At 56.6% G+C, this 461,373-nt stretch carries 416 protein-coding genes and 12 tRNA genes (2 of these 428 only partly in view); 201 read left to right on the plus strand and 227 right to left on the minus strand.

Going from position 1 to position 461,373, the window contains the following annotated elements; translation table 11 throughout:
* The 3 genes from GQF00_RS01375 to GQF00_RS01385 form a co-directional block, all read right to left on the minus strand.
* Positions 1-28, minus strand: partial view of a hypothetical protein gene (locus tag GQF00_RS01375; protein ID WP_161317318.1) — the start only. 1,202 nt of this gene lie to the left of the window's left edge; only the first 28 of its 1,230 coding nucleotides appear in the window; the start codon lies at positions 26-28; its stop codon lies off the left edge, out of view.
* 433 nt (positions 29-461) lie between these two features.
* Positions 462-3,134, minus strand: coding sequence for an RND family transporter (locus tag GQF00_RS01380; protein WP_161317320.1), 2,673 nt, complete (start codon positions 3,132-3,134; stop codon positions 462-464).
* Positions 3,135-3,166: 32 nt separating this feature from the next.
* Positions 3,167-3,601 (minus strand): SRPBCC family protein, encoded by a 435-nt coding sequence (locus GQF00_RS01385; protein ID WP_161317322.1) that lies wholly within the window; start codon positions 3,599-3,601, stop codon positions 3,167-3,169.
* A 150-nt stretch (positions 3,602-3,751) separates the two neighbouring features.
* On the opposite strand from GQF00_RS01385, the gene GQF00_RS01390 reads away from it, so the two are divergent.
* Positions 3,752-4,777, plus strand: a complete 1,026-nt coding sequence (locus GQF00_RS01390) for an AraC family transcriptional regulator (RefSeq protein WP_161317324.1) — start codon at positions 3,752-3,754, stop codon at positions 4,775-4,777.
* Between the two features lie 342 nt (positions 4,778-5,119).
* Complete coding sequence (locus tag GQF00_RS01395) at positions 5,120-6,184, plus strand: transporter (RefSeq protein WP_161317326.1); 1,065 nt, start codon at positions 5,120-5,122, stop codon at positions 6,182-6,184.
* A 236-nt stretch (positions 6,185-6,420) separates the two neighbouring features.
* On the opposite strand, the gene GQF00_RS01400 is transcribed toward GQF00_RS01395, so the two are convergent.
* From GQF00_RS01400 to GQF00_RS01425, 6 genes are all read right to left on the minus strand, one after another.
* Positions 6,421-6,496: transfer RNA gene (locus tag GQF00_RS01400), tRNA-Thr, on the minus strand.
* Between the two features lie 59 nt (positions 6,497-6,555).
* Positions 6,556-8,067 (minus strand): 4-hydroxyphenylacetate 3-hydroxylase family protein, encoded by a 1,512-nt coding sequence (locus GQF00_RS01405; RefSeq protein ID WP_161317328.1) that lies wholly within the window; start codon positions 8,065-8,067, stop codon positions 6,556-6,558.
* Positions 8,068-8,385: 318 nt separating this feature from the next.
* Positions 8,386-8,811 carry a peptide-methionine (R)-S-oxide reductase MsrB gene (msrB, locus tag GQF00_RS01410; RefSeq protein WP_161317330.1) on the minus strand — a complete coding sequence of 142 codons (426 nt, stop codon included), beginning with the start codon at positions 8,809-8,811 and terminating at the stop codon, positions 8,386-8,388.
* Positions 8,808-9,434, minus strand: a complete 627-nt coding sequence (gene msrA / locus GQF00_RS01415; RefSeq protein WP_161317332.1) for a peptide-methionine (S)-S-oxide reductase MsrA — start codon at positions 9,432-9,434, stop codon at positions 8,808-8,810. The genes msrB and msrA overlap by 4 nt, the downstream gene beginning before the upstream one ends.
* A 50-nt stretch (positions 9,435-9,484) precedes the next feature.
* On the minus strand, positions 9,485-10,627 hold the full coding sequence (locus GQF00_RS01420; RefSeq protein WP_161317334.1) for a CaiB/BaiF CoA-transferase family protein: 1,143 nt from the start codon (positions 10,625-10,627) through the stop codon (positions 9,485-9,487).
* Between the two features lie 78 nt (positions 10,628-10,705).
* Positions 10,706-11,311, minus strand: a complete 606-nt coding sequence (locus GQF00_RS01425; protein ID WP_161317336.1) for a hypothetical protein — start codon at positions 11,309-11,311, stop codon at positions 10,706-10,708.
* Positions 11,312-11,692: 381 nt separating this feature from the next.
* Between GQF00_RS01425 and GQF00_RS01430 the strand changes: the two genes are divergently transcribed.
* The 4 genes from GQF00_RS01430 (at position 11,693) to GQF00_RS01445 (ending at position 17,168) form a co-directional block, all read left to right on the plus strand.
* Complete coding sequence (locus tag GQF00_RS01430; RefSeq protein ID WP_161317339.1) at positions 11,693-12,787, plus strand: OmpA family protein; 1,095 nt, start codon at positions 11,693-11,695, stop codon at positions 12,785-12,787.
* Between the two features lie 11 nt (positions 12,788-12,798).
* Entirely contained in the window at positions 12,799-14,235 is a 1,437-nt protein-coding gene (locus GQF00_RS01435) for a thrombospondin type 3 repeat-containing protein (protein WP_161317341.1), read from the plus strand.
* A 448-nt stretch (positions 14,236-14,683) separates the two neighbouring features.
* Positions 14,684-16,789: a transporter substrate-binding domain-containing protein gene (locus tag GQF00_RS01440; RefSeq protein WP_161317343.1), complete on the plus strand. Its 2,106-nt coding sequence runs from the start codon at positions 14,684-14,686 to the stop codon at positions 16,787-16,789.
* 91 nt (positions 16,790-16,880) lie between these two features.
* Positions 16,881-17,168: a hypothetical protein gene (locus tag GQF00_RS01445; protein WP_161317345.1), complete on the plus strand. Its 288-nt coding sequence runs from the start codon at positions 16,881-16,883 to the stop codon at positions 17,166-17,168.
* Positions 17,169-17,232: 64 nt separating this feature from the next.
* Here GQF00_RS01445 and GQF00_RS01450 read toward each other — a convergent pair whose 3' ends face one another.
* Complete coding sequence (locus GQF00_RS01450) at positions 17,233-18,159, minus strand: alpha/beta fold hydrolase (protein ID WP_161317347.1); 927 nt, start codon at positions 18,157-18,159, stop codon at positions 17,233-17,235.
* A 65-nt stretch (positions 18,160-18,224) separates the two neighbouring features.
* Here GQF00_RS01450 and GQF00_RS01455 point away from each other — a divergent pair, with 65 nt between their 5' ends.
* The 9 genes from GQF00_RS01455 (at position 18,225) to GQF00_RS01495 (ending at position 29,859) form a co-directional block, all read left to right on the plus strand.
* On the plus strand, positions 18,225-18,863 hold the full coding sequence (locus GQF00_RS01455) for a hypothetical protein (protein WP_161317349.1): 639 nt from the start codon (positions 18,225-18,227) through the stop codon (positions 18,861-18,863).
* Positions 18,864-18,950: 87 nt separating this feature from the next.
* Complete coding sequence (locus GQF00_RS01460; RefSeq protein WP_161317351.1) at positions 18,951-20,750, plus strand: M61 family metallopeptidase; 1,800 nt, start codon at positions 18,951-18,953, stop codon at positions 20,748-20,750.
* 114 nt (positions 20,751-20,864) lie between these two features.
* A complete protein-coding gene (gene hrpA, locus GQF00_RS01465) occupies positions 20,865-24,749 on the plus strand; it encodes an ATP-dependent RNA helicase HrpA (protein ID WP_202560316.1) in 3,885 nt (1,294 codons plus the stop codon).
* Positions 24,750-24,874: 125 nt separating this feature from the next.
* Positions 24,875-26,005 (plus strand): beta-ketoacyl-ACP synthase III, encoded by a 1,131-nt coding sequence (locus GQF00_RS01470; RefSeq protein WP_161317353.1) that lies wholly within the window; start codon positions 24,875-24,877, stop codon positions 26,003-26,005.
* A gap of 262 nt (positions 26,006-26,267) precedes the next feature.
* Entirely contained in the window at positions 26,268-26,561 is a 294-nt protein-coding gene (locus GQF00_RS01475; RefSeq protein ID WP_161317355.1) for a hypothetical protein, read from the plus strand.
* A 12-nt stretch (positions 26,562-26,573) separates the two neighbouring features.
* On the plus strand, positions 26,574-27,416 hold the full coding sequence (locus GQF00_RS01480) for a DUF692 domain-containing protein (RefSeq protein WP_161317357.1): 843 nt from the start codon (positions 26,574-26,576) through the stop codon (positions 27,414-27,416).
* Complete coding sequence (locus GQF00_RS01485; protein ID WP_161317359.1) at positions 27,413-28,180, plus strand: DUF2063 domain-containing protein; 768 nt, start codon at positions 27,413-27,415, stop codon at positions 28,178-28,180. The genes GQF00_RS01480 and GQF00_RS01485 overlap by 4 nt, the downstream gene beginning before the upstream one ends.
* A 145-nt stretch (positions 28,181-28,325) precedes the next feature.
* Positions 28,326-28,979: a DoxX family protein gene (locus GQF00_RS01490; RefSeq protein ID WP_161317361.1), complete on the plus strand. Its 654-nt coding sequence runs from the start codon at positions 28,326-28,328 to the stop codon at positions 28,977-28,979.
* A 64-nt stretch (positions 28,980-29,043) separates the two neighbouring features.
* Positions 29,044-29,859, plus strand: coding sequence for a VacJ family lipoprotein (locus GQF00_RS01495; protein ID WP_161317363.1), 816 nt, complete (start codon positions 29,044-29,046; stop codon positions 29,857-29,859).
* A gap of 146 nt (positions 29,860-30,005) precedes the next feature.
* On the opposite strand, the gene GQF00_RS01500 is transcribed toward GQF00_RS01495, so the two are convergent.
* The 3 genes from GQF00_RS01500 to dusA all read right to left on the minus strand — a co-directional run bounded on the left by GQF00_RS01500 (position 30,006) and on the right by dusA (position 32,600).
* Positions 30,006-30,446, minus strand: coding sequence for a TerB family tellurite resistance protein (locus GQF00_RS01500; RefSeq protein WP_161317365.1), 441 nt, complete (start codon positions 30,444-30,446; stop codon positions 30,006-30,008).
* 9 nt (positions 30,447-30,455) lie between these two features.
* Positions 30,456-31,415: a transaldolase gene (locus GQF00_RS01505; RefSeq protein WP_161317367.1), complete on the minus strand. Its 960-nt coding sequence runs from the start codon at positions 31,413-31,415 to the stop codon at positions 30,456-30,458.
* 192 nt (positions 31,416-31,607) lie between these two features.
* Positions 31,608-32,600 (minus strand): tRNA dihydrouridine(20/20a) synthase DusA, encoded by a 993-nt coding sequence (dusA, locus tag GQF00_RS01510; RefSeq protein ID WP_161317369.1) that lies wholly within the window; start codon positions 32,598-32,600, stop codon positions 31,608-31,610.
* 167 nt (positions 32,601-32,767) lie between these two features.
* On the opposite strand from dusA, the gene GQF00_RS01515 reads away from it, so the two are divergent.
* A complete protein-coding gene (locus tag GQF00_RS01515; RefSeq protein WP_161317370.1) occupies positions 32,768-34,249 on the plus strand; it encodes a SulP family inorganic anion transporter in 1,482 nt (493 codons plus the stop codon).
* Between the two features lie 16 nt (positions 34,250-34,265).
* The gene (locus tag GQF00_RS01520; protein ID WP_161317372.1) at positions 34,266-35,105 is read left to right on the plus strand and encodes a universal stress protein; all 840 of its coding nucleotides are present in this window, start codon (positions 34,266-34,268) and stop codon (positions 35,103-35,105) included.
* Between the two features lie 50 nt (positions 35,106-35,155).
* On the opposite strand, the gene GQF00_RS01525 is transcribed toward GQF00_RS01520, so the two are convergent.
* Positions 35,156-35,704: a DUF4399 domain-containing protein gene (locus GQF00_RS01525; RefSeq protein WP_161317374.1), complete on the minus strand. Its 549-nt coding sequence runs from the start codon at positions 35,702-35,704 to the stop codon at positions 35,156-35,158.
* Between the two features lie 170 nt (positions 35,705-35,874).
* Between GQF00_RS01525 and gltX the strand changes: the two genes are divergently transcribed.
* The 3 genes from gltX to GQF00_RS01540 all read left to right on the plus strand — a co-directional run bounded on the left by gltX (position 35,875) and on the right by GQF00_RS01540 (position 37,795).
* A complete protein-coding gene (gene gltX / locus GQF00_RS01530) occupies positions 35,875-37,362 on the plus strand; it encodes a glutamate--tRNA ligase (protein WP_161317376.1) in 1,488 nt (495 codons plus the stop codon).
* Positions 37,363-37,638: 276 nt separating this feature from the next.
* A tRNA-Ala gene (locus tag GQF00_RS01535) sits at positions 37,639-37,714 on the plus strand.
* A 5-nt stretch (positions 37,715-37,719) separates the two neighbouring features.
* Positions 37,720-37,795: transfer RNA gene (locus tag GQF00_RS01540), tRNA-Glu, on the plus strand.
* Positions 37,796-38,018: 223 nt separating this feature from the next.
* Here GQF00_RS01540 and GQF00_RS16650 read toward each other — a convergent pair.
* The 7 genes from GQF00_RS16650 to gltA form a co-directional block, all read right to left on the minus strand.
* On the minus strand, positions 38,019-38,309 hold the full coding sequence (locus tag GQF00_RS16650) for an HAD hydrolase-like protein (RefSeq protein ID WP_370519442.1): 291 nt from the start codon (positions 38,307-38,309) through the stop codon (positions 38,019-38,021).
* A 334-nt stretch (positions 38,310-38,643) separates the two neighbouring features.
* Positions 38,644-38,793, minus strand: a complete 150-nt coding sequence (locus tag GQF00_RS16655; RefSeq protein WP_237440345.1) for a hypothetical protein — start codon at positions 38,791-38,793, stop codon at positions 38,644-38,646.
* 43 nt (positions 38,794-38,836) lie between these two features.
* Positions 38,837-39,541 (minus strand): RES family NAD+ phosphorylase, encoded by a 705-nt coding sequence (locus tag GQF00_RS01550; RefSeq protein ID WP_161317378.1) that lies wholly within the window; start codon positions 39,539-39,541, stop codon positions 38,837-38,839.
* Complete coding sequence (locus tag GQF00_RS01555) at positions 39,532-39,939, minus strand: MbcA/ParS/Xre antitoxin family protein (protein WP_161317380.1); 408 nt, start codon at positions 39,937-39,939, stop codon at positions 39,532-39,534. The genes GQF00_RS01550 and GQF00_RS01555 overlap by 10 nt, the downstream gene beginning before the upstream one ends.
* A gap of 277 nt (positions 39,940-40,216) precedes the next feature.
* Positions 40,217-41,098: an NAD(P)-dependent oxidoreductase gene (locus GQF00_RS01560; protein ID WP_161317381.1), complete on the minus strand. Its 882-nt coding sequence runs from the start codon at positions 41,096-41,098 to the stop codon at positions 40,217-40,219.
* Positions 41,095-42,180: an SMP-30/gluconolactonase/LRE family protein gene (locus GQF00_RS01565; protein ID WP_161317384.1), complete on the minus strand. Its 1,086-nt coding sequence runs from the start codon at positions 42,178-42,180 to the stop codon at positions 41,095-41,097. Before GQF00_RS01565 ends, GQF00_RS01560 begins: the two co-directional genes overlap by 4 nt.
* 237 nt (positions 42,181-42,417) lie before the next feature.
* Positions 42,418-43,701, minus strand: a complete 1,284-nt coding sequence (gltA, locus tag GQF00_RS01570) for a citrate synthase (RefSeq protein WP_161317386.1) — start codon at positions 43,699-43,701, stop codon at positions 42,418-42,420.
* A gap of 468 nt (positions 43,702-44,169) precedes the next feature.
* Here gltA and sdhC point away from each other — a divergent pair, with 468 nt between their 5' ends.
* The 9 genes from sdhC (at position 44,170) to sucD (ending at position 55,511) form a co-directional block, all read left to right on the plus strand.
* The gene (gene sdhC / locus GQF00_RS01575; protein ID WP_035229153.1) at positions 44,170-44,544 is read left to right on the plus strand and encodes a succinate dehydrogenase, cytochrome b556 subunit; all 375 of its coding nucleotides are present in this window, start codon (positions 44,170-44,172) and stop codon (positions 44,542-44,544) included.
* Positions 44,538-44,909, plus strand: coding sequence for a succinate dehydrogenase, hydrophobic membrane anchor protein (sdhD, locus tag GQF00_RS01580; protein ID WP_161317388.1), 372 nt, complete (start codon positions 44,538-44,540; stop codon positions 44,907-44,909). Before sdhC ends, sdhD begins: the two co-directional genes overlap by 7 nt.
* Before the next feature lie 3 nt (positions 44,910-44,912).
* Positions 44,913-46,688 (plus strand): succinate dehydrogenase flavoprotein subunit, encoded by a 1,776-nt coding sequence (gene sdhA / locus GQF00_RS01585; protein WP_161317389.1) that lies wholly within the window; start codon positions 44,913-44,915, stop codon positions 46,686-46,688.
* Between the two features lie 14 nt (positions 46,689-46,702).
* Positions 46,703-47,419 carry a succinate dehydrogenase iron-sulfur subunit gene (locus GQF00_RS01590; protein WP_161317391.1) on the plus strand — a complete coding sequence of 239 codons (717 nt, stop codon included), beginning with the start codon at positions 46,703-46,705 and terminating at the stop codon, positions 47,417-47,419.
* 385 nt (positions 47,420-47,804) lie between these two features.
* The gene (locus tag GQF00_RS01595) at positions 47,805-50,639 is read left to right on the plus strand and encodes a 2-oxoglutarate dehydrogenase E1 component (protein WP_161317393.1); all 2,835 of its coding nucleotides are present in this window, start codon (positions 47,805-47,807) and stop codon (positions 50,637-50,639) included.
* Positions 50,640-50,652: 13 nt separating this feature from the next.
* Positions 50,653-51,885 carry a 2-oxoglutarate dehydrogenase complex dihydrolipoyllysine-residue succinyltransferase gene (gene odhB, locus GQF00_RS01600; protein WP_161317395.1) on the plus strand — a complete coding sequence of 411 codons (1,233 nt, stop codon included), beginning with the start codon at positions 50,653-50,655 and terminating at the stop codon, positions 51,883-51,885.
* Positions 51,886-51,958: 73 nt separating this feature from the next.
* Positions 51,959-53,401, plus strand: a complete 1,443-nt coding sequence (lpdA, locus tag GQF00_RS01605; RefSeq protein WP_161317397.1) for a dihydrolipoyl dehydrogenase — start codon at positions 51,959-51,961, stop codon at positions 53,399-53,401.
* Between the two features lie 68 nt (positions 53,402-53,469).
* Positions 53,470-54,639: an ADP-forming succinate--CoA ligase subunit beta gene (gene sucC, locus GQF00_RS01610; RefSeq protein ID WP_161317398.1), complete on the plus strand. Its 1,170-nt coding sequence runs from the start codon at positions 53,470-53,472 to the stop codon at positions 54,637-54,639.
* On the plus strand, positions 54,636-55,511 hold the full coding sequence (gene sucD / locus GQF00_RS01615; protein WP_035229130.1) for a succinate--CoA ligase subunit alpha: 876 nt from the start codon (positions 54,636-54,638) through the stop codon (positions 55,509-55,511). The genes sucC and sucD overlap by 4 nt, the downstream gene beginning before the upstream one ends.
* Before the next feature lie 179 nt (positions 55,512-55,690).
* On the opposite strand, the gene GQF00_RS01620 is transcribed toward sucD, so the two are convergent.
* Complete coding sequence (locus tag GQF00_RS01620) at positions 55,691-55,927, minus strand: PA3496 family putative envelope integrity protein (protein WP_161317400.1); 237 nt, start codon at positions 55,925-55,927, stop codon at positions 55,691-55,693.
* A gap of 481 nt (positions 55,928-56,408) precedes the next feature.
* Between GQF00_RS01620 and GQF00_RS01625 the strand changes: the two genes are divergently transcribed.
* The 5 genes from GQF00_RS01625 (at position 56,409) to sixA (ending at position 62,558) form a co-directional block, all read left to right on the plus strand.
* On the plus strand, positions 56,409-58,028 hold the full coding sequence (locus GQF00_RS01625; protein WP_161317402.1) for a hypothetical protein: 1,620 nt from the start codon (positions 56,409-56,411) through the stop codon (positions 58,026-58,028).
* The gene (locus tag GQF00_RS01630; protein WP_161317404.1) at positions 58,025-58,924 is read left to right on the plus strand and encodes a TIGR01777 family oxidoreductase; all 900 of its coding nucleotides are present in this window, start codon (positions 58,025-58,027) and stop codon (positions 58,922-58,924) included. The genes GQF00_RS01625 and GQF00_RS01630 overlap by 4 nt, the downstream gene beginning before the upstream one ends.
* A gap of 87 nt (positions 58,925-59,011) precedes the next feature.
* Positions 59,012-60,874, plus strand: a complete 1,863-nt coding sequence (gene htpG, locus GQF00_RS01635; RefSeq protein WP_161317406.1) for a molecular chaperone HtpG — start codon at positions 59,012-59,014, stop codon at positions 60,872-60,874.
* A gap of 182 nt (positions 60,875-61,056) precedes the next feature.
* The gene (locus tag GQF00_RS01640; RefSeq protein WP_161317408.1) at positions 61,057-62,085 is read left to right on the plus strand and encodes an NAD(P)H-dependent glycerol-3-phosphate dehydrogenase; all 1,029 of its coding nucleotides are present in this window, start codon (positions 61,057-61,059) and stop codon (positions 62,083-62,085) included.
* On the plus strand, positions 62,082-62,558 hold the full coding sequence (gene sixA / locus GQF00_RS01645) for a phosphohistidine phosphatase SixA (protein WP_161317410.1): 477 nt from the start codon (positions 62,082-62,084) through the stop codon (positions 62,556-62,558). Before GQF00_RS01640 ends, sixA begins: the two co-directional genes overlap by 4 nt.
* A gap of 511 nt (positions 62,559-63,069) precedes the next feature.
* Here the strand turns inward: sixA and GQF00_RS01650 are convergent.
* From GQF00_RS01650 to xthA, 4 genes are all read right to left on the minus strand, one after another.
* Positions 63,070-64,290 carry a serine/threonine-protein kinase gene (locus tag GQF00_RS01650; RefSeq protein ID WP_202560317.1) on the minus strand — a complete coding sequence of 407 codons (1,221 nt, stop codon included), beginning with the start codon at positions 64,288-64,290 and terminating at the stop codon, positions 63,070-63,072.
* Between the two features lie 46 nt (positions 64,291-64,336).
* Complete coding sequence (locus GQF00_RS01655) at positions 64,337-64,831, minus strand: two-component system response regulator (RefSeq protein WP_161317412.1); 495 nt, start codon at positions 64,829-64,831, stop codon at positions 64,337-64,339.
* A 67-nt stretch (positions 64,832-64,898) separates the two neighbouring features.
* On the minus strand, positions 64,899-65,930 hold the full coding sequence (locus GQF00_RS01660) for an ion transporter (protein ID WP_161317414.1): 1,032 nt from the start codon (positions 65,928-65,930) through the stop codon (positions 64,899-64,901).
* On the minus strand, positions 65,927-66,742 hold the full coding sequence (xthA, locus tag GQF00_RS01665) for an exodeoxyribonuclease III (RefSeq protein WP_161317416.1): 816 nt from the start codon (positions 66,740-66,742) through the stop codon (positions 65,927-65,929). The genes GQF00_RS01660 and xthA overlap by 4 nt, the downstream gene beginning before the upstream one ends.
* 141 nt (positions 66,743-66,883) lie before the next feature.
* On the opposite strand from xthA, the gene GQF00_RS01670 reads away from it, so the two are divergent.
* The 6 genes from GQF00_RS01670 to GQF00_RS01695 all read left to right on the plus strand — a co-directional run bounded on the left by GQF00_RS01670 (position 66,884) and on the right by GQF00_RS01695 (position 72,003).
* Positions 66,884-67,696, plus strand: coding sequence for an alpha/beta fold hydrolase (locus tag GQF00_RS01670; RefSeq protein ID WP_161317418.1), 813 nt, complete (start codon positions 66,884-66,886; stop codon positions 67,694-67,696).
* Positions 67,696-68,547: an alpha/beta fold hydrolase gene (locus GQF00_RS01675; RefSeq protein ID WP_161317420.1), complete on the plus strand. Its 852-nt coding sequence runs from the start codon at positions 67,696-67,698 to the stop codon at positions 68,545-68,547. Before GQF00_RS01670 ends, GQF00_RS01675 begins: the two co-directional genes overlap by 1 nt.
* Positions 68,548-68,649: 102 nt before the next feature.
* Entirely contained in the window at positions 68,650-69,111 is a 462-nt protein-coding gene (locus tag GQF00_RS01680) for a MaoC family dehydratase (protein ID WP_161317422.1), read from the plus strand.
* 354 nt (positions 69,112-69,465) lie between these two features.
* Positions 69,466-70,419, plus strand: a complete 954-nt coding sequence (locus tag GQF00_RS01685; protein ID WP_161317424.1) for an alpha/beta hydrolase — start codon at positions 69,466-69,468, stop codon at positions 70,417-70,419.
* Positions 70,412-71,497: a diguanylate cyclase domain-containing protein gene (locus tag GQF00_RS01690; RefSeq protein ID WP_161317426.1), complete on the plus strand. Its 1,086-nt coding sequence runs from the start codon at positions 70,412-70,414 to the stop codon at positions 71,495-71,497. The genes GQF00_RS01685 and GQF00_RS01690 overlap by 8 nt, the downstream gene beginning before the upstream one ends.
* Positions 71,494-72,003, plus strand: a complete 510-nt coding sequence (locus tag GQF00_RS01695) for a DUF2505 domain-containing protein (RefSeq protein ID WP_161317428.1) — start codon at positions 71,494-71,496, stop codon at positions 72,001-72,003. Before GQF00_RS01690 ends, GQF00_RS01695 begins: the two co-directional genes overlap by 4 nt.
* 6 nt (positions 72,004-72,009) lie before the next feature.
* Here the strand turns inward: GQF00_RS01695 and GQF00_RS01700 are convergent, their stop codons facing one another.
* Positions 72,010-72,810 carry an SDR family NAD(P)-dependent oxidoreductase gene (locus GQF00_RS01700; RefSeq protein ID WP_161317430.1) on the minus strand — a complete coding sequence of 267 codons (801 nt, stop codon included), beginning with the start codon at positions 72,808-72,810 and terminating at the stop codon, positions 72,010-72,012.
* Positions 72,811-72,835: 25 nt separating this feature from the next.
* Between GQF00_RS01700 and GQF00_RS01705 the strand changes: the two genes are divergently transcribed.
* Positions 72,836-73,123: a hypothetical protein gene (locus GQF00_RS01705; protein ID WP_237440346.1), complete on the plus strand. Its 288-nt coding sequence runs from the start codon at positions 72,836-72,838 to the stop codon at positions 73,121-73,123.
* On the opposite strand, the gene GQF00_RS01710 is transcribed toward GQF00_RS01705, so the two are convergent.
* The 5 genes from GQF00_RS01710 to GQF00_RS01730 all read right to left on the minus strand — a co-directional run bounded on the left by GQF00_RS01710 (position 73,108) and on the right by GQF00_RS01730 (position 77,538).
* Positions 73,108-74,430, minus strand: coding sequence for a dicarboxylate/amino acid:cation symporter (locus GQF00_RS01710; RefSeq protein WP_161317432.1), 1,323 nt, complete (start codon positions 74,428-74,430; stop codon positions 73,108-73,110). The two genes, GQF00_RS01705 and GQF00_RS01710, sit on opposite strands and share 16 nt — an antisense overlap.
* 181 nt (positions 74,431-74,611) lie before the next feature.
* Positions 74,612-75,229: a hypothetical protein gene (locus tag GQF00_RS01715; RefSeq protein ID WP_161317434.1), complete on the minus strand. Its 618-nt coding sequence runs from the start codon at positions 75,227-75,229 to the stop codon at positions 74,612-74,614.
* Positions 75,226-76,521 carry an ammonium transporter gene (locus tag GQF00_RS01720; RefSeq protein ID WP_161317435.1) on the minus strand — a complete coding sequence of 432 codons (1,296 nt, stop codon included), beginning with the start codon at positions 76,519-76,521 and terminating at the stop codon, positions 75,226-75,228. Before GQF00_RS01720 ends, GQF00_RS01715 begins: the two co-directional genes overlap by 4 nt.
* A 154-nt stretch (positions 76,522-76,675) precedes the next feature.
* Positions 76,676-77,158 carry an EVE domain-containing protein gene (locus GQF00_RS01725; RefSeq protein ID WP_161317436.1) on the minus strand — a complete coding sequence of 161 codons (483 nt, stop codon included), beginning with the start codon at positions 77,156-77,158 and terminating at the stop codon, positions 76,676-76,678.
* The gene (locus GQF00_RS01730; RefSeq protein ID WP_161317437.1) at positions 77,155-77,538 is read right to left on the minus strand and encodes a hypothetical protein; all 384 of its coding nucleotides are present in this window, start codon (positions 77,536-77,538) and stop codon (positions 77,155-77,157) included. The genes GQF00_RS01725 and GQF00_RS01730 overlap by 4 nt, the downstream gene beginning before the upstream one ends.
* 81 nt (positions 77,539-77,619) lie before the next feature.
* Between GQF00_RS01730 and prmB the strand changes: the two genes are divergently transcribed.
* From prmB to GQF00_RS01745, 3 genes are read left to right on the plus strand one after another with little or no spacing between them, the layout of a single operon-like run.
* Positions 77,620-78,546, plus strand: a complete 927-nt coding sequence (prmB, locus tag GQF00_RS01735; RefSeq protein ID WP_161317438.1) for a 50S ribosomal protein L3 N(5)-glutamine methyltransferase — start codon at positions 77,620-77,622, stop codon at positions 78,544-78,546.
* A gap of 45 nt (positions 78,547-78,591) precedes the next feature.
* On the plus strand, positions 78,592-79,689 hold the full coding sequence (aroC, locus tag GQF00_RS01740) for a chorismate synthase (protein WP_161317439.1): 1,098 nt from the start codon (positions 78,592-78,594) through the stop codon (positions 79,687-79,689).
* Complete coding sequence (locus GQF00_RS01745; RefSeq protein WP_161317440.1) at positions 79,686-80,891, plus strand: MFS transporter; 1,206 nt, start codon at positions 79,686-79,688, stop codon at positions 80,889-80,891. Before aroC ends, GQF00_RS01745 begins: the two co-directional genes overlap by 4 nt.
* On the opposite strand, the gene GQF00_RS01750 is transcribed toward GQF00_RS01745, so the two are convergent.
* Positions 80,882-81,751 carry a LysR family transcriptional regulator gene (locus tag GQF00_RS01750; protein ID WP_161317441.1) on the minus strand — a complete coding sequence of 290 codons (870 nt, stop codon included), beginning with the start codon at positions 81,749-81,751 and terminating at the stop codon, positions 80,882-80,884. The genes GQF00_RS01745 and GQF00_RS01750 overlap by 10 nt on opposite strands.
* Positions 81,752-81,922: 171 nt before the next feature.
* Here GQF00_RS01750 and leuC point away from each other — a divergent pair, with 171 nt between their 5' ends.
* From leuC to GQF00_RS01855, 21 genes are all read left to right on the plus strand, one after another.
* On the plus strand, positions 81,923-83,341 hold the full coding sequence (gene leuC / locus GQF00_RS01755; RefSeq protein ID WP_161317442.1) for a 3-isopropylmalate dehydratase large subunit: 1,419 nt from the start codon (positions 81,923-81,925) through the stop codon (positions 83,339-83,341).
* A 21-nt stretch (positions 83,342-83,362) separates the two neighbouring features.
* Positions 83,363-84,001, plus strand: a complete 639-nt coding sequence (leuD, locus tag GQF00_RS01760; protein ID WP_161317443.1) for a 3-isopropylmalate dehydratase small subunit — start codon at positions 83,363-83,365, stop codon at positions 83,999-84,001.
* A 43-nt stretch (positions 84,002-84,044) separates the two neighbouring features.
* On the plus strand, positions 84,045-84,485 hold the full coding sequence (locus GQF00_RS01765; RefSeq protein ID WP_161317444.1) for a hypothetical protein: 441 nt from the start codon (positions 84,045-84,047) through the stop codon (positions 84,483-84,485).
* A 35-nt stretch (positions 84,486-84,520) separates the two neighbouring features.
* Entirely contained in the window at positions 84,521-85,597 is a 1,077-nt protein-coding gene (gene leuB, locus GQF00_RS01770; RefSeq protein WP_161317445.1) for a 3-isopropylmalate dehydrogenase, read from the plus strand.
* Between the two features lie 71 nt (positions 85,598-85,668).
* Positions 85,669-86,781 carry an aspartate-semialdehyde dehydrogenase gene (gene asd / locus GQF00_RS01775; protein ID WP_161317446.1) on the plus strand — a complete coding sequence of 371 codons (1,113 nt, stop codon included), beginning with the start codon at positions 85,669-85,671 and terminating at the stop codon, positions 86,779-86,781.
* A 152-nt stretch (positions 86,782-86,933) separates the two neighbouring features.
* Positions 86,934-87,947, plus strand: a complete 1,014-nt coding sequence (locus GQF00_RS01780; protein ID WP_161317447.1) for an aspartate-semialdehyde dehydrogenase — start codon at positions 86,934-86,936, stop codon at positions 87,945-87,947.
* A gap of 164 nt (positions 87,948-88,111) precedes the next feature.
* Positions 88,112-91,327, plus strand: coding sequence for a FimV/HubP family polar landmark protein (locus GQF00_RS01785; protein WP_202560318.1), 3,216 nt, complete (start codon positions 88,112-88,114; stop codon positions 91,325-91,327).
* Positions 91,328-91,541: 214 nt separating this feature from the next.
* A complete protein-coding gene (truA, locus tag GQF00_RS01790) occupies positions 91,542-92,357 on the plus strand; it encodes a tRNA pseudouridine(38-40) synthase TruA (RefSeq protein WP_161317448.1) in 816 nt (271 codons plus the stop codon).
* Between the two features lie 174 nt (positions 92,358-92,531).
* Positions 92,532-93,206 (plus strand): phosphoribosylanthranilate isomerase, encoded by a 675-nt coding sequence (locus GQF00_RS01795; RefSeq protein WP_161317449.1) that lies wholly within the window; start codon positions 92,532-92,534, stop codon positions 93,204-93,206.
* A complete protein-coding gene (trpB, locus tag GQF00_RS01800) occupies positions 93,199-94,410 on the plus strand; it encodes a tryptophan synthase subunit beta (protein WP_161317450.1) in 1,212 nt (403 codons plus the stop codon). The genes GQF00_RS01795 and trpB overlap by 8 nt, the downstream gene beginning before the upstream one ends.
* A 13-nt stretch (positions 94,411-94,423) precedes the next feature.
* Positions 94,424-95,227, plus strand: coding sequence for a tryptophan synthase subunit alpha (trpA, locus tag GQF00_RS01805; RefSeq protein ID WP_161317451.1), 804 nt, complete (start codon positions 94,424-94,426; stop codon positions 95,225-95,227).
* A gap of 10 nt (positions 95,228-95,237) precedes the next feature.
* Positions 95,238-96,122, plus strand: coding sequence for an acetyl-CoA carboxylase, carboxyltransferase subunit beta (gene accD / locus GQF00_RS01810; protein ID WP_161317452.1), 885 nt, complete (start codon positions 95,238-95,240; stop codon positions 96,120-96,122).
* Complete coding sequence (locus tag GQF00_RS01815; RefSeq protein WP_161317453.1) at positions 96,109-97,359, plus strand: folylpolyglutamate synthase/dihydrofolate synthase family protein; 1,251 nt, start codon at positions 96,109-96,111, stop codon at positions 97,357-97,359. Before accD ends, GQF00_RS01815 begins: the two co-directional genes overlap by 14 nt.
* Positions 97,352-97,945 carry an SPOR domain-containing protein gene (locus tag GQF00_RS01820; RefSeq protein ID WP_370519444.1) on the plus strand — a complete coding sequence of 198 codons (594 nt, stop codon included), beginning with the start codon at positions 97,352-97,354 and terminating at the stop codon, positions 97,943-97,945. Before GQF00_RS01815 ends, GQF00_RS01820 begins: the two co-directional genes overlap by 8 nt.
* A 137-nt stretch (positions 97,946-98,082) precedes the next feature.
* Positions 98,083-98,577, plus strand: coding sequence for a CvpA family protein (locus GQF00_RS01825; RefSeq protein ID WP_161317454.1), 495 nt, complete (start codon positions 98,083-98,085; stop codon positions 98,575-98,577).
* Between the two features lie 11 nt (positions 98,578-98,588).
* On the plus strand, positions 98,589-100,112 hold the full coding sequence (gene purF / locus GQF00_RS01830; protein ID WP_161317455.1) for an amidophosphoribosyltransferase: 1,524 nt from the start codon (positions 98,589-98,591) through the stop codon (positions 100,110-100,112).
* Between the two features lie 54 nt (positions 100,113-100,166).
* The gene (locus tag GQF00_RS01835; protein WP_161317456.1) at positions 100,167-101,378 is read left to right on the plus strand and encodes an O-succinylhomoserine sulfhydrylase; all 1,212 of its coding nucleotides are present in this window, start codon (positions 100,167-100,169) and stop codon (positions 101,376-101,378) included.
* Between the two features lie 61 nt (positions 101,379-101,439).
* Positions 101,440-102,351: a MoxR family ATPase gene (locus GQF00_RS01840; protein ID WP_161317457.1), complete on the plus strand. Its 912-nt coding sequence runs from the start codon at positions 101,440-101,442 to the stop codon at positions 102,349-102,351.
* Between the two features lie 3 nt (positions 102,352-102,354).
* Positions 102,355-103,314 carry a DUF58 domain-containing protein gene (locus GQF00_RS01845; protein ID WP_161317458.1) on the plus strand — a complete coding sequence of 320 codons (960 nt, stop codon included), beginning with the start codon at positions 102,355-102,357 and terminating at the stop codon, positions 103,312-103,314.
* Entirely contained in the window at positions 103,314-105,350 is a 2,037-nt protein-coding gene (locus GQF00_RS01850) for a DUF3488 and transglutaminase-like domain-containing protein (RefSeq protein WP_237440347.1), read from the plus strand. The genes GQF00_RS01845 and GQF00_RS01850 overlap by 1 nt, the downstream gene beginning before the upstream one ends.
* A 54-nt stretch (positions 105,351-105,404) precedes the next feature.
* Positions 105,405-106,139 carry a TenA family transcriptional regulator gene (locus GQF00_RS01855; protein WP_161317459.1) on the plus strand — a complete coding sequence of 245 codons (735 nt, stop codon included), beginning with the start codon at positions 105,405-105,407 and terminating at the stop codon, positions 106,137-106,139.
* 83 nt (positions 106,140-106,222) lie between these two features.
* Here the strand turns inward: GQF00_RS01855 and GQF00_RS01860 are convergent, their stop codons facing one another.
* Positions 106,223-106,789 carry a hypothetical protein gene (locus GQF00_RS01860; RefSeq protein WP_161317460.1) on the minus strand — a complete coding sequence of 189 codons (567 nt, stop codon included), beginning with the start codon at positions 106,787-106,789 and terminating at the stop codon, positions 106,223-106,225.
* Between the two features lie 134 nt (positions 106,790-106,923).
* Here GQF00_RS01860 and hrpB point away from each other — a divergent pair, with 134 nt between their 5' ends.
* Positions 106,924-109,365: an ATP-dependent helicase HrpB gene (hrpB, locus tag GQF00_RS01865; RefSeq protein ID WP_161317461.1), complete on the plus strand. Its 2,442-nt coding sequence runs from the start codon at positions 106,924-106,926 to the stop codon at positions 109,363-109,365.
* Between the two features lie 323 nt (positions 109,366-109,688).
* Here hrpB and GQF00_RS01870 read toward each other — a convergent pair whose 3' ends face one another.
* The 9 genes from GQF00_RS01870 to GQF00_RS01910 all read right to left on the minus strand — a co-directional run bounded on the left by GQF00_RS01870 (position 109,689) and on the right by GQF00_RS01910 (position 119,008).
* Positions 109,689-110,663 carry a TonB family protein gene (locus GQF00_RS01870; RefSeq protein WP_161317462.1) on the minus strand — a complete coding sequence of 325 codons (975 nt, stop codon included), beginning with the start codon at positions 110,661-110,663 and terminating at the stop codon, positions 109,689-109,691.
* On the minus strand, positions 110,660-111,160 hold the full coding sequence (locus GQF00_RS01875) for a biopolymer transporter ExbD (protein WP_161317463.1): 501 nt from the start codon (positions 111,158-111,160) through the stop codon (positions 110,660-110,662). Before GQF00_RS01875 ends, GQF00_RS01870 begins: the two co-directional genes overlap by 4 nt.
* Entirely contained in the window at positions 111,157-111,687 is a 531-nt protein-coding gene (locus GQF00_RS01880; protein WP_161317464.1) for a biopolymer transporter ExbD, read from the minus strand. The genes GQF00_RS01875 and GQF00_RS01880 overlap by 4 nt, the downstream gene beginning before the upstream one ends.
* A gap of 41 nt (positions 111,688-111,728) precedes the next feature.
* Positions 111,729-112,424, minus strand: a complete 696-nt coding sequence (locus GQF00_RS01885) for a MotA/TolQ/ExbB proton channel family protein (RefSeq protein ID WP_161317465.1) — start codon at positions 112,422-112,424, stop codon at positions 111,729-111,731.
* Positions 112,425-112,590: 166 nt separating this feature from the next.
* Positions 112,591-112,887 (minus strand): hypothetical protein, encoded by a 297-nt coding sequence (locus GQF00_RS01890; RefSeq protein ID WP_161317466.1) that lies wholly within the window; start codon positions 112,885-112,887, stop codon positions 112,591-112,593.
* A complete protein-coding gene (locus GQF00_RS01895) occupies positions 112,887-113,651 on the minus strand; it encodes a tetratricopeptide repeat protein (protein WP_161317467.1) in 765 nt (254 codons plus the stop codon). The genes GQF00_RS01890 and GQF00_RS01895 overlap by 1 nt, the downstream gene beginning before the upstream one ends.
* Positions 113,632-116,580 (minus strand): tetratricopeptide repeat protein, encoded by a 2,949-nt coding sequence (locus GQF00_RS01900; protein ID WP_161317468.1) that lies wholly within the window; start codon positions 116,578-116,580, stop codon positions 113,632-113,634. The genes GQF00_RS01895 and GQF00_RS01900 overlap by 20 nt, the downstream gene beginning before the upstream one ends.
* Positions 116,577-118,493: a lipopolysaccharide assembly protein LapB gene (locus tag GQF00_RS01905; RefSeq protein ID WP_202560319.1), complete on the minus strand. Its 1,917-nt coding sequence runs from the start codon at positions 118,491-118,493 to the stop codon at positions 116,577-116,579. The genes GQF00_RS01900 and GQF00_RS01905 overlap by 4 nt, the downstream gene beginning before the upstream one ends.
* On the minus strand, positions 118,490-119,008 hold the full coding sequence (locus GQF00_RS01910; RefSeq protein ID WP_237440348.1) for a hypothetical protein: 519 nt from the start codon (positions 119,006-119,008) through the stop codon (positions 118,490-118,492). Before GQF00_RS01910 ends, GQF00_RS01905 begins: the two co-directional genes overlap by 4 nt.
* A 171-nt stretch (positions 119,009-119,179) precedes the next feature.
* Between GQF00_RS01910 and GQF00_RS01915 the strand changes: the two genes are divergently transcribed.
* Together GQF00_RS01915 and GQF00_RS01920 are read left to right on the plus strand one after the other, a co-directional pair.
* Positions 119,180-120,034 carry a fructosamine kinase family protein gene (locus GQF00_RS01915; protein WP_237440349.1) on the plus strand — a complete coding sequence of 285 codons (855 nt, stop codon included), beginning with the start codon at positions 119,180-119,182 and terminating at the stop codon, positions 120,032-120,034.
* 18 nt (positions 120,035-120,052) lie between these two features.
* A complete protein-coding gene (locus GQF00_RS01920; protein ID WP_161317469.1) occupies positions 120,053-121,168 on the plus strand; it encodes a 4-phosphoerythronate dehydrogenase in 1,116 nt (371 codons plus the stop codon).
* On the opposite strand, the gene GQF00_RS01925 is transcribed toward GQF00_RS01920, so the two are convergent.
* Positions 121,143-121,325 (minus strand): PA1571 family protein, encoded by a 183-nt coding sequence (locus GQF00_RS01925; protein ID WP_161317470.1) that lies wholly within the window; start codon positions 121,323-121,325, stop codon positions 121,143-121,145. The genes GQF00_RS01920 and GQF00_RS01925 overlap by 26 nt on opposite strands.
* A 93-nt stretch (positions 121,326-121,418) precedes the next feature.
* Here GQF00_RS01925 and GQF00_RS01930 point away from each other — a divergent pair, with 93 nt between their 5' ends.
* The gene (locus tag GQF00_RS01930) at positions 121,419-122,564 is read left to right on the plus strand and encodes an ATP-NAD kinase family protein (protein WP_161317471.1); all 1,146 of its coding nucleotides are present in this window, start codon (positions 121,419-121,421) and stop codon (positions 122,562-122,564) included.
* A gap of 179 nt (positions 122,565-122,743) precedes the next feature.
* Here the strand turns inward: GQF00_RS01930 and htpX are convergent, their stop codons facing one another.
* Positions 122,744-123,637 carry a protease HtpX gene (gene htpX, locus GQF00_RS01935; protein WP_161317472.1) on the minus strand — a complete coding sequence of 298 codons (894 nt, stop codon included), beginning with the start codon at positions 123,635-123,637 and terminating at the stop codon, positions 122,744-122,746.
* Positions 123,638-123,748: 111 nt separating this feature from the next.
* On the opposite strand from htpX, the gene GQF00_RS01940 reads away from it, so the two are divergent.
* Positions 123,749-124,681 (plus strand): class I SAM-dependent methyltransferase, encoded by a 933-nt coding sequence (locus tag GQF00_RS01940; protein ID WP_161317473.1) that lies wholly within the window; start codon positions 123,749-123,751, stop codon positions 124,679-124,681.
* Between the two features lie 145 nt (positions 124,682-124,826).
* Here the strand turns inward: GQF00_RS01940 and GQF00_RS01945 are convergent, their stop codons facing one another.
* Positions 124,827-125,336: a hypothetical protein gene (locus tag GQF00_RS01945; protein ID WP_161317474.1), complete on the minus strand. Its 510-nt coding sequence runs from the start codon at positions 125,334-125,336 to the stop codon at positions 124,827-124,829.
* A 128-nt stretch (positions 125,337-125,464) separates the two neighbouring features.
* On the minus strand, positions 125,465-126,694 hold the full coding sequence (locus GQF00_RS01950; RefSeq protein ID WP_161317475.1) for a pyridoxal phosphate-dependent aminotransferase: 1,230 nt from the start codon (positions 126,692-126,694) through the stop codon (positions 125,465-125,467).
* Positions 126,695-126,849: 155 nt separating this feature from the next.
* Between GQF00_RS01950 and GQF00_RS01955 the strand changes: the two genes are divergently transcribed.
* The 5 genes from GQF00_RS01955 to djlA all read left to right on the plus strand — a co-directional run bounded on the left by GQF00_RS01955 (position 126,850) and on the right by djlA (position 132,260).
* Positions 126,850-127,518 carry a DNA-3-methyladenine glycosylase I gene (locus GQF00_RS01955; RefSeq protein ID WP_161317476.1) on the plus strand — a complete coding sequence of 223 codons (669 nt, stop codon included), beginning with the start codon at positions 126,850-126,852 and terminating at the stop codon, positions 127,516-127,518.
* Between the two features lie 101 nt (positions 127,519-127,619).
* Positions 127,620-129,536 carry a cytochrome c/FTR1 family iron permease gene (locus GQF00_RS01960; RefSeq protein ID WP_161317477.1) on the plus strand — a complete coding sequence of 639 codons (1,917 nt, stop codon included), beginning with the start codon at positions 127,620-127,622 and terminating at the stop codon, positions 129,534-129,536.
* A gap of 151 nt (positions 129,537-129,687) precedes the next feature.
* Complete coding sequence (locus tag GQF00_RS01965; protein ID WP_161317478.1) at positions 129,688-130,617, plus strand: NAD(P)-dependent oxidoreductase; 930 nt, start codon at positions 129,688-129,690, stop codon at positions 130,615-130,617.
* Entirely contained in the window at positions 130,617-131,396 is a 780-nt protein-coding gene (hyi, locus tag GQF00_RS01970) for a hydroxypyruvate isomerase (protein ID WP_161317479.1), read from the plus strand. The genes GQF00_RS01965 and hyi overlap by 1 nt, the downstream gene beginning before the upstream one ends.
* A gap of 21 nt (positions 131,397-131,417) precedes the next feature.
* Positions 131,418-132,260 (plus strand): co-chaperone DjlA, encoded by an 843-nt coding sequence (gene djlA, locus GQF00_RS01975; protein WP_237440350.1) that lies wholly within the window; start codon positions 131,418-131,420, stop codon positions 132,258-132,260.
* A gap of 93 nt (positions 132,261-132,353) precedes the next feature.
* On the opposite strand, the gene GQF00_RS01980 is transcribed toward djlA, so the two are convergent.
* Positions 132,354-133,298, minus strand: coding sequence for an oxygenase MpaB family protein (locus GQF00_RS01980; protein WP_161317481.1), 945 nt, complete (start codon positions 133,296-133,298; stop codon positions 132,354-132,356).
* A gap of 264 nt (positions 133,299-133,562) precedes the next feature.
* On the opposite strand from GQF00_RS01980, the gene GQF00_RS01985 reads away from it, so the two are divergent.
* Complete coding sequence (locus GQF00_RS01985; protein ID WP_161317482.1) at positions 133,563-133,805, plus strand: YdcH family protein; 243 nt, start codon at positions 133,563-133,565, stop codon at positions 133,803-133,805.
* 82 nt (positions 133,806-133,887) lie between these two features.
* On the opposite strand, the gene GQF00_RS01990 is transcribed toward GQF00_RS01985, so the two are convergent.
* The 7 genes from GQF00_RS01990 to GQF00_RS02020 form a co-directional block, all read right to left on the minus strand.
* Complete coding sequence (locus GQF00_RS01990; RefSeq protein ID WP_202560320.1) at positions 133,888-135,150, minus strand: hypothetical protein; 1,263 nt, start codon at positions 135,148-135,150, stop codon at positions 133,888-133,890.
* Positions 135,151-135,230: 80 nt separating this feature from the next.
* On the minus strand, positions 135,231-137,171 hold the full coding sequence (locus tag GQF00_RS01995; protein WP_161317483.1) for an acetoacetate--CoA ligase: 1,941 nt from the start codon (positions 137,169-137,171) through the stop codon (positions 135,231-135,233).
* 70 nt (positions 137,172-137,241) lie between these two features.
* On the minus strand, positions 137,242-139,197 hold the full coding sequence (locus GQF00_RS02000; protein WP_161317484.1) for a biotin carboxylase N-terminal domain-containing protein: 1,956 nt from the start codon (positions 139,195-139,197) through the stop codon (positions 137,242-137,244).
* 96 nt (positions 139,198-139,293) lie between these two features.
* Complete coding sequence (locus GQF00_RS02005; protein WP_161317485.1) at positions 139,294-140,067, minus strand: enoyl-CoA hydratase/isomerase family protein; 774 nt, start codon at positions 140,065-140,067, stop codon at positions 139,294-139,296.
* 56 nt (positions 140,068-140,123) lie between these two features.
* Positions 140,124-141,731 carry a carboxyl transferase domain-containing protein gene (locus GQF00_RS02010; RefSeq protein WP_161317486.1) on the minus strand — a complete coding sequence of 536 codons (1,608 nt, stop codon included), beginning with the start codon at positions 141,729-141,731 and terminating at the stop codon, positions 140,124-140,126.
* A 74-nt stretch (positions 141,732-141,805) separates the two neighbouring features.
* Positions 141,806-142,969, minus strand: a complete 1,164-nt coding sequence (locus tag GQF00_RS02015; protein WP_161317487.1) for an isovaleryl-CoA dehydrogenase — start codon at positions 142,967-142,969, stop codon at positions 141,806-141,808.
* Between the two features lie 2 nt (positions 142,970-142,971).
* Positions 142,972-143,358: a MerR family DNA-binding transcriptional regulator gene (locus GQF00_RS02020; RefSeq protein ID WP_161317488.1), complete on the minus strand. Its 387-nt coding sequence runs from the start codon at positions 143,356-143,358 to the stop codon at positions 142,972-142,974.
* Between the two features lie 182 nt (positions 143,359-143,540).
* On the opposite strand from GQF00_RS02020, the gene GQF00_RS02025 reads away from it, so the two are divergent.
* From GQF00_RS02025 to rraA, 4 genes are read left to right on the plus strand one after another with little or no spacing between them, the layout of a single operon-like run.
* Positions 143,541-145,850, plus strand: coding sequence for an RND family transporter (locus tag GQF00_RS02025; RefSeq protein ID WP_161317489.1), 2,310 nt, complete (start codon positions 143,541-143,543; stop codon positions 145,848-145,850).
* A gap of 53 nt (positions 145,851-145,903) precedes the next feature.
* Positions 145,904-148,114, plus strand: coding sequence for a response regulator (locus GQF00_RS02030; protein ID WP_370519447.1), 2,211 nt, complete (start codon positions 145,904-145,906; stop codon positions 148,112-148,114).
* Positions 148,111-148,806 carry an NAD(P)H-binding protein gene (locus GQF00_RS02035; RefSeq protein ID WP_161317490.1) on the plus strand — a complete coding sequence of 232 codons (696 nt, stop codon included), beginning with the start codon at positions 148,111-148,113 and terminating at the stop codon, positions 148,804-148,806. Before GQF00_RS02030 ends, GQF00_RS02035 begins: the two co-directional genes overlap by 4 nt.
* 39 nt (positions 148,807-148,845) lie before the next feature.
* Positions 148,846-149,328, plus strand: a complete 483-nt coding sequence (rraA, locus tag GQF00_RS02040) for a ribonuclease E activity regulator RraA (RefSeq protein ID WP_161317491.1) — start codon at positions 148,846-148,848, stop codon at positions 149,326-149,328.
* Positions 149,329-149,351: 23 nt separating this feature from the next.
* On the opposite strand, the gene GQF00_RS02045 is transcribed toward rraA, so the two are convergent.
* The gene (locus tag GQF00_RS02045) at positions 149,352-149,567 is read right to left on the minus strand and encodes a DUF6316 family protein (RefSeq protein WP_161317492.1); all 216 of its coding nucleotides are present in this window, start codon (positions 149,565-149,567) and stop codon (positions 149,352-149,354) included.
* A gap of 240 nt (positions 149,568-149,807) precedes the next feature.
* Between GQF00_RS02045 and GQF00_RS02050 the strand changes: the two genes are divergently transcribed.
* Positions 149,808-150,215, plus strand: a complete 408-nt coding sequence (locus GQF00_RS02050; RefSeq protein ID WP_161317493.1) for a CBS domain-containing protein — start codon at positions 149,808-149,810, stop codon at positions 150,213-150,215.
* Positions 150,216-150,252: 37 nt separating this feature from the next.
* Complete coding sequence (locus GQF00_RS02055) at positions 150,253-150,843, plus strand: DUF805 domain-containing protein (RefSeq protein ID WP_161317494.1); 591 nt, start codon at positions 150,253-150,255, stop codon at positions 150,841-150,843.
* Between the two features lie 101 nt (positions 150,844-150,944).
* On the opposite strand, the gene GQF00_RS02060 is transcribed toward GQF00_RS02055, so the two are convergent.
* The gene (locus tag GQF00_RS02060) at positions 150,945-151,925 is read right to left on the minus strand and encodes a malate dehydrogenase (RefSeq protein ID WP_161317495.1); all 981 of its coding nucleotides are present in this window, start codon (positions 151,923-151,925) and stop codon (positions 150,945-150,947) included.
* A gap of 138 nt (positions 151,926-152,063) precedes the next feature.
* On the opposite strand from GQF00_RS02060, the gene GQF00_RS02065 reads away from it, so the two are divergent.
* Positions 152,064-153,146: a geranylgeranyl reductase family protein gene (locus tag GQF00_RS02065; RefSeq protein WP_161317496.1), complete on the plus strand. Its 1,083-nt coding sequence runs from the start codon at positions 152,064-152,066 to the stop codon at positions 153,144-153,146.
* A gap of 9 nt (positions 153,147-153,155) precedes the next feature.
* Here GQF00_RS02065 and GQF00_RS02070 read toward each other — a convergent pair whose 3' ends face one another.
* On the minus strand, positions 153,156-154,205 hold the full coding sequence (locus GQF00_RS02070) for an AraC family transcriptional regulator (RefSeq protein WP_161317497.1): 1,050 nt from the start codon (positions 154,203-154,205) through the stop codon (positions 153,156-153,158).
* Between the two features lie 134 nt (positions 154,206-154,339).
* Positions 154,340-154,699: a phasin family protein gene (locus tag GQF00_RS02075; protein WP_161317498.1), complete on the minus strand. Its 360-nt coding sequence runs from the start codon at positions 154,697-154,699 to the stop codon at positions 154,340-154,342.
* A 169-nt stretch (positions 154,700-154,868) separates the two neighbouring features.
* On the opposite strand from GQF00_RS02075, the gene GQF00_RS02080 reads away from it, so the two are divergent.
* The 6 genes from GQF00_RS02080 to modC all read left to right on the plus strand — a co-directional run bounded on the left by GQF00_RS02080 (position 154,869) and on the right by modC (position 160,294).
* Positions 154,869-156,398 (plus strand): carboxylesterase/lipase family protein, encoded by a 1,530-nt coding sequence (locus GQF00_RS02080; RefSeq protein WP_161317499.1) that lies wholly within the window; start codon positions 154,869-154,871, stop codon positions 156,396-156,398.
* Positions 156,399-156,493: 95 nt separating this feature from the next.
* Positions 156,494-156,826, plus strand: a complete 333-nt coding sequence (locus tag GQF00_RS02085) for a BolA family transcriptional regulator (RefSeq protein ID WP_161317500.1) — start codon at positions 156,494-156,496, stop codon at positions 156,824-156,826.
* Positions 156,823-157,779: a rhodanese-related sulfurtransferase gene (locus GQF00_RS02090; protein ID WP_161317501.1), complete on the plus strand. Its 957-nt coding sequence runs from the start codon at positions 156,823-156,825 to the stop codon at positions 157,777-157,779. Before GQF00_RS02085 ends, GQF00_RS02090 begins: the two co-directional genes overlap by 4 nt.
* Before the next feature lie 67 nt (positions 157,780-157,846).
* On the plus strand, positions 157,847-158,572 hold the full coding sequence (gene modA, locus GQF00_RS02095; protein ID WP_161317502.1) for a molybdate ABC transporter substrate-binding protein: 726 nt from the start codon (positions 157,847-157,849) through the stop codon (positions 158,570-158,572).
* Complete coding sequence (gene modB / locus GQF00_RS02100; protein WP_161317503.1) at positions 158,562-159,245, plus strand: molybdate ABC transporter permease subunit; 684 nt, start codon at positions 158,562-158,564, stop codon at positions 159,243-159,245. The genes modA and modB overlap by 11 nt, the downstream gene beginning before the upstream one ends.
* Positions 159,242-160,294, plus strand: a complete 1,053-nt coding sequence (gene modC / locus GQF00_RS02105) for a molybdenum ABC transporter ATP-binding protein (RefSeq protein WP_161317504.1) — start codon at positions 159,242-159,244, stop codon at positions 160,292-160,294. Before modB ends, modC begins: the two co-directional genes overlap by 4 nt.
* A gap of 96 nt (positions 160,295-160,390) precedes the next feature.
* Here modC and GQF00_RS02110 read toward each other — a convergent pair whose 3' ends face one another.
* Together GQF00_RS02110 and GQF00_RS02115 are read right to left on the minus strand one after the other, a co-directional pair.
* A complete protein-coding gene (locus GQF00_RS02110; protein WP_161317505.1) occupies positions 160,391-161,500 on the minus strand; it encodes a prolipoprotein diacylglyceryl transferase family protein in 1,110 nt (369 codons plus the stop codon).
* Between the two features lie 120 nt (positions 161,501-161,620).
* Positions 161,621-161,878: a hypothetical protein gene (locus tag GQF00_RS02115; RefSeq protein ID WP_161317506.1), complete on the minus strand. Its 258-nt coding sequence runs from the start codon at positions 161,876-161,878 to the stop codon at positions 161,621-161,623.
* A gap of 166 nt (positions 161,879-162,044) precedes the next feature.
* Here GQF00_RS02115 and GQF00_RS02120 point away from each other — a divergent pair, with 166 nt between their 5' ends.
* Positions 162,045-163,616 carry a GMC oxidoreductase gene (locus tag GQF00_RS02120; RefSeq protein WP_161317507.1) on the plus strand — a complete coding sequence of 524 codons (1,572 nt, stop codon included), beginning with the start codon at positions 162,045-162,047 and terminating at the stop codon, positions 163,614-163,616.
* Positions 163,617-163,681: 65 nt separating this feature from the next.
* Positions 163,682-164,284, plus strand: coding sequence for a hypothetical protein (locus GQF00_RS02125; protein ID WP_161317508.1), 603 nt, complete (start codon positions 163,682-163,684; stop codon positions 164,282-164,284).
* Between the two features lie 58 nt (positions 164,285-164,342).
* Here the strand turns inward: GQF00_RS02125 and GQF00_RS02130 are convergent, their stop codons facing one another.
* Both GQF00_RS02130 and GQF00_RS02135 read right to left on the minus strand, forming a co-directional pair.
* Complete coding sequence (locus GQF00_RS02130; protein WP_161317509.1) at positions 164,343-164,885, minus strand: YecA family protein; 543 nt, start codon at positions 164,883-164,885, stop codon at positions 164,343-164,345.
* Positions 164,886-164,951: 66 nt separating this feature from the next.
* On the minus strand, positions 164,952-166,037 hold the full coding sequence (locus GQF00_RS02135; protein WP_370519448.1) for a GGDEF domain-containing protein: 1,086 nt from the start codon (positions 166,035-166,037) through the stop codon (positions 164,952-164,954).
* Between the two features lie 213 nt (positions 166,038-166,250).
* On the opposite strand from GQF00_RS02135, the gene GQF00_RS02140 reads away from it, so the two are divergent.
* The 5 genes from GQF00_RS02140 to GQF00_RS02160 all read left to right on the plus strand — a co-directional run bounded on the left by GQF00_RS02140 (position 166,251) and on the right by GQF00_RS02160 (position 172,891).
* Positions 166,251-167,345: an acyl-CoA dehydrogenase family protein gene (locus tag GQF00_RS02140; RefSeq protein WP_161317510.1), complete on the plus strand. Its 1,095-nt coding sequence runs from the start codon at positions 166,251-166,253 to the stop codon at positions 167,343-167,345.
* A 15-nt stretch (positions 167,346-167,360) separates the two neighbouring features.
* A complete protein-coding gene (locus GQF00_RS02145; protein WP_161317511.1) occupies positions 167,361-168,557 on the plus strand; it encodes an acyl-CoA dehydrogenase family protein in 1,197 nt (398 codons plus the stop codon).
* A 270-nt stretch (positions 168,558-168,827) separates the two neighbouring features.
* Positions 168,828-169,625, plus strand: coding sequence for an SDR family oxidoreductase (locus GQF00_RS02150; RefSeq protein ID WP_161317512.1), 798 nt, complete (start codon positions 168,828-168,830; stop codon positions 169,623-169,625).
* Entirely contained in the window at positions 169,625-170,482 is an 858-nt protein-coding gene (gene ttcA, locus GQF00_RS02155; protein ID WP_161317513.1) for a tRNA 2-thiocytidine(32) synthetase TtcA, read from the plus strand. The genes GQF00_RS02150 and ttcA overlap by 1 nt, the downstream gene beginning before the upstream one ends.
* Before the next feature lie 246 nt (positions 170,483-170,728).
* Entirely contained in the window at positions 170,729-172,891 is a 2,163-nt protein-coding gene (locus GQF00_RS02160; protein ID WP_161317514.1) for a malate synthase G, read from the plus strand.
* Between the two features lie 147 nt (positions 172,892-173,038).
* Here GQF00_RS02160 and GQF00_RS02165 read toward each other — a convergent pair whose 3' ends face one another.
* Positions 173,039-173,785, minus strand: coding sequence for a type II and III secretion system protein (locus GQF00_RS02165; RefSeq protein WP_161317515.1), 747 nt, complete (start codon positions 173,783-173,785; stop codon positions 173,039-173,041).
* Positions 173,786-174,103: 318 nt separating this feature from the next.
* Here GQF00_RS02165 and GQF00_RS02170 point away from each other — a divergent pair, with 318 nt between their 5' ends.
* Positions 174,104-174,772 (plus strand): tRNA (guanosine(46)-N(7))-methyltransferase TrmB, encoded by a 669-nt coding sequence (locus GQF00_RS02170; RefSeq protein ID WP_161317516.1) that lies wholly within the window; start codon positions 174,104-174,106, stop codon positions 174,770-174,772.
* Positions 174,773-175,091: 319 nt separating this feature from the next.
* Here GQF00_RS02170 and GQF00_RS02175 read toward each other — a convergent pair whose 3' ends face one another.
* The 7 genes from GQF00_RS02175 to GQF00_RS02205 all read right to left on the minus strand — a co-directional run bounded on the left by GQF00_RS02175 (position 175,092) and on the right by GQF00_RS02205 (position 181,171).
* Positions 175,092-175,589, minus strand: a complete 498-nt coding sequence (locus tag GQF00_RS02175) for a hypothetical protein (RefSeq protein WP_161317517.1) — start codon at positions 175,587-175,589, stop codon at positions 175,092-175,094.
* 5 nt (positions 175,590-175,594) lie between these two features.
* Complete coding sequence (locus GQF00_RS02180; protein ID WP_237440351.1) at positions 175,595-176,068, minus strand: GNAT family N-acetyltransferase; 474 nt, start codon at positions 176,066-176,068, stop codon at positions 175,595-175,597.
* Positions 176,031-177,158, minus strand: a complete 1,128-nt coding sequence (locus tag GQF00_RS02185; RefSeq protein WP_161317518.1) for a cupin domain-containing protein — start codon at positions 177,156-177,158, stop codon at positions 176,031-176,033. The genes GQF00_RS02180 and GQF00_RS02185 overlap by 38 nt, the downstream gene beginning before the upstream one ends.
* Before the next feature lie 50 nt (positions 177,159-177,208).
* The gene (purB, locus tag GQF00_RS02190) at positions 177,209-178,579 is read right to left on the minus strand and encodes an adenylosuccinate lyase (protein ID WP_161317519.1); all 1,371 of its coding nucleotides are present in this window, start codon (positions 178,577-178,579) and stop codon (positions 177,209-177,211) included.
* Positions 178,580-178,939: 360 nt separating this feature from the next.
* Entirely contained in the window at positions 178,940-179,572 is a 633-nt protein-coding gene (gene hflD / locus GQF00_RS02195; RefSeq protein ID WP_161317520.1) for a high frequency lysogenization protein HflD, read from the minus strand.
* A 19-nt stretch (positions 179,573-179,591) separates the two neighbouring features.
* Positions 179,592-180,686: a tRNA 2-thiouridine(34) synthase MnmA gene (gene mnmA, locus GQF00_RS02200; protein WP_161317521.1), complete on the minus strand. Its 1,095-nt coding sequence runs from the start codon at positions 180,684-180,686 to the stop codon at positions 179,592-179,594.
* A gap of 17 nt (positions 180,687-180,703) precedes the next feature.
* A complete protein-coding gene (locus GQF00_RS02205; protein WP_161317522.1) occupies positions 180,704-181,171 on the minus strand; it encodes an NUDIX hydrolase in 468 nt (155 codons plus the stop codon).
* 111 nt (positions 181,172-181,282) lie between these two features.
* Between GQF00_RS02205 and moaC the strand changes: the two genes are divergently transcribed.
* From moaC to GQF00_RS02220, 3 genes are read left to right on the plus strand one after another with little or no spacing between them, the layout of a single operon-like run.
* Complete coding sequence (gene moaC / locus GQF00_RS02210; protein WP_161317523.1) at positions 181,283-181,780, plus strand: cyclic pyranopterin monophosphate synthase MoaC; 498 nt, start codon at positions 181,283-181,285, stop codon at positions 181,778-181,780.
* A 12-nt stretch (positions 181,781-181,792) separates the two neighbouring features.
* Entirely contained in the window at positions 181,793-182,047 is a 255-nt protein-coding gene (gene moaD, locus GQF00_RS02215) for a molybdopterin converting factor subunit 1 (RefSeq protein ID WP_161317524.1), read from the plus strand.
* Positions 182,044-182,517 (plus strand): molybdenum cofactor biosynthesis protein MoaE, encoded by a 474-nt coding sequence (locus GQF00_RS02220; RefSeq protein WP_161317525.1) that lies wholly within the window; start codon positions 182,044-182,046, stop codon positions 182,515-182,517. Before moaD ends, GQF00_RS02220 begins: the two co-directional genes overlap by 4 nt.
* On the opposite strand, the gene GQF00_RS02225 is transcribed toward GQF00_RS02220, so the two are convergent.
* Entirely contained in the window at positions 182,420-183,043 is a 624-nt protein-coding gene (locus GQF00_RS02225; protein ID WP_161317526.1) for a pseudouridine synthase, read from the minus strand. The two genes, GQF00_RS02220 and GQF00_RS02225, sit on opposite strands and share 98 nt — an antisense overlap.
* A gap of 216 nt (positions 183,044-183,259) precedes the next feature.
* Here GQF00_RS02225 and GQF00_RS02230 point away from each other — a divergent pair, with 216 nt between their 5' ends.
* Positions 183,260-185,482 (plus strand): NADP-dependent isocitrate dehydrogenase, encoded by a 2,223-nt coding sequence (locus GQF00_RS02230; RefSeq protein ID WP_161317527.1) that lies wholly within the window; start codon positions 183,260-183,262, stop codon positions 185,480-185,482.
* Positions 185,483-185,697: 215 nt separating this feature from the next.
* A complete protein-coding gene (icd, locus tag GQF00_RS02235; RefSeq protein ID WP_161317528.1) occupies positions 185,698-186,960 on the plus strand; it encodes an NADP-dependent isocitrate dehydrogenase in 1,263 nt (420 codons plus the stop codon).
* 42 nt (positions 186,961-187,002) lie between these two features.
* On the opposite strand, the gene GQF00_RS02240 is transcribed toward icd, so the two are convergent.
* Positions 187,003-187,275 carry a cold-shock protein gene (locus GQF00_RS02240; protein WP_161317529.1) on the minus strand — a complete coding sequence of 91 codons (273 nt, stop codon included), beginning with the start codon at positions 187,273-187,275 and terminating at the stop codon, positions 187,003-187,005.
* 332 nt (positions 187,276-187,607) lie between these two features.
* On the opposite strand from GQF00_RS02240, the gene clpS reads away from it, so the two are divergent.
* Positions 187,608-187,964: an ATP-dependent Clp protease adapter ClpS gene (clpS, locus tag GQF00_RS02245; RefSeq protein ID WP_370519461.1), complete on the plus strand. Its 357-nt coding sequence runs from the start codon at positions 187,608-187,610 to the stop codon at positions 187,962-187,964.
* 27 nt (positions 187,965-187,991) lie between these two features.
* Positions 187,992-190,259: an ATP-dependent Clp protease ATP-binding subunit ClpA gene (gene clpA, locus GQF00_RS02250; RefSeq protein WP_161317531.1), complete on the plus strand. Its 2,268-nt coding sequence runs from the start codon at positions 187,992-187,994 to the stop codon at positions 190,257-190,259.
* 100 nt (positions 190,260-190,359) lie between these two features.
* Here clpA and infA read toward each other — a convergent pair whose 3' ends face one another.
* From infA to trxB, 4 genes are all read right to left on the minus strand, one after another.
* Positions 190,360-190,578 (minus strand): translation initiation factor IF-1, encoded by a 219-nt coding sequence (gene infA, locus GQF00_RS02255; RefSeq protein WP_022984063.1) that lies wholly within the window; start codon positions 190,576-190,578, stop codon positions 190,360-190,362.
* Between the two features lie 99 nt (positions 190,579-190,677).
* On the minus strand, positions 190,678-191,397 hold the full coding sequence (locus tag GQF00_RS02260) for an arginyltransferase (protein WP_161317532.1): 720 nt from the start codon (positions 191,395-191,397) through the stop codon (positions 190,678-190,680).
* A 53-nt stretch (positions 191,398-191,450) separates the two neighbouring features.
* The gene (gene aat, locus GQF00_RS02265; RefSeq protein ID WP_161317533.1) at positions 191,451-192,182 is read right to left on the minus strand and encodes a leucyl/phenylalanyl-tRNA--protein transferase; all 732 of its coding nucleotides are present in this window, start codon (positions 192,180-192,182) and stop codon (positions 191,451-191,453) included.
* 25 nt (positions 192,183-192,207) lie between these two features.
* On the minus strand, positions 192,208-193,155 hold the full coding sequence (trxB, locus tag GQF00_RS02270) for a thioredoxin-disulfide reductase (RefSeq protein ID WP_161317534.1): 948 nt from the start codon (positions 193,153-193,155) through the stop codon (positions 192,208-192,210).
* A 307-nt stretch (positions 193,156-193,462) separates the two neighbouring features.
* On the opposite strand from trxB, the gene GQF00_RS02275 reads away from it, so the two are divergent.
* From GQF00_RS02275 to cysG, 6 genes are all read left to right on the plus strand, one after another.
* Entirely contained in the window at positions 193,463-195,778 is a 2,316-nt protein-coding gene (locus GQF00_RS02275; RefSeq protein ID WP_161317535.1) for a DNA translocase FtsK 4TM domain-containing protein, read from the plus strand.
* A 34-nt stretch (positions 195,779-195,812) separates the two neighbouring features.
* Positions 195,813-196,421 carry an outer membrane lipoprotein chaperone LolA gene (gene lolA / locus GQF00_RS02280; RefSeq protein ID WP_161317536.1) on the plus strand — a complete coding sequence of 203 codons (609 nt, stop codon included), beginning with the start codon at positions 195,813-195,815 and terminating at the stop codon, positions 196,419-196,421.
* Entirely contained in the window at positions 196,421-197,755 is a 1,335-nt protein-coding gene (locus GQF00_RS02285; RefSeq protein WP_161317537.1) for a replication-associated recombination protein A, read from the plus strand. The genes lolA and GQF00_RS02285 overlap by 1 nt, the downstream gene beginning before the upstream one ends.
* Positions 197,748-198,140, plus strand: a complete 393-nt coding sequence (locus GQF00_RS02290; RefSeq protein ID WP_161317538.1) for a CrcB family protein — start codon at positions 197,748-197,750, stop codon at positions 198,138-198,140. The genes GQF00_RS02285 and GQF00_RS02290 overlap by 8 nt, the downstream gene beginning before the upstream one ends.
* A gap of 180 nt (positions 198,141-198,320) precedes the next feature.
* Entirely contained in the window at positions 198,321-199,613 is a 1,293-nt protein-coding gene (serS, locus tag GQF00_RS02295) for a serine--tRNA ligase (RefSeq protein ID WP_161317539.1), read from the plus strand.
* A 120-nt stretch (positions 199,614-199,733) separates the two neighbouring features.
* Entirely contained in the window at positions 199,734-201,128 is a 1,395-nt protein-coding gene (gene cysG / locus GQF00_RS02300; RefSeq protein ID WP_161317540.1) for a siroheme synthase CysG, read from the plus strand.
* A gap of 264 nt (positions 201,129-201,392) precedes the next feature.
* On the opposite strand, the gene GQF00_RS02305 is transcribed toward cysG, so the two are convergent.
* The 5 genes from GQF00_RS02305 to GQF00_RS02325 all read right to left on the minus strand — a co-directional run bounded on the left by GQF00_RS02305 (position 201,393) and on the right by GQF00_RS02325 (position 204,057).
* On the minus strand, positions 201,393-202,382 hold the full coding sequence (locus tag GQF00_RS02305) for a glycosyl transferase family protein (RefSeq protein WP_161317541.1): 990 nt from the start codon (positions 202,380-202,382) through the stop codon (positions 201,393-201,395).
* Positions 202,383-202,451: 69 nt separating this feature from the next.
* A complete protein-coding gene (locus GQF00_RS02310; RefSeq protein ID WP_161317542.1) occupies positions 202,452-202,706 on the minus strand; it encodes a hypothetical protein in 255 nt (84 codons plus the stop codon).
* A 1-nt stretch (position 202,707) separates the two neighbouring features.
* On the minus strand, positions 202,708-203,010 hold the full coding sequence (locus GQF00_RS02315) for a hypothetical protein (protein WP_161317543.1): 303 nt from the start codon (positions 203,008-203,010) through the stop codon (positions 202,708-202,710).
* Positions 203,003-203,374 carry a DsrE/DsrF/TusD sulfur relay family protein gene (locus GQF00_RS02320; protein ID WP_161317544.1) on the minus strand — a complete coding sequence of 124 codons (372 nt, stop codon included), beginning with the start codon at positions 203,372-203,374 and terminating at the stop codon, positions 203,003-203,005. Before GQF00_RS02320 ends, GQF00_RS02315 begins: the two co-directional genes overlap by 8 nt.
* Complete coding sequence (locus GQF00_RS02325) at positions 203,374-204,057, minus strand: Bax inhibitor-1/YccA family protein (protein ID WP_161317545.1); 684 nt, start codon at positions 204,055-204,057, stop codon at positions 203,374-203,376. The genes GQF00_RS02320 and GQF00_RS02325 overlap by 1 nt, the downstream gene beginning before the upstream one ends.
* 209 nt (positions 204,058-204,266) lie before the next feature.
* Here GQF00_RS02325 and GQF00_RS02330 point away from each other — a divergent pair, with 209 nt between their 5' ends.
* Positions 204,267-204,935, plus strand: coding sequence for a hypothetical protein (locus GQF00_RS02330; protein WP_161317546.1), 669 nt, complete (start codon positions 204,267-204,269; stop codon positions 204,933-204,935).
* A gap of 97 nt (positions 204,936-205,032) precedes the next feature.
* Positions 205,033-205,120, plus strand: a tRNA-Ser gene (locus GQF00_RS02335).
* A gap of 162 nt (positions 205,121-205,282) precedes the next feature.
* On the opposite strand, the gene GQF00_RS02340 is transcribed toward GQF00_RS02335, so the two are convergent.
* Genes GQF00_RS02340 through GQF00_RS02350 form a run of 3 tightly spaced genes read right to left on the minus strand, consistent with a single transcriptional unit; the run spans position 205,283 to position 208,283 of the window.
* Positions 205,283-206,341 carry an ArsA family ATPase gene (locus GQF00_RS02340; protein WP_161317547.1) on the minus strand — a complete coding sequence of 353 codons (1,059 nt, stop codon included), beginning with the start codon at positions 206,339-206,341 and terminating at the stop codon, positions 205,283-205,285.
* On the minus strand, positions 206,341-206,610 hold the full coding sequence (locus GQF00_RS02345; protein WP_161317548.1) for a cory-CC-star protein: 270 nt from the start codon (positions 206,608-206,610) through the stop codon (positions 206,341-206,343). The genes GQF00_RS02340 and GQF00_RS02345 overlap by 1 nt, the downstream gene beginning before the upstream one ends.
* Positions 206,607-208,283 carry a carbon starvation protein A gene (locus GQF00_RS02350; RefSeq protein ID WP_161317549.1) on the minus strand — a complete coding sequence of 559 codons (1,677 nt, stop codon included), beginning with the start codon at positions 208,281-208,283 and terminating at the stop codon, positions 206,607-206,609. The genes GQF00_RS02345 and GQF00_RS02350 overlap by 4 nt, the downstream gene beginning before the upstream one ends.
* 221 nt (positions 208,284-208,504) lie before the next feature.
* On the opposite strand from GQF00_RS02350, the gene uvrY reads away from it, so the two are divergent.
* The 21 genes from uvrY (at position 208,505) to GQF00_RS02455 (ending at position 227,981) form a co-directional block, all read left to right on the plus strand.
* The gene (gene uvrY, locus GQF00_RS02355) at positions 208,505-209,161 is read left to right on the plus strand and encodes a UvrY/SirA/GacA family response regulator transcription factor (protein WP_161317550.1); all 657 of its coding nucleotides are present in this window, start codon (positions 208,505-208,507) and stop codon (positions 209,159-209,161) included.
* 72 nt (positions 209,162-209,233) lie between these two features.
* Positions 209,234-211,057, plus strand: a complete 1,824-nt coding sequence (gene uvrC, locus GQF00_RS02360; RefSeq protein WP_161317551.1) for an excinuclease ABC subunit UvrC — start codon at positions 209,234-209,236, stop codon at positions 211,055-211,057.
* A gap of 104 nt (positions 211,058-211,161) precedes the next feature.
* Entirely contained in the window at positions 211,162-211,767 is a 606-nt protein-coding gene (gene pgsA / locus GQF00_RS02365) for a CDP-diacylglycerol--glycerol-3-phosphate 3-phosphatidyltransferase (RefSeq protein ID WP_161317552.1), read from the plus strand.
* Between the two features lie 103 nt (positions 211,768-211,870).
* A tRNA-Gly gene (locus GQF00_RS02370) sits at positions 211,871-211,946 on the plus strand.
* A gap of 53 nt (positions 211,947-211,999) precedes the next feature.
* Positions 212,000-212,073: transfer RNA gene (locus tag GQF00_RS02375), tRNA-Cys, on the plus strand.
* Between the two features lie 22 nt (positions 212,074-212,095).
* A tRNA-Leu gene (locus GQF00_RS02380) sits at positions 212,096-212,181 on the plus strand.
* Between the two features lie 184 nt (positions 212,182-212,365).
* Entirely contained in the window at positions 212,366-216,037 is a 3,672-nt protein-coding gene (locus GQF00_RS02385; protein WP_161317553.1) for a response regulator, read from the plus strand.
* Between the two features lie 16 nt (positions 216,038-216,053).
* Positions 216,054-216,914: a protein-glutamate O-methyltransferase CheR gene (locus GQF00_RS02390; protein WP_161317554.1), complete on the plus strand. Its 861-nt coding sequence runs from the start codon at positions 216,054-216,056 to the stop codon at positions 216,912-216,914.
* Positions 216,915-216,934: 20 nt separating this feature from the next.
* On the plus strand, positions 216,935-217,414 hold the full coding sequence (locus tag GQF00_RS02395; RefSeq protein WP_161317555.1) for a two-component system response regulator: 480 nt from the start codon (positions 216,935-216,937) through the stop codon (positions 217,412-217,414).
* A 35-nt stretch (positions 217,415-217,449) separates the two neighbouring features.
* Positions 217,450-217,995, plus strand: a complete 546-nt coding sequence (locus GQF00_RS02400) for a chemotaxis protein CheB (protein ID WP_161317556.1) — start codon at positions 217,450-217,452, stop codon at positions 217,993-217,995.
* 8 nt (positions 217,996-218,003) lie between these two features.
* Complete coding sequence (locus tag GQF00_RS02405) at positions 218,004-219,140, plus strand: response regulator (RefSeq protein WP_161317557.1); 1,137 nt, start codon at positions 218,004-218,006, stop codon at positions 219,138-219,140.
* Positions 219,141-219,142: 2 nt separating this feature from the next.
* Positions 219,143-220,645, plus strand: coding sequence for a type II secretion system ATPase GspE (gene gspE / locus GQF00_RS02410; protein ID WP_161317558.1), 1,503 nt, complete (start codon positions 219,143-219,145; stop codon positions 220,643-220,645).
* A gap of 13 nt (positions 220,646-220,658) precedes the next feature.
* On the plus strand, positions 220,659-221,879 hold the full coding sequence (gene gspF / locus GQF00_RS02415; RefSeq protein ID WP_161317559.1) for a type II secretion system inner membrane protein GspF: 1,221 nt from the start codon (positions 220,659-220,661) through the stop codon (positions 221,877-221,879).
* Between the two features lie 3 nt (positions 221,880-221,882).
* Positions 221,883-222,317, plus strand: coding sequence for a type II secretion system major pseudopilin GspG (gene gspG / locus GQF00_RS02420; RefSeq protein WP_202560322.1), 435 nt, complete (start codon positions 221,883-221,885; stop codon positions 222,315-222,317).
* Between the two features lie 2 nt (positions 222,318-222,319).
* Positions 222,320-222,979 carry a prepilin-type N-terminal cleavage/methylation domain-containing protein gene (locus tag GQF00_RS02425; RefSeq protein WP_161317560.1) on the plus strand — a complete coding sequence of 220 codons (660 nt, stop codon included), beginning with the start codon at positions 222,320-222,322 and terminating at the stop codon, positions 222,977-222,979.
* Positions 222,979-223,362, plus strand: a complete 384-nt coding sequence (gene gspI / locus GQF00_RS02430) for a type II secretion system minor pseudopilin GspI (protein WP_161317561.1) — start codon at positions 222,979-222,981, stop codon at positions 223,360-223,362. Before GQF00_RS02425 ends, gspI begins: the two co-directional genes overlap by 1 nt.
* Positions 223,359-223,994, plus strand: coding sequence for a type II secretion system minor pseudopilin GspJ (gene gspJ, locus GQF00_RS02435; protein WP_161317562.1), 636 nt, complete (start codon positions 223,359-223,361; stop codon positions 223,992-223,994). Before gspI ends, gspJ begins: the two co-directional genes overlap by 4 nt.
* The gene (gspK, locus tag GQF00_RS02440) at positions 223,985-225,025 is read left to right on the plus strand and encodes a type II secretion system minor pseudopilin GspK (RefSeq protein ID WP_370519451.1); all 1,041 of its coding nucleotides are present in this window, start codon (positions 223,985-223,987) and stop codon (positions 225,023-225,025) included. The genes gspJ and gspK overlap by 10 nt, the downstream gene beginning before the upstream one ends.
* A gap of 42 nt (positions 225,026-225,067) precedes the next feature.
* Positions 225,068-226,210 carry a type II secretion system protein GspL gene (gspL, locus tag GQF00_RS02445; RefSeq protein WP_161317563.1) on the plus strand — a complete coding sequence of 381 codons (1,143 nt, stop codon included), beginning with the start codon at positions 225,068-225,070 and terminating at the stop codon, positions 226,208-226,210.
* Positions 226,207-226,716 carry a type II secretion system protein GspM gene (gene gspM, locus GQF00_RS02450; RefSeq protein WP_161317564.1) on the plus strand — a complete coding sequence of 170 codons (510 nt, stop codon included), beginning with the start codon at positions 226,207-226,209 and terminating at the stop codon, positions 226,714-226,716. The genes gspL and gspM overlap by 4 nt, the downstream gene beginning before the upstream one ends.
* Positions 226,716-227,981 carry a hypothetical protein gene (locus GQF00_RS02455; protein ID WP_237440352.1) on the plus strand — a complete coding sequence of 422 codons (1,266 nt, stop codon included), beginning with the start codon at positions 226,716-226,718 and terminating at the stop codon, positions 227,979-227,981. Before gspM ends, GQF00_RS02455 begins: the two co-directional genes overlap by 1 nt.
* Before the next feature lie 58 nt (positions 227,982-228,039).
* On the opposite strand, the gene GQF00_RS02460 is transcribed toward GQF00_RS02455, so the two are convergent.
* Positions 228,040-229,800, minus strand: a complete 1,761-nt coding sequence (locus tag GQF00_RS02460; protein ID WP_237440353.1) for an alpha/beta hydrolase — start codon at positions 229,798-229,800, stop codon at positions 228,040-228,042.
* 47 nt (positions 229,801-229,847) lie between these two features.
* Here GQF00_RS02460 and GQF00_RS02465 point away from each other — a divergent pair, with 47 nt between their 5' ends.
* From GQF00_RS02465 to GQF00_RS02475, 3 genes are all read left to right on the plus strand, one after another.
* Positions 229,848-230,600 carry a DUF1461 domain-containing protein gene (locus GQF00_RS02465; protein WP_161317566.1) on the plus strand — a complete coding sequence of 251 codons (753 nt, stop codon included), beginning with the start codon at positions 229,848-229,850 and terminating at the stop codon, positions 230,598-230,600.
* Positions 230,597-232,597: a PEP-utilizing enzyme gene (locus GQF00_RS02470; protein ID WP_161317567.1), complete on the plus strand. Its 2,001-nt coding sequence runs from the start codon at positions 230,597-230,599 to the stop codon at positions 232,595-232,597. The genes GQF00_RS02465 and GQF00_RS02470 overlap by 4 nt, the downstream gene beginning before the upstream one ends.
* Positions 232,598-232,661: 64 nt before the next feature.
* On the plus strand, positions 232,662-233,477 hold the full coding sequence (locus GQF00_RS02475; RefSeq protein WP_161317568.1) for a DUF2189 domain-containing protein: 816 nt from the start codon (positions 232,662-232,664) through the stop codon (positions 233,475-233,477).
* Between the two features lie 103 nt (positions 233,478-233,580).
* Here the strand turns inward: GQF00_RS02475 and metH are convergent, their stop codons facing one another.
* Positions 233,581-237,282: a methionine synthase gene (metH, locus tag GQF00_RS02480; protein WP_161317569.1), complete on the minus strand. Its 3,702-nt coding sequence runs from the start codon at positions 237,280-237,282 to the stop codon at positions 233,581-233,583.
* A 291-nt stretch (positions 237,283-237,573) separates the two neighbouring features.
* Between metH and GQF00_RS02485 the strand changes: the two genes are divergently transcribed.
* Together GQF00_RS02485 and GQF00_RS02490 are read left to right on the plus strand one after the other, a co-directional pair.
* Entirely contained in the window at positions 237,574-238,392 is an 819-nt protein-coding gene (locus GQF00_RS02485) for a mechanosensitive ion channel domain-containing protein (protein ID WP_161317570.1), read from the plus strand.
* Between the two features lie 10 nt (positions 238,393-238,402).
* Complete coding sequence (locus GQF00_RS02490) at positions 238,403-239,176, plus strand: YdiY family protein (RefSeq protein WP_161317571.1); 774 nt, start codon at positions 238,403-238,405, stop codon at positions 239,174-239,176.
* 305 nt (positions 239,177-239,481) lie between these two features.
* Here GQF00_RS02490 and GQF00_RS02495 read toward each other — a convergent pair whose 3' ends face one another.
* The 4 genes from GQF00_RS02495 to GQF00_RS02510 all read right to left on the minus strand — a co-directional run bounded on the left by GQF00_RS02495 (position 239,482) and on the right by GQF00_RS02510 (position 244,131).
* The gene (locus GQF00_RS02495; RefSeq protein ID WP_161317572.1) at positions 239,482-240,864 is read right to left on the minus strand and encodes an NAD(P)(+) transhydrogenase (Re/Si-specific) subunit beta; all 1,383 of its coding nucleotides are present in this window, start codon (positions 240,862-240,864) and stop codon (positions 239,482-239,484) included.
* A gap of 3 nt (positions 240,865-240,867) precedes the next feature.
* A complete protein-coding gene (locus GQF00_RS02500) occupies positions 240,868-241,143 on the minus strand; it encodes an NAD(P) transhydrogenase subunit alpha (protein ID WP_035231055.1) in 276 nt (91 codons plus the stop codon).
* Positions 241,143-242,357: a Re/Si-specific NAD(P)(+) transhydrogenase subunit alpha gene (locus GQF00_RS02505; protein WP_161317573.1), complete on the minus strand. Its 1,215-nt coding sequence runs from the start codon at positions 242,355-242,357 to the stop codon at positions 241,143-241,145. Before GQF00_RS02505 ends, GQF00_RS02500 begins: the two co-directional genes overlap by 1 nt.
* Positions 242,358-242,703: 346 nt before the next feature.
* Positions 242,704-244,131, minus strand: coding sequence for an AarF/ABC1/UbiB kinase family protein (locus GQF00_RS02510; RefSeq protein ID WP_161317574.1), 1,428 nt, complete (start codon positions 244,129-244,131; stop codon positions 242,704-242,706).
* 125 nt (positions 244,132-244,256) lie between these two features.
* Here GQF00_RS02510 and GQF00_RS02515 point away from each other — a divergent pair, with 125 nt between their 5' ends.
* Complete coding sequence (locus GQF00_RS02515; RefSeq protein ID WP_161317575.1) at positions 244,257-245,027, plus strand: alpha/beta fold hydrolase; 771 nt, start codon at positions 244,257-244,259, stop codon at positions 245,025-245,027.
* Between the two features lie 81 nt (positions 245,028-245,108).
* Positions 245,109-246,251: an oxygenase MpaB family protein gene (locus tag GQF00_RS02520; protein ID WP_161317576.1), complete on the plus strand. Its 1,143-nt coding sequence runs from the start codon at positions 245,109-245,111 to the stop codon at positions 246,249-246,251.
* 112 nt (positions 246,252-246,363) lie between these two features.
* Here GQF00_RS02520 and GQF00_RS02525 read toward each other — a convergent pair whose 3' ends face one another.
* Positions 246,364-248,469 carry a carboxy terminal-processing peptidase gene (locus tag GQF00_RS02525; protein ID WP_161317577.1) on the minus strand — a complete coding sequence of 702 codons (2,106 nt, stop codon included), beginning with the start codon at positions 248,467-248,469 and terminating at the stop codon, positions 246,364-246,366.
* Between the two features lie 173 nt (positions 248,470-248,642).
* Between GQF00_RS02525 and GQF00_RS02530 the strand changes: the two genes are divergently transcribed.
* The gene (locus GQF00_RS02530) at positions 248,643-249,866 is read left to right on the plus strand and encodes a nucleoside recognition domain-containing protein (protein WP_161317578.1); all 1,224 of its coding nucleotides are present in this window, start codon (positions 248,643-248,645) and stop codon (positions 249,864-249,866) included.
* Here GQF00_RS02530 and GQF00_RS02535 read toward each other — a convergent pair.
* Positions 249,844-250,413 (minus strand): alpha-ketoglutarate-dependent dioxygenase AlkB, encoded by a 570-nt coding sequence (locus GQF00_RS02535; protein WP_237440354.1) that lies wholly within the window; start codon positions 250,411-250,413, stop codon positions 249,844-249,846. The genes GQF00_RS02530 and GQF00_RS02535 overlap by 23 nt on opposite strands.
* Positions 250,414-250,531: 118 nt before the next feature.
* Between GQF00_RS02535 and corA the strand changes: the two genes are divergently transcribed.
* Complete coding sequence (gene corA, locus GQF00_RS02540; RefSeq protein WP_161317580.1) at positions 250,532-251,488, plus strand: magnesium/cobalt transporter CorA; 957 nt, start codon at positions 250,532-250,534, stop codon at positions 251,486-251,488.
* Positions 251,489-251,645: 157 nt separating this feature from the next.
* Here corA and GQF00_RS02545 read toward each other — a convergent pair whose 3' ends face one another.
* Both GQF00_RS02545 and GQF00_RS02550 read right to left on the minus strand, forming a co-directional pair.
* On the minus strand, positions 251,646-252,482 hold the full coding sequence (locus GQF00_RS02545) for an MBL fold metallo-hydrolase (RefSeq protein WP_161317581.1): 837 nt from the start codon (positions 252,480-252,482) through the stop codon (positions 251,646-251,648).
* Between the two features lie 67 nt (positions 252,483-252,549).
* A complete protein-coding gene (locus GQF00_RS02550; protein WP_161317582.1) occupies positions 252,550-253,032 on the minus strand; it encodes a hypothetical protein in 483 nt (160 codons plus the stop codon).
* A 227-nt stretch (positions 253,033-253,259) separates the two neighbouring features.
* Between GQF00_RS02550 and yaaA the strand changes: the two genes are divergently transcribed.
* Positions 253,260-254,033 (plus strand): peroxide stress protein YaaA, encoded by a 774-nt coding sequence (gene yaaA, locus GQF00_RS02555; RefSeq protein WP_161317583.1) that lies wholly within the window; start codon positions 253,260-253,262, stop codon positions 254,031-254,033.
* A 195-nt stretch (positions 254,034-254,228) separates the two neighbouring features.
* Here the strand turns inward: yaaA and GQF00_RS02560 are convergent, their stop codons facing one another.
* The 14 genes from GQF00_RS02560 to GQF00_RS02625 form a co-directional block, all read right to left on the minus strand.
* Positions 254,229-254,531 (minus strand): hypothetical protein, encoded by a 303-nt coding sequence (locus tag GQF00_RS02560; protein WP_161317584.1) that lies wholly within the window; start codon positions 254,529-254,531, stop codon positions 254,229-254,231.
* A gap of 14 nt (positions 254,532-254,545) precedes the next feature.
* Positions 254,546-255,463, minus strand: a complete 918-nt coding sequence (locus GQF00_RS02565; RefSeq protein WP_161317585.1) for a universal stress protein — start codon at positions 255,461-255,463, stop codon at positions 254,546-254,548.
* A complete protein-coding gene (gene fnr / locus GQF00_RS02570; protein WP_370519452.1) occupies positions 255,460-256,173 on the minus strand; it encodes a fumarate/nitrate reduction transcriptional regulator Fnr in 714 nt (237 codons plus the stop codon). The genes GQF00_RS02565 and fnr overlap by 4 nt, the downstream gene beginning before the upstream one ends.
* Before the next feature lie 63 nt (positions 256,174-256,236).
* Positions 256,237-257,610 carry an oxygen-independent coproporphyrinogen III oxidase gene (gene hemN, locus GQF00_RS02575; RefSeq protein WP_161317587.1) on the minus strand — a complete coding sequence of 458 codons (1,374 nt, stop codon included), beginning with the start codon at positions 257,608-257,610 and terminating at the stop codon, positions 256,237-256,239.
* Between the two features lie 64 nt (positions 257,611-257,674).
* Positions 257,675-258,460 carry a sulfite exporter TauE/SafE family protein gene (locus tag GQF00_RS02580; RefSeq protein WP_161317588.1) on the minus strand — a complete coding sequence of 262 codons (786 nt, stop codon included), beginning with the start codon at positions 258,458-258,460 and terminating at the stop codon, positions 257,675-257,677.
* Positions 258,450-258,650 carry a cbb3-type cytochrome oxidase assembly protein CcoS gene (ccoS, locus tag GQF00_RS02585; protein WP_161317589.1) on the minus strand — a complete coding sequence of 67 codons (201 nt, stop codon included), beginning with the start codon at positions 258,648-258,650 and terminating at the stop codon, positions 258,450-258,452. The genes GQF00_RS02580 and ccoS overlap by 11 nt, the downstream gene beginning before the upstream one ends.
* Positions 258,629-261,004, minus strand: a complete 2,376-nt coding sequence (locus GQF00_RS02590) for a heavy metal translocating P-type ATPase (RefSeq protein WP_161317590.1) — start codon at positions 261,002-261,004, stop codon at positions 258,629-258,631. The genes ccoS and GQF00_RS02590 overlap by 22 nt, the downstream gene beginning before the upstream one ends.
* Positions 261,001-261,519: a FixH family protein gene (locus GQF00_RS02595; RefSeq protein ID WP_161317591.1), complete on the minus strand. Its 519-nt coding sequence runs from the start codon at positions 261,517-261,519 to the stop codon at positions 261,001-261,003. Before GQF00_RS02595 ends, GQF00_RS02590 begins: the two co-directional genes overlap by 4 nt.
* Positions 261,488-262,897, minus strand: a complete 1,410-nt coding sequence (ccoG, locus tag GQF00_RS02600) for a cytochrome c oxidase accessory protein CcoG (RefSeq protein ID WP_161317592.1) — start codon at positions 262,895-262,897, stop codon at positions 261,488-261,490. The genes GQF00_RS02595 and ccoG overlap by 32 nt, the downstream gene beginning before the upstream one ends.
* 102 nt (positions 262,898-262,999) lie before the next feature.
* Positions 263,000-263,911: a cytochrome-c oxidase, cbb3-type subunit III gene (gene ccoP, locus GQF00_RS02605; RefSeq protein ID WP_161317593.1), complete on the minus strand. Its 912-nt coding sequence runs from the start codon at positions 263,909-263,911 to the stop codon at positions 263,000-263,002.
* A complete protein-coding gene (locus tag GQF00_RS02610) occupies positions 263,908-264,060 on the minus strand; it encodes a cbb3-type cytochrome c oxidase subunit 3 (RefSeq protein ID WP_161317594.1) in 153 nt (50 codons plus the stop codon). The genes ccoP and GQF00_RS02610 overlap by 4 nt, the downstream gene beginning before the upstream one ends.
* Positions 264,057-264,692, minus strand: coding sequence for a cytochrome-c oxidase, cbb3-type subunit II (gene ccoO, locus GQF00_RS02615; RefSeq protein ID WP_161317595.1), 636 nt, complete (start codon positions 264,690-264,692; stop codon positions 264,057-264,059). The genes GQF00_RS02610 and ccoO overlap by 4 nt, the downstream gene beginning before the upstream one ends.
* Positions 264,693-264,702: 10 nt before the next feature.
* Entirely contained in the window at positions 264,703-266,133 is a 1,431-nt protein-coding gene (gene ccoN / locus GQF00_RS02620; RefSeq protein WP_161317596.1) for a cytochrome-c oxidase, cbb3-type subunit I, read from the minus strand.
* Between the two features lie 251 nt (positions 266,134-266,384).
* Entirely contained in the window at positions 266,385-266,732 is a 348-nt protein-coding gene (locus GQF00_RS02625) for a DUF3147 family protein (protein WP_161317597.1), read from the minus strand.
* Positions 266,733-267,021: 289 nt separating this feature from the next.
* Here GQF00_RS02625 and GQF00_RS02630 point away from each other — a divergent pair, with 289 nt between their 5' ends.
* Positions 267,022-267,450, plus strand: a complete 429-nt coding sequence (locus GQF00_RS02630; RefSeq protein ID WP_161317598.1) for a thioesterase family protein — start codon at positions 267,022-267,024, stop codon at positions 267,448-267,450.
* A gap of 42 nt (positions 267,451-267,492) precedes the next feature.
* Here GQF00_RS02630 and GQF00_RS02635 read toward each other — a convergent pair whose 3' ends face one another.
* Positions 267,493-267,795 (minus strand): hypothetical protein, encoded by a 303-nt coding sequence (locus GQF00_RS02635; protein ID WP_161317599.1) that lies wholly within the window; start codon positions 267,793-267,795, stop codon positions 267,493-267,495.
* Positions 267,796-267,959: 164 nt separating this feature from the next.
* Positions 267,960-268,397, minus strand: a complete 438-nt coding sequence (locus GQF00_RS02640; protein ID WP_161317600.1) for a helix-turn-helix domain-containing protein — start codon at positions 268,395-268,397, stop codon at positions 267,960-267,962.
* Positions 268,398-268,468: 71 nt separating this feature from the next.
* On the opposite strand from GQF00_RS02640, the gene GQF00_RS02645 reads away from it, so the two are divergent.
* Entirely contained in the window at positions 268,469-269,086 is a 618-nt protein-coding gene (locus GQF00_RS02645; protein WP_161317601.1) for a cation transporter, read from the plus strand.
* Between the two features lie 59 nt (positions 269,087-269,145).
* On the opposite strand, the gene GQF00_RS02650 is transcribed toward GQF00_RS02645, so the two are convergent.
* Positions 269,146-270,342 carry a hypothetical protein gene (locus tag GQF00_RS02650; protein ID WP_161317602.1) on the minus strand — a complete coding sequence of 399 codons (1,197 nt, stop codon included), beginning with the start codon at positions 270,340-270,342 and terminating at the stop codon, positions 269,146-269,148.
* A gap of 440 nt (positions 270,343-270,782) precedes the next feature.
* Here GQF00_RS02650 and GQF00_RS02655 point away from each other — a divergent pair, with 440 nt between their 5' ends.
* Positions 270,783-271,493 (plus strand): hypothetical protein, encoded by a 711-nt coding sequence (locus GQF00_RS02655; protein ID WP_161317603.1) that lies wholly within the window; start codon positions 270,783-270,785, stop codon positions 271,491-271,493.
* A 106-nt stretch (positions 271,494-271,599) separates the two neighbouring features.
* On the opposite strand, the gene GQF00_RS02660 is transcribed toward GQF00_RS02655, so the two are convergent.
* On the minus strand, positions 271,600-272,778 hold the full coding sequence (locus GQF00_RS02660; RefSeq protein WP_161317604.1) for a VWA domain-containing protein: 1,179 nt from the start codon (positions 272,776-272,778) through the stop codon (positions 271,600-271,602).
* A gap of 6 nt (positions 272,779-272,784) precedes the next feature.
* Entirely contained in the window at positions 272,785-273,627 is an 843-nt protein-coding gene (locus tag GQF00_RS02665) for a MoxR family ATPase (RefSeq protein ID WP_161317605.1), read from the minus strand.
* A gap of 128 nt (positions 273,628-273,755) precedes the next feature.
* On the opposite strand from GQF00_RS02665, the gene GQF00_RS02670 reads away from it, so the two are divergent.
* Positions 273,756-274,472 carry a 16S rRNA (uracil(1498)-N(3))-methyltransferase gene (locus GQF00_RS02670; RefSeq protein ID WP_161317606.1) on the plus strand — a complete coding sequence of 239 codons (717 nt, stop codon included), beginning with the start codon at positions 273,756-273,758 and terminating at the stop codon, positions 274,470-274,472.
* A gap of 347 nt (positions 274,473-274,819) precedes the next feature.
* Here GQF00_RS02670 and rluB read toward each other — a convergent pair whose 3' ends face one another.
* The 6 genes from rluB to GQF00_RS02700 form a co-directional block, all read right to left on the minus strand.
* On the minus strand, positions 274,820-275,665 hold the full coding sequence (gene rluB / locus GQF00_RS02675; RefSeq protein ID WP_161317607.1) for a 23S rRNA pseudouridine(2605) synthase RluB: 846 nt from the start codon (positions 275,663-275,665) through the stop codon (positions 274,820-274,822).
* Positions 275,658-276,617 (minus strand): SMC-Scp complex subunit ScpB, encoded by a 960-nt coding sequence (gene scpB, locus GQF00_RS02680; RefSeq protein ID WP_161317608.1) that lies wholly within the window; start codon positions 276,615-276,617, stop codon positions 275,658-275,660. Before scpB ends, rluB begins: the two co-directional genes overlap by 8 nt.
* Before the next feature lie 2 nt (positions 276,618-276,619).
* Positions 276,620-277,546: a ScpA family protein gene (locus GQF00_RS02685; protein ID WP_161317609.1), complete on the minus strand. Its 927-nt coding sequence runs from the start codon at positions 277,544-277,546 to the stop codon at positions 276,620-276,622.
* 14 nt (positions 277,547-277,560) lie between these two features.
* Positions 277,561-278,775 (minus strand): tryptophan--tRNA ligase, encoded by a 1,215-nt coding sequence (locus GQF00_RS02690; RefSeq protein ID WP_161317610.1) that lies wholly within the window; start codon positions 278,773-278,775, stop codon positions 277,561-277,563.
* Between the two features lie 141 nt (positions 278,776-278,916).
* A complete protein-coding gene (locus tag GQF00_RS02695) occupies positions 278,917-279,540 on the minus strand; it encodes an L-threonylcarbamoyladenylate synthase (RefSeq protein ID WP_161317611.1) in 624 nt (207 codons plus the stop codon).
* A gap of 77 nt (positions 279,541-279,617) precedes the next feature.
* Positions 279,618-280,463 (minus strand): PHP domain-containing protein, encoded by an 846-nt coding sequence (locus GQF00_RS02700; protein ID WP_161317612.1) that lies wholly within the window; start codon positions 280,461-280,463, stop codon positions 279,618-279,620.
* 126 nt (positions 280,464-280,589) lie between these two features.
* Between GQF00_RS02700 and GQF00_RS02705 the strand changes: the two genes are divergently transcribed.
* The 3 genes from GQF00_RS02705 (at position 280,590) to GQF00_RS02715 (ending at position 282,419) form a co-directional block, all read left to right on the plus strand.
* Positions 280,590-281,315 (plus strand): VC0807 family protein, encoded by a 726-nt coding sequence (locus tag GQF00_RS02705; RefSeq protein WP_161317613.1) that lies wholly within the window; start codon positions 280,590-280,592, stop codon positions 281,313-281,315.
* Positions 281,316-281,337: 22 nt separating this feature from the next.
* The gene (locus tag GQF00_RS02710; protein ID WP_161317614.1) at positions 281,338-281,637 is read left to right on the plus strand and encodes a YciI family protein; all 300 of its coding nucleotides are present in this window, start codon (positions 281,338-281,340) and stop codon (positions 281,635-281,637) included.
* A 119-nt stretch (positions 281,638-281,756) separates the two neighbouring features.
* Positions 281,757-282,419, plus strand: a complete 663-nt coding sequence (locus GQF00_RS02715; RefSeq protein WP_161317615.1) for a TIGR04211 family SH3 domain-containing protein — start codon at positions 281,757-281,759, stop codon at positions 282,417-282,419.
* Between the two features lie 16 nt (positions 282,420-282,435).
* On the opposite strand, the gene GQF00_RS02720 is transcribed toward GQF00_RS02715, so the two are convergent.
* Entirely contained in the window at positions 282,436-283,461 is a 1,026-nt protein-coding gene (locus tag GQF00_RS02720; protein ID WP_202560324.1) for a hypothetical protein, read from the minus strand.
* 120 nt (positions 283,462-283,581) lie between these two features.
* Here GQF00_RS02720 and GQF00_RS02725 point away from each other — a divergent pair, with 120 nt between their 5' ends.
* The 3 genes from GQF00_RS02725 to GQF00_RS02735 are packed head-to-tail and all read left to right on the plus strand — an operon-like array spanning position 283,582 to position 287,570.
* Positions 283,582-284,475 (plus strand): acyltransferase, encoded by an 894-nt coding sequence (locus GQF00_RS02725; RefSeq protein ID WP_161317616.1) that lies wholly within the window; start codon positions 283,582-283,584, stop codon positions 284,473-284,475.
* A 58-nt stretch (positions 284,476-284,533) separates the two neighbouring features.
* A complete protein-coding gene (locus tag GQF00_RS02730) occupies positions 284,534-287,098 on the plus strand; it encodes a DUF349 domain-containing protein (RefSeq protein WP_161317617.1) in 2,565 nt (854 codons plus the stop codon).
* Entirely contained in the window at positions 287,091-287,570 is a 480-nt protein-coding gene (locus GQF00_RS02735; protein WP_161317618.1) for a DUF4442 domain-containing protein, read from the plus strand. The genes GQF00_RS02730 and GQF00_RS02735 overlap by 8 nt, the downstream gene beginning before the upstream one ends.
* A 7-nt stretch (positions 287,571-287,577) precedes the next feature.
* Here GQF00_RS02735 and GQF00_RS02740 read toward each other — a convergent pair whose 3' ends face one another.
* Complete coding sequence (locus GQF00_RS02740) at positions 287,578-288,192, minus strand: DUF924 family protein (RefSeq protein ID WP_161317619.1); 615 nt, start codon at positions 288,190-288,192, stop codon at positions 287,578-287,580.
* Positions 288,185-288,868, minus strand: a complete 684-nt coding sequence (locus tag GQF00_RS02745; RefSeq protein ID WP_237440355.1) for an arylesterase — start codon at positions 288,866-288,868, stop codon at positions 288,185-288,187. Before GQF00_RS02745 ends, GQF00_RS02740 begins: the two co-directional genes overlap by 8 nt.
* Between GQF00_RS02745 and GQF00_RS02750 the strand changes: the two genes are divergently transcribed.
* Both GQF00_RS02750 and GQF00_RS02755 read left to right on the plus strand, forming a co-directional pair.
* Entirely contained in the window at positions 288,867-289,544 is a 678-nt protein-coding gene (locus GQF00_RS02750; RefSeq protein ID WP_161317620.1) for an ABC transporter ATP-binding protein, read from the plus strand. The genes GQF00_RS02745 and GQF00_RS02750 overlap by 2 nt on opposite strands.
* Positions 289,537-291,936 (plus strand): FtsX-like permease family protein, encoded by a 2,400-nt coding sequence (locus tag GQF00_RS02755; protein ID WP_161317621.1) that lies wholly within the window; start codon positions 289,537-289,539, stop codon positions 291,934-291,936. The genes GQF00_RS02750 and GQF00_RS02755 overlap by 8 nt, the downstream gene beginning before the upstream one ends.
* Positions 291,937-291,938: 2 nt before the next feature.
* Here the strand turns inward: GQF00_RS02755 and GQF00_RS02760 are convergent, their stop codons facing one another.
* Positions 291,939-293,126 carry a multidrug effflux MFS transporter gene (locus tag GQF00_RS02760; protein ID WP_161317622.1) on the minus strand — a complete coding sequence of 396 codons (1,188 nt, stop codon included), beginning with the start codon at positions 293,124-293,126 and terminating at the stop codon, positions 291,939-291,941.
* A 311-nt stretch (positions 293,127-293,437) separates the two neighbouring features.
* Here GQF00_RS02760 and GQF00_RS02765 point away from each other — a divergent pair, with 311 nt between their 5' ends.
* Positions 293,438-295,333, plus strand: a complete 1,896-nt coding sequence (locus tag GQF00_RS02765) for a sodium:proton antiporter (RefSeq protein WP_161317623.1) — start codon at positions 293,438-293,440, stop codon at positions 295,331-295,333.
* Positions 295,334-295,373: 40 nt separating this feature from the next.
* Here the strand turns inward: GQF00_RS02765 and GQF00_RS02770 are convergent, their stop codons facing one another.
* The 6 genes from GQF00_RS02770 to GQF00_RS02795 all read right to left on the minus strand — a co-directional run bounded on the left by GQF00_RS02770 (position 295,374) and on the right by GQF00_RS02795 (position 302,513).
* The gene (locus GQF00_RS02770; RefSeq protein ID WP_161317624.1) at positions 295,374-295,793 is read right to left on the minus strand and encodes a MerR family transcriptional regulator; all 420 of its coding nucleotides are present in this window, start codon (positions 295,791-295,793) and stop codon (positions 295,374-295,376) included.
* A 3-nt stretch (positions 295,794-295,796) separates the two neighbouring features.
* Positions 295,797-296,804, minus strand: coding sequence for a hypothetical protein (locus GQF00_RS02775; protein ID WP_161317625.1), 1,008 nt, complete (start codon positions 296,802-296,804; stop codon positions 295,797-295,799).
* An 89-nt stretch (positions 296,805-296,893) separates the two neighbouring features.
* Entirely contained in the window at positions 296,894-298,453 is a 1,560-nt protein-coding gene (locus GQF00_RS02780; RefSeq protein ID WP_161317626.1) for an FGGY-family carbohydrate kinase, read from the minus strand.
* Positions 298,453-299,955: a glycerol-3-phosphate dehydrogenase/oxidase gene (locus GQF00_RS02785; protein ID WP_161317627.1), complete on the minus strand. Its 1,503-nt coding sequence runs from the start codon at positions 299,953-299,955 to the stop codon at positions 298,453-298,455. The genes GQF00_RS02780 and GQF00_RS02785 overlap by 1 nt, the downstream gene beginning before the upstream one ends.
* Positions 299,956-299,984: 29 nt before the next feature.
* Complete coding sequence (locus GQF00_RS02790; protein WP_161317628.1) at positions 299,985-301,583, minus strand: FAD-binding oxidoreductase; 1,599 nt, start codon at positions 301,581-301,583, stop codon at positions 299,985-299,987.
* 105 nt (positions 301,584-301,688) lie between these two features.
* Entirely contained in the window at positions 301,689-302,513 is an 825-nt protein-coding gene (locus GQF00_RS02795) for a lysophospholipid acyltransferase family protein (RefSeq protein WP_370519453.1), read from the minus strand.
* Between the two features lie 138 nt (positions 302,514-302,651).
* Between GQF00_RS02795 and GQF00_RS02800 the strand changes: the two genes are divergently transcribed.
* Positions 302,652-303,317: an OmpA family protein gene (locus GQF00_RS02800; protein WP_161317629.1), complete on the plus strand. Its 666-nt coding sequence runs from the start codon at positions 302,652-302,654 to the stop codon at positions 303,315-303,317.
* A 238-nt stretch (positions 303,318-303,555) separates the two neighbouring features.
* Positions 303,556-304,617 carry a bifunctional DNA-binding transcriptional regulator/O6-methylguanine-DNA methyltransferase Ada gene (gene ada, locus GQF00_RS02805; RefSeq protein ID WP_161317630.1) on the plus strand — a complete coding sequence of 354 codons (1,062 nt, stop codon included), beginning with the start codon at positions 303,556-303,558 and terminating at the stop codon, positions 304,615-304,617.
* Here the strand turns inward: ada and GQF00_RS02810 are convergent.
* Entirely contained in the window at positions 304,614-305,849 is a 1,236-nt protein-coding gene (locus tag GQF00_RS02810; protein WP_161317631.1) for an MFS transporter, read from the minus strand. The genes ada and GQF00_RS02810 overlap by 4 nt on opposite strands.
* Before the next feature lie 17 nt (positions 305,850-305,866).
* Between GQF00_RS02810 and GQF00_RS02815 the strand changes: the two genes are divergently transcribed.
* Positions 305,867-306,679, plus strand: a complete 813-nt coding sequence (locus GQF00_RS02815; RefSeq protein WP_370519454.1) for a patatin-like phospholipase family protein — start codon at positions 305,867-305,869, stop codon at positions 306,677-306,679.
* Between the two features lie 14 nt (positions 306,680-306,693).
* Here GQF00_RS02815 and GQF00_RS02820 read toward each other — a convergent pair whose 3' ends face one another.
* The 3 genes from GQF00_RS02820 to GQF00_RS02830 all read right to left on the minus strand — a co-directional run bounded on the left by GQF00_RS02820 (position 306,694) and on the right by GQF00_RS02830 (position 309,026).
* Entirely contained in the window at positions 306,694-307,797 is a 1,104-nt protein-coding gene (locus tag GQF00_RS02820) for a ferritin-like domain-containing protein (protein WP_161317632.1), read from the minus strand.
* A gap of 312 nt (positions 307,798-308,109) precedes the next feature.
* A complete protein-coding gene (locus GQF00_RS02825; RefSeq protein ID WP_161317633.1) occupies positions 308,110-308,559 on the minus strand; it encodes a PaaI family thioesterase in 450 nt (149 codons plus the stop codon).
* Complete coding sequence (locus GQF00_RS02830) at positions 308,556-309,026, minus strand: PaaI family thioesterase (RefSeq protein ID WP_287962646.1); 471 nt, start codon at positions 309,024-309,026, stop codon at positions 308,556-308,558. Before GQF00_RS02830 ends, GQF00_RS02825 begins: the two co-directional genes overlap by 4 nt.
* 208 nt (positions 309,027-309,234) lie before the next feature.
* On the opposite strand from GQF00_RS02830, the gene GQF00_RS02835 reads away from it, so the two are divergent.
* The gene (locus tag GQF00_RS02835; protein ID WP_161317634.1) at positions 309,235-310,359 is read left to right on the plus strand and encodes an alpha/beta fold hydrolase; all 1,125 of its coding nucleotides are present in this window, start codon (positions 309,235-309,237) and stop codon (positions 310,357-310,359) included.
* Between the two features lie 288 nt (positions 310,360-310,647).
* Here the strand turns inward: GQF00_RS02835 and GQF00_RS02840 are convergent, their stop codons facing one another.
* The 5 genes from GQF00_RS02840 to GQF00_RS02860 form a co-directional block, all read right to left on the minus strand.
* Positions 310,648-311,409, minus strand: a complete 762-nt coding sequence (locus tag GQF00_RS02840; protein ID WP_370519455.1) for a hypothetical protein — start codon at positions 311,407-311,409, stop codon at positions 310,648-310,650.
* A gap of 79 nt (positions 311,410-311,488) precedes the next feature.
* Positions 311,489-312,283 carry a hypothetical protein gene (locus tag GQF00_RS02845; RefSeq protein WP_161317635.1) on the minus strand — a complete coding sequence of 265 codons (795 nt, stop codon included), beginning with the start codon at positions 312,281-312,283 and terminating at the stop codon, positions 311,489-311,491.
* A gap of 141 nt (positions 312,284-312,424) precedes the next feature.
* On the minus strand, positions 312,425-313,000 hold the full coding sequence (locus tag GQF00_RS02850; protein WP_161317636.1) for a DUF805 domain-containing protein: 576 nt from the start codon (positions 312,998-313,000) through the stop codon (positions 312,425-312,427).
* Positions 312,990-313,418 carry a YkvA family protein gene (locus GQF00_RS02855; protein ID WP_161317637.1) on the minus strand — a complete coding sequence of 143 codons (429 nt, stop codon included), beginning with the start codon at positions 313,416-313,418 and terminating at the stop codon, positions 312,990-312,992. The genes GQF00_RS02850 and GQF00_RS02855 overlap by 11 nt, the downstream gene beginning before the upstream one ends.
* Positions 313,381-314,160 carry a ParA family protein gene (locus tag GQF00_RS02860; protein ID WP_161317638.1) on the minus strand — a complete coding sequence of 260 codons (780 nt, stop codon included), beginning with the start codon at positions 314,158-314,160 and terminating at the stop codon, positions 313,381-313,383. The genes GQF00_RS02855 and GQF00_RS02860 overlap by 38 nt, the downstream gene beginning before the upstream one ends.
* Before the next feature lie 391 nt (positions 314,161-314,551).
* On the opposite strand from GQF00_RS02860, the gene GQF00_RS02865 reads away from it, so the two are divergent.
* Positions 314,552-315,895 carry a cytochrome P450 gene (locus tag GQF00_RS02865; RefSeq protein WP_161317639.1) on the plus strand — a complete coding sequence of 448 codons (1,344 nt, stop codon included), beginning with the start codon at positions 314,552-314,554 and terminating at the stop codon, positions 315,893-315,895.
* Between the two features lie 195 nt (positions 315,896-316,090).
* Here GQF00_RS02865 and gorA read toward each other — a convergent pair whose 3' ends face one another.
* Together gorA and GQF00_RS02875 are read right to left on the minus strand one after the other, a co-directional pair.
* Positions 316,091-317,467, minus strand: a complete 1,377-nt coding sequence (gene gorA, locus GQF00_RS02870; protein WP_161317640.1) for a glutathione-disulfide reductase — start codon at positions 317,465-317,467, stop codon at positions 316,091-316,093.
* A gap of 85 nt (positions 317,468-317,552) precedes the next feature.
* On the minus strand, positions 317,553-319,121 hold the full coding sequence (locus GQF00_RS02875; RefSeq protein WP_161317641.1) for an FMN-binding glutamate synthase family protein: 1,569 nt from the start codon (positions 319,119-319,121) through the stop codon (positions 317,553-317,555).
* A gap of 242 nt (positions 319,122-319,363) precedes the next feature.
* On the opposite strand from GQF00_RS02875, the gene GQF00_RS02880 reads away from it, so the two are divergent.
* Positions 319,364-320,002: a transglycosylase SLT domain-containing protein gene (locus GQF00_RS02880; RefSeq protein ID WP_161317642.1), complete on the plus strand. Its 639-nt coding sequence runs from the start codon at positions 319,364-319,366 to the stop codon at positions 320,000-320,002.
* Between the two features lie 99 nt (positions 320,003-320,101).
* Here the strand turns inward: GQF00_RS02880 and GQF00_RS02885 are convergent, their stop codons facing one another.
* Both GQF00_RS02885 and ppsA read right to left on the minus strand, forming a co-directional pair.
* Complete coding sequence (locus tag GQF00_RS02885; protein ID WP_161317643.1) at positions 320,102-320,398, minus strand: Rieske 2Fe-2S domain-containing protein; 297 nt, start codon at positions 320,396-320,398, stop codon at positions 320,102-320,104.
* 188 nt (positions 320,399-320,586) lie between these two features.
* Positions 320,587-322,959 carry a phosphoenolpyruvate synthase gene (gene ppsA, locus GQF00_RS02890; RefSeq protein ID WP_161317644.1) on the minus strand — a complete coding sequence of 791 codons (2,373 nt, stop codon included), beginning with the start codon at positions 322,957-322,959 and terminating at the stop codon, positions 320,587-320,589.
* Positions 322,960-323,496: 537 nt separating this feature from the next.
* On the opposite strand from ppsA, the gene GQF00_RS02895 reads away from it, so the two are divergent.
* Positions 323,497-324,315, plus strand: a complete 819-nt coding sequence (locus GQF00_RS02895; protein ID WP_161317645.1) for a pyruvate, water dikinase regulatory protein — start codon at positions 323,497-323,499, stop codon at positions 324,313-324,315.
* Positions 324,316-324,507: 192 nt separating this feature from the next.
* Here the strand turns inward: GQF00_RS02895 and GQF00_RS02900 are convergent, their stop codons facing one another.
* From GQF00_RS02900 to GQF00_RS02975, 16 genes are all read right to left on the minus strand, one after another.
* A complete protein-coding gene (locus GQF00_RS02900) occupies positions 324,508-326,643 on the minus strand; it encodes a hypothetical protein (RefSeq protein ID WP_161317646.1) in 2,136 nt (711 codons plus the stop codon).
* 10 nt (positions 326,644-326,653) lie between these two features.
* Complete coding sequence (locus GQF00_RS02905) at positions 326,654-327,787, minus strand: hypothetical protein (RefSeq protein ID WP_161317647.1); 1,134 nt, start codon at positions 327,785-327,787, stop codon at positions 326,654-326,656.
* A complete protein-coding gene (locus GQF00_RS02910; RefSeq protein WP_161317648.1) occupies positions 327,787-329,100 on the minus strand; it encodes a hypothetical protein in 1,314 nt (437 codons plus the stop codon). Before GQF00_RS02910 ends, GQF00_RS02905 begins: the two co-directional genes overlap by 1 nt.
* Positions 329,084-329,932, minus strand: a complete 849-nt coding sequence (locus tag GQF00_RS02915) for a DUF6160 family protein (protein ID WP_161317649.1) — start codon at positions 329,930-329,932, stop codon at positions 329,084-329,086. The genes GQF00_RS02910 and GQF00_RS02915 overlap by 17 nt, the downstream gene beginning before the upstream one ends.
* 624 nt (positions 329,933-330,556) lie before the next feature.
* On the minus strand, positions 330,557-331,735 hold the full coding sequence (prpF, locus tag GQF00_RS02920) for a 2-methylaconitate cis-trans isomerase PrpF (RefSeq protein WP_161317650.1): 1,179 nt from the start codon (positions 331,733-331,735) through the stop codon (positions 330,557-330,559).
* 704 nt (positions 331,736-332,439) lie between these two features.
* Positions 332,440-335,043, minus strand: a complete 2,604-nt coding sequence (acnD, locus tag GQF00_RS02925) for a Fe/S-dependent 2-methylisocitrate dehydratase AcnD (protein WP_161317651.1) — start codon at positions 335,041-335,043, stop codon at positions 332,440-332,442.
* A gap of 145 nt (positions 335,044-335,188) precedes the next feature.
* Positions 335,189-336,334 (minus strand): 2-methylcitrate synthase, encoded by a 1,146-nt coding sequence (prpC, locus tag GQF00_RS02930; RefSeq protein ID WP_161317652.1) that lies wholly within the window; start codon positions 336,332-336,334, stop codon positions 335,189-335,191.
* A 241-nt stretch (positions 336,335-336,575) separates the two neighbouring features.
* Positions 336,576-337,466 carry a methylisocitrate lyase gene (prpB, locus tag GQF00_RS02935; RefSeq protein WP_161317653.1) on the minus strand — a complete coding sequence of 297 codons (891 nt, stop codon included), beginning with the start codon at positions 337,464-337,466 and terminating at the stop codon, positions 336,576-336,578.
* A gap of 9 nt (positions 337,467-337,475) precedes the next feature.
* On the minus strand, positions 337,476-338,174 hold the full coding sequence (locus GQF00_RS02940) for a GntR family transcriptional regulator (RefSeq protein WP_161317654.1): 699 nt from the start codon (positions 338,172-338,174) through the stop codon (positions 337,476-337,478).
* 228 nt (positions 338,175-338,402) lie between these two features.
* Positions 338,403-340,346, minus strand: a complete 1,944-nt coding sequence (locus GQF00_RS02945) for a hypothetical protein (RefSeq protein WP_161317655.1) — start codon at positions 340,344-340,346, stop codon at positions 338,403-338,405.
* A gap of 30 nt (positions 340,347-340,376) precedes the next feature.
* On the minus strand, positions 340,377-341,228 hold the full coding sequence (locus GQF00_RS02950) for a hypothetical protein (protein ID WP_161317656.1): 852 nt from the start codon (positions 341,226-341,228) through the stop codon (positions 340,377-340,379).
* Positions 341,228-342,895, minus strand: coding sequence for an OmpP1/FadL family transporter (locus GQF00_RS02955; RefSeq protein ID WP_237440357.1), 1,668 nt, complete (start codon positions 342,893-342,895; stop codon positions 341,228-341,230). The genes GQF00_RS02950 and GQF00_RS02955 overlap by 1 nt, the downstream gene beginning before the upstream one ends.
* Positions 342,896-342,924: 29 nt before the next feature.
* The gene (locus tag GQF00_RS02960) at positions 342,925-343,938 is read right to left on the minus strand and encodes a transporter (protein WP_161317657.1); all 1,014 of its coding nucleotides are present in this window, start codon (positions 343,936-343,938) and stop codon (positions 342,925-342,927) included.
* 44 nt (positions 343,939-343,982) lie between these two features.
* Entirely contained in the window at positions 343,983-344,795 is an 813-nt protein-coding gene (locus tag GQF00_RS02965) for a C39 family peptidase (RefSeq protein ID WP_161317658.1), read from the minus strand.
* 227 nt (positions 344,796-345,022) lie between these two features.
* A complete protein-coding gene (locus GQF00_RS02970; RefSeq protein WP_161317659.1) occupies positions 345,023-346,612 on the minus strand; it encodes a sulfotransferase in 1,590 nt (529 codons plus the stop codon).
* Between the two features lie 74 nt (positions 346,613-346,686).
* Positions 346,687-347,517 (minus strand): DUF6160 family protein, encoded by an 831-nt coding sequence (locus GQF00_RS02975; protein ID WP_161317660.1) that lies wholly within the window; start codon positions 347,515-347,517, stop codon positions 346,687-346,689.
* Between the two features lie 310 nt (positions 347,518-347,827).
* Between GQF00_RS02975 and GQF00_RS02980 the strand changes: the two genes are divergently transcribed.
* Positions 347,828-348,937: an anthranilate synthase component I family protein gene (locus tag GQF00_RS02980; RefSeq protein ID WP_161317661.1), complete on the plus strand. Its 1,110-nt coding sequence runs from the start codon at positions 347,828-347,830 to the stop codon at positions 348,935-348,937.
* 116 nt (positions 348,938-349,053) lie between these two features.
* Here the strand turns inward: GQF00_RS02980 and thrH are convergent, their stop codons facing one another.
* The 3 genes from thrH to GQF00_RS02995 form a co-directional block, all read right to left on the minus strand.
* Entirely contained in the window at positions 349,054-349,671 is a 618-nt protein-coding gene (gene thrH, locus GQF00_RS02985; RefSeq protein WP_161317662.1) for a bifunctional phosphoserine phosphatase/homoserine phosphotransferase ThrH, read from the minus strand.
* Positions 349,672-349,966: 295 nt separating this feature from the next.
* A complete protein-coding gene (gene cysB, locus GQF00_RS02990) occupies positions 349,967-350,941 on the minus strand; it encodes an HTH-type transcriptional regulator CysB (protein WP_161317663.1) in 975 nt (324 codons plus the stop codon).
* Positions 350,942-351,034: 93 nt separating this feature from the next.
* Positions 351,035-351,949, minus strand: coding sequence for a 5'-nucleotidase (locus GQF00_RS02995; protein ID WP_161317664.1), 915 nt, complete (start codon positions 351,947-351,949; stop codon positions 351,035-351,037).
* Between the two features lie 213 nt (positions 351,950-352,162).
* Between GQF00_RS02995 and GQF00_RS03000 the strand changes: the two genes are divergently transcribed.
* On the plus strand, positions 352,163-352,786 hold the full coding sequence (locus GQF00_RS03000) for a S46 family peptidase (protein ID WP_161317665.1): 624 nt from the start codon (positions 352,163-352,165) through the stop codon (positions 352,784-352,786).
* A gap of 110 nt (positions 352,787-352,896) precedes the next feature.
* Here the strand turns inward: GQF00_RS03000 and GQF00_RS03005 are convergent, their stop codons facing one another.
* Entirely contained in the window at positions 352,897-353,283 is a 387-nt protein-coding gene (locus GQF00_RS03005; protein WP_237440358.1) for a PilZ domain-containing protein, read from the minus strand.
* Between the two features lie 221 nt (positions 353,284-353,504).
* On the opposite strand from GQF00_RS03005, the gene GQF00_RS03010 reads away from it, so the two are divergent.
* On the plus strand, positions 353,505-354,296 hold the full coding sequence (locus GQF00_RS03010) for a DUF3108 domain-containing protein (RefSeq protein WP_370519456.1): 792 nt from the start codon (positions 353,505-353,507) through the stop codon (positions 354,294-354,296).
* Here the strand turns inward: GQF00_RS03010 and GQF00_RS03015 are convergent.
* Positions 354,230-354,703, minus strand: a complete 474-nt coding sequence (locus GQF00_RS03015; protein WP_161317666.1) for a DUF2489 domain-containing protein — start codon at positions 354,701-354,703, stop codon at positions 354,230-354,232. The genes GQF00_RS03010 and GQF00_RS03015 overlap by 67 nt on opposite strands.
* A 106-nt stretch (positions 354,704-354,809) precedes the next feature.
* Between GQF00_RS03015 and GQF00_RS03020 the strand changes: the two genes are divergently transcribed.
* The 5 genes from GQF00_RS03020 to mtnC all read left to right on the plus strand — a co-directional run bounded on the left by GQF00_RS03020 (position 354,810) and on the right by mtnC (position 358,255).
* Positions 354,810-355,265 carry a hypothetical protein gene (locus GQF00_RS03020; protein WP_161317667.1) on the plus strand — a complete coding sequence of 152 codons (456 nt, stop codon included), beginning with the start codon at positions 354,810-354,812 and terminating at the stop codon, positions 355,263-355,265.
* Positions 355,255-356,286, plus strand: coding sequence for an S-methyl-5-thioribose-1-phosphate isomerase (gene mtnA, locus GQF00_RS03025; RefSeq protein WP_161317668.1), 1,032 nt, complete (start codon positions 355,255-355,257; stop codon positions 356,284-356,286). Before GQF00_RS03020 ends, mtnA begins: the two co-directional genes overlap by 11 nt.
* Before the next feature lie 13 nt (positions 356,287-356,299).
* On the plus strand, positions 356,300-356,935 hold the full coding sequence (locus GQF00_RS03030; protein ID WP_161317669.1) for a methylthioribulose 1-phosphate dehydratase: 636 nt from the start codon (positions 356,300-356,302) through the stop codon (positions 356,933-356,935).
* Positions 356,936-356,939: 4 nt separating this feature from the next.
* The gene (locus GQF00_RS03035; protein ID WP_161317670.1) at positions 356,940-357,482 is read left to right on the plus strand and encodes an acireductone dioxygenase; all 543 of its coding nucleotides are present in this window, start codon (positions 356,940-356,942) and stop codon (positions 357,480-357,482) included.
* A 92-nt stretch (positions 357,483-357,574) separates the two neighbouring features.
* Entirely contained in the window at positions 357,575-358,255 is a 681-nt protein-coding gene (gene mtnC / locus GQF00_RS03040; RefSeq protein ID WP_161317671.1) for an acireductone synthase, read from the plus strand.
* 138 nt (positions 358,256-358,393) lie between these two features.
* Here the strand turns inward: mtnC and GQF00_RS03045 are convergent, their stop codons facing one another.
* Positions 358,394-359,509: a class I SAM-dependent methyltransferase gene (locus GQF00_RS03045; protein WP_161317672.1), complete on the minus strand. Its 1,116-nt coding sequence runs from the start codon at positions 359,507-359,509 to the stop codon at positions 358,394-358,396.
* A gap of 149 nt (positions 359,510-359,658) precedes the next feature.
* Here GQF00_RS03045 and GQF00_RS03050 point away from each other — a divergent pair.
* A tRNA-Pro gene (locus GQF00_RS03050) sits at positions 359,659-359,735 on the plus strand.
* A 91-nt stretch (positions 359,736-359,826) separates the two neighbouring features.
* On the opposite strand, the gene GQF00_RS03055 is transcribed toward GQF00_RS03050, so the two are convergent.
* Positions 359,827-360,453, minus strand: a complete 627-nt coding sequence (locus GQF00_RS03055; protein WP_161317673.1) for a YbhB/YbcL family Raf kinase inhibitor-like protein — start codon at positions 360,451-360,453, stop codon at positions 359,827-359,829.
* Positions 360,454-360,515: 62 nt separating this feature from the next.
* Positions 360,516-361,028: an RNA 2',3'-cyclic phosphodiesterase gene (gene thpR / locus GQF00_RS16800; protein ID WP_161317674.1), complete on the minus strand. Its 513-nt coding sequence runs from the start codon at positions 361,026-361,028 to the stop codon at positions 360,516-360,518.
* Between the two features lie 130 nt (positions 361,029-361,158).
* Here thpR and rimO point away from each other — a divergent pair, with 130 nt between their 5' ends.
* The 3 genes from rimO to GQF00_RS03075 all read left to right on the plus strand — a co-directional run bounded on the left by rimO (position 361,159) and on the right by GQF00_RS03075 (position 364,388).
* On the plus strand, positions 361,159-362,484 hold the full coding sequence (gene rimO, locus GQF00_RS03065; RefSeq protein WP_161317675.1) for a 30S ribosomal protein S12 methylthiotransferase RimO: 1,326 nt from the start codon (positions 361,159-361,161) through the stop codon (positions 362,482-362,484).
* A gap of 3 nt (positions 362,485-362,487) precedes the next feature.
* On the plus strand, positions 362,488-363,339 hold the full coding sequence (locus tag GQF00_RS03070) for a DMT family transporter (protein ID WP_161317676.1): 852 nt from the start codon (positions 362,488-362,490) through the stop codon (positions 363,337-363,339).
* Between the two features lie 74 nt (positions 363,340-363,413).
* On the plus strand, positions 363,414-364,388 hold the full coding sequence (locus GQF00_RS03075) for an alpha/beta fold hydrolase (protein WP_237440359.1): 975 nt from the start codon (positions 363,414-363,416) through the stop codon (positions 364,386-364,388).
* Here GQF00_RS03075 and GQF00_RS03080 read toward each other — a convergent pair.
* A complete protein-coding gene (locus tag GQF00_RS03080) occupies positions 364,385-365,647 on the minus strand; it encodes an AarF/ABC1/UbiB kinase family protein (RefSeq protein WP_161317677.1) in 1,263 nt (420 codons plus the stop codon). The two genes, GQF00_RS03075 and GQF00_RS03080, sit on opposite strands and share 4 nt — an antisense overlap.
* A gap of 125 nt (positions 365,648-365,772) precedes the next feature.
* Between GQF00_RS03080 and GQF00_RS03085 the strand changes: the two genes are divergently transcribed.
* The 3 genes from GQF00_RS03085 to GQF00_RS03095 are packed head-to-tail and all read left to right on the plus strand — an operon-like array spanning position 365,773 to position 369,511.
* The gene (locus GQF00_RS03085; protein ID WP_161317678.1) at positions 365,773-366,414 is read left to right on the plus strand and encodes a methyltransferase; all 642 of its coding nucleotides are present in this window, start codon (positions 365,773-365,775) and stop codon (positions 366,412-366,414) included.
* A 51-nt stretch (positions 366,415-366,465) separates the two neighbouring features.
* Entirely contained in the window at positions 366,466-368,835 is a 2,370-nt protein-coding gene (gene lon, locus GQF00_RS03090; protein ID WP_161317679.1) for an endopeptidase La, read from the plus strand.
* Entirely contained in the window at positions 368,810-369,511 is a 702-nt protein-coding gene (locus GQF00_RS03095) for an RluA family pseudouridine synthase (protein WP_161317680.1), read from the plus strand. Before lon (GQF00_RS03090) ends, GQF00_RS03095 begins: the two co-directional genes overlap by 26 nt.
* A 226-nt stretch (positions 369,512-369,737) precedes the next feature.
* Here the strand turns inward: GQF00_RS03095 and GQF00_RS03100 are convergent, their stop codons facing one another.
* On the minus strand, positions 369,738-370,061 hold the full coding sequence (locus GQF00_RS03100; RefSeq protein ID WP_161317681.1) for an SET domain-containing protein: 324 nt from the start codon (positions 370,059-370,061) through the stop codon (positions 369,738-369,740).
* A 103-nt stretch (positions 370,062-370,164) separates the two neighbouring features.
* On the opposite strand from GQF00_RS03100, the gene GQF00_RS03105 reads away from it, so the two are divergent.
* Entirely contained in the window at positions 370,165-371,817 is a 1,653-nt protein-coding gene (locus GQF00_RS03105; protein ID WP_237440390.1) for an AarF/ABC1/UbiB kinase family protein, read from the plus strand.
* Between the two features lie 4 nt (positions 371,818-371,821).
* Entirely contained in the window at positions 371,822-372,610 is a 789-nt protein-coding gene (locus tag GQF00_RS03110; RefSeq protein ID WP_161317682.1) for a M48 family metallopeptidase, read from the plus strand.
* Between the two features lie 110 nt (positions 372,611-372,720).
* Here the strand turns inward: GQF00_RS03110 and nfuA are convergent, their stop codons facing one another.
* A complete protein-coding gene (nfuA, locus tag GQF00_RS03115; protein ID WP_161317683.1) occupies positions 372,721-373,314 on the minus strand; it encodes a Fe-S biogenesis protein NfuA in 594 nt (197 codons plus the stop codon).
* A gap of 198 nt (positions 373,315-373,512) precedes the next feature.
* Here nfuA and GQF00_RS03120 point away from each other — a divergent pair, with 198 nt between their 5' ends.
* The 3 genes from GQF00_RS03120 to GQF00_RS03130 all read left to right on the plus strand — a co-directional run bounded on the left by GQF00_RS03120 (position 373,513) and on the right by GQF00_RS03130 (position 376,022).
* Entirely contained in the window at positions 373,513-373,740 is a 228-nt protein-coding gene (locus GQF00_RS03120) for a DUF2970 domain-containing protein (protein ID WP_161317684.1), read from the plus strand.
* 151 nt (positions 373,741-373,891) lie between these two features.
* On the plus strand, positions 373,892-375,541 hold the full coding sequence (locus GQF00_RS03125; protein ID WP_161317685.1) for a nitrite/sulfite reductase: 1,650 nt from the start codon (positions 373,892-373,894) through the stop codon (positions 375,539-375,541).
* Complete coding sequence (locus tag GQF00_RS03130) at positions 375,534-376,022, plus strand: DUF934 domain-containing protein (protein ID WP_161317686.1); 489 nt, start codon at positions 375,534-375,536, stop codon at positions 376,020-376,022. The genes GQF00_RS03125 and GQF00_RS03130 overlap by 8 nt, the downstream gene beginning before the upstream one ends.
* A gap of 31 nt (positions 376,023-376,053) precedes the next feature.
* Here the strand turns inward: GQF00_RS03130 and GQF00_RS03135 are convergent, their stop codons facing one another.
* The 6 genes from GQF00_RS03135 to GQF00_RS03160 form a co-directional block, all read right to left on the minus strand.
* Positions 376,054-377,010: a zinc transporter ZntB gene (locus tag GQF00_RS03135; RefSeq protein ID WP_161317687.1), complete on the minus strand. Its 957-nt coding sequence runs from the start codon at positions 377,008-377,010 to the stop codon at positions 376,054-376,056.
* Positions 377,011-377,296: 286 nt separating this feature from the next.
* Positions 377,297-378,286, minus strand: a complete 990-nt coding sequence (locus GQF00_RS03140) for a YhdH/YhfP family quinone oxidoreductase (protein WP_161317688.1) — start codon at positions 378,284-378,286, stop codon at positions 377,297-377,299.
* Between the two features lie 26 nt (positions 378,287-378,312).
* The gene (gene sohB / locus GQF00_RS03145) at positions 378,313-379,365 is read right to left on the minus strand and encodes a protease SohB (RefSeq protein ID WP_370519457.1); all 1,053 of its coding nucleotides are present in this window, start codon (positions 379,363-379,365) and stop codon (positions 378,313-378,315) included.
* Positions 379,366-379,489: 124 nt separating this feature from the next.
* On the minus strand, positions 379,490-380,137 hold the full coding sequence (locus GQF00_RS03150; RefSeq protein WP_161317689.1) for a hypothetical protein: 648 nt from the start codon (positions 380,135-380,137) through the stop codon (positions 379,490-379,492).
* Positions 380,134-380,946, minus strand: coding sequence for an NAD(+) diphosphatase (gene nudC / locus GQF00_RS03155; RefSeq protein WP_161317690.1), 813 nt, complete (start codon positions 380,944-380,946; stop codon positions 380,134-380,136). The genes GQF00_RS03150 and nudC overlap by 4 nt, the downstream gene beginning before the upstream one ends.
* A complete protein-coding gene (locus GQF00_RS03160) occupies positions 380,946-382,625 on the minus strand; it encodes a hypothetical protein (RefSeq protein ID WP_161317691.1) in 1,680 nt (559 codons plus the stop codon). The genes nudC and GQF00_RS03160 overlap by 1 nt, the downstream gene beginning before the upstream one ends.
* Positions 382,626-383,023: 398 nt before the next feature.
* Here GQF00_RS03160 and nhaB point away from each other — a divergent pair, with 398 nt between their 5' ends.
* Complete coding sequence (gene nhaB / locus GQF00_RS03165; protein ID WP_161317692.1) at positions 383,024-384,613, plus strand: sodium/proton antiporter NhaB; 1,590 nt, start codon at positions 383,024-383,026, stop codon at positions 384,611-384,613.
* Positions 384,614-384,927: 314 nt separating this feature from the next.
* Here nhaB and dnaQ read toward each other — a convergent pair whose 3' ends face one another.
* Genes dnaQ through GQF00_RS03180 form a run of 3 tightly spaced genes read right to left on the minus strand, consistent with a single transcriptional unit; the run spans position 384,928 to position 386,904 of the window.
* Positions 384,928-385,662, minus strand: coding sequence for a DNA polymerase III subunit epsilon (gene dnaQ, locus GQF00_RS03170; protein ID WP_161317693.1), 735 nt, complete (start codon positions 385,660-385,662; stop codon positions 384,928-384,930).
* The gene (rnhA, locus tag GQF00_RS03175; protein WP_255461728.1) at positions 385,662-386,123 is read right to left on the minus strand and encodes a ribonuclease HI; all 462 of its coding nucleotides are present in this window, start codon (positions 386,121-386,123) and stop codon (positions 385,662-385,664) included. Before rnhA ends, dnaQ begins: the two co-directional genes overlap by 1 nt.
* 4 nt (positions 386,124-386,127) lie before the next feature.
* Positions 386,128-386,904 (minus strand): class I SAM-dependent methyltransferase, encoded by a 777-nt coding sequence (locus GQF00_RS03180; protein WP_161317953.1) that lies wholly within the window; start codon positions 386,902-386,904, stop codon positions 386,128-386,130.
* Positions 386,905-386,954: 50 nt separating this feature from the next.
* Here GQF00_RS03180 and gloB point away from each other — a divergent pair, with 50 nt between their 5' ends.
* The 8 genes from gloB (at position 386,955) to GQF00_RS03220 (ending at position 397,743) form a co-directional block, all read left to right on the plus strand.
* Positions 386,955-387,728, plus strand: a complete 774-nt coding sequence (gene gloB / locus GQF00_RS03185; RefSeq protein WP_161317695.1) for a hydroxyacylglutathione hydrolase — start codon at positions 386,955-386,957, stop codon at positions 387,726-387,728.
* Between the two features lie 69 nt (positions 387,729-387,797).
* Entirely contained in the window at positions 387,798-389,405 is a 1,608-nt protein-coding gene (locus GQF00_RS03190) for a LysM peptidoglycan-binding domain-containing protein (protein WP_161317696.1), read from the plus strand.
* Complete coding sequence (locus tag GQF00_RS03195; RefSeq protein ID WP_237440360.1) at positions 389,383-391,233, plus strand: extracellular solute-binding protein; 1,851 nt, start codon at positions 389,383-389,385, stop codon at positions 391,231-391,233. Before GQF00_RS03190 ends, GQF00_RS03195 begins: the two co-directional genes overlap by 23 nt.
* Before the next feature lie 12 nt (positions 391,234-391,245).
* Positions 391,246-393,078: an extracellular solute-binding protein gene (locus GQF00_RS03200; protein WP_161317697.1), complete on the plus strand. Its 1,833-nt coding sequence runs from the start codon at positions 391,246-391,248 to the stop codon at positions 393,076-393,078.
* The gene (locus GQF00_RS03205) at positions 393,075-394,151 is read left to right on the plus strand and encodes a microcin C ABC transporter permease YejB (RefSeq protein ID WP_161317698.1); all 1,077 of its coding nucleotides are present in this window, start codon (positions 393,075-393,077) and stop codon (positions 394,149-394,151) included. Before GQF00_RS03200 ends, GQF00_RS03205 begins: the two co-directional genes overlap by 4 nt.
* Entirely contained in the window at positions 394,151-395,215 is a 1,065-nt protein-coding gene (locus GQF00_RS03210; RefSeq protein WP_202560325.1) for an ABC transporter permease, read from the plus strand. Before GQF00_RS03205 ends, GQF00_RS03210 begins: the two co-directional genes overlap by 1 nt.
* On the plus strand, positions 395,212-396,786 hold the full coding sequence (locus tag GQF00_RS03215) for an ABC transporter ATP-binding protein (protein WP_161317699.1): 1,575 nt from the start codon (positions 395,212-395,214) through the stop codon (positions 396,784-396,786). Before GQF00_RS03210 ends, GQF00_RS03215 begins: the two co-directional genes overlap by 4 nt.
* A gap of 156 nt (positions 396,787-396,942) precedes the next feature.
* Entirely contained in the window at positions 396,943-397,743 is an 801-nt protein-coding gene (locus GQF00_RS03220; protein WP_161317700.1) for an enoyl-ACP reductase, read from the plus strand.
* Between the two features lie 273 nt (positions 397,744-398,016).
* On the opposite strand, the gene GQF00_RS03225 is transcribed toward GQF00_RS03220, so the two are convergent.
* The 10 genes from GQF00_RS03225 to GQF00_RS03270 form a co-directional block, all read right to left on the minus strand.
* Positions 398,017-399,951: a SurA N-terminal domain-containing protein gene (locus GQF00_RS03225; RefSeq protein ID WP_161317701.1), complete on the minus strand. Its 1,935-nt coding sequence runs from the start codon at positions 399,949-399,951 to the stop codon at positions 398,017-398,019.
* 114 nt (positions 399,952-400,065) lie between these two features.
* A tRNA-Asp gene (locus GQF00_RS03230) sits at positions 400,066-400,142 on the minus strand.
* Between the two features lie 10 nt (positions 400,143-400,152).
* Complete coding sequence (locus tag GQF00_RS03235) at positions 400,153-400,425, minus strand: HU family DNA-binding protein (RefSeq protein WP_022986573.1); 273 nt, start codon at positions 400,423-400,425, stop codon at positions 400,153-400,155.
* 185 nt (positions 400,426-400,610) lie between these two features.
* A complete protein-coding gene (lon, locus tag GQF00_RS03240) occupies positions 400,611-403,007 on the minus strand; it encodes an endopeptidase La (protein WP_161317702.1) in 2,397 nt (798 codons plus the stop codon).
* A 30-nt stretch (positions 403,008-403,037) separates the two neighbouring features.
* Positions 403,038-404,318, minus strand: coding sequence for an ATP-dependent Clp protease ATP-binding subunit ClpX (gene clpX, locus GQF00_RS03245; RefSeq protein ID WP_161317703.1), 1,281 nt, complete (start codon positions 404,316-404,318; stop codon positions 403,038-403,040).
* A 130-nt stretch (positions 404,319-404,448) separates the two neighbouring features.
* Entirely contained in the window at positions 404,449-405,105 is a 657-nt protein-coding gene (gene clpP / locus GQF00_RS03250; RefSeq protein ID WP_304503104.1) for an ATP-dependent Clp endopeptidase proteolytic subunit ClpP, read from the minus strand.
* Between the two features lie 508 nt (positions 405,106-405,613).
* Entirely contained in the window at positions 405,614-406,927 is a 1,314-nt protein-coding gene (gene tig, locus GQF00_RS03255; protein WP_161317704.1) for a trigger factor, read from the minus strand.
* 195 nt (positions 406,928-407,122) lie between these two features.
* Positions 407,123-407,198, minus strand: a tRNA-His gene (locus GQF00_RS03260).
* 23 nt (positions 407,199-407,221) lie between these two features.
* A tRNA-Arg gene (locus tag GQF00_RS03265) sits at positions 407,222-407,298 on the minus strand.
* 26 nt (positions 407,299-407,324) lie between these two features.
* A tRNA-Pro gene (locus GQF00_RS03270) sits at positions 407,325-407,401 on the minus strand.
* A gap of 224 nt (positions 407,402-407,625) precedes the next feature.
* Here GQF00_RS03270 and folD point away from each other — a divergent pair.
* Positions 407,626-408,471 carry a bifunctional methylenetetrahydrofolate dehydrogenase/methenyltetrahydrofolate cyclohydrolase FolD gene (gene folD, locus GQF00_RS03275; RefSeq protein WP_161317705.1) on the plus strand — a complete coding sequence of 282 codons (846 nt, stop codon included), beginning with the start codon at positions 407,626-407,628 and terminating at the stop codon, positions 408,469-408,471.
* Positions 408,472-408,751: 280 nt separating this feature from the next.
* Here folD and GQF00_RS03280 read toward each other — a convergent pair whose 3' ends face one another.
* On the minus strand, positions 408,752-410,434 hold the full coding sequence (locus GQF00_RS03280) for a glutamine--tRNA ligase/YqeY domain fusion protein (RefSeq protein WP_161317706.1): 1,683 nt from the start codon (positions 410,432-410,434) through the stop codon (positions 408,752-408,754).
* A gap of 132 nt (positions 410,435-410,566) precedes the next feature.
* Here GQF00_RS03280 and GQF00_RS03285 point away from each other — a divergent pair, with 132 nt between their 5' ends.
* The 3 genes from GQF00_RS03285 to GQF00_RS03295 are packed head-to-tail and all read left to right on the plus strand — an operon-like array spanning position 410,567 to position 412,394.
* Positions 410,567-411,064: a peptidylprolyl isomerase gene (locus tag GQF00_RS03285; protein ID WP_161317707.1), complete on the plus strand. Its 498-nt coding sequence runs from the start codon at positions 410,567-410,569 to the stop codon at positions 411,062-411,064.
* A 5-nt stretch (positions 411,065-411,069) separates the two neighbouring features.
* Positions 411,070-411,657: a peptidylprolyl isomerase gene (locus GQF00_RS03290; RefSeq protein WP_161317708.1), complete on the plus strand. Its 588-nt coding sequence runs from the start codon at positions 411,070-411,072 to the stop codon at positions 411,655-411,657.
* A 5-nt stretch (positions 411,658-411,662) separates the two neighbouring features.
* On the plus strand, positions 411,663-412,394 hold the full coding sequence (locus GQF00_RS03295; RefSeq protein ID WP_161317709.1) for a UDP-2,3-diacylglucosamine diphosphatase: 732 nt from the start codon (positions 411,663-411,665) through the stop codon (positions 412,392-412,394).
* Between the two features lie 130 nt (positions 412,395-412,524).
* Here the strand turns inward: GQF00_RS03295 and GQF00_RS03300 are convergent, their stop codons facing one another.
* The gene (locus GQF00_RS03300) at positions 412,525-413,154 is read right to left on the minus strand and encodes a tRNA-(ms[2]io[6]A)-hydroxylase (RefSeq protein WP_161317710.1); all 630 of its coding nucleotides are present in this window, start codon (positions 413,152-413,154) and stop codon (positions 412,525-412,527) included.
* A gap of 133 nt (positions 413,155-413,287) precedes the next feature.
* Between GQF00_RS03300 and GQF00_RS03305 the strand changes: the two genes are divergently transcribed.
* Together GQF00_RS03305 and acnB are read left to right on the plus strand one after the other, a co-directional pair.
* Positions 413,288-414,196 (plus strand): lysophospholipid acyltransferase family protein, encoded by a 909-nt coding sequence (locus tag GQF00_RS03305; protein WP_161317711.1) that lies wholly within the window; start codon positions 413,288-413,290, stop codon positions 414,194-414,196.
* Between the two features lie 180 nt (positions 414,197-414,376).
* Positions 414,377-416,977: a bifunctional aconitate hydratase 2/2-methylisocitrate dehydratase gene (gene acnB, locus GQF00_RS03310; RefSeq protein ID WP_161317712.1), complete on the plus strand. Its 2,601-nt coding sequence runs from the start codon at positions 414,377-414,379 to the stop codon at positions 416,975-416,977.
* A 220-nt stretch (positions 416,978-417,197) separates the two neighbouring features.
* Here the strand turns inward: acnB and GQF00_RS03315 are convergent, their stop codons facing one another.
* The 36 genes from GQF00_RS03315 to rpsB all read right to left on the minus strand — a co-directional run bounded on the left by GQF00_RS03315 (position 417,198) and on the right by rpsB (position 456,663).
* Entirely contained in the window at positions 417,198-417,632 is a 435-nt protein-coding gene (locus GQF00_RS03315; protein ID WP_161317713.1) for a thioesterase family protein, read from the minus strand.
* Positions 417,632-418,789 (minus strand): iron-containing alcohol dehydrogenase, encoded by a 1,158-nt coding sequence (locus tag GQF00_RS03320; RefSeq protein WP_161317714.1) that lies wholly within the window; start codon positions 418,787-418,789, stop codon positions 417,632-417,634. The genes GQF00_RS03315 and GQF00_RS03320 overlap by 1 nt, the downstream gene beginning before the upstream one ends.
* 313 nt (positions 418,790-419,102) lie before the next feature.
* On the minus strand, positions 419,103-420,701 hold the full coding sequence (locus GQF00_RS03325; RefSeq protein WP_161317715.1) for an FAD-dependent oxidoreductase: 1,599 nt from the start codon (positions 420,699-420,701) through the stop codon (positions 419,103-419,105).
* An 11-nt stretch (positions 420,702-420,712) separates the two neighbouring features.
* Positions 420,713-421,309 carry a gluconate 2-dehydrogenase subunit 3 family protein gene (locus GQF00_RS03330; protein WP_161317716.1) on the minus strand — a complete coding sequence of 199 codons (597 nt, stop codon included), beginning with the start codon at positions 421,307-421,309 and terminating at the stop codon, positions 420,713-420,715.
* 186 nt (positions 421,310-421,495) lie between these two features.
* Entirely contained in the window at positions 421,496-423,034 is a 1,539-nt protein-coding gene (locus GQF00_RS03335; protein WP_161317717.1) for an FAD-dependent oxidoreductase, read from the minus strand.
* Complete coding sequence (locus tag GQF00_RS03340; protein ID WP_161317718.1) at positions 423,031-423,666, minus strand: hypothetical protein; 636 nt, start codon at positions 423,664-423,666, stop codon at positions 423,031-423,033. The genes GQF00_RS03335 and GQF00_RS03340 overlap by 4 nt, the downstream gene beginning before the upstream one ends.
* 129 nt (positions 423,667-423,795) lie before the next feature.
* The gene (locus GQF00_RS03345) at positions 423,796-424,710 is read right to left on the minus strand and encodes a cation diffusion facilitator family transporter (RefSeq protein WP_161317719.1); all 915 of its coding nucleotides are present in this window, start codon (positions 424,708-424,710) and stop codon (positions 423,796-423,798) included.
* A 21-nt stretch (positions 424,711-424,731) separates the two neighbouring features.
* A complete protein-coding gene (locus GQF00_RS03350) occupies positions 424,732-425,514 on the minus strand; it encodes a peptidoglycan DD-metalloendopeptidase family protein (RefSeq protein WP_202560326.1) in 783 nt (260 codons plus the stop codon).
* Positions 425,515-425,582: 68 nt separating this feature from the next.
* Entirely contained in the window at positions 425,583-426,500 is a 918-nt protein-coding gene (locus tag GQF00_RS03355) for a DUF368 domain-containing protein (RefSeq protein ID WP_161317720.1), read from the minus strand.
* A gap of 217 nt (positions 426,501-426,717) precedes the next feature.
* Positions 426,718-427,380, minus strand: coding sequence for a protein-L-isoaspartate(D-aspartate) O-methyltransferase (locus tag GQF00_RS03360; protein ID WP_161317721.1), 663 nt, complete (start codon positions 427,378-427,380; stop codon positions 426,718-426,720).
* Positions 427,381-427,395: 15 nt separating this feature from the next.
* Positions 427,396-428,439 (minus strand): tRNA pseudouridine(13) synthase TruD, encoded by a 1,044-nt coding sequence (truD, locus tag GQF00_RS03365; RefSeq protein WP_237440362.1) that lies wholly within the window; start codon positions 428,437-428,439, stop codon positions 427,396-427,398.
* Positions 428,436-428,918: a 2-C-methyl-D-erythritol 2,4-cyclodiphosphate synthase gene (gene ispF, locus GQF00_RS03370; RefSeq protein WP_161317722.1), complete on the minus strand. Its 483-nt coding sequence runs from the start codon at positions 428,916-428,918 to the stop codon at positions 428,436-428,438. Before ispF ends, truD begins: the two co-directional genes overlap by 4 nt.
* Positions 428,915-429,625: a 2-C-methyl-D-erythritol 4-phosphate cytidylyltransferase gene (gene ispD / locus GQF00_RS03375; protein WP_161317723.1), complete on the minus strand. Its 711-nt coding sequence runs from the start codon at positions 429,623-429,625 to the stop codon at positions 428,915-428,917. The genes ispF and ispD overlap by 4 nt, the downstream gene beginning before the upstream one ends.
* Entirely contained in the window at positions 429,622-429,981 is a 360-nt protein-coding gene (locus GQF00_RS03380; protein WP_161317724.1) for a septum formation initiator family protein, read from the minus strand. Before GQF00_RS03380 ends, ispD begins: the two co-directional genes overlap by 4 nt.
* A 6-nt stretch (positions 429,982-429,987) precedes the next feature.
* Positions 429,988-431,280, minus strand: coding sequence for a phosphopyruvate hydratase (eno, locus tag GQF00_RS03385; RefSeq protein WP_161317725.1), 1,293 nt, complete (start codon positions 431,278-431,280; stop codon positions 429,988-429,990).
* A gap of 20 nt (positions 431,281-431,300) precedes the next feature.
* Complete coding sequence (gene kdsA / locus GQF00_RS03390; RefSeq protein WP_161317726.1) at positions 431,301-432,149, minus strand: 3-deoxy-8-phosphooctulonate synthase; 849 nt, start codon at positions 432,147-432,149, stop codon at positions 431,301-431,303.
* A 24-nt stretch (positions 432,150-432,173) separates the two neighbouring features.
* Complete coding sequence (locus tag GQF00_RS03395; RefSeq protein ID WP_161317727.1) at positions 432,174-433,802, minus strand: CTP synthase; 1,629 nt, start codon at positions 433,800-433,802, stop codon at positions 432,174-432,176.
* A gap of 343 nt (positions 433,803-434,145) precedes the next feature.
* Positions 434,146-436,056: an ATP-dependent DNA helicase RecQ gene (locus GQF00_RS03400; RefSeq protein ID WP_161317728.1), complete on the minus strand. Its 1,911-nt coding sequence runs from the start codon at positions 436,054-436,056 to the stop codon at positions 434,146-434,148.
* A 184-nt stretch (positions 436,057-436,240) separates the two neighbouring features.
* Positions 436,241-437,533 (minus strand): tRNA lysidine(34) synthetase TilS, encoded by a 1,293-nt coding sequence (gene tilS, locus GQF00_RS03405; protein WP_161317729.1) that lies wholly within the window; start codon positions 437,531-437,533, stop codon positions 436,241-436,243.
* A gap of 2 nt (positions 437,534-437,535) precedes the next feature.
* Positions 437,536-438,507 carry an acetyl-CoA carboxylase carboxyltransferase subunit alpha gene (locus GQF00_RS03410; protein ID WP_161317730.1) on the minus strand — a complete coding sequence of 324 codons (972 nt, stop codon included), beginning with the start codon at positions 438,505-438,507 and terminating at the stop codon, positions 437,536-437,538.
* A gap of 220 nt (positions 438,508-438,727) precedes the next feature.
* Entirely contained in the window at positions 438,728-442,246 is a 3,519-nt protein-coding gene (gene dnaE, locus GQF00_RS03415) for a DNA polymerase III subunit alpha (RefSeq protein WP_161317731.1), read from the minus strand.
* Positions 442,243-442,887, minus strand: coding sequence for a ribonuclease HII (rnhB, locus tag GQF00_RS03420; protein WP_202560327.1), 645 nt, complete (start codon positions 442,885-442,887; stop codon positions 442,243-442,245). The genes dnaE and rnhB overlap by 4 nt, the downstream gene beginning before the upstream one ends.
* A 1-nt stretch (position 442,888) precedes the next feature.
* A complete protein-coding gene (lpxB, locus tag GQF00_RS03425; RefSeq protein ID WP_161317732.1) occupies positions 442,889-444,040 on the minus strand; it encodes a lipid-A-disaccharide synthase in 1,152 nt (383 codons plus the stop codon).
* Between the two features lies 1 nt (position 444,041).
* Complete coding sequence (lpxA, locus tag GQF00_RS03430; RefSeq protein ID WP_161317733.1) at positions 444,042-444,809, minus strand: acyl-ACP--UDP-N-acetylglucosamine O-acyltransferase; 768 nt, start codon at positions 444,807-444,809, stop codon at positions 444,042-444,044.
* A gap of 90 nt (positions 444,810-444,899) precedes the next feature.
* The gene (fabZ, locus tag GQF00_RS03435; protein WP_202560328.1) at positions 444,900-445,337 is read right to left on the minus strand and encodes a 3-hydroxyacyl-ACP dehydratase FabZ; all 438 of its coding nucleotides are present in this window, start codon (positions 445,335-445,337) and stop codon (positions 444,900-444,902) included.
* 38 nt (positions 445,338-445,375) lie between these two features.
* A complete protein-coding gene (gene lpxD, locus GQF00_RS03440) occupies positions 445,376-446,386 on the minus strand; it encodes a UDP-3-O-(3-hydroxymyristoyl)glucosamine N-acyltransferase (RefSeq protein WP_161317734.1) in 1,011 nt (336 codons plus the stop codon).
* Positions 446,386-446,886, minus strand: a complete 501-nt coding sequence (locus GQF00_RS03445) for an OmpH family outer membrane protein (RefSeq protein ID WP_161317735.1) — start codon at positions 446,884-446,886, stop codon at positions 446,386-446,388. Before GQF00_RS03445 ends, lpxD begins: the two co-directional genes overlap by 1 nt.
* A gap of 10 nt (positions 446,887-446,896) precedes the next feature.
* Positions 446,897-449,260, minus strand: coding sequence for an outer membrane protein assembly factor BamA (bamA, locus tag GQF00_RS03450; protein WP_161317736.1), 2,364 nt, complete (start codon positions 449,258-449,260; stop codon positions 446,897-446,899).
* Positions 449,257-450,564, minus strand: a complete 1,308-nt coding sequence (gene rseP, locus GQF00_RS03455) for an RIP metalloprotease RseP (protein ID WP_161317737.1) — start codon at positions 450,562-450,564, stop codon at positions 449,257-449,259. Before rseP ends, bamA begins: the two co-directional genes overlap by 4 nt.
* Positions 450,558-451,730 (minus strand): 1-deoxy-D-xylulose-5-phosphate reductoisomerase, encoded by a 1,173-nt coding sequence (ispC, locus tag GQF00_RS03460; RefSeq protein WP_161317738.1) that lies wholly within the window; start codon positions 451,728-451,730, stop codon positions 450,558-450,560. The genes rseP and ispC overlap by 7 nt, the downstream gene beginning before the upstream one ends.
* Positions 451,727-452,551, minus strand: coding sequence for a phosphatidate cytidylyltransferase (locus GQF00_RS03465; protein WP_161317739.1), 825 nt, complete (start codon positions 452,549-452,551; stop codon positions 451,727-451,729). The genes ispC and GQF00_RS03465 overlap by 4 nt, the downstream gene beginning before the upstream one ends.
* A gap of 2 nt (positions 452,552-452,553) precedes the next feature.
* Complete coding sequence (gene uppS, locus GQF00_RS03470; protein ID WP_161317740.1) at positions 452,554-453,333, minus strand: polyprenyl diphosphate synthase; 780 nt, start codon at positions 453,331-453,333, stop codon at positions 452,554-452,556.
* Between the two features lie 73 nt (positions 453,334-453,406).
* Positions 453,407-453,964, minus strand: a complete 558-nt coding sequence (gene frr / locus GQF00_RS03475) for a ribosome recycling factor (protein WP_161317741.1) — start codon at positions 453,962-453,964, stop codon at positions 453,407-453,409.
* A 30-nt stretch (positions 453,965-453,994) separates the two neighbouring features.
* Entirely contained in the window at positions 453,995-454,732 is a 738-nt protein-coding gene (gene pyrH / locus GQF00_RS03480; RefSeq protein WP_202560329.1) for a UMP kinase, read from the minus strand.
* Positions 454,733-454,964: 232 nt separating this feature from the next.
* Entirely contained in the window at positions 454,965-455,843 is an 879-nt protein-coding gene (gene tsf / locus GQF00_RS03485; RefSeq protein WP_161317743.1) for a translation elongation factor Ts, read from the minus strand.
* Between the two features lie 61 nt (positions 455,844-455,904).
* Positions 455,905-456,663: a 30S ribosomal protein S2 gene (gene rpsB, locus GQF00_RS03490; RefSeq protein WP_161317744.1), complete on the minus strand. Its 759-nt coding sequence runs from the start codon at positions 456,661-456,663 to the stop codon at positions 455,905-455,907.
* 296 nt (positions 456,664-456,959) lie between these two features.
* Between rpsB and map the strand changes: the two genes are divergently transcribed.
* From map to dapC, 3 genes are all read left to right on the plus strand, one after another.
* Entirely contained in the window at positions 456,960-457,736 is a 777-nt protein-coding gene (gene map / locus GQF00_RS03495) for a type I methionyl aminopeptidase (RefSeq protein WP_161317745.1), read from the plus strand.
* A gap of 80 nt (positions 457,737-457,816) precedes the next feature.
* Positions 457,817-460,489 carry a [protein-PII] uridylyltransferase gene (locus GQF00_RS03500; protein ID WP_161317746.1) on the plus strand — a complete coding sequence of 891 codons (2,673 nt, stop codon included), beginning with the start codon at positions 457,817-457,819 and terminating at the stop codon, positions 460,487-460,489.
* A gap of 3 nt (positions 460,490-460,492) precedes the next feature.
* A protein-coding gene (gene dapC, locus GQF00_RS03505; RefSeq protein ID WP_161317747.1) for a succinyldiaminopimelate transaminase crosses the window boundary here: on the plus strand, positions 460,493-461,373 show its 5' portion. 301 nt of this gene lie beyond the right edge of the window; only the first 881 of its 1,182 coding nucleotides appear in the window; its start codon is at positions 460,493-460,495; its stop codon lies off the right edge, out of view.

Below are 461,373 nucleotides of genomic sequence, written 5' to 3' on the forward strand. Positions count from 1 at the left end.
CGACTCTGGTGGTAGCAGAGCAAGTCATGGTGTTTGTTCCCCTTCCCTTGTGGTGCACGGGCCCCCAGCCCGTTTGTGCTTGGTAGCATTGTGCCATGAAATTTCAGGAAATGGCGTTGTGTAAGCGTTTAAGCATTAAGGCAGTTATAAGGCGGTGCGTGTCGGCGCGGCGTGAGAGGGGGGGGGCATCAAGCGGCAAGGCGCGGGGTGGGCTTGAGACGTGGGCCTGGTGCCCGCGGCGTTGCTTTTGCGATGGATGGATTCGCGGTGGGAGCTTGCCTGCAAGCGATGTGTGCTTGAACAGGATCGCCTGCAGGACAGGGTGTAGGGCGGAAATCGGCGTGTACCGATCTCCGCCGTCAGGCGGTTGAGTATGTGGCGGAGTTGCCCTGAGGCATTTCTGCCCTAAAGTGGTTCGGCGGTTCGCCCCTCGAGAGGGGCTCCTACAGGTGTTGTCTGGTTTAGCCGGCTTTCAGCTTGGGTTTGACGGTGATCAGCAGGGCTGGCAGCAGGGTGAGGTTGCTGAGCAGGGCGACCAGCATGGCCAGGCCGGTGAGCAGGCCGAAGTAGACCGTGGGGTTGAAGCTGGACAGGGCCAGGATGGAGAAGCCGGCGATGATGGTGAGCGAGGTGTAGTACATCGCTTTACCAATGGAGCCATGGCAGCGCTTCATGGTGGCCACGTAGTCGTTGTCGTTGGGCAGCTCTTCATGGAAGCGGTGGATGTAGTGGATGGTGTCATCCACGGCGATACCGATGCTGATGGCGGTGATGGTAATGGTCATCAGGTCCAGCGGCAGGCCAATCCAGCCCATCAGGCCCAGCACCAGCGCCGCAGACACCAGGCTGGGCACCATGCTGATCAGCGCCACTGGCAGGCTGCGGAACAGGATCAGCAACATGACCAGGATGGCGGCAAACACATAGCCCAGGGTCTTGATCTGGGAATCGAACAGGCTCTGCAGCATGTTGTTGTAGAGCACCATGGCGCCGGTCAGGTGCACCTGTCCCGGTTCCAGGCCGAAGTTGTTCTGCAGGTCATGGCGGATCTTGGCGAGCAGGTCATTGCGGTTCAGGTTCTTGTCAGAATCAATCACCCGGACGCTGATGCGGATCTGGTTGCCATCATCGGACAGATAGGGAGTGACCAGCTGCTTTTGCAGGTCCTGGGGAATGAACTTGGCCAGTAGCATGAGCTGGACATAGGACAGCGGCCCGTTGTTCAGTTTTTCTGCCACTTCATAGGTGGTGGCCAGGGATAACACCTTGCCGGTTTCCGGCAGGCTTTCCACGTAGTTCTGAATTTCCACCAGCTTGGCCAGCCGTGCCGGGGTAAACCAGTAGGCGTCCTTGAGATCGAGGCCCTGATTGGCGGGTTCTGCAAACGGGTCTTCGCTGGTGCCGCCTGCCGCAAATGGATCATCCACGGGCGCATCGGCGGCGAACGGGTCGCTGTCGGCAAAGGGGTCTTCGTCAGCGAATGGGTCGGTGGTGCTGTCATCTGCAAAGGGGTCACCACCGTCAGAGGCAAACGGGTCTCCCGGCGCTTCAGTGAGACTCTCGCCATCCCAGCCTTCGCCGGTGGCGTCATTCTGTACCGCAGACCTGGGTTCTGCTTTGGGGGCGTCGATGACGATATCCAGCGGGGTGGTGCCTCCCAGCTTGCGGTCAATCTGCACCATGCCCTTGTAGATTTCCGTCTCTTCCTGAAAGTAGTCGATGAAACGGTTTTCCACGGTCAACTTGCCGATGCCCCACAGGGAGCCACCGACCACCACTAACGCTACCAGTAACAGAGTAGGGCGGTGGCGTTCGGTGAAGCCCGCAAAGGCGAGGGTAAGCTGGCGGCTGATGTCCTTGCCTTGGCGAGGTTTTCCCGGGGACAGGGGCGAAAGCAGGGCCGGAAATACCAGGAAACAGACAATGAGCGCGACGCCAAGGCCGATGGTCATCATCCAGCCAAAGTCGATTACCGGGCGGATGCCGCTGATGACCAGGGAAGAGAAGCCCACCATGGTGGTGAGAATCATGTAGATGCTGGGGCGCATCATATGTGCGGCGGTTTCGCGGATCAGCCAGCTCTGGGTGGCATCGGGAAATTGCTCGTGCAGTTCCCGGAAGCGCACCGTGAGGTGGATGGTGATGGACATGGTGATGATCAGCAGCAGTGAAATGTAGTTGCTACTGATTACAGAAACTTTCCAGTTCATCAGCCCCAGAATGCCGGTGACCATCAGGACGGTAACCGCACAGCAGGCCAGCGGCACGATCACCCAGCGAGGGCGGCGGAAGATGATGAAAAGGGCGAGGATCAGGAAGATCAGAACGCCGACGCCGAAAACTTTCAGGTCCGAGCGGATGAAGCTGACCACATCGGTGGTGATCATGGGGACACCGCCCAGGAACAGATCGGCCCGGTCGCGGTACTGGTCCATGATGTCGCGCACCTGCTGGATTTCACCGGCGGTGCGCGCCTGAAGCTTGCTGTTGTATTCACTGAAACTGCGGCTGGCTTCTTCCAGTGCCAGTTCACCGCCGGCGTCCAGTTCACCATTACGTTGCTGGTCGCGCAGGTCGTTGCGGCGGTGGAGCAGCTCAAAATACTTTTCGTCGCGCTCGAAACTCACCAGCAGGGCGGTGGTGCCGCCGTCGTCGCTGACCAGCAGATCTTCATAGAGCGGATTAACGTCAGTGAATTCGTCTTTGGCCAGGTTCAGGTCCACATCCTCGTCGGTGAGGGTGCGGTAATTGTTGGCCAGGTCGCTGAATTCCACCTTGGGACTGAAGAGCAGTGGCACGTCGAGCATGCTGTAAACGGATTTCACCCGGCTTACGTCTTTCAGGTCCTGCTGCAGACCTTGCAGATGCTCCAGTGAATCGCGCTGGAACAGGGGGGCGTCAGTGGGGGAGTAGGTGATGACAAGAAAATCGCTGCCGCCATACTGCCTGGAGACCTTGCGGTAGTATTCCAGATCCTTGTCGTTTTCCAGCACCAGGGAATCGGTGGAGGCATCAATCTGGAAATGACGGGCTTGCCAGCCCGCGAAACCACACAATAGTGCCAGCAGTACCAGCCAGAAAACGGGGTGCGCCAGCACCGCCCGGCAGTAGGCGTTAAACAGCCGATGTGTCATCAATCAATCCGTTGTTGTTTTCGGGAAACCCTTCAGAACATGGCTGCGTATTCTGCACCAAAGCGGGTGTTGAAGCGGCTAATCACCTTACCGACGGTCCATCCCACCAGTGGGGTCATGACGCCTTCGGTCCATTCTTCCTGATGTACGCGGCAGTTGCCATCGTCATCATCCATAAAGGTGAAGCGGTGAAAAATGCGTCCCACCGGGGTGTTCAGGCCCCAGGTAATGCGCTCGTTCTCTTTATATTCATAAACACGCACTACAACGGGCGCCGGCGGCAGGCCGGGCATGTCAACCACGAACAACAGGAAAGCGCCTGGGCGCCAGTCGCCATTCAGCATACGGGCATGACGAACGACTGAGGACCAGTTCTGCCAGTTGCTGGCTTCTGAAAGCAGTTTGAAGGCCTGTTTGCGGGGGGCCAGGGTGTCGACCACCTCATCGGACAGATAGCGTTTGAACATGGTGAATCCTGTTGTTGAGTCTAGGGTTGGCGTCATCACGGAATGCCATAGCTTACCGGTGCAGCAGGCGGCATAACAGGCCAATCAGCACAAGCCGGTTGACCGTTGCGGCCGCATTTCCTAGCTTGAATGCTCCTGCGAGGATTTCCTATGACAACAACACTGCTTCCCGCTTCCATTTTGCCCGGCCTGCTGGAAGTGTCGCTGCGAAGCGCCATGGATATCCCGGCCCTGTTTGAGCGCCTGGGTATTGATGTGGAGATAGTCGGGCGCAGTGACCGTTTTATCAGCCTGAAGCAACTGGATGAGCTGCTGTATTCGGCGTTTATGGAAAGTGATGATCCGCTGTTCGGGCTGCGTATCGGGGCGGATAATCACTACGGCAACCTGGATTTGCTGGGCAACCTGATGGCCACCACTGAAACATTGGAGGCGGGATTGGCCATGCTGTTCCAGTACAAGGACCTGCTGGTGCCGTATCTGGATTTTCAGTTGACGCGGCAGGGGGATACGGCGCAGTTGTCGGTGGAAACTGGTGCCGGGGGACTGCGTTTCACAGGAACCCGCATTCACAATGATCTGGTGGTGAGCACCATGGTGGCCATTGGCCGTTCGCTGCTGGCGGGTGACTTGCCGCTGGCGGAGGTCATGTTTCTGCACCCGGAGCCGGGTGGTGATGATCTGGACCGATACCGTGAATTTTTCCAATGCCCGTTGATCTTCTCGGCCAGGGCCAATGCCATCGTATTTCCGCAATCGCTACTGGCCACACCGTTACCGCGGGCCTTTCCGAAATACAATGAGCGGCTAAAGCGCTCTGCAGACCAGGTGCTTTCAGGTTTATCCCGGGCTGCCGGGGTCTCCGGCCAGGTGTTGCTGCGGATGCAGGGTATGCTCGGGCACATCGATATCACCATCGATTCGGTGGCAGAATCTCTGGCCATGAGTCCGCGTACCTTGCAGCGCAGACTCCAGGAGGAGGGTACCCGGTTCGCAATCCTGCGGGATCAGGTGAAACATCGCGCCGCCTGTCAGGCGCTGCAGGCCTGGAATTGCGATATGGGGGCCCTGGCCCAGCAATTGGGTTTCTCGGACACGGCCAATTTCTATCATGCTTTCAAGCGCTGGCAGGGCTGCGCCCCTGGTGAATACCGCCGCCGCAACCGCGCAGGCTAGCCAGTTAATCAAAGGCGTTATTTACCACCGAGAGCACAGAGCGCACAGAGATAAAACCCATAATTGCCTCAGTGGCCCCTGTGATCTCTGTGGTAGTCAAGATTTCGTGGTTTGGGTCTCAAGTGGGAGTCTGCCTGCAGACGAAGGGTTGGGGTATTCGCGTGCAGGCACGCTCCCACAGCGGGTATGGGGTGTGGGGTTTCCGGTTTCTTCCTCAGTGAACTCGGTGAGCTCTGTGGTAAACCGACTCCTGTTTTGGGGTGAGGTGCGGCATTTTGCCACATTGGATTTTCCCGCCTGGCCGGTAGGCTTGCTGACCAAGAGTCACAACCGGATTCAATCATGTCCCAACGTCTTCTTTCTGTTGCTATTTCTGCCGCCATTGCAGCCTTTCCCGTCGTTTCTCAAGCCCATTATGAAGGCGGCCGTGTTGACAGCCATGCCCCGATCTCTGTGATGGGTGATCATACCCATGGCAAGGGAGAATGGATGTTGTCTTACCGGTACATGGGCATGGGCATGAGTGGTGCCAAATCCGGTAGTGAGTCTCTGAGCACCAACGAAGCCTTCGCCGAGATCCCCGGTATGGGCATGATGGCCATGAAGGCATTGCCCTATGAGATGACCATGGAGATGCACATGCTGGGCGGCATGTATGCACCTACCGATAACCTTACCTTGTTGGCAATGTTGCCTTATAGCACCAAAGAGATGACCACCCGAACCCGCATGACCATGATGATGAACACCATGGAGGGCGAGTTCGACACGGAAACGTCGGGTATTGGTGATGCGAGTCTCGGCGGGCTGTACAAGTTTTTCGATCGTGACGGTTATCGGCTACACCTGAACCTGGTGTTGGGTCTTCCCACCGGGTCTATTGATGAAGAAGACTATATCCCCATGCAGATGAAGGAGGTGCAGCTGCCTTATCCCATGCAGCTGGGCTCCGGCAGCTACGAGGCGCGCCCGGGGATTACCCTGAACAAGCAGTACGCCAGCTGGAGCTGGGGTGCGCAGGCCAGTGCCAAAATTGCACTGGATGAGAACGATCAGGGCTACAAGCTCGGGTCGCGCAAGTATCTGACGGCCTGGGCGGCCAAGCCGCTGGCGCCATGGGCATCAGTGTCACTGGCCGCTTACAAGAGCTGGTGGTCTGATATTCATGGCGAAGCTGAAGACCTGACCATCTCTCCCATGATGAATCCGGCGGCTGACCCGGAAGCCAAGGGCGGTCAGCGCCTGGACATCGGCGTGGGCCTTAATCTGCTGGGCAAGAACGGCGCATTGAAAGGGCACCGTCTGGCCATGGAGTACAAGGCGCCGGTGCAGGAATCCCTGCACGGTATCCAGATGGAAACCGACTACACCTTTACGGTGGGGTGGCAGAAGGCCTTCGGCGGGTAATGTAGTGCGGGATTGGTGTGGCGGGCGGCAGAAGTCTGACGCTAGCTCACCAGCGCCGGTGCTTGATGTGGGAGCGTGCCTGCACGCGATGGCTCCTCGCTACTGACAACGCGATTCGCGTGCTGGCACGCTGCCACAGCTCTCAGCCAACACACTGGGTGTAGTACCGCTAATTGCGCTCAATCCCCACAAAAAAAGCCGCACCCTTTGGGCGCGGCTTTTTTGGGTATCTTGAATGGTGCCGGAACGCGGAATCGAACCGCGGACCTACTGATTACGAATCAGTTGCTCTACCGACTGAGCTATCCCGGCATGCCCCTGAACTGGGCGGGCGCTAGTTTAGCAGGACGCCCGGTTCAGGCAAGCAGGAATCAGCCTTCTTGCTTGATGCCTGCCAGCTTGCGGGCGTGCCACTTCTTCTTCTCCACCTCCATGCCACGGAGAATCTGGATCCGTTGAGCCTGGGGGCTGCCGGCGCCGTGCATGGACTCGGTGAGGTAACCCACGGCGTTGCGGCCCAGGGTCATGTTTTCGATGAGCCGCAGGATGCGCATGCGGTCTTCGGTGGGGATGTCTTCCCGACCTTTCAGGAAGCGGCGAATGATGTCGCCGGCTTCTTCGTTATCCAGATCCTGCTCGCTGGGCATGGTGACCATGATGCCGCCGGCCAGGTCCTGTGCGAGCCGGGAGATCTCGTAGGGGAAGCGGGTGACGTTATGCTTGCAGACGTTGGCCAGCATGGTGTCGTTCATGTAAATACCGCTGGGCATTTTCTTCGCCTCGTGGGAGCTGGCGATGCCTGAGGAATAGATGGTCTCGTTCAGGTGAGTCATTTCCACCAGCTTGTCGCGGATGTGGCTGACTTTTTCCAGCCCGTTGTATTCCGCGATGGAGGCCGCAGCACCCACCATCACATCGCCAAGGCCGGTTTTGCACACGTAGCTGGCGCGGTGGTAGGCGGTGAACCGGGTGACCAGCTCCTGGGCGAATTCGTATTCCCCGTCCATGAACACATGCTCGTTGGGAATGAAGACATCGTCGAAGTAGACCAGCACTTCTTGGCCGCCGTACTGGGCGTTGCCTTGGTCAATGTCGCCGCCTTCCATGGCACGGGTATCACAGCTCTGGCGGCCGTAAATGTAGGTGATGCCTTCGGCGTCGCCGGGAATCATGCCGACCACGGCGTAGTCCTTGTCCGCTTCCCCCAGGTTCATGGTGGGCAGCACGCAGATCCAGTGCTGGTTCCAGCCGCCGGTCATGTGGGCCTTCACGCCTTTCACGTAGATGCCCTTGTCGGTGCGACGGGTGACACGCATGAACATGTCCGGGTCGGCTTGCTCGGATGGGCGCTTGCTGCGGTCACCTTTCGGGTCGGTCATGCCGGCGGCAATCAGGATGTTCTTGCGCTGGGCTTCCTTGAGGAACTCCAGGTAGCGCTTGTGGTACTGGGTGCCATGCTTTTCATCGATTTCATACGTGACGGAGTGCAGCACGCTGATGGTGTCCAGGCCGGTGCAACGCTGGAAACAGGTACCGGTGATCTGGCCCATGCGGCGCTGCATTTTGTTCTTCATCACCAGATCGCCGGGAGATTCCACGATGTGCAGGAAGCGGTTGACCTGCTGCTCGATCAGCGGGGACCAGGCTGTGGCCAGTTCCGGATCTTCAATGGCCAGATCATAGCTGGCGCGCAGGGCATTGATGCTGGGCTTGATGATGGGATGATCCGCCGGTTCATCAATCAGTTCACCAAACAGGAACAGACGCGTACCGCGGTTGCGCAGGCTGGCCAGATAGTCCTCACCGGTCTTGATGACGGGGATACGGTCCCAGCGGGCCTGGGCGGATTCTTCGCGGGACGGGGCAGGGGTCGCGGCGTTCATGGTGCCTCCTGTTATGCCTGTAATTAGGGCCAATGGACGAGACCGTGGCCATATCGGGTGACTTGGGAGTCTGATTTCGATGGTATACAGGATGTTACGGGAGGCAATGACAGATTCGGTCGCTGTGCTCTGCGGTCAAGTCAGGGAGGCGGCAGGGACGGAGGGAAGTGCGATGCAAGGCATCAGATCCGCATTTCAACGAAGCCGCTGTAGGAGTACCTCTTGAGGTGCGAACCTGCACCTTGGCAAAGGGATATTCTGAGAGCCGGCTAACACCGGGTTCGTACCTCGAGAGGGGCTCCTGCAAAGGGGAAATGGCTACGACTTGAACGTCATGGAGGCGGAGTTGAGACAGTAGCGCAGGCCCGTGGGGGCAGGGCCATCGGGGAAGACATGACCCAGGTGGCCGTCGCAACGGGCGCAGCGGATTTCCGTGCGGATCATGCCATGGCTGGTATCACGGATTTCATGGATGTGCGCCTCGTCGAAGGGGGCATAAAAGCTGGGCCAGCCCGTGCCGGATTCGAACTTGCTGTCCGAGCTAAACAGGGGCAGGTCGCACAGCTTGCAGTGATAGACACCGTCCTGCTTGTTGTCCAGCAGGCCGCCACAGAAGGGCGGTTCTGTGCCCTGGTTGAGCAGGATGCGGCGCTCCTCCTCGGTGAGATTGGCGGCGTTTTGCTGTTTCTCGCTATCGGTTAGCGGGGTCAGGTCATACCCGCTGGCGGATTTGGCCTGGCTCATCCGGCGTCTCCTTTAAGTTTGTCTGGGAAGGCATGGATCAGTTTTTCCACTTTGGGTTGCGCCACCATACGGACATAGCCCTGCTGTGGATTGCGGCGGGCAAAATCCTGGTGGTAATCCTCCCCGGGGTAGAATTTTTCCAGCGGCTCCAGGGTCGTGACGATAGGAGCGGTAAAGGCGCCTGCCGCGTCCAGTTGCTGGATGTAGGCCTGCGCCACGGTTTTTTCTTCGTCGTCCTGGTAGAAAATGGCGGAGCGATACTGGGTGCCCTGATCGTTGCCCTGACGGTCTTTCTGGGTGGGATCGTGAGCCACGGAAAAGAATACCTTCAGCAATTCGCCATAACTGATCCGGTTGCTGTCGTATTCAATATCCACTACTTCCGCATGGCCGGTAACGCCCGTGCAGACAGCCTCGTAGTTGGCCTGGGCGGCATGCCCGCCAGCGTACCCGGATGTGACCGACAGTACCCCTTCCAGGTTCAGATAGACCGCTTCCACACACCAGAAGCAGCCGCCGGCCAGTACCGCATGGCGGGTGCCTGCTGCGGGAAGGTCCGTGGCGGCATCCGGGAAACGTTCCGGGTGGATGGCAAGGGTTGTACCGGGAATGACCGGGTTCATACAGTGCTCCTCAGGGCATGCCCCGGCACTGCCGGGGCGACCAGTGGAGATCAGTCCTGTTTGACCGCGCCACTGGCGATGAGTTTGTCTATCTCTGCGTCGTCCAGGCCTGCATTGCGCAGAACGTCAAGGCTGTCAGCCCCGGCAGTCGTTGCTGCCCTTACCTCACCGGCGGCGCTGCGAGAGAAGCGCGGAGTGGGGGCGGGTTGGACGCTGCCATTCACGTTCACAAAGGAACCGCGAGCTACGTTATGTGGGTGTGAAGGTGCTTCTTCAAGGCTTAGCACTGGTGCAAAACAGACATCGGTGCCTTCCATGAGTTCACACCACTCATCCCGGGTCTTCTGTTTGATGACGGCGGCCAGTTTTTGTTTCATCTCCGGCCATTTGGGCGGGTTCATCTGGTGGCCAAATTCCTCGGCGGGCAGTTCTGCAATGCGACAAAGTTGGGCATAAAACTGCGGCTCGATGCTGCCAATGGAGACGTATTTGCTGTCAGCGGTTTCATACACTTCGTAGAAGTGGGCGCCGGAATCGAGCATGTGGGTGCCGCGCTGATCGGTAAACAATCCCTGGGACTTGAGGCCATAGAACATGGCCATGAGGGCCGCGGAGCCTTCCACCATGGAGGTGTCGACCACCTGACCTTCACCGGAGCGCTGGGCTTCCAGGGCGGCACAGACCAGGCCGAAGGCCAGCATCATGCCGCCACCGCCGAAATCGCCTACCAGGTTTAATGGGATGGCGGGTTTTTCACCGGCGCGACCCATGGCGTGCAGGGCGCCGGACAGGGAGATGTAGTTCATGTCGTGGCCGGCAGCCTGGGCCAGGGGTCCGGTCTGACCCCAGCCGGTCATGCGCCCGTAGACCAGTTTTGGGTTACGGGCCATGCATTGCTCTGGGCCAATGCCAAGACGCTCGGTGACGCCGGGACGGAAGCCTTCAAAAATGCCATCGGCGGTTTCGCAGAGCTTGAGGACGGTCTCGATCCCTTCCGGTTTTTTTAGATCCAGTGCCAGGTTCTGGCGATTGCGAAACAGCACACTATGGCCAATGGCGGAATGCGGATTACCGCCGGGGCGGTCAACGCGAATCACAGTGGCACCCATATCAGCGAGCATCATGCCGCAGAAGGGGCCGGGGCCAATGCCGGCCAGCTCAATGAAAGTCAGTCCGTGGAGTGGGCCTGTCATAGAGATTTTTCCGTTGTCTGGTGTCTGATCTGATACCGGCAACGGCTGCCTTTCCCGGTTTGGGCAAGCAATGCTGCGTTACAGGTATCCCTGTTCTCGAAGTGTTTTGCGCAGGGCCTGGCACTGACTCTTGGCGATCATCGCCATATTGTTGGCTTCGTGGGTCATCGCGACCCCTGTCCAGATCGGGCTGCCTTGTGCGTTTATCAGTTCGGCACCGTGCTGGCGAAGCGCTTCCGGGATATCGGCCTTTTTCAGATCACCGCCAATGCCCACCTCCCAGGTGGGTGGCGGGCTGCCCGGGGGCTGATTCATGGCATTGAGCTGGTTCACCGGCTGGGGTGGCTCAGTAGCATCAATCAACAAGTGGGTCAGTTCCACGACCAGAATCCGGTCCACGCCGGCTTCCTGCGCCCAGCGGAGAATGCGTTGTTTTCCGCCTTCGTACCATAACGGTAATTCCTGATGACTGAGCAAAACGGTCAACGAATCACTTGAAAATATATCCCTGCAGGTCAGTTCCCAGGTTTCTCTCACACTGCCTTCCGGTGTGTGGGCTACCAGCAACAGCTTGTTCTGGCTGGGAAAATCGTCCTCGCTGGTGTAGCGGGTGGTGATTTCCGTGGTGCTGGCACAGCCGGCCAGCAGCAGGGCAGGTAATAGTGCCGCGAGCAGGGAGCGCATGGGCAAATCTCCAGTATATGTTATGGCAACAGTGTACCAGCGCGGCATTGCCATCACAGCAAATACAGGAGATGGATTATCCGATGACTGTGAGCAATTAGGGGCCTGCCGGTGGTTGGGAACCCTATCTGTAGGTGTATCTTCGATGGAAGGTTGCTAAGAAGTAAGTCTTTCCAAGAGCCAGGAAGGTATTGGTATGACGGAAGCAGGATGCATTAAGGCTGTGAAAATAACAGAACTTCACAGTGGACTTACTAAAATGTGAATTTTGAACTGCGTCACAACATTTTAGTAACGCAAATCCACCGTAACTCAATTTTTTTTCATCCTGCCTCCTATTCTAATGATTGCACTGTTCATTCATACCCAAGGGGGGTAGTCATGAAAGGAAACACACGTATCAGCGCATTGGCAGCCGGTGTCATGCTGGCAACCAACGCCATGGCAGCTGATGACAATGCCGAACCAACCCGCCAATACCTGGCGCCCATGATGCATTACCTGATTCTTGATGAAGATCGGGATCTTTCTCGCAACGGTCTTGGTGGTGGCCTTATTTATGGCCGTCAGCTTTCTGATCGTGTTTGGTGGGAAACAGAAGGTGCCGGTTACGGGCTGGATTCCGGTGTGGAAGGTGCATCAGATTATTATCAGTATGCGGTAAGTACCGGTTTGGCCTACGCCTTTGGCGACCGGGAAGGGTTTACGCCGTTTGTTCTCGCTCAAATAGGTGGCATCTACAACGATGTGGTTCCTGATGACGATGACACCTTCGATCTTCACGCGAATGTTGGTCTGGGGGTGGTTACCGGCCCTATTTTCGACAACGGGCTAAAGCTTCGTTTCGAAGGTCGTTACATGTACGACGACTTTGATGGGATATCTGGCACACCCTCCGACGGCGATGGCGGTTTCAATGATATTCGCTTGTCTTTCGGTCTGGAAATTCCCCTGGGTGTCACACGCACCGTGGAAGTGGAAAAGATCGTCTACGAGACCCGCGAAGTCGAAAAAGTGGTGGAGAAGGTGGTTGCGGAAGCCGACAGCGATGGCGACGGCATCCCTGACAGCCGTGACAAGTGCCCTAATACCCTTGCCGGTGGCAAGGTAGATGGGGATGGCTGTCTGCTCAAAAACCAGACCATTTCCTTCAACAATATTGGTTTTGAACTGAACTCCGCCAAGATTACCGCCTCTTCCCGTCCGACCCTGGACAAGCTGGCTGAGTCTCTGCAATCCCAGACCGACTTCAACGTGGAAATTGCCGGTCATACAGACAGTACTGGTTCCGCCGAGTACAACGAAACCCTGTCTGACAAGCGCGCCAACTCCGTTCGCGAATACCTGATCAATAAAGGTGTTGCAGAAGACCGTCTGACGTCCCGTGGATACGGTGAAGTGGATCCGGTAGCCAGCAATGAAACCGCATCCGGTCGCGCAATGAACCGTCGCGTTGAATTCCGCGTTAGCGAATAAGGAAACTGATCATGAATAGTTCGATGAAGACACTCTTCGCCATCCTTCTGGCCGCAACGCTGGGGCTGGGACTGGCGGGCTGTGAAGCCGATGGTGATGGTACGAGTGGTAATGGCAATGGTACGCCAAGCACCCGTAATGCCGACCAGGACAATGATGGGATCCCGGATACCGTGGATAACTGCCCGGCAAATGCCAATGCCATGCAGGAAGATCAGGATGGCGATGGCATCGGTGATGTGTGTGACGATGACCGTGACGGTGATGGCGAAGACAATCCCACCGACAACTGTCCTCTGGTAGCCAACCCCAACCAGGAAGATACTGACGGTGATGGCATCGGCGACGCCTGCGACATGAACAATGACCAGGACAACGACGGCATCGATGATGGTGTGGATAACTGCCCGACTATCTTCAACCCGGAGCAGGGTGACGTGGATGGCGATGGTATTGGTGATGTCTGTGATGACGACGCCGATGGTGATGGCGTTGACAACAACAACGATAACTGTGTTTTCACACCCAATAATGATCAGGCAGATACCGATACCGACGGCATTGGTGATGCGTGTGAAGACGACCGTGATGGTGACACCATTCTGGATCCGAACGACAACTGTCTGAACCTGCCCAATACGGACCAGGCCGACCAGGATCTGGACGGTATCGGTGATGTGTGTGATGACGACCGAGACGGCGATGGTGTGCCAAATGACACGGACAACTGTCCCCTGACTGCCAATGCGGATCAGCAAGACAGTGACGGCGATGGTATTGGTGACGTATGTGACGGTGGCGGCGGTGATCCCACTGACACTGATGGTGACGGCGTGCCGGATGGAAATGATAACTGTCCGCTCATTCCGAACGCAGATCAGGCTGATGGCGATGGTGATGGTAAAGGGGATGTGTGTGATGACGATGGCTTCACTTGCTCTGCCACTTCCACTTACCAGTCTATCGGTAACACGGATTACACCCCATTGAGTGGACCTCTGGGGCTGTGCCTGGCCTGTAATGTTACCGATGATTCGAACATTCTGGATGGCTCCAATGCGACCTTTGCGACCATGAATCTGGGTGTGGCTCTGCTCTATGGTGGTGCCGCGGTAGCAGTGGAAGCGAATGACCCCGCGAACGATTTCAGTGCAGATGTTGTTGGCTTTGTGGTGAGCGATCCGACGTCAGCGTTGCTGAACCTGGAGCTGCTGGGTAACTTCATTACCGTGCGTTACTTTGACGATGGTATCGAGGTAGAAAGCGCTACTGTCAGCGGTGGTTTGCTGGATCTGGATCTGTTGGGTCTGGGCGCCAACTCTGATCAGCGTTTCATCGCAGCACCGGATCCGGGTGTGGCCTTCGACTCCATCCAGCTGGAGTACGCCGGTCTGTTGAATGCAAACAAGACGTTCCGTGTACATGAAGTGTGTGCCGGTACGCCCTGATTCCTGATCAGTGGTAGCGAAAAGGGGCCTTCGGGCCCCTTTTTTTGTTCATCGCGGATTGGCGGGAAGATGCTGCTACCGTGGCTTTCCCGCAGGAGCGTCGCTTGCGGCGCGATTGCCAACTTATCTAAAGACAGAATGATCACACATGACACAGAGAGCACTGAGGGGGGAAGTCATTTTCTCTGTGAACTTCGTGTTCTCTGTGGTGAATAAGCTTTTGATCATGGTGTCGAATCGGGCATTGCTGCTAATCCGCCATGAATCCTTTTCAAGCCCGAACCGGTAAGCCCCACGATCCCGGTGCCTGATTGCCTTGCTCTGTGAAAGAGAAGGAGAGGGAGATTGAAGCAGATACAAGCGGCGGTTACTTTCGTCGGATTTGAGTATACAGGGGGGATGTGGGTACCTTAGGCTCAAGCGTTGAGGCATAAGACTGGGGAATGTTATGCGATCCAAAGCGTCTGTCTGGCTGATGTTCTGTCTGGCCATGATGGTGGGCTGTGACTCCAACAGCGGTAGTTCAGCGCCGGAGGTAGGCGAGGTTGTCAGTACGTTTGAAAACTATCAGGAAACGGGGGATCTGTCTGACTTGCGTCAGCGAGGATTCATCCGTCTGCTGGCCCCCCGATTTGATGAACCTTCCGGATTGCCGCGTGATGGCATACCCAGTATTGATTATCAGTCACAGGCGGAAGCCTTTGTCCGTTCGTTGGATCTGGAGCCGCGCTGGGTCTATGCCGATGATTTTGGTGAGCTTGATGAGCTGCTCAACGCCGGTAGCGCGGATATTATTGTCACCAACTATTCGGTAACCGCCGCCCGAAGAAAGACGCTGTCTTTTTCCACGCCGGTGAACTCGGTGCAGGAGAAACTGGTGTTGCCTGCTGCGTTGGCAGGTACCCCGGTGTCGGACATGGAAAAGCTGGTTATTTCCGTGCCGGAAGGAACTGCCTACCAGGAAACTGCAGAAAAACTGTCGCGTCGCCATGAGAACGTGAGTGTTGAAATACTGCATGAAGATCTTTCTGACGAGGAACTGGTACAAGCCGTGGTTGGTGGTGAGCTGGAGGCTACCATCATTGACAGTAACATGTTGAATGTCTTGCTGGATTCCGGTGATGCGGACAGTCCGGTTGTGGCCGGCCCCGTGGTTAACCGCAAGCGCCGTATCGCTTGGGCAGTACGCAAGAACAGTACCGAACTGCTGGACAAGATCAATCAGTACATTACCAGCGAGCGGGTGATTACCTCAGTGGATGCCCCCGAGTTGAGAGACTGGGCGACGATCAAGGAAAGCGGGGTGTTGCGGGTGATTACCTCCAACAATCCAGCCAGCTATTTCATGTGGCGGGGCGAGTTGATGGGCTTCGATTACGATCTCATTCGGCACTTTGCCAAGCAGCATCACCTTCGTGTCAGTGTGAGGGTGGAGGATTCTCCGACCGCTATGTTCGATGCCCTGCAGAGAGGGGAGGGGGATGTGATTGCGGCGTCCATGACGCGCACCGAAGAGCGGGAAAAGCAGGGTTGGATGTTTAGCAAACGTTACCTCGAGATTAACGAGCAGTTAATCGGTCGTGCCGATGAAGCCGCTTTTACCAGTCTTGATGATTTGGCCGGCCGTTCTGTCGCGGTGGGACCGGACAGCGCGTTTCTGGAGACGCTTAAGGATCTCAAGCGTGGCGGGCTTGAATTCGACATCATACCGGTGGATGGAGTGACCACTGAGCAGTTGATCGATGCGGTGGCGAACGGGATTTATGATCTGACCATGGCCGACAGTCATTTGGCTGCCATGGAATCCACCTATCGCGATGATATTGCCGTGCTGTACCAGTATGAGCCGGCACAGGAAATTGCCTGGGGACTGCGGCCGGAACAGGACAAGCTTAAGCAGCAGCTGGATAACTATATTTCCCGCCAGTATCGAGGCCTGTTCTATAACGTGACCTTCAACCGCTACTTTAAGGAAAAGAAAACCATCGCCAACCACGTGGAATATCGTGTGACTCCTGGCAAGGCGATTTCGCCGTTTGATGGCCTGGTGAAGGATGAATCTCTGAAATACGGACTCGACTGGCGTCTGATTACCTCACAGATGTACCAGGAAAGCCGCTTTAACCCCAAGGCGCGTTCTTTTGCGGGGGCCCAGGGGTTGCTGCAAGTCATGCCCCGAACCGGGCGCCAGTTTGGTTACAGTAATTTGACCAACCCCCAAAATGGTGTCGAGGCCGGGCTCGCCTACATGGACTGGCTGGAGCAGCGTTTTCCCGCGCGGCTAGATTTGGCCGAAAAACTGTATTTCACTTTAGCAGCCTACAACGCCGGGCATGGTCACGTGGAAGACGCCCGGCGCCTGGCTCAACGTATCGGCAAGGACCCGGACAAGTGGTTTGGCAACGTTGAGGAAGCGATGCTGCTGCTATCCAGGCCCCAGTATGCGCGCCAGGCACGCTACGGCTACGTACGTGGCTCCGAACCGGTGAAGTACGTGCGTGAAATCAAGAATCGCTATCTCGGCTATGTCGAAGCCTTGGGAGAAAGCTCATAATTGGCAAAACGGGTTTTTACATTTGCCCTCTGGAAAACTTGCCTTAAGCCCCAAGGACTGGGGGTACCCATTCAATGAAAGGAGTTATTTCATGGACAGACAGACTTTTATCGACAAGTTGAAAGGCAAGCTGGATGAACTGGATAGCGAATTCAACCAGATGCAGGTCAAGGCCGAACAGGCCAGTGAAAATGTCCGCCACCAATGGGAAAGTCGCAAGCTGGAGCTGAAGGAAAAACGCGCGGAACTACAGGGAAAGCTTGATGAACTGCGCAACGACAGCAGTACCCGCTGGGAAGAAGTGAAGGACAGCGCGGAAAAGACCTGGGACAGCACTAAAGCGGGTCTCAAGGATATTCGCGACAGCCTGTTCAAATAATCACGATGCCGGCATGGTGATGCATCCCAGTGCATTGCCGTGCCGGCAATCTTCCTCACCAGGGTCAGGAGCCCAGTTGGCGCAGCCAGCGGGAAATCGTGTCCTGAACCTCGTCCCGACATTTATCATTGAGAATTTCGTGACGTCCCTCCGGCCAGAAGTGGGCTTCCACCGGCTGTTCCATGGCATGCAAGACGCTTTCCAATGCCATCATTCCCTTACCCATGCTGCTCATGGGGTCTGACTCACCACCTAACAGAAGTACCGGCAGGGTTTCCGGTAGATCGGAAAGCTGGGCCACGCTGTGAACCTGACGCAGTCCTTGAATCAGTTGCAGCCAGGTTTCTGTGGTGCAATCGAAACCGCACAGGTCATCATCGATATATTGCTGCACTTGACCGGGATCTGCGCTGAGCCAGTCAAACTCGGTTTTCGGTTCAGGCACCTGTTTTGCCCAGGCGCCAAACGTCATCTTGTGCAATAAACCACTGGTGCCGCGTTTGCCGTTTTTCATGCGCACCATGCGAATGGGGAACTGCATCATGCGGTAATAGACGCCAGGGTGGTAATCGCTGCCACACAGAATCAGCCCGGCCAGGCTGTCCCCGGCCAGCTGAGCTGTTCCCAGTGCGATGAAAGAGCCCATGCTGTGGCCGCCCAGCACACAGGGCTGGTTCGGATGGCGCGACTGTGCCAGGGCAAGTACTGCCCTGGCATCATTAATGACGCGTTGCCAGCCGTCTGCATCGGCGAAATGCCCTTTGGGGGCCTGCTCGCTGATGCTCAGGCCGTGTCCGCGGTGATCAGGACAATAAAGATGCCAGCCCTGAGCATTAAGGTGCTCGGCGAGGGCCCCATAACGCCCACCGTGTTCTGCCATGCCATGCAGCCAGACCAGCACCCCACGGCTATCCTGTTCAGCGGCGGGCCAGTAGTGGATACCGATCTGGTGTCCGTCGTCGGTGGTGTGATGGAGGCGTTCTTCAGTCATAATGGTCTCCCGACTGGGTCGCATCTTGCGGCCGCCGAAGCAAGCTGTGTTCAAGAGGATGGACAATGATAGCAAGAATAAAACTTATCCTGACGACGTTGGCCTCACTGTTGATGTTGAGCGCCTGTGCCACCAGTCACAATACGGATGTTACCAGCTCTTCAAGGGTAAAGGGCCATGCGCCTGGAGATCATGTCAACAAGGTAATGGTGATCGCACTGGTTGATGATAAGGATATTCGTAATGCGCTGGAAAGCCGTGTAGTCAGTGCCTTGCAGGAACGGGAGGTGGAAGCCTCTCCCTCACTGCCGGTGCTGGGGGAAAACTACGGTGAGGGCAAGGCACGTAGTGAAATGGCGGCGGATATTGCCAGCCGCGGCTATGAGTCTGCACTTGTCATTACCCTGGTGGATGTAAAGGAAGAGATGCATTACACCCAGGGCGGTATGAACTATGCGCCGGACATTCCCGTCCAGGGCGCCATGGGACAGACCTTTTACGTACGTCAAAGCTCTGTCTATGAACCGGGCTATTTCAGTAACGACAAGAAATACTTCCTGGAGTCGAACCTGTACCGTCTGCAGCCTGAGGCGCTACTATGGTCGGCCAAGTCCACGACCGTAAACCCGGCGGATGTAGAAGCCGGTACAGCCGGTGTGGCGGAAGCCGTGGTCGCCCGCATGGCCAAGGATGACATGATCTGATTATCGGTCAGTGTTGATCCGCGGGGGCTGAGGCCCCCGTTTTTGATTTTGTCCTTTTCGTTGAAACTGCCTTTCAGGAGTCCCTCCATGATCGAATACCGGATTCGCCCGCTGCGCCCTGAAGCGCATTTGTTTGAAGTCAGTCTCACCGTGGCGAACCCGACTCCGGAAGGGCAGGCTTTCTCTCTACCGGCCTGGATTCCCGGCAGCTACATGATTCGTGATTTTGCCCGGCATCTGGTGCACATCGAGGCGGACAGCCATGGCCAGACTCTGCCGATTGCGAAGATCGACAAACAGACCTGGCAGGTACCGCCCTGTGAAGGGCCGGTGCATATTCAGTATCAGGTCTACGCCTGGGATCTGTCGGTACGTGGCGCCCATCTGGATACCACCCACGGTTATTTCAACGGCACCTGTGTATTTCTTGCGCCGATGGGGCATGAAGATCTCCCTTGCGAAGTGGAAGTCGAAGCGCCGGATGGACGGCGTTTTGAGGATTGGCGCGTGGCCACCGGCCTGCAGCGCCTGTCTGGTTCTGATCTTGCCTTTGGCCGTTTTCGTGCCGATAACTACGATGCCCTGATAGATCATCCTGTCGAGATGGGACCGTTCGATTATGCTCAGTTTGAAGCCTGCGGCGTGCCGCACTGGGTAATCCTGTCAGGGCGTCATCACACCGACATGGCGCGGCTGTGCCGGGACCTGAAGCCCATCTGTGAGCATCACATCCGCATGTTTGGCCAGCCTGCACCCATGGACCGGTATATGTTCATGACCCTGGTGACGGGGAATGGTTACGGTGGTCTGGAGCATCGAAACTCCACCAGTCTGATGTGCGCTCGTGATGACCTGCCCAAGCGGACGGACGACCCGCTAAAAGTACGCGATGGCTATCGTAATTACCTTGGGCTTTGCAGCCACGAGTACTTCCATACCTGGAACGTGAAACGCATAAAGCCCGCAGCGTTCACCCCCTTTGACCTGTCGCAGGAAGTTCACACGGAATTGTTGTGGGCCTTCGAGGGGATAACCAGTTACTACGATGACCTGTCCCTGGCGCGCACCGGGTTGATTTCGTCGCAGAGCTATCTGGAGCTGCTGGGACAGACCCTGACCCGGGTTTACCGCGGGCAGGGGCGCCACAAGCAGACGGTCACCGAATCCAGCTTCGATGCCTGGACCCGTTTTTACAAGCAGGATGAAAACGCCCCCAACGCGATCGTCAGCTATTACACCAAAGGTTCTCTGGTGGCGCTGGCGCTAGACCTCACCCTTCGCAATGTCACTGACGAGAAGCAATCGCTGGATGATCTGATGCGTCTGCTCTGGGAACGGTACGGGCAGACCGGTGAAGGGGTGCCAGAGCAGGGAATCCAGCCATTGGCCGAAGAGGTGGCGGGCTGTGATCTGTCAGCATTTTTTGAGCAGGCTTTGTACAGTACTGAAGACTTGCCGCTGGACGAACTGCTGGCTGAACGTGGCGTTGAGCTTAACTGGCGCAGTGCTGCCGGCCATGCCGATAACGGTGGCAAGCCCGGAAAAGAGGGCATTCCCCACCTCGGTGTGCGTGTCACGGCGGATCCGCTGGGCGCAAAGATTGCGGTAGCCTTCGAGCAGGGAGCGGCCATGTCTGCGGGCCTGTCCGCTGGAGATGTCATTATTGCTGTAGACAGCCTGCAGGCGACCGCTGCAAATCTGGATAATCTTCTGGCCAGTTTTCTCCCTGGCGAGACCGTGGAGCTTCATGCGTTCCGCCGCGATGAACTGATGACCTTCAAGGTGAAGGTAGGGCCGGGCGAGCCCAGCACCGCCTACCTGACCATCGCCAAGGGTGGGCTTACAGAGAAGGGCAAGGCGTGGCTGCACGCAAAAAGCAATGAATAATTAACAGTAATAATTAATAACTAAAACCCTGGGCGCGGGCAGGGTGTCGGAAATTCTGCCCGCGCTTGTCGTGCGTTATTCACTATTGATTATTCATTATTAATTGTCATTTCAATGTCTCTAAAACCGCTCTACAACGATCTTAAAACCGTTCGCCATGCCGACCGCTTTTGTCTCAAGAAACGCGTTGATGGCCTGGCGCGACTTCCTGCGGATGAGCGTAATGACAAGGCGGTGCAGAAAGTCATCTCGGCAATTGCGGATTCTATTGCCAATCGGCAACAGCGTCTTGCGTCGGTGCCCGTACTGGAATGGCCGGATCTGCCGGTGGTGGCCAGTCGGGAGGAGATCAAGACGGCAATACGTGACCACCAGGTGGTGGTGATCGCCGGGGAAACCGGTTCTGGCAAGACCACCCAGCTGCCCAAAATCTGTTTGGAACTGGGGCGCGGTATTGAGGGCACCATTGGCCATACCCAGCCCCGTCGTCTGGCGGCGCGGGCGGTGGCCAGCCGCGTGGCAGAGGAGCTGCACAGCCCTTTGGGAAGCACCGTGGGCTTCAAGGTGCGTTTTTCCGAGCAGGTGAGCGAGACCAGTCTGATCAAGGTGCTCACTGATGGCATGCTGCTTAACGAAATTCAGCAGGACCGTTTCCTCAATCAGTACGACACGCTAATCATCGATGAGGCTCACGAGCGAAGTCTCAACATTGATTTTCTGCTCGGGTATCTCAAGCAGCTTCTACCACGGCGTCCTGATCTCAAGGTGATTATTACCTCGGCAACCATCGACCATGAGCGATTTGCCGAGCACTTCAACGGCGCGCCAGTGTTGGAGGTATCAGGGCGGACTTATCCGGTTGAAATCCGCTACCGTCCCGCGGCGGAAGGCCAAGAATTGTCGCGTCAGATCGAAGAGGTGCTACGCGAAATTCAGCGTGATGAACGTCAGCAGGGGCAGCCTGTTGCACGGGATGTGCTGGTATTCCTTGCCGGCGAACGAGACATTCGTGATGTTCATCACCATCTCAAGCACTGTGATTTCAAGGATACCGAAATCCTGCCGCTTTATGCCCGCCTGAGTCAGGCTGAACAACACCGCATTTTTTCTTCACACCGTGGCCGCCGTGTCGTGTTGAGTACCAATGTGGCTGAGACCTCGCTGACTGTGCCGGGCATTCGTTATGTGATTGATGCGGGCACGGCACGCATCAGCCGCTATAGCGTGCATTCCAAGGTGCAACGCTTGCCGGTGGAAGCTGTCAGTCAGGCCAGTGCCAATCAGCGTGCAGGCCGAAGTGGGCGGATCATGCCGGGCATCTGTTTTCGCCTCTATGATGAAGATGATTTCATCAACCGCCCCGCGTTTACCGACCCGGAGATACAACGGACCAACCTGGCGGCAGTGATCCTGCAGATGTCTGATCTGCGGCTTGGCAGAGTGGAAGAGTTTCCCTTTATCGAGCCACCGGACGGCCGGCTAATTCGTGATGGTTATCGGCTGCTGGATGAACTGGGTGCATTGACACAGACCCAGACCCTCACCCAGCTCGGCAGACAGCTGGCGCGCTTCCCGCTGGACCCGACTCTGGGACGCATGTTGGTGGCTGCTGCGGAAGGGAATGTGCTGCATGAAACCCTGATTGTGGTTTCTGCGCTTGCGGCACAGGATCCTCGTGAGCGTCCCCATGACAAGCAGCAGCAGGCGGACCAGGCACACCAGCCCTTTACCGACAAGCAGTCAGATTTCCTGTTTTTTGTGAAGTTGTGGCACTGGGCAGAGCAACAGCGCGAGGCGCTTAGCCGAAACCAGTATGAAAAACTGCTGAAGAAAACCTTCCTTTCACCCACCCGCATGCGGGAATGGCGCGACACCCATCGTCAGCTGTTACTGCTAAGCAAGGAGCAGGGCTGGAGCATCAATAAACCGGCCTCCAGGGAGGATGATGTGGAGGCTGGACAGTACACGGTCTTGCATCAGTGTCTATTGACCGGCTTGGTCACCAATGTCATGCAGCGCACCGAAGAGGGTGAGTGGCTGTCCACCCGTAACCGCAAGCCGTTGGTGTGGCCGGGATCGAGCCTTTCCAAGACCAAGGCGCGTTGGCTGATGGCTGCTGAGCAGGTGGAAACCAGTCGCCTGTTTGCACGTACGGTGGCGAAAGTCGAACCGGAATGGGTGGAGGCAGCCGCAGCTCACCTGATCAAACGCCAGTATTTTGAGCCGCATTGGTCCAGGAAGCGCGGTTGCGCCATGGCGAAAGAGCAGGTGAATCTATTTGGATTGATTCTGGCCAGCGGCCGACGGGTCAACTACGGCCCCATCAACCCTGTGGAATCCCGCGAATTGATGATCCGAGAAGGCCTGGTGATGGGGCAGCTTACCCGCGAGCCGCCGTTTGTTAAGGCCAACAGGGAACTGTATCAGTCCCTGGAAGCCATGGAGCACAAGTTACGCCGCCGGGACATTCTGGTGGATGAAGAGGCAAGGGTCGCCTTTTACGATCAGCGACTGCCGGAGCATTTGAACACCGTGGCCAGCCTGATGAGCTGGTACAACAAGAAAGCGGGCAAGGCAGAGCAGAAAGCCCTGCTCATGGACAAGGATTTTCTGTTATCACGAAGCCCCGAACTGGCCGGTGGACAATTCCCTGATACCCTGCGGCTTGGCGACCTGACGCTGCCACTGGAATACAGTTTCGATCCAACGGGGGATCGTGACGGCGTGTCTCTGCTGGTGCCGTTGAGCGTGCTCAATCAGGTGCATGAGGCCCATCTCGAGTGGCTGGTGCCAGGGTTGCTGAAAGAAAAGCTGGAAGCCCTGATTCGAGCCTTGCCCAAGGCTCGACGTCGTCACTTTGTGCCCGTGCCGGATTATGTTGCGGCATTGCTGGATACCTTGTCACCGGATCAGCCTTTACTGGCGGCGATGACCCGTGAATTGCAACGCATGACCGGGGTGCGGATTGAACGGGAGGAGTGGCAGGATGGTGCTTTGCCGGATCATTTACGCATGAATATCCGGGTGGTGGACCGTCTGGACGGCAAGCCGAAAGTGCTGGCTCAGGCCCGAAGTCTGGCCGAGGTTAAGGATTGCCTTGCCGGTGTGCAGGCAGAGGTACAGGAGCCTGCAGAACCGCCACCGACAGTGGAAGGCCAGGAGTGGGTATTTGGCGCTCTGCCGCACACTGACGAGCAGGATATTGGCGGTATGCGACTGCGCCGCTATCCCGCGCTGCAAGATAATGGCGACCGGGCAACCCTGGTTTTCCGGGATGAGGCGCAGGATGCGGAATGGCTTCATCGTTGGGGCACCGCCCGGTTACTGGCCTTCAAACTGTCTGTTCAGCTCAAGGAACTGCGCAAACAGGCCTCGCAGATGGCCGGGTTCCAGAAACTCAAGAGCGAGAAAGGGGCCATGGCCCGCAACGCGCTGGATTACGCGCTGCTGCGTCTGCTGGCTGAGCATTTTCGTCTGGGTGAGCCGGTGAGGGATCCGCAGTCATTCAAGGCACGTCTGGATGCTCATCGGGGTGACTTTGTGCCCTGGGCCAGCACGCAACTGAAACAGATCGCCGACTGGTTCAATCACTACCGGCAATTGATGGGCAAGCTGGAAAAGAACTTCCCGTTAGCCTGGGCGCACACTCACAGGGACCTCAAAGAGCAGCTTTCTGTTCTTTTTTGTGAAGATTTCCTGCTTCAGGTGCCCTGGGAATGGCTACAGGAGTATCCACGCTATCTGTCAGCCATTGAGCACCGGCTTGACAAGATTGGTGGCCAGATTGGCAAGGACCGGGCTCTCACGGCGGAGCTGGAGGCCTTTGCCAGGCAGTACACGACCCGGGCTTCCGGGTTGCCGCTATGGCAACAGCCTGCGCCTTTACAGGCCTATTTCTGGATGTTGCAGGAGTACCGTGTGAGCCTGTTTGCGCAGCAGTTGGGTACCCGGGTGCCAGTGTCAGCAAAACGGCTAAACAAGCAATGGGAGCTATGTTGACCAGATCGGTCAGGCAAAAGGCGGACACCCCCTTTGCGCCAGTGGCCCTGAATCCGGATAATCGCTCCATTGACCCTTTTTCTGGGAAGACGCTGTCTTCCTGATTCGAGTGCGAGGACTCGCTTGTGACCTATTCTGTTGTTATCTCCGGCACCGGGCTGTGGAATCCGGAGCAGACTATTACCAATGATGAGCTGGTGGCCTCCTTTAACGAGTATGTCGAGCGCTTTAATGCTGAACATGCAGACGCCATCGCTGCTGGGGAGGTTGCAGCCCTGGATGCTTCCAATTCCGCTTTCATCGAGAAGGCTTCCGGCATCAAGCAACGCTTTGTGATCAACAAGAGCGGAGTGCTGGACCCTGACCGTCTGGCGCCCAGTATTCCCGAACGTGGGGACGACGATGTGTCCATTCAGGCGGAAATTGCCGTCAATGCCGCCAAACAGGCGCTGGAAAACGCTAATCTGACCGCCAATGATCTGGATGCCGTACTTGTGGCCTGTTCTAACATGCAGCGCCCTTATCCCGCCATGGCGGTGGAAGTTCAGGCGGCTCTGGGTATGGAGCATGGCTGGGGTTACGACATGAACGTGGCCTGTTCCAGTGCGACTTTTGGCATTCAGGCGGGCGTTGATGCCATCCGCAACGGTAGTGCACGCCGCGTACTGATGGTGAACCCGGAGATCTGCTCTGCGCACCTGGCCTGGCAGGACCGTGATTGCCACTTTATCTTCGGTGACGTGGCCACTGCAGTTATTCTTGAGCGCAAGGACGATGCCACTTCTGACAATCAGTGGGAAGTGCTCGGCACTCGCTTGCAGACCAAATTCTCCAGCAATATCCGCAACAACTTCGGTTTCCTTAACCGCTGTGACGAAAGCGGGATCGGAGCCCGTGACAAGCTGTTTCGTCAGGAAGGTCGCAAGGTGTTCAAGGAAGTCTGCCCAATGGTGGCCGAACAGATTTCCTCGCATCTGGCGGACACTGAAATCCCTGTAGAGGCGCTTAGCCGCATGTGGCTGCACCAGGCCAACCTGAGCATGAACGAGCTGATTTCCAAGCGGGTATTGGGTCGTCAGGCGACCCGTGAAGAAGCGCCGGTGATTCTGGATGATTACGCCAACACCAGTTCAGCGGGCTCGATTATCGCGTTTCACAAGTACAATGCCGATCTGCCGGCAGGCAGCAACGGTGTGATCTGCTCCTTTGGAGCAGGTTACTCCATTGGTAGCGTTATCGTTAGCCGGATCAAGTAAGAACGCTGTGCCTGACGCCGGACAGATCGTCGGGCGTCGGGCGAATTTTGCGCTCTGCCGGAGGCTTGATGCCAGGAGCCAGTAGCGACCACCTCTCCAACGCTCAACGTCATTTTCTCTTTTTTCGTAACGTTTACCTCACACCTGCATCTCTATATTGTCTATATCAGGTACTTCGTAATAAACGCGGTAACCTGTGCCGTTTTTGCCCATGTGGCGGGCGGTCTGGACACCCAAATAATGACGTATGGAGACTTACAACATGGCTAAGCTGACTAAACTGAATCCCCTGGCCGCGACCGTAGGCGCTGCAGTTGTTGCTTCCGCTCTGGCTGCCCCGGTAGCTAGCGCCGCAGAAAACCCCTTCGCAGCCGCCGACCTGCAGGCTGGCTACCAGCTGGCCGCCCACGCTGAAGGCAAGTGTGGTGAAGGCAAATGCGGCGACAAGAAAGCCGAGGGCAAGTGTGGCGAAGAGAAAGGTGCCGAAGGCAAGTGCGGTGAAGACAAGAAAGGCGAAGGGAAATGTGGTGAAGGCAAGTGCGGCGGTGATGCATAAGGCTGCGCTGAAATGAACCATAAGACACCAGTGTCCGGTGTGGGCCTGGGTCTTCGGCGGGCCCTGATGGGCCCGCTTTCCCGCACCGAATCCCCACCTATCGATTTCATGGAAGTGGCTCCGGAAAACTGGATTCCCATGGGCGGACGCCTGGGTAAGGAATTCAGGAAATTCACGGAGCGGTTTCCGTTTGTGAGCCATGGGCTAAGCCTTTCCCTGGGCGGCCCGGAGCCTTTGGACTTCGAGTTACTGGCGTCCATCAAGGCTTTTCTGAGTGAGCACAATATTCGTCGTTACACCGAGCATCTCAGCTACTGTAGCGACCATGGTCACCTCTATGACCTGATGCCGATCCCCTTTACAGAAGACGCTGTCCATTATGTGGCGGACCGGGTTCGCCAGGTTCAGGATTTTCTCGAACAGCCCATTGGCATTGAGCATGTAAGCTATTATGCCGCTCCCGGCGCAGAAATGTCCGAGATCGACTTTGTTAACGCGGTGGTCAAGGAAGCGGATTGCGAGTTGTTGCTGGACGTGAACAATGCTTACGTGAACAGCATTAATCATGGCTATGATCCCTATGAATTCATCAGCGCGCTACCCGGCGAGCGAATCTGCTATGTCCATATCGCTGGCCATTTTGATGAGGCTGAAGATCTCAAGGTCGATACCCATGGCAGTGCGGTAATCGATCCTGTCTGGGATCTGCTACAACATGCTTATCAGGAGTTTGGTGAATTGCCTACCTTGCTGGAGCGTGACTTCAATTTTCCCGGTGAAGATGAACTGTTTGGAGAGCTTCGCCAGATTGCCGCTTACCAGCAAAAATATCAGTCTCGGGTAAAGTTGGGATGAGTGACGCAAACTTTCAGGTGCTGCAGCGCGAGTTTGCCAGTCACCTGCGTAATCCTGATACCCGTTCTTCCCCCGAAGGCATTGAAGAGCGGCGCCTGGAAATCTATCGCAGCCTTTTCTTCAACAACGTTAATGGTTTCATCCAGCAGGGCTTCCCGGTTCTGTATTCTATTCTCTCTGCTGAACGTTGGGGCAGGTTGGTCAGAGCCTTTTACGAACACCACACTTGCACGACTCCCTACTTTCTGGAAATCCCCCAGGAATTTATCTCGTTTCTCGCCAGTGGCAAGGGCAGCGAAGAAGGTGATCCTCCTTTTCTGCTCGAACTGGCTCACTATGAGTGGATGGAGCTGGTGCTGGATGCCTCCACGCAAACACTTCCTGAAACCGGGTTTCACCCTGAGGGAGATTTACTGCGCGCCATTCCGCAGCTTAGCCCTCTGCATGCAGTGCTGGCTTATCACTATCCGGTGCAGCAAATTTGTCGTGACTTCCAGCCCGCCGAACCATTGCCTCAACCGGTATGGTTGTTGGTGTATCGCAATCGCAATGATGAAGTGAGATTCATGGAGATCAATGCGCCCACTGCGCGCTTGCTTCAACTGATTGAGGAATATCCGGAGCTGACCGGACGAGAAGTGGTGGGGCTATTAGCCCAGGAAATTAAGTTTGATGTTGATCAGCTGGCAGAATTTTCTCGTGGCATTCTGCAACAAATGCGCGAGCGCGACATCCTTATAGGAACAACACTGAAAAGCTGTTGATTTCATGGCACCCGAGGCAGGGATAAAACAGTTTCGGGTTCCGGGGAGTGGGTTTTAAAAGGCAAAACGGGCATAGCGTTTCGCAACGTGCGCCGGGTAACCTGAATCCCGCCTCCTGCCATATCTTTTCCAAGGAGAATCGTGCATGCCTGCCCTGTTACATAAAGTCCACCACACCCTTAACACCACCCGCCTGGTGGATTTTCTGGCCCCGCTGGCGCTGAGGCTGTTTCTTGCGCCAGTGATGATTAGTGCTGGCTACAACAAGGCGATGAGTTTCGAGAGTACAGTGGCCTGGTTTGGCAACCCGGATTGGGGGTTGGGGTTGCCTGCTCCTGCGCTGTTGGCTTTTGTGGCCACTGCCACCGAGCTGGTGGGTGGGTTTCTGTTGTTGATTGGTCTGTTTACCCGTTACATCAGCATCCCGTTGATGTTCACCATGCTGGTGGCCATGGCGACGGTGCATTGGGATAACGGCTGGTTTGCCGTCGCACCGGGTAACCCAGAGACCAGCATGGCGGCCCCACTGGCCAAGGTGGGCTTCCCGGGAGCCATGGCAAGTCTGGAGAACAGTGAACAAGTGGGTGAGCGCATCCAGCGGGCTCGCGGGATTCTCAAGGAACATGGCCATTATGGCTGGCTTACGGAAAAGGGGAGTTTTGTTGTCCTCAATAATGGCATCGAATTCGCCATGACGTACTTCATTATGCTGCTGGTGTTGTTCTTCCAGGGGGGAGGGCGGTATCTAAGCCTTGACTATTGGGTGGCGCGCAAGCTGCTGCTGACTCAAACAGTGTAAAAGCCGTTGGAGTTGCGTAAGCTGCCAGCGTTGGGTGTTACGCAGCTGTTGTGGCCCCGATATAATGAGCCGTTTTGGACTTGCCGGTTTAGCCGGGGTGACTGTGCGCTACCTGATACTGACATTATTGCTGAGCTTGCCAATGATCTCCTTGGCGGAAGAGGAAGATTGGGGTGAGGCCACTACGGCGTTTGATGCGCCGTCAGGCGGGGATCAGTACGCTGACCCCTGGCAAGACTTCAACCGCAAGATGTTTGCCTTCAACGAGTTCATGGATAAATACGGGCTCAAGCCTGTTGCCAAGGGCTATCGCAAGGCAACGCCGCAGTGGATGGATGACACCATCACGCGCTTCTACGAGAACCTGAGGGACTTCCGTAGTGGACTGAACAGCGTGCTGCAATGGCGATGGAACCACGTTGGTCAGAACTGGGGCCGCTTTGCCGTGAACAGCACCCTGGGTATCGGTGGACTGTTTGATGTGGCCACCAAGGTGAATCTTCGCAAACACAATACGGATCTTGGGCTAACGTTTGCACGTTGGGGGGTCCCGGAAGGCCCTTATCTGGTGTTGCCATTCTTCGGGCCTTCCACCGGACGGGATGCTGCCGCCATCCTGCCTGAAGATTACATGCGACTGCGTCACTACATTCAGCACGACCTGACCCGCCATAGTTTCACTGCTGTCTACGTGGTGGATTTACGGGCCGATCTACTCGATCTGGAGCGCAATATCGTCGGGGATCGCTATACCTTCCTTCGCAATGCCTACCTGCAACGCCGCCGTTTTGAGACTGGCGACATGCCGTCCCTGCGCTTCCCGGATATCGAGTCCAGAGACAGTGAGTTGGAGCAGGAGTATGAGGACGAGGGGTGGTGAGGCAATTGATAATTGATAGCTGCGCGAACGATCTTACTATCAATATAAAACGCAAGAGACCGCGATCAAACCTGAATCGCGGCCTCTTGCGTTGATGATAACCGACAATCTATTCCGCGCCGTTATCAATTATCCATTCTCAATTATCAATTAAATTCAGTTGCCTTCATCTTCGCCCGAATATAGTCCCCATGTGACACATACAGCAGGTCGCTGACGCGGCGGATCATGTGTTCTTCATGGACGTCCACGGTGCCGTCGGCGGCGGCCATGGCCCACATGTCCTCGATCAGGGCAACCCGGGTTTCCGGGCCCCAGTGTTCGCGTAGAGGGGCGGTGAATTCGAACAGGTCCGTTGCCTGATCGAGCCGGTTCTGGAGCTCGCCCAGAATATCCTGCATCTCTGCAGGATCCAGATGCCAACGTGCCTGTACGGTCTCGATCAGATGGCGAGATTCTGCTTCGTCCACCTCGCCATCGGTTCTTGCGACCTCAAGCAGTAATGCCGCGGCAGCACGGTGAAGATCGTGCTGCGAGGTTGCCGGTGTGTGATCGTCAGTTCCGAAGAGTTGAGTCAGCCAGCGCAAATCCAATCCTTATTTGAGAAGTTCTTCCAGTGCCTGCTGATCCTTGGCAAAACGTCGAATACCGTCAGCCAGAAGATCGCAGGCCATGGGGTCGTCATTCATCTGCCAGCGAAAGCTGGCTTCGGTGACTGGGTGCCAGGCATCGTCTGGTGTCACGAGTTCCGGATCCAGTCTGCGGGTAAGACTACCATCCCGGCCGGCAAGTTCCTCAAGCAGGGCAGGGCTGATGGTGAGCTTGTCGCAACCCGCCAGAGCTTCAATCTGGTCTGCGTTACGGAAGCTGGCGCCCATGACCACGGTATCGAGCCCGCGGGACTTGAAGGTGTTGAAGATCTCACGCACAGATTGTACGCCCGGGTCGTCATCGGGGTGGTTGATTTCCATGCCATTATTGCGGTGCCAGTCATGAATTCTGCCCACAAAAGGCGAAATCAGTGTGGCGCCCGCTTCAGCGGCTGCCAGCGCCTGAACCTGGTTGAATACCAGTGTGACGTTACAGCGGGTGCCTTCTTCTTCCAGAATCTGGGCTGCCTTGATGCCTTCCCAGGTGGCGGCGATCTTGATCAGGATCCGGGAGGGATCCACCTCCAGCTCCCGGTAGATGCTGATCAGGCGGCGCGCCTTCTCTACGGTGGCGCGGGTATCAAAGGATAATCGCGCATCTACCTCGGTGGAGACCAGGCCTGGCACCCGATCCAGAATCGCTTGCCCGGCCAGACAGGCACTGGTGTCAGTGAGCCAGTCGATTTTACCGGCATGTCCCAGTGCGGCGGTGAGATCGACAGCCTGATCGAGTAATTCCCGGTATTGCTCGTTGCGGGCAGCTGCCAGTAGCAGCGAGGGGTTGGTGGTGGCATCCTCTGGCGCCACTGCCGCAATCATGTCGAGATCGCCGGTATCGGCAACCAGGGAAGTCCATTGGGCAAGCTGTTCGCGTTTATTCACGGTTTCCGTTCCTTGTGTTGTCATGGCGGGGAGAGTACATCCGCCATATGACAGGATTCTTGCTTGGTGCCTGGTGGCGAGTAACGAGAAGCGAGTTTCGAAAACCAACTATCTTTTGTCTTTCGAAACGCGTTACTCGCGACCCGCAGCACGCTGACTTGTGCTGCACTCATCAGGCTAGCAAGGTTAGTGCCGAAAGGATTGTGTTCCTACAGGCTAAGGGAGTTGCGCCAAAGCGTCCATTAGCACTTGCGGGGTTGTGTCAGGCTTGTGCATGTTTTCGCTCAGGTGACGGCGGAACTTGCGTGCACCTGGCTCGCCCTGAAACAGGTTGAGGATGTGCCTGAGGGAGTGTTTGGGGGCATGCCCCAGGGCAAAACGGCGCTCCACATAGGGCAGGAACTGTTCTGCAATCTCTCGCCGGCTGGCGACCGGACGGGGGTCTCCAAACACGATGCGGTCTGCCTCGGCCAGGAAGTAGGGGTTCTGATACGCCTCACGGCCAATCATGACGCCATCCACTTCGCCCATATGTTCATGCACTTCCTGCAATGTCTTCACACCACCGTTGAGAATGATTTCGAGGTGCGGGAAGGCTTGCTTGATGGCATAGGCACGTTGGTAGATTAGCGGTGGGATTTCGCGGTTTTCCTTGGGTGAAAGGCCGGACAGGATGGCTTTGCGGGCATGGATAGTCAGACTGCTGCAACCCGCCTTTTCCACCTGCTCCACAAAACGGTACAGAAAGTCGTAATCATCCTGGTCATCAATGCCGATGCGGGTTTTCACGGTCACAGGTACAGAGACGGCAGCCTGCATGGCACTAACACACTCCGCCACCTGTTCCGGTTCGGCCATGAGAATGGCGCCGATTTTGCCCTGCTGGACCCGGTCAGACGGGCAGCCCACATTCAGGTTGATCTCGTCGTAGCCATATTGCTCGCTGATGCGGGATGCTTCCGCCAGCTGCAAAGGGTCACAACCTCCCAACTGCAGGGCCACCGGATGTTCTTCATCATTGAAGGACAGAAAACGGTCACGGTCGCCGTGGATAATGGCCTGGGCCACCACCATTTCGGTATAGAGCAGGGTGTGTCGGGTAATCAGTCGCGCCAGAAAACGGTAGTCCCGGGTGGTCCAGTCCATCATCGGCGCCACGCTTAAGCGACGATCAAGGGGCTGCGGAGTGGTTGTCCAGGCGTCTCTCATGCTTCTCAGGGGTCCTGTTGCAGGGGCGCGCATTGTCGCATGTTGTGGCCTGAGGGCGTAGTCCTGACGACCGGCTGCCTGTTGCCAGCAGGGCCGATCTGCTAGACTCCGCGCCTTTTCCGCCCATGCAAACCGGGCGTATCGCATCATTTCAGGGTAGTGAATTCATGCTTCGTTCTATTCAGCAGGAATGGTTCAGCAATCTCCGTGGTGATCTGCTGGCAGGTACCGTTGTCGCTCTGGCGCTGATCCCGGAGGCCATTGCGTTCTCCATCATCGCGGGGGTGGATCCCAAGGTAGGGCTGTACGCCTCATTCTGTATTGCCGCCGTGACAGCCTTTTTCGGCGGACGCCCAGGTATGATCTCTGCGGCTACTGGCGCCATGGCTCTGGTGATGGTGACCCTGGTCAAGGACCATGGTCTCCAGTACCTGCTGGCCGCCACCGTCCTGACCGGGGGACTTCAGGTGATCGCCGGCTTCCTGAAACTGGGCAGCCTGATGCGGTTTGTGTCTCGCTCGGTGGTGACCGGGTTTGTAAATGCCCTGGCGATTCTGATTTTCATGGCCCAGCTGCCGGAACTTGAAGGTGTGACCTGGCATGTGTATGCCATGGTGGCCGCTGGGCTGGGCATTATTTATCTGCTGCCGCTACTCACCACGATGGTGCCGTCGCCGTTGGTCTGTATTGTGGTGATAACCGGTGTGGCCATGTATCTGGGGATTGATGTACCCACCGTGGGTGACAAGGGCGAACTGCCGGACAGCCTGCCGATCTTTCTGTTGCCGGATATTCCCCTGAATCTGGAAACGCTCAAGATTATCCTGCCATATTCTCTGGCACTGGCCGTGGTAGGTTTGCTGGAATCCATGATGACCGCCACCATCGTTGATGACCTCACTGATACCGAAAGCGACAAGAACCGTGAGTGCAAAGGGCAGGGCGTTGCCAATATTGCGTCCGGTTTTCTGGGTGGTATGGCCGGCTGTGCCATGATTGGCCAGTCCGTGATCAACGTGAAATCCGGTGGTCGCAAGCGCCTGTCCACACTATTCGCTGGCTGTTTCCTGCTGGTGCTGGTGGTGTTTCTGGGCAAGTGGGTATCTCAGATCCCCATGGCGGCACTGGTCGCGGTCATGGTGATGGTGTCCATCGGCACGTTCAGCTGGGAGTCCATCACCAACATGGCGAAACATCCGCCGAGCAGCAGCGTGGTGATGCTGGCCACCGTGATTGCCACGGTTGCCACCCATAACCTGGCCATCGGGGTGGGGATCGGGGTGGTTCTCAGTGCCTTGTTCTATGCCAACAAGGTGGGCCGTATTTTCTACGTGAGGGTTACCGAGAGCGAACAGGATGGTCACCGGGTGTATGAAGTGGTGGGTCAGGTGTTCTTTACTTCCGCCGAACAATTCGTGGCATCCTTTGACTTCAAGGAAGCCATCGAAAAGGTCACCATTGATCTGCATCGCGCCCATTTCTGGGATATCACCGCCATTGGTGCGCTGGACAAGGTAGTGATCAAGTTCCGTCGTGAAGGCACAGAGGTGGATATCATTGGCCTGAACGAAGCCAGTGCAACCCTGGTGGATAAATTCGGTGTGCACAACAAGCCCGCCGAAGTCGAAAAATTAATGGGTGGCCATTGAGCCAGGGAGAGTGACGATGAGTAACGTAATCGCGTGTATTGATGGCTCTGCAGCCACTGCGTCCATCTGTGACTACGCGGCGTGGTCGGCCCAGCGCCTCGATGCGCCTCTGACCCTGCTTCACGTGCTGGATCATTCTCGTTACCCGGTGGCCGCGGATTTTAGTGGCAGTCTGTCTCTTGGAGGCCGCGAGCACCTGATGCAGGAGCTGGCCGATCTGGATGCCCAGCGTAATCGTGTGGCACTGGAACAGGGCAAGCTGATGCTTGAAGCCGCCCGTGAGCGGGTTGTCGCGGATGGTATTCATGAGCCGAAAGAGCGCCAGCGCCATGGGGATCTGGTGGATACACTCACTGGCCTTGAAGATGAGATGCGCCTGTTGGTGATCGGCAAGCAGGGTGAGGAGCATGAAGGGGTCGGTGCCCAGCTGGGGGATAACGTAGAGCGGGTAATTCGTGCAGTGCATCGCCCGATTCTGGTGGCGGCGGGTGAGTTCCGTGAGCCGAAAACCATTCTACTGGCCTATGACGGCAGTGAGAGCACTCGCAAGGGAGTGAGCATGCTGGCCGATAGCCCGTTATTCAAAGGTCTGGATTGTCATATGGTGACGGTGGGCAGTCGTGAGGTGGATTTGGCCTGGGCGGCAGATAAGCTTGAGGCTGCAGGGCATCAAGTCCAGACGGCTGTACTGGACGGTGACGTGGAGCCGGCCCTGCACGAATACCAGCAATCACAAAATGTTGATCTGGTGGTGATGGGAGCCTATGGGCATTCCCGAATCCGGGAATTTTTTGTGGGCAGCACCACCAACAAGATGATCCGCGAGGCCAAGGTGCCACACTTGTTGTTACGTTGAGCGGTTGAGAATGCAAAAGGGCCTCGATGAGGCCCTTTTTTTGGTGTCCGTTATTCCACAGTGATAGTGATGGTCTCGGACATGACTGCCGGATCATGGGGGATGTGGCGGTAATCTCCCAGCAGTAGCTGCAGGGTATGCTCGCCGGGTTCCAGTTCCAGAGTAGTGGAAGTCTGGCCCTTGCCGAAGTGCACCACATGGTCGTTGGCGGGCAACGGCATGCCCATGTCCGGTGCTTCAGACAGATCGATCAACAGATGGTGATGGCCGCTGTTTTCCTGTTCGGTGCCCGCCGGGATCACCTCCATGCCTTCCAGGCCGAATTCCACTGTCACCGGGCTGGTTACGCTGTCGCCGTTGGCGGGAGTCACGAAAAAGACCTTGGCACCCTCCGGCGCAGCGGAACGGGGGATCTGTGGTGCTGTCTCTTCGGTCTCAGCGGTTTCCATGGCCGCCATGTCATGGCTGGCTTCTTCAGCGACCGGTGCGGTTTGTCCGGTTTCACTGGCCATGGGCTCTTTTTCGTCAGAACAGGCCTGCAAAAGGGTGCTGCTGGCTACCAGAGCCACGAGCAGAGAGCGTTGGAAGGAGATGCGCATGCTTGTTTCCTTTGCTTGGTTATTGCCGATAATGCGCGACTGCAAATAGGGCAGCCGCAACGTAATAATCCTGAAACAGGCCAACAATAGCAGAATCGGACGGGCTGGCGTCTACATGGCGCACGTTTTGACAGGTATAATCCGCGCCAGTTTGCACATATGGAGTCAGCATGACTGTTCGCACCCGCGTTGCCCCGTCCCCCACTGGTGATCCCCATGTAGGTACCGCCTACATAGCCTTGTTCAATCGCTGCTTTGCGCACCAGCACGGTGGCCAGTTCATTCTGCGCATCGAAGATACCGATCAGACCCGTTCGACCAATGAGTCCGAGCAGATGATTCTCGATTCTCTCAAGTGGTTGGGGTTGACCTGGGACGAAGGCCCGGACGTGGGTGGTCCCCATGGTCCTTACCGCCAGAGCGAACGCAAGCACATGTACCGTGAGTATGCTGAAGCACTGATCGAGAAGGGACATGCCTTCAAGTGCTACCGCACCAGCGAAGAACTGGATGTGCTGCGTACTGAGCTGAAAGAGAAGGGCGAGAATCGTGCGCTCAAGCCGCAGGATCTGGAGCTGCCGGCTGATGAGCAGGCTCGTCGCGAGTCTGAGAATGCCCCTTACGTAATTCGCATGCGGGTGCCGTTTGATGGGCGCTGTGAGATTGACGACATGCTGCGGGGTACTGTTGAACTGGATTGGGCGCTGGTGGATGCGCAGATCCTGCTCAAGTCTGACGGCATGCCCACTTATCATCTGGCCAACATCGTGGACGATCACCTGATGGAGATTACCCATGTGATCCGGGGTGAGGAATGGCTTAATTCGGCGCCCAAGCACAAGCTGCTATATGAATATTTCGGTTGGGATATGCCCGCGCTGTGCCACATGCCACTGCTTCGCAACCCGGACAAATCCAAGCTCAGCAAGCGCAAGAACCCCACCAGTATCCTGTTCTATCAGCGCATGGGCTACATGGCTGAAGCTCTGGTGAATTATCTGGGGCGCATGGGTTGGTCCATGCCGGATGAAAGCGAGAAGTTTACCCTCGAGCAGATGCAGGCCGCCTTCGATATTCAGCGGGTATCTCTCGGTGGGCCGGTGTTTGATGTGGAAAAGTTGAGCTGGCTCAACGGCCAGTGGCTGCGCGACCAGACCGATGAGCAGTTCCTGGATTCCCTGCTCAACTGGGCCTACAACCGTGACTATGCAATGAAGATTATTCCTCATTTGCGCCAGCGGGTTGAGACCCTGTCTGAAGTGGCGGACAAGGCGGCTTTCTGCTTCAACGGCATGCCGGCGATCACACCGGCCAGTTTCGAGCACAAGCAGTATGGTACGGACGACATGGTCGTCTGGTTGCAATATTTACTGTGGACCTATGAAGCACGTAGTGACTGGAATCGTGATGGCCTGTTTGTCGATGCCAAGGCCATTGCCGATGCGCTGGAAGTGAAGATCAAGGACTTCCTGCTGCCGGTATTCATTGCCATTGCCGGCACCAGCGCCAGCTTCTCGGTGGTCGATGCCATGGAAATCATTGGCTCCGATGTTAGTCGCGCCCGTATCCGCCATGCCATCGAGGTATTGGGTGGGGTGTCCAAGAAGCAGATGAAGAAGCTGGAGAAGGCGTACCGGGATATAGCGGCGAGCTTCTAGCTACTAGCTGCGAGAAAAAACGTAAATCAGCTGGCAGGCTTGTGCTTGGAAACGAGCCGAGCATAATCCTGCAAGCTCGAAGCTCGAAGCTCGAAGCTCGAAGCTCGAAGCTCGAAGCTCGAAGCTGATTTTCGCCCAGTTTTTCAGCAACTTGCTCAGGATGTAGTCAAATGGACTTCATTCTGCAAAAAACCTCTGGCTGGTGCTTGACAGCTTGGGGGTGGCCGGTAGAATACGCCGCACCTACCGGGACGGAACACTGTCTCACTGGTATCTGGGGCTATAGCTCAGCTGGGAGAGCGCAACACTGGCAGTGTTGAGGTCAGCGGTTCGATCCCGCTTAGCTCCACCAAATACGTCCCCTTCGTCTAGTGGCCCAGGACACCGCCCTTTCACGGCGGTAACAGGGGTTCGACTCCCCTAGGGGACGCCATATAAAGAAGCCTCACTCGAAAGAGTGGGGCTTTTTTATTGCCTGTGTGGCGGCAATTCCCATCATTCCTTGCCGTAGGAGCGTCGCTGGCGGCGCGATCCGACCCCTGGAAGCAGAGGGCACAGCGTTCGCTGATATAAAAACCGGTTTTCTCTGTGCCTCTGTGTGCTCGGTGGTGGAAATGCGTTGATCCCGGTTCTGTATCGCGCCGCCAGCGACGCTCCTACGGTAGGTGGGTGGTAATGCGTCTTGCCACGGCGAGGATGTCGCTTTCCAGCCAATGCTCGCCGGATATTCTGTCTTCATCTCCCTCCCGGTATTTTCCCGTTTTCACCAGGCAGGCCTGCATGCCGCTGTTCAAGGCGCCTTCCACGTCGCCGTGGACGTCGTCACCGACCATCAGGGTCGCCTCGGCCCCTGTACCCAGATTGTCCAGCACCTGTGCAAAGAAGGCCCTTGAGGGTTTGCCGGTGATGATGGCGGTCTGGCTACTGGCATATTCCAGTGCCCGCACAAAGGGGCTGCGTCCAGGTGCAGTCCGTCATCCAGTTGATAGTAGCGGTTATCACCGATGGCGATTAGCGGTGCGCCTTCCTGTAACAAACGGAAAGCAGCGTCCAGATGCCGATAGTCGAATTTCTTGCCTGCATCGCCGATCAAGACGGCATTGGGGGGCTGCCGGTCAGGTCGTCAAACTCTTGCTTCAGGTTGGGGTGGATCAGGCAGTAAGGGGTCAGCGCATGGGCTGACAGGTAATCGTGGGCTGCCTGCGGAGCGGTGAACAGTTCGTCAGCCTTGATGGCAAGTTCAAGGCTTTCCAGATCCCTGAGGATCTGCGCGCGGCTGCGCTACGAGGTGTTGGTGGCAAAGCGCAAGGGGAGGGCTGTGGCGCGCAGCAGGTTCAATGCCTCCCGTGCACCGGGCAGGGCTTGTGGCCCCTGGTAGAGAACGCCAGCCAGATCCAGGCAAATGGCGCTGAGTGGCTGCAACGCGATCATTCTGGCCTCCTTGAATGCTTCCGGAATAGGCCGTTTGCGCGGATCAGCTCAACCCTTGGATGGTGAGCGTGTGGGCGATCTTCTCGCCATCCCAGATGTACTCGTAATGCCGGGTGGGGATGACCGAGGTGATGACTGCCGGCGTGAGGAGGGCATAGCAATACTGCCCGGCAGCCCGCACGGATTCGTAATGCAGCCCGGTGTGCTGCTCTGTCTTGAGGTGGCTGCCCAGCTCGCGGGCAGGGCCGTAGTCGCTGGCGGCATGCCAACGAGGATGGTCGCTGGCCGGGGTGATATCCAGCAGGGTGCCGCTGAAATGGGTTTTCAGGCCGCACATGACAATGCGATCGTATTTGAGGCCTTCCACATTCTGGAAGTATCGCTCTTGATGATAGCGGGTTTCGGCGATGGCCGTGTTGATGTGGTCGGCGCAGTAGTACACCCCGAAGCTGCCATCCGAGAAGCGAGAGCCGGCCGGGTTGACGTGAACAAAGGGGCCAAGGGCGTAATTGCAGCCGGGGATGCCCCAGGGACGCTGATCCTCGGGCACCCGGTTTAGCTGGCCTGTCCGTTGCAGCAGACGGGGATTGGTGAGGGCCTGCACGGCAAACAGGGCATCAAAGTCGGCCTGATCCGCCACATCGTCAAAGATGTGTATTGGGGGGTGCTTGCTGTTGACCAGGCGATAAGCGGCCTGGTCTTGGAACCGCTTGCGCGACAGGGCGTCGATGGTGGCCTCTATCCCCATTGTCCGCCTCGCAGGGTGTCCAGCTGGCGGTGTACTTCATAGAGCGCCGCAACTGTACCTCCGGCCATGACGTCCATGGGGCTGGCGCCGTTGAAGAACGCATTGTGGTTGGCCATGCGCACAAAGCCATAGACGTTTTCCCGGTTGCCGAACAGGGTACGCAGTGCCTGGTGGATATTAAGCAGGTAACTCAGCCTTTCCAGCAGGTCCTGGCTAATTCGTGCGCTGTCTGGCTGAGCCTGGTACTTGTGCAGGGTGGAGCGGCCCACGCCGAGAAGCGCCATCTTTTCCTTTTCGCTACATTCCCAGTGGGAGAGCAGGTTAAGTACAGCACGAAGCGCAGCATGACGAGCGTTATCGTCCAATGGCGCGGCTTGTGGCTGGTGGGCGGTTTTCATGGAGCCTCCCGGATTGATTGGCGTCTAATTATGGGCTTTATTGATAAAAATGTCTATTTAGGGATTCTGTGTCGGGTTTTAGATAGCGTTTACTGTAATGAGGTTTGTGCACAAAAAAGTGGCGCTGAGCGGATTGAAGGTGGGGTCAAGCGGGCTATGCGCCCAGGTATGGCGCACTTTGGTAGAAATCGGGTGACGCGATGCAAAAGGGAAAGCACAAGATCGGTTAATGATGAAGCCGGGTACTCATGTTTTGACGCTCGCTGCTTACCGGGTATCAGTCTTGTTTGCTTTTGAGTCGGCGGAGCAGGGAAGAGGTATCCCAGCGACCACCGTCCATGGCCTGGATGTCACGATAGAAGTCGTTCACCAGGGCGGTGACGGGCAGAGGGGTGCCATTCCTGCCGGCTTCATCCAGGCAGATATCCAGATCCTTGCGCATCCAGTCCACAGCGAAGCCATGGTCGAACTGATCTGCCAGCATGGTCTTGTGCCGGTGGATCATCTGCCAGGAAGATGCCGCGCCCTGACTGATGGTTTCGAACACCTTCGCCGCGTCCAGCCCGGCGTTTTCGGCAAAGGCCACCCCTTCGGCCAGAGCCTCTACCAGGCCTGCCACGCAGATTTGATTGACCATCTTGGTGAGCTGACCACTGCCGGCGGGACCCAGCAGGTTGGTGGCCTTGGCGTAATGACTGATGACGGGCAGAGCTCGCTCGTAGGTGGCTGGCTCTCCGCCGCACATGATAGACAGCTGCCCATTCTCTGCACCTTGCTGCCCCCCTGACACGGGGGCATCCATGAAGTGGGCCTGGCGCTGATGGCAGGCTTGATCCAGCTCCCGGGCCATGGCCGCACTGGCGGTGGTGTGATCGACCAGAATCGCGCCTGTCGGCAGGGTTTGCATGATGCCGTTCGGGCCCAGGGTGACTTCCCGCAGGTCCTCATCATTACCCACGCAGACAAACACCAGGTCCGCGCTCTTTGCCGCTGCGGCGGGGGTGTCTGCCAGAGAGCCGGGGTAGGTCTGTTGCCAGTGCTCGGCGCGCTCACGGGTACGGTTATAGACCGTCATGGCGATGCCGGCGTTGGCCAGGTGTCCGGCCATGGGATAGCCCATGGTGCCGAGGCCGATAAAAGCGGCGTTTAGCGTTTTCATTGTGGTTTGCCCTGATCGTTTTCTGGCAGCGTAAAAGCGGCAAAGGTGGGGGCGGTGAGGCTGCCCAGATAGAGCGTGTTGCCGAACTGTTCAATGCTGGTAATGGGGGCGAAGGCACCCTTGCCAGCGTCCTGGAGGTTGTGGGTGACTTCTCCCTGCTCGTTGAGGCCGAGCACAAAGCCATGATGTGCAGGCTGCGGTTGCAGAAACTGGGGCAGGCGGAAGGCTACCTTGCGCAGCAGTGGCTTGTCGGACATGTTGTCGAGCATGGCATTACGGGGGCTGAAAAGGGCCACCCAGAAGGTGCCGTCACCGTTGGCGCTGATGCCGTCAGGGATACCGGGCAGGTTCTCGAAAAAGATATCGTGAGTACCGGCTTTGTCACCTTTTAGCCAGTAGCGAACAATGCTGTAGTTCCCGGTTTCGGTGACCAGCACAAAGTCCTCGTTTTCTGACAGGGCCACCCCGTTGGCAAACTGCAGTCCATCAAGCAGCACTTCGGTACTGCCGGTGGCTGGATCGTATTTCAGGAAACGGCCATGGCCGCCATGCTCCAGTACGTCATCGCGGGCCTTCATGGCCGGGCCAAACTTGCTGGAAGCATCGGTGAAATAAGCGATGCCCTTGCTGTCTACGTCCACGTCGTCGGTGAAGGCGAACGGAATACCTTCTGCTTCAAGGCTGAGGGTCGTAACGGCGCCGCTCTCGGCAATGCTGAGCAGGCCCTTGTAGCCATCGGCGACGATCAGGTTGCCGAGCGGATCGAAGTCCAGTCCCAGCGGGCGCCCCCCGGTGTTGGCGATCAGGTCCGGGTTTTTGCCATTGGCATCAAAGCGCACGATGCGTCCGTCCTCGTAGCCCACATAAAGTTTGCCTTGTCCGTCAACGGCCACATCTTCCGGACCGATGCCTTCTCCCTCGCCGATACGGCTGACGCTGGCAAGTTTGTCATTCACTGCATAGTCGCCTTCCAGGGCGGGTGCTTCGGGAGCGTCCCAGGCAACGGGCTCGATAGGTACCGGCCAGAAAAGCAGGTAAGCGACAATGCTGGCGAAAACCAGCAGGGCGAGGATTTTTTTCATGGCGTATTGAATCCTTTGCAAGCGAAAGAGCGATGCTTGCATGGAGGGGCTGTGATGGCAAACCCTGGCGGGCTGAAGGGTTTCTGATATTCGAAACTCGCTTCTCGTAACTCGAAACTCATCCCTTGCTACGGCTCGGATCCGCACTTCCCGAGGTGTCCCTGCAGTGGGCAGGTACGTTATATCGGGCACAAAAAAACCGCCCGAAGGCGGTTTTTTGAGGCGATCTCAAAACGCTTACTTGCGCTCGTTGACCGGCACGAAGGAGCGCTCGGCTTCGCCGGTGTACAGCTGGCGCGGACGGCCAATCTTGTACGGGTTGGAGATCATTTCGTTCCAGTGTGCAATCCAGCCCACAGTACGGGACAGGGCGAAGATTACAGTGAACATGGAAGTCGGGATTCCAATGGCTTTCAGGATGATGCCTGAGTAGAAGTCCACGTTCGGGAACAGCTTCTTCTCTTTGAAGTAGGGGTCGCTCAGGGCGATCTCTTCCAGCTTCATGGCCAGTTCCAGCTGCGGGTCGTTGACACCCAGTTCAGCCAGTACTTCGTGGCAGGACTCGCGCATTACAGTCGCACGCGGATCGTAGTTCTTGTAGACACGGTGACCGAAGCCCATCAGCTTGAACGGATCATTCTTGTCCTTGGCCTTGGCGATGTAGGCATCGATGTTGTCCAGGGAGCCGATCTCGTCGAGCATATTGAGTACGGCTTCGTTGGCGCCGCCATGAGCCGGGCCCCACAGGGCAGAGATGCCGGCAGCAATACAGGCGAACGGGTTGGCACCGGAGGAGCCAGCCAGACGCACGGTAGAGGTAGAGGCATTCTGCTCGTGATCAGCGTGCAGGATGAAGATGCGATCCATGGCCTTGGCCAGGGTCGGGCTGATCTTGGATTCTTCACAGGGGTTGCCAAACATCATGTGCAGGAAGTTTTCTGCGTAACCCAGGTCGTTGCGTGGGTACATGAAGGGCTGGCCCAGAGCGTACTTGTAGCACATGGCCGCGATGGTGGGCATCTTGGCGATCAGGCGGTAGGCGGTGATTTCGCGGTGCTGCGGGTTATTGATGTCCAGGGAGTCGTGATAGAAGGCGGACAGAGCGCCAACTACACCACACATGATGGCCATCGGGTGAGCATCGCGACGGAAGCCATTGAAGAAGTTGCGGATCTGCTCGTGAACCATGGTGTGGTTCTTCACAGTATTGACGAACTCTTCTTTCTGCTCGGCAGTCGGCAGTTCGCCGTAGAGCAGGGTATAGCATACTTCCAGATAATCGGATTTGCCTGCCAGCTCCTCGATGGAGTAGCCCCGATGCAGCAGCTTGCCCACTTCACCGTCGATGAAGGTGATTTTGGATTCGCAGGAAGCGGTGGAGGTAAAGCCTGGGTCAAAAGTGAAGACACCGTTGGCTACCAGTTTGGACACGTCGATAACGTCGCGGCCCAGGGTCGGGGTGTAGATAGGAAGGTCTAGATCCTTGCCCTCTACATTCAGAGTGGCTTTCTTCTCGGTCATGGGAATCTCTCCATTGGCGGACAGGGAACATTCCTGCGAAGTCGCGATGCAAACTCCATCAAGGCAAGGAAGGTCCTCCAAAGCGCGGTGGAAGGTAAAGTTTTGACACACCTTTGTCAACGCGAAGGCGGGAACTGACGAGTCAGACTTTTGTAGGGTAAACAGCGTGTTACACTATTGCGCCAGCTTGGTGCGCATTAAATGCTGACGCTCCTTTCATGTGCAGCATTATAAAACAAGGCGTTAGGCAAACGGTTGCGGACATAAATGGTGCGCACCGTTTGTTTTGCGCAAGTTGCGGCGATATACTGCCGCCCGTCAGCGCGCCTGGTGGCGTTCTGACTGGAAGGGCCCACCCCGGCCCGGCAGCTTGTTGAGATCAGAGTCAGCTTTTTGATCTCAGCTACGCTACCAAGTTCCCGACAACCGCCCCGGCTTTTGATGGGGCCCGGCTATAAGTAGGCTACCGTGAACGACAAGCGACCCGTTAACCTCGATCTGAGCACGATCAAGTTCCCGGTCACGGCTATAGCATCCATTACCCACCGTGTAACCGGCGTTGCCATTTTCCTGGCGCTGCCGATTCTGCTGTGGATGCTGGATCGCTCCCTGGCGTCTCCCGAGAGCTTTGCGGACCTGAAAGAACTGATGACCTCCCCGCTGGTGAAGCTAGTGGTATGGGCCATTCTGGCTGTATTGCTGTATCACCTGGTGGCGGGAATTCGCCACCTTATTATGGATACCGGCGTTGGTGAAACCCTGGAAGGCGGCCGTCGTGGCGCCAAACTGGTCTTCATCATCTCTGCGGTACTGATTCTGCTGGTAGGAGGCTGGATATGGTAACCCCTGTAACGAGTCTGGGCCGTAACGGTCTGTACGACTGGCTCATTCAGCGCGTATCCGCTGTCATCATTGGCGTATACCTGATCGGTATGCTTGGCTATTTGATGGTCTCTGGCGATCTGGACTACGGCAGCTGGAAATCCTTCATGGGTTCTATCTGCATGCAGATTGCCAACACGCTGCTGGTAATCGCTGTTGCCGCACATACCTGGGTGGGTCTGTGGGGCGTAACCACTGACTACCTGACCAGCCTGACCTTTGGTAAAGCTGCTACCGGTGTCCGCCTGATTGCCCAGGTGGCTATTGCACTGGCTCTGGTGGTGTACCTGTTGTGGGGTCTGGTTCTGATCTGGGGAGGGGCGTAATCCATGTCCATTCGCACTATTACATTTGACGCTATCGTCGTAGGTGGTGGTGGTGCCGGTATGCGCGCCTCACTGCAGATGGCCCAGTCCGGCTTCAAGACTGCGCTGATTTCCAAAGTCTTCCCGACCCGTTCGCATACGGTGTCCGCCCAGGGCGGTATCACCTGTGCGATCGCGTCTGCCGATCCCAACGATGATTGGCGCTGGCACATGTACGATACCGTCAAGGGCTCCGATTACATCGGTGACCAGGACGCTATCGAGTACATGTGTAACGTCGGCCCGGAAGCGGTGTTCGAGCTGGACCACATGGGTCTGCCGTTCTCCCGTACCGAAGAAGGCCGTATTTATCAGCGTCCGTTCGGTGGCCAGTCCAAGAACTTCGGTGAAGGTGGCCAGGCGGCCCGTACCTGCGCCGCGGCTGACCGTACCGGCCACGCGCTGCTGCACACTCTTTACCAGCAGAACCTGAAAAACGGCACCCAGTTCTACAATGAGTGGTATGCCTCCGAGCTGGTGAAAGACGACGAAGGTAATGTCTGTGGTGTTATCGCCATCGACATCGAGTCGGGCGAGACCGTGTTCTTCAAAGCCAAGGCAACGGTATTTGCCACTGGTGGTTCCGGCCGTATCTACGCCTCCACCACCAATGCCCTGATCAACACTGGTGATGGCGTGGGCATGGCCCTGCGTGCTGGTCTGCCGGTGCAGGACATCGAAATGTGGCAGTTCCACCCGACTGGCATCGCTGGTGCCGGTGTACTGGTAACCGAAGGTTGCCGGGGCGAGGGCGGTTACCTGATCAACAAGGACGGCGAGCGCTTCATGGAGCGTTACGCGCCTAACGCCAAGGATCTGGCGTCCCGTGACGTTGTTGCCCGTTCCATGATGATGGAAATCCTGGATGGCCGTGGCGCCGGTCCGGATGGGGATCACGTGTTCCTGAAGCTGGATCACCTGGGCGAAGAGGTGCTGCACAGCCGTCTGCCGGGTATCTGTGAGCTGGCGATTACCTTCGCGCAGACCGATCCGGTGAAAGAGCCGATCCCGGTTGTTCCTACCTGTCACTACATGATGGGTGGTATCCCAACCAACGTTCATGGTCAGGCGATCAAGCTGTCAGGCGGTCACGAAGGTGAAGACCAGTTCGTTAACGGTCTCTTCGCGGTGGGTGAAGTAGCCTGTGTATCTGTGCATGGTGCGAACCGTCTGGGCGGTAACTCGCTGCTGGATCTGGTGGTCTTTGGTCGTGCAGCCGGTCTGTTCATCGAAGATCAGCTCCGTCAGGGCATGACCCAGTACGAGCCGACCGACGCCAACATCGAAGAAGCCATGGCGCGTTTGAACCGCTGGGAATCTTCTACCGGTGGCGAATCCGTTCCTGCCCTGCGCAAGGAACTGCAGAGTGTGATGCAGAACCACTTCGGTGTATTCCGCAAGGGTGACCTGATGGCGGAAGGTGTAGCCAAGCTGGCTGACCTGCGCAAGCGTATCGCCAACGCTCACCTGGAAGACAAGAGCAAGCCGTTCAACACCGCGCGTATTGAGGCGCTGGAGCTGGACAACCTGCTGGAAGTGGCGGAAGCAACAGCGATTGCTGCAGAAGGTCGTACCGAGAGTCGTGGTGCCCATTCCCGTTACGACTACCCTGATCGTGACGATGAGAACTGGCTGTGCCACTCCATCTTCGACCCGAAAGCCAAAAAGCTGGGCAAGCGTGACGTGAACTTCAAGCCGAAGACAGTCGACACCTTCCAGCCCAAGGCTCGGACCTACTAACGGAGAGTAATACGATGAAAGTTAGTATCTATCGCTACAATCCGGAAACGGACCGCGAGCCGAGCATGAAGGAGTATGAGGTCGATACCCAAGGTAAAGACCTCATGGTGCTGGACATCCTGGCTCTGGTGAAAGAGCAGGATCAGTCCATGGCCTACCGTCGCTCCTGCCGTGAGGGCGTATGTGGCTCTGACGGCATGAACATGAACGGCAAGAACGGACTGGCCTGTATCACTCCGCTGTCCCAGGTGGCGCCGGGTGTACTGGAAGGCAAGAAGCCACTGATCCTGCGCCCGCTGCCGGGTCTGCCGGTCATTCGTGACCTGGTGGTGGACATGGGTATGTTCTACAACCAGTACGAGAAGGTACAGCCGTACCTGCAGAACAACACGCCGGCTCCGGCCATCGAGCGTCTGCAGTCTCCGGAAGAGCGTGCCAAGATCGACGGTCTGTACGAATGTATCCTGTGTGCTTGCTGCTCTACCAGCTGCCCGAGCTTCTGGTGGAACCCGGACAAGTTCCTGGGGCCGGCGGCGCTGTTGCAGAGTTACCGCTTCCTGGCGGATAGCCGCGATAACGCCACTGAAGAACGTCTGTCCAAGCTGGACGACCCCTTCAGCCTGTTCCGCTGCCACGGCATCATGAACTGTGTCAGCGTTTGCCCCAAGGGTTTGAATCCTACCCGGGCAATCGGTCATATCCGTTCCATGCTGTTGGAACGGGGCATCTGACCCATCAGAAAAGGCGGCCAATTGGCCGCCTTTTTTGTTTGTAAATGACAGCGATTTGCCCCTTTTATTCTGTCTATTCGACGTTTTGCCAATTGTGGTCAGTCTGAAACAGGCGGATAACGTGATTTGTGATTTTGGCGTCTAACAAAACCGAAATAAAAGGGCTACACTAGACGCCGTTCGAGGTAATCCCTCGGATTGAGACAGCGCTTTTGTCAGCACCCTCACCGGGGTTATCGGCACTTGCTGTTCTCACGGGCGGAGCAGGGCTTACAAGGCGTTGCTCCTGACAATCAGAAGCGTACGGGAACAGGGTCATCACCCCTGTGGTCGCAGTTCACCACCACAGTTGTGTGACGAATTCCCGCCGAAGGAACGAGCTAAAATGCAAGACAGTTCCATGCAGCGTCAATGGCAGTCCTCACACATTGGAGGAGCCAATGCTGCCTATGTCGACGAACTGTACGAATCCTATCTGACCGATCCCAATTCCGTGCCGGAAGACTGGCGCGTTTATTTCGAAAAACTCCCCAGCGTTGATGCCGCCGTCGAATCTGACGTTCCCCATGCGGCTGTTCGTGAATACTTCCTGCTTCAGGCCAAGAATCGCTCCCGCGTACAGAAGTTTGGTGCCAGTGCTGTCAGCACTGAGCATGAGCGTCGTCAGGTACGTGTACTGCATCTTATTGCGGCCTACCGTAACCGGGGTCACCAGGTGGCCAGGCTGGATCCGCTGGGTTTGATGGAGCGCGAAGCCGTTCCGGATCTTGAGTTGTCGCATCATGGGTTGAGTCCGGCAGATCTGGATACCGTCTTTCAGACCGGTAACCTCTTTATTGGCAAGCCGGAAGCCCCCCTCCGTGAAATCGTAGACTGTCTGCAGAGGACGTATTGTTCCAGCGTTGGTGCTGAGTACATGCACATCGTCAACACCGCTGAAAAGCGCTGGCTGCAACAACGAATGGAAGGTGTGCGCAGTCATCCCGAGTATGGCAACGACATCAAGACCCATATCCTTGAGCGTCTTTCTGCTGCAGAAGGGCTGGAGAAGTATCTGGGCAGCAAGTATCCGGGTACCAAGCGTTTCGGCCTGGAAGGTGGTGAGTCACTGATTCCGCTGATGGACGAAATGATCCAGCGGGTCGGCAGTTACGGTGCCAAGGAAATGGTCATTGGCATGGCTCACCGTGGCCGACTCAATGTGCTGGTGAACACCCTGGGCAAGAGCCCGAAGGACCTGTTTGAAGAATTCGATGGCAAGAGCTTCATCGAATCCGGCTCCGGTGATGTGAAGTACCATCAGGGCTTCTCTTCCAATGTGCTCACCTCCGGTGGTGAAGTGCATCTGGCCATGGCCTTTAACCCTTCCCACCTTGAGATCGTATCCCCGGTAGTTGAGGGTTCAGTGCGAGCCCGTCAGGACCGCCGTGATGACGCGGCTGGTGAGCAGGTGGTTCCCATCCTGATTCATGGTGATGCAGCCTTTGCCGGGCAGGGCGTGGTCATGGAGACATTCCAGATGTCCCAGACGCGCGGTTTCTACACCGGCGGTACCCTGCACGTGATCATCAACAACCAGGTGGGCTTTACCACGTCCCGCCGGGAAGATGCCCGTTCCACTGAATACTGTACTGACGTGGCGAAGATGGTGCAGGCACCCATCTTCCACGTGAATGCGGATGATCCGGAAGCCGTTTACTTCGTGACGCAGTTGGCGGTGGATTACCGCATGCAGTTCAAGAAAGATGTGGTTATCGATCTGATCTGCTATCGCCGACTGGGCCACAACGAGGCAGATGAGCCTTCTGGTACCCAGCCGCTGATGTACAAGAAGATCAAGAGTCATCCTACTACTCGTACCCTGTATGCAGAGCGTCTGATCAATGAAGGCGTGGTCAGTGAACAGGAGGCACAGAAGACCGCCGATAATTACCGCGACATGCTCGATGCCGGTAATCATGTGGTCAAATCTCTGGTTCGCGAGCCCAACAAGGCGTTGTTCGTGGACTGGTCTCCCTACCTTGGCCACAAGGTGGAAGATGACTGGGATACGGGCTATGCGCTGAAGAAGATCCAGTCTCTGGCAACCACCATGGAGAACCTTCCGGAAGGGTTCGTGGCCCAGCGGCAGGTCAAGAAGATCCTGGAAGACCGTCACAAGATGACGGCAGGTGCCATGCCTCTTAACTGGGGCTACGGGGAAACCCTGGCCTACGCCACGCTGCTGGATCAGGGTTTCAATGTGCGCCTGACCGGCCAGGATTGTGGTCGGGGTACATTCTCCCACCGCCATGCCGTGCTGCATAACCAGAAGGACGGCGGGCAACATGTTCCTCTGCAACATCTCCATGAGGAGCAGCCCCGTTTCGATCTTTACGATTCCCTGCTGTCTGAAGAGGCCGTGCTGGGCTTCGAATACGGGTATGCCACTACCACGCCCAAATCGCTGGTGATCTGGGAAGCCCAGTTTGGTGATTTTGCCAACGGGGCCCAGGTGGTGATCGACCAGTTTATCTCCTCCGGTGAATCCAAGTGGGGGCGTCTGTGCGGTCTGACCATGCTGCTGCCCCATGGCTATGAGGGGCAGGGTCCGGAACACTCATCCGCGCGTCTTGAGCGTTTCCTGCAGCTGTGTGCCGAACACAACATGCAGGTCTGTGTGCCCAGCACGCCGGCCCAGATTTTCCATCTGCTGCGCCGCCAGGCCATTCGGCCGCTGCGTAAGCCGCTGGTGATCATGAGTCCGAAGAGCCTGCTGCGTCACAAGAAAGCGATTTCATCACTGGAAGACCTGGCCACCGGCAAGTTCGAAACGGTACTGGATGATCCAGCCGTGCAGGACGCCAAAAAGGTGGATCGGGTAGTGATGTGTTCCGGCAAGGTCTACTACGACCTGCTGGAGCAGCGGGACGCTGATGAACGGAGCGATATTGCCCTGGTGCGTATCGAGCAGTTGTACCCGTTCCCGGAACAGCGTCTGGCGGAAGTCTTGTCCGGTTACCCGAATCTGAAACATCTGGTGTGGTGTCAGGAAGAGCCCATGAACCAGGGGGCCTGGTACTGCTCCCAGCACCACATGTACCGGGTGGCCTATCAGATTGGCGCCGCGCAGGTCCATTACGCAGGCCGTGAAATGGCTGCCGCTCCGGCTGCCGGTTCCATGGGTCTTCATATCGAACAACAGCAGCGTCTGGTTCAGGACGCCTTCGAGATCAAGTAAATAAGGATTAGTCATGGCGACTGACATCAAAGCCCCGCAGTTTCCCGAATCCGTAGCCGATGGCACCGTAGCCACCTGGCACAAACAGGAAGGTGAAGCGGTAAAGCGTGACGAACTGCTGGTAGATATCGAAACCGACAAAGTGGTCCTGGAAGTTGTGGCTCCAGCCGATGGTGTGATCAGCAAGATTCTTGCTGGCGAAGGTGACACCGTCGAAAGTCAGCAGGTACTGGCCAATTTTGAAGCCGGCGCCTCCGGTTCCGCACCGGAGCCGGCAACGACTGCCAGCGCAGAGCCAGCCAGCGAGCCGGCGGCGACTGGAGCAGAAAGCGCGGATGACAGCGCTTCTGATCAGGCCGGCCCGGCGGCCCGCAAACTGATGAGTGAGCATGGCATGGCCGCAAGCCAGGTGACCGGTACCGGTAAAGGGGGACGTATCACCAAGCAGGACGTTGAGCAGGCCATTAGCAACAAGGCTGAACAGCGTGCCAACCAGCCGGCACCGCAGCAGCCTGCAACGGTGGATGTACCTGCCACCCCCGGTGAGAGAGAAGAGCGTCGGGTTCCGATGACCCGTCTGCGCAAGCGTATTGCCGAGCGGTTGGTTTCTGCCCAGCAGGACGCGGCCATGTTGACGACCTTCAATGAAGTCAACATGAAACCGATCATGGAGATGCGCAAGAACTACCAGCCAGAGTTTGAAAAGGCTCATGGCGTACGTCTTGGCTTCATGGGTTTCTTCACCCGTGCCTGTGTGGAAGCGCTGAAGCGTTTCCCGGCGGTGAATGCATCCATCGACGGTGACGATATTGTTTACCACGGTTACTACGATGTGGGCGTGGCGGTTTCCACCGACCGTGGGCTGGTAGTACCGGTGATCCGTGACGCCGACCAGAAAGGGCTGGCTGAAGTGGAATCCCAGATCATCGATTTTGGTCAGAAGGCCCAGAAGGGCAAGCTGTCCATCGAAGAGATGACCGGGGGTACCTTCACCATTTCCAATGGCGGTGTGTTTGGCTCCCTGATTTCCACGCCGATCCTCAACCCGCCGCAAACGGCCATTCTGGGTATGCACAAGATCCAGGAGCGCCCCATGGCCGTGGATGGCAAGGTGGAAATCCTGCCGATGATGTATCTGGCGCTGTCCTATGATCACCGTCTGATCGATGGCAAGGAAGCGGTTCAGTTCCTCGTCGCGGTGAAGAACTTCATCGAAGATCCTGCGCGTCTGTTGCTGGATATCTGATAGGAAAGCCTACACGCATCACGCTTCACGCCACTTGCAGTTGGCGTGGAGCTGTTTCCCGAGAGGAAAGAACATGTCTGATAAATATGACGTCATTATCATCGGTGGTGGGCCTGGCGGATACGTGGCAGCCATCCGCTGTGCGCAGTTGGGCCTCAACACCGCCTGTATTGAAAAGCGTATCAACAAGCAGGACGAGCCCGCCCTGGGTGGTACCTGTCTGAACGTGGGCTGTATTCCTTCCAAGGCGCTGCTCGATTCATCCTGGAAGTTCCACGAGACCGAAGGCGCAATGGCTGCTCATGGCATCAAGATCAAGGGTGCAGACCTGGATCTGGACACCATGCTCGAGCGTAAGGACACCATCGTTAAAAACCTGACGGGGGGCATTGCCCAGCTGTTCAAGGCCAACAAGGTGACCTGGCTGCAGGGCAGCGGTCAGCTGAAGGCGGGCAAGCAGGTAGAATTCCAGCCGCTGGACGGCGGTGATGCCCAGACCCTTCAGGCAGAAAACGTGATTCTGGCAGCCGGTTCTGTGCCGGTGGATATTCCGGTGGCCCCGGTTGACCAGAACCTGATTGTGGATTCCACCGGTGCCCTTGAATTCAACAAGGTGCCCAAGCGTCTTGGTGTAATTGGTGCGGGTGTCATCGGCCTGGAGCTGGGCAGTGTCTGGAACCGACTTGGCAGTGAAGTGGTTGTGCTGGAAGCTGTGGACTCTTTCTTGCCCATGCTCGACAAACAGATTGCCAAGGATACTCACAAGCAGCTTGAAAAGCAGGGGCTTGATATTCGTCTGGGTGCCCGTGTTACCGGCTCCGAGACCACCAAGACCAAGGTCAAGGTGACTTACAGTGATAGTGAAGGCGAGCATACTGAGAGCTTCGACAAGTTGATTGTTGCCGTGGGACGTCGCCCATACACGGAAGGTCTGCTGAGCGCAGATGCGGGTGTCAGTCTGGATGAGCGCAATTTCATCTATGTGGACAGCCAGTGCCGCACCGATGTTCCTGGCGTCTACGCCATTGGTGATCTGGTGCGTGGTCCTGCTCTGGCACACAAGGCCATTGAGGAAGGTGTCATGGTGGCCGAAGTGATCATGGAAGAGTCGACCCAGGTCAACTACGACACGATCCCGGGTGTGATCTATACCCATCCGGAAGTGGCCTGGGTGGGCAAGACAGAAGAGGAAGTGAAGGAGACTGGCGACGCCTACAAGACGGGCGTGGTTCCCTTCGCGGCTAATGGTCGTGCCATGGCGTCCGGTGAAACCGGTGGCATGGTGAAGTTTGTGGCGGACGAGAAAACCGATCGCATTCTGGGCATGCATATCGTCGGCCCGCAGGCCTCCGAACTTATCCAGCAGGGCGTGATCGCCATGGAGTTCGGTGCGACGGCGGAAGATTTGCAGTTGATGGTGTTCGGTCACCCGAGCCTGTCAGAAACCGTGCATGAGGCTGCATTGGCTGTGGATTACAAAGCCATCCATGTGGCCCAGCGTCGCCGCAAGAAGTAACGACGTAGCACGGTGGCAAAAAGGGCGCCCAAAAGGCGCCGAATCATTCAACAGATGGAAGTATTGGCATGAATCTCCATGAGTATCAGTCAAAACAGCTCTTTGCTGATTATGGCCTGCCAGTCTCTACCGGTTTCGCTTGCGACACTCCAGAAGAGGTTGCAGCCAAAACCAAAGAGATCGGCGGCGACAAGTGGGTAGTGAAAGCTCAGGTGCACGCTGGCGGCCGTGGTAAGGCGGGTGGCGTGAAGCTGGTGAACAACGCTGAAGAAGCCGCTGCGTTTGCCGAGCAGTGGCTGGGCAAGAACCTGGTCACTTTCCAGACCGATGAGAAAGGTCAGCCGGTTACCAAGATTCTGGTTGAGACCTGCACCGATATCGCCAAGGAACTGTACCTGAGTGCGGTACTGGACCGTGCCAGCCGTCGTGTCGTTTTCATGGCCTCCACCGAAGGTGGTATGGACATTGAGACCGTGGCTGAAGAAACCCCGGAAAAGATCCTTCGTGCGGAAATCGATCCGCTGGTAGGCGCACAGCCTTATCAGGCCCGTGAGATCGCTTTCAAACTGGGTCTGGAAGGCAAGCAGGTAAACCAGTTTGCCAAAATCTTTGTGGGTCTGGCGCAGTTGTTCATCGACAAGGATCTTGCCCTGATCGAAGTGAACCCGCTGGTGATCACTGAAGAAGGCAACCTGCATTGTCTGGATGCCAAGATCAATGTGGATGGTTCTGCTCTGTATCGTCACCCGGACATCAAGGCGCTGGAAGATCCCTCGCAGGAAGATGCCCGTGAGCGTCGCGCAGCGGAATGGGAACTGAATTACGTCGCTCTGGATGGCAACATCGGCTGCATGGTGAATGGTGCCGGTCTGGCCATGGGTACCATGGATCTGGTGCAGTTGAAGGGCGGCGCCCCGGCCAACTTCCTGGACGTGGGCGGTGGTGCAACCAAAGAGCGTGTTACCGAAGCCTTCAAGATCATCCTGTCTGATGACAAGGTGAAAGGGGTTCTGGTTAACATCTTCGGCGGCATCGTTCGCTGTGACCTGATCGCTGACGGCATCATCGGTGCCGTGGAAGAGGTGGGTGTGACTGTTCCGGTTGTGGTTCGACTGGAGGGTAACAATGCCGAACTGGGTGCCAAGAAGCTTGCCGAGAGCGGTATGAACATCATCGCCGCACAAAGTTTTGAAGACGCTGCCGAGCAGGTAGTGAAAGCTGTTGGAGGTGCCGCATGAGCGTACTGATCGACAAGAACACCAAGGTGATCTGCCAGGGTTTCACTGGTAGCCAGGGCACTTTCCACTCCGAGCAAGCTATCGAGTATGGGACCCAGATGGTGGGCGGGGTTACTCCGGGCAAGGGTGGCCAGACTCACCTGGGGCTGCCGGTCTTCAATACCGTGGCGGAAGCCGTTGCCGAAACCGGTGCCACTGCCAGCGTGATCTACGTGCCGGCGGCGTTCTGCAAGGATTCCATCCTGGAAGCCGCTGATGCGGGCATCGAGCTGATCGTCTGCATCACCGAAGGCATTCCTGCTCTGGACATGCTTTACGTCAAGGAATACATCACTCGCAAGGGCGGTGTGCGTCTGATCGGTCCGAATTGCCCTGGAGTGATTACCCCCGGGCAGTGCAAGATCGGCATCATGCCCGGTCACATTCACCAGCCTGGCAAGGTGGGTATCGTGTCACGCTCCGGTACCCTGACCTATGAAGCGGTAAACCAGACCACCAAGCTGGGCTTCGGTCAGTCTACCTGTATCGGTATCGGTGGAGACCCGATTCCTGGCATGACCTTTATCGATGCGTTGGAACTGTTCCAGAACGATCCGCAGACCGAAGCTATCATCATGGTGGGTGAGATCGGCGGTACCGCGGAAGATGAGGCGGCTGCTTATATCAAGGCAAACGTGACCAAACCGGTGGTCAGCTACATTGCTGGCGTAACTGCGCCTCCTGGCAAGCGCATGGGCCATGCTGGTGCCATCATTGCCGGCGGCAAGGGTACTGCAGACGAGAAGTTTGCGGCTCTGGAAGCGGCGGGTGTGAAGACTACCCGTAACCCGGCCGGCATCGGCCAGGCGCTGAAAGAGCTCACTGGCTGGTAACAGGCAGTGAGTTGAAAAATAAAAAGGCCGGCTTTAAAGCCGGCCTTTTTATTGGGCGCCAAACAGCGATGAAAACGGCGATTGCGGCCACGGCCTGCGTTGCATCAGGGTCCAGTCTGGCTGCATGCCTGTGTCGCGGGACATGGTCACAACGCCGGTGACGTCGATGTTAAGCCGCCTCAGTGAAGGACATCGTCGTCCAGCTCAAAAAACTCGTATTCGTTGAGTTCCTTGCGCAGACGGCGTTCCTCCAGACGATCTTCGATGCGATGACGCATGTCCATGTTGAAAGAACGGCTGCGGGCGTTGCCAGCTTCCTGTTCATCTTCTTCCATGTCTTCGTCGAGGATATCGAAATCTTCGTTCATCAGCAGATCTTCCGAATCAAGGTCTTGCTCATTACGACGGTTACTCATGGTGGCCTCCTGTGTGACCTCCTCAAACAACCTGTGTTCGGTTGCCGAAGCCTTGCGGATCCGGCACGCCAGTCAGACCTGTTGTCACTCCCATGAAGAGTATTTCCTCGGGGCAGTGCTTGGCGCGAGGCCCCTTTAACAAGCCCCATGGGAGTGACAACAGATCACTACGCCTATATATCGCCTGATTTTCGTTCGTACAAGGTTTTTTTTTCAAGCCAGGGACCGGCGGTTGTATGGGGGTGAATGGTTGGTCATTGGGAAGGGTTTTCGGGCTAGAGGATCCGGGCCAATGGTGACAATTGTGTGAAGCAGATCATGCTGCCCCCTGATTCAGAAAAATCAGTCACTTAAGTGCTGGAATGCCAGACCCGGGCTTTGTAAAGTGAGCCGGTAGAGGTTCGGCTCGCCATGGTGAGCCCTGAATCACGGCCAGCCGGTAGCCTTGGAGGCGCCGCAAGCAAGCGGAGAGAATAAAAAGATGGCTGAACTGCTGATCATCATTGGAATAAGCACAATCATCGTGACCACGCTGGGTCTCATGAACGAGGCTGGTCACCGTGGCCATAGTGCACTCTTTTTCATCATTCCTCTGGCCAGCCTTGGCCAGGTACAACAGGGTTGGGAGTATTATCGCTGGTGGGCGTTGGCTCGGGTGGCCGGTGTACTTTGTGCTGCATTGGGTGTTGCTCTCTTTGTGATGGCACATTCTCTCTCCACGCCGCCGTCCGGGATTCTGAGTGGGCAAAGTGGTCAGGTGCAACGCGGTGAACAAATGGCGACAACCACCACCTTTGTGAGTTCTGAAGAAGCGGCTCTTGCGGTGGTTGCAGGGCAGGGCAAGGCGCTCTCCGGTCGCATTCATGGCCGTAAATTTCACTATCAGCGGGTTGCCCTGATTGATGGCGTGCTGACTGCCAGCCAGGGTGACGGCTTTCTTCCTGATCTTGAGGTTCGTGTATTGATTGGCTGGAAGCCTGAGGATATTACCGAGCGCAAGAATCTACTTGTTACCCCCTCCGAGGCGAATCCGCCTGTGGTACATCTATCGTGGAAACCGGAAAACAGGGACTACCCGGAAACACAGATTTTCAGAGGGGGGTATCGCATGGAACTGGCGCTGGCTCCTCTTGATGACGGCCAACTTTCCGGCTCACTGGTTCTGGTTGTTCCCGACAGTTTCAAGAGCTATTTGAGCGGAGATTTTACAGCCTATACAAACCACCTGCGTTATCGTAACGATTCTGTGGATCTGCATTTCGACCATGAAGATACACTGGCCTACGTGGCCCGGCAGTATCTTCTGACCCAATTTCCGGAAGGCGCTCTGGAGTCTGTCACTCCGCGGCAGGTGGTGTTGCGCCGTTCAGATTCCAGCGGCCAGGTGACGGCGCAAGTATTGCTGACAAATGGCGCGGAAGAAGAACGCTCCGTTCGTCTTGAAAAAAGTGATGTGGGCTGGTCGGTTGAACCCGGTTCCATGGCAACTCGGGTAATTCGCGAACCAGAGCAAGGCGGCATGGTTGTCGCCCCGGAACAACAGCAGCAGATGGATGCAGCAGCCGAGTTGGAGCCAATCACTGTGAGCTTTCCTGAGCTGGTGGGTTTTGTGGATCGGTCTGTGGTGCTGGAAATGACCAGTGGCAGGAAAATTGACGGCATCTTGAGGAAAGTGTCGGTAAAACGATTGTGGATCGAGATCAATGTGGGCAGTGGGGTTGTTGAGCGCAGCTTCCCGGAAGAAGAGCTTCAGTCTCTGGTGCTGGCTAATGGTCAGAAAGTGATGGTACAGCACGGTCAAAGCGACGAGGCCCAGATCGATAGTCAGGAACAGATATCACAGCCAGGGCCCGACAGTGTCCAGGACGTCCCTGAGGCTAAGGTTACTTTCTCGGGAGGCACCGTGAATCCACGGAGTGAGGAATACCGATCCCTGATTGGGCAGTCTGTTACGGTGATTGTCGAAGAGGGAGCTGCACGCACCGGGGTGTTGCAGGCAGTGGAAACAAACCACATTACCCTCAGCGTTCCAGTGGGGTCAGGAAATATGGAATATTTCTACGACCTGAACAGTATTCAAAGTATTGAGGCGTCGCGTTGAAAATTCTTGTCACGGGTGGAACCGGCTTTATTGGCCAACATCTTTGCCGCCGTTTGGCGGCCCATGGTCATGAACTAATTGTGCTCAGCCGGCGTCCGCGCCGCAAAGCCAGATTGCTACCGGAAGATGCCCGTGTCATCGATACACTGGATGTCCTCACAAATGAGGAACATATTGATGGCATCGTGAATCTGGCTGGAGAAAGCCTGTTTGCCGGTCGTTGGACCGACCGCCGCAAGAAAGCATTGTTTGAGTCCCGCGTTGGTGTCACTCAGGCCCTTATCAGCCTGGTGGCGCGACTTGAACGCAAGCCCGCTGTACTGGTTTCTGGCTCCGCTGTGGGCTTTTACGGTGATGCAGAGAATGCGGAACTGACCGAGGATAGCCCGGCGCGCAAACGGGACTTTGGTTATTTGCTTTGTGATGCCTGGGAGCAGGCGGCCCGCCCGGTCTCCCGTCAGGGCGTTCGACTTTGCCTGATTCGCACCGGTATTGTGTTGGGGCGTGACGGAGGCATGTTGGCCAAACTATGGCCGCTCTATCGAGCGGGGCTTGGGGCCATGGTGGGAGAGGGCAACCAGTGGCTCAGCTGGATTCACATTGATGACATGGTTGCGATCCTGGTACGGGCATTGGAAACCCCCGGTATTGAAGGCGTATTCAATGCCACTGCGCCGGCACCGGTATCTCAGCGTGAATTTCATCATGCCCTGGCCCGACAGGCCAGACGTCCCGCTTTTCTCAAGATCCCCTCTGTTGCCTTGAAGCTGGGGCTCGGGGAAATGTCCGACATGCTGCTGGGCGGTCAGCGCGTTTATCCGCGGCGCCTGGAGCAGCAGGGCTTTGTTTTCCGTTATCCTGATCTGGAAACGGCGTTATCCCACCTCGGATCCTGATTCTCGCTTTATTGGAAAGGATAGATATACATTCTGGAGCCTTGAAAAGCCGGAAATGACCCCAATTTTGTAGCGCAGCAATGATTGATGCAGGAGCATGTTGTGTCTACAGAAAAACAAACTCATGGTTTTCAGGCAGAGGTGTCCCGCCTGCTGCACCTGATGATTCACTCCCTCTATAGTAATCGGGAAATCTTCCTTCGTGAGCTGATCTCCAACGCTTCAGACGCCTGTGACAAGCTGCGCTTCTCATCGCTGGACAATCCGGCGTTGCTGGAAGCGGCGGGAGAGCTGGGGATTACAATCCAGCTGGACAACGAATCCGGCACACTTTCCATTACGGATAACGGCATTGGCATGGACGAGACCGAGGTGATTGACAACCTTGGTACCATTGCCCGTTCTGGCACTGAAAAGTTTCTGGCGTCGCTGAGCGGTGATCAGAAAAAGGATTCCCAGCTCATCGGGCAATTTGGTGTGGGTTTCTACTCGGCCTTCATTGTTGCAGACAAGGTGGCGGTAGAAAGCCGCAAGGCAGGAACCGAGGCTGCGGCAGGTGTGCGCTGGGAAAGTGACGGTCAAGGTGAGTTCACCGTGGAGACTGTAGCGCGTGATCAGCCTGGCACGTCAGTGATCCTGCATCTGCGCGACGATGCCAAAGAGTTCCTTGATCCCTTCAAGCTGCGACAGGTGGTGAATCAGTACTCGGATCATGTGGCGTTCCCCATTCGCCTGATTGTGCCGGCGGACGGCGATGAAGCCGCTACGGAGGAGACACTCAATTCTGCCACTGCGTTGTGGCAACGCCCGCGCTCGGAAGTGAGTGATGAGGAATACCAGAACTTCTATAAGCACATCAGTCATGATTTCCAGGATGCGCTGACCTGGAGCCACAACAAGGTAGAGGGCAAGCTGGAGTACACCAGCCTGCTATACGTTCCTGCTCGTGCGCCTTTTGACATCTATCACCGTGATGCCAGCCGAGGCCTTAAACTGTACGTTCAGCGCGTTTTCATCATGGATGAGGCCGAGCAATTCCTGCCGCAGTATCTGCGCTTTATCAAAGGCGTCGTCGACGCGCCGAATCTGCCTCTCAACGTCAGTCGTGAGTTGTTACAGGATTATGGTCCGGTGAAGAAAATCCGGGCCGCCCTGACCAAGCGCGTTCTGCAGATGTTGAAGAAACTGGGCAACGACGACGAGCAGTACCTCTCTTTTTGGTCCCAGTTCGGACAGGTTCTCAAAGAAGGTATCGGCGAAGATCCGGATAACCGTGAAACCATTGCCGGGCTATTGCGTTTTGCCAGTAGTGTTCAGGATGAAGACCTGGCCAGCCTGGACGAATACCTGGACAGGAAACCCGCGGAACAGGACAAGATCTATTACCTGCTTGCCGATACCGCCTCTGCTGCCCGCCAGAGTCCCCATCTGGAGGTGTTCCGCAAGAAAGGCATTGAGGTGCTGCTGCTCAGCGACCCGGTTGATGAGTGGATGATCAGCTATCTGGACAGCTATAAAGACGTAAAACTGGTCAACGCAGCCCGCGGTGAGTTGGATCTTGATGAGCTGAATGACACCGACCAGGACAGCCCGCTGGTGGCGCGCCTGAAAAGCAGTCTGGCAGCTGAAGTTGAAACTGTTCGCGCGACCCAGCGTCTGGTGGATTCTCCAAGCTGCCTGGTGCTGGCCAAGGATGAGCTCGGGCCGCAGATGCGGCGCATGCTGGAGGCGGCTGGCCAGCCGGTACCGGAGAACAAGCCGGTCCTGGAAGTGAACCTGGACCATGACCTGCTCAAGGCACTGGACAGCGTGGAGGAGGGTGACAAGTTTAACGATCTTGCCGCTTTGCTTCTGGATCAGGCCATGCTGGCTGAAGGTCAGCTGCCCAAGGATCCGGCCGCTACTGCACGACGCATGCATCAGATGCTTGTAAATGCAGTGAATAATTAACACTTTATAGTGAATCGCTGCGCGAATCAGAATTATCTCTGAGACGCAATTAGAGGCCGCGCCCGGTCCCGGGTGCGGCCTCATTCGTTATTCGAAAGCAAGAAATACACGATGCCGTTAACTGTTCACTATTCACTGTTAACTGCTTTATGATGCCCGAAAGCAGTAAACAAGGCGTTCATATGACGCAGAAGAAATATCAGGCCGCCATCCTTGGTGGTGGCAGTTTCGGGACCGCCATGGCCAGCATTCTCGCTGCCAACGGTCATGGGGTTAACCTGTGGGTGCGCGATCCGGAAACCGCCGCAGCGATCAATCTTGATCGTGAAAACAGCCGATACCTGCCGGGTAAGGAATTACCGGAAGGCGTTAATGCCACCGACAGCCTTGAGGATGCGCTGGCCCAGGCGTCCATGGTGTTTGTTGCGATACCCAGCAAGGCTTTCGCAGAGGTGCTGGAACAGGCCCGCCAGTGGGTCCCTGAAGGAACGCTTGTGATCAGCTGCACCAAGGGGATTTATGCAGACGGCTTTTTGCTGATGAGCGAATTGCTGCATCAATATTGGCCTCATACCCGTATTGGGGTGCTCAGTGGCCCAAATCTGGCCAAGGAAATCGTCGAGCAGAAGTTTACCGGTACCGTGGTCGCCAGCGCAGACAACGAGCTCTGTCAGACGGTGCAGACGGCGCTTAGCTGTGACTATTTTCGTGTTTATGACAACCCGGATATCTATGGCGTTGAGCTGGGCGGGGCACTCAAGAACATCTACGCGGTAGCGTCTGGAATGGCCGCAGCGATTGGTGTCGGAGAGAACAGTCGCAGTTTCCTGATTACCCGAGCCCTCGCCGAGATGAGCCGCTTTGCGGTGGAGCTGGGTGCCAACCCCATGACGTTCCTTGGTCTGTCCGGAGTCGGTGACTTGATTGCGACCTGTACCTCTAATTTGTCACGCAACTATCAGGTTGGGTTTCAGCTGGGACAGGGCAAGTCACTTGAGGCGGCGGTGGAAGCCTTGGGGCAGACCGCTGAGGGCATCAACACCATTAAGCTGGTAGCGGACAAGGCGGCAGAGCTGAATGTCTACATGCCTTTGGCTACGGCCTTGTATCAGGTGGTTTACCACCAGCAGCCACTGGAAATCGTGATTCAGCAGCTCATGAGTGGCGAGTACAAGCACGATGTGGAATTCCAGCTCGGGGTCAGCGGATGAGGCTGTTTATCAGTCGACATGGCGAAGCGGTGGGGATGGCCCCCACTGATGCGCTTCGCCCACTGACTGAACATGGACGCACAGCGTTGCGCCAACATTGGCAGCAGCTCAAGGAAAGCGGTATCAGCCTTTCGGAGCTGATTGTCAGCCCTTACGTGAGAGCCCAGCAGACGGCAGACTGTATTGCCCAGGTGTACGGTGACCTGAGACGGGTGGATTGTGACGAGCTGGTGCCGGAAGCGTCACCGCAGGCGTTACTGAACTGGCTATTGGAAAACCCGGTCAGAGATAACGCTGTGTTGGTGAGTCACATGCCGTTGGTGGCTCAACTCACTGGGCTATGGACCGGTAGCCGTGAACGGATTGGTTTTGCGGTTGGCACTGTGGCCTGTCTGGACGTGGATGTGGCGGCTGCGGCAGGGGCTCGTTTACTGTGGTTATGCAGCCCCGGCGAGAGCCTAACAGGGCGTTAGAGTGGCCAGTCAGGATACGCTCTGCCGCTAATCGGCCAAAATCTACCCTCTGGAAACGGAATCGTACCGTTCGCCGTTTGCCGCTGGGCAGAGTCAGAGTGCTGTCGTATCTTGAATTCGATGGCGCTAGAACGCATGGCAGACTCCTGACAGCGCTATCAGCTCCCTGAGGGGGGGATGCGATGTCTCCTTGCATCGTGATTCAGGCAGATTTAAAGCACTAACCTCGGTTAGTGCTTTTTTTATGGGTGATTTACTGCCGTAACAGGCTGGGTGAAGTGGGAGTTGCGAGAATCAAAAGAAAATGAAGGCCGTCAGGGCATTTCCGGCCAGGTGTTTTCTGCTGCAGGAGCTCTCGGATATGCCTGCAAGGGATTCGGCGACATAGATAATACTGACTTACAGATTTCGGACAGCACGAAAGCCTTGGCTTTGATCGAGGGCTCTGATTATGAGCCTCGAAATGCGAAACTCGCGATTGAATCCCGAACCTTGCAACTCGAAACTGCTATCAAGCGTCTTCCTTGCCTGCCTTCTCCGGCTCCAGAACAAATTTCTCGATGGGTTCACCGTCGGCAGCGACCAGGTTGACGGAGACAGGGATACGCGACAGGAATTCGAGCCCGTCGCTGCGGCGCAGGTCGCGCAGGTATTCCTTCACCCGACCGCTGATCCATGGGTGCAATGTCGCCTTGATGGTGACTGCCTTGCAGCGTGCTCCCCGCTGGGTATGCCAGTCCAGCAGGGCGGAGCGCAGCACCGGAAAATGAGCCTGAAACTGCTCGAAATCATCTGCCACCAGATAAACATCATACTGGTACAGTTTGCCGCGCCAGCTCAGCCCCAGAGGAGTTTCCTTGAGGCGCAGACGTGGTGCCAGTGGGCTGTTGTTGCCTTGCTGGTGCGGGCGGTAGCTAGAGCGCTCTTTCTGATAGTGTTGCGGGCTTTCCAGAGAGTCCAGCATGACGATGACGGCATTACCATTTTCCGGGCGGTCCGCGGGATTTTTGGCAAGCAGGGCACGCAGCAGAGGCTGATAATGTCGCAGGCGAACCGGGAGCAGGGGAATGGGCTCGCGGATATGTGCTTGCGCCATGGCGACCATGTCCTTGCCCTGAAAAGGCGGGGTGCCGGTGAGCATTTCGTAGAACACGCAGCCCAGAGCATATAGATCCGATTGCGGGGTAAGTGGCTGGGCGCGGTGCTGTTCCGGACTCATGTACTTGGGCGTGCCCATCTGTCGGCTTTTACTGAGCGTGGAATCGTTGAGCATGCTGGAGGCGATACCAAAGTCCATCAGCAGCGCTGAGCCATCGGCGCGGAACAGGATATTGTCCGGTTTTACGTCGCGGTGGATGAAGTGATGCTCTCCAGCATAGTGCAGGGCGCTAGCCAGCTGGCGAAGGACGGTTTCAGCATCAGCCTCTGTCATCTCATTTCGGATACGCTCTTTGAGGCTGCCGCCAGTGACGTATTCCATGCTGAGATAGTGGTAGCCTTCATGCTCGCCCACGTCATAGACAGGCACAATATGAGGGTGATTGAGGCTGGCAACGGTTCGGGCTTCACGCATGAATTGTTCGGCGAAGCGAGGTTCCATGGACAGGGACGGGCTGAGAATCTTGATCGCCACCGGGCGTTCGAAGGAATTCTGGGTAGCCAGGAACACATGGGCCATGCCGCCTTTGCCAAGGCGTTCGGTGATTCGGTAACCGGGGAGTCTCAATGCCATTTTAGATGTATGCGCCGTCCTGACTATCAACGCATTTGTACAGGGTTCATTCTTTCCCGTACAGCGCTTTCATTTCCGCTTCGGACCGACGTGCCTGAGCGACCTTGGCTTCCAGGCGTTTCTTCTGGCGATCGAGCCCCAGGAAGAAGTTGACCTTGCTTTGCAGCAGCATGGGGTCAATGGGCTTGAACAGGTAATCCACCGCACCAGTGCGGTAGCCTTCCTGCACAAAGCGGGTTTCCTTGGAAATGGCGGTAACGAAGATAATCGGCACATTCTCGGTGCGTTTGTTGGATCGCATCAACTTGGCGACTTCGAAACCATCCATTTCCGGCATCTGCACGTCCAGCAGCACCAGTGCATAGTCATGCTTTAGCAGCTTGCCGAGCGCGGCATTGCCGCTGGTGACACTGTCCAGCTCGCAGTCCAGATCTTCCAGTACCACCTCAAGCGCAACGAGATTCTGTGGTGTATCGTCCACCATCAGGACACGGGACGGGGGCAGTGTCGGTTCGGCGTTGAGTTGTTCGCTGGGTGACATCGTTGTTATCCGGTCATGAGATTATGGTTGTCTGCTAAACTGTTGGAACTATGGTTCCTCAATAATATCAATATTTGTTCTCAAGGTCTTGAGCCTGTTCAGCCAATTTCCACTGTTGAACAGACACTTGTTGCTTGATCTGCTCCAGGATGTCGAGAAGGGTATCGCGAAGCAGGTCGTCCAGCCGTTCGCCATCGCCACGGGCGGCATCCAGTACATCGTGCAGGAGCTGTTCCAGCTGCGGGCGGTTAGCGGATGACGACAGGTCATCCACCAGCTGATCGACGAAAGCGCTGCCGGTTTCTCGCACCGCGTCACCGAGCAGCGCAATCGCTCTGGGGCCGGCAACGGGAATGGCCGCAAGGCGCTTGCCTGCCTGGGTGCGGGTAATGGCCTCGTCGGTGAGGTGGGCAAAGTAGCCCGCCAGCTCGTCACGATATTCGCTGTGTGTCTTGCGGGTGGCAGCAGCAATACGCTCTGCCACGAAATGCACCAGACTGGCCTGGCGGGGCACCAGCACTTGATTTTCGATGCGGTGCAGCAACGGACTGCCACCATCCACCTCACGCTGGGCGCCATTCAGGACATTGATGACAACCCGGTCGGAGACTTCCTCGACAAGGATGTTGTAGTACTTGATCAGGGTCTGGCCCAGCCAGGTCTGGGACAAGTCAATAATCCCCATGCGCTGCAGGCGGAACAGCAAATTCACGACTCTGAGTATGCGCAACCAGCGGAAGCTGCCCACCGGGATACAACCGAGCAGGTCATACCAGTGCGCGAAGGGGTAGAAAAACCAGCGATGATAGGTGCCGCGAGCAATGGCGACGATCCAGCGGATGGTGAATTCGGTGAGATAAACCGCCACAAAGCAGAGATCATAGAACAGAAAATCTGCGTGGATGGTGTCACGGTAGAAGCTGTGGAACGCCGGTGTGTGGGTTGCCAGAAGATTCTCGACGAGCGACACCTGGAAAAGCCAGTCGAACAGGATCAGACCCAGGTTGGCAATCACCAGGGTGATCATGAACAGGTCGATCAGGAAACCCAGGGAGTCCAGGTTCGGCTTGAGTTTTTCCGGGTGCAGCTTGATTTTCATGGCTTGAATCGGGCCCAAACCGGGCAGTGGTCAGAGGGCTTTTCCATACCCCGGAGCTCGTAATCCACACCGGTCTGGTCCAGTTTTTCCATCAACGGCGCTGTCGCTAGCAGGGTGTCGATGCGCAGTCCACGGCGTGGCTCACGCTCAAACCCCTTGGAGCGGTAGTCGAACCAGGAAAAGATGTCATCGGTGTCCGGGTTCTGATGGCGGAAGGTGTCGGTCAGGCCCCAGCTCACCAGGCGCTCCCACCATTCCCGTTCCTCCGGAAGGAAACTGGTCTTGCCTTCTCGCAACCATCGCTTGCGGTTGGCGTCGCCAATGCCGATGTCCAGATCTGTCGAGGAAATATTGAAATCGCCCATTACAACCACCTGCTGGTCGGGCTGGAGGGATTGCTCGAGATAATCCTGAAGGTCTTCGTAGAACTTCTTTTTTGCAGGGAACTTGGTCGGATGCTCACGGTTCTCGCCCTGGGGGAAATACCCGTTCAGCACGGTGGTGGTGGAGCCATCCGCATTGCGCAGGGTGCCGATGATCATGCGACGCTGGGCTTCTTCTCCATCGTTGGGGAAGCCGTATTGCACATCCTCCAGCGGCTCGCGGGTGATAAGGGCGACCCCGTAGTGCCCTTTCTGGCCGTGGTAGTAGGGGTGGTAACCCATGTCTCGCACTGCCTGCTCCGGGAACTCCGGGTCATGGACCTTGGTTTCCTGCAGACCGATCAGTGCCGGCTGATACTTGTCGATGACGGCCTGCAGTTGGTGCAGACGCGCACGAATTCCATTGATGTTGAAAGAAATCAGGGTCATAGGGCCTCCTTGGTGCCAGCATTGTACACGAACCGATGTCCTTGGCAGGCCCGGATCTGGCGTTATCAGACATGGATAGAGGGGAATGGACTTGGCTATGATGTGTCTTTTTGCACGTCTTAAGCCTGTCCGGGAGAGGTCATGTCTGCAGTACCCCGTGAAAAACCGTTTCTAGCCTTTGCTCATGCCAATGGCATTCCGGGTCATAGCTATGACACCTTTCTTGCTCCGCTGGCGGAGCGCTACCAATTGTTTGTCATTGATCGGGTTGGGCATGATCCGGATTATCCTGTTGATGCCCAGTGGCACAGCCTTAGTCTCGAACTGGAAGCCAAGCTTGCCCCCTTGCCCAAGCCGATTGTCGGCATGGGGCATTCACTGGGTTCCGTGTTGATGTACCTGGTGGCTCAGCGTCACCCTGAGTGGTTTTCGGCCCTGCTGATGCTGGATCCGCCGATGATGAATGGCTGGCAGGGAATGATGATCAATGTGGCCAAGCTGGCCGGGCAGATCGACAGGGTTACCCCTGCGGGCAAGAGCCGTGGCCGACTGGATTTCTGGGCAGATTGGGAGGCGGTGGAAAGCTATTTCGGCTCCCGGGGATTGTTCCGCGCCTTCGATCCTCGCTGCCTAAAGGACTATCTGAAGGCCGGGCTGGAGCCCTGGGAAGAGGGCTGGCGTCTGCGCTTCCGTCCCGAGACAGAAGTGGCGATTTTCAGGGAAACACCCACGGCGGCGACCCGGCTTCCACGGCTGAAAGTGCCGGCCGCAGTCGTAACCGGCAAACGGTCTCCGTCTCCCTTTCTGCACAGTGCCCGCCGAATCGCCCGGCGTCATCACATGATTCACCGTATCGCCGAAGGCAGTCATATGTATCCGCTGGAAAAGCCGGAAGCAACACTGGCACTCTGTAATGAACTGCTGGAACTGCTGCTTCGTAAGGAGGCCCCCTGATGAAGGCGAAGGAGCTTAAGTTTCAGGTTTACGGGCAGCAGCTGTCTGCTTTGCAGTGGGACGGTGACGGTGAGCCGGTGCTGGCACTGCATGGTTGGCTGGACAATGCCGCTTCCTATGCGCCATTAGCCAACCACCTGGGGCGCCCCATGGTGGCGCTGGACTTCTCCGGGCATGGTCATTCTGATCATCGACCCGGTGAAGTCGCAACTCATCTGGTTGATCACGTCCGCGATGTTCTGGCGGTGGCCGATCAACTTGGTTGGGAGCGTTTTACCCTGATGGGGCATTCCATGGGCGCCGGCATTGCCTGCCTGTTTGCTGCGGCCTGTCCGGACCGGGTGTCGAGACTGGTGCTGATTGAAGGGTTGGGCCCCCCCACCACAAAACCTGAAGACGTTGCCACTACGCTTCGCAAGGCCATGGATGACATGGCCGCCCTGTCAGGCAAGAAAAAACCTGTCTATTCGGAGATTGCTGATGCAGTGGAGGCCAGAACACGGGGCTTCGGGGGGCTAAGTCACGAGGCCTCTGCCTTGTTGGTTGAGCGGGGGCTGATTCCGGTTGAAGGGGGCTGGACCTGGCGTGCTGACAGTCGCCTGCGCTTGACCTCTTCGTTACGGCTGACTGAAGAGCAGGTGGAGGGGTTTGTTCGTGCGATAAAGGCTCCGGTATGTCTGGTCATGGGAGAGCAGGGCATGGGAGGCAACGGCATGTTCAGCCACCGCCTGGAATGGCTGGGTGATTCAGAGGTGGTGCGTCTTCCGGGTCGCCATCATCTCCATATGGAAGAACCGCAACGGGTTGCACAGGTTATCAACCAGTTTCTGGCCAAACATTCCTCTCGGTGACCAAAAGCACCAGCGCTGCAACCTCAGAAGTGCAAAGTGTCATGGTGTCAGGTCGCCTGTCGTCGCTAAGCTGATTCAAACAGAATTCAAGGAGCTTCAAAGATGAAAGTGGTAGAGGCGGCATCACTGGCCGAGTACGTTGGCAAGGAACTGGGTGCATCTGAATGGTTCGAGATTAATCAGGACCGGATCAATGCATTCGCCGATGCCACCCTGGATCACCAGTTTATTCATGTGGATCCGGAACAGGCGAAAAGCACACCGTTTGGCTCCACCATTGCCCACGGGTATCTGACCCTGTCGCTGTTGCCCTATCTACAGAGCACTATTGATGGCTTTCTGATGCCCAAGGGCATGAAGATGGCCATGAATTATGGTTTTGACAAGCTCCGTTTCATGGCTCCGGTCAAAGTTGGCAAGCGGGTCCGCGCGGTCGCAACCTTGATGGACGCAACTGAAAAACGTGAAGGTCAGTGGCTGTTGAAGTTTGCCTTTAATGTGGAAATTGAAGGTGAAGACAAGCCGGCCCTCGCAGCAGAATGGTTGCTGATGTATTTCGTCTGATCAGAGGCAAACCCCTCCTGGGCAGGTCTGCTTTTTTTGCATGGCAGACCTGCTTTTTTTACCGTGCTAGCCTGCATGCCACATGCGGCCCGTGAGTTTTCCGGCAGCCGCCGCTGGTACGTCCTCTTTTTAAGCTTCCGCTAGACGCTGCCGGCCTTAATTCCGGCAATTCCCCAAAGATCAAGTTTTAGCAATTCGTTAATTTCCATGCCCAACAGACTGATTTAAAAGCAGTTAATGGCTCATTATGCCGGGTTTTCAGGCTGGTAAATGTTTCGTAATGGTCGTAATGTAAGCCTAATGTCTTAGGCAGGCAGATTCAGAATTAGCCGGCCCGTTAACCAGGGATAGATCATGTGGCACCGAACCCGACAATGGCTGCGCCGTGTAGTCGACAATCGCTCTGCGATTCGCCGTGACTTGCGTCTTGGGCTGTACCACGTTGCGGATCTGCCGCGCCTGCTGCTCCCGCTTGGCAATGAGCCGGGGGCGCGATCTGAATTGTCCCTGTCGTCCTACTCCAGCACCAGCGATGCTTTTGTCTCGTTACTCCAATTGATCGTTCCGGCTACCCGTGAGTCCATCAGTCAGGGCTCGTTGGTCTGCCACCCGCCACGGGTGTCAGAACCTTCTGAAAATACCCGTTGGTTCTTTATTAACGGTATGGGGACTGCACCGCCGGTGGCGCTGCTCAATGCCAGTGAAATTGCCCGGCATTTCCAGCGCCCAGTTACCCTGATTCACACCCCCACCTGGGGCATTGTGCGTGACGTGGCGGAATCCATCACTGCGCGCACGCTGCGCAAGGATGGCAAGCTGTCGCGCCCTGCGCTCAATGTGATTATTGACGCGTTGGAGAAACAGGATCAGGTGGTGCTGATCTGCCACTCCCAGGGCACCATTGTGGCAAGCTACATCGTGCGTAAACTGCTGCGAAATCCATCCGTGCGTCACCTGGTCAGAAAGCTTGAGATTTATTGCATCGGCGGAGTGGCTGACAGTCTGGAGATTGATCCTCAGCTGACTCTGGCTGCAGGGCATCCGGTGCCATATGTCGAGCATTTCGCCAACGGTCGCGATTACCTGGCCGAAGTGGGGATTCTCGCACATCTGGATAGCACGGCGGGCACGGTGTATTGCCTGGCGGAACACTCTGGACATTTACTTAATCAACACTACCTGCCGGCTATCGTGCGGGGTGACTTCTGTCAGCGAAGTTCGCGTCTTTACGGCTATGCGAGAGGGCGCCAACCCGGTCTGAAAGGAGCAATGTCCGTGGCCATTAAACAGATGGGGAAACATGGATAAGCAGATAAAACCTCTACTGCTTTTTGTCGATGATTCCAGAGTCATGCGACTGGCAGCGGAAAAGATGCTGGGCAAGGAGTTTCGAGTCGAGGTGGCGGAACATGGCGTCGAGGCCTGGGCCATGATCGGCAATAATCCGGATTACAGCGTGGTCTTTTCCGATTTGGCGATGCCGGAAATGGATGGTTATGCCCTGTTGGGGAAGATTCGCAACAGCCCGGATGAGGGTGTGGCAAGAATGCCAGTGATCATTGTTACTGGCGCCGAAAATGATGAGGAGGCGCGAAACCGGGCATTGGCATCAGGGGCCACTGATTTTATCAGCAAACCCTTCAACTCAACGGATTTGCTGGCCCGGGCCCGGGCCCATGCCAATTATCAGCAAGAACGCAAGGCGCTTGCCCGACAGGCCATGGTTGATCCGTTGACCGCGTTGGGTAACCACCGCTATCTGACCCACCGGCTTGGTCAGGAGCTCGCCTTGTCTGCCCGGCAGAAGAGTGCCCTGTCAGTGGTACAACTGGAAATTTACCAATTCAATCAGTTTTTCATACAGCTTGGTAAACGGCGAGCGGATATGGTGTTACTGAAGCTGGCGCAGTTGCTCCAGGGAGTTGTTCGCAAGGAGGATTCGCTGGCGCGCAGCAAAGTGGACCAGTTTACTGTGTTGCTGCCGTCTGCGGACATTGAGGGCGCACGCCGCTTTGTCGAGCGCACTTTGAAGGTATGCGAGAAGCTGGCATTTCACCACCGCGGCAAACTGCAGAGGCTACCTGTCAATGTGGTGCTGCACAGCCCGGATGCCGACAGCAAAACCAGTCCGGAGGCTTTGCAGAAGATACTGGACGGTTATATGCAACGGGCCAGGGCCGGTGGGGCGGGCACCGTTGTCGGGGATGACGACGAGGTGGCTGCGGCCGAAAAACAGGTGCCAGTCATGGGGGTCGAGCAGGCTCTTGGGCTGATTCAGGCAGGCAAACAACGGGTTGTCGTGAACGCGCTACCGGATTTAAAGCGCCAGCTGATGCCGCTCTTGAAATTGATGCAGCAGGCGTCCTCTGGCCGGGAGATAGTATGAAAGTGAAGGTCGATCGGGAATATCCGATCAACGTGGAAAAGCTCTACCAAATCATGACCAGCAAGGCGTTCTTCGAACAACGCTTTGAGTGGGGCAGGGTAACGGATTACCGCTTTGAGGGATTCGAGGAGACTGCAAAAGGGCTGTTACTGAAAATCTTTCAGCCAGTGAAATTCCGGTCCGACAAGATTCCCGGCTTTGCCAGGCGATTCCTTCCTGAGCAGGCCGAGCTGATGACAGAGTTTCTTTGGACGCCGCTGTCTGAGGGTGCCGGTTATCAAGCAGAATATCGATTCCAGCTCGGGAATGTTCCGGTGAGTGTCGCGGGTAGCATGATGTTGAGTCGAGACGGCGATGCCCATTCACTTCAGATCACCGAAGTCGAGGTGTCGTCTTCCGTGCCGATTGTAGGGAAGAAATTGGTGGGGTTGTTGGCCGACAAGGTGGATGACGCCTTGGCCGGGGATTACCGCCAAACACTGCGTTACCTGGAAGAATGCTGCTAAACCGGGTTACCGTGGTCTATAGCGCTTGCCCAGTTGCTTGAGCGCATCTTCCCAGCGGCGGCGGAACCAGCGTTTTTGCCGCCATTGGGTACGAATTTCTGGTGTGGCGATCTGCAGGCTGCGATCACAATCGATCGCGTTGTAGATTGCTGACGACACTTCATCCAGGCTGGCCGCAGTCTGGTTGGCAAGTCGCCGAAATCGCGTCGCGCTCAGTGGATCGCTGGCGTCGATATCATCAGCGCACTCAGCGAGAAGTGGAATCGCCACTGCAGAAACGCTTATGCCGCTTTCGTGCATTTCGGCATACAGGCTGTTGCTCAGTGCCTTTATGGCGGCGCCCATGGCACTTTGACATGCCGTCAGGGGGGAAGGCAGCAGGGCATATTCAATTATCACGTTGAGGATTCTGCCAGTCTGCTGGTGGCGCAGGGCTGTGAGGCTGCTCTGGCAGAGATGCACCGTGTCCATCAGCTGTGAATGAATTTGCTGTTGCCACTGGCCTGCGGAAGTTGCCTCAAAGGGGCCCACGCTGATATGACGCGGCAGATTGATCACCACATCCAGTTGCTGCCAGCGCCGCATTATCCGGTCCACGTTTCGGCGGTGATCCTGACCTTCTCCCTCACGGGTTTCCAGAAACATGGCTTCCCTACCTGCGGCATGCATCTGTGAACACAGCTGGTTCCCTCTTGCGCTGTCATTCCCAGTGATGGCCACCCGGTATTTTTCAACAGCAAGGCGAGCCACGGCCTCCCCAAGCGGGGTGTCTCCATGGTTTAGCAACAGGACGGGGGCGTGTTTCAAAGCGACTCCAGAATCCGGCCAGGGGATGACAAAAATATTAAGTGAACATGTGTTGACATTAGATATTTGCAAGTTAACATGTGTTCACAACCTAAAGAAAGGAGTCATTCCAATGGTGTCATACAAGCAGATTTTCAAAGATATTGTTGCGCTGATCGCGGCAGTGCTCTGTGCCATTGTTCTGGTTGCAGGCCTTTCCCAGAACAATGAAACGCTGTTCGCCGCACTGCTGGCCTTTGCCTTGATGGTGCCTGTAATCGGCAGCAGTGCAGTTAGCCTCAAAAACGACCTCAGCGATCAGTTCAGCGCTTGATGGTGTTCACGGGCAGCGTTAGCTGCCCGTGCTTCCATCTCATTCACCGGCAAGGAAAGCACTTGTTCTTCCCCTTCGCTGCGTGCCAGTAATACCGTCACCACACTATCTCCCCAAATGTTCACTGCGGTGCGGCACATGTCCAGAATCCGGTCTGTTACCAGAATCAGGCCAATGGCTTCCGCCGGCAGGCCGATGGCAGCCAGAATGACGGTAATTGCCACCAGTGAAGCAGCGGGAATGCTGGCCACGCCAATGGATGTCAGCAGGGCGGTGATTACAATCATGAACTGCATGCCAAATGACAGATCCATGCCGTAGGCCTGGGCAATGAAGATGGCGGCGACGCATTCATACAGGGCGGTACCGTCCATGTTGACCGTGGCACCCAGCGGCAAGACGAAACTGCTGGTTTTTCGGGAAACCCCGGCCCGGTCCTGAACGCACTCCATGGACAAGGGCAGGGTGGCAGCGGAACTGGCAGAAGAAAAGGCGGTTAGCAGCGCCGGCATCATGGCCTGGATATGCCGTAGCGGGGAGCGTTTGGCCAGCAGTAAAATCAGCGCGGGCATGAATACAAAGGCATGGGCGAACAGCGCGAGGACCACCGTCAGGAAGAACCAGGCAAGGGGCTCAATGGCATCCATGCCAGTGCGTGTTACTGTGGCAGCGATCAAGGCAAACACGCCGATGGGGGTGAAGCGGATGATCAGCATGGTGATGCTGATCATGACCTGGTAGATGCCATCAATCATCTGTCTTACGGTTTCGCCGCCGGTGCTTTTCTCGACTCTCAGATAGAAACCGAAGAGCAGGGCGAACACGATAAGCCCCAGCATCTGGCCGTTGGCCGCGGCGGCAATCAGATTGGCAGGCAGCATCTGATGCAGAATCTGGGTGAAGTCCCCGGCGCCCCGACCTTCGATTTTCGCAAGTACGTTGTCTGTCTCAGCCGACAGGCCGAGCAGGCCCCGGGCGGGTTCGCCATCGATAATGCCTGGTGTCAGCATGTTCACCAGTATCAGGCCAATGAGAATGGCCACCAGCGAGGTGGTCATGTAAAGAAACACGGTTTTAAGGCCCATGCGGCCCAGATTGTCGCCGCCACCGACGCCGACCATGCCGGAGATGATGGCGGTAACTATCAACGGAACAACCAGCATTTTCAGGGCATTGATGAAGAGGCTGCCAACCAGGTCATAGCCTGATAGCACGGATACCCCAAAGAGCGTGCTGGTCTCACCGGTAATGGCGCCAAGCCCGGCGCCGGCCAGCATGGCAATAAAAATCTGGTGGTGTAGCTTCATGGAAACCCCTGTCCCTGGTTTTATTGTTGAGGACACTTTGCGTTTAGCTGTCAGCGGAGCGGCTTAAAACGGCCAGAAGTGGATGCTGACCGTGGCGCCGTGAAATGCCTCAGCGATATCGCAACAGGTTACCTTATCTGCGTAACAGGAGCAGGGGCTGTTTTGGATTTTAGTGCGTGTATCACATCAGCTTTTTCAGGGAAGCTTCCAGTCCCCGTTGACTTCGTGCCCTGGTATAGGCCGATTTCAGGTGGGTGTCTGCTTCCACGGGGCCCAGCCGCTCACACATGAGTACATACGCATTGTTGAGCTGCTGGCGCAGCGCCTCAAGAGGAAGGCCTCCCAGGGTGCGGCCCGGTGATTGCAGCCAGTGTTCCACTGTCAGGCGTATTTCAGGGGTGATACTGCGCCCGCGCAGCATGCCGATCATGTCCAGCCGAAGCTGTGATGCAACTGAAGCTGGGAGCTCCTCCCACAAAAGCTCCAGAAGCATCTGGAAGGCCGCAGTGTAGGGGTGGTTTTGCTGGCTTTCGCCGCTGCTCACAGCAATTGGGTCGCTGGCCAGCTCTTGTTCCGACATGGACATGGCCTGCACAAGGCTCATGTGGATGTGGTGGCGCCTTTCGCCCAGATCAAACAGTTTGCACAGATCGCTGACGTAACCCTGCAGTGAGTAGCGGGGCCGTTCCGAGTAGTGTTGTTGCCAGTGGCTGATGGCCTCCATCAGCACCGCCTCGTTCATATACGGTGTCAGTCCGGTAACAATAGCCCGACGGCGCCGCTGCAGTTCCTGAGTCATCGACGTCCCTCCGCCTGGCTGGTCATTTCGGCGTCATACAGGCTGTTCTGGGGAAATTCAGGGTAGCCAGTTTCGTCATGTTCGCTGAGATCAAGGCCTCGCTGCTCATGGAGGGCGGGTGCTCGCAAGCCTGTGATGGCTGCAACAGCCAGATACATGATCAGGGCAGCAAAGAATGCCCAGCAGAATGCCACCACGATACCAAGGAGTTGCACGGTGATACGCTCAGGATTGAACAGATCTCCGTCATAGAACATGCCCGCAGCCAGGGTTCCCCAGGCGCCAGCAAAGGCATGGACCGGCACAGCGCCAACCACGTCGTCGAGTCGTAGCGACAGCAGCAAACGGGCACCGGCCGCAGCCAGTGCGCCGGCAACCAGGCCGGTGAGAATCGCAAAAGCCGGTGTCATGACCGCACAGCCCGCTGTGACCGCAACCAGCCCGGCGAGGCTACCGTTAACGGTCTCGGTGAGCAGCACAGGGCGACGAGTGCCCAGGCGCAGCAGTGTACTACCTACCGCACCTGCGGCAGCCGCCAACTGGGTGTTCAGGTTCACCTTGGCGATGTCGACGCTGGCGGCAAGGGTGGATCCTCCGTTGAAGCCAAACCAGCCAAACCAGAGGATGAAGCCTCCCAGGGCCACATAGGACAGGTTGTGCCCCGGAATACTGCGGGCCTGACCCTGTTTGTCGAAGCGGCCCAGGCGTGGCCCTACCACCATGATTCCTGCCAGCGCGCACCAGCCGCCGATGCTGTGGACTACGGTGGAGCCAGCAAAATCAATGAATCCCAGTTGTGCAAGCCAGCCGTTACTGTTCCAGGCCCAGCTGCCGAAAAGCGGATAGATCACCCCGGTGATAACGATGGCGCCGCACAGATACCCTGCGTAGCGGGTTCGCTCCGCCATGGCGCCCGAAGCGATGGTGGCGGCGGTGGCCGCGAACATGATCTGGAACATGATCATGGCCCAGGTGCTGTGATCGGCCTGGCTGAGCGCGAAATGATCCTCACCAAACCAGCCTGAGGGGTTGGTGCCGAACATCAGTCCGAAGCCAATAGCCCAGAACACCAGAGTGCCAACGCAGAGGTCCATGTAGTTCTTCATGACCACATTGAGGGCATTCTTGGCGCGGCTCAGGCCGCTCTCCAGCAAGGCGAAGCCAGCCTGCATGAAGAACACCAGCGCAGCGGCGATGGCGATCCAGACGGTGTCGGTAGCAGTGAGGGTATCTGCGTGAGCAAAGCCGGGCAGAGCGAGCAATAGAAGGGTGTGTCTGCATTGCAGTTTCATGGACTGAACCCAATTCGTATGAAAGAGACGAGACGGGCTACTGCAACGGCTATGCCAACAACAAAAAGCCGGCTTTTGTGGGGCGGGTTAGTTCTTTCTTACTAGCCTTTTGACTCTTATTGGTGCGCAATCCTGTTTTGGTGCGCAATGTGCACTATGCAGAAACATCCATAGGCTGGCACAGGGTCTGGATCAGCTGATACTGGCGATCGGTCACTCTTTGTACGGAAAGCCGGGGTCTGACGATCAGCTCCATGTCGGCAAACTTGGCATCCTGCTTTAGCCGTTTCAGGGTGACGGGATTGGGATAATGGCGGATAAAGCGCACATCAATCTGAAACCACCGAGGGGTTTCCCGGCTACTGCGGGCATCATAGGCCGGATGCTCGGGAAGAAACTGGGTCGGGTCGGGGTAGGCGGCCCGGGTGACAAGGGCTTCGCCCACGATGGCAGGTGTGGCACAGCTGGAATGATAAATCAGCACCCGGTCACCTTCCTGGATATCGTCACGTAGCCGGTTCCGGGCCTGGTAATTGCGAACGCCATCCCAGCCGGCAGTCTGATCCGCAGCATTTTCCAGGTGCTGGATGCTGAAGGCGTCGGGTTCGGTTTTGAGCAACCAGATGGCGTGTGTCAAGAATGCTCCGGAGTGTGATTTTTCGTCAGGAGCTGGCGAGCCTGCTGGATGCTGGAGCAAATGTAAACCGGGAAACCAGGCTGGTTCATCTTGAGCATGATGTTGGCAAAAGTGCGGTTGAGCAGATTCTCCAGGACCAGCACCTTGGCTTCTGTTATGGCCGCGAAATCTTCTCCGCAGGCATAACGTGATGCGCCGAAATCCAGGCCACCAATGCGGCCAACATAAATCGCTAGCTGTTTGCGGTGCTGTTGCTGGGTGAAGATGGCGTGGCGCTGGCGATAAATGGATAATTCCTGCGCCATGTCCACTACGGTGCCATCATTGATGTCGACAATGGTGAAGATGTCTTCCTGATAAACCTTGATTGCCGCGCTCATGAGGCTCTCTGGAACGTGTAGGACAGGCTTTTATACAGCATTTTGTGCTAACCTTCAGCGCCTGTTGACGGGAGAGTGGCCTTGATCACATTGGCAATCAAGAATGAAGCGGTGACGTCGTTGAAAACAGTGCGCGATTGTCTGCGTTTCGGCGAATCCCGCCTGCGCAGTGGCGGTGTATTTTTTGGCCACGGCAGCGATGACCCCTGGGACGAAGCGTTGGCGTTGTTGATGCACGTGCTGGTGCTGCCGGTGAACAGTGATCCGCGGATTCTCGATGCCCGGCTTTTGCCCAGCGAAATCTCAGCCTATGTGGACTTGCTTATGCGGCGTATCAACGACCGTATGCCGGTACCATACCTGACGGGCGAGGCCTGGTTCTGTGGCTTGCCCTTTACGGTGGATGAGCGGGTGCTGATCCCCCGTTCTCCTCTGGCTGAACTGATCGAGCAATCCTTCACCCCCTGGGTAGACCCGAATCAGGTGCATGCGGTGCTGGATCTGTGTACCGGGAGTGGCTGTATCGCCATTGCCTGCGCTTACGCCTTTGAGCATGCTCGCGTTGATGGCAGTGACATCAGCGACGATGCGCTGGCGGTGTTTGCTGCGAATATTGCCCGTCACGGGGTTGAGGACCAGGTGCAGGCGTTGAAGTCTGATGGGCTGGCGACAGTGAATGGCCCCTATGACCTGATTGTCTCCAATCCCCCCTATGTGGACGCCATGGATATGGCGTCCCTGCCGGATGAATATCGTCATGAGCCAGAGTTGGCTCTGGCCTCCGGGGATGATGGCCTGGATTTTACCCGTCAGTTGCTTCGTGATGCCCCGGATCAGCTCACTGAGCAGGGTGTATTGATTGTGGAAGTGGGTAACAGCATGGAGGCCATGATGCAGGAATGGCCTGAAGTGCCGTTCTTCTGGTTTGAATTCGAGCGTGGTGGGCATGGTGTATTCATGCTTACCCGCCAACAGCTGCTAGAATACCGCAGCGTGTTTGACGTCTGAGAATAGTCGAGTAGATCCGGTTAGTCTGACCGGTTGAGGAGTCGCATGTCCGGCAACAGTTTTGGTGAGCGTTTTCGTATCACTACCTTTGGTGAAAGTCATGGTCTGGCCCTGGGAGCCATCGTCGACGGTTGCCCCCCCGGTCTGGAGATCAGCGAGGAAGATCTGCAGGTGGAACTGGATCGCCGCAAGCCCGGCACCAGCAAGTACACCACCCAGCGCCGCGAACCGGATCAGGTAAAGATCCTGTCCGGGGTGTTTGAGGGCAAGACCACAGGCACCTCCATTGGCTTGCTGATCGAGAACACCGACCAGAAGTCCAAGGATTATTCCAACATTGCCGGAACCTTCCGTCCGGGGCATGCGGACTACACTTATACCCAGAAATACGGCTTTCGCGACTATCGCGGCGGTGGCCGTTCTTCTGCACGAGAAACGGCCATGCGTGTGGCCGCCGGTGCCATTGCCCGCAAGTTTCTGGAAAGCCGTCTGGGCATTCGCATCTACGGTGGCTGTACCCAGATCGGTAATGTGCGTGCTGAACAGTTCGACTGGTCGGTGGTGAACAATAATCCGTTCTTTTTCCCGGATGAGGCGAAAGTGCCTGATCTGGAAACGCTGATTAATGCCCTGCGCAAGGACGGCTCGTCCATTGGTGCCCGGGTAGAAGTCTTCGCCGACGGCGTGCCGCCCGGCTGGGGTGAACCGGTGTTTGACCGTATTGATGCAGATCTGGCCAAGGCCATGATGTCCATTAATGCGGTCAAGGGCGTGGAAGTGGGTGATGGTTTTGATGTGGTTAACCAGCGTGGTGAGCAGCACCGCGATGAGATGACTCCGCAAGGCTTCCTCAGCAATCATTCCGGTGGTGTGCTGGGCGGCATCAGCTCAGGCCAGCCTATTCGCGTGGCCATGGCGCTCAAGCCCACATCCAGCATTTTGATTCCGGGCAAGAGCATCAATCTTCAGGGGGAGGCCTCCGAGGTAGTGACCAAGGGCCGTCATGATCCCTGTGTCGGTGTGCGTGCAACCCCCATCGCTGAAGCCATGCTGGCCCTGGTGCTGATGGATCATTATCTGCGCCACCGCGGTCAGAATGCTGATGTGGACGTTCCCTTTCCGCCGATTCCGGGGCAGGCATGACCGAGCGCCCTCTCACTGAGAGGGCGTCGCCATTGCCTTACTACTGGCGACTCTCCGGGTTTTACTTCTTCTACTTCGGGCTGCTGGGCACTCTGGTGCCGTATTGGTCCCTGTATCTGAAAGATCTGGGCTTCAGTGCGGCCGGTATCGGCGCGCTGATGGCCATCCCCCAGCTGACCAAGGTGGGTGCCCCCAATCTGTGGGGCTGGCTGGCAGACCGTAGCGGGCAGCGCCTGCGCATCATCCGTGCCGGTAATCTGTTGGCGGCACTGGCGTTTCTGCCGGTGTTCTGGATCGATACCTTCTGGAACATGGCATTCCTGCTGATCGCGTTCAGTTTTTTCTGGAACGCGGTGCTGGCCCAGTTTGAAGTGCTGACGCTGCAGTCACTTGGTGATCAGGCCCACCGTTACAGTCATGTCAGGCTGTGGGGGTCCGTTGGTTTTATCGTTTCTGTGCTGGCGTTGGGCGAAGTGCTGGATCGCATGGGAACCGGGTTATTGCCCTGGGTGCTCAGTGGTCTGCTGTGGTTGCTATGGTTGGGCACACTCACGTTACCGGCGGGTTCCCCGCACCAGCCGAAAGAGCCGGGTTCACATCAATCACTGTGGGTTGTGCTCGCCCGCCGCGAGGTGGCCCTGTTTCTGGTCGCCTCCTTCCTGATGCAGATGTCGCATGGGCCTTATTACACCTTCTTCAGCATTCATCTGGAGAGCCTGGGGTTCAGCAAATTCATCACTGGCGTCCTGTGGGCATTGGGTGTGCTGGCTGAGGTGGGCTTGTTTGTGATCATGCACCGTCTGATGCGGCGCTTTTCCATACCGTGGATTCTCACGGGCAGCCTGCTGCTGGCTGCGTTACGCTGGCTTATCATTGGGCTGTGTGATGATTCCATGCTCTGGCTCGTGGTGGCCCAGTGCCTTCATGCGGCCACCTTTGGCAGCTTTCATGCTGCCAGTATCGCCTGGGTCCACCGCCAGTTCGGCGATGCCATGGCGGGGCAGGGGCAGGCGCTGTATTCCAGTCTTGGTTTTGGTGCGGGTTGGGCGGCCGGCGCAGGCCTTTCCGGGCTGCTCTGGCCGGTTTGGGGTGTGTCTCTGTTTCTGGCAGCGTCTCTGGTCTCTCTGGCCGCTGCAGGCTTGCTGTTATTGGGTGGCGTCACCAGAGAGCGGCGGGGTGAGCGCCGCCGGGATCATGCCTGATGCAGTGCGCGCAAGAATGCCTGGGCCGCATTGGACTGACTACGTGCCGGGTGGGTGACCACGCCAAGTTGCCGTTCGGGAAGAGGGGCGTCCACCGCTAATTCAACAACACCGCTGTCGACCATGGTGGCGGGCAGTACACTCCAGCCCAGGCCGATGGAAACCATCATGTGGATGGTTTCCAGATAGTTGGTGGACATGGCGATATCCAGCTTCAGGTTGTGCTCGTCAAACAGCCGTTCAACGATGCCGCGGGTGAAGGTGACCGGGGAGGGCAGGATGGCGCTGTGTCCCGTCAGGGCTTCCAGGGTCAGGTTGTTCTGTTTGGCCAGTGGGTGCTCAGGCGCGCACATGAAAACCAGCGGGTCCTGCCAGATCACCTGGCTATGCAGCCGCTCATCCGGTTGGGGGGGCAGAGTTACCACGCCCATTTCCAGCTCGCCGTGCAGCACGCCCTCCCAGGCCTCTTCTGAATCAATGAAGTGAATATCCAGAGTGACCTTCGGGTAATCCCTTGAGAATTGACGCAGTACCGGGGGAAGGCGGTGAAGACCGATATGGTGGCTGGTGCCAATGCGCAGCTTGCCGGACACCTCGCCGGAAAGGTCATGGATCGCTCTGGCCATGTCTTCCACATCCATCAATACCTGGCGAGCGCGGGGCAGAAGTGCACGGCCGGCTTCGGTGAGCTTGATCTGGCGGCCAACCCGGTCAAACAGGCGCGCTTCCAGCTGCTGTTCAAGCATGGCGATGCGTTTGCTGATGGCGGGTTGAGTGATATACAGGCGCTCAGCTGCCGCGGAAAAGGAGCCGGTTTCGGCAACGGCCATGAAAGCGGTGAGGGTCGGTGTATCTATCATTCCCTGTGATCCTGATTGGTCTCTGGCGGGGATAATAATTGGTTATCTTAAAAATGAAAAATATGAATTGGATTTATTAATGGCCGAACCCTACATTATTCACCAGTGATAGACCAGTGCATTTTATGGTCTCAGCCAGCAGTGGCCGTTTTCAGGCCCAGGGAGAAAGTGATGGCCGGCAAAACGCTTTATGACAAGTTGTGGAATGCCCACCTCGTAACCGAGCGTGAGGATGGTTCCGCTCTGATTTATATCGATCGTCAGATCATTCACGAAGTGACGTCGCCCCAGGCGTTTGAAGGCCTGCGACTGGCTGGTCGCCAGCCTTGGCGTACCAGCGCCAGTGTGGCCACGATCGACCATAACGTGCCGACCACGCCATTCAAGTCCGCGTCTGAAATTCAGGACGAGACTTCCCGTATTCAGGTGCAGACGCTGCAGGACAATACCCGTGAATTCGGTATCACTGAGTTTGGAATCGGTGATGTGCGTCAGGGGATTGTGCACGTGATGGCTCCGGAACAAGGTGCTGTTGTGCCGGGGATGACCGTCGTGTGTGGCGACTCCCACACCTCCACCAATGGTGCGCTGGCTTGTCTGGCCCACGGCATTGGAACCAGTGAGGTGGAACATGTGCTGGCTACCCAGACCCTGGTTGCCAAGAAGATGAATAACATGCGTGTCAGCGTCGAAGGTGAGCTGGGCCCGGGTGTGACGGCCAAGGATGTGGTGTTGCACATCATTGGTGTGATCGGCACTGCTGGTGGCACGGGGTATGCCCTGGAATTTGCTGGCTCGGCCATTCGCAGCCTGTCCATGGAAGGCCGCATGACGGTCTGCAACATGTCCATCGAGGCAGGCGCCCGTGCCGGCATGGTGGCCGTGGACGATGTGACCATCGATTACGTCAAGGGTCGCCCGTTTGCGCCCAAGGGCGCTGATTGGGACAAGGCTGTCGAGTACTGGCGTGGTCTGGTGTCGGATGAGGATGCTGTTTTTGATGAGGATATCACCATTGATGCGGCGGATATTCGTCCGCAGGTGTCCTGGGGGACCAGCCCGGAAATGGTGATTTCAGTGGATGCCAATCTGCCGGATCCGGCTGCAGAGAGCGATGAAGTGAAGCGCTCTGGCATGCAGCGTGCCTATGAATACATGGGGCTCACGCCGGGTATGCCGGTTACTGACATCAAGGTTGATCGCGTTTTTATCGGCTCCTGCACCAATTCCCGTATTGAGGATTTGCGTGCCGCGGCTGAAGTAGCCAAAGGCCGACGCAAGGCAGATTCCGTGAAGCAGGTGCTGGTCGTGCCTGGCTCAGGGCTGGTCAAGCAGCAGGCTGAAAAGGAAGGGCTGGACAAGATCTTTGTCGAGGCGGGGTTTGAGTGGCGAGAACCGGGTTGCTCCATGTGTCTGGCCATGAATCCGGATCGTCTCGAGCCTGGCGAGCATTGCGCCTCTACGTCCAACCGTAATTTTGAAGGGCGCCAGGGTAACGGGGGCCGAACCCATCTGGTCAGCCCGGCCATGGCGGCGGCCGCGGCGGTGGCAGGACACTTTGTCGATATCCGCGAACTGCAACCGGCCTGAGGCCGCAGCGAGGTAAGCATCATGGAAAAGTTTGTACGTCTTGATGGTCTGGTTGCGCCGCTGGACCGCGCCAATGTGGACACCGACCAGATCATTCCCAAGCAGTTTCTGAAATCCATCAAACGCACCGGTTTCGGGCCGAACCTGTTTGATGAATGGCGTTATCTGGATGAAGGTTATCCTGGCCAGGACAACAGCAAGCGCCCGCTGAACGAAGGCTTTGTGTTGAATCAGTCTCGCTTTCAGGGAGCCAGCATTCTGTTGACCCGGCGCAATTTTGGTTGCGGATCAAGCCGTGAACATGCGCCCTGGGCGCTGATGGATTTTGGCTTTCGTGCCATCCTCGCGCCGAGCTTTGCGGACATCTTCTACAATAACTGCTTCAAAAATGGGCTGTTGCCCATTGTGTTGTCGGAAGATAACGTGGAAGCCCTGTTCAAGGCGGTTGAAGCCAAGGAAGGGTACCGAATCACTATTGATCTTGAGAATCAGCAGGTCATCCCGGAAACGGGCGATCCGCTGACATTCGAGATTGATGAGTTTCGAAAGCACTGTCTGCTGAATGGTTTGGACGAAGTCGGTCTTACCTTGAATGAAGCAGATACGATTCGTGCCTATGAGCAACGCCGTGCTGAACAGGAGCCCTGGATCTTCCAGTAAGGAAGGCCGGGAATATTAAAAGAAGAACACTCAAGGAGGCGTTATGTTGAGGATTTTGTCGTTGTGTTCGGTGCTGGCTCTGGCTGGCTGTGCATCCACCGGGATGTACGATGCCCCCGGTGGTGATGGTCTGGCCACACTCAGTATTGATAACCAGCTGTCTGCACCTGCAGATGATGCGACAGACTCAGGCTGGCAGATGCCAACGAGCAGTGACGCGAAAGCATCCCTGTTCAAGGTGGATGGCGAGCGTATTTCCGAACAGGCTGGTGCAGAATCTGTGCAGCTTGAGCCTGGCAAGCATTCCATCGAAGTGTTTGCAGACCAGGGTGGGATTCTCCGTTTCGGAAAATTTCGCTACAGCTTTGTGGAAAATGGCACCTATCAGGTCCGCATCACGGCTGCCGGGGGCAAAGACGATTATACCCTGGAGCTGATTGAAGCGGGTGCGCCGGATACGGTTCTGAAAACCAAGAACTTTTAAGCCCTTGGGGCAAGTAGTAGAACAGGAAGCAGTCAATGAGCAAGGTACTGGTGTTGCCCGGTGATGGTATCGGCCCTGAAATCGTGAACGAAGCGGTCAAGGTGCTGAACGTTGCCAAAGAGAAGTTTGGCCTCGAGGTAGAGCTGGATGAGGCCCTGGTGGGCGGCGCAGCGGTGGATGCGGAAGGTGATCCGCTGCCAGAGAGTACCCTTGAGAAGGCACGTGCGGCCGATGCCATTTTGTTTGGTTCCATCGGTGGGCCCAAGTGGGATGCCATTGAACGGGACAAGCGTCCCGAGCGCGGCCTTCTGCGACTGCGTTCTTCCCTGGGCCTGTTTGCCAACTTGCGTCCAGCCATCCTGTTCCCGCAGCTGGCTGATGCTTCCAGCCTCAAGCCTGAAGTGGTCTCCGGGCTGGATATCCTGATTGTTCGTGAGTTGACCGGCGGTATTTATTTCGGTCAGCCACGCGGCATCAAGGAAGAAAATGGTGAGCGGGTAGGCTTTAACACCTACGTGTATTCCGAATCGGAAATGCGCCGCATCGCCAAGGTGGCGTTCGAGTTGGCCATGAAGCGTGACAAGCGCGTGCTGTCCGTGGACAAGGCCAATGTGCTGGAAGTGACCGAGCTGTGGAAAGAAGTGGTCACTGAAGAAGCGAAAAATTACCCGGAAATCGAGTTGTCCCATATGTATGTGGACAACGCGGCCATGCAACTTGTGCGTGCGCCGAAACAGTTTGATGTGATTGTCACCGGCAACCTGTTTGGTGACATTCTCTCTGATGAAGCCGCCATGCTCACCGGCTCCATTGGAATGTTGCCCTCTGCGTCTCTGGATGAGAACCGCAAGGGTCTGTACGAGCCCTGTCATGGCTCTGCACCGGATATTGCCGGGCAGGGCATTGCCAATCCTTTGGCCACGATCATGTCGTTGGCCATGCTGATGCGTTACAGCCTGGAGCGTGGTGACGTGGCGGATGCCATTGAAGCTGCAGTGGAATCCGTGCTGGACAAGGGGTTGCGTACAGCGGATATCTACACGCAAGGCACTCGCAAAGTGGGCACCGAAGAAATGGGCAGCGCCGTCGCCGAGGCTCTGGCAGGCGCCTGAGACCGCTGGCCGGTTATACCCGTTTATTCACTGATATAGAAAGGGCAATCCTTTCAGGAGACAAGTTTCCAATGAAGAAAGTCGGTTTTGTCGGCTGGCGTGGCATGGTGGGCTCCGTACTGATGGAGCGCATGACTGCCGAAAATGATTTTGCAGATATCGAACCGGTCTTTTTCTCGACCTCTCAGGTCGGTCAGGCTGGCCCGGATGTGGGCAAGGATATCCCTGCTCTGGGCGATGCCAAGAACATCGATGAGCTGAAAGCGCTCGACGTGATCGTGACCTGTCAGGGGGGCGATTACACCAATGAAGTCTATCCGAAGCTGCGCGAAAGTGGCTGGGATGGCTACTGGATTGATGCCGCTTCCGCGCTGCGTATGGCTGAAAACAGCGTCATTGTTCTGGATCCGGTTAACCGTCAGGTGATCGATCAGGCGCTGGATAGTGGCGTAAAGGACTACGTTGGCGGCAACTGTACCGTCAGCCTGATGCTGATGGCACTGGGCGGCTTGTTCAATGAAGGGCTGGTGGAATGGGCTAGTTCCCAGACGTACCAGGCAGCCTCCGGGGCCGGTGCCCAGAACATGCGTGAGTTGATTGCGCAGATGGGCAAGATTCATGGCGATGTGGCTGACAGGCTGGCTGATCCTGCCAGTGCTATTCTGGATATTGACCGTCAGGTGGCTGCCACCATGCGCAGCAGCGATTTGCCGACGGCCAATTTCAGTCATTCACTGGCTGGCTCCCTGCTACCCTGGATCGACAAGGAAATGGAGAACGGCCAGAGCAAGGAAGAGTGGAAGGCGCAGGCTGAAACCAACAAAATTCTGGGTCGTTCTGCTGATCCCATTGCCCTGGATGGTACCTGCGTGCGTATCGGTGCAATGCGTTGTCACGCTCAAGCGCTGACGGTGAAGCTGACCAAAGACGTGCCCATGGACGAGGTGAATGACATCATTGCCCGCTCCAATGATTGGGTAAAAGTGGTGCCCAACAACAAGGAAGACACCCTGCGTGATCTCACCCCTACGGCGGTGACGGGGACCCTGGGCGTTCCAGTTGGCCGTCTTCGCAAGCTAAACATGGGCAATGAGTTTCTCAATGCCTTCACGGTGGGTGATCAGCTGCTGTGGGGTGCGGCCGAACCGCTGCGTCGCATGCTCCGTATTCTGCTGGAGCGTTAACGCCGCAGGCAGAGATTATTTTAAAGCCGCGTAACGCGGGCATGGCCTCAGGATCAGACTGGCCTTGCCCGCGTTTGTGTTTCTGTTAATGCAATAATGTGTTTATTCAGGACGGGCCCGACTTCGTCCTATCGCTCATCAAGAGGTAAGCCATGCGTACGATCAATCTGGCCGTTGTCGGTGCCACTGGGCTGGTTGGAGAGGCGATCATCAAGCTGCTCGCAGACCGAAAGGTCCCGGTAGGTGAGCTCCACGTTCTGGCTTCTGAAAACGGGGCTGGTAGTCGTATTGGCTTTGCCGGCCGTTCCCTGACCGTGGCTGACGCGGCACAGTTCGATTTTTCCCAGGTGGAAGTGGCAATTTTTGCGGCAGGGGCGCCAACCAGTCAGGCGCTGGCCCCGGTGGCCGCGGAGGCGGGGGCGCTGGTGGTGGATCTGTCGCCTGCTTACCGGTATGACGAAGCGGTGCCGTTGATTGTGGCCGACGTGAATGACGAGCTGCTGGCGCAAGCCCGGGAGACCAATATGGTGGCTTGTGCAGATGCCGGCACGGTTCAGCTGCTGCGTGTGCTCAAGCCGATCAACGATCTGGCGCCGGTTCAGGAGGTTGTCGTTACCCAGCTTCAGGCGGCATCGGCAACCGGACGTAGCGGGGTGGATCAGCTGGCCCAACAAAGTGTGCGCTTGCTGAACGGTATGACACCCAGCGAGGACGCCAAGGCACAGATTGCCTTCAATGCCCTGCCGGTGAGTGGCCAGGTGCAGGAAAACGGTTACTCCAGTGAAGAGCTGAAGCTGGTGCTGGAGTCACGCAGGGTGCTGGCTGGTCAGCCGCTATCGGTGCAGGTGACAACCGTGCGGGTGCCTGTTTTCTACGGTCACGGACAGAGCGTCTCCATTCGCGCAGTCCAGCCGCTGTCGGCGGGGCAGGTCATGACGGTCTGGGACGGTCTGGATGATCTGGTGGTTCAGGAAAATGACGACCCGCAGGCCATGTCTCCTGTAGCAATGGTGGAGGGAGATCCGCAGGTACGGGTGTCACGAATCCGTGAAGATATGGAAGGAACGGGCGCGATAAGCTATTTTAGCGTCGCTGACAATGTCCGCTGGGGAGCCGCCCTGAACGCGGTGAAGATAGTTGAGAAGTTGCTAAAAGACTATCTGTAATGGATACTTACTGACATTATGTGACGCGGTTTCTAGGTTTTGCTTCCAACCAGGGGCAGAATGAGGGAATAGTGTCATGAAACTGCTTGCCGCCTGGGGCTAGTCCGGAAGCGCCCGGAGGAAGGGGCAGAGCGCGGGAAACATAATAAATAAAGGGTTCGACCATGCTGCGAAAACTTGGGTTTGGCTTTACCGCACTGGCGATGATGACGCCGGCAATGGCGGTGGCGCTTGGGGTTGGCGAATATGAACTTGACTCCTACCTGAACCAACCTCTGGAAATGGAAGTTTCCCTGCACGAAGTGGGAGACCTGACTGCCGAGGAGATCCTGGTCAATCTGGCTCCGCAGTCAGAATTCGATGCTGCTGGGGTTGAGCGCAGTTACTTCCTGAATCGCCTGGAGTTTTCAGTCGAACTCACCGGAAAAGACTCCGCGATTTTGCATGTGACCACGGACCAGCCGGTTCGCGAGCCTTACCTGAACTTCCTGGTTGAATTCCTGTGGCCCACTGGCCGCTTGATGCGTGAATATACGGTGTTGCTGGACCCGCCCAGTTTCTCCGATAGCGCAACCACCTCGGTCCCTGCCATCACCCGAGCCCCGACCCCGGTAACCACGGCAGCGCCTGCTTCCAGTCCGGAACCTGCACCGGCTCCCGCTCCGGTAACGACTCAAGCAGCGACTGAACCTGAAGATTACGCTGCGCCTGCCGCGACCACTTCAACAGCAAGCAGTGGTGCCCGTGATACCTATACCGTCAAGGCTTCCGACACCATGTGGCGCGTGGCCCTGAATACCCGTCCTGCTGACAGTGTTTCTGTGCAGCAGATGCTGGTTGCCATTCAGGAAATGAATCCGGACGCCTTCATCGACAATAACGTCAACCTTGTTCGTGAAGGTACCGTCCTGCGCATTCCCAACGAGCAGGAGGTACGTTCTGTTTCCACTCGTAACGCGCTGGTAGAAGTGGCTGATCAGAACCGCAAGTGGCGTGACATGCTTGAAGAGCGGGGCATCAGGCCTGCCGAGCAGCAGCGCGCCCAGTTGGACGGATCCCGTGAAGTCGCTGATAGCGGTGATGACAATCAGGGACCGGCCTCCGGTCAGGTTAAGCTGGTTGCTCCTGAATCCACAGACAGCGTTGCCGACGGCGACAGCACCGGTTCCGCGGAGCAGGGTTCAGCCAACACGGCAGTGCTGGAAAACGAGCTGGCTATCCGTGACGAGAATCTTGATCGTCTGGATCGCGAGAATGCTGAACTGAAATCCCGCCTTGAGGATCTGGAATCCCAGAACCAGACCAGCGAACAGCTGCTCGAGCTGCGCAACGACCAGATCGCCCAGCTGCAGGATGAATTGCGCAAGCTGCGTGAAGCTCAGGGCGTGGAAGCGCCTGCGGATGATCCTCTGACAGCACCGGTTGAAGACGTTGCAGACGCTGATGTCATAGCTGACGGTGCCGCAGCTGGAGCGGAAGAAAATACCGAAATGGCTGGCAAGGACGCGGATTCCTCTGATCTGGCGACAGAGAATGTGCAGGCCGCCGATGAGAATGCCGATATTGAAGCGGTAGAACCGGGTGCTGAAGAAGGTATCGTTGATGGTGCTGATGCCGGCATCGAGGAAGTGGCAGAAAGTGGTGAAGGGCAGGCTGGAGATAACGAGTCTGAAGCCTCAGCTACTGTTGCCCAGGCGCCGGAAGTGGTGAAGCCCGAGCCCGCACCAGCCCAGCCGGCAACCCAGGCCCAGGCTGGCATCGTCGAGCTGCTCATGGAAAACCTGCTCTACATCGCCCTGGGCGCGTTGGCCATTCTCCTGCTGATTTTCCTGGTTCTGCGTCGAAAGAAAGACGATGACGATTCTGTCGATGAGACCGCACTGTTTAATGAATTTGAAGATGAAAATCAGGATGATTTCGGTCTTCATCTGGATGAAGACATGGGCGCAGCCGCTGCCGATCAGACCGATGGCGGTGATGACGAAGCGCATGCCCCGCAGGACAGCAACCTTGACCCAATGGAAGATGTGGAAGTCTATGTTGCCTATGGCCGTTATCCTCAAGCGGTGGATTTCTTGCGCAACGAGATCAACAAGCACCCGGAACGCGACGACCTGAAGGTGCGTTTGCTGGAGCTGCTTAAGGAAACCAATGATGATGCCGGTTTCAATCAGCAGGTAACTGCATTTGCGGGTGTATCCGCCACAGTCGATCAGGCAATTGAACGCCTCGGCGGTGATGCGGCTGTCGCCGCCGGTTCCGATGACGATGAGTTGTCCCTGGATGACCTGGAAATGGGGCTGTCTTCTGATATTGATGAGACCAGCATCCCGACCATGGAGGCTGATGAGCCTGAGCCTGAGCCTGAGCCTGAGCCTGAGCCCGCTGGCCGCGGTAATGTGGCTGACGAGCTGGACGATTTCGATTTCGAACTGGATGGTGCTGATGAACTCAGTGGCGATGAGACCCTGATCCTCGATGAGGACAGTGATGACAGCAGCGAAGCGAATGCTCTGGATCTGGATGGGGAATCCTCTACCGCCGACGATGAGATGTCTGCTGCAGATCGTCAGTCGCTGGGTGCTTCGTCAGTAGTCAATCTTGATGATGTGAGCAGTGCCACCCTGGAAGACGGTGATGCCAGCTATGGTGATCTGGACTTGAGCGACATGAGTTCCGAGTTTACCGAGATTGGTGAAGATTCTGCGGCGTCATCTTCCGACGATGATCTGGATCTGTCTCTGGATGACCTGGACCTGGATGGCGATAGCGCTAGTGTCGAAACAGAGGCTTCTGCCAGCGAAGATGACACCCTGAGTGATCTGGATTTTGAGCTGGACGAGGCCGAGAAATCTCTTGATTCCACCTCAGAAGAAGATTCTCTGGAAGACATCACCGCGTTCGGTCTTGATGCGGAAGAGGGCGCCAAGGCAGATACGGCATCCGATGATGCCTCTCTGGAAGACCTGGTGTCTGATGAGAATCTGGATCTGGATTCTGACTTCGATAGTGAATCTGTCAGCACAGATACCGCAGACGGCGATGATGACACTCTGGATCTGGACTCGTTGATGGAAGAGGGCAGCGAGCCTGATTCCGATGCGAACCTGGACCTTGAGAAGCCGTCTGACTCGGCACCGGCTCCAAAGGAAGAGTTCGCAGCATCAGCTTCGACGGCTGAGGATGATCTGCTTGCGGATGAAGATGATTTTGATTTCCTGGGAGAGACCGACGAGAACGCCACCAAACTCGATCTGGCCAAGGCTTACATCGATATGGGTGATTCCGAAGGCGCCAAGGACATCCTCAACGAAGTGATTTCCGAGGGGAGTGATGAGCAGCAAGCTGAAGCTCGTGAGCTGATGGGCCAGGTTGGATAAAACAATCTGCTCTGACCCAAAAGGGGCGGCATCTTCGGATGCCGCCCCTTTTTTTGGTTCATCGCTATCGTGTCGTAAGGCGTTGTTCTGTCTTCCTGCAGCTCATTAATCCCCGTTACACTTTCGTTTTTGGTTTGGCAAGGCTACATTGCGCGGCTAAATGACAGTGTCATGGCCGCAGAACAGGGCGGCGGGCCGCGTTGACGAGGTGTAAATGGCAAGAATTGCGCTGGGAGTCGAGTACGATGGCACGGATTTTCGTGGCTGGCAGACTCAGCAGGATGGGGTGCGCACTGTGCAGGAGTGTCTGGAGAAGGCGCTTTCAAAAGTGGCCAATCACCCTGTTGCGGTAGTCTGTGCGGGACGAACTGATGCAGGTGTGCATGGCACCGGCCAGGTCGTTCATTTTGATTCTGATGCACCGAGAGCAATGAAAAGCTGGATCATGGGCGGCAATACCAATCTGCCCTACGACATTACCATTCGCTGGGCGACACCTGTCAGCGATGAGTTTCATGCCCGCTTTTCCGCCATCAGCCGTCGTTACCGGTATGTGATCTATAATCATTCCCGACCGCCCGCGCTTTACCGGAATCAAGTGACCTGGAATCACCGTCCGTTGAATATTGAGGCCATGCGCTCTGCTGCTTCCCTGCTGGAAGGCAGTCATGACTTCACCTCCTACCGCAGTGTTCATTGTCAGGCTAAGTCGCCAGAGAAGACGTTGCACAGCCTGAAGCTGTACGAACACGGCAAGGTCATCGTCATTGAGGCTCACGCTAACGCCTTCTTGATGCACATGGTGCGTAATATGGCAGGTGTACTGATGAGTGTGGGCGCCGGCAAGCATCCGCCGCAATGGGCTGCTGAGGTACTTGAGGCAAAGGATCGACGGGTCGCTGCGGCCACGGCACATCCCTACGGCCTTTATCTTGTCGAAATCGAATATCCTGAGGCGTTTTCGCTGCCGAAAGAACCGCTGGGTCCGCTTTGGCTCCCTGACCGTATGGGCGGGGCTTTTGCACCATAAGCCACCCGTTAGGGGCCTGGATTTGCTATAATATGGCGCGGCTTGCGGATGAGCATTGCTGCTGGATACCTCCCTGGATCGGACCTCATTGCCGTTCTGTTGCGTAACAGCAGTAGTCAGTGTCATTTGCAGTGTCGTTTGGAAAGCATTATTTCGTCAGTTGCAGAGGCAAGGATGAATCGTCAGCAAACCCTGATGACCTCACCACGGGTCAAGATATGCGGTATTACCCGGGTTGAGGATGCTCTGGCAGCGGCTCGCGCGGGCGCTGACGCCATTGGTCTGGTGTTTTATTCACGCAGCCCTCGCTTTGTTAGCCGCAAAGTGGCAGCCGAAATCTGCGCGAGTCTGCCCCCATTCGTGACCACAGTGGGGTTGTTCGTCAACACTGACCGTGCAGCGCTTGCTGAGATTCTGAATTCGGTGCCGCTGGATTTGCTGCAGTTCCATGGCGATGAGAGCCCCGAGCAGTGTGAAGGCCATGGCCGGCCCTGGATCAAGGCTGTTCGCATGAAAAGTGATGTGGACCTGCATCACTGCGCCAGGCAGTATCATCGCGCTGCGGGGTTGCTGGTAGACAGCTATGTGCCAGGCGTGCCTGGTGGTACTGGAGAGACTTTTAACTGGGACCGGTTGCCCAATGACCTGTCCCTGCCGTTGGTGCTGGCCGGAGGCCTGCATCCTGGCAATGTGGCTGAAGCCGTGACACAGGTTCGGCCCTGGGCGGTGGATGTGAGTGGCGGTGTTGAGCTGGACACAGTTCAGGGTCGCCAGGGAGGGGTCAAGGACGCCTCCAAAATCCGCGCCTTTATCAATAGTGTCAAAAAACGAGGAGTAGCTGGTGTCTGAACGCCCTGATTTTTCTGCTTTTCCTGACGCACGTGGCCACTTTGGTCCTTACGGTGGCTGTTTTGTGTCCGAGACCCTGATGGGGGCCCTGGACGAACTGAAGGCCATGTATGAGCGTCTCAAGGATGATCCGCAGTTCCGTGCGGATTTCGACTATGATCTGGCCCATTATGTGGGTCGGCCGTCTCCGCTCTATCTGGCGGAGCGATGGTCCAGGCAGCTCGGCGGTGCCAACATCTGGCTCAAACGTGAAGATCTTAACCACACTGGTGCCCACAAGGTGAATAACACCATTGGCCAGGCGTTGCTGGCCAAGCACATGGGCAAGCCCCGTGTGATTGCGGAAACCGGGGCCGGTCAGCACGGGGTTGCCACCGCTACCGTGGCCGCTCGCCTTGGTCTCAAGTGCCAGGTGTACATGGGTGCAGAGGATGTGGAGCGCCAGAAGCTCAATGTGTACCGCATGAAATTGCTGGGTGCCGAGGTGATCCCGGTGACATCCGGTTCCAGGACACTCAAGGACGCCATGAACGAAGCCATGCGCGACTGGGTGACGAGTGTGGACGATACTTTCTACATTATTGGTACCGTGGCCGGCCCGCACCCTTATCCGCAGCTGGTTCGTGATTTCCAGTGCATTATCGGCCGCGAAGCCCGCGAGCAAAGTCTCAAGCAAGCCGGGCAGCTGCCAGACGCGCTGGTGGCCTGTGTGGGTGGGGGCTCAAACGCCATCGGTCTGTTCCATCCGTTCCTGAACGATGAGTCCGTGGCCATGTATGGCGTGGAAGCAGCGGGGGATGGCATTGAGACCGGCCGTCATGCGGCCCCCCTATCCGCCGGTCGTCCTGGCGTGCTGCACGGCAACCGTACCTATCTGATGGAAGATGATAACGGCCAGATCATTGAGACCCATTCTGTATCCGCAGGCCTGGATTACCCGGGTGTAGGCCCGGAACACGCATGGCTGAAGGATGTTGGCCGGGTTCAGTATGTGGCGGCCAACGACAATGAATCTCTGGCGGCTTTCCGTGAACTGACCCAGGTGGAAGGTATCATGCCGGCACTTGAGTCTTCTCATGCACTGGCTTATGCCCGCAAGCTGGCCCAGACCATGAGCCCGGAGCAGAACATTGTGGTGAACCTGTCCGGTCGTGGGGACAAGGATATTCTGACCGTCGCCGCTATTGACGGTATCGAGTTTTAAGGAGTTATCGTTAATGCGTCGTATCGAACGTTGTTTTGAGCGTCTGGCTGGTCAGAATCGCAAGGCCCTGATTCCTTTCGTCACCGCAGGAGATCCTCAGAAAGAGGTTACCGTGCCCTTGATGCATGCCATGGTGGAAGCCGGGGCAGACATCATTGAACTGGGCGTGCCCTTTTCTGATCCCATGGCCGATGGCCCGGTGATTCAGTTAGCCTGTGAGCGCTCTTTGGCCCATGGCACGTCCACCCTTGATGTGCTGGCCATGGTGAAGTCCTTCCGGGAATCCAACAGCGATACCCCGGTAGTGCTGATGGGCTACCTCAACCCGGTTGAAGTCATGGGTTACGAGGCCTTTGCCAGGGCTGCTGCTGAGGCGGGGGTTGATGGTGTCCTGCTGGTGGATCTGCCGCCGGAAGAGGCCCTGGAAGTGAAGCCAATCATGGATGAGCATGCGCTTGACCTGATTTTCCTGGTGGCGCCAACCACCTCTGATGCCCGTATCAAGCTGATTGGCGAGGCGGGTTCCGGCTATCTGTACTACGTGTCGCTCAAGGGTGTAACCGGCTCGGCATCCCTGAATGTTGAGGAAGTGGCGGGGCGCGTTGAAACAATTCGCAATCTTGCCAAATTGCCCATTGGCGTTGGCTTTGGTATCAAAGACGCTGAATCTGCACAGGCGGTCAGTCGGGTGGCAGATGGCGTCGTGGTTGGGAGCGCCCTGGTGAATCAGGTCGACAAGCACCAGAACGAACCGGCAGCCATCAATCAGGCCATCAGCGACATTCTGTCCGCCATGCGCACCGCCATGGACACGTAAGGACCTTTGCATGAGCAGCAGCAACTGGCTGGAGAAAATCCTACCCGCCGTAAGGCGCCCTCAGGAAACCCGCAAGACCAATATTCCTGAGGGGCTGTGGCGAAAGTGCCCACGTTGCGACGGGGTCATGTACAAGCCCGAGCTGGACCGCAATCTGGATGTGTGCCCGAAGTGTGATCATCACATGCGCATTGGTGCCCGCAAGCGCCTCAAGATGTTCCTGGATGAAGGCTCACTGGCTGAGATTGGCAGCAATCTGGCACCGGTAGATCGCCTCAAGTTCAAGGATTCCAAAAAGTACAAGGACCGTCTGGTAGCGGCCCAGAAGGCCACCGAAGAAAACGATGCCCTGATTGCCATGAAGGGAACCCTCAAGGGTGAGGCGGTGGTTGCCGTGGCCTTTGAATTCAACTTCATGGGCGGCTCCATGGGCTCCGTGGTAGGTGAGCGTTTTGTGCGGGCGGTGAATGTCTGTCTGGAGCGTAAGCTGCCGTTGGTCTGCTTTGCGGCCAGTGGTGGTGCGCGCATGCAGGAAGCCCTTTTCTCCCTGATGCAGATGGCCAAGACGTCTGCGGCTTTGGAGAAAATGCGCCAGGCAGGCCTGCCGTTTATCTCCGTGCTCACCGATCCGGTCTACGGTGGCGTATCTGCGTCACTGGCCATGCTGGGCGATATCAACGTGGCAGAGCCGAATGCCCTGATCGGTTTTGCCGGTCCGCGGGTGATTGAGCAAACCGTTCGTCAGAAGCTGCCGGAGGGCTTTCAGCGCAGCGAATTCCTGTTGGATCATGGCGCCATTGATATGATTGTCAGCCGTCATGATATGCGTGATACGCTGCACCGCGTGCTTGCCAACATGCTGGCCTGGCCACTGGAAGTGAATGAGCCCGACTGACCATGCGGCAGCACTTGCCGCCTGGCTTACCCGCATAGAAGCCATGCATCCGGCCGAGATCGAACTGGGTCTTGACCGGCTGCGCCGTGTCGCTGACCGCCTTGGGGTGAGTACCTTGTCGGCACCTGTGATTACGGTTGCCGGCACTAACGGTAAAGGATCAACACTGCGTTTGATGGCAGACCTGGCCCGTCATGCAGGGCGCCGGGTGGCGCTTTACACCTCTCCCCATCTGCTCCGCTTCAATGAGCGCATCATGCTACCAGATGGGCTGGCCACGGATGCCCAGCTTTGTCAGGCGTTTGAGCAGGTGGAGCTTGCCCGTGGCCAGATCCCCCTTACATATTTCGAGTTCACCACCCTGGCCGGGTTGTGGCTATTTGCCGGCAGTGATGCGGATCTGGTGCTACTTGAAGTAGGTCTGGGAGGGCGGCTGGATGCGGTGAATGTGGTCGACCCGGATGTGGCAGTGGTGACTTCGGTGGGGCTGGATCATCAGGACTGGCTGGGAGATACCCGTGAAGCTATCTGTGCCGAGAAATGCGGCATTGGGCGCAGGGGCAGGGCGCTTGTCTTCGGAGAGCAGAACTGGCCGGATAATCTTGAATCCCTGGTTGCAACGCTTGGTGCCTTGCCTGTTTTTGCCGGCAGGGATTTCTCCGTTGCGCCAGGGAAGAACATGCATTTGAGGGAGTCTGCCGAGCTACGCTGTCCTGAAAGGGTGATCCTCGGAGCGGACAATCTCGCCACGGCCTGCCAGGCGCTGATCCTGGCTGATGTGCCGTTGACGCAACCTGCCATCGATGGGGCTGCAACTCTGTCCCTGATGGGGCGTTGTCAGCATCAGCGGCTGCAAGAGCGTGATTGCTGGTTTGATGTGGGCCATAACCTGGCAGCAGTGTCGAGATTTCGGAGTTTGTTGCCGGCCTGCAGCGGCCAGCGTCATCTGGTTTTCGGGATGATGGCAGACAAGCCAATTGAGCAAGTGGCCGCGCAATTTGCTGCCGACGATGCCTGCTGGTACCTGTGTGCCCCGGATATGCCAAGAGCCGCAACAGTCAGCCAGCTGGCTGATGCATTGCCAGCTGGTGCCAGGCATTGCGTGTTCGACTCTGTCTCCGGGGCCCTTTCCTGTGCGCTGTCCGCTGCCAATCCCGGCGATCAGGTGGTAGTCTTCGGGTCGTTCTATACGGTTGCAGAAGCCTGGTTGGCTGCGGAGGAAGGGCAGAGTGAATAAACAGACACGACAGCGCCTGATCGGTGCCGTGTTGCTGCTGGTACTGGCGGCAGTATTGTCGCCGCTGGTCTTTCGCACGCCGGCACAGATCCGGACAGCGCTGGACATGGAAATTCCTCCCGCTCCGGACTACCAGGCCGTGACGGTAGAGCCGGTTGTGTCCGGGGAGGTCGAGCAGGCGGCGGCGGAGCGTATCGAGAGTGACCGTGAAGCGGTGGCCAGCGCTGCAACTCAACCCGATAATCCCGCTCCCGACCCCTCTGCTAACCAGGAGAAGCCGGTGCTGGAAACACTGACAACTCCGCCACCGCCCGCAATTAGCGCTAACGACGATCCCGTGCTGGCTGGCTTTATCGTCCAGGTGGCAAGCTTCAGCAAGCCTGACAGTGCGCAGACGCTGGTGACTCGGCTCAAGGATGCTGGCTTTCGTGCGTATACCGAGACTGACGCACAGGGCTCCAAGGTGCTGCATCGGGTGATGGTGGGCCCTGAAATTCGCAAGGAAGATGCCGAGCGGACCCGTGAGCGGCTCGCGAACGATTCCCGTTTCAAACTGGATGGGCTGGTGCGTATCTACGCCCCCTGAACAGCGTGTTTCGGCATGCATAGCCGGGCAGCCTCTGGTAAACTTCGCCGTCTGAATTCAGACAGCCTCGTTGTGATCGTGCACAGAGGCTGTTGCAACCCACTCAAGCGCATATTGCCCGCAAGAGCACGTTTTTGATGAATCTGGCTGACGGCATCATTCTGGTCGTAATCGCAATCTCTGCACTTCTGAGTGTGCGCCGGGGCTTCACCCGAGAAGCCTTTTCATTGCTCACCTGGGTAGCGGCCTTTATCATCGCGCGCCTGTTCACTCCGGCGTTTGAATTACTCCTTGAAGACCAGATCAGTACTCCCAGCCTGCGTTTTGCGGTTGCCTTTGGCTCCCTGTTTGCCTTGACCCTGGTGGTGGGCGCGTTAATCAACCATTTATTGGGTGAACTGATCCGCGTCACCGGGCTGAGTAGTACCGATCGTCTGCTGGGTATGGTGTTTGGCGCTCTGCGCGGTATTTTGCTTATGGTAGTGCTGGTGGCTCTAGGCCGTCAGTTATTTGCTGCTGACAAGTGGTGGCAGGAATCCATTCTGGTTCCTCATCTTGTGATGATGGAAACCTGGACCCGGGAAATGGGTGAGAGTTTGCTCGCCCTCGTAATGAATGTAAGCGGCAGCTAGAGGAAAGAACCATGTGCGGCATTGTGGGCATTGTCGGCCATAGCTATGTGAATCAGGGCATCTACGATGCGCTGACTGTTCTGCAGCATCGCGGGCAGGACGCCGCGGGTATCGTTACCTGCGATGGAGACCGACTGTATCTGCGCAAGGATAACGGTATGGTTCGCGATGTGTTCCGAACCCGCCATATGCGCCGCCTGGTAGGGAACATGGGCATCGGCCATGTGCGCTATCCCACCGCCGGTAGCTCAAGTTCTGCTGAAGCACAGCCTTTTTACGTGAATTCTCCATACGGGATTACCCTTGCCCACAACGGTAACCTGACCAACGCAGAAGAACTGGCGGAGCACATCTTCCGTGCTGACCTGCGCCATATCAATACCACCTCCGATTCGGAAGTGTTGTTGAATGTGTTCGCGCATGAATTGCAGAACCGCGGCAAATTACAGCCAGAGCCTGACGATATTTTTGATGCCGTGGCAGCCGTGCACAAGCGTGTTGAAGGTGCCTATGCAGTGGTGGCCATGATTACTGGCTACGGCATTCTGGCCTTCCGCGACCCGCATGGCATTCGCCCGGTATGTTTTGGTCGCAAGGATACGCCTCAGGGACCCGAGTATATGGTGTCTTCGGAATCGGTGGCGCTGTCCTCACTGGGCTTCCATCTGGTTCGAGACCTTGCCCCCGGCGAAGCGATCTACATCACTGCTGAGGGTGAGATGCACACGCGTCAGTGTGCAGAGAATCCGAGCCTTCATCCGTGCATTTTCGAACAGGTCTACCTGGCACGCCCTGATTCAATCATCGATGGGATTTCTGTTTACAAGGCGCGCCTGCGTATGGGCGAGAAGCTTGCCGAAAAGGTGGAGCGCGAATGGCCGGATCACGACATTGATGTCGTCATTCCGATCCCGGATACCAGCCGCACCTCTGCCTTGCAGATGGCCAATCATCTGGGAGTGAAATTTCGTGAAGGCTTTATCAAGAACCGTTATATCGGTCGTACCTTCATCATGCCCGGGCAGCAGCAGCGCAAGAAGTCGGTTCGCCAGAAGTTGAATCCGATTGAGCTCGAGTTCCAGGGCAAGAATGTGTTGCTGGTGGATGATTCCATTGTGCGGGGCACCACCTGTAACGAAATCATCCAGATGGCCCGCGAAGCGGGAGCCCGCAAGGTGTACTTTGCTTCAGCTGCCCCTGCTGTGAAGTTTCCCAATGTCTACGGCATCGATATGCCTGCCGCCCGGGAGCTGATCGCCCATGACCGCACCACAGAGGAAATCTGTGAGTTGATTGGTGCTGACAAGCTGATTTACCAGGATCTTACCGATCTGGTGGATACCTGTCGGGAAGGCAATCCGGATGTGGAGTCTTTCGACTGTTCCGTGTTCAATGGGGAATATCTGGCAGGCAATATCACGCTGGATTACCTGGCTGAGCTGGAAGCACGCCGCAATGATGATGCAAAGGGGTCTTCAGAGAAGAAACAGGCCCTGGCGGATAACGAGATTATCGATCTGCACAACACCAATTAATAGATGCTCAAGGTATCTCTAAATAGCGGAATCCCTTTGAGGTGAGACGAGAGAATGAAGGATCTGGATCCGAACGAGTTTGATGTGGAAACCCTTGCCATCCGTACTTCGCAGCTGCGTACGGATGAGATGGCGCACTCGGATCCGATTTTTCTGACGTCCAGTTTCGTCTATGAAAGTGCTGCCCAGGCAGCGGCCCGGTTCAGTGGTGAAGAGCCGGGCAATATTTATTCCCGGTTTACCAATCCCACCGTTCGGGCTTTTGAAGAACGGCTTGCCGCTCTTGAAGGTGGCGAAGCCTGCGTGGCGTTTGCGTCCGGCATGGCGGCGATCAGCGGCACGTTTTTCTCGCTGCTGGAGCCGGGTGATCATGTGGTCAGCTCTCGCAGTGTCTTTGGAACCACCAATGTGATTTTTGACCGGTACCTTAAGAAATTTGGTATCGAAACCACAATGGTCGATCTCAAGGACCTGTCTGACTGGGAAAAGGCAATTCGTCCGGAAACCAGAATCCTGTTCCTGGAAACACCGTCCAATCCCTTGTCCGAGATTGGTGACATTGCCGCGTTGGCGAAGCTGGCCCATGACAATGGGGCGCTGCTGGTTGTTGATAACTGTTTCTGTACTCCGGCCTTGCAAAAGCCGCTGGATATGGGGGCAGACATCATTATTCATAGTGCTACCAAATATCTTGACGGGCAGGGGCGCTGTCTGGGCGGGGCGGTCGTTGGCCCCAAACCCAAGATGGATGATGTGCTTGGCTTTGTGCGTTCGGCGGGTGCTTGCATGAGTCCGTTTAACGCCTGGGTTTTTCTCAAGGGTCTGGAGACGCTAAGCCTGCGTATGGAGGCACAAAGTGCTCGTACCCTTGAATTGGCGCAATGGCTTGAGTCCCAGCCGGGTGTGGTCAAGGTGCACTACGCGGGCTTACCCTCGCACCCGCAGCACCAGCTTGCTGGTCGGCAGCAGTCTGCCTATGGCGCGGTCATGTCCATAGAAGTGGAAGATGCAGCCGGTAATCGTGATCGGCAAGCCGCATGGCGCTTCATTGATGCCACAAGAATGATTTCCATTACTGCCAATCTGGGTGATGTGAAGACCACGGTAACGCATCCGGCGTCTACGACTCATGGTCGTGTGGCGGAAGAAGAGAAGCGACGCGCCGGGGTAACGGAAAACCTGATTCGTCTGGCTGTGGGACTGGAATCCGTTAAAGACCTGAAAGCGGATCTTGAGCGTGGACTGAAGGCCCTGGCAAGCGCCTGACAAACTCTTCAACAGCCAGCTTATCGCTCTGCAAATAACAAGAACCGGATAAAGGGAACGCATGCAGGCATTGACGAAAGCCCTTGGCGAAGTCGCGAAGGTAGTACTCGGTAAAGAAGATCAACTGAAACTGGCGTTGACCTGCCTGATGGCAAACGGCCATCTGCTGATAGAGGACTTGCCGGGCATGGGGAAAACCACCCTTGCCCATGCGCTTGCGAGGGTGTTCCAACTGGAATACCGCCGGGTTCAGTTCACCAGTGACATGCTGCCGGCGGATATTCTTGGTGTATCCGTATTCAACCCCAATACCCAGGATTTTACCCTGCGCGAAGGGCCGGTATTTACCCAGCTGTTGCTTGCCGATGAAATCAACCGTGCGACGCCAAAAACCCAGGGTGCCTTACTGGAAGCCATGGAAGAGCGACAAGTCACACTGGATGGCGTAACGCGACCACTACCCAGACCCTTTTTTGTGGTGGCTACCCAGAACCCGTCTGATCAAGCAGGGACTTTCGTGTTGCCCGAGTCCCAGCTCGATCGTTTCCTGATGCGTATTTCATTGGGTTACCCTGCGCCGGAAGTAGAATTGGCGCTGCTCGCCGGCGGGGATCTGCGCGAACAGGCCAGAAGCCTGAAGCCGGTGATCAGTAGTGATGGGCTGGTAAAACTTAGTGGTATGGTTGATAAGGTTCGTGCCAGCCATGAGTTACTTGATTACGTGCAGCGCCTGATGGATGCCACTCGCACGGACGACCGGTTTGTGGCAGGCCTGTCGCCCCGTGCCGGATTGGGGCTGCTGAAAGCCGCAAGGGCCTGGGCGCTTATCAGTGGTCGCGATTACGCCGTTCCGGAAGATATTCAGGCTGTCTGGGCTGCGGTGGCAGAGCATCGACTGAGCGCCCGTCAGGGAGGCAGCGTCTCGGCCATGACTCAGTCGTTGCTTCAATCCGTTCCGGTGGTACGGCGTTAGCCGATGCGCCTGCCGGCCCCCATCCAGAACTATTATCAGCGCTGGCTAAGTCGTCGTCTGCCTCGTTCGCCGTTGGTCATACTTAACCAGCGTCGTATTTTTATCTTCCCTACAGGATATGGTTTTTTCTATTTGGGTGTTGCCAGTTTGCTATTCGTTGGTGGCATCAATTATGAAAATAATCTGGTTCTGTCACTGAGCTTCCTGCTTGCCAGCCTGTTTCTGGTGGCAATTCTGCATACCTACCAAAATCTCTCCGGGCTGGGCCTGCGTAATGGTGGTAGTGAATCAGGTTATGCGGCTGAAAGTGGTTCCCTGGGCGTCACCCTGTTCAGTGAACGCAGGGATCATTACTGCATCTGGCTCAAGTGGGAAGGCCAGGCCGCGCAACAGATCAGTGTGCCCGCTGGAACAGAAAGCGCTCTCTGGTTGAATCTGGCGTTGCCGCGACGAGGGCGTGTCGTGGCGCCGCGCATGAAGGTGGAAAGTGTATTCCCGCTTGGCCTCCTGCGGACCTGGTCCTATGTCAGTCTGGAGCATTACTGTCTCGCCTGGCCAACCCCCCAGGCCTCTCAGGAATGTCCTGCGGATGGTGGGGATGAGACTGTTCAGGTGGTGTCAAGTGGCAAGGCCGGAAATGAGGAATTTCGAGGGCTGCGCAGTTATGTGGCGGGCGATTCGCTGCGTCGTATCGACTGGAAGGGCTATGCCCGGGGTACCGGTCTGAATACCAAGTTGTTTGAGGACCCCGCAGGTGGCCGATTGTGGCTCAACTGGGATGCGCTTGAAGGGGTTGGTACCGAGCAACGTCTTTCGATTCTGTGCTACTGGGTGCTGGTGTTGGACCAACAGCAGCAACCTTATGGTTTGAAATTGCCGGGTCTGACGCTGGCGCCCGATACGGGGGATAATCACCGGCTTCGAGCCCTTGACGCCTTGGCGGCATATCCGGAGTTTGGCTGATGCGTGTCTATCAGGTCCCGACGCACACCCGGCTATGGCTGGTAATCACCATTATCGCCTGCTCGCTCCCTCAATTGCTACGTGGTCACCTGTGGCAGGCTGGCCTGGTGGTGCTGGTAATGGTGATTCGTTCACTCGCGGATCGGCAACGGATTCAGCTACCGGGCAAGGCTATCCGTGGCCTGCTGATGGTCGGGGTTGTTGGTATCACCTGGATTACATTTGGCAGGATCTACGGACCTGAGGCGGGTGTGGCGTTGCTGGTCAGCCTGTTTTCGCTCAAGTATCTCGAAGTGGTACGCCAGCGCGATGCCTATGTGGTGATCGTATTGGGATACTTCGTCTGTGCCACCGCGTTGCTGTTTGAACGGGGCCCGGGCATGTTTGCCTATGTCTTGCTGTGCATGTTGCTGTTGACTACCTGCCTGATCGGTATCAATCACAGTGATACGGGGGCAAGGCCAATGGGGCACGTTCGCAGGGCAGTGGCGATGTCCTTGCAGGCGGTGCCTGTGATGCTGGTCCTGTTTGTGCTTGTGCCCCGGGTCGCGCCCTTATGGAATATGAAGATCGATTCAGGGCAAGCGCGGACCGGGATGTCAGATAGCATGTCTCCCGGGGAAATCAGTGAGCTGTCCCAGTCTTCCGAGTTGGCGTTCCGAGTCGCCTTTGATGGCGCTATCCCGGAAAAGGGAGAGCGCTATTGGCGAGGGCTCACGCTCAGCCATTTTGATGGTCGTACCTGGCAGCAGGCCATCCCTCGGGGCGTGGACAAACAAGCTTACCTGTTCCAAAAAGGCGGGCCTGAACCTGAATGGCACAAGAGCCTGATGGCCCAGGATCGCGGGTCTGGGTATCGTTATCAGGTCATTATGGAGCCAACCCAGAGAACCTGGCTTTTTGCAATGAAAGTGCCGGTCCTCGAGCAGGGCGAAGCCGGCCTGGCCAGAGACATGCGTCTGGTGGCAAGCCGCCCGATTTCAGAAAGTGTCGGTTATACCGTTACCAGCTATCCGAATCTTTCGTCTGCCATTGGCTTAGAGCGTTCAGATAGGGCGCTGATGTTGTCTTTGCCAGAAGACCAGAATGTGGGCAGGCGAGCACGGGGCTTGGCGCAGCAGTGGCAACTGGATAGCAGCACCGACGCTGATGTGGTCAAACAGGCGCTACGCCACTTCCGTGAGAAGCCCTTTTATTACACCCTGAAACCGCCACCTTTGCCGGTGGATCCCATTGATGAATTTCTCTTCGTGACCCGGCGAGGGTTTTGTGAACACTACGCATCCAGCTTCACTTTCATGATGCGTGCCGCCGGTATTCCGGCACGGGTGGTGGTGGGCTATCAGGGAGGGGAACCCAACGAACTCGGCTCCCATTTGCTGGTGCGCCAGTACGATGCACATGCCTGGAGTGAGGTCTGGCTGGAGGGGAAAGGCTGGGTGAGGGTGGATCCCACGGGTGCTGTTGCGCCAGAACGCATTGAAGATGGTTTGCGTGCTGCACTATCAGGAAATGGAGAAGACTCGAATGTCCTTGAGGGGTTGAGGAGTTTTGCCAGCTCTGGATTGCTGGGCAAGCTCCAGCAGTGGACGGACTACGTGGATTTTCAATGGCAGACCTGGGTGCTGGGCTATAACAGCCAGTCGCAAATGCAGCTTCTTCGTCAGTTGCTTGGCTCCACCAGTCCGTTAAGTATTGCGCTGGCACTTTTTGGAGCCATTACTCTGTTGCTTGGGCTCTATATGCTGGTTTTGCTGAGGCAGGATCGGGGGTACCGCCAAACCCCCATGGAGCGTGAATTTTGGCGCCTTCATCAGCGGGTGGCTGAGCGACAGGGGGCCCCATTGGATCCGGGGCTGACACCTCAACAGCTTGCCAATACGATCGCGGCTCGCTGGCCCGGTGCGGCAAAACCGGCCCGTGAATGGGCCCTCCAGTACCAGCAGGCACTCTACAATCCGGCGGTTTTAGCAGATAAACGGCGGATTCGTCATTTACGGCGCCTGCGAAATCGCTTATACAAATTATTGGGCTAGTGCGCCGATGCGGCGTGCTGGTGGGTTAACTCATCGTTGTTATGGAGAACAACTATGCGCGCCGCTAATTACAAGAAAGCGCTGGAAATTACTGAGCATTCGCCTTGGGCACAGCAGTTCTGGGATGAGTTGGTACCAATAAAGGACAAGGTTGTTCATCATCCGTTGTTTGAGGAAATGGGCAGTGGGTCGCTGAGCCTGCCACGTTTTCGTTCCGCACTGCTAAATTTCTATCCGTTGGTGGAAAACTTCCCTAAATACATGGGGTTAAACCTTGCCAAGACGCGTCCTGGTCGTTTGCCCGGGCATGAAGAAGCCAAGAACTGGCTAATTGGTAATATCAAGATTGAGCAGCGACACGCCTATTGGTATCAGGACTGGGCCATGGGATTTGGGCTCACCCTGCGCGAGCTGGAATTTGTAGACCCTCCCGCAGCCATGGATGCGGTAAATCATTACCTTTGGAGTATGGGTAGGGAGTCCAGCCTGGAAGAGGGCATAGCGGCCACGAACCTGGCCATTGAATGGGCCACCGGCGAGTGGAGCCAGAGTGTGGTCAAAGGGATGAAGGCCTACGAGGAGCAGGGCGTCGCCACCATCAATCGTCACTCAATGGCCTGGCTGAGGGCTCATGCATCCTATGATGACGACCATCCCCATGAGGCCATGGAGCTGGTTAAGCTGATTTGTGTGGATGAAGGGGGTCGAGAACGTGCATTTAAGGCTGCCACCAAGGGGTTGGAGTACTATCTCCACGCCTTGGATTATTGTTATCAGAGTGCGCAATAACACGACCAGTTGATTTTTTTCGTTCAGACATGTGAGGTTGACTTCATGGCAGTCGGACAGGGTTTTTGGCCGGCTGCCATGTCTTACATGTAGACCTTTAATTTGTCGCGTATCACTTTTTGGATCGCCTTGATCTCCATGGCAGAGCGATCCTCAAGTTTCGAAGGCTGGATTCGATGCAGGTGCAAGCAGGGAAAATCCTTGCGGAAGGCACGTAAATCCCCTTTGGTGATAACCGGCAGGAAGGGTACGGTCTCCGTTTCCTTTTTCATCAACGCCCAGAGGCCGACCTTGAGCGGCACGGGTTTCACTACGCGCTTGCCAGATTTCAACAGTCTCAGGGTCAGGAACAACCCTTCCTTGCCAAACAAGTCACCTGGCACGATATACATACCACTGGCATGGACGCTGTCTTCAGTAATACCGTTGAAAGTGTCGTGGTAGGCATAAGGGTTGGGCAAGATGATCAGTGAGCGATCTTCACTTTCCGGCAGTGAAATTTCGTAATTGGTATAGAGTTGTTCCACCGGGGCGCTGTACACACACAACGTATCCTGAAACTGTTTGATAAAATTGACCGCTCGCTGGTGGTTGTCAAACTCATTCAGTTTCCAGATGAGATGTTCAGGTATCCCCAAGTCGTTCATCATATCGGATGGATGGCCTAGTTATATATTATTAGTAATAGCAACAATATAGCATAGCCTGCCATCTTCAACAGTCCATTTGGGACGTCTTCGTTTTTGCTGATCACCATCACATCGGATATGAGAACAAACCTGTCATGACACAAAAATTTCCGGTCGATACGGTGATAAGTACACTGTTTACCGCACTTGAAGAGCACGGTGGTGCCATTCTTGAAGCGCCAACAGGTGCCGGCAAATCGACGCGGGTTCCACTTCGATTACTGGAAACGGAATGGGTGCAAAAGGGCCGTATTCTGATGCTGGAACCACGCCGTGTTGCTGCTCGATCTGTTGCCAGCTTCATGGCCTCACAGTTGCAGGAAAAGCCCGGAAAGACAATTGGCTATCGGACCAGAACGGATACGCGGGTGAGTGACGGCACGCGTATCGAAGTGGTTACTGAAGGGGTGCTCACCAGGATGTTGCTGGCTGATCCGGAACTGAATGGAGTCAGCTTGGTCATCTTCGACGAATTTCATGAGCGTTCACTACATGGTGATCTCGGTCTGGCCTTGCTTTCTGAAACCCGTAATGTATTCCGTAACGATCTTGGCTTGTTGGTGATGTCTGCAACCCTGGATTGTGGGCCATTAGAGGAACGGCTGGGTTTGCCATTGGTAAAAAGCGAAGGTCGAAGCTTTCCGGTGACGATTAGTCATTTGGCGGTCCCTGCCAACCAGTTGTGGGAGCAGCATGTTGTCCGCCAGATTCTTGGTGTGACGTCAGAGGCGGTGGTGACGTTGGTTTTTTTGCCCGGTCAGGCTGCGATACGGAAGATAGCCGAGGCATTGGCTGGCCAGCGGCTTACTGCAGAGGTTGTGGAGTTGCACGGCGGCCTGTCGCTGGACAGGCAACAACAGGTTCTATCCCGTGCCAGTCAGGGAGATGCGCTGGTTATCCTCGCAACCAATGTGGCTGAAACCAGCCTGACCATCGAAAATGTCACGCATGTTATCGACAGCGGCCTGGCCAGGGAGCCCGTCTATGATGCAAGCAGGCATCGTAGTCGACTGGTAACCCGAAGAATCAGTGAAGCCAGTGCCAGGCAGCGCGCGGGTCGGGCAGGGCGAATTGGCCCCGGTGTGTGTATTCGCTGCTGGTCTGAAGAAGAGGTCATGTCTCGACACGCCACGCCGGAAATCCAGCGAGTCGGGCTTGACCAGTTAGTGCTGGATCTGGCGCGCTGGGGCTGTCTGAATCCGTCTCAAATGCAGTGGCTTGATGCTCCTCCTGCAACGGCATGGCAATCCGCCGTCACAAGACTGAAGCTAATGGGGGCGCTTGATCAACATGGTGCCATCACGAGTAGGGGGCATTCGATTGCCAGGTTTGGGCTTGAGCCATCGTTGGCGATGTTGGTGTTGTCAGGACAAAAAGCAGGTCTCGCTAAAACGGCTGCGCGTATTGCCGCACTTCTGAATGAGCGCGATATCCTGCTAGGGCAGGGAGCCGATTTACGCAGCCGGTTGCAGGCTCTTGAGCAGCAACCAGGCCGGTTTGGCCGTGTGCTTGAGGAAGCCTCAAGGATACTTCCTGGTGCAGGGGAGCATTCCGAAGACTGGCGTAACGAGCTGGATCACCTTCTGGCAAGTGCCATGCCGATGCAATTGGCCCGACGGAGAGGGAGTGAGGGGCGTCGTTATCAAATGGCCGATGGGCCTGGGGTGGAATTGCCTGCCGGGGACTCACTGGTTGGGGAGCAATGGTTGCTGGTTCTCGATACTGATGGCCAACCTCGTGATGCGCGCATTCGCCTTGCTATGCCGGTCAGGCCTGAAACCATTTCGCGCCTTGAGCCAACACTGTCACGCTCCCATGATTGTGTGGGCTGGGATACGGAACGAAAGCGCGTGATGGGGCGTAGGAAGGTCTGTCTGGGGGAAATCGAACTTCATAGTCACCCACTCCAAGTATTGAATCCTGATCAGGTTGCGGTCGCCCTGTTGGATGGAGTGAGGCAGAGCGGGCCAGAACTATTGCCCTGGACGCCAAGGCTGCGTCAGTGGCAGGCCAGAGTTTGCAAGATGGCGTCACTGGACACAGCCTGGCCCTGCGTAAGTAATGAAGACCTGCTGTTGACTCTAGAGCAATGGCTGCTGCCTTATCTGGCAGGTATGCGAACCATGACGGATTTGATGTCGCTACCACTTGGATCAGCTTTGGCTGGTTTGCTGAATGATGAGCAGCAACAATCTCTGGACCAGCTATTGCCAGAAGCCATCACGATTCCTACCGGGCGCCAGGTGACCCTCGATTACACCGGTGAGCATGTAGTCCTTGCGGTGAAGTTGCAGGAGTTGTTCGGTATGAAATCCCTTCCTGAACTTGCTGGCGGGCGTTTGCAGATTACCGCGCACCTGCTTACTCCGGCAGGACGGCCGGCGGCGATTACCGCCAACCTGGAGCGATTCTGGACCGAGAATTATCAGGCCGTTCGTAAAGACTTGCGGGGACGCTATCCAAAGCATCCCTGGCCGGAGGACCCTTTGAGTGCGCAGGCTACAGCGTGGACAAAAAAGCGGACAGGGCAGGGCTGAGCATTGAATTTCAAGACTGAGAAAATTCAATAGAACTTACAGGTTTTCGGAGTTTCTACAAAGCATCTGCAGGAGCCTGCTTGCAGATGATCCGAGGCAAAGCAGGGAAATGGCTCGATTAAGGCATTTCCAGTTGTAGTGGTCCGAACCGTGGCCAGTACAGGATCAAGCAAAGGGTGATCAGGCCTATCCGGTTAGACCGATGTTACAGGAACAAGCCCTCGCCTTCAGACTTCCGACCTTTGCACGACACTCATTTAAAGACAATGAAGAAACAAAAAAACGCCCCGAAGGGCGTTTTTTGTTTCTTTTCGAAGGATGGGTTAGTTCGGGAAGAAGTTCAGTTTGTAGTCGCCTTTCCAGGTTTCCACATTCATGGCACCGAAGTTCATCCCCTTGGCGATTAAAAGAATCCGCCGTTCCAGCTTGGGGTCACCCAGCTGGCTGGACTTGATCTTGGCGTCAGTTACTTCACCGCCAGGGGCAATTACCAGCGAAAGGACCACGGTGCCTTGCAGGGCAGGGTTGCTGCGTAGTGCCCGCTGGTACTGACTATTGAACTTGCCAGCATAACGGTCAAACACCCGACGCAGTTGTTCCTGGGTGCGTCGGCTCTTGCCATCGCTGCCCTTGCGGGTGGTACTGGCCACCTGACCGGATTCGACGATTTTGCTGTCCACCTTGCCGGTTCCGACGGTACCCGAAGACAGGGTTCCGCCACCACCGCCACCACTGGATGCCTTGGTGACGGCAACGCCGCCGGATCCTGAACTGGCGCGTTTGCCAATCAGATCACGTTCAGCTTTGGCCTCGCTGCTGCCACCGGTGCGCAGTTCATTGCCTGAACTGACCAGAGGGCCGATGTCGTCAAGGCCGGCGAGCGAGTCGCCCAGATCTTCCTCAAGCTTGGCCCGGGCTGTTTCCCGCGCTTCTTCCCGCTGCTCCGGAGTCGGGTCGGGGCGTGGCTCCGGCTTGGGTTCCGGTTTCGGTTCCTCTGGTTTGGGCTCTTCCTTTTCAGGCTCCTCTTTCTCCTCTTCCGGTTCAGGTTCCGGCTCAGGAGGTGGGGGCTCTTTCTTTTTCTCAAGCACCATCTGCGCCAGACGGTCAGGAATTTTCTGCTGCTCGCGACGATCCGGCTTTTCGATGGTAACGGATTCGACCAGTATCATTAGCGCAAGGGAGAGAATCAGAAGAATGATGACAACGCCGTACAGACGGCGGTCTTCCCCCTCTTGCTTGTCCCACGGCAGAGAGCCGTCGATGAGGATGCGCAGTTTGTTATTGTTGTTCTGCGTCATTCACTGTCCTCCTCTGCCACTTTAAGCACAGCGAAGGCCACCTTGGTGTATGGGGTTTCCATACAGCTACGCATCAGTTTCTTGATAACCACATAGGGCACGTCCCGGTCAGCGAGAATCATAATTTCCCGCTCGCCTTCGGGGCTCACTGCCAGTGCCTGGGCGGCGCGGAATTGCAGTTCGTCGATGAGGGCCTGGACGGTTCGCTCTTCTTGTTGGCGAACGGCCTCAGTACCGGCGATTCGTTGCCCTTCCACAATGATGTCACTGGGACTAACTTGTATAGTGAGAACTTCGCTGGGCAACTCCTGGGCAATGGATTCAGGCAATTGAATGTCCTTGTTATCCGGGAGTTTGGCCGCGTTGTTGTTATTCACCAACAGAAAGATCAGCAGGATAGTGAAGATATCCATCAACGATGTCAGGTTCAGGGCTGCCACCGTCTTGTGCTTGCTGTGATGGCGCGCCATTCGGCGGGCGCGAGACGACTTCTTCACGCGTCACCTCCTGTGTCGGCGGCCTTGTCAGCGGGTGCTGAGCCAATGTTGATGTTGGGGAACAGCTCTTTCTTGATGGTCTGGCCGTTTACTTTTGTATCGTAAAGACGCACCACATCCATGGTCTTGATCATGACCCGGTAGGGGGTTTCATCTTCACAAAGCAGGGTAACCGCTGTCTCAGCGGGGAACTTCTGTTTCAGTTCAACCAAAAAATCATGAAGCGCGGCACTGTCATGCTCTTCGCCCTTGTTCTCCACAATTTTCAGTACGGCACTGGTATTGCGATCCACCACTTCATAGCGGTTTTCATAGATCAACACTTCCAGTACCAGCTTTTCTTTTTTATCGTCTTCCGAGGGCACACTGCTGTCGCTAATTGCAGGCAGGTTCAGCTGCAGGATGGATACCTGAGCAAACACTGCATTGATCAGCAGAAAAGGAATCAGCACTACCATCAAGTTAAGAAAGGCAGTGATGTTCAGTTCCACCTCGGTGTCGCGCGAACTTCGTCTGCGAAATCGCATACCAGATCCTTACACCAGGTTGGCGAAAACAAGAAATCGGCTTATTGGCCGTCGTTCTTGCGCTCTTGCTGGGCAGAAACCTGGCGGAATACATTGACGAATTTCACCGAGGCCATTTCCATGCTGTCGACCATCTTGCCGGTCATGGAGTTGATGAATGCAAAAGCCAGCAGCATTGGGATTGCGGCAATCAGACCAAAGGCCGTGGTGTTCATGGCAACGGAAATGGAGGCAGAGAGCAGGTCTGCTTTCTGTGCGGGGTCGGCACTGGCTACGGCGGTAAAGGCGCTGATCAGGCCCAGAATGGTGCCAAGAAGGCCGAGCAGGGTGGCGATATTGGCAAAGGTGGCGATGTAGGGAGTGCGAGTCTCCAGGCGAGGGATGATCTCCATCAGACCTTCTTCCATGGCCAGCTCGATATCGTCATGGCGCTTTGCAGTTTTGGCGCGTTCCAGGCCGTAACCAATAACTTTAGCCATGCCAGTGTTGCTGGTGCTGACCACATCCAGTGCCTGACGGAACTGGCCTTTGGCAATCAGGGGATAGACATCTTTCCAGGTCTTCTGGTTACGAGCCTTGGTTGTCTGCAGGTAAATGATACGTTCCAGTGACAGAGCCAGACCCAGGGCCAGAACAATCAGAATGGGATACATGAAAAAGCCGCCATCCTGAATAAACGAGATAGCGGTATCGACGATGCCTGCATTCTGTGCGGCAGCGGTGGCAGTGGTGGGCATGGACTTCTCCTGCGGTGTTCCTGGTTTGTGTTGTTTTGTGTGGCTGACGGCAATAGGTTTGAGTTGCTATTGCTGTGGCCTTCCCCAAAAGGTCATTTTTTATCAGAAAATAAGGCGATACGCATCTAATGAAGTGCCGGGCTGGCGAACCAGTCCGGCAGCTTCCTCAGTCGAGGAACAATCCTTCATCCTCGGGTTTACTGGTGAGTAACTGATGGTACTCGATTTCCCGCATCAGGACTTCCTGATCCAGAGGCTCAAGCACACGGTTGAGGAGTGATGAAGTGGGATCCTTCTTCTCCAGTTTCACCTCACGGTCTTTCCAGGGGACCACGTTAAGGACGGTGGGAGCTTCCTGGGTACCAATGACATTGGTGGCAGCAGTATCTTCATTGCCATCAGCGCCATGAGCGGCAGAGGCAAGGGAAACGATTAGACTTACGGTAATGAGATTGGCGCGCATTAGTTAACACCTCCTGTGTCTTCCCCTGCACCATTTCCGGCGACAGGTTGCCGGGGGGCATCGGGGACGCGGTTTTCGAGGTCAGCTATCCAGTTGGCAACATTGGTATCCGCCTGCTTCTGCAGGTTCTGGTAGGCCCGGAAGTGTGCAAGGGCCAGTGGCAGATCCTGAAGGTAAAGTTCGCCAAGTACCGCCAGGTTGAAGTGGGCCCGGGCATACTTCGGATCAAGAGTCAGGGCCTCTTCATAATGGCTACGAGACTCATCAAACTTGCCTTGCTCCCGTAACGCCAGGCCAAGACCATTGTGAGCATAAGGATTGGCGTCATTGATGGCCAGGCATGCTCGAAATGCCTGCTCGGCCTCAGGATACTTTTTCTGCTCCATACGGATCAGGCCCACGTTCAGTTGGGGGCCTGAAAGTTGTGGATATCGCTCGGCGAGTGACTGAAACATGACAAGTGCCTGCTGGCTGTTACCTGCCATACGAGTCTGCAAGGCACGGGCGTATTCGGCCATGGCCTGTTGGGCTATTTTTTCGACTTCAGGCGCATGGGGAACGGGGGGGATGTGGATGGCATCGCTGTCTGCAGCGGCGCCACCTTCCTTTTGCCCCTCGTACCTGCTGGTATGACCTTCAGCTTCCCCTTCTAGCCCACCCCCGGTTTGCGTTGCACAGCCTGACATGACCAGCGTAAGGGTCACAGACACCGCTATCAGCGGTGGGCGCAGGGTTCGTGATAAATCAGTAAATAATGTCCACATGGCTCTCAACCTGTTCAAACTTCGCGTAGCGGCCAGGAATCAGTTCTGCCAGAGCCCCAAAACTCTTTTTTACCCACTGATCATAGATGTCATCTGTGACCAGGTTGGCATTGGCAATAAGAATGTCGATAGCCTGATCTTCATAGGGGAGGGCCTTGTCCTCCAGCAGCATGGTGTATTCTTCAAGCTCCAGCTCATCCAGCCCTGGGGGGCGTTCCGACGCAATCAGGTCCTTGGCCAAGACCCGATACATTTCGCCAATCTTGTAGTTGGCGGCAGTGGCAAATTCCGCCACGCCGATATCTGCCACTGCCTGATAATCCGCAAGCGCGGCTTTCATCACAGTGGTTTTTTCCGCCAGTGATGTTTTCAGCGGTTGGCCAAGCTTGATGCTGTTGAAGGTCTTAAAGTTGGGCTCTGCAAGCGTAAAGCTGGCGTAGGCTGCCAGCCAGGCAACGCGGTCGTTGGCAGCGCTTCCGGCTTGACGATAACTGTTGACCAGTTGCTTGAGCCAATAGGTTTCACGGGCGTTGTCACCGGTCTTGCGGTTCAACTCTACAAGACGGAACTGGGCTTCAGAGCGAAAATCATAGGGTTGCGGCCATTCCTGCAAATACTGCTCATAGAGTGCAATGGAGGCAGCAGGCTGTTCTGCACGATCCTGCATCTTAGCTGCTTTCCATAACGCCTGACGAGACAGTTCGTCATCCTCACCCTTGTAGTTGGCTGCGATGATGGCCAGCTCTCCTGCGGCAGCGGTGTAGTTGCCCTGGTTTTCATAGGCGACTGCCAGTTTGTCGGGAATGGTTTCGGTGAGCGGATCATCCGGGTAGCGATTGCGGAACGCTTCCAGTACCGGGATGGCGTCCGCACCGCGGCCATGATTAATGTACAACGTGGCGGCATCAAATTCGGCATTCTTGCGCACGGCTGCTTCCGGTACAGTCTGGCCAACACGAAGGAACGTGGCGGCGGCGAGCTCGATATTGCCGGAGGCCTGGGCCGCTTCCGCCTGGCGATAGATGCTGATGGCCAGTTTCTCTCGATACTCGGCGCGCTCGGTGGCGGGCATTTGCAGAGCCAGTAGTTTGCCATAGGCAAATTCAGCGACGGGGTAATTGGCCAGATCAAATTCCCCATTGGCAATGGTGGCCCAGCCATAACGCAAGAGATCGTTGGGTGGTGGCGGTTGTCGATTCACCAGAATGCCAGCGGTCTTGACTGCTCCCGGGATGTCACCCAGCGCCAGCTGATCTTCGGCTGTGTTTCTGAGCACATTGGGGACTTCAGGATGTGACGGGAAGGTCTGGCCAAATTTCTGAGAGCTGGCAATCTTTTTCGTCCGCCATTGCTCGCTTTGATCTTCTGCCAGAGCACTATTGCCAAGTACCTTCTGATAGGCGACGAGAGCAGAGTAGGCGGCAGTAGAGGCTTCCGGGTACTCAGGGTAGCTATAGGCGGTACGTTCAAATTCGGTTACAGCTGCTGGGTATTGTTGTGCAGCAAACAGTACATCTGCGTAGCGGTGGTTGACGTCGCCCTGGTTTTCGCTGGCGGGCGGCGTATCAAGGTATTGTTTGTACCAGTTGGCAGGTGCCTGGAAGTCACTGGGCTTGCCGGATTTCTGTGCCAGAACATGGTGGTATTCTGCCAGATCCAGGATGTGGCCCTTTAACAAATCGACGTATTGTTCGCGAATGTCAGGGTGCTGCTGCCAGTAGTTGCTGGCTATACCGTAATGCTGAACGAACTTTTCCTTGGCCGGTAAGACCAGAGTAGGAAACCCGCCTTTCTGGTAGGAGTCGATCTGCAGGCTGGAAAATTCTGGCGCCAGCTCAGAATCGGGATACACAGTGACGAACATGTCGAAGGTTTCCGCGGCATCACGGAACCTCTCCTGGCCCAGGTAGACTTGCCCAAGGGTGCGGTAGATATCCGGTTCGTAGTCTCGCTGGCCATTGCGGGCAAACCACTTGCGTACTGATTCGGCACCATCCTGATTGGTGAAAGCCAGACCCGCTACCCTTTGAGTATCGTTGAACAGCTTGTTTTCCATGCTGGTGTCGTTATCCAGCTCGGGGTGCCCGTTCAGGGTGTCCAGCAAGGTGAAAAAACTGCCCAGAGCGGGGGTGTAATCGCCCAGCTTATAGTGGCTCCAGCCCTGCTTATACAGTGCCTGGTTGTAGAATTCGTTGCCTTTGCCACGGCGGATGACATCCGCATAGGCCTGTTCGGCATATTCGTAATCGCCATCAGAGAAAAGCATTTCGCCACGACGGAACTGGGCTTCAAGTGCCCATTCACTGTTGGGGTATTGCTCTACCAGTGAATCCAGGCTTTGCCGGGCAAGGTCCAGTTCGCCATCCATGGCGTAAGCCTTGGAGAGGAGGTAGTAGGCTTCAGCCCGCTCGTTGGGATCACTGGTGTTATTGAGCAGTTCCTGGTACAGGGAGATGGCTGTGGAGTAGTCCACGTTTGCATCTGCGATGGTCGGCGCCATGTTCCCTGCCTGATCCAGCAAGGCGAGTTTGCGCTGTGTATCAGTGGTGGTATTCACCTGTTCCATGGTGTTTTCGTACACCATTTGATCGACCTCACGTTCGAGACGTTCATTGTCTTCCTGCATCTCGGCCATGTCCTGCTCAGTGGCAGACGACAAGGCGAGATCAGCCATGCGACGGAGGGTTTTGGCTCGACGTTCAGGATCATCAAACAGTTCCGCCGCTTGACGATAGCTGGCCAGAGCATCCTTGGTGGTGGCGTTATCGAGTTGCTGCTCTTCGATAACAATATCTGTGCCTTCAAGATCTGCCAGGGTAGTGCCGCCGAATTGGGCCTGTTGATCCAGGGTGCCGCCGCTTGGGGCACTGGCACAGCCGCTGATCGCAATAACGGCAGCGGCAAGGCTGTGCAGGCGAAAACGGTTCACGATCCAGTCCTCTGTTTAGTGTCGCTGGAGACAGAAGTGTCCTGAAGCCGGGCTACGGCCAGGTGTGCTTCTGCCAGCTGGTCAGCCAGTTTTTTCTGGTTGGCACGCAAAAGGGCGAGTGCGTCTGCCTGCATGCTTTGTTCGAGCGCTGCCAGAGTCTCTTCAGACATGCGCTTGATATCGGCAATGCGGGATCGCTGCTGAGCCAGTCGCTGGCCAAGGTCGTCTCGCGTGCGCAATGTGGCATCACGGATTTGCATGCTGACAGCGGCCACGCGCTCAGCCAGTATACGGCTTTCCTCTTCAAGTTCTGTTGCAGCCTGAATCTGTTTCTCGCGTTGTTCAATCGACTGGTGGGCAATATCCCAAAGTAACAGTCCGCGGACTCGACGCAGACGCAGGGCATTATCATGGGTTGAGTCTGGCAGGCGGCCAAACTGGTGGGCCATGGCATCGACTTTTTTCCACATGATGGCTTGTTCGGCGTTAGCCACATCGCCAGGGCTGCTCATGTCCACATAATTGGGGATGGCGGTGCTCAGCTTGTCACTGGCCAGCATCACCTGTTCCTGTTTTTTCTGGTGCTGACTGATCTGCTTGCGGACACTGGGCAGGTTGCGGCTCAGGGTCTGTTGCTGAATCTGGTATGTCTCTTCCAGAGCCGGCAAGGCGCGTTCCCAGTGCTCAATCATGGTTTTAATCTGGTGAATCTGACGATAGTGCTGAAAGCGTTGCGCAAAGGCATTGCTGGAAAACAGCTTGTACAGGTACGAAAGCTCGCCACCCTGAGCCAAATCTTCGCTGTTGGCAGGCAGGAAGCCGACTTCGTTTACGTCGTCAGGGAGAAGGTTTTCGGCCCAGCCGGGTTCCCCGATATTCTCAATGGCCCGTTGCAGATCCTTGAGAGCCTCACGGTATTGGCTGGCGGCATATTTGTAGCCGGCAAGCGCCTGAGGCATGCCGCCAAGCTCTTCATAGGCACGAGGAGCCAGCATCAAGGCTTCCTGAACAGAAGGATGACTGCTGTTGCGGCTGACGGCTTCCAGCCAGAGGGGCAGGGCGCGCTTTACGGCGCCGGCACGGTAGTTGGTCAGGCCCAGTGCCAGCAGGGCATCTTCGGAGAAGGGGCCGTCGCTGCGAACCTGGCGCAAGGATAATTGTGCGCCTTCAAGCTGATCGCTGCGTAATTGGGTAAGCCCCGCTGCCAGCGCAGCCCGGTCACGCAATGCCAGCGCCTGGTCATTGGTTGCAGAGAGGTTAAGCAGCGAATTGAGTAATTCCAGTCCTTCTTTCTCGTGGCCACCTCGAATCAGCGCAACACCCATATTATAGGTGGCATAACGACCTTCATTCGTCTCAATGGCTACGCCGTTGAGGTAATCCAGTGCGCCGGTGAAATCCCCTTCAGCCATTAAAATGTTGGCAAGCATCAATTTGCGACGCGCTTCATCTTCTGGTTCCAGTCCTTCGACTTTTTTGTCGTCAAGGATCATTGCTGCTTCAGCCAGATTCCCTTCCCGGTAGTGAAGAGCGGCCTTGTGAAGCCAGGTTTGAGCACGGGTATGGCTGAGAATATCTTTCTTGAGAAGACGATTGAAGATGGTTTCAGCGCTTTCAGGGAGGCCGTAGGTGACGTAAAGGTCCCCCAGCAACAATTCTGCGTAGTCCGTCTCTTCATCGAACAGGGCAAGTTGCTGGTTGACCAGAAGCTGATTGATGGCGTCAAAAGTGGCATGGCGGTAAAAGTCGAACATGACTTCACCGAAAGCCAGATAGCGGTGTTGCTCCATGGTCAGTGGAGTCGGCCCGGTATCGATTTCGTCAAAAAATTCGACTTTGGCTGCCTGGGCCGTTGCAAAAGATGCGGAAATACACGCCGCAAGCAGCCACTTTTTCAGTGGGGGCTGCTTCATTGCTGATTCCATTCACGGAATTCAAACTTGTGCTGCTGATTGTTAAGGTCGTCCACCACCTGCAGTTCAACCATTTTCTTGCCGGCACCCTTGGTAAAGGTATAGCTGGTGGTTTTCTGGTAATCCTTGCCCTGGGGATCATAGCCGGTGATGGTGGCTTCCATCTGGTGACGGCCGCTGGTCAAGTTGCCGGTATAGAGTCGCTGGATGCCGCCTTTGGTCAGCGCCTCAAATTCCTGATCGGTATAGAAATGGTAGCCCACGTGCTCACCATCGATGGTGAGGTTGATATCGACCAGGCGAATTGGGGTGCCCACGTCTACAGAGACAAAAATACTGGTTTGAGGCGTGGCGTAAAGCAGCTCACGCTCAAGCAGGGTCAGGTCGCGGTTCAGATTCAGGGCCTGGTTCTTGAGCTGGCGAATCTGTTCAGAAAGACCATCATCGCTGGCGGCACTAACCGGCGAGTACAGGGCCAGAAACAGAGCGCTGCACAGGGAGAAGAATACTTTCATGGGCTTGCGATCGCTTATTTTGTTGTTATTGGCCGGGCATCCGGCAGTAGCACTAGTTGTAATTCAGAAGAACGGCTTAAATCAAGGCCGAAACGCCGTCAAAATTGACCCGGAGGGCAATTTTACAAGCCTCGGGTGTCAATTATTCGCATAGGCTGAGAGTCGCAGAGCATGAAGATACCCCAGTTGCTTACAAAAGTGCTAACCGATATTGGCGAGCCAGGTCCCTATCGTTTCGTGATGGGGCGAGGCGGTGATACGGCAGTTTCTGTAAAGGTTGTAGCTAAAAGACGCGATTTGTTTGCTAAAATCCATGAAAATGCAAGTTTGCTGATGTGCGAGCAGGCTGCGTTGACTGCGCTTTCATCATTTGTGAAGACCCCGCGGGTTGTAAGTTGCAGTGAAATTGACGGCTGCGGGGTACTGATCATGGAATATCTGCAAATACATCCCCCGCTAACCGACCCGGATTGGCATGCCCTGGGGCGGGCGCTGGCTGGTTTGCATGGCCAGAGCGAATGCGAAGGGCCCTTTGGGTTCGACATGGATAATTACATCGGCGGTTCGCTACAGCGTAATGAACACCTGTCCTCATGGCGGGATTTCTTTGTCCAGCGGCGGCTGGGGCCGCAGCTTGAGCTTGCCTGGGGGTTGCCAGAGTCAGCGAGGCGTCATGTGGAGCGTGTGATAGCGAGGATCAACGTCTGGTTACCCGCAGATCCTCCCGCGGCCTTGTTGCATGGTGATCTGTGGAGCGGGAATCTTGGCCTGCAGGGCGGCGAGCCCGTCTTTTATGATCCCGCCTGTTATTATGGCGACCCTCAGGCAGATCTGGCGATGATGTCGCTATTTGGAAGCGTCCCGGATAGCTTCTATCTCGCTTACCAGGGGCATTTGCCTGATGCAGAGCAGCAGAACACCTGGCGCGTGTACCATCTGTATCATCTGCTAAATCACTTCAATTTGTTCGGTTCAGCCTATGCCTCTTCGGTGGAAAGGGTGGCCAGACAGCTTTTGCTTCTCTGAAGCAGGATGTTTGCTGACATGAAAATCATCGCTGATGCCAATATGCCCGGTCTTGAGGTTTTTGCCCGACACGGGGAAGTGGTCACTGTAGAGGGGAGGCATATCAACCAGGACACGGTAGCCGAGGCTGATGCGCTGCTGGTGCGTTCGGTGACCAGGGTCAATGCTTCGCTGTTGGCAAAAAGTCCGGTGCGCTTTATCGGGTCTGCCACCATCGGCACGGATCATGTGGATCGCCAGTGGTTGGTGGACACTGGTCGTGTTTTTGCCCATGCACCGGGATGTAACGCCCGTGCGGTAGCTGAATATGTGCTTCAGGCCCTGTTGTGGGTTTGTCAGCAACAGGGCAAAAGTGCTGCCTCGCTCTCGGCAGGCGTGGTGGGTATGGGCAATGTGGGGCGCAGAGTGGCACGGTGGCTGTCAGCGCTGGGATTAACAGTACGCGCCTGTGACCCGCCACTGGCGGAGCTGGGCGAAGATGTGGGGTACACGCTTGAGTCAATCTCGGATGTATTGAGCTGTGATGTTGTGACTCTGCATGTACCGCTATCCGATACTGGCCGTTATCCCACCCGCCACTTGCTGGACCAGGAAAGGCTTGTTGCCATGGGAGCTGAGAAAATTCTTATCAACACCTGCCGTGGGCCGGTGGTGGATAATGTGGCTCTGGAGCAGTTGCTGGCTGAAGGGAGTGGTCCTGCCACGGTGTTGGATGTCTGGGAAAATGAACCTCACGTTCCTGCTTCTTTGTTGGACAGGGTGGTATTGGGCAGCCCTCATATTGCTGGCTACAGCCTTCAGGGCAAAGAGAATGGAACCGCCATGGTGTACGAAGCCTTTTGTCGGTGGTTGGGCGCCACTCCGCAGGTCTCCGACAATCCGGGAACCTTGCCAGTTTTAGAGCAGAATGTGGCATCGGAAGCGGACTTGCTGGCGTTGCTTCAGCAGGCTTACCCGTTGCCGGAGGATCATCGTCGCCTGAGGGCAAGCCTGGCGGCTACCGATCCTGCAGCGGCTTTTGATTTACTAAGGAAAGAGTACCCTTTGCGTCAGGAGCTGCATCGCTGGAACTGGCAGGGCAGTGCCAGCGAGCCGTATCAGAAGATACTTAGCGCGCTGTTTGAGCGGGCTTAGGCTGACAATGGGCGGGCAGCGGGTAGTGCCAGTTTTTCGCCAGACTCTCACAGGCCTGCTGGATCATGGCCTCGGTGATAGGCACTTCCCGGCCTTGTTCATCAATCACAGCGGCACCGTTGAAGTTGCTCTGGGGCTTTTGGCTATTCATGTTCATGGCTGGTGGGCCTCCAGTGGTTCACACTATCGATAATTGCCTGACGGCGAGGTCGTCAGCAACGCTATTTTTGTTTCTGGATATGACCCTTTTATGAAAGATCGGCAAACCCTTGTTATTGGCGTACTGGTGAACCCTTATGCAGGTATAGGTGGCAGGGTGGCGCTCAAGGGAAGTGATGGTGATGCTACCCGTGACGAGGCGTTACGCCGGGGGGCAACGCCTCAGGCACCGGCACGGATGACTCGTGCGCTGGCCTCTCTGGCTCAGCGGGACAATGTATCGTTGCTGACCTGGGCTGGGGAAATGGGAGAGCAGAGCTGCCGGGATGCCGGTTTACCGTGTCAGGTGATTGGCACATCCCCCGTGCCCAGTGGCCCGGACGATACTCGTGCTGCAGCGAGACGCCTGAAGGAAGCCGGTGCTGAGCTGCTATTGTTTGCCGGTGGTGATGGTACTGCACGGGATCTGGTGGATGCTGTGGGGCTTACCCTGCCGGTACTTGGGGTGCCTGCTGGCTGCAAAATGCATTCTGCGGTGTACGCGGTGAACCCGGAAGCCGCGGCGAGTCTGCTGAGTGAACTGGCCAGCGGAAACCTGGTGGCGTTACAGCAGGCAGAGGTGCGCGATATTGACGAAGACGCATTCCGCCAGGGGGTGGTCCGTGCTCGCCATTATGGCGAATTGCAAGTGCCGGCAGAGGCCCGCTACCTGCAGCAAGTAAAGTGCGGTGGCCGTGAAGTCGAGGACCTGGTGGTGACTGAGGCTGCGGCCTGGGTGGCGGATAATATGGAAGATGACACCTGGTACCTGATGGGCTCCGGCTCAACGGTTGCCGTGGTTATGGAACAGCTGGGCCTGCCGAACACACTGCTGGGGGTGGACGCGGTATTCAACCAACAGGTGGTGGCCTCGGACCTTGGCGCGGAGGCACTGCTCGATTTGATTGGCGACCAGGCGGCCAAAGCAGTGATTACGGTCATTGGCGGTCAGGGACATTTGTTTGGTCGCGGCAATCAGCAGTTTAGTCCTGATCTGATTCGCCGTCTTGGCAAGGACAATATTCAGATACTCGCCACCCGCAGCAAGCTTAATACTCTTGAAGGGCGCCCTCTGTTGGTGGATACCGGCGATGCTTCCCTTGATGCATCCCTGTGCGGCCTGTGGCCGGTGACAAGCGGGTATGAAGACCAGGTTTTGTATCGGGTGGGTATCGATGCGGACCTGAATGAAAAGTGAGTTAAGGCGTTGTTCAGAGGACCCCCAACACGATGCATATGAAGTCGGGGGCTGAAATGAATCAGGCTGTGCCCATGCCTGGGCACGGCCTGATTAGGCGCCTGTTGGTGAGGCAAGGCCGGAGTCACTGAGACAGGGTGTTCTTCAGTAGCCTCTGGCCCATTGTGGAATAAAGCCGTTTAACGACCCTGTTGCAGCGCCCGGATGCGGTCATCCAGCGGTGGGTGAGAGGCAAACATGGCTTTCAGACCCTGCTTGAAACCGGAGTTGATGCCAAAAGCGACCAGGGTGTCAGGCATCTGGTTGGGCACCTCATATTCTGATTTCAGCCGTTGCAGAGCGGCAATCATGCTGTTGCGGTCCGCAAGCGTGGCGCCGGCTTCATCGGCACGATATTCACGAAACCGTGAGAACCACATGACGATGGCACTGGCCGCGATTCCGAACACTATTTCAGCAATGAACACCACGATGTAGTAACCGAACCCTAGACCACCGGAGCCATCACCGCGCCGCATGAGACTGTCCACCACTGAACCCACTACACGGGCAGCAAAAATCACGAAGGTATTTACCACCCCCTGGATCAGGCTGAGGGTAACCATGTCGCCATTGGCCACGTGGCCTATTTCATGGGCCAGTACGGCACGAGCTTCTTCAGGGCGAAAACGGCTCAGCAGCCCCTGAGAGACGGCCACCAGAGCATCGTTTCGATTCCAGCCTGTAGCGAAGGCGTTGGACTGTTGTGCCGGGAAAATACCTACCTCGGGCATCTTGATACCAGCTTTCTCAGACAGTTCGCGCACAGTCTCCAGCAACCAGCGTTCTGCCTGGCTGGTCGGCTGCTCAATGATCTTCACCCGTGCTGACCACTTGGCCATGGGTTTGGAGATGAACAGGGAAATCAATGAGCCGGCGAAACCGAATACCGCGCTGAAAATCAGCAGATTGGTCAGGTTCAAGCCGCTTCCGCTGGCGGCGAAATAGCTGTTTACCCCGAGCAGACTGAGGGTGATGCTGGCCACCACAATCACGGCCAGGTTGGTGAGCAGATAAAGCGCGATGCGCATCATCGTGGGGTTTCTCCGTTATCCAGATTGGAAATCAAGTCATTGGGGCGGGGCGCGAATTCTCAAGGTATGCGATACTCTGCATCCCCCGTTAATCCTGACTTCTTGATCCCTATGCCCGCTTCCCGACTTTCAGACCTGCTGTCTCCATATCTGGTTCCCGTGGCGACATCCAAAATTCGTTATTTTCATGGCCGGGGGAAAACTGTGCCGGAACTGGAGTGGCTGACAGTCGATTGTTTTCAGCCGATTCTGGTTGCGACGATTTTTCGCGCCCAATCAGACGACACCCTGAGCGCGCTGAAGGATTGCCTCAAGGACGCTTTGTCGCCTCTGCAATGTACCGCTCTGATGATCCAGCACCGTTACGATGGTATGGCGGACAATGAGTTGGCATGGGGTGAATTGCCGGAACAGCCCGTGGCCACAGAACATGGCATGCACTACAAGCTGGATTTCCAGCGTGGGCAAAATCTCGGTTTCTTTGCTGATATGGCGCAAGGGCGAGAATGGATTCGTGAACGCAGTGAAGGCAAGAAAGTGCTCAATCTGTTCAGTTTCACCTGCAGTTTCTCGGTGGCTGCACTGGCAGGCGGGGCAGAGTCTGTCGTCAATATCGATCTCTCTGATGCTGCATTGACCCTGGGCAAACAGAACCATGCGCTCAATGGCTTCCAGCAAGCAAAGGTGCATTACCTTCCGCATAATATTTTTCGTAGCTGGAAGAAACTCCATAGTCTGGGGCGCTACGACATTATTGTTATCGATCCGCCCAGTGCCCAGAAGGGCAGTTTCATGGTCGAGAAGGATTATCCCAAGATACTGCGCAAGCTACACAAATTGCTGGCGCCGGAAGCCGAGATCCTGGCGTGCGTCAACGCGCCCTGGCTGGATTATGGCTGGCTGGAGCAATGTGTAGCGGACAATCTTCCCGGCGCTGAACCGATCTCACGCCTGCCGGGTGCGGAAGGTTTTGACGAAGCAGGGGAGCCGGCCCTGAAGACAATCCACTACCGTTATATCCGCCCGCCGGAACTGGATAGCTGAGGGGGGACTTCAGGCGCGTTGCCGATAGAGGGTTAAGTGCCGGCAACAAGCGTATTTGCAGTAAAGGGACTTTGGCGTTCGTTGGCAAACCGGCAGGGTTTCATTGGATCCCGGGTCTGCGATGCTGCGACTGACGAAGTGGGGTTTACAGCCATTCCTTATCAGATGCCGGGCTGGCTGGCGTGATGAGGTCGTCGAATTCATCGGCGGGTACCGGCTGCGGTTGGCGGGACAGCAGGTAGCGTACCACCGCGGTGGTACGCACAGAATCCTGGGCGCGGATCGCCTGTATGAACTGTTCGGCCAGGGTGGCCTTTTCGTGCTGAACGGTGGCTGGAAGTTGCGGATCAGGACTGTCAACACGCAGCTCACTCAGTGCAGTGAGTAGCACGAACGCCTTGTTGGTGAGCACCGCCTGCTCCAGTCCTTCGTGAAAGATGGTGGCCTCATAACGGATGAATCCCTCATCGGCCAGCCAGATCATCGCCCCGAGACAGGCCATATGCCGACTGCTATGCAGTCCCACATCGTCCACTTCCGTGGGCCCGATAACATCTTCCACATACAGGGCTCCGGGACTGGGAAAGCGCATGTAGGCCTGCATCAGGATGCGGGCTACGTCATGGCTGAAATCATCAATGTGGAGATGGGACATAAGGGGCTCTTGGCGACTATCTGAGAAATATCCAATCGCTGCCGAGTGACGAGTTTCGCGTTGCGAAATTCAAAGGTTTATCAAATCCTGGTTCTTCGAAACTCGCTTCTCGAAACTCGAAACTGGCATTATTTTTTTCGTACCCGATCCAGATAGCGGGCGATGCGTCCGATGGAATCTTCCAGATCATCGACACGCGGGAGGAACACCACACGGAAGTGATCCGGATCCGGCCAGTTGAAAGCCGTACCCTGGACGATCAGCACTTTCTCTTCGCGTAGAAGATCCAGTGCGAAGGCCTCATCGTCTTCAAACGGGAATACCTTCGGGTCCAGTTTAGGGAACAGGTAAAGCGCTGACTTGGGTTTAACACAACTGACTCCGGGGATGGAGTCGAGCATTTCCCAGGCCAGATCCCGCTGTCGCCCCAATCGACCGGTAGGCAGTACCAGATCATTGATGCTCTGGTAGCCGCCCAGAGCCGTCTGGATGGCATGCTGGCTGGGAACATTGGCGCACAGGCGCATGCTGGCAAGCATATCCAGGCCTTCAATATAGCTTTCGGCACGATGCTTGGCGCCGGAGATAACCATCCAGCCCGCCCGGAATCCGGCTGCCCGGTAATTCTTTGACAGGCCGTTGAAGGTGATGAAGAGGAGGTCGTCGGCCATGGACGCGATGGAAGTGTGCTCTTCACCGTCGTAGAGGATCTTGTCGTAAATCTCATCGGCGAAAACGATGAGATTGTTTTCCCGGGCAATCTGCAGCAACTCCCGGAGCATGGCCGGTTCATAGTTGGCCCCGGTGGGATTGTTGGGGTTGATGATCACCAGCGCCTTGGTGTTCTTGTTGACCTTGGCGCGGATGTCCTCCAGAGAGGGCTGCCAATCCTGCTTTTCGTCACACAGATAATGCACGGGTGTTCCGCCAGACAGGCGCACGGAGGCCGTCCACAGGGGATAGTCAGGGGCGGGCAGCAGCACTTCATCGCCGGGGTTCAAAAGGGCCTGCATGGCCATCACAATCAGTTCAGAGACACCGTTGCCAATAATCACATCATCCACGGTGACGCCTTCAATTCCCTTTGTCTGGGTATACTGCATCACGGCCTTGCGTGCCGGGAACAGACCCTTGGAGTGACAGTAACCGGTGGACTCTGGCAGATTGGCTATCACGTCCTGAAGCAGCTCTTCGGGTGCATCAAAACCAAACGGCGCCGGGTTGCCGATGTTCAGCTTGATGACCCGGTGGCCTTCGTCTTCCAGACGATGTGCTTCACGCAGCACCGGGCCACGAATGTCGTAGCAGACACCCTTGAGTTTGTCAGACTTGTTGACGTGGTATTGATCGCTGCTCATGCGCTTCCCGTAGTTGATGCCAATGTTGATGCAAGTAGGCCAAACAGCGATTCTACAACGCTGCTAAAATAGTGTATATCCGGCCAGCGGTTTTCATTGGTACAGGAAATGGCTGTGTCAGGTTCCCCTTTGGGCCGGTGACGATGGAGTAGAGCATGAGCCCCTTTTCGGATCTGTTGGCCCTTGCGGTAAACCGCAAGGGCAGTCTTGATGTGGTGAAAAGCCAGCTGCCCGATATCGCCACCGCCAGGGCCCTGCGCTCCCGTGATGATGCGTGGTATCTCTCGGTGATGACCCGGCGGATATTCCGGGCGGGCCTGAAGCATTCCCTGGTGGACAAGAAATGGCCGGCTTTTGAGGACGCTTTTTTCGGGTTTGATCCAGAAAAGCTGGTACTGATGCCGGACAGTATGCTGGATGAACGGATGCAGGATACTCGCTTGATCAGACATTGGGGCAAGATGAAGGCCATTCGTCATAATGCCCAGTTCGTAATGGATCTGGCGGCAGAGTACGGCAGTGTGGGGGAGTGGCTGTCGGGCTGGCCCGCTGACGATACGGTGGGGATGTGGACGCTACTGAAGAAGCGTGGCAAGCAGTTGGGGGGCAATTCCGGTGCCGCTTTCCTGCGGATGACCGGCCGGGATACCTGGTATCCCACCAATGATGTGGTGGCGGCGCTGAAAGCCCAGAACATCATCGATAAGCCCCCCTCCAGCCAGCGTGATCAGCTTGCTGCCCAGCAGGCATTCAATGCCTGGCAGCAGGAGAGCGGTTGGCCGCAGGCACATATCAGCAAGGTCCTGGCGTTCACAGTAGGTTGACTCCTGTCAGACAAGATGTCCCTGACCAAGTGATTAGGCTTGCCGGTTACCATTGCATAAATGATAATGAGTCGCCTTTCCATAAATGAATGAGATTCAAGATGCCATTTTCCCGGCTTACAGGGCGCCTTTTTTCCGTCCTTTTTGTGTTTGTCAGCCTTTCCCAGCCAGCAGTGGCCAACGATCAGACCGCACTGGTACAGCTTGTCGAGTACGTGGGCGCGGATTACATCAATGCGGTGGTCGACGGCAGTGTTGTCAGCCCGGCGGAATATGCAGAGATGGCCGAGTTCTCCGCGTTGCTTGCTGATGGGGTAAGCAACCTGCCGGAGGCAGAAGGCAAGTCGACACTACAGTCTCAGGCTAACGATCTTCAGCAGGCTGTCTCGCAAAAAGCCAGTGAAACACAAATCAAAGCACTGACACAGTCTATCCGTGCGACCCTGGTCGAAGTCTACGGGATTCCTGTTGCGCCCAGGCAAGCCCCGGATCTTCATCAGGCGCAGAGCCTGTATCAGGCCAAATGTGCGGCTTGTCATGGCCTAAACGGCGAGGGTGATGGCCCGGCGGCTGCCACCATGGAGCCCGCACCAACAGATTTTACCGAGGTCTCGCGCTACAACGGGCGTTCGTTGTTGGGTCTCTACACCACTGTCACCCAGGGCGTAGATGGCACGGGTATGGCCGCGTATAAGGGTAGCCTCAGTGATGAGCAGCGCTGGGCGTTGGCCTTTTATGTGGGCGCCAGAGCCGTAGAGGCCAGGGTGGCAGAGCAAGGCAAGCTGGCCTTTGAGACGGTGCCAGGCATGAAGGCCGGGCTGACACTCGATACGCTAGTGGCACAGGCGCCAGAAGATGTGCTGGATGCCAAAGGGCCACAGGCCTATGCCGCGCTGGGCTATCTGCGCGCTAACCCCGGGGCCCTGTTCAGCAAGAACCGTTTCATTGCATTGAGCCATGAAAAACTGTCTGAAGCGGATCAGGCCTATGCACGAGGAGACAGGTCTGCGGCCAAGGCAGCGGCGCTGTCAGCTTACCTGGACGGCTTTGAAATGATCGAACAGCAGCTCGCCGCTGTGGATGGCGAGTTAATGCGTCATGCAGAATCCCGCTTTATGGCGGTGCGTGAAGCGATTGATCGACAACGGGACGCGGAGCAAGTGTCTGCACGGATCAGCGAAGCCAATGACGCCCTGGAGCGCGCTGCCACAGCGCTGTCAGGTGATGGTCTCAGTCCCGCAGCGACCTTGTCGGCAAGTTTCTTTATCCTGTTTCGTGAAGGCCTTGAGGCATTGTTGGTCGTTGCTGCCTTGCTGACGTTTACCCGCAAGGCCAAGGCCGTTCGGGCAACCCGTCATATTCATCTTGGCTGGATTGCTGCTCTGGTTGCAGGTGGCTTGACCTGGTATCTGGCCAACACCCTGATTCATTTCAGCGGGGCCTCCCGTGAAATGACAGAAGGGGTTGCTGGCGTAGTAGCCGCGCTGATTTTGTTTTACGTGGGATTCTGGATGCACAGTAACAGCAACAGCCAAAAGTGGCTGGGTTACATTCGTGACCAGGTCGATAACGCATTAGGCAATGGCACAGTTTGGGTTCTGACCTTTGTTTCCTTTATTTCCGTCTATCGCGAAATATTTGAAACCATCCTGTTTTACCAGGCGCTGTGGAGTCAGGTTTCGGTACAGACTCAACCGTTCCTTTTCTATGGCATTGCTGCAGCCATCGCGGCGCTTGCGGTGGTATGCGTGCTGTTTTTCCGTATTGGCATGAAGCTGCCGCTGAGCCTGTTCTTCCGGGTTACCAGTATTGTGTTACTGATCCTGTCGGTGATCCTGCTCGGCAAGGGGATTGCCGCGCTGCAGGAAGCGGGTGTCATTAGTGCATTCTATCTGGCCGTCCCTACCGTGGACTGGTTGGGTGTCTATCCCACCATTCAGGGAGTGGTTTCCCAGGTGGTCGCTGTGGCGCTGGGTGCATTCCTGTGGATTCGCGGTAACTCGCAGAAGGCGGCCTGATAAGGGCGCCGTGATGCTGTTAATAACCGGCAATCAGTAATACCCTTTAAAGGGTTACGGAGAGGCACGTTATCGTGCCTCTCTGTGTATTGGCTGGGCATTCACATCGATTACCCCGGCATTTTTCCCCGTTCAGCAAGGCGATTCCTGAATGTCAGATCCCTCCTCATTGCCCCCGTCACTGTCAGTAAGTTTTCTGGGTATTGGCCTGATGGGGGCGCCTATGGTTACCCGTCTGTTGGCTGCGGGACTGGCTGTGACAGTGTGGAACCGCAGCGTCAGTAAAACCGTCCCGTTTGCTGATCAGGCCCGGGTGGCAGCAAGTCCTGCCGATGCAGTAAAGGGCGCGGATGTGGTTATCTCCATGCTTGAAAACGGAGGCGCGGTGGATGCGGTGCTTTACCAGAGTGGTGCGATTGAGCAATTGCAGGAAGCCGCTCTGGTCATCGACATGAGTTCCATTGAACCGGCAACCGCCCGCCGTCACGCAGGGCGTGTGGCCGCACTTGGTGGCCTTTATCTGGATGCACCGGTATCCGGTGGTACCCGTGGCGCAGAAGAGGGCAGCCTTTCCATCATGGCCGGAGGCGAAGACCATGCCTTTATGCGGGCAGCGCCCATTTTCGCTGTCATGGGCAAGGCTACCCACATTGGCCCTGTGGGTACCGGTCAATTGGCCAAATTGGCAAACCAGGCCATTGTCGGGATCACCATCGGGGCAGTATCGGAAGCCCTTCTACTGGCAGCCAAAGGTGGCGCACGACCGGAAAAGGTCCGCGAAGCGCTACTGGGCGGGTTCGCGGGTAGCAAGATTCTGGAACAGCATGGTGAGCGTATGCTGGAGCGGAACTTCGAGCCCGGCGCGCCAGCGCGCATTCAGCTCAAGGATCTGCGCATGATCCTGGACGAAGCTCGTGCTGAAGGGCTCAGTTTGCCCCTGAGCCAGCGTGTGTTTGAGGAGTATCGTGCACTATTGGCCAGTGGAAATGGGGAAGTGGACCACAGTGGCCTTTTGCTGGAACTGGAGCGTCTGAATGGCGTCCGACTGGATACTGCTTCTCTTCCCAACAAGGATCCCTGATGCCTCGATTTGCTGCCAATCTGACCCTGTTGTTTCATGAGCAGCCGTTTCTCGATCGTTTCGCGGCGGCAGCCAAGGCCGGGTTCAAGGGGGTGGAGTACCTGTTTCCCTACCCCTGGACCGCAGACGAACTGGCTGCAAGGCTGAAGCAATTTGAGCTTGAGCAGGTACTCTTCAATCTGCCACCGGGTGACTGGGAAGCCGGGGAGAGGGGCATTGCGTGCCTGCCGGATCGGGTGGAGGAGTTTCGAGAAGGTGTTTTCGAGGCACTTGAATATGCTCGGGCGCTTGCCTGCCCACGCATCAATTGTCTGGCAGGATTGAAGCCTGAAAGTCTGCCGGCAGATATCGCCTTCGACACTCTGGTGGACAACCTGCGTTTTGCGGCAGACATTCTTGCCGCAGAAGGCATCATACTCACCGTGGAGGCGATCAATTCCAGGGTGGATATGCCCGGTTTTTTCCTGGACAGCTCGGCCCTGGCCATGAGCGTGATCAAGGCAGCCGGCCGTGAAAACCTGTTTCTGCAGTACGATCTCTACCATATGCAGATCATGGAAGGAGATCTGTGCCGTTCCCTTTCAAGATTATGTCCCCATATAGGACACATCCAGTTTGCCGATAATCCCGGTCGCCATGAACCGGGGACGGGCGAGATTCATTTTGATCACGTGTTTCGTCATATCGACAGCCTGGAGTATGACGGCTGGGTCAGTGCGGAATATCGACCGCGAACCGATACAGCCTCGAGTCTTGGCTGGTTTCAGCCGGCTATTTAAATCAGTTTACGTAACGGGTTCATGATGCAATTCAATTGGGGTGGCAAGATCATTCTCGGCCTGCTTGGCATGCTGGTAGGCGGGCCGATCGGTTTGTGTATTGGGGTTTTTATCGGACATCTGCTCGATAAGGGCACTGAGCGGGTTCAAAGCTTCAATCCGTTCAGACCCTATGGGCCCGGCGAGCAGGAAACGGTGCAGAAGGCACTGTTTGATACGGTTTTTTCAGTGATGGGGCATCTGGCGAAAGCGGATGGCCGAGTCAGTGAAGACGAAATTGCCCAGGCCAAGGCGGTCATGGACCGCATGCAGCTCAATGATGAGCAGCGCCAACAGGCGATCGCCCTGTTCAACAAGGGCAAGTCAGCTGATTTTCCGCTTGAAGCCACCATCAGCGGGTTCGCCGCAGCGGTCCGTCACCGTAAGCAGCTGATTCTGGTATTGCTGGAAATTCTGCTGCAGATTGCCCTTGCTGATGGAACCCTGCACCCGGAAGAGGAAGCGGTTTTGCTGAAGGTTGCCGAAGGACTTGGTGTCCCGCCCCAGCAATTTCGACAGATCCTCAATATGCTGCTGGCCCAGGCCCAGTTTGGCGGCGGTCAGGGGGCAGGACAGGGCGGCCACCAGCGGGCAGCGGGTAGCTCAAGACCGTCTTTGAGCCAGGCTTACCAGGTTCTGGGTGTTAACGATTCAGCCTCCAACGCGGAGATCAAGAAAGCTTATCGCAAGTTGATGAGCGAGCATCACCCGGACAAGTTGGCCTCTCGAGGTGTGCCGGAAGAAATGATCCGCCTTGCTACTGAAAAGACGGCAGAGATAAGCAAGGCTTACGAAATGATAAAGGAGCACCGCGGCTTCCGTTGAGCTGCCGACGAGAAGTTGCGAGAAACCAACACCCGGAATAAGGCCTTGTTCCCGGGAGATTGAAACCCGCAACTCATGTCTGCAACTGCCTCGCTAGATTGACATTTCCGGGTGTCTGTCAGCCTTGGGCATGGACCAACCGCTGCTGACCAGCTCACTCTCACCACTCCACCAGCGATTCAACAACCGTGTTGCCAGTCCCGCACGTGCGCGCCCCATCAGCCTTTGTCGAGCTTCGTGGTAGACGGGTTGGTAACGCAGAGTCTCCGGCAAGCGACGGGTTATATCCATCAGGCGACGTATCTGGCGCTGGTAGCGGCGGTGGTTTGCCAGATCTGCAGGCTGCAGATCGAATGCGTCCACCATGGCATCCGGAACGGTAAAGCTGGCTATGGATTCATAGCTGCCAAACGGCAGGCGGTCCGGGAACCCCTGCTGGCGTATCAGCCCATGGCCTAATCTGCGACGTGCCTCAGTGATCGAGGCGGGCTTCTGCAATTGTTGCTGCCACCAGCTGCGGTAAGCGTGCCAATGCCGGGGGAGTTTTTTTTCTGGAATTCCCAACGCCCTTGCAAGCAGCATGGTCTCCTCGAAAAGGCGCTCCTCCAGTGCGGATGACAGTGGCCCGATGATGGTCTGGTAAATTTCCAGGCATGAATCCATCCAGGCACTGATCACATACAGTAGGGCGTCACTTTCTCGAACATCCAGCAGCGTTTTGCGTCGCTGCGAGAAATCAGCCAGCGCCATCAACGCCTGCTCGTGATTGCCGAACAGCACTTTCATCAGGAATCGCTGGGTGTGCTGGAGACGCTGCACTGCACTATGTTGATCAGGAATAAGCTGGGATAACCGGCTGTTGGCCAAGGTGAGCATCACAATGCGTCCCTGGGCCAGCACCGTGATGTTTTCGCGCAGTACTTGCCAGCTGACGGATCCCGGACCGAATAACCCGGCATCGGGGTGGTCGCAGTGCTCACTGACTTGATGAATGCCGGCTTCAATTTCTTGCCGGCTGATCAGGTGCGGTATTGCCATCGTACACGCCTCCCTGAGAAGGGTTGATTGCACTGGCATGGGAGCTGCCAGGTTGGTAGTGCACTACCACCAGACGGTCGGTGACTACGTAGCCATGGACTTCTTATCTTACGGCGAAGAAGGTTTGAATCTAATCGGAATTTGTGGTGATTTAGTTAGGCTAGGAAGTCTCTGAGTAACCTCGAGGGATTGCCAGCATTTCTTGTCAGTGGTCGCGTGTCGATGGCCGCTGGTAACCGGAGCATGGAGAAAGGAGCCAGCAACATGTTGGGCGAAAATCACAGCATTCACCATGAATTTCCCGACCTGCACGAGAAGATCGACAACCTTACCCGGGAAGATCCGGTGTTCCGCGAACAGGTCATGCAGCATGACAAGCTCGACAAGCAGATCCGGGGCCTGGAAATGCGCGAAAGCCCGATAGGTGATGAACAGATGGAGGCCATGAAGCATCAGCGGCTACAGTTGAAAGACCATATCTATCAGCGTCTTAGTCGGGCAGATTGAGGCTATTTATGAGTTGAGACGAGCAGGGATAAAGTTAACAAGCAGGGGCCTCGCAGGAGGCCCTTTGCGTGCCTGGTAAAAGTTATCTGACCGTCAGTGTGGCGTGGCTGGGGGATAGGATGGCCTCGGCATATTGGCTAGGCCCGAGACCATGACTGTCCTTGCTATAATACATTCGGGCAATGAAATAAAATTCCTGGCCGAACGGCAGGTCGGTGAGCGAGAACCCCACGTTGGGTAGCTGGCCGGCGAACCGTTCCGGCTCATTGACCTGACTGGCATCATCCTGATAGAGCAGTCGTACGGGCGTAGTGAATCCTTTTACGAAAGCCAGTTGGGCGAGCATGTCAAAACCACGTCCAGTACCAAACCAGATCCAGTTGTCGCCCTTGAGTGGCATCTCGAGCATCTCTTTTTCCGCCTTGGATAACTTGCCGTCGGTGACCCCCACCTTGTTACCTGTCCAGCTGGTAACCAGTTTGCTGTTGTAAAGTCCGTTGCCATCCAGGGAGATATCCAGGGCAGGGCGTTTCAAAATCGTATCGGCGATACCCGGCAGGGTAAATCGGCTGTGGATTTCGACCTGCTGAGGCATGAGCAGAAAGTAATTATCAATCCGTAACACCGGTACGCGAGCCACTTTCACCGAGGTTGACGCATAGATCATTGCGGTAAGCGGTCCGCTGATGACCTCTTTCACTTTGGGGTCAAGATTGTCGTTGTTCAGGGTGATGCGGTTGTTTTCGCCGAAGACCCCGGCACTGAGACGAAGCTTCAGGGTGTCGAGAATCGTCTGTCGTTGACCGTTTTCCCCTTCGAAACCACGGAAATAGAAATCGTTCCATTTGAATAAATTGTCATCCGCCATGGTGAGGGCGAAATCTGTGCTCTTGATGGTCAGAGTGTCCGGATCAAACTGCACATAGCGTTCTGTGCTCTGCAGGTAGGCGTTCTTGACTAAATAAAACAGGCGGGTTTCACCGCCCTGTTGAACAGCCAGTTCAGCGGCAATCTTTTCAGATGTTGTGCCACTCATTGCAGGACCGCCGTCCTCAAAACGAAGTAACAGGCGATCAGAAGCATCGATGCGATCGGGGTCACCGGCGAGAGTGGTACTGCCGTCCTCCTTGAAGAAGGGGAAGCCCTCCTCTGACCACTGCACCCATTGGTGAGGTACGGGCTGGAGCTTGCCTTCTTTCACGGCAAAAAAGGAGTAAAGGCCGCTCTGCTTACCCTGCAGGCTTTTAAAGTCGTCACCGGTGAGGGTGATGATCTGGGCCTGCAGGGTGAAAGGAAGAGCCAGCAAAAAGAAAAGCACCGAAAGTCGGTAATAATTATTCTTCATGTGTTCCATGTCACAAAACTGCTGTTTGAACACATGATGCGCCTTTCTCCGTGATCGTCAATGACTGTGTGACCACGGGTTTACGCCTGAAGCTCACTCCTGTCTGCGAAATACTGGAGGGCATCCGGGTTAGCGAGGGCGTTGCGGTTACTCACGGTGCGCCCGTGAATTACTTCCCTTACCGCCAGCTCGACAATCTTGCCACTCACGGTACGGGGGATTTCCGGCACACTGGCGATGACCGCCGGCACATGCCTTGGGCTGGCTCCCTGGCGGATGGCACTACGGATTCTCGCTTGTAGCTGATCGGTCAGGGCTTCACCCTCTGCCAGCACCACGAACAGCACAACCCGAACGTCACCTTGCCATTCTTGACCGACCACGATCGCTTCGCGAATTTCAGACAGGGTTTCCACCTGACGATAAATTTCGGCGGTGCCAATGCGGACGCCGCCAGGGTTCAGCACCGCATCGGAACGGCCATGGATAATGAGCCCGTCATGATGCTGGTGAGGCACTTGCTCTGCATAGTCGCCGTGTGCCCAGATGCCGTCGAAACGGGCAAAGTAGGCCTTGTGGAAGCGGCTGCCGTCGGGATCATTCCAGAAATGCACCGGGCATGAAGGGAACGGCTGGCGACAGACCAGTTCGCCCTTGCTGTCAGCAAGCGAGTTACCCTGATCATCAAAGACGGCCACATCCATCCCCAGGCCGGGACACTGCAGCTCTCCACGGTAGACAGGGAGCAGCGGGTTGCCCAGTGCAAAACAGGAGATGATATCGGTGCCACCGGAAATGGAACTGACCAGCAGATCTGGCTTTACCTGCTGGTAGAGAAAGTCATAGCTCTCGTGGAGCAGGGGGGAGCCGGTGGAGAAAAGCGTCCGAAGGCTGGTCAGGTCATGACTTTCCATGGGCACAAGGCCTGATTTTTCCACGGCCTGAATAAACTTGGCGCTGGTGCCGAAGTGGGTGATCTTCTCGGCGTCGATCAGGTCGAACAGTCTTGCTGTGCTCGGATAGCCCGGATTGCCGTCATAAAGTACCAGGGTGGCGCCGGTGTGCAGGCCGCAGATCAGCCAGTTCCACATCATCCAGCCACAGGTGGTGAAATAGAACAGGGTGTCATTCCTGCCCACATCGCCATGAAGCTGTAATTCCTTTGTCTGCTGCAACAAGGTGCCGCCAGCGCCATGAACAATGCACTTGGGTTGCCCCGTGGTCCCGGAGGAATAGAGAATGAACAGGGGATGGTTAAATGGCAGGTGCGCAAAATCCGGTGCTGGTGCTGCGGCATCCAGCCAGGCTTGCCAGACAAGCGCTTTCTGTACCCGGCTGCTGCTACCCTTGCCGGGCACAATGATCAGCAGATCGGGGTTCAGGGCGCCGTGCAATTCAGAGATACGCGACTCCAGGTCAATCCACTTGCCATTGTAGTGGTAGCCGTCGCAGGCGATCAGGACCCGAGGTTCAATCTGACCGAAACGATCCAGAACACCGGAGACTCCGAAATCCGGTGAACAGGACGACCACACGGCACCAATCCAGGCTGCGCCCAGTGCGGCGACAACGGTCTCGATGCGGTTAGGCATAAAGCCTGCCACCCGGTCGCCAGGCTGAATGCCTGCTGCTTTGAGCTGCGCAGCGACCTGACCGGCTGCGATTCGCAACTCCCGGTAGCTGAGCACTTGACGGTGGCCATCTTCCAGCACGCTGATCAGGGCGGGATGGTTGTCGTTGCGTTGCAGAAGGTTTTCCGCGTAATTGAGTTTGCCATCGGGAAACCAGCGCGTGTCCTGAAATTGACTGGCGGTTACCCGTACACGATTCCCGGGTTTGCCGACTACTCCACACTCGTCCCAGACCTGGCGCCAGAACGCCTCGGATTCATCCACCGACCAGCGATGTAGTTCGCGGTAATCCTCCAGTGGCAAGCTGCTGCTCTGTCTGGCCTTCTGCCAGAATCGGGCAAGCTGGCAGTGCTGCTGCGATTTACCCGGTTGCCAAAGTGGTTCGGACATGGTGTTCTCCAAGCGTTCTGTTCCGGCGCTACGCGTCCGGCAATGAAAAAGGATGTCAGGCCGGGCGCTATCAAGCGTCTGCCGTTGCCTCGAATTCCACCAGCAGCGTACCTTCACTGACGCTGTCGCCAGCGGCCACATGGAAGTCGTGAACCGTACCGATTTCAGTGGCTCTCAGCGTGTGCTCCATCTTCATGGCTTCCAGTGTAATCACCGCATCACCGGCGGCAACGGTTGAGCCAGGCTCTACATGCAGGGCCACAATAGTGCCGCTCATGGGGGCAACAAAGCCGCCTTGTGCCCCTTGCTGGGCGCTGTCTCGGCTGGGGTTGCGGGCAATACAGTGAGCCTGGCCGTCGACGAACAGCAGCAGGCTGTCTGCATCGATGATATGGAAGCGACCCTGCAAGCCGTGGTGACCCCAATGTAGGCTAAAGCTTGCTTCATCAAGGGTGCAGATCAATGAATGGCTCTGTTCCCCGACACTGACTCGACCGTCCTCTTCACGCACTGAAAGACACTGGTCATCCACTTGGAGCAAGCTCATTTGAAAGTGCTGGCCTGCTGCGCGCCAGCCTGCAAGCCTCTGCCACGGGCTGCTATCAGCGGGATTCCTCGTGGCCAGAATCCGGCTGGCGGCGATGGCCAGCAAAGCGGGATCCGTTTTCGAGGGCTCCATGAGCTGAGGGCGGTGCTCAAGCAGACGGGTATCCAGCTCGGCCTGTTCAAAAGCGTCATCCGCCAGCACCCTAAGCAGGAAGGGGGCGTTATGATGAATACCGTTGAGCTCCAGGCTCTGCAGCGCACGTATCAGCTTCTGGCGTGCCGCATCACGGTCATCGCCGAAGCAGATCAGCTTGGCGATCATGGGATCGTAATACTCTTCAACCCTGTCACCGGATTCGTATCCGGCGTCGACACGGGCCAGTTCGTGGGGCCAACGCAGATGCTCCAATAGCCCGGAGGAGGGCAGGAAGCCCTGTTCCGGGTTTTCAGCATAAAGACGAACTTCCATGGCGTGGCCGCAGCGTTGGATCTGGTCCTGGGACTTGGGGAGTTGCTTGTCCGCAGCAACGGCCAATTGCCAGGCCACCAGATCTTCACCGGTGATCATCTCAGTGACCGGGTGCTCCACTTGCAGGCGAGTGTTCATCTCCATGAAAAAGAATTCGCCTGTGGCTGGCGCATAAAGAAACTCGACGGTGCCCGCACCGCGATAATCAATGGCTTTGGCTGCCTGTACTGCTGCTTCACCAAAAGCGTTACGGGTGGCTTCGTCCAGCCCCGGTGCCGGTGCCTCTTCGATGATCTTCTGGTGACGGCGTTGTACGGAGCAGTCCCGTTCGAACAGGTGTACGGCATTGCCGTGATTGTCGGCAAACACCTGCACCTCCACATGCCGAGCGGTGGGCAGGTAGCGCTCCAGCAAGACCCTGTCATCGCCAAATGCATTGCGTGCTTCACGCCGGGCGGCGGCCAGTGATTCAGCGAATTCGTTGGCGGTGTTAACCACCCGCATGCCTTTACCGCCACCGCCGGCCACGGCCTTGATTAACAGGGGGAAGCCAACGTTGGCGCTTGCCTGGGTAAGGGCGTCATCAGTGGCGCCATCTTCGTCGAAGCCAGGCAATACGGGGACCTGGCTTGCAGCCATCAGCTGGCGGGCAGCGGCCTTGTCTCCCATGACCTCAATGGCACGTGCATTGGGGCCGACGAAGATGATGCCGGCTTTGTCACAGGCGGCGGCCAGCTCGGTGTTTTCAGACAGGAAGCCATAACCGGGGTGAATGGCGTCCGCGCCGGTTTCACGGGCTGCGTTGATGATCTTGTCGATAACCAGATAGCTTTCACGCGCGGGCGCGGGACCCAGGCATACCGCCTGATCTGCTTCACGGACGTGGGGCAGGCTGGCATCAACTTCTGAATAGACGGCTACGGTGGCGATGCCTTGCTCGCGGCAGGTGCGCATGATGCGACGGGCAATTTCCCCGCGGTTGGCGATCAGCAGTTTTTTTATCGTTGCCATTTGTAGAGCCTTTATTGTTGGCAGTGTCCTGCAGGAACGTTGCTCGGTGTACAGCTCAAGCGCCGCTACTACAGGCCCAGTAGATTAAGAGCAGGATCAGATCCAGCCGGGTTTGCGTTTTTCCAGGAAGGCGCCAAGCCCCTCCTGGCCTTCATCACCGGTGCGCAGGCGGGCAATCAGATTGGCGGTGTGATCGAGCATGGCCTGATCGATGGGGCCATGGCTGACTCGCGCAATCAGGTCACGTGCCTCAATTTGCGCACGGGGGGCAGCGCTCAGTAGTGCATCCACCAATGCGTCTACGGTGGTGTCCAGCTCACTCTCCGGGACCACTTCCTGAGCAATGCCCAGTGACAGGGCACGGTCGGCGGGGATAACCTCTGCGGTCATGAAATAGCGGTTAGCCTGGCGGGCTCCCATGGCCCGGACCACATAAGGGCTGATCACTGCCGGCACGATACCCAGCTTCACCTCGCTAAGGCAGAATCGGGCATTCTCGGCGGCTACCGCCATGTCAGCGGCACAGATCAGGCCGAGCGCGCCACCGAAGGCGGCACCCTGAACACGGGCAATGACAGGTTTCGGACATTGATCGATGGCCTGCATCAGGCCGGCCAGCCGCAGGGCATCGTCACGGTTCTGTTGGGGATCCAGTTTGCCCATGGCGCGCATCCAGTTGAGATCTGCTCCGGCCGAAAAGTGTTTACCTGCCGCCTGGAGCACCACCACACGAACAGCGTCATCATTACCGGCGCTTTTAAACGCCTTGGTCAAAGAGGCAATAATGCTGTCATCAAACGCATTTCTTTTGTCCGGATTATCCAGCGTAATGCGGGCAACCCGGCCTTCGATTTTTGTGCTAACGCTCATGGTTGGCTCCGGGGGTTTAGCGTGTTGCGTAAAGCGTGCTGCATGGTGCGCCCCCATTACATCCTGAAGACGCCATAGCGTGTGTCTTCGATGGGAGCATTCAGGCTCGCAGAAATAGCCAGACCCAGTACATCGCGGGTGTCTGCGGGGTCGATTACGCCGTCATCCCAAAGCCGTGCGCTGGCATAGTAAGGTTGAGCCATTTGCTCATAGCGTTCGGTCATGTCGGCCTGGAAGGCTGCGGCTTCTTCATCGCTCCATTGTTCGCCCTTTTTCTTCAGGGATGCCTGTTTCACCTGGGTCAGCACGCTGGCCGCCTGCTCGCCACCCATGACAGAGATGCGCGCATTGGGCCACATGAACATGAAGCGCGGATCGTAGGCACGGCCACACATGCCATAGTTGCCGGCACCAAAGCTGCCACCGGTGATGACGGTGAATTTGGGCACGGTGGCACAGGCCACCGCGTTGACCATTTTGGCGCCATGCTTGGCGATGCCTTCGGATTCGTACTTCTTGCCCACCATGAAGCCGGTGATGTTCTGCAGGAACAGTAGAGGGATCTTGCGCTGGTTGCACAGCTCGATGAAGTGCGCCCCTTTCTGGGCAGATTCAGAATACAGCACGCCATCGTTGGCCAGAATTCCCACGGGGTAGCCATGGATATGGGCAAAACCACACACCAGGGTGGTGCCATAACGGGCCTTGAATTCATCCAGTTCGGAGCCATCCACGATGCGGGCAATCAGCTCTCTGGCTGGCATGGGCTGTCGGGTGGTGGTGGGGATTACTCCATAAAGTTCATCCGTGGAGTAGGCCGGCGGGCGCACCACCTTGCGCTTCACCTGATCGGGTTTGTGCCAGTTCAGGTGGGCAATGGTACGCCGGGCCAGTTCCAGAGCATGGGGCTCATCTTCAGCCAGGTGATCCGCCACGCCGGATTGTTCGCAATGCAAATTCGCGCCGCCCAGTTCTTCGGCGGAGACCACTTCACCGGTGGCGGCTTTTACCAACGGCGGGCCTGCCAGGAAGATGGTGGCCTGTTCCTTCACCATGATCACTTCATCCGCCATGGCCGGCACATAGGCGCCACCGGCTGTGCATGAACCCAGCACCACGCTGATCTGTGGGATGCCTCGGGCAGACATGTTGGCCATGTTGAAGAAGATACGACCAAAGTGTTCCCGGTCGGGGAATACCTCATCCTGACGGGGCAGGTTGGCGCCGCCGGAATCCACCAGGTAGACGCAGGGCAAGCGGTTCTCTGCGGCAATAGCCTGTGCGCGTAGATGTTTTTTCACCGTAAGCGGGTAGTAGCTGCCGCCCTTTACGGTGGGATCGTTGGCGACGATCATGCATTCCACTCCCTGGATGTGTCCGATTCCACCGACACAACCCGCGGCGGGCACGTCTTCACCGTATACCCCGTCTGCGGCCAGCGCGGAGATCTCAAGGAAGGGCGACCCAGGGTCCAGCAGCAGGTTGATGCGCTCTCGCACCGGCAACTTGCCACGTTCACGCAAGCGCTGCTCGGCGGCTTCGCCACCGCCGTGGGCGATGTGGTCGAGTTTTTCCTGTAGTTGCTGCCTGAGAGACAAATTGTGTTCCCGGTTGGCCAGGTATTCCGGGCTGGCGGCATTGATCTGACTGTTAATCTTGGGCATGGCATTTTCTCGCTGGGCGCCAGACGCTTAGCGCCTGATGCCCGTGGTTTTCGTCGGGCGTGTTGCTTCAGGCATCAAGCGGTTTCGTTGAACAGCTCGCGGCCGATGAGCATGCGACGGATTTCGCTGGTACCGGCACCGATTTCATAAAGCTTGGCATCACGCAACAGACGACCGGTGGGGTATTCATTGATGTAGCCGTTGCCGCCCAGTGTCTGGATGGCTTCCAGCGCCATCTGTGTGGCATTTTCCGCGCAATAGAGAATCACACCGGCGGCATCCTTGCGGTTGGTTTCTCCACGATCACAGGCTCTCGCTACGTTGTAGAGGTAACTACGGCTGGCATTAAGGGTCACATACATGTCCGCCAGCTTGCCCTGCATCAGCTGGAATTCACCAATGGCCTGGCCGAATTGCTTGCGCTCGTGAACGTAGGGCACTACCACGTCCATGCAGGCCTGCATGATCCCGGTGGCACCACCGGACAGAACGGTGCGTTCGTAATCCAGGCCGCTCATCAGCACCTTTACGCCCTGGTTTTCCTTGCCGAGAATGTTTTCGGCGGGGACCCGGCAATCTTCAAACACCAGTTCGCAGGTGTTGGAACCGCGCATACCCAGCTTGTCGAGCTTCTGGGCGCGTGAGAAACCCGGGTAATCGCGCTCGACGATGAACGCGGTGATCCCTTTGGGGCCTGCGCTGGTGTCGGTTTTGGCATAGATCACATAGGTATGGGCATCAGGGCCATTGGTGATCCACATCTTGTTGCCGTTCAGAACGTAGTGATCGCCTTTCATGTCGGCACGCAGTCCCATGCTCACCACATCGGAACCCGCTCCAGGCTCGCTCATGGCAAGGGCTCCGATCTGGTCGCCACTGACCAGTCCGGGCAGATATTTCGCCTTTTGCTCTTCGTTGCCATTGAGGTAAATCTGGTTAACGCACAGGTTGGAATGGGCACCGTAAGAGAGACCAATAGACGCGGAGGCGCGGGAGATTTCTTCCATGACGATGGTGTGCGCCAGGTAACCCATGTCCGCACCGCCATATTCTTCGCTGACGGTCACACCCAACACGCCCAGATCACCCAGTTTCTTCCACATATCCAGTGGGAACTGGTTGCTTTGGTCCACCTCGGCAGCGATGGGTGCGATTTCCTTCTGGGCAAACTGGCGCACACTGTCACGCAGGGCAACCAGGGTTTCATCCAGATCAAAATTGAAGCTGCTGTTGAACATGGTTATTTCTCCAGGTCGTTCATCGCATCCACGCAACGCTGCTCGGCGTCGTCCAGTTCAAGCTGCATGGCGTGGATGTCACGTAATTGTTGTTCGAGTTGCTCGCGGCGCTGCTGGATCTTGCTTTGCAGGGCGAGAAGCTGGTGTCGGTTATCGCTCTGGGGCTGATACATACCGATCAGTTCCTTCGACTCTGCCAGTGAAAAGCCCAGTCGTTTGCCGCGCAGTATCAGCTTGAGCATTACCCGGTCCGCAGGGGAGTAGACCCGGGTCTGGCCTCGTCGTGCCGGAGAGACCAGGCCCTGATCCTCGTAAAAACGGATAGTTCGGGTGGTCACGTCGAATTCCCGTGCCAGCTCACCGATGCTGTAGGTCTGTTTTTTGGTCATGGCGGAAGAATAGGGGAAGTTTACGTTAACGTAAAGTATGAGAGGGCGTGAGTTAATGTCTGCTTTTGGCCTTATTGGTCCGTGACACGGTGTTTACCCCTGAATAGACTTCACCCAGTAATTTGCCTTGTTTGCGTATGCAAATGAGTGTGCCATGGCGGGATCGAGGACAAGGGGAAGACATGAAAGACGCTTGGAGTCGCTGGGTGGTTGACCACCCGGTGTGGGTGTTGCTGGGGTGTGTTGTACTGACTATCGGGCTGGCCGGTGGGCTCAGCAAGTTTCAGAACAACAATGATCCGCGCATTTTCTTTACTGAAGACAACCCGGATTTCAAACGCTTTGTCTCCCTGGAAGACAGTTTCACTGCCAATGAGGTAGTGCTGTTTGTGGTACATCCCAAGGATGATGACCTTTTCACTGTCGAAACCCTTGGCGCCATTGAGTCGCTCACCGAGGATGCCTGGCTGCTGCCTCATGCCACCCGGGTGGATTCGCTTGCCAACTTCCAGCACACGGAAGTGGAGGGCGACGAGCTGTATGTGGCCCCGCTGGTGGAGTATGCCGATACGTTGTCCGACGATGAGTTGGCACGCATCCGTGATATCGCCCTGAGTGAACCCTCCCTGGAAGGTCGTCTGGTGTCTACCCAAGGCCACGTAGCCGGGATTGCCGCCACCGTGACCATGGGAGAGGGCAAGGCCGAAGCGCCGGAAATTACCGCCGCAGCCCGAGAGATGGCTCTGGAGTACAACAAGCGTTACCCCGATATCGATTTCATGGTCACCGGCACGGTGATTTTTAGTCAGGCCTCGGCGGAAGCCACGGAACAGTCCATGTCCAGTACCTTGCCGCTGGCGTTTGTGATCATGCTGCTATGTCTTTGGCTGATATTGCGCAGCGTCATGTTCGTGGTGGTAACGGTCTTTATTATTAATTTCTCCATCGCCTCAGCCATGGGGATCGCCATGTGGCTAGGCATTGAGTTCTCGCCGATTGTGGGCATGGCTCCAGCCATGGTTCTCACCCTGGCCGTGGCGGATTCTGTCCATATTCTTTCCAGCTATCGCCATGAGCGCCTGGAAGGTAAAGACAAAGCAGCCAGCATCATTGAGAGTTTGCGAATCAATCTGCAGCCGGTATGGCTCACGAGCCTGACCACGGCCATCGGTTTTGCCATTCTCAACTTTTCCGAGTCCCAGCCATTCCGCGCCCTGGGCAATGTGGTGCTGATTGGTGTGTTGCTGGCGTTCTTCTTCTCTGTGGTGCTGCTACCTGCACTGGTGATGCTGTTGCCGCACAAGATCGAGCCGGGAAAACAGCGCGATTTTTCACCGTTGATGGGACGCCTGGCTGCCCACATCACACGCCGTTACCGCGCCTGGTTGATGGGCATGTCAGTGGTGGTGGTGGTGCTGATGGGATGTATCGGACTGAACCAGATCAACGATGTATTCAATGAATACTTTGATGAAACCTTCGAGGTGCGCCGGGTGAATGATTTCGCCATGGCGGAATTGACCGGCATGCATCGCATCGATTACGCCATCCCGGCGGCGGACTCCGGCGGCACCATGGAGCCTGAATTCCTGCGCAATCTGGATAATCTGGTCAACTGGCTGGAACAGCAGGAGCATGTGGTTTACGCCACCTCCTATACCAATGTGATAAAGCGTCTGAACCGGGATATGCATGGCGGTGATCCGGCCTATTACCGAATCCCGGATTCCCGTGAGCTGATTTCCCAGTACACCCTGCTGTATGAACTGTCGCTTCCACAGGGGCTTGGCCTTGAGGATCAGCTGGATATCGACAAGTCGCAGGCACGACTGGTGGTGATGCTGGAAAATATCGGTTCAAGACCGGTGCTGGATTTCAACCAGCGGGTTGAAGACTGGATGGGCGAAAACTGGCCGGATTATATGCAGACCAAGGGAACGGGGATGGATGTGCTGTTCGGTCATGTGACCATGCGCAACATCCAGAGCATGCTGTCCGGCGCGCTGATCGCGCTGATCAGTGTCTCGGTACTGTTGATTCTGGCATTGCGTTCGTTCCGCTACGGCATGCTTTCACTGATTCCCAATCTTCTGCCAGCCGGTATGGCGTTTGGCCTGTGGGGGCTGATCAATGGCGAGATTGGGCTGGCCGTGTCCGTGGTGGCCTGTATGACGCTGGGTATTGTCGTGGATGACACGGTGCACTTCCTGAGCAAGTATGTGCGTGCGAAACGTGAACTGGGCCTCAATACTGAAAAGGCAGTAGGCTATGCCTTCCGTACAGTGGGCGTGGCTCTGGTGGCTACCTCGGTGGTGCTGGTTGCCAACTTTGCGGTGATTGGCACCAGCCATTTCTACCCCAATGCCAGCATGGGCCTGCTTTCTGCCATCACTATCGCCATGGCGCTGGTTGTGGACTTTTTCTTCTTTGTCCCATTACTGGTCGCCCTTGATCGCAGGCGCAAGGGCTCGCAGGCTAGCCAGCCCGGGTAAGCAGTGCTAACGTAGCGCCACACGGCTATAACAGGTTCTACGGAACAGACACTGTGACGTATAAGAAAGATCGCAAAGTTTTACGCAAGGTCGATTATGGGGCCGCCAAGAATTCCCTGATGGGAGTCCTGGCGGCCTTGCTGGTTTATGCGCTGGTGTTTGCCTGGGGGCAGGTGTACCAGAGCTATGAGCTTGAGGCGCTGGTGGGTGGCGGTGCGGTGCTGGCTGTCACCGCCTACCGGTTGTGGCTCTTTGCCCGTTTCGATGCCCTCTATGGTGCTGGCCCGGCCCGATGGAGAAAACTTTTTGGCCTCGGCCTGGCCTTGCATGCCTTGCTGTGGGGCGTCATTCCTGCTTGGCTGGCATGGCGTGTAGGCACCGGGTTCAACTTTTTTGCCATTCTTCTCTATAACGTGGGTGTGACCACGGCGCTGGGCTCCTCATGGATGGCTGGTCTGCGCGTCCGCCAGGCCTATATCGTACTCATGTTCCTGCCGAGTCTGCTGGTGCTGTTTACCACCGGCGCATTGCATGACTGGGTAATCGCCATCCTGATAGGCAGTTATGCCTTTTATCTTTTCCGCTTGTACCGCGGCCAGTACGAAACCTTCTGGCATGCCATGACCCGGGAGCGTCGCAGCAAGGCAGAATTTGGCCAGCCGCCGCCCCGTACCAATACTGAAATTCAGCTTAGTCTGGTTTATCGCCTTGCCCACGAGTTGCGTACGCCCATGAATTCCCTGATGGGGATGATGTCGTTGCTGGAAGACACCCGTCTCAACGACGAGCAAAAAGATTACATGCAAGTTGCCGGGCGTAGCGGCAAGCTGCTGCTTACGCTGATTGATGATGTGCTAGATTATTCCCGGATCCTTTCTGGCCGGGTGACACTCAATACCGAATTCTTTGATTTTCGCAGTGCTATCGAGCAGGCCCTGGAAGCTTTTGGGCCGATGGCGCAGGCCAACGGCCTTGAGCTGACCTGCGTGATTGACCGCATGCTGCCAAAACGCATTCGCGGCGATCGCGAACGGCTCATGCAGATTCTCAACAACCTGTTCAGCAATGCCATCAAGTTCAGTGACAGTGGAGAGATCCGCTTGGATGTGGATTTCACGGTGGAAGCCGAAGGCACAGGGGTGCTGCGGGTTCGTGTGAGTGATCAGGGGTCTGGCATGGATCCTGAAACTGTCCGCCACCTGTTCCTGGATCGGTTTATCGAAGAGGGTCAGGATGCCTATAGCAGCCACCATACCGGTTTCGGTTTGCTGGTCTGCAAAGGGTTGGTGGAAGCCATGGGCGGGCACATCAACGCGGAGAGCGTCCCCGGGGAAGGCTCGACCTTCTGGTTCACTGTCCCTGTGCAGATGCAGCCCGACATGCGAGAGGCCCAAACCCTGATTCGTGCACTGGATGGTGCCCAGGCCGTGGTGGTAGGTGCAGCAGCGGGAACGGTAGCCTGTTTGCAGGAAGAGCTTGAAGCCCTGGATTGTCAGTGTTCCTCCGCAGAAGGCTATGACCATGCGCTACAGGCATTGCGCGCAGGGCATCGTGAGCAAACCGATTTCGATCTGCTATTCGTTGACACCTGTTCCAGGCCAGAGCTGGCTCTGAATCTGTGCCGTAATGTGATGGAAGATCCTTCGCTGCGGCCGGTACGACTGGTGTTGATGGCCACCATTGAAGAACGTGCGCTCCCGGCCATTCAGAAAATGGTAGATCAGCATGACCTGGTGGTATTGGTTCGTCCGGCTCACCGTTCGAGTATCCGGCACGCGCTTTCCCGTCTCCTCGGTCTGCAGCGCCAGGTGCCGGTGGGTGATGCCCCCATGCAAACCCCGGAAGAGCGTCAGCGGCGTAAACAATTCCGGGTCATGCTGGTGGAGGACAATGAAGTTAACCAGCTGGTGACCCGCGGCATGATGAGCAAACTGGGTTATCAGGTTAAGACTGTCAGCAATGGCGAAACGGCCTTGGCCCTGCTTGAGCAGGAGGGCTTTGATCTGGTGCTGATGGATTGCATGATGCCGGAAATGGATGGCTTTGAAGCCACCCGTCAGTTACGTGAACTGGAAAAGACCCGCGGCGAAGATCGCACACCGGTGGTGGCAATAACTGCCAATACCGCGGAAGGGGTTCAGGCACGCTGTCTTGCGGCCGGGATGGATGACTTTCTCGCCAAGCCGGTACACCTTGATGCACTTGAAACGGTATTACGACGCTGGTTGCCGAGTCAGCCTGCCGATAACGAGGAAGAAGAATGACAAGAAAGGCCTTGGTGCTGGGAGCAACCGGGTTGGTTGGCAAACATTGCCTGACGCAGCTGCTGGACAGTGAGGAATACGAGCGAGTCACTGTACTGTCGCGCCGGGAGAGTGCCCTGAAGCATGCCAAACTGGATTGGCAGGTTGTGGATCTGGAAAAACTGGAAGGCTGTCAGACGCAGTTTCAGGTAGACGACGTTTTTTGCTGTCTTGGCTCCACCATGAAGAAGGCAGGTTCGCGCCAGGCATTCCGCCATGTGGATCACGATCTTGTCGTTCTGGCAGGGCAGGTGGCGGAGCGGGCAGGGGTGCAGCGTTTCCTTGTGGTGTCCGCCATTAATGCCAATGCCCGTTCTCCGTTCTTTTATTCAAGGGTGAAAGGCCAGATGGAGCGAGAACTGGACCGCCTGGACATTCCTCTACTGGTGTTGGTGCAACCATCCTTGTTGCGCGGTGACCGTGAAGACAAGCGCCCGGCAGAAGACTGGGGAAACCTGCTCAATCGCATTGTCGAGCCGCTTACTCGCTGGACCGATGCACACTGGTTGCCAGTCGATGGCAGCAAGGTGGCAGAAGGCATGGTTGGCATGGCGCTGGAAGGACCGGACTCCGGCCGCTACAAGCTGCGCTATCGAGATTTTCTGGTGTACGCAGGAAAGCTCCGTGACAGACAGGCAAAGTCCGGACAGTAGCTTCATGAAATCGCGAACAGAAGAGACCGAGGAGTAGATATGTCTTTTGTGACCTGTGACCTGTGTGATGACAATGCGGATATCGTATCCGTGGTAACCGGTTATAACTGGTACAGTTTTGGAGGCCGCAGCGCTTTTGGCGGCGAAATCGTCACAGTGAAGTGCTTTGAAGACAACAGCCGCGTGAAAGAGCATCTGGGCACGGATGGCAAAGGCAAGGTGCTGGTTGTTGATGGCGGTGGCAGCCTGCGAAACGCCCTCATCGGTGACATGATTGCAGAGAATGCAGTCAAAAATGGCTGGGAAGGCGTGATCATTTTTGGTGCCTGTCGGGATGTTGATGCCCTGGCAAAACTGGATATCGGCGTCGTTACCCTGGGTTGCGTTCCGATCAAATCCGTCCGTCGCGATGAGGGGCAGCTGAATATCGATATCGAATTTGGTGGCGTTACCTTCAGGCCCGGTGAGTACGTCTACGCGGATAACAATGGCATCATCACTGCGCCCAAAGCGCTGGTGTAACCCTGCACCGGGAAGAGCGGCAATCAGTCAGCCACTCTTCCCGGCTTGAGTCCATACTGCGCCATGGCCTGCATGTCCCGCAGGTACATCATCAAACCCGTTTCGGCTTCCGTACGGCTGTTAAAGGGCCCTTCTACAGTGTTTTCGCGGGTTGAAAAGTACCAGTTAGCCCCTTCACTGAAAAACCTGTCGCTGCGAAACCAGGTCCTCGTTGTCTGATCATCATCTCTGCAATCCATGCATCCCACCCTGTACCAAGTGCTACTGTTATTATTAATATCAACAAATTAGCACTTCAGCTTTTTGGTTTTCCACGGCCGTTGGTCAGAAGCACACTTTTGGACAAGTCGCGAAATGGCACAAAAAGCTTGGGTTCTGGTTGGCAAAAGTTCCCTATATCACTGGTTTAGCAGGCGTTTTCTGTTATAAAGGCACAAAGGAAGAACGGGGTAGCAACCCTTTATCGGCAAGGAAACGTCATGCTCAAATCCATGTTGGTGGCCGACTATATGAGTCGCCGCGTCATTACCCTCACGCCAGAACAGTCCGTCCACGACGCCATTCTCGTACTGCTGGAGAACAAGATCTCCGGGGCGCCTGTGGTGGATGCGACGGGTACCCTGACTGGAATGTTCTCCGAGTCCGACTGTCTCAAGGGGGCGCTGGAAGCCAGTTATCATGGCACTGAAATTGGCCCTGTACGTGAGTACATGACTCAGGATCTGCAAACTGTCAGTGGACAGACCTCGATTCTTGATGCCGCAGAGATTTTTCTCGCCGATCATCGCCGCCGCCTGCCCGTGGTTGATGATGGCAAGCTGGTTGGCCAAATCAGTCGCCGCGACCTGTTGCGAGCCATGGACGATTTCAGCCGCAATCCTTCCTAATAACCAAAAATTCAATAACTGTCCTTAAGGGGGACCTATGAATCAGCCTTACCAGGCTCCATCATCCAATGTGGCCGTTGCCGCAGAAGACGCTGTTTATCAACCAAAAATGTTCTCAGCCTCCGGACGCATTGGTCGCATGCGTTATTTCGTCTATGGCGCGGTAATGTCCATTGCCTTTTATGCTGTTATGGCCGTTGCGGTTGGTATCATTGCGGCGGTTTCCGGTGGGCTTGAGCAGGCCCAGCAAGGGGCTGGCATGGTGGTGCTTGGTTTTCTTTACTTCGCCATGATAATTGCTGTGCTTGTGTTTGCCGTGATTTTCATGGTCCGACGCCTCAATGACTTTAACGCTTCTGGGTGGTTGTCGCTGCTTCTGTTGGTGCCACTGGCGAACCTGGTAATGATGCTGCTTCTGTTGTTCAAGAAGGGCACAGCCGGTGGCAATGACTACGGGCCAGCGCCCACAGAGAATAGCGGGCGGGTAAAAGCGGTGTTCTGGGTGGCCCTGATTCTCTGGTTGGTGGTCTTCGTCGGCGGTATTATCGCGGCGGTATCCATTCCGGCGTACCAGGATTACATGCAGCGCGCGGATGCGGCGCAACAGATGGAATTTTCCGACTATTAAGCAAGCTGTCAGTGGCGCCGCAAGGCGTCACAGGTATCATCTGTGTGATACAGACACAAAAAAGGGGCTCCGAGGAGCCCCTTTTTTGTCACCGGGATGCCTTACGGCAGCAGGTGGGAAACAGCGTCACGCTCTTCCGCCAGTTCCTGCTCGGTAGCCTGCATGCGAGCACGGGAGAAGTCGTTGACTTCCAGGCCCTGAACGATAGTCCAGTCGCCGTCCTTGCAGGTGCAGGGGTAAGAGTAGATCAGGCCTTCCTGGATGCCGTAGGAACCATCGCTGTAGATGCCCATGGAAACCCAGTCGCCTTCTTCGGTGCCCAGTGCCCAGGAGCGCATGTGGTCCACAGCAGCGTTGGCAGCAGAAGCAGCGGAGGATGCACCGCGTGCCTTGATGATGGCGGCGCCACGTTGCTGGACTTCCGGGATGTAGGTGCCTTCGTACCAGTCCTGCTCAACCTGATCCACAGCAACCTTGCCGTCCACTTCGCAGTGGTGCAGGTCGGGGTACTGGGTGGAGGAGTGGTTGCCCCAGATGGTCATCTTCTTGATGTCGTTGACAGTTTTGCCCAGCTTGGTGGCCAGTTGCGCCATGCCACGGTTGTGGTCAAGACGGGTCATGGCAGTAAACTGACGCGGGTTGATATCCGGCGCGTTGCGCTGGGCAATCAGGGCGTTGGTGTTGGCCGGGTTGCCGACTACCAGTACCTTGATGTCCTTGCTGGCATTGTCGTTAATGGCCTTGCCTTGTACAGAGAAGATTGCCGCGTTGGCTTCGAGCAGATCTTTACGCTCCATGCCCGGACCACGCGGACGAGCACCAACCAGCAGCGCGTAATCAGCGTCCTTGAAGGCCACGTTGGCATCGTCGGTGCCAGAGATACCGGCAACCAGCGGGAATGCACAGTCTTCCAGCTCCATGATGACGCCTTTCAGGGCTTCCAGAGCGGGGGTGATTTCGAGCAGCTGAAGAATAACAGGCTGATCTTTGCCGAGCATATCGCCGGAAGCGATGCGGAACAGCAGGGAATAGCTGATTTGGCCAGCGGCGCCGGTGACGGCTACGCGTACGGGTGCTTTCATGAACAATCTCCTAGCTTGAATTCGGGAGAGGTGGCAGAACGATGAACCTCTGAACCATGCTGTGCATGGGTCAGAGGTCCGAACGGCGCGCATTATAAAGGAGCTGGCGACTAATCGCACGAACTCCTAAGGAGGAATATGAATACCTGGGACGTGATAGTGATCGGGGCGGGCCAGGCGGGCAGTGCGGCGGCTTGGGATCTGGCCGCCGGGGGCAAGCGTGTTTTGGTTCTTTCGCGGGCTGCAGGAGCGGGCAAACCCTGTGCCGGTGGTGTCACCATGAAGACCCTGAACCGCTATCGCTTCTCCATTGCTCCGCTGGTGCGGGAAACCGTGGATGCCTTGCATGTAAGCCGCTTCCCGCGCCAGGAGTCGGTGCTCAAGGCGCCGAATCCTTTCTGTGTGATGACCGAGCGCAGCGAGCTGGACCAGTATTGCCTGGCACAAGCGCAGGAACAGGGAGCCGTGTTCAAGCTTGTCCGCGGGATTGAGTCCGTGCGGCAGCACCAAAACGGTGTCGCGGTCACTACCCGAGAAGGGGATCAGTTTCAGGCCAGATTCCTTGTTGCGGCAGATGGCGCCAATAGTCGGGTACGGCATTTGCTGGGTGAGCGCTCGTGGCAGGGTGCCATGGCCATCGAGGGGCACATTGACCGGGCGGACCTCAAGGACTATCCCGGTATGACACTGGATTTTCAGGCAATCAAAGGGGGCTATGGCTGGCTGTTTCCGAAGGAGGATCACGTCAATGTGGGGCTCTATATCTGGAAGCACGGGCTGGCGGCCACAGACCGCAGGGCGCTGGATCAGTATTGCCTGGATCGACTGGGTGTGAAGCCGCACAGGGTGTCCGGTTTCCCCCTGGGGACCTGGTTGCCTCAGGCTCGGCTTCGACAGGAGCGGATCCTGTTTGCCGGGGATGCGGCAGGATGCAGCGAAGCCCTGCTCGGCGAAGGTATTTATGGAGCCGTGTTGAGTGGCCAGCTGGCGGCTCAGGCGCTGCTGTCAGGAGATCTGGATAATTACCGGGAAAACCTGCAGGACTGGCGTGAGGAGTTGATCAAGGTAAAGCAGCTTTCAGCCCTGTTTTACGGCCTGCTGCCGATTTCCGTTCCGATGCTTCAGGGACGGCTTGGAACGACGCTGGTGGCGGACTTTTCCCGGGGTTATACCTTGGGGCAGTGCAAGCGCCGCTGGCGTGGCGCCCCCAGCCTTGCATGAAACAAGGGGTCAGACTGGAGGTGGCGCCTCGCGGCCCTGTTCCCGGTAACTGATCGGGGTGATGCCGAACCAGCGCTTGAAGGCGCGGTTGAAGGCACTTTGCTCCGAATAGCCAAGATCCAGGGCGATCTGGTTGACGGAACGCTGACTGTGCAGAAGCCAGTCACAGGCCAGCCGCCGGCGTTCCTCCTCAAGCAGGCTGGAGAAATCGGTATTTTCGGCGCGCAGCTGTCGGCGTAGAGTCCAGGGCTTTACGCCCAGCTCATCGGCGATGGGCTCCAGCTGAGGCACTCCTTGCTGGAAGCATTTCTGAATTTCCAGGCGTACCTGGTCGAGCAGATTGTCGCGGGCATGATACTGCGTCACGGCTCGCTGCATGCGCGAACGTGCCAGTTTATGTACATCCGGGTCCGCATCACGCAATGGCAAATCGAGCAGCTGATGGCTTAGAACGATTGCGTTTTCTGGCTGCTCAAAGGCCACTGGGCAATTGAAGATACGTTTGTATTCCTGTGGGTCCCCTTGTGCCGGGTGCTGGAAATGAATGCGTTCCGGGTTGTAGCTTTGCCCAAGAATCCAGCGCCCGAAGGTGATGGCAGCGGCAAAGTTGGCATCAATGCGCATGGGATAGGTGGGCATGGCTTCCATGTCACTGTCCCAGATCAGCCACAGATCCTCATCTTTCCATTCGAAACGCATGGAAGCGTATTCGGTGGTGACTTTCATGAATGGAATCATCAACTCAATAGCATCCCTGAGCGTGGCGCTGGACATGCTGGCATAACCCAGCTCGCCCATGAAGCGTGGGCGAATAGCCTCACCCATGTGCAGGCCAAACAGGGGATCATTGCTGTGTTTGAGCGCCAGCCGGATCAGCTGGTCTTCCACCGTCATGGCAATACGGGACTGGGGATTCTCAAGATCCTCGTTGCTGACACCAAGATCAATCAGGGCGCCGCTGAGATCCACGCCGGCACGCAGGGCGGCATCCAGCAGAAATTCCAGCCAGAAGGGGGCGACGGTACGTTGTTGCAAAAGGGTCGAGTAGCTGGGTGACATGGGCTCGTGATTTCTTGTTATTCCGAGCAGTAGATAACGAGAGCAGGGCGGTTAAGTCAACCGTTGTGATCAATCCGGCAGCAGGAAGGCGGGGAGTCTGATGACTCCCCACGCCAATCCTTGCCGGTGAGGACTTATTTCGCGTCCTTGGCCAGCTTGTTGACCTTGCGGGTCAGGGAATTCAGTTTCTTGTTCAGGGCTTCCACGTCACTTTGCGTGGGCAGACCCAGCGCTTCAGCCAGTTTGCCGCGCAGTTCGTCGAGGGTGGATGCCTTTTCTGCCACCTTCTTGCTGGTAGCCTTGGTGGTCTTGGCCAGTTCTTTCTGGCGCTTTTCACCGGTCTTTACCAGAGTCTCGAACAGTTCATTGCTTGATTGTTCAACACGCTTGGCCGCACCGCGCACGGCGTTGCTGATTTTTTCAGCAGCAGCACGGGTTTCAGCATTCAGTTGCTCATAGCGCTCATTGAACTGGGAAATTACAGTATTGCTCATTGGAGAATCCCTCCTTAAATTGATTGGCGTGCCTCTAGAGGCGTTGCAAGTGTATGCCAGTGCTTCGGGGCGGGATTTATTGTTGTCGAACAATAAAACATGACCATGATTCAGTTACAAATCAGTAACAAAGGCGCATTGAAACCCACATTTCATACAGGGAGACCCCATGACAGCAGTGATCCGTCAGGGATGCTATGAAGGCCTTCATCGCAACGGTGTCATCGAATATCGGGGCGTTCCTTTTGCTCTGCCGCCCCTTGGCGAGCGACGTTTCAAGGCGCCATTGCCGCTACCTGACAGTGATGACACTTTTCGGGCAGACCAGTTTCCGCTGGCCTCTTTGCAGATGAACAACCCGATAATGGGCGTTAATGAATCCAGTCAGGATTGCCTGTACCTGAATATCTGGCGGCCTGAAGGGGAGGGACCTTTCCCGGTGATGGTCTGGTTTCATGGAGGTGGTTATCTGTCCGGATCCATTTCCCAGGTTCTGTACAACGGGGCGGAACTGGCCCGCAGCCAGCAAGTGATAGTCGTGAATGCAGCCTATCGACTGGGGGCGCTGGGGTTTGGCGATTTCAGTAAAATTGCCCCTGAGCTTGGTGCAGTGACCAATGCTGGCTTGAGGGATCAAGTGGCGGCGTTGGAGTGGGTGGCTGAAAACATTGCAGCTTTTGCGGGGGATCCTGCTGCGGTCACCATATTCGGCGAATCCGCTGGTGGCTTCAGTGTCTGCTCGTTATTGGCCTGTCCAGCAGCAAAAGACCTCTTTCACGGGGCCATTGTACAGTCAGGTGCCGCTGATTTTGCTCTGTGCACAGAGGAAGCGAGCAAGGTGGCACAGGCGCTCGTGGATGCCTTGCCGGGCGAGGGGAGTGCGGCTGAGCGCCTGCTGAACAGTTCCGACCGGGATTGGATCAAGGCTCAGAATGCCTCGGTGAAGGTGCTGGTCAAACGAGGCCTGAGGGACACCACGCCGCAGTTTGCCATGAACTTTTTGCCGGTAGTGGATGATGACCTTCTCCCTGAGCTTCCCATTGACGCCATTGCACGCGGCGCTGCCTCTGACAAGCGACTATTGGCGGGAGTCTGTGCGGATGAATACCACTTCTTCCAGTACGGAGGCGTATTGGCGGGAAAGACCACGATGGATGCTCTGCGCGAGATCGACGAGGATGAATTGCTGCGCCGCTTTGAGCGGGGCTTGCCGGCCCACGGTGGCGAGGCATACCAGTATTATCGTGAAACCGTGACACCGGATGAGCGCCGTTGTGAGCTGGACCGGCTTTCGGCTATGGAATCTGATCGTCTGTTCCGCGTCCCGACACTGCGGCTGCTGGACGCGCAATCTGTACACAACGATGCCTGCTGGGGTTTCCAGTTTACCTGGCCCAGTGCGCCGTTTGGCGTGCCTTTGGGAGCCTGCCATGTGGTGGATATCCCCTTTGTATTCGGTGTGACCGATACGCCGGCGGGCTTGTACTTCACGGGCGGCGGGGGGCAGGCCAGGGCGTTGTCCGTGGAAGTGCAAAACGTATGGGGAGGCTTTGCCCGGGGTGAATCCCCCGAATGGCAGCCCTGGGGTGAGCAGCGCCAGGCGCGGCAGTTCGGACCGGGTGAGCCACTTGTCGGGCTCCTGGATGAAGCGGGGGAGATGCTGTGGCGGGACATTATTCCTGAGCCCGCCGACCACTGACGTTTTTCCGTTATGGCGAAAAGGCGTAGAATACGCGCCCCGCACCGGATTACCGGGCGGGGCGTTAATCATTTCTCCGCAAGTCAGGATGGCCCATGAGTGTTGCAACATTGATCGAGCGCAAGGTTTACGATGCGGTGCCTGTGGCACATTTCGCGCTGGAAAATGAGAGTCACAAACACAGTGTGCCACCCAATTCGGAAACGCATTTCAAACTGGTGCTGGTCTCCGACGCGTTTAGCGACATGATGCCGGTGCGCCGTCACCAGATGCTGTACAAGATTCTGGCCGATGAGCTGGCTGGCCCAGTGCACGCTCTGGCGTTGCATACTTTCACCATTGATGAGTGGAAGGCCAAAGGCGGGGAGGTATCTCAATCTCCTGACTGTATGGGTGGCAGCAAGCACGATCCGGAGTTTAAAGCGTGAGTCAGCACAAAGAAGAAAGGGCCGACAGTATTGTCGTCGCAGCACTTTATAAATTCGTTCGACTGGAAGACTTCGAGGCCCTGCGCCAGCCGCTGCTGGCGCTGATGATGGATAGTGATGTCCGGGGCACCTTGTTGCTGGCTAACGAAGGTATCAACGGCACTATCTCCGGCCCCCGGGCAGGGATCAATACGGTACTGGAATGGCTGCGCAGTGACCCGCGACTGGCGGATCTTGAGCACAAGGAGTCTTTCCATGACGAGCATCCCTTCCTGCGTACCAAGGTGAAGCTGAAGAAAGAGATTGTCACCATGGGCGTGGAAGGCATAGATCCCAATCGTACCGTGGGCACCTATCTGACTCCGCAGGAATGGAACGAGGTGATCAGCGACCCCGAGACTATCCTTATTGATACCCGCAATGACTATGAGGTAGAAGTGGGTACCTTCAAGGGAGCGATTAACCCTCATACCCAGACATTTCGAGAGTTCCCCGATTACGTCAAGGAAACCCTGGATCCGGCTAAACACAAAAAAGTTGCCATGTTCTGCACAGGCGGCATTCGCTGTGAAAAGTCCACGGCCTATCTCAAGGAGCAGGGTTTTGAAGAGGTGTACCACCTGAAAGGGGGAATCCTCAAATACCTGGAAGAAACGCCCAAAGAGAATTCACTGTGGGAAGGCGAGTGCTTTGTGTTCGATGAGCGCGTTACGGTGGATCATGACCTTAACCCCGGTGAATACGATCAGTGCCACGCCTGTCGCCGTCCTATCAGTGAAGAAGACCAGCAATCTGAACTGTTTCAGCTGGGCGTCTCCTGTCCTCACTGTTATGACGAATCCAGTCCGGAACAGAAGGCGCGTTTTGCGGAACGCCAGAAACAGATTGAGCTGGCCCGCGCCCGTGGTCAGGCTCACCGTGGCCAGAATCCGCGTACCCGTGAGGAGGGTTGATCACGGAAAGGCCTGACAGTTTCCCGGGTCTCACCTAGACTGTTCACAACGGTTGAGTGAGGTTCGAATGCGTCTGCTGTCCTGTCTGTTGTTTGTTGCCCTTGTCGGCAAGGCCGCTGCCGGTCAAATCCAGGTTGCGGTCGCCGCCAACTTTGCTCAGCCCCTTCGCGACGTTGTCAGGCAGTATCAAACGAATTACCCGGATACCCGTATCTCACTCACCGTGGCATCCACGGGTAAGTTGGCCGCGCAGATTCGTCAGGGTGCTCCCTATGATGTGTTCCTGGCGGCAGATTCTCGCCGTCCCCGTGAGCTGGCCGAGGAGGATATTGGTCTTGCGGATACCGTAAGGGCCTACGCCCGCGGTGTACTGGTTCTCTGGTCTCCCCAGCCTGATCTGGATTTGACGGCAGATTCCCTCCGCCACGGGCAGATTCACCCTCTTGCAATGGCGAACCCTCGCACGGCCCCTTACGGACTCGCAGCCCGTTATGTGCTTGATGAACTGAACCTCCCTGGCAGCGTGGTGTTGGTTCAGGCCGAAAATGTTGGCCAGAGTTATCACTTCGCACATAGTGGTGCTGCCGCCGCAGCTTTTGTCGCTTACAGCCAGGTCCGTGAGCAGGACGGGGCTCTCTGGCAGATTCCCCAGGAGCAGTATCCCGCCATTATCCAGAGCGCCATACAGTTGAGCGACAATCCGGACGTGTCCCGGTTCTATCAATTCCTCTTCAGTGAGTCGGCGGAAAATATCATCACCAGCCATGGTTACCGGGTGCCAGATGCTGACTAATGCTGACTGGCTAGCCTTGTGGGTGAGTATCCAGCTGGCGCTGGTAACTGTTGTCGTGTTGCTGCTGGTGTGTACTCCCCTGGCGTGGGTGCTGGCCAGGCGTCGCTGGCAGGGCCAGGCGTTTCTGGAGGCGCTCCTGGCGTTACCTTTGGTGCTGCCGCCCTCCGTGCTGGGTTTTTATTTGCTTCTCATGTTGGGCCCCGATGGCCCGGGCGGCTGGTTTGCCGAGTTGGGGGGGCTCCGGTCGTTGGCGTTCAGCTTTCCAGGATTGGTGATTGGCTCGGTGATCTACTCTTTGCCTTTTATTCTGCAGCCGCTGAAGAATGCCTTTGCCAGTCTCGAATCTGATCAGTTGGCCATGGCAGCAGTGTGTGGAGCGAGTCCACTGGACCGGTTTTTCAGCCTGGTTCTGCCGCAGGCGAGATTGGGATATCTGAGTGCTGGCATGCTGGGATTTGCCCACACCCTGGGTGAATTCGGTGTGGTGTTGATGATAGGAGGCAGTTTGCCGGGCGAGACACGGGTGGCCTCGGTGGCGTTGTATGAACACGTGGAAGCCGGTGATTACGCCAGTGCGCATCGTCTGGCGCTGGTGCTGCTGGTTGTCTCGCTGGTCATGCTCTGGTGGCTTTTTCGCTGGCAGCGCCGGCGCTCAGTGGGGACCTGGTGGTGAGTCTTGAATTTGCCATTACCGGCAAGGCCGGCACATTGAGCATAGAAGCTGCCGGGCAGCTAGCTCCCAGCGGGGTAACGGTTCTCTTTGGCCCATCCGGCACCGGCAAGAGTACGCTGCTGAACATGCTGGCCGGCTTGCATTCCTGTGAAGGCAGCATTCGCTTTGGTGAGCAGGCCTGGCAGGAAGAAGGGAGCCGCCCCTTGCCCGTCTGGCAACGCCCCCTTGGCATGCTGATGCAAAAGCCGACACTGTTTCGGCACTTGTCTGTTCAGGGTAATCTGGACTATGTGCTGAAGCGGCGTGGCAATGGCGATGAACTGGCGCGGATCATAGCAGAGACTCGCATTGAGCATCTGCTGAAGCGTCAGGTTGACAAGCTGTCCGGTGGCGAAGCCCAGCGTGTGGCGTTGGCGCGTGCCCTGATCGGCCGGCCAGGCATGCTGTTACTGGATGAGCCCTTGTCTGCCGTGGATCTGCCCCATCGCGAAAGTCTGCTGGGGATGATACAGGCGGTTTCCGGATCGGTGCCGATTCTCTATGTGACACACAGTCTTGATGAGCTCATTCTGCTTGCCGATCGGGTCTGGTTGATGGAGCAGGGCAGGGTCACGGTTCAGGGGACCACAAGTACGGCTCTGGCCTCGTTATCCGGCCCACTGGCACACCGCACAGATGCGTCTTCCTTGTTGCAGGGTGATTGTGGTGACTTCGATGCGGTGGATCATCTGCAAACAGTACGGGTGGGAGCTGCCACATTTTTGGTGCCCACTGCCGCAGCCAAGGGTAACGGCTCGGTGGTGCGGTTACGGATCGCTGCCCGCGATGTCAGTCTGTGCCGGGTACCGCCAGTGCACTCCAGTATCCTGAATATTCTTCCGGCCACAGTGATTGAGGTGATGCCGGCAGGTGCAGGGCAGCAGCTGGTGAAGCTCGAGTTGGAATCCCAGCCGTTGCTGGCCAGGCTGTCCTCTCGTTCAGTACGGGATCTGGGTATCATTGCCGGGGAACGGATTTATGCGCAGGTAAAGGCCGTGGCGCTGGTTTAGTTTAACGCTGGCCCCTTTATCGTTGTGCATGAAGCCAGCACAGCTTCGGGTGCGATAAACCCCTGGTCCGCGCTGTGCTGTAGTGTGTTACTTGTTTCAGGCAGCTACCTTGCTGCCTTTCTCGCAGTCTTCCGACCCGCATCCCGCCTGATGCCGCCAGTCCGCTGCCAGTCCAAACCGTAATTCTCCGGTGGTGATGGTGCTGGTGCCAGAGAAGAAGAACATGACCACAGTGATCAACTGGAGGCTGAGAATAACGCCGGGTGACCATAGCGCGTTCAAACCGTCGGCAAGACTGGGGGCCAGACTGGTGTGTGATGGCATCAAGATACTGATGAGGATGCCGTACAGGACTGAAAATAGCGCCATGGCCTGATAGGCGGAGAACCATTTGCTGCCACCGCGGTAATCCGCACGCAGGGTTTCTGACCAAGCCCGCCATAATTGGCTGCCGATGAGGGCCAGAGAAAAGGAAATGCCGAATTGCCCATGGAAGAAGAGTGCGGCACAAATCAGGGCGAGGGCGGTATAAAGCACGCAGGTTATCGCCTGGATTGGAATGACACGCACCGATTCCATCTCACCCGCGAAGGCAATTTTCTTGGTCTTGCCGATAAAGACATGATGCAGGGAGGCAAACCATTTCCTTGCCCATTGTGGCGACTGATCAAGGGCTTTGCCGTAACAGCAACCAAAGCTGATACAGGCCAGCCGCCCAATCCCTTCACCAATCACATAGGCAATGGCCATGGCTGCCAACATGGGCAACACCGGCAATGAAATGTTTCCGTATCGCTGACACAGCACGTCCGCCATCCACAGAAACAGTGGCGCAATGAGGATGCCCACAAAGCTGGCGCCACCGACCGTAAAGCCGTGGCGGTTCTTCTCTACCACAGTGGCAATGATTTTCGCCGCAGGCAAGCAGATGGTGAGTACACCGAGGGTAAGGAGCAGGGAGGTGGTCAGTGATACCTGCACCGCAGCAGTCAGCAAAATGAAGGTGGCCACACCTAGTCCACCGGCGAAACCGGTAAACAGCCCATAGAATGTCAGGTTAAGCCCTTGCCAGGAGCCATCCCCGTTCTTTCTCAGGGGCAGTGAAGCGACAAATTGCCAACGCTCCTGGGGCAGGTGTCGAAACAGAAACCGGAAGCAGAGTGCGAATAACAATGCGCAGGCGAGCAGGAACAGGTCAGTAGCCATGATCGAGCCTCCTTGGACAATTTCAGGCCATGGTGACGGGTTTCCAGTGCGAAGGCGTGACAGAGATATGAAGATGTAATGACGGTAGCAGGCGGTTGAGGCTCCAACCGTACGAGGGCTTTAATCGCGATTACGAAGAAAACTTTCTGCAGCCTGGACAATCAGTTCGGTGACTGAACGATCTTCCATTAGCGCCTGCATCTTTAGCCGCTTGTGCAGATCAGCCGGAATGTCTGCGGTGAGCCGGCGGTAGCCTTCACGAGCCGCCCCCTGGCGTGTGGTTTTTTTCGCTGTGCGTGCCGCTCGAGTGGTGCCTGACCCGTTGCGTTTGCGAGGGCGTTGCTGTTCTTCAACGGTGACGAAATCGATTTGTTCCATGGGGCAGGGCTAATACGCAGAAGGCAGGAAAGGGCAAAAAACAAGGAACGGAAGGTTACTGGAAAGCGCTGTAAATAGACAGGATTGGCGGCAGATTTTATAGTGCAATTTGATGATTAAAAACCATGACATGGATATGTGTCGTGAATAATACATTGAGGAAAACATGGAAAAAGTGGATGTCCTGGTTGTCGGTAGTGGCTTTGGTGGATCGGTCATGGCGTGCCGACTGGCAGAGAAGGGAAGCAAGGTTATTGTTCTGGAGCGGGGGCGACGCTGGCTGCCTTCGGATTATCCCTCGGTTAGCCAGAAAAACTGGCTTTGGGATGAAAGCGAGCCGGAAAAACAGAACGGCTGGATTGATTTTCGTTACTTTGGTGACATGAGCGTAGCCATGGGGGCCGGTGTGGGTGGTGGTTCGCTGATTTACGCCAATGTCAGCATCGAAGCCACACCCGAAACCTTCGACAGTGGCTGGCCTGAGGCCATCAGCTATCAGGCACTAAAGCCGCACTATGACGCGGCCGGTGTGATGATGAACGTTCAGACCTTGCCGGACAATCAGTGGACGCCGCGCACCCGGCTGATGAAAGAGGCGGCGGAGGCCGTGGGCGATGGGCATCGCTTCCGAATGGTCGATCAGGCTGTCACCTTCAACCCGGACTGGTCCAGCGATATGGACGAGGACCCTTATGATTACCGGCACAGCAAAAGCTGGATAAATGCTCAGGGCAAGGAGCAGGGCACCTGTACCCATTGCGGTAACTGTGACCTTGGCTGTCCGGTCAAGGCCAAGAACACTCTCGATCTCAATTATCTGGCAGCGGCGGAAACCGCCGGAGCTGAGGTTCGCCCGCTGCACCATGTTCGTACCATCATGCCGTTGGCAGGGGGCGGCTATGAAGTCCGTGCCCGGGATCTGGATGGCCAGTGCTGGCGAGTATTTCGTGCTGACAAAGTGATCGTGGCCGCGGGTTCTGTGGGCTCCACGGAATTGCTGCTGCGCTGTCGTGATCAGTACCGCACACTGCCTCGCCTGAGCCGGCGCCTTGGCAATAACTGGACCTGTAATGGTGATTTCGCCACCCCTGCAAGTTACGAAAACAAGGTCATATCGCCAACCCGTGGGCCAACCATTTCCAGTGCCATTGACTACCTTGACGGTAGCGATGGCGGCGCCCGCTATTTTGTAGAGGACGGGGGTATCCCGGATGTACTGGGCAATTGGTTGGAAGCAATGGGCAAGAGCTCCATTATTGCCCGAAGCCGCCTGGGCAATGCCATGCTTCGTTACGGCGACAAGAGTGATCCCTTCAGCAATATCATGCCCTGGTTTGGTCAGGCCATGGATGAGCCCGGTGGTCGCTTTTATCTGGGGCGTCGCTGGTATTGGCCCTGGAAGAAAACCACACTGAAACTGGATTGGGACTATCGCAAGGCAGAGAAGGCGGTACAGGGACTGGCGGATCGACACCTGGCACTGACCAGGGCCACCGGTGGTGATCCGACCACCCCGGCGACCTGGTCCCTGTTCAAGGATCTGATCACCCCGCATCCACTGGGGGGGTGCAATATGGCAGACACCATTGACCAGGGTGTTGTGGATTACCGCGGAGAGGTGTTCAACTATCCCAATCTGTTCGTGATTGATGGTGCCATGGTGCCGAAGTCACTGGGCCTGAATCCATCACGAACCATTCTGGCACTGGCTGAATTCTCGGCCAGCCAGATGAATTGATCTGTGCCAGTTAACAGAAACACCGTGTCAGAATTGCTCTGGCACGGCTTGAAAAGGAATCCGTGATGAGCGACGCCCGTTTCCACGTTGTATTTACCGGTGAGTTGGTGAAAGGTGCCGACCCGGACACCGTCAAGGCTAATCTCGGGCGGTTGTTCAAGATGGATGCTGCCAAGGTCGAGAAGCTGTTCAGTGGTCAGCCTGTGATACTGAAAAAGGATGCGGACCAGGCTACCGCGATGAAATTTCGCGCAGCGCTGAAGCAAGCGGGTGCGGAGTGTGTACTCAAGCCTCTCGCGTCCGGGGCGGCTGAAGCCAGTGCGCCTCCTGTTCCTCCATCAGAGTCTGCGCCACCTGCCTCAAACTTTGACTCCGCCGTTGGCGTGCAATCCTCCCCAGTCAGTGATGAGCCCCCATCAGGGCAGGATAGTGGTGATCTGGAAACCGTTGGCACCATTCGTACCGGGGGCACCGGGTTTTCCGGTCCTTTCAGCGTTGCGGATGTGGGTGAAGACATGGACAACAGTACCCATGCGCCACCACCTCCCGCACCGGATGTCAGCCATCTATCCATGGCAGGCGTCGGGGAGGATCTAGGGCAGAAGAAGAAAGAGGAGAATGTGAAAGTGCCGGACATCAGTCATCTGTCGATCAGTCCGGATAACTGACATTGACTGTTTCCAGACAGCAAGAATCCCTGCCTGTCCGGAGCGCGTCTAAAGCAGGTTATTCGTTCTCGTCACCCTCGTCTGGACCATGGAAATGGAGGAAGAACTCCTCCAGCAGGTCCGGAATGCTTAGCGCCATCTGACGAACCACCTGGGTGTTCTCCCACAGCGCGTCCAGTTCTTCATCCTCATCCAGGCCCGAAATCAGGATAAACGGGAGCATCAGTTCCACGGTCTTTTCTTCGTCGTCCTGATACCAGGCCGCCTCTTCTTCAAACACTCCCGTCATGAAACCCGCACACCAGCTTGCCAGGTCCTGACCATCATCCTCTTGATAGGGGTCCAGCAGGCAGGGGAGATTAACGGGTTCACCGGCCAGCATTTGGGTAGCCAGCCGCTGGCGGAGTTTTTCCATGGCATTTGCTACGTCTTCAGGAACATCCAGATCGAGCATGGCGGCGTAGTCTGTCTCTGAGACAGGGCCAACTGCCAGTGCGCAGAGCAGGCCGTGGATTTCCGTCCAGGTCGGTGCATCTTCACCGAGAGCACTGAAGTGGTTACGAACTGTATTTTTGAGGCTGGGATTGGTGATTTCAGACATGGGCCCTCCAGGCGGGCAAGCATAACGGCTGAGTGGTCGGCAGGTTAATGGTTCTGACCGTACTAGTCAGCCCTTAACCACGCAATTTCTGCCTTGGGACTTGGCCTGGTAAAGCGCTTCATCAGCCCGGCGGGCAAACTCCTGCGCACTTTCGTTTTGCTGATACTGAACTACCCCGACGGAAAAGGTGTTGGTCAGGGCGTCCGAGAAGGGATAGTGCTGTTGGGCGAATTCTTCACGAAGGCGATTCAGCGCGGCGACACAGGCAGTGGTGGAGGCGTGGGGGAACATAACGACGAACTCTTCGCCACCGTAACGGGCAAGGATGTCAGAGCGACGCAAGCCCACGCTGGCAACAGCACTGAAGCGTCGAATGACCTCGTCTCCCGCCTGATGACCATAGGTGTCGTTGACCTGCTTGAAATGATCCAGGTCGATAATGGCCAGGTGAAGCGGGGAGCCATTGCGAGAGGCCAGCGCCATTTCCTCCTCCAGCCTGCCAAGGAAATAGCGGCGGTTATACAGCCCGGTCAGATCATCTCGAATTGCGATGGCGGCAAGCCGATCATGGGCCTGACGCAAATGTTCACGCTGCTCTCTCACCCGACTCTGCAGATTATGGATGTAACCGCCCACATAGACGAACGACCCGAGCACCAGGGCAAGAATGAACCAGTGGCCAAGCTGGTAGGAAAAGATTACTTGCTGTGGCGCCAGGATGCCTTCGCCAATCAACAGGAGACTGAAACAGGCCTGGATGAAGATCGCCATCATCAGTAAGCGGCGGCGATCCAGCGAGATCACCCCGAAAGTCAGGATCATCAAATAGATACTCAGCATGGCCCCGCGCAATTCGCGCGAGTAATAGAGCACAGCGGTGACCGCAAGGATGCCCGCGATCATCTGGAATACGGTGAGACTCGGATCTTTGAAGCGTTCACTGATGCCGCTACGCAGCAGTATGTAAAACACCACATTAACGGCAAAAAGCAGGCTGAAAATCGTGATATGAGGCGTGGCCGGGTCAAACGCAGTGAGCTGAACCCCTGCAAAGGTGCCAAACCAGAGCAGGCAGTAGGAATACAGGGCCATCAGCTGTCGGCGAATGCGAACAGCGCGATCGGGTGCATCCTTGGGAATCAGCGTAAACACGTAAGCCTTGCTGCCTTGTTTCATTATTGTGGTATGGCAATTTGATTCTACATTAACCATTTTTTCAAAGCAGGCCCAAACAAGGGGGGTGACACCGTGTAGACATTTGGGCACGATAAGCTGGCATTCAAACAAACGTTTGATTGGTGTTATCTGGAGCCTGCTCGCCATTCAGCAGGTCCGACCGGTGTGAATATTCTGGAAGAGGAAGCCATGACCACAGACCTTTTCGATCTGACGCTCAACGAAGAGCAGCGAATAACCCGTGAAAACATGCTGCGTTTTGTCCGTGAATCGCTGACACCGGCGGCCAGACAGGCCGATGACCAGGCGGCAATGAACAGCGATTTGATCAGTGCGATTCATGACTTCGGTCTGGCACTGATGCCGGTACCGGAAGCCCTGGGTGGAGTTGGGCTGCCTCGCTCTCCACTTTCCAACGCGCTGGCCTGCGAGGACCTGGGCACAGGGGATATGTCCCATGCTCTGGCTGCCCTGCAGCCTATGGCCGCGGTGAATGCACTGATGGATTTTGGCAGCGAGGAACAGCAGGAGCAGTGGCTCCCCGGGCTGGCATCCGAGCAATGGCAGGGAGCTGCGGTGGCACTGGTAGAACCGCGGGCAACTTTTGAACCAACGGAACTGCATACTCGCGCTGAGCGTGATGGGGAGAGTTTCACGCTTACCGGCAGCAAGGGGCTGGTACCCGCTGGTGAATCCTGCCAGTGGTTTCTGGTAGTGGCCGCGACTGCGGATGGTCCGGGCGCCTTTATTGTGCCGGCCGATGCGCAGGGCCTGACCGTTAGTGCTGAGCCAGCAATGGGGCTGCGCAGCGCCGGACTTTGTTCGCTGGTGCTGGATCAGGTCAAGGTGTCTGCTGACCAGCGTCTTCCTCATTTTGACCTGGAACGACTGCTGGGGCTTTCCTGGATTGGTCTGTGCGCCTTGTCAGTGGGCTGCTGTCAATCGGTACTTGATTACGCGATTCCCTACGTGAAGGAGCGCAAGGCGTTCGGTGAACCCATTGCCTGGCGTCAGTCCGTGGCCTTCATGGTGTCGGACATGGCTATCGAACTGGAGGGGATGCGCTTGATGATGCTGCGGGCTGCAAGCCGCGCAGAGCAGGGCCTGCCGTTCTACAAGGAGGCGTATCTGGCGCATCTCCAGTGCATGGAAAAGGCCATGGCCATTGGCACCAACGGTATTCAGCTATTTGGTGGTGCGGGTTTTGTTCGCGATTACCCGCTGGAGATGTGGTACCGAAATCTGCGCAGTATTGCCGTGCTTCACGGCAGCCTGATGGTCTGAGACAAGGAGATAACGATGATTAATCTGGAACTTCCCGAAAAGCTCACCCAGGTTCAGGCCATGGCCCAGCAGCTGGCCAGTGGCGTGTTTCGACCCATTTCCCGCAAATATGATGCAATCGAGCACTGCGAGACCCCTGAAGAGTTGAAGCCGGTGGCGCAGATGATGGCTTCCATGGGCCGTGGCCCAAGAGACAAGGCTGCACCGTCCGATGAAATCAGGAATGGCGCCAACATGATGGGAATCATGGGTGTGGAAGCCATGTGCTGGGGCGATGTAGGGCTCATGCTCTCCATCCCCGGTACTGGCCTTGGCAACGCGGCGGTGAGTGCGGTGGGGACCGCTGAGCAGAAGGAAAAATACGGCAAGCTTTACTGCGCCATGGCGATCACCGAGCCCGGTGCAGGCTCTGATTCCGCTGCCATCAGCACGACAGCACAGCTGGATGGAGACGAATGGGTGCTAAACGGCGAAAAGATTTACTGCACCGGCGGACAGCGTTGTGATGCGGTGGTTGTCTGGGCCACCCTGGACAAGAAATTGGGCAAGGCGGCTATCAAGTCATTCATCATTCCCCGCGATAACCCGGGAATGAGCCTCGTACGAGTGGAAGACAAGATGGGCTTGCGGGTGTCGGATACGGCGGCACTGTCGCTCAACGATTGCCGGATTCCCAAGGATCATATTCTTGGCTCAGCAGAAATCGCAGACAGCGAAGAAGCGCGCAAGAAGGCGTTCGGTGGTGTCATGCAAACCTTTGACAACACCCGGCCGCAAGTGGCTGCCATGGCGCTGGGGCTGGCTCGTGCTGCGCTGGAAATTACACGTGAAATTTATGAAAAAGAAGGGGTTAAGGCAAGCTTCTCGAAACTTCCTTATAGTTTGAGTGCCCGTGAGCTCGAACTTTACAGGCTGGAAGCTGACCTGGAAGCCGCACGATTGATGACCCTCAAGGCGGCGTGGATGGCGGATAACGGCCAGCCAAACTCCAAGGAAGCTTCCATGTGCAAAGCGAAGGCCGGGCGTATGGGCAACGATGTGACGCTCAAGTGCGTGGCCCTGTGCGGTGAACTGGGTTATTCGGAACGAACCCTGCTCGAGAAACTGGCCCGGGATTCCAAGATCATTGATATCTTCGAAGGTACCCAGCAGATCCAGCAGCTCATCGTGGCGCGGCATCTGCTGGGCCTGTCGTCCAGAGAGTTGAAGTAACCGGCTAGCAGGTTTGCCGTCACGAGAGGCCAGGAAGCGAGTGACGCGTTTCGCGTAGCGACAACCTTCGAACAGGCGAGGGTTGTCGCTTTTGACTTTCGAAACTCGTCCCTCGCAACTCGCTTGCTCTCGTGCCTCTGTGTCCGGTCAGCAAGCAGGCCCTCCCATCAACAGTGCTCATTGACTGGCGTTGAGCGGCGCTGGTAAGTCTTTGATTAACCCTTCGTTCCCTTTACCCTCTGCAGTACTTACACGTATGGAGACAGCAGTATGCCCAAGAGCCTGGCAGGCAAGGTGGTGTGGATAACCGGGGCGTCCTCGGGTATCGGGGAAGCGGTGGCAAGATCCTGTGCCCGTCGGGGTGCCAGGCTGGTGTTGTCTGCGCGCCGGGAAGCAGAGCTGGAACGCGTGCGGGAAGGGCTGGTGAACGCTGCAGAGCATTTGATCCTGCCACTGGATCTGGCCGACAGCGAGGCCATGCCCGCTGCCGTGGCAGCAGTGAAAGGCAAGTTCGGACAGTTGGACCTGGTGGTCCATAACGGCGGCATCTCCCAGCGCTCGCTGGTAGCAGACACGGATTTGTCTGTGGATCGGCGCATCATGGAAGTGAACTTCTTCGGCACCGTGGCCCTGACCAAGGCCGTACTCCCGCTATTCCGCGCACAAGGGGAAGGCCGCTTTGTGGTGGTGACCTCTCTAGTGGGTGAGCTGCCCACGCCGCTGCGCAGCGCTTACAGCGCCAGCAAGCATGCGCTTCATGGTTTTTTCGAGTCATTACGGGCAGAAGAGTACGACCACGGTATCCGGGTGACGCTGGTGATGCCGGGCTTTATTCGCACCCAGGTGTCGGTTAACGCGCTCACTGGCGACGGCTCCGCCCAGGGGAGTATGGATGACGCCCAGGAGGCGGGCATTAGCGCCGATGAATGTGCTGAACGGTTGCTCAAGGCCGTGCAGCAGGGAAGCGATCAGGTTATCATCGCCGGCCGCGAAAAGGCCGGTGTCTATCTGAAACGCTGGTTTCCCGCACTGTATCGCCGACTGATCCGCAAAATGAAGGTGACGTAATGTCTCTGGCTGCCCAGGAATCCAAAAAAAGTACCCGCTTCAACAAGCTGCAGAAGAAACTGCGGCGCGAAGTAGGGCGCGCCATTGCTGACTTCAACATGATCAGCGAAGGCGACAAGGTGATGGTCTGCCTGTCCGGCGGCAAGGATTCCTACACCATGCTGGAGATCCTGCGGAATCTGCAGCATTCGGCCCCGGTTAACTTTGAGCTGGTGGCGGTGAATCTGGACCAGAAACAGCCCGGTTTTCCTGAGCATGTCCTGCCTGAGTATCTGGAAAGGGAAGGGGTGGCTTACCACATTCTGGAAAAGGACACCTATTCCATCGTGAAGGAGAAGGTACCGGAAGGGAAAACCACTTGCGGCCTGTGTTCACGCCTGCGCCGCGGCAGCCTGTATGGCTTTGCCGAGGAGATCGGCGCTACCAAGATTGCCCTTGGTCATCACCGGGACGACATCGTAGAAACCCTCTTCCTGAACATGTTCTACGGCGGAAAGATGAAAGCCATGCCGCCCAAGTTGCGCAGCGACGACAACCGCAACATCGTGATTCGCCCGCTGGCGTATTGCCGCGAGAAGGACATCATCGAATTCTCCGGTTTCAAGGACTTTCCCATCATTCCCTGTAACCTGTGTGGCTCTCAGGAGAACCTGCAGCGCCAGGTGATCAAGGAAATGCTACAGAAATGGGATCGTGAACAGCCTGGTCGCATCGAGAACATCTTTGCCGCGATGCAGAACATTGCGCCGTCGCAGTTGGCCGATACTCGCCTGTTTGACTTCGAGAATCTTGAGGATGGTCAGCAGCGTGGCGGGGAGCAGGCACACCGCCTGGATGTGGTCAATCTGTTCGGTTGATCGCAGACCGCACAGTCACGCTAATTTTTGTGTCTAAACATGATTCGCGGCGGCGTTTCGGCTAGAATACCCACCGTTTTTTTCGCGAGAGGCCCGGCTGGGCCGCCTCGCAGCAGTCGTACTTCCCGGGGTTGATGTGACAGCCCGATCCGCTTCGCTGCTGGGTCGGACAAGCCGGTTACTGCCGGTTTCACGGAAAACGCCGATTTACTGAAGACTTCTCTGGACCAGAAGGGTAGGAGCATCATGACCGATCGTATTCAGAAGGGTAGCCTCGAAATCGCTGCCGAACTCCATGATCTGGTAGTCAACGAGATTGCGCCGGGTACCGGCGTTGACCCGGAACACTTCTGGGCCGAGCTGGAAGCCATCCTCAAGGACCTGGCGCCCAAGAACAAGGCGCTGCTGGAAAAGCGTGAAGCCATTCAGGCTCAGCTGGACGAGTGGTACAAGGCGCGCAAGGGTCAAACCATCGACATGGCCGAGTACAAGGCATTCCTGGCCGAGATTGGCTACCTGCTCCCGGAAGGCGATGAGTTCAAAGTCACCACCGAGAATGTGGATGAAGAAATCGCCACCATTGCCGGCCCGCAGCTGGTCGTGCCGGTGAAGAACGCCCGTTTCGCTCTGAACGCGGCCAACGCCCGCTGGGGCAGCCTGTACGATGCCCTGTACGGCACCGACGTGATTTCCAACGAAGGTGGCGCGGAGAAAGGCGGCGCCTATAACCCGAAGCGTGGTGCCAAGGTGATTGCCTGGGCTCGCGACTTCCTGGACAACTACTTCCCGCTGGCCTCCGGTTCCCACAAGGACAGCACAGGCTACGCCATTGTTGACGGCAAGCTGGTTGTCTCCCTTGGTAGCGAAAAGACCGGCCTGAAAGACGAATCCCAGTTGAAAGGTTTCCTGGGCGACGCCGCTGCACCCACCGGTGTCCTGGTCAAGCACAACAACCTGCACGCTGAACTGCAATTCGACGCGAGCCACCCCATCGGTGCTGACGATGCAGCCAACATGAAAGACGTGCTGCTGGAATCTGCCATCACCACCATTCAGGACTGCGAAGACTCCGTTGCCGCCGTTGATGCCGAAGACAAGGTTGAGGTGTACCGCAACTGGGCAGGCCTGATGAAGGGTGACCTGCAGGAAAGCTTCGAGAAGGGCGGCAAGACTCTGACCCGTTCCATGAACGGTGATCGTGAGTACACCGCACTGGACGGTTCCACCCTGACCCTGCACGGCCGCTCCCTGCTGCTGGTCCGTAATGTGGGTCACCTGATGACCAACCCGGCCATCCTCATGAACGGTGAGGAAACCCCGGAAGGCATCATGGACGGCATGGTCACCGTACTGGCCGCCATGCACGACCTGAAAAAGATCAACAAGCTGAGCAACAGCCGCACCGGTTCCGTCTACATCGTGAAGCCGAAGATGCATGGCCCGGAAGAAGTGGCCTTTGCTGTTGAGCTGTTTGGCCGTGTCGAGAAGGCCCTGGGCCTGGCCGACAAGACCCTGAAGATCGGCATCATGGATGAAGAACGTCGCACCACCGTGAACCTGAAGGAGTGTATCCGTCAGGCCAGCGATCGCGTGATCTTCATCAACACCGGTTTCCTCGACCGTACCGGTGACGAAATGCATACCTCCATGGAAGCCGGCCCGTTTGCGCGCAAAGGCGACATGAAGGGCATGGCCTGGATCAAGGCCTACGAAGACTGGAACGTGGATATCGGTCTGGAATGCGGCCTGCCGGGTCACGCCCAGATTGGTAAAGGCATGTGGGCCATGCCGGACGAGATGGCTCAGATGATGGCCAACAAAGCCGGTCACCCGAACGCGGGCGCCAACTGTGCCTGGGTGCCGTCTCCGACCGCAGCTACCCTCCACGTGACCCATTACCACGAAGTGAACGTGGCTGAGGTTCAGGCCAAGCTGGCCAGCCGTGAGCGTGCTTCGCTGGACGACATCCTCACGCTGCCGCTGCTGGATCGCGAGCTGTCTGCCGAGGAAATCCAACAGGAGCTGGACAACAACGCGCAGGGGATCCTGGGTTACATGGTGCGCTGGATCGACCAGGGCGTGGGCTGCTCCAAGGTACCGGACATCAATGATGTGGGCCTGATGGAAGACCGTGCCACCCTGCGTATCTCCAGCCAGCACGTGACCAACTGGTTGCACCACGGCATCACCAACAAAGAGCAGGTGATGGAAACCCTGAAGCGCATGGCCGACGTGGTTGATCGTCAGAACGCCAATGATCCGCTGTACACGCCCATGGCCAAGAACTTCGACGGTTCCGTTGCCTTCCAGGCAGCCGTTGAGCTGGTGTTCGAAGGCTGCTCCCAGCCGAGCGGTTACACCGAGCCGGTTCTGCACCGTCGTCGCCGTGAACTGAAAGCAGGCAATTAATAATTAGTAGTTAATAATGAATAGCGGCGCGCTCGCGCGTCGTTGGTTGCCTGAAAGTAAAGAGGCCGGGCCCATCGTTGGGCGCGGCCTCTTGCGTTTAAGAAAAGACCAAAGCTGCTCGCGCAGTTATTAATTATTCATTATTAACTATTCATTCACTTCCACCATCACCTCAATCGGCAAAAACACCGTCTGCCGTGACGTCTGATATTGGCCAATTTCACGCTGGCTGCCCTGGCTGACGGTATTGATGGCGCCCATCTGTTGCCATTGGCCGGGCTGAAGGCGCAGGGTGCTGCTGGTGTGCTGGGTGGCGGCGATGCCGGGGCCGCCGGGTTGGTCATGGCGCTGCTGGATCTGCAGGGTAACCGAGCCATCGGTGTTGACCTGGGGCGTGACCTGGATGCCGCGCTCGAGATTGTGCAGCACCGTTCCGTAGTCGCCGCCACTCAGCGCCAGCAGGGTGCCTCGATTGATGCCGGCGGGGTAACCACTGAGGGTGCGAATGCGGTAATCATCCTGGCGTTGCAGGCTTTCCCGTTGCTCCTGCACATGAACCCGGGCGCTAGTCTGGGCGGGCCGGCGGACTATATCGATGCCGGCACCGGAACGGGAGGTCTCGGCGCTGCCGGCCCGGCGCAGGTAGACGATGACGGAACTCGGTTTGCTGTTCAATTCGCCCAGTACCGATTGCAGCTCATGGAAATTCTGGTCGGTGGTGCGGATGATCAGCTTGCCCTGATAGGCATTCACAGTGCCTCCCTCCGGTAGCAGCGGGCCAATCACCGGCACCAGTGCACCGGCATCTGGCCGGGAAATGACATGCAGGCTCATGTCTTGTGCCGAGGCGTTCAGGCTGCATATCAAAAGCAGGAAAAACAGTGTCCGTCCCATGGGTTTCCTTACAGCAGTCATGACATGGAGTTTGTCGGATTATGGTGGGAATTCAAATTATTTGGTCGGACGTCAGACGTCTGTTGTAAAAATAGAGAAAACCGGTAGCACCGGTTGCCACCAGAATCTGGCAGGTGCGCAGTTTGCTGATACAAGGCAAGAGGTTGTTGCTCTTGGCGTCTGACGCTCAGGCGTCCGACCATCCCGCCTTCACATCAGGCACAGGGGTTTCAGCGAGCGAAAAGGTGTCTCTCCACCTGCATCCATCCGATCTGACAGGCATAATAGCCGCCCGGTTCCCGAGCGAGAAATCTGCCCATGTATGCCAACAGCCGAGCGGTTCAGTCTAACCAGGAAGGCGTCCATACGGATCTGGAGAAGGTGGTGGTACGCCATCTGGCTAACCCGTGGCAGGCACCGTTCGCAGATCACGACCGGGAGGCTTTTGCACAGGCGAGCCAATGGCGCGCAAAGCAGGGGAGTGAGCGGCCCCTGATGCTGGACAGTGGCTGCGGCACCGGACGGTCTTCCGTACATCTGGCGCGTGCCAATCCCCAGGCACTGGTGATTGGCGCGGATCAGTCTGCCGACCGGCTGACAAAAGCGCAGCGTCGCTTCGCCCCGTTACCGGATAACCTGCTGTTGCTGCGCAGCGACTGCGCGGGTCTGTGGCGACTGATGGTGGAGGCCGGCTGGCAACTGGCCCGGCATCAGATCCTTTACCCGAACCCCTGGCCGAAAAGTGCGCACTTGAAACGCCGCTGGCACGGTCACCCGGTCTGGCCGGCGGTGCTGGCGCTGGGCGGCGAGCTGGAGCTGCGCAGCAACTGGCCGATCTACCTTCAGGAAGTCCAGGCGGCACTGGCCCTGAGCGGTCATGTGGCCAGCATTGAGGCGTTGCCGGAAGGGCAGGAGCCGGTGACGGACTTTGAGGAGAAGTATCAGGCGAGTGGGCAGGTTAATTGGCGGTTGTTAGTTGAGCTTTAGTGAACTGGCGCGGCTGGGCCTGCAAGGTTGGTGGGCGAGACACGGTCCCGGGTTTGATTTCTGGCGTTAAAAAATCAAGGACGCTGCTCGGTTATCGCAAACCTCTGCTCCAGCTCTAGGAGCGCCTGTCGAGGCGCGAAAGGGCTGGTCAAACGTGGCGAGTTCCCGGTTGGGAAAGCCCTCCACCGGAGGTGATGGTTTGGCCTTTGCCTTTCGAAACTCGATACTCAAAACTCGCAACTCACTTGCCCGGCTTCGCCTCTCGGTAAACCCCTTTCGCAGCAGAGAGTTCCGCCGCAGCCAGTAGCTCGCCGCTTCCCTAGAGCCTTAACTCCCGCAATTCCGGATTGCTCCCTCCCCGTTCCCATATGGCCTGGAAATCACGGGCCAGCCTGGGCGCCAGTGGCAGGCGATGACCGCAAAGGTGAATGCGCACCGGACGGGGCCAGCCTTTCGCTTCGAACAGTCCGGTGCCGTCACCGATGCCGAAACAGGCTTGAGGATCCCGATCGTCGTCCTGACTTTGCCGTAGCTGCAGGCGTGAAGGGAGGCGGCGCGCGAGGTGAATCAGGCGATGACCGTCACGGATTGCGGCTTCCTGGTCGTCAAACAGGACGCGGATATCAACCCGTTGGCTGGAGAGGGCGAGAGATTTGATGGCGTCGCAAACCGCCGAGTCGGCGGTCAGGGGGTCGAGCAACGGCACTCGCAGCCACAGGGAGCGCCGAGAGGCCCTGATCAGTAAAGCCAGCGCCTGGCTGGCTTCACTGTGCTTCACCGAGAGTAGCGTTTCATTCTTGCCTATCTCGAACGGCATGCCGATCAGAGTAACGGTTTGAACATCTGACGGTGAGGGATGTTGGCATCCATGAAGATGCCGCCCGAGACGGAGAATCCTGCAGATTCATAGAAGCTGGTAGCGTGGGTCTGGGCATGCAGGAAGATTTCTTCCATGCTTTTGGCGCGTGCGGCTTCCTCGGCGGCCACCAGCAGGGAGCTGCCTACGCCGTTGTTGCGCTGCTCTGACAGCACGCAAAGGCGGCTGATCTGCCCGGTAGGGAGCAGCCGAATGCAGCCAATCGGATTCTTTTCTGCGTCCATGGCGAGGAAATGGACAGCGTCCTTGTCTTCGCCATCCCACTCCAGCTCTTCAGGGACATGTTGTTCGTCAATGAAAACCTGCTGGCGAAGCGCGCGCAGCGCTGCTTCATGCTCGTCCCAGCGGGTTTCGATGATGCTGATAGCCATGGGGTTCTCGTTATAGCGGGGCGAAGAAGCCCTGTTCAATCCATTCATGAAGCAATTCCTGGGCGGTTTCTGACATGACCGCTTCCAGCTCGTTATGGGTGTAGCGTCGTTGGCTGGCCAAAAGCTGCACCAGCGGACGTTGTTGTTCTGTAAGCGCATGGGCTTCACCGTTCAGCCATACCCGGTTGCCCTGCATCAACAGGCGAGTACTACCATGGCGAACCAGCGCGATTTCAGGATCGCGGATGCGAATATGGTGGTCATCCACGGCAAATTCAAGGCCATCCTGCCGAGGGGTGGAGAGCCAGCGATAAACTGCCTTCTCGATGGCCTCGGGGTTGAGCAGATCAAGGGCGCCGCGGATCAGTTGCTGACGATCAGCATCCGAAAGAATGGCGGGGTTGTTCGTCGGTGTGCGCTGCGGGTCACTGAACAGCATGCTGTCGGCCTCAGCCAGACATTCACCGGCGATTTCGGCCATCAGGATCTGGTAATCCGGGGCGCGAAAGCCCACGGACCAGGTAATGCAATCACTGTCTTCGGCCACGCCATGGTGTGCAACGCCAGGGGGCAGGTAGAGGACGTCACCGGGTTGGGCGATGAATTCCTTCTGGACATTCATCTCCGCCAGCAACTTCAGATCAGGGTGTGGCTGGCGGGGGCTGTGGTCGTCGCAGAGATCGCCAATCTGCCAGCGGCGGGTACCACTGGCCTGAACCAGAAAAACGTCATAGCGGTCAAAATGCGGGCCCACACTGCCGCCCTTGGTGGCATAGCTCATCATGATGTCTTCGAGCCGCCAGCCTGGCAGGAAGTTAAAGCTGTCGAGAAGCAGGGAGCTTTCTGTCAGGAAATGGTCCACAGACTGGACCAGCAACGTCCAGTTCTCCTCGCCGACTTCACTGAAGATATTCTCTTCCAGCGGGCCCTGCGTCAGGGTCCAGGGGCCGTTACCCGCGCCCTGAATGATGCGTGCCTCCACGCCATCTTCCAGCGCCAGACCGGCCAGTGTGTCCGCATCAGGGCTGTCCAGTCCTCCGGCGGCGCCGGGCATGAACAGCGGGGCTTTCTGCCAGTACTGGCGAAGAAAGTCGGCGGCGGATAAGGGCAGCTGGAAATGGGGCAGGGAAGTGGGCATAGGGAGTCTCGCCGGTAAGGGGCAGCGTAGCTGCCCCTGTCTTGTGGCGTTTAGATATTACGGGCCTGGCTCGCGGCGCTACCCACGTAGGTGGCCGGGGTCATGGCCAGCAGCAATTCCTTGGCGTCGTCAGGAATAGCCAGGTCGTTGATGAAGGCAGTCAGGGTTTCCTGGTTGATGCCGTCCTTGCCGCGGGTCAGGGCCTTGAGCTTCTCGTAAGGCTTTTCGATACCATAGCGACGCATGACCGTCTGGATTGGCTCGGCCAGTACTTCCCAGGCGGCATCCAGATCCGCGTCCAGTCGAGCCTTGTTCACTTCCAGCTTGCCGATCCCTTTGAGGCTGGCCTCGAAAGCAATCAGGCTGTGTGCCAGGCCTACGCCCACATTTCGCAGCACCGTGGAGTCGGTCAGGTCACGCTGCCAGCGGGAGACCGGCAGCTTGGCTGCCAGATGGTCCATGATGGCGTTGGCCAGGCCCAGGTTGCCCTCGGAATTTTCGAAGTCGATGGGGTTGACCTTGTGCGGCATGGTGGAGGAGCCCACTTCGCCTTCCACGGTCTTCTGCTTGAAGTACCCCAGGGAAATGTAGCCCCACACGTCGCGATCAAAGTCCAGCAGCACAGTGTTGAAACGCATCAGGGCGTGGAAGTATTCGGCCACACAGTCGTGGGGCTCAATCTGGGTGGTGAACGGGTTAAAGGTCAGGCCCAGGCCTTCCACGAAGCGGCGGGCGAAGTTTTCCCAGTCCACGTTCGGGTAGGCCGACAGGTGGGCGTTATAATTGCCCACCGCACCGTTGATCTTGCCAAGCAGTTCCACCGCGGCAAACTGGTCACGCTGACGCTGCAAGCGGGCTACCACGTTGGCCATTTCCTTGCCTACAGTGGTGGGGGAGGCAGATTGGCCGTGGGTGCGGGAGAGCATGGGCTGATCCGCCAGACTATGGGCCTGACGACGGATGGCACTGATCACCTGATCCATCTTCGGCAGCAGCAGCTCCCGGGCTTCCTTGAGCATCAAAGAGTAGGACAGGTTGTTGATGTCCTCGCTGGTACAGGCGAAGTGAACGAACTCACTCATGCCGGCCAGCTCCTTGTGCTCGGCCATCTGTTCCTTGATGAAGTACTCCACCGCTTTCACGTCGTGGTTGGTGGTGGCTTCGATTTCCTTGATGCGCTCGGCATGTTTGGCTTCAAAGTCGCGGGTAATGCCGCGCAGGTGCCAGGCCGCCTGACCGCTCATCAGCGGAACCTCGGGGATGCTCTTGTCGTGGGCAAGCTGTTCCAGCCAGCTGACTTCCACATGGACGCGGAAGCGGATCAGACCGTATTCACTGGTGGTATTACGCAGGGCATCGACTTTGCCGGCATAGCGGCCGTCGACCGGTGAAATGGCGGTAAGCGTGGTCAGGCTGGACATGTGTCAGGCTCCCGGGATCATCCAAGTAAGGTTTCAAAGCGGCGCAATGATACAGCAAAAATGCAGGGGGTGCGTGGTTGATTGTGGGCCAGACTGGCCTGGCCGCGCCATCGGTACAGAAGCCTGTCTTCAGGTCTAAATCCGGGCCTTTTTTGTGCGAAAAGTGCCGGGTGCTGAGTGGCGAGTAGTGAAAGGCAAACGCCTAAACCTTGCCGGCCTCAGGGATTTGATTACGGATGGCCGTTTGCCGTGACCCGAAACCGGTTTCTTCACCTTTCTGGTGCGGGTATTCGTTACGCTCCTGTCGTGGCGTTGCAGAGCGATCTTGCAGATATAAATTGGTTTAAGAAAAGCTTTTAACTATTTGAAATTAATAGACTCCATTGCTGAAATGATCTGCTTTCGTTTGAACAGCAAGTGCCAGCGCTTGCCGCCTAGTTGTTGCCACAGGAAGGCGGCCCGGACGCCGGCCAGGAACAGGGCACGGATCCGGGCGGCCTTGTCGTCGTCCTGGAGATGAGCCGGCTCGCCTTTAACCTGAATGCGAAAGCGAAAGGTGCCCAGGGTGTCCACATAGATGCTGGCCAGGCGGTGGCAGAAGGCATCGTCAGCCACATCGCTGAAGTGGGCCTGTTGTCCATTGAGCGCCATAAGCCGGTGGCGGAGGATGTTGGTGGTGTCCGGGTTTTTGGCCAGCTTGGCAGCCAGGTGCAGCAGGGCCAGCCCATAGTTGAGCGGGCGCAGCGAGGCGCCACCACTGCTGCGATTGAGGCTCAGCTCCAGCAGAGACATGCCTTCGCGCAACAGCTCGGGTTGCGGGTAGATACTGTCAAAGCTGTCTGCATCCAGGGCCATGACCCCTTCGATCAACGCCCGTAAGGCGTGGGGGGCACAATCTCCACGCAGGGCAATGTCGTCGGCCAATTGGGCAGCCTGAAATACGGCAGCCAGTGCCAGAACCTGTTGTTGCTCAGGTGTGAAACGCTCGCTCATACAAGTTTCCTTGGCTGTGTTACCGGGTATGCTGGATCGGGGCACCGCCCAGACAGACGGGGCCATCATAGAACACGACGGATTGCCCGGGGGTGACGGCGCGTTGGGGCTCGTCGAACAGCACATGAACACGGCCATCACCGGCATCGCTGACAGTGCAGGCCTGGTCAGGCTGCCGGTACCGGGTCTTGGCGGTAAGCCTGGCCGGCAAGGTGGGTGGCTCAAGCGCTACCCACTGCATCGGCGCACTGGTCAGCTCGCGACTGTAGAGCAGCGGGTGGTCTGTGCCCTGTACGGCAACCAGCACATTGCGGTCCAGATCCTTGCCTGCCACGTACCAGGGGGCGTCACCGGCATCCGCACGGCCACCGATACCCAGTCCCTGACGTTGCCCCAGCGTGTAGTACATCAGGCCATCATGCTGACCGATGTCATTACCATGGTCGTCCTCGATTCTGCCTGGCTGGGCCGGCAGGTATTGCTCAAGGAAGTCCTTGAAGCGCCGCTCACCGATGAAGCAGATGCCGGTGGAATCCTTTTTCTTGTGATTGGCAAAGCCCTTTTCTTCCGCGATACGGCGCACCTCAGGCTTTTCCAGGTCACCCAGTGGAAACAGGGTCTGGTCAAACTTGCGGTAGTCCACGGCGTGCAGGAAATAGGTCTGGTCCTTGTTGGTATCCACGGCACGGACCAATTTTGCCGGGCCATTGTGGTCTACCTGGGCGTAGTGGCCGGTGGCGATATAGTCGGCGCCCAGAGTGATGGCATGGTCCAGAAAGGCCTGAAACTTGATTTCCTTGTTGCAGAGGATGTCGGGATTCGGGGTGCGGCCGGCACGGTATTCTTCCAGGAAATGCTCGAACACCCGGTCCCAGTACTCGCTGGCAAAGTTGGCCGTATGCAGTTCAATTCCCAGCACCCCGGACACCTGCATGGCATCCAGCAGGTCTTCGCGGGCGGTGCAGTATTCCGTGCCGTCGTCCTCATTCCAGTTCTTCATGAACAGGCCTTCCACCTGGTAACCGGCATCAATCAGCCGGGCGGCGGCCACTGAGGAATCCACACCGCCGGACATGCCGACAATGACGCGGGTATCTTGTGGAGCTTTCTTCATGCTACTGCCTATGACCGTTAGCCGCGCTGCAGCGGCCAGGGATGCTGATAAATGGTATCCAGGGGCAGACGGCGGCCGGACAGGTAGTCGTCCAGACAACGTTCCACCAGAGCGCTACGATGCCTGTCTCGCTGGGCACGAAACTCATCCGGGGTCAGCCACATGGCTTCCAGGATGCCGGTGTCCAGTTTCTGCCGGGGGTCATGACTCACCGGGCGGGCCACAAAGCAGGTGCGGTAATATACGCCGCCGCCTATGTGGGGCTGGAAAATGTACCACCCAAGCAGGTCAGTGATCTCCACCTGCCAGGCGGTTTCTTCCAGGGTTTCCCGGTAGGCCGCCTGCATCAGGGTTTCACCGAATTCGGCATGGCCGGCAGGCTGGTTGATGACTTCCTGCCCCTTGCTCATTTCGCGCACAAAGAGAAATCGGCCGTCTTGTTCCACTACGCAGGCCACAGTAATGTGCGGTTCAAAGCTGTTCATAGCGATTCTGCCAATACGGGTGCCTGTGCAAACAGAATCAGGCACGATGCTGTATGGAAAGGCGGGAATGGTAGCGCAGGCTGCGCTTCGACAACAGGCCGGGGATTGAGGATGTCAGAGGATAGCTTTACCCATCTGGATGCTCGCGGGCAGGCCCAGATGGTGGATGTCACAGAGAAGGCCGTTACCCAGCGCGTAGCGGTGGCCGAGGCCAGGGTGCGCATGCAGCCGGAGACACTGGCAATGATTGTGGATCAACGCCATCCCAAGGGTGACGTCCTGGCCACTGCGCGGATTGCGGGTATTCAGGCCGCCAAAAAGACCTGGGACCTGATTCCGCTTTGCCATCCGCTACTGCTTACCCGGGTGAATGTACAGATCGAGGCGGACGGGGAAGATGCCCTGCGGATCGAGGTTCTCTGCAAACTCAGTGGTACCACCGGCGTAGAGATGGAAGCCCTGACGGGCGCATCCGTTGCCGCCCTGACTTTGTATGACATGTGCAAGGCGGTGGACCGCGGCATGGTTATTGAAAACGTCTGTCTTCTTGAGAAAGCAGGGGGCAGAAGTGGCCATTACCGAAGAGCTGCCGACCAGGCTGGCGAATGAAAGGGTAGTAACATGATTCAAGTGCGTTTGTTTGCAGCCTTGAGAGAGCGGGCGGGGCGGGACTTGCTGGAGCTGACATTACCCGCCGGTGTCAGCACCGTGGGGGAGCTGGTGGTCTGGTTGGAAGATAGTGATACCGCACTGGCAAGAGCCTTTGCGGCGACGCCATGCCGCATGGTGGCAGTCAATGAGGTGCTGGCCACTGAAGACACTGACATTGTAGACGGTGATGTGGTGGCACTGTTTCCGCCGGTGACCGGCGGATGAAAGCGCATTGCGCCGTTCAGGATGTCACGCTGGATAGCTGTGCGCCGCAGAAATGGCTCCATGATCAGGGCATTAGTGGTGCCATTGTGCAGTTCTCCGGTCATGTGCGCGATGAAGACGGCCGTGTGGAAGCTCTGCATCTTGAGCATTATCCGGGTATGACAGAGCGGCTGCTGGGCACCATCATCGAGCATGCGGAGCAGCGGTGGCACATAAATGGTGCCTGGGTGGTGCACAGGGTTGGTACCATGCAGCTTGGAGACGAGATCGTTCAGGTGGCCGTTAGCGCCCAGCACCGGCAGGCGGCTTTTGAGGCCTGCGCGTTTATCATGGATGTGCTGAAAACCCGGGCGCCGTTCTGGAAGAAGGAGCTTATCGACGGTCGCTGGCACTGGGTCGAGGCCCGCGAGCGCGACGCCCTTGCGGCCGCGTCCTGGCTTTGCGGCGGGCTGGAGCATGAACCTCGGTAGTCTGCCACTCTCCCGGGGATAGTCCCTCCACTTTCCAGTCCCCGATTTGCCAGCGCACAAGGCGCAGGGTAGGGAAGCCAATAGCTGCCGTCATGCGTCGGACCTGACGGTTTCGACCTTCGTCTATGGTGAGTTTCAGCCAGCTATCGGATACCGTTTTGCGGGAACGTACAGGTGGATTTCTCGGCCATAATGAGGGCGCGTCAATCCGCTGAACCTGTGCTGGCCTGGTGGGGCCATCCTTGAGGGTAATCCCCTGGCGTAATTTTTGCAGATCCCGGTCCCCGGGTTGGCCTTCCACCTGCACCAGGTAGGTTTTGGGCAGATGGAAACGCGGGCTGCTGATGCGCGCCTGAAGGCCTCCGTCATCTGTCAGCAACAGCAAGCCCTCAGAATCCCAGTCCAGCCGGCCTGCCGGATAGACACCAGGAACCGGAATGAACTCGCGCAGCGTTCGACGACCCTGATCATCCTGAAACTGGGATAGAACCTGAAAAGGTTTGTTTAACAAGATCAATTTCGCCATGGGAACTGACAATCCTGATGGGCCTGATTGATAGAATGAGTCGTGTTACTGGCCCGCTACGCTAACAAGGCTAAACGGTCAGTGCTATACTCGCCAACCCACGCAGAATACGGTTTATTCGGAGGGAGCACTCCTTTAGACCCGCTGATCTGACGGTCAAAAGCCGACTCATGTCACGCGGGAAGCACTGCCAATACAATTGGGACCTGTAATTCTATGAGCACGCCAAAAATTATTTATACAATGACGGACGAGGCGCCAGCGCTGGCGACCTATTCTTTTTTGCCCATTATTGAGAAGTTCACTTCCATCGCTGGAATTGAAGTAGAAAGCAGCGATATTTCACTGGCTGCACGCATCCTGGCCAGTTTTCCTGACTACCTGACTGATGAGCAAAAGGTGAATGACACCTTGCTGGAGCTCGGCAATCTGACACAGGATCCCGAAGCCAACATCATCAAGCTTCCCAATATCAGTGCTTCTATCCCCCAATTGCGGGAAGCGATCGCTGAATTGAACGAACACGGCTACAACGTTCCTGAATACCCTGATGAGCCCAAGAGCGAAGAAGAAGAGGATATTCAGTCCCGCTACGCGAAAATTCTTGGCTCTGCAGTGAATCCGGTGCTTCGCGAGGGTAACTCAGACCGTCGCGCCCCGATTGCCGTAAAAAATTACGCACGCAAGAACCCCCATAGCATGGGGTACTGGAGCCAGGCTTCCCGTACCCATGTGGCGCATATGCGGGGCGGTGATTTCTTCTCCCACGAGACCTCCACCACGGTTGACCAGGCCTGTAAGGTTCGCATCGAGCTTGAGGATAAAAACGGCAAAATCATTATCATGAAGCCAGAGCTGCCGCTTCTGGACGGCGAAGTGATTGATGCCATGTACATGAGCAAGCAAGCGCTTTGCGACTTCTTTGACGAGCAGATTGAAGATGCCAAGAACACCGGCATTCTTTTCTCCCTGCATGTCAAAGCCACCATGATGAAGGTATCCCATCCCATCGTGTTTGGTTATGCGGTTCGACGCTTCTACAAGGAGCTTTTCGACAAGCATGGCGAGACTCTGGAAGAAATCGGTGCCAACCCGAATAACGGCTTGAGCCACATCTACCAGAAGATAGAAGAACTACCCATCTCCCAGCGTCTGGAAATCGAATCCACGATCCGGGCCTGCTACCTGCACCGTCCCGAGCTGGCCATGGTGGATTCCGACCGCGGTATTTCCAACCTGCATGTGCCCTCTGATGTGATTGTTGATGCTTCCATGCCGGCCATGATTCGCCAGGGCGGCAAGATGTACGGCGCAGACGGCAAGCTCAAGGACACCAAGGCGGTTATTCCTGAAAGCACCTACGCCACCATCTATCAGGAAGTGATCAACTTCTGCAAAACCCACGGTGCCTTTGATCCGGTCACCTGTGGTTCCGTGCCCAATGTGGGTCTGATGGCGCAGAAAGCCGAGGAATACGGTTCCCACGACAAGACCTTCGAAGTCAAGGCTGCCGGTACCATGCGCATCGTTCGTGACGATGGCGAGGTGCTGCTGAGCCACGAGGTGGAGCAGGGAGATATCTGGCGCATGTGCCAGGCCAAAGACCTGCCGATTCGTGATTGGGTGAAACTGGCGGTTACCCGTGCCCGTCAGAGTGGAACCCCGGCCATTTTCTGGCTGGATAAAGAGCGTGCTCACGACGCCCAGCTTATCCTCAAGGTACGTAAATACCTCAAGGACCACGATACAGATGGACTCGATATCCGCATCATGTCGCCGGTGCAGGCTATTCGCTACACCATGGAGCGTATGATTCGCGGCAAAGACACCATCTCGGTAACGGGTAATGTACTGCGTGACTATCTGACTGACCTGTTCCCGATTCTGGAACTGGGCACCAGTGCGAAGATGCTCTCCATCGTGCCGTTAATGGCGGGTGGCGGCCTTTATGAAACGGGTGCCGGTGGTTCTGCGCCCAAGCATGTGCAGCAATTCCTTGAAGAGAATCACCTGCGCTGGGATTCCCTGGGTGAGTTTCTGGCCCTGGCCGTTTCCATCGAGGAGCTCGGCGAGAAGTACGGCAATGCCAAAGCCAGAGTGATTGCTGCGGCGTTGGATAAGGCCAATGAGCAGTATCTTGAACAGAACAAGTCACCGTCGCGGAAGGTGGGGGAGCCGGATAACCGGGTCAGTCACTTCTACGTGGCCATGTACTGGGCCCAGGCCCTGGCCGCGCAGAACGACGATGCTGAGCTAAAAGAGAAGTTCACAGCTATCGCCTCTTCACTTACCGAGAATGAAGACCAGATCGTCAAGGAGATGGTTGCGGTACAGGGTTCACCTGCTGACATCGGCGGTTATTACAATCCGGATTTCAGCAAGGCCTCAGCTGCCATGCGTCCCAGTGCCACGTTCAACGGAATCCTGGACAAGCTCTAAGACGCAGCCTTACAGGAAAGCAAAAAACCGGCGAGAGCCGGTTTTTTTGTTTCTGGTGTCTGAACAGGGGCGGGGCTTTCTGCAACAAACCGGCGCTTCTCAAAGTGGACTCTACCCTTGGTGAGTAGAGCGAGCCGGCATCTGGCCAAGACCGGGGCTGGTGCTATACTCAACGTATACGTTGAGCGCGCTTTTATGCAGAGGGAGTAGTGTAGATGGGATACCAAAAGATTTCGGTGCCTGCAGACGGTGACAAAATCACGGTCAATGCAGACCTTTCCCTGAATGTCCCCAACCATCCGATCGTTCCCTATATCGAAGGGGACGGTATTGGTGTGGATATTTCGCCGGTGATGATCAAAGTCGTTGATGCTGCTGTCGAAAAAGCCTACGGCAGCAAGCGCGCCATTGCATGGATGGAAATCTACGCCGGCGAGAAATCCACCGTCGTCTACGGGCCTGACCAATGGTTACCGGAAGAAACGCTGGAGGCCATGCGAGAGTTCGCCGTGGGTATTAAAGGCCCGTTGACCACACCGGTTGGCGGCGGTATCCGCTCCCTGAACGTGGCGCTTCGGCAGGAGCTTGACCTCTATACCTGTATGCGCCCGGTGAGATGGTTTGAAGGGGTGCCCAGCCCGGTTACTCACCCCGAACTCACAGACATGATCATCTTCAGGGAGAACTCCGAGGATATCTATGCGGGTATCGAGTGGGAGGCTGACAGCCCGGAAGCTACCAAACTGATTCGTTTTCTGCGCGAGGAAATGGGGGTTACCCAGATTCGCTTTCCAGAAGGCTGCGGTATTGGCATCAAACCGGTGTCCCGTGAGGGGACGCAGCGCCTGGTCCGCAAGGCGATTCAGTATGCCATCGACAATGACAAGGATTCGGTCACCCTGGTACACAAGGGTAATATCATGAAGTTCACTGAGGGGGCCTTCAAGGATTGGGGCTATGAGCTGGCTGCCGAACGCTTTGGGGCGCAGTTGCTGGACGGCGGCCCGTGGATGACCATGAAAAACCCCAATACCGGTCGTGAAATTATCATCAAGGATGTCATCGCCGACGCCTTCCTGCAGCAGATTTTGATGCGACCAGCCGACTACAGTGTCATCGCCACCCTGAACCTCAATGGCGATTACATTTCAGATGCGCTGGCGGCGGAAGTCGGGGGGATCGGGATTGCACCCGGTGCCAATATCGGCGGCTCTGTGTCCCTGTTTGAAGCCACCCACGGCACCGCGCCCAAGTACGCCGGACAGGACAAGGTGAACCCGGGATCACTAATCCTGTCCGCGGAGATGATGCTCCGCCATATGGGCTGGATGGATGCCGCAGACTTGATTGTCAGGGGGATGGAGGGTGCGATTGCTGCCAAGACAGTGACTTACGACTTCGAGCGCCTGATGCCGGATGCCACCTTGTTGAAGTGCTCCGAATTTGGCGATGCCGTGGTAGCGCATATGGGTGTCTGACAGACACCCATTTACGCAAAGCGAGTACCAGGCGCCGCGGGGTTACTCGGCGGCGCCTTGTTCGTTTTGAAGGGAGGGCTGGGCCTCTTCGTCGACTTCGTTGCTGGCGTCGCCGTTTGCACGGAGATTCACTGCATGGAACCCCTTGTTGGCAGGCTGAACTTCATACTCTACCGGTTGGCCGGCCTTGAGGCTTTTGTAGCCGTCCATCTGGATGTAGGAATAATGAACGAAGAGGTCTTCGCCTCCTTCATCTGGTCTAACGAATCCGTACCCTTTGGCGTTGTTAAACCACTTTACTCTTCCCGTTGCCATGGTCCTTCCCTCTGCCTATCCAATGGCTTGAAAAGCCTTGCCGGATGCTGCTGAGCACGCAGGGCGTGGTTCAGTAGCCTCTCTGGCTTTTCGTTTCTTTTTATTCAACGGTGTCCGCTGCGTTACACTGGTTACCTGGTCATGAAAAATGACAGCAAGGTATTGTGCAACTTTTAAACATGCGTCGCAGGGTGTCAACCCCGTGCCAAATCAATGGTCGCGGGGGCTTGAAAAAAGGATGACCGCCCATCATTTCATCATTGCCTGTTGACGCCGGCAGGGTTACAACGGTTTAACGACATATGAATTGGCAATATCAGTGGCACCCGGACATGAATCAACTGAACGGCCCGATAGTCTCAGGGCCATCGGATTCACCCTCGGAACCGGATCGCCCAGGAGACCTGGCCGTCGAGGAGGCCAAACCCAAACTCAAGCAACCCTCCATGTACAAGGTGTGGATGCTCAATGATGACTACACCCCGATGGATTTCGTGGTGGAGGTGCTTGAGGACTTCTTCAATATGGGGCGGGAGCAGGCCACTCGGGTCATGCTGGCGGTTCATACGGAAGGAAAGGCTGTCTGCGGGGTTTTCCCCCGGGATATCGCCGAAACCAAGGCCACTCAGGTGGTTGAATATGCCCGCGAGAATCAGCATCCGCTGATGTGTCAGGTCGACGAGGCCTGATCCGGGTACTGGCAGTGAGGTAGCCTTATGCTCAGTAAAGAACTGGAAATCACGCTGAACGAAGCGTTCCGCCATGCACGTACTCACCGTCATGAGTTCATGACCGTAGAGCATCTGCTGCTGGCATTACTGGAAAACGAGGCAGCCGTAGAAGTGCTGCGCGCCTGTGGCGCGGACCTGGATGACCTGCGGGATTCACTGAGCCAGTTTATCGAGGATTCCACCCCCTTGCTGCCGGAGAGCGACCCGGAGCGCGACACCCAGCCCACCCTGGGCTTCCAGAGGGTTTTGCAGCGGGCGGTATTCAGTGTCCAGTCTTCCGGCAAGAAGGAGGTCACCGGCGCCAATGTGCTGGTGGCAATTTTCAACGAACAGGAAAGCCAGGCGGTGTATTTCCTGAATTGCCAGGATATCCATCGTCTGGATGTGGTGAACTTCATTGCCCACGGCATCTCCCAATTGCAGGACTCTTCTACCCAGGCTCCGGATGTGGAGCAGGAAATGGAGGGCGCCGAGAGTGCCGGCCAGGCGTCCGCACTGGAGAACTATGCGGCCAACCTGAATGAACTGGCCCGGGAAGACCGTATCGATCCGCTGGTTGGGCGTGCCTTCGAAATCGAGCGAGCGGCACAGATTCTCTGTCGACGCCGCAAGAACAACCCGCTGCTGGTGGGCGAGCCCGGTGTCGGCAAGACCGCCATCGCAGAAGGGCTGGCGAGAATGATTGTGGAAGGGAGCGTGCCTGAGCCATTGCTGGACGCCACCGTCTATTCTCTGGATCTCGGTGCCTTGCTGGCAGGTACCAAGTATCGGGGCGATTTCGAGAAGCGCCTCAAGACGTTGCTGGCTGATCTCAAGAAAGAACCCAATGCGATTCTCTTTATTGATGAGATCCACACCATCATTGGTGCTGGCGCTGCTTCCGGAGGCGTTATGGATGCCTCCAACCTGCTCAAGCCGCTGCTGGCAAATGGCGAGCTGAAGTGCATGGGCTCAACGACTTTCCAGGAATACCGTGGCGTATTCGAGAAGGATCGCGCCTTGTCACGCCGTTTCCAAAAGATCGATGTGGTGGAGCCGTCTGTGGAAGATACCGTGGGCATTCTCAAGGGACTCAAATCCCGCTTCGAGAAGCACCATGATGTGGTTTACAGCGATATGGCCCTGAAAGCCGCGGCTGAACTCAGTGCGCGCTATATCAACGATCGCTACCTGCCGGACAAGGCCATCGATGTGATTGATGAAGTCGGGGCCTGGCAGCGCCTGCGCCCTGAAGATCAGCGCAAGCACACCATTGAAGAGTCTGACGTGGAAGACATGGTGGCCAAGATTGCCCGTATTCCTCCGAAGCAGGTGTCCTCTTCCGACAAGGAACTGCTCCGTAATCTGGAGCGGGACCTGAAGATGACCGTGTTTGGTCAGGACGAGGCCATCGACACCATCTCGGCAGCCATCAAGTTGTCGCGCGCAGGCCTCAAGGGTGAGAACAAGCCCATTGGCAGCTTCATGTTTGCTGGTCCCACCGGGGTCGGCAAGACAGAAGTCAGTCGTCAGCTGGCTCGCGCCCTGGGTGTTGAACTGGTTCGTTTCGATATGTCCGAATATATGGAACGTCATACGGTCAGTCGCTTGATTGGCGCACCTCCGGGCTACGTGGGTTATGACCAGGGTGGTCTGCTGACGGAGGCGATCACCAAGACACCACATTGTGTGTTGTTACTCGATGAGATCGAAAAAGCGCATCCGGAGGTGTTCAATATTCTCCTTCAGGTGATGGACAACGCGACGTTGACGGACAATAACGGACGTAAGGCAGATTTCCGCAATGTGATCCTGATCATGACCACCAATGCGGGTGCAGAGGTGCTGAACAAGCGCTCCATTGGCTTTACCGAGCAGGACAACAGCACCGACGGGATGGAGATGCTCAAAAAGGTCTTTACCCCCGAGTTCCGCAACCGGCTGGACGGCACTGTGCAGTTCGCGCCGCTTACCAGTGAGGTTATTCTCGGTGTGGTCGACAAGTTCCTGGTAGAGCTGCAGGCACAGCTCGACGAGAAAGGTGTCGTCCTGCACGTGGATGATTCTGCCCGGAGCTGGCTGGCCGAGAAGGGCTATGACAAGGATATGGGTGCCCGGCCCATGGCTCGCCTGATTCAGGAGCAGCTCAAGAAACCGCTTGCGGAGAAGCTGTTGTTTGGTGAGCTGTCAGAGCAGGGTGGTCAGGTGGATGTGTCCGAGAAGGATGGACAGCTGTCTGTCACGGTCAAGTCTGCGGAGCCAGAGCCGGCGTAGGTCAATGAATAACCAAAACCGGAAACAAAAATACCCCCGGCTCGAGAGAGACGGGGGTATTTTTTAGTTATTAACTATTAATTAATAACTGCTTCTTGAATTATTTCATGCGGAAAGTAATACGACCCTTGGTCAGATCGTATGGGGACATTTCCACTTTCACCCGGTCACCGGTGAGAATGCGGATATAGAACTTGCGCATCTTCCCGGAGATATGGGCAGTGATCACATGACCATTGTCCAGCTTCACACGAAACATCGTGTTTGGCAGGGTTTCAACGATCACACCTTCGAGTTCAATCTGTTCTTCTTTCGCCATCCAACGAATACCTTGGGTTACCGGCTATAAGCGAGGGCGCAATTGTGCCGTAAAAGCGGGCCGGCTGCAAAACCTGTTGTGCATTGGCTGGAAAAGGGCTTAATCGCCCTGTTCGGAATGGTCTTTCCACGCGCCACTTCGGAGGATCTCCAGGGGCTGGTATTGGTTCTTGTAGCTCATTTTCTGGCACTGATCGATCCAGTAGCCGAGATAGAGGTAGGGGAGATTGAAGCGTTGGCATTGCTCTATCTGCCAGAGCAGAGCCATGACGCCCAGGCCGCGTTCGTGACAGCTGGCATCGAAGAAGGTATACACCGCGGAAAGGCCATCCTGCAGCTGATCGGTCACCGCAACGGCGCGCAGTTTGCCTTGTTCCCTGAAACAGTAGAAGTGGGTGTCGGCCCAGTCACAGGTCAGGAAGTTGGTGAACTGCTCTTCGGAGGGGGGGTACATGTCGCCATCGCCATGGCGCTGGTTGATGTAGTCGGCATAGAGAGTGTAGAGCTCCCGGGTAAAGCGAGCCGGTTCACGGCTTACCACCAGATCCTCATTGAGTCTGCGGATGCGGCGGTGGCGGCGGCGTGGCTTGAACTCACTGACCCGTACCCTGGCCGGGATACAGGCGGCACAATCCTCGCAGTGTGGGCGATACAGATAATCGCCGCTACGGCGAAACCCCAGCAGGCTCAATTCGCTGTAGAGCGCTGGTGACAGGGTGGCCTGGGGGTCCACGAACAGGGTTGAGGCCTGACGATCCTCCAGATAACTGCAGGCATGGGCCGGCGTTCTGAAGAAGCGCAAGGTGGAAAGATCTGTCATGGGATCAGTTTAGCTAACCCGCAGGGCAGTGAAAATCCTTACCTGACGGTTGGTTAGGTAGGTTTTTTGTAGCTATTCAGCAGGGAGGCCTTGTCCAGCGTGATTCCTCGCCAATGCGCGGAAACCGGGGTGTCAGGCACCCACTGGGCCAGATGCTGACGAAAGGTGTCCCTTGAAATCATGGTGGCGCCCATCCTGATCAGATGCGGATTCGCTACCTGGGCGTCGAGCAGGGAGATTCCCAGTGGCCGGGCAAGTTGCTGCAGGGCCGCCAGCGCTACCCTGGAGCCATTAAGACGGGGGGAGACCATGGATTCGCCAAAAAAAACGTGCCCCAACTGAATGCCGTAGATTCCTCCTGCAATCTCGCCATCCTGCCACACCTCCAGACTATGTGCGTAACCCAGCTTGTGCAGCTTCACATAGGCTTCGATCATTTCATCACTGATCCAGGTGCCGCCGTCATCCTTGCGAGGCGCCGCGCATAGCGCCATGACCGACGAAAAAGCGGTATCGAGGGTAACGGAGAAATCTGTCTTGTTAAGATGCCGCCGCAGGCTGCGGCTGATATGGATCTGATCGGGGTAAAACACGCAGCGGGGGGAGGGTGACCACCACAGGATGGGCTGATGATCTGCCTCATACCAGGGAAAGATGCCAGCCGAGTAAGCCCGGATAAGAGTATCCGGGCTCAGGTCTGCCCCGGCGGCCAGCAGGCCATCCGGGTCAGTGAGCGCATCACGGGTGTCCGGGAATGGGGCTCCCGGTTCAAGCCATGGCACCATTTTCTAGGACACCATAATCAGGGGGCTAGCCCTTCAGGTTGTCGAGGTAGCGCTCTGCATCCAGGGCAGCCATGCAGCCGGAACCGGCAGAAGTGACGGCTTGACGGTAAATGTGGTCCGCCACGTCACCCGCGGCAAACACGCCTTCAATGCTGGTCTGGGTGGCATTACCTTCGGTGCCGCTGTTTACTTTGAGGTAGCCGTCTTTCATGGTCAGCTGACCAGCAAAGATGTCGGTATTCGGCTTGTGGCCGATGGCAATGAAGACCCCCTGCAGGTCCAGATCCTTGCTGCCCTCGCCCTGGGTGGACTGAATACGTACGCCAGTTACGCCGCTGTCATCGCCCAGTACTTCTTCCAGGGTGTGGTTCCATTCCACGCTGATGTTGTCCTTGGCCAGCAGCTTGTCCTGCAGAATTTTTTCGGAACGCAGGGTGTCGCGACGGTGGATCAGGGTAACGTGCTCAGCAATGTGAGACAGGTAAAGGGCTTCCTCAACGGCAGTATTGCCACCACCAACAACTGCGACCCGCTGCCCCTTGTAGAAGAAGCCGTCGCAGGTGGCACAGGCGGAAACGCCTCGGCCCATGAATGCTTCTTCGGACTCCAGACCAAGGTACATGGCGGAGGCCCCTGTGGCGATGATCAGTGCGTCACAGGTGTAGGTCCCGGAGTCGCCCTTGAGGGTAAACGGACGGTTGTTAAGGTCCACTTCATTGATGTGGTCATAGACCATCTGGGTATCAAAGCGCTCGGCATGCTGCTGCATGCGCACCATGAGATCAGGACCCTGAAGACCTTCCACATCACCTGGCCAGTTATCCACCTCGGTGGTCGTGGTCAGCTGTCCGCCCGGCTGAATGCCGGTAATGACCACCGGTTTGAGGTTGGCGCGTGCAGCGTAAACTGCCGCGGTGTAACCCGCCGGGCCGGAACCCAAGATAATCAGTCGGTGGTGCTGCACGTCACTCATGGTGGGGGAACTCCAGTCAAATAAGGTGAAAGTAGACAGTTGTCTGCTTAAGTAGGGCTTAAAACTGCCTTTTCAAGGCGTGAGAAAGTACAGTAAAAGGCCGCGTCCGTGAAGCCTGTCGGTGCCATAGGCACGAGCAATTGCAGTCCGTGAGATGAAAATTTATGTGATATCCTTCCGGCTCTGCTTCAAACGCTCGTTTCCATGCTGGCCGGCATCGCGCTGTTTGACTACAATCGCAATAATTTCAAATTGTTATCGCCACTTTTTCAGGAAGTGTCTTGATCATCATTTATAGGGGCAAGGCGTGAGTAAAACCGTAGCCGGGCAAGGAGAGTCCGGGTTTTCCCGTCATCTCAAGCGCGGATTGGTAGAAGGCACGGTAATTGCCCTGATTGCCCTGTCCGCGTATCTGTTGTTGGCGCTGGTGACGTTCGATAGTCGCGACCCCGGTTGGTCCTACGTGGGCAATATCAATGCCGTTCATAATGCGGCCGGCCGCGCAGGTGCGTTCAGTGCGGATATGTTGCTGGGACTGTTTGGCTTCATGGCCTATCTGTTCCCGGTGCTGGTAGCGTTCTGGGCAGGGAAGGTGCTTAAAGAGCGCCATGCCGGTTTACCCGGTAGTTGGCCATTGTTCAGTCTGCGCCTGGTGGGCTTCATCCTTACCATGCTGGCTGGCACCGCCTTGTCGTACATGCATTTCTCCGTAGGTGATCATTTGCCTGAGGGTGCCGGTGGCATCCTGGGTCACGAAATGGGCCAGGCGGCACTTGATGGCTTCAATCCTCTGGGTGGCACCCTCATCATGGTCGCCCTGTTCCTGATTGGCGTGACAATCTTTACCGACCTTTCATGGATCGCCCTGGCAGAAGGTATTGGCGCCTTTGTTCTGGCTGCGTTCGAGAAAGTACCGGCCTGGTGGCAGGCCCGTAAACAGAAACGCGAGGCGCTCAAGCAGAAGAAAACGGCCCATGAAAAGCGCGCCAGGGTCATTGAAGAAGCCAAAAAGAAGGCAGAAACCCGCAAACCGGTAAAAATTGCCGAACCGGCCAAGCCCGTTGAGAAGAGTGTGCGGGTCCAGAAAGAAAAGCAGCAGAAGCTGTTTACCACTGAAGTCACCGGTGAGTTGCCCCCGATTGGTCTGCTGGACCCGGTGGAGGAGGCCAAGGGCGGCTATTCGGAAGAGGCTCTGGAGGGCATGTCACGCCTGCTGGAGATCAAGCTCAAGGACTTCAATATTGACGCCGAAGTCGTAGCGGTTCAGCCGGGCCCTGTGATTACCCGTTTCGAGATTCAGCCTGCGCCTGGCATCAAGGTCTCCAAGATTACCAACCTGGCCAAGGATCTGGCTCGTTCTCTGGCCGTGATCAGTGTCCGGGTAGTCGAAGTGATTCCCGGCAAGACCACCGTGGGCATTGAAATCCCCAATGAGCAACGGGAAATGATCCGCTTTACGGAAGTGGTTGGCACCCAGATGTTCGATCAGTCTCCATCACCACTGACCATGGCGTTGGGCAAGGATATTTCCGGCAATCCGGTCATGGCAGATCTGGCCAAGATGCCCCACCTGCTGGTGGCCGGCACCACGGGTTCTGGTAAGTCGGTGGGCGTAAACGCCATGCTGCTGTCCATGTTGTTCAAGTCGAACCCTGAAGACGTTCGCCTGATCCTCATCGATCCCAAGATGCTTGAACTGGCCGTTTACGACGGCATTCCGCACCTGCTGACACCCGTTGTCACCGACATGAAAGAAGCTGCCGGCGCACTGCGTTGGGGGGTTGGCGAGATGGAACGCCGTTACCGGCTGATGGCCGCCATGGGGGTACGGAATATTTCCGGCTACAACCGCAAGGTGGACGAAGCCAAAAAGAAAGGCGAACCGCTGAAGGATCCCCTGTGGAAGCCGGTGGATCCGATGAATCTGGAGGAAGAGGCGCCCCTGGCAGAGCATCTTCCCTATATCGTCATCGTCATCGACGAATTTGCTGACATGATGATGATTGTTGGCAAGAAGGTGGAAGAGCTGATCGCCCGGATTGCCCAGAAAGCCCGTGCCGCAGGGATTCATTTGATTCTCGCTACCCAGCGACCGTCGGTTGACGTTATTACCGGCCTGATCAAGGCCAACGTGCCGTCTCGAATTGGTTTCCAGGTGTCCTCCAAGATCGATTCCCGGACGGTGCTGGATCAGGGTGGTGCCGAGCAGTTGCTGGGTCATGGTGACATGCTTTATTTGCCCGGCGGCACCAGTGTTCCGGAACGAGTTCACGGTGCCTTTGTCTCAGATGAAGAGGTGCACCGGGTTTGTGACGATTGGCGCAAGCGTGGCGAGCCCAACTATCTGGAAGAAATTCTTGATGGTGGCTCAGACCTCAGCGCCCCGATGCCGGGAATGGAAGGTTCCGGCGGTGGGGATGATGAAAGCGATCCGCTCTACGACGAAGCGGTGGCCTACGTGACTCAATCCCGTCGGGCTTCCATTTCGTCAGTGCAGCGCAAACTTAAAATTGGCTACAACCGCGCCGCCAGACTGGTGGAAGCCATGGAAATGGCTGGGGTGGTCACAGAAGCAGGGCATAACGGTCAGCGCGAAGTCATCGCGCCTCCACCGGTTGAGTGATCAGCGGGTGACCCGCTCTGCACAAGGAGATTTGATGCGTAAATACGTCATGGCAGCCCTGTTGGCACCCTCGGTGTTATGGGCCGATGCTGCAAATGAATTGCTGTCCCGGCTGCAGAAGCTGGACTCCCTCAAGGGTGGCTTCGAGCAAATGGTGCTTGATAAGGGGGGCACCCACATGCAGCAGGCTGAGGGTTCCTTCCAGGTGGCCCGTGGCAACCGGTTCTACTGGTCCACGACCAGCCCTTTTTCCCAGCTGGCCGTGTCCGATGGTGAAACTGTCTGGGTGTATGACGAAGACCTGGAGCAGGTGGTGATTCGGCCATTGAGCCAGGATCTGGGCGAAACCCCTGCGTTGCTGTTCAGTGGCAAGCCGGCTGACGTGGCCGCGGCCTTTTCCATTAAGGAGCAGGACCGTAACGGCGTTGAAGTCACCTATCGCCTGACCCCGAAAGGGGAGGATCCGCTGTTTGATCAGCTGGATGTGAGCTTCCGGGGGGATCAACCTTCATCCATGCGCCTTCAGGATGCGCTTGGCCAGAAAACCGTCATTGATTTTCGTGATTTAATCCTCAACCAGGGGATTGATGCTGCGCTATTCCGGTTCGAACCGCCGGAAGGCACAGACATAATCCAGCAGTAATGAACGACCTGTTTGCCGCCGACAACGCCCAACAAGCGCAGCCACTGGCTGCGCGTTTGCGTCCTGCCAGTCTGGATGACTATGTGGGCCAGCAGCATCTGGTCGGTCCCGGCAAGCCTTTGCGTCAGGCACTTGAGCGTGGCCAGCTTCATTCCATGATTCTGTGGGGGCCGCCAGGGACCGGCAAGACCACTCTGGCGCTGATTCTCGCCCAGGCCGTCGATGCGGCATTTGTGACGTTGTCGGCAGTGCTGTCCGGGGTTAAAGATATCCGCTCGGAGGTGGAGCAAGCCCAGATTCGACTCGCTCAGGGGCGTCGAACCGTGCTCTTTGTGGATGAGGTTCATCGGTTCAACAAGTCCCAGCAAGATGCCTTTCTGCCTCATGTGGAAGACGGCACCATCACCTTTATTGGTGCCACCACGGAAAACCCTTCGTTCGAGCTGAATAACGCCTTGTTATCCCGCGCGCGGGTTTATCGCTTGCGATCCCTTGCCGCAGAGGATCTTGGCGGACTGCTGGTCAGGGCGCTCAAGGAGCCCCGTCTCAACGGGATGACGGTGGAGGATGAAGCAGCCGAGCTGCTACTGAATTACGCAGATGGTGATGCCCGGCGCCTGCTCAACATGCTGGAGGTGGCGGCAGACCTGGCAGAAGGAGAGTCGCCGGTCATTAATGCTGATCTGATGCGTGAAGTGCTCCGCGATGCGGTACGGCGCTTCGACAAGGGCGGCGATATTTTCTACGACCAGATCAGTGCGCTACACAAATCTGTTCGTGGCTCTGATCCCGATGCGGCCCTGTACTGGTTCGCCCGCATGCTGGACGGCGGCTGTGATCCGCTTTACCTGGCCCGGCGAGTGGTGCGCATGGCCAGCGAGGATATCGGCAATGCAGATCCGCGGGCGCTGACACTGTGTCTGCAGGCCTGGGATGTGCAGGAAAGGCTGGGCAGCCCGGAAGGGGAACTTGCCATTGCCCAGGCCATTGCCTATCTGGCAGTGGCGCCCAAAAGCAATGCGGTCTATATGGCGTATAATCGGGCCCGTGCCTTGGTCCGGGAAAAGCCCACCAATGAGGTGCCACTGCACTTGCGCAATGCGCCTACCCAGCTAATGAAAGACGAAGGCTACGGGGCCGAGTATCATTATGCCCACGATTTTCCGGATGCCTTTGTGGACGGTGAGAATTATTTTCCGTCCAGCCTCCGTGACACCCGGCTGTATGAGCCGGTAAGCCGGGGCCTGGAGATCAAGGTGGCCGACAAGCTGTCCCGGCTACGTGAACGCAACGCGGCCAGTAACTGGCAGCGATATGGAGAGGCGGATGACTGATGTGGGTCTGGTGCCCTGGCTGGCGGTAGCCGCTGGCGGCGCGACGGGGGCTTGCCTGCGCTTTGGCACCACTCTGTGGTTGGGCGTGCCAATCATGCCAGCCTGGCCCTGGGCTACCTTTTCAGTGAATCTGCTGGGAAGCTTCCTGTTCGGTTTGCTGACAGTAGCGCTGGTCAGCATGACCAGCAGTGAAGCCTGGCGCCTGGCAATCATGACTGGCATGCTCGGCGCCCTGACCACCTTTTCCACCTTCTCCTTCGAGCTGGTGCGTATGGTTGAAGTCAAAGCTCATGGGCTGGCAGCCGGGTATGCGATGGCATCGGTACTGGCTTGTGTCACCCTGGCAATGCTGGGCCTGACACTGGGACGACTGATTTTTGAATAACTTGAGAGGGGCAATCTACAAGCTACAAGCTACAACGCGAAAAAGGACTCATGTTTAAGCTGAAGGTCTTTCGCCGCGCACAATTCGCGGCGAAAGTGCCAATCGTTTACTGAACGTCTTGTCCGCGTTGCAGCTTGTAGCTTAAAGCTTGCAGCTCGTTTGATCTGGAGTAAGTAAAACATGCTGGATATTCGTGCCCTGCGTCAGGACGGCGAGGCCATCAGGGCGGCACTGGCCAAACGCGGTTACAGCCTGGATCTTGAGGCATTTTCCGCCCTGGATGCCAAGCGTAAACAGGCAGATGTACGCTCCCAGGACCTGCAGGCTGAGCGCAAGAAGGCCTCCAAGCAGATAGGGCAGTTGATCCAGTCCGGTATGAACGTGGATGAGGCCAAGGCACAGGTAGCAGAAACACTCAAGACCCTTGATGCTGAACTGGATCGGGAAGTGGCCAGTGCCAAGGCGATTCACGATGAGATCACTGAATTTCTGATGGGCGTGCCCAATGTGCCCCAGGATGCCGTGCCGGAAGGTGCTGACGAAGAAGATAACGTGGAAGTCAGCACCTGGGGCGAGCCCAGGTCTTTCGACTTCGAGCCGAAGGATCACGTAGATGTGGGTGAAGGCCTGTCTGCGGGTTCCCTGGATTTCGAGAATGCGGCCAAGCTGTCCGGTGCCCGTTTTGCCGTCATGAGTGGCGGTGTCGCTCGTCTGCACCGTGCACTGGTGGATTTCATGCTCGACATCCACAGCAGCGAGCATGGCTATGAAGAGGTCTACGTACCTTATCTGGTTGGGCCGGAGGCGCTTCGCGGTACCGGTCAGCTACCCAAGTTTGAGGAAGATCTGTTCAAGATGCAGGGGGAGCGTGAGCTTTACCTGATCCCTACCGCCGAGGTGCCAGTCACCAACCTGGTGGCGGGCGAGATCCTTGATGCTGATGTATTGCCTCGCCGGTTTACCTGCCATACCCCGTGTTTCCGCTCCGAAGCCGGTAGTCATGGCAAGGACACCCGCGGACTGATCCGTCAGCACCAGTTTGAAAAAGTGGAACTGGTACAGATGGTGCGCCCTGAAGACTCTGATGAGGCCCTCGAGCAGCTTACTGGGCATGCTGAGGCGATCCTTCAGAAGCTGAATCTGCCATACCGCAAGGTCATCCTTTGTGGCGGCGATCTGGGCTTTTCCTCTACCAAGACTTATGACCTGGAAGTGTGGTTGCCCAGCCAGCAGCGTTACCGTGAAATCTCTTCCTGCTCAAACTTTCGTGATTACCAGGCTCGCCGCATGCAGGCCCGCTGGCGCAATCCGGAAACCGGCAAGCCGGAATTGGTACACACTTTGAATGGGTCTGGTCTGGCAGTAGGGCGCACCCTGGTAGCAATTCTGGAGAATTACCAGAATGCAGATGGCTCGGTGACGGTGCCGGATGCGTTGCGCCCCTATATGAGAGGCCTGGACAGCCTGAAGTAAGACCTGTCTGACGCGATACCAGAAATGCCGGTTTACTGGCATAAAGCCTTTGCATCCATTGCATCTGCTGTTCGCGTCAGGCGTCATGCATTCGGCGTCCGGCGTTTACCGGGAGCAGTCATGGAATTCCTACCCATCAGCTGGCGACTGCAGGGCAAACAGGCCCTGCTGGTTGGCGGCGGTGAAGTGGCCTTGCGCAAAGGTCGACTTTTGCACCGATCCGGTGCGATTCTGAAAGTTGTTGCTCCTGAGGTGTGCGATGAGTTGCGCCAGATTGTGGCAGAAGGCAGCGGCAAACTGCTTGAGCGAAACTTCGAAAACAGTGATATCGAGCAATGTGCCTTAGTGATTTGCGCTACTGACGACGCAGCCGAGAATGCTCGCATCGCGAACCTGGCCGGTGAGTGCAATGTGCCCGTTAACGTGGTGGATAATCCTTCCCTGGGAGACTTTATCTTTCCGGCCATCGTGGACCGTTCACCAGTGCTGATCAGCATCAGCTCTTCCGGGGCATCACCCGTTCTTGCCAGAAAGCTGCGCAGCCAGCTGGAATCCACGCTTCCTGCTCGCTGGGGACGGCTGGCCGACCTGATGGCTCGCTTTCGGCAGCCACTGAAAGACAAGCTCGACAATGTGGGGGCCAGGCGCCTGTTCTGGGAGCAGGCTCTTGATAGCCCCATCGTCGAGAAAGTCATGGCGGGAAAGGACAGTGAAGCTGAGGCCATGCTGGCCCAGGCCATTGATGCAGCTGATGCCACGTCATTAAGTCGGGGGGAGGTGTATCTGGTGGGGGCGGGCCCCGGGGATCCAGATCTGTTGACCTTCCGGGCCCTTCGCTTGTTACAGAAAGCGGATGTGGTGCTCTATGACCGGCTAGTGGGGCAGGGAATTGTAGACCTGGCCCGCCGGGACGCAGAAATGGTCTACGTGGGCAAGGCGCGGGACAAGCACGCACTGCCCCAGGACAACATCAATGAGTTGCTGGTGCATTACGCCAAACAGGGCAAGAAAGTGTGCCGGCTAAAGGGCGGTGACCCCTTTATTTTTGGCCGCGGCGGTGAAGAGATAGATCTGATTGTGCAGGAAGGCATCGACTTTCAGGTGGTGCCGGGCATCACCGCCGCCAGCGGTTGTGCTGCCTACGGGGGCATTCCGCTGACTCACCGGGATCATGCCCAATCCGTGCGTTTCGTCACCGGCCATCGCAAGGATGGCACGGTGACACTGGACTGGGAGCATCTGGTCAGTGACACCGAGACGGTGGTGTTCTACATGGGTCTGGTTGGGCTGCGTCAGATTTGTAATCAACTCATTGCCCACGGCCGCCAGGGTGAAACGCCCATCGCATTGGTGTCGCGGGGCACAACAGATCTACAGGAAGTGATTACCGGTACCCTGGAGAGTTTGCCGGACAAAATCGAAGGCCGGGAGATTCATGCGCCCACTTTGATCATTGTGGGTAGTGTGGTCAGTCTCCATCCGAAGTTTGGGTGGTTCAAAAAGAGCAATGAATAGTTAATAGTGAATAATTAATAGCTAAACCATAAAAAAACCAGGTTGCAGAGATCTGGCGTAGGGCGGAAATGCCTCAGGGCATCTCCGCCTTTTTTGTGCTTCTGTAGGAGCTTGCCTGCAAGCGATGATAGGGAGACTGCAAAAGCGGATTTACTGTAGGAGTGGCGCTTGAGCCGCGAAGGTGGGGTCAGCCTTTGCGCGGCTTTTCTGCTTGGCCAAGGCCTGGATTCGCGGCTCAAGCGCCGCTCCTACGGGGGATAGTCGCTATAGCCGGGATCGGTCGCGGCTGGCCCAGAGTTCAGTGGCCTTTGTTTGTGCGTCTTCCAGGCTGTCTGCCCGATCCAGCCCCCACAGTGCAACCGCTACCGTCTGAATCACCGCATTTTCGCCGTATTCATCCTGTACTTCACCGCGCCAGACTTGCTTCAGTGTTTCTGCATTTGGGGATCCTGGCGGGGTGTGGCGTGGCATTACGTTGTCCACAACAGCCCCTTTGAGCGCTTCTCCATGGCGAATGCCAGTGATACTGGTGCGTGCGTCAGGGCGGATTTCCAGCTCGCCGCCTTCTCCTTTGAACAAGAGCAAATCACGGTCGCCACAGAGTTCAGCGGCACCCTGATGCAGGGAGATGTAGGCCGGGTGAAACACGCTTTGCATGGACAGCGGTGCCCGTGCAGGATTGAGGCTGCGGGCCAGGGTATTGATGGGGGAGCGCAGTCCCAGGTAGTAACGCAGGGTCAGCAGATACGACAGGGGCCCACAGAACTGTTCAATGGGCAGGTAGGCCAGACCTTGCTGGTCAAGATGTTCGCCAGCCTCACTAACGCTGCTGGCCACCTTCAGGCCAAGGGCGGGAAGCAGCTCATCGGTATAGACACGGTTAGGTGTGTGTGCGGGGCCGCCATGGAGCAGGGTGCGAATCCCCTGATCGGCCAGGAGTATAGTGGCCAACAGGTACCAGGGGTGGTGTTTCTTCTTGCCGGCATAGCTGGGCCAGTCCAGTTGCACCGCGGGAAAGCCGGCCAGCGTCCGGTCACACAGGGCTCGACAGGCATCCAGAAAGCCGGCCAGTTCTTCCGGGGTTTCTTCCTTTACCCGCAGCAGCATCAGGAAGGCACCCAACTGCACCTCTTCCGCCTTGCCATCGAGAATCATCTGCATGGCGTCCCGGGCTTCTTCCCGGGTCAGGCTGCGACGGGCGCGCTTGCCGCGGCCAAGCGTACGAACGTATTCAGCAAAGGCATGTTCGCTCATTAAAACCTCGCAATACGCCCCACGCATCACATTTGCACGCAGACTTGCCAGGGGCGCGATTTCTATAAATCAGTACCAGCTGGTACAGGGGCCGTGTGCAGCCACCAGATCCAGCAGAGTTGTGTGATCAATGATCTCGAGATCACTGTTTGGTGTTTTAATCTGCGGGTGCTCCAGCAGGTAGGCTTGGCCTTCCAGCGGCAGTGTGGAAGCAAGCAGCAGGCCAGCGTCGGTGAAGACGCAGATGTCATCAGGCTGGTAAAGCGTGAGGAAGGTATCGATACCGGTCTGGTCGCCGGGTTTGAGTCCGATCAGATGCAGCATTTCAGAACACCAGAACCTGTTGGCAGTCGCTACTCAGATTACGCAGCGTAGCGGCACTCAGTTTCTCTACCTGCAAGTAGCCCGGTGCTGCGGTCTCCGAGGCCACACAGCGAACCCCGAAATCCGCCAGCTGCGAAAGGCTGTCGTTGGCAGGCAGGGCGGCCAGTGCGTTAAGGCAGCCATCGGTTAGCCACAGGGTGGTAGGCAGGCCGAAGGCAGCACCGGTCATCAGCATATCCAGCATCTCCTGGAAGCGGTCGCTGAGTGGCGCGTTGGCGCTGGCGATATAAAGCCGGTTAGCCAAACTGGAGTACCCGGTCTGCGTTGATCATGGCATCAGCCCATTGGCCCAGGCCGACCAGGGTAAACCCCGGCGCCAGTGTGGCGCCCTGATCGGCGGCTACGATGCCACGGCGTTTCGCTGCTCCCACGCAAACTTCTGCTGTCACACCGCTTTCCTGGATCCATTGTTGCCATTGTTGGGCGGTATTGGCGTTGCTGCCGTCACCACGCCAGGCCTGACCATTGGCCAGGTGAACGGCATCAGCATAGAAGAAAAGACGGTAGCAGTGATTGTCAGAACTGGTGTGCAGGGATTTGGCGGTAAGGAGGGCGGTCAGCGCGGCGGGGGAGTCCGCCGCCGCGTTAACCAGTAGAGCAAACTGCATCAATCGTCGCCGCCAAGAGCGGTAAGAAGGTGGAGCAGTGACATGAACAGGTTGTAGATGGAAACGAACAGGGTGACGGTGGCCAGAATGTAGTTGGTCTCGCCGCCATGAATGATGGCGCTGGTCTGCCACATGATCAGCAGGGAAGACAGCAATACGAATGCGGCTGAAACTGCCAGGCTCAACGCCGGGATGCCAAGGAAAATGTTGGCAAGACTGGCAACAAACGCAACCAGAACCCCGATCATGATGAAGTTGGTCAGGAAGCTGAAGTCCTTGCGGGTCACCAGTGAAATGGCAGACATGGCCACAAAGATGAAGGCTGTGCCGCCAAGGGCCGTGGTGACGATTTCCATGCCGCCAGGAATCTGGGCATACATGTTGATGATGGGGCCGGTAGTGAAGCCGAGCCAGCCGGTCAGGCCGAAGACAGCGAGAATACCCCAGGCACTGTTGCGAAGCATGTTGGTGGCAATCAACAGGCCAAAGTAGATGCCAATTGTCAGCAGGGGATTGATAAATCCGATATTGCTGCTCATGGCGAACCAGGAGGCCCCGGTTGCAACAATCAGTGACAGCCCCAGCAGCATGTAGGTGTTTTTAAGGACCTGGGCCGCACGTTCTCCGGTAACGGCCATGCCGTGATGCTGCGGAGTCGAGTAGGGGTTGGTCTGGTTATTCATAATCTTGATCATCCTTGTGAATGGTACCTGTGATGATAAGGGCGCGGGCTGCAAAATCAAGGGAAAGCGTTCCTTGTAACCCACTGTTTTTATGAGGGTAATAGTTTTCCTTTCGGTTTGGACGAATTCACCGCTTTGTGAACGGAATCTCGGGAGAAAACGCCGAATATTCATACTATATTCGTAGCTTGGGAGGTTTCTTCTTAATTATGACAACGTTATCCATTGCTCCACGTGAAGAGCAGATACAGCTTCAGGGGGTGCCCGGTGGGCTGGACCAGTCACAGCTGGTAGCCGTTCCTGGCGAAAATGACCGGAAGGTGGAACTGGTTTATGCGCCGAAAGCGGGTGGCACAGCCAGCAGTCTGTCTCTGTTCAATGGTCGTTTTGTGGAATATCGGCGCAGGGGGCGCAAGGGGCATTCCGCAGTGTTCAATCTTGCCTTTGTTGACCCCAGGCCGTCCCATGATGTTCACCACGCGCTATTAGAATGGCTGGTTGCCAGCCTTGGATTGTTTGCCATTGCTACGGGGGCTTACCTGCAGATTTGGCTCCTGGCGGCTACTGGCGCGGGCTGGACCGCTGTACTTGGCGTTGTTGCCCGGCGCAAGCAGCGCAATCGCTGGGTCTTTTTTAGTCGTCATGGGCGCATTGCCTTGTTCGAGTTGCCTCAGAGCCGTGCCGATGGCGAGCGACTGCAAAAACTGATTTCCATCCTGGCAAAGCGTGGCCAGCTGGCCTGGACCGCGCTCCCGGCGGGCAAGGAAAGACTGGCCGCTGAAGTGGCCGAGCATCGCCGACTGATGGCCGGCGGAACGATAAGCAAAGACCGCTATGAAATTGCAAAACGACGAATTTTTGGCCGTTACAAGGCTTAACAGGCAATGTGTCGATCAAGTTTCCATCAGTTATTGGTCTTGAGCCCCTGAGGTCGTTGACTGGCTAACGGGCTCATGTATTATTGCTGGCCAGTCAGGAGGGGTGGCAGAGTGGCCGAATGCACCGGTCTTGAAAACCGGCGACGGGAGACCGTCCGTGGGTTCAAATCCCACCCCCTCCGCCATACAGAAAAGCCCACGCTTACTCAGCGTGGGCTTTTTTTTGGGCGCTTCGTGGATTTGAGGGAAACCACTGCTCATGGTGTGCTTGCCTGTCTCAAATACAAGGGTTGCAGACTTTCCCTCCAGGCCGCATCAGCTTATACGCCTGATATTTTCGATCCGCTTCATGCTTGGCTTCCTGAGCCACTGCCATGGGAAAGCGCCTGTGAATCTTCCAGCATCTTTGAAAAAGTCTGGATGGCATCGATGCCTTGCACATCACATTCCTGAAGCGGGATGTACAGGGTGGGGAGGGTAGTGAATAGTTTCCGGATCTCTTCCATATGGCGCTGCTGAGTCACAAGACGCGCCGCAAAAAAAGCCCCGTCCACTGAGTCTGGAAGCACTCGGTTGATGATCAGTCCCGACACAGGGATGCCTGATTCCTGCAGGCTGTCCACTGCCCGGCGAGTTTCGAGTATGGGTAGCTTCTCCGGTGTCATGACAAAGATAAAGCCGGTTTTCTCCGGGTCAGAAAGCTGCCTGCGCGCCCGATGAAAGAGGCGCTGCCGGGCCAGCAGGGTGTCGGCGATCTGCTGGCTTCTCGGGTCGAGATCCCGGTTGGCGTGTTCGGCCGGGTCCTGCATAGGGCTGTCGAGATCCTTGCCGGGGCTAAGATGGTCCAGCACCTTGCCCAGTTGTTGTGCCTTGTGATTGTGCTTTAGCAGCCCGCTGGTCCAGGCTGCCATGACTTCAGGCAGGCTCAACAGGCGCAGTGTGTGCCCCGTGGGAGCGGTATCGAAGATAACCAGATCGTAATGGCGTGTTTCTTCATCAATGATCTGCGACAGCCGTTCCAGCAGAGCCGCTTCCTGGGCACCGGGGGACTGACGGCTCAGGCGCAGTTGTTTTTCCAGTTCGCGGAACTGGTCCGGCCCGGCAAAACGGCGCATCTGGGTGCTGACATTATCCAGATAGCGGTCTACTTCTTCATCCGGATCCAGCTCAAGGGCATACAGGTTGGCGGCCATACAGCGCACCCGGTTACCGATCTGCTCGCCGAAGGCGTCCCCGAGGCTGTGGGCCGGGTCAGTGGATACCAGCAGCACCTTGCGGCCCATATCTGCAGCGCGGCAGGCAATGGCGGCTGCACTAGTGGTTTTACCCACGCCTCCCTTGCCGCCAACCATCAGCAATTGGCGCTGCTGGATCAGATGATCTATCTCCAGTGCGTTGTCGGCCATCAGCAACAGCGGAAGTGGTCGAGGGGAGAGCGTTCCATACCCATGCGGGTATGCCATTCGTGAAATCGGTCCATGAGTAGTGGCTGAAGCTCCAGTGTTGTCCATGCGGCGGGATTGGGTATTCCCATCATCTCTGAAAACACCAGCAGCATGAACAGGTCTTCTTCGTCACGCTTTGCGCGAGCGATAGCTGCGCGATAAGGAACGTTGTAATACTGCGTACCCAGCTCGTTGAGCCGCTTCAGCGCCCCGCGAATACGCCCAGTCACGAGGACTGCTCCACGGGTTCGGCGAAGGCTCTTTTGAGCGCTGCAGCGCATTCCAGTGTTACCAGAAGTGCAGCGATTAGCACCACAACGTCCAGGCCTAGCAGGAACCAGTCCTGCTTGTCATAGAAGCTCTTCAGCTGAAGAAGCAGCGCCATCAGGGTCATCACCAGCAGGAAGGCCAGAGGCGCCAGGGTGTAAATGGCAGGGCGTCCACGCCGGACCAGCATGATGGTGATGACCAGCAGGGTCAGGCCGGCAAGAAGCTGGTTGGTGGTACCGAACAATGGCCAGATCAGCAAGCCGCCGCTGCCATCCGCGCCCCCGGCACCAAAGGCCAGCAGCAAACAACTCACGACAGCTAGCAGGGTGGCAGGAAGAGGTCTGGTCAGCCATTTTTGCTGATAGATCTCGCCCCATTCCTGGAAGATATAGCGTTGAAGACGCAGTCCTGTATCCATGGTGGTGCCAGCAAAAAGCGCCGCCATTACCGTTAGCAACGTTGCGGCCACGCCCACTTCCATGCCCAAACCGCCTGCGAGAATGGCGGCTCCGCCGTCCACAAAGGCTGTCAGACTTCCCTTGCCAAACGCGGTATAGACAGCCTGCCAGTCAGCCAGGCTGGCGAAGCCTGCAGTGGCGGCGATGATTGCTGCCAGGGCCAGGGAGCCTTCACCCACAGCACCGAAATAGCCCACAAAGCGGGCATCGGTTTCCCGGTCGAGCTGCTTGGAACTGGTGCCAGAGGCCACAAGACCATGAAAGCCGGAAATGGCCCCGCATGCGATGGTGACAAACAGCAGTGGAAGTAATGATGGTGTACCGGGGGGGACGTCCACATTGATCATTGGTGCTACCACGGTGGGGTTGCCGATCAGTACTGCGCCATAAAGCAGAATCAGACCTACAAACAGTTGCAGGCCGTTGATGTAGTCACGGGGCTGCAGCAGCATCCATACGGGCAGCAGGGAGGCGATGGCAGCGTAGGCAAACAGCAACAGGATCCAGCTGGCGCTGGCAGACAAGCCCATGACCTGCTCAGGCAGGGCGACAGGTACCTGCGGGCCGATATAAATCAGGGAGTAAAGAGCGACAACGCCGACCACCGAGACGATCCCCAGGCCGATTATTCGCCGATAGATCAGCTGGCCGATGACCAGTGCCACTGCAATGGCGCCCCAAACGGGGACAACCGCGCCGGGGTTATTGATCAGAAGCTTGGCGATGACCACACCAAACACGGCATTAACCATCAGCAGCACCAGGAAAATGACAATCATGAAGATGGTGCGGGCGCGATGCCCCACCACTTTACCAGTGAGCGCGCCCACCGACTTGGCGCGATTACGGACGCTGGCCCAAAGCGCGCCGCTGTCGTGCACGCCAGCGAAGAAAATGGTACCTAACACCACCCAGGCGAAGGCGGGAAGCCAGCCCCAAATCACGGCGATGGCGGGGCCAACAATGGGTGCGGCCCCGGCGACAGAGGTGAAATGGTGCCCCCACAATACGTACCGATTGGTGGGTACAAAATCCACGCCATCTTCAAATTCATGGGCAGGGGTGCGAAATTCTGCATCAAGTTTGAAGATGCGGTTGGCGATGAAGCGAGAGTAGAATAGATAACCGGCGGCCATGCCGCCCAGCCCCAGCAGGAGTAGAACGATTGCACTCATGAAGGTTGCCCTTGGGTCTTGTTGCTGTTTGGCTTTGACATTAGATGAATCAGTTTCTCATGGCTGACTCGCCGGTCAACGCGACCTATGGCTAATATACCTAAAGTCTCAGTGACTGCGATCACGTTTGCCGAAAATGTGCTATGAAAGGTGCAAGCTAGTGCGTATGGTTTTCGGCAGTTTTTGCAGAGCGGGTAAAGGAACTACCCGGAGGTAAAGAAATGATCAAAGTTTTGGTAGTGGATGACCATGATCTGGTCAGAACCGGCATTGCGAGAATGCTGGATGAAGTCGATGGTATCAAGGTGGTTGGACAAGCCTGTTCTGGCGAAGAGGCGATTCAGCTTACCCGGGACAAGTCCCCTGATGTTGTTCTTATGGATATCAAGATGCCCGGTATTGGCGGTCTTGAGGCCACCCGGAAGCTGTTGCGTGTCGACGATGCGCTGCGTGTCATTGCCGTCACCATGTGTGAAGAAGAGCCGTTTCCTTCCCGATTGATGAAAGCCGGCGCCGCAGGTTACATGACTAAAGGTGCAGATCTGGAAGAAATGGTGCGCGCTATCAAGATAGTCACCACGGGGCAGCGCTATATCAGCCCTGAAATTGCCCAGGCCATGGCACTCAAGCCATACGTGGGTGAAGAGGCCAGTTTGCTGGACATGCTGTCTGAGCGTGAGCTGCAGATCATGATGATGATCGTTAATTGCCACAAGGTTCAGGATGTGGCTGATAAGCTGTGTCTCTCTCCGAAAACGGTTAACACCTACCGTTACCGCATCTTCGACAAGCTTGGCGTTTCCAGTGATGTGGAAATGGCCTTGCTGGCCGTGCGCCATGGCATGCTTGATGCTGTTGAGCAGGCTTTGCCGGATTAATCACCAGTCCCATCTGAAAGGAATGTCTCCCCATGCGCTGCTATACTGAGCGAATAAACCGGAGACATTTCCTTGCCTGAGTTCGACCACAGCCACTTCCTTGATCACTGTGCCCGCAAGCCCGGTGTTTACCGTATGCTCAATGCGGAGGGCGACGTACTGTACGTGGGCAAGGCGCGCAATCTTCAGGCTAGATTGAACAGCTATTTCCAGAAGAATGTTGCCAGCGTCAAAACACGTGCGCTTGTTGCGCGAATCACGGATATCCAGACCACAGTCACCAGCAGTGAAGCTGAGGCGTTATTGCTTGAGCAATCGCTGATCAAAAGCTTGCGTCCCCCGTACAACATCCTTTTGCGTGACGACAAGAGCTATCCCTATATCCGCATCACCACCTCCGACACCTTTCCCCGGATTACCTTCCACCGTGGCACTCGCCGCAAGGGAAGCCATTATTTTGGTCCGTACCCCAGCGGCGGGGCAGTGCGCGAGGCCATCTCCCTGGTGGAAAAGGTGTTTCAGTTGCGCAACTGCAGCGACAGCTATTTTCGCAACCGGACCCGACCGTGCCTGCAACACCAGATTCAGCGCTGTACGGCACCTTGTGTTGATCTGGTGTCTGCCGAGGACTATAGCCAGCAGGTAAAGCTGGCCATGGACTTCCTTGATGGCCGCAGCCGGGATGTGGTGGAACATTTAAGCAGAAAAATGGAAGCGGCCTCGCGGGCGCTGGCATTCGAAGAGGCTGCAGTGTTGCGGGACAAGCTGGCAGCCATCCAGTCTGTGCAACAGAAACAGTATGCAGAAACAGGGCAGGGCGACCTGGACATTGTGGCCGTCGATGGGCGTCATGGGCTGGCGGTGGTGGATGTGTTGATGATTCGCGGCGGTCGCATTCTCGGTCATCGTACTTTTCGGCCAGATACCCGCGGCGAAGAAGATCTGGCTGAAATTCTGGAAGCCTTCGTGGGGCAATATTATCTCGGCGACAGGGAGGATCCTGTTGACCCACCAGAAATCCTCCTCAGTCACGAAATTCCTGGCATCGAAACGCTTTCACAAGCATTGAGCTCCCACTGGCAAAAGAAAGTCCGGGTGGCCTGGCGAGTGCGAGGAGACAGATCAGCCTGGGTGAGCATGGCTCGGGCCAATGCCAGTCAGTCTCTGGCTACCGAGTTGGCGGCTCGCGAACATATGGAAAAGCGCTTTCATGCCCTGGAAAGCCTGCTGGAAACCGACAAGCCCATGCGCTGGATCGAGTGTTTCGATATCAGCCATACCCAGGGAGAAAAGGCGGTGGCTTCCTGCGTGGTGTTTGACCAGCAGGGTGCACGCAAGCCTGACTATCGACATTTCAACGTTAGTCCACCCCAGGCCGGTGATGACTATGCAGCGCTTGAAGAGGCGATTCGTCGCCGTTACCAGCGGGTACTAAAGGAAGAAGGGCGACTGCCGGATCTGTTGTTGATTGACGGCGGAAAGGGGCAGTTACAGCGGGGCTGGGAGGTCATGGCAGAGCTGGGCCTGCAGGGGCGAATGCAGGTCATGGGCATTGGCAAGGGGCCCAGCCGTCGCCCGGGTTTCGAGGTGCTTTACCTTCCGGATGGACGGGAATTTACTCCTGGCCCCGCCCATTCTGCGTTGCACCTGCTGCAGCAGGTGCGCGATGAAGCTCATCGATTTGCACTCACCGGGCACAGAGCCCGGCGCGGAAAGGCGCGAAAGACGTCTTCCCTTGATGAAATTCCCGGCATAGGACCCAAGCGCCGCAAGGCGTTGCTGACCCACTTTGGCGGCCTCAAACAGTTGCGAAACGCTTCACTGGCAGAACTGGCTCGCGTGCCTGGCATCAATGCCCAGATGGCAGAAACCCTCTATGACTGGTTTCACCACTAAAACAGGGCATTTGTCCGGTCGGAAACGGGTTGTGAAAAAATCGTCCATGAGTCTGAGGGCGGTTTTCGCTATACTGCACGCTTAATCAGCGAGCGGTAGGTGTTATGCAGAAGAATCACCCGGTAATGAATTTGCCCAATATCCTGACTCTAATCCGGGTAGTGGCAATTCCTGTACTGGTTCTTGTCTTTTACCTGCCGTACAAGTGGAGCGGCCTGTGTGCCGCGCTGTTGTTTCTCGCTGCCGGCGTGACTGATTGGCTGGACGGCTATCTGGCGCGTAAGCTGAACCAGACCAGCCCCTTTGGCGCTTTCCTGGATCCCGTCGCTGACAAGTTGATCGTCGGTGTTGCACTGGTGATGCTGGTACAGATCCATGCCACGGCCTGGCTCGCCGTGCCTGCCATGGTTATCGTCTCCCGGGAAATCACTGTTTCGGCCCTGCGTGAGTGGATGGCAGAGCTTGGGCAGCGGGCCAAGGTGGCTGTCAGTCAGCTGGGAAAGATCAAGACGGTGGCACAAATGACGGCCATCACCTTGCTGCTGGCACAAAAGCCCGGCTTTGATCAGGCTGGCGATATTGTCATGACCCCCTGGCTCTGGTTGAGTTATGGTTTGCTTTACTTGGCAACGGCGCTCACTTTGTGGTCGATGATGTCCTATCTGCGTGCGGCAGCACCACAATTGCTCAAAAGTCAGTCAAAGTCCTGAAATATCAGAAAAAATGCTTCATTGCGGCTTGACACCCAGAGGGTGATGAGTAGAATTCTTTCCCGCAACGAAGCACAGTTTTAGCGTGGCTTCTGACAACAATGCGGGAATAGCTCAGTTGGTAGAGCACGACCTTGCCAAGGTCGGGGTCGCGAGTTCGAATCTCGTTTCCCGCTCCAGATTTCAGAAAAGCCTCGGTTCTACCGAGGTTTTTTCTTGTTAGCAGTTTAAAGGCGCGGTGGCAGAGTGGTTATGCAGCGGACTGCAACTCCGTGTACGCCGGTTCGATTCCGACCCGCGCCTCCAATTATCGACCCGTACGGTCACCGCCCGGGTGGCGAAATTGGTAGACGCAACGGACTTAAAATCCGTTGACCTTTGGTCGTGCGGGTTCAAGTCCCGCCCCGGGCACCAAACAAACCCTTCCTCCTGTCGTCCCAATTCTCCCGATTGTCAATGAAATCAATAGGATGGTAAATCCTGTTAAGGCTGTTTATTGCTGTTAAGGCCGCCTTTCTGTTAGCCTCACACTTTAGTCTTAGCCCTGTTTCAGCGGGCATCAGAAAAACAAGGCCGGAAAGGCACGAGGGGCAACAGAATGAACTGGTTTCAGAACCTGTCTGTCAGGTTGAAGATTCTGTCAGTGGCAGGGCTGGGTATCGCGCTTTTTGTGGTCTATGCGGCCTACAGTTATTACATTGCTGAAACGAATATCCACCACCTTGAGCGCATTGAAGACCAGGACTTTCCGGTTCTGGAGTTGGTCAATGCCAATAATGTGGATTTCATCGCCATCGGCGAGTCTTTTATTGCCGCCATTACCCAGGCCGACCCGGACCTGCTCCAGGAAGCGCTGGATCGTGCTGACAAGTTTGGTGATCGTCTCGAAGACATCCGTCGGACGGATCCTGAACTTTCTTCAAGTGTTGGTGAACTCAAGCAGAGCTTCGAAGCTTACATTGATGCGGCGGACAGCCTTGCCCGCAGCCTGATTAATGACTCAGCGGGTGACGCAGATATCTACCAGCGCATCACCCACGTTCGTGAATTACAGAGCGGTTATGAGACTGCCCAGAAATCCTTCGAGACCCAGCGCTACGAAGCCTTCCGTGAGACCCTGAACAAAAGCAGAAATGATAATCAGGGAACACAGAAAATTGGCCTTTTCCTTGGCCTTGTTGCTTTCTCTGCACTGGCGTTGATCGCCTTGCGGGTTACCCGCGCCATTACCCTGCCCCTGGAAGGGGCGGTGACCGCCGCTGACAATATCGCCGATGGAAAGTGGGATACCCCCATTGAATCCACTGGCCGTGATGAAACCGGCAAGTTGCTGCACGCAATTCGGAAGATGCGCGATGCCCTCGTCAAGCGGCACCAGGAAGACCGGCGCCAGGAAACCATCAAGAATCACCTAGCAGAATTGAATAACCGCATGCGCGGTGAAATGAGCTATGAGCAGCTTGGCAACAATATGCTCAGTTTTCTGGTTCCGGTGCTGGATGCGCAGGTTGGGGCATTCTATAGCTTCAACCCGGAAACCCAGCGTCTGTCGTTGAGTAGTTCCTATGCCATGCAGCGTCGCAAGCACTTGGCAAACGATTTTGGTCTTGGCGAATCGCTGGTTGGCCAGTGCGCGTTAGAGCGCAAGACCATCCTGCTTGAGCAGGTGCCAGAAGGGTATATCAGTATCAGTTCCGGTACCGGTGTGGGTGAAGCCCGGAATGTGGTGGTCATGCCGGTTATCCACGAGGAAGAACTGAAAGGGGTGTTGGAAATTGGCGCCTTCCGCCAGTTCACGGACAGTGATCTGGCTTTTCTGGATCAATCATCAGAGGTCATCGCGATTTCTGTAAGCAGCGCCATGAGCCGTATGCGAATGGCGGAAATGCTTGAGCAAACCCGTCAGCAGGCCATTGAGCTTGAAAAGCAGAAGGAGGAAATGGCTCAGGTCAATAATGATCTCGAAGAGCAGGCCATGGAACTGTCGGCCTCGGAATCCCGTCTGCAGCAGCAGCAGGAAGAGCTCAAGGCGATCAATGAAGAGCTGGAGTCTCAGACCCAGGCCCTTCGCGCCTCGGAAGAAAGCCTGCAAGCCCAGCAGGAAGAGCTGAGGGTGACAAATGAAGAGCTGGAAGCACAGGCTCGTTTGCTCACTGAGCAGAAATCAGAAATGGCTCAGAAGAACGATGAGCTGGAGCTTCTGCACCACGAACTGGAAGACAAGATTCGCGAGCTGGAATTGTCATCCAAGTACAAATCCGAGTTCCTCTCTACAATGAGCCACGAACTTCGGACGCCACTGAACTCCATTCTTATCCTTTCCAACGCTCTGGGGCAGAACAAGAAGGGCAATCTTAACGAGAAGCAGGTTGAGCATGCCCAGGTTATCCATTCCGCGGGCTCGGATCTGCTGAGCCTGATTAACGATATCCTCGATATTTCCAAGATCGAGGAAGGCAAGATGGATGTGGTGATTGATGATTTGTCACCCAATGAACTGGGCGAGCACTTCCAGCGTCACTTCTCCCATGTTGCAGAAAATCGCGGCCTGGAGTTTCACGTCAATGTGGGTGAGGACGTGCCGGAGCACTTCTACACCGACCGTCAGCGTCTTGAGCAAATCATCAAGAACCTGCTGTCCAATGCGTTGAAGTTTACCGAACAGGGATCGGTAACCCTGAGTATTGAGCGTCCGGATAGCAGCGACGCGCTCCCGCGCCACCTGACCGCCGACAAGGCTATCAAGCTGGCAGTAATCGATACCGGTGCCGGTATTCCGGCGGAGAAGCAGAAGCTCATCTTTGAGGCCTTCCAGCAAGCGGACGGTACAACCAGCCGGAAATACGGTGGCACAGGCCTGGGGCTGACCATTTCCCGGGAACTGGCCCGCTTGCTTGGTGGTGAAATTGGGCTCTACAGCGACGGAGAAGGGCAGGGTGCCACCTTCACCCTTTATCTTCCTGAAGGCACGCCTGAGTCTCTTGAACAGGCAGATCAGGCGGCCGATCAAGATGCGAGCATCAGTTTTAACGCTGAGGCGCATACTGCAGCTCTGGTGTCCGAAAAATCTGCTGATGACGAGTTTGTGGTTCGGGAAAAAACCGTTCTTATCGTTGAAGACGATGAAGAGTTTGGCGGCGTTTTGTTGGAACTGGCGGCTGACTACGGTCTTGAAGGGCATATCTGTCATGACGGTGAGGCGGGCCTTGAGTACGCAAGCCATTACCGGCCAAGTGCCATTATCCTTGATATCGGGCTGCCAGGTATCGATGGCTGGGAGGTCATGGAGAAACTGAAGGCCGACCCGCGCACCAAGGATATCCCGGTCCACTTCCTGTCTGGTCGAGACGAGCGCAAGAAAGCGCTCGATCTTGGCGCCCTGGATTTGCTCACCAAGCCGGTTAATCAGGAGGACATCCTGTCGGCCTTTGCCAAAATCGAAGGTGCCATCGAAACCAATGTTCGCCGCCTGCTGGTGGTAGAAGACAGTGAAATACAGCACGAAAGCATCCGTGAGCTGTTCGACCAGAAAGGCGTCGAGATCACTGCAGCCACCAGTGGTCAGGAGGCGCTTGAAGCGCTCCGTTCCACCGTTTTTGATTGCATGATCCTGGATCTCACGCTGCCGGACATGTCGGGTTTCGAATTGCTGGAATTGATCAATAACAGCGACGATTACGACAGTGTTCCCGTGGTTATCTACACTGGCAAGGATCTTACCCGCGAGGAAGAGGCGAAGCTGCGCAAGTACGCGGATCGCATCATTCTCAAAACAGAACGCTCCCATGAACGTCTGCTCAATGAGGCATCGCTGTTCCTGCACTGGCTTGAATCCACGCTGCCAAGCAATCGTAATGCGCCATCGGATTCCTCTATCGAGCATCGTGACGATATCTTCGAGGGCAAGCAGCTGCTGCTGGTTGATGATGACATGCGCAATATTTATGCGCTGTCAGCGCAGCTGGAAGAGCTGGGTTTTGAGATCACCATCGCCAACAACGGCAAGGAAGCCCTGGACGCACTGGATGATAATCCGGCTATGGATATCGTGCTCATGGATATCATGATGCCGGAAATGGACGGCTATGAAGCCATGGGGCTGATTCGTGAGCAAGCGCGCTTCAAGAAACTGCCTATGCTGGCGTTGACCGCGAAAGCCATGAAAGATGATCGAGCAAAATGTATCGAAGCGGGGGCAAATGACTACTGCTCCAAACCAATTGACATGGCCAAGCTGACATCGCTTCTGCGTGTCTGGCTGCACAAATAAGCGCCCGGAGAACGTGATGGCGGAGTCATTTCCGATTGATGATGACGAGATCGATGTCGAAGACATCGAGATCCGCTTGCTACTGGAAGCCATCTTCCAGATGTATGGATATGACTTTCGCTCATACAGCAAGGCATCCATACGCCGCCGCATCATGCACCGGCTTGGCATGTCCGGTTTTTCCAGCATTATGGAAATGACTGACAAGCTTCTCAGAGACAGGCGCTTTTTTGTCACCTTGCTGAATGACCTCACCGTCAATGTCACAGAAATGTACCGAGACCCAGAGTTTTACCGGGCATTTCGGGAAGAGGTGGTGCCGGTCTTAAAAACCTATCCATTCATCAAGATATGGCATGCCGGTTGTTCAACCGGTGAAGAAATCTACTCCATGGCAATTCTTCTTGAAGAGGAGGGGTTGTACGATCGTGCCATGATCTATGCCACTGACATTGATAAAAATGTCCTGGCAGCTGCAAAGAAAGGTATTTACTCCATCGAGGCAGTCAAGCAGTACGGCGATAACTATCGTCGCGCTGGCGGCAGACATTCTCTTTCGGACTATTTTACGGCCCGCTATGACAGCGTGATCATGGACCAGAGGCTAAAGCGAAACATTGTATTCGCGGATCATGATCTGGCGACGGATCAGGTTTTCGGCGAAATGCACGTTGTTCTTTGCCGTAATGTGCTTATCTACTTCGACAGAGCGCTTCAAGAGCGTGTAATCCGGTTGTTTGTTGATAGTCTCGATATGGGAGGCTATCTATGTCTAGGTACCAAGGAAAGCTTGAAATTTACGGGTCAGGAAGAGGCCTTTGACATGATTAACCCGTCGCTGCGAATCTTCCGTAAGCGACAGATTCGACACCCCTGACGATTAATTAGAGAATTTTGATGATTGAGCAGAAGTTGCTGTTAGTCGACGATCAACCTGCGAATCTGGTGTCCCTTGAAGCGGTACTGGAGGGTGAGGGGCGCACGCTGATCAAGGCACATTCCGGTCAGGAAGCACTCAAAGTGCTACTCAAGGAAGACATAGCCCTCGTACTGCTTGATGTGCAGATGCCTGGCATGGATGGCTTTGAAGTGGCAGAGCTGATGCGACAGCGGAAAGATACCCAGACTATTCCGATCATTTTTGTCACCGCGATCAGCAAGGAAAAGAAATATGTCTTCAAGGGGTATCAGGCTGGCGCTGTGGATTATCTGTTCAAACCACTTGATCCGCTGATCCTCAAAAGTAAAGTGGATTTCTTTCTTGGGCTGGATCGTCAGCGCCGCGAACTGCAGGAAAAGCTCAAGCAGGCACAAGCACACCGTGCTGCCTATGAAGCCGGAAAGGCAAGCCGCGACGGAGGTGAAGGCAACGATTAGTGAGGGAATGCATGGGGCCAGTGAAGGCTGTTGTCATGGGTGCATCCTGGGGAGGGCTTAACGCCTACACCCAGATTCTTGCTGCCTTGCCGGCTGACTTTCCTGCGGCCATCCTGCTGGTGCAACATCAACATGCCAGCTCGGAAAACCGGTTGCCGTGGCTGCTGGGGCGCTATTGCAAGCTCCCCGTTGTCGCTCCGGAAGACAAGGAGCCTGTTTTACCGGGTCATGTTTATGTGGCGCCTCCCGGCTTTCACATGCTGGTTGAACAGGGAGAAACCGTGGCGTTTTCGGTGGCCCGTCCGGTTCATTACTCCCGACCGTCTGTGGATGAACTGTTTTTTTCAGCAGGCGTCGTTTATGGCGACCGTCTGGCCGCCGTAATTCTCACCGGGGCCAATGAAGATGGCGCCGCAGGAATAGAATATATTCACCGACGTGGAGGCTTCACCATCGCACAGTCTCCCGTGAGTTCGGAAGCACCAACAATGCCCGAGTCGGCAATAAAAACAGGTGCTGTTTCCAGGGTGCTTGATCTTGAACAGATTGGCCCTTACTTGGCGGAAAAGGTTGCAGGGTAGTTAATGCAATGAAGCAAAATATTCTGGTTGTGGATGATCATAGGGAAAACCTGATTGCGCTCGAAGCAATTCTGGAAGGGGATAGTCGCAATCTTGTCATGGCACAATCGGGTAACGAGGCCCTGAATCTGGCGCTCAAGCACGATTTCGCTCTGGCATTACTCGACGTACAAATGCCGGACATGGACGGCTTTGAAGTCGCAGAACTGATGCGACAGAACAAGAAAACCCGCAATATTCCGATCATCTTTGTTACCGCGATCTCCAAAGAACAGAAATATGTTTTCCGTGGCTATGAATGCGGAGCCGTGGATTACCTGTTTAAGCCGATTGACCAAAAAATACTCGAAGCCAAGGTGAACGTCTTTCTTGAGCTGGACTTGCAACGCCGCAAGTTACAGAAAGCCGTGGTCCAGATGAAGCGGCTCAAGGATGAAAACGAGCGCTTGTTACATGCGTTGGGGGAGGCACTAGTGGGGGCTAACGCCAAAGGACAGATTACCTTCTGTAATGAGGCCGCTTGCGCACTGGTCAATCGGGATCGTGACAATCTGGTCGGGACAGACCTGTCATCCTTGTTGTTCAACGATGACACAGGCAAGCAACGCTGGCAGTGGAAGGATAATCCGCTTCGGATTGCCTGTGAAAAAGGCGATGGCTGGAAAAATGAGCACCCGCTCTATGCCGACGATGGAAACGGCCTTGTTTCTCTGGCTTTGCGTGCCAATGCCATCATTGATGATGATGGTGGCTTTACGGGCGTCGTGGTTGTGGTTCGTCAAGCTGAAGACGAGAACGATGTCCGCGATAGCCGCAAGGATCATCGTCGTCAGCCCCGCAAGAAGCTGTTCCGAGAAATGGTTGTGTTTGATCGCAGTACCGGTGGTAATGTGGGGCGCTTGATGAATCTGAGCCTGGATGGCTTCAAATTGTTTGCCCGCCGGGACATTGGGCCAGGTGAACGTCTTCATCTGGGCATGGTTCTGCCTGATCAGATTGCGGGTGTTAACACAATCAGTTTTGATGCAAAGTCTGTTTGGTGTGAGAATCTCGATGCGCCAGGAGAGTTCCAGGCTGGCTTTCAGTTTGTGGACCTGAGCGACGTGACCCGACAAGTGATTGAAAACCTGATGGACAAGTACTGAACATGACGGACCATGCGGAACACAGTGAAGTCCGGGCCTTGCCCCCATATTTGCTGCCTTACGGCTTTGCTCGCCGCTTTGGGGTAATGCTCCGTGAACGTGATGGCGGAAAGGAACTGTGTTACCGCAAGGACGTGTCCCTCTCGGCGTTAAGCGAAGTACAGCGCAAAATCGGCACGCTTCCCCATTTGGTGCCTATGGATGAAGCCAGCTTTAATGCTGCCATGGCGTTAACATATGAACAGCAGCGTGGCGCTGCCGCTGAAGCCGCTGATGATCTGGAAGGGCTGGATCTTGCCAGTCTGGCCGATTCGCTTCCTGAAACCTCGGATCTCCTGGAGCAGGAAGATGACGCCCCGATTATTCGCTTGATCAATGCTCTGCTGCAGGAGGCTATTCGCGAGGACGCGTCGGATATCCATATCGAGACCTTTGAACGCCGTCTTGTGGTGCGTCTGCGTGTTGACGGCGTATTGAGGGAGGTTCTCGCCCCCAAGCGGGAGTTGGCTCCGCTGCTTGTTTCACGTATCAAGGTAATGGCTCGTCTGGATATCGCAGAAAAGCGGGTGCCTCAAGACGGGCGGATTTCTCTAAGGCTGGGCGGCCGTGATGTGGATGTAAGGGTGTCAACCATGCCATCCAGCAATGGCGAGCGGGTTGTTCTGCGTCTGCTTGACAAGCAGGCAGGGCGCCTGGACCTGGCTCATCTGGGCATGGAAAAACAGAACGACGCGATGATGCGCGAGCTTATCAGCAAGCCCCATGGCATCATCCTGGTCACCGGTCCCACTGGCTCGGGCAAGACCACAACCCTGTATGCGTCGCTGACGGAACTCAACGACAGTTCACGCAATATCCTCACCGTGGAAGACCCCATCGAATACCAGCTGGAAGGCATCGGCCAGACGCAGGTGAACAGCAAGGTAGACATGACCTTTGCCCGGGGCTTGAGAGCCATCCTCCGCCAGGACCCCGATGTGGTCATGGTGGGCGAAATCCGTGACCTGGAAACCGCAGAAATTGCCGTACAGGCATCGCTTACAGGTCACTTGGTACTTTCCACCCTGCATACCAACACCGCTGTCGGTGCGGTAACCCGACTTCAGGATATGGGCATTGAGCCGTTTCTGTTGTCCAGCTCTCTGCTGGGCGCGCTGGCTCAGAGGCTGGTGCGCGTGCTCTGTGATGACTGCAAGACTCCCTATGAGCCCTCTGCAGGTGAAAAGACACTGATAGGACTCCGGGAAGACGAAGCCTGCACACTCTATCATCCCAATGGATGTGAGCATTGTAACAACCAGGGTTATCGCGGACGTACCGGCATTTACGAGCTGGTCATCATCGATGAAACCATGCGCCAGTTGATTCATGATCAGGCGGGCGAACTTGCCCTGACGCGTCACGCCCGCACTCTGACAGGCAGCATCCGTGAAGATGGCTGGCGCAAGGTGCTGGCAGGACAGACCAGTGTTGAAGAAGTTCTGCGCGTAACCCGCGAAGACTGACGGGGTTACGTCCATGCCAGCATTCGAGTTTCGCTCCCTCGACCACAAGGGCAAAATCCGCAAAGGGACCATGGAGGCCGACAGTGCCCGGCAGGTGCGACAGCAACTGCGGGACAAGGGCTGGGTGCCGATTGAGGTCAATGAGACTCGTGACACTGACGCCAGTGCAGGCATGAATCTGTTTTCCTCCTCGGGCAAGCTCAAGGGGGCAGAACAGGCACTAATCACTCGTCAGCTCGCGACCTTGCTGAAATCTGGGCTCCCCATCGAGCAGGCGCTTTCTGCCGTGGCCAAACAGGCCGCCAATGACCGTATCGAGCGCATCATGCTGGCGGTAAGGGCCCGTGTACGGGAAGGCTATAGTCTGGCGAAAAGCTTTGAGTCATTCCCGCGGGCCTTCCCGGAAATGTACCGCGCCACGGTAGATGCGGGAGAGCAGAGCGGGCATCTCGAGCAAGTGCTGGAGCAATTGGCGGATTATCTGGAAACCCGGCATGACACAGGCCGATCGGTTACCCAGGCAATGATCTATCCAGCATTCATCATGGTGTTTGCCTCCATCGTCATCATGCTGATGATGACCTTTGTTGTTCCCAAACTGGTTGCCGTGTTCGAAGGGCGCGATCAGGCGCTGCCCTTGTTGACACGAATTGTCATGGCAATGAGTGATTTCTCACGGGATTGGGGCTGGCTGCTGTTGCTTGTGATCATTGTCGGGATAGTAGCGTTCAGTCGAGCCATGCGCGGTGCCGCTTTCCGAATGCGGGTGCATCGCCGGCTTGCCGGGATGCCCTTGGTGGGCACCATGCTGAGGGCAGCTGATAGCGCAAGACTTGCCAGTACTCTGGGCATTCTGGGCCGCTCTGGCGTCCCGTTGGTAGACGCACTGTTTATCGCGGCTCAAGTGGTCGGCAATCTGGCGATCCGTGACGCCGTCAAACAGGCTGCCGTGAAGGTGCGGGAAGGCGGAAACCTCAGCCGTGCACTCGATGCCAGCGGCTATTTCCCTCCCATGCTCGTGCAGATGATTGCCAGTGGTGAGGCTAGCGGTGAGCTTGATCACATGCTGACGCGGGCCGCAGATTATCAGGAACGGGAACTCACCAGCACGGTCAATACCATGGTGGGCCTCCTTGGCCCCATCATGTTGTTGGTGATGGCGGGTATAGTGGTAATGATAGTGCTCTCGGTGATGATGCCGATCATGCAAATGAACAATATGTTAGGTGGATAAACAATGAAGACCCTGAAACACCAGAAAGCCATGTCCGGTTTTACGCTGCTGGAGATCATGGTGGTCGTGGCCATTATCGGCCTGCTTGCTGCAGTCATCGTTCCTAATGTGATTGGTCAGGGCGAAGGTGCCAAGGTGGATCTCACCAAGGCCAATATGGGCAAGATCGTTCAACAGTTGGACCTCTACAAGTTCAACAATGGTAGCTACCCGACTACAGAGGAAGGCCTGAACGGTCTTGTCGAACGCCCAGCCTCTGCCAGCAAGTGGCCGGATGGCGGTTATCTGTCCAAGGTGCCTGAAGATGCGTGGAACAATGATTACGTCTACCTCAGTCCTGGCGTTGATGGCCCCTTCGACCTGTTGTCACTGGGGGCTGATGGGGTAGAAGGTGGCGAGGGTAACGACGCGGATATCAACTGGCGTGACGTGCAGTAATCATGATCTCTGCGGCTCGTCAGACTGGCTTCACACTGCTGGAAATTCTGGTAGTGGTGATGCTTGTCGGGCTGCTCACGGCCGTAATCGCTGGCCAGGGTAACTGGACACTCAGTGAGGATGGGCTGGATGAGGAATCCGCCCGGCTTTATGACACCCTGGAATTGCTCAACGAACGGAGTCTGTTCTCCGGGCAGCTACTCGCTCTGCGGTTGAGCCCGGATGGCTGGACACCACTGGCCTATGATCGTGATGAGCGTGACTTCCTTCCCATTGATGATTCATCGTTAAAACCACGCACCCTCGCCCCAAATCTGTCAGTGGAATGGCAAGTCGATGCGCTGGAAGATGAGCAGGTGACATTGTCCGATATGGCAGAATCCCTCATCAAGGATGATCTCATGGCCACCCCTGAGGGGCTCAGTGAGCAGGCCGAAATAGAAGAGGGTAGTGAGCAGCGGACAGAATCCAGCGACAGCAATAAAGAAAAAACGCTTCCGCAAATCTTCTTCTTCCCCAGTGGCGAGGTCACCCCAGTCACCGTGTCATTGCTTTCCGGCGATGAACTGGACAGTTTTCGTCGCTGGCAGGTTAGCGCCCTTGGGCAGGTAACCGACCCGGATGCTGAGCCTGAGGACGAAGTCCTTGAGGAGACGCCCTGATGAAAGGCGCGCGCAGCCAGGGCTTTACTCTTATCGAGGTGCTGATCGCTGTTTCGATTCTTGCTCTGGTTATGGTCACCCTGGGTCAGACCCTGGGCGCCAGTGCCCGAGCCTACACCAACATCAATGAAACCCATCTCGGTTTTCTGGTCGCATCTGACAAGCTGGTTGAAATGCAGGTTTATCAGCAGTGGCCGCCTACCGGTCAATCCGACAGTGAAGTTAGCCGAAATGGGCGTGACTGGTGGATCGAAACCATTGTGTCCGAAGGGCCGTACCCCGATACCCGCCGGGTAGACATCAATGTGGGGCTACTGCGAGGCGATGAAAAGGAAGGACTGGCCTACCACCTTGCCAGTCTTGTCGGGAAGCCTGCCACATGAAGTTTCAACGCCGGCTATTGGGTTTCACGCTGCTGGAAATGGTCGTTACCATTGCCATTTTCGCGTTTATCTATGTGTGGGCCGCATCCTTCCTCAGTAGCGCATTGCGGGGGCGGGAACAGCTAACGGAAAGCGCCGATGAGATGGAGCGTAGTCAGCGCGCAATGACCTTCCTTACCCTGGACTTTGAGCAACTGGTCAGTCGCCCGGTTCGAGACCCCTATGGAGACCCCCAGCCTGCCATCATCGGCCGGGACAACTATGTGGAGTTCACCCGTCTGGGCTGGTCGAATCCATTCGGTCTACGCAAGCGCAGTGAAATGCAGCGGGTGATCTACACCCTGGAAAACGGCGACCTCTATCGCCGCTACTGGCCAGTACTGGACACCTCTGTCGCCACCCGTTATCAGCAGGACATTCTGCTGGAGAATGTGGCGCGCTTTACGGTTCGCTACCTGGATCTCACTCCGCAGGGGGACTGGCAATGGGTGGAGTTCTGGCCAGATGCTGCGCTCGCGACCCAGCCGGTGTGGCTACAGAGACTACCCAAGAGCATAGAGATTGAAATTGAGTTGGAAAGTGGTGACGTTATTCATCGCTTTTACCGCACGGTGGTGAATCCGTGGGCGTGATCAAGCGCTATCAGCACGGGATGGCACTGATTATCGTGCTGATGCTGTTTGCCATTCTGTCTACGCTGGCCATGGAGATCCTGTTTAGGCAGAACCGTTTCCTGAATCGGGCCGACAACCTGCTGCAATGGGACAAGCGCTATCAGTACGCCATGGCTGCCGAGGTGGTTGCCCAGCAGGGCTTGATAGACGATCTTCAAGATGACATTAAGAATAATGCGCAACTTGATGATTGTGTTGAAGAAAAATGGGCTGTTCAGTTGCCGCCAACTCCCTATGAGGATGCTTTTTTAAGCGCCAGCGTTCAGGATCTACAGGGGCGATTCAATCTCAATTGGCTGATTGCAGACAGTCCTGACGGCTTTGTTCGCCAGCAGGACAGGGTCAGAGAGCTGGAGCAATTGCTCGACGAAATTCTGCCTGACCAGAGCAACCCGGGCCGTCTAGCCAACGAGATGGCGGACTGGCTGGACAGCAACAACATCGTGGACGAGGCAGAAGGCGCAGAGGACCCGGAATACCGCGACCGTCGTACCCCGAACATGCCGGCCACCCACGAGAGTGAGCTGCGGGCCTTGCTGGGTTTCCAGGCCACAGACATGCCGGAAGATCCCATGGCATGGGGATTACTGACTGCATTGCCCCCCGGCACTAGTCTTAATGTCAATACGGCCCCGCAACAGGTTTTAAATGCTGTGGTAGGCTCATTGGCGGGGCCGGAAGGGGTGAAAGCCATCATCGATTCTCGCAAGGAAGAGCCTATTTCTGACATTGGTTCACTGCTGGCCATGCCGGTATTCTCAGAAATGGACGAAGAGGATCGTGACCTGCTCAATGCCCGTCTTGGAGTGAGTAGCGAGTATTTCCAGGTCATGGTGGATGTTGAGGTAGATGGCCAGTTGAGCAGACTGGTGACTCGCCTGTTCCGCGGCGGAGGGGAGGGGGAGCCAACCGCGGTTGTCAGTCGTCAGGTCAGCCCCCTGCTGACACCCCTCGAACCTGCCTGTAATCCTTTCTACAATGAGGAATAACGGCTATTGTGGCCAACAATAACGAATAAAGGATCAGATTCAGTGTCACAAGCTCCACTCATTTATCTCTACGACATTGACGGGTTACCGGTAAGCGGTGCCACCCAGGTGCTGTTCCAGGCTGACAGCGGTTCTCCGGTGATATCGCAGAGCCTCGATGAGGCCTTTTCCGAGGCGGCGATGCGGGGTCAATTGCGGCTGGTCCTATCTGCGCCACTGGTGCGTCTTACCCAGGTGACACTGAGCCGCAAGCAGGCACGGCATCTCGATAGAGTGATGCCATATCTGCTTGAAGAAAACCTGCTGGATAGCCCCGATTCGCTTTTCTTCAATTACCGCAAAGGCGAGGGGGATGAGTATCTTGTGACCGCGATCGAGCAGTCACTGGTTACAACCCTGCTTGATCGCGCTTCTGACGCGGGAGCCGACCTGCAGACAGTGGAAGTGGACATTGAATGTCTTGCAGGTTCCTTCCCTTTGATTGTGGGGCTGCCGCAGGGGCAAAGTCTGCTTGCCTCCAGCCGTGATTCCTATCTTATTGTGGATGAAGAAAGACGACAGTCTCTTGTCCCCCTGTTTGGCGATTCGCTGGATCACGCCACGGAAATTGAGGCGCAAGAAGCGTTGTTTGATCTGTTCAGACAGCATCGTGGTCAGCAGCTCCTGACAGGGGTCCATGCTCCCCGCAAAAACGCTGGTGAGCCCGGTCTATTGGCCGAATGGCGTCCATTACTGATCCTCGCAGCCTCAATCCTGGTACTGGCCATTATCGGGCTGCGTGTTCAAGCGTGGCGCTACGACCAGGCTGCCGAAGCCGCCTTGGCCGATGCCAAGGGAAAGTACGAGCAATTGTTCCCCGGCGACAAAGCCACTTCTGCTCTGATTCGGCAGTTTCAGAGTCGTTTGTCCCGCCTTTCCAGCGGTGGGGGCTCAGCTGGCACAGCCTTCTTCCCCATGCTGGTTCCTGTTGCTGAAGTACTCAGGGAAAGCAAGGTGGAGCCAAAACGGCTTCAGTATGACCAGCGTCAGAACAGTCTTTTGCTGGATGTGGGAGCCAAGGATTATGCCCAGCTTGAGGCGCTGCAGAACGCCTTGCGCGATCAGGGTGCCAAGGCATCCATTGCCAACTACCGCAACGCCGCTCAGGGTGTAAATGCCAGAATCAAAGTGGAGCAGCCAGGATGAGCCTTGCGACCTATCAGCAACAGCTTAAACAACGGCTAAGCCCGCTGGTTCAGTGGTATCGGAGCAGGGAGCCCCGCGAGCAAAGAGTGCTGCAACTTCTCGGCGCAGTTTTTGTTGTGGTGCTGATCTATTGGCTGCTATGGGCGCCGAGCGTCAATGCACGCAATCAATCGATGCAGCGGTACGTGGCCAATATGCAGACGCTGGAGTGGATCAATGCCAATGAAGGAGCCGTCAGGGCAGCATCCGGTGGCAAGGCATCTGCACTACCTCGAAACTGGGTGGGCGAAGTCAGCCGCAGTGCCAATGCATTTGGTTTGACCCTCAAGAATTTTACCCCGGACGGTAACACCTCTGTCCGAATTCAAATGGAAGAGCAGGCAGCAGGCCAGAGCATTCTCTGGCTGCAATCCCTTCAGGAAAAAGGGGTGCAAATTACCAACCTGGAAATGACACCAGGTGAAAAATCAGGGACAGCCACGGTGCGTGCAACCTTACAACAATAATGACCCTACTCAGATTTTTGCCACTCCCGTTACTGCTTTTGGGAGCAGAAGCGAATGCGCAGTGCCTGTTTGATCCTGTCGATCAGGGCAAGGTGATGAAGCTATCCGCATCCCGGCTGGATTCCGCCAAGGGGTTGCCCTTGGCGGATCTTTCCCTTATGCGGGTGGAAAACGGTCAGCTGGTCCCCGTAGCCTTCCAGTTTGACGAAATGTCGGATCATGGCATGGTGTGGTTTGAAGAGTCAGGCTTTGACCGCATCGGTGAGGCCGGGCGCCTTGATGGTGACGACCGTTTGCTGGCGATGCTGACCGATGCCGGGCCCCGTCGGCCAGACGGCCTGGAGCCCCGCGAGGGCAAACTGCTGGCCGACCTTGAAGTGGCGACTGACTGCCACTTCTATTTGGTCAAAGGCAACCGTCAGCGAAGTGAAAACTATTACGTCTCCCACGACAGCGACACTGGCCGCACCCGCACGGCGCTCTACCAGCTGGATGTAGATCCGGATAATGAGCTTAACTGGCGTTACCTCAGTTATCGCGGCTATCAAGGGGAAGGTTCTATCATCGATACCCTGAAGATGCGCATGAGCGCCGGGGTGTTGTCCAAATTTACCCGCATGACCCTGGATAATTACAACCTGCGTCCGCAGCTGGTTGGTCACCACGTGGGGCCCATTCGTTCTGTGATGCACCTTCGCACCCGGGTAGTGCTTGCCGGTATCCCGGTAATGACTATCCAGGTTCAGGCCATGCGTTATGCCACTCATTATGAAGCGCACACCTACGCCAAGATTCCCGAGCTATACCGCGCCACGCTGAAAGAGCCCGAAGTGTCGGTCACGGTGGATGGCAACAATCAACTTGGCGCCCAGGTTTATACCCACAATTTCGCCGATAATCCGATCACCGTTAATGGCGTGGCGGATGATGACAGTTTTGCCGGGCAACCCATCAGCATGTCTGAAAACTGGATTCTTTTTGACAGTGGCAAGGATTTCACCTTGCTGACAGAACTGACCGTGCCGCCGGAATTGATGTCCGTGCCATTGAGCCTGATTTATCAGGATAACAAGCAGCTCACTGTGGAGCCGGAGCAGTTCGAGGGCCAGCTACCCAACCTGGGTTACATGTTGAAGGGATGGCCGGAACAACGGGAATTGCGTTTTACGGTCAGCCTGTTCTTTGACAGCAGCATGCGAGGGTTTGCAGCCGAAGAGTACGCCGATCAGCGCTCACGGCATGTAGAGGTTCGTGTTTCACCGTGACGCAGGCTTGGCAGAACCAGGATCTGCCAAGCCTACAGCCGGAGCTTGAACGAATCTGCTAGAAGGGCCTTTCCGGTTTCAGCGCCACATCATCTTCCCGGGCAAGCGGGAGCCAGATATCCCCTTTAACGGTGGCGTTACGCGCAAGAAATGCTGAGTTCAGCGGAAACTGCGCCGTAAACCCGTAAACCACCACACCAACTCTGTCGCCGGCCTTGAGTGGCTGACTGACAGCGGCGAGTTCCTGGCGATGAAACCCCTTCTCGGTGAGAGGCGTCAATTGCTCACTGGCCACACGAACTCGGCGACGGTTGGCGTGCTGGACACCAATCCCCACAAACATGGGCATGGCTTCACCGCTGCTGGAACCCGCAACACGCAGGTCGATACGGGGTTTGCCCAACAACAACTCGTCATCCCCTCTGGCGATATAGAGCGGAATGAATTTGGGGCGTCCAAAGCCACCATTAGGCTTGAGCTCACGCAGATCCGCTCCGGGCCACATGGCGCGGAACAGGTCAGAGCCTGTGTCAAAAGGCACCATTAGCCATTCAAAGGCACCGGCAAGTGGCACCGTGACTTTCTCACGAGGTACTGAAAACTGGTTGGCGGGCGGTAATTCGTTCTCCACCGCCAGGCCGCGGTCTTCTGTGATGTTCACACAGTATTGAGGCACAGTGCCTTCAGCGCCGCGCAGCTTTTCATCCCACCAGCTGACAATGGTATCAACGGTGCTGGCCTCGTATTCGCCGCAGTGAACCATGTCGTCAGTATGGAAAAAGGGCAGGCCTCCACGCAGTTTTTGTATCGGCCAGGGCATGGCGTGACCACTCTGCAAGCCGATAATGCGGGCATCGCGGCCAGCATTGCGCCAGCAGTCGTAATTTCTTTCGGCTTCCTGGAACGGAAAAATGGTATCGGAGAAGCCATGGATGAATAGAGCATCCGCGTGGGGAGTCTTGCCCTGATCACAAAAACTGGCGGGGCTTCGCTCGTACATCAGGCGTGAAAGGTCTGAACTGATGGTGCCGTCAAATGCACTGTTCCAGGGTTTGGCAAACATCTCGCCAATATCGAAGCCACTGGTAATCCCCCCGGCGCCGAACAGAACCGCACCCCAGGCGGTACGAAACTCGCCATTGGGAGCTATGCTGTTAAGATCGTTCCAGCCTGCTAGCGGAACCAGTGCCTTGAGGCGTGGTTCGGTAAAGCTGGCCAGGCTTTGCAGGCCTGCGCCGTAGGATTCACCAATCATGCCAATGGCAGGGCTGCCATCATCAAGACGGGATATGCCCGGGATATGGCTAAGTGACCAGTCAATAACCTGGCTGAGATCGGACACTTCAAATTCCGGGTCCATCATGTGGACTTTGCCCTGGGATTGTCCCCAGCCCCGCTGATCGTAGAACACCACCCAGTAGCCGGCCTTCCAGGCCGCAATCGCGGCCTCCCCAGTAAGCATTGCCTGACCATAGATGGAAAGGGGGCGTTTGGCCCGGAACCCACCAAAGCCGTGGGTCGCAATAATCAGTGGCGCACTTTGACCGGCCTGAAGTTCAGGTTGGTAGACAGTGGCAGCCAGCTTCTTGCCATCCCTGGCCAGAATGCGAACCTGGAAATAATCCGCTTCCTGTGCCGCGGTGGTCAACGTGGCATTGGTAACGGGTAACTGGGTTGTTGAGCAGCCAACAAGCGCGGCAAGGACTGCTAATAGCAGCAATCTGGCCAGGCCGATCATTGAGAGGCGCTGACTGGAGCGGATGCCAGGCCGTGAGGTACTGGCAGTATTAAAGGCAGTATCTGTGCAGAGCGGTCGCATGACGCAACTTCCTCTTTTATTATTCTGTTCTGTATTGAGGGGGTGAAATGACAAAACCGGCAATCAAGCGCCAGAATGCAGCCACTTTAGTGTGGTTTGCATATGCTGTCATCTCCGTATTACTCGCGGTGCTGACCAGCTGGGCCTTGTACAGCAAGATAAATTATGGCTATCCGTTCTGGTATCAGCAGCTCGCCATTGACGAGCATATCCAGGAATACGGCCCCCAGAATCGCTTTAAATCAGGTCTTGAGCTATTGCCTGCAGAACAGCACTGGAAGGCATTTGAGCAAATCAGCCATGCAGTCCACCATCACGGCGATGGCCTGGCGACGATTCTGTACCAACCGCCAGGGCAGGCGCCCCGCACACTGCTTCACGCTGCTGAAGTGCAACACCTTCAGGATGTGGCCAACCTGATTGATCGGGGCAGGGCGCTGTTCTGGATCACGCTGATACTCTGGCTACCACTGGCGTTTGCGGCCTGTCGTCTTGGATTGCCTTCCATGCGCCGACGCCTGGCGTCTGCTGTTATCGCTTCTGGGGCTGTGTTAGCGTGGCTGGGCATCGCTGGCCCAACGAAAGTCTTTTACCAGTTCCATCTGTGGCTGTTTCCCGCGGACCACCAATGGTTTTTCTATTGGCAGGATTCCCTGATGAGCACACTGATGAAGGCGCCAGTACTGTTTGGTGGTATCGCTGCCGTCATTGCGCTGGGGGCGCTGTTTCTGTTGCCGGTTTTCTATTGGCTGGGACTGGGAGCAGCGGCAAAATTACAAATACAAAAGAATCGGACATGAGCATAGAAGTACTGACGGCAGACGAGCAGGGGACTGAAAACCTGCAGCGCTGGGCCGCCATGGGTTTGCCCGTGCCACCAAGCTGGCGACTCCATCGCCAGGATATTCTCGACCTCGAAAGTGAAGACCTGGTCCAAAAGCTCCGCGCCTTGCCCCGCATGTTTGACGAAGAGCGTTACTGGGTGCTTCAACAGGGGCCAATGAACCCTGATTCATGCCGTGAGAGCCTGCTGAACCTGGATTCCGATAATGCACTGGCAGCCGCACTGCTGGCCATTTTTCGCCGTGATCAGGCCCCTGAGCAGGTGATCATCCAGGCTCTGCCACGCCAGCGAGCAGCGGGGGTTCTGTTTACCCGCCATCCTCTTCGCCAGGACCTGCCACATATGGTAGTGGAAGGCGTTTCCGACGGTAACAGCGAGCGTCAGCGCATCATTTTTGATGATCAGGGCCGGCTCGTGCATGCCAGCCATGAGGTTCAGTCCCTTGCTGATGCGGTTGGGCACGAACAAATCCTCGCTCTGCACCAGGCACTGAAACAGAATTTTGATCGTCCCCAGGCTGGGGAATGGGTGTATGACGGTGAGCGTATCTGGCTACTACAAACGCTCCCGGTTGGCTCGCTGCCGGCCCCAAAGGAAGCCTGGACACGCAGGGCCGGCACCAATCTTTTTCTGCAAGCAGAAACGCCGCTCTGGTACACCCTGGCGGCGCGCTGGTTTAAATCTTCATTCTGGGAGCCTCTGGCGCTGAAGCAAGGCTGGGACGAGCTTTATAGAGTGGAGCCCTATCGTCGTCAGCATAGCCACATCTATACCAACTGCGCCCATTTCCTCGCGCTTCAAGATGAGCACCCGGGTAGCTTTCGGCAGGTTCCCCCTGCCTGGCAGCGTTTGCAGCCGGCTGAAACCCCGGCGGGATACTCAGCCCTGCAAATGACACTCGATACATTTTCAATGGGACGAATCACCCGTGAAATCCGTGGCTGGGTCAAACCCGCCACTACACAGGAAGGTCTCTGGCACGCCTTGATGCAGCTTGATGCGCTGGGTGAACGACTGAGCAAGATTGAAGGGCGGTTATCTTATCTGGTGGTACCTGATCTGCTTGCTACACAGCACAGGCCGCTGCCCTTGTCTGCGTTGACCACCGGTACTGAGCTTGCCTTGTTGCTCGATCTTGCCGCAGGGCAATCACGGCTTATAGAGCAGTCCTGCCTTCGTCCCGGGTGTGACCCGGTGCATGCGCCCCTAAACGAGCAACCCGCCCAGGCGGCCAGCCTCAGGGCTTTTCCCCGTGAGCGTCAGGAGCCGGACGATGAGGAAGCGTTGGCGCGACCACTGGCATTGCTAAGGCAGGCGAGAGGATTACGGTTCGGTTTGGGCAACCGATTCAGAGCCCTGCTGCGCGACATGGGGGCACTGGTGGTCAACAGTGGCTTGCTTCAGCATCCTGACGACATTTACTTCCTCTACTTCGACGAGCTCTGGCAGCTATGGATGGAGCAGCGTCTTCCCGGCAGTGCCAGCCATCAGACCATTGCTGAGCGGAAGTTGCGTTACCTGGATGACAGCCTGCAAGGCGCGCCAGACTGGAAAATGGACCAGATTGGCTACGGCTTCGGCGGCGGACAGCGAATCAGCCCCTTGCTGCGGGGGCAGACTCTGGTGCCCGGCTGCGTGGAAGGGCCGATCCGGCGTGTTTGCAGCGCCTGGATGCTGAATCGAATCACGCCGGGCGATATTGTTGTGGTGGATCAAGTGGATGCGTCCTGGTTGCCGTGGTTGCTCCAGGCAGGCGGGATCGTCATAAGCGGGCAGGATCCTGCCAATGCGGCTGCCAGTCTCGCCATGGAATTCCGGATTCCGGCTATCTGGGCCGCCAGTGACGTCATGCATAGTGTTCAGGATGAACGCCTCGGCGTGCTGGATACGGTTCAGGGCACTCTTCAACTGCAACCTGAGCAGGCCATCAGTACTGACGTGGATGGCGAATAGAAGGTTTTCAACAAAGCCTGATCTGGATCATTGAATCTGTTCGTGACTGGGTGAAAATGACGCCATGGATGAGAAGCCGCCCCGCACAAAAGCCAATGGATTGCCTGAGGATACGCGCCCCTTTGTGGCATCGTGTCGGCCCATTGAGGTAACCGCCCCCCTGCGCTGGTTGCGCAAGGGATGGCGGGACTTTACTGCCGCACCCAGAGTCAGCCTCATCTATGGACTGGTCATGCTGCTGCTCAGCTACCTGATCACCGGCGCAGCCTTTGCCTTTGGCAATATGGGTCTGTATCTGGCGCTTATCTCCGGTTTTGTTTTTCTTGGGCCTATTCTTGCGCTCAATCTTTATGGAATCAGCATCCAGCTTCAGCAGGGGAAGGCACCGTCCCTGCGGGAAAGTTTCCGGCAGGTAAAAACCTGCATCGGTGATGCACTTACCTTCACGGTCATCATGATTGTGGTCTTTCTGGTCTGGGCCCGTGCCGCCAACCTCATCTATATCTTTTACCCGGTGAATGAATGGCGCATGGAAGATGCCTTGCTGTTTTTCGGCGTGGGAAGCAGCGTTGGGGCCATGTTCAGCGCGATTGTCTTCACTGCCAGCGCATTTTCCCTACCCATGATCATGGATCGGGAAACCGATATGGTGACCGGTGTCATCACCAGTGCCAACGCTGTGCTCCGCAACAAGCTCTCACTTTTCGTCTGGGCGGGACTGATCGGCGCCTGCCTGCTGATTGGCCTGCTTACGGCTTATCTGGCGCTGGTGGTATTACTGCCTGTACTGGGCTATGCCACTTGGCATGCCTACCGGGAATCCATTGATGCCGCAGAATGGGATCCGCGCTTCGAGTTGCCACCGGAAGAAGAGAATTAATAACCGCAAGTCCCGATTTATCACAGTCCAAACCCAAGAGGCCGCGCCCATGCATTGGGCGCGGCCTCTTTAAGTTGAGACACACAGGTGCGTCGCGTGCTGTTTACTGGTCTTCAATGTATCCGAGTAAATGCGGGACCATCCGTTCAATCTCCTTGCGCGTCATGCCTTTGCGGGCTGCGTAGTCGTCCATCTGGTCCTTGGCCAGCTTGCCCGTGCCGAAATACTTGGCTTCCGGGTGAGAGAAGTACCAGCCAGAGACCGCAGCGGCCGGCAACATGGCGTAGCTTTCGGTCAACGTCATGCCGGCGTTGGCTTCCGGTTCCAGCAGCTCCCAGAGCAGTGCCTTCTCGGTGTGGTCCGGGCAGGCAGGGTAGCCGGGGGCAGGGCGGATACCACGGTACTTTTCGCTGATCATGTCCTGATTGCTCAAAGCTTCTGCGCTGTCGTACCCCCAGTATTCCTTGCGGACTCTCTCGTGCATGCGCTCGGCAAAGGCTTCCGCCAGGCGGTCAGCCAGGGCTTTCAGCATGATGGAAGAGTAGTCGTCATGATCGGCTTCGAAGCGAGCCACATGCTCATCAATACCAATGCCCGCGGTGACGGCAAAACCACCCAGCCAGTCGGTAAGGCCTGTCTCCTTTGGTGCGATAAAGTCACTCAGGCAATAATCCGGCTTGTCATTCTTGGTGCGATCCAGCTGCTGGCGCAGGTGATGCAAGGTCATGAATGCCTCCTTGTCACCCGGATTACGGTATAGCTCGATATCATCCATGCAGGAGTTGGCGGGCCAAAAACCGATTACAGCACGGGCAGTTAGCCACTTCTCTTCAACAATTTTCTCAAGCATGGTCTGGGCATCCCGGTACAGCTTGGTTGCCTCCTTGCCCACCACCTTGTCCTCAAGAATATTGGGGAATTTGCCGGCCAGCTCCCAGGAGCGGAAGAACGGGGTCCAGTCGATCCGCTGGACCAGATCTTCCAGCGGATAGTCATCAAACACTTTCAGCCCCTTCACCGCAGGCTCCGGCGGTGTGTATCCCTCCCAGTCAGGCTGGAAACGATGCTCGCGGGCCTGGTCGATACTGATCAGGCTACGGTCAACTTGCTGCTGCTTGCGGCGCACACGCAGGCCTTCATAGGTTTCCTTCAGCTCTGCCACATAATCCGCCTTGGCGGTCTTGGACAGCAGCTTGGACGCCACGCCCACCGCCCGTGAGGCATCTGCCACATGCACAACGGCATGCTGGTATGACGGATCGATCTTCACCGCGGTATGAATCCGGCTGGTTGTCGCGCCACCAATCATCAGCGGCAGATCCATATCCAGGCGCTGCATTTCGCTGGCTACGTGAACCATTTCTTCCAGGGAGGGGGTGATCAGCCCGGACAAGCCGATGATGTCTACCTTCTCCTCTTTGGCCACCTCGAGGATCTTCTCGCAGGGCACCATGACACCCAGATCCACCACATCGTAGCCGTTACACTGCAGTACCACGCCGACAATGTTCTTGCCGATGTCATGGACGTCGCCTTTCACGGTAGCCATAAGGATCTTGCCATTGGCTTCGTCCTGGGTCCCCATCTCCTCCTTTTCCTTCTCCATGAAGGGCAGGAGATAGGCCACGGCCTTTTTCATTACCCGGGCAGATTTGACCACCTGGGGCAGGAACATCTTGCCTTCGCCGAACAGGTCACCGACCACATTCATGCCATCCATGAGCGGGCCTTCGATAACGTGCAGAGGGCGCGCCGCATTTTGGCGGGCCAGTTCGGTATCGTCTTCCACGTAGTCAGCGATGCCCTTCACCAGCGCATGCTCAAGGCGCTTCTCAACGGGCCATTCACGCCAGGCCAGATCTTCTTTTTTGGTTTTTTCTGCGCCGCTGCCACGGTATTTCTCGGCGAGATCCAGCAAGACCTCTGTGCCTTCCTCATTGCGGTTCAGTACCACGTCCTCAACGGCGTTGCGCAGTTCCTCGGGAATATCTGAATACACGGCGAGCATGGTGGGGTTCACGATACCCATGTCCATGCCGTTCTTGATGGCGTAGTAGAGGAATACCGCATGGATGGCTTCCCTTACGGTGTCGTTACCGCGGAATGAGAAGCTCACGTTGGAGACGCCGCCGGAGATCATGGCATGGGGCAGGGTGCGCTTGATGTCCGCCACCGCTTCGATGAAGTCCACAGCATAGTTGTCGTGTTCTTCGATACCGGTGGCGATGGCAAAGATATTCGGGTCGAAGATGATGTCTTCCGGCGGGAAGTTCACTTCTTCAGTGAGCAGCTTGTAGGCCCGGGTGCAGATTTCCACCTTGCGCTCGCGGGTTTCCGCCTGGCCCTGCTCATCAAACGCCATAACGATCACGGCTGCGCCATAGCGACGCAGCAGGCGTGCCTGATGAAGGAAGGCCTCCTCACCTTCCTTCATGGAGATGGAATTCACTACCCCCTTGCCCTGGATGCACTTCAGGCCGGCCTCGATCACCTCCCACTTGGAGGAGTCGATCATGATTGGCACCTTGGCGATTTCCGGCTCGGAAGCCACCAGGTTGAGGAACTTCACCATGCACTCAGCGGATTCCAGCATCCCCTCGTCCATGTTGATATCGATGATCTGGGCGCCGTTTTCCACCTGATCCCGAGCCACATCCAGCGCGGCATCATAGTCCTCTTCCTTGATCAGACGCAGGAATCGCTTGGAGCCAGTCACGTTGGTCCGCTCGCCCACATTGACGAACAGGGAATCCTTGGTGATGGTGCAGGGCTCCAGGCCAGAAAGGCGGCAAGCGACCTCAATGTCCGGAAGAACCCGCGGCGCCAGGCCTTCAACCGCCTCAGCCATGGCGGCGATGTGCTCCGGGGTAGTGCCACAGCAGCCCCCGATAATGTTCAGAAAGCCTTTCTCGGCCCAGCCCCGGATCTCTTTCGCCATGGTAGCCGGATCCAGATCGTATTCACCCATCTCATTGGGCAACCCCGCATTGGGGTGGGCGGAGACAAAGGTTTCCGAAATTCGCGATAGCTCTTCAATATATGGCCGCAGCTCCATGGGGCCCAGGGCACAGTTAAGACCAAAACTGATGGGGCGTGCATGTCGCAGGGAATTGTAGAAGGCTTCCGTGGTCTGGCCAGTGAGAGTCCGGCCTGAGGCATCGGTGATGGTGCCGGAAATCATCACCGGCAGATCCAGATTGTTTTCGTAACAGTACTGATCCACTGCAAACACTGCAGCCTTGGCATTCAGGGTATCAAAGATGGTCTCAATTAGGACCATGTCTATCCCGCCCTCGACCAGACCGTCCAGCGCTTCCAGATAGGCATTTACCAATGCATCAAAGTTGGTGTTGCGATAGCCGGGATCGTTCACATCCGGGCTGATACTGGCCGTGCGATTGGTGGGGCCCAGTACGCCAGCCACATAGCGGGGCTTGTCCGGGGTGGAGGCTTCGTCAGCTGCTTCACGGGCTACCCTGGCCGCCGCCACATTGATGTCCCGTGCCAGGTCCTGCATGTCGTAATCGGCCATGGCGATGGACGTGGCATTGAAGGAGTTGGTCTCGATGATGTCCGCACCGGCATCAAGATAGCCCTTGTGAAGCGCCTTGATGCGTTCCGGCTGGGTGATGCAAAGCAGGTCGTTATTGCCTTTCAGGTCAGAAGGCCAGTCCGCGAACTGACTACCTCTGAAGTCGTCTTCATCGAACTTGCAGCGCTGAATCATGGTGCCCATGCCGCCATCCAGAATCAGGATGCGTTCTTGCAGCTGGGCAGTAAGCGTGGCGCGCAGGTTTGAAGTCATGAAAGGCTCCGACAGGGACAGCAAAAGTGAGGGCGAGCATTATACCGGGGCAGCTTGCAGATACCCAACTATGTGTGGAATAACTGTTATGAATCGGTGATTTAGCCTTCCGCAGACTGGCCAATTTTCTCATAACGACGCATCATGGGCTGCCGCCGCAGGGTAGGCACCTCAGGTCTGGTCGCAAACCGGTGAAACATTTGTAAAATTGGGCGGTTGCCAGTCCCTGAGCACTTGGGATTCACTCAATTCGGGGCATAATTCGCGCTCATTGGAAGAGGAGTACGCTTAATGGATCAATATCTGGATCAAATTCAGACGTTTGCCAACGATAACCTCATGCCTTATGCATGGAATATTGTTGCTGCACTGGTCATCTTCATTGTCGGTAAGTGGATTGTCGCGAAGATCGCCCAGGGCGTAAATCGCATGATGGACAAGCGCATTGATGCCACTGTCGCCAAGTTTGTTGGCAACATTGTCCATATCATTCTGTTTGCCTTCGTCATCATTGCTGCACTGGACCAACTTGGCGTTGAAACCACCTCCCTGGTTGCCATTCTGGGTGCTGCCGGTCTGGCTGTGGGCCTTGCCCTGAAAGACTCCCTCGGCAACTTTGCCGCCGGTGTGATGCTTATTCTGTTCAAGCCGTTCCGGGTTGGGCACTACGTAGAAGCCGGAGGGGCAGCAGGTACGGTGAAGGAGATCAAGATCTTCGCCACTATCATGGGCACCCCGGACAACAAGGTTGTGACTATCCCCAATGGCGCCATCATGGGCGGCAATATCATTAATTATTCTGAAATGCCCACCCGCCGTGTGGATATGGTCTTTGGTGTCGCTTATGATGCCGATCTTTCGCAGGTGAAGAAGATCCTCGAAGACGTGGTGACGTCCGATGAGCGCGTACTCAAGGATCCTGCTCCGGTAATCGTAGTTGGTGAATTGGCTGACAGCTCCGTCAACTTCCTGTGTCGCCCCTGGGTGAACAGCGCCGATTACTGGCCGGTACTCTGGGAAACCACTGAGACCGTGAAGCGTCGTTTCGACGAAGCAGGCATCGGTATTCCGTTCCCGCAGATGGACGTTCACCTGGACAAGAGTGAGTAAGGAGAGATTCATGCGCAGCAAGTATTTGGCTGCCATGCTGATAGCTGTCGGCTTGCCGGCAGTATCAGCAGCGGCTGAAGAGACTGAAGACGGTGCCAGCAAGTGGACCGGTGATATCGGTGTTGGCCTGCTTTTCAAACGCGGCAATACCAACTCTGATTCGACTAACGCCAACGTGAATATGTCCCGTGACAGCGCCAAATGGCGCCACACGTTCAAGGCTGACGCGAACAATGAACAGGAAGAGGATCCGGATACGGAAGAGTACACCCGTACCGACGAAAACTATTTCGCATCCTACAAGCTTGACCGCAAGTTTGGCGAAGATTCCAGGAACTATCTGTTCAACGTTGCAACCTACAGCAAGGACAATTTTTCCGGCTATCACTACGAAGCGAGTTATGCCATCGGTCTGGGCCGTCGCTGGATTGAAACTGACCGACAGACGCTGGATGCTGAATTCGGTCCGGGTTATCGCGTAAAGTGCCTGGACCCGCAGGACACTTACTTCAGCTGTAACGATTCCCAGGAAGATGCCATTGCCCGAATCGGTATCAAGTACGACCTGAAAGTTAGTGATAACACGGTATTCCGTGAGGACTTCTCCACCGAAGTTGGCGAAGAAGGGGCAGACACCCGTGCCGAGACATCGCTGACAACGGCCATCAACTCCAAGTTTTCATTGCGTCTACGACATCTGCTGGAGCACGACTCCGATGCGCCCGATGGCACCAATGAAACCGATCACACCTTTTCGGTTGGCGTTGTTTATACCCTGAAGTAATTAATTCAGGCACAAAAAAGCCCCGGCTCGTGAGAGTCCGGGGCTTTTTTGTTTCTGACTCTGCGGCCCCAGATCCGATAGTCTCGCTGCAGAAGGATCACAGTCGATACGATTTGCCAGAATTCACGGAGAATACGGTGTTTTTCTCTGTGCCCTTGCCTTGATCGCCTATGATCCAGACCTGAAGAGGAGCACTCATACGCAAGGTTTTTTTGAGAGAGTTCGCGTCAGGCATCTAGCGTTGCTCTGTATCACACGGTCAAAAAAAGGGAGCCTCAAGGGCTCCCTTTTCTTCAGGCCAATAATCAGCCTTCCTTGAGGGCGGTGGTGATATCCAGCACCGCGCCTTTGCCGTCGCCGAACAACATCAGAGTGTTGTCCTTTGCAAACAGCGGGTTGGGCAATCCGGCAAAACCGGAGCTCAGGGAGCGCTTGACCACAACCACTGTCTTGGCTTTGTCCACGTTAAGAATCGGCATGCCATAAATCGGGCTACCTTTATCTTCGCGTGCCATGGGGTTGGTTACGTCGTTGGCACCCAGCACGATGGCGACATCAGTCTGCTCAAAGGTCGGGTTGATTGCGTCCATGTCCTTGAGCTGCTCGTAGGGCACTTCTGCCTCTGCCAGCAGTACATTCATGTGCCCGGGCATACGGCCAGCAACAGGGTGAATCGCGTATTCCACCTCAATGCCCATGGCTTCCATGGTATCTGCCATATCACGCACAGCGTGCTGGGCCTGAGCCATGGCCAGACCAAAGCCGGGCACGATAACTACGCGCTGGGCTGTTTCCAGCAGCATGGCTACTTCTTCAGCAGAAGTGGATTTCACCTTGCCCGCGTAGACTTCATCTTCGTCCATGGCTTCGCCAGCTTCCGCCATCACACCGAACAGTACATTGGTGAGGGAGCGGTTCATGGCTTTACACATGATACTGGTCAGAATCAGGCCGGATGCACCTACCAGGGAACCGGTAATGATCAGGGCACTGTTACCCATCACGAAACCAGCGGCAGATGCTGCCACACCGGAGTAGGAGTTCAGCAGGGCAATCACCACGGGCATGTCGGCGCCGCCAATTGGCAATACCAGCAGCAGGCCAAGTAGCATGGCTGCGGCAACCAGGCCCCAGAAGACTGCTTCGTTGCCCGGGTTCAGGACCAGATAGCCGATACCCGCCAGGGAGCCCACGAACAGAACGGCGTTAACCAGTTTCATGCCGGGGAAGCCCATGGGCTTACCGTCAATAAGTTCCTGCAGCTTGGCAAACGCCACCAGGGAGCCGGTGAGGGTAACCGCACCAATCAATACGGCGGCACCCGTCGCGATAATGGAAACGGTGTCGTTGGCGGAACCGCGGAAGAACTCCGCAGAGGCAACCGCAAAGGAGGCGCCGCCACCAAAGCCGTTAAGCAGGGCGATCATCTGCGGCATGGAGGTCATCTGTACCTTTTTGGCCATCACGGCACCAATCAGGCCACCGACAACGACGCCGGCAATAATGACTTCATAGGTAACAATGTGCTCGTTGAGCAGGGTAACAACTGCAGCAACACCCATACCGGCGGCGGCCAGCAGGTTGCCGCGCACAGCGGTCTTTGGCTTGGTCAGCCCCTTGATGCCAATCACAAACAGACAGGCTGCAATCAAGTAGGCGATATCAATCCAGTTCTGGGAAACGTGCATGAATTACTTCCTCTTGAACATCGCCAGCATTCGATTGGTGACCATGAAGCCCCCAATCACGTTGATGGTGGCAAGAACCACCGCGGCAAAGCCCAGCACATTGATCAGCAGTCCGGAATCCGAACCGGCCGCAATCAGTGCGCCCACCACAGTAATGCCGGAAATGGCGTTGGAGCCAGACATCAGGGGGGTGTGCAGGGTCGGCGGAACTTTGGTAATCAGTTCTACACCGAGGAAAATCGCCAGCACGAACAGGGTAAGTTGAGCTACGAAATCCATTACTTTTCCTCCTTGCTGTCTGCTGCTTCTTCAGCCGGCGCTTCCGGTTTTTCCAGCGCAGGCAGACCAAGCAGATCACGCAAACGGGCCTGGGGTACGTCGCCGCCATGACTGATCACAGTTTCAGCAACGATTTCGTCTTCAAAGTCCAGCTGCAGGTCGCCATTGTCGTCGAGAAGCAGACTGAGGAGGTTTTCCATGTTCTTGCCAAACATCTGGCTGGCATGGAAAGCCACAGAAGAGGGGACGTTTTCCGGACCGATGATGGTAACGCCGTGCTTGACCACTGTCTTGCCAGCTTCAGTGACTTCACAGTTACCGCCACGTTCTGCCGCCAGATCGACAATAATGGAGCCGGGCTTCATGGCCTTGACCATGTCTTCAGTTACCAGAATCGGGCTCTTGGCGCCGGGAACAGCAGCAGTGGTGATGATCACGTCCATTTCCTTGACGACTTCCGTCATCAATTCACGCTGACGCTTGAGGAAATCTTCACCTTGGGCCTTGGCGTAACCACCGGTGCCTTCTGCTTCTCCAGTGTCAAGATCCAGTTCCACCGGCTTGGCGCCAACAGACAGGATCTGCTCACGGGCAGCGGGGCGCACGTCATAGGCTTCTACTACGGCACCAAGACGCTTGGCGGTAGCACAGGCCTGCAGACCGGCAACACCCGCACCCATGATGAACACGCGGGAGGCGTTCAGGGTGCCGGCAGCGGTCATGTTCATGGGGAACATGCGCTGGGATTCGGTGGCAGCAAGCAATACACACTTATAACCGGCAATCATGGCCATGGAAGACAGAACGTCCATGGCCTGTGCGCGGGTAATACGCGGTACCAGTTCCAACGCCAGACCTGAAATCTTCTTCTCGGCCAGGGACTGGGCGAATTGCGGATTGGCCAGAGGGTCGGTCATACCGATCAGGATCTGACCCTCTTTCAGTTTGCCCAGATCTTCTTCACCGTTGGCGGTGTTGCTGCCTGGCGTCTGAACCTGAAGGACAATCTGGGAAGAGGAGAAAATCTCGTCACGATCAACAAGTTTGGCTCCGGCAGCTTCGAAAGCGCTGTCCGGGTAACCGGCAATCTCGCCGGCGCCGCGCTCAACATTGATCTCGACACCTTGTTTTTTCAGCAATGCGCTGACATTGGCAGGCGTTAAAGCAACGCGCTGCTCGCCAGGGCAGATTTCTTTGGGAACACCGATAATCACCTGCGTTACCCCCGTCTGTGGTTCGCAAATAATCGACTTTCTGAGAGGAATCAAGGGCAACCCGATTCCCTGAAAGCCGCGTAAAGTAAGGCCCGCTGATTGCCGACAAACCGGTCGGACAAGGATGCAGGGCCTCAGCAGGGTGCTAACCATATTGTGCGTCTACCAGCTTGGCAAATGACAAATGGTTATCGTACCGATAAGCGGTTAACAGGCGGATAACGTCTGATAACCCTTATTCGGTGCTTTCTGTGGCCTGATATGACAGTCTTTGAGCCATAAAGGGCATGGTAAGCCCCCTTGATATAAGGGCTGCGAGCTATCCTGAGGCCGTTGCCGGTGGCCGTCAATCCACCGGGCTGATGGTTTTTTGATCAACGAGAAGGATGTCGTCCTGTTCCTGCATCGCAATAAAGGGATCAAGAATGGTATTACCGCGTACCTCGGCATCGATCACATGCAGAAAGGTATAAGCGCCAAGCAGTTTGCGGAACAGGAAGATGAATTCCTTGGGGGGCACGTCAAAGTGCACGGAAAGTGCGTTCTTGCCGGCTTTGTTCATGATTCTTGAGGGCAGATCGCTTCTTCCCCAGCTGTATTCCAGCTTTTCATTGAGAAGATTGGCCGGTGGCGGGAAGCGTTCCGGGTCCTGTAGCACCTCGACAGCTTCAAAACACAGGGCGGCAAAATCATCCAGAATTCGTCGCGGTGTGCCTCGGGCAAGAAAGTCCAGTGCACTCAGGGCACGGATCAGGCGATCGGTGTCGTGATGGTAGGACGCGCGAATCATTTCCCGGCCCGGACCAAGCACATCATTATCAAAGTCACGAATGGCGCCAAAATCCAGCAGGATAATCTGGTCTTTCTCCGGTTCCTCGCCAATCCTCAGCAGATAATTGCCAAAATTGGGGTCAGTCTGCATCTTGTTCCATTCGAACACTTCACGGCAACACAACTCCATGATCGCCCGGCCGATGAAGTTCCGGCGGGTCTGGGACAGCGCCAGAACGGCGGGATCGGTCACACTGATGCCTTCTTCGAAGGTCATGCACATGATGTTGTGGCTGGAGAACTCGGAAATGATCTCCGGAACGACAAAACGGGGGTCATCGGCGAGAATCTGGCGAAAATGCCGGGTGGTATGCGCTTCCAGGTCGTAATCCACTTCCCGGCGCAGCATTTCCTGCACTTCCGCCAGCCAGGTATTGAACTGTTCCGTCATAGGCACAAGGCGGCTCAGCTTGAGCAGACGAACCAGGGCGCGCATATCGGAATCGATGGCATCGGCCACGCCAGGGTACTGGATCTTGAGCACCAGCTCGCGGCCATCTGACTTACGGGTGGCACGGTGTACCTGGGCAAGGGACGCCGCACCCAAAGGGGTAGGGTCAACGTCCAGCTGTGCCAGTTTTACTTCACCAAGCTGCATCCGCAAATGCTTCTCGATAGCCGACCATTCCAGGGCAGTGGTCTGGTTTTCCAGGGTATGCAGCGCGGTAGTTACCTCTTCAGGAAGGAAGTGTTCACCGAACAGGGCCATCATCTGACCAATCTTGACCACCGAGCCTTTCAGCTTGCCCAGTTCCTCTACCAGCTCCTGTGCACGGGCGGAAAGGATCTCCTTTCGGCGCTCATCCCGCTTGTCCTTGCTGGTAAAAAATGTACCGGCACTGGCGGTGGCGTATTTGGCACCCGCCATGAAACCGGCTCTGGCCATGGAAAAGCGACGCTCCACAGAGCCTGTTTTTACCCGTTTTACCGTTTTTCGTGTCATTGGCGCGGAAACTCCATTTGCCATCCTGAATGCCGGTGGCATTCTAGCGGGTAAACCCCGGTGGGTCATTGTCCAAACCGCCGGGGTTAAGGTCGAATAACTACTTAAGGGAAGGATGACTACGCATGGCGAGAACCTGGGTGTTGCTGAGAGGCCTGGTCCGTGAACAAAAGCATTGGGAAGATTTTCCGGCAAAAATGCAGGCCGCGCTACCCAATGACCGGGTTATCACCCTGGACCTTCCCGGAAATGGCATTTTTTATGATCAGCCCAGCCCCACGCGCATCGGCGCCATGGTGATTCATGCCCGCGAGCAGTTGAAAGAGCAGGGGCTCCAGGGGCCATATCATCTTGTGGCGCTGTCGTTGGGGGGAATGACAGCCGTTCAGTGGCTTTCCCAGGCTCCCAAGGAAGTGGCATTCGCTGCGCTTATCAATACCTCCTCCAGTCGTTTCAACCCTTTCTGGCAGCGCTTGCGGCCTGCCAATTACCTGCGGCTCATCCGCGACGGGATTCTCAACCGGGATCGTGTTCGCAAAGAACAGGCGATTCTGGAAATCACCTCAAACCTTCATGACAGGGCGTTCCTGCATCAACTTGCTGAAAAGTGGGCAGAGTATGCCAGGTTGCAACCGGTTTCGATCACAAACAGCCTTCGCCAACTGGTTGCGGCCATGCGATTTCGTGCACCTTCATCACTGCCTTCGTCAGTCCCTACCATCATTATCAGTGGAGGTGGTGACCGCCTGGTGAACCCGGTCTGCTCACGGCGCATGGCTGAGGCCTGGCAGCTGCCGTTGAAGGTGCAGCCACAAGCCGGGCACGATCTGCCGCTGGATGCGCCTCAGTGGCTGATCAACACCCTCATCGAGGGGGTAACAGAAAGCGCGATTTAGTGTATTGACCGATACCGCGAGTGGCTTTACCTTGGAATCAGAACCCGTGAGTTCTGATAACAATAAAGTTGTGAGGTATCTATGGCTACTCCGCAGGAGCTTGCGCGTTATCAAAAAGGTCCCCAAAGCCCACAGGAACGGGTGTGGTGGGACCGTTACTCCCATGAGAATCTTGACAAGTGGCGGCAGATCCAGGATCCGCTGGCCGACCGCTGTGCTGCACAAATAAAATTTACCCGCCCTTCAGGTTTGCTGGATGAGGTTGAGCGCCGCGCCAAAGAGGAGGGCGGCGATTTTCAGGCCTTCCTGGATCATTGCTATACGGTGCCCAGCTGGGTGGACTTCGAGGAGATGGAGCTCGGACGGCGCATGTATCGCCGCAACGGCGCGTTGCAAGGGCTGGTGCTGATGTGCTCCAGTCTCGTCGAGGGCTATGCACACAACAAACCCTCCCAGGTTCTGGTGGCCACGGGGCGACTGCAGAAGGATGTGTCGCGCCGCATCTACGAAACCGGGCAGATGCTCCACAACATTGTTGGGGATGATGGCCTCAGACCGGGCGGCCTGGGTCATCGAACCATTATGGAAGTGCGCCTTTTGCACGCTGCGGTACGCCAGTTCCTGCGTAAAAACCCTCGCTGGGATGTGGAAAAGTACGACTTGCCCATCAATCAGGAAGACATGGCCGGGACCATCCTGGAATTCGATTTCATGGTGGTACGCGGGCTCAAGCGGTTAGGGGTCAGGATCAACCGCCGTGAACATGAATCCATGCACTATTTCTGGCGTTACGCGGGCTACTTGCTCGGTGTGGATGAGGCACTGCTGACCACCACACTGGAAGAGCAGGAAATCATGGCCCTTCAGTTGACGTCACACCTCTATGACCCAACGCCAGACAGCGAATCGCTTGCCAAGGCGCTACTAAAAGACATGTCGGGCAAGGCTCCGTTCAATCTGCCCTATGATGTGCTGCTGGCATTCAGCCGCTATCTGATCGGTGACACTGTGGCGAATGACCTGAACATCTACAGTTCAGTGCCAGCAAGCTCCGCGGTGCATATCGTCAAGACAGCAATCCGGGCCGCCAGCATCAGTATGCGGATACTGCCGGATCCTGCCAAACGGGTGCTGGAAGGATTCAATCATAATCTGGGACGCCGCACGCTGCAGGCCGGTCTGGGAGAGAATCCCGCGCGCTGGGGATTCAAGTCACTGGCGTAGCAGGGTGGAGCATGACGTCTTTCGAGTAGAGGCGCCCCCGATAACAAGGCATGAACAATAAAAAAGCCGGCGCTAATGCCGGCTTTTTTATACGTCTCACAACACAGAGGAATTAGCCTTTACGGGCTACCTGGCTATCTCTGATCAGATCAATCAAATCCACCAGAATTTCCCCGGTTTCTCGGACATAGGGGTCCTCATCCATGGCTTCCTCATGGCTCTGCGGGTCCAGTGCACGCTGTTCTTCCAGATCACGGAGAGCCTTGATGTTATCCAGCGGATCTTCATTGCGAGCCTTGCGACGCTCGTTCTCAATGGCCAGGCGCTGAACATCGAAGTCCTTTTGCATGTTGGCGCGTTTTTCCATGTTCAGTGACAGCTCATCCATGTTGCGATTGTGGTCAAGCAGGGCGCGTAGTGCTTCCACATAAACAAACTCGGGATCTTTTTGAATCCGGCTGTCATGGCGCTCACGCAACATGGGCAGGTAGGGCACCATATCGCTGACACGCTGATAATTGGCCGAATCAATTTCATCCCAGGGCATGGCATTGGGCAAGGAACTTTCGCCCACATCCGCCTTGTCTATCAGGGAGGGCATATCAACGTCCGGTACGATCCCCAGGTTCTGGTTGCTGGAACCTGATACCCGATAAAACTTGGCGTTGGTCATCTTGAGCTTGCCGTGATTCAGATCCAGCAGGGTCTGTACCGTGCCCTTGCCGTAAGTCTGGTCACCGACAATCAAGGCGCGTCCATAATCCTGCATGGCGCCGGCAAAAATCTCGGAGGCTGAGGCACTGTAACGATTAACGATGACGGCCATGGGGCCGGCATAAAGCACACCCGGGAACTTGTCTGCTTCGACACTCACGCGACCACTGGATTCGCGCACCTGAACAGTGGGGCCACGGTTGATGAACAGGCTGACCAGCTTGTTCACTTCCAGCAGGGAGCCGCCACCGTTATTGCGCAGATCAATAACCAGTCCGTCAATATTCTCCTTGCGCAGCTCCACAAGCAGCTTGGCCACATCGCTGGTGGTGCTGGTGTAATCCGGGTCACCGCGATGGAAAGCCGCGAAGTCCAGATAAAATGCCGGTATTTCGATGATGCCCAGTTTGCGGGTTTCTCCGTCACGCTGGATTTCGATGATATCTTTCTTGGCGGCCTGTTCTTCCAGCACAACCTTGTTGCGGATGATGCTGATCACCCGGGTATCGTGCTCGCTGTTGGTGCCTGCAGGAATAATCTCCAGATTGACCTTGGTGTCTTTCGGGCCTCGAATTTGATCAACCACCTCGTCCAGGCGCAGCCCAATAACAGGGACAGGGACATCTTCATCCTGGGAGACCCCGACAATACGGTCTGCCGGCTTCAGCTGGCCACTCTTGGCCGCCGGACCACCCGGCACCAGCCGCACCACCTTGGTGTAGCCATCTTCGTACTGCAGCACAGCGCCAATACCCTCAAGAGAGCGACTCATGCTGATATCGAAGTTTTCCGAATTGTGCGGAGTGAAATAGGTGGTGTGTGGATCAAATGTCTGGGTCAGCGCATTGATGTAAACCTGGAACACGTCTTCAGGGGTGTTTTGCTTGATGCGCTTGAGCTGACTCTCATAGCGGCGCGTGAGACGGGTCTGGATGTCCTTGTCTTCCGCATCATTCAGACGCATGGTGAGAACCGCATTCTTGAACTGACGCTCCCAGATATCGGAAAGTGCAGCTTCATCTGCCGCCCAGTCAGCGTTTTCGCGGTCGACGCGGACGCTTTCATCACCATCAAACTTGAGTTTGGAAAGGTCGCCGTTGACCAACTCAAGCATGGCGTTGAGCCGATCTTCAATACGCCCCTGGAAGCGATTGAAGATCGTGTAGCCGGCCTCGAGCTCGCCATCGCTGAGCTGATCATCCAGCAGATTGCGATAACGCTCGAATTCCTTGATATCACTGGCGACGAAATAAAGCCGGTTGGGATCAAGATCTTTCAGATACTGATCCAGTACCCGGCTGGAGAGGGCGTCATTGAAATCCAGCTTTCGGTAGTGGTATTTCAGTTTGTCCGAAATTTCCTCGGCCGCGTCAATCTGTTCGCTGGTGGGTTTCAGCGAACCTTCGATTTCCGGTGAAGCACGCAGACTCCCGGTGACTTGAAGAGCGCCACCCAGAAGCAATACTGCCAGTGCGACAGGAAACATTTTTCGGACTAATGACATGCGTTTTCTCAATGTTTACCTTGTTTATGACCGGGGAGCAGATGGTCATGGCCATCACAGCTATTATCATAGACCCGGCTATCTCTACGGTGTTCCCATGCAAGAAGTGCAGGAATCACCAAATACCTAATTTTCATACACTTAGATGTAAACCCTAGCGCAAGGGGGAAGGTTTGCACAGACTCTTTAGCCTGTTTTTCCTCGCGGGCGTCGCTGGCGCCTGTATTCAGCTCATTATGGGTGACATGGGGGCGCCAGGGCGCCTGGTCAATGCCCTTTGGGCGGCCGCGGACCTGGCTGTTGACGTTTCCCTTGGATTGATTGGGGTGCTGGCACTGTGGAGCGGCCTGTTTCGCCTGGCCGAGGAAAGCCGCCTGGCAGACCGCCTTTCCGCCTGGCTAACGCCGTTACTGGGCAGGTTAATGCCGGAATTACAGCAAAACCGGGCAGCTACTGCCCCGGTTACCATGAATCTGGCAGCCAACATGCTGGGGCTGGACAATGCTGCGACGCCACTGGGTCTGAAAGCCATGGAGTCGCTGCAAACTTCCAATCCAACGCCACGGGTGGCCAGCAACAGCCAGATCATGTTCCTGGTGCTGAACACTTCGTCTGTCACGCTTGTCCCAGTCACCGTATTGCTTTTCCGCGCACAGCAAGGGGCCCAGGACCCGGCAGCGGTGTACTTGCCCTTATTGATGGCAACTACCATTTCCACCTTCGCCGGGGTCTGGGTCACCAGCCGTGTCCAGAAAATATCGCTGCTACAACCCCTTATACTACTGGTTGCCGGGTTGTGGCTGACGTTGCTTGGCGGGCTGGGGCTTGTTGTCTGGTTATCACCACCGGATTTGGCCAACACCTTATCCAGCCTGCTCGGCAACGGTATTTTGTTGTTGGTCCTGGCTGCCTTCTTCATTGCTGCCTGGCGCAGCCGCGTTGATAGTTACGATGTGTTTGTGGAAGGTGCCAAGGAAGGTTTCACCACAGCAGTGCGCATCATTCCGTATCTGGTCGCCATGCTGGCAGCGATCGCCATGCTGCGTGCGGGCGGAGTGCTGGAATTGATTCTGGGCAGTATGCGTTGGCTGGCCGCTGCTCTGGGCATGGATACCCGCTTTGTGGAAGCGCTTCCCGTGGCGATGATGAAACCCCTGAGTGGCTCAGGCGCTCGCGCTGCCATGATCGACGTGATGCAAACCCAGGGGGTGGATTCCCTGGCAGGTCGGATGGCGGCGGTGATGCAGGGCTCCACAGAAACCACCTTTTATGTACTCGCGGTCTATTTTGGCAGTGTTGGCATCCGTGATTTTCGCTATGCGCTCTGGTGTGGGCTGGCGGCTGACGCCGCGGGGTTGATTTCAGCCATACTTATCAGCTATCTGTTCTGGGGCTGACAATATACCGAAAGGTCAGATTGATGCGCCCCTCTGTCACACGGGCGCGGCGGGGCAGAGCATGCTGAAAATGTGCCTGAACCCCAGGGCTCATCAGTAACAAGGTATTGTCTTCCAGCGAGATACTGGCGCACTGATGACGGCTACCGGAACGGCGACGGAAGACAAAATCCCTGCTGGCACCAAGGCTCAAAGACGCAATCCAGGGTTGTGGCCCTAATTCTGTTTCATCGTCGCTGTGGTAGCCCATGCTATCGCTGCCATCGCGGTAAAGGTTTCCCAGTACGCTGTTGAAGCGATGCCCGGTAACCGCCTCAACCTGCTCGAGCACAGGGCGCAGTACCAAAGGCCAGCCCGCGGCCGTCTCAGTCAAACCGGAATAACGATAGCTTACGCCTTGTTCTCCTTCCCAGGTTGTCAGCCTCGGGGTTAGGTGGTCACGGCCAAAAACTCGCACCACAGGCTGACGCCAGGCGAGGGCATTCTCAAGTTCACGATAGAGATTTTCATGGAGCGAGGCAGGCAGTGCCTGGTGCCAGAGGGTCAACCTGGCACCTTGATCCAATGTAACAAATTCAGGTTGGCAAGGGCGGTGGTTGGCAGTCATGATCAGCAACTAATAGCAACAGGGACCAGAGGATCGGTTCGCAATACAGGGAAGCATCATGCTGCATCTTTTCGCCATTGAAAACGGTGTGCTCAGGGAAAAGGACAGTGCCGGGCACGAACTGGACGTGGCCCAGGCCGAACAGGCCAGCTGGCTGGATCTGGTTGAGCCGGATGAGCCCGAGCGGGTTCTCGTACAGTCTTTCTTCCAGGACGCCCTGCCATCTGACGACAAGGAAGAGATTGAGTCGTCTGCCCGGTACTTCACTGACGAGCACGGCCTGCACGTTCACTCCCTGTTTCTGCTCCAATCAGAAGGGCGGTCACGGACTTCAACCGTTGCCTTTGTGGTTCAGGATGAGCGCCTGATTTCCTTCCGGGATGACATCCGCATGGCCGATTTCCGGCTCATGCGACTGCGCATTCGTCGTGGCTGGGTGAAGGTGTCGCAGCCCATGGATATCCTGCTCAGCATCCTTGATCAGAAAGTGGAGAACCTGGCCGACGCCATTGAGGATGTGCATCGCGATCTGGAGAAGGTGGGTTACAGTGTTCTGGAGGAGGAAAATGGGGAACTGGATCAGGATATCGAGCGTCTCGCCCGCCTGGAGGATACCAACGGGAAAATTCGCCTGTGTCTAATGGATACCCAGCGTTCCATCTCCTTTATCCAGCGCTATGTGCGTTCTGACAAGTATCGTCGTCGCACCTGCGCCGAGATCCAGCATGATCTGGACACGCTGATGTCGCACACCACCTTCCTGTTCGACAAGATCAACTTCCTGATGGATGCGGCTCAGGGTTTCATCAATATTCAACAGAACCAGATCATCAAGATATTCTCCATCGCGGCTGTGGTTTTCCTGCCACCCACCATGATTGCCAGCATCTACGGCATGAATTTTGAAGTGATGCCGGAGCTAGGGCTGGAGTTCGGATACCCCATGGCTATCGGGCTCATGATCCTTTCCGGCATCGCACCGTACTGGTATTTCAAACGCAAGGGATGGCTGTGAAGAGGCAATTAATAGTTAACAGTGAATAGTTAATAGTTGAACAGTGCGTTGCTTTGAAGGCTTTCAGGTTTCAGCTGGGCCAGAGGGTGATTCGTGCTGTAGGAGCTGCACTGAGGTGCAAATCGCGTGGGGCGGGCTTCTGCCGGCTTTTCAATGGTTACTCAAGCAACGACCAGCCCTCAGGGGATTCCTTTGCTTTTCCGTCCTCGGCCAGTTTGATCAGGTGGGCGAGGAGGGAAAATTCGGCCACACCGTGAAGAAAGGCAGGCACGTCGTCGTAGACGCTTTTTACCAGGGCACTCACCGGTACTGATGTGGCCGACAGGCAATCAAGCACCTTGTCTTCCCGCTTCTGGCGGTGGGCCAGGGTGTGGCTGACTGCGGTTTCGGGATCGTCGATCACATCGCCATGCCCCGGGGCCATCATGCGGATACCCTGGCCCTGCAGTTTCCTCAGCGAGCTGAAGTAAGCCCCCATGGAACCTGACGGCGGGGCGATGACCACGGTGGAACCCTGAATCAGATGATCCCCGGTAAACAGCAGGCCCTGTTCGGTGAGGAAGCAAAGGTGGTTGGAAACATGTCCCGGGGTTGCAATCACTTTCAGTGAGACGCCCCCGCAATCCAGTACGTCGTTGTCGGCAAGAAGAGTGTCAGCCTGCCAGCTTTCATCCTGAAGACCATCATCCGGGACAAAAGGACCAAGACAGCGAGCACCTGTAGCGGCAACCAGTGCCAGGGCGCCGGGCGAATGATCACGATGAGTGTGGGTGACAATCACCTGCCTGATTGGCTTGCCCAGTTCTTTCGCAGCATGCAGCAATGCCTGGAGATGATCGTGATCCTCCGGGCCGGGGTCGATTACTGTCAGGCTATCCTTGCCATACAGATAACTGTTGGTGCCAGGACCGGTCATCATTCCCGGATTGCGGGCCAGTACTCGCCAGGCATGAGTGCCAATGGGCGTGGCCTGGCCTGGGATCAAGGACGCCATAAAGACTCCAGGGTGTCAGGAAGGCGAATTGTGACCATTATCACGTCATCTTGCCAGTCGGCGCCATTCAGGGGGCAGGGTAGGCCAGTCTTGACACCGGGGTGACTTCCCACTTATCAACGGTTTCTGCTCCCTCCGGATGGCGTGCAACCATTGCAAAGGCATAATGACGCCCGGCAGGTATATACAGCTGTAAAAGCTGCTCCTGCTGATCGATGGCACGGCAGTCCTGCCCCTGATCAGTACACGCAAAAGCCGTTGCTCGTAGTGTCACCCCCGCCAGATCCAGTTCACCACCGTTGAAGACTGTACCGCTAAAGCGGATGCCGGATTCAGATTGAATCGTGTCGCTAACTTGAACACGAATATTGTCAGGGGGAAGCGTCAGCTGATCATGCTTGCCAGGCTTGAGCACCCCATATGCCAGCACAGCAAGAACCATTGCCGTGAGTACTGCTGTTATTGCGAACACCCGCTTGCCTCGCTGCCAACTGGCCAGAAGCAACACGATAACGGCGATAATTACAGTCAATATCAGCAATAGGCGCATTTCACCTCCTCGTGTGCATACCTTGGGTTACCATGATGTTAGCAGTCTATACTCCGCCACTGCGTAGTTAATTTTGTCGTCAAACCGTCTTGATGGGTGTGCTGGAGCCATTCTACATAAACTCGCCCCCATACGTTTTAGCGACAAGAAAGTGTCAGTGCGTCAGGTTGTGTAGCAACATTAATCAGGCACTATAATTGCGCCAGCGACATGTAAAGGAGAGCGTCATGCTGATCGTGGTATCCCCGGCCAAAACGCTGGATTATGAAAGCCCGTTACCTGCCTTGAAGGCAACCCAGCCCCGCATGCTGGATGACAGCGAGGTACTGATCGAACGGGCTCGCCAGCTGTCACCTGCCGATGTGGGTAGCCTGATGAAGGTCAGTGACAAGATTGCCCATCTCAATGTGGAGCGGTTTGCCCAATGGCAGCGCCCCTTCAATAAGAAGAATGCCCGGCCGGCTGCGTTCGCCTTTAAAGGCGATGTGTATACCGGCCTGGAGATTGAATCCTTTACGGACAAACAACTGGAGCGCGCTCAGGAGCAATTCCGCATGCTGTCCGGCCTGTATGGCGTACTCCGCCCCCTCGATCTGATGCAACCTTACCGGCTGGAAATGGGCACAAAACTGGATAATGACCGTGGTAAAGACCTTTACGCCTTTTGGGGGCACAGTATCACCGACCAGTTGAACCGGGATATGAAGGCGCTCAAGACCGATGTGTTGGTCAATCTTGCCTCCAACGAGTACTTCAAATCCGTAAAGGCAAAAGATATCCATGGTCGTGTCATCGAACCTGTGTTTCAGGACGAGAAAAACGGAAAATACAAAGTTATCAGCTTTTATGCGAAGAAAGCGCGAGGGTTAATGGCAGCCTGGATTCTCAAAAAGGGCATCAAGGATCCGGACAAACTCGTCAACTTCGACGTGGCAGGCTATCGCTACTGTGACGCTGAATCCACCGTAGACAAGCCTGTATTCCGGCGCGAAGAACAGTAAAAAAGGTCTGGCCAAAGAGAGTGTGAAGATAGTCGTTTTTTTTCACACAAATCGACAAGGTTGATTTTCTCTGCCGTAGCGCGAAGGGCTGCAGATGGTTGTGGCACTTGTAGCCACCACCCAGAGACACAGGGGAAGCTGAAATAAAGGTTTTTTACTCAGTGAGCCCTGTGACATCTGCGGTTAAACCGGTTTTCAGTCTTTCTTGTCGTCTTCAAACTCGCTGCGGGCGGCGAGCAAGCCAGTTTTCAGGCCATCCCAGGCTAGCTCGACACCATCCTTGATATCCTGCCAGGCATCTTCGGAGCGGCTTTCCAGCACCTCCAGCTTGCCTTCAAGTTCCTTGCGCTGCACCTTGAACTCCTCCAGGCGCTTTTCAGCATCGTCTTTCCACTCGTGGCTGAGATCATTGATGCGAGCAGCCAGACGATCACGCTGGTAGTCCCAATCTTCAAGCTTTTGGCGAACAGATTCGATAAAGTCCTTTTTCTCCGACATGGGATTCTCCGCTATCAGGATTTCCAGGGCGTCTGGAAATCATCAGGTTTCACCACCAGCACATCACAGCTGGCACGGCTAATTACAGTCTCGGCAGTGGCTCCCAGCAATAACCTTTCAGGCAAATTGCGATGGACAGTGCCGACAATCAGTAAATCTACATCGTTGTCCTGACAGTAATGGGACAAGGCAGGCGCAACAGGACCTTCCAGCATGACGAGTTGCTCAGGGGGCAGCCCCTGGCCGCTGGCAAATTTCCGGAATGCCGACTTTTGTCCCTCCTTGATGTCTTCAAGGCTGCCGCTGAATTCCGACAGGGCTTCACCCATCAGCAATACCAGGCTGTCATCCACAGCATCGAGAACATGGCTGGCGTGCAAGGAACCTTGTAGTTGAGAAGAGAGGTTAACGGCTTGCCGGGTAACCTTGACTGACAACGCGTCGGCTCCGTCTTGCCCGAATTCCGGATCCACTGCGAGCAACACCCTGGGGGGTGTCGACCAGGATTGACTGTGAACACACATCACATTGCAAGGCGCCTTACGAATCAATTGCCAGTCGCGGGGAGTAAAGATGTGGCGGCGCAAACCACTCTCAGCACTGGTGTGCACCACAACCATTTCAGGCTCTATGGCAAGAATCACCCTGCGTAGTGCATCGATTTCCTGTTTTTCCCACAGAACATAGGTGTTGCAGTCCAGCCCGCCACAAAGTGATTCAATGCGTTTTTCCCAGGCGTGATGAATTTGCCCGGAGGCAGCGGCAAAGCGTTCCTTGTCAAATCCTACGGCTCGAGCCATGGCTGCGGAATACCCATTAACGACCACATCCAACGGCGCATCCAGCGCGTTCGCGAGGGCAAGTCCCTTGCTCAGAGCTGGCTGGTCTGCTTTCAGATCCGCATCAAGAACAACCATCACTGAGGCGGTCACAGGGAGTCCTCCATGGAGGCGTCCTGTCCGCAAAGTCTGCCGCGGTCAAGAATCTCGATCTCGCGACCTTCAGCACGAATCCAGCCGTTTTGCTGGAAGCGGGTAAAGATACGACTGACGGTTTCAACGGCCAGCCCCAGATAATTGGCAATGTCATAACGGGACATGGGCAGGCGGAAGACGGTTTGGCTCAAGCCACGCCGCTGGTGGCGTGCAGACAGCGACAGCAGGAGTGATGCTACCCGATCTTCCGCATTTTTCTTGCTCAACAGCATGTGCAGTTCACGGTCTGCCCGGATTTCGTTGCTCATCAGGCTGAAAAAATGGTGCTGCAGAGACGGGATTTTCTGTGAGAGACCTTCCAGCTGCGAGAAGGGAATCTCGCAAACGGTGGCCGTCTCCAGCGCCTTGGCGTTGGAAATATGGTGCGCTGTGCTAATGCCATCCATGCCCAGCACTTCGCCGGGCAGATAAAAACCGGTGACCTGTTCGTCGCCCTGATCGCTCAGTACATAGGTCTTAATGGCGCCGGAACGCACGGCGTACACCGCCTCGAAACCGTCGGAAGCCCGGAACAGGTGTTCTCCGCGTTTCAGGGGACGGCCACGGTGGATGATATTGTCCAGCTGGTCCAGTTGGGCGGGGGCCACAGCCAGAGGCAGACATACCGGGCTCAGGCTGCACTCGTTACAGGAAACATGCTGTGTCACGGGAAACTCCATTATTTAACGCTGCGTATGTGCTCAGTGTAGAGCAATTAAACCCACTGTGAGTCATAGAATCCGACTGTATTTTACCGCCGGTTGCTGTGCGATATAGCGGTCAAACGGTTGCACCAGGGCGCGGCTTACAAGGCGCCCCTGTTCGGTGATATTCAAATGGTCCGCAGTCAGCGTCACCAGGCCCTGATCCGCGAAAAAATGCCAACGCTGGAGGGCATCTGCAAAGGTCTGAGAGAAGTGAATGCCCCAGCGCTGCTCGAAGGCCTTGATGTCCAGATGGAGGTCGCACAGCAGTCGCATGATCAGATCACGACGTAGCTGATCATCTTTGCTCAACATATAGCCTTTCTCAATGGGGATCTCATCGTTTTCAATGCGTGCCTGCCATGCGCCTGTGTCTTTCTGATTCTGGACGTACAGATTCCCGATTTGGCTAATGGCGCTGACGCCCATGGCGATGAGGTCGGCATCGCCGTGCAGACTGTATCCCTGAAAATTACGGTGCAGCAGCCCATTCCTCTGGGCCACGGCCATTTCATCCGTTTCCAGTGCGAAGTGATCCATGCCGATAAAACGGTAGCCCGCATCCTGGAGCATCTTGCCGGCACGGGCATACATTCGCACTTTCTCCTCCGAAGAGGGGAGATCGTCGCAGTTGATCTGGCGCTGTACTTTGAAACGTTCCGGCAGATGCGCGTAGTTATACAGTGAAATCCGCTCCGGCTTCAGCGGGATGATCTTTTCCAGGGTCCGGGTCATGGACGCTTCGGACTGGCGGGGGAGTCCGCTGATGAGGTCCAGGTTGATGGAGCGGAACCCGAAATCACGGGCCCAGTGCATGGTGTCGCGAATCATTTCCCAGGGCTGAATACGATTGACCGCTTCCTGCACGTCATGATCCAGATCCTGCACTCCCAGGCTCACCCGGTTGAAGCCCAGCCCGCGCAGCAGGCCAAGCCGCGAACGGTCCACGGTGCGTGGGTCAATTTCGATGGCGTAATCCCCGCGGTCGTCCTCACGCAAATTGAAATGGCGAGCCATGTCATACACCAGTTCGGTCATCTGGGCATCACTGAGGTAAGTCGGGGTACCACCACCCCAGTGAATCTGGGTCACCTGACGGCGGTCATCAATCATGGCCGCGCGCAGGCGGATTTCATGTTTCAGGTGTTTGAGGTATTCCCCGGCACGAGCCCGGTTGGCCGTGACAATGCGGTTGCACCCACAGTAATAACAGACCGTGCTACAGAACGGGATGTGGAAATACAGAGACAGCGGCCGGCGAGCCGCATTGCCTTCGTCAACCGCGCTGGCGAGATCCGCCTGTGTGATACCAGCATGGAAATTGGGGGCGGTCGGGTAGGACGTATAACGGGGGCCGGGGCCTCCGTATTGAGTAATTAGCGATTCATTCCATTCCACCACAAGCAGTCCTCCCCAACAGAGGGGGCATTATCGCGCCGCTACTTGCTGCTTTTCTTGATATGGATCAATGGTGCTGATGATGGGGTTGGTTTTGAGGGTCGTGATACTCCATGGGGGCCTGTTGACTGCTCGCATGCTGGTGCATGTGGTGCCCGCCTCCCGATGCCATTTTCCACGCCATAAAAAGGAAAGAGCCAGCAAGTAGCGTAGTCAGGATCACTGCAAACTTGCGTGCTCCAGGGCTGCGGAATCCCTGCAAGCGGGAAGCGATGACACCGGTGGTGGCTACAGGGATCACCGTGATGGCGCCAAACACCGCCATGATGGCAGCGCCGGTCAGAGGTTGTCCGCTGGTGGCCGCCAGGGCAAGTGAGGTATATACCAGCCCGCAGGGCAGGAAGCCCCAAAGCATGCCCAGAAGATAAGCCTTGACAGGGTGATCCAGCGGTAGCAGTTTTCGAGTCAGCGGCTGCAGTTTGCGCCACACTCCCTGCCCGAATCGCTCCAGCTGGGCGAGCAGGCCGCCCTTACCCGCCAGATGCAGTGCCAGGAGTAGCATGAGAATGCCCGAAAGCCCCAAACCAACGGCCATGGCCGGGCCGGGTAGCAGATCCAGCAACTGGCTGCCCAGCACCCCGGCTAGGGCTCCAAACACGGTATAAGTAGTCATCCGGCCCAGCCCGAGAATACCCTGCCAGAGCCACAAGGTGGTGCCGTGCCGCCGGGATTCGGGAATGGCAAAGGTGAGGGCACTGCTGATGCCCCCGCACATACCAACACAGTGAATGCTGCCAGTGGCAGCGATCAAGGCGCCGCTGGCCAGCAGTGCCAGAACTGACTCAGGATTCATCGTTGTCACTCTCGGAACGGTTGCGGCTGGCATCCTTGTCACGGCGCTGCTCGCGATCGTCGAATACGACCCGCCAGGAAGCATTATCCAGATCCTCAAACTGGTCCTTGCGCAGGGCCCAGAACAGGAATGCGATGGCGCCGCCCAGAAAAATCAGGGCCAGCGGAATCAGGAGGATGACAATTTCCATCGGCTTATCCGTGATGCGTTGAAGGTGACCAGCAAGGAACTGGCAGACATACCGATCGCAGCCGCCCAGGGCGGGATCAACCCGGCAACCGCAAAGGGCACCGCTAACACATTGTAGAGCAGCGCCCAGGTCAGATTTTGTCGAATCAGACGCTGGCAGAACCGTGCCAGGTCGGGCAGGGCAGGGGTGGCATCCAGCTTGTCCTGGAGCAGATAAAGACCGGCTGCCCGCTGCGTGAGACTGGTGGCATTGGCCGTTGCCACGGAGACCGAAGCGCTCAGCATGGCATTGGCATCATTGATGCCGTCACCCACAATCATCTGCGGCGCATCGGCCTCCAATTCTTCCACCCATTGTTGCTTGGCTTGCGGGGTCATACCGGCGCGCCATTCACGGATGCCAGTAGCCCCAGCCACCTTGCCAGCTGACTCGGCGTTGTCGCCAGTGGCCATGCGGCTGGTTATGCCTTTATCAGCGAGCCGGCTCACCACCGTCGCAGATTCGTCCCGGAGGGCATCTTCCAGCCACAATTGCAGCATAAGCTGTTCGTCACAGAACAGGGCCAGACTGGTCATGCCGTCTCGCGCACTGCCCGGGTCACCGGTGATGCGCCACAGACAGCCATCACGCTGTCCCTGAACACCGTTTCCTGAGGTGCGAATTTGGTTAACGCCCGGATCCCGGGGGATACTCTGGAAAGGTCGCGCCAGAGGATGCGGGTTTTGCCACTCCAGAGCTGCAGCAATAGCCAGTAGCACATCCTTGTCCGGGTTGTCCCCAGAGCCACCGGCCAGGCGGCTCTCCACTATGCGAAATTGACCGGTGGTGAGAGTGCCCGTCTTGTCAAAAATGGCCCCCCGCACGGCAGGCAGCTTCAGCAATTGGCGCGGAGACGCCACAAGCACGCCATTCTTCAGGGCGGAACCCAGTGTTGCCGAGAGGGTTAACGGTACCGCCAGCGCCAGGGCACAGGGGCAGGTTACCACCAGTACAGCAAGGGTATGCTCAAAGGCGACGGCAGGGCCGGAGGACCAGTGCCAGGCCATTGTGAAAGCAGCAAGCAGCAGTACCGCAGTGGTAAACAGCGGTGCCACCTGCTGCCAGTCCCGCACCACCTCAACCCGCTCCTGCTGGGCTCGATCAACCTGCTCACCAATCTGCGCCATCAGGCTGTTGGCCGCGGTGCCGGCGGCCTCCACCACCAGACCACCTTCCACCACCCGCGTTCCGGCATGAACGCTATCGCCACGTTGTCGCTGTACAGGCAGGGATTCGCCGGTGAAGGCGGACTCATCCAGAGCCGCCTCACCATCCAGGATACTGCCATCCACCGGGACGGTGTCGCCCTGAATCAACTGCAGCCGGTCCCCGGACGCAACCTGACGCACACTGATCCACACTGGCTGGTCATGATCATCGAGCCGGCGCACGGCCTGGGGCAGGGTTGCGCCCAGGTGCTGATAGCTTTCATGGATAGCCCGACGCTGGCGTTGTTCCAGCCAACGGCTGGTAAGCAGAAAGAACACGAACATGGCAGCAGAATCGAAATAGACATGACGGCCACCATTGGCCATCACCGCGATACTGCCGCCCCAGGCCAACAGCAGGGCAAGGGCAATGGGCACATCCATGGTCAGGCGAGCCTTTTTCAGACCCAGCCAGGCCCCCTGGAAAAAGGGCCATCCGGAGTAGAACACCACCGGAGTGGCCACCAGCAGACTGGCGATGCGGAACACCCACTCGTACACCGCGTCCCGTCCTTCAAAGGCGCCAATATACAGAGCGGTGGCGTACATCATTGCCTGCATGGCCCCAAGGCCTGCCAACGCAAGGCGTCCCACCAGACGACGCTGTTCGCGTTTTTGTTGCTGACTCTGGGCCGGATCACCGGGCAGGGTAACGCTGTAGCCCAGACGAAGCACCCTGTCGGCGGTGGCTTCCGCATCAGCCACGCCCTGATAATCGACCAGTAAGGTCATTCCCGCCAGATTGACGGTGGCCGCCTTTACACCCGGCTGCTCGCGCACAGCCTTTTCGATTAACCAGCTGCACGCCGCACAGGTCAGGCCGCCAAGCTGTAACCTCAGCCGCTGACCATCAGGCAGATCCGTGAGATGAGGGGCCACCAGCTCCGGTACACGGAACAGGGCGCGATTAAGTGCCGTGCGGGTCTCGTCCGGCACCGGCGCCTGACTTTCTCGGACGGTGTAATAGTCGTCCAGCCCCAGGCCATAAATGGTTTCAATGGCAGCGGCGCAGCCGGGACAACAGGCGTCACGGGAGCCTTCCGGCGTGCGTGCCTGGAACGCCCCGGCCGGGGCCGGATTTCCACAGTGCCAACAGGAATCGGTCATGAAGCCGGAATGGCCCCCAGTCGCAGCATGCCGCTGTCAGTGAAAACCGTTTGGTATAGCCGCCAATGGTCTCCTTCCGCGGTGACCGTCACATTGCGGCGACCATCATCGGGCAGGATGCCGTCGCCACGGTAGTGGCTACCGTCCTGGTTGACCAGTTCAATGATCACATCCCTGTCAGCAATAGTGGGGTGACGCAAGGCCACCCTGATGGAGGGGGGCATGGGAATCGCCGTGGCAGCCAGCAAACGGGCCTGGACTCCGGCACCCACCTGGGACAATTCCAGCCCAATGCCCAGCCTGGTTGCCAGCTGCTCCTGTTCAGCCGAGCGGTTGATGGCCTTGCCTTCCTTGTACCACTCATCCACCACCGGATCGTCGGCGTTAACGATGGCGATGTAGAGGGTAATCAGCCCCGCGACCACGGCGGTAGCGGGCAGCAGTATCGCCAGCCACAGAAAAGGGTGTCGGTACCAGGCCTTGTCAGCGTCCGGGTGCAATGAATCGTGACTCATGACGCTTCTCCAGGTTGGGGTCATCCAGGGATCTGACCGTGAACCAGATTGTGGATGATGGCACTTCGACTTCGTAGGGGTCATAGCTTACCGTCACCGGCAGGTTCAGGGTCTGACCGCCCTGCAGGGTAAACTGTTCGCGGGTTTCCATGGAAAGCCCGTCCGGGCCTTCCAGGGACAGTTCATAGCGTTCCGCATCCTGACTCTTGTTGAGAATCACCAGCCGATAAATATTTTCAATCTCACCGGTACTGGTGGTGCGGAATAACTGGTTTCGATCGCGAATTACATCCACCTGTAATGGTACACGGCCATACAGACTCCCCATGAACAGAGAGCCCATCAGCAGCAAGGCGATACCGTAACCGATCAGGCGTGGCCGGATCACCTTGGAAGGCTTGTGCTGCAGGGCGTTTTCCGTGGTGTAGCGAATCAGCCCACGGGGCTTGTGAATATGATCCATCACATCGTCACAGGCGTCGATACAGGCCGCACAGGTAATACACTCGTACTGGAGCCCCTCGCGGATATCAATACCGGTGGGACACACTTGCACGCACATCCCGCAATCGATGCAATCCCCGAGCGAGTTTTCTGCATCTGCCTGTTTCTTCTTGGCCCCTTTGCCACGGGGTTCACCGCGTTCTTCGTCATAGGAAACGATGAGGGTATTGTGATCGAACATGACACTCTGGAAGCGAGCATAGGGGCACATGTACAGGCACACCTGCTCACGCATAAAACCCGCATTGCCATAGGTGGCAACCGTAAAAAAGCCCACCCAGAACAACTCCCAGCCACCCCATCCGAGACTGAAGATGCGGGCGGTGAGATCGGTAATCGGTGAGAAATAACCGACAAACGTCAGCCCGGTGAGAAACGCCAGCAGCAACCATAGAACATGCTTGCTGCCACGGCGCATGATCTTGCTGGCTGACCAGGGGGCATCGTCCATTTTCAAGCGGCTGTGGCGATCACCTTCCAGCCACTCCTCAATCCACTGAAAAAAGCGCGTCCAGGTGGTTTGCGGGCACACGTACCCGCAGTACACCCGCCCTGCCAGTACGGTAAAGAAGAACAGGGCAAACGCCGCGATAATCAGGGACCAGGACAGGAACAGGAAATCCTGCGGCCAGAACGTCATTCCGAAGATGCGAAATTGCCGGGCCGGCAGATCAAACAGCACCGCCTGCTCACCGTCCCAGCGCAACCAGGGCAACAACAGATAAAGCCCCATGGTGCTCAGGATGGAGATATTGCGAATCGTCTGGAAACGCCCCGTTATAGACTTGACCTGAATTCGCTTGCGCTTGCTGTAGAGACTGACGGCACCGTCAGGGCTGGCGTCTTTGACCTCGATGCGACGAGGATCTGACATGGCTGACCTCCAAGGACTCCGGAACCCGAAAGGGCCCTCCTGATCTACCCAGTCTGCCGCAGACCAGCACCGCTGGCACTGCGACAGATTGTCCCACCTGAATTAGGGCTGCGCAGCCCGGGAGAGGCTGTACACATAGGAGGCGATCACATGAATCCGCTCTTCAGAGAGCAGAGACTCGTGGGCCGGCATGTTGCCGCTACGGCCCTCACGGATAGTTTGCTCGATATCTTCAATGCGCGGACCGTACAACCACACCGTGTCAGTGAGGTTGGGCGCTCCCAGCATCTGGTTGCCACTACCATCCGGGCCATGACAGGCGGCACAGACCATGAACTTCGGCTTGGCACGTTCAATGGCAGCAGCCTTGTCGGCATCTTTCGCAACCTCTGGTCGGCTCAAACTCTGTACATAGATCGCCATATCGCGAATCGCCTCATCCGTCCCACCGATAGCAGCCGCCATGGGTGGCATCATGCCGTTACGACCAGCTGTGATACTGGTGACAATCTGCGCAGGCTCACCACCGTACAGCCAGTCATCGTCAGTCAGGTTCGGGTAGCCCTTGGCGCCGCGCGCATCGGAGCCGTGACAAATCGCGCAGTTGTTGGAAAACAGGCGACCACCAACGGCCAGGGCCTCCGGGTACTGGATCAGTTCCTCAATGGGCACCTGCGCGTACTGATCAAACAGCGGCCCGGTCTTGCGTTCCATCAGTGACACTTCGCTTTCGTACTGGTTGGTACTGGTCCAGCCAAGGACGCCTTCGAATTTGCCCAGCCCCGGATAAAGCGCCAGGTACACACAGGCAAAGATCAGGGTGCCGATGAACAGGCCCAACCACCAGCGGGGCAGGGGAGAGTTGCGCTCCACAATGCCATCGAAAGTGTGACCGGTGGTCTCCTTGGCCGCCTCTTCAGGAGAAATGGACTTGTTCCACAACAACAGGCCGGCACAGCCAAGCAGGTTGAAGACAACAATCACGATAATGAACCAACTCCAGAAATCGCTCATTGCTCACCCCCTTGGTGATTGCGATCCTCTTCCAGTGCAATCTCACCCAGTTTTTCGTAGTCCTGTTTTCGGCCCGGACGGTATACCCAGCCAACCATGACGATGAACGCCACAAAGAACACCAGAGTTAGTAGTGCGTGATAGCTCATTGGGTGATCTCCTTGCGTTCCTGGCCCAGGGAAAGCAGGTACGCCACCAGAGCATCCTCTTCCGTGGCATCAGCCCATTCGCCCTCGATTTTGGCAAGTTGCTGATTCAGGTCTTCCTCACTGTAGGGCACACCGAAGGTGTCCTTGAACAGACGCAGCTTTCGCTCGGTATGCTTCCAGCTCAGTGGGTTTTCCTGTAGCCACGGATAGGCTGGCATATTGGACTCCGGCACCACCTGACGGGGATCGCGAAGGTGCTCGCGGTGCCACTGCTCGGTGATCGGGCGAATGCCGACACGGGCCAGATCCGGGCCGGTCCGCTTGGAGCCCCACAGGAAAGGGTGCTCCCAGACATCTTCACCAGCCACGGAGTAGGCGCCGTAACGCTCCGTTTCTGCCCGCAGGGGACGCACCATCTGGGTGTGACACACATGGCAGCCTTCACGGATGTAGATATCCCGGCCTTCCATCTCCAGTGCGGTATAGGGCCTCAGGGTTTCCAGGGGTTCCGTGGTGGCCTTCTGCCAGAACAGCGGCACGATTTCAGCCAGACCACCAAAACTCACTGCAATCAATGTCAGCACAATCATGAGGCCGACATTCTTTTCCACTCTTTCATGGGCATTGGACATGTCGTTCTCCTCAGGCAGCCTGCATTACATTGTCGGCACCGCTCACATCACGGTTGCCACGAATGGTCTTGTAGACGTTGACCGCCATTAGCAGCATCCCCGCCAGGAAGATGACCCCGCCCAGCAAACGAATGATGTAGAAAGGCTGCCGCTCCACCAACTCCTGAACGAAGTTGTAGGTCAGGGTGCCGTCGGTGTTCACCGCGCGCCACATCAGACCCTGCATGATGCCGGATACCCACATGGACGCGATGTATAGCACCGTACCGATGGTGCTAAGCCAGAAGTGCGCGTTGATCCAGCTGATGGAATACATCTGCTTGCGATCAAACAGGCGTGGAATCATCACGTAGATGGCACCGATGGTGATCATGGCCACCCAGCCAAGTGCGCCGGAATGCACATGGCCAATGGTCCAGTCGGTGTTATGGCTCAGGGCGTTCACCGTCTTGATGGACATCATCGGGCCTTCGAAGGTGCTCATGCCGTAGAAGGAGAGGGCAACAATCATGAAACGAATGATCGGGTCGGTGCGCAGTTTGTGCCAGGCACCGGACAGGGTCATCATCCCGTTGATCATGCCCCCCCAACTGGGAGCCAGCAGGACAATGGAGAACACCATGCCCACGGATTGCGCCCAGTCGGGCAGGGAAGAGTAGTGCAGATGATGCGGACCCGCCCACATGTACACGGCAATCAGGGCCCAGAAGTGAACAATGGATAACCGGTACGAGTACACCGGACGCTGGGCCTGGACCGGAATGTAGTAGTACATCATCCCCAGGAAGCCGGCGGTGAGGAAGAAGCCTACCGCGTTATGGCCGTACCACCACTGCACCATGGCATCGATGGCGCCGGAGTACACTGAGTAGGACTTCATGGCGGAAACCGGGATTTCCAGGTTGTTGACCACGTGCAGCAGGGCGATGGCGATGATGAACGCCCCATAGAACCAGTTGGCCACATAGATATGAGCCTGCTTGCGCCGTGCGATGGTAGCGAAGAACACAATGGCGTAGGCCACCCAGACCAGGGTAATAAGAATATCGATGGGCCATTCGAGCTCGGCGTATTCCTTGGCGCTGGTGAAACCCAGGGGCAGGGAAATGGCCGCGGCCACAATCACCGCCTGCCAGCCCCAGAAGGTGAACGCCGCCAGCCTGGGAAAGGCCAGCACAGCATTACAGGTGCGCTGCACCACATAATAGGATGTCCCCATCAACGCACAGCCACCAAATGCGAAAATCACCGCATTGGTGTGTAGTGGTCTCAGACGCCCGAAGGTGAGCCAGGGGATTTCAAAGTTCAAGACAGGCCAAGCCAGCTGGGCGGCGATCAGTACCCCCACCAGCATCCCGACAATACCCCAGACCACCGACATGATGGTGAACTGTCGGACAACCCTGTAATTATAGGGTGGCGAAGCAACAGCGTTTTCCATGTGCGTTTCCTTCCGGTTGATTCTGCCCGCGACTCTAGCAGGCACGTCACTGGCTCTTTTTGATACAGATCAAGGGTTTCTGTGAGCTGTTCGTACCTTGATCGTTATAAGGAGCTCTCCCTGATAGCCGAAGTTATCAAGGGCATATGAACATATGGCTATACTATTTAGCTATAAGCCAAATAGCGACAACAAACCCGCAGGTTTCATGTGGACAAATTGTCGCAGCCAAGTGATTTCCGGCGGAAGCCTTACACCAGGCTGATACCAAACGAACGGACGACCAGTGCAAAGACAAAAAAGCAGACGAGCGTCAGAAGAACGGCACCAGCCATGGCGAGCCAGAAGCCCCAGCGACTGATCATCATCGGAAACAAGGCGAACATCGGCAGCGTCGGGATCACGTACCAGAAGGTGTACCAGGCATGATTGGCGATCTTTTCCTGCGGCTGGTTATTCATATACAGCCAGAACATGGCGAGCAAAGTGACCATGGGCAGTGACGCGATCAAGGCGCCAGCACGATCGCTGTGCCTGGCAATTTCAGAAACAGCCACAACGATGGCCGCCGTGATGAGGTACTTGAGATAAAGAGGCATAAGACGTCTTGGCCAATCCTTGGTATGAACAGATAGTGCCATAGACTGTGGCAGAGACAAGGGTGAGGATGATATCGACCTCACCACCACCGCATATATAGCCATGCATAATGTATATTATGTTAAATAGAGTATTTGGGATAATTCAGTGACACCCAAGGCCCGCTAATTATCAGTCCCCTCGCAATCAGGCTGCTGTACCATGGTCACCCGCCACATTCCTGCTTGAGTGCCGGACTGCGACCCACTGTCGTAGTTCGCAACGTCCATTCTGGATTTGAGAACAGCAATGAGAGTTTCCATTCCGTTTCCGGACCATGCGATCTTTGACTACACCATGGTCGTCAGCAAGGACCACGAAAACATTGCCGGCCACCTGGCCCACGACAAGGTGGTCACAATCATCGGCGATTGTCGCGATGCCTGGTTTGCCAGTCTCGGCTTCCCAGGTTGTGTTGTGGACGGCATCAGCATCGTCAATTCGGACCTGATGCTGATGTACATCGCCGAAGCCTTCCACGACGACCAGCTGGACCTGCAGCTGGCGATTGCGGATATCAACAAATACGGCGGCGACATGCTGATCCGTGCGATCCGCGCCCAGGATGGTGCCGAGATCTTCCGGGCCAAGTCCGGGTTTGTGTTCTACGATTATGATCAGCGAAAGGTGGCCAGGCGCCCCGCTGCTTTCAATAATCAGCTTGGGCTGGAAGATTGAAACAGGGAAAACTGGCACGCCCATGGTTTGATTCAAGATTTGTTATCCGTCCTGTTTATCCAGCTGGCTGGCAATGAAGCTGCACCACTCGTCACTGCTCACGGACGGGATATCGCTATTACCTCGAATGCCCAATCTGAATTCAATGGATGATCGCCATTCGCTGGAGCCCAGATCCGGGCCATGACCCTGGGTATCACTACCAGGCACAATGCGTTCAACCTTTTCGTACCACTGCGCAGAACAATCTATGCCTTGTGCCATGTCAGAGGTGTCACTACAGGCAGTCATTCCTGCGATGGCTGCAGCGGCGAGCGGCAGGCTGGACCAGATACGGAATTTCATGAAATGTTCGCTCCATCAAAAAGGGAAATTAGGGGCGGGTACCCTGGGTGCAATAAGCAGCCGAAACACTCCCATCACAACACGTTTATCAAGCAGAAGAGATACCGTTCCTGCGCCAGGTTATCGGCAGGTTGCGTTGTCATGTTTGATCTTTTCCTGCTGAGTCAGTCAAACACTCCATCTCCATCCCGTTGCTCATGATGGCAAAGATGATGGTCAGAGAGGGCCTCTATGATGCGGCAATCAGCTACCCGATTCTCTTCGCACTGGCTGATCATCCGCTCCAACTCGTCGCGCATGGCTTCAAGCCGCTCGATGCGGGCTCTCACTCTGCCCAGATGCATTCTTGCCATTTCATCCACCTGCTGGCATGAAGACTGGGGTTCATTGACCATGGCAATCAGCTCTCTGATTTCTGTGAGGGAAAAACCCAGCTCGCGGCTGTGGCGAATGAACAGCAGGCGGTCAAGGTGGGATTGCGTGTAGCGACGCTGGTTCCCCTCGCTGCGGGCTACGGTCGGCAACAGTCCCTCCTTCTCATAATGACGAACCAGACCAACCGTGCAACCTGCAGCCTCCGCCAGTTTGCCAATGGTGTACATGGGCTTGCACCTACAACTATTGAAGGTTTTATAGTGGCACTACAGCATGAGGATCATCAAGGAGAACGAGTATGGCTGGTTGCTGCGATCACGAAGTGTCATTTGATGGGCAAAGCGCCTCGTATCGGCGAGTGCTATGGGTGGTGATTGCCATCAACGCAGTGATGTTTGTAGTGGAACTGGTGACCGGCGCGTTGTCGGACTCACGCGCCCTCCAGGCAGACTCACTGGATTTTGCGGGTGACACGGCAACTTATGCCTTGAGTCTGTTCGTGATCGGCAAGCCGCTCATCTGGCGCAGTCGCGCTGCCACCCTGAAAGGGATCTCGCTGCTTGCCATGGGTATTGCCGTTCTGGTGATGACGCTGGGAACACTGGACCATGAAACACCGCCACTGGCTGGATGGATGGGAGGCATTGCCTTGCTCGCCCTGGCGGCTAATGCCATCAGCGCCCTGCTGTTGATGAAATTCCGGGATGGCGACGCCAATGTGCGCTCGGTGTGGCTGTGTTCGCGCAACGATGCCATCGGCAATCTGGGCGTGTTGATTGCAGCAGGCATGGTGGCCTGGCTGAATTCACCCTGGCCGGACCGGGTTCTGGCCATGATTATGGCCAGCCTGTTTGTGCATAGCGCCATTTCGATCCTGCGGCAGGCTCGGCACGAGTCTATTTCCACAAGGGAGTAAACCAAAGCTGGCAGATAACCACCAGAGGGCTCTGAGAGCCCCCTGCCTTGTCATCGGGATCAGTTGCGGTTTTCGTGCAGGAAACGGTAGGTCAGGTTCAACTGAACCCGTGGCGCTTCATTGCGTTGGCCTGCCTGATTGTCACGCAAGCCATAGGATACTTCTGCACCATAGCTGAGCTTGGGCGTGTGCTGGTACACCAACGACAGGGTGCCGTACCGGGTACGGCGCATGGCATCAGAGGGCAGACGGTCATCAGACTCGATGTCGATTTGCCCGGCCACAGAAGCCACTGACCAGTCACGGGCTACCTGCCATTCCGCCCCAAGGTAGCCTCCACTGGCCAGCAGGGCTTGCAGTCCATCATCCGCAAAGACATAGCCGTCCATTCCACCGTCACCAAAACCGGATAGATCGTTGTAGTAATGGGCCAACCCCTCGCCATAGCTGATACTGCCCAGTAACCGGAAAGCGTCAGACGCTTGCAACGTGCCACTCAATACGGCGCCGCCGGCGTTAGCAAACTGCTGATCGCCATTGGCGAACTCAACACCGATCTCGCGATTGACCAGACCCAGTCGGGCATGCCCCAGCGGCAGTGTCTGATGCCAGCCGAGAATCAGATCCGGGCGGCGAGCTGCCGCACTGCTCAGGTTTTGTGGATCATAGACTTCGCTGTTGGGGTCTTCCACGGACACAAAGACATGCTCTCCCTGCCAGCTCACACTGGTCTGACGGGCAAAAATGGCACTGTTTGGGCCTTGCGGGTCCAGGGTCAGGGGCCAGGCGGCACCATCCAGCAGCCTGGTATAGCCGTAGCCGGCCTGAAACCCGCCGCGTTTGTAGTAGAAATCCCGCACACGAAGTTCGTAGCTGTCGATGCTTCCGAACAGGTCTGCGGCAAAAACGATATGAGGGCCAGTTTTGTCCCCGACTCGGACACCGAGTTGGCTGTTCTTGCCATGCAGCACGAAATTTTGCTGGTCGGTATCGCCCATGGGGATCGTGCTGGGGATGAGCAGCTCGTCCAGGCCGGCATCCCGGTCGTCGTAGATGGCATCTACACTGACCTTGCCGAACACGGCAAGACGGGGAAGAGAAAGGGAGCGCGCCGGTTCAGAGGCGATATCAGCCTTTAGCGAGTCGATCTGTTCTTGAAGACGGCGGATTTCGGCCTGGGTGTTGTCAGCCGCTACCGATGTCGCTAGCGCCACAAGCCATGCCGTCATCCAGAAGGTGGATTGCACCCTGGACATTGCATTCTCCTGAAATCTGCCGGATTACGGCAGGGGTTCAACCAGTACCCCGCTATCCCTGGTCATTTTTGTCGCCTTGTGGGCGTTATTTCATGCCTGCGGGGCGCGAAAGGCGCGCACTATATTGATGCAGGGGTATACAGTCCATAGAGAACTGGCAACGAGGCGCCACCGCGAGCCAGCGGCCGACCAGCGGAATGCAAATTGGAATCACAGGCGCGGATTGGAAAAGCCATCCTCGGAACCGTCAGGCTTTACCCGACTTAAGAGTCTTGTCTTTTTAACCGCCAGGAACCCACTCCCCCGACAGCGACTGTCAATTTTGATACATAAAATGAAATTTGTGTCATTTCACCCTTGTCCCCATCCCCCTATCCTTCTGACGCGTATACAACACCAGCGAATCCAGGCTCGACAACTGACTCAAGGGAGACTTACCCGTGACCAGCCCCTTTGTGGCTTTCCCCTGCTCTGACGCACTCCGAAGTGAAACCGAAAAGCTCATCATTAACCTGAATGCGGGTGTGACCGAACCACAAAACAAGCTGGCCATGCAGACCATCGACCTGCTGATCGAGGATCTGCTGGCCGGGTTCCTGCTGAACCTGATTGATGTGCTGGAGATGAAAAACTTCATGGCCAGGCTGGTTCGCAGCACCGGCGGCACCATTAACAAGGCGGGCTCTTCCATCGCCAATGCCTCGCTCAAGAAGATGGATAACAAACAGATGCGGCCCATGGCCGATCATGTGGCCTCCCTGATGCTGGATGTGCAGATAAACGATGAAGTCCAACCCTGGATGGGTGTGCCGGTGGATGAGGCGTTGTCCTCGGAAATAGAAAAGCTGATCGACGGGCTGCGAAGCGACAATCCAAAGGTCTTCGTGCCCATGGCCATGGACGTGCTGGAAAAGCTCACCGACCAGGCTGCCGATGTGTACATTTCCCAGTCCGTTCAGCTACTCCAGGTGGGCATGGTGCTGCGCAAGATGGCCAGCGCTGCCATTTCCGCCGTGAAAGGCGCCATGCGCATGATGAACAAGAAAACCCTGCCCGATCTGAACGAGGAGCAATTGCGCGCCTTGGCGGACTACATCGATGACCTGCATATCATGGAAGGGGAACCGGTGAAGATTGTTTCAGCCGCATGAATATACCCCAGCCTCCGGAGGCTGGACGCGTTTAAAACCAGAAAGGCCGGACATTTGTCCGGCCTTTCTGGTGTTGGCGTCTGGCATCAAGCGTTAGGCGTCCGACCTACTTGCTCAAATACCGCATGGCCTTTTCCAGTCCTTCCAGGGTCAGCGGGAACATGTTGTGTTCCACTAGTTGCTTGATCCACTGGGTGGACGTGGTCATCTGCCAGGCTCGCTCGGGTTCGGGATTGAGCCACACCACCTTTTCGTAGGTTTCCATGATGCGCTGGAACCATACCGCCCCTGCCTCATCATTCCAGTGTTCCACACTGCCACCCACGGAATTCACTTCGTAGGGGCTCATGGCCGCATCGCCCACAAAGATCACCTTGTAGTCGCTGCCGTACTTGTGGAGCACATCCCAGGTGGACATTTTTTCGTCCCAGCGACGCCGGTTGTCCTTCCAGACGTACTCGTAGACGAAGTTATGGAAGTAGAAATACTCCATATGCTTGAACTCTACCCGGGCGGCCGAAAAGAGTTCTTCACAAGTCTTGATGAAGGGGTCCATGGAGCCACCCACATCAAAGAACAGCAGCACCTTGGCGCGGTTTTCCTGCTCGCGCCGCATCTTGATGTCGAGCAGACCGGCATTGGCCGCCGTGGAGCGGATGGTGTCATCCAGATCCAGTTCTTCCTGGTTACTGGTGCGGGCGAACTTGCGCAACCGACGCAGGGCCAGCTTGATGTTTCGCGTGCCCAGCTCCACGGAATCATCCAGGTTGCGAAATTCGCGTTTTTCCCAGACCTTCACCGCGCGCTTGTTGCGCGAAGGGCCGGTCATGCGCACCCCTTCCGGGTTGGCGCCGTGGCCGCCAAAGGGGCTGGTACCGCCGGTACCCACCCATTTGTTGCCGCCCTGATGACGCTTTTCCTGTTCCTCCAGGCGCTTGCGCAGCTCGTCGAGAATCTTCTCCAGGCTGCCCAGCCCCTGAAGTTTCTCGAATTCTTCCTGGCTGAGGTTCTTTTCCAGCTCCTTGCGCAGCCACTCATCGGGAATGACCTTGCTGAGCCAATCCGGCTCCAGCTCTTCCAGCCCTTCAAAATAGCTGGCGAAGGCCTGGTCAAAGCGGTCATAGAATTTCTCGTCCTTGACCATGACAGCACGGCTGAGCATGTAGAAGTCTTCCACGGAGCCAAAGGCCACATGGGCCTGCAGGGCGGAACAGAGATCCAGCAGCTCGCGCAGGGTGACGGGCACCCGGTAACGGCGAAGATTTTCAAAAAAACCAATCAGCATAGAGGATCAGCTTTCGCGGCGGTTCATGAAGGCCAGACGCTCAAGCAGCTGAACGTCGGACTCATTCTTGAGCAGCGCGCCATAGAGCGGCGGCACCGCACTCTTAGTGTCGCGGCTGCGCAGGATGTCCTCGGGAATGTCATCCGCCATCAGCAGCTTCAGCCAGTCGATCAGCTCGCTGGTGGACGGCTTCTTCTTCAGGCCCGGCACCTTGCGCAGATCGAAGAAGATCTGCAGCGCCTCGGTAACCAGGTTCTTCTTGATCTCGGGATAATGCACATCAACGATGGCCTGCATGGTCTCGGCATCAGGGAAGTTGATGTAGTGGAAGAAGCAGCGACGCAGGAAGGCGTCGGGCAGCTCTTTCTCGTTGTTGGAGGTGATGATCACAATGGGGCGCTGCTTGGCCTTGATCAGTTCACCGGTCTCGTAAACGAAGAATTCCATGCGATCCAGCTCCTGGAGCAGATCGTTGGGGAATTCGATATCGGCTTTGTCGATTTCGTCGATCAGCAACACCACCTGCCCCTCATGGGTAAAGGCTTCCCAGAGCTTGCCCTTTTTCAGGTAGTTGGACACATCTTCCACGCCTTCGGCACCGAGCTGGGAGTCACGCAGACGGGATACCGCATCGTACTCGTACAGGCCCTGCTGCGCCTTGGTGGTGGATTTCACATTCCAGGACAGCAGCGGCAAACCCAGAGATTCCGCCACCTGTTCTGCCAGCAAGGTCTTGCCGGTGCCGGGTTCGCCCTTGATCAACAAGGGGCGCTTCAGCGCGATGGCAGCATTCACCGCCATTTTGAGGTCATCAGTGGCGACGTATTGGTCGGTACCCTGAAACTGCATGCATTTCTCCACTCTTTGGTGCTATCCGGGACAAGGGTGCAACTCTAACAATCCGTATTCGGGCCGCAAAGGGCTATTTGAGCCAAGGAAACAGTGATTTACGTCAGTGCTGTGCCATAATCCGCACCATGAATCTGCTGCTTCTCACTCCGCAACAACACCTTTCAGGGGACCAATGGCGACTGACCGAGCGCCAGGCCAGGCATGTACTGGAGGTGCTCAACGCGGATGTGGGCACGCAAATACGGGCAGGCTTGCTGGATGGCGGAACGGGATATGCCAGCATTGAGTCATTAAAAAACAAAGAGATAGAAGTTTCTTTTAAGGTGGATTCTCCTCCGCCACCCCCGCCGGGGTTATCCCTTCTGCTGGCCCTGCCCCGCCCCAAGATGCTCAAACGCATCCTGATCGACGCCACCAGTCTGGGCATCAAGCAGATCGTGCTGATCAACAGCTGGAAGGTGGACAAGAGCTACTGGCAGACGCCCAATCTCAAGTCCGACCTGTTACGGGAAAAGATGCTGCTCGGCCTGGAACAGGCCCGGGATACGGTGCTACCCCGCCTGACCCTGGCGCCCCGCTTTCGCCCCTTCGTGGAAGATGAACTGGACAGCTGGGCCGGCCATGGCCAGCGCATTCTGGCTCACCCGGGTGACTTCCCGACCCTGCCCCACAGCCAGACCGGGCCGGTAACCCTGGCGATTGGGCCTGAGGGAGGCTGGACCGACTACGAAGTCGACATGCTGAAGCAGCAGCAGTTCGCCTGCCACAGCTTCGGCTCGCGGATCCTCAGGGTGGAAACTGCCCTCCCCGCCCTGGTCGGGCGCTTGATGCAGCTGCCGTAAACAAAGCCACACCAGTGCCCGCCTCCTTCGAATCCCGGCTATTCGCGTGCAAGCACGCTCCCACAAAGAGTCACCCTTTGTCTGTTCCCTAAAAGGTGGGTTATGCATGGATTCTTGGGGGTATCTTAATCTAAAGCTCTCGGGGGAATGCCTGCCCGACGCGGAACCAGAAAGTAGGGCTCCGGAAATATTGTGGGAGCGTGCTTGCACGCGAATCGACTCTGATGATTTCACACCCTCTGCGCGTGTGAGCTGAAGAAGCCATCTCCGGTGGCCGATCTAATTTTTCACTAACACGCCACGAACCACAAAAAAGGGAGCGTTAATTCGCTCCCTTGATGATCAACCTAACGCCGGTAAGGCCCACGGCGGGCCTTGCGCGGTGGCTTGCTGCCACGCTGGTGGCGCAGACGGGCACGGCCATACAAGCCGGTGTATTTCTTGCCCTTGAGTTCCACCTTGTCGATCAAGCCCTGAATCTGCTCTGGCTCAAGCTCCATCCAGCGGCCCTGGCGCAACTGCGGCGGCAGGCGCAGATCGCCAAAGCGAATACGCATCAAACGTGCCACATCCAGATCCTGGGACTGGAACAGGCGACGTACCTCGCGATACTTGCCGCCAACCAGGGTGACCTTGTACCAGTGGTTGGCACCCTCTTCCGCGCCACCGGCATCGCTAATGGTTTCGAACTTTGAAACCCCGTCTTCCAGCAGAACACCCGCCAGCATTGCCTGACGCTTGTCTTCTGTCAGCTCACCGCGTACCCGCACCGCGTATTCGCGCACAAAACCATTGGACGGATGCATCAGACGATGGGCCAGCTCACCATCGGTGGTGAACAGCAGCAAACCGGTGGTGCTGATATCAAGACGACCTACCTGAACCCAGCGCAAACCATTCAGCTTCGGCAGATTATCGAAGACAGTAGGACGCCCTTCGGGATCATTGCGCGAGCACACCTCGCCCGGAGGCTTGTGGTACATAATCACACGCTGTTCAATGTCTTCTTCAGCCTTCACTTTTACTGTCCTGCCATCCACTCTAAGCAAATCATCAGGGCCAACCCGGTCACCCAGAGTGGCGATATTTCCGTTCACGGATACCCGACCAGCTTCGATCCAGGTTTCCAGTTCACGGCGTGAGCCAAGACCCGCCCGGGCCAGGACTTTCTGCAACTTTTCCGTTTCACTCATGACGATTGGGGCTGTCCTCGGTATTGGCAGCCTCAGCGGCTGTCACGTCAGCGGGGGTGTCCTCGCTGCTCTCTTTACTGTCATCTGCATTGCTGCCCTGATCGTCCTCGGTGGGCGTCTGTTCCTCTTTGTCTTCTGCAGCCACTTGCGGTTCTTCTTCAGGTGCCGCTGCGGGTTTGCGGCGGAATTCCTGCTCAAAGCTGGCCAGTACGGAGTCCACGTTCTCCATACTCATCAGCTCAGCCTCATCCACATCCGGCTCCTGCTCCAGCCCCGGGAAACTTTCCTGATCGCTGGGCAGACGGGCCTCATGCTCATCTTCCAGCAAACCATGCCCATCTTCACCGGCCGGCGCTTCGTCGTGATCACCCGGAGCCGCATTCACTGGCGGCACATCGGTGAGCTCAAGCTCTTCATTGACCTTGTCCAGATCACGAATTTCGGACAACGGCGGCAAATCTTCCAGGCTCTTCAGGTCAAAGTAATCCAGAAACTGTCGGGTTGTGGCAAACATGGCAGGCCGGCCAGGCACATCACGGTGACCGACAACCCGCACCCAGTTTCTCTCCAGCAGGCTTTTGACGATATGGGAGCTTACTGAAACACCACGAATTTCTTCGATTTCACCACGGGTAATCGGCTGGCGATAGGCAATCAATGCCAGGGTTTCCAGAATCGCACGGCTATAACGTGGCGGTTTTTCCTGCCATAAACGACTGACCCAGGGGCCAAGCTCAGGCCGTGCCTGAAAGCGGAAACCGGATGCCACTTCACGCAGGTATATCCCACGCTCTTCATAATCTTCTGCGAGGGATTCCAGCAACTTGCCCAACTCAGGCTTGGTGGGCTGGTCTTCCTCATCAAACAGCATCAGCATGGCGTCGCGGTCCAGGGGCCCTTCGGCAACCAGAATCGCGGCTTCAATAATTTTCTTTATCTTGTCAGCGTCCACGCTTACCCCTCGGTACCGTCATGGGCGTCAATCTCCGTTTCCGGTTCGTCCTCAAGCTCCAGCTGGGCGAGAACATCCGATTCTTCCAATACCAGGGTCTTGGCTTTCACATGGATGGGAGCAAATGGTGCCGTCTGCACCAACTCAATGAGCGAGCCTTTGACCAGTTCCAGCACTGCCAGGAAGCTCACTACCACGCCCAGCTTGCCTTCCTCCGGGTTGAACAACTCAATAAAGGGAACAAACTCGCGCCCTTTGAGCTTGTCGAGCACATTTGCCATACGCTCACGGGTGGACAGTTTTTCACGGGAGACCTGATGGCTCTCGAACATGTCCGCCCGGTGCATGACCTCTTTCAGTGCCAGCAGCAGTTCGCGCATATCCACATCAGGCTGCGCCTTTTCACGGCTGTAATCCGGACGCTTTGCTTCAGCCGGAAACACATCCCGCTCCAGCCGCGGCAGCTCATCAATATCTTCAGCCGCCTGCTTGAATCGCTCGTACTCCTGAAGACGACGAATCAGCTCGGCACGGGGGTCTTCCCCTTCCTCATCTTCTTCGTCCTTCTGCCGGGGCAGCAGCATGCGAGACTTGATCTCCCCGAGCATGGCGGCCATGACCAGGTATTCCGCTGCCAGCTCGAAGTTCATGGCCTTCATCAGCTCCACGTACTCCATGTACTGGGCGGTGATGGTGGCAACGGGTACATCAAGAATGTCCAGATTCTGCCGCTTGATCAGGTAAAGCAGCAGATCCAGAGGTCCTTCGAAGGCCTCCAGGAAGACCTCCAGTGCATCCGGCGGGATATACAGATCATCTGGCAGCTTGGTGATCGCCTTGCCATAGACCAGCCCGAAGGGCATCTCGGCCTGATGGGCGAGAAGGGCCTCCTGGGGTGCCTGCGGTGTGGACTCTGCTGTTTCTGTCATATCCCTGCTCCGCGTTAGCGGTAGTTCAGCCCCATGCTGGCGCGCACTTCTTCAAGCGTGGCGCGTGCTGCTTCCCGGGCTTCTTCACAGCCTTCCGCGACTATGGTGCGTACCAGATCCGGGTTGCGCAAATGCTCTTCCGCACGCTTGCGTATGGGCTCCAACTCTTCCTGAATGGCTTCGATGATCGGCTTCTTGCAGTCCAGGCAGCCGATACCGGCGCTGGTGCAGCCCTCGCGCACCCACTCCCGGGTGGGCTCATCGGAGTAGACCATGTGAAACTGCCATACCGGGCAATTATCCGGGTTGCCCGGGTCGGTACGTCGCACGCGCGCCGGGTCCGTGGGCATCCGGCGAACTTTGCTTTCCACTTCCGCCGGCTCTTCACGCATGCTGATGAAGTTGCCGTAGGATTTGGACATTTTCTGACCGTCCAGGCCCGGCATCTTGGATGCCGGGGTAAGCAGCGCCTGGGGCTCGGGCAGGATCACCTTGCCGCCGCCTTCCAGGTCGCCCAGCAAGCGTTCCTTGTCACCCAGGGTGATGTTCTGCTGGCTGTCCACCAGGGCGCGGGCCGTTTCCAGAGCGGTTTCATCGCCCTTTTCCTGGTACTGGCGACGGTGGCCAACGTAGATCTTCGCCTGTTTCTTGCCCATCTTCTTGATGGCGGCTTCCACGGCCTCTTCGAAACCCGGCTCGCGGCCATACAAATGGTTGAATCGACGAGCCACTTCCCGGGTCAGCTCCACATGAGCCACCTGATCGGCGCCCACAGGCACCTGCCCGGCACGATAAGCGAGGATGTCCGCAGATTGCAGCAGCGGGTAACCAAGAAATCCGTAGGTACTGAGATCCTTTTCACGCAGTTTTTCCTGCTGATCCTTGTAGGTCGGAACCCGTTCCAGCCAAGACAGCGGCGTCATCATGGAGAGCAGCAGGTGCAGCTCCGCGTGTTCCGGTACCTGGCTTTGGATGAACAAGGTCGCAGAACCGGGATTGACCCCTGCCGCCAGCCAGTCAATCACCAGATCCCAGACATGTTGCTCAATCTTCTGGGGGTTCTCGTATTCCGTGGTGAGGCCGTGCCAGTCGGCCACAAAGAAATAGCACTCGAACTCATGCTGCAGACGCACCCAGTTCTTGAGAACGCCATGGTAATGCCCCAAGTGCAAACGGCCAGTAGCGCGCATGCCCGAAACAACGCGCTGGGAAGAAACCACGGAACTCAAAATCAACTCCTTATGCCTGATCAGTGCCGCCACCCTTGGTCTGGCGCCAGCAAAGCAAGCGATTATACGGTGAACAAGGGGATCAGGGACAGCATAATGCCGCCGGGACAGGCGTCACTGGTGAAAAGTTCGCCAACGGGATCAGTAAATGCTGTCCAGCGGACCGGCCCCTTCACGGATGACCTCGGGACCGTCACCATCGACCAGAGAAATCACCGTGGTTTCCTGGACACCGCCAAAGCCTCCGTCGATGACCAGATCTACCTGCCCTTGAAGAAAATCACGAACATCCTGCGGATCAGTGAGCGGGAATTCATCATCTGGCAGATGGCAGGTGGAGGTCATAATGGGCTGGCCGTGTTCCGCGAGCAGGGCCTGACAAATGGCATGGTCCGGCACACGAATCCCGATGGTGCGCTTCTTGGCATCCATCAGCCGCCGCGGCACCTCGGTGGTACCATTGAGAATGAAGGTATAGGGGCCAGGTGTGTGCGCCTTGATCAACCGGTAGTCCGGATTTGCCACCTTGGCATAGATCGCCAGGGCGGAGAGGTCTTCACACAACAGCGTGAACTGGTGCTTCTTGTCCAGTCTGCGCAGGCGAATCAGACGATCCAGCGCATTCTTTTCACCAATGCCGCAGCCCAGCGCATAGGTTGTATCCGTGGGATAGGCGATCAGCCCGCCCTTGCGCAACACATCAACAGCCTGACGAATCAGGCGCGGCTGCGGCGATTCCGGGTGTATATAAAGCACTTCTGTCATGCGGTCATCACTATTTCGACATTATACGAAACGACAAATCACTTTAATTTAACGTCATAATATATTGTTTTTATTTGCTAAAAGCTTTCCCATACCGGCGTTGCCCCTTTTGGCAGATCAGGGAGGCGTCCCAGCGCCAACCATTTCTGCTCCGGAGAATGAAAGTCGGATCCCGCTGAGACCTTCAAATCAAAATACTGCCAACATTCATCCAGCAACTCCTGCTGCTGACGGGTCAATCCGGGCATCGCCACTTCCAGGCCGTCGCCACCCTGCGCTTTAAAAGCGGTGAGAAGTTGGCGAAGCTTTTTGCGAGTCAGCCCATAGCCATGCGGGTGGGCCACTACTGCCTGGCCTCCGCCGGCATGGATATCCGCGATCGCCTCTTCCATGCTGCACCAGGGGGTTGCCACAAACGCAGACTGTCCCTGCTTGAGAAAGCGATTGAATGCATGCCGCGCATTACGCACCCGCCCACTCTGCTCCAGCAGTTTGGCAAACCAGGGGCGGCCCGGGGCCGGGCTACCCGCCAGTTCACAGGTGCGCTCATAGGAATTGGCCAGCCCGGCAGCCTTGTCGAGGCGACGACCTATTTCCTGGGCCCGCCTGACCCTTGCCTGCTGCTGACTGGCCACACGCTCGCACAGCTGGGCATTGTCAATGTCGAGTCCAAGACCGAGGACATGGAACTCCCGGTTCTCATGGCGAACGGACAGCTCAATGCCATTGATCAGGCGAATACCTCGCCGTGACGCGGCCTCATGTGCCTCCGGCAAACCTGCCAGGGTGTCGTGATCGGTCAAAGCCAAGTCCGTTACGCCATAATCTGCTGCACGATCCACCAGATCTGCAGGCGATAACGCACCGTCTGAGGCCAGACTGTGACTATGCAGATCGAAACATGCTGAATCCTGATTTGACATGGAACCCGACACCGCGAATAAGGGTCGACAAGCTACCATATTGCAGGGTGAATTGCTGCGCTGATGTGGTTAACATCATGCGCCTGCGCTGCCCTTTTCCATTACCCGAGGTGAAATTCGTCCCGCATGTCCAATTCCACAGACACAGATCGCCCCAGCGCCCCGCCAGCCAAGAAAGAAAGCCTGCTTGCCAACCTGCTGCTGAACATCATCATTCCCACCCTGATACTCAGCAAACTCTCCAGTGACGAGTATCTAGGCACCAAACTGGCTATCGTGGTGGCGCTGGCCTTCCCGTTTGCCTATGGCGTCAAGGATCTCATCAGCAACCGCAAGGTAAACTTCTATTCCGCCCTGGGGATCATCAGCATCATGCTCACCGGCGGCATCGGCCTGCTGGAGCTTGACGCGGAATACATGGCTATCAAGGAAGCCACCATCCCGGGCATCCTTGGCATTGCCACAGTGGGCTCTCTTTACACTCGCTGGCCTCTGGTTCGGACCTTTGTTTACAACGACAAGGTATTTGCCACGGAGAAAATTGCCGCCGGGTTGGCGTTCAAGGGCACTGAAAGTGAGTTTGAACGGACTCTTACGCTGGCCTCGTGGATGATTGCCGGGTCGTTCTTTGTGTCATCGGTGCTCAACTACGTGCTTGCCAAGGTTATCCTGCAAAGCCCACCCGGCACGGTTGCATTCAATGAAGAGCTGGCCAAAATGACCGCTCTCAGCTACCCGGTTATCGTCATCCCCTCCATGATCATCTTCGCCGCAGCGCTGTTTTACCTGATTCGGCGACTTACCCGGCTGACCGGGCTGAGTTTTGAAGAGATGCTCGAACACCACAAATAACTGACCCTGAAAGGATTCTGTCATGCTGTACGCCATTATCAGCCAGGACATTGCGAACTCTCTGCCCCTTCGCAAGCAGGCACGGGCTGACCATCTCGCCCGGCTGGAAACCCTCCGCGATCAGGGCCGGCTGGTACTTGCCGGGCCGCATCCCGCCATCGACAGTGATGATCCCGGAGAGGCCGGATTTACCGGCTCACTGGTCGTAGCCGAGTTTGAATCCCTGGCTGCCGCTCAGGCCTGGGCGGATTCGGACCCGTATATCGAGGCTGGTGTTTATGTCCAGGTTACCGTCAAGCCCTTCAAGAAGGTGCTTCCCTGAGCGGCCAGTTTGCGATTTTTTACAAAGACGCCGCAGTCTCACGCCTGATTTGTGATTATTGTTGCGCCAGCCCAGTCCCCTCTGCATTAGACTGCGCGGCCTGAACCAAGGAGTTATCCATGCTCACAAGAGCCACCCTACTGCTGATCCTGGTTGCCTGCTGGGGTAACACCCACGCTGCTGCCGCCTGGGTTGATGACAGCATCTATGTACCTATCCGCGCTGCGGCCAACCCTGGCGGCCGAATCGTTCACCGTGGCATCAAGAGCGGCACCCGCGTTGAGTTCTTCGGCTTCGATGGCGATTGGGCCAAGATTCGTTACGGGGATGTGGAGGGGTATATCGGCAAGCAGTATCTGAGCCAGTCGCCCACGGCCGCCATCCTGCTGGAGCGTGCCCGCAGTGACAGTGAGGCGGCCAAGGCGGAAGCCGCCAAGCTGCGCACCCAGCTGGCCGAAATCAAGGGAGAGCGTGACGCCCTGTCTGAACAATCAAGGAACCTGAAGGACTCGCTCTCCTCCCGTAGCGAGCAGCTCGAGCAACTTCAGGAAGTGGCTTCTGACCCAATCAGGCTTGATCAGGCCAACCGTCGACTGAACGAGGAACTGAGCCTGCTTCGTTCTGAGCTGGATCAGGTCAAGGCAGAAAACGTGATGCTGCGCAGCAGTAATCGTTACCGTGAATGGCTCACAGGCCTTGCCATTCTGGGCGCAGGCCTGGTTATCGGGCTGATCATGCGCTCTCGCTCTGGCCGTCGCCGTACGGGTGGCTGGGCCAATTGATTCTCAGCGGGGCGGCCTAGTTGTAGGGCAGCCCCGCCTGAATCTCCAGCCTCAGCACGATCCCCGCAACCCCCTGATAATTCTCTTCCCGGGGCCAGAACACATAGGGCTCCACCTCGTAAAAAAACCAGCGGCGCCAGATATTCCGTCTGAAACGCACACTGGTCCGCCAGGTCTTGATGGCTGACACCGGGCTGGTAAAACCATCAAAGCCGGCCGAGGCGCCGATACCACTCTGGTCACCCAATCGAAAATACACGCTGGCAGACTGATTGAAATACCAGCCACGCCCCATTTCATTGAACTCTTCACTAATCTCCCATTCGCTGGCGAGACGCACCGTTGAGTTCTTGGTAAAGGGCCTGTCAACCTCAAACAGGCTGTTGGCACCAAAACCATCCGGGTCTTCCCAATACATTTTTTCCGTGAACCGGAAGGTGGCCAGGGTATTGGCAATGGGGTTGGTAAACCGGTATCTGGCCCTGACGAAACCCGTAAGCTCAGACCTCACCCCAGCATCCAGATCCACATCCATGCGGTCGGGCATGTCTACCATCCAGCGCAGTGCAGCCCTGTAGCCCGTATTGTTTTGCCCCACCTCTTCAGGGCGGCTATCAAGATCATTGCGCAACTCGTCGCTGGCATCATCATCATTGCGGAACATCAGGCTTAACCGGTGCTGGGCGCTGGGCAGTTCGACCCGGGCACGCACCTTCAGCTCGTTATCATCCCCGTCATGCTCCTGAAAACGGGAGGCTCCAATCACCCGCAGCTGGGTGCCCGGTTCCTCGGTGTAAACTTCATTGGGGCCTGCAAAGAACCCATCGACCCAGCGCGTCGGCCCGCACACGGTTCTCGACATCCAGTCGTGCGTGCGGTCTACCCAGCCATTGTGATCGTTATGGTAGGTGCACGGATGGGGCTCCTGCTCAACCGCCGCCTCAGACTCCAGGTCAGTGCCTTGTTGTGTTTCTGCATGCACCCCGGAGGCCAGAAATAACCCCGCAAAAAACCAGCATAGCCGGAAAAAAGTCCTGTTCATTGTCACAGAATAGCTGCAGGTTAAAGCGTTCTACCAACAGTTTTTGACCGAATTCGAATGGGACTTATGAACGGTCATTGGGTAGCATCTTGTTCAGTTGATTCGAACCAAGACAAGACTATGAACTACTGGCATAAAATTCGTGGCGCCGCCGCTCTGATCGGCATTGTGCTCAACACCCTCGTCCTTTGCCCCATTCTCTATCTCTTCGTGCTGGTGCGCCTGATCCTGCGTTTTGACAAGGCACAAGTCACCCTGTCCAAGGTACTCGTCTTCATCGCAGAAACCTGGATCGCCATCAACAACATGATTGTTGCCCTGACCAGCCAGATCCACTGGAAGGTCTCCGGGATGGAGAGCCTCGACCGGGACCAGTGGTACCTGGTCACCTGTAACCACCAGAGCTGGTCAGACATTCTGGTATTGCAGCGCATCTCCAATCGCCGAATTCCTTTCCTCAAGTTCTTCCTCAAGCAGGAGCTGATCAAGGTGCCCATTCTCGGTCTGGCGTGGTGGGGCCTGGATTTCCCCTTCATGAAACGCTACACCAAGGATGAGATCGCCAAAAACCCGGAACTCAAGGGCAAAGACCTGGAAACGACACGCAAGGCCTGCGAGAAGTTTGCGTACTTCCCCACTTCGGTAATGAACTTCTTCGAGGGCACCCGTTTCACCCAGGCCAAACACGACAAACAGCAGTCTCCCTATCGGTATCTGCTCAAGCCCAAGGCCGGCGGCGCCGCCTTTACCCTTGGTGCCATGTCAGGGCATTTGCGAAATCTGCTTGATGTGACCATTATTTACCCCCCGGAAGCCCCCCGTACCCTGCTGGCTTACCTGGGTGGCGCCATGCAAAACGTGGAAGTTGTTGTGACACAGCGCGTGGTACCGGCCTGGGCATCAGAGGGAAACTATGAAACGGATCCAGCTTTCCGGGAAAGGTTTCAGCAATGGATTGGTGAACTCTGGGAAGAAAAGGACGCCTTGATCGCATCACGACTGGAGCAACAGTAAGCATTACTGGCTTCAATCCAGAACAGGATGCCCGGCGAAAGACCGGGCCAATAACTCTATGTTTGGTCGATTTTTCAAACCGCGCTGGCAACACACCAATCCTGACATCCGACTCAAAGCCATCGAAGCCATGTCTGCCTCCGAGGAGGCTGACACTCTGGCGCAACTGGCCCGAGGTGACGCCAGTGATCTGGTGCGCGCGGCAGCTACCACCCGACTCACGGATTTCAACCTGCTGGATGAAATCTTCAATCACGATAGCGCCCCCTCGGTGCGTGAGTCCGCGTCCATGCGAATCATGGCCTTGCTGGCCGGGACAACCACCGACGCCCCACCCCACGACACCCGGCTTCGCCTGGTGAGGCTCACTGACAACCCGGACGTACTTGCCCATATTGCCTCGCAAAGCCCCGACGAAGCCTGTCAGCAAGCTGCCATTGAGCGCCTGGACAACGGATCGCTACTGCTGACACTGGCCATTGAAGGGCCAAGTGAACCCGTCCGTGTTGCCGCCGCCATGCAGATTCGCTCTCTCTCGGACCTGAAGCGACTGGCTCGGGAGGGTCGCGACAAGCGTGTTGTGCGCATTGCCAGAGACGCGGCCAAGGCACTGCAGGAACAAGAGCAGCAGCACAATGCCGAATCTGCCCGGGTCATTCAACTGGCAGACCGCTTTGAGCAGCATGCCCGCCGTCGCGTCGATGCCCTTTATGGTCCGCGTCTGGAGCAGCTTGAGCAGCAATGGCAGGCATCCGCCAGTGTAGCCACCCCAGAGCTGGCCACACGGGTGCAGCAGGCACTTAACCAGTGTCGCTCGCAACTTGCCCAATTGCAGGAAGAACACCGCAGAAAGGCACTGTCTGAAACTGCTCACATGGAGCGAAACGCCGCCTGCCGATCCCTCTATCAGCTTCTTGGCGAAGCCAGCGGGGAAACCTGGGAAAACCAGATTGGCGAAATGCATTCGGCCCTTGCCACACAGCAACGTCGCTGGCAAAGCGCCAGCCAGCAGAGCGCTCCCAGCGATGAAGAGCGGGACGCGTTCGACAATCTCAGCGCGGCATTCCAGGCGATGCTGAATCTGGCAACTGAAGCCAACGAAAACCGCGACAAACCGGAGAGACTGGCCGAGCTGGCACAGCAATGGCCCGCAGAGTACTCCCGGCCCTCCCTGCTGGAGGCCATTGTCCAGCCCACCAGCAACGACACTGCCCCGCCCGTCAGAAGCAAAGCCAGCAACCCACATCGGGGCTTGCTCATTGCCCTGAAACGAGAGTTGACCAAAGGCAACCTTCGCCATGCCAACCGACTCTGGCACAAGGCCGAAGCCATTATTGCCGAGGGCGAATCACAGCAACTGGCCCGAGAACTGGAAAAACTCAGCGCCCGTCGCGCAGAACTGCAGGACTGGCACCGCTTCGCTGCTGAACCGAAGAAACTGGAACTGTGCGAGCAGATGGACACGCTGGCTGGCAGCACCATGGATGCACCGCAGCTTGCCAGTGCCATTCAGGCGCTCCACGAAGAATGGCGCAGCCTGATGAGTTCCGATCAGGACGAAGATCAGGCCCTGTGGGACCGTTTCAAAACGGCAACCGACCTGGCTTACGAACCCTGCAAGGCGCACTTCGCCGAACAGGATGCACAACGTAAAACCAATCTCGCCAAACGCCTGGAGCTTTGCCAGCAACTGGAAGGCTTCATCCAGGCTCAGGACTGGAGCAAGGCAGACTGGGAAGGCGTGTGGCAGATTCGCCAACAGGCTCCCCGTGACTGGCAGCGCTACCATCCGGTCCGATTTACCGATGCTCGCGAAGCGCAGAAACGTTTTTCCGCTGCGCTCACGACCCTTGATGAGCAGATTGAAGCGCACAGCAAGGAGGCAGAACGTCAGCGGGAGTCTTTGATCAGCAAGGTCGAGGAGATCCCCCTGGCCGGCGGCGACCTCCGTGATGCCATCGCCCAGGCACAGGCCATACAGAAACAATGGCGCAATACCGCCTGGTTGCCGCCTTCAAGGCATCGCCCCCTGCAAAAACGGTTTCGCAAGGCGGTGGACGCTGTCTTCAAGGCCAGAGATCAGCAGAAAGATGCTCACAAGCAGGAAATGGCACAGCGTCAGGAACAGATCTCTACTCAACTGGAAGCACTTGAGAATGCTCTGGCAGCGGATTTCTCTGACGCCAGTGCCGCCACCCTGAAAACAACCCTCACGGCGCTGGATAATGCCACTGAAGGGCGCCTGCCCGCTCCTCTCAATCGGCAAGTGCAACAATTGCGCCGTAGAGCCCAGGATCGACTGGGTCGTCTCGGTGAATGGCAGGTATGGCATCGCCTCCAGGAGCAGGTGCAACAGCTTGAACCGGAAGGGGCTGCTACGGAAGCGTCACTGGTGCTGGCCGTGGCCTTTGAGGCCCTGGCCGGTGTTCCGTCACCCGAAGCCGAGCGTCAACGCCGTCTGACGTGGCAACTTGAAGCATTGCCCAAAGCCATGAAACAACAAGGCTTCGCAGTGATGGATGAAATGGCCAGGCTGGTGAAGTCTCACTCTGGTGGCATCAGTGAACCGGAGCGCAAACGGCTTCTTGACGCACTTGCCGTGCTGGAACCCGGAAATGCGTAAGCTGATGGGGCGCTTTGCCCGTAGCCCAGCTGGCTTGCGCTGGTTTCTCAACCTTTACGGCCCTTATCTTGGGGCCGGCGTGCGCGTGGATTATCTCGCCGAAGACTTTCGCGAACTGAAAGTGTCCATGGGGCTACGCTGGTACAACCGCAATTACGTGGGCACTCATTTCGGCGGCAGCCTTTACGCCATGATCGACCCCTTTTACATGCTAATGGTCATGAATGTCATGGGGCCTGACTATGTGGTGTGGGACAAGGCTGCCAGTATCGATTTTATTCGCCCCGGCGTGGGCCGTGTCTATGCCCATTTCACCCTGTCAGATACGCAGATTGAGGCTATCCGGCAACACACCGCCGACGGCGAGAAATACCTGCCCAACTGGAACGTGGACATCGTTGATGAGCACGGTCAGTGCGTCGCACGAGTCACTAAAACCCTTTATATCCGCCGCAAACCCCAGCGGGACTAAACCGGCGTTACTGGCCAAACCGTCCGCTTTGTTCCAGAAACTGCAACTCCTCACGAGTACTGTCACGACCCAGCACCTTGTTACGATGGGGAAACCGCTGAAAACGACGGATAATTTCCGCATGATGCCGAGCCGAAGCAAGGTGCAGCTGAACATGATTGACGGCAAATTCCGGTGCGGTTTTCTCGATTTCTTCCAGGTTGCGAATGCACAAGTCCTGCAGGTCTGCGTCTTCAGAATGCATTAGCGGCATCACGAAGAACACCTGACCGCAGACCGGCAAGCTGGCATTCATGCGCCGCGACAGCCCCTCCACTGCCAGCGTGGCGGCTCGGTGATCTCCGGCAAAGGCATGGGCTGTGCCACGATGGATGTGGCGGGTGAATTGATCCAGCAACAAAATCAACGCCAGCCGGGATTCCGGGTGTCGCTCCCATTCCACCAGTTCCTGCTGCAGCGCAGCACTGACGGCATCCCCGAAGCGGTGCTCGATTTCTGCATCATCCCCCTTTGACGCGCGAAACCATTTACGGGTTGCCGGATCACTGGGCCAGCCGCGACTCAGGCCATCCTCAAACCAGTAATCAAGAATGCTCTCCCATGGAGACATGAGATCAAACATGGTCATCCGCCTCCGTCGCAGAGTCATTGCCCACGTAGCAATCGGGAAGAATGGGGCTCAGTACCGACTCGGCATTGCGCAACAACAAAGCCTGTGCTTCAGCGACAGGGTGAATACCATCCGGCTGAAAACCTCCGTGCTCAAGAATGCCTTCCAGGAAGAACGGCACAAAGGGGACTTTCTGCTGCTGAGCCACCATCTGAAACTGTTGCTCAAACAGGCGGGTGTATTGTGGGCCGTAGTTGGGTGGTATCTGCATTCCCAGCAATACCGGGGTGGCGCCGCTGTCGCGACTCAATGCCACCATGGCTTCAAGATTACGACGCATGGCGATCGGCGAGAGACCACGGAGCCCGTCATTGCCGCCCAACTCAATGACCACGATATCCGGTTTGTGGGCGCCCAGCAAAGCAGGGAGCCGGGACTTGCCACCCGCACTGGTCTCGCCGCTTACTGACGCATTAATCACCTGTGCATTGGTGCAATGGGGCACCAGCTTCTTCTCGAACAGGTGCACCCAGCCCTGGGATTTTTCCATCCCGTAGGCTGCGCTGATACTATCGCCGAGAATCAGCACGGACTGTGCCCTGGCTGAACCCGCGACCAGCATCGCGGTCACAAGCATCAACACAGCCATTACCCGATGACGCTGCAACATGAGTAGCCTGACTGACATGAATAATAAATCTCCGGTTTTACACGCACAGGATCTTGGTAAAGAGGTTAACGGCCCGGAAGGGAACCTGAAACTCCTGCAGAGTATCACGTTCGATGTATTTCCCGGAGACAGCGTCGCGATTACCGGCCCTTCCGGGTCGGGTAAATCCACCCTGCTCTCTCTGCTCGCCGGCCTGGATACCCCCACCTCAGGCCAGGTAAGTCTGCAAGGCGAATCGTTCAGCGATCTCAGCGAAGATCAGCGCGCCAGGCGACGTGGCCAGCATTGCGGGTTTGTTTTTCAGCAGTTTCAGTTGGTGGCTGACCTCAACGCCATTGAAAATGTGATGCTCCCTCTGGAGATCCTTGGCAACTCTGCACCACGGGAAACCGCCAGGCAGTGGCTCGATCAAGTCGGCCTTGGCAAACGACAACAACATTATCCAGCACAACTTTCCGGTGGCGAGCAGCAACGGGTGGCACTGGCCCGGGCATTTGCGGTGTCCCCCGCCCTGCTGTTTGCCGATGAACCCACTGGCAGCCTCGACTATGCCAACGGTCAGCATGTGGCCGACCTGCTGTTTCAGCTGAACCAGGAACAGGGCACCGCACTGGTCCTGGTCACTCACGACCAGGCTTTGGCAGAGCGTTGCCAGCGTCAGTTCACGTTGAACGAGGGCCGGCTCAGTGATTAAGGTTTGGCGCTCCAACGCCTTCCGGCTGCAGGCTCTGGCAATTTTTATCGCCGCCCTCGCCATGACCACCATGCTGGTGCTGCGCAATAGCGTTGACGACCGCTTCAATCAGCGCACAGCCGTGGCCCTGGGCGGCGACCTGGTACTGGACGGTACGCGCTTTCCCGAACCCGAACAGCGCACACTGCTTGAAGCTCTGCCGCATACCGAGACCACCAGCTTTGCCAGTGTGCTGATTCACCAGGAGCAGTTCCTGCTGGCCAGCGTTCGCGCTGTCTCTGACAGCTACCCCCTTTACGGCGACCTGCAAGTCAGTGACGACCGGTTCTCCCCCCCCTATATCGCCACTGCTGGTCCGAAGCCCGGCAATATCTGGCTGGCTGGCCAGGCGCTGGATCGATTGCAGCTCAAGGTCGGGCAACGCATCACCCTGGGCGCCCGCGAACTGTTGATAGAGCGAGTGATCGTTCAGGAGCCGGACCAGCAATCCGGTTTTTACAGCATGAATCCCCGCGCCATGATTGCCATGGCTGACCTTGAAAGCACCGGGGTCCTCGGGGCAGGCAGCCGCTATCACCACAATTTTCTGGTTGCTGCCGAGGCCAGTGAGCGTGAAAGGATCACCCGGGAGCTGGAACCCACGTTACGCCCGGACCAGGAACTGGAGACTGTGGTTAACACGGCGTTGCGGGAGCGCGGCCCCATTCAACAGCTGTTTCTCTGGTCACAGCTTGCCATCATGCTGGTGGTTCTGCTGTGCGCAGCGGCCCTGTTTCTCACCTCACGGCACCGGGCCAGACAGCAACAGACGCTTTGTGCGGTCATGAAAACCGTCGGCGCCAGTCAGCAACAGATCGCACAACGGCTACTGGGTCATGATGCCCTTGCCCTGCTACTGCCTGCCCTGATCGGTGTAATGCTCGCCTCCCTGCTCGGCAGTGAAGTGGCGACGCGACTGGAGAGCAGCGCCCGCTTTCAATGGCACGCCGCCCTTCAGGGGCTGGCGGGTCCGGTAGTCCTGTGGCTTGGGTTTGCCGCCCCCACACTCTGGCAGCAACTTTCCCAGTCCCCGCTGGCCCTGCTGCGCGGAGAAGATGAAAAAACCAGCAAGGCTCCCCTGATTATCGCACTGATTACACCGGTACCACTGGCCCTGCTACTGACTGGCTCTTTCACCACCCTGTGGCCTTTGTTGCTGCTGACTGGCGCCGTGGCAGCAGGCTTGCCGGTGATACTGTGGCCACTGGTCATGCTCGTGGACCGTGTTCTGCGCCATGCCCCATTACCCGCAAGGCTTGCCTTTCGCAGGCTCAGCCGCCGCAAGGCCACGACCTTGCCATTACTGGCCGCACTGATTATTTCCCTCTCTGTGCTTTCCATGTCCCTGCAGGCCGGTAGACAGCTGCTGGATGACTGGCAGAGTTCCTTGCCGGAACAAGCCCCCAATTATTTTGTGATCAATCTGTTTGATGACGATCTGCCGAGTTTCCAGCAGTGGTTGAAAGGCCACGAGAGTCAGGCCCAGCCCCTTTATCCGGTGGTGCGGGCAAGGTTGACAGAAATCAACGGCGAATCTGTTCGCGATGCGGTCACCAAGGAAGAAGATCGTGCGGAACGGGCCCTCAACCGTGACCTGTCTCTGACCGAGAGCAATACGCTTCCGGACAGTAACAAGATCACTGCCGGGCGCATGGCAGAGCACCCCGGGGAAGTCACCGTGGAAAGCAAGCTGGCCAGCTCACTGGGGCTTGAGATCGGTGATCAACTCACTTTCACCGGCTCTGCCACACCGATCACCGCCACGGTCACCGGGCTGCGCGAAGTGGACTGGGAGAGTTTCGCTCCCAACTTCTATTTCATGTTCGCGCAAGGCACCCTGGCCGCACAGAATCGCACCTGGATCACCAGCTTCTTCATGCCGGAGACTAAAAGCGCCGAGCTAAGCCAGCTGGTGGCACAGTTCCCGCAAATCAGCCTGCTGGATGTGAACGCAATCCTGGCCAACCTGAAGGCCATCGTAGCCCAGGCCAGCCAGGCAGCGTTCATGGTGGGGGCGCTCTTGATGATTGCCGCACTGCTGGTGCTCGGAGCCGCATTGCTCACTACTGCTGACCAGTTACGACGTGACAACAGCCTGTTGATGACCCTGGGCGCGGATAACAGGTTATTGCGTAAAACCGCCGCGTTGCAGGCATTGTTCATGGCGGGCGGTGCAGCCCTGCTGGCCACCATGATTCATGGCATTGCCCTGTGGCCCCTGGGGGAGCGACTGTTTGATGGGCAGCTGCCCCTGAGTGGCTGGCTTGCCCTGCCCTGGCTGCTGCCACTGTTGCTTACCATTACCGTTGCTGCATTGCCGCCCATGAAAGCAAGGCAACACACTCGACAGTAGTTTCAGGACGGTGCTTGCTCGCGGGTGAGCACCAGAAACAGTGTCAGAGCGCCAACACTGGCCACCACCATGAGCAGTGCCATCGGCAGCGGCGTGCCATTGTGGAAACTGCCCAACACCGTGCCGACCACCCCCGCCAGCAGAAACTGCAGGGCGCCATTTAGCCCTGTGGCTGCCCCGCTGTCTCGTTCGAACAGACTGAGAAAACAGGCAATACCGTTTGGCATCACCAGCGCCATCATGCCGCAGACCACCATGATGAGTGGGATGACCAGCCACAAGGTCAGCAGGCCGCTCACTGCCAGCACCAGCATCAACACCGCCGCCGCACTCTGTATCATCAACCCCGTGCGCATGATGGCAGCCGTATCGTAGTAACGCAGCAAAATGACATTTAGCCGGTTCAGCAGCAGCATGGTGACCACATTGGCCCCAAACGCCACGGGAAACTGGGCTGCGCTCAGGCCAAAATAATCCATGTACAGGAAAGCGGCATCGGTGATGAAGGTGAACATGGCACTGAAGGACAGCCCGTTAGCCAGAATGAAGCCCATGGCACGGCGCTGGCGGATCACTCTGCCATAGGCCGTAAACAAGCGCTTTCGGAGCGGCTCGCTCCCTCCCTGGGAGGGTACGCCGGGCAGCAAAAAAGCCACCACAAGCCCCAACAGGACCCCATAAAGGGCGAGCATGTAGAAAATACTTTGCCAGCCAGCCAGATGAAGCAGCAACGAGCCCACAGCAGGGGCAAGCAACGGGGCCAACAGCATCACCAGACCGATCGAGGTCAGTACCCTGGCCGCTTCCTTGCCAGAAAAATGATCACGCACCGACGCGGCGGCAATCACCGCCGTGGCACCGCCCCCCAGAGCCTGAAGAAAACGCAGTAAATACAGCTGCTCCACATCCCCGGAGAACGGGATCATCAAACTGCCAGCGACAAACAATACCAACCCGGCGTACGCAACCGGCTTGCGACCAAACTGGTCCGAGAACGGCCCGCCCAGCCATTGCCCCACGGCGACGCCCAGCACGTAAACGCTGACCGAGATCTCCACGTCGTGGATGGGCACCTGAAAATGGCCGGACATACTCAACAGCGCAGGCAGGTAGGTATCAATGGCCAAGGGCCCGAGCGCGACCAGTGAGCCAAGGATAATGGCCAGTCGACCGGGGCTGATAGTTGGCATAGGGACATCCCGTTGAGTAGGCGAGCAGCAAGTCTAACCTGGCTGGCGCCGGCCTTCACGGAAAAATGAACACGATTCACGAACAGGTAAGCAAGCAACCGCTTGGCTTAACACAATCGTAAAAGGGCCCAGAAAGCGGTTGCCAGCGGCCAGACAGGCTGTGAGTATTAGCCCGAACCATTATGAGTGTACTGCATGCTTTTTGCGTCAACAGGTTTTAGTGCCAGCGTAGTTTACCTGACACGGATCAGACATATTCAGCCCCACGCCCTGCCCCGACTCACGATTTTTCCTGACTGCCAGGGTGTTGCATGCAACTAGAAATCGCCTACCAGCTAGCCATCATTACCGTTGTTGCCTTTGGCTGTCAGTGGCTCGCGTGGCGGATCAAACTGCCAGCCATCCTCCCCTTGCTGCTCACCGGGCTTGCCCTCGGCCCGCTTTTCGGCGTGGTTTCCCCGCAGGATCTGTTCGGTGATCTGCTGCTTCCCGGGGTCTCCCTGGCCGTCTCCATCATTCTTTTCGAGGGCGCAATGACCTTGCGCTTTGACGAGATTCGAGGCCTTGAGAAAACCGTGCAGCGACTGGTGACCTGGGGGGCGCTGATTACCTGGTCTGTGGTTACCCTTTCTGCCTGGTGGCTGCTGGAGCTGCCACTGGGGCTGGCCCTGCTGTTTGGTGCGCTGGTCGTCGTCACAGGCCCCACAGTGATTGTCCCGTTACTGCGCAGTGTTCGACCTGTCAGCAGCGTGTCCCGCTTGCTGCGCTGGGAAGGTATCGTGATCGACCCGATCGGTGCGATCCTCGCGGTACTGGCCTATGAGCTGGTGGTGGCCACCGGCCAGGATGGCGCCATCCTTCATTCCCTCTGGTTGTTCTTCCAGGCCATCCTCGTGGGTGGCGGAATCGGCACTGTTGTCGCCCTTGGGCTTGCAGAGCTCCTGCGTCGTCACCTGATACCGGAATACCTGCGCAGTTTTCTGGTGCTTTCCACTGTCATTGGTGAATTCGTACTGGCCAACGGCCTCAGCGAAGAATCCGGCTTGGTGGCCGTAACCGCTACAGGTATCGTTCTCGCCAACCGCAAGGGTGTGCGCACTGACGATATTCTCCACTTCAAGGAGAACCTGTCGGTGATGCTGATTTCCGTGCTCTTCATTGTGCTGGCTGCACGGCTGGAAATGGAGGAACTGAGCCGGCTCAGTGCCACGGCGCTGGCTGTGCTGGTCATCATTCAGCTGGTCGCCCGGCCCCTGTCCGTGCTGGCATCCACCCTGGGCTCCTCGCTGAACTGGCGTGAGAAATCACTGCTGGCCTGGATTGCCCCGCGAGGTATCGTTGCCGCGGCCATCTCTGCCCTGTTTGCCGAACGACTCACCCAGAATGGGGTTGAGGGAGCCGAAATGCTGGTGCCGCTTACCTTTATGGTGATTATCGGTACGGTTGCCCTGCAAAGCCTCACAGCACGCCCGCTGGCACGATTACTCAAGGTGGCAGAACCTGCCCCTCGCGGTTTCCTGATCATCGGCGCCAACCCGGTTGCCCGTGCCATCGGTTCCGCCCTGCAAAAAAACCAGTTCCCGGTCACCGTCACCGACTCCAGCTGGGAGTCTATCCGTGCCGCACGCATGGAAGGGCTGGGGACGTTTTACGGTAATCCCGTGTCACAGCATGCCGACCAGTATCTGGATCTGGTGGGTTCGGGCAAATTGCTCGGCCTGAGCCCGCGCCGCGAACTCAATACCATGTCTACCATGCGTTACCGAATTGAATTTGGTGAGCAGAATATCTTCAGTCTCCCCACCCAGAAAACCGAGAAGGAAGTGAAGCACGAGGTGGCCCCGGAGCACCGTGGCGCGACCCTGTTTGGCCCGGAAATGACCTATGCCCGTCTCGCCAGTCTGCTCAGCCAGGGTGCGGAAATTCGCAAGACCCGTCTCACCGAAGAATTTGGTTTTGACGCCTACCTGAACACACCGGGGCGTCAGGTCTGGCCGTTGTTTGCCATTGATGGCCGTGACCGTATTCTGGTCTTTACCGCCGAATCACAACCTGAGCCCAAGGCGGGATGGCATATCTTGGGGCTGGTGAAAGAAGACGTGGCGAAGGAAGAAGCAAAGGCCGAAGCTCGCGCCGAAGCCGCAGCTGAAAAGATTGCCGCTGACAAGGAAAAGGCCAAAGAGCCCGGGAAGAATAAAGACAACTAGCGGTTTGCCAGGCAATGGCGGAGACCGGCTCACCCCGTCTTCAGCCCTTGCCCTCATCCCCCACCACCGCATCAATCAAACCACACACCCGACCGTCATCCAGGTGGCAGTCGGGCTTGTCTTCCCATTCCGCCATGGCGGAGCGCATACGCTGACTCAGCGCCTGCAGTTCTCTGATTTGGGTCTCCACGTCGGCGAGACGGCATTCGATCAGGCTGCGCACCTGACCACAAGGCGTTTCACCTTCCTCCGACGCGGTGGCCAGCGACTGGATGTCCGACAGGGTAAAGCCCAACGAGCGGGCCTTGATGGCAAAGCGCAGCAGATGAAGATCTGCCAGATCGTAATGCCGATAGCCGTTCCCCGGATCACGCCGTGGCTTGAGCAGACCAATATCCGTGTAATGTCGCACCGTCTCGCTGGTGGTATCCGCCTGCCTGGCCATGTCAGAAACTCGCATGATTCACTCTCCTGTGGTTTCACTCATCCAGGGGCTCAATGCACCGGGTGTCACACGTTGCTGGTGTTGATAGTAACGTTTGATGGCCGCTGAGAGACGCTGTGGGCCTAGTTGCTCAGACAGCCGATCCAGGAAAACGGTTCCGCGGGCATCCAGTGTCTCCACATTCTGAGGAATGGCAGCAAGGGAGCATTGCAGGGCGCTGTCAGCCAGAGACCGGCTATTCGGCTGCTCCTTCCAGGCATCCTGAAGGGGGACAACCACCCAGTCGCAATGCTGGTGATGACGGGCATATATGCCAGTGATCTGCCAGAACCAGGGATCATCACCCAGCGCCGATCGCAAAGCCGACAGTTGTGAATCAACCGCAGATCTGTCGTTATCCGCAAACGCCTTCCGCAATTGCCACAGTGCTGGCTGTCCTGTATCGATCTGTGCCTGCAATGCTGCCAACTCACAGGGCTTGTCACTACACTGGGCCAGCCACAAGGCCAGGGGAGCTGCCCTGCCCTGGGCAAGCTTAGCCAGATCGGGATTTCCCGGATCCTGGCTCAGGGTTGTCATAAACATTTCCCCGGAACGGGAGGCAAGCCAGGCCTGCTGCGATCGCAGAGAAACCAGATCGAGGCCTGTGGCGTAATCATAGAACTGATCGACGGTATATTGCGTTCCCGGGGTGCCGGCAACACGGATGAAAGTGACGCTGGCGATATTATCCGTCCCCTCACCCTCCGCAAGATGCAGCCGCACACGTGCGGCATAACGTTCACTGTTCTGGTTGAATCCAGTGACGGCAAACGTCTCAAAGCGGACCTCAGCGAGCCATTTCTCCTGTAAGGATTGGGGCAGGTTGACGATGGTCTGTCGTGACAGCAACGGGCGCAACGATCCTGTTTGCAGGTCTGCACGGATTGCCGCCAGGGTATCGGTTTCACTCGCGTAAACAGACTGGCCGAATGGCCAGAACAACAAGGCCGTCAGACAAACCTGCAACAGGGACATCCATCGCATGCAGCAACCCACTCTCTGCAAAACAGTGAGCCTAGCACAGAGTCAGCGAGGAAGGCTTGATGGCCTTGGCGCCCTTGAAGAGCATCCGGCTAGCGCGCCGGGTAGCCGGTAATATGACGAATCGAGCGATACAGCGGCGCCAATCTCGGGTAAAGACGCCGGTAAACCTGCTGGTAGAGCTTGTCGTAGGTGTCAGTAAATTCTTCACGAGGTAGAAAACGTGCCCCCGGCCGTGTCATGGCAGCAACTGCTGAGCCATGATCGGCATGCACCCCGGTGGCCACGGCAATGTTGATGGCAGCCCCAAGCCCGGACGTTTCAGAGGTGTGGGGGCGCTCTGCCGGCAATCCAAAGATATCCGCGGTGATCTGCATGATGGCATCGCTCTGGGAGCCTCCACCGGACACCTTCAAGCGAGTGACTGGCACGCCATTGCGCTTCTCAAGCCGCTCCTTGCCCTCGCGCAAGGCATAGGCAATGCCTTCGATAATCGCGCGATACAGATGAGCACGGGTATGAACATCGCCAAAACCGACGATGGCACCCTTGGCCTCAGGCCCGGGGATTCTCACGCCGGGATTCCAGAACGGCTGCAGAGTCAGCCCCATGGCACCGGGCGGGGTCTGTTGCAGAAATTCCTCGAACAGGGTTTCCGGAGACACCCCCAACTGTTCGGCCCGGTCCACTTCTTCGCGGGCAAATTCCCGCTTGAACCAGTTCACCATCCAGTAACCGCGCTGAACGATAATTTCGGAGTTGTATCTCCCCGGTACTGCAGCGCCATAGGCTGGAACAAAGGGAATCGGCTCAACATATTTCTGGTTACAGGTGTTGAAGGTCGCAGTGGTGCCATAGCTGAGATTCCCCACTTCCGGCGAAAACGCACCGGCGCCCAGCACTTCACAGGCCTTGTCTGCGCCACTGGCAATCACCGGCAGACCTTCCGGAATCCCGGTGTGACGACTGGCCATTTCTGTGATGCGGCCCAGTGTTTCGCCGGGAGGCATCAACGACGGCAATTGCGTCGGATGAACCCTCAGCGCCTTCCACTTGAGATCATGGCTGGCAGCCCACTGGCCGCGCTTGTAGTCATAGGGGATGTAACCCACCTGGGAAGCCGTGCAGTCACGTATTTCACCGGTAAGGCGATAATTCAGGTAACCAGAGAGCAGCAGAAAATGCGCCGTTTTTGACCAGATTTCAGGCTCGTCCTCGGCCAGCCAGTTGCACTCTGCCTTGGCCTGAAACTGACGCAAGGTTTCGCCCTGCCCCAACAACTTTACCGGCGCCGCCAGCCAAAAGGGCAGTATCGGTGGTGACGCAGTGCGGCGCTGGTCCAGCCAGATGATCGCTGGCCTGAGAGGCTTCATACGAGAATCAAGACACACAACGGAGGCCCGCTGGGTCGTTAACGACACTCCCGTTACCCGCCCCTTCAACTCCGGAAATTCCAGCCACAGCGCCTGACAGGCCTGACCAAGCTCTTCCCAGAAATACTCTGCATCCTGCTCTGCCCAGCCTGGCTGCGCAGACACATAGGGTTCGATATGACGCTGGGATTTGGCCACCAGTTCACCGGTTGCATCAAACACCATGGCTCGAGCACTCTGGGTACCCTGGTCCAGCGCCAAAAACAGGGGGCTATCCATCAGCTCGCCTTGCGGCTTTCAAGCACGCCAGTAGGGACACCATAAAATTGCTGGTGAATATTCAGGTAGCGGTCCAGCTCCTGTTGCCAGCGCACGTCATCCCAGCCAAGTGCACTCTGGATCTGCAGACGACGCTGTTCAATAACGGCTTGCCCGGCATGGGGTCGAGTCAGACCCAGGCGGGTACGGCGCAACATTAAATCATCCAGATGCTCCACAGCCTCATGCTCCAATAACCAGTCGAAGAATGCCGTGTCATCCTGGTTAGCATGCAGAAAGTTCTCCACCGCCGAAGGTGCAGACTCCAGCGGGCGGTACATGGGATCCCTGGTTTTTTGCCCCTGACGATGCGCGGCTTCATCAATCAGGCCCGTGGCCAGCAAGGCATCCAGCGCAATGAGACGGAACGTGGTGAGCTTGCCGCCGCTCACGGTCACCACCCCGTTATCGCCCCATACCGCATGATCACGGCGCTCTTTTGACGGGTCCACACCCTTGCCTGAAGCAATGACCGGACGCACCCCCGCAATGGTGGCAAACACATCCTTACGGGAAATATCCCGGCCCGGAAACTGGCTATTGATAAGGGTCAGCAGGTAGTCCACCTCCTGACTGGATGCGCTGGCTTCGATGTCCATATCCTGCGGATGATCCAGGTCTGTGGTCCCCACGCAAGTGACCCCTTCCCAGGGAAAGACAAAGACCGGTCGGCCATCATCCGGATGCATGACCGTCAAACAGTCACTCACCGGCAGACGCTCGGGGTCCACAAAAAGGTGGCTGCCACGCAACGGCCTTACCCGGGCCTCACTGCCGGAAAATCGATCCGCCCAGGCCCCGGTGGCATTAATCACCTGAGCCGCTCGTACGGCGCCATCCTGGTCTGCTACCTGATCATTCAGGCTCACGGTGAAACCCTTTTCATCACGCTTCACCGAGGTTACCTGCAGGTAATTACACGCCACTCCACCATGCCGCGCCCCTTCCAGCAGGGTTCGCATGACCAGACGGCAGTCATCGGTGAGCGCGTCCGTGTAGCTCATGGCACCGGTCAGTCCATCGGCGTTCAGGGATGGGGCTCGCTCCTTCACCTGCTGGAGTGAGAGATAACGATGATCACGAATCCCGGCAAGAAAGTCGTACAACCACAGAATCGCCTTCATGGGCCAGCGGCCGGGAAACACTCCCTTGCGTAGCGGAAACAGATAGGTCGCCCGCTCTACCAGACCCGGCAGTTCCCTGAGTAGCCTCTCACGCTCCAGCAATGAATGACGGGTGAGCTTCACATCGCCCTGGGCGATATAACGCAGGCCTCCGTGCACCATCTTTGAAGATCGGCTGGAAGTCCCCCAGGCATAATCACGTTGCTCTACCAGCAGTACCTTCAAGCCACGTCGAGCGGCTTCCAGCATCACACCGGCCCCGGTTATCCCGCCACCGATCACCAGCAAATCCCATTGCTGATCAGCCAGCTGAGTCATGTCCTGTCGTTTGCCAAGCATGTTGTATCCCTGTCTGTTCCCTGCCCGTGTCAGTCCTGATCCTGGATCAGGCAGCCCGGATTGAGTTGCTGGCGCGGGTCCATGGCCTGCAGCAGATCCTTGATCATCTGCATACCCTGCTCGCCTTTCTCGTGGTGCAGCCACGGCGCATGATCACGGCCAACCCCATGCTGATGACTGATGGTCCCGCCATGGGCGACGATAGCCTCACTGGCAGCGGCTTTCATGGCTTGCCAGCGCTTTAGCGTCTTCTCGTAACTGTCTGAACTGCGGAACACGTAAGTGGTATAGATACTGGAACCTTGCGGATAAAGGTGTGACAAGTGGGTAAAGACATGCACCTGCTCTCCGTCACCGGCATTGTCTCTCACCGCCTGTTCCATGGCGGTCATGGCCGGGGTGACCTGATTCCAGTTAACTGCTGTCTCGAACGTATCGACCACATAGCCATGTTCCCACAGGCCATGGCGCAGATACGGAGAACGAAAACGGGATTCTTCCCATTTTCGGCCCAACAATTCGCCCACCATCACGCCGCCAGCTGCACGAATGCGGCGTTTACACGTTGCCAGGATCTGCCGGCTCTGGGTTTTGTCTCCAGTCACACCAAAGGTGATCATGCATTTGCGATCACCACAGCTCCGCACGGAAAGATAGCGATGCAACAGGGATACCAGTTTCTCATGACCGGCCAGCATCAAATGGGTGCGTGTCTCTTCCGCATTGGAAAGACGCAACATGGAAAGCGGCAGGCGGGACTGGGTCAGGCCGCGAACCAGTTCCACCGCCACATCCCAGTTCGGGGCAAATGCCACCTGAAAGGTTTCCACATCCGGCAGTGGCGTCACCCGCACTTTCACCTCGGTGATAACACCGAGGCGCCCCTCGGACCCCAGCACCATCTCACGGATATCCGGGCCTGCCGAAGAGGCCGGGATAGCGGGAATATCCAGGGTGCCGCGGGGCGTTTCCACACGGCCACCCGCAAACATCTGCTCGATGCGGCCATAACGCATGGATTGCTGGCCACTGGAGCGGCTGGCCACCCAGCCCCCCACAGTGGACAACTCCCAGGACTGGGGGAAATGCCCCAGGGTATACCCCCTCTCCTTCAGCTGTTGCTCCAGCAGTGGACCGGGGGTTCCTGCACCAAAGGTGGCTATCTGACTCTCGCAATCAAGATGCAGCAAGCGGTTCATGCGCGCCAGGGAAAGCGTGAGAATAGGCTTGTCGCTGGCCTGGGGATTGATATGACCAGCAACCGACGTACCTCCCCCATAGGGAATGACAATGATGTCTTGCCCGGCAGCCCAATCGAGGAGTTCCCTTACCTGAGCGGAATTTTCCGGCTCTGCCACCCCATCAGGGAAGTGATCAAATTGACCGGAGCGCATAGCCAGCCAATCCGGAAGACTTTGTCCGCGGGCGTGGCGCACCCGGGTTTCCGGGGCAGTATCAATAAGCGGATGGGGATTCAATCGGCTTTGCGGCACCGCCGCGATAACAGAGGCCAGTTCAGCGTCCTGCAGAGGAGAAGCATTCCCCAGCCGCGACTGAAGAAATCGCAACCCGGACGGTTTGAGAGGGTATTCGTTGGCGCTATCGCCCCAGCCATTCCAGCGTCGCATGGAATTTTCTCCTGATTTTTTCGCATGTTAGCGCTCAATCAGGGCTATTTCACTGGCGTAGCGGGACAGCTAATGAACTTTTTCGGACACGACTTCAGGCCGCATTCAATCCTTTAGAAGCCACTTTCGCCAACCCCTGCGCCGCGCCACAGAACGATCCTGATCAAGCTCTGCCAACATGCCGTGAATGGAAGTTGCCACTTCTTCGCGCAATTCCCAGCATGCCTCTTTATCTGCTGACCGCCCAGCCCAGCGTTCAGTGGAAATGGGTTCGCCAATCTGGAACCACAATGGCTCGGGTTTTGGCAGCAGCGTCGGCCCCACTCCACGGGCCAAGGGCATGAACAGATCTCCATCCCGAAGCAGCTTGTTCACCCTGCTGTTCTTCAAGATGCGCTTGCCAAACCGTGATTGTCTGAACGCATCACCATCGTAGAGAACGTCATAGGTATAATCACAGCCCGCAGAGGCAAACGGGATGATGTCATAACCATGGGCAATGGCCATTCTGGCGAATCCTGTTCGCTGCTTCCAGACCAGCCGGTGCTCTTCACCCTTGCGCATGGCAACTTCCCTCCCGCCGCCAGGGAATACCAGCACATGCTGTCCACTTTCCATAAGTTCCTGGCAATTTTCCGGAGTACCATCCACCGCGCCAAAACGCTGCAGCATGCTACCCCAACCCGGAATCACGAAATGAAAATGATCACCCAGAGCCCTCGGATACACCCCTGTTTCCCGGTACAACTCGGCCACAAACAGCGGCGAGTCAATCAAACCGTACAGGCCATGATTCCCAACGAACAAGGCCGGGCGTTGCGGGTCGACATTTTCAACCCCACGCAGTCTGGGCGCAAAATACCAGCGTTGCATACGCAAGCGTTTGTCCAGTGACTGGAGTGAGGGCGGTGTAAACGTCGAACTTTTCACTGTTTGACCTGTCCTTTGTAGGTACTGTTGGCAAAAATACGAGGCGGGACTTTACCAGCTTTTACACCGCAGCTATGGTTAAAACGCGCCTAAACCATTAAAAAAATCTATTACATTCTTTCCGTCCAAGGAGCTTCCATGAAACGTTTTGCCGGTTCTCTGGTTCTTGCCAGCGCCGTAGCTTTTGCAGGCTGTAGCACAATTAATCCTTACACCGGGGAAAAGCAGACTTCCAAAGCCACTTCTGGCGCCGCCATCGGCGCAGTCGCGGGCGCATTGATCGGTATCGCCACGTCTGACAGCGCCAAAGAACGTAAGGAACGCGCGCTGGCTGGGGCCGGCATCGGCGCCGTGACCGGCGGTGGCGTGGGTTACTACATGGATGTTCAGGAAGCAAAACTGCGCCAGAAAATGGAAGGGGCTGGTGTTTCCGTAACCCGTGACGGTGACAACATCATCCTCAACATGCCGGGCAACCTGACCTTTGACACTGACAGCAGCACCGTGAAGTCTTCGTTTGCTCCTGTGCTGGAAGCGGTAGCCGAAGTGCTTGAGGAATATGAATCCACCATGATTCAAGTGGCTGGCCACACCGACAGCACCGGTGGCGACCGTTACAACTTGCTGCTGTCCCAGCAGCGTGCCCAGGCCGTTGCCAATCAACTTGGCAGCCATGGTGTTCAGCAAGTTCGCATGGATGTAGTCGGTTTTGGTGAGACCCAACCCATCGCCAGCAACGGCACCCCTGGCGGCCGTGAGCAAAACCGTCGTGTAGAACTGACGCTGATGCCCTACACCAAGTAATCTGCGCTGACAGAACCAGATGAAGAAGGCAGGCCAGTGGCCTGCCTTTTTTATATTTCTCTTATTCGCAGAAATGCGGGATGGTAAGGCTCTGACGCCTGACCAGCCCATATCTGCGTAAGTACGTGATGCAGATTTTATCCGCACTGCTTTTTTCGGCTGTGATCACAAGATCCCGGATGCGGGCCGGGTTTCACACAGGCATCATTGCCTTATGGAACCAATGAGTCGTCCAAGCATGAATGACCACCAAGATCTGAATGCCTACCGCTGGCAGATACTGGCTTCAAGGACCCGAAATCCGCAATACCCTTTTTGCTACGCAGTGGTTACCACCGGAATCGTGTGCAGACCCGGCTGCCCATCGCGGCTACCCAACCCGGAAAACGTGCGTTTTTTCGATAACTGCCAAGACGCGCTCAAGGCAGGCTATCGACCCTGTAAACGCTGCCACCCACTTGATGACAACAAGGAACCATCGGAGCTGGTAGTGCGCGTTTGTCGGCAAATAGAACGCGACCCGGACCAGGCCAACCTGAACACTCTCGCGTCGGTTCTTGGCTACACACCTGCGCATTTACAGAAAACGTTTCGGCAACAAATTGGCATCACACCGTTTGACTACGCCAGAGCCTTGCGTCAGCAGCGCATCTACCGGGAGCTGGGACACAGCCGCAGCAATACCGATGCCCTTCTCCAGGCGGGATATCAATCCAGCAGTCAGTTCTATACGGAGTTCAAACAGTTCAGCAGTCTTCCACCCGGGAGCCATCGGCAATCCGGCAAGGGCGAAATTCTGACCTTTGCGGTCGCAGACACTACCCTGGGCGCTCTGGTTGTGGCTGCCAGCGACAAGGGGCTGTGCTGGATTTCCCTGGGCGACGACCCGCACGCTCAAGTGGAAGAACTTCAGCGACATTTTGCCAGGGCCGAGTTCTGTCCACCTGACGAGGCATTTAACCAATGGGTCAGTCAAGTCACGGGCCTCGTAGAGGCACCCGGCGAGAGACTCTCCATCCCTCTGGATATTCGCGGCACCGTGTTTCAGCGACAGGTATGGGAAGCACTGCGCAAGATCCCCATGGGCTCCACGATGGATTATCAGGCCTTGGCCGACAAGATCGGCAAACCAGGCGGAGCCAGGGCAGTAGCCAGTGCCTGCGCAGCCAATGTGCTTGCTGTCGCCATTCCCTGCCACCGCATCGTTCGGCGTGATGGCAGCCTGTCAGGCTACCGCTGGGGGGTAGAACGAAAAGCTGATCTGCTGGCGCGAGAGAAAGGCCAGGGCATGGGCAATTAACTCTGGTGAGGCACCGAACGCCTCACCAGACGCCAGGCGAGAAAGGTAAGTGGTGCGAGCAAGACCATCACCAGTAGATAGGGCCATCGATGGTCCAGGGTGTATAGCCCTGTTCCCACCAGTGGTCCCAAAATGAAGCCCAGCGCAGGACAGGCGCTGGCCAGACCCGCTACCCGCCCCTGCTCTTCGTGGCTGACACGCAGACTTGCCAGAGACATGATGGCGGGCATCCCGAATCCCAGTCCCAGCCCCACAAGCAACACAGCACCACTCATCAACCACTGCGAGTCCGCTATCCATAGCAGAACAGCGCCAGCGCCAATGGCCGGCACGGCCATGACGATCAGCAATGTAGCCGGCGCTCGCAGCCATTGCACCACAATGATCTGCCCGGATAAGGACGTAATGGCTGCCGCCATCATGGTCATGCCCAAGGTACGAGCAGCTTCTTGTGGCGACATTTGAAAATGATCCTGAAACAGAAAGCCCAGGGTCTGCTGAATCAACGCGAAGCTCATGAACAGCATGACCCCGGTCATCAGCAAGTCCCGCAAACGGGGGTCCGCATACGCCCCCAATCCTTTTCTCAGCGTTTGCATCAGGCCAAGGGTTCGCTGAGTCCTTACCTGCGGTGAAGGAGGCAGAAAAATGGCGGTGCCAATCGCCATCACCCCGGTGATGATGGCAACCGCATAAAGCGGGAACACCAGCGTGATGGCAGCAAGAATGCCACCGGAAACCGGGCCGATGACTGTCCCCAGATTATTCGCCGCTCCGATACGGCCCATACCCTGAGTCCGCTGTTCCGGGGTGGTGATATCCGCCGTGTAAGCGGCAGCGGCAGCAGGTGTTGCCGCCATGATAGCCGCTTGCAGCATCCGGCTGAGCACCAGCCCCGCCACCAGCAAGCCACCGGTAACCCAGCCACTGAGGCCCGCCTGAAAAACCAGTGCGAACATCAATGTGCCCAGGGAATAGCCGGTCAGGCCGATCACCAGAACGCTCTTGCGCCCCAGAGACTCGCTTACGGTGCCCCACACCGGACTGGCCAGCGCAAAGACAAGCGCTGAACAGCTGATGATAAGCCCCACTTCCATCTCGGCCATGCCGGTCGCTCGCCCCAATGAGGGCAACAGGGTAAACACCAGCGTCTGGCCCAGGGCTGTCACTGCCACTGCCATTAGCAGAATTGAGTGTTGCAGGGTGCTCGCGGTACGCTTGCCACTATTCATTATCGAGGATTCGCCTTGTGTCACAGCCCGCGCCCTTGTTGGCGGACTGGCTTTCCCGCGTGCCATTCACGCTGGGAATGTCGTCCGGTTTTTTTGGGTTTTTTGCCCATTTCGGTGTCGTCAAAGCCCTGGCTGAAAACGGTATTCACCCGGCACGTTTCACCGGGTCCAGCGCTGGCGCACTGGTTGGCGCCTGTGTTGCCGCAGGATGCAGTGTGACGGCGCTGGAAAGCCGTTTGCTCTCGCTGACCAAGGACGATTTCTGGGACCCCTCTCCTGGCCTGGGCCTGCTTGCCGGCAACCATTTTCGAGACATGCTGGGCCAGCTGCTCCCTGTTACAGAGCTGGCCGACTCACCCAGACCTGTTGCGATTTCCGCCTGGCACGGCCGCCATCGCCGCACCCGGGTACTGCGTAGTGGCAATGCCGTGGAAGCCATCTATGCCTCCTGTGCCGTGCCCGGACTGTTTCAACCCGCCAGAATTGATGGCCATCGCTATTGGGACGGCGGCATTGCCGACCGTCATGGGCTGGCAGGCACCTGGCCCGGCGAGCGGGTACTCTATCACCACCTGCAATCCCGTTCCCCCTGGCGTCGCCGCCACAGTCAGGCACTGGTCCCGCCGCAGCGCCCCAACCTGGTCACACTGACCATCGATGCCCTGCCCCGCAGCGGCCCGAACAAACTTGCGCAGGGGTATCTCGCCCTTGAGCACGCCTATGATGCAACGCAACAGGCCCTGTCCCAGCCCATTACTCTGGGCCGTGTGCAGGCGTTTGCCAATGACAGGGAGAAACCGGGCAGCCCACAATCGGAACAACCCGGCTAAGCGCTGCAGAGCGACTATTCATAGAGGGGGCGTGACAACTCTGCCCAGTCGACCTCACCGTCATCCACCAGGTTCTCGAACTGCAATAACCCGAGGGCTTCAAAGCGCGGTCTGACCGAATCGGTGAGCAACCCGATGCGCTTCAGGTTCGGCATGATGCGGGTAAACAGCAGATTACGGAACTGCCCCATGATGGCAGAGGACAGCACCTGTTCCCGGGCGACATCCACATCCCACCCGAAATGTTCAAACACTTCAGTGCTGATCAGCCGCTCACGCATGACCACACAGGCTTCATAGGCAAAGTGGGCGCGCTCCTCCAGTTCTTCTTGAGAAAGAGACTTAACAAAGTCCTCCAAGTAATTGACACCAAAGGTAACGTGTCGGGCTTCGTCACGAATTACCAGGTGCACAAGCTGCTTCAGCAAGGGGTCCTTGGCGGTCATTTTCAGAGTATTGAAGGCAGCCAGTGCCAGCCCCTCGATGATGATCTGCATGCCGATAAACTTCAGGTCCCAGCGTGGATCCGAGAGAATCTTGTCGAGCAGAGACTTGAGGTTGGGGTTGACTGGATAAAGGATGCCGACCTTTTCCTGCAGGTAGCGGGTAAACGCCTCTACATGCCTGGCTTCATCAAAGGTCTGGCTGGCGGCATACAATTTTGCATCATAGGACGGGGCACAGCTGGCCAGCTGCGAGGCCACCAGCAAGGCGCCCTGCTCGCCATGCATGAACTGGGCAAGCATCCACGCCAGGTTATGCCATCCAAAACGTAACTTCTCGTCGTCACTGAGTGCCTCAAAGGGTGCCCAGCCGTTGAAGGGATTAAAGGATTCATCCATGGGAATCTGGCTGCGTGGAAAGTCCTGGCTCCAGTCCAGATCCATATCTGCATTCCAGTTCAACTCTTTACCCAATTGGTAAAGCTTGCGAATCCGCCCATCTGCAGACGCATAATCCCAGTTGTAGTGTCCGGTCAGTGGTGTCTGAAAAATCTCCACCACATCCTCCACATGTTGGGTAGAAAGTTTGTCCTCGATATCCTCGGCGCCAGGTCCATCCCAGTTCTCATAAATGCTGATGTGGGTGGGCGGGGTGTTGACTCTGGTTATTTTCATTCCGGCACCTTTGGCATTGTTATGGATATCACTCCACGCTAACGCTGACCGGGATCTGAGGGAATGGGTTTGGATGACATTTGAACCGGCTGTTGGCGTGAAATCACAACCCACCATGAAAGCCATGTCGTTAGCTGCATACGGGCCGGAATGGTGCGGGAGCGTACTTGCACGCCAACCAGGGGGCTCCCTGGTCAAGGTCCTCCCCGTGCAAGCACACTCCCACAGCGCGTGCATGAATGTCCCCTGTAAATCACTAACGGCGACTTCAAAGCCGAGACAAACCGGAAAAGCCCGGCTCAGGCACAAGCTTCAGGCGTTATCGTCCGACAGCAGAAAGTGTGCACGGGCCAGGGTTATGGGCTCCTGCCGGTTTTTCTGCCAGGCGCTGATATGGACGTTGGCAATGCGCCGCCCGAGGCGGGTGACACTGCACTCAGCATAGGTGTCACGAAAATGCCCTGCGCGCAGATAATCAATGGTGAAATCGATGGTCTTGGGCACCCGCGGCTCCCCCATCTGCAGCAAGATGAAAATAATGGCCGCCTGCTCCATGAAGCCCGCTACAGCGCCGCCGTGAAGGGCTGGCAGGGTCGGGTTGCCGACCACATTGTCATTCTTCGGCAAGACGAAGGTAAGCTCATCCCCCTGGGACACAACCTGAATGCCGAGAAACCGCGCATAGGGTACGTGGTCAACCAGCGCCTGGTATTCAACCTTGCCGCTGCGGCAGTCCTCGATCAGAGATTTCAGTACATTCATTGGCCTACTACCTTGCCAGCGTTATCAATTTTCAGTCGCGTATAGGTGGCCAGTCCGGTGGCTATGGGTTCGGCGTCGCTGCCCTCTTCCCAACTGGTCAGCCGCACAAAGGCCACATGGTTAGTGAGCCGGTAGCAGCTGGCCTCACACACCACAGCGGCTCCTTTTGCCGGCCCGCGTAAATGATCGAGGCGAAAATCGATGGTGGGGGTAATTTCGAACGCCGGGAAGGTGCGACAGGTCACCGCCATGCCGCCAGCCTGGTCCATCATGGCGAAAATGGCACCGCCATGCATGACCCCGGTGTCCGGGTTGCCGACCAGATCTTCACGCCAGGGAAGACGGGTACGCACGCAATATTCTTCTGCACTGAGCACTTCCATTCCAAGCACCTTGGAATGGCGCACGGATTCCAGGAATCTGTTACAGATATCCAGGCGGGTAAACGTTGGGGCGCTGTCTGTCACGGCGGCCAATGCCTCCTTCACGGTAAAAACGTTACATTCTTGGGGCTGTTTGAGCATTTATCCGTCACTATGGATAAACGGACACCACCCCGGATCGGCAATTATACCGGTCTGACGGTAACAATGGCCCAGTCCATGTTACTTTTTTACCCGTGTACCAGACCGAGCATGGCCCAATCCGGCCACATACGCATCAGGGAGAATCGCGTTGGCATCATCGTCAAGGCTACAGACCGGCCTCCGAGCTGTCGGTCATATTGTCGAGCGGCGCCGCCATCCGCAGCGCTTCATTCAGGTGGACAAGGCCCCCTGGGATGAGATCTACCGGGACGGGATCATGGCGGTGCGTCATTACAGCCTGCCCCCCGGCGACAGCATTCCCCTCAATGACGACACCATGGCGGTTGAAAAGCGCAAGCATCGCACTCCCCTGCTGCTGATTCCGGCCCTGGGCATTCATTGCTGGACCTATGACCTGATGCCAAACCGCTCCATGGCGCTTTACCTTATGGCACGGGGTTATGACATTTACCTGGTGGATTGGGGCAAGCCCTCCCAGGCAGAACGCAGCCTGAGTCTGGATACCTACGTTAACCGCTGGCTCCCAGCGGCGGTGGATGCGGTTAAACAGCACGCCGAGTCTGATCAGGTGAACCTGATGGGATATTGCATGGGTGGGCTATTGTGCCTGATGTATCTGGGCGGGCACCCGGATGCCCCTGTTGGCAGCTTGATCACCATCGCCAGTCCTGTGAATTTTCACAAGAGCGGCCCCTTTGGCAAAGTGGCAGGGCTGGCAGCCATACCTGCCATGCAGGTGCACGACTGGTTCAAGGTTCGCCTGAAACCTCTTGATGACAAGTTGTTCCACATCCCTGCGGGCATGCTCACGCTGGGCTTCAAGATGACCAACCCACCGGGGGTGGTTCAGGCGTACATGGATCTGATCCGCAACCTGGCCGACCGGGAATACATCACCGGCTACATGACCATGGGACAGTGGTTCAATGACATGGTGGACTACCCTGGTGCGGTGGTTCGCGAAGTGATCGAAAAGATGATTCTGGCCAACAGCCTGGCTCGTGGACGCATTCGCATCGGCGGCCGCGAAGTGGATTTCTCATCCATCCGGCAAGACCTGCTGGCGTTTGCGGGCACTACGGATAACATCGTCAGCCTGCGTGCAGCACGGGACATCATGAAGCTGGTGGGCAGCCAGGATAAACGTTTCGAGGAAGTCCCCGGCGGCCATGCCGGCGTTTTTTCTGGTTCAAAGGCACCCACCCATGCCTGGCGCATCAGTGCTGACTGGCTGTCTACGCGATCAGATTAAGCTGCCCTGCAGTCTGTCCGTGAGATCGCCGAGAAGAGGGTTGTCGAATTGGTAGAGCGTCTGCCGTGCACGATTTAAAGGACAAAACGGCAGGCCGTGAAGCGTATCCAGATCAACTACACCCGAGCCGCGTTGAACGACGACAGTTTGCGGTTTCTGGCTTCAGATCTTCGGCATCAGGCGATTGAGCAGTTTTTCTGGCGGTAAATCCACGATATACCCAATAAAAAGGCGGAAATCCCACCGGGGAATCTCCGCCTTGATTTTGGGTTTGGTGAAGGCCGGCGTTTACTGCCCCTGGACCAACGCCTCAACGCGTTCCGCCACCTGGGTGGCATAACGGTAAAACAGATACGGCACCTTTTTGCTTTCGGTATCATTCATTTTCGGCACTGTAGAGCGCACAAAGGCCCAACGCTGCCCAACAAAGTCCAGCACATCGCTGGCCGCGGCATCATCCTGGTACTTCTGCTTCAATGCAGCCAGGCTCTCATCAATCTGCCTGGCTTCGCTGGCAAAATCCATAGGCTTCAACCCAGTGCCCGTGGGCAAACCCGCAGAAGGGAATGCCGCCAGTGCAAGATACTCACTGGCCACACGCTGCATGGCAACGGACAAGTCAGCAATGTCCAGATAATCGGCTTCGTCGGTCTGAGCCTGCTCGGCAACCTGAATCACCGCCAGTGTCGTGGTATTCATCTCGCTCATGGCGGCATAGTCCGCATAACCCAGTGAAGCCAGGGGATTGTCCAGCGCCCGGTCAGATAGGGCCTGCCAGGCGTCACCCAGTTCCATGGCGGCTTTCTCCTGGGCTGGCTCTGCCTTGTCTTGCAGGGCCGATGCATCATTTTGGCCCTGTGCAAGCAAGATCCTCAGAGATTCGCGGTCTTCCGGGTTGTCACCCCGAATAGCAAGCAAGTGAAACCCCATCCGGGCTCGCCATGCATTCGCTTCCACTACTGCCAGATCCGTGGCCTTGATCGCTGCATGCCCGCTCGCTGCCAATGCCAGCAGCCCACCGGTCACAGTCATCCATAACGTCTTTCTCACCCGATACCCCTTTCTACTAACTAACAAAAAACCCCCGCCGTGAGCGGGGGCATCAATGTGCAACTGAAACTTGCCGGAGCTATTCAACCGGCCCAAAGGTGGGCTTTTCCACTTCCGTGGATGCCAGGCTGATAGCTTGGTCAATGGTATCAACCATCTGCTTGGTATAGCGATATACCAGGAATGGCACCGCATTCTCGTAAAACTTGACCATGGACTCACGGATGAAGCGCCACTTCAGGCTCACCTGGCCCAGCGCCCGGCTCATGGCATCATCGCCACTGTGATTCTTGCGCGCTGCAGCCAGCATGGATTCAAATTGTGGCACAGCATCCTTGAATTCAATACGTCCTTCATCGGTACCGGCGGCCATGCCACCACTGGGATCCGCCGCCACGTTCAAATATTCGGATGTCATCCGCTGCAGATACGCTGCCAGTTCTCGCACATCATCGTATTTGCCAGCAGTGCCGCCCTCAAATGCTTCCATTTTTTCCAGCATCAATGACGGAATCACATTCACATCCTGAATGGTATAGGTGTCGGTATAACCCTGCTCAGCCATGGTGTTGGCGCTAGCGGCTTTTTCGAATTTGTTCCACTCATTACTGAGCTCGACAGCGAGCGTACGCTCCTCACTGCCTTCGGCATCCGCATCAATGCGTTTCAGAGCTCGACGTGCCTTGTCGATGGAGCCGTCCAGATCTGAGGCATATTTTTCGCCCCCAGTCATGATGGTCAGCATGTGGAAATCCGCGCGAACCTGCCACAGCCCCAATTCAAACTCTTCCAGATCGGCATTGGAAATGGCAGCCATACCATTTAGTGGCAAGATGGCGAGTGCCATAAGGCTCCCCAGCAGACGCATTGCCATCAGCTTCTCCCTTTCTCATAGAATTGTTATTGGACTTTATTGTTGTCGTTCGCCGTCAATATGCCGAGCGAATCAAAGTAAACACTATCACAAAATTCATCAAAATGAGGAATATGGCACAGCAATACCGCTAACCCAGAGCTACCAGGGAGTCACGGGTCCGTAATGGGCATATCTATGCATATATTCATTCAGTATTTCCGGGAACAGCCAGGCCGCGACCAGCAACGCCAGAGTCACCAGCAGGCCCAGGACATTTACCACCAGGTAAAGACCTCCCACCAGCATTACCAGCCATCCTGGCGGAGGGTTTGGTGTCCCATACCGGTTCACAAAACTGTCGCCATCGCCCAGAAACAGGTAAAGCATTAGCAGGGCATTAACCACCGGTATCAGGCTGACCATGGCCCACCACCCGGTTCTACCCATGTCATGGAGCCGACGAACCATCAGGCACAGCAGATAAACGGCAAGCACAATAATGACTACCAAGCTGCCAGCCACCCCTGAAGGCCGGGGCAGCAGCTGCTGAGACAGCAACATCAACAGGACAATCAGCAATGCACCAAACAGCGAGGCAACGAGTTGATAGCAGGCAAACCTAAGCCGCCCCAATCGCTGGGAAAGACTGAGTGGGGAAAGTGCCTCATAGACGATCGTGCCGTTTCCTTGATACCCGGGACGTAAATCCGGGGCATCGTAATAATCATTCCCCACCAGGATCCCCTACCTGCTGTTCTCGCCATGCCTTGTAGTTCCCAATGTCATTCTGACATTGCTTCCAGACCCGACTTAACAGTGCCAAATCATCAAGCAAGCCCAGCGCCAGTATCGGGTCGGGAATCGCATCAAGGGGCATCATGAAATAGACCAGCGCCCCAGTGATGGAAAGCAGGGTTGAGCCGGGCAAATTGGGATAACGCCCAGTTGCCCAGTCATACAGCATGTGTGCCAGTAGCTTAACCTGCCCGGCGCCCTCCCCCAGCCGGCTGGATAACTTCTCTCCACGGCGACCCGCCAGGGTCGCCAACCAGCGAGTGGCCGAGACAGACCGGGTAATCCGTCCGGCTCGGGCCAGAGCCTGGCGCCGAAACCGGTTAATGTGACAGCTCCTGGAACAGCGCCCGGTACTCATCAGTGAGCTTGTGCCGCGGCTGCATATTGACCAGCGGCGTCGCTCGCTCGTGGGATTCACGCATGACCACACTAGAGGACAGCTTGCTCTCCAGAATCGGCAAACCTTCTTCCTGCAAGGAGGCAACCAGTTCCTGGGGAAGTCGGGCACGGGGCTGATACTGGTTTACGATAATTCCTTCTACCCTCAACTCATCGTTATGGTCTTCCCGCGCTTCCTGAATATTTTCCAGCAGGGTGTAAAGCGCCTTGCGAGAGAAAGCATCACAATCAAACGGTATCAGAACCCGGTCAGCGGCAATGAGCGCGGACAAGGTATAGAAGTTATAGGCAGGCGGGGTATCAACAAAGATGGTGTCAAAATCACGGGACAGGGTTTTAAGCAGGCCTCGTAACTTGTAGATCTTGTGTTTGGATTCGAGCATATGCTCGATTTCACCCAGTTCCCCATCGGAAGGCAGCACGTAAAGGTTCTCGAATGGCGTCGCGTGCACGTACTCACGGGGCTCCTTTTCCTTGAGACGAAATGACAGGGTCTGAGCAAAAAAGGTCCCGATATTTGGCTTCGGGCCTTCCCCATGGCCATAGGCATCCATCCCCAGCAGGTACTGACTGGCATTACATTGTGGATCCAGATCGACCACCAGAGTCCGGTTGCCTTCAGCTGCGCTGATGGCCGCCAGATTTACGGTGATACTGGATTTGCCCACGCCCCCTTTCTGGTTAAACACCACACGACGCATTCCTTGTTCTCCTTAATACAGCTCGGATGATGGCCCGAACCTTATGGCTCCAAGTCTCGGGCTCAACTGCCACCCCGGCAGTAAATAAAGGCTGAATGATACACAGCTCACCAGTGGACTCACAGTGCCTGTAGCGACCGCAAGTTACTCACAAAAGCTGTGGATAAGTCCCTTGATAACCTCTTGAGCATTTCCCCGGGCCACGGTGGCGCTGAAGGTTGCCCTGACTGGCTAAATTTCAACCTGATGAGCGCACCAGGATCTGCTTGGTAATCATGTCAGGCCGTTTTGAGATCAAAGGTAGACATGATCACAAAATCTATCTCCCAACTCTTGCTCCTGATGCCCTACCGGGACTAATAGTAAACACTATGTCGACAGGAGAATAATAATGTCTCAGCCGTTAAGCACCGTCCCTGCCACCAGCCACCTCAAGGCAATTCCCGGCGACCGCGGGTTACCCGTGATTGGCAACACCCTTGCACTAATGCGCGACCCTATCGGCGTAATGCGGCAGCGCTATGATCGCTATGGCCCCATATCCTGGACGAGCAGTTTCGGCCTGCGCATCGTGCAAATGATCGGCCCGGAAGCCAACCAGTTTGTGATGTTGAACCGTGGCGACCTGTTCTCAAATCATGATGGCTGGGACTTTTTCATCGGCAAATTTTTCCACCGTGGCATCATGTTGCTCGATTTCGATGAGCACAAATGGCATCGCAAGATCATGCAGCAGGCCTTTAACCGGGATGTACTGAAAGGTTACCTGCAGCGCATGGGACCGAACATCGAAGACGGCATACAGCATTGGGAACAGGTTCCGGACTTTCATGTACTCAGTGCGGTCAAACAGCTGACACTGGATCTTGCCACGGACGTATTCATGGGCTACGAGTTGGGTCCGGAAGCCGATGCTGTCAACACCGCGTTTATTGACACGGTTCGCGCAGGTACTGCCCTGGTGCGTTTCAATGTTCCAGGAGGTCGCTGGGCCAGAGGGCTGAAAGGCCGCAAAGTCCTGGAATCGTTTTTCCGCAAGGGGCTACCAGTCAAACGTGCCAGCCAGGATTCAGACCTGTTCAGCGTGCTGTGCCACGCGAAAACTGAAGAGGGTCAACAATTCACCGACGATGATGTGGTCAACCACATGATCTTCCTGATGATGGCCGCCCATGACACCTCTACCATCACCCTGTGCACCCTGTTCTACTATCTGGCCAAGAACCCCGAGTGGCAGGAGAAACTCCGCGAAGAAAGCCGGGCTCTGGGCAAGACCTGTATCGACTACGAAGACCTGGCGAGCCTGGAAGGCATTGGCATGGCCATGAAAGAAGCCCTGCGTCTGTGCTCGCCGGTACCGTCCATGCCCCGCAAAACGGTCAAGGACGTGGAGTTCAATGGCTACCTGATCCCCAAGGGCAGCTTTATCACTGTTAGCCCCTTCTTCACCCATTACATGGAAGAAATCTGGCCAGAACCCGAGAAATTTGACCCGGAACGGTTCAGTGAGGAACGCCGTGAAGACAAGGTACACCCTTATGCATGGGTACCCTTTGGCGGCGGTGCACACAAATGCATCGGATTACATTTTGCGGAAATGCAGGTCAAAGCCATACTTCACCAGGTACTACTTAACTACCGCTGGAGTGTCCCGGCAGACTACGAAATGCCGCTGGATCTCACCAGCCTGCCGGTACCCGGTGATGGACTCCCGGTGAATCTGGAACGTTTGTGAAAAGCAGCGGCGAGGTACGAGTTTCGAAAATCAAAGGCCAAAGCCCGCTTAACTGCGCGGATTCACCTTCGAAACTCGTAACTCGTCACTTTTCTCGCCAAGGTTCGAATCACTTGCAGTTAAGCTCCTGCAGCCGCGGCGAGGAGGCCTGTCCCTACGCCCGCAGTGCATTAACCGGCTGTCCACCTTTAACGATTAGGGGCTGGCAGTGATCAACTCCCCCTGGCGCATGGTCACCAGTTCTTCGGCAGCCGTTGGATGAATTCCCACGGTGGCGTCGAAGTCTGCTTTGGTGGCGCCCATCTTGATGGCAACAGCGAAGCCCTGGGTAATCTCCGCAGCATCTTCACCCGCCATGTGCAAACCCACTACACGGTCGGAGACGTCATCCACGATGAGTTTGAGCATTGAACGCACCTGGCGGTCTCCCAGGGTGTAGCGCATGGGCCGGAAGTTGCTCTTGTACACCCGGATTGCGCCACATTGTGCCAGTGCCTCCTCCTGTGTCATCCCGACCGTACCGATATTGGGGTGACTGAACACGGCGGTGGCAATGTTGCGATAATCCAGTGGCGCCTGTGGCTTATCCTTGCCATAGAGGTATGCAGCCAGCCACATGCCCTCGGCAAGTGCCACAGGCGTGAGCTGAAGACGGTCAGTCACATCACCCAGCGCAAACACCCCCCTGATACTGGTTTCATAGTGTTCGTCAACCTTGATGGCGCCACCGCTATTCAATACCGGCATACAGTCTTCGGCAAAGAGATTATCCAGCAACGGAACACGGCCAGTAGCGTAGAAGACTTCGTCAAATTCCAGCTGCTCACCTCTCTCGGTGAATACCTGCCGGGTGCCCCCTTCTCTTTCTAGTTCAATACGCGTCACCTCCGTATTGAATCGCAAGCTGATACCATGCGCAGCCATCTGTTCAGCTACGAATTCGCGGATGTCGGCATCAAACCCCCGCAAGAATAGGCCACCGCGGTAAATCTGCGTAACCTCACAACCCAGCCCGTGAAGAATGCCGGCAAATTCGGTAGCGATGTAGCCCCCCCCCACCACAGCGACCCGAGCGGGTAACTGGTCGAGATAGAACAGATCGTCGGAAATTCTGACCAGTTCCTTGCCGGGAAAATCAGGGACAAACGGCTTGCCGCCGACTGCCACCAGTATCTTGTCGGTGGTGACCACTCTTTCGCCCACGGACACCCGCCCCGGCCCCTCTATACGACCGTGGCCTTCGATAATGGTGACACCGGCCTGGTCGAGAATTTTCTTGTAGATACCATTCAGGCGTTCAATTTCACGGCTTTTGTTCTCCCGCAAGGTAGGCCAGTCAAAATCCCAACTGTCTACGGAGTAGCCAAAATCCTTTGCCAGTGCGAATTCATCCGGAAAGTGGGCACCGTAGGAAAACAGCTTTTTCGGTACACATCCCACGTTGACACAGGTGCCGCCGAAGAACCGTTCTTCCACAATGGCAACGCGGGCGCCGTGTCCTGCGGCCATCCGTGCAGCACGCACCCCACCAGAACCCGCGCCTATCACCACCAGATCAAATTCGTTACTCACTCGCTACTCCTTTCAAAACGGTTTTGCTCTATGGCGTTACAGCCAAAGGAAGGTAAGTGCATTGGATGCAGGCCGGCAAATTACGTTACGGCCGCCCTGTCTGCCAGCGCACCTTCACAGGCTGCTCGCTGGGGCGCCCATGCTCCAGATGGAAACCCGGCTGGACCACAGGCCACAGGTGATCAAGGGGAATCGACTCGCCGTTACTGCTTAACATACGGGCATGAAAACGCTTGAGCTGCCGGGGCTCTGTCACACCGCAGGAATGGGCGATGGTTTCCACTTCCTTGACAAGGTTATCGTGAAAATGTGCCACCCTTTGTGCCTTGTCTTCCGGCACAAGACCACGCTGCAGACGGGCATTGTGTGTGGTAACACCGGTTGGGCAGGTATTCTTGTTGCATTGCAGCGCCTGGATACAGCCCAGCGCGAACATGTAGCCGCGCGCAGAAACACAGAAGTCAGCCCCAGCAGCAATGGCCCAGGCCACCATGCTCGGATTTATCAATTTACCGGATGCGATAACACGGATGCGATCCCTCAGGCCGTAGCCATCACGCAGATCCACGACCAGAGGCAGGGATTCAGCCAGATAGAGGCCCACATCATCCATTAATGACATGGGTGCAGCACCGGTGCCGCCGTCTCCGCTGTCAATGGTAATGAAGTCAGGAGCCGATTCCAGCCCCCGGTCATGGATCGCCAGAAACAGATCTTCCAGCCAGCCCCAGGCCCCCAACACAAGCTTGATCCCCGTGGGCTTGCCGGTCACCGTTCTTACCCTATGAACAAGATCAAGCAGGGATTCCGCATCATTCACCTCCGGTTGCCCATTGGGACTGATCGACGCTTCTCCGGGGGGAATGCCACGAATCGCCGCAATTTCCTTCGTTACCTTTCCCGCCGGCAGGATGCCGCCCTTACCCGGTTTTGCGCCCTGGCTGAGCTTGATCTCGAACATCTTTACCTGTTGATGGGATGCCACTTCCCGGAGCTTGCCATCATCCAGTTCCCCGTGCTCGTCACGAACCCCATAACGGGCTGTCCCGATCTGGAAAACGATGTCACACCCTCCCTCAAGATGATAAGGCGACAACCCGCCCTCCCCGGTGTTCATCCAGCAGTTAGCCATGGCCGCCCCTTTCGATAGTGCCTGAACCGCCGGCTTCGAAAGTGCCCCGTAGCTCATGCCTGAAATATTGAAAATACTGCGCGCCACGTAGGGCTGCTCACAATGGGGGCCGACCATGATAGGTAGCGTCTCGGCAGCATTGCGTTCAAGCGTTGGATAGGGGCAATTCATGAAGATAACCCGTCCTGCCCCGATTTGTTTGGTTGAGCCGAATGCGGAGGTATTGCTCAAATTCTTGGCCGCACGATACACCCAGCTGCGCTGAGCACGATTGAAAGGTAGCTCCTCGCGATCCATGGCAAAGAAATACTGGCGGAAAAACTCGCCAATATGCTCAAAGAAATAGCGAAAACGCCCGATCAGGGGAAAATTACGCCGGATAGCATGCTTTTTCTGGAAGAAACGATCCTGGACCCATAGCCCCGCGGCGACCAACATCAGCAGCAGGACCAGCACAAGAAACCCCAGTGCCAGCCAGGCGATAATGCCCGTCAACCAGGGCTGTAGTTGTTCCGGGAACATACACTCTCCTTGTCGTGTTTTGCCAAAAACGCGTCAGGTCTTGGGCCTCAGAGGCGCAGCGAGTATGATGGTAGGCCGTCTGTGCATACGCTGGCCCTGACATCATGCCATTTTATCGGGTATGACTCGGCCATCAATGACACACCGGCTAGTATTGGGGGAATCGCCCAGTTTCCTGCGTGGCGATAGCACACAATAAAAGGCCAGCCACATCGGCCACCAATAATCGGGTACGACATCACATGAACAAGCGCGCTCTGCTGGCGCTGCTGGTCAGCGGAATCCTCGGGTTTACAGGCTCGGTCTGCGCAAGCGATATCTATAAATATCGCGCCGCGGACGGCACGATCCTGTTTACCGATCAGCCGCAGGAGCGGGTTGGCCGGGACCATACCCTGTTGTCGGTGCGCAAAGGCTGGAGCTATACCCCCCGTGCGCTCACCTCGCAGGAACGCGACCGCTATGACAGCATGATCTCCCAGGCGGCGTCACAATTCGATGTGGAACCCGCGCTGATCAAGGCGGTCATCCACGCCGAATCCCTGTTCGACCCCAGAGCCGTATCACGGGTTGGCGCCCAGGGCCTGATGCAGTTAATGCCCGAAACAGCCACCTCTCTGAACGTCAGCAACCCCTTCGATGCCCGCCAGAATATTCTGGGTGGCACCCGCTTTATCGCCTACCTGAAAGGCAAGTTCAGCCAGCTTGATGAGATCCTGGCCGCCTACAATGCCGGCGAAGGCAATGTACGCCGCTACGGTGGCATTCCTCCCTTCAAGGAAACCCAGGCATACGTGCGCAAGGTGAAGCAGCTCAAGCAGCGCTATGCCGGGCACTTCTCAAAAGGCATGGGCGAAGAAGAAGTCGTCGCGGCGCGCTAGGCCAGCCATGATGAGCTTCGAGCTAATAGAATCCTGACAAGACCACTACCCGATTCTGTTTCGATTTTCGTAGCTCGTAGCTCGTAGCTGTAACTGATTTTATGCCTCCACTCCCAGCCACGGGCCGTCATAATCAATCCGGTACTGCTCAATGCGGTAACTGTTGGTCAGGCACTGCCCTGTGCGCAGGGAAAACTCCATGCCATGCCCCGGGCAACGCAGTTGGTTGCCGGACACGGTACAACGGTCGAGAGGAAAATCCGCATGGGGGCAGCGGCGCTGGATCAACCAGCTCTGGCCATCCTCATGGATCAACAACAATTCTTCCCTACCCACCCTGACAGGCATTCGCAGCCCGTCATAGAGATCCATGGTGCGCACCAGACGATGAAACATGCTCCACCCTCACCTTCGCAATCTGTGCTCAAACATTGCTGCGGGAGCTTGCTTGCAGGCGAATGATGCAACCCGCTTACTTGCAAGAAAACACCGGCAGCAATCCCTGAATGGCCACAACGTAAAAAGCCCGCAGAAGCGGGCTTTTTACTGTGCGATGAAGCACGGGGCGGGTCAAGCGTGGCGAGTTACTCGCCGTGCGTTTCCGCCAAGTAGAACCAGGTATCCAGAACCGAATCCGGGTTCAGGGACACAGAGGAAATCCCCTGCTCCATGAGCCACTTGGCAAGATCAGGATGATCCGACGGGCCCTGCCCACAGATACCGATGTACTTACCCTCGGCATTACAGGCATCGATGGCCATCTTCAACAGCTTCTTCACCGCCGGGTCACGCTCATCGAACAGGTGACTAACAATACCGGAGTCACGGTCAAGACCCAGGGTCAGCTGGGTCAGGTCATTGGAACCGATAGAGAAACCGTCGAAGTGCTGCAGGAAGTCTTCCGCCAGCAGGGCATTGGTGGGCAGCTCACACATCATGATGACGCGCAGGCCGTTCTCACCACGCTTGAGGCCGTTTTTGCCCAGCAGATCGATTACTTGCTCCGCTTCACCAACGGTACGCACGAAGGGCACCATCAGTTCCACGTTGGTGAAGCCCATCTCGTCGCGCACTTTCTTCATGGCGCGGCATTCCAGCTCAAAGCAGTCGCGGAAGTTTTCGCTGATGTAACGGCTGGCACCGCGGAAGCCCAGCATGGGGTTTTCTTCTTCCGGCTCGTAGTGCTTGCCGCCAATCAGGTTGGCATATTCGTTGGATTTGAAGTCAGACAAACGAACGATGACCTTCTCCGGGTAGAATGCGGCGGCCAGGGTAGAGACCCCCTCCACCAGCTTCTCTACATAGAAGTCCACCGGATCGCCGTAGCCAGCGACACGCTTGTCGATGTTCTGCTTGATGTCCTGGGGCATGGTGTCGTAGTTCAACAGCGCCTTCGGGTGCACACCGATCATGCGGTTGATGATGAACTCAAGACGCGCCAGGCCCACACCCTGGTTCGGCAGGCCAGCGAAATCGAAGGCCCGGTCCGGGTTGCCCACGTTCATCATGATCTTGAACGGCAGTTTGGGCATGGACTCGATGGAGTTGCGCTGTACATCAAAGTCCAGCTTGCCTTCATAGATGTTGCCGGTGTCACCTTCCGCACAGGACGCGGTCACTTCCATACCGTCCTTGAGGACATCGGTGGCATCGCCACAACCCACAATCGCAGGCACACCCAGCTCGCGGGCGATAATCGCAGCGTGACAGGTACGACCACCGCGGTTGGTGACGATGGCAGCCGCACGCTTCATGACCGGCTCCCAATCCGGGTCGGTCATGTCGGTAACCAACACATCACCAGGCTGGACCTTGTCCATTTCCTTGATGCTGTGCACGACACGGACCACACCGGCACCGATACGCTGACCGATAGAGCGACCTTCCACCAGCACCTTGCCGGTTTGCTTGAGCAGGTAACGCTCCATCACGTTGGCATCGGAACGACTTTTCACGGTTTCCGGACGGGCCTGTACGATGTACAACTTGCCATCGTCACCGTCCAGCGCCCACTCGATATCCATGGGCATGCCATAGTGCTTCTCAATCTCGATGGCCTGACGAGCCAGGTTCTCTACCTGCTCGTCAGTGAGGCAGAAGGTCATGCGATCATCACGATCCACATCAACGATCTCCACAGACTTGCCGGCAGTGGCTTCCGCGCCGTAGATCATCTTCTGCATCTTGCTGCCCAGGTTGCGACGCAGCACGGCAGGCTTGTTGTTCACCAGAGTGTTCTTGTGAACATAGAATTCGTCCGGGTTAACCGCACCCTGAACCACCATTTCACCCAGACCGTAGGACGCGGTAATGAAGACCACATCACGGAAGCCGGATTCGGTATCCATGGAGAACATCACGCCGGCGGCACCGGTTTCAGAGCGAACCATGCGCTGAATACCCGCAGACAGAGCAACCAGCTTGTGGTCAAAGCCCTGGTGTACCCGGTAGCTGATGGCACGGTCATTGAACAGGGAGGCGAACACCTCTTTGACGGCGATCATTACGCTATCGATACCACGGATGTTCAGGAAGGTTTCCTGCTGGCCAGCAAAGGAAGCATCCGGCAGATCTTCTGCGGTCGCAGAGGAACGTACCGCCACCGGCAGGTCGGCATTGCCTTCGCCGATCTGCACGTAGGCCTCACGGATCGCCTCTTCCAGCGCAGGCTGGAACGGTGCATCGATGACCCACTGGCGAATTTCCTCACCGGTCTTGGCCAGGGCATTCACGTCCTCGACATCCAGCGCGGTCAACGCGTCGTTGATACGCTGTGTCAGGTTGTTGTGCTCGAGGAACTCACGGAAGGCTTCAGCAGTGGTCGCGAAGCCGCCGGGAACGGAGACACCCGCTGCCGACAGATTGCTGATCATTTCGCCCAGGGAGGCATTCTTGCCGCCAACGTGCTCTACGTCGTCCTTCCCCAGATCCTGAAACCAGACTACATATTCCGCCAAGGTCGTCTCCTTAAATACGTTATACCGGGTAAATCCTGATGGCGCGGAAGCTGCCGAATCCGCACTGCCCAAGGCGTTCAGCGCCTTATTCGGGCTTGCTACACGGCAATGACCGGCGTTGCCGGATCAAATCGAGCCGACATTCTACTCAAAACCGTCACGCTTTGCCTGCCCTTCACGCGAAAATGCACCCGACTTTCGGCCAGCAATGGCCCTTTCATACTGGCCAGTCACTTTAAACGCCCTATCCCATTGAATTTACAAGGATAATAGTCAGGTTACGGAAGGTCGCGGAGTGTAAAGCCATCCCCCCGCCAGGACAACGGCCAATTTCCTCAAAATGACCGTCATTTCGGTGGCATACGTCGTGCGGAGACACTAGACTGCCATGACAAAACAACGACTTAGCCTCGCACCTGGCCTGACCAATGCCCCTGTGGGAGCTTGCCTGCAAGCGATTCGCCTGAAACTCGTGGGTCAATGTCACGCCATCCCAAGGCCAAGTCGCCATAAAAGACAGACCACAGCGAACCCATCATGACCCGAACAGCCTTCTATCTTTCCGACGGTACCGGCATCACCGCAGAAACCCTGGGCCACAGCATGCTCAGCCAGTTTGGCGGTATCGATTTCCTGCAAGTCACCCTGCCCTTCGTGCAGTCAGATCAGCAAACCCGGGAAGCCGTAGAGAAGATCAACAAGGCCTTCGACCAGGATGGCGCCAAGCCCATTGTGTTCTCAACCCTGGTCAACAGCGAACACCGCGAGATTCTGCACGGCTGCAAAGGCATGGTGCTGGACCTGTTCGGCGCCTTCCTGAACCCGCTGGAAGCAGAACTGGGCATGCGCTCCAGCCACAAGATCAACCAGAGTCACGCCATTCGCGATGCCGAGTCCTACCGGATTCGCATCAACGCCGTCCACTTTGCGCTGGATAACGATGATGGCGCACGCACCCGCCATTATGACCAGGCCGATATCATCATGATCGGCGTATCCCGCTCCGGAAAAACGCCCACCAGCCTTTACCTGGCCCTGCAATTCGGCCTTTTTGCCGCCAACTACCCACTCACAGAAGATGATTTCGACGATCTTCGCCTGCCCAAGGCGTTGCAGGAGCACAAGAGCAAACTGTTCGGCCTGACCATCAACGCCGAACGCCTCAGCGCCATCCGCAGCGAACGCAAGGCCAACAGCCGCTATGCCTCACTGCGTCAGTGCGACATGGAACTGCGCGCCCTGGAAGCCATGTATAACAAGCACAATATCCCGTACCTGGATGCGACCGAGCTGTCGATTGAGGAGATCAGTACGCGGGTGTTGGCGATGAAGGGGTTGAAGCGGCGGCTGCAGTAGCAGGTAATTACTTCGAATTTGCTCGCACACGCCCAAGGTCTATGTTGGAGCGTGCTTGCACGCAAAGGGGCCAACACCCACAACAGATCAATAACTGGGAAATGGGAGACGAGACGCCGAAGGATGCTTATGACGAAAAACCCTTAGTCATCCCCTCCGCCCAGAAGACAGGGGAGCGTCAAGGGAAAATAATCAACGCTGCTCTTTGAGAATCAATGCAGCGTTCATTTGACCAGCCGGCACCACAATTGAACCAAGTTCCCGGTTACCAAATTCGACCCTGCCAACCTTAAATACATCACCTGCAGCACCAGCCGGCTGGACAGCTGCGCCCCCGAGTTTCAGTGTGTGCGATATCCGTAATTCCGGTCTGCCATGATCTGTTTCAGAACTTGTTCTTAGATCAAGCATCCCGTTATCTATTTCGATATCACCACTCAAATCAGCCAAACGAAAATCCACCGCCAAACGATCCAGTGATGGCTCCGCAAGAGATATATAAGACCCATCATCGCTCCCATGAGCCCCTCCCTGCTGATTTGAGAAATTATTAACATTGAGGTCTGTTAGACTCAAGAAAGCAGAATAGCCAAGATAGCTTTGCCCTAAAGGCGCGGGCTCAAGACCAAAGACAAAACGATCTGACTCTAAATTGATGTCAACGTAGGCCATACTTTGTGGAACTGCCATGTTCGGTATGTCTCCGCCCCCAAGCATGCCTCGAATCTGGAATCTGGCTTGCGGACTATCCAGCGACAACCCTGAATTTCCAAGCCCAACCTGCATATTGTTTGCTGCAAAAAGTAGATCGGCGCCGACGAGGCCGATGGCAAGGTTATTATCAGTATCACCAATCATGAAATGAGAGCCATTCTGCCAACGCTCTTGGTCAGTTGCTCCGAATGTTTGTAGAGCAGCAACAACGTCAATGTAAAGCCCGCCACCGAATTGAGGATATGAATAAATGTTTGCGTCAAGATCACCAAAGGTATAGATAAGCGCCCAGTTTTCATCAATAACATCACCATTAGCTTCATCTCGATAGACAACTTCAGAGGAATAGCCTCTTAGCCGCCAGTCACGAGCGATCAAAGCAAATGCATTGTCTTCTGGAGCAATATTTACTTGTTCCGGCGCAGCAACAACTCCAGAGCCACTAACACACCCAATGGCACCATTGACACCAAAATCGCCGGTGTTTGCACCGAAACAAATTCCTCCTGGACCTCGGGAAGCATGCAAAGTATCTAATGTCAGATAACCAATCTGAAAATCCTTGCCTGAATATGAGGTTGATCCGAGCCCACTTCCAAGAAGGCTTTCAGGTGCTGACAATTCTATATATGCCTTACTTCCTGCAGCCTCACCCAAAATGACCTGGTAATCATCGGCAAAATCAAATCCCAGAGAAGCTGTCAGGCCCTGGTTATGAACTTCGGACGGCCATGCACCTTTACCTTGCAGTTGAAAAAGTAAATTTTCCCAGCCTCCTCGCCAGCCGAAATGAAGAACCGGAAGATCCTCAGCAGTGACCTCGAAAGGCGAAGAACCTGACTGATCGTAAAGAATGTCAAAGGTGAGATGGAAATCGGTTCGACTACCCGGTGCGCTCCTGACAATGATCCCGTCAGAGTCAACGCCGACAGCCCCCTGCTGCATATTAAAAAGAAAGCCTAAGTTATCAAGTACAAGTTCGGAAGAACCTGCAATATTATTTTGAGCATAATAAAACTGGCTAGGGCTATTGATTGTCCAATTGCTCGGAGCGGGATCTGAAGCGTCGACAGAACCAAGGTTTATTAGAAGCCCTGCATCAGTAGCCGTGGAGTTCAGAATCCCTCCATCACCTTTTAGAACAAATCGTCCGTTACTATCAAACGCCGCACGACCAAAGGTAGCGCTCGTGTCATCAGCCATATATATCGCGCCTGTTGACACACGCATTCTTTCCCAAAAAAGATCAATTGCCAGGCTCGGCCTTCCTGAATTAGTGTTAGTAAAGGCATCAATAGCGACAGAAATATCTAGCGGAGAGGTTGCGACGCCCCCAAGAGGCCCAACAGGAACGATATCAATTTGGTCTACAAACAATGTATTGCTATCAACGACTGATGACTGGTCCGTTGCCCAAGAAATTTGGGAGATTTCTATACCGTTGCTCAGATCTGAGCTGTCACTTTGAAGGTTAATCGTCACCCCATCACGGCCCGAAACGGCAGACAGTTCGTGCTCTGAAAGAGAGTCCATTGCAACAACCTGCCCAGCAATCAAGAATAAAATTCCAGATCGGAGTGCTGTGCGAATCGTGTCAAGGTCAACTATAACCATGATATTCCCCTTAACAGAATCTGTTGTTGCCGTAGCAGTTAATTGCCGGAGTCTGATTCAATTCAATATTTGTGAGATTAACCCCCTCCCCTAAGGCAGAGATTGCATCTAATAAGTTCAAGGTTACTTGCTCACCCTGAATATTAAGAACTTTCACATCAGGCACATTCATCCACCAGCCTGTATTGGCAGTCTGAGTATATGCATTTTGATCAAAGTTTGGATAACTAATACGCTCACGCTGAAAAGATAGACCAAAATCACTTGTATCTTGCAAGGCGAAGCCGTGGATAAACCTTAGCGACTGAGAAATATCTGCACGAGCGGAACTAATCAGATCAAACAGGCCTCCGTTGTTTGTCAAATCCACATCTTGGAGACCGACTGCAGTCATTCTAGTACCCGTCACTTGCGTCGTAAATTTTTCCGAAGGGCCGCAGTCATCAGAGGTGTTCGCCGTATTACCGAAACATGCGATACCCGAAAAGCCAGCCCCGAATAAAATATTTAGCTTAATGGGAACAGCGACAGACATTTCAACACCCAAGGCCCCGCTCAAATTATTAATGCCGGAATGACAATTTAACGCATTACTCCCAGACCCGCACTGCCCGCCATTTTCATGATTTATTTGGCCGCTTTGATAGCGCCTGCCGATACTTACAAAGCCATCTGCGGACTGCGAACCAATTTTAATGCCCGCAATCTGTCGTAATGTTGGATTGTCATCGTTTTTAACTGCCAGCTCCACAAACGGACGAGTTAGCTTAAAATCAGATGTCACAGGACTCCCTGGACCACTGCCAACACGCCCCATAAAGCTGACGTAGTCGAAGTCAATATCACATCCCACAACCAGATTATCGTTCACGCCCCCACACCCCAAAGCGAGCTTGTCAATATTTGCGTTCATTGCAAGCTCAACATCAAGGCCCATGCGATAAAAACCAAATTCGTTATAAGGATCACCGTCATTGGTACCGACACCACTCACATAATCGGAAACAAACAAAGCCTGACCTGTTATATCGCTTAGTTCATCATCATCAAGGGATGTCATGGCTTTAGACGAGGGCGAGTTCAAAAACAAGCAAACCACGATCAATGAGATAGAACAGCCATGAATAAAAGCATTAACTTTCATCAGTTGGCCCCCAAACTTGTGATTTTAAGATGTTGCACCAACAAGCCTTCAACCCGAGCATCTCCGAGGTTAAACGCATTTCCTGTCATTGAGTAATTAATACTGTTGTTGCCCTCAGGGGCAGAGTTATTTGTTCTTGCGTATGCCTGAAAGGTTTCACCTGCAGGGGCTTTAAAGTAGATGCCATCCGTTGTATTTGCATCAGAATTGTTGCTACTAGGGTCACCCCAATAAACATAGCCATGGGTTTCATTATAACGTTCAGGTCGCCCCGTACGCTTGTATCCACAATCGACACCCGAATAAACCCCAGTGCAATCACTCGAGAAACTATAAAAGTCGTTATAAATATTTGCGTCGTTACCAGGGAGTCGAGTGAGTTCTATCACAAAATTCCCGTCACCTGGTGCCACATTGTCTAAAGTAATCGCTTGATAATGAAGCTGCCCCAAAGGCAGGAAAGCATCTACGTTTTTGAAATGCACACCCTCATTATCATCAAAGTTCGGAACTTCATGTAAACCGTCTGGGCCTCCATCCGTCGAATGGGCTACTGAGAAACGAAAGTCACCAGACAGTGCACTTTGGTACATAAGCCCAAAGGTAGGATCAGCAGTATTTTCAACCTTCAGAAGTCTGAGAATTGCTGGTCGCCCATCAGCAGTAATGGGTTTACCATAAATGATGGTTTGGCTTTGAAGAAAAGTTGCCTCACTGTGGTTTGAACCAACATCAGCGGGCGAACCAGCATTTCTGCCTACCTCAAGCTCCCCCAAGAAAGACCAGCGCCATGGATCGGGTACCTTACTTGGCCCAATCAACTCCAATACTGTTGGCATAGAATTAGCGGATCCGGGGGCTATTTGATTACGATACGTGCCTTGATAGTCATATCCTTCATACTGAAAAACTCGGAGGAGGAATGGGTTATAGACCGACGCAAAATCACTGATAGTCCCAACTCCTAACGGGCAAGAGAGAGGGTCGGCACTGGCGCAGCCATCACCATACCAGTCGGTCCCACTCCCTCCTCCTGTGAGAGAAAGGCCATAGTAACGAGCATCCCCACGCTGCCAATTTGCTCCTCCATCAGAGCCAGTTAGCTCAATATAGCTGGTCGGAGCCATTGCAAAACGAAAATCATCGAGAGCGACAGCAATACCTGCGCCACTAACACCAGACAATGCCTCATCACTAAGTGATGTCATCGCAGAAACATTAGTAGATATGGTGAAAATAGCTAGAAAGTTTAAAGCTGCTCTCCAGCTAAGATTGCAGCACCACCGGCCCATAGAGTTAGAAACCGAAGACATAAGCACTCCCTCTAACATCCGCCCCTGCATAAGCAGAGTTGTTATCAGCAATGCTTATCCCCAGAAATGAACCAAGGTTGTTCTGCGCATAGCCTGTGGCACCGTACTCTATTGAAGCACCACCTATCGTCAGCCCCATCCTTATACTGTCGTAACCGGAACTAACCCCACCAGTTCCAGGGCTACCAGGGGTATACGTCGGGTCAGTGAATGCCCCCCCCGAATAAGAGCCGGGCATTCTCACCACCATCGCTGGAAGGTTCTCAAACCCTACTCCAGTCGACAGATCAGAACAGTCAATGCCATTGCCTAACAAGCAATTCCCAGAGCTATCGAAGAATTTAGAGGAATCATAAGTTGCAGGATCACTATCAGCAGCTGACAAATAACCGCCATCTAGGTAGAGATTGTCAATTCGAAGGCTACCGTAGAAGTCTTTTAGAACTAGCCACTCGTTCGCTCTGTTCGCGAAATTTAGAGCCAACCTACAAGTTCCTGCAGGAGATGAATCAAAGTTTCCCAGACCGCACCCTGTTACTTGTTGAAATTGGCCATTATTAATATCAACAAGACCATCACCGTTAATGTCTACGACATTAATGTCTAGCTCGAGCCCGATTGCGATGCCTGATTGGCCAGTTACACCCTGCAACACGAGATCATCGACAGGCTTCATATCTGCGCGACACAGGCCGCAAGCAGTCAGACTTAAGATTGATGATGAGAGAAGCAAGAATGAGCGCACATTGACCTCGGTGTTTTTTGTTATTTGCTGGCAGTAAACATTCCCTGCCTGGCAGTTTTGGTCATCTTTAATCGCAAGATTACACACGGCAACCACCTATCGCAACACTTGTTAACAGAAACAATACACAATGACGAGGTTATAAATTTAGGAATTTCAGCGGGTTAGAATTACCCCATTGAAGTCACGCCAGATAGTGCACGATTGTGCTCATAATCTAGGCACGCACTACGTTACCAAAGTGCACAGTTATACATTTAGCGTTTATCCAGCAGCCTTGAAGGGGCGAAACTGGAGCCCGATAAGCGTTTATTAGCCACAAGGATAGGTAAATACTGAACACCGGTCCCATTTTCCTACAGAAAGCAGGTTTCTTGGATGATCAGAGGCTGGGCGGGCGTTTTTGGAGATGGATGTGGCTTATATGAGGTTCCAAGGGTGTCAGAGGACCAGAATACCCTTGGGTTAGTTGCCCTGGTGTGACTTTTGAGTCCTTCCCTGGATTTTCGCGTGCAAGCACGCTTCCACAGGGCTTTGTAGTGGCCTTTTGACTCAAGGGGTGGAGATTGCTGTGGAAGGCTGCTTGCAGGCGAAGGGTTTAAGTGGGCTTTTTCGTGGTGGAACCACCGCTCCTACAAACCGGGGATGTGGCAGGTATGGCGGAGATCGGCATTCGCCGATTTCCGCCCTACCCGTTTCAGCTGGCGTTGCTTAGAAGCAGTCGCCGGGGATGCGGACGTTGCCTTCCATGAGGACACGTGCGCTGCGGCTCATGCTGGCTTTGGTGGCGGTCCACTGGCCATTCTCTTCCTTGGCGCCGGCGCCGACGCGCAGGGTGCCGGAGGGGTGGCCGAAGGTGACGCTGTCACGCTCGCCGCCGCCGGCAGCCAGGTTCACCAAGGTGCCCGGTACCGCTGAGGCGCTGGCGATGGCGACAGCTGCGGTGCCCATCATGGCGTGGTGCAGTTTGCCCATGGACAAGGCACGTACCAACAAGTCGATATCCCCTTCTCCAATCTGCTTGCCGCTGGAGGCTGCGTAGGCTTTCGGCTTGGAGACGAAGGCCACTTTCGGGGTGTGCTGGCGGGCTTCCGCTTCTTCGATGTTCTCGATCAGGCCCATGCGCTTGGCGCCGTAGGCACGGATGGTCTCAAACATGGCCAGAGCGTCCTTGTTTTCGTTGATGTCGCCCTGCAGCTCGGTACCGGTGTAGCCGATATCTTCTGCGTTAACGAAAACGGTGGGAATGCCGGCATTGATCATGGTGGCCGGGAAGGTGCCCACGCCGGGGACTTCCAGTTCATCAACCACATTGCCAGTGGGGAACATGGCGCCCTCCCCGTCTGCCGGGTCCATGAAGTCCACCTGCACTTCTGCCGCCGGGAAGGTCACGCCGTCCAGTTCGAAGTCACCGGTTTCCTGTACTTCACCATTGGTGATGGGCACGTGGGCAACAATGGTTTTCTGGATGTTCACCTGCCAGATGCGCACCACGGCGATGCCGTTGTCCGGGATGCGGTCAGCGGCAACCAGGCCGTTACTGATGGCGAAAGAGCCCACCGCCGCAGTCAGGTTCCCGCAGTTTCCGCTCCAGTCCACAAACGGTTTGTCGATGGAGACCTGACCGAACAGGTAATCCACATCGTGATCCGCTTTTTCGCTTTTGGACAGAATCACGCTCTTGCTGGTGCTGGAGGTGGCGCCGCCCATACCGTCGGTGTGTTTGCCGTAGGGGTCGGGGCTGCCGATCACCCGCAGCAGGATTTTGTCGCGGGCTTCGCCGGGGACCTGGGCCGCTTCGGGCAGATCATTGAGGCTGTAGAACACGCCCTTGCTGGTACCGCCACGCATGTAGGTGGCGGGAATCTTTATTTGGGGTGTATGAGCCATGGTATTGCTCCTTTCAAAAAACCCCGGCGGTGGTACCGGCGGGGTTGGTTGTTCGCGTGCAAGCAAACTCCCACAGGGGCGTCTGCTTTAGTCCACGCTTCAACAGGGCCTGCTGATTAAGCCAGGCCCTACAGAGACTTCAGCCTTAGCCCGCTTCCGCCATGAGTTTCCTTAGCGAACTTCTGCAGAATGTCGGTTGTTCGCGTGCAAGCACGCTCCTACAGAAAGTCAGGCTGTGAGAGTCTGCCTGCAAGCGAAAAGATCGCCTGCAGGCAGGCTCCTACGGCAGTCATTGGTGTCGTATGTGGGAGCGTGCTTGCACGCGAAGTTTCGTTTGCAAGCAAACTCCCACAGGGGCATCTGCTTTAGCCCACCCTTCAACAGGGCCTGCTGATTTGGCCAGGCCCTGCAAAGACTTCAGCCTCAGCCCGCTTCCGCCATGAACTCCTTGGCGAACTTCTGCAGAATGTCGGTTGTTCGCGTGCAAGCACGCTCCTACAGAAAGTCAGGCTGTGGGAGTCTGCCTGCAAGCGAAAAGATCGCCTGCAGGCAGGCTCCTACGGGAGTCATTGGTGTCCTATGTGGGAGCGTGCTTGCACGCGAAGTTTCGTTCGTTTGCAAGCAAACTCCCACAGGGGCATCTGCTTTAGTCCACGCTTCAACAGGGCCTGCTGATTAAGCCAGGCCCTACAGAGACTTCAGCCTTAGCCCGCTTCCGCCATGAACTCCTTGGCGAATTTCTGCAGGATGCCGCCGTTGGTGTACACGGACACTTCTTCTTCGGTATCCAGTCGGCACAGCATCGGCACACGCTCCACGTCGCCATTCTGGCGAGTGATCACCAGCGTCAGAGTAGCGCGGGGAGACAGGTCGCCTTCCACGTCGTAGATCTCGGTGCCATCCAGCGCCAGGGTCTTGCGGGTGGTGCCTTCCTCGAACTGCAGGGGCATCACGCCCATGCCGATCAGGTTGGTGCGGTGGATTCGCTCGAAACCTTCGGCAGCAATCACTTCCACGCCGGCCAACGCCACACCCTTGGCCGCCCAGTCACGGGAAGAGCCCTGCCCATAGTCCGCGCCGGCCACGATGATCAGCGGCTGCTTGCGTTCCATGTAGGTTTCAATGGCTTCCCACATGCGCATTTGCTCGCCTTCCGGCTCCACGCGAGCCAGAGACCCCTGGATCACTTCGCCGTTCTCATCACGACACATCTCGTTGAACAGTTTCGGGTTCGCGAGCGTCGCACGCTGGGCGGTCAGGTGGTCACCACGGTGGGTCGCGTAGGAGTTAAAGTCCTCTTCCGGCAGGCCCATTTTGTGCAGGTAGGCACCCGCGGCGCTGTCCAGCAGGATGGCGTTGGACGGCGACAGGTGATCGGTGGTGATGTTGTCCGGCAGGATCGCCAGCGGACGCATGCCCTTCATTTCACGCTGACCGGCCATGTTGCCTTCCCAATAGGGAGGACGACGGATGTAGGTGGACTGCGGACGCCAGTCGTACAGCGGGCTGGCTGCGCGCACACCGTCACCCTTCTTCTCGAACATGGGGATGTAGGTCTTGCGGAACTGCTCAGGCTTCACCGCAGATTTCACGATGGCATCGATCTCTTCATCAGAAGGCCAGATGTCCTTCAGGTAGATCGGGTTGCCGTCCTGGTCCTTGCCCAGCGCATCTTTTTCGATATCGAAGCGCATGGTGCCGGCGATGGCATAGGCCACCACCAGTGGCGGTGACGCCAGGAACGCCTGCTTGGCGTAGGGGTGGATACGGCCGTCGAAGTTACGGTTGCCGGACAGTACTGCAGTGGCGTACAGGTCACGCTCGATGACTTCTTTCTGGATCTTGGGATCCAGCGCACCGGACATGCCGTTACAGGTGGTGCAGGCAAAGGCCACCACGTCAAAGCCCAGCGCCTGCAGTTCAGGCAGCAGACCGGACTCTTCCAGGTACATCTTCACGGTCTTGGAACCGGGAGCCAGGGAGCTCTTCACCCACGGCTTGCGTACCAGACCCAGCTTGTTGGCGTTACGGGCCAACAGGCCGGCGCCGATGATGTTGCGCGGATTGGAGGTGTTGGTACAGCTGGTGATGGCGGCGATGATCACGGCGCCATCGGGCATCAGACCGTCTTCTTCCTTCCACCCTTCCTGCCACTCTTTGGCGATACCACGGCTGCCCAACTCGGAGACCGGCAACAGTGCATGGGGGTTGGACGGGCCCGCCAGGTTACGTTCCACCTTGGACAGATCAAAGTGCAGTACGCGCTCGTACTCGGCACTCTTCAGGCTGTCGGCCCACAGGCCGGTTTCCTTGGCGAACGTTTCTACCAGGGCTACCTGCTCGTCTTCACGGCCGGTGAGCTTCAGGTAGTCGATGGTCTGGCCATCAATGAAGAACATGCCGGCGGTGGCACCGTACTCCGGCGTCATGTTGGCGATGGTGGCACGGTCGCCCACGGTCAGGCTGTCTGCTCCTTCGCCGTAGAATTCCAGGTAGGCGCCTACCACGCGCTCACGGCGCAGGAACTCGGTCAGGCACAGCACCAGATCCGTACCGGTAATACCCGGCTTCAGTTTGCCGGTCATTTCCACGCCAACGATGTCGGGCAGACGCATCATGGACGGATTGCCTAGCATTACGTTTTCGGCTTCCAGACCACCTACACCCACGGAAATCACGCCCAGGGCGTCAACCATGGGGGTGTGGCTGTCGGTGCCCACACAGGTATCCGGGAACGCCACACCATCGCGAACCTGCACCACCGGAGACATTTTCTCCAGGTTGATCTGGTGCATGATGCCGTTACCTGGCGGGATCACGTCCACGTTATCGAACGCGGTCTTGGTCCAGTTGATGAAGTGGAAACGGTCGGCGTTGCGGCGCTCTTCCACGTCACGGTTTTTCTGGAAGGCGTCTTTATCGAAACCTGGGTGCTCAACCGCCAGGGAGTGATCCACGATCAGCTGGGTGGGCACCACCGGGTTTACTTTTGAAGGGTCACCGCCCTCTTCGGCGATGGCGTCACGCAGGCCAGCCAGATCCACCAGTGCGGTCTGGCCGAGAATGTCGTGACACACCACGCGCGCCGGGTACCAGGGAAAATCCATGGTGCGCTTGCGCTCAATCAGCTGCTTGAGGGAATCGGTCAGGGATTCCGGCGCACAGCGACGCACCAGCTGTTCGGCCAGGATGCGCGAGGTGAACGGGAGTTTGTCATAGGCCCCAGGCTGGATGGCGTCGACAGCCGCACGGGTGTCGAAATAGTCCAGCTGGGTGCCGGGAAGCTGCTTGCGATATTCAGTGTTCATAGCCTGGGACTCTTTGTCAGGGACTCTATACAGGAGCTTGGGTCAAGCTGAGCCTGAGTAATGAATGAAACTGTGGGAGTCTGCTTGCAGACGAAAGATTTCGCTTGCAAGCAAGCTCCTACAAAGGGCTATAAGCTAAAAGCGATTAACCGCGCTCTGCGATCGGGGTGACCGGACGCAGATCTTCACCGGTGTAATCCGCGCTCGGACGGATGATGCGGTTGTCAGCGCGCTGCTCCATTACGTGGCCAGCCCAGCCAGTCAGACGGCTCATCACGAAGATCGGGGTGAACAGCTTGGTCGGAATACCCATGAAGTGATACGCAGATGCGTGGAAAAAGTCCGCATTACAGAACAGCTTCTTCTCACGCCACATGACTTCTTCACAACGTACAGAAACCGGGTACAACACGGTGTCGCCCACGTCAGCCGCCAGCTTCTCGGACCATTCCTTGATGATGGCGTTACGCGGATCGGATTCGCTGTAGATCGCGTGACCGAAGCCCATGATCTTTTCCTTGCGCGCCAGCATGCCCATCATTTCCTGCTCGGCGTGATCGGCAGACGTGAACTTCTCGATCATGTCCATGGCCGCTTCGTTGGCGCCACCGTGCAGCGGACCACGCAGGGTGCCGATGGCACCGGTGATGCAGCTGTGGATGTCGGACAGGGTGGACGCACACACCCGGGCGGTGAAGGTAGAGGCGTTGAACTCGTGCTCTGCGTACAGAATCAGGGACACGTTCATCACGCGCTCATGCAGCTCGTTGGGCTTTTCGCCACGGAGCATGTGCAGGAAGTGGGCTCCGATGGAGTCGTCGTCGGTGTTTTCATCAACACGCACACCATCATGGCTGAAACGGTACCAGTAGCAGATGATGGACGGGAAACAGGCCAGCATGCGGTCGATGCACGCTTCCTGGGTCGGGAACTCACCCATTACCGTCGTGTCTTCCTGCTCCAGGTTGCCCAGCATGGAGCAACCGGTGCGGATCACGTCCATGGGGTGGGCGTCAGCCGGGATGCGCTCCAGCACTTCTTTCAGGGCCTGGGGCAGGCTGCGCAGACCTTTGAGTTTGGTCTTGTAGGCATCCAGTTCCGCCTGGGTGGGCAAGTTGCCCTTCAGGATCAGGTGCGCCACTTCTTCGAACTGACAGTTTTCCGCCAGGTCCTTCACGTCGTAACCGCGGTAGGTCAAACCGGAGCCGGATACACCCACGGTGGAGAGTGCGGTTTTACCTGCTACCTGGCCACGCAGGCCAGCGCCGCCGAGTTTTTTGCCTTCTGCCATTGTTTATCTCCTAATCAATCTGTTTGCTTTCCGTAGGAGCTTGCCTGCAAGCGAAAGTCATTCGCCTGCAAGCAGCCTCCTACAATGAGGTACGGGCTGAACCTGGGTTTCAGGCTTAGAGCCCTGCACCGCTTATAAATACGATGCCTTTCTGTAGGAGCGCCTCTCGAGGCGCGAACCCCTGTCAGGGGAAATTCAAAGCCGAGTTCGCACCTCGATAGGTGCTCCTACAGAGTGGCCATTAACCCTTGTTCTGCGCGAAAAGTGCGTCCAGTTTCTGCTCATAATCGTGGTAGTTGAGGAAATCATACAGCTCCATACGTGTCTGCATGATGTCCACCACGTCTTTCTGGTGACCGTTTTCGCGGATGCTCTGATAAACCTGAAGCGCCGCCTTGTTCATGGCACGGAACGCGCTCAGCGGGTACAGCACCATATCGGCACCAGCTTCAGCCAGCTCTTCACGGCTGAACAGCGGGGTCGCGCCGAACTCGGTGATGTTGGCCAGCAACGGCACGTCGCCCAGGCCCTCCTTGAACGCCTTGTAGTCTTCCAGGGTGTGTACCGCTTCCGCGAAGATGCCGTCTGCACCGGCTTCTATGCAGGCTTTGGCGCGGTCTACCGCAGATTCAAGGCCTTCCATCTGGAAGGCATCGGTACGGGCAATGATGAAGAAATCGTCGTCTGTCTTGCCATCGACGGCAGCCTTCACCCGGTCCACCATTTCCGCCTGGGTGACGATTTCCTTGTTGGGGCGGTGGCCACAGCGCTTCTGTGCCACCTGGTCCTCCAGGTGCACCGCGCCGGCACCGGCCTTGATCATTTCCTTCACGGTGCGGGAGATATTGAACGCCCCACCCCAACCGGTATCAATGTCCACCAACAGCGGCGTTTCTACTGCGCTGGAGATGCGACGCACGTCTTCCAGCACATCGTTCATGCTGGTCATGCCCAGATCAGGCATGCCATAGCTGGCGTTGGCCACGCCACCGCCAGACAGGTAGATAGCACGGTAGCCAGTCTGCTCAGCCATCATGGCCGCGTAGGCGTTGATGGTACCCATGATTTGAAGGGGCTTTTCTTCCGCGAGCGCTTTACGGAAGCGGGCGCCGGCGGTCAGGTTTGCTGACATGGCGTTCTCCTATTGGTCCGGTTTCAGATTTTCCGCCTTGTGGGCGGCATATTGGGTTTCAATGTTCTTGCGGGCACTGCTGATATGGCGGCGCATCAGCAGCTCCGCCATTTCGCCATCCCGGGACTCAATGGCCTCGACAATATGGCGATGTTCGTTGAGGGCTTTCTGGGGGCGATTGGCCACGGAACTGAACTGATAGCGGTACATGCGCACCAGGTGATACAGCTCGCCAATTAACATCTGGCTAAGCGTCGCGTTATGGCTACCCTGGATAATGCGGTAGTGAAAATCCAGATCGCCCTCACGCTGAAAATAGGCGGTATCTTCCCGAAGATCCTGTTGCTGCTCGTGCTGGCCCAGTACATCGTACAGGCCTCGCACTTCTGCCTGGGTCATGCACTCGGCAGCCAGACGCGCCGCCATGCCCTCAAGGGCTTCACGCACATGGTAGATTTCGATCAGGTCATCAAAGCTGAGTGAAGCCACGCGGGTGCCCACGTGGGCAACGCGCTCAAGCAGTTTGCGGGATTCAAGCCGACGAATGGCTTCACGAAGAGGGCCACGGCTGACGCCGTAACGAGAGGCCAGCTCGGTTTCGCTGACCTTGGAACCGGGCGGGATCTCACCGCGCACAATATCGTCCTGCAGTCGGGCAAATACCCGGTCAGCAAGGGTTCGTGCACTTTCAGGAGAGGCAGCAGACATAAATCAGCCCGATTGTTGACAATCTATACAACCGGGCTGGACTTTACGCCCCTGGACGGGATGTTTCAAGAGTGATTGTTGACAATGGATGCTATCGAGTGGCAATTGAGGACAATTGGGCCTTCAAACAGAAGGCCCTCTGGAAAATGCTTCGCTTGCAAGCAATCTCTCACAATTTAGCCACCCTTGCCGTAGGGTAGGAACTTACCTGCAAGCGAAATCAGCCCATTAGGGAATACAACCCTCTTCGGCGAACTGCACCGCACCAGACTGCAGGGAGGCAAACACCAGACGCTCAAGATCGGCAGGTGATTCCTGACTGGACCACCCTGAGCGCTGAATGGCCGGCAGGAATTGCAGATCAACCCAGCCTGCACGAATCTGGTCATCGAAATTGGCATCACCCAGGCGGTACATGGGTGAACAGGTGCCATCCAGATCGATGCGCCCTTGAATTTCCACGTTATAGTGCGGCGCCACCCCACGAACATCCAGCCCGGGCGCCAAACGCAGGAAGACATTGACGCTATTGGAGTCAGGCAAGGTACGGGTCACCATACCAACTTCATTGGCGGTGCCACAGGCGCCATTATCACCAGCGGTAATCAAACCATCAGAACCGATAGACAGACAAAAGTCCGCCAGATCGTTTTCGTCTTCACGCACGCGCTCGGTGGTGATGTCCACGGTTGTGGATCCACGTGTGATGGATTCCGGATAGTTCGCGCCAATCTCAAGGGTTGGATTAGGGATCGACTCGCACTCACTGCCATCATCAGACTCGCCAACACAGGGCCGCATCAGGCTCACCCGATAATCCCCGACCACCGATGCCAACACTGATGCATCAAGCGCAATCTCTACCGAGCCAGTTTTGGTGCCACGCACCGGCATTGGGCTTTCCGAAGTCCCGGGATCACCATCATCCGGCCGGGGTACAGCTCGGCCAAGCAGCTCTCCAGCTACTTCACCTTTTTCATTCCCCTGCACCGTGTAAGCGGTGTTTGGGTAATCCAGATCAAAGTCACTGCCTCCCCCGGTGGATATGCCCGTGTAAATGGTTTGCCCCAGAATCCTGCCCTGCAGCTGAGCATCCGTGTTTGAAGGAGGAGTATCGCCAATCCCGGCGCCGGTCAATTGTACTGTCTCGGTCAGGGTGTCGCTGTTTACCAGCAAAAGGGTATCGGACAAAGAAGCCGTGCTTTGCAGACCCACGAAATCTACTTCCGATTCCGTGTCCGTAGAACGAATCAGCTGCCCACCCGCGAGCACCTTCCCAGTGGGAAGGACCAGGCTGTTCATGGCCAGGGCAAACCGGGAACCATCGTCAGCCCTGAAATCACAGTTATCAACCAGCAGGCACTCACCGGCACTTTCCAGTAAATAAAGCCCGGCACGGGTGCGGTTGGCTGCCTGTGTTATGCGCGCTTCATAGGCAGTTGTATCGGCCTCAAATCTGGCGACGGAGTCCTTGGACTCTGCCGCGAGTGCAGCATCGACATTGTCCAACAGATCCTGCCAGGCCAGCACGAATGCATTGTAATCACTATAACCATCAAACGGCTGGCTTGGGATGTCGCCAGCGTTTTCATCAATGACATCGTTAATGTCTACGCCTGTGCCCAGCTCCAGTTCTGCCGCGCTGCGTGTCTGAATGCTTACTTCATTATCCGCATCCCCATCATTGTCCAGCGCCTGAAGCAACGCAGAGCGATACAGCACCGAATCGTCGACAGCACTTCGGGTCGGGGGGAGAATCAGGTCAGCAACGGTGACCTGAAAGTTATCCTTGCGCAATTGCTGTGGAAAGAGGAAGGAACCGAGGGTTATCTTGTTGCCTTCAAACAGGCCATTGCCAAGGAAAAATTCGATTTCCCGACTACTGGCCGGACAAAGCGCGGTGTAGGGAGGGATTACCGTAGCTTCACCATCCGTATCCGTGGTGGTACGCTCACTGTCCGAGGTGAAAAACACCACTTCAGTGCCAGTACAGCGATAACCCACATTACTAATCTTGGGCCCGGTGAGCTCAACAAATACCTCGCCACGCACAGTCTGGTCGCAAGGCGCTCCTGCTGGACATCCGGGAACGGTAGCATCAGAAAAGTCCTCGCCGCCATTACACCCCATCAGGGCCAGGGACAAGGTGGTCAGTGCAAACACAAAACGCATAGTCAATTCCTGTGATTCTGCAGGGGGTAATCACTGGCCTATCAGGACCAGCTCCCCCTGCGTCACTTGTATTAATCCGTCGGTACCCGGCTGTTCTTCAGAATAGGGAAGGAAAACAACCAGATACTGTTGACCTGTTTCCCGCTCGAGGGTTCCCTGCAGATACCCGTAGCGGTACCAGGTTTCCGGGTATTTGCGGCTGAATGGCTGATCCACCAGCATGACTGGCGTACCCTTGGCATCCAGCCAGAGCAGCTCCACCGCCAGATACCCCTTCTTTTTCACAAAAGCATTCAATGTCAGGCCTGATAGCCCCTGATCCAGTTCGAATACCCTTGCCCGATAACCGTTTTCCCCTGTCATTCGGGGGCTATCGGCATCGAACGCCACCAGATTCTCGCTGCCTGCGTCCAGAACCGTTGCTGTTTCCAGCATATGAACACAGCAATCCGCCCTTAGTGGACGGTAGGTTTCCATGAAACCGTCGGAGGCCACAGCCTCATAGGGTGCGGGGGCGGCCTGGGCGGCGGCACGCTCTGCCCCCATGTCTAGGGGACGGCTCACTAATTGACCGGTTTCATCAATATAGGTAACGAACCGCTGGTTTTCCCGCTCGACCAGCTCCTGGTCCACCTCTCCACTGGGGCGGTAGTCATCCAGATTATCCATCCCGGCGGGCGGGACTTCAGCAACTTTCGGATTGGAGGTAGTGGCGGATGGCTTCGCCGGAGGGCTGGCCACGACGTCCGGCTTGCGCTCCATGGTCACCAGGTTGCCCTGGGCATCGGTATAGACATACAGGCCACTGGATTGATCGCCTGTGGGCATGGAGCCCTGGCACCCTGCCAGAGCCACCAGAGCCAATGCAAGAAGATGTCGCATTAAAATTTCGTTCTGAATGCCAGGCCGATCATGGTGATCTTGGCCTCAGTCTTGATATCAAGACCCGCGTACGGGTTATAGACCACGTTATCGATACCGGTGCAGTTTGCCGCGCAGCTGGTATTCGCCGGTATCTCGTCCTTGCTGTGCAGCATACCAATACCCAGGTCGATATCGGTATCTTTATCCCACTTGTAACCCAGACCCAGGCTGTAATAACGGGCCTCATTGATCGGTACCATGGGGCTGCGACGTTCTTCCGGGATCGCCGAGGCACGCGGCTCATAGCCCGCACGCAACTGGATACGGCCGGTCAGGTCATAGGCGGCACCGAACGCCAGGTTCCAGGTGGACTGGAAGTTCAGCGGGTAGCTGAGACGCGTGGGCGTAGAGCCCGGAGAGAACAGTCGTGCCAGGCTCAGCACGGCGGAACTGCGGTCGAACACGATATTGAACGCATCCCACTCCTTGTAGTCCGCCCACACCGCATCCACATTGAACTGGAGGCGCTCTGTGGGTTTGATCTTGATCCCGGTCTGGAAGGTAGCAGGCATGGTCAGATCCATGCTCACCCGCCCTACTTCGTCCTGGTCCACGTAAGACGGGACACCCAGCACAGCCAGGGCCAACGCACCGGTAGCCGAGCCACCAATACCATTGATGGTTTCCCGGGCGGCATTGGAATAAGAGATCTTGTAATCGCCCTTCATGTGGGTTTTGGCTGCCGAACGCCAGGTGGCACCCCACGCGAACCGGTCATTCGGTTCCCAGAGAATGCCCAGGTTGTAGGACGGGCTGAAACGCTGGTCCATGGACACATCCAGGGATGCCAGATTCTTGAAGGGCCCAAGCCCCTCCTGGGGGCGACAGATACCGAACAGGATCAAATCTAGTGCGATATTGGACTCGCCTGCGAACGGGGCACAGATACTTTCATCAATCACTCGAGCAAAGCCCAGCAGTTCGTTGGGTGCTCGAAAATCCTGCTCCAGCGCAATGGCCTGATAGCTCATGCCGATGGATGCACCGATGAACAGCTCATCATTGACCCGGTAACCAATGGACGGAGACAGATAGGTGATCCGCTCCAGCGCCACCCTCTCGCCCATGAAGTTACCGACGTCATCTTCGTCCCGGTAAAAGCCCGCTGCCAGCGGCAGATAGGTGGCCGTGGCAAACGTGAACTTGGAGCCCGCAGGGCGAATGGAAAATGCTGGCAAGGGGCCGGCAATCAGTGGCCCTGGCGGCAGATCCACGGTGTCATTCAGAAACGGGATATAAAGCGAGATACCCTCAACTGAGCTTGTGGCCGTTTTGAAGCTTCGGCAGTAGTCCACCCCATCGTTCGGCACGTCATCACAGACCACCGGATCATCGGAGAAACCAAACACATTGTAGCCCGGCGGTGCGGAAAACTCGGATTCCAGCGTAAAGTCCGCCCCTACAAACTGAAGGTCCATGCGACGACCGTCCAGCTTGGCCAGACCTGCAGGGTTGAAGTGAATAGCAGAAATCCCGGGGGGATCTGCCGTCACCGCATGCCCCATGCTCATGGCTTTGACATCAATGGCAATGTTATTGGCGAGCTGCGCATTGCTAACGCCCGCCACCATTCCGAGCATGGCAGCAATCAGCCGCAACCCTGGCCGTTTATAATTATTCTTCATGGCTCACCCCATCCAACTGCATTCACGGCTTAGGCACCGGGTTTCAGGCCGGAGAAATCAATCGGCATGGAAATTCCAAGCAGTACATCGGGGGAATCTTCGGTCAAACCGAAACCGAAGCTAAGGTTAACGATACGGTTGCTGGAGGTTCGCAGACCCAGAGAGGTATTCACCACACTGGACGTGGAATCTTCCGACGAAGCGGTGTAATCCTCAAAGATGAAGTCAGTTTCGAAGTTGTAGGACTGCTGGTAGCTGGCACTCAGCGAGACTTCATAGGACAGGGAATACGCCAGACCCATGGAGAAATTCAGGCTATCGCCCGGACTAACATCAGTCAGAATTTCGCCACCGCGCACCTGATTAAGGCCACTCACATCAAAGGCATAGGTGTACCCCAGTGAGCCAAACAGCACCACCGGGTCGATCACCTTGCTGACGCTCAGCCCTGCGCCCACAGAATAATAACCTGACCCACTGGAAACCTCCTCACGCACGTTCAGCTCGTAGGGGCTGTCGCCGGTCGGCGTGCTCAGGGTGGTGTAGAGGGTGGTGTTCATGGCGCCCGGCTTCACCGGGAACGGCTGAAAACGCAGACCAAAGGACACATCACCCAGCGCGGCCTGAGAGACATCCTTCTCGGTGTCGTACTTGTAGGACACCGGCAGACGGGTATTGAAGGTCAGGTTATTCCAGATGCCGTAGTCCAGGGAGAGCGACGAGGAAAAAGCATGCTGGGCATCCTGCTCGATGCGGAAACGGCTGATATTACCGGTATTTTCATCGATGGCGATATCGATGCGGTCATCACGGTAATAGTTGTAGTTCGCCGAGAAGTTCAGTGACATCTGGCCACTGGGCAGCAGTGAATACTGCTTCTCTGCAGCCTGGAACACCTCTTCCAGGTTCTTTTCCTGCGTGACATCATCTTCTTGGGTCTGCAGCGCTTCACGGGCTTCATCCACGCTGTCTGCCGCCCAGGCAACATGCTGCGCCAACAAGAGTGCAGCCGCGGCGGCCACCTTCCCAGACATCATCTTCATGCAAGCCTTCCTTTATTCTGTTTGTTATTTGCCACTGCAGGCTATTACTTACGATAGTAGGTTCGGGTGGGAACATTAATGACCCTTTCTGAGCCATTCTGGTCCGTCACGAGAACCCTTGTCAGTGTACTGGCCTTATCCGCCCAGTTTTCTATTGGCGCAGTAAACACCGGAAAAACTTCAAACGCCCAGCGATTGATGGTTCGTTCATCCAGCAAACGCAGGTCGTAATCGGTCAGCTCCAGACCATCCTGGGGCTCAAAACCGTTTGGAAACACAATAAACAGGACGTTCTGATCCCAGATTTGCAGAAACTTGCTTTCCGTAAAGCTGATATTCCCCAACGCAGGGTCTGCCACGAAAATGTGGCCATCCTGGTATTTCTTGAGAACCACGAAGTGTTTGAAACCGCCATAGGCGATGGGAACAATCGCCGGGTGATCAAGCTCCCGGATATCGTCCATCTCGGCGCGGAAGCCACCACTGGGGTGACCCAGTGCGGTAGCCAGGCGTTTCATGTCCAGCAGGGAAAAGCCCCGGCGCTCCACGATCTTGTCGGTCTCACCGAAGCGCAGCAGCCCTTCCATGATCTGACGCTCCTGGAACTGACGTCCAAGATATTGATTAAGTACGGTGGTCAGGGCAGCGGAGCCACAGGAGTAATCGTAGGCCTGGCGCACGACATTGTGGTAGCGAAACTCGGAAACCGGCTTCTCAACCACGATGCCGCGGTCTCTCAGAGGAGCAGGACTGGTCGGGTGCTCGTAGTAGATCTCCCCTTTCTTGGGGGGCTCGATCACCACGGACTCGTTGGCAGCAAAGTAGATCAGCGCCACACCCAGCATGGAAGTCAGCATGTAATGGCATCCAGCGTTATTGTTATTGTGTGTTTCTTATATGGTGACACATGTTAACTAGGTCCCACCTTGCAGGCAACCATGAAGATTCGCCGAAAAGGCAACCCATAAAGCCCAAGGGCCACCTTGAGGGATACAAAAACGGGCTTTATAAATCAAAAAGTTATATCCCGCACCTTATTCTCGCCTGTTCGACATCGTGATTTCGACCTGACTGGTCGTGCGGATCACAAAGAGAGATCGTACCCATAGCGCTCCGCAGCCTCCTTGAAATGAGGCAGCACCGGAGCCATCCACTCTGCATAGTTACGCCACCGCTCCTTGGAACTATCATAAATCTTCTGAGTCACTCCTTGGTAACTTGGCGTCGCCAAGGTCCCTCGCTGTTTAGCATGCTCGTCGTAATTAAGCACGGCATCATCCCAAGGCAACCCAAGGAAATCCAGCGCCTTTCGAGCCTCCCCTTCCAGATCCATAACCAGATCCTCATAACGGATATAGTGCATGCGATCCTTGAGATCGAACACCTCCTCATACTGCCAGAGAAGCTTCATAACGTGCTTGTAAAAACTGGCGGCGTTGTCCAAATCAAGGAAGTTAGCCATGGCATCATTCATTTTAAAGTTCTGCATATACCCACTGAGCACGCAATCGGCAGGATGACGCAGCGAGACAATAAATTTCGCATCCGGGAACAGGCGTAAGATCAAGCCTATATCGACGGTATTCAAAGGCATCTTTTCTATTAAGACACTGTTCTCACGAAGCTGAAGCTCCTGATCCACAACTTTGAAGTACGTTTCACGAAACCCCCTCACCTGCTCCTCACCAATAGCCTTGATATAGTCCATCACCGACAGCCATTGAGACTTCCATCCTGAAGACTTATGCAATAAGCCAGCTTGCGTCGCCATGGCTTGCATCCATGACGTACTCTGCCGAAGCACCGTCGCCATCGTGGGCGGCTCTTCCATGGCCTGAATTTCCGGATGAGAATCCAGTACCTGCTCAAGCAAAGTCGTCCCTGAGCGGGGAAATCCAAGCATGAAAACCGGGGTACGAGACGGACTTGACAGCTCAGACCAAGAACCCACCCAATCCTTGGTAAAAAGTGTCCTAAAAACCTCAACCCGACGGCGTATCGCGTTTTTTGAAACAAGACGAGATTCTATTTTCGATTGAATCTGATTGCCTTTAGTAGCAGCAGAAAAGGCTGCGCCATATTCTCCTTTGGCGTCCAAGGCCTTACCCAGCACCTTAAGGACTCCCCCCATATACCGATCTGCCTTTTTCCCATTGAGCCTCTGAGGAAGCTGATCGATTAACGCTTTATAGTTTTTCTTTTGAAGCTGGACATTGCCCCACAGGAGCAAGGCTCTTGATTCCGCGCCTTTGTCATTAAGCTTATCGAGCTCTGCCAGCTCCTTCAGCGCGCTGTCTGGATCAAGCAATCGCTCATAAGCTTCTGCCCTCGCAAGGAAGTACTCAGCATTTATTGAGTCAGACCATTTACGAACTTTTGAAAGAGCAGTCAAAGCATCCTGCCACCGCGCATCTGCATGGTAAGCCTGGTACATCAACTGCCAGCTTCTCCAGTCTTTTGGAGCCACCCGTACAATTGGCTCAGCCAGATCATAAATTTGCTGGACATCGTCATAACCCAATGCCGATCTAAAACAGAAATCAGCAGCGCCATAATCTACATAGCCTTTCGCCACGAAACGCAATACCAGCTGAGACGCACTTTTATAATCGCCTTTTTCACACAGAATTTTAACCGAAGAAGGGAGCTCTTTTGCCGTCAAGACTTGCTTCATAACCAACTCTTTTTAAACAAAAACGCCCGGCAAAGAGCCGGGCGTTTCAGAATAGCACCAAAGTGCTGTGGAACTTAGTGACCAGAGATAGTGATGGTTTGGCCAGAAAGATCCAGACCAGTAATGTAAACATTACCGATAGCCGGTGCAGAGCCGTCGTCAGCACCAAAAGCAACACCCATGGCAGCAATATTGATGCCTGAGAGAGCGGTGTTTGTAGCGATTTCCAGGCCAGAGGTAGTGATGTTGCCGGTAATGCCGTTAACATCTACGTTCCGAATGGAGATCTGATCAGCAACCAATGCGCCACCACCGCCAGCACTCTGATCACGCAGAGTGAGGTTATCGGTAGCATTACCCAGCGTACCAATGTCGATGGTCAAAACAGAAGTTGTAGAAAGCGCAAAGAAGTTGGCGGCCTCGGAGCCCAGCTGCACGGCAAGATCAACGTTATCCAGAGTCAGGCTTACGCTATCCAGCAACGGATCACCTGCCCCCAATGCTGTCAGCTCAGTCCCAACCTTGGCAATACCTGCAGCCACATCACTACCGTCCGTACCTTGGCCGACGTAAATATCACCTGTATCAATGGTCAGAGAAGGCACAGAAATATAGGCCTGCAGAACACCACCACCGGAAGCGGTACTGGAAGAATCGATCTCGATAGTGATGTCACCAGTAAGACCCATGTTGTCGATCAAGATCATACCTTCGCCAGTGTTAGTGCCGAAGCCATCAGTGTCTTCAATACCCACGTCCAATTGGGCGTTCAGGCTCAGACCAATAGAAATACCATCCTGACCAGTTACGCTGGACAGGGCTTCGTCCTGCATGGGCTCGAGAGCCAGGGCGCTCATGGGCGCGGCGGCTACGGCAGCTGCAAGAGCAAGTTTCTTAAAACCCATTGTTGTTCTCCTCGTGTGCACAACGTGTGTTTTTTGTAATCCTTATACGCGCCCCGGTTCTCGCAAGGCACGTATCAACGTTAACACAACAGTTACAAAAACAAATGGGTTCGTTACAAAGAAATTCCAGCACAGACAATCCTCACAAACCATTGTATTCATTGGGGTTTAGTGAAATTGAGACGAATGTCTTAGTTATATTTTTACGATACAACCCCGGCACAAGCGTCCGCAGTGTTACGCTCAGTAACAAGGTTGGGAAGATTTTCTGTAACAGGTACACTGGCCCACCCTGTTTTGACGCCAGACCATGACTTTCAGCTGCCTTTTTCCTCTTGATGGGCATATCGTCGCCCTGCCCGACCCGGATCTGACCCTGCGCGCAGAGTCAGCGGGGGATGTGCCGGCGCTGATTGAACAGATCCATTCCCGGATGGCGAGCGAGTTTGTGTTTGCCGCCGGGCTGATGCCTTATGAGTTGAACCCTGTCGTCTCCGGGGCTGGCGCCATGGTGGTCCATTTATACAAGACGGCCCCTCAGCGGCTGGAAGACCTCCCCCCGGCAGCAGTTCCACCCTTCTCTCTGGATCTTCCATTCCAGCCAGAGCAATCCAAAGATGCCTATCTAGCCAGCCTTGCAAGGATCAAGGCATATTTGGCTGCGGGCGACTGTTATCAAGTGAACCTGGCACAGCGCTTTGTGTCTTCTTATACAGGCAGCCCACTCACTGCCTGGCTGGCCCTTCAGTCCCGACACCCTGCCCCGCACAGTTGTTATTTCGATGCCGGCAATGCTCAGGTTTTTGGAGTATCTCCCGAGCGTTTTCTGTCTGTGACCGGTCGGCAGGTGGTGACTGAACCTATCAAGGGCTCTCGCCCCAGGGGAAACACGCCTGTTGAGGATGACGCTCTGGGTATCGAGTTGCGCAACAACCCCAAGGATCAGGCCGAGAACTTGATGATTGTGGATCTGCTTCGCAATGACCTTGGCGCCTGTTGCGAGCCCGGCACGGTGACCGCAACGCCTCTGTTCGAACTGCGCCGTTTCAGCAATGTCCAGCACCTGGTCAGCACGATTAGTGGCGTGCTTAAAGAGGACTTGTCGCCGCTGCATGCGCTATGGCAGGCGTTCCCCGGTGGATCAATCACCGGCGCTCCGAAAAAACGTGCCATGGAGATTATTGCCGAGCTGGAGCCCGTCCCCCGCGGCGCCTATTGCGGCAGCTTCTTCTGGATGGACAACAAGGGCAACCTGGACAGCAATATCCTGATCCGCACCCTGCAGACCGATGGCAACAAGTTGTACTGCCACGGCGGAGGCGGGATTGTGTTTGATTCGGACCCCCAGTCAGAATACGAGGAGAGTCGCTTCAAGGTGGAGAAGTTGATGGGGGCGCTGGAGGAGCGGTTTCTGGAATAACGCGACAGGCCACGCGACACACAAAAACCCCGTAGGAGCCAGCCTGCAGGCGAATGGGTTTAGCCCATGGAACAAGGCTTCGCTTGCAGGCAAGCTCCCACAGCTTGCCGCATCCCTTACAGCGGGATATCCCGTGGGCTCGCCTTGACGATTTCCTTTTTCAGGTCTTCGTAGCTGTGCACCGCCGGGAACTGTGGGAATTCTGCAATCACGTTGTCCGGCGCATGGAACAGGATGCCCTGCTCAGCTTCGGCCAGCATGGTGGTGTCGTTGTAGGAGTCACCGGCTGAGATGCAGTGGTAGTTCAGGCTGTGGAAGGCCTTGATGGACATACGCTTGGGATCTTTCTGGCGCAGTTTGTAATCGGTGATCTTGCCGTTCTCGTCCACTTCCAGACGGTGGCAAAACAGCGTCGGCCAGCCCAGCTTCTTCATCAGCGGCTTGGCAAACTCGTAGAACGTGTCGGACAGGATGATCAGCTGGAAGTTCTCGCGAGCCCAGTCGACAAACTCCTTGGCGCCGTCCAGCGGGTCCAGGGTGTCGATGACCTCCTGGATGTCTGGCAGGCCATAGCCGTTCTCGTCCAGGATACGCAGGCGCATCTGCATGAGTTCGTCGTAATCCGGGATATCCCGGGTGGTGGCACGGAGCTCTTCAATTCCGGTTTTTTCAGCAAAGTTGATCCAGATTTCCGGGATCAGGACCCCTTCCAGGTCCAGACACAGCAATTCCACAGCATTCCCCTAGGGTTGATCAGGCGCGCACAATGTAGCCGCGGCACCTGTAGAAATCAATTGGCGTGGGTTTAAGACAGGATTTGAGACAGGGTTTACCACAGAGATCACCGAGGAAAACCTTCAACTGGCTGGTGGGTGCGTTTTCCCGTGGGAACGGAGCCTTGAAAGCAAATGGGAACCCACTTGGTCAGGACAGCCATTGGGCAATACATGTCTACTGATGAGGCACAGAGCAACCGATTAAGCCGGGGTTTCAATCAGTGATCTCCGTGCCCTCTGTGGTAAAAAGGGTTTAACGAATCGGCAATTCGATATCGGCAAACAGGGCCTCACGCTCTTCACGGTTACTGGCCTTGATGGCCGCTTCCACCCGGTCGTGGGTGAGGTGCGGGGCAAACGCCTGCAGGAAGTCGAACATGAAGCCGCGCAGGAAAGTGCCTTTGCGGAAGCCGATGCGGGTGGTGCTGGACTCGAACAGATGGCCGGCATCCAGTGCCACCAGGCCTTTGTCCTCCACTGGATCCACTGCCATGTGGGCGATGATGCCCACGCCCATGCCCAGCTTCACATAGGTCTTGATCACATCCGCATCTGCTGCGGTGAAGACCACCTTGGGCTCCAGCCCCTTGTCAGTGAAGGCATCATCAAGCTTGCTGCGCCCGGTGAAGCCGAACACATAGGTCACCAGCGGGAATTCTGCCAGCGCTTCCAGGGTCAGTGGCTTCACCTGGGTCAGCGGATGCCCCTCGGGAACCACCACCGTCCGGTTCCAGCGGTAACACGGCATCATGATCAGATCCGAGAACAGATCCAGCGCCTCGGTGGCGATGGCGAAATCCACGCTGCCGTTGGCGGCCATTTCGGAAATCTGCATGGGAGTTCCCTGATGCATATGCAAGGAGACATCCGGGAACCGTTGGGTGAACTGGTTGATCACCGGCGGCAAGGCATAGCGGGCCTGGGTATGGGTGGTGGCAATGCTCAGCTCGCCGCGGGACTCGTCCCGGAACTCCTGGGCCACCCGGCGGATGGATTCTGTCTGCTGCAGGATCTCGCCGGCAATGCGCAGGATCGCCTGCCCGGCAGGGGTAATGTGGGTCAGGTGTTTGCCGCTGCGGGCAAAGACTTCCACGCCAAGCTCATCTTCAAGCATGCGGATCTGCTTGCTGATGCCTGGCTGTGAGGTATAGAGCGCTGCGGCCGTGGCCGAAACGTTAAGATCATGCCGCGCCACTTCCCAGATGTAGCGTAATTGCTGCAACTTCATCCTTGCCTCCGCACGCTTAACTGGTGGTTATAAGAATATAAGTAATTATGCAGCAAAAGCATAGCAACGTAACGCGCCGTCACTGCCGAACTGCTATTGACCACCGTTGGCCAGATTGGATATGCCGTGGGGCACATGCCCGGCCGCCACGTGTTCAGCGGCCGATTCACAGTGCCCCTGCTGGTCATCGAAGAACATGTCAGCACCAAATGCCCGCAGGAAATCCCCTTTCGGCAAACCACCCAGAAACAGACTCTCGTCCAGACGAATATCCCATTCCCGCAGGGTGCGCACCACCCGCTCATGGGCCGGGGCACTGCGCGCCGTTACCAGGGCGGTACGGATCGGGCACTGATCATGGGGGAAGCTTTTCTGCAATTGATGTAACGCAGCCAGGAACGGCTTGAAGGGGCCACCATTCATAGGTGTGCGTGCAGAACGCTTTTCATTTTCGGTGAACGCGGCCAGGCCATCACTCTGGAAGATCTGCTCGGACTCATCAGAAAACAATACTGCATCCCCATCGAAGGCCACACGCAATACCCCATCCTCTCGCTGACACTGGCCACCGGACAGAATAGTTGCGGCTGCATAGCCAGCCTCAAGCACCTGACGCACATCATCCGGATCCGTGGACAGAAACAGGTGTGCCCCGAACGCGGAAACATATCGGTGCGGGCTTTCACCACTGGCAAAGGCCGCACGGGTAATTGGCAGGCCATAGTGCTCAATGGAGTTGAAAACACGCAGGCCGGTATCAGAGCTGTTCCTGGAAAGCAGGATCACTTCTACCCTGCCCTCGCCGTCTGCCAGATCATTGATGGCCAGCAGTTTCTTCGCCAGCGGGAAGGCATCGCCGGGTTTAAGCACCTCTTCCTCGTGTTCGATCTGGTAATCCTGAAAAGCATCCAGACCCTGCTCCAGATAGACTTTATGGCTATCTGAAAGATCGAAGAGCGCTCGCGAACTGATCGCCACCACCAGCTTCCCATCAAACGACACAGGCATGATTAATCTCTTTTCAGTCTAATGCCGTCAGTATCCTGCTGTAGGTTTCAAAGCGCAATGTGATGATTGATCGCGGTAAAAATGCCTATTCTGTCCGACACAAATTGATCAATGGTTGTTCAGGTCATAGTTGTGGCATAGAGTTGCTTAAGCGCTGTTCGCAGCGTCATGCCAAGCTGTTTCATACCATCCGAAGGGGAAAGGGAGTCGTCCATGGCTGCTAACAAGGTTAAAGATACCGTTGAGGAACTTCAGGCGCAGATCCGCAAGTTGGCTGAGCGCTTTGATAAAGAACGTGAGAAGCAAATCGGCCAGCTGGAGAAACAGCTGGAAAACGTGCGTGACCGCCTCAACAAGGAAATGGAGCGTCGTCGCGAATACCTGAACAAACTCGAATCCCTGCAGGCCGAGTACCGTGAGAAGGCGACCTCCACGGTGAAACGCCAGCTGGAACGCGCACGCAAGGCTGCTGATGATGCCCGCAGCCAAGTCGATGATTCACAGGCTCGCAAGCGTATTCTGGAAACCGAGGTTAAAGTGCTGAAAGCCACCGCCAAGCAGGCTCACAGCCTGGCTCGGGTAATTGGCCAGTACGAAAAGGATCTGGAAAAGCGCGCCAAGGAAATTGAAAAGAAGGTAGCGCCGAAGAAAGCGGCCAGTCGCAAAGCGCCCGCCAAGAAAAAAGCGGCAGCCAAAAAAGCACCGGCCAAGAAAGCCGCTGCCAAGAAGGTAACGGCGAAGAAAGCGCCTGCCAAGAAGAAGGCGGCCGCTAAAAAAGCCCCGGCCAAGAAGAAGGCTGCAGCTAAAAAGGCGCCTGCGCCAAAAGCTGAAGGCTAAGACTTCTTACTGAGTCTGGAATACAGAAAAGCCCCTTCCTCACGGTTGGGGCTTTTTTGTGTTTGCACACGGATTCACGTAGCAGGAACACCCACTGCGGGGCCTGGCAGTCAGGCCTTGCCGGGAAGCACCTCTTCCATCCCCGCCAGATAGCGAATCTGGTGTTGATCCGATTCTCCCGCCACTTCCTTGAGTGTCTGGTAGGTGCGCAACCCCAGACGATAGGCCTGGCCCGCCCGCTGGCAACTGACTACTTCCGCATCCACCTGTCGCAGGATCATGGCTGGGGAATAGAGATCCAGCTTGATTCGAGCACCTGGTGACAGGCGCACCGGAGAGGTAACACCCAGCCCGAAGCGGTTGTAATCCAGCGCCTTGGCGCGGGTGACAAAACGCCAGCCGCCAAACAAACGATGACGAAACACATCCACGCGCATCTGTGTGTTGATACGTGCCAGCTTGCGCCGATTGGCGCCACGGGATTCTCTGTTGTCCATACTCTTTCCGTGTCTGTTCTTTTACGGGCAACGCCATCCTGGCGCTGTTGGTGGTCAAGTCTGTCTCACTGTGTGTCACGACCCGGTTACAAATATTAACATGGCAGTCGGCATCTGACAGAGAAAAAAAGCCGCCTTTCGGGCCATCATGCAGTCACTGGCGACCCTCTGCGACCATGGTATGATCAGGCCACATTTTTTCGGACCAGGATCACAGGGACGTGACAATTATTGCCCGTTTTGCGCCGCTGCCAGCCCTGTTCAGCATGATGCTGATCAGTGACTCCGCCTTCACCGACACCGGCGACAGTCGTGCAAAAGCCCCGGAATCTCTTTTCCCTGCCGCACTGCCCGAAGTGGAAGCCTCCTACCGTGTTGTCGTCAACGGCATTCCTCTCGGCCTCAACGCCACGATTCGCCTGACCCAGGAAGCCGACAATTATCAACTGCACTTCAAGGTTGAGAACCGTCTGTTTCGCCATGAGGAAATTGCCCGGTTCGACTGGGATAACTGCGTTGCCAGGCCCCACCATTACAGCCACGAGAGTGCAGGCTTCGGCATAAATCGCGGTGGTGAGATTGTGTTTGACTGGGAAAGCGGTACCGCAAAAGGCAGCAAGGCGGTCTACCCGCTGGTTGCCGATGCACTGGATGCGCTTAGCGTTGCCATGGTGTCACGGTGCAACATGGCCAAGGCAGATCCTGCTTTCGCCTATACCGTGGCAGAACCGGATGGGCTGGACAAATACCACTACCGTGCACTTGAACCGGAAACCATCAAGACACCGGCGGGAGAATGGCAGGCCACCGGTCTGGAGCGCGACTACGAGGAACGAGGACGCAAATCCCGTTTCTGGGCAGCGCAAGAACTGGATTACTTCATGATCCGCATGGACCATCAGGAAAACCCGTTTGTGCGTGGCCGTATTGAATTAACCGAGTTTCGTTACCTGAACGAATCCGTCGCACCCAACCCGGAACGCCAGGCGGGCAGCACGGTTTCCAGTCGCTGAGCGCAGGCCTCCAGCCGCCCCTGGTATTCTTCTTCCAGTTGCCAGCGGTAACTGTCTTGCTGATGGCGCATTCGGGGCGTCAGTGCCTTGCGGGCATTGCCCCGGTCAAACTGCTGGCAGGTTTGCGCGAACTGGTGAAAATCAGACAGATCCACCTTGGGTGAAATACTGTCCGGCAGAGTATCCAGCAAGGCGCTGATGCGGATGGCAGCTTCACTGAGCTCCACCTGTTTCTGTGCCAATGCCATGCACAGCACTTCCAGGCTGTCGAGCACGGCCACCTGTTGGCTCAACACCTCTTCCCGCTGCTTGCGAGCCATCCAGAGCCGCCACACCATCAACCCCAGCACGGTGCCAATGACCAGGCCAGTCACGGCGGCAATAACGATCTGCCAGGCTAACGTCATGAAACCTCCAGGAAGTTGATGCGTTGGGGAAAATAGGGTTTGAAAAAAACAGAAGCCGGTACCATTGTAGCCATCAGACACGCTCTGTTCACCCCGGAGACACTATTTGACCCTCTCATTACCTGACTGGCTTGCCCCGATTGCCAATCAGCTGGAACCCTGGCTGCCCGCTCTCACTGGTACCGGGATCCTCATGGCAATTGCCTCAGTAGTGGCCATACCGCTGTTCATTGCACGGGTACCTGAGAACTACTTCACCGAGCAATACCTCCCCCATACAAACCGCAACTTGCTGGGGTGGCTTCTGTGGTTCATACGCAACCTGTTTGCGCTGATTCTATTGGTGGCAGGCATCCTTATGCTGGTACTGCCCGGGCAAGGATTGCTCACTATTCTGATAGCTATCATGACCAGTACTTTTCCGGGGAAATACCGTCTCGAACGCGCTATTATGCGCCGCCCCGGGGTATACCGGGCAGCAAACTGGATCCGCCACAAATACCGGCGCACGCCGCTGCAGCATCCTGATGGAACGAGTGAGGACAGGATCAATGGTGATTAACAGTGCCGCCATTCGCTGGCATGGTGATTTTCTCGAACTACTGGATCAGCGAGCCCTGCCCGCTGAAACCCTGTGGCTGCCTGTACGCAACAGCCAGGAGGCCGCCCAGGCCATTCGCGACATGGTAGTTCGCGGCGCTCCGGCCATCGGCATCACCGCCGCCTACGGACTCGCCCTGGAAGCCGCGCTCCAGGAAAGTAACGCCAGCCTGGACAATCTGGCCGACGCCATCGCTACCCTTGCTGCCAGCCGCCCCACTGCCGTCAACCTGTTCTGGGCCCTGGAACGCCTGCAGACCACTGGACAATCCCTTCAAGGTGCCGAACTGGCAGACACCCTGCTTAGGGATGCCGAGGCCATACACCGGGAGGACATTGCCGCCAACCATGCCCTTGGCGAGTTTGGCGCCGCCCTGCTACCCGACAGTGCCACGGTCTACACTCACTGCAACACCGGTGCACTGGCGACTGGCGGGCACGGCACCGCGCTGGGCATCATTCGTACTGCTTGGCAGCAAAAGCGCTTGCAAGGGGTGTATGCGGGAGAGACCCGCCCCTGGCTGCAAGGCAGCCGGCTAACCAGCTGGGAACTGAGTAATGATGGCATTCCGGTCACCCTGGTGGCCGACAGCACCGCCGGTCAGCTCATGGCCCAGGGCAAGATTCAGGCGGTGATTGTTGGTGCAGACCGGATCACCGCCAACGGCGATACCGCCAACAAGATTGGCACCTATAACCTGGCGGTACTGGCCAGGCATCACGGTATCCCCTTTATCGTTGCCGCGCCGGTCTCTACGCTGGATCCAGCACTGCCTGACGGTTCCCATATTGTCATTGAGGAACGGGATGGCAACGAAGTGCGGCAGATTCAGGGCAAGACCGTTGCACCCAGTGACGTACCGGTTTACAACCCGGCTTTCGATGTCACGCCCGGCGAGCTGATCACCGCCATCGTCACAGAACGGGGAGTGATTCAGGCACCAAACACTGACAAGGTTCTGGCCCATTTGCGCGGGCAATAATGCGGAGAAAGCAATGATCGAACGTCCCTATTCCACCGCCGATTTCCGCGAAGCCAGCCGGGCTCTGGCAGCAACCGGCCAGCGGATTTATCGCAATGGCTGGTCACCGGCTACCAGCAGCAATTACTCCGTACGGCTGAATGAAACCCATGTTGCGGTCACCCAATCCGGCAAGGACAAGGGCCTGCTGCGCGAGACCGACATTATGGCGGTGGACATGCAGGGGCAGCCCGCCAGTGCCGGCAAGCCCTCCGCCGAAACCTTGCTACATACCCAGCTATATCGCCGCTACCCCGACGTGGGCGCCGTACTGCATACCCACAGCCACGCCAGCACTGTGCTGACCATGCACTGGCCGGCCAATTCCCTCACTCTCGAGGGCTACGAATTATTGAAGGCACTGGATGGCTTCACCACCCATGAAAGTCGGCTGGTCATTCCGGTATTCAACAATACCCAGGACATCGCGGCCCTTGCCAATGAGGTGGATGACGCCATGGCGCAGGGTGCTGCCAGCCACTGCTATCTGATCCGTGGCCACGGGCTGTACACCTGGGCGTCCGATTTGCCAACCTGCTATCGACAACTTGAAGCGCTGGAAGTCCTGCTTGCCATCGAACTGGACCGTCGGCGCCTGAGTGGAGTGTAAGAATATGAGTGAACTGAAAATCTTCCAGGCAGATAAACCGGCCGAGCCGGAACAGCACCTGACGGACAAGCAGGCCATGGCCGAAGCCCTGGCCGCAGCCGGTGTGCGCTATGAACAGTGGCAAGCCTCCGCCCCGCTGTCAGAAAATCCGTCCCAGGATGAAGTTATCGCAGCCTACAAGGCCGATATTGACCGGCTGATGAAAAACGAAGGCTACCAGACCGTGGATGTGGTCAGCATGGTGCCGGATCATCCCGAAAAAGAGGCCTTTCGAAAGAAGTTCCTGGACGAGCATCGTCACAGTGAAGACGAGGTTCGCTTCTTTGTGGAAGGCCAGGGGCTGTTCACCCTGCATATCGACGACAGGGTCTACGAGGTACTGTGCACCAAGGGCGATCTGATCAGCGTCCCGGCCAACACCCCGCACTGGTTCGACATGGGCTCTCAGCCACGTTTCGTGGCCATTCGCCTGTTCAACAATACCGAGGGCTGGGTGGCCAACTTTACTGGCAGCGACATCGCCAGCCAGTTCAGTCGGCTGGACTGACCTTATCTCCGTAGGAGCCTGCATGCAGGCGATCAGACTTTCGCTTGCAGGGAGGCTCCTGCATCGCTTCTCGCCTCTTAACGGACAACACCATGATCAAGGCCATCGTCACCGACATCGAAGGCACCACCAGCAGCATTTCCTTCGTCAAGGAAGTCCTGTTCCCCTATGCGGCCCGTGAATTCCCGGCCTTTCTGGCGGCACATTGGGATGAGCCTGCGATTCGGGAACAGGTTATGGCGGCGGCACAGGAAAGTGGTCTTCAACTGAACGATCCCGTGTCTGCCAGTGCCCTGTTCCAGCAATGGATTGCCGAAGATCGCAAGGCCACACCACTGAAAACCCTGCAAGGCATGATCTGGAAACACGGCTACCAGAATGGCGATTACACCGCGCATCTTTACCCGGATACCGCCGCCGCTCTGCGGCAATGGAAAGCCCAGGGCCTTGACCTGTATGTCTATTCCTCCGGTTCCATCGCTGCCCAGAAGCTGTTCTTCGGTTTCAGTGACGACGGCGATCTGACAGCCCTCTTCAGCGGATATTTTGATACTACCTCTGGCCACAAGCAGGAAACCCGGAGCTATCACAACATCCAGCAAGCTATTGGCCTGCCTGCCACACGGCTGTTGTTCCTGTCAGACGTGGAAGCCGAACTGGACGCTGCTGCCGACGCCGGCTACCACACCATTCGCCTGGACCGTGAAGGCAGCCAGGGCGAAAGCAAACACACCGTTGTGAGTGCTTTCAACGAGATCGAACTGCCGAAGTAATCCGACGCTTTTCGCAAGTCCATGTTTTCATGTCGAGGGGTCGCTGCAGGAGTTTGCCTGCAGCTGCTGCCTGGAAAAGCCGAGGATTTGGGGAGTTTTTTCTGGTTTTCTCAATCCAGGCGTAGCTTGTGGCTCAGCCTATTTCGGCGCCCTGCAGGAAAACACTACAAACTTCTTGTTACTGCCTGCCACCTGCACATCGCTGAACAATCTTCCCAGCACCTTGTGATAACCGAGATGGCGGTTGCCGATGACTCTCAGCTCTCCGCCTTCCGCAAGCTGCTTGCTGGCCTGACGAAATAGGCGCCGGGCCACATGATCGCCGACAGTATGCCCGTCATGAAATGGCGGATTGAGCAAGATGCAGTCAAAACGATCGTTAACCCCGCTGAGGCCGTCACCGTGGTGGAAGGTTACTGTCGCGTGCGGACAATATTGACCAACATTCTCGCGGGCGCTTTTGAGCGCCAACCAGGATTCATCGCAAAAAGTCAGCTGCACATGCGGATAACGCCGCAGGATGCCTAGACCGATCACCCCGTTGCCACAACCAAGGTCTGCCACCGTTGCCTTTTCTGGCAGAGATTCCGGCAAATGCTCAAGAAAGAAACGCGCACCGATATCCAGTTGTTGCTGGGAAAACACACCCGCATGCACAACCAACGGCCCAGCGGGGCCCTCCACCTTGCAGGGAAAAGGTGCTTCGACCAGTATCTTGCCAGGAGCCGTCGCGCTGAACAGACGTGCCTTCTTCCAGCCGTACTCCGCCTGACCGTTCCCCAGATACCGCTGCATCATGGGTACCAGCTGCCTGGGCAGATGCTTGTCCATGCCACTCAGCCATACCGGTGTACCCTCAGGAAGCTGGCTTCCCAGCCAGGCCAGCTGGGACTCCAGCAATGCCAGCGACTTGGGCACTCGCATCACTACCTGATCAGGGGCCGCGTCCAATGGCTCATCAGGCCAACAGTGACGTATCGGCGCCATACTGTTTTCGTCAGCATTCTGTTGAATGTTGTACTGCGCCAGCCAGGAGTCGCCACTATGAATCACCGCCCCCCTCTGCCCGGCGGCCAGTGACAGCGCCCCGTGGCTGTCGTTGATCACCAGAGTCTCCTTGCCTTGCTGAGCCCGTGCTTCCAGGGTGTTGAGAAGATATTGATCCGCATTGTCCCAGGCCTGCAGGGTTTCGTTGCGACGGCGAGGCCAACGGTACAGGCTGAGTGTTCCCCAGGGGTGGGTCAGTTCATACATGTTGGCGGGCTCCGGGTGGACGGCTGGGTAGGTGCCGCATTCTGCCTGTCACCGAGCCGGTTGGCCATATAATGCGCAAACGGCCCTCATGGCAGTATTTAGGTATGGCATTTTCGAAATTCGCTGCTAGAATGCGCCAGCACAAGATCCGGAATATAGCTCAGCCTGGTAGAGCACTACGTTCGGGACGTAGGGGTCGCAGGTTCGAATCCTGCTATTCCGACCAATTGAAAAGGCCGCTCAAATGAGCGGCCTTTTTTATTGCAGCGACTCGCGTGCAGGCACGCTCCCACAAGGGGAAGACGCGCCGCTCTCCCTTACGCCAGTCGCGGGTTCAGGGTGTAAGTGCAGGTAATACTGGCAGAATCCAGAGCATGGGCCTTGATAGTCTCTACCAGGGCTGCGCCACTGAAGTCGTTTCCTGCCGGCAGGGTGTCTACATCCAGCGCGTACACTGTGAATACATAACGGTGGATGATGCTGTCGTTCCAGGGCGGGCACGGGCCGTCGTAACCGAAGTAGTCCCCTTCCATATCCGCATCGCCAGCAAACCAGCCGGTGTAGTCATTCTTGCCGTGACTCAGGCCGTTACCGGCCTCCGGACCGTTCTTGCCACGAGGGGTGATGCCGTTGCAATGTGCGCCCTCCTCCAGACGGGTCTGATCAGCAGGAATATCGAACAGGGTCCAGTGATAGAAATCCACCCGTGGCAGGGACTCCGGCACTTCCCGCCCTTCCTGATTCACATCATCCCCGGCGCTTGGCACGTCGGGATCATGGACCACCACGGCAAAGGAGCGCGTCCCCTCGGGCGCACCGGACCATGCCAGATGGGGATTGTGATTATCCGAAAGGGCAACGTGGTTTTTCGGGTCGATGATGGCAAACGCATACTTTTTATCAATCGCCGTCCCATCGGTCAGACTGTCGCTGACTAGCTGCATGATTTCACTCCTTAACAGTGCAATTGCGTTCTCTTGCAAGCATGCGGCACCTGAAGCCAAATTCAACCATCCGCAAGCGCAAATCTGGACAATGGCCGGTAACTGGGGGCTCCACCCTGCTGGCCCGGCTCGCTGGCATAGAGGCAGATTTCATTAACCGGTAGCGGCCACTGTCCCTCTTTGATGCTCATACTCTGCCCGGGTTTGGCAAGGGTGATATGCGGCCTGAGAGCCCGGGATTCTCGGATCACACCGAAGTTTACCAACGTGTCCCAAATCCGTTGGTGCAGAACCAGAAGCTGGGGGGGAGCGTCCGTGGTCAAGGCCAGAAAAGGCCCCTGAGCAGCAGGGAACGGCTCACAGCGGTCAAAAGTCAGTGTAAAAGGAGACGTTTGTGCTGCGGTAACGGACAGTGCGGGACATAACTTATCGATGAAGCCCTGCGGCCGCTCTCCCAGAAATGCCAGGGTCATGTGAAGATTCGGCCTGGGTGTTGCGGCCGGCAATCCCATGGCGAGCATGCGGCAGTCTTGACTCAACCTGCCTGCGACGTGAACTCCGATAAAACAGCGCATTCAACCTCCTGATCTACCACCCTCTGGTGGCTTCACGGCAAGGACAGCGGTAGAATTTCGCCCCCATCACTACAGTCAATCAGCCAGCCGCGTAGTCTTCAGCACACGGCCGCCAATCTTGAGGTGTTCTATGTCCGGTAAAGTCGGTTTCGTCAGCCTGGGTTGCCCCAAGGCGCTGGTGGACTCTGAACGCATTCTCACCCAGCTTCGCACCGAAGGCTACGAGGTGAGCCCCAGTTATGATGATGCCGACGTGGTGGTGGTGAACACCTGTGGCTTTATTGATGATGCCAAAGCCGAATCCCTGGATGCCATTGGCGAAGCCCTGAATGAAAATGGCAAGGTGATTGTAACAGGCTGTATGGGCGTGGAAGAGGATGTGATCCGCCAGGTTCACCCCTCCGTTCTGTCTGTCAGTGGCCCGCAGCAGTATGAGCAGGTGGTCAACGCCGTTCACGATGTGATACCACCCAGCCAGAACCATGATCCGTTCCTGGATCTGGTGCCCCCCCAGGGCATCAAGCTTACCCCGCGACACTATGCCTACCTGAAGATATCCGAGGGCTGCAACCACAAGTGCAGTTTCTGCATCATCCCATCCATGCGCGGCAAGCTGGATTCCCGCCCCATTGGCGATGTGATGGATGAAGCGGATCGCCTGGTGAAAGCCGGGGTTCAGGAATTACTGGTGATCAGTCAGGACACCAGCGCCTATGGTGTGGACCGCAAATACCAGACCGGTTTCTGGCAGGGCATGCCAGTGAAAACCCGCATGCTGGAGATGTGTCAGGCACTGGGGCAGCTCGGGGCCTGGGTGCGCCTGCATTACGTTTACCCTTACCCGCACGTGGACGAAATTATCCCGATGATGGCCGAAGGCCATATTCTCCCCTATCTGGATATCCCGTTTCAGCATGCCAGCCCGGCTGTACTGAAAAACATGAAGCGCCCCGCCCACGCGGAAAACACTCTGGAGCGTATCCGTCGCTGGCGGGAGATCTGTCCGGATATTACCCTGCGCAGCACGTTCATCACCGGCTTCCCCGGGGAAACGGATGCTGATTTTGAGATCCTGCTCGACTGGCTGGAGGAGGCTCAGCTGGACCGGGTGGGCTGCTTCACCTATTCCCCGGTGGAAGGTGCACCAGCCAACGCCCTGCCCGACCCGGTAGACCCGGACATTGCCGAAGAGCGCCGCGAGCGCTTCATGAATGTTCAAGCGCGCATCAGCGCCGACAAACTACAGAAAAAAATCGGCAAGACCCTGGAAGTGCTGGTGGATGAAGTGGACGAGGAAGGCGCCATTGCCCGTTCCAAGGCCGATGCTCCAGAGATTGATGGGCTCGTGTACCTCAATGGGGAAACCAGTCTCAAGCCGGGGCAGCGCCTTCAGGTCACCATCGAGCATGCCGACGAACACGATCTGTGGGGCACACCCGTGCCCAGTGACGCCTGACGCGTGAATGACCAACCCCTGAAAGGTGCCTTGCTACTGGTACTCGGTGAAGGTCTGTTGGCCGTCATGGCCGCCATGATCAAGACACTGTCCGATCACCTCGACACCGAGGTGATCGTCTTCGCCCGCAATCTGTTCGGGCTGATGTTTCTGATCCCCATCATCATGCACCGGGGAGGCTTCGGACAGCTGAAAACCGGTAATCTCCATCTTCACCTGATTCGCGCCTTTACCGGCGTGTCGGCCATGTTCTGTTTTTTCTACACCATCGGACACATTGCTCTTGCCGAGGCCGTGCTGGTGAAGATGACAGTGCCTTTTTTTCTACCGGTGGTGGGCTGGCTTTGGGTCAAGGAACGCATCACTACCCGTAGCTGGATTGCAATACTGGTGGGCTTCGTGGGTGTGGCCATCATCATGCGCGCGGACAGCGGGCAGATCGACCCGGTAATGTGGGTGGCGCTGGCGGGCGCAGCCATCATGAGTGTCGCCAAGGTGAGTATACGGCGCATGGCCGTTACCGAACCGGCACAACGGGTGGTTTTTTACTTTGCTCTCTTCGCTACCCTGTTCTCTGCCATTCCGTTGTTGTGGGTGCATACCTTCCCCGAAGGCAGCGACTATCTGTGGCTGATGGGTATCGGTCTGGTTGCTACGGGTGGCCAGTTTGCCCTGACCAATGCCTATCAGATGGCAAGCCCTGGTCAGGTAGGCGTCTATAACTACTCAGCGGTTGTCTGGGCAGCGCTGCTGGGTTGGCTGTTCTGGGGGGAAACCCTGGTGATCACCACGGTATTGGGCACCTTGCTGATTGTTGCGGCAGGGGTGTGGAACCTGAAGTCCAAATCAAGGTAGTGTTGCCTGCGGGCAATCGTCCGACAAGCCAACTACCCGGCATCAACTAGCGCTCTAGAATGCTGCACACACTTATGGATCGAGTACTGCACATGGCACTCCCGTATCGCCCTTTTCTTCTCTTGCTGACAACAATCTTCCTTGCCCTGCTGGCTGGCTGCGACAATGCGGCCCAGCGCGCGTATGACATGGGACTGAATCTGGAAAAGTCCCGAGCTGGTCTGATCGGCACACAGCTGGACACGCCGGACGACATCCGCTGGAACCTGTTGACCTCCGAAGGGGAGATCGACAAACCGGTGGTGCTACTGATTCATGGCTTTGGTGCTGACGCCAGTAACTGGCTCCGTTTTGCCGGCGAGCTGGAAGGCGAATTCTACTTTGTGGTGCCGGACCTGCCCGGCCATGGGAATACTACCCGAGACCCGACCCTCAATTACCGCATGGCCGCGCAGTCCCGCCGGCTGCTGACCCTGATGGATCAACTGGGCATCGACAAGTTTCATGTGGCCGGCAACTCCATGGGCGGCGCCATATCGCTGTCCCTGACACGACAAGCCCCCGAAAGAATCATCTCCATGGGCCTGATCGATTCAGCCGGCCTCACCCGTCAGACAAAGGAGTTCCGCGAGCTGCTGGCCAATAGTGATTCCAACCCGCTTATCCCGCGCAGCCCGGACGATTTCAACACAACGCTGCAGTGGGCCATGGAGGATCCACCTTATATGCCGGAATTCTTCATCGACATCATGGGTCAGGAAAAGGCCCGGAATGCCACGGTAGCACAGGCTATCTTTGAACAACTCGATGCGGACCCCGGCATGAACCTGGAAGGTACCGGCAAATTGGCCGACGTGAACACCCCGGCACTGGTGGTTTGGGGGCGCAAGGACCGCCTGCTGGGGGTGGACAACGTGGAGGCATTTCTTGCAGAACTTCCCAATGCCCGAGCAGCCATTCTTGATGACATCGGCCATCTACCCATGACCGAAGCGCCGGAAAAAACCGCGGATTTGTTCAGGACCTTTTGGCAGGAAGCCCGCCACTAACCCTCAACGGAGGCCTCCGCAGCAGCGACTTTGCGCTGCTCCGGTGGCGTCCAGTCAAATGGCACCTCGTAGCTCATCAGAAAGCCACCCAGGGTGATCAATACCCGGGAAATGCCGATATAGGAATCCGGAATACTGATGCGCTCTTCGCGGAAACGCTCCATGAGCTCCCCCATGGCCGCCACAGGCCCCTGCTTGCGCATTTGATCAGTGAGAACGAACAAAGCCAGCGCCTCCAGGGTTTCAGGGGAACCACCCTTGAAACCGGCCTGGACAAACAACTCACCGATATCGACCTGCCCTTCAAAACCCATCAGCCCGTAGAGCAACCGTGAGTATCGCCGCACCTCATCCGGTGTGAGGATCCCAATAGCACCGAAGTCGAGAATCACCACCTGGCCAGCATCATTCACCAGAAAATTACCCGGGTGGGGATCTGCCTGGTAAATACCAAAACGGGTCACTTGCTGGAGGTAGCTGGTCAGCAGTACGCCCAGCAAATCAGCGGCCTTGTCACGATGATCATCCAGATAGTCACGCAAGCGGGTCTCGCCTTCCCAGCTGGTGACCAAAATGCGCTCATTGCAAAGTGGCTTGATCAGCTCCGGGATACGAATCCGGGGGTGATGGGGCTGTCGTGAAAAACGCAGCATGTTGGCCGCTTCATTTCTGAAATCCAGCTCGATGGCGGTCATGGACAGCAATTGCTCAATTGCCTGGCGTAAATCGAACTCGCGAAAGCGTGGTGCGACTACTGCCGCTACCGCGCGGAATACCTTGGCATCCTGTTCAAACAGTTTCTTTACCTTGGGCAGCCGCACCTTGATCGCCACGTCCTGGCCATCCTTGAGCCTGGCACGGTGCACCTGGGCGATGGATGCAACCGCCACAGGGACTTCCTGGACCCACAGAAACTGGTCACGCCAATCCTTGCCCCAGGAACGAGAGAACACCTTTTCCACTGCAGAAAACGGTACCGGGTGGGCATCATTCTGTAGTTGCTGAAAGGCTTCGATATACTCGCGGGGCAACACATCAGGACGGCAGCTGAAAAACTGGGCCGCCTTGACCCAGAAACCTCCATTGCGACGACAAAGGCGAGTCAGGATCTCGGCGCCCCGGCGGTGGCTTTCACTCTTGTCGCCAAGCCCCCCGGCTGCGTATACCGCCACCAGCTGGCTCAGGGCTGCCATCGCCCTCAAATAACGCGTGCGTCCGGCAGCAATTCCCGACAGTCCGACGACACCTTCTTTAATCATTATTTATCACCCAGCCCCTGTCGTCATACGGTTCAATATTATGCACAAGTTGCAATTCGCTTTCCGGACTTGAATCGCACCGGCCTTGACCGTACTGTTTCAGGCTTTTACGGCAGTGAGCGATTATGTCAGCTTCAGGGTTAGTTATACGGGCAGGAGAGCCCCACACCATTCGCACCCGTGGCATCACCCTGCTGCGCTCCGGCCATAAGGAAATCCGCCGGCTCAAGCGTGCAAACCACACCCCCTCCATTCATGGCAACAAAGTGTGGAACTCCAGCTTCCTGATCATGGATCACCTCACCCGCCAGAAGGTCACCGCTGATCAGCATCTTCTTGATATCGGCTGCGGCTGGGGGCCCCTCTCCATCTTCGCCGCCAGGCGCTTTGGCTGCCCGGTGACCGCGGTGGATGCGGATGAGGATGTTTTCCCCTATCTGGACCTGCATGCCCGGATCAACAAGGTAAACATTGATCAGAAAGTCATGCGCTTCGAGAAAATCAGTCAAAAAATGCTCGCCGATGTGAACATCATGGCGGGGGCCGACATCTGCTTCTGGGACGAGCTTACCCCGGTGCTCTTCAAGCTGATTCGCCGGGCTCTGCGCGCAGGAGTAAAAGAGATCATTATTGCCGACCCTGGCAGAAGCCCCTTCTACGATTTGGCCAACCTGTGCGAGGACGCGGGCCTGGACTCCCGTGTCGTCGAGCGCAGGACAAAAACACCAAAGTCACTGTGCGCAGATCTTCTCATCATCAACAATTGAATTTTTCGACAGTGCCACCATGTTGTCCCCAGTTGAACGGGAAGTGACACCATGACAGACGACACCCAGAATGCCGAACAAATCCCGCAGGGCAACCTGGCCCTGCCGGACCAGCTTAAACCCCAGCGCATTTACCTTATCCCGGTGCGCTATCGCCCCTTTATGCCCGGCCTGGTACAGCCGGTCATGCTCGACAAGGAAACCTGGACACAAACCCTGGAGCGCGTCAGCCAGACCCCGCACCAGTCATTGGGCCTGGTGTATGTCGGCGACAAGGATCCTGACTCCGTCACAGCGGAAGATTTCCCTGAATATGGGTGCCAGGTAAAAGTACATGCCCTGAACGAAGAGAACGACCACTTTCAACTGGTCGCCCAGGGAGCTGCGCGTTTTCGTATTGAAGGTTGGCTGAACCGTAAACGCCCCTTCATGGCTGAAGTCAGCTACCCGGAACCGGCAAAAGAATCCGATGAGACCATTCGTGCCTACGGCATGGCCATCATCAACACCATCAAGGAATTGCTGCCGTTAAATCCGCTCTACAACGAGGGACTGCGCCACTACCTGCAGAATTTTTCCCCTACCGAGCCCTCTCCGCTTACAGACTTTGCCGCGGCGCTGACCAGCGCCAGCGGGGACGAACTTCAGGCGATTCTGGAAACCGTCCCACTGCGCCCACGCATGGAAAAGGTGCTGACGCTGGTAAAGAAAGAGCTGGAAGTCGCACGGCTGCAAAGTGAAATCACCGAAGAGGTGAACGAGAAGGTCAGCAAGCATCAGCGCGAGTTCTTTTTGCGTGAGCAGCTCAAGATCATCCAGCGCGAACTGGGCTTGAGCAAGGACGACAAGACCGCTGAGGCCGATGAATTCCGGGAACGGATGAACGCACTGGCACCACCGGAGCCCGTTCTCAAACGCTTTGAAGACGAACTTCACAAGCTCTCTGTCCTTGAAACCGGCTCACCGGAGTACGGTGTCACCCGCAATTATCTGGACTGGCTAACCAGTGTCCCCTGGGGGCAGTACAGTGATGACAATCTTGACCTGAAACACGCCAAGAACGTGCTCGAACAACATCACAGCGGACTGGATGATGTGAAAGACCGCATCGTGGAATTTCTTGCCGTAGGCGCGCTACGTGGCGAAGTGAAAGGCTCCATCATCCTGCTGGTGGGCCCCCCCGGGGTGGGCAAGACCAGTATCGGCAAGTCCATCGCTGAAGCGCTGGGGCGGAAGTTCTACCGGTTCAGTCTTGGCGGCATGCGTGATGAGGCAGAGATCAAGGGCCATCGCCGCACATACATAGGCGCCATGCCTGGCAAGTTGGTGCAATCTCTCAAGGAGGCCGGCACCGCCAACCCGGTGATCATGCTTGATGAGATCGACAAGCTCGGCCAGTCCTTTCAGGGCGACCCAGCGTCTGCCCTGCTTGAGGTACTGGACCCTGAGCAGAATCAGGATTTTCTGGATCACTATCTGGATGAACCTCTGGATCTCAGCCATGCCCTGTTCGTATGTACTGCCAATACCCTGGACAGTATTCCCGGGCCGCTACTGGACCGCATGGAAGTCATTCGTCTGTCTGGCTACATCACCGAAGAAAAAGTGGAAATCGCCCGCAAGCATCTCTGGCCACGGGCCCTTGAACGGGCCGGCGTCAAGCCCGCCCAGCTCAAGATCAGCGATAGCGCCCTGCGCCAGATTACCGAGGGCTATGCCCGTGAAGCCGGTGTGCGCAACCTTGAGAAGCAGCTCAACAAGATCATTCGCAAAGCGGCTGTCCGTCTCATGGGCGGCGAGAAAAAACTCAGCATCAGTGGCAAGAACCTGACGGATTTCCTGGGCCAGCCCTATTTCCAGACGGAAAAGACCCAGCGTGGTATTGGTGTCGTTACCGGCCTGGCCTGGACCAGCATGGGCGGAGCCACCCTCTCTGTCGAAGCCAGTCTGGTTCACAGCCGCCAGCGAGGTTTCAAATTGACCGGGCAGCTGGGCGATGTCATGAAGGAATCCGCCGAGATCGCCTACAGCTATGTGGCCAGCCATTTGCAGGATTTTGGCCTTCCGCAGGACATTCTCGACGAAGCTTTCATCCATCTGCATGTCCCGGAAGGCGCCACCCCCAAGGACGGGCCCAGTGCAGGCATCACCATGGCCTCTGCCCTTCTGTCGCTGCTGATGAAAAAGCGGCTACCGCGCAAGGTTGCCATGACTGGCGAACTGACACTGACCGGCCAGGTGCTGGCCGTGGGCGGGATACGTGAAAAAGTGATTGCCGCCCGCCGCGTTGGCATTCGCGAACTGATCCTGCCAGAAGCCTGCCAGCGGGACTTCGATGAACTGCCTGGCTATCTGAAAGAAGGGCTGACCATTCACTTTGCCGGGCAGTACAGCGATGTCTTCCACATCCTCTGGGGCTGAGTCCCCAGCGGCCCCAGCCCCTTACTACATCGTGCCCCCCTGCCACGAGCGGGTGGGCATTGTGTATCAGGATGCCGATATCCTGCTGATCAACAAACCCGCCTTTCTGCTCAGCGTTCCCGGCCGGGCACCGGAGAACAAGGACTGCGCCATCACCCGGCTCAAACAGCAGTTTGAAGATATTCGACTGGTGCACCGGCTGGATCTGGATACCTCCGGCATTATGGTGTTTGCCCTCAGCCGCGCCGGCCAGAGTCAACTCAGCCGCCTTTTTCAGCAACGTACCGTCAAGAAACGCTATCAAGCAGTGGTTCATGGTCTGGTTGAAGAAGATCAAGGCAGCATCGAACTGCCATTGATTGCTGACTGGCCCAATCGCCCACTGCAAAAGGTCTGTCATGACACCGGCAAACCTGCCCTGACCCACTATCGGGTACTTGAGCGTGACAGGGATCGCAATCGCACTCGGGTTGCGCTGAGCCCGGTGACGGGTCGCAGCCATCAGCTGCGTATCCACTGCCGCGAACTGGGCCATCCCATCATCGGCTGCGACATGTACGCCCCGCCTGAAATCGAGGCACTCAGCCCAAGACTTCTCCTGCACGCCGAATGGCTGGCCTTTAATCACCCCATCACCGGGTTATGGAGCGAATTCACGTCCCCCTGCCCGTTCTGAAACATTCTTGAAATTTAAGGTTTTCGGGACTCAAAACTCGCTACTCGCGTCTCTGGAATCCCTACCTCGCCCTGGCTTGGATCGCTTGCAGGCAAGTTATTCGCTTCGCTCACCCCTTCGGGGCCGCACTCCGTGCGTTACTCCACTGCGCTACGTTCCTGCAGCAGCCATGTAGCTGTTTTTGATTTTAGCTATTAACTATTCGCTGTTAACTATCAACTGCTTTTCATTCCCACTCATCACCATAATCATGCAGCAGTTCTTCCCCCGCCTTGATCTTCTTCAGCGCCACAACGGTCAGATCATCGTAGTAAGCCACATTGGGTTGCTTGCCATGATTGATGTATTTGAGATCACAAAGCACCTGGTATTTCTCGTTCCCGTGATCATCAATCCACAGAACATGGGCCCCTTCACCCTTGGTGGCTCTAGCCCTGCACAATCCCAGCTCGGTCCCTTTGGTAATAGACTTCGCGGCAAACAGCCCTCTTCCATGGAGTTTACTCTCGCGGACTTCCAGCAGGTCGTCACGTAAATATGGCTTGGACATATTCTTCATCATTCCTGTTTATTGTCGCTCTGGCATTTTGCCAGAGAATGTCACAGTCTTCAGGGAATCACTTTTTTATGACAGGGAAACGTTTGTGAATCTGATGCATACCGGCAAAGATCTGCTGCGCATGAACGAGCTGGCCACAATATTGTTTCGATACGGCTTTGCTGATGTCATTCGTCGTCTCGGGCTGGCCACCCCCATTGAGCAGGCGGGAAAACTTGTTCGCAGTCCGGTCAAGGGCGACATGCTGCGAATGGGTACGGCAGAAAGGCTCCGTCACGCCATGGAAGAGATGGGGCCAACCTATGTGAAGCTGGGCCAGGTACTCGCTACCCGGGTTGATCTGTTCCCCATGGACTGGATCAGCGAATTCGAAAAACTACAGGATCAGGCATCGCCAATTCCTTTCCATGATCTCAGCCCACAAATCGAGAGTGCTCTCGGCAAGCCCATCGACACCCTGTTCGCGCGCATTGACCCCGAGCCCATAGGCGTGGCCTCCATTGGCCAGGTACACAGTGCACTGACTCGGCGCGGCCAGAAGGTGGTGCTTAAAGTGCAGAAACCCGGCATTCGCGAAAAGATTGAATCGGACCTGCGCCTGCTCGACCAGCTGGCCAAGCTGGCCTCCGATAATTCCGTAGAACTGCGCCGCTATCGCCCGGTGGAGCTGGTGCGGGAGTTTCGCCGCTCCCTGTTACGGGAGCTGGATTTCACCATTGAAGCCCGCAACGCTGATCGCATTCGCAAGAACATGCGCTCACTGAAGTGGCTGACCATTCCGCGGGTTCATTGGGATCTGTCTTCCGCCACCGTACAGGTACAGGATCTGGTTCAGGGCATTCCTGCCCGGGCCGTGAAGCAGCTTGAAGAAGCGGGGCTTGATCGCAAGCTGGTGGCACGCCGGGGAGCCCTGGCTGCCTGGAAGATGGTACTGGAAGACGGTTTTTTCCATGCAGACCCCCACCCCGGTAATTTCATCATCCTGCAGGGCAATCGGATCGCCATGCTGGATTTCGGCATGGTCGGCAAGCTCAGTCATAGTCGCCGCGAACAGATTCTGCAACTGACCCGATCCGTGGTGTTAAGAGAGGCCGAACAATGCGCAGCCGTACTGGCAAACTGGTCTGACGGACAACCGATCAAATTCGATCAGCTGGTGTCAGATGTGGAGGATGTCATCAGCCAGTACCACGGCGTGTCCCTTGCGCAGCTGGATATCACTGCACTACTGGCCGATGTCACCGCCATGGTGCGCAACCATAATCTGGTGCTGCCCAGTGATATCGCCTTGCTGATCAAGGCCATTATTACCCTGGAAGGCTTCGGGCGACTGCTGAACCCGGACTTCGACCTGATGACGGAGGCGGAACCACTGCTCAAGCGCATGATCCGCACCCGCTATTCGCCGGCAAGACTGGCGAAGAGCCTGAGCCTCAAGGCTCTGGATGTGGTCGACAAGGTGTACGCTCCACCACCGGTGCCGGGCCATGGTGCAGCACAGGAGAGTGGAATTGACCCCCGTCACCTGGAGCGACTGGTCACCCGGCTGGAGCGTGGCCAGTATCGACAGGTTCAGGCACTGTTAGTACTTGCAGGCTTCATCGGTGGCAGTATCCTGTTGGCCGGCAAGGTTGCACCTGCCCCCTGGGGGGTTTCCGTACTCGGGCTGATGGTGTTTATGGGTAGTGCTGGCTGGGCTAGCTGGCTGATGTTTGTTTCCCGGCGTTTCCTGAGGGAATGGGAGTAACTAAATGAAATTACATGGAAAAATTCTGATCACGGTAATGGCTGGCACCCTGGCAGCCTGTGCCACCTCGCCATTGGGCCGCAATCAGTTTCTGCTGATGCCGGAAGACCAGATGAGCGAAATGGGCGCCACCGCCTATGCACAGATCAAGCAGGACACCCCGGTAAGTGGCGATCAGGGCCAAACCGCCTATGTTCGCTGTGTGGCCAATGCCATTACCTCTACCCTGACGGACAAGCAAGCCTGGGAAGTGAATCTGTTCGAGGACAATGCCGCCAACGCCTTTGCCTTGCCCGGCGGCAAGATCGGTGTCAACACCGGTCTGCTCAAGGTGGCCAGGAACCAATCACAGCTTGCCACGGTCATTGGCCATGAAATTGGCCATGTCCAGGCACACCATTCCAACGAGCGCATGTCGCTGGAGTATGCCACACAGAATGGTCTTGGCCTGCTGGGGGCCATTGCCGGTCAGGATACAGCCGTCAAACAGGGCATCTTTGCGGCCCTAGGCATGGGCGCTCAATACGGTGTTGCCCTGCCCTTCAGCCGCAAGCACGAAGCGGAGGCCGACATCATAGGTCTGCAACTGATGGCCAAAGCCGGCTTTGACCCCCGTGAAAGCATCAATTTGTGGGTCAACATGGCCGCCTCAAACGGCAACGAGCCCCCCGAGTTCATGTCCACGCACCCTTCCAATGAAACCCGTATCAACGGCCTGCAGTCCAAACTGCCCGAAGTCATGCCACTGTATAACAAGGCCAGGGCAGCGGGCCGCAATCCAAGCTGCGGCTAAAGAGCAGCTACCTGCTTCTAGCGACGAGTAAAACCCGCAAACAAAAAACGCAGCCAAGGCTGCGTTTTAGGTTTTACTAGTAGCTCGACGCTCGTAGCTCGCAGCTGCACCTAACTGTAGTAGGCATTATCCGTAACGGTATGATCTGTCTTGTCCCGTACACCGCTGAGTTCAGGGATACGCTCCTTCAGGGTTTTCTCAACACCGTCGCGCAGAGTCACATCCACCACTGAGCAACCCTGGCAGCCACCACCGAATTCCAGAACCGCCACCATGTCCTCGGTCAGTTCCAGCAACTGAACACTGCCACCATGGCTGGCCAGGTTCGGGTTGATCTCGGCGTACAGGACATAGTTGATCTTCTCTTCAACAGAGGCATCTTCGCTGATATCCGGCACCCGCGACTTGGGGGCACGGAAAGTCAGCTGGCCACCCATGCTGTCTTTCTTGTAGTCGATCACCGCGTCTTCCAGGTAACGAACGCTTTTGCCCTCAATCCAGGCGTGAAAGCCTTCGTAGTCAAGACGGACATCATCCGCTTCCTGCTCACCATCCGGGCAGTAGGCCATGCAACACTCTGCATGCGGGGTGCCCGGACGCTCGACGAAAATACGTACACCGATGCCGTCCTGGTCCTGCTTGCTGAGCAAATCACGCAGGTAGTCCTGAGCGGGTTCAGTAATATCGATCAACAGCTCTGCCATTACGCTTCCTGATCCGGGTATATGACCGCCAGACGCGCCAAACGCCTGCGGGACTATCCTGACTATTTTAGTCAGGTACTCGGCAGTTGCAAATGATCTCCTCTGCCAGATTGGCGGTCAGGCTGTAAGTCCAGATTATGGAGGCGTAGAATACGGCTCTCACAGACAGGCCAGTTGGCAGTTAACAGCGGGACAGCAATGACCGAACGTAACGACAGCGACAAGCAGGACAAACCCACCCTGATACAGACTATTCAGAGCATCCTGGCAGCCCTGCTGGGCGTACAGAGCGGCAAGAATCGGGAGCGGGACTTCACCAAAGGTGATGCAGGCAGCTACATTGGGGTTTACGTGGTGCTGGTGATTGCGCTGGTGATCGGCATGATCATCACCGTCAATATGGTTCTCGATGCTGCAGCCAAGTAATTTCCCGTCTATTTTAAGCGTCCCACGTTATAGAGATATGCCAAGATATTTCTTTTAACTATAAGGGCGCTTTGCTAGAGTGCCGCTCTGCCTGTAGTGGGCACTCCTTACCTATTGAATTTTCAAGCATTTAAGGACGGTATACGGTCCCATGTACGTTTATCAGGAACATGATCAGCAATTGCTGGAAGAGCGGGTGGCACAGTTTCGTGACCAGACCCGTCGCTACCTGGCCGGTGAACTGAGCGAAGACGAGTTTCTCGCCCTGCGCCTGCAGAATGGTCTCTATGTTCAACGCTATGCGCCGATGATGCGCATTGCCGTTCCTTATGGCTTGCTGTCCAGCACTCAGCTGCGTCGCCTGGCGCATATCACCCGTGCCTATGACAAGGGTTTCTGTCATGTGAGCACCCGCCAGAACATCCAGCTCAACTGGCCTGCGCTGGAAGATGTGCCGGACATTCTTGCCGAACTGGCTGACGTGCAGATGCACGCTATTCAGACCAGTGGCAACTGTATCCGTAACACCACCACCGATGAACTGGCTGGTGTGAATCCGAAAGAGATTGAAGACCCACGTCCCTGGTGCGAAATCATTCGTCAGTGGTCCACCTTCAATCCCGAATTTGCCTATTTGCCGCGCAAGTTCAAGATCGCTGTGAACGCGGTCCCGGATGAAGACCCTGCCATTATTGGTGTTCACGATATTGGTGTGCAGATCGTCCACAACGATGCCGGCGAAATCGGCTTTGAAGTCTGGGCCGGCGGCGGCCTGGGCCGCACCCCGATGACCGGCGCTGTGATTGGCGAATTCGTGCCATGGCAGCACCTGCTTTCCTATCTGGAAGCCATCCTGCGGGTGTACAACAAGTACGGTAATCGTGACAACAAGTACAAGGCCCGCATCAAGATCCTGGTGAAGGCGCTGGGCGCAGACAAGTATCGCGAACTGGTTGAGCAGGAATTTGCCGAGCTCAAAGACGGTCCCATGACCCTCACCGAGCAAGAGGTAGAACGGATCCAGAAGTGCTTCACGGCGCAGGATTATCGCTCCGAGATAGATAGCAGTGATCTGGAAGCCCGTCTGGCTGATAACAAGGCATTCAGCCGCTGGTATCACACCAATACCCACGCTCACAAAAAGCCGGGTTACCGCGCTGTCACCCTGACCCTGAAGAAAACCTCCCGGGTTCCTGGTGACATTACCCACGAGCAGCTGGATGCTGTGGCCGATCTGGCAGACCAGTACAGCTTTGGCGAAATTCGCAACAGCCACCAGCAGAACATGGTGCTGGCGGATGTGGCAGCCAGCGATCTGTTTGTCCTGTGGCAACAACTGGATACTCTGGGTTTTGCGACCCCCAACCTGGGCCTCCTCACTGACATGGTCTGCTGCCCCGGTGGTGACCTCTGTGCCCTGGCCAATGCCAAATCCATTCCCATCGCGGAATCTATCCAGCATCGCTTCTCAGATCTGGATTACCTGCATGATCTGGGGACGCTGGATCTGAATATTTCCGGTTGCATGAACGCCTGTGGTCACCATCACATTGGCCATATCGGCATTCTCGGGGTCGACAAGAAAGGCAAGGAGTTCTATCAGATCACACTGGGTGGACGCGGCGACAAGTTCACGCGTGTCGGTGAGAAGCTTGGCCCCTCATTCGAGGCCGACGAAGTCACTGACGTGATCGAGAAGATCATCAACCTCTACGTGGAAAAACGCCACGAGAACGAACCTTTCATCGATACTTACGAACGCATTGGAATGGACACGTTCAAGGAGCGCATCTATGGGTAAGGTAATCATTGATGGTGCCATCGTGGACAACCAGTGGCAGCGTCTGGAAAGTGACTCTCTGGAAAACGGCCTGCCTGACGGCAAGGTAATGGTTCCCCTCGCCTACTGGCAGGCCAACCGTGATGCCTTGCTGGCCCGTGGCGATGTAGCCGTATGGCTGGCTCCGGGTGAAGAGCCCCGTGATCTGGAAGAGGATCTGGAGCAGTTTTCCCTGATCGCCATCCACTTTCCGGCGTTCAAGGATGGCCGCGGCTATTCCTACGCGCGCGAGCTGCGTACCCGTTACAACTTCAAGGGAGAAATTCGTGCCACCGGCGATGTGCTGCGTGATCAGCTGTTCTATCTGCAGCGCTGCGGGTTCAACGCCTTCGAAGTCCGCGCAGACCGCAGCATTGAAGAAGCCGTCGCCGGACTGCGCGACTTCACCGTGACCTACCAGGGCGACGTAGCCGACCCGCGACCGATTTACCGTCGCGCCTGATTGCGCTAGCGCCCCACCGAAAACGCCGCTGTCACAACCAGCGGCGTTTTCGCATCCAGATCACTACGCCCAAGGCAATCACGCTCATCCCGCCGCAGAACCACCAGAACGCACGATCATTCTCCAGGCCCGGCAACCCGCCTACATTGATCCCGAACAGGCCTGTCAGGAAGCCCAGCGGCAGAAACAGGGCCGAGATAATCGCCAAAAGGTACATACGATCATTGATGGCTTCATTCTGAACGGCAAACACTTCTTCCTGGAGTAACGTGGCGTGCTCACGAGCCGCATCCAGATCCTCCACCAGGCGCAACAGCCGGTCCGTTGCCTCACGGATCTGAATCACATCGCTATCCGAAAATAGCCGGTCGCTCTGCAACTTCACCAACGCTTCGCGCTGGGGAGTCAGATAGCGCCGCAGGGTGATGGCTCTGCGTCTCAACAACCCCAATTGCGAGGTCAGTGAAGCCGTGGGAGAGGCATCCAGTTGTTCTGCACAGGTTTCTACCTCTGTCTCCAGATTCTCGATCACGTCTTCCATCAGCCAGGTCAGCTCATCCACCAGTGCAGCCACCAACTGGGTGGCCGACATGGCGCCCTCCCCTGCTTTCAGGGCTGCCTCTACCGTCTGCACAGATACGAGGGTGCGCTTCTGGGTACTGATGACGCCATGGGGGCCTAACCACAGGCGCAAGGCAATCATGTCTTCAGGTCGAGCGCCTGGTTGCAGGTTGACGCCGCGCAGGTAAACCAGAAGCCCACCAGCCACCTCAATGGCCCGTGGTCGGGTTTCAGCCGCAGTGAGCGCTTCAATTACCCGGCCCGGCACACCATTGGCTTCCATCCAGGACACTGTCTGTGGATGCGTATAATCAAGATGCGCCCAGTAGCACTGATCCGACTTGAGGCGCTCCTCGGGCCCAAATGTGGTGCCGCCTCCCTCGCCATCAAGGTAGCAGCCAATCTTTAACCAACTGTTGTTATCCATTCAGCATCCCAGAGAAACGGCAAGATTCTTCACCTGAATAATGGAGCATTCAGGGTGCTGGAATCCACTGCAAAGGAGCAATGAACAACCGAAAGGCATTATTGACATGAAAGGCTTAAGCACGGGTAAGGAGGATTGATCTTTAGGGGATGCCAGGACGTCGAATCCACCAGAACGTTGATCCGGTTTTCCCGGCATTTGCACCAAGCTGTATCGGCCTCTCTACAACGCGGGGAAACCTGCCGGAAATGCGCGGCCAGAAGGCCGCACAAGGGCAAAAAAACAATCAGGGTAGTCGGACTACTACGCGGCCCCGGACGCCGCCTTTGAGAATTTTGCTGACCCATTCATTCACTTCTTCCAGGCCGATCTCAGCCGCTTCGAGCTTGCTCATGCCACCGGGAATCCATTCATCAGCCAGTAGCTGCCACATCTGCTGCTTGATCTCCACGGGCAACTCCACACTGTCCACGCCGAGCAGATTGACGCCACGAAGAATGAACGGGAATACCGTCATGTTGAGTTCCGGAGAGCCAGCCAGACCGCAACAAGCCACGCTGCCACCGTATTTCACGCTTTTCAGGGCAGTGGTGAGCGCGTCACCGCCGACGCAATCCACAGCGCCAGACCACTGCTCCTTGAGCATGGGCTTGCAGGCATTCTCCAGGAAGGCTTCACGACTGATCACGTCGGAAGCACCGAGCTCCTTCAGCCATTCAACCGCATCCGGCTTGCCGGAAACCGCAACCACGTCAAAGCCCAGCTTGGCCAGAATCGCAACGCTGACGCTACCCACACCACCAGTGGCCCCCGTGACCAGCACCGGTCCCTGGTCAGGGTTGACCCCGGTGTCCAGCAAGGATTCGACACACAACGCAGCAGTGAGTCCAGCCGTACCCAGCAGCATGGCATCACGCGCAGCCAAGCCCTCCGGTAACGGCACCAACCATTCTTCAGGCACACGAATGAATTGTGCCAGGCCGCCATCGGTATTCATCCCCAGGTCATAACCGGTACAGATCACCGCGTCACCTTTTGAGAAAGGGCCGTCCCCAGCCTCTTCCACCACCCCCACAGCATCAATACCCGGTGTATGAGGGAAATTCCGGGTCACACCCTTGTTACCCGTGGCAGACAACGCATCCTTGTAGTTCAGAGAAGACCACTGGACTCGCACCAGAACACCATTACTGCCCAGTTCGGACAACTCACGATCAATCAGATCTGTCTGGTAGCCGCCGTCAACTTCTCGTGTCTGTAGAGCCTGAAATGTCATCGGTCTTCTCCTGAACGTTAGGGGTTTCAGTGAATCTGGCGCTGGCTGCCACGATGCCAGATTTTCTCAACGACGCGCTGCAGAGCGGATTCCATGGAGAAACCCAAACGTTCGCCCAGCTTGCGCTTCACTTCCCAGTTCACCTGATACAGGGTGACGGAATCCTTGCGTTGCTGCAGCAGTTCGTCACTGGTCATGATTTCGTCCACCAACCCCAGGTCCTTCGCCTGGGAGCCAAACCAGTGCTCACCGGTGGCCACCTTGTCGAGATCCAGACCACGGCGATTTTCACGCACAAAATCCTTGAACAGGCGATGGGTATCTTCCAGTTCTTCCTGGAATTTTTCCCGGCCCTTGTCGGTGTTCTCGCCCAGCATGGTCAGGGTACGCTTGTATTCACCCGCTGTCATAAGCTCCACGTCGATATCGTTCTTCTTCAGCAGCCGGTGGAAATTAGGGATCTGGGCAACTACGCCGATGGAGCCAATGATGGAAAACGGCGCTGCGACGATACGGTCTGCGATGCAGGCCATCATGTAGCCACCACTGGCAGCCACACGATCCACCGCGACCGTCAGCTTGATACCGGCGTTACGGATACGTCGCAGCTGGGAAGCCGCCAGACCATAGCTGTGAACCAACCCACCTGGGCTTTCCAGACGCACCAGCACTTCATCATTCTGATTGGCTACCTGCAGCACAGCGCTAATCTCGCGTCGCAGGGTCTCCACATCGCTGGCCTGCACATCACCGTCGAAATCCAGCACAAACAGTCTGGGCGGAAGTTTGTCTTCAGTGCCGGCTTTCTTTTTCTGCTTGGCCTCGCGCTTTTCCTGCTTCTGCTTTTCCTTGTGCGCCTTCTTGCGCTGCGCTTCTGGCAGAATTTCAGCTTCCAGGGCATCTTTCAGATCATCAAACTCATCGTTCAGATGCCGTACCTTGAGCTCTCCGTCCTCGCCACTCTTGTGACGGCCACGGGAGGCGGAGGCAGCAATGCCACCGATAATGAACAACAGAGCGACCACCAGGGTGGCGACTTTGGCGAGAAACATGCCGTATTCAGAAAGAAACGCGATCACGAGGTACCTGCTAGATTCAAGATGACTGCCTGCCTTACAGGCGGAATTCGGGTGATTCTACCGAAGCCAGGCGGCCGGGGATACGGAAGAGCGGACCAACCGGGGAGATTGGCCCGGAGTGAAATCAGTTCCAGCCGGAAATGGCTTGCTGGGCACTGCCATTCATGGGGCGAGCCACCAAGCCTGTTTGCCCGGCGGTCACCTCGAACAAGGCACCATCCGCCATCGGCAGATAGGCTGCGCTGCCGTAACGTGCATCAATCAGAAGACTCCAGCCATCCTTTGCCATTTTCCACACATCCAGCCCCACCGGGTCGCGATGAAGGCTGTAAACAGTTCGATCCTGGGAGCGCTCATCTTCCAGGGCGTAGTAACGGCCGGAGATCCGATCCAGCTGATAACCCGGCTTCAGGCCCAGAAGCGCAAACGGCATCTTCCACTTGATGACACGCGCATCCAGCTGCCACTGATCGCCTTTAAGGCGAAAATCTTCAGCGATGCCGTCGGTCCGTGTGACCGTGGCAATGAACGACTGCTCACCGGATTGGCGGAAGCTGACCGTCGCCACCGGGACTTCCTGAGCATATTCACGGTAGCCATAAATATTAAGTGCGAAGACACTCAAGTAGACCGCTACCCCTACCAGCAGCAGGCCGCCGGTTCCCTTCAGCCATTGCAGCAGCCACTTCTGGCGCAACAATATCCAGGCGCCAGCGATAACAAAAAACAGGCTGAAGCCAAACAAAATCAGAGGGGCAAGGGTGTAATTCATGATGGGTCCTTCGACTCCAGGCCGGCAATCCAGCTGTCAATCAGGGTGCGGGCAATGCTCCCGCGGGGCGGTATCTTGGGTAAGGATTGGTAATGAAACCAGTCCGCAGCAACGATCTCGTCATCGTCGATAACGATGTCTCCTCCGGCATAATCTGCATGAAACGCCAGCATCAAAGAATGCGGAAAGGGCCACGACTGGCTGCCAAGATAGGACAGACGCCCCACCTCCACACCGGTTTCTTCGCGCACCTCACGAACCAGCGCCTGCTCGGCACTCTCCCCCGCTTCCATGAAACCCGCCAGACAGGAATACATGCCGTTGGGGAAACGGGCAGAACGGCCCAGCAAGGCGTGATCACCCCGGGTAACGAGGGTGATAATACAGGGCGTAATACGCGGGTACTGGGTATACCCGCAATGGCTGCACTGCATACACAACTCTTTGCCATGAGTTTGAGTCGGACTGCCACAGCGGCTACAAAAACGGTGGTTCTTTTGCCAGCTGAGAAACTGCAGCGCCCGGCTAAACATGGTGAAAGCCGCTTCATCCAGATCCCCGGCCAGCATATGACGCTGTGGCACGGGCTGCAGACCGCCATCATCAAGCTCATGACGTGCCTGCTCACAGACATAGCAGGGCTCACCGTTCAGCCAGCCAAGGAAGTGATAATCCGGATGTTGCCGCAACAGAAAAGCCGGCATGGATGGCACTTCCAGACTGGTGTCCAGCAAGATGCTTTGATCATGGATCACATAACAACGGGCATTATCAGCGTCGCCACTCTCAGGGCGTGACAGATCAATCATCATGCCACCTTGTTAACGGGGTAACCCAGTGCCTTCATGCTTTCCTCTGCAACTTCCAGCACACCATCACCGATGGGCTTCTGCTCTTCCATGCTTTCCAGGTAATAATCTACCCCGGTCAGGGCATCGGCCAGGGTTTCCATATGCTCACGAGTCGGCGCCGTGGAGCCTTCTATCAACTGCTGGACGATGTATTTATGGCAGGACTCGGTCACGCTCTTGGCGCGCTCAAGATCCAGGAACATCAGGCCACCGGCAATGGACGCAAAGGTTCCGGGCAAATTGGACAGGTGCATGGCATCCCAGTTGCTGTCCATGAAGGAGCTAATGGAACGCTTGGCCAGGGCCAGGCCGGCCCGGCATTCTCCCACCACGGTCATTCGGGCGTCATCGAGCTGGTAGAGAGAAATGGCCGAATTGGACGCCGCGCGATGCACATCATCTTCGGGAGCCAGGCTGCGCTCCAGATTGGCCGCAACATTTTCCACCGTCAGCAAGTCGTCCACCAGAGACTGAAACGCCTCACTTTCAACACTTTGATCCGCCGCCCATTTGGCCACTTCGGCCCCACGCTGCTTGAGCGCGCTGGCCTCATCATCCTTGCCAATCATGGACAGAGTGCTGCCAAGCCGCTGAAGACTTTCTCCCACCTGCCGGTAGTCGGTATCTGCAACACCCTGGGAAGCCATGTCCAGGCTATTCTTGAGCTCACCGATTTCATCGCGCATGGCACTGGCAACGGAACGAATCACCGAGCCGCTGGCACCGGTCATCAGCGACAGCTCTCGCTGAAGCTCCTCATCCGAGATGTTGTTCTTCAAGGAAAATGCGGTCTTTATTTCATCGACCACGCCTGTGTCCAGTTGACTCAGCGAGACCAGGAACAGGCTTTCTTTCACCAGCAGCAGCGGCGCTTCCGCATCGAAGGCCTGCTCGCCCCCGTATACAAGGCTCTTCAGCTGACGATCATACTGTGACAAGAGTGCCTTGCGCGCTGGGGTCATTGCCATGTCATCGCTGAACATGGCCGTGAGCACACCCTGAGCAACCCACAGGAAGCGGCTCATGCCACAGGGGCCCGCAGCCTTGTCCAGGCGCGCCAGCGCCCGGGCCATGAGCTTGAGATTGGGTCTGGAAGCTTCATTACGAAGGATGCCAAGCAGACCCACCTGGTACATATGGCGCAGACGACGCGACAGTGCGGGCAACTCGGAACGTTTCAACTCGCTGACCTTGGCAGTCGGCGTGCGGGCAACGGACAAATCCGCACTGAAGAAATGACTTTCCTGGATCAGAGGCTTGCCATTGGCACGACGCAAGTCATTAAGACCGCCAATCAGCAAGGCCGGTAGCGTTCGATTCTTGAGCTGAACGTAATCGAAATAACGGGTAAGCAGGACAATGGCATTACCCAGAGCCTGAACGCGAGCATCTGACACCTTCTCTCGCAGCTCTCGGGCCGCCAGGCTCATCTCTTCGCTCATCAGCGCTGCTGCCGGCAGTTCCACCACCTGGCAGATGCCGCGCAATTGCTGGAACGAATCGGCGATGTAAGTCAGCTCTTCCTGGAGGCTGTGATTCTCGGAAAACACTTCCAGGCGGTTCTCCGCCTCGGTCAGAGTGCTATCGATCGCTTCCTTCAGAAACGTCAGGGAGGTGGTATTTGTTATGGCAACCATGGACTCTCCGCAAGCACCAAGCTGTTATTATCTTCAGAACCTTTCCCCAGGTGCACAGGAAACTGTAAAAAATCAGTCTCCAAAGGCACGCTCAAACGCCTTTCAGAGAGCAAACTCACGGCTCCCTGAATGTAAAACAAGGCGCGACAACTTTGGCATGCGATTAAACAATGAGTCAACTTTCATTTGTAAGCAACTGATTTATTGGATTTTTGTTAACCTATCCACACTCTGTCGACGGGGCCAACTTTCCTCCCGCTACACCGAGGGCACAGCCCACTCAATAAGACCTTGATCTAGGACAATATGTCCCACCTTTGCACTGTACTGGGTCATGGCAAGTCCTTATCATTGCGCCGCCTCCTCCTCTATACACTCGACGTCAGCAGGTAATGATGATGCCCGCGTCCTTTGGCCGTGCTTTCTTGCAAAACTTCCTGGGTCAGGCCCCTGCCTGGTACAAATACACCATCATGGGTTTCCTGGCGATCAACCCGCTGATCGCCTTCACGTTGGGACCGGTCGCTGCGGGCTGGCTGCTGCTGGCTGAATTCATCTTCACCCTTGCCATGGCCCTGAAATGCTACCCACTCCAGCCCGGCGGGCTGCTGGCCATCGAGGCGGTATTGATTGGGCTGACCTCGGCGGACACGGTGCTTCACAAGGTGGAAAGCAACCTGGAAGTCATGTTGCTGCTGATTTTCATGGTGGCAGGCATCTTCTTCCTGAAAGACCTGTTGCTGTTCATGTTTACCCGCATTCTGCTGGGTGTGAAATCCAAGGTGCGACTGAGCCTGCTGTTCTGTATCGCCGCCGCCCTGCTTTCTGCGTTCCTTGATGCCCTGACGGTCACCGCCGTAGTCATTGCGGTATGCACCGGCTTTTATGGCATCTATCACAAGGTAGCTTCCGGCAAGACCTTCCAGCAAAAGCATGACCACGGTGACGATACCGGTGTGGAGGAGCTGCACCGCGAAGATTTACGCCGTTTCCGCTCCTTCCTGCGAAGCCTGCTTATGCATGCTGCAGTCGGTACCGCGCTGGGGGGTGTTTGCACCCTGGTAGGCGAGCCCCAGAACCTGCTGATTGCCAACAAAGCCGGTTGGGAGTTCGGAGAGTTCTTCCTGCGGATGGCGCCTATCACCATTCCGGTTCTCATTATCGGTCTGATGACCTGTATATTTCTGGAAATCAGCGGCAGCTTCGGTTACGGCGAAGACATCCCCGAGAAGGTCCGCGGCATCATGCGCCAGTACGCCCTGGAGCAGGATCGCAAGCGCACCACACAGAATCGCGCGGCCCTGGTCATTCAGGCACTTACTGCCGTCTGGCTGGTGATCGGGCTGGCTACCCATGCGGCGTCCGTGGGTCTGGTTGGCCTCACCGTGATCATCCTGGCTACCTCATTCACTGGCATTATCGAAGAGCATCGCCTTGGCGCGGCCTTCGAAGAAGCGCTGCCCTTCACTGCCCTGCTGACCGTATTCTTCGCCGTGGTAGCGGTGATTGCCGACCAGCAACTGTTTGCCCCCGTCATTGAATACGTACTGAGCCTCGAAAAATCCGTCCAGGGCCCGGCCTTCTATATGGCCAACGGAGTACTGTCCGCCGTATCCGACAATGTCTTCGTTGCCACGGTGTACGTGGACGAAGTCGGCCAGGCGTTGATGAAGGGTGAGATCAACCGGGATACGTTTGATTTGCTGGCCGTTGCCATCAATACCGGCACTAACATCCCCTCGGTAGCAACACCGAATGGACAGGCCGCGTTTCTGTTCCTGCTGACTTCAGCCCTGGCTCCGCTGGTGCGGCTGTCATACGGACGCATGGTGGTCATGGCCCTGCCCTACACCATCGTCATGTCCATCACCGGCCTGATCATGACCGCCACCGCTCTGGAGCCGGCCACGGACTACATGTACGAGAATGGCTGGATCACGCACCACTCCGCCAGCGAGTTCACTGACAAGCCGGAGCCGTCGCACTAGATTAATGCTTCACGCATCACTCAACATGCTGCACGCTCAGGAAAACAATAAGGCCGCCCCGGACTAATCCGGGGCGGCCTTTTTTGTAAGCGTTCCGCTTGAGAGACAAATCCTGACGATAGTGAGGAGAATAGACGCATGGGCAGCCTAAGCCTCTGCCTGCGTCGCTACCGGACATAATCAAGGCTCTGGAATCGTTACCTCGCTTGGGCGAGGATCGCTTGCAGGCAAGCTCCTACAGCAGCTCCGGAGAAAAGAGGAGTTTTCTGGGAACTTTTTGTGGTGTTCCTATCCAATCGAGCGTAGCTCGTAGCTCAGTGAAGCTCCCCCCGCTCCAGCTTCTCCCATAAAGTCGGTTCGCCGTTGCTGCCACCTATGGCGCTCAGTTTGTCGTTGTGGCGACTGACTTCGGACTCGGTGGCACGCACCACCTTCGCCGGGGGGCGGCTGGCATCCAGCCGGCGTATAGCTTCTGCCTGCACTGCGCCGCCCTGCTCCGAGGCATCACCGCCCCCCAGTGACAACCGAGTCTGGCCACCCGTCATCGCCAGGTAAACATCCGCCAGAATTTCCGCATCCAGCAAGGCACCATGCAATTCCCGGTGCCCGTTCTCCACATCGTAACGACGACACAGGGCATCCAGATTGTTCTTCTGTCCCGGGTGCTTCTGTCGCGCCATCACCAGGGTATCCAGCACCCCGCAGCGCTGCTCGATGGAGCCATACGACGAGCCCAGGCGTCGCAATTCGTGGTTAAGAAAGCCCACGTCAAAGGGGGCGTTGTGGATCACCAGCTCGGCACCATCCACAAAGGCAAGAAACTGGTCCACAACCTTGTCGAAAGTGGGCTTGTCGGCCAGAAATTCGGTGGAAATCCCGTGTACTGCCAGTGCCCCCTCATCGATATCGCGCTCGGGATTGAGGTACAGGTGCAAGTTGTTCCCGGTGATTCTGCGATTAATCACTTCCACGCAGCCGATCTCAATGACCCTGTGGCCATCATTGGGCTCAAGGCCGGTTGTTTCCGTATCCAGTACCACCTGACGCATTAGGCGATCCCTTTCTGTCGATTCATTTCATCAATACCCTTGTTTGCCAGCGCATCTGCACGCTCATTCTCAGGGTGCCCGCTGTGCCCTTTCACCCACTGCCAGTCAATATTGTGGGGCTGGGTAGCTGCATCCAATCGTTGCCACAGGTCAACATTCTTGACCGGTTGGCGCGAGGCGGTCTTCCAGCCCCTTCGCTTCCAGTTAGGCATCCACCGGGTTACGCCATCCATCACGTAGCGGGAATCGGTGGTCAGCACCACCTCACAGGGCTGCCGCAAGGCTTCAAGCCCGGCAATGGCGGCCATCAACTCCATGCGGTTGTTGGTGGTTTCCGCTTCACCGCCATGCATTTCCTTTTCCTTGTCGCCGTAACGCAGCACCACGCCCCAGCCTCCCGGACCGGGATTGCCGCGACAGGCGCCATCCGTAAACATTGCGACTTGCTTAACTTGCTTCAAAAAGTCAGGACTCCCGATTCTGTTGACCCCAGCGGGCCACTGGCACCGGCACCACGGTATTGCGGGGTGCCTTGCGTTGGCGTGACGGCAGCGGCCGCACGATCCCGGCTCGCTTGCGAGCCACCAGAAGATAGGCGCTGCCATGGCGGGGCCAGAGCAGGCTGCCAAGCCATTCCAGCAAACGCATACGCTGCCTGCCTTGCTGGCCAAACGGCATAGTATAGAAGCCACTGGCCATCCCATCGACCTCAAATCCCAGAACCTGCAACCATTCGGTTACCCGGTTGGGACGGTAAAAACGCCCCGCCCAGCCAGGCCGCCCCCGCCAGTAGAACCAGCGAGCCAGCCCCATCATGCTTAGCGGATGAAAGCCGACGATGGCGATCTGGCCACCAGGCGCGATGGAACGGCAGGCTTCACGCAGTACCTGATGGGGATCCCGGGAGAAGTCGAGGACGTGATGAAGAAGCACCACATCCATACTGCTTTTGGCCAGTGGCAGACTGTCCAGTCGGCTTTGTACTGTCACGCCGGGAAATCCCACCGGTCCCACCGACATTTTCCAGCGCAACGGGCTGTCACGAAGCAGGTCCTGCTCGCGACTGCTGTAAACCGCCACGGCTCGCTGGCCCACCTGCCGGCGCATCCAGTCTTCGAGCATGGTACGCTCTGCATCCAACAAGGCCTGTCCGGGCTCACTGTCCAGCCAGGCATCGAAGTGCTTTTCCAGATCATGGTTACCGGCACTGAACGAGATCCGGTTGAGTGGTGGCAGCTGCATCAGCACAATACCTCTTCAATCAAAGGCTTATTTCAGGAGCGTAACACGTCATGTTAGCCAGCCCCATCGCCATTCCCGCATTTACTGACAACTATATCTGGGCAATCTGCCATCAGAATCAATGTGTTGTGGTAGATCCCGGTGATGCGGCACCGGTGGAGGGTTTTCTTGAGGAAAAAGGACTGAATCTGGCCGCCATTCTGGTGACACATCATCATCCTGATCATGTTGCCGGCATTGCCGCCCTGACTCGCAACCGGGAAATCCCCGTTTACGGGCCAGCCAATGAAACCATTCCCTGCATGACCCAACCCCTCAAAGACAACCAGATAATCAAGCTGGACTCACTGGGCATCACCCTGAAGGTAATGGACGTCCCTGGTCACACCCTTGGGCATATTGCTTACCATGACGCGGAAAATGGCTGGCTGTTCTGTGGCGACACCCTGTTTGCCGGCGGCTGCGGCAGACTGTTTGAGGGAACGCCGTCACAAATGCATACATCCCTGCACAGGCTGGCCGAACTACCCGCGCAGACCCTGGTCTACTGCACCCATGAGTACACCCTCGCCAATCTTGAATTTGCCATCGCGGTTACTCCCCACGACCAACGGGTTCAGGCCCGGCTGGCCGCGGTGAAATCAGCACGGAAAAATGGCCAGATTACCCTGCCCACAACAGTGGCCGAGGAATGCCGTACCAACCCGTTTTTGCGCACCGCTGACACGGACATCCAGAATGCCTGTGAAGCCCGTGAACCAGGCGCCTCAGGCAGTAATGTGCAATGCTTTGCATCCTTGCGTCGCTGGAAAGATAACTTTTAGCAATTTCGCCTTGCTGGGCTCTGATCCCATTCCCTAAAATTAACGAAAATATTTGCTGTCCTTATTATTATGAAAAGAATTTTAACCGTGGCCATTCTGGTCAGCCTCGGCATTGTTTCCGGCTGCGCCAGCAACCGTTCAGTGGACGAACTCCCCCCCATGCCGGCTGCAGAGCCGTCAGTGGATGACATGGATCTGGCCAACGGCATGGATGAACCCGCCCCGGTGGAGGCAAGCACCCAAACGCTCCCCGCCACCGAGAACGAAGACCTCTGGATACGTCTCAGAGCTGGCTATGGCCTGGACCTTTCAGTGGAGAATGATCGAATCCGGGTGCAGCGCGACTGGTACGCCCGACATCCCAAGTATTTTCAACGCGTTACCACCCGTGGCGAACGCTACCTGCATTACATCGTGGAACAGGCAGAGGCACGAGACATGCCGCTGGAGCTGGCCCTGCTCCCCATCGTGGAAAGCGCCTTCGACCCCTTCGCCTACTCCCATGGCCGTGCTGCCGGTCCCTGGCAGTTTATCCCCTCCACCGGGGATTACTTCGGCCTCCATCGTACCTGGTGGGAAGACCAGCGCCGTGATGTGATCAAATCCACCAACGCCGCGCTGGATTATCTGCAAAAACTGGCCAATCGCTTCGATGGTGACTGGTTGCTGGCCCTGGCTTCCTATAATGCCGGCGGCGGCACCGTTTCCCGCGCCATTCGCCGCAACGAAGAAGCCGGCAAGCCCACCGATTTCTGGAGCCTGAAGTTGCCGCGGGAGACCACCGCCTATGTGCCCAAACTGATCGCAATCGCACAAATCGTAAAGGACCCGGAAGCCTACGAGATTCCCCTGCAGCCCGTCCGCAACGAGCCCTATTTTGCGGAAGTTGATACCGGCGGCCAGATTGATCTGGCCCAGGCGGCCAAGCTGGCGGATATTTCCATCGAAGAACTCTACCTGCTCAACCCGTCCTACAACCGCTGGGCCACTGCCCCCGATGGACCACATCGTCTGCTGATTCCCGCTGAGCGTGCAGAACGGTTCCGCCTGGCACTGGCAGATCTCCCGGCTGATCAGCGAATGCAGTGGGCTCGCTACGAAATTCGTCCCGGCGACAATCTTGGCGCCATTGCCCGACGCTACCGCACCACCCCCGAAGTGCTGCGCAGCATCAATCACCTGAAAAACAACACCATCATCGCTGGCCGCACCCTGCTAATCCCGGGCCCGGCAGCAGGCAAAGACACCTATACCCTGAGCGCAGACTCGCGCCTGGCGGACAACCAGAACCGGCAACGGGACGGACGCCAGAAAATCAGTCACACCGTCCGTTCCGGCGATACCCTCTGGGAGATCTCCCGACAGTACAAGGTCGGCGTCAAGGAACTGGCGCGCTGGAACAATATGGCTCCAGGCGACAAGCTCAGCATTGGCCAGTCTCTGGCGGTTTGGACCAAGGGAGCAGCCCCCACCACCGTTGCCAGCCGCAGCGACAGCAACATGGTCCGTCAGGTCCGATATTCCGTACGCAACGGAGATTCCTTGTATGCCATTGCAGACCGCTTTAATGTATCGGTGAATGACATCCGCAGCTGGAACAGTAAAGTCGCCAGCAAACGATACTTACAACCCGGGCAACGGCTGACACTCTACGTTGATATTCGCCAATCCTTCTAAAACGTTATTTCGCACACTGTTCTGCCTGTGCCTCAGCGCTTCATCGCTGACACAGGCGGAAGAGCCCGGCACCACCCGCAGCCACGGTTATCACCCCTTCGGCGACCTCAAATACCCCGCCGACTTTACGCACTTCGATTACGTCAATCCCGTTGCTCCCAAGGGCGGCAGCATTACTCTGTTCGGCAATGGCACCTTCGACAGCCTCAATCCCTACATTCTTAAAGGCATCAGTCCCGCTGATACGCCTGGCATCCAGATGTATGGGGTGACAGAAATTGCCGACAGCCTGCTGATGGGTAACCAGCCCCATAACCCGTTAGGTGACGAGGCCGGTGCGGCCTATGGCCTCATCGCCGACTGGATCGAATACCCTGCGGACCGCAGCTGGGCCACCTTTCATCTACGTGATCAGGCGCGCTTCCACGATGGCGAAGCCATCCGCGCCGACGACGTGGTGTTTTCCTTCAATATTCTTCGCGACAAAGGCCATCCCGAGTACAGCCTGCGACTGTCTGATGTTAAAAGTGTGGAAGCTCTGGATCCGCAAACTGTGAAATTCACTTTCACCGAAGGGCGGCGCGACCTGCCTCTGGTGGTCGGCGCCATCCCGATTCTGCCCAGTCACTACTGGCAAACCCATGATTTTGAGCGCACCACCCTGGAACCTCCGGTTTCCAGTGGCCCGTACCGGGTGGCCAGCATCAAGGGCGGCAAACAGGTGACCTTCGAACGGGTAAAGGATTACTGGGCGAAAGATCTGCCGGTCAATCGCGGTCGCTTCAACTTTGACCAGGTGATCTTCGAATTTTTCCGTGATGCCGATGTGGGTTTCGAAGCCTTCAAGTCCGGCGGTTATGATCTGCATTACACCTACAGCTCAAAACGCTGGGCCACCCAGTTTGATTTTGCCGCCCTCAACGATGGCAGGGTCATCAAAGCCGAGATTCCACACCGAATCCCGCGTCCGGTGCAGGCATTTTTCTTTAACACCCGTCGCCCGCCGTTTGATGACCCAAGGGTTCGTGAAGCAGCCAGCCTGCTGTTTGATTTTGAATGGTCGAACCGTAACCTGTTCGCAGATGCCTACACCCGCACCGTGAGCTGGTTCCCCAACAGCCCCTACACCGCTTCAGCACCTGCCAGCGCCGCCGAGCAAACACTGCTCAGCGAATTCGCCAGCCAGCTTCCCAAAGACTATTTTTCCGCAAGCATCACGCCACCGGTCAACGATGGTTCCGGGCAAATACGAAACCGCATGCGCGAGGCGCTGACGCTGCTTAAACAAAGCGGCTGGCAGCTCAAAGACAACGTTCTGGTAAACGCCCAGGGTAAACCGTTGAAATTCACGGTGCTCAACTATCACAACCCTGGCATCTATCGCATCCTCGCCCCGTGGTTCAAGAATATGAAGCGCCTCGGGATTGAAGCAGACTATCGGGAAGTGGATCCTGCCGCGTACAAGCAAAGACTCGATAATTTCGAGTACGACGTTGTGCTGTTCGTGCTGCCCATGCGTGATTATCCGGGACCGGAACTGAAGGATTACTTCCTTTCATCCAGTGCGGGGATTTCTGGCAGCCGTAATCTCGCCGGTATAAATGACCCAATTGTGGATTTTCTGGTTGGCAAGGCCCTCTCTGCCAACAATGAAGCAGATTACACCCTCGCCTTGCAGGCGCTGGACCGCCGTTTACGCTATCAGCATTACGGTGTCCTGAATTATCATATCCGCCATCACAGAATTGCCTGGTGGGACAAGTTCGCCCGTCCAGCGGAACCAATCCCCTTCGGGTTGGGTCTGGACACATGGTGGACGAAAAAATAACAAGGAGTCGATATGGCCAATCACGGCACCATTCACACAAGAATGCTGCGTGGGCTGATCATTGGTCTGTGCCTTTGTACGGGCCTGGCAGATGCCGGTATCAACAAAAGTCACGCCATTGCCATGCATGGCGAGCCCCTCTACCCCGCTGACTTTGACCACTTCAGCTATACCAACCCGGATGCGCCCAAGGGCGGCCACCTGAAATTGCAGGTAGTTGGCAGCTTCGACAGCCTGAACCCCTTCGTTCCCAAAGGGCGACCGGCAGCAGGCATGGGAGCCACGGACAACTCTCATCTGTATGACTCGCTTACCGTTCGCGGAGAAGACGAGCCCTTCACCCAATATGGGTTACTGGCAAAAACCATAGAATGGCCGGATGACCGCAGCTGGGTGCGTTACCATCTTCACGAAGAGGCCAAATTCTCTGATGGCCAGCCTGTGCGCGCCGATGATGTGGCCTGGACGTTCAACACCCTGATCAACCAAGGCCATCCCTTCTACAGCTTTTACTATGGAGAAGTGGAAAAGGTTGAGGTCAATGATCCTCTCACCGTCACCTTTCATTTCGCCAGCAACACAGTGAACAAAGAGCTGCCGCTGATAATTGGCCAGCTGCCGGTACTGCCCAAACATGTCTGGGACAACAAGGATTTCGTCAAAGCCGGCATGACCATGCCGGTTGGTTCCGGCCCCTATCGGATTATCAAAGCGGAACCCGGCAAGAAAATTGTCTACCAGCGCCGGGAGGATTATTGGGCTAGGGACCTCCCTGTCATGAAGGGGAGAAACAATTTCGGCACCATCACCTACGATTACTTCCTTGATGAAAAGGCGGCGATGATCGCCTTCAAGGGAGGCAATTATGACTGGCGCAGTGAATCCAATTCCAAAGAATGGGCCACCGCCTACAAGGGGCCCGCTTTTGATAAAGGCGAGATCAAGACAGAGGTTGTTTCCCACCATAACCCCGCCGGAGCTCAGGGGTTCATTTACAATATCCGCAAGCCACTGTTTCAGGACAAGGCACTGCGCGAGGCGATTGGCTACGCCTTCGATTTCGAGTGGTCCAACGCCAACCTCTTCTACGGGCAGTACAAACGCACTCGCAGCTATTTCGAAAATTCCGATATGGCAGCCACAGGCCTGCCATCCAAGGCCGAACTGGCCCTGCTGGAGCCCTATCGCGATCAGCTCCCGGAAGAAGTCTTTACCCGTGAATACCAGCCACCGAAAAGTGACGGTTCCGGACGCCCTCGTGAAAACCTTCGAGAAGCCCAGCGTATGCTCAAGCAGGCTGGCTACCAGTTCCGGGATGGCAATCTGTTCACTGAAGGGGGCAAGCCCGTCAAATTCGAGATCATGCTGATCTCTCCGGCGTTCGAACGTGTGGTTCTCCCCTTTACCCGCAATCTGAAAGCCCTGGGCATCAATGCCAACGTGGTGACCATCGATTCCGCTCAGTATGTGGAGCGTGTACGCAACTTCGAGTTTGATATGATCGTGGCCAGCATGGGGCAATCCAGTTCCCCCGGTAATGAACAGAAAGAATACTGGAGCTCGGAAGCCGCCGACAGCCCAAACAGCCGCAACCGTATCGGCATCAAGAACCCGGCGGTGGATGCACTGGTGGACAAGATCATTGCCGCCCCCAACCGGGAGGCTCTGCTGACCGCCTGTCGCGCGCTTGACAGGGTGCTGCAATGGAACCACTACAGCGTTCTCAACTGGTATACCGATACCTACCGGATCGCTTACCAGTCGCGCCTCAGACACCCTGATTTCGGCAAATATGTCGGCCCGGGCACCTCCCTTGATACATGGTGGGATAGCACCGCGAAATGAAACTCTACATAGGCAAACGCCTGTTATTGGTGCTTCCCACCCTGTTCGGCATCCTGCTGCTCAACTTTCTTGTCATTCAGGCGGCACCTGGCGGCCCGGTGGAGAAGACCCTGGCAGAACTTCAGGGCATCGGTACCGGTGGCGCAGGCAGCAGTTTTGCTGGCAGTAGCGCAGACACCATGACCGGGGGAAATTACCAGAATGCCAAAGGCCTGCCCCCGGAGCTGGTGGAGCGTATCGAGAAGATGTATGGCTTCGACAAGCCTGCCCATGAACGCTTCTGGCTGATGCTAAAGAATTACTTCACGGGTAATTTTGGTGAATCCTATTACCGCGACCGATCAGTGACCGAGCTGATCGTAGAGCGTCTGCCGGTTTCTGTTTCCCTGGGCCTGTGGAGCACGCTGATTGCCTATATGGTTTCCATTCCCCTCGGTATCCGCAAGGCGGTCAACGATGGCAGCCGCTTTGATGTCTGGAGCAGCACCGCCATCATCATCGGCTTCGCCATTCCCAGCTTTCTGCTGGGCCTGCTTCTGATCGTAGTATTTGCTGGCGGCTCCTGGTTCGAATGGTTTCCCTTGCGCGGGCTCACCTCCGACAACTTTGAAGAGCTTAGTCTGCTAGGCAAGATCGGGGATTACCTCTGGCATATCACCCTGCCCACCATCGCCATCGTGGCGGGCAATTTCGCCGCCCTGACCATGCTCACCAAAAACTCGTTTATGGACGAAATTCGCAAGCAGTATGTCCAGACAGCGAGAGCCAAAGGACTGGAAGAAAAACAGGTTCTTTACGGTCACGTGTTCCGAAATGCCATGTTGATCATCATCGCCGGCTTCCCCGCCGCCTTCATCAGCATGTTCTTTACCGGGGTGCTGCTCATCGAGTTCATCTTCTCCCTTGATGGCCTTGGTCTGCTCGGTTTTGAGGCCGTCATCAGTCGTGATTATCCGGTGGTGTTTGGTACCCTGTTTATCTTCACCCTGCTCAGCCTGGTGATGAAACTGATCAGCGATCTGACCTATATGTGGGTAGATCCGCGCATTGATTTCGAGCGGAGGGATCATTGATGAGATTCCTGACAGGCAATCTGCTCGGAAATAACCCACTGAAGAGCAACCCTGTGTGGGCTCGTCAGTGGCAGGCCTTTCGCAGCAACCGTCGCGGCTACTGGTCCTTGTGGATTTTTCTCACCCTGTTTGTGCTCACTCTTGGCGCCGAACTGATTGCCAACGAGAAGCCTTTACTGGTGAGTTATGACGGCGACCTCTATGTCCCCGTACTCAACAGCTATCCGGAGACCACGTTCGGCGGTTTTTTCGAGTCTGAAGCCAACTACCGTGACCCGGTGGTTGCTGAACTGATTAATGAAAAAGGCTGGATGCTCTGGCCCCTGATCCGCTTCAGCTACAACACTATCAACTATGATCTGGATGTACCGGCTCCCGCCCCACCCTCGGCGGAGAACTGGCTGGGCACAGATGATCAGGGGCGCGACATCCTGGCAGGCCTGATCTACGGGTTCCGGATTTCGGTTCTGTTTGGCCTCATGCTAACGATCCTGTCCAGTATCGCCGGCATCGTTGTTGGCGCAGTACAAGGCTACTACGGTGGCAAACTGGATCTCTTTGGTCAGCGCTTTATCGAAATCTGGTCGAGCATGCCTCAACTCTTCCTGATCATAATTATCTCCAGCTTTGTGCTACCCAGTTTCTGGAGCCTGTTGATCATCATGCTGCTATTTTCCTGGATGACCCTGGTGGATCTGGTTCGCGCCGAATTCCTGCGCTGCCGCAACATGGATTATGTCCGCTCGGCCAACGCCATGGGGGTAAAAGCACCGGTGATCATGTTCCGGCATATGCTTCCCAATGCCATGGTGGCGACCCTCACTTTCCTGCCGTTTATTCTGAACAGCGCCGTGGTTACCCTCACGTCACTGGACTTCATCGGCTTTGGCCTGCCGCCGGATGCCCCCTCCCTTGGTCGCCTTGTCGGCCAGGGCAAGGCCAATTTGCATGCGCCGTGGATCGGCATCAGTGTATTTGCCACCCTCACCCTCATGCTGACCTTGCTGGTATATATCGGCGAAGCCATCCGCGACGCCTTCGACACAAGGAAATTCCTGCAATGAGTCTGCTCAGCATTCGCGGGCTCACCATCCAATTTGGTGATCAGACCGCCGTCGACAACATGGAACTGCAGCTTGAGGCCGGTCGTATGCTGGCCCTGGTAGGGGAATCCGGCTCTGGCAAATCGCTCACTGCACTCTCCCTTCTGGATCTGTTACCCGAATCCGCTCACTGGTCTGCAGACAGCATGTCCCTTGGCGATCAGGACCTGCTGAAGCTGGATCACAAGCAAAAACGCACTCTGCGCGGCGGCCGCATTGGCATGATCTTTCAGGAGCCGCTCACCGCTCTGAACCCGCTACACACTGTGGAGAAGCAGATCAGTGAAGCCCTGTTCATCCATCAGGGCATGAGCCAAACCCGTGCCCGGGAACGTTGTCTGGAACTGCTCAAGCAAGTTGAACTGCCCGCCACGGCAGAGATGCTGCGCCGCTATCCCCACCAGCTCAGTGGTGGTCAGCGACAGCGCGTGATGATTGCCATGGCCCTCGCCAATGATCCGGAAATCCTGATCGCTGACGAACCCACTACGGCCCTCGATGTCACCGTACAGGAAACCATCCTGACGCTGATCAAGCGGCTACAGCAGGAACTGGGGCTGTCGATACTCCTGATCAGCCATGATCTGGGCGTTGTCAGCCGGTTCGCCGACGATATCATCGTCATGAACAAGGGCAAACGCGTTGAAGCCGGCCCCACCCATGAGGTGCTTGCTCATCCACAGGAAGACTACACCCGTCACCTGCTCGATTCCGAACCCCGCGGCCGCATGCCTGCTCTGGCAGCGGACAGTCCGGAATTGCTACTGGCCAGCGATATCGAGGTCACCTTCAAGGGCAAGCGCAGCCGACTGTTCCAGCCTCCCCCACTGTTCAAGGCCGTCGACAATATCAGCCTGTCGCTTCGCAAAGGGGAAACCCTGGGGATCGTCGGGGAATCCGGATCTGGCAAGTCCACTCTGGCGCTGGCACTGTTGCGTCTGATCGGTAGCCGTGGATCCGTGACCCTGGACGGCACTGAACTACATACCCTCAGCCAGGGCCAATTGCGTCCCTGGCGCCGGCGTATGCAGGTAGTCTTTCAGGACCCCTATGGCAGCCTCAATCCGCGTATGACCGTCGGCCAGATCATTGCTGAGGGCCTGGCGGTTCATGAGCCGTCCATGCCCAGAGCAGTGAGGGATGAGCGCGTTAGCGAGCTATTGAAAGAGGTGGATCTGCCTCCCCAGACCCGCAACCGCTACCCCCACGAGTTTTCCGGTGGCCAGCGGCAGCGCATTGCCATTGCCAGGGCCCTGATTCTTAACCCGGATTTGTTGATTCTGGATGAGCCAACCTCTGCGCTGGATCGCAGCGTACAGTTCCAGATACTGGAATTGTTGAAAACACTGCAGCAGCGCCATGGCCTTAGCTACCTGTTCATCAGTCACGATCTCAAGGTAATTCGTGCGATCTGTCACAGGGTCATGGTCATGAAGGACGGTAAAGTCGTAGAGGAAGGCGATGTGCAGGCCATTTTTGATGCACCGAGCCAGGCCTATACCCAGAAGCTCATTGCTGCTGCGTTTGCCTGAACGACTCAGGCCGATCAGGGGAACCACAAAAGAAACACACCGTTGCATTTCAATCAGCCGTGGATCACGTCATGGACAGCGAAATTGCCTATACTTGGCCGCACAAGCCCCTGACCAGACACACCGGGAAACCATCACACGATTCGAGGGACAATCATGGGATTTCTTGCAGGTAAACGCTTTCTGATCGTTGGTATCGCCAGCGATCGCTCCATTGCCACCGGTATCGCCGAGGCCATGCACCGTGAAGGGGCCGAACTGGCCTTTACCTTCCAGAACGACAAGCTCAAAAGCCGTGTCGAAAAAGCCGCCGAGCGCTATGGCAGCAATGCCGAACTCTGCTTCCCCTGTGATGTATCCAGTGATGACGAGATCAAGGCGGTGTTTGCCAACCTGAGCCAGAAATGGGATGGCCTGGACGGCATTATTCATGCGGTAGGCTTCGCCCCTGGCAACGAGCTGGACGGCAACTTTGTGGACGTGGCCACCCGTGAAGGTTTCAGGATTGCCCACGATATTTCCAGCTACAGCTTTGTGGCCCTGGCCCAGGCCGGTCACGAGATGATGAAGGGCCGCAACGCTGCCTTGCTGACCCTCAGTTACCACGCTGCCCGCCAGTCTGTACCCAACTACAACGTCATGGGCCTCGCCAAGGCCAGCCTGGAAGCCTCTGTGCGCTACCTGGCTGCCAGTATGGGCCCGGAAGGCATCCGCGTTAACGGCATCTCTGCGGGTCCGATCCGAACCCTGGCCGCGTCCGGCATCAAGAAGTTCCGTTCCATGCTGGACTACAATGCCGCCAAGGCACCGTTGCGCCGGAATGTGACCATCGAAGAAGTGGGCAACACCGCCGCCTTCCTGTGCTCTGATATGGCGTCGGGTATCACCGGTGAAATGACCTATGTGGATGCCGGTGCCAGCACCGTTTCCATGCCGTTCGAACTGGAAGCACAGTAAGCGAAAACTGTCGGTAGCGCCTGTTACCGGCATCGCCCACGGCGGAGATTGCCTGCGGCAATTTCCGCCCTGCGGCAGCCTTCCTCACGCTTGCTTATCCCTGCCCTGTCCTTGTTCTCATAGCGCCAAGAAAGCAACACAAACCTGCTCTGAAGAAAAGCAGAGGATTTGGGGTGCTTGTTGGGATTTGTCTATCCAGGCGCAGCTTCTAGCTGATTCTCAAAAAAAAGCCCACCAAATCGGTGGGCTTTTTTATACGGCTAAAGCGCGTTTTTACTGCGCGTCATCCGCATTTGGGCTCAGACGAGAGGGGAACAGCTCCACATCGCCTTCATCGCGCAACAAGGCAACCACCTGCCGGAAGTTACGCTGGCCTTCAACATTACCAAGCTCACGCAACGCAGCAGCCTGCTGCTGTTCGTTCAATGGTTCGGCGTTGCCATCCTCAACACGGGTGATCTGGTACGCAACCACTGAACCATTGCCCGTGCGAATCAGGGCAAGATCTGACACATCACCGTCAGCGGGACGCGGCAGACCGAATGCACCATTCACCACTTCCATGGAAGGCTCGGCACCACCACGCTGTAAGCCTTCCTGCTCCTCCACCTGAGTGTCGAACAGACTGGCCACTGTCTCAAGGTCAGCGCCTTCAGCAATTTTTGCCTCAGCCTCAGCGAACAGGGTCTGTACCTTGTCTGCTGCCATATCGCCTTTCAAACGCTCACGGATAGCAAAAGACACGTCTTCAAACGGCATGGGTTCAGCAGGTTTCTCATCGGCAATCCGGACTGCCAGATAATGACCTGGCGCCACTTCGATGAGTTCGCTGTTATGGCCGTCTCGACGCACTTCTTCTGTGCTCAGGGCCTGCTGAACCTGAGGGGTTGCCAGCGGCGCGGGCAAGGAAGACAGCGGCACCCAGTCGGTGGTCTGTACCTGGCTATTGACCTGCTCGGCGGGGGTCTGAAGATCACCATGCTCGTAGAGAAGTTCTTCGAGAGTGGCTACATCTTCAGCCAGCAGAGCTTCAGCACGCGCCTGTTTCAGATCCGCACGAATCTGGCCAGCCAACTGCTCCAGTGGTGGCATTTCGCGCTTTTCAGCCACATCGGTGACCTTGATCAGGTGCACGCCAGCATCACTGACGACCGGCTCGGAAACCACATTGGCCTCAAGGCTCGCAATGGCCGTTTCCATTTCTTCTGGCAGGGCGCCTTTTGATACCACGCCCAGATCACCGCCATCGTTGGCAGAACCCGGATCGTCGGAATATTCAGCGGCAGCATCGGCGAAGCTCATGCCGCCCTCAATGGCAGCAGCAGCTTCCATCGCGCGGGCCTTGGCAGCATCAAGATCACGGTCACCGCTCACTTCGACGAGGATATGGGAAACATGACGGGCGGTATTGCCGGCCGACTCTTCCATAATCGCCTTGCGAACTTCGTATTCTGCAGCCACATCGTCTTCAGTGACCGACACCTTGTCAGCATAGTCACTGGTCACCAGCTCGACATAGGCAATGCGGAACTCTTCCGCACGCATGAACTCGTCCTGGTTATCCGCATAGAAGGCCTGAACCTCCTCATCGCTAACAGTGAAACTCTTGCGCAGGGCATTCAGGTCCAGCTGTGCGTAACGAATATCACGCACCTGCTCACCCAAACGACGCTGCTCATCAAGCTCTACAGGTAATGCAAAATCGGTCGCCATGAAGCCGGCGCGATATTGTTCCTTGACCAGATCCTGACGCAGGCCCTGGATGTAACCTTGCGGGCTCATGCCTCGCGCTCGTAGCTCGCGCTCAAAACGGATATTGGAAAATTTGCCATCTTCCTGAAACAGCGGCTGACTCTGAATCTGGGGCGTCACCTGAGCAACAGTGAAAACCATACCGGCTTTCTCTGCAGCGCTCATGATGAGCTGTTCGTTGACCATGCCATCCAGCACCATTTGCGGACGCACGAAGGAATCAAGCATGGCAGGATTCATGTTCGGGCTTTGCTGACGCAGCATGTCCCGGACACGTTCTACACGCTGATTTACCGCATTACGGGTAATGGATGTGCCTTCCACTTCTGCAACCGTATCTGCAGAACTACTGCCCGAGAAATAGTCCAGAAACGGAACGGCGACAAAGGGGATAACAATAGCGGCAAGCAACAACTTGCCCACGGGGCCGCGGATAAACCGTCGGAACTCCTGCATGACATTACTCCGTAAGGACTTTCACGAAATCACTATTATTCTTGAGGAAGGTCTTGTTAGACATGCTTCCAAACGGAAAAAAGCGCATCCGCGGACGGCTGCGCTTTCTCAAACTGGCGGAGCGGACGGGACTCGAACCCGCGACCCCCGGCGTGACAGGCCGGTATTCTAACCAGCTGAACTACCGCTCCTGCAATCAGTTTAGTTTACCGCGTCTTTCAGCGCCTTGCCGGCCTTGAAGCCCGGTACCTTGGCAGCTTTGATCTGGATGGTCTGACCAGTCTGCGGGTTACGGCCTTCGCGAGCAGCACGCTCTTTCACAGCGAAAGTACCGAAACCTACCAGAGAAACGCTGTCGCCGTTTTTCAGGGCGCCAGTTACCGCTTCCAAAGTAGCGTCCAAAGCACGACCTGCGTCAGCTTTGGAAATGTCCGCGCTAGCGGCAATCGCATCAATCAACTCTGACTTATTCACAAAGTTTCCCCTTTCTGTTTTTTCCCGGTTTTATGTTCGAGGCGGATGCACTCTCCTAAGCGAAGCCGACTTTATACCAATGGGTATAGGGGGCGTCAAGGAAGGAAAAATGCTATCTCACCCAAGTTTTAAAAAGTTGAAAAACCAAACAGATCAATACGTTAAATTACTTTAAATATGATCCATCAGTGTGTACTGGGTCGTTTATTACCTTCCTGGTTTTTCTCTTCTGAAAGCGCCAAATCCTCATCCTGCTCCGCCTGAGAGAGCGGGCTGGGCTGATGAGTCAACGCCACATCAAGCACCTGGTCAATCCATTTTACCGGTTTGATCTCCAGGGATGCCTTGATATTTTCCGGAATTTCTTTCAAATCCCGTTCATTTTCTTCCGGAATCAATACCGTCTTGATTCCGCCCCGGTGAGCGGCAAGAAGCTTTTCTTTCAGGCCACCAATGGGCAGAACTTGACCACGCAGGGTGATTTCCCCCGTCATGGCCACATCCGCTCGTACGGGGATTCCGGTGAGAACAGATACCATGGCCGTGCACATGCCGATACCGGCACTGGGCCCATCTTTGGGCGTTGCCCCTTCCGGCACATGCATGTGCAGGTCATTACGCTCCAGGGAACGCCGGCGGATGCCCAGCGAGCCAGCCCGGCTTTTTACTACCGTCCAGGCTGCCTGAATGGATTCCTGCATCACATCGCCAAGGGAACCGGTAGAGATTACCCGCCCCTTGCCGGGAGTGGAAACACTTTCAATGGTCAGCAGCTCGCCGCCAACGGACGTCCAGGCAAGGCCGGTAACCTGCCCAATCTGATCCTTGTCTTCTGCACGGCCAAAACTGAACTTGCGCACGCCCAGATAATGCTCGACCTGATCTTCAGTGAGCTTGATGGTTTCAACGCTACCTGCCAGCAGGTTCTCTTTCACAACCTTGCGGCAGATTTTGCTGATTTCACGCTCAAGACCACGCACGCCGGCTTCCCGGGTGTAATGACGTACCACATACTGCAGCACATCCTTGTCGATCACCAATTCATCTTTCTTCAGACCGTTGTTCTTGATCTGCTTGGGAATCAGATATTGCAGCGCAATATTGACCTTTTCATCCTCGGTATACCCCGGGATGCGGATCACTTCCATGCGGTCCAGCAACGGAGCCGGAATATTCATGGAATTGGATGTACAAATAAACAACGTCTCGGAGAGGTTGTAATCCACTTCAAGATAGTGATCGCTGAAGGTGTCGTTTTGTTCCGGATCAAGCACTTCAAGCAAGGCGGACGCCGGGTCACCACGGTTATCCATGCCCATCTTGTCAACTTCATCCAACAGGAACAGCGGGTTACGCACCCCTACTTTGGACAATTTCTGGATCACCTTGCCCGGCATGGAGCCAATGTAGGTGCGACGATGGCCGCGAATCTCAGCCTCGTCCCGTACACCACCCAGGGCCATGCGGACAAATTTGCGGTTGGTTGCCTTCGCAATGGATTGCCCCAGTGAGGTTTTACCCACACCCGGCGGCCCTACCAGACATAGCACCGGCCCCTTCACCTTCCCTACCCGGCTCTGCACCGCGAGGAACTCCAGGATCCGGTCCTTGACCTCTTCCAGTCCGTAATGATCACTGTCGAGCACTTCCTTGGCATTCACCAGGTCATGCTTCACACGGCTTCGCTTTTTCCATGGCACCGAGGTCATCCAGTCCAGATAACCGCGAACCACCGTCGCTTCCGCCGACATGGGCGACATCATCTTGAGCTTGTTGAATTCACTCTGGGCCTTGTCGCGGGCTTCCTTGGGCATGCCCACGCTGTCGAGTTTCTTTTCCAGCTCATCGAGATCATTACCGGTTTCGTCCAGATCACCCAGTTCTTTCTGGATCGCCTTCATCTGTTCGTTGAGGTAATACTCGCGCTGGCTCTTTTCCATCTGCTTCTTGACGCGTCCGCGAATGCGCTTCTCGACCTTGAGCACATCAATATCGGATTCCATCAAGGCAATCAGATGTTCAACACGCTCACGAACTTCAACCATCTCCAGAACGTCCTGCTTTTCTTCCAGCTTGAGCTGAAGATGAGCAGCAATGGTATCGGCAAGACGGCTGACTTCGTCGATGGAGGACACCGAACCAGTCACTTCAGGGGCAACTTTCTTGGAAAGCTTTACGTAGTCTTCGAACTGGGCCAGCAATGACTTTGCCAATGCATCCTGTTCGGGCTCTTCCGGCAGCCCTTCCTCCAACTCGCGGACATCTGCCACAGCCCCTTCGTCACCGAAGTCCGCCTTGACAAGGTGTGCGCGCTGACCACCCTCGACCAACACCTTCACGGTGCCATCGGGCAGCTTGAGCAACTGGAGGATGGTGGAAACGGTACCGACCTTATAGATCTCGTCGACGCCCGGATCATCATCGGAGGCATTGCGCTGGGCAACCAGCATGATTTGCTTGTCTGCTGCCATGGCAGCTTCGAGGGCCGCAATGGATTTTTCCCGTCCGACAAACAGAGGGATAACCATATGCGGGTACACCACCACATCACGCAGTGGTAACAACGGAATATCTTTCAGCACGTATTGCCTCTAAATAACCAGGGTGGCGCCTTAGTCAGGCGCCACTTTGGAAGACTGCTCGCTGTTTTCATAGATCAACAGCGGGTCGGATTCGCCTTTGATGGTCGGGCTGTCGATAACGACTTTAGCCACCCCATCCATGGAAGGCACCTGGTACATGGTATCCAGCAACACACTTTCCAGAATGGAGCGCAGCCCACGGGCACCAGTCTTGCGTTCCATTGCCTTGTTGGCGACGGCTCGCAGGGCATCTTCACGGAAATCCAGCTCAACGCCTTCCATTTCGAACAGACGGCCATACTGCTTGGTGAGCGCGTTACGAGGCTCGGTAAGGATCTGTACCAGCGCATCCTCACTCAACTCTTCGAGCGTTGCGATAACCGGCAGACGACCAATGAACTCGGGAATCAGGCCGTACTTGACCAAATCTTCCGGTTCCACATCCACCAGCAGCTCGCCCAGGTTGCGGCTGTCGTCCTTGCTCTTCACTTCTGCGGAGAAGCCGATGCCACCTTTCTCGGAGCGCTCGCGGATGACCTTGTCCAGACCCGCAAAGGCACCGCCACAGATAAACAGCATGTTGGAGGTGTCCACCTGCAGGAATTCCTGCTGGGGATGCTTGCGGCCACCCTGTGGGGGCACTGACGCAACCGTGCCTTCAATCAGCTTCAGCAATGCCTGCTGCACACCCTCTCCACTCACATCTCGAGTAATGGAAGGGTTATCAGACTTGCGGGAAATCTTGTCAATTTCATCAATGTAGACGATACCCCGCTGGGCCTTCTCCACATCGTAGTCACATTTTTGCAGTAGCTTCTGGATGATGTTTTCAACATCCTCACCCACATAACCGGCCTCGGTCAGGGTGGTAGCGTCAGCAATAGTGAACGGCACGTTCAACAGGCGCGCCAGGGTCTCGGCCAAAAGAGTCTTGCCGCTACCGGTGGGACCAATCAGCAGGATGTTGCTCTTGCCGAGCTCCACCTCATCACGACCCTTGCCACTGCTGCGTAGCCGCTTGTAGTGGTTATAAACCGCTACTGCCAGCACCTTCTTGGCGCGCTCCTGACCGATCACATACTCATCAAGGGTTTCCTTGATTTCGCCAGGCTTGGGCAAACGCTCACCGCCAGTGTCAGTGGCGTCTTCCTGCACTTCTTCGCGGATGATGTCGTTACACAGATCCACGCACTCATCGCAGATAAAGACCGAGGGCCCCGCAATCAGCTTGCGAACCTCATGCTGGCTTTTGCCGCAAAATGAGCAGTACAGCAGCTTGCCGTCATCGCTCTTGCCAGTGGAATCGGTCATCGAATTGCCTCTAAACCTGTGTATTTAATATCGGGTTCTCTTTGAAGATGCAGGGAGACCGAGGCTTTTTCAAGTCCGCCGGGCCTTCCTGCCCCTCCGTTAGGACACTTTTTATACGAAAGTAACAGAATTACACCGGACGCTGGTTCAGTACGGCGTCAATGATGCCGTATTCCCGGGCTTCTTCTGCACCCATGAAGTTGTCCCGATCGGTGTCTTTCTCCAGGCGCTCAAGAGGTTGACCGGTATGGTGAGCCAGCAGGCTGTTCAGCTGCCCCTTGATCTTGATGATTTCCTTGGCATGAATCTCGATGTCTGAGGCCTGGCCCTGGAAACCACCCAGCGGCTGGTGAATCATCACCCGGGCATTGGGCAACGCATAACGCTTGCCAGCAGCACCAGCAGCAAGCAGGAAAGCCCCCATGCTGGCTGCCTGACCCACACACATGGTAGACACGTCCGGCTTGATAAACTGCATGGTGTCATAAATAGACATGCCGGCAGTGACAGAGCCACCCGGGCTGTTGATATAGAGGTGAATATCCTTGTCCGGGTTTTCAGATTCCAGAAACAGCATCTGTGCCACGATCAGGTTAGCCATGTGATCTTCCACCTGGCCAATCATGAAGATCACTCGCTCTTTCAGCAGGCGGGAGTAAATATCAAATGAACGCTCTCCACGGGCGGTCTGTTCAATCACCACCGGCACCAGGCCAAGATTGGTCGGGTCCTTGCTCAGCTCGGTCATTTCCGGAGTCATGGATTGAATACGGCTCAAGTCGATCATGTAGCGCTTTCCTTCTCTTCGATCGTCCGCGGACGCTCTTGTTTATATGGGTGCATTCAGCGCGGCATCTTTCCGCAGCTTAACCCCTTTCCTGATGCTGCTATGGGGCCCAATCAGGCGCAAAACAAGGCGTTCAGGAAAATTAAGTCTCCCGGCATCTTATGCCGGCACCACAGGGGCGTCTATAAAAGTGGACACAGGAAGGGTTCAAGTGCGCAATTCTTGGCCAGATTGTGCATTTATAGGTCAATTCAGGGCAAAAATGGCGCAAACAACCTGTACCTAGCCAGCAAAACTGGCGCAACCCGCTCAGAAAACTGCAGCCCCATGACCGGTTTTAACGTAAATGACACCTTTCCTGGCAGCAGGTGCCGTTAATGCCGCCACCCCACATCCCCACTCGCAGCTGGATTTTGCACACCTTGCCTGCAAGGTTACCCATGAAGCCAGGTCAGTGCCGCACAAAAAAAGGGGCCCGAGGGCCCCTTTTCAGCAATGAGACTGCGAATCAGGCTTCTGCCTGCTCCCGCGGCTTCACTGCATCCTGGTAGGACATGGTTTTTTCTTCCACCTTGGCGCTGGACAGCACCAGGTCGACTACCTGCTCTTCCAGTACCGCACCTTCGATCTGCTGAAGCTGCTGGGGGTTACCGTACACCCAGTTCACCACTTCTTCCGGCTTCTCGTATTGCTCCGCGATTTCTTCCACACGGGCTTTGACCTTGTCAGCGTCGGCCTTCAGCTCGTTCTGGTCCAGGATGGCACGAATGATAAGCCCCAGACGGACAGAACGCTGTGCCTGCTCAGTGAACAGGTCATCCGGCAGGATAGACGCGTCAAACTGCTGGCCGCCACCAAACTGCTGAACCATCTGCTGACGCATGCGCTGCACTTCCTGGCTTACCAGGGCGGCCGGCAGATCAAACTGGTGCAGTTCCGCCAGACCTTCCATTACCTGCTCTTTTACCTTGCCGGAAACGGCATTCTTCAGCTCGCGCTCCATGTTCTTGCGCACTTCTGCCTTGAATTTGGCTTCATCGCCATCTTCAACGCCAAAGCCTTTCATGAACTCGGCGTCTACTGCCGGCAGCTGCTTGCCTTCTACCTTGTTGACCTTGATCTGGAAGACCACAGCCTGACCCTTCAGCTCTTCGGACTGGTAGTCCTCAGGGAAGGTCACGTTGATGTCTTTCTCTTCACCGGCCTTCATGCCGACGATGCCATCTTCGAAACCGGGGATCATCTGACCAGAACCCAGTTCCAGGTTCTGACCTTCGGCGGTCCCGCCCTCAAAGGCTTCATCGCCCTTCAGGCCCTTGTAATCGATGTTGACGCGATCGCCTTCTTCACAGGCACGGTCGACCTCTTCGAACTGGGCCCGCTGCTGGCGCAGGGTCTCGATCATGGTGTCCACGTCTTCGTCGGACACGTCAGCAACCGGCTTCTCGACAGCAACACCATCGAATGCAGCCAGTTCAACTTCCGGGTAAATCTCGAAAGTGGCGACGAATTCCAGGTCCTTGCCTGCTTCGTTGGTGGTCGCTTCAAAGCCCGGCATACCGGCCGGCTGCAGCTTTTCCTGCTCAACGGCTTCGATGAAAGCTTCACGCATTACGTCAGCCAGCACCTCGTTACGCACGGCGCTACCGAAGCGACGCTTCACTTCGCCCATGGGCACTTTGCCCGGGCGGAAACCGTCCAGACGGATATTCTTTTTGGCTTCCTGCAGTTTGCTTTCTACTGCAGAGTCCACCTTCTCCGCCGGAACACCCACCGTAAGACGGCGCTCAAGACCTGAAGTCGTTTCAACAGAAACCTGCATAACATCCTCTTTAAAAAGACTTTTTGCTGCTTGTCGCCGACATGAATGCATGACGACCTGAATTCCAAGGGCGCAGATTATAATCAAACCCGCCGCGAATGCCTACATAAGCCGCCGGGATAACTCCCGCAGCTAAAGTAGCCACATACGAAAAAGCCTCCGGGTGTCCCCGGAGGCTTTTTCGTTACTTGAATATGGGGTGACTGAGGGGATTTGAACCCCCGACCACCGGAGTCACAATCCGGGGCTCTACCAACTGAGCTACAGTCACCATAAACTTGTTACTTCCCTGCCTGGCACGCCTGGCAGGACTCGAACCTGCAACCGACGGCTTAGAAGGCCGTTGCTCTATCCGGTTGAGCTACAGGCGCATTGCAGGTTCTGCTCTTAAAACTGATGGTCGGGGTGGAGGGATTCGAACCCCCGACATCCTGCTCCCAAAGCAGGCGCGCTACCAGGCTGCGCTACACCCCGTTTATCAGTCACGCCAACAGTGCTTGAAAGCGAGGCGCGCATAATACTCGGCACCCCGGTGAGCGTCAACGCACCCGGCAACAAAAAATTCTCTAACGCACAGATTTTAAACAACTTGTGACTCCACGCCCCATTGGGTCGCGCTCTTCTTTTGCGCCAATGGTCAGCCCGTGCGAAAATCCCGCGCCCTGATACCCACTCTATACACCGCAGAGAGAGACTCCATGACCGCCCAGATTCTCGATGGCAAGGCCCTGGCCCAGCAGTTCGAAGAAGAGATGCGCCAGCGCGTTGAGGCACTGAAAGCCAAGGCCAATGGCCGCACCCCCATTCTGGCAACCATCCTGGTTGGCGCCGACCCTGCCTCTGCCACCTATGTAAAGATGAAGGGCAATGCCTGTCATCGCGTGGGCATGGAATCCGAAGCCATCGAGATGCCGGAAAGTACCACCACCGAGCAGCTGCTGACCAAGATCAACGAGCTGAACAATAACCCTGACGTGCATGGCATCCTGCTACAGCACCCGGTGCCCGCCCAGATCGATGAGCGCGCCTGCTTCGATGCCATCAGCCTCGAGAAAGATGTGGACGGGGTAACCTGCCTGGGCTTTGGCCGCATGAGCATGGGCGAATCCGCCTACGGCTGCGCCACGCCGAAAGGCATCATGCGCCTGCTGGAGCATTATCAGGTTGAGCTGGAAGGCAAACACGCCGTGGTCGTGGGCCGCAGCGCCATTCTGGGCAAGCCCATGGCCATGATGATGCTGGAAGCCAATGCTACTGTCACCATCTGCCACAGCCGCACGCAGAACCTGGCCAATCTGGTCAAGCAGGCGGATATCGTGGTGGGCGCCGTGGGCAAACCGGAATTCATCAAGGCGGACTGGATCAAGGATGGCGCCGTAGTCGTGGATGCAGGCTACCACCCGGAAAAATGCGGCGACATCGAACTGGGCCCACTGGTAGATCGCGTCTCTGCCTACACCCCAGTCCCCGGTGGTGTCGGCCCCATGACCATCAACACCCTGATCTTCCAGACCCTTCAGTCCGGCGAAAAGGCGCTGGGTTAAACCAGGCGACACCACAACAAGCCGCACCCGGCAGATACTGGGCGCGGCTTTTTTATGGGACTGAACCGCCGCTCCTTACCTCGCGCAGGCTCGAATCGCTTGCAGGCAAGCTCCCACAGCGGCTCCGCATCAAATCATGACGACAATCCCGCATCTGTTCATTTTTCTCCATCAACAAAAAGGCCGCACCCAGCATCCGGGCGCGGCCTCATTCCTTCCAGCCAGTCACCGCGCGAAATCGCGCAGCTATTAACTTTTCACTGTTAATTATTAATTGCTTTTAACTGTCCTTCGGCCAGGACTCGCGCAGACCCACCGTCTGGTTGAACACCAGCCGGCCCTCGGTGCTGTCCTGATCCACACAGAAATACCCTTCCCGCTCGAACTGGTAACGGGTCTCTGCCAGGACACCACGCAAACCGGGCTCAACCCAACAACCATCAAGTACTTTTAGCGACTCGGGGTTGATGTTGTCCTGGAAGCTCTGCCCCTCTTCCGTCTTGCCCGGGTTAGGCACGGTGAAGAGACGATCGTAGAGGCGCACCTCGCATGGCAAGCCCTTGCTGGCGCTGACCCAGTGAATGACACCGCGCAATTTGCCCTGCCCTTCGTCATTCTCCGGGTTCTTGCCCAGGGTATTGGGATCATAGACACAACGAATCTCTACGATCTCGCCACTATCATCCTTCACCACATCGGTGGCGCGCACCACATAGCCATACCGCAAACGCACACGGTCACCCAGCACCAGACGCTTGAACTTCTTGTTGGCCTCTTCGCGGAAATCTTCCCGGTCAATGTACACCTCCCGGGTCATGGGAACCTGACGGGTGCCCATGGTCTCGTTCTGCGGATGCACCGGCGCGGTCAGTGACTCTTCTTTGCCCTCCTCCCAGTTCTCGATGACCAGCTTGAGCGGGTTCATCACGCACATGGCGCGAGGAGCATGTTGATTGAGATCGTCACGGATCGCCGCTTCCAGCATGGCCATGTCCACCACGGAATCTGCCCGGCTCACGCCCACAGACTCACAGAAGTGCCGAATCGAGGCAGGCGTGTAACCGCGGCGACGCAGACCAGAAATCGTAGGCATACGCGGGTCGTCCCAGCCATCGACATGCCCCTCATCTACCAGCTGCTTGAGCTTGCGCTTGCTGGTGACGGTGTAATTCAGGTTGAGACGGGCGAACTCGTACTGACGGGGCGTCGCGGCCACAGAAGTATTTCCCACCACCCAGTCGTAGAAAGGACGGTGATCCTCAAATTCGAGGGTACACAGGCTGTGGGTAATGCCTTCGATGGCATCCGACAGGGGGTGGGTGAAATCGTACATGGGGTAGATCACCCACTTGTCGCCAGTCTGATGATGGACCTTCTTTCGAATACGATAAAGAATCGGGTCCCGCAGGCTGATGTTGGGGCTCTGCATGTCAATCCTGGCACGCAGCACCGCCTCACCCTCGTCCAGATCGCCAGCACGCATCTTCTCGAACAGCGCCAGATTCTCTTCGACGCTGCGATCCCGATACGGGCTGGGTTTGCCTGGCGTAGTAAAATTGCCCCGGTACTCTGCGATCTGCTCAGGACTCAGGCTGTCAACGTAGGCCAGCTGCTTCTCGATCAGTTCAACCGCCAGCTCATAGAGTCGGTCAAAGTAATTACTGGCGAAACGGACCTCCCCGGTCCACTCGAAGCCTAGCCACTCCACATCACGCTGGATGGACTGGATGTACTCGTCTTCTTCCTTCTCTGGGTTGGTGTCATCAAACCGCAGGTGACAAGCCCCCTGATAGCTTTCGGCGATACCGAAATTCAGGCAGATAGACTTGGCGTGCCCAATATGCAGGTAGCCATTCGGCTCCGGCGGAAAACGGGTGACCACCTGACCGTCATTTTTACCCTCTGAGAGGTCGCGATCGATGATCTGTCTGATAAAATTGCTGGGCGCTTTGGTTTCGCTCATTGCCTTCGCCGGATACAGTGAAAATAAAGGTGCGCTAGTGTACAGTGCAGCCCCCTTCAGTCAAAGACTCCGGGCCTGCACATCGGCAATTTCCGCCATGGCTTACAAGCCCGACCCTGTGGAGAAAACCCAATGAAAGTGGTGCTGAATACAACCTACGGCAAAATCACCCTGCAACTGGACGCAGAAAAAGCCCCGATTACTACCGAAAACTTTGTGCAATACGTCAAGGATGGCCATTTTGACGGCACCATCTTCCACCGCGTGATCAGCAACTTCATGATCCAGGGCGGCGGCTTCACCGAAGACATGCAGCAGAAGCCCACCCGTGACACTATCCAGAATGAAGCTGGCAATGGCCTGTCCAACAAGGTTGGCACCATCGCCATGGCCCGCACCCCGGACCCCCACTCCGCCTCTGCCCAGTTTTTCATCAATGTGGCCGATAACCACTTCCTGGACAAGGAACGCAGCCAGGACGGCTGGGGCTATGCAGTATTCGGTGAGGTCTGCGACGGCATGGATGTGGTCGAGAAGATCCGCGGCGTAGCCACCGGCAACTCCGGTTTTCATCAGGACGTACCGCTTGAGCCGGTACTGATCGAATCTGCCGAGCTGATCGGGGAGTAAGCCTCATGCGCCTTGTTGTTGCCCTGATTGCCCTGCTCCCCGGCCTGCTGCTGGCGAACCCCGTGGTTCGCCTGGAAACCTCCGCCGGCCCCGTTACTGTGGAGCTCTTCGAAGACAAAGCCCCAAAAACTGTCGCCAACTTCCTCAAGTATGTGGACAGCGGCTTTTACGACGGCACCCAGTTTCATCGTGTGATCAAGGGTTTCATGATCCAGGGTGGCGGTTTCGACAAGGATGGGCAACGCAAGGCCACCCAGGCGCCGATCCAGAATGAAGCGGATAACGGTCTCAGCAACAGTCGCGGCACCCTGGCCATGGCGCGCACTGGCAACCCGCATTCCGCCACGGCCCAGTTCTTCATTAACCTGGTGAATAACCGCAATCTGGATTTCAGCGGCAAGAACCAGCGCGGCTGGGGTTATGCGGTGTTTGGCAAAGTTACCGACGGCATGAATGTGGTCGACAACATTGCCCGTGAACGCACCACCACCCAGCGCCTCAGCGGCATGATGGCCCGTGATGTGCCGGAAACCCCGATTCTGATCCTCAAGGCCTATCGCCTTGGCAAAGACGACGAGCAGAAAGGCCAGTAATCCTCATGGCCTATACCCTGTTCATTTCTGATCTGCATCTGGATCCGCAACGCCCGGAGCATCTCGATGCCCTCAAGGCCTTGCTGGAGAAACACGCTGGCAAGGTCGATGCCCTCTATGTGCTGGGAGACTTGTTCGAAGCCTGGATTGGCGACGACGACGACACCCCGTTCAATCAGAGTGCCATCGCCGCCTTCCGGCAGTTCTCCGACAGTGGCAGCAAACTGTACTTTATGCACGGCAACCGCGACTTCCTGCTCGGCCAGGATTTCGCAGAGGCCTGCGGCGGCAGTCTGCTGGACGAAGGCACCGTGGTGGATCTCTATGGCACCGGCGCACAGCTGATGCATGGCGACAGCCTGTGCACCCTGGACACCGAGTATCAGCAGTTTCGCACCCTGTCCCGCAGCCCGCAGTGGCAACAGGGCATGCTCTCGCAGCCACTGGAACAGCGCCGCATGATTGCCCAGGGGATGCGCATGCAGAGCCAGGGCAAGAACGCCAACAAGGCGGAAAACATCATGGATGTGACCCCGGAAGAAGTGGCCAGATCCATGGAAGCCGCCGGTGTTCATCACTTGATCCACGGCCACACCCACCGCCCCGATGTCCATGACGTTGCCCTGGCTAACGGTTCCGGCAAACGCTGGGTACTCGGCGATTGGGGAAAGCTGGGTTGGCAGATTGTGGCGGACAGTGAGCGCGGGTTGCGGCTGGAGAGCTTTGAGATTAATTGATAATTGAGAATGGATAATTGATAGCTGGCGCAAGCAGGTTTCAGGGTTTCCCAAACGCAATAGGCCGCGCCCAGACTTTGGGCGCGGCCTCTTTGCTTTCAAATACCGGAACAGCGCATCCGCGCCGTTATCAACTATCCATTCTCAATGATCCATTGCCTTTCGGGACGCCGGAATGAAACCGGAACTCGGAATCCGGCGTTTCGATCAATTCCTGCTCCGCCTCCTTGAAGAACGCTACCCGGTCATCAATCGGCTCACCGGCGTATTGTTCGGCCAGCCGCAGATAGTCCTCGTAATGGCGGGATTCGCTTTTCAGGAGGTAGCAGTAGTAGCGACCCAGCTCTTCGTCCACATGGGGCGCCAGGGCGGCGAAGCGTTCACAGCTGCGGGCCTCTATCAGCGCCCCCACAATCAGGGTATCCACCAGACGCCCCGGTTCAGCGGTGCGCACATGCTTTCTCAGCCCCTGGGCATAACGGGCAGGTGACAGGTGATCATAGGTGACGCCGCGCTCGCGCATGATCTGGATCACCTGCTCGAAATGCAGTAACTCTTCACGGGCCAGCTGGCTCAGGGCATCCAGCAGATCCGGGCGATCCACATACCGGAACATCAGGTTCAGCGCCGTGCTGGCCGCCTTCTTCTCGCAATGGGCATGGTCGATCAGCAGGATATCCGGGTGCTGCAGGGCCCAGTCAATCCAGGCTTGCGGAGTCGGACAGGGCAGAAATTGCTGAATGTGGGAGATATCGTGCATGAGAGACCGCATAGGCTAAGAAACGCGGGCATTATAGCCATGCCCGCCCTCCCCGACACCTCATCTCCGATCTTTTCGGTTTTCTGCATCCCGCGTCTGGCGTCTGGCGTCTGTCCCCTTATACTCTCCCGCCATGGGCAGAAAAACCAATCCTCGCATTCAGACATTCAAGGGGCACGCAGCAGTGTTGATGCTGCGGCTTATCGGCTGCCTGCCGTTTAGCCTCAATCGCTGGCTGGCCACTCTTATCGGGCATCTGGTTGCCACACTGCCCTCAGAAGCCCGTCGCATCTCGATGATCAATCTCGCGCTTTGTTATCCGCAACTGTCGGCAAACGAGCAGCGCAGACTGGCGCGCCAGTCGCTGGTGGAAAGCATCAAGAATACCTTCGAGATCGCCCTGTTCTGGTCTCGCCCAACCAGCGGCATGAAGCGCATTAACAGTGTGGATGGCGGTGATGCATTGCAGGCTGCAGTGGATGCCGGCCAACCGGTGATGATTCTTGCCCCTCACCTTGGCTGCTGGGAAGTGCTCAACTTCTGGCTGGCCGATCACTACGACCTGCATGTCATGTTTGCCCCTTCCGGTCTGCCGCAGGTAGATGAACTGGTTCGTGCCGGGCGTGAACATTTCGGTTCCACCATGTATCCAACCACCGCCAGAGGGGTAGCGGGCCTGGTCCGCGCCATGCGCAAAGGCGCCATGACCGCCATTCTTCCGGATCAGGTGCCCGACCGCCGAAGTGGTCGTCATGCCGACTTTTATGGCCACCCCGCCTACACCGGTACCCTGGCTTGCAAACTGATCCAGCAAACGGGAGCCCGCCCTTTTATGGCTTGGGCAAACCGTTTACCCGGCACACAGGGGTTTGAGCTGCGCTTTCGTCCAGCCGATGAGAACATCGCAGACCCCGACCTGGACACCTCCCTGCTCGCCTTGAACCGGTCTATCGCCGCCCTGATTGATGAGGGGCCCGAGCAGTATCTGTGGAGCTACAAGCGATTTCGACGCCCGCCGGCAGGCCAGAGAGCCCCCTACTAAAATACGCAAAGTCGCTCTGAGTGATCATGAGTATTCACAGGGTGAATGGTCAGGACAGCCGTTTCGCTTAACAGTTGATACCAAATCCGCTATACTCCGCGCGCAATTCCAACCCCCAGTTACACCCTAAAAGACTGATTTCCAAAAGAATTCAGCCAAATTGAGCAAGAGGGAAACGCTGTGCTAGAAGCCTATCGCAAACATGTAGAAGAGCGCGCCGCTGAAGGCGTGCCTGCCAAGCCGTTGAATGAGCAACAGGTCGCCGACCTGATTGAACTGCTCAAGAACCCGCCGGCTGGCGAAGAAGAATTCATTCAGGATCTGTTCGTTAACCGCGTTCCACCGGGCGTGGATCAGGCCGCTTATGTGAAAGCCGCCTTCCTGAGCGCGATTGTGAAAGGCGAAGCCAGTTCCCCTCTGATCGACAAGAAGCGCGCTGTTCAACTGCTGGGCACCATGCAGGGCGGCTACAACGTAGCACCCATGATCGAAGCCCTGGACGATGCCGAGCTGGCGGAAGTGGCTGCCGAAGAACTGAAGCACACTCTGCTGGTATTCGATGCCTTCCACGACGTGGAAGATAAAATGAAGGCCGGTAACGCCAAGGCCAAGGAAGTGATCGAATCCTGGGCTGAAGGTGAGTGGTTCACCAAGCGTGCCGACCTGGCAGAAAAAATGTCTCTGACCGTGTTCAAGGTAACCGGCGAGACCAACACCGATGACTTGTCCCCCGCCCAGGACGCCTGGAGCCGCCCGGACATTCCGGTACACGCCAACGCCATGCTGAAGAATGCCCGCGAAGGTATCTTCCCCGAGAAAGACGGCGAAATCGGCCCGCTGAAGCAGATGGAAGAACTGAAGGCCAAGGGTCTCCCCGTTGCCTACGTGGGTGACGTTGTGGGTACCGGTTCTTCCCGTAAATCTGCCACCAACTCCGTTCTGTGGCACTTCGGTGACGACATTCCGTTCGTACCGAACAAGCGTGCTGGCGGCGTATGTATCGGCGGCAAGATCGCTCCCATCTTCTTCAACACCATGGAAGATTCCGGCGCCCTGCCCTTCGAGTGCGACGTTTCCAAGATGGAAACCGGTGACCAGATCGACATTTTCCCCTTCGAAGGCAAGGTAGAGAAAAACGGCGAAGTCATTGCCGAGTTCGAACTGCGCTCCCAGGTACTGCTGGACGAAGTCCGTGCTGGCGGCCGCATCAACCTGATCATCGGTCGCGGCCTGACCACCAAGGCCCGTGAAGCCCTGGGTCTGGCACCGTCTGATCTGTTCCGCAAGCCTGAGCAGCCGGGTGACTCCAACAAGGGCTACACCCTGGCCCAGAAGATGGTCGGCAAGGCCTGTGGCATGGAAGGCGTTCGCCCTGGCATGTACTGCGAGCCGAAGATGACTACCGTTGGCTCCCAGGACACCACCGGTCCGATGACCCGTGACGAACTGAAAGACCTGGCCTGTCTGGGCTTCCAGGCTGACCTGGTCATGCAGTCGTTCTGTCACACCGCCGCTTACCCCAAGCCGGTAGACGTGGAAACCCAGCACACCCTGCCTGATTTCATCATGAACCGTGGCGGTGTTTCCCTGCGCCCTGGCGACGGCATCATCCACTCCTGGCTGAACCGCATGCTGCTGCCTGACACCGTCGGTACCGGTGGTGACTCCCACACCCGTTTCCCCATGGGCATCTCCTTCCCGGCCGGTTCCGGTCTGGTTGCATTTGCTGCTGCCACCGGTGTGATGCCGCTGGACATGCCGGAATCCGTACTGGTTCGCTTCAAAGGCAAGCGCCAGCCAGGCATCACCCTGCGTGACCTGGTACACGCGATTCCGCTGCAGGCGATCAAGGACGGCCACCTGACTGTTGCCAAAGCTGGCAAGGTTAACGTGTTCTCCGGTCGCGTACTGGAAATCGAGGGTCTGGACGATCTGACTGTTGAGCAGGCATTCGAACTGTCTGATGCCTCCGCCGAGCGTTCTGCTGCCGGCTGTACCATCACCCTGTCCGAAGACAGCGTGACCGAGTACCTGAAGTCCAACATCACCATGCTCAAGTGGATGATTGCCAACGGTTACGGCGATGCCCGTACCATCGAGCGTCGTATCCAGGGCATGGAAGAGTGGCTGGCAAACCCGAGCCTGATGCGCGCCGACGCCGATGCCGAGTACCACACCGTCATCGAAATCGACATGGACCAGATCAAAGAGCCGGTACTGTGCTGCCCGAACGACCCGGACGACGCCAAGACTCTGTCCGACGTGGCTGGCGCCAAGATCGACGAAGTGTTCATCGGTTCCTGCATGACCAACATCGGTCACTTCCGTGCAGCCGGTAAACTGCTGCAGAAAGTGGAAAGCGGCACCATGCCGACCCGTCTGTGGATCGCACCGCCGACCAAGATGGATCAGCACCAGCTGACCGAAGAAGGCTACTACAACATCTTCGGCAGCGCCGGTGCGCGCACCGAGATGCCAGGCTGCTCCCTGTGCATGGGTAACCAGGCTCGCATCGCGCCGAAGTCCACTGCGGTATCCACCTCCACCCGTAACTTCCCGAACCGTCTGGGTCAGGGTGCGGATGTGTACCTGGCATCGGCTGAGCTGGCGTCTGTGGCGTCCATCCTCGGCAAGCTGCCGTCCGCAGAAGAGTACATGGAATACGCGAACACGATTGACTCCATGTCCTCCGAGATCTACCGCTACCTGAACTTCGACCAAATGGCCGAATATCAGGACGTGGCAGACACTGTGAAGATCCCGGTTGCCCAGTCCGTCTAAGACGCGGCAATCGCTTCACCATAAAAAAGCCCGGCTTATGCCGGGCTTTTTTGTGGGTACTACGAGCTGAAATTTCAAAGTTTAATGTTGGAAAGCGCGAACTATTGGTAGTCCTAGCCTGAAAAGTAATAGCCGCGCCATGACTTTCAGCGCGGGCAAACTCGTTAAACGATTAGCTGCACGCCCTCTTCGCGTTTGAACTTTGAACTCGCTTGACCACTCAGACTTGCAACGCTTCCAGTGCATTCCTCAGGCGCACAGGAATGGGGACCGGCCTCCCGCTTTCCCGGTTTACAAAAACGTGAACCACGAAACCCATGGCCTTGGCGGGACCGGTTTCGCCGAACAGGGCCAGGCCATAACGCACCGAACTTGAACCCAACTTGTCCACCTTCATGCCGATAGCCAGCTTGTCAGGATAGGCTGCCGCTTCAAGATAATCACAGCCGGAGCTGACCACATAGGCAATGTGCTCACCCTCGTGAATATCCAGTCCGCCTTCGTCGATCAGGTAACGGTTGATGGTGGAATCAAAGTAGCTGTAATAGACCACGTTATTAATATGGCCGTAGATATCGTTGTCGCGCCAGCGGGTGTCCACCGGGCACAGGTAACCGTAGTTATCCCGTTCCGGGCGAGGGGCTTTGTCACTCATTAATACACCGCCTTGTAGATAGCCAGTGCATCGGCCTCGGTGACCTCTCTGGGATTGTTGACCAGCAATCGCTGCTGAAGCATGGCGTCAGCCGCCAGGGTTTCCAGACTCTCTTCAGTAACACCGGCATCACGCAGGCGGGTGGGCAGACCCACTTCATCAATCAGCTTCTCCAGGGCGGCAATCAATACCCCTGCCCCGTCCTCATGATCTGCAAAAGGGCGATCACTGAGGATCGGTGCCAGCTCGGCATAGAGTGGTGCCGCATCACGGACGTTGAAGCGCAGCACCTCCGGCAGCACCAGGGAATTACTCAGACCATGAGGAATATGGAAGTGGCCGCCCAATGGATAGGCCAGCGCATGAACCGCAGCCACCGGGGCATTGGCAAATGCCTGCCCGGCCATCATGGCCCCCAGCAGACAAGCCTCCCGGGCAGCCAGATTGCCCCCCTCTTTCACGGCCGCAGCAAGGTTTCCACCAAGCAAACGCAGGGCCTCACGGGCGAGCATGTCGGAATACGGGTTTTTCTTGTGGGCACTGGTATAGGCTTCGATGGCGTGCACCATGGCATCTACCCCGGTGGCCGCGGTCACATGAGGCGGCAAGCCCAGAGTGAGCTCGGCATCCAGCACTGCCAGGTCCGGTAATAGTGATGGGGCAACCACCCCGGCCTTGGTGGTTTCGCCGGTGGTGACAATGGCAACAGGTGTCACTTCCGAGCCGGTTCCCGCGGTGGTTGGCACCTGCACCAGGGGCAGTCTTGGTCCGGTGGCCAACCCAACCCCGTATATATCAGAGAGTTGCTGTCTGGCCTTGGGGTGTGCCAGCAGAGCCACCAGCTTGGCCACATCCATGGACGAGCCGCCACCGAACCCGATCACCAGGTCCGAACCCGCCGCCTTGGCCTGTGCCACTGCTTCAAGAACGATGCTGTCTGCCGGGTCTGCAGCGACTTGATCGTAAATGCTTAATGCCATGCCCGCTGCCCGAAAGCTCTCTTCCACCGGGCCCAGCAACGGGGTACTGCGAATCCCCGGATCGGTAACCAGCATGACTTGGCTAGCCCCCAGATCCTGGCAAAGCTGGGGAAGCCGGCCGGCGGCACCCGGTTCCACCAAAACCCGGTGAGTTGTGGCGAATTCAAAACCTGACATGGTTCAATCTCCTTGAAACTTCGTTGTAAATGCTATCACAGCCCATGGAGACAAATGGCGCCATGCTGGATGCCAATCAGGACAAATCCATCATTGCAACGAGATGATCGGGACGCACAAGGAAAACGGAAAAGTTCCGCACCGGTTTGACGGCATTTCAAACAACAGCACTTTCGGGAGGTTGGAGGTCGGACGCTAAAGGCGAAACCAGCCTGACTTCATGAATTTCGGGGATGCCACCGCTTACCCTCAAATCCGCAATCAACCAAAAAGCGCGCCATCTGGCGCGCTTTCGGTTATCCGTCAGCAGGCATCAACCAATAAAGTAGTTGCTCGCGTTGTCGTTGATCTGGTCGCTGACGTACTTGGCCAGAGCGTGAACAGTCCACTGGATCGGCGCACTCATGGATTCCGGTATCAGGCTGGAATCGGCCACGAACAGCCCCGGCGTATCGTGAAGCTCACCGCTGGGCGACACAACAGACTGATAAGGGTCTGCACCCATGCGGCAGGTTCCGTGGGGAGAGAAGCTGTTGGAACGGAAGGTGTACATACCCTTGATACCGTAGTCCACCTTGTCCATTTTCTCGTCCAGCTCGAACACGGAATTGGCCTCAAGACTCTGGAAGGTAGGCAGGTACACTTTCTCGGCACCACCGGAGAAGAAGATGCGCGCCGCCAGGGTGGCGGAAGCCTTCATGTTCTCGAATTCCTCGCGGCTGGGGTTGTAGTGAATGGTCTTGTCGCCGTTGTAGGCATCCCCGTCCCATTGCACATAGCCATTACCAAGATCCTGACTGAAGGCATTCACACCGGCATAGTACTTATAGTCTTTCATGAACTGGATATGTGCTTCACCAGCCTTCATATCACCTTGAGCCAGCAGGGATTCCGGTTCGGCCAACCCTGAGAAAATGGTGTATCCGTCGGTTTGGGTAAACTCGTCCACCTGTACCCCGACAAGGGCGCCGCGGAAGCCGTACAGTGGCTCCTTGAACTTGCCGAGCACCTGGGTAAAGGGCTGGATAGCCAGGTTTTTTCCCAGCTGACCACTGCGATCCGGCACCTGACTACGCTGCAGAATCAGCGGCGTATGGATGGCGCCAGCGGCCAGCACCACCATGTCCGCATCCACCTGCATGTCAGCCACATGAACCCCACTGTCCGGATCCACCACCCGTGCTTCCACACCGCGCGCGCGCCCATCCCGGGTTTTCACCTTAACCACCTCGGTATCGGAAAAGATCCGTGCGCCGTGAGCTGCCGCCCAGGGCAAATGTGTTACCAGTGAACTCATCTTGCGATCTGACGGGCACCCGGCCAGGCAATGGCCAGTCAACGCGCATTGCTTCACGTTACGCTGGGCCGGTTTCCAGGAGTACTTCATCTTCTCACAGCCCTGGATCACCTTGTGGGCACAGGCATTAATCTCATGAGCTTCATTGGTATGGATTTGCAGTTCGTCCGCGATCTTGTCCAGATAGGGGCGGAATTTTTCAGCGGACAGCGCATCCAGGCCATATTTTTCGGCCCAGCCATCGAGAACCTTGTCACCAGGCTCTTCCATCACACAGGCACCAATTACCGTAGATCCGCCTACGCAGGCACCCTGAACAAAAATAATGTCAGCGGTGGTGTTCACCTGGCCCACCTGATCCTGATAGATCTTGGTCATGGTGTCGCCAAGGTGCTCGGTAAATTCGGAGCTTGGGTAATAACGGCCAGACTCAAGCACCAGCACGTCGCGGCCCGCCTTGGCCATTTCATAAGCCACAACAGCGCCGGCAGCACCGGAGCCAACCACAACCACATCGGTTTTCAGTGTGAACCGCTTGCCGAGGCTGGGATCCAGCGCCACATCCTTGGCCTGGGTGACTGGCACACCATCTCTTGCTACACGAACAAAAGCCATAATTCCCCCTGTCAGGCTCTCGGCAACGGTGCGTTGCCGAGACGACGAACACCCCAGGTTTCAGTCACAGGACCGTGATACTCCAGCCCGGGCCAGGTGCGCTCATCACGCCAGTAATTCAGTGCGATAATCGCCTTGAGCGTAGTCATCAGACCACGCTCGAAAAAGGCACCTTCCTGCATGGCGTTCACGTACTCCAGCGCCTTCTCGTCCGACAGGGAAGTAAATTTCTTGAATTTGAAACTCATCATGGGACGGTTGTTGAACACCCAGATTCCAAGCCCCATCAAATCCCGGGTTTGCTCGGGCAGGCGCTGCACCATGGTGTCGATATTCTTGACGGTAGGAACCACTGTGGTGCTGGAAGGCAGCCCGTACTGCTCTGCGGGGAGCATGATTTCGGTGAGTCGGGTAATGACATCGATTTCGTCGGGCTTGAGGCTGTAGTACTCCAGCGTTTCCGGGGCATCCTTTCGGCCGAAAAGGCTGGCGCAACCACTGGTCAACGCGGCGCTGGCAAGTACGGTAGTGCGCAGAAAACCACGGCGGCTGAGAGGCTCAAGGCCGGCCAGATAGCCGGGCAAGGGCGCACGGTTGTTATTCTTCATCAACACCCTCTCCTGGGCAGGCCCTGTGTGGCCCTTGTTGTTATTGGTGGAGATTTCAGACCGAGTCTATAACAAACCGTAACAAACACCAAAACCTGTAGTGGCGAATAAGACAGGCACTCCAGTCAGTTCGGTAACAGGGGTGTAAACGTGAAAGCGGCCCCAGGGCCGCTTTCGATGAAAAAACTAGCTCATATGACGGGCAATTCGCGTCGCCAGTGCATAAACCGTGATTTGCGGGTTCACAATGATGGAGGTGGGCAACAGGCTGGCATCAGCGACATACAGCCCGGGCACATCATGGGTTTCACCATTTGTCTTGACCACACTACTATCTGGATCGGCCCCCATGTGGCAGGTTCCCTGCGGGTGATAGCTGACCATGCGCAGGTGCTGTGGCTCATTTTCCAGCGAATCCACCTGGGTATCGATATCTGCTTCAGAGCGGATGACCCGCTTATCGCTGGAAGGTACATAGACTTCCGTGGCGCCAGAAGCCAGATGCAGTCTGGCGGCAGCCTTGATCGCACGCTGCATGGAGGGGAAATCCACATCGCTCAACTGGTAATTGATCGCCTTGCGCTCACCATCCCACTCAATCGCCCCCACATTATGATCGTGGATGAGTGTCACCAGCCCCGCCATGTGACGGGCATTAGCCATATAATCCATAAAGGGCTCTCCGCTACCGGGTTCAGCCAGCATGGTCATTTCCACCAGACCAAAGCCCCCGTCCTCCAGCACAAAGCCCCCCTTGTCCGGATGCATGAACTCATCAACGTGAACTCCCAGCAGGGCACCACGCCAGGGGTGGATAGGCTGTGGGTACTTGCCCGCCACCAGTAATGAAGGGTGACAGGCAAAATTCTGACCGACCTTGCCGGAACGGTTGGCAAGGCCACTCTTCAGCAGCAGTACCGGTGTCTGTACGGCACCTGCGGCAAGCACCACGCGGGGCGCTTTCACGGTCATTGTCGCAGCGACTCCACCATCCTGTCGGGTGACCACGGCTTCTACCCCTGAGGCTTCGCCGTTTTGGGTCAGAACCTTTTCAACACGGGTATCCGAATAGATTTTTGCACCATGGGCCTGAGCCCAGGGCAAGTAGGTCACCAGCATGGACTGCTTTCGCTCGGTCTTGCAGCCTGACAGACAATGCCCAGTGAGGCCGCATTGGCGAATATTCCGGCGCAATGGTTTTACGGACCAACCCAGCTTTTTCGCACCCTCGCGGATTACCTGACCATGACGGGCGATTTCATGCTCGCCGTTATCGTGCACAGAAAGGTTTTTTTCCACTTCATCGAAATACGGCGCCAGCTCCGACTCCGTCAGCTCCTCCAGACCAAAATCGCGCTGCCAGTCTTCCAGAATGAAATCCGGGGTGCGGAAGCAGACACAACCGTTCACCACCGTTGACCCCCCCACACAGGCCCCTTGCAGCACCAGCAAATCGCCGCTGCTATTAGCCTGCCCCCCCTTGTCCTGATAAAGGGCATGTAAACTCTGGGTGAAATCTTCCGTGAAGGCCTGGGAGGGCACGTAGGGGCCGGCTTCCAGCACAATCACCCGCTTGCCCTGACGGGCCAGTTCATAGGCACTGACTGCCCCACCCGCCCCGGAACCCACAATCACGACATCCGCTTCCAACTCGATATGGGAATCCGTCACATCGCTAGCCTGATGAACCTGAAGGCCGCTGGCCTGCCACTTAACCTGACTCATGCCTGCTCCTGCTGTACATCAAGGGAAGATTCCTGCGGCATCGGGGCATTACCCAGATAGGCCAGACCCCATTTCTCACTCACCGGGCCATCAAACTCGGCGGGGGGCCAGGTGACCGGCTCACGCCAATAACTGCTGTAGACCAGCTGTTTGATTACCGTTGCCAGGGTGCGCTGCAGCACACTGCCCTCCCCCCAGCGATCAAACAGCGCTTTTGCCTGGGCATCGTCCAGATCCACAAAGCGGCAGCCGTGGCTGAACACCACCACGTTATCAAACAGGGAGAGCCCTGCCCCCAGCTCCTTGCGGGTGACAGGATCAAGGAAGCCCAGGGTCTGCTGTACGTTCTGCACCACGGGCACGTTAGCGCTGTCGATCATTGGCGTACCCGCAACAGGTAACAGCACCTCACGTGCACGATCAAAGAGATGATATTCAGTGGCTGAAAGGTGGCTGACCCAGTCAGGAGGGGTCATCTCGTCGCGAGGAGAACGACGCAGCAAGGCAAAACCACCCGCGGCAACCGCTGTTACCGCCGCCACACTGCCAAGTCCCCATTTGAGGAACTGTCGCCTGGCTATGCCTCGCTGCCAGATGTGCTGAATTTTTTGTGCCTGAAGCTGGCTGTTCATCGCCATTCCTTACCCTGAAATCGTCCGTTTCAAGCTAAAGAAAAGCCCAGATGAATACAATATGTTTACCGAACAGGGGGAGTTGACCGGACAGTACAGCAATCGTTCTGCTGTCAGGACATGTCAGGCTTATAAAGCGCCAGGCGGCTCAACGGACACTTTCGGGCCCACCGCCACAGGATCCAGGTGGATGATCACGTCCGCGCCGGGGAAGTCTTTCTTGATGTCAGTCTCGATGCGGTCCGCCAGATCATGGGCCATACGCAGAGTAAGATTCTGGTCCATATCAAGATGCAGCTGGATAAAGCTGGTGCGGCCACTCTGGCGAGTGCGCAGATCATGAAACCCCAGGGCTTCCGGGTGGGAGGATACAATGGCGCTGATACGGTTGCGAACATCGCCTGACATCTCCCGATCAAGCAGTAGCTGGCTGGCCTCTGAGGCAATCTGCCAGGCACTGCGCAGGATAAACAGGGCAATGGCCAAACCCACCGCCCCATCCAGCCACAGCCAGCCAAGGCTGCTCACAGCAAGCACCGCAATGATACCCACATTGACCGCAAGGTCAGATACATAATGCAGGGAATCAGCCTCAATGGCGGTGGAACCTGTCTGCCGGACCACATATCGCTGGATCAGCAACAGCCCGAAGGTGAGCACGATGGAAGCCACCATCACACCAATGCCCACCATGCTCGCTTCGATCGGAGTCGGATCCATCAACTTGAGTACAGACTGATGAATCAGAAACACGGATGAACCGGCAATGAACAACGCCTGGCCCAGCCCGGCCAAGGCTTCTGCCTTGCCATGGCCGAAGCGATGCTCCTCATCGGCAGGCACCAGGGAATAGCGAATGGCAAAGAAGTTGATCAGTGACGCCAGGGAATCCATCACCGAATCCACCAGTGACGCAAGCAGGCTCACGGAACCTGTCATCAACCAGGCCACGGTCTTGGCAGCAATCAGTACCAACGCTGTGGCAACAGAGGCCATGGCAGCCAACAGCAGCAGGCGATGTTCTCGGTTGGGACCGTCACTCATGAATTCATCCGTTTACAGGGATTACTGTCTGGGCAGATATTGCATTGGATCCACGGGTTTACCGTCCCGACGGATCTCGAAATGAAGCTGTGTGCGGTAGGTGCCGGTGGCGCCCATGGTGGCAATTTTCTGCCCTGATTTTACCACATCGCCTTCCTTGACCAGCATGGAATCATTGTGTGCGTATGCACTCAGCCAGCGGTCATTATGCTTGAGAATCAACAGATTCCCATAACCCGTCAAACCGCTACCGCGATACACCACGCGGCCATCTGCCGCCGCAATAACCGGGCTCTTGGCTCGACCACTGATGGCGATCCCTTTACGCCCGGATGAAGAAGCGGAAAATGGCTCCACCACTGTGCCGCTGGCAGGCCACCGCCAAGTCACCGGGCCCACCGTGCGAGCACCGCTACCAGAAGACACCGCAGGCTTGCTGGAAGTTGGCTTGGCCACCGGCGCGGGCTTACTGACAGGTTTACTCGATGCAGACCCAGAACCCGATGACGAACCTGCCACGGGTTTTGGCTTACTGACACTGCCAGAGGCAGCTGGCTTCAGGGCCAGGGAAATTCGCTGCCCGGGAAAAATAGTATAGGGCGCGGGAATATTATTGGCCGCACCCAACTCACGGTAGTCCCAGCCGTATCGCCAGGCAATGGAGTAAAGGGTTTCCCCTTCGCGAACCTGGTGGGTTCCCGACGTTACCTTTCTCTGGCGGCTATCCTGGCCGTAAATGTCCACCACAGGCGCAAGGCTGGCGCTGCAGCCACTCATCAGCACCAGAAAAACCATCGCCGCCATTGTGCGAATCAGTTCTGTCACTTTCCTGCGGAGGTGAGTGATACGAATTGTCCTCAAGCCTGGAGTAGTTAAACGTCTTTGCGTGTCACCATTGCGCCATTATGCACAGGAGCCAGCCAGTGCAGTAGCCACACCAGTGCAATCGCCACTACCGCTGCACCCAAAGCAAACAGTGTCTGGGCGCTTTCGCCTGTGAATGCGCTGTACTGTGCGGGGCCAAACCACTGATCCTGCAATCCGTTGCCACTGGACACACGCCAGGGCCATAACTTCACCAACGACCCCGCCATGAAACCGGCCAATAGCGCCATCATCGTGTCGTGATAATGATGCAGCGTCCATTTGAGAATATGTACAAAACTCAACAACCCGATGGCACACCCGGACAGGAAAGCCAGCAACAATGGCAGCTGGGCACCCTTCACAGCTTCAAGTACCGGTTCGTACATGCCCAGTAAAAGAAGGATAAAACTCCCGGAAATGCCCGGCAGGATCATGGCGCAGATGGCCAGCATGCCGCTGAGGAAGAACACCAGCGCCCCTGCCCCGCCAGACAACCCCGGAGCGAGGGCAATCATTACGGCGATCAGGGCACCCGCCACAAACGCCAGACCCTGCGCCAGCCCCCTTTTTTGCAGCGGCAGCAGTACCAGAAAGATACTGGCCAGAATCAACCCGCTGAAAAATGCCCAGACAGGTATGGGGTGGGTTTCAAGTAACCAGGTAATGAGGCGGGCCAGCAAGGCTATACTGGAGAAAATTCCTGCCAGCAGTGTCACAAGGAAGGTCAGGTTGGCCTGCTGCCAGGCAGCGACAAAGCCTTCACGACGCCACACCCCCAGCAATCGTGGGGTGATGCCGCCGAGGGTATCGATGAGCTCTTCATAAATCCCGGTGATCAACGCCAGGGTGCCACCGGACACCCCCGGCACCACATCAGCCGCGCCCATGGCCATGCCACGAAAGAAAATACCGGGTCGAATCATTAGCATCCTCATACATCACGCCAAGCGTCTCAGCGTGATTTCGGGTTTGTTATTCTCAAGCGCTGGAGCAGCAAGCTTCACGTTGCAAGCTACAACGCGAATCACGCATGGTCATGTCTTGAACGTTGCAGCCGCGCCCAAACTATTAAGCGCGAGCATGGCGGTGAAATATTCAATCACCCTGACCGCGCCTTGAAGCTTGTAGCTTGCTGCTTCTTTACCGCATCACCCCACGCTGGAATGGCACAAATCGCACCGCATCCAGCGACTGGGTATGGAAATCATCCCCTTCCCGGTCTACCACCGTGAGGATCTGCTTCCTGTCATCGCCCACCGGCATCACCAGGCGACCACCATCGGCAAGCTGTTCCAGCAAATCATCCGGGATGTCCGGTCGCGCGCAGGCGGCGAGGATGCCGTCAAAGGGAGCTTCGTTTTTCCAGCCAAAGCCGCCGTCAGCATGCTTGAGCTGCACCTTGGCCAGACCAAGTCGCAAAAGACGCTTGCGGGCCTGCTCCTGTAAAGGTCGGATACGTTCAACGGAATAAAGTTCATCACAGAAAGGGGCCAGTACCGCCGTCTGGTAACCACAACCGGTGCCGATCTCAAGCACCTTGTTGCGCTTGCCTCCGTCCATCAGCAGTTCGGTCATGCGAGCCACCACCCAGGGCTGGGAGATTGTCTGTCCATGCCCAATCGGTAAAGCGGTGTCGTCATAGGCCTGATGGGCCAGGGCTTCCTCGATGAAAAAATGACGCGGCGTATTACGTACTGCATCCAGCACCCGATCGTCCTGAATACCGGCTTCCCGTAGCCGCTGCACCAGACGATCCCGAGTCCGTGCAGAGGTCATGCCGATGCCGCTGAGTTGGATATCCATGTTGTACTTCGTTCTCTATGCAGAGGGCTCCATGGTGGTCACCAGCTCTGCCATGACTGTTGTTGCAAACGCACCTGCAGGCAGCTTGAATGCCAGCTCCAGGCAGTTTTCCCCTTCCCTTTCCTGCTGCCAGGACCATTGCAATTCCTGTACCGGCAACCGGGTCGCTCGGCGGATTTCATCCACGCCTTCCCGGCAGAGGCCATCTATGACCGCCTGACTGGGTGCCAGAATCTGTTGCTCCATTTCCCGGCAAGGGCCAGATGATGCCATGCCCGCCACGCCCGGCATAGGGGCGGTGGGATGCACTTCACCGCCAATCACCCGTGCGGACGCTTCCTCATCGTCATCGGCACAGAACAGGCCCCTGCTGCCTTCCGGCTGGAGAATGTCCCCTTCCAGAATCCGATTCCAGACCCCCCGGCTGACACGTTCGGCAAGCACCTGATTAAACAGGTCACTGCGCACCGCCGACAGCCAGATGCTGCGCAGAGCTTTCTTGCGTGGCGCCTCTCCGCCAGTGAGCCACTCGCGGCCGCGCACAAGATTGCCCGCCCCACGACCGAACCGCTGTTCGCCAAAATAATTGGGTATACCTTCGGCAGTAATCGCCGCCAAACGAGACTCGAGCAGCAACTTGTCACCACAAAAATCGGTCGCCCGGATCACAAACCGGTTGGCGCGATGGGTGCCACGGTTGAGCTTGCGACGGTGACGGCCAGACTGGATCAGGGCGACCCCGTCTGGCCAGGCGAAATCCGGGTCAGCCTTGCCTGGCAGATGGAGGCTGAACCATTGCCGCGTAACTGCATGCTTGTCCTTGAGGCCACTGTAGCCGACAGAAAGGCGATGCACGCCAGCAGACTTGGCCAGCCACATGGCGACATCTTCTGTATTCCAGCCGGTCTTCTCGATTTCCAGCCACAGGTGCTCGCCCTCACCTTCGGGCAACACATGCATGCATTCGAAAACCTTGAAATCAGCCGGGCAAGCCTTCAACCGGGCTTGTGCCACCGGCCCACCATGGGCATGTGGTAACAGCATTGTCGCTGACGTCATGCGGATTCCAGCAGCACTGCCGCTTGTACAGCGATGCCTTCCCTGCGCCCGGTGAAACCCAGCTGCTCGGTGGTCGTGGCCTTGACCGAAATCTGCCCAACCTGGCAGCCCAGTAAACCCGCAATCCGCTCACGCATGATGAGGATATGGGGGGCCAGCTTTGGCGCCTGACAGATGATGGTCAGATCAGCATTCCCCAGCTGCCAGCCAGCAGCAGTGATGTCCTGGTAGATCGCCTGCAGCAATTGACCCGAATCTGCACCCTTCCATTGCGGGTCCGTATCCGGGAAATAGTGGCCGATATCCCCCAGCGCCAATGCACCGAGCAGTGCGTCGGAGAGTGCATGCAGGGCCACATCACCATCGGAGTGCGCCTTAAGGCCATGGCTATGCGGAATGGCTACGCCACAGAGCATCACATGGTCACCCTCATCGAAGGCATGAACATCAAAACCCTGCCCAATCCGGATGGCCATCATAGGTCTCCCTGTTCTTCGAATTGCCGTGCCAGGTAGAAACGAGCCAGCGGCAGGTCTTCAGGGACGGTGATCTTGATGTTATCGCTGTGACCTGCCACCAGCTTCGGCCGCCAACCCTGGCGCTCCAGGGCTGAGGCTTCATCAGTCACATCCGCAAGGTCACCACTGAGCGCCTCATATAGCGCAGCCGCGGGAAACAGCTGGGGCGTCAACGCCCGCCAGATGATGTCCCGATTCAGAGTGTCATCTATCTGGCTATCACCGCCGGCCTGCTTGATGGTATCCACCACTGGCAGAGCCAAAATGGCGCCCTGCTCTGCCGTACTGGCCAGCAGACTCTGGATATCCGAGAGGCGCACCAGCGGGCGTGCCATGTCGTGCACCAACACCCAGGCGTCTTCGCCACCGTCCATCAACACTTGGGCCAGTGCATTGCGCACGGACTCTGCCCGGCTCTGACCTCCCGTCACGGCATGGACTCGGCGGTGGCTGGCCACCGGCAAGGTGGGCCACCACGGGTCATCTGCGGACACAGCCACTACAACGCTCTCGATGGGTGCAAAGGACAATAACCGTTGTACGGTGTGCTCGGTGAGCGTCTTGCCCGCCAGCGTCAGATATTGTTTGGGGATGCCGGCCTGCATACGTTGGCCGACACCGGCAGCAGGAACAACAGAAAAGAGGGGACCACGGATCACCGGGTTCACTCGGCACTTCCTGGTTGTTCAAGAATCAGAAAAAAGGTTTCACCATTGCGGATCATGCCCAGGTCCTTGCGAGCGATTTCTTCCACCGCTTCTGTGCCTTGCTTCAGGTCTTTCACATCCGCAGCCATTAGGCGGTTACGCTCATTCAGTTTGGCATTGCTCTGCTTGAGAACCGCAACCTCTTTTTTCAGGCTTGCCACATGACGCAGGCTGCCTTCACCAAACCAGAGACGTGCCTGCAAGCCCAGAAACACCAGGGCCAGCACAGCGAAAACCACCTGGCGAGCGGGCGACAGCTTTAATGCTGCACGCTTGCCCTCCAGAGTTGACACCTTGCTGGCCCGGGTACCTGACATCAGGGATTAACCGAGGAACTTGAACTCTTTGCGGCCATGATAGGCAGCACGACCCAGTTCCTGCTCGATACGGATCAAACGGTTGTACTTGGCGACACGGTCCGAGCGGCACAGTGAGCCAGTCTTGATCTGACCAGCAGCGGTAGCCACGGCCAGGTCGGCGATGGTGGTGTCTGCGGTTTCGCCACTACGGTGAGAGATTACCGCGGTGAATCCGGCATCCTTGGCCATCTTGATGGCTTCCAGGGTCTCGGTGAGAGAGCCGATCTGGTTGAATTTGATCAGGATGGAGTTGGCCACGCCTTCGTCGATGCCACGCTTGAGGATCTTGGTGTTGGTCACGAACAGATCGTCGCCCACCAGCTGCACCTTGTTACCCAGCTTCTCGGTGAGAATTTTCCAGCCATCCCAATCGGATTCGTCCATACCGTCTTCAATGGAGATGATCGGATAACGGTCACACAGCTCGGCCAGGTAATCGGCAAACTCTTCAGAGGTCATGCTGCGGCCTTCGCCGGCCAGCACATATTTGCCATCCTTGTAGAATTCACTGGCGGCACAGTCCAGCGCCAGGGTCACGTCATCACCGGCCTTGTAGCCCGCAATTTCGATGGCTTCCATAATCGCTTCCAGCGCCGCCTCGTTGCTGGGCAGATCCGGCGCAAAGCCACCTTCATCACCCACGGCAGTGTTCAGGCCGCGCTTCTTGAGAACGCCTTTCAGGGCATGGAAGATCTCAGCGCCATAACGGATGGCTTCGGCCACTGTGGCCGCACCCACTGGCTGAATCATGAATTCCTGGATATCCACGTTGTTATCGGCGTGCTCACCGCCGTTGATGATATTCATCATCGGTACCGGCAGGGAGTATTCGTTGTCATCATCCTGCAGGTCAGAAATGTATTCGTACAGGGGCTTGCCCTGATCAGCCGCCGCGGCCTTGGCGGCGGCCAGAGACACGGCCAGGATGGCGTTGGCGCCAAGCTTGCCCTTGTTCTCGGTGCCGTCGGCGTCAATCATGGCCTGATCGAGACCCTTTTGATCTGACGCATCTCTGCCAATCAGCAGTTCGCGGATCTCGGAGTTCACGTTACCCACCGCCTTGGTGACACCCTTGCCCAGATAACGGCTCTTGTCACCGTCACGCAGCTCCAGGGCTTCGCGGGAACCGGTGGAGGCACCACTGGGAGCGCAGGCACTGCCACTGGCACCGGAATCCAGAATCACATCGGCTTCAATGGTCGGGTTGCCGCGGGAGTCGAGAATTTCGCGGGCTTTGATGTCAACGATCTTGGACATGACAGTCAATCTCTCTTCAATCAGTTGTTTTCAAAGGCAGGCAGTGCCTTGACGGTATTATCCAGGGTTTGCATCTGGGCAAGGAATGGCTCAAGACGGTCCAGGCGCAGGGCGCAGGGGCCATCGCATTTGGCATTGTCCGGGTCAGGATGGGCTTCCAGGAACAACCCGGCAATGCCCTGACTGATCCCTGCGCGGCCCAGTTCGGCCACCTGGGCACGGCGGCCATCGGCGCTATCGGCACGACCACCCGGCTTCTGCAGCGCATGGGTAACGTCGAAGAACACCGGATAGTTGAATTTTTTCATGATCCCAAAGCCGAGCATGTCGACCACCAGGTTGTTGTAACCGAAGCTGGAGCCCCGCTCACACAGAATCAACTGGTCATTTCCGGCATCTTCACACTTGTGCAGGATATGCCCCATTTCATGGGGTGCCAGAAACTGGGGTTTCTTGATATTGATGATGGCACTGGTCTTCGCCATGGCCACCACCAGGTCCGTCTGCCGGGCCAGGAAAGCCGGTAGCTGGATGATATCGCAGACTTCCGCCACCGGTGCCGCCTGATAGGGTTCGTGCACATCAGTGATTACCGGGCAGTTAAAGGTCTTCTTTACTTCCTCGAAGATCTTCAGGCCTTCTTCCATACCCGGCCCCCGGTAGGAGTTCAGGGAGGAGCGATTGGCCTTGTCAAAACTGGCCTTGAACACCCAGGGGATGTTCAGCTTGCTGGTCACCTCGGCATACGCCTCGGCAACCTGCATGGCCATATCACGGGATTCCAGCACGTTCATGCCGCCAAACAGCGCCATGGGCTTGTCGTTACCGAATTCCTGTTCGCCTAGGCGAATAATCTTCTGCTCAGTCACTGAACACTGCTCCTTGTGTACGGCTTATTGAGCCGCCTTGTGAGACAGGGCTGCCGCTACATACCCTTTGAACAGCCCATGGCCGTCGCGGGGGGTGGAGGTAAACTCCGGGTGGAACTGACAAGCCACAAACCACGGGTGGTCCGCCACTTCGATCACTTCTACCAGCTCGCCATCCACAGAGCGGCCTACAATCTTCAGACCCGCGGCTTCAAGAGCCGGCAGATAATTGTTGTTCACTTCGTAGCGATGGCGATGACGCTCGATGATACGGGTAGCGCCGTAGCAATCCGCCGCACGACTGCCTGCTTCCAGCACGCACTCCTGACCACCCAAACGCATGGTGCCACCCAGATCGGAATCTGCAGAACGCTGTTCCTTGTGGCCATCTTCGGTGGTCCACTCGGTAATCAAACCCACCACAGGATCCGGAGTATCCGGTTTCAATTCGGAAGAATGGGCTTTTTCGATACCCGCCACATCACGGGCGTACTCGATCACCGCCAGCTGCATACCCAGGCAGATCCCCAGGTAAGGCACCTTGTTCTCACGGGCATAGCGAATGGCTGCGATCTTGCCTTCGGTACCGCGATCACCAAAGCCACCCGGCACCAGAATGGCATCCAGGTTCTCCAACACGCCAGTGCCATCACGCTCGATATCTTCCGCGTCCAGGTAAAGAATATTGACCTTGGCGCGGTTACTGATACCGGCATGAATAAGAGCTTCGTTCAAAGACTTGTAGGCATCCACCAGCTCGATGTACTTGCCCACCATGCCAACGGTGACTTCGCCTTCCGGATTGAGCTGGGCTTCCACCACGCGGTCCCATTCACTCAGATCAGGTTCCGGCAGATCGAGCCCGAACTTTTCGACCACAATGGCATCCAGGCCTTGCTCGTGCATACCACGGGGCACCTGGTAAATGGTTTTGCAGTCTGGTGAAGAAATTACCGCACGGGCTTCCACATTAGTGAACAAGGCGATTTTTTCACGGGCACTCTGTGGAATTGGATCATCCGCACGACACACCAGGACATCCGGCTGCAAGCCAATGGAGCGCAACTCCTTCACGGAGTGCTGGGTGGGCTTGGTCTTGATTTCACCAGCTGTGGCGATATAGGGGACCAGAGTAAGATGCACCAACAGGGAGCGACTGGAACCCAGCTCCACACGCATTTGCCGGGCCGCTTCCAGGAACGGCAGGGATTCGATATCACCAGCGGTACCACCAATTTCGACGATGGCGACATCCGCATCGCCCGCCCCTTCGCGGATCTTGAGCTTGATTTCGTCAGTGATGTGCGGGATCACCTGCACCGTAGCGCCCAGATATTCGCCACGGCGCTCCTTGTCCAGCACGTCCTGATAGACACGGCCGGTGGTGAAGCTGTTGCGACGATTGAGCCGAGTGCGAATAAAGCGCTCGTAATGGCCAAGATCCAGATCGGTTTCGGCGCCATCTTCGGTCACGAACACCTCACCGTGCTGGTAGGGACTCATGGTGCCGGGATCCACATTGATGTAGGGATCCATTTTGATCAGGGTAACCTTGAGGCCGCGTGCTTCCAGCAAGGTAGCCAGAGAGGCAGAGGTAATCCCCTTACCAAGGGAAGACACCACACCGCCAGTGACAAAGATGAAACGTGACATGCACTCACCAGATTGCTTGGGATCGACAGGTAACGCCTCCGGTGAGGGCTGGCAATACCGCAGATTCCCTAATGGGTTAGTAGCGCACCATCAAGTGTGAACCGGCCCCAATAAAAAAAACACCCTGCTCGTGGCATCACGGGCAAGGGTTGCTCTTGGATCGGGTTGGCCAGCTACGCAAGTGATGGATGAACACCTGAAATTTCAGGGGCTTGCGCTACATCAGGACGGGAGAAAATGTTAACAGAACCGGCGGCCCGCCTCAATCGGCAATCGCCCTGTCAGGTGAATAATTTCCCGTTCCGTTTTCCGTCTAGGCGGGGCAACCGGCAAGCAGCCGAAATCAGGACTGGCTCTCGCCGCAACCGGCCAGGACTTCTGAAAACGGGGTATCCACCATTGCTGCAAAGGCCGGATGCCTGCCAAGACGGGCGCGGCTGGCTTTGGGACTGGTAATACCACACAGGAAACGGGCCAACTGGCGGGGCGTCGCCAACGCGTCATGCTGTTCGTTGCGCACCTTGCCAATGACTGCCAGATCAACCTCATTGTATTGACGTTGAGGCATCGCCACGGTTTGGCCACGGCAGGCACTGCACTGTCCGCAGGGCTCTGACAGGGTTTCCCCAAAATACTCCACCAGGGCCTGCTGATAACAACCGCTACGTTGCGCCCAGCCCGCCACCTGCTGAAGCCGCTCGATGTCTCGCTGCTCGCGCAGCTGAAACTGAGACTGCAATCGCTCAATCAATGCCTGACTGGACGTTGGCGGATTCACCATCCTGAACCCCTGTCGCACGCCAGCCACCCTCAACTCCACCATCCCTTGCTGCTCGAGATAATTGAGCGCGTTGAGAACCCTTATCCGCTCTACCTGTAGCTCCCGGGCAGCAGCTATCGGCTTGAGTGTCAGCCAGGTTCGGCCCTTTTTACCGGTGGCAAACAGTGCCTGCAAAAACTCGGCCCGGCTGGCATCGAACCGGGCCAACACCTCATCCTGTGGAGTAATGAAACCCAACTTGTATTCGGTATAGAACGGCGCAGTGGCTCGCACCACCCCTTCGAGCTCCAGGTAGGTCAGCAGAGTATTGATGACAAGAGGCCGCACATCGAACTGGCCAGACAGTTCGTGTACGGACAGGTCAAACTGTTCGGGCTGACTCAACAGCCAATGCACCAATCCTGCCAGCGCCTCCGGATCCGGGGTATCGCCATAGCTGAAATTTTCCAGCACGGTGAGATCATCCAGACTGGCCAGCAGTACACAGCGAGATGGTTTGCCATCCCGCCCTGCCCGACCAATCTCCTGCATATAGTTCTCCAGCGACTTGGGCAGGTTGTAATGATAAATGGCACGGATATCGGACTTGTCGATGCCCATCCCGAAAGCAATGGTGGCAACCACAATGTCCACCTTGCCGGTCATGAAGTCTTCCTGTGCCTGGTGCCGTGCCTCGTCTTTCAGGCCCGCATGGTAAGCCCGTGCCGAAAGCCCCTTGCGCTTCAGATATGCGGCCACCTGTTCTGCCGTTTTCTGCAGGGTGACGTATACGATTGATGCCCCATCGGGCCCCGATGACAACGCCTGAAACAGCTGCTCATCCCGCCTTGCCGGCACAACAGGCGCCACGGTGAGCGCCAGATTCGGGCGAAAGAAGCCCGTCTGAACATGGTCAGTGGCCGCGATGGCAAAGCTGTCACGTATCTGCCCGGCCACCTGGGGCGTCGCGGTGGCCGTCAGGGCCAGTACTCTGCCCACTTTCAGTTCCCCGGCGAGCCGGGCCAACTTGAGGTAATCCGGGCGAAAGTTGTGCCCCCATTCCGAAACACAATGGGCCTCATCCACTGCCATCATGCTGATGCGCAACCGTTTTAACCTTGCCAAAAACCGTTCGTTGGCAAGCCGCTCCGGTGCCACATAAAGCAACTTGATGGTGCCTTCGTCAAGCCCGCGATAGATGTGCTTGAGCGCTTCCGCATCGACACTGGAATCCAGTCGCGCAGCAGGAATGTTCAGCCTGTTAAGCTGATCCACCTGGTCCTTCATCAAGGCAATCAGTGGCGACACAACCAGGGTAAGACCCTCCAGCATCAGCGCGGGCAGCTGATAACACAGACTTTTACCGCCCCCGGTGGGGAACACCGCCAGCGCAGAACGTCCAGCCAGCAGCGTTTCTATTACCTGTTGCTGACCGGGCCGGAAGGACTGAAGTTTGAAGCTGTTCTGCAAGTGCTGCTGCATGGATGCTGTCATTGGAAATTCTCTCTTTGGGCAAATTCATGGCACAAAGCCCATTACTGACCCTTTGATCAGTGTCTATCAAGAAACAGAGTGTGGCAGAACAGCAAGAGCAACACGAGGAGCCGCCAGCGTATTTTGCTGTCAGTCCAGGCTTACATGCGAGGCTTGATGAAAAAACCCGGGCTCAGGAATTCGCTCAGGCGCTGTCAGGCACCAGGAACCATTGTTCGCTGGCTGTCACTAGCTCGCCATCAGCCAGCCCCAGCAACGGCACGGACACCAGGATATTTTCCCGGTAAAGCAGAGGCCACTGCTTACGTTGCCAGGGCGGCACGCCAGCGGCTCGCCACAGCTCCTTGACTTGCTGGTGCATGCCGTTGCGTTCAATCCGGCAGGCGCCCTTTAGGACATTGAGAGTGAGATCACCCGGTGGCCGCAGCACAGGCACGGCAGCCTCCGTGGCCTGACGACTCCAGCGCCAGGCTGGCAGCAGAGGGGGTGGTCCTCCCTCTCGCCAAAGCGCAGGCCCGGCCCAAGGCTGGAACCCCTGCCGCTCCGACAAATACAGAGACCCGCGATACAGTCGAGTCGCCCAGTTGCCCCACTCTACCCGGGCCTGACTGTCATCGGCGGCCCACTGTACCGCAAGCAACTCCGCCAGCACGGCCTGGCTAGGGGCTGTAGCACCATTGTGCTGCAACCACCAACGCACCAGATTGCGCTGCCTGGACGCGGACAAGGTCTGCAGATTCTGAACCGGAAGCACCCGGCCAGACACGCCCAGACTGGCAGCATCGCTAATGGCAATCTCCTCCAGCAATCCCGTCGCTTCGGACATGTGATCAGCGGCACGGGCCAGAGTCGCGTCCGCACCCGGCCAGGTTTGACGCAGCAACGGCATGACACGATGCCGTAGCAAGTTGCGACGCAGGCTTTCATCCATATTGCTGGGATCATCTCGCCAGGCAACCCGCTCTGCGTCCGCCCACGTTGCCAGCGTCTCACGGTCCAGAGACAACATGGGGCGCCAGACAGTTATCCCCTCACGCCGGGTGAAGGGACGCATGGCAGACAGTCCCTGTACGCCGGCCCCTCTCAGCAATCGCAATAACAGCGTTTCCGCTTGATCCGAGCGGTGATGGGCAGTGATCAGCGTAGCCCCCTGGTTGGCAGCCAGGGGCAACAACACGCCATAGCGGGCATCTCGGGCGCCAGCTTCCAGCCCTTGCGTGGCGTTTACATTGACCTGTTGGAGAATGAAGGGAATGTCATACTGCTCGGCCAACGTCTGGCAGAACCGGGACCAGTGCGGACTGTCAGCCTGGAGTTGATGATCCACATGGACCACAGACAGACGGGGACCGAGACCCGCCCGGACCAGGAGATGCAACAGCAGGGAGGAATCGAGCCCGCCGCTAAGCGCCAGCAGCAAAGGCCCGTCAGGCGCCTGTTCTGCCAGTTCGCGGCAAAACCCGGCCGGATCACTCATGGTTACTCGTCAGCGGTCTCGGCGGTAAAGTTGCCGTAGCTCATCAGGCGCTCGTAGCGACGCTCTACCAACGCGTCGATCTCCATATCCTTGAGAGTTGCCAGCTGCTTCACGAAGGACTTGCGGATGGAATCCGCAGCCATGTCGTAATCACGGTGCGCGCCACCCAGGGGCTCCTTGATCACCTGATCCACAATACCCAGCTCATGCAGGCGACCCGCCGTCAGCCCCATGGCCTCAGCGGCATCCGGCGCCTTGTCAGCACTACGCCATAGAATGGATGCACAACCTTCAGGGGAAATTACCGAATAGGTTGAAAACTCCAGCATTTGCAGATGATCACACACACCGATGGCCAGTGCGCCGCCAGAACCGCCCTCGCCAATCACTGTGGCAATGATCGGTGTCTTGAGCTGAGACATCACGCGCAGGTTGCGGGCAATGGCTTCCGACTGACCACGTTCTTCTGCGTCGATACCCGGAAACGCACCCGGGGTGTCGATGAACGTCAGGATCGGCATATTGAAACGCTCGGCCATTTCCATCAGGCGCAGCGCCTTGCGATAGCCTTCCGGCTTGGGCATGCCAAAATTGCGGCGCACCTTTTCCTTCACCTCACGGCCTTTCTGATGACCGATCACCATGACCGGCTGATCATCCAGGCGGGTGACACCACCCACGATGGCCGGATCATCGGCAAAGGCCCGATCTCCATGCAGTTCATCAAAGTCCGCAAAGATGCGCTTGATGTAATCGAGCATGTAGGGACGCTTGGGGTGCCGGGACAATTGGGAAATCTGCCAGGAAGACAGGTTCTTGAAGATCGACTCGGTCAGGCTGATGCTTTTTTCCTGCAGCTTGCCAACCTCTTCAGAAATGTTGACTTCGCTGCCACTGCCCACCAACCGCAATTCCTCGATCTTCGCTTCCAGGTCTGCGATAGGTTGTTCAAATTCGAGGAAGTTCGGGTTCATATCTGAGCCTGCGTCTTGAAATTGTCTTGGTGTAAGCCCATTCCCGAGCCTACACCTTGTTTATGCCGCCCAAGTGTAGCGGGAACCGCACAAAAAGGTCGAGACATGCTTCCCCTGTGAAGGTTGCAAACTGTTTCAGCGGGAGACGCCAAATGCAACATGCTTCAGGCGACACGCGGAGGTCTTGCGGGAGCCTTTCGACCTTTCCCGTGCTGCGGACCTAGTACTCCACCCGCACCGCATCATCACCGAACTGTACCCGCAGCTCTTCCACCAGGGAGTCATGGGGGCTGACCTTCCACTCATCACCCAGCCAGAAGCTGGCCGCCGCCACCTGATGATCCAGATCCAGCAGAACTGGTGTACTGCCGCCCTGATAGGGAGACAGAGTCTGCTGCAGTCGATCTGGCAGGGAGTCATGTACGGATGCGGTCAGTCGCAGGCGACGAGCAAAGGTTTCCCGGGCCTGACGCATATCCATGATTTCATCAGCAATCAGATTGAAGCCACCGGTGTATTCGTCATTTCGCACCCCGCCCTTGAAGATCAGCAAGGCATCTTTCTGAACCAATTCACCGAATTCGGCGAAGGTCTTGCCGAACACGGAGACTTCCACTCGACCGGTCTTGTCATCCAGGGTCACGAATGCCATCCGTTCGCCGCTTCGCTTGCTGCGAGTAATCCGCAGTGCCACAACCAGACCGGCCACCATGGCCGCCTCACCTTTGGCCGTGGGCTGAAGCGCGTTAAGACGGGAAGAGACAAACTGGCGCACTTCGCCTTCGTACTGATCAATGGGGTGACCGGTAAGGAAAAGCCCGAGGGTGTCACGCTCACCGTTCAGGCGAGTGTCATCATTCCAGTTGCGCGCACGCTTCCATTCCACCGCCGTGGCCGGGGACTCATCCACGGCACCGAACATGTCCATGATGCCTGCGGCTTCATTGCGGGCATCCTGGTCGGCGGCAGCAATGGCGTCCGGCAAGGTGGCCAGAATGGAGGCGCGATCATGGAAGCTTTCGCTTTCCGATTCCGGGGTAGGGCCCAGCTTGTCCAGCACCCCGGCGCGAACCATGGCCTCAAGGGAGCGACGATTGATTTTTTTCAGGTCGATACGACGACAGAAATCAAACAGGTCCCTGAAATCACCCTTGCCATCATCGCGGGCGGCCACGATGGCATCGATGGGCCCTTCGCCCAATCCCTTGATGGCACCCAGACCATAGACGATGTCCCCTTCCGGGTTCACCGTGAAGCGGTAACCACAGGAATTCACATCCGGCGGCAGCACCTTCAGGCCCATGGTCTTGCACTCATCAATGAAGGTCACCACCTTGTCGGTGTTCTGCATATCCGCAGAGATGGTGGCGGCCATGAATTCTGCGGGGTAATGAACCTTCAGCCAGGCGGTCTGGTAGGCCACCAGCGCATAAGCCGCGGAGTGGGATTTGTTGAAGCCGTAGCCGGCGAATTTTTCCACCAGATCGAAGATCTTCATGGCCAGATCCGGATCGACACCCTGCCCCTTGGCACCTTCCTCGAAAATCGCCCGTTGCTTGGCCATTTCTTCCGGTTTCTTTTTACCCATGGCCCGGCGCAGCATATCCGCGCCGCCCAGCGTATAGCCGGCCAGCACCTGGGCAATCTGCATCACCTGCTCCTGATACAGGATGACCCCGTAGGACGGCGACAGAATCGGCTCAAGCCATTCGTGCTGGTACTGGGGATCAGGGAAAGCCAGCGGCTCGCGACCATGTTTCCGGTTGACGAAGTTGTCCACCATGCCCGATTCCAGCGGCCCCGGGCGGTACAGAGCCACGAGAGCGATGATGTCACCAAAAACGTCCGGCTTGAGCTTCTTGATCAGCTCCTTCATGCCCTGACTTTCCAGCTGGAAGACGGCAGTGGTGTCACCACGCTTGAGGAGATCGAAACTGGCCTTGTCATCCAGCGGGATGTGGTCGATCACCAGGTTATCCTGCCCTTCCCGGTGACGCTTCACGTTGGCCGCTTTCACAGCCCAGTCGATGATGGTCAGCGTTTTCAGGCCGAGGAAGTCAAACTTCACCAGTCCGGCCGCCTCCACATCATCCTTGTCGTACTGTGTCACCAGGTTGGTGCCATCTTCTTCGCAATACAGCGGCGCAAAGTCGGTGAGCTTGCCGGGCGCGATGACTACCCCACCGGCGTGCTTGCCCACGTTACGGGTAAGCCCCTCAAGCTTGAGAGCCATTTCCCAGATTTCGTTGGCTGACTCCCGGTCAGAGTTTTCATCACTTTGCAAAAACTCGCGCAGGGTTTCTTCCTGCTCGAAAGCCTTCTCCAGGGTCATACCCGGAGTGGGTGGAATCATTTTCGAAAGCCGATCGGCCAGGCCATAGGGCTTGCCCTGCACCCGTGCCACATCCCGCACCACCGCCTTGGCGGCCATGGTTCCGAAGGTGATGATCTGGCTTACTGCCTGGCGGCCGTACTTGTCGGCCACATAGTTGATCACCTGATCCCGCTTCTCCATGCAGAAATCCACATCGAAGTCAGGCATGGATACCCGTTCCGGGTTAAGGAAACGTTCGAACAGCAGGTCATAGCCGATGGGATCGAGATCGGTAATCTTGAGTGCATAGGCTACCAGCGAACCAGCACCGGAGCCCCGGCCCGGGCCCACCGGCACTTCGTTGTCCTTGCCCCACTGAATAAAGTCAGCAACGATCAGGAAGTAACCCGGGAACCCCATCTGGTTGATGATATCCAGCTCGAATTTGAGACGATCATCGTATTCCTTGCGCTTCTCGGCGTATGCGGGATCGTTTTCATCCAGCAGCACCTTTAGACGATCTTCCAGCCCTTCCCTGGAGACTTGCTCAAAGTATTGATTGATCGTCATCCCTTCCGGGATCGGGAAATCCGGCAGAAAGTTTTCACCCAGACGGATATCCAGGGTGCAGCGGCGCGCAATCTCGACGGTATTTTCCAGCGCTTCCGGCAGGTCGGAAAACAGCGCCACCATCTCCTCTTCCGACTTCAGATATTGCTGTTCCGAATACTTCTTGGGCCGACGGGGGTCTTCCAGCGTATTACCATCATGAATACAGACCCGGGCTTCATGGGCCTCGAAATCTTCACGACGAATAAACCGCACATCATTGGTGGCCACCACCGGCAAGCCCAGCTGCTCGGCCAACGCCACTGAGGCATGCAGGCAGTCTTCATCGCCAGGGCGTGAGGTGCGCTGTACCTCCAGATAAAAACGGTCGCCATAAATGGAAGCCAGCCAGGCGGCCTGTTCAGCCGCCAGCTCATTCTTCTCTGCCAGCAATAACTGTCCAATTTCACCATGGCTGGCCGCCGACAGGACAATCAGGCCTTCATTGAGCTCTGCCAGCCATTCCGGCTTCACCAGCGCCAGCCCGCGGTCCTGGTTGGTTTGCCAGGCGCGACTGATCAACAGGGTAAGATTCTGGTAACCCGCTTCATTCTGAACCAGAAAGGACAGCCGCGCCGGTTCTTCAAGATGGGTGGACTGCACCCACAGGTCCGCGCCCATGATCGGCTTTACCCCTGCCCCCATGGCCGCCTTGTAGAACTTGATCATGGCGAACAGGTTGGAGTCATCTGTTACCGCCACGGCGGGCATGGCATTCGCGGCACAGCTCTTAATCAGTTCCTTGACCCGCACCACCCCGTCAGACAGGGAGAAATCGGTATGCAGACGCAGATGGACAAAACGCGGTTGGCTCAAAACAACTTACCTTGTGCTATTGCGGCGGAAACCGGGCCAAAGGAGCGACGATGCTCGGCCAGGGCGCCATGTTCATTCAATGCCGCCAGGTGGACCTTGGTAGGATAGCCCTTGTGACGATCGAAGCCATACTGGGGATACTGCTCATGAAGTAGCTGCATTTCCCGGTCACGGGACACCTTGGCCAGAATCGATGCGGCCGAGATTGCAGGCACCCGCCCATCACCCTTCACCACTGCCTCTGCAGGACACGGCAGTGACGGCACCCGGTTACCGTCTACCAGGACAGCATGGGCGTCAAGGGAAAGTGCCTGTACCGCACGCTGCATGGCCAGCATGGTGGCATGGAGAATATTCAGCTGGTCGATTTCGTGGGGTTCCGCCCTGCCGAGCGCCCAGCACAAAGCCTTCGACTTGATCTCATCTTCCAGCTGCAAGCGCTTCTTTTCACTCAGCTTTTTGGAGTCCGCCAGCCCGGGAATCGGCTGTGCCGGATCGAGAATCACGGCCGCGGTAACAACCGCCCCAACTAACGGGCCACGCCCTACTTCATCCACACCGGCCACACGCATACCCGCAGACCAGGTAAAGCGGGAGGGTACAAAGGGATCGTCCAGTGCGTACTCGGAAAACGGATCCATCTCAGCGCTCCAGCAACTGACTGACAGCCTCGGCAGCTTTTTCGCTGGCACCGCCACGTAACTGCTCATGCACGGCCTGGAATCGAGACACCAGAGCTTGCGCCTGATCCGGGTTGTCCAGCCAGCGAGTCACTTCCGACACGATGGCATCACAGGTCAGATCGTTCTGGATCAGCTCGGGCACCATGGCCTCCCGGCATAGCAGATTGGGCAATGAGACAAATTCACTTTTCACTAACCGGCTGGCAATGGCGTAGGTAACCTTGCCCACCCGGTAACCCACCACCATGGGCTTGGCTACCAGCAGGCCCTCCAGGGTGGCCGTGCCTGACGCCATCAGAATCACATCAGCGGCGGACATCACCGTGCGGCTCTCGCCATCCACAACCGTGACGGGCAAATCCGGGGCCTGTTGCAGCAAAGTCTCAATCTGCTCCCGTCTGGCGGTATTGGCCGCCGGGATCACAAAACGCAGCGCCGGGCGTTTTGCATTGAGGGCAACCATGGCCTCAAGAAACACCGGCATCAGCTGCGCCACTTCTCCACCCCGGCTACCAGGCAATACCGCGACCAGGGTGTCGTCGTTGCCAAGGCCAAGAGCGCCACGCGCAGCTGAGGTATCGGTGTTCAGAGGCACCCTGTCCGCCAGCGGATGCCCCACAAAGGCCACCGGCACCTGATGCTCTTCATAAAAACGGGCTTCGAAGGGCAACAGGCACAACATCAGGTCAATGCTTTTCTTGATGCCTTTGATGCGGCCCTGACGCCAGGCCCAGACTGATGGACTCACATAGTGCACGGTCTTCAGGCCGCGGTCATGGAGGCGCCGGGCAATGGGAAGCGTGAAATCCGGGGAATCAATGCCGATAACCACATCCGGCTGATGATCCAGCAGAAAGCGGATCAGTTGCTTGCGTAAACGTAGCAATTCGGGGAGATGGGAAAGCACCTCGGTGATACCCATCACCGACAGTTTCTCCATGGGAAACAGGCTATCCAGACCCGCTGCCGCCATCTCGCTGCCCCCGACGCCAATAAATCGTGCGCGGGGATAGCGGGATTGCAGGGATTTCATCAGGCCCGCGCCCAGGATGTCGCCGGACGCTTCACCGGCGATCAGGGCAATCAGCGGAGCGTCCTTGCGAAACTCCATGTTAGCGTGTGATGCCGCGCTCGGATGTCTTGAGGGAGTCGATCAGGATCTGCAGTTCGTCACCGGCAGGCATGGACTCCAGCTCCCCCAGGGCCTGCTCAAGCGTGAGCCCCTGGCGATAGATCACCTTGTAGGCGTTGCGAAGGGTGGCAATCACCTCTTTGGACCAGCCACGGCGTTTCATGCCTTCGAAGTTCATGCTGCGTGCCTGCGCCGGGTTACCGGACACCATCACATAAGCAGGAATGTCCTTGAGGACCAGGGAACAGCCGGAGGTCATGGAGTATGAGCCAATCTTGCAGAACTGGTGTACACCTGTCATGCCGCCAAGAATCACACCATTACCCACATGGGCATGGCCAGCTACGGAGGCATTGTTGGCAAGGATACAATCATCGCCAATCATGCAATCGTGAGCGATATGAACGTAAGCCATCAACAAGTTACGGCTTCCGATGCGGGTCAGGGAATTATCCTGGATTGTGCCGCGATGAATGGTCACCGATTCACGGATGACATTGTCGTCACCAATTTCCAGCCGGGTAGGTTCACCCTTGTACTTCTTGTCCTGGCACTCTTCGCCCACGGACGCGAACTGGAAAATGCGATTGTTCTTGCCAATGGTTGTCGGTCCGTTGACAACCACATGGGGACCAATCACGGTGCCGGCACCGATTTTTACATCAGGGCCGATGATGGAATACGGGCCGACCTGCACGTCCTCTGCAAGCTCCGCGGCCGGATCAATAATGGCGGTCGGATGAATCATGGTGTTATCACTTGTTCTTGATGTAAGTGTGCCAAGTATACGTCAGTACGCGACTCGATCCGACCGTTAGTTTGCCGGTTGGAGGAGCTCTCAGCTCTTGTGTTCGGCAACCAGCATTTCAGTGCTGGCAACAATCCTGCCGTCTACCTTGGCCTGACAAACAAACTTGAGAATATTGCGTTTGGTGGTGACATGCTCGGCGAACAAATGCAGGGTATCGCCAGGCAGAACCTGACGCTTGAAGCGAGTCTTGTCGGTGCCCACCAGCAGATAGTTGAAGCCATCTGCCGGCTTCTTGTTCTCGGTCACAAAGCCGAGGATACCGGCAGCCTGGGCCATGGCCTCGATGATCAGCACACCCGGCATGATCGGTTCGTGGGGGAAATGGCCATTGAAAAAAGGCTCATTGATCGTCACGTTCTTGATGGCTTCTACGCGCTTGCCAGGTTCAAGATCCAGCACACGGTCAACCAGCAAAAAAGGGTAACGGTGGGGCAGGTACTCCCTGACCTCAAGGATATCCATCATCTTGTGTTCCACACAGGCAGGGCCGCAGATTGCGGCCGTTAATCACTCAAACGTTCCAGTTTGCGTACGCGGCGGGCGAGTTCATCCAGCTTGCGGAAGCGGGCTACATTCTTCCGATAGCGGGTCTGTTCATCCGCGGGCAAGGCAGAACCATAGGTTCCAGGCTTGGTGATGGAGCTGGACACCAGGGTCATCCCCAGGACCTGCACCTTGTCACATATCTCAATGTGACCCGATACCCCGACGGCACCGCCCAGCAAGCAATAGGAGCCAATTTTGGAAGAACCGGCAATGCCGACCTTACCCGCAAGCGCGGTATGGTCGCCAATGATCACGTTATGAGCGACCTGAATCTGGTTATCCAGAATCGCGCCATTCCCAATGATGGTATCGTCGATTGCACCCCGATCGATCGTTGTCCCTGCGCCGATTTCAACATCTGCGCCGATCCTGACACCGCCCACCTGATGCACCTTGGTCCACCCTGCCCCATTAAAGGCAAAGCCAAACCCGTCGGCACCGAGCACACTGTTGGCGTGTATGATAGTGCGCGGACCTATAGTGACACCATGGTAAATTGTAACATTTGGCCAGATACGGCACTGATCACCGATGATTGAGCCTGCACCAATCACCGTATTTGCCATGATCACCGCACCATCGCCGATCTGCGCGCCAGCATCGATCACCGCATTTGGGCCAATACTGGCTGTAGCCGAAACTGTTGCGGCGTCATCCACCACAGCAGAGGGATGAATCCCTGGCTGGGCCTGCGGAGCCACCTCGAAAAGCGCACTGGCTTTTGCAAACGCCAGATACGGATCCTTGACGATCAGGGCAGCCACCGGACAGAACTCACGCTGATCATCCTGCAGCAGCACCACCGCGGCGCGAGTCTGCTCAAGATAACTACGATAGCGCGGGTTCGCCAGAAAGGTCATCTGGGTACCAGTAGCCGACTGTATCGTACCCATCCCGTCTACCGGCTGTTCGGCATCGCCAACCAGCTCGGCATCAAGGATTCGGGCAAGTTCTCCGAGCGTATGCATTACTTCATCTTGTTCAGTTGCTGACTGACGGCCTCGGTTACGTCCACGGCGTTGTCACCCACGTAAACGGCAGCCTGGGCATTGATCACCAGATCCAGCTTCTTGTCCTTCGCGACTTGTTCGATAGCCTGCTGGAACTTGGGGCCCATCTCTTCCATCACTTCACGCTCGGTGGCCTGGGCACGACCTTGCAGTTTGCGCTGCAGGCTCTTGATTTCGATCATCTTCTGCTGGCCTTTGGTGCTCATCTCTTCCTGCTGCTCAGGAGACAAGGTCATGGCCTCTTTCTGCATCTTGGCCTGCAGCTCCTGAACTTCCATGCCCAGCTTGTTGAGCTTCTCTTCGTCCGGCGCCAGCTCTTTCTCAAGAGCGGACATCTTGGATTTCACCGCAGTGGTTTCCTGGAGCGCCTGGAGCGGGTACACGATACCAATACTGGTTTCGGCCAGCGCAAGGGCAGGAAGTAGCAGCGCAACGGCGAGTAGGCATTTTTTCATCATTATTAAACTCCTAGAAAGTCTGTCCCAAAGAAAATTGAAATACTTCTGTATCGTCACCTGGCTGGTCATTCAGTGCCTTGGCCAGGTTGAAACTGAGAGGACCAATGGCGGTCAACCAGCTCAGGCCGATACCGGCTGATGTACGGATATCCTGCGGCTCAAAGTCTGCAAAAATATCATCACGCTCGGTTTCGAAGACATTCCCTGCATCAACAAACAGGAAGGTCCTTACACTTCTGGATTCCGGCGCAAACGGGGTCGGGAAAATCAGTTCCAGACTGGCCTCAGTCAACAAGTTACCCCCGATTGGGTCCGGATCCGGGTCGACGGTTCCGTTCAGGAAAAACGCCAACCCCTCTGAACGCGGCCCCAGGGAGCGAGACTCATAGCCCCGGACAGAACCGATACCACCGGAATAGTAGTTCTCAAAGAACGGCAGCACTTCATCGTCGCCATAGCCGTCGCCGTAGGCCACATCACTACGCATTCGCAACGTCCACCGCTGACTGATCGGGAAATACTTCTGCCCGGTCCAGTTGGCCCGGTAAAAGCCATAATCAGAACCCGGCACCGCCACTTCCAGACCCAGAGTGCTGGACCAGCCACGATCCGGGAAGATACCCCGGTTCAATGTGCTGGTAGACAGCGAGGCATTGAATTTGTACTCGTTGAACTCAGTGCCTTCCTTGATCAGGAAGTTGGCGATATCCACCGCCACGAAATCCCCGGTGGTAATATCGGTACGCTCATAGGTGCCGCCAAAGCTCAGTCGGGAATATTCAGAAATCGGATAGCCAAAGGTGACTGACCCCCCGAGTCGATCCGCCGCATAGGACGCCACCGAGGTCTCATCGTAATCAATCTCGGAGAAGAACAGGCTGAAGCCACGACTCACGCCATCCAGGGTGTAGTAAGGGTTGTAATGCGAGAAGCTGTACGAATCCCGGATATCGGAACGGCTAAGGGCGAAAGACACACGATTGCCACTACCTCTCCAGTTGTTTTGGGTCACATTGGCGCCAAAGATGAAGCCGGATGCATCTGAGAAACCCACGTTGGCACCAATGGAACCTGACGGCTGCTCTTCCACGCTGTATTCCACATCCACCAGATCATCAGTGTTGGGGACTCGAGGGGTGTCAGCCTGGACGACGCTGAAATACCCGAGGCGCTGCAAACGCTGCCGTGAAAGGTCTACCAGAGACGTATTGGCCGGTGCATTTTCAAATTGACGCAGCTCACGCCGTACCACCTCATCAGAGGTCTTGGCATTTCCGGAAAAGTTGATGCGGCGGACATAAACCTTGCGACCAGGCTCCACATAAAAGGTCACATCAACGGTATTGTTTTCGTCGTCGGCGTTGTGATCCTGACCACGGACTTCCGCAAAGGTGTAACCCTCATTGCCCAGCCGCCGCTTGATCAGATCATTGGTGTAGGTGACCAGCTGCTGGCTGAATACTTGCCCTTTCTTGACGATGAGCAACGGCTTGAGCTGGTCTTCACCCACCACCAGATCACCAGCCAGTTTTACTTCATTGACAGTGTACTGCTCACCTTCCACCACGTTGACCGTGATAAAGACACTGCGCCGATCCGGCGTAACGGATACCTGGGTGGACTCGATGGAAAAGTTGATATAACCACGGTCCAGATAATAGGAGCGCAGGCGTTCCAGATCGCCACTGAGTTTTTCCCGGGAATATTTGTCATCCCCTTTGATAAACGACCAGAAGCCCGTGGAATGAAGCTCGAAATCCTTCAGCAGTTCTTCATCATTGAACAGCTGGTTACCCACCACGTTGATGTCACGAATACGTGCAGCCTTGCCTTCATAGATATCAATCTTCAGGGCAACCCGGTTACGCGGCAAAGGAATGGATTCCGTCTTGATACTGGCACCATAGCGGCCCTGACTGACGTACTGACGCTCCAGTTCGCCGGCGATGGATTCCAGAGTGGAACGTTGGAACACTTCGCCTTCAGCAAGCCCGGCCTCCGTCAGCCCCTTGCGAAGGTTCTCTTCATCAATGGACTTGTTACCGGACAGTTCGATGCGGGCAATACTCGGACGCTCGGCCACCACAACCACAAGATCATCGCCATCGCGGCCCAGCTGTACATCCTCGAAATTGCCTGAGGCAAACAGGGTTTGTACCGCACGCACAACGCTGTCACGGGTCACGGTATCACCCGCCTGGATAGGCAACTCGGCATAAACCCGTTCCACAGGCAAACGCTGCAGACCCTCTACGCGAATATCGTGCACCTTGAACGGCAGCATGCCATTGGCACTGGCCAGAGACGCTGTAAACAGGCAAATCGCGACCAGCCAGCCTTTACACAGGCGGCGTGTAGTATCCCCAAATATCATGAAAACTGCTTCACCAAGTCGTTATAGATCGCCAATAACATGAAGCTGACTACCAGAGTCAACCCAACACCCTGAGCGGCCAAAAGAAAACGCTCAGGTAAACTGCGACCGCGAATCATTTCAATGATTCCAAAGAAAATCCAGCCACCATCGAGCATGGGCACCGGAAGAAGATTAATCACACCGAGAGTGATACTGAGATACGCCAGCAGCGCCAGAAAACTCGCCAACCCTACCGAGGCACTTTCTCCGGCAACCTGGGCGATGGTAATGGGCCCACCGAGGTTATCAAGGGACAATTTACCGGTCACCAGTTTGGCCAGGCTGGAAAGAATTACCTCCACCTGTTCCACAAATCGGTCCCCCGCTTCCGGCATGGCGGAAAACAGGGAAAACTCCTGGCGATAAATACCACCAGCAGCCACACCGATCCGACCAAAAGTCTGGCCCTCCCGGGTCATTTCCTCCGGAATCACAGACAGAGTAACCTGCTCGCCATTGCGGATCACCGTCAAGCCTAGCACCTGACCCGCGCTGGACATGATTGTTTCCTGCCACATCGCCCAGTCGTTCACTGGCATGCCGTCCAGGGTCAACACCAGATCACCCGCCTGCAGGCCTGCGCGTTCGGCGGCGCTATCCTCCACTACCTGACCGATAACGACGGCCTGGTTAATGCCCAGCGTCTGCAGAGGCGGGCTCTCGGGATCAGCAGACCAAAGGCCGATATCCAGCTGGCGAACCTGTTCCTCACCACGGGCATCAACCACGGAGACCGCCAGCGGTTCCTCTTCACCAAGGTGGAGGATCATTTCGTTGTAGAACGGCCGCCAGCCTTCCAGCGCCACATCGCCCACCGCCTGAATCTGGTCACCAGGGCGGAAGCCCGCCTGCTCGGCAGCCGTTTCCGGCGCAACCGGGCCAATTACCGCACGCATGCCTGACTGGCCATAGCTCGCCAGCAGCGTCCAGTAAATGAGAAGTGCGAGAATAAAATTGAAAACCGGACCGGCCGCGTAGGTAATGACGCGCTGCCAGGCGGGTTTTGATGAAAATTCGCCGGGATGCCCTTCTGCCGTTTCATCCTCACGGGCATCCAGCGGCTTGACATAGCCGCCCAGCGGGACCGCACTAATGGTCCAGAGAGTCCCTTTCTTGTCCGTGAAGTTGAGCAGCTTGGGGCCGAAACCCACTGAGAACGTCAGCACACGAACGCCAAAGGCCCGCATGGCCAGGAAGTGACCCCACTCATGGAAGGCCACAATAATGACGATGGTGACGACAAAAGCCAGAACCGTCAGCATCCGCGCTCCTTGATCAGACGGCAGGCCAGATTCCGCGCCTGCCGGTCAATATCCATGACGGCATCCACATCCACGCATTGAGGCGCGTGCTGCTTAGCCAGTGTTTGTTCCACAACCGCCGGAATGCCCATGAAATCCAGCTTCCCGGCAAGGAATGCGGCCACCGCCTCTTCATTGGCGGCGTTGAGCACTGCTGTTGCAGTCCCCCCGGTTTCCATGGCGGCGCGAGCCAGTGCCAAACAGGGAAACCGTGACGTATCAGGACGCTCGAAATTCAGCCCCGCCAGCTGGGAAAAATCCAGGCGCTGCGCGCCCGATTCTACCCGCTCCGGCCAGGAAAGGCCGCAGGCGATAGGGGTGCGCATGTCCGGTGTCCCCATTTGCGCCAGCACCGAGCCGTCCCGGTAGGCCACCATGGAATGCACCACACTCTGCGGATGCACCACCACATCAATCTGGCTGGGAGCCACATCAAACAGCCAGCAGGCCTCGATGAATTCCAGGCCCTTGTTCATCAGGGTGGCAGAATCCACGGAAATCTTTGGTCCCATATCCCAGTTCGGATGTTTAACCGCCTGGGCCGGCGTCACCTGTTCCAGCTGAGCAGAAGTGAACTCCCGGAATGGACCACCGGATGCCGTCAACAGCAACTGTTCTACCCCGGCATTGACGCCTTCCGGGGGCAAGCACTGGAAAATGGCGTTGTGCTCTGAATCCAGCGGCAACAAGGTTGCGCCACTTTCATGGACCGCATCCATGAACAGGGCACCGGTTACCACCAGAGCTTCCTTGTTGGCCAGCAAAACACGTTTGGCCGCCTTTACCGCTGCCAGAGTGGGCCGTACACCTGCCGCCCCCACAATGGCCGCCACAACGGTATCAGCCTGTTCGTGAGCGGCCAGAAAAGACAGGGCGTCATGCCCTGCCAGCACCTCTGTTTCCGACCCGGCAGCGCGCAGATGGTTCCACAGTTTCTCTGCGGCCTGCTCGTCAGTCAGGGCCGCAAAGCGTGCCCCCGTGGCCAGGCACTGCTCAGCCAGCCGCTCCCAGCGGGAGCTGGCCGTAAGGGCAAAAATTTCATAACGATCCGGGTGGCGGGCAACCACATCCAGCGTCTGCTGGCCAATGCTTCCCGTTGCGCCCAGCACCGTGATCCGCTGTGTCACAGGCTGCCTCCCGGCAGACCAAACCAGTTGAAGCCGGCCAGAGCAATAGGCATGGCCGCAGTGACACTGTCGATTCTGTCCAGCATGCCGCCATGCCCCGGCAAAATGGTGCCGCTATCCTTGAAGCCCCGCTGGCGCTTGACCATGCTTTCAAACAGGTCACCCAGGGCCGAAGCCAGTACAGTCATCAGGGCAACCAGCATCAGCGGCACCAGTGTTGCCTGCAGCACACCACTGGCGTAAACCCCCGCCACTACAACAAGAGCTAACAGGACACCACCCACCAGCCCCTCAATGGTCTTTCCTGGGCTGACCAAGGGCGCAAGCTTGTGCTTGCCAAGCGCCCGGCCCGCGAAGTAGGCACCGGTATCCGCTGCCCAAACCCATAGCAGGATAAACAGCAAGGCAAAGGGACCAGCGAGGCCAAGCGCCCCCTGATCCTGCAGCTGCACCACCGCCGCCCAGGATGGAACCAGCAGCAACAGGCCAACCAGGCTCATCAGACCAGTGCGATACCAGACACTCGCATTACCCGGGTAGCCCACCACCAGCACCAGCGCCAGCAGCCACCAGGCAGGAATGGCATTCAGCAACCAGGCCGGCTGGAACAACTCGGCCAGCACCATGACTCCTGCCAGAACAACCGTCCACAGGATTCTGACCGCCTGGGACACCTTTCCCATCATGGCCGCCCATTCCCAACCGGCCAGCACAAAAAAGATGCCGGCAACGATAGCGAAGGGGGTGCGCTCAAGGCCAAACATGGCGCCCAGCACGATCGGCAGCAGCACCAGTGCGGTTATCACCCGCAGTTTAAGCATTGTTATTCTCCTTTCAGGCTGGCCACTTCCTCTCCGGAGCGGCCAAATCGGCGCTGACGGCCGGCATAATCCTGCAGCGCTTCATCGAAGGCTTCGGCACCAAAATCTGGCCACAGCAGTGCAGAGAAACATAATTCGCTGTAAGCCAACTGCCAAAGCAGGAAATTACTGATCCGCTGGTCACCCCCAGTACGAATCAACAGGTCCGGCAGGGGAAGATCAGCCATGGCGATATAGGGTGCAAGGGTTTCGGCTGAGATCTGGTCCGGGCGAATTTGCCCTGCTGCTACCTGTTCCGCCAGCTGTCGCGCCGCATTGGCGATATCCCACTGACCACCATAATTCACCGCAATCACTACGGTCATACGACGATTATTGGCAGTCAGAGCCTCGGCTTCCGACATGCCATCCTGCAGATCCTGACTAAACGCGGAGCGATCACCAATAAACCGAATGCTCACGCCCTTGGCATGCAGCTCTTCTACCCTACCCCCCAATGCCTTGAGAAACAGCGCCATCAGATGAGCGACTTCTTCTGGCGGGCGGCGCCAGTTTTCCGAGCTGAAGGCAAACAGAGTAAGGACATCAATGCCACGGGTCGCTGCCTGGCGGATAATGGTCTGTACCGCCTGCTCACCTGCACGGTGCCCCTCTTCTCCGGGCAAGCCGTGCTTGCGGGCCCAGCGGTTGTTGCCATCCATGATGATGGCCACATGACGGGGCAAAGCACCCTGATGAGAGTCGATATCCGGCGCACTGGAGCGAGGCTGGTCACTGGACATAATACTTCCGCCAATAACAAAAGCGGGCTGGTTCACAGCCCGCCTGCATCGAAATTCGAAACCAACGACCGAATCAGACGGTCATCAGCTCCTCTTCCTTTTCTTTGAGAACTTTTTCAACTTCAGCCACCATTTTGTCGGTCAGCTGCTGGATCAGTTCTTCACCGCGACGCTGTTCGTCTTCGGAGATTTCCTTTTCCTTGAGAAGCTCTTTCAGATCACCGTTGGCATCGCGACGGATACTGCGGATGGATACACGGGCCTGCTCGGCTTCGCCACGCACCACTTTCACCAGATCCCGACGGGTCTCTTCTGTGAGCGGAGGCAGTGGCAGACGGATCAGGGTACCGGAGGTGGAAGGGTTGAGGCCCAGATCCGACGTCATGATCGCTTTTTCAATCTGCGGAATCAGGCTCTTGTCGAACGGGGAAATGGTCAGTGTCCGGCCTTCTTCAACGGAAATATTACCCAACTGCTTGAGCGGTGTTTCGGAGCCGTAGTAATCCACGGTCACGTTGTCCAGCAGGCTGGGATGAGCACGGCCGGTACGGATGCGCTTCATGGCAGTGTCCAGCGCAGCCAGGCTTTTTTTCATGCGGGATTCCGCATCTTCACGAATATCGTCAATCACCGTTATTCCTCACCATCTTTACAGGCGCGCTTATTGCGCAGCCTCTACCAGGGTGCCTTCGTTACCGCCCAGCATCAGGTTGAGCAACGCACCCTTCTTGTTCATATCAAATACGCGCAACGGCATGTTGTGGTCACGAACCAGACAGATTGCTGTCAGGTCCATTACGCCCAGTTTTTTATCCAGCACTTCGTCGTAGGTCAAGGTGTCATATTTGACCGCATCCGGATTCTTTTCCGGGTCATCATTATACACACCGTCTACTTTTGTGGCTTTCAGTACTACATCGGCACTGATCTCAATGCCACGCAGACAGGCCGCAGAATCCGTAGTAAAGAACGGATTACCCGTGCCTGCACAGAAAATGACGACCTCGCCATTCTTGAGGTGGCGGTTGGCATTACGATGGTCGTAATGCTCGACAACACCACTCATGGGGATCGCAGACATCAAGCGGGTGCGAATATTGGACCGCTCCAGCGCATCACGCAGGGCGAGACCGTTCATCACGGTTGCCAGCATGCCCATATGATCCCCGGCCACACGATCCAGGCCCGCACTCTGCAGAGCCGCACCGCGGAACAGGTTGCCACCGCCGACAACCAGACCAACCTGTACGCCGATACCAACCAGCTGACCGATTTCCAGGGAAATCGCATCCAGCACTTTGGGGTCAATACCAAATCCTTCGTCACCCGCCAACGCTTCACCGCTCAGCTTGAGCAGAATACGGTTATAGCGCGGCGAGCGCTCCTTGTTCGTCGGCATGTCCAAGTCTCCGCCACTCATGAATACCCGCCATTATTCAATTGGTTGCCGTTTCCGGCCCGCACATCTGCCGGGGCACGTTCACAGTACCGCCAAGCACGATGGTTGCAAGCACTTTCCTCGTTTCGCCCACCGACATGCGGGAGTAATACAGCGTATCCCTCGTCAACAGGCGAAAAAAACGCCCTGCTGGTATCCCAGCAAGGCGTCATTTTCTCATCGACAGGCAGCCTTAGCCTTTCGCCGCAGCTTGAACCTCAGCAGCAAAGTCGACTTCTTCTTTCTCAATACCTTCGCCGACAACCAGACGCTCGAAAGCGACGATTTCAGCGCCAGCAGCCTTGACCAGGGCGCCGACAGTGGTATTGGGGTCCTTCACGAAGGGCTGATCCAGCAGGCTCACTTCTTTCAGGAACTTGTTGATACGACCACCGAGCATTTTCTCGACGATCTCAGCCGGCTTGCCTTCCATGTCAGGCTGGGCGCGGATGATCTCTTTCTCTTTTTCCAGCACTTCTGCCGGAACCTGATCACCACTTACAACCATCGGGTTAACAGCAGCCACATGCATGGCAACATCTTTGCCCAGCTCTGCATCGCCACCTTTCAGGGCAACCAGCACACCGATTTTGGCGCCGTGAACGTAGGCACCGATAGCGCCTTCGGCATTCAGCGTGGCAGCACGACGGATCTGGATGTTCTCACCGATTTTCTGAACCAGCGCCTGACGGGCTTCCTCAACGGTAGAACCATCTTCCAGCTTCAGTTCGGCAATCTTGGCAGCGTCGGTTTCACCGGCAGCCAGGGCTGCTTCGGCAACCTTGTTGGCAAAGCCAAGGAAGTTGTCGTCGCGAGCAACGAAATCGGTCTCGGAGTTGATCTCAACCATCACGGCAACAGTGTTGTCAGCGTTGGTTGCAATCACTGCCGCGCCTTCAGCAGCAGTACGACCGGCTTTCTTGGCCGCTTTGGCCTGACCGGACTTGCGCATGTCATCAATGGCTTTTTCGATATCGCCATCTGCCTCTACCAGCGCCTTCTTGCACTCCATCATGCCAAGACCGGTACGCTCGCGAAGCTCTTTAACCATTGCAGCAGTTACAGCAGCCATGATTATCCTCTCAAAACGGTTGGTTTCGGTAAAACGGGCAGGCGGTGCCTGCCCGAACAGATCAGCCTTCGGCCTTCTCGCCTTCAGCTTCGCCTTCTACCTCGACGAATTCACTCTCACCACCGGTCTGGTTCTGGGCATACTGCTTGCCTTCCAGGATGGTGTCGGCTGCCGCTTGCACGTACAGCTGAATAGCACGGATCGCATCGTCGTTACCCGGGATCACGTAGTCCACGCCATCCGGGTTTGAGTTGGTATCAACAACCGCTACAACCGGAATACCCAGCTTGCGAGCTTCCTGCAGCGCGATGTCTTCGTGATCCACGTCGATCACGAACAGGGCATCAGGCAGACCGCCCATGTCCTTGATACCGCCGATGGAGCGCTCAAGCTTGTCCATCTCACGCTTGCGCATCAGCGCTTCTTTCTTGGTCAGCTTGTCGAAAGTGCCATCCTGGGCCTGTGCTTCCAGGTCACGATAGCGCTTGATGGACTGACGGATCGTCTTCCAGTTGGTGAGCATGCCGCCCAACCAACGGTGATCCACGTAGGGCATCCCGGCACGGGTGGCTTCGTCACGGACAGCCTTCTGGGCAGCGCGCTTGGTGCCTACGAACAGAATCTTGTTGTTGCTGGCAGCCAGCTTGTTCAGGAACGCCATGGCGTCGTTGAACAGAGGCAGGGTCTTTTCCAGATTGATGATGTGAATCTTGTTACGGGCGCCAAAGATGTAAGCATTCATCTTCGGGTTCCAGTAACGGGTCTGGTGGCCGAAGTGCACGCCGGCCTTCAGCATATCGCGCATAGTTACGCTGGACATTGGTATTTCTCCACTTTGGGTTAGGCCTCCACGCCCCCGCATAAACCCAACCCGGCTCACCTTATATAAGGAAGACAGGCACCCAGGGCAATGTGACGGGGCATGTGTGATTTCCTTCCCCTGCCTCGACGGTTACAATGCAGCACCATTGCCACAGAGCACACCGAGAGCGGGAAAGCGCGCGCTTTATACCACAGCACCCCGCCTCAGGCAACGAAAAGTCGCCTTTTTTACGCTTCTGGACAGGCACAAGAAACAGCCAAACCACTGAAATAGCTGGAGTTTCCTCGAGTCTCATGAATGTCGTTATCAAAACCCCTGAACAGATCGCCAAAATGCGTGAGGCGGGCAAGCTGGCCGCCGAAGTCCTCGAAATGATCGGCGAGCACGTCAAACCCGGGGTGACCACCGAGGAACTGGACCGCATCTGCCACGACCATATCGTCAACCGCCAGCAGGCCATCCCCGCCTGTCTGGGCTACCGCGGCTTCCCGAAATCCATCTGCACCTCGGTCAATCACGTGGTATGCCACGGCATACCCAACGACAGCAAGGCCCTGAAAAAGGGCGACATCATCAATATCGATGTGACCGTTATCAAGGATGGCTGGCACGGCGATACCTCCAAGATGTTCTATGTCGGCGAGCCCTCTGTTCTGGCCAAGCGCCTGGTGGAAACCACCCGGGAATGCATGATGGCCGGCATCAGGATGGTCAAGCCCGGCGTCACCCTGGGAGATATCGGCCACCGTATCCAGAAAATGGCCGAAGGCGAGCGCTTCTCGGTAGTCCGTGAATACTGCGGCCACGGTATCGGCGAGGGGTTCCACGAAGAGCCCCAGGTACTTCATTACGGCAAACCAGGCACCGGCATGGCCCTGGAAGAAGGCATGGTGTTCACCATTGAGCCGATGATCAATGCCGGCAAGGCCGCCAACAAACTCCTGCCTGACGGCTGGACCGTGGTCACCAAGGACCGCAAGTTGTCCGCTCAATGGGAGCACACCATTGCTGTCACCGCTGACGGCTATGAGGTCCTCACCGCCCGCGGCGAAGAAAACGACCTGTACTGATACATCCCGCTGATGACTGGCGCGCGTCCTGCATGGAAAGGTCGTCCGCTGTCATACAGCCTCACCATCACAGGATCCCAATGCAGCTCACCCCCACGCTTACCCAGCAAGCCCTCCTCGACGCCATGCAGGAGAGCCCCCAGCCAGGTCAATATGCCCGCCAGTATCTTGAGCAGGGACAGGAGCGCCTGAACCAGCTGTTTGAGGCCACCGACATCACCGACCTTGTTCACGCCCGCGCCGGCCTGGTGGACCAGGTCATGATTGCGGCCTGGAGCCTGTTCGGCCTTGCCGAACAGTCAGATACCGCGCTGGTGGCCGTGGGCGGTTATGGCCGCGGGGAGCTGCACCCAAGCTCCGACGTGGATCTGCTGGTGCTGCTGGCCAACGATCCACAAGCGGCCGTTTACGAGCGCCTGGAACGCTTTGTCGCCTTCCTCTGGGACATCGGACTTGAGATTGGCCATGCGGTCCGCACCCTGGATGAATGTGTCGAGCTGGCCCGGGAAGACATCACCGTCGCGACCAACATCATGGAAGCCCGCACCCTGGCCGGGGACGACGAACTGCGCATCAGACTGGAAGAGCGCACCGGCCCCGAACACATGTGGGATTCCGCAGCCTTTTTTGCCGCCAAGTGGCAGGAACAGGTGACCCGCCACAAACGCTTCAATGACACCGAATACAATCTTGAGCCGGATATCAAGAATGCCCCCGGTGGTCTTCGTGATGTGCAGATGATCGCATGGGTGGCCAAGCGCCATTTCAATGCCGACAGCCTGGAAGCCCTTGTCGATGCCGGCTTCCTGACCAAGGAGGAGTACTCGGTACTGCGCAAGTGCCTGGACTATCTATGGGAAGTCCGCTGGCAGCTGCACACCCTCACTGGCCGCAACGAAAATCGCCTGCTGTTTGATCATCAGCGCCAGCTGGCCTCCCGACTGGGCCATGAGGACTCCAGCACCAATCTGGCAGTGGAAGTGTTCATGAAGGGCTTCTACCGGGTCGCCCTGGCCCTGTCCGTTCTCAATGAAATGCTGCTGCAGCTGTTCGACGAAGCCATTCTCGGCAGTGATGAACCGGAAAAGGTGCGTCCGCTGAACCGGCGCTTCCAGGTGCGCAACGAATATCTTGAAATTACTCACCCGGAGGTGTTCAGCGAGCACCCCTCTGCCCTGCTGGAAACCTTCGTACTGATGGCGCAGAACCCGGACCTCAAGGGCATACGTGCCGCCACCGTCCGGGCGCTGATTTACAACCGCCGCCAGATCGACGATGCCTTCCGGGCCAACCCGGAAAACAACGCACTGTTCATGCAGTTGCTACGCAGCCCGCACGCGCTCTTTACCCAGCTGCGTCGCATGAAGCGCTACGGCATCCTCGGCAAATACCTGCCGGAATTTGGCGCCATCATCGGCATGATGCAGTACGACCTGTTCCATATTTATACCGTGGACGCCCACACCCTGCTGGTACTGAAGAACATGCGCCGGCTTCGCTATGAAGACATGCGCGAAGAATTCCCGCTGGCCACTGAAGTGTTCTATCGGCTGCCCAAGCCTGAACTGCTTTACGCGGCGGCTCTGTACCACGATATCGCCAAAGGCCGTGGTGGTGACCACTCCGCACTTGGCGAAGTGGATGCGCTGAATTTCTGTCAGCGACATGGACTCAGTGCATGGGACGGCAAACTGGTGGCCTGGCTGGTGAAGAATCACCTGGTCATGAGCGTTACCGCCCAGCGAAAGGATATCTCCGATCCAGACGTGGTCTACGAATTCGCCCGCAAAGTCGGCGACCTTGTGCACCTGGATTACCTCTACGTGCTTACCGTGGCTGACATCAATGCCACCAACCCAACCCTCTGGAATTCCTGGCGTGCATCTCTGCTGCGCCAGCTGTATACCGAGACCAAGCGGGCGCTACGCCGTGGTCTGAACAACCCGGTGGACAAGCAGGACTGGATTGATGAAACCCGCGATGAAGCCATGAAGCTGCTCACCGGGCAGGATCACAATGCCGCTGAAATCGAAGCGCTATGGGCCAACATCGGCGACGAGTACTTTCTGCGTGAAACCCCGCGGGATATTGCCTGGCATACCGAGGCCATGCTCGACCGGGAAGACCCGAACGATCCGCTGGTGCTGATCGGTGAAACCAGCCAGACCTCCATCGCCGGCGGCTCGCAGATCTTCATCTACACGCCGGACACCCGTAACCTGTTCAGTGCCACCGTGAACGCCCTGGACACGCTGGGCCTGACCATCATGGACGCCCGCATTATCACCAGCGTTGATGGCTTCAGCCTGGATACCTATATTGTGCTGGATGAGCAGGGTACCCCCATCGGGGAAGACTGGGCGCGCATTGAACAGATCCGCAAGACCCTCACTGAAACCCTCAAACATCCCGAGCGGTTTTCCACCACCGTCAGCCGGCGCATGCCGCGCCGCAACAAGCACTTCGACGTGCCCACCCAGGTGGTGATCAGCAACGATATCGTCAATGACCGCACTGCGGTGGATATCCAGACCCTGGACCGTCCCGGCCTGCTGGCACACATCGGCCGCATTTTCATGCGTTTTGAACTGCTGGTGCAGAATGCCCGCATTGCCACCCTGGGCGAGCGCGCCGAGGACGTCTTCTTCATTACCGATCTCGATGGTGAGCCGGTTTCCGACCCTGCCCTGTGCCAGGAGCTCCAGGAAACGCTCAGACAAGAGCTCGACGACAAGAACAACGGAAACAAGTAACCCATGAATCCAGACCTGGAACGGCTGCACCCCTACCCGTTTGAGAAACTCAAAGCGCTTTTCAGTGGCCTGCCGACCTCTGACAAGTCACCGATCGCCCTGTCCATTGGCGAGCCCAAACATCCATCCCCGGACTTTGTGCAGCAGGTGATCAAGGACAATACCGCAAGGCTGTCCAACTACCCCACTACCGCCGGCATTCCCGAACTGAGTGAATCCATCGCCCAGTGGCTAAAGCGTCGCTTCCACCTTAGCAGCATTGATGCCGCCAGCCAGGTACTGCCTGTCAACGGTACCCGCGAAGCCCTGTTTGCCTTTACCCAGGCCGTTATCGACCGCCAACGCCAACCGCTGGTGCTGATGCCCAATCCGTTCTACCAAATCTATGAAGGCGCCAGCCTGCTGGCCGGCGGCGAACCCATGTACCTGCCCTGTACGGACAGCACCGGATTGCAGCCGGATTTCGATGCCGTCAGTGAAGATACCTGGATCCGCACCCAGCTGCTGTTTATCTGTACCCCGGGCAACCCCACCGGAGCAACGCTGAGCAAGCCCCAGCTCAAGGCGCTGATTGAGCTGGCCGACAAGTACGATTTCGTGATTGCATCCGATGAATGTTACTCGGAAATTTATCGCGACAAGCCACCTGCCGGTCTGCTGGAAGCCTGCGCCGAAATGGGCCGTCATGATTACCGCCGCTGCGTAGTCTTCCATTCGCTATCCAAGCGCTCCAACCTGCCCGGCCTGCGATCAGGCTTTGCCGCCGGAGACAGCGAAGTACTCAAGCGTTTCCTGCGCTACCGCACCTACCACGGCTGCGCCATGCCCATTCACCACCAGCTGGCCAGCATCGCTGCCTGGAGTGATGAGACCCATGTAGAGAA

Source organism: Alcanivorax sp. DP30 (genome assembly GCF_009882945.1).
Classification (GTDB): domain Bacteria; phylum Pseudomonadota; class Gammaproteobacteria; order Pseudomonadales; family Alcanivoracaceae; genus Alcanivorax.

Coding starts and splice junctions, on each gene's coding strand:
- GQF00_RS01380 (WP_161317320.1), bottom strand. CDS start 3,134: ATGACACATCGGCTGTTTAACGCCTACTGCCGGGCGGTGCTGGCGCAC.
- GQF00_RS01385 (WP_161317322.1), bottom strand. CDS start 3,601: ATGTTCAAACGCTATCTGTCCGATGAGGTGGTCGACACCCTGGCCCCC.
- GQF00_RS01390 (WP_161317324.1), top strand. CDS start 3,752: ATGACAACAACACTGCTTCCCGCTTCCATTTTGCCCGGCCTGCTGGAA.
- GQF00_RS01395 (WP_161317326.1), top strand. CDS start 5,120: ATGTCCCAACGTCTTCTTTCTGTTGCTATTTCTGCCGCCATTGCAGCC.
- GQF00_RS01405 (WP_161317328.1), bottom strand. CDS start 8,067: ATGAACGCCGCGACCCCTGCCCCGTCCCGCGAAGAATCCGCCCAGGCC.
- msrB (WP_161317330.1), bottom strand. CDS start 8,811: ATGAGCCAGGCCAAATCCGCCAGCGGGTATGACCTGACCCCGCTAACC.
- msrA (WP_161317332.1), bottom strand. CDS start 9,434: ATGAACCCGGTCATTCCCGGTACAACCCTTGCCATCCACCCGGAACGT.
- GQF00_RS01420 (WP_161317334.1), bottom strand. CDS start 10,627: ATGACAGGCCCACTCCACGGACTGACTTTCATTGAGCTGGCCGGCATT.
- GQF00_RS01425 (WP_161317336.1), bottom strand. CDS start 11,311: ATGCGCTCCCTGCTCGCGGCACTATTACCTGCCCTGCTGCTGGCCGGC.
- GQF00_RS01430 (WP_161317339.1), top strand. CDS start 11,693: ATGAAAGGAAACACACGTATCAGCGCATTGGCAGCCGGTGTCATGCTG.
- GQF00_RS01435 (WP_161317341.1), top strand. CDS start 12,799: ATGAATAGTTCGATGAAGACACTCTTCGCCATCCTTCTGGCCGCAACG.
- GQF00_RS01440 (WP_161317343.1), top strand. CDS start 14,684: ATGCGATCCAAAGCGTCTGTCTGGCTGATGTTCTGTCTGGCCATGATG.
- GQF00_RS01445 (WP_161317345.1), top strand. CDS start 16,881: ATGGACAGACAGACTTTTATCGACAAGTTGAAAGGCAAGCTGGATGAA.
- GQF00_RS01450 (WP_161317347.1), bottom strand. CDS start 18,159: ATGACTGAAGAACGCCTCCATCACACCACCGACGACGGACACCAGATC.
- GQF00_RS01455 (WP_161317349.1), top strand. CDS start 18,225: ATGATAGCAAGAATAAAACTTATCCTGACGACGTTGGCCTCACTGTTG.
- GQF00_RS01460 (WP_161317351.1), top strand. CDS start 18,951: ATGATCGAATACCGGATTCGCCCGCTGCGCCCTGAAGCGCATTTGTTT.
- hrpA (WP_202560316.1), top strand. CDS start 20,865: ATGTCTCTAAAACCGCTCTACAACGATCTTAAAACCGTTCGCCATGCC.
- GQF00_RS01475 (WP_161317355.1), top strand. CDS start 26,268: ATGGCTAAGCTGACTAAACTGAATCCCCTGGCCGCGACCGTAGGCGCT.
- GQF00_RS01480 (WP_161317357.1), top strand. CDS start 26,574: ATGAACCATAAGACACCAGTGTCCGGTGTGGGCCTGGGTCTTCGGCGG.
- GQF00_RS01485 (WP_161317359.1), top strand. CDS start 27,413: ATGAGTGACGCAAACTTTCAGGTGCTGCAGCGCGAGTTTGCCAGTCAC.
- GQF00_RS01490 (WP_161317361.1), top strand. CDS start 28,326: ATGCCTGCCCTGTTACATAAAGTCCACCACACCCTTAACACCACCCGC.
- GQF00_RS01495 (WP_161317363.1), top strand. CDS start 29,044: ATGAGCCGTTTTGGACTTGCCGGTTTAGCCGGGGTGACTGTGCGCTAC.
- GQF00_RS01505 (WP_161317367.1), bottom strand. CDS start 31,415: ATGACAACACAAGGAACGGAAACCGTGAATAAACGCGAACAGCTTGCC.
- dusA (WP_161317369.1), bottom strand. CDS start 32,600: ATGAGAGACGCCTGGACAACCACTCCGCAGCCCCTTGATCGTCGCTTA.
- GQF00_RS01515 (WP_161317370.1), top strand. CDS start 32,768: ATGCTTCGTTCTATTCAGCAGGAATGGTTCAGCAATCTCCGTGGTGAT.
- GQF00_RS01520 (WP_161317372.1), top strand. CDS start 34,266: ATGAGTAACGTAATCGCGTGTATTGATGGCTCTGCAGCCACTGCGTCC.
- GQF00_RS01525 (WP_161317374.1), bottom strand. CDS start 35,704: ATGCGCATCTCCTTCCAACGCTCTCTGCTCGTGGCTCTGGTAGCCAGC.
- gltX (WP_161317376.1), top strand. CDS start 35,875: ATGACTGTTCGCACCCGCGTTGCCCCGTCCCCCACTGGTGATCCCCAT.
- GQF00_RS16655 (WP_237440345.1), bottom strand. CDS start 38,793: ATGATCGCGTTGCAGCCACTCAGCGCCATTTGCCTGGATCTGGCTGGC.
- GQF00_RS01550 (WP_161317378.1), bottom strand. CDS start 39,541: ATGGGGATAGAGGCCACCATCGACGCCCTGTCGCGCAAGCGGTTCCAA.
- GQF00_RS01555 (WP_161317380.1), bottom strand. CDS start 39,939: ATGAAAACCGCCCACCAGCCACAAGCCGCGCCATTGGACGATAACGCT.
- GQF00_RS01560 (WP_161317381.1), bottom strand. CDS start 41,098: ATGAAAACGCTAAACGCCGCTTTTATCGGCCTCGGCACCATGGGCTAT.
- GQF00_RS01565 (WP_161317384.1), bottom strand. CDS start 42,180: ATGAAAAAAATCCTCGCCCTGCTGGTTTTCGCCAGCATTGTCGCTTAC.
- gltA (WP_161317386.1), bottom strand. CDS start 43,701: ATGACCGAGAAGAAAGCCACTCTGAATGTAGAGGGCAAGGATCTAGAC.
- sdhD (WP_161317388.1), top strand. CDS start 44,538: ATGGTAACCCCTGTAACGAGTCTGGGCCGTAACGGTCTGTACGACTGG.
- sdhA (WP_161317389.1), top strand. CDS start 44,913: ATGTCCATTCGCACTATTACATTTGACGCTATCGTCGTAGGTGGTGGT.
- GQF00_RS01590 (WP_161317391.1), top strand. CDS start 46,703: ATGAAAGTTAGTATCTATCGCTACAATCCGGAAACGGACCGCGAGCCG.
- GQF00_RS01595 (WP_161317393.1), top strand. CDS start 47,805: ATGCAAGACAGTTCCATGCAGCGTCAATGGCAGTCCTCACACATTGGA.
- odhB (WP_161317395.1), top strand. CDS start 50,653: ATGGCGACTGACATCAAAGCCCCGCAGTTTCCCGAATCCGTAGCCGAT.
- lpdA (WP_161317397.1), top strand. CDS start 51,959: ATGTCTGATAAATATGACGTCATTATCATCGGTGGTGGGCCTGGCGGA.
- sucC (WP_161317398.1), top strand. CDS start 53,470: ATGAATCTCCATGAGTATCAGTCAAAACAGCTCTTTGCTGATTATGGC.
- sucD (WP_035229130.1), top strand. CDS start 54,636: ATGAGCGTACTGATCGACAAGAACACCAAGGTGATCTGCCAGGGTTTC.
- GQF00_RS01620 (WP_161317400.1), bottom strand. CDS start 55,927: ATGAGTAACCGTCGTAATGAGCAAGACCTTGATTCGGAAGATCTGCTG.
- GQF00_RS01625 (WP_161317402.1), top strand. CDS start 56,409: ATGGCTGAACTGCTGATCATCATTGGAATAAGCACAATCATCGTGACC.
- htpG (WP_161317406.1), top strand. CDS start 59,012: ATGCAGGAGCATGTTGTGTCTACAGAAAAACAAACTCATGGTTTTCAG.
- GQF00_RS01640 (WP_161317408.1), top strand. CDS start 61,057: ATGACGCAGAAGAAATATCAGGCCGCCATCCTTGGTGGTGGCAGTTTC.
- sixA (WP_161317410.1), top strand. CDS start 62,082: ATGAGGCTGTTTATCAGTCGACATGGCGAAGCGGTGGGGATGGCCCCC.
- GQF00_RS01650 (WP_202560317.1), bottom strand. CDS start 64,290: ATGGCATTGAGACTCCCCGGTTACCGAATCACCGAACGCCTTGGCAAA.
- GQF00_RS01655 (WP_161317412.1), bottom strand. CDS start 64,831: ATGTCACCCAGCGAACAACTCAACGCCGAACCGACACTGCCCCCGTCC.
- GQF00_RS01660 (WP_161317414.1), bottom strand. CDS start 65,930: ATGAAAATCAAGCTGCACCCGGAAAAACTCAAGCCGAACCTGGACTCC.
- xthA (WP_161317416.1), bottom strand. CDS start 66,742: ATGACCCTGATTTCTTTCAACATCAATGGAATTCGTGCGCGTCTGCAC.
- GQF00_RS01670 (WP_161317418.1), top strand. CDS start 66,884: ATGTCTGCAGTACCCCGTGAAAAACCGTTTCTAGCCTTTGCTCATGCC.
- GQF00_RS01675 (WP_161317420.1), top strand. CDS start 67,696: ATGAAGGCGAAGGAGCTTAAGTTTCAGGTTTACGGGCAGCAGCTGTCT.
- GQF00_RS01680 (WP_161317422.1), top strand. CDS start 68,650: ATGAAAGTGGTAGAGGCGGCATCACTGGCCGAGTACGTTGGCAAGGAA.
- GQF00_RS01685 (WP_161317424.1), top strand. CDS start 69,466: ATGTGGCACCGAACCCGACAATGGCTGCGCCGTGTAGTCGACAATCGC.
- GQF00_RS01690 (WP_161317426.1), top strand. CDS start 70,412: ATGGATAAGCAGATAAAACCTCTACTGCTTTTTGTCGATGATTCCAGA.
- GQF00_RS01695 (WP_161317428.1), top strand. CDS start 71,494: ATGAAAGTGAAGGTCGATCGGGAATATCCGATCAACGTGGAAAAGCTC.
- GQF00_RS01705 (WP_237440346.1), top strand. CDS start 72,836: ATGACAAAAATATTAAGTGAACATGTGTTGACATTAGATATTTGCAAG.
- GQF00_RS01710 (WP_161317432.1), bottom strand. CDS start 74,430: ATGAAGCTACACCACCAGATTTTTATTGCCATGCTGGCCGGCGCCGGG.
- GQF00_RS01715 (WP_161317434.1), bottom strand. CDS start 75,229: ATGACTCAGGAACTGCAGCGGCGCCGTCGGGCTATTGTTACCGGACTG.
- GQF00_RS01720 (WP_161317435.1), bottom strand. CDS start 76,521: ATGAAACTGCAATGCAGACACACCCTTCTATTGCTCGCTCTGCCCGGC.
- GQF00_RS01730 (WP_161317437.1), bottom strand. CDS start 77,538: ATGAGCGCGGCAATCAAGGTTTATCAGGAAGACATCTTCACCATTGTC.
- aroC (WP_161317439.1), top strand. CDS start 78,592: ATGTCCGGCAACAGTTTTGGTGAGCGTTTTCGTATCACTACCTTTGGT.
- GQF00_RS01745 (WP_161317440.1), top strand. CDS start 79,686: ATGACCGAGCGCCCTCTCACTGAGAGGGCGTCGCCATTGCCTTACTAC.
- GQF00_RS01750 (WP_161317441.1), bottom strand. CDS start 81,751: ATGATAGATACACCGACCCTCACCGCTTTCATGGCCGTTGCCGAAACC.
- leuC (WP_161317442.1), top strand. CDS start 81,923: ATGGCCGGCAAAACGCTTTATGACAAGTTGTGGAATGCCCACCTCGTA.
- leuD (WP_161317443.1), top strand. CDS start 83,363: ATGGAAAAGTTTGTACGTCTTGATGGTCTGGTTGCGCCGCTGGACCGC.
- GQF00_RS01765 (WP_161317444.1), top strand. CDS start 84,045: ATGTTGAGGATTTTGTCGTTGTGTTCGGTGCTGGCTCTGGCTGGCTGT.
- leuB (WP_161317445.1), top strand. CDS start 84,521: ATGAGCAAGGTACTGGTGTTGCCCGGTGATGGTATCGGCCCTGAAATC.
- asd (WP_161317446.1), top strand. CDS start 85,669: ATGAAGAAAGTCGGTTTTGTCGGCTGGCGTGGCATGGTGGGCTCCGTA.
- GQF00_RS01780 (WP_161317447.1), top strand. CDS start 86,934: ATGCGTACGATCAATCTGGCCGTTGTCGGTGCCACTGGGCTGGTTGGA.
- GQF00_RS01785 (WP_202560318.1), top strand. CDS start 88,112: ATGCTGCGAAAACTTGGGTTTGGCTTTACCGCACTGGCGATGATGACG.
- truA (WP_161317448.1), top strand. CDS start 91,542: ATGGCAAGAATTGCGCTGGGAGTCGAGTACGATGGCACGGATTTTCGT.
- GQF00_RS01795 (WP_161317449.1), top strand. CDS start 92,532: ATGAATCGTCAGCAAACCCTGATGACCTCACCACGGGTCAAGATATGC.
- trpA (WP_161317451.1), top strand. CDS start 94,424: ATGCGTCGTATCGAACGTTGTTTTGAGCGTCTGGCTGGTCAGAATCGC.
- accD (WP_161317452.1), top strand. CDS start 95,238: ATGAGCAGCAGCAACTGGCTGGAGAAAATCCTACCCGCCGTAAGGCGC.
- GQF00_RS01815 (WP_161317453.1), top strand. CDS start 96,109: ATGAGCCCGACTGACCATGCGGCAGCACTTGCCGCCTGGCTTACCCGC.
- GQF00_RS01825 (WP_161317454.1), top strand. CDS start 98,083: ATGAATCTGGCTGACGGCATCATTCTGGTCGTAATCGCAATCTCTGCA.
- purF (WP_161317455.1), top strand. CDS start 98,589: ATGTGCGGCATTGTGGGCATTGTCGGCCATAGCTATGTGAATCAGGGC.
- GQF00_RS01835 (WP_161317456.1), top strand. CDS start 100,167: ATGAAGGATCTGGATCCGAACGAGTTTGATGTGGAAACCCTTGCCATC.
- GQF00_RS01840 (WP_161317457.1), top strand. CDS start 101,440: ATGCAGGCATTGACGAAAGCCCTTGGCGAAGTCGCGAAGGTAGTACTC.
- GQF00_RS01845 (WP_161317458.1), top strand. CDS start 102,355: ATGCGCCTGCCGGCCCCCATCCAGAACTATTATCAGCGCTGGCTAAGT.
- GQF00_RS01850 (WP_237440347.1), top strand. CDS start 103,314: ATGCGTGTCTATCAGGTCCCGACGCACACCCGGCTATGGCTGGTAATC.
- GQF00_RS01855 (WP_161317459.1), top strand. CDS start 105,405: ATGCGCGCCGCTAATTACAAGAAAGCGCTGGAAATTACTGAGCATTCG.
- GQF00_RS01860 (WP_161317460.1), bottom strand. CDS start 106,789: ATGATGAACGACTTGGGGATACCTGAACATCTCATCTGGAAACTGAAT.
- hrpB (WP_161317461.1), top strand. CDS start 106,924: ATGACACAAAAATTTCCGGTCGATACGGTGATAAGTACACTGTTTACC.
- GQF00_RS01870 (WP_161317462.1), bottom strand. CDS start 110,663: ATGACGCAGAACAACAATAACAAACTGCGCATCCTCATCGACGGCTCT.
- GQF00_RS01880 (WP_161317464.1), bottom strand. CDS start 111,687: ATGCGATTTCGCAGACGAAGTTCGCGCGACACCGAGGTGGAACTGAAC.
- GQF00_RS01885 (WP_161317465.1), bottom strand. CDS start 112,424: ATGCCCACCACTGCCACCGCTGCCGCACAGAATGCAGGCATCGTCGAT.
- GQF00_RS01890 (WP_161317466.1), bottom strand. CDS start 112,887: ATGCGCGCCAATCTCATTACCGTAAGTCTAATCGTTTCCCTTGCCTCT.
- GQF00_RS01895 (WP_161317467.1), bottom strand. CDS start 113,651: ATGTGGACATTATTTACTGATTTATCACGAACCCTGCGCCCACCGCTG.
- GQF00_RS01905 (WP_202560319.1), bottom strand. CDS start 118,493: ATGAAGCAGCCCCCACTGAAAAAGTGGCTGCTTGCGGCGTGTATTTCC.
- GQF00_RS01910 (WP_237440348.1), bottom strand. CDS start 119,008: ATGAAAGTATTCTTCTCCCTGTGCAGCGCTCTGTTTCTGGCCCTGTAC.
- GQF00_RS01915 (WP_237440349.1), top strand. CDS start 119,180: ATGAAGATACCCCAGTTGCTTACAAAAGTGCTAACCGATATTGGCGAG.
- GQF00_RS01920 (WP_161317469.1), top strand. CDS start 120,053: ATGAAAATCATCGCTGATGCCAATATGCCCGGTCTTGAGGTTTTTGCC.
- GQF00_RS01925 (WP_161317470.1), bottom strand. CDS start 121,325: ATGAACATGAATAGCCAAAAGCCCCAGAGCAACTTCAACGGTGCCGCT.
- GQF00_RS01930 (WP_161317471.1), top strand. CDS start 121,419: ATGAAAGATCGGCAAACCCTTGTTATTGGCGTACTGGTGAACCCTTAT.
- htpX (WP_161317472.1), bottom strand. CDS start 123,637: ATGATGCGCATCGCGCTTTATCTGCTCACCAACCTGGCCGTGATTGTG.
- GQF00_RS01940 (WP_161317473.1), top strand. CDS start 123,749: ATGCCCGCTTCCCGACTTTCAGACCTGCTGTCTCCATATCTGGTTCCC.
- GQF00_RS01945 (WP_161317474.1), bottom strand. CDS start 125,336: ATGTCCCATCTCCACATTGATGATTTCAGCCATGACGTAGCCCGCATC.
- GQF00_RS01950 (WP_161317475.1), bottom strand. CDS start 126,694: ATGAGCAGCGATCAATACCACGTCAACAAGTCTGACAAACTCAAGGGT.
- GQF00_RS01955 (WP_161317476.1), top strand. CDS start 126,850: ATGAGCCCCTTTTCGGATCTGTTGGCCCTTGCGGTAAACCGCAAGGGC.
- GQF00_RS01960 (WP_161317477.1), top strand. CDS start 127,620: ATGCCATTTTCCCGGCTTACAGGGCGCCTTTTTTCCGTCCTTTTTGTG.
- GQF00_RS01965 (WP_161317478.1), top strand. CDS start 129,688: ATGTCAGATCCCTCCTCATTGCCCCCGTCACTGTCAGTAAGTTTTCTG.
- hyi (WP_161317479.1), top strand. CDS start 130,617: ATGCCTCGATTTGCTGCCAATCTGACCCTGTTGTTTCATGAGCAGCCG.
- djlA (WP_237440350.1), top strand. CDS start 131,418: ATGATGCAATTCAATTGGGGTGGCAAGATCATTCTCGGCCTGCTTGGC.
- GQF00_RS01980 (WP_161317481.1), bottom strand. CDS start 133,298: ATGGCAATACCGCACCTGATCAGCCGGCAAGAAATTGAAGCCGGCATT.
- GQF00_RS01985 (WP_161317482.1), top strand. CDS start 133,563: ATGTTGGGCGAAAATCACAGCATTCACCATGAATTTCCCGACCTGCAC.
- GQF00_RS01990 (WP_202560320.1), bottom strand. CDS start 135,150: ATGAAGAATAATTATTACCGACTTTCGGTGCTTTTCTTTTTGCTGGCT.
- GQF00_RS01995 (WP_161317483.1), bottom strand. CDS start 137,171: ATGTCCGAACCACTTTGGCAACCGGGTAAATCGCAGCAGCACTGCCAG.
- GQF00_RS02000 (WP_161317484.1), bottom strand. CDS start 139,197: ATGGCAACGATAAAAAAACTGCTGATCGCCAACCGCGGGGAAATTGCC.
- GQF00_RS02005 (WP_161317485.1), bottom strand. CDS start 140,067: ATGAGCGTTAGCACAAAAATCGAAGGCCGGGTTGCCCGCATTACGCTG.
- GQF00_RS02010 (WP_161317486.1), bottom strand. CDS start 141,731: ATGCCCAAGATTAACAGTCAGATCAATGCCGCCAGCCCGGAATACCTG.
- GQF00_RS02015 (WP_161317487.1), bottom strand. CDS start 142,969: ATGTTCAACAGCAGCTTCAATTTTGATCTGGATGAAACCCTGGTTGCC.
- GQF00_RS02020 (WP_161317488.1), bottom strand. CDS start 143,358: ATGACCAAAAAACAGACCTACAGCATCGGTGAGCTGGCACGGGAATTC.
- GQF00_RS02025 (WP_161317489.1), top strand. CDS start 143,541: ATGAAAGACGCTTGGAGTCGCTGGGTGGTTGACCACCCGGTGTGGGTG.
- GQF00_RS02035 (WP_161317490.1), top strand. CDS start 148,111: ATGACAAGAAAGGCCTTGGTGCTGGGAGCAACCGGGTTGGTTGGCAAA.
- rraA (WP_161317491.1), top strand. CDS start 148,846: ATGTCTTTTGTGACCTGTGACCTGTGTGATGACAATGCGGATATCGTA.
- GQF00_RS02045 (WP_161317492.1), bottom strand. CDS start 149,567: ATGGATTGCAGAGATGATGATCAGACAACGAGGACCTGGTTTCGCAGC.
- GQF00_RS02050 (WP_161317493.1), top strand. CDS start 149,808: ATGCTCAAATCCATGTTGGTGGCCGACTATATGAGTCGCCGCGTCATT.
- GQF00_RS02055 (WP_161317494.1), top strand. CDS start 150,253: ATGAATCAGCCTTACCAGGCTCCATCATCCAATGTGGCCGTTGCCGCA.
- GQF00_RS02060 (WP_161317495.1), bottom strand. CDS start 151,925: ATGAAAGCACCCGTACGCGTAGCCGTCACCGGCGCCGCTGGCCAAATC.
- GQF00_RS02065 (WP_161317496.1), top strand. CDS start 152,064: ATGAATACCTGGGACGTGATAGTGATCGGGGCGGGCCAGGCGGGCAGT.
- GQF00_RS02070 (WP_161317497.1), bottom strand. CDS start 154,205: ATGTCACCCAGCTACTCGACCCTTTTGCAACAACGTACCGTCGCCCCC.
- GQF00_RS02075 (WP_161317498.1), bottom strand. CDS start 154,699: ATGAGCAATACTGTAATTTCCCAGTTCAATGAGCGCTATGAGCAACTG.
- GQF00_RS02080 (WP_161317499.1), top strand. CDS start 154,869: ATGACAGCAGTGATCCGTCAGGGATGCTATGAAGGCCTTCATCGCAAC.
- GQF00_RS02085 (WP_161317500.1), top strand. CDS start 156,494: ATGAGTGTTGCAACATTGATCGAGCGCAAGGTTTACGATGCGGTGCCT.
- modA (WP_161317502.1), top strand. CDS start 157,847: ATGCGTCTGCTGTCCTGTCTGTTGTTTGTTGCCCTTGTCGGCAAGGCC.
- modB (WP_161317503.1), top strand. CDS start 158,562: ATGCTGACTAATGCTGACTGGCTAGCCTTGTGGGTGAGTATCCAGCTG.
- GQF00_RS02110 (WP_161317505.1), bottom strand. CDS start 161,500: ATGGCTACTGACCTGTTCCTGCTCGCCTGCGCATTGTTATTCGCACTC.
- GQF00_RS02115 (WP_161317506.1), bottom strand. CDS start 161,878: ATGGAACAAATCGATTTCGTCACCGTTGAAGAACAGCAACGCCCTCGC.
- GQF00_RS02120 (WP_161317507.1), top strand. CDS start 162,045: ATGGAAAAAGTGGATGTCCTGGTTGTCGGTAGTGGCTTTGGTGGATCG.
- GQF00_RS02125 (WP_161317508.1), top strand. CDS start 163,682: ATGAGCGACGCCCGTTTCCACGTTGTATTTACCGGTGAGTTGGTGAAA.
- GQF00_RS02130 (WP_161317509.1), bottom strand. CDS start 164,885: ATGTCTGAAATCACCAATCCCAGCCTCAAAAATACAGTTCGTAACCAC.
- GQF00_RS02140 (WP_161317510.1), top strand. CDS start 166,251: ATGACCACAGACCTTTTCGATCTGACGCTCAACGAAGAGCAGCGAATA.
- GQF00_RS02145 (WP_161317511.1), top strand. CDS start 167,361: ATGATTAATCTGGAACTTCCCGAAAAGCTCACCCAGGTTCAGGCCATG.
- GQF00_RS02150 (WP_161317512.1), top strand. CDS start 168,828: ATGCCCAAGAGCCTGGCAGGCAAGGTGGTGTGGATAACCGGGGCGTCC.
- ttcA (WP_161317513.1), top strand. CDS start 169,625: ATGTCTCTGGCTGCCCAGGAATCCAAAAAAAGTACCCGCTTCAACAAG.
- GQF00_RS02160 (WP_161317514.1), top strand. CDS start 170,729: ATGACCGATCGTATTCAGAAGGGTAGCCTCGAAATCGCTGCCGAACTC.
- GQF00_RS02165 (WP_161317515.1), bottom strand. CDS start 173,785: ATGGGACGGACACTGTTTTTCCTGCTTTTGATATGCAGCCTGAACGCC.
- GQF00_RS02170 (WP_161317516.1), top strand. CDS start 174,104: ATGTATGCCAACAGCCGAGCGGTTCAGTCTAACCAGGAAGGCGTCCAT.
- GQF00_RS02175 (WP_161317517.1), bottom strand. CDS start 175,589: ATGCCGTTCGAGATAGGCAAGAATGAAACGCTACTCTCGGTGAAGCAC.
- GQF00_RS02180 (WP_237440351.1), bottom strand. CDS start 176,068: ATGAATGGATTGAACAGGGCTTCTTCGCCCCGCTATAACGAGAACCCC.
- GQF00_RS02185 (WP_161317518.1), bottom strand. CDS start 177,158: ATGCCCACTTCCCTGCCCCATTTCCAGCTGCCCTTATCCGCCGCCGAC.
- purB (WP_161317519.1), bottom strand. CDS start 178,579: ATGTCCAGCCTGACCACGCTTACCGCCATTTCACCGGTCGACGGCCGC.
- hflD (WP_161317520.1), bottom strand. CDS start 179,572: ATGAGCGAGCGTTTCACACCTGAGCAACAACAGGTTCTGGCACTGGCT.
- mnmA (WP_161317521.1), bottom strand. CDS start 180,686: ATGAAGAAAGCTCCACAAGATACCCGCGTCATTGTCGGCATGTCCGGC.
- GQF00_RS02205 (WP_161317522.1), bottom strand. CDS start 181,171: ATGAACAGCTTTGAACCGCACATTACTGTGGCCTGCGTAGTGGAACAA.
- moaC (WP_161317523.1), top strand. CDS start 181,283: ATGTCAGAGGATAGCTTTACCCATCTGGATGCTCGCGGGCAGGCCCAG.
- moaD (WP_161317524.1), top strand. CDS start 181,793: ATGATTCAAGTGCGTTTGTTTGCAGCCTTGAGAGAGCGGGCGGGGCGG.
- GQF00_RS02220 (WP_161317525.1), top strand. CDS start 182,044: ATGAAAGCGCATTGCGCCGTTCAGGATGTCACGCTGGATAGCTGTGCG.
- GQF00_RS02225 (WP_161317526.1), bottom strand. CDS start 183,043: ATGGCGAAATTGATCTTGTTAAACAAACCTTTTCAGGTTCTATCCCAG.
- GQF00_RS02230 (WP_161317527.1), top strand. CDS start 183,260: ATGAGCACGCCAAAAATTATTTATACAATGACGGACGAGGCGCCAGCG.
- icd (WP_161317528.1), top strand. CDS start 185,698: ATGGGATACCAAAAGATTTCGGTGCCTGCAGACGGTGACAAAATCACG.
- GQF00_RS02240 (WP_161317529.1), bottom strand. CDS start 187,275: ATGGCAACGGGAAGAGTAAAGTGGTTTAACAACGCCAAAGGGTACGGA.
- clpS (WP_370519461.1), top strand. CDS start 187,608: ATGAATCAACTGAACGGCCCGATAGTCTCAGGGCCATCGGATTCACCC.
- clpA (WP_161317531.1), top strand. CDS start 187,992: ATGCTCAGTAAAGAACTGGAAATCACGCTGAACGAAGCGTTCCGCCAT.
- infA (WP_022984063.1), bottom strand. CDS start 190,578: ATGGCGAAAGAAGAACAGATTGAACTCGAAGGTGTGATCGTTGAAACC.
- GQF00_RS02260 (WP_161317532.1), bottom strand. CDS start 191,397: ATGACAGATCTTTCCACCTTGCGCTTCTTCAGAACGCCGGCCCATGCC.
- aat (WP_161317533.1), bottom strand. CDS start 192,182: ATGGTGCCATGGCTTGAACCGGGAGCCCCATTCCCGGACACCCGTGAT.
- trxB (WP_161317534.1), bottom strand. CDS start 193,155: ATGAGTGACGTGCAGCACCACCGACTGATTATCTTGGGTTCCGGCCCG.
- lolA (WP_161317536.1), top strand. CDS start 195,813: ATGCGTAAATACGTCATGGCAGCCCTGTTGGCACCCTCGGTGTTATGG.
- GQF00_RS02285 (WP_161317537.1), top strand. CDS start 196,421: ATGAACGACCTGTTTGCCGCCGACAACGCCCAACAAGCGCAGCCACTG.
- GQF00_RS02290 (WP_161317538.1), top strand. CDS start 197,748: ATGACTGATGTGGGTCTGGTGCCCTGGCTGGCGGTAGCCGCTGGCGGC.
- serS (WP_161317539.1), top strand. CDS start 198,321: ATGCTGGATATTCGTGCCCTGCGTCAGGACGGCGAGGCCATCAGGGCG.
- cysG (WP_161317540.1), top strand. CDS start 199,734: ATGGAATTCCTACCCATCAGCTGGCGACTGCAGGGCAAACAGGCCCTG.
- GQF00_RS02305 (WP_161317541.1), bottom strand. CDS start 202,382: ATGAGCGAACATGCCTTTGCTGAATACGTTCGTACGCTTGGCCGCGGC.
- GQF00_RS02310 (WP_161317542.1), bottom strand. CDS start 202,706: ATGCTGCATCTGATCGGACTCAAACCCGGCGACCAGACCGGTATCGAT.
- GQF00_RS02320 (WP_161317544.1), bottom strand. CDS start 203,374: ATGCAGTTTGCTCTACTGGTTAACGCGGCGGCGGACTCCCCCGCCGCG.
- GQF00_RS02325 (WP_161317545.1), bottom strand. CDS start 204,057: ATGAATAACCAGACCAACCCCTACTCGACTCCGCAGCATCACGGCATG.
- GQF00_RS02330 (WP_161317546.1), top strand. CDS start 204,267: ATGACAACGTTATCCATTGCTCCACGTGAAGAGCAGATACAGCTTCAG.
- GQF00_RS02340 (WP_161317547.1), bottom strand. CDS start 206,341: ATGGCCGACAACGCACTGGAGATAGATCATCTGATCCAGCAGCGCCAA.
- GQF00_RS02350 (WP_161317549.1), bottom strand. CDS start 208,283: ATGAGTGCAATCGTTCTACTCCTGCTGGGGCTGGGCGGCATGGCCGCC.
- uvrY (WP_161317550.1), top strand. CDS start 208,505: ATGATCAAAGTTTTGGTAGTGGATGACCATGATCTGGTCAGAACCGGC.
- pgsA (WP_161317552.1), top strand. CDS start 211,162: ATGCAGAAGAATCACCCGGTAATGAATTTGCCCAATATCCTGACTCTA.
- GQF00_RS02385 (WP_161317553.1), top strand. CDS start 212,366: ATGAACTGGTTTCAGAACCTGTCTGTCAGGTTGAAGATTCTGTCAGTG.
- GQF00_RS02390 (WP_161317554.1), top strand. CDS start 216,054: ATGGCGGAGTCATTTCCGATTGATGATGACGAGATCGATGTCGAAGAC.
- GQF00_RS02395 (WP_161317555.1), top strand. CDS start 216,935: ATGATTGAGCAGAAGTTGCTGTTAGTCGACGATCAACCTGCGAATCTG.
- GQF00_RS02400 (WP_161317556.1), top strand. CDS start 217,450: ATGGGTGCATCCTGGGGAGGGCTTAACGCCTACACCCAGATTCTTGCT.
- GQF00_RS02405 (WP_161317557.1), top strand. CDS start 218,004: ATGAAGCAAAATATTCTGGTTGTGGATGATCATAGGGAAAACCTGATT.
- gspE (WP_161317558.1), top strand. CDS start 219,143: ATGACGGACCATGCGGAACACAGTGAAGTCCGGGCCTTGCCCCCATAT.
- gspF (WP_161317559.1), top strand. CDS start 220,659: ATGCCAGCATTCGAGTTTCGCTCCCTCGACCACAAGGGCAAAATCCGC.
- gspG (WP_202560322.1), top strand. CDS start 221,883: ATGAAGACCCTGAAACACCAGAAAGCCATGTCCGGTTTTACGCTGCTG.
- GQF00_RS02425 (WP_161317560.1), top strand. CDS start 222,320: ATGATCTCTGCGGCTCGTCAGACTGGCTTCACACTGCTGGAAATTCTG.
- gspI (WP_161317561.1), top strand. CDS start 222,979: ATGAAAGGCGCGCGCAGCCAGGGCTTTACTCTTATCGAGGTGCTGATC.
- gspJ (WP_161317562.1), top strand. CDS start 223,359: ATGAAGTTTCAACGCCGGCTATTGGGTTTCACGCTGCTGGAAATGGTC.
- gspM (WP_161317564.1), top strand. CDS start 226,207: ATGAGCCTTGCGACCTATCAGCAACAGCTTAAACAACGGCTAAGCCCG.
- GQF00_RS02455 (WP_237440352.1), top strand. CDS start 226,716: ATGACCCTACTCAGATTTTTGCCACTCCCGTTACTGCTTTTGGGAGCA.
- GQF00_RS02460 (WP_237440353.1), bottom strand. CDS start 229,800: ATGCGACCGCTCTGCACAGATACTGCCTTTAATACTGCCAGTACCTCA.
- GQF00_RS02465 (WP_161317566.1), top strand. CDS start 229,848: ATGACAAAACCGGCAATCAAGCGCCAGAATGCAGCCACTTTAGTGTGG.
- GQF00_RS02470 (WP_161317567.1), top strand. CDS start 230,597: ATGAGCATAGAAGTACTGACGGCAGACGAGCAGGGGACTGAAAACCTG.
- GQF00_RS02475 (WP_161317568.1), top strand. CDS start 232,662: ATGGATGAGAAGCCGCCCCGCACAAAAGCCAATGGATTGCCTGAGGAT.
- metH (WP_161317569.1), bottom strand. CDS start 237,282: ATGACTTCAAACCTGCGCGCCACGCTTACTGCCCAGCTGCAAGAACGC.
- GQF00_RS02485 (WP_161317570.1), top strand. CDS start 237,574: ATGGATCAATATCTGGATCAAATTCAGACGTTTGCCAACGATAACCTC.
- GQF00_RS02490 (WP_161317571.1), top strand. CDS start 238,403: ATGCGCAGCAAGTATTTGGCTGCCATGCTGATAGCTGTCGGCTTGCCG.
- GQF00_RS02495 (WP_161317572.1), bottom strand. CDS start 240,864: ATGCACGTTTCCCAGAACTGGATTGATATCGCCTACTTGATTGCAGCC.
- GQF00_RS02500 (WP_035231055.1), bottom strand. CDS start 241,143: ATGGATTTCGTAGCTCAACTTACCCTGTTCGTGCTGGCGATTTTCCTC.
- GQF00_RS02510 (WP_161317574.1), bottom strand. CDS start 244,131: ATGACACGAAAAACGGTAAAACGGGTAAAAACAGGCTCTGTGGAGCGT.
- GQF00_RS02515 (WP_161317575.1), top strand. CDS start 244,257: ATGGCGAGAACCTGGGTGTTGCTGAGAGGCCTGGTCCGTGAACAAAAG.
- GQF00_RS02520 (WP_161317576.1), top strand. CDS start 245,109: ATGGCTACTCCGCAGGAGCTTGCGCGTTATCAAAAAGGTCCCCAAAGC.
- GQF00_RS02525 (WP_161317577.1), bottom strand. CDS start 248,469: ATGTCATTAGTCCGAAAAATGTTTCCTGTCGCACTGGCAGTATTGCTT.
- corA (WP_161317580.1), top strand. CDS start 250,532: ATGCTGCATCTTTTCGCCATTGAAAACGGTGTGCTCAGGGAAAAGGAC.
- GQF00_RS02545 (WP_161317581.1), bottom strand. CDS start 252,482: ATGGCGTCCTTGATCCCAGGCCAGGCCACGCCCATTGGCACTCATGCC.
- GQF00_RS02550 (WP_161317582.1), bottom strand. CDS start 253,032: ATGCGCCTATTGCTGATATTGACTGTAATTATCGCCGTTATCGTGTTG.
- yaaA (WP_161317583.1), top strand. CDS start 253,260: ATGCTGATCGTGGTATCCCCGGCCAAAACGCTGGATTATGAAAGCCCG.
- GQF00_RS02560 (WP_161317584.1), bottom strand. CDS start 254,531: ATGTCGGAGAAAAAGGACTTTATCGAATCTGTTCGCCAAAAGCTTGAA.
- GQF00_RS02580 (WP_161317588.1), bottom strand. CDS start 258,460: ATGAATCCTGAGTCAGTTCTGGCACTGCTGGCCAGCGGCGCCTTGATC.
- ccoS (WP_161317589.1), bottom strand. CDS start 258,650: ATGGAAATTGTCATCCTCCTGATTCCGCTGGCCCTGATTTTTCTGGGC.
- GQF00_RS02590 (WP_161317590.1), bottom strand. CDS start 261,004: ATGACCGATTCCTGTTGGCACTGTGGAAATCCGGCCCCGGCCGGGGCG.
- GQF00_RS02595 (WP_161317591.1), bottom strand. CDS start 261,519: ATGAGTCACGATTCATTGCACCCGGACGCTGACAAGGCCTGGTACCGA.
- ccoG (WP_161317592.1), bottom strand. CDS start 262,897: ATGTCAGATCCTCGTCGCATCGAGGTCAAAGACGCCAGCCCTGACGGT.
- ccoP (WP_161317593.1), bottom strand. CDS start 263,911: ATGAGCGATTTCTGGAGTTGGTTCATTATCGTGATTGTTGTCTTCAAC.
- GQF00_RS02610 (WP_161317594.1), bottom strand. CDS start 264,060: ATGAGCTATCACGCACTACTAACTCTGGTGTTCTTTGTGGCGTTCATC.
- ccoO (WP_161317595.1), bottom strand. CDS start 264,692: ATGTCCAATGCCCATGAAAGAGTGGAAAAGAATGTCGGCCTCATGATT.
- ccoN (WP_161317596.1), bottom strand. CDS start 266,133: ATGGAAAACGCTGTTGCTTCGCCACCCTATAATTACAGGGTTGTCCGA.
- GQF00_RS02625 (WP_161317597.1), bottom strand. CDS start 266,732: ATGCCTCTTTATCTCAAGTACCTCATCACGGCGGCCATCGTTGTGGCT.
- GQF00_RS02630 (WP_161317598.1), top strand. CDS start 267,022: ATGAGAGTTTCCATTCCGTTTCCGGACCATGCGATCTTTGACTACACC.
- GQF00_RS02635 (WP_161317599.1), bottom strand. CDS start 267,795: ATGAAATTCCGTATCTGGTCCAGCCTGCCGCTCGCCGCTGCAGCCATC.
- GQF00_RS02640 (WP_161317600.1), bottom strand. CDS start 268,397: ATGTACACCATTGGCAAACTGGCGGAGGCTGCAGGTTGCACGGTTGGT.
- GQF00_RS02645 (WP_161317601.1), top strand. CDS start 268,469: ATGGCTGGTTGCTGCGATCACGAAGTGTCATTTGATGGGCAAAGCGCC.
- GQF00_RS02650 (WP_161317602.1), bottom strand. CDS start 270,342: ATGTCCAGGGTGCAATCCACCTTCTGGATGACGGCATGGCTTGTGGCG.
- GQF00_RS02660 (WP_161317604.1), bottom strand. CDS start 272,778: ATGCTGATTGGTTTTTTTGAAAATCTTCGCCGTTACCGGGTGCCCGTC.
- GQF00_RS02665 (WP_161317605.1), bottom strand. CDS start 273,627: ATGCAGTTTCAGGGTACCGACCAATACGTCGCCACTGATGACCTCAAA.
- GQF00_RS02670 (WP_161317606.1), top strand. CDS start 273,756: ATGAATCTGCTGCTTCTCACTCCGCAACAACACCTTTCAGGGGACCAA.
- rluB (WP_161317607.1), bottom strand. CDS start 275,665: ATGAGTGAAACGGAAAAGTTGCAGAAAGTCCTGGCCCGGGCGGGTCTT.
- GQF00_RS02685 (WP_161317609.1), bottom strand. CDS start 277,546: ATGACAGAAACAGCAGAGTCCACACCGCAGGCACCCCAGGAGGCCCTT.
- GQF00_RS02695 (WP_161317611.1), bottom strand. CDS start 279,540: ATGACAGAAGTGCTTTATATACACCCGGAATCGCCGCAGCCGCGCCTG.
- GQF00_RS02700 (WP_161317612.1), bottom strand. CDS start 280,463: ATGTCAAATCAGGATTCAGCATGTTTCGATCTGCATAGTCACAGTCTG.
- GQF00_RS02705 (WP_161317613.1), top strand. CDS start 280,590: ATGTCCAATTCCACAGACACAGATCGCCCCAGCGCCCCGCCAGCCAAG.
- GQF00_RS02710 (WP_161317614.1), top strand. CDS start 281,338: ATGCTGTACGCCATTATCAGCCAGGACATTGCGAACTCTCTGCCCCTT.
- GQF00_RS02715 (WP_161317615.1), top strand. CDS start 281,757: ATGCTCACAAGAGCCACCCTACTGCTGATCCTGGTTGCCTGCTGGGGT.
- GQF00_RS02720 (WP_202560324.1), bottom strand. CDS start 283,461: ATGAACAGGACTTTTTTCCGGCTATGCTGGTTTTTTGCGGGGTTATTT.
- GQF00_RS02725 (WP_161317616.1), top strand. CDS start 283,582: ATGAACTACTGGCATAAAATTCGTGGCGCCGCCGCTCTGATCGGCATT.
- GQF00_RS02730 (WP_161317617.1), top strand. CDS start 284,534: ATGTTTGGTCGATTTTTCAAACCGCGCTGGCAACACACCAATCCTGAC.
- GQF00_RS02735 (WP_161317618.1), top strand. CDS start 287,091: ATGCGTAAGCTGATGGGGCGCTTTGCCCGTAGCCCAGCTGGCTTGCGC.
- GQF00_RS02740 (WP_161317619.1), bottom strand. CDS start 288,192: ATGTTTGATCTCATGTCTCCATGGGAGAGCATTCTTGATTACTGGTTT.
- GQF00_RS02750 (WP_161317620.1), top strand. CDS start 288,867: ATGAATAATAAATCTCCGGTTTTACACGCACAGGATCTTGGTAAAGAG.
- GQF00_RS02745 (WP_237440355.1), bottom strand. CDS start 288,868: ATGTCAGTCAGGCTACTCATGTTGCAGCGTCATCGGGTAATGGCTGTG.
- GQF00_RS02760 (WP_161317622.1), bottom strand. CDS start 293,126: ATGCCAACTATCAGCCCCGGTCGACTGGCCATTATCCTTGGCTCACTG.
- GQF00_RS02765 (WP_161317623.1), top strand. CDS start 293,438: ATGCAACTAGAAATCGCCTACCAGCTAGCCATCATTACCGTTGTTGCC.
- GQF00_RS02770 (WP_161317624.1), bottom strand. CDS start 295,793: ATGCGAGTTTCTGACATGGCCAGGCAGGCGGATACCACCAGCGAGACG.
- GQF00_RS02775 (WP_161317625.1), bottom strand. CDS start 296,804: ATGCGATGGATGTCCCTGTTGCAGGTTTGTCTGACGGCCTTGTTGTTC.
- GQF00_RS02780 (WP_161317626.1), bottom strand. CDS start 298,453: ATGGATAGCCCCCTGTTTTTGGCGCTGGACCAGGGTACCCAGAGTGCT.
- GQF00_RS02785 (WP_161317627.1), bottom strand. CDS start 299,955: ATGCTTGGCAAACGACAGGACATGACTCAGCTGGCTGATCAGCAATGG.
- GQF00_RS02790 (WP_161317628.1), bottom strand. CDS start 301,583: ATGCGACGCTGGAATGGCTGGGGCGATAGCGCCAACGAATACCCTCTC.
- GQF00_RS02800 (WP_161317629.1), top strand. CDS start 302,652: ATGAAACGTTTTGCCGGTTCTCTGGTTCTTGCCAGCGCCGTAGCTTTT.
- ada (WP_161317630.1), top strand. CDS start 303,556: ATGAATGACCACCAAGATCTGAATGCCTACCGCTGGCAGATACTGGCT.
- GQF00_RS02810 (WP_161317631.1), bottom strand. CDS start 305,849: ATGAATAGTGGCAAGCGTACCGCGAGCACCCTGCAACACTCAATTCTG.
- GQF00_RS02820 (WP_161317632.1), bottom strand. CDS start 307,797: ATGAAAATAACCAGAGTCAACACCCCGCCCACCCACATCAGCATTTAT.
- GQF00_RS02825 (WP_161317633.1), bottom strand. CDS start 308,559: ATGAATGTACTGAAATCTCTGATCGAGGACTGCCGCAGCGGCAAGGTT.
- GQF00_RS02845 (WP_161317635.1), bottom strand. CDS start 312,283: ATGGCAATGCGTCTGCTGGGGAGCCTTATGGCACTCGCCATCTTGCCA.
- GQF00_RS02855 (WP_161317637.1), bottom strand. CDS start 313,418: ATGAGTACCGGGCGCTGTTCCAGGAGCTGTCACATTAACCGGTTTCGG.
- GQF00_RS02860 (WP_161317638.1), bottom strand. CDS start 314,160: ATGCGTCGTGTGGTGTTTAACCAGAAAGGGGGCGTGGGCAAATCCAGT.
- GQF00_RS02865 (WP_161317639.1), top strand. CDS start 314,552: ATGTCTCAGCCGTTAAGCACCGTCCCTGCCACCAGCCACCTCAAGGCA.
- GQF00_RS02875 (WP_161317641.1), bottom strand. CDS start 319,121: ATGTTCCCGGAACAACTACAGCCCTGGTTGACGGGCATTATCGCCTGG.
- GQF00_RS02880 (WP_161317642.1), top strand. CDS start 319,364: ATGAACAAGCGCGCTCTGCTGGCGCTGCTGGTCAGCGGAATCCTCGGG.
- GQF00_RS02885 (WP_161317643.1), bottom strand. CDS start 320,398: ATGTTTCATCGTCTGGTGCGCACCATGGATCTCTATGACGGGCTGCGA.
- GQF00_RS02895 (WP_161317645.1), top strand. CDS start 323,497: ATGACCCGAACAGCCTTCTATCTTTCCGACGGTACCGGCATCACCGCA.
- GQF00_RS02900 (WP_161317646.1), bottom strand. CDS start 326,643: ATGGTTATAGTTGACCTTGACACGATTCGCACAGCACTCCGATCTGGA.
- GQF00_RS02905 (WP_161317647.1), bottom strand. CDS start 327,787: ATGAAAGTTAATGCTTTTATTCATGGCTGTTCTATCTCATTGATCGTG.
- GQF00_RS02910 (WP_161317648.1), bottom strand. CDS start 329,100: ATGTCTTCGGTTTCTAACTCTATGGGCCGGTGGTGCTGCAATCTTAGC.
- prpF (WP_161317650.1), bottom strand. CDS start 331,735: ATGGCTCATACACCCCAAATAAAGATTCCCGCCACCTACATGCGTGGC.
- acnD (WP_161317651.1), bottom strand. CDS start 335,043: ATGAACACTGAATATCGCAAGCAGCTTCCCGGCACCCAGCTGGACTAT.
- prpC (WP_161317652.1), bottom strand. CDS start 336,334: ATGGCAGAAGGCAAAAAACTCGGCGGCGCTGGCCTGCGTGGCCAGGTA.
- prpB (WP_161317653.1), bottom strand. CDS start 337,466: ATGTCAGCAAACCTGACCGCCGGCGCCCGCTTCCGTAAAGCGCTCGCG.
- GQF00_RS02940 (WP_161317654.1), bottom strand. CDS start 338,174: ATGTCTGCTGCCTCTCCTGAAAGTGCACGAACCCTTGCTGACCGGGTA.
- GQF00_RS02945 (WP_161317655.1), bottom strand. CDS start 340,346: ATGCGTTTTGTGTTTGCACTGACCACCTTGTCCCTGGCCCTGATGGGG.
- GQF00_RS02950 (WP_161317656.1), bottom strand. CDS start 341,228: ATGCGACATCTTCTTGCATTGGCTCTGGTGGCTCTGGCAGGGTGCCAG.
- GQF00_RS02955 (WP_237440357.1), bottom strand. CDS start 342,895: ATGAAGAATAATTATAAACGGCCAGGGTTGCGGCTGATTGCTGCCATG.
- GQF00_RS02960 (WP_161317657.1), bottom strand. CDS start 343,938: ATGAAGATGATGTCTGGGAAGGTGGCCGCCGCGGCTGCACTCTTGTTG.
- GQF00_RS02965 (WP_161317658.1), bottom strand. CDS start 344,795: ATGCTGACTTCCATGCTGGGTGTGGCGCTGATCTACTTTGCTGCCAAC.
- GQF00_RS02970 (WP_161317659.1), bottom strand. CDS start 346,612: ATGAAGCAAGTCTTGACGGCAAAAGAGCTCCCTTCTTCGGTTAAAATT.
- GQF00_RS02975 (WP_161317660.1), bottom strand. CDS start 347,517: ATGGGTTTTAAGAAACTTGCTCTTGCAGCTGCCGTAGCCGCCGCGCCC.
- GQF00_RS02980 (WP_161317661.1), top strand. CDS start 347,828: ATGACTTTCAGCTGCCTTTTTCCTCTTGATGGGCATATCGTCGCCCTG.
- cysB (WP_161317663.1), bottom strand. CDS start 350,941: ATGAAGTTGCAGCAATTACGCTACATCTGGGAAGTGGCGCGGCATGAT.
- GQF00_RS02995 (WP_161317664.1), bottom strand. CDS start 351,949: ATGCCTGTGTCGTTTGATGGGAAGCTGGTGGTGGCGATCAGTTCGCGA.
- GQF00_RS03000 (WP_161317665.1), top strand. CDS start 352,163: ATGGCTGCTAACAAGGTTAAAGATACCGTTGAGGAACTTCAGGCGCAG.
- GQF00_RS03005 (WP_237440358.1), bottom strand. CDS start 353,283: ATGGACAACAGAGAATCCCGTGGCGCCAATCGGCGCAAGCTGGCACGT.
- GQF00_RS03015 (WP_161317666.1), bottom strand. CDS start 354,703: ATGACGTTAGCCTGGCAGATCGTTATTGCCGCCGTGACTGGCCTGGTC.
- mtnA (WP_161317668.1), top strand. CDS start 355,255: ATGGTGATTAACAGTGCCGCCATTCGCTGGCATGGTGATTTTCTCGAA.
- GQF00_RS03030 (WP_161317669.1), top strand. CDS start 356,300: ATGATCGAACGTCCCTATTCCACCGCCGATTTCCGCGAAGCCAGCCGG.
- GQF00_RS03035 (WP_161317670.1), top strand. CDS start 356,940: ATGAGTGAACTGAAAATCTTCCAGGCAGATAAACCGGCCGAGCCGGAA.
- mtnC (WP_161317671.1), top strand. CDS start 357,575: ATGATCAAGGCCATCGTCACCGACATCGAAGGCACCACCAGCAGCATT.
- GQF00_RS03045 (WP_161317672.1), bottom strand. CDS start 359,509: ATGTATGAACTGACCCACCCCTGGGGAACACTCAGCCTGTACCGTTGG.
- GQF00_RS03055 (WP_161317673.1), bottom strand. CDS start 360,453: ATGCAGCTAGTCAGCGACAGTCTGACCGATGGGACGGCGATTGATAAA.
- thpR (WP_161317674.1), bottom strand. CDS start 361,028: ATGCGCTGTTTTATCGGAGTTCACGTCGCAGGCAGGTTGAGTCAAGAC.
- rimO (WP_161317675.1), top strand. CDS start 361,159: ATGTCCGGTAAAGTCGGTTTCGTCAGCCTGGGTTGCCCCAAGGCGCTG.
- GQF00_RS03075 (WP_237440359.1), top strand. CDS start 363,414: ATGGATCGAGTACTGCACATGGCACTCCCGTATCGCCCTTTTCTTCTC.
- GQF00_RS03080 (WP_161317677.1), bottom strand. CDS start 365,647: ATGATTAAAGAAGGTGTCGTCGGACTGTCGGGAATTGCTGCCGGACGC.
- GQF00_RS03085 (WP_161317678.1), top strand. CDS start 365,773: ATGTCAGCTTCAGGGTTAGTTATACGGGCAGGAGAGCCCCACACCATT.
- lon (WP_161317679.1), top strand. CDS start 366,466: ATGACAGACGACACCCAGAATGCCGAACAAATCCCGCAGGGCAACCTG.
- GQF00_RS03095 (WP_161317680.1), top strand. CDS start 368,810: ATGTCTTCCACATCCTCTGGGGCTGAGTCCCCAGCGGCCCCAGCCCCT.
- GQF00_RS03100 (WP_161317681.1), bottom strand. CDS start 370,061: ATGTCCAAGCCATATTTACGTGACGACCTGCTGGAAGTCCGCGAGAGT.
- GQF00_RS03105 (WP_237440390.1), top strand. CDS start 370,165: ATGCATACCGGCAAAGATCTGCTGCGCATGAACGAGCTGGCCACAATA.
- GQF00_RS03110 (WP_161317682.1), top strand. CDS start 371,822: ATGAAATTACATGGAAAAATTCTGATCACGGTAATGGCTGGCACCCTG.
- nfuA (WP_161317683.1), bottom strand. CDS start 373,314: ATGGCAGAGCTGTTGATCGATATTACTGAACCCGCTCAGGACTACCTG.
- GQF00_RS03120 (WP_161317684.1), top strand. CDS start 373,513: ATGACCGAACGTAACGACAGCGACAAGCAGGACAAACCCACCCTGATA.
- GQF00_RS03125 (WP_161317685.1), top strand. CDS start 373,892: ATGTACGTTTATCAGGAACATGATCAGCAATTGCTGGAAGAGCGGGTG.
- GQF00_RS03130 (WP_161317686.1), top strand. CDS start 375,534: ATGGGTAAGGTAATCATTGATGGTGCCATCGTGGACAACCAGTGGCAG.
- GQF00_RS03135 (WP_161317687.1), bottom strand. CDS start 377,010: ATGGATAACAACAGTTGGTTAAAGATTGGCTGCTACCTTGATGGCGAG.
- GQF00_RS03140 (WP_161317688.1), bottom strand. CDS start 378,286: ATGACATTTCAGGCTCTACAGACACGAGAAGTTGACGGCGGCTACCAG.
- GQF00_RS03150 (WP_161317689.1), bottom strand. CDS start 380,137: ATGAATTACACCCTTGCCCCTCTGATTTTGTTTGGCTTCAGCCTGTTT.
- nudC (WP_161317690.1), bottom strand. CDS start 380,946: ATGATTGATCTGTCACGCCCTGAGAGTGGCGACGCTGATAATGCCCGT.
- GQF00_RS03160 (WP_161317691.1), bottom strand. CDS start 382,625: ATGGTTGCCATAACAAATACCACCTCCCTGACGTTTCTGAAGGAAGCG.
- nhaB (WP_161317692.1), top strand. CDS start 383,024: ATGCCCGCGTCCTTTGGCCGTGCTTTCTTGCAAAACTTCCTGGGTCAG.
- dnaQ (WP_161317693.1), bottom strand. CDS start 385,662: ATGCGTCAGGTGGTACTGGATACGGAAACAACCGGCCTTGAGCCCAAT.
- GQF00_RS03180 (WP_161317953.1), bottom strand. CDS start 386,904: ATGCAGCTGCCACCACTCAACCGGATCTCGTTCAGTGCCGGTAACCAT.
- gloB (WP_161317695.1), top strand. CDS start 386,955: ATGTTAGCCAGCCCCATCGCCATTCCCGCATTTACTGACAACTATATC.
- GQF00_RS03190 (WP_161317696.1), top strand. CDS start 387,798: ATGAAAAGAATTTTAACCGTGGCCATTCTGGTCAGCCTCGGCATTGTT.
- GQF00_RS03200 (WP_161317697.1), top strand. CDS start 391,246: ATGGCCAATCACGGCACCATTCACACAAGAATGCTGCGTGGGCTGATC.
- GQF00_RS03205 (WP_161317698.1), top strand. CDS start 393,075: ATGAAACTCTACATAGGCAAACGCCTGTTATTGGTGCTTCCCACCCTG.
- GQF00_RS03210 (WP_202560325.1), top strand. CDS start 394,151: ATGAGATTCCTGACAGGCAATCTGCTCGGAAATAACCCACTGAAGAGC.
- GQF00_RS03215 (WP_161317699.1), top strand. CDS start 395,212: ATGAGTCTGCTCAGCATTCGCGGGCTCACCATCCAATTTGGTGATCAG.
- GQF00_RS03220 (WP_161317700.1), top strand. CDS start 396,943: ATGGGATTTCTTGCAGGTAAACGCTTTCTGATCGTTGGTATCGCCAGC.
- GQF00_RS03225 (WP_161317701.1), bottom strand. CDS start 399,951: ATGCAGGAGTTCCGACGGTTTATCCGCGGCCCCGTGGGCAAGTTGTTG.
- clpX (WP_161317703.1), bottom strand. CDS start 404,318: ATGACCGATTCCACTGGCAAGAGCGATGACGGCAAGCTGCTGTACTGC.
- clpP (WP_304503104.1), bottom strand. CDS start 405,105: ATGATCGACTTGAGCCGTATTCAATCCATGACTCCGGAAATGACCGAG.
- tig (WP_161317704.1), bottom strand. CDS start 406,927: ATGCAGGTTTCTGTTGAAACGACTTCAGGTCTTGAGCGCCGTCTTACG.
- folD (WP_161317705.1), top strand. CDS start 407,626: ATGACCGCCCAGATTCTCGATGGCAAGGCCCTGGCCCAGCAGTTCGAA.
- GQF00_RS03280 (WP_161317706.1), bottom strand. CDS start 410,434: ATGAGCGAAACCAAAGCGCCCAGCAATTTTATCAGACAGATCATCGAT.
- GQF00_RS03285 (WP_161317707.1), top strand. CDS start 410,567: ATGAAAGTGGTGCTGAATACAACCTACGGCAAAATCACCCTGCAACTG.
- GQF00_RS03290 (WP_161317708.1), top strand. CDS start 411,070: ATGCGCCTTGTTGTTGCCCTGATTGCCCTGCTCCCCGGCCTGCTGCTG.
- GQF00_RS03295 (WP_161317709.1), top strand. CDS start 411,663: ATGGCCTATACCCTGTTCATTTCTGATCTGCATCTGGATCCGCAACGC.
- GQF00_RS03300 (WP_161317710.1), bottom strand. CDS start 413,154: ATGCACGATATCTCCCACATTCAGCAATTTCTGCCCTGTCCGACTCCG.
- GQF00_RS03305 (WP_161317711.1), top strand. CDS start 413,288: ATGGGCAGAAAAACCAATCCTCGCATTCAGACATTCAAGGGGCACGCA.
- GQF00_RS03315 (WP_161317713.1), bottom strand. CDS start 417,632: ATGAGTGACAAAGCCCCTCGCCCGGAACGGGATAACTACGGTTACCTG.
- GQF00_RS03320 (WP_161317714.1), bottom strand. CDS start 418,789: ATGTCAGGTTTTGAATTCGCCACAACTCACCGGGTTTTGGTGGAACCG.
- GQF00_RS03325 (WP_161317715.1), bottom strand. CDS start 420,701: ATGGCTTTTGTTCGTGTAGCAAGAGATGGTGTGCCAGTCACCCAGGCC.
- GQF00_RS03330 (WP_161317716.1), bottom strand. CDS start 421,309: ATGAAGAATAACAACCGTGCGCCCTTGCCCGGCTATCTGGCCGGCCTT.
- GQF00_RS03335 (WP_161317717.1), bottom strand. CDS start 423,034: ATGAGTCAGGTTAAGTGGCAGGCCAGCGGCCTTCAGGTTCATCAGGCT.
- GQF00_RS03340 (WP_161317718.1), bottom strand. CDS start 423,666: ATGAACAGCCAGCTTCAGGCACAAAAAATTCAGCACATCTGGCAGCGA.
- GQF00_RS03345 (WP_161317719.1), bottom strand. CDS start 424,710: ATGAGTGACGGTCCCAACCGAGAACATCGCCTGCTGCTGTTGGCTGCC.
- GQF00_RS03350 (WP_202560326.1), bottom strand. CDS start 425,514: ATGGCGGCGATGGTTTTTCTGGTGCTGATGAGTGGCTGCAGCGCCAGC.
- GQF00_RS03355 (WP_161317720.1), bottom strand. CDS start 426,500: ATGATTCGACCCGGTATTTTCTTTCGTGGCATGGCCATGGGCGCGGCT.
- GQF00_RS03360 (WP_161317721.1), bottom strand. CDS start 427,380: ATGGATATCCAACTCAGCGGCATCGGCATGACCTCTGCACGGACTCGG.
- truD (WP_237440362.1), bottom strand. CDS start 428,439: ATGACGTCAGCGACAATGCTGTTACCACATGCCCATGGTGGGCCGGTG.
- ispF (WP_161317722.1), bottom strand. CDS start 428,918: ATGATGGCCATCCGGATTGGGCAGGGTTTTGATGTTCATGCCTTCGAT.
- GQF00_RS03380 (WP_161317724.1), bottom strand. CDS start 429,981: ATGTCAGGTACCCGGGCCAGCAAGGTGTCAACTCTGGAGGGCAAGCGT.
- eno (WP_161317725.1), bottom strand. CDS start 431,280: ATGTCCAAGATCGTTGACATCAAAGCCCGCGAAATTCTCGACTCCCGC.
- GQF00_RS03395 (WP_161317727.1), bottom strand. CDS start 433,802: ATGTCACGTTTCATCTTTGTCACTGGCGGTGTGGTGTCTTCCCTTGGT.
- GQF00_RS03400 (WP_161317728.1), bottom strand. CDS start 436,056: ATGACAGCATCCATGCAGCAGCACTTGCAGAACAGCTTCAAACTTCAG.
- tilS (WP_161317729.1), bottom strand. CDS start 437,533: ATGAGTGATCCGGCCGGGTTTTGCCGCGAACTGGCAGAACAGGCGCCT.
- GQF00_RS03410 (WP_161317730.1), bottom strand. CDS start 438,507: ATGAACCCGAACTTCCTCGAATTTGAACAACCTATCGCAGACCTGGAA.
- rnhB (WP_202560327.1), bottom strand. CDS start 442,887: ATGGATCCGTTTTCCGAGTACGCACTGGACGATCCCTTTGTACCCTCC.
- lpxB (WP_161317732.1), bottom strand. CDS start 444,040: ATGGAGTTTCGCAAGGACGCTCCGCTGATTGCCCTGATCGCCGGTGAA.
- lpxA (WP_161317733.1), bottom strand. CDS start 444,809: ATGATTCATCCGACCGCCATTATTGATCCGGCCGCGGAGCTTGCAGAG.
- fabZ (WP_202560328.1), bottom strand. CDS start 445,337: ATGATGGATATCCTTGAGGTCAGGGAGTACCTGCCCCACCGTTACCCT.
- lpxD (WP_161317734.1), bottom strand. CDS start 446,386: ATGCATACGCTCGGAGAACTTGCCCGAATCCTTGATGCCGAGCTGGTT.
- GQF00_RS03445 (WP_161317735.1), bottom strand. CDS start 446,886: ATGATGAAAAAATGCCTACTCGCCGTTGCGCTGCTACTTCCTGCCCTT.
- bamA (WP_161317736.1), bottom strand. CDS start 449,260: ATGATATTTGGGGATACTACACGCCGCCTGTGTAAAGGCTGGCTGGTC.
- rseP (WP_161317737.1), bottom strand. CDS start 450,564: ATGCTGACGGTTCTGGCTTTTGTCGTCACCATCGTCATTATTGTGGCC.
- GQF00_RS03465 (WP_161317739.1), bottom strand. CDS start 452,551: ATGCTTAAACTGCGGGTGATAACCGCACTGGTGCTGCTGCCGATCGTG.
- uppS (WP_161317740.1), bottom strand. CDS start 453,333: ATGTCCAGTGACCAGCCTCGCTCCAGTGCGCCGGATATCGACTCTCAT.
- pyrH (WP_202560329.1), bottom strand. CDS start 454,732: ATGCCGACGAACAAGGAGCGCTCGCCGCGCTATAACCGTATTCTGCTC.
- tsf (WP_161317743.1), bottom strand. CDS start 455,843: ATGGCTGCTGTAACTGCTGCAATGGTTAAAGAGCTTCGCGAGCGTACC.
- rpsB (WP_161317744.1), bottom strand. CDS start 456,663: ATGTCCAGCGTAACTATGCGCGATATGCTGAAGGCCGGCGTGCACTTC.
- map (WP_161317745.1), top strand. CDS start 456,960: ATGAATGTCGTTATCAAAACCCCTGAACAGATCGCCAAAATGCGTGAG.
- GQF00_RS03500 (WP_161317746.1), top strand. CDS start 457,817: ATGCAGCTCACCCCCACGCTTACCCAGCAAGCCCTCCTCGACGCCATG.